The organism is Lachnospiraceae bacterium oral taxon 096 (genome assembly GCA_018141845.1).
GTDB lineage: Bacteria > Bacillota > Clostridia > Lachnospirales > Lachnospiraceae > F0428.
On record CP073340.1, the window covers coordinates 1,913,771 to 2,241,876 of the forward strand.

General features: G+C 39.1%; 284 protein-coding genes, 5 tRNA genes and 7 pseudogenes (1 of these 296 cut by a window edge). 33 read left to right on the plus strand and 263 right to left on the minus strand.

All coding sequences use genetic code 11. From position 1 onward, the window contains the following. Positions 1-542, plus strand: the 3' end of a protein-coding gene (locus tag J5A74_09235; GenBank protein ID QUI95549.1) for an IS110 family transposase. The gene continues 634 nt to the left of window position 1, outside the view; 542 of the gene's 1,176 nt are visible here — the last part of the coding sequence; its start codon lies beyond the left edge, outside the window; its stop codon occupies positions 540-542. A 711-nt stretch (positions 543-1,253) separates the two neighbouring features. On the opposite strand, the gene J5A74_09240 is transcribed toward J5A74_09235, so the two are convergent. The 11 genes from J5A74_09240 to J5A74_09290 form a co-directional block, all read right to left on the minus strand. Next, positions 1,254-5,939, minus strand: coding sequence for a DEAD/DEAH box helicase (locus J5A74_09240; protein QUI95550.1), 4,686 nt, complete (start codon positions 5,937-5,939; stop codon positions 1,254-1,256). Beyond that, positions 5,936-8,800: a hypothetical protein gene (locus J5A74_09245; GenBank protein QUI95551.1), complete on the minus strand. Its 2,865-nt coding sequence runs from the start codon at positions 8,798-8,800 to the stop codon at positions 5,936-5,938. The genes J5A74_09240 and J5A74_09245 overlap by 4 nt, the downstream gene beginning before the upstream one ends. Before the next feature lie 6 nt (positions 8,801-8,806). Then, positions 8,807-9,139 carry a hypothetical protein gene (locus tag J5A74_09250; GenBank protein ID QUI95552.1) on the minus strand — a complete coding sequence of 111 codons (333 nt, stop codon included), beginning with the start codon at positions 9,137-9,139 and terminating at the stop codon, positions 8,807-8,809. Between the two features lie 236 nt (positions 9,140-9,375). Beyond that, positions 9,376-10,827, minus strand: coding sequence for a 23S rRNA (uracil(1939)-C(5))-methyltransferase RlmD (gene rlmD / locus J5A74_09255; GenBank protein ID QUI95553.1), 1,452 nt, complete (start codon positions 10,825-10,827; stop codon positions 9,376-9,378). After that, positions 10,797-12,575 (minus strand): aminopeptidase P family protein, encoded by a 1,779-nt coding sequence (locus tag J5A74_09260; GenBank protein QUI95554.1) that lies wholly within the window; start codon positions 12,573-12,575, stop codon positions 10,797-10,799. The genes rlmD and J5A74_09260 overlap by 31 nt, the downstream gene beginning before the upstream one ends. A 27-nt stretch (positions 12,576-12,602) precedes the next feature. Continuing rightward, positions 12,603-13,379: an HAD family hydrolase gene (locus J5A74_09265; GenBank protein ID QUI95555.1), complete on the minus strand. Its 777-nt coding sequence runs from the start codon at positions 13,377-13,379 to the stop codon at positions 12,603-12,605. Positions 13,380-13,387: 8 nt separating this feature from the next. Further along, positions 13,388-14,593, minus strand: a complete 1,206-nt coding sequence (locus J5A74_09270; protein QUI95556.1) for a class I SAM-dependent rRNA methyltransferase — start codon at positions 14,591-14,593, stop codon at positions 13,388-13,390. 49 nt (positions 14,594-14,642) lie between these two features. Then, positions 14,643-15,197 (minus strand): chromate transporter, encoded by a 555-nt coding sequence (locus J5A74_09275; protein QUI95557.1) that lies wholly within the window; start codon positions 15,195-15,197, stop codon positions 14,643-14,645. Further along, positions 15,194-15,754 carry a chromate transporter gene (locus J5A74_09280; GenBank protein QUI95558.1) on the minus strand — a complete coding sequence of 187 codons (561 nt, stop codon included), beginning with the start codon at positions 15,752-15,754 and terminating at the stop codon, positions 15,194-15,196. Before J5A74_09280 ends, J5A74_09275 begins: the two co-directional genes overlap by 4 nt. After that, complete coding sequence (locus tag J5A74_09285; GenBank protein ID QUI95559.1) at positions 15,754-16,368, minus strand: hypothetical protein; 615 nt, start codon at positions 16,366-16,368, stop codon at positions 15,754-15,756. The genes J5A74_09280 and J5A74_09285 overlap by 1 nt, the downstream gene beginning before the upstream one ends. Beyond that, positions 16,368-17,180 (minus strand): HAD family phosphatase, encoded by an 813-nt coding sequence (locus J5A74_09290; protein ID QUI95560.1) that lies wholly within the window; start codon positions 17,178-17,180, stop codon positions 16,368-16,370. Before J5A74_09290 ends, J5A74_09285 begins: the two co-directional genes overlap by 1 nt. A gap of 87 nt (positions 17,181-17,267) precedes the next feature. Here J5A74_09290 and J5A74_09295 point away from each other — a divergent pair, with 87 nt between their 5' ends. Beyond that, entirely contained in the window at positions 17,268-17,741 is a 474-nt protein-coding gene (locus J5A74_09295) for an Rrf2 family transcriptional regulator (protein QUI95561.1), read from the plus strand. Between the two features lie 16 nt (positions 17,742-17,757). Here the strand turns inward: J5A74_09295 and J5A74_09300 are convergent, their stop codons facing one another. Genes J5A74_09300 through hemB form a run of 5 tightly spaced genes read right to left on the minus strand, consistent with a single transcriptional unit; the run spans position 17,758 to position 22,863 of the window. Then, the gene (locus J5A74_09300; GenBank protein QUI95562.1) at positions 17,758-19,095 is read right to left on the minus strand and encodes an aminotransferase class I/II-fold pyridoxal phosphate-dependent enzyme; all 1,338 of its coding nucleotides are present in this window, start codon (positions 19,093-19,095) and stop codon (positions 17,758-17,760) included. Between the two features lie 43 nt (positions 19,096-19,138). Then, a complete protein-coding gene (locus tag J5A74_09305; GenBank protein QUI95563.1) occupies positions 19,139-19,393 on the minus strand; it encodes a hypothetical protein in 255 nt (84 codons plus the stop codon). Positions 19,394-19,407: 14 nt separating this feature from the next. Then, a complete protein-coding gene (gene hemA / locus J5A74_09310) occupies positions 19,408-20,586 on the minus strand; it encodes a glutamyl-tRNA reductase (GenBank protein ID QUI95564.1) in 1,179 nt (392 codons plus the stop codon). After that, positions 20,583-21,878: a glutamate-1-semialdehyde 2,1-aminomutase gene (hemL, locus tag J5A74_09315; protein QUI95565.1), complete on the minus strand. Its 1,296-nt coding sequence runs from the start codon at positions 21,876-21,878 to the stop codon at positions 20,583-20,585. Before hemL ends, hemA begins: the two co-directional genes overlap by 4 nt. Before the next feature lie 10 nt (positions 21,879-21,888). Next, on the minus strand, positions 21,889-22,863 hold the full coding sequence (gene hemB / locus J5A74_09320; GenBank protein ID QUI95566.1) for a porphobilinogen synthase: 975 nt from the start codon (positions 22,861-22,863) through the stop codon (positions 21,889-21,891). Positions 22,864-23,028: 165 nt separating this feature from the next. Between hemB and J5A74_09325 the strand changes: the two genes are divergently transcribed. Further along, complete coding sequence (locus J5A74_09325; protein ID QUI95567.1) at positions 23,029-23,454, plus strand: hypothetical protein; 426 nt, start codon at positions 23,029-23,031, stop codon at positions 23,452-23,454. 37 nt (positions 23,455-23,491) lie between these two features. On the opposite strand, the gene J5A74_09330 is transcribed toward J5A74_09325, so the two are convergent. From J5A74_09330 to J5A74_09345, 4 genes are all read right to left on the minus strand, one after another. Further along, entirely contained in the window at positions 23,492-24,040 is a 549-nt protein-coding gene (locus tag J5A74_09330; GenBank protein QUI95568.1) for a hemerythrin domain-containing protein, read from the minus strand. A gap of 2 nt (positions 24,041-24,042) precedes the next feature. Further along, positions 24,043-24,651, minus strand: a complete 609-nt coding sequence (locus J5A74_09335; protein QUI95569.1) for a hypothetical protein — start codon at positions 24,649-24,651, stop codon at positions 24,043-24,045. A 10-nt stretch (positions 24,652-24,661) separates the two neighbouring features. After that, positions 24,662-24,859, minus strand: a complete 198-nt coding sequence (locus J5A74_09340; protein ID QUI95570.1) for a DUF1858 domain-containing protein — start codon at positions 24,857-24,859, stop codon at positions 24,662-24,664. 120 nt (positions 24,860-24,979) lie between these two features. Further along, positions 24,980-26,203 carry a tyrosine--tRNA ligase gene (locus J5A74_09345; GenBank protein ID QUI95571.1) on the minus strand — a complete coding sequence of 408 codons (1,224 nt, stop codon included), beginning with the start codon at positions 26,201-26,203 and terminating at the stop codon, positions 24,980-24,982. A gap of 179 nt (positions 26,204-26,382) precedes the next feature. On the opposite strand from J5A74_09345, the gene J5A74_09350 reads away from it, so the two are divergent. Then, positions 26,383-27,411: a 3-deoxy-7-phosphoheptulonate synthase gene (locus J5A74_09350; GenBank protein ID QUI95572.1), complete on the plus strand. Its 1,029-nt coding sequence runs from the start codon at positions 26,383-26,385 to the stop codon at positions 27,409-27,411. A gap of 49 nt (positions 27,412-27,460) precedes the next feature. Here J5A74_09350 and J5A74_09355 read toward each other — a convergent pair whose 3' ends face one another. From J5A74_09355 to J5A74_09380, 6 genes are all read right to left on the minus strand, one after another. Next, positions 27,461-28,159: a GTP pyrophosphokinase family protein gene (locus J5A74_09355; protein QUI95573.1), complete on the minus strand. Its 699-nt coding sequence runs from the start codon at positions 28,157-28,159 to the stop codon at positions 27,461-27,463. Between the two features lie 36 nt (positions 28,160-28,195). Further along, on the minus strand, positions 28,196-29,029 hold the full coding sequence (locus J5A74_09360; protein QUI95574.1) for an Mrp/NBP35 family ATP-binding protein: 834 nt from the start codon (positions 29,027-29,029) through the stop codon (positions 28,196-28,198). Between the two features lie 86 nt (positions 29,030-29,115). Next, complete coding sequence (locus J5A74_09365) at positions 29,116-29,643, minus strand: folate family ECF transporter S component (GenBank protein ID QUI95575.1); 528 nt, start codon at positions 29,641-29,643, stop codon at positions 29,116-29,118. 191 nt (positions 29,644-29,834) lie between these two features. Beyond that, positions 29,835-30,941 (minus strand): glycerol dehydrogenase, encoded by a 1,107-nt coding sequence (locus J5A74_09370; GenBank protein QUI95576.1) that lies wholly within the window; start codon positions 30,939-30,941, stop codon positions 29,835-29,837. A gap of 76 nt (positions 30,942-31,017) precedes the next feature. Next, positions 31,018-32,193 carry an NAD-dependent malic enzyme gene (locus tag J5A74_09375; GenBank protein QUI96879.1) on the minus strand — a complete coding sequence of 392 codons (1,176 nt, stop codon included), beginning with the start codon at positions 32,191-32,193 and terminating at the stop codon, positions 31,018-31,020. 52 nt (positions 32,194-32,245) lie between these two features. After that, positions 32,246-33,262 (minus strand): MBL fold metallo-hydrolase, encoded by a 1,017-nt coding sequence (locus J5A74_09380; GenBank protein QUI95577.1) that lies wholly within the window; start codon positions 33,260-33,262, stop codon positions 32,246-32,248. 103 nt (positions 33,263-33,365) lie between these two features. On the opposite strand from J5A74_09380, the gene J5A74_09385 reads away from it, so the two are divergent. Beyond that, positions 33,366-34,580 (plus strand): FprA family A-type flavoprotein, encoded by a 1,215-nt coding sequence (locus tag J5A74_09385; protein ID QUI95578.1) that lies wholly within the window; start codon positions 33,366-33,368, stop codon positions 34,578-34,580. Positions 34,581-34,679: 99 nt separating this feature from the next. Here the strand turns inward: J5A74_09385 and J5A74_09390 are convergent, their stop codons facing one another. From J5A74_09390 to J5A74_09480, 19 genes are all read right to left on the minus strand, one after another. Then, complete coding sequence (locus tag J5A74_09390) at positions 34,680-36,287, minus strand: CTP synthase (protein QUI95579.1); 1,608 nt, start codon at positions 36,285-36,287, stop codon at positions 34,680-34,682. An 87-nt stretch (positions 36,288-36,374) separates the two neighbouring features. Continuing rightward, complete coding sequence (locus tag J5A74_09395; GenBank protein QUI96880.1) at positions 36,375-37,382, minus strand: aminoglycoside phosphotransferase family protein; 1,008 nt, start codon at positions 37,380-37,382, stop codon at positions 36,375-36,377. Then, positions 37,382-38,716: a TIGR04283 family arsenosugar biosynthesis glycosyltransferase gene (locus J5A74_09400; protein QUI95580.1), complete on the minus strand. Its 1,335-nt coding sequence runs from the start codon at positions 38,714-38,716 to the stop codon at positions 37,382-37,384. Before J5A74_09400 ends, J5A74_09395 begins: the two co-directional genes overlap by 1 nt. Next, complete coding sequence (locus tag J5A74_09405; GenBank protein ID QUI95581.1) at positions 38,706-39,392, minus strand: TVP38/TMEM64 family protein; 687 nt, start codon at positions 39,390-39,392, stop codon at positions 38,706-38,708. Before J5A74_09405 ends, J5A74_09400 begins: the two co-directional genes overlap by 11 nt. Further along, positions 39,389-40,372: a (Fe-S)-binding protein gene (locus tag J5A74_09410; protein ID QUI95582.1), complete on the minus strand. Its 984-nt coding sequence runs from the start codon at positions 40,370-40,372 to the stop codon at positions 39,389-39,391. Before J5A74_09410 ends, J5A74_09405 begins: the two co-directional genes overlap by 4 nt. Continuing rightward, positions 40,362-41,027, minus strand: coding sequence for a TVP38/TMEM64 family protein (locus tag J5A74_09415; GenBank protein QUI95583.1), 666 nt, complete (start codon positions 41,025-41,027; stop codon positions 40,362-40,364). Before J5A74_09415 ends, J5A74_09410 begins: the two co-directional genes overlap by 11 nt. Next, a complete protein-coding gene (locus J5A74_09420; GenBank protein QUI95584.1) occupies positions 41,027-41,437 on the minus strand; it encodes a hypothetical protein in 411 nt (136 codons plus the stop codon). Before J5A74_09420 ends, J5A74_09415 begins: the two co-directional genes overlap by 1 nt. Before the next feature lie 68 nt (positions 41,438-41,505). Further along, positions 41,506-42,618: a sulfurtransferase gene (locus tag J5A74_09425; GenBank protein QUI95585.1), complete on the minus strand. Its 1,113-nt coding sequence runs from the start codon at positions 42,616-42,618 to the stop codon at positions 41,506-41,508. Between the two features lie 57 nt (positions 42,619-42,675). After that, entirely contained in the window at positions 42,676-43,542 is an 867-nt protein-coding gene (locus J5A74_09430) for a nucleoside hydrolase (protein ID QUI95586.1), read from the minus strand. After that, on the minus strand, positions 43,523-44,578 hold the full coding sequence (locus J5A74_09435) for an ABC transporter ATP-binding protein (protein QUI95587.1): 1,056 nt from the start codon (positions 44,576-44,578) through the stop codon (positions 43,523-43,525). The genes J5A74_09430 and J5A74_09435 overlap by 20 nt, the downstream gene beginning before the upstream one ends. Next, positions 44,568-45,383 carry an ABC transporter permease subunit gene (locus J5A74_09440; GenBank protein QUI95588.1) on the minus strand — a complete coding sequence of 272 codons (816 nt, stop codon included), beginning with the start codon at positions 45,381-45,383 and terminating at the stop codon, positions 44,568-44,570. Before J5A74_09440 ends, J5A74_09435 begins: the two co-directional genes overlap by 11 nt. A 1-nt stretch (position 45,384) precedes the next feature. Continuing rightward, complete coding sequence (locus tag J5A74_09445) at positions 45,385-46,260, minus strand: ABC transporter permease subunit (protein QUI96881.1); 876 nt, start codon at positions 46,258-46,260, stop codon at positions 45,385-45,387. Then, complete coding sequence (locus J5A74_09450) at positions 46,257-47,552, minus strand: ABC transporter substrate-binding protein (protein QUI95589.1); 1,296 nt, start codon at positions 47,550-47,552, stop codon at positions 46,257-46,259. Before J5A74_09450 ends, J5A74_09445 begins: the two co-directional genes overlap by 4 nt. 115 nt (positions 47,553-47,667) lie before the next feature. Beyond that, complete coding sequence (locus tag J5A74_09455) at positions 47,668-47,961, minus strand: hypothetical protein (protein ID QUI95590.1); 294 nt, start codon at positions 47,959-47,961, stop codon at positions 47,668-47,670. Continuing rightward, positions 47,948-48,916: an apolipoprotein A1/A4/E family protein gene (locus J5A74_09460; protein ID QUI95591.1), complete on the minus strand. Its 969-nt coding sequence runs from the start codon at positions 48,914-48,916 to the stop codon at positions 47,948-47,950. Before J5A74_09460 ends, J5A74_09455 begins: the two co-directional genes overlap by 14 nt. Before the next feature lies 1 nt (position 48,917). Then, complete coding sequence (locus tag J5A74_09465) at positions 48,918-49,943, minus strand: hypothetical protein (protein QUI95592.1); 1,026 nt, start codon at positions 49,941-49,943, stop codon at positions 48,918-48,920. After that, complete coding sequence (locus J5A74_09470) at positions 49,940-52,360, minus strand: dynamin family protein (protein ID QUI95593.1); 2,421 nt, start codon at positions 52,358-52,360, stop codon at positions 49,940-49,942. The genes J5A74_09465 and J5A74_09470 overlap by 4 nt, the downstream gene beginning before the upstream one ends. Position 52,361: 1 nt before the next feature. Further along, a complete protein-coding gene (locus tag J5A74_09475) occupies positions 52,362-54,683 on the minus strand; it encodes a dynamin family protein (GenBank protein ID QUI95594.1) in 2,322 nt (773 codons plus the stop codon). Positions 54,684-54,685: 2 nt separating this feature from the next. Next, positions 54,686-56,947, minus strand: coding sequence for a dynamin family protein (locus tag J5A74_09480; GenBank protein ID QUI95595.1), 2,262 nt, complete (start codon positions 56,945-56,947; stop codon positions 54,686-54,688). 369 nt (positions 56,948-57,316) lie between these two features. On the opposite strand from J5A74_09480, the gene J5A74_09485 reads away from it, so the two are divergent. Both J5A74_09485 and J5A74_09490 read left to right on the plus strand, forming a co-directional pair. Beyond that, on the plus strand, positions 57,317-58,567 hold the full coding sequence (locus J5A74_09485; GenBank protein QUI96882.1) for a transposase: 1,251 nt from the start codon (positions 57,317-57,319) through the stop codon (positions 58,565-58,567). A gap of 108 nt (positions 58,568-58,675) precedes the next feature. Continuing rightward, entirely contained in the window at positions 58,676-59,989 is a 1,314-nt protein-coding gene (locus tag J5A74_09490) for a M18 family aminopeptidase (protein QUI95596.1), read from the plus strand. A gap of 85 nt (positions 59,990-60,074) precedes the next feature. On the opposite strand, the gene J5A74_09495 is transcribed toward J5A74_09490, so the two are convergent. The 14 genes from J5A74_09495 to J5A74_09560 all read right to left on the minus strand — a co-directional run bounded on the left by J5A74_09495 (position 60,075) and on the right by J5A74_09560 (position 74,084). Then, a complete protein-coding gene (locus J5A74_09495) occupies positions 60,075-60,338 on the minus strand; it encodes an HPr family phosphocarrier protein (protein QUI95597.1) in 264 nt (87 codons plus the stop codon). Positions 60,339-60,417: 79 nt separating this feature from the next. Next, a complete protein-coding gene (locus J5A74_09500; GenBank protein QUI95598.1) occupies positions 60,418-61,053 on the minus strand; it encodes an epoxyqueuosine reductase QueH in 636 nt (211 codons plus the stop codon). After that, positions 61,054-62,235 carry an RNA polymerase sigma factor RpoD gene (gene rpoD / locus J5A74_09505; protein ID QUI96883.1) on the minus strand — a complete coding sequence of 394 codons (1,182 nt, stop codon included), beginning with the start codon at positions 62,233-62,235 and terminating at the stop codon, positions 61,054-61,056. It lies immediately after the preceding gene. A gap of 100 nt (positions 62,236-62,335) precedes the next feature. Next, positions 62,336-63,316, minus strand: a complete 981-nt coding sequence (locus J5A74_09510) for a biotin--[acetyl-CoA-carboxylase] ligase (protein ID QUI95599.1) — start codon at positions 63,314-63,316, stop codon at positions 62,336-62,338. Positions 63,317-63,323: 7 nt separating this feature from the next. Beyond that, the gene (locus tag J5A74_09515) at positions 63,324-63,620 is read right to left on the minus strand and encodes a hypothetical protein (protein QUI95600.1); all 297 of its coding nucleotides are present in this window, start codon (positions 63,618-63,620) and stop codon (positions 63,324-63,326) included. 1 nt (position 63,621) lies between these two features. After that, positions 63,622-64,557 (minus strand): ornithine carbamoyltransferase, encoded by a 936-nt coding sequence (gene argF / locus J5A74_09520; protein QUI96884.1) that lies wholly within the window; start codon positions 64,555-64,557, stop codon positions 63,622-63,624. Next, positions 64,557-65,342 (minus strand): RNA methyltransferase, encoded by a 786-nt coding sequence (locus J5A74_09525; protein QUI95601.1) that lies wholly within the window; start codon positions 65,340-65,342, stop codon positions 64,557-64,559. Before J5A74_09525 ends, argF begins: the two co-directional genes overlap by 1 nt. Beyond that, positions 65,339-67,264: an NAD(+) synthase gene (locus tag J5A74_09530; GenBank protein QUI95602.1), complete on the minus strand. Its 1,926-nt coding sequence runs from the start codon at positions 67,262-67,264 to the stop codon at positions 65,339-65,341. Before J5A74_09530 ends, J5A74_09525 begins: the two co-directional genes overlap by 4 nt. Positions 67,265-67,342: 78 nt before the next feature. Further along, the gene (locus J5A74_09535; GenBank protein QUI95603.1) at positions 67,343-68,620 is read right to left on the minus strand and encodes an adenylosuccinate synthase; all 1,278 of its coding nucleotides are present in this window, start codon (positions 68,618-68,620) and stop codon (positions 67,343-67,345) included. Between the two features lie 37 nt (positions 68,621-68,657). Next, entirely contained in the window at positions 68,658-70,091 is a 1,434-nt protein-coding gene (locus tag J5A74_09540; protein QUI95604.1) for an adenylosuccinate lyase, read from the minus strand. A gap of 23 nt (positions 70,092-70,114) precedes the next feature. Then, positions 70,115-71,566: an amidophosphoribosyltransferase gene (purF, locus tag J5A74_09545; GenBank protein ID QUI95605.1), complete on the minus strand. Its 1,452-nt coding sequence runs from the start codon at positions 71,564-71,566 to the stop codon at positions 70,115-70,117. Between the two features lie 65 nt (positions 71,567-71,631). Continuing rightward, a complete protein-coding gene (locus J5A74_09550) occupies positions 71,632-72,339 on the minus strand; it encodes a phosphoribosylaminoimidazolesuccinocarboxamide synthase (protein QUI95606.1) in 708 nt (235 codons plus the stop codon). 74 nt (positions 72,340-72,413) lie between these two features. Next, a complete protein-coding gene (locus J5A74_09555; protein ID QUI95607.1) occupies positions 72,414-73,175 on the minus strand; it encodes a 4-hydroxy-tetrahydrodipicolinate reductase in 762 nt (253 codons plus the stop codon). Between the two features lie 21 nt (positions 73,176-73,196). Further along, a complete protein-coding gene (locus tag J5A74_09560) occupies positions 73,197-74,084 on the minus strand; it encodes a 4-hydroxy-tetrahydrodipicolinate synthase (GenBank protein QUI95608.1) in 888 nt (295 codons plus the stop codon). A 412-nt stretch (positions 74,085-74,496) separates the two neighbouring features. On the opposite strand from J5A74_09560, the gene J5A74_09565 reads away from it, so the two are divergent. Then, positions 74,497-76,230: an NFACT family protein gene (locus J5A74_09565; protein ID QUI95609.1), complete on the plus strand. Its 1,734-nt coding sequence runs from the start codon at positions 74,497-74,499 to the stop codon at positions 76,228-76,230. Between the two features lie 76 nt (positions 76,231-76,306). Next, the gene (locus tag J5A74_09570; protein QUI95610.1) at positions 76,307-76,753 is read left to right on the plus strand and encodes a PH domain-containing protein; all 447 of its coding nucleotides are present in this window, start codon (positions 76,307-76,309) and stop codon (positions 76,751-76,753) included. Between the two features lie 115 nt (positions 76,754-76,868). Here the strand turns inward: J5A74_09570 and J5A74_09575 are convergent, their stop codons facing one another. Together J5A74_09575 and J5A74_09580 are read right to left on the minus strand one after the other, a co-directional pair. After that, positions 76,869-77,462 carry an NYN domain-containing protein gene (locus tag J5A74_09575; GenBank protein QUI95611.1) on the minus strand — a complete coding sequence of 198 codons (594 nt, stop codon included), beginning with the start codon at positions 77,460-77,462 and terminating at the stop codon, positions 76,869-76,871. Between the two features lie 377 nt (positions 77,463-77,839). After that, the gene (locus J5A74_09580) at positions 77,840-79,114 is read right to left on the minus strand and encodes an IS110 family transposase (protein QUI95612.1); all 1,275 of its coding nucleotides are present in this window, start codon (positions 79,112-79,114) and stop codon (positions 77,840-77,842) included. Positions 79,115-79,405: 291 nt separating this feature from the next. On the opposite strand from J5A74_09580, the gene J5A74_09585 reads away from it, so the two are divergent. Next, entirely contained in the window at positions 79,406-80,005 is a 600-nt protein-coding gene (locus tag J5A74_09585) for a hypothetical protein (protein QUI95613.1), read from the plus strand. Positions 80,006-80,261: 256 nt separating this feature from the next. On the opposite strand, the pseudogene J5A74_09590 reads toward J5A74_09585, so the two are convergent. The 42 genes and pseudogenes from J5A74_09590 to J5A74_09795 form a co-directional block, all read right to left on the minus strand. Then, a pseudogene (locus J5A74_09590) lies at positions 80,262-80,582 on the minus strand (type II toxin-antitoxin system HicB family antitoxin). A gap of 752 nt (positions 80,583-81,334) precedes the next feature. After that, entirely contained in the window at positions 81,335-81,517 is a 183-nt protein-coding gene (locus tag J5A74_09595) for a chemotaxis protein (protein QUI95614.1), read from the minus strand. Then, on the minus strand, positions 81,517-81,654 hold the full coding sequence (locus tag J5A74_09600) for a hypothetical protein (protein ID QUI95615.1): 138 nt from the start codon (positions 81,652-81,654) through the stop codon (positions 81,517-81,519). Before J5A74_09600 ends, J5A74_09595 begins: the two co-directional genes overlap by 1 nt. A 389-nt stretch (positions 81,655-82,043) precedes the next feature. Continuing rightward, on the minus strand, positions 82,044-82,289 hold the full coding sequence (locus tag J5A74_09605; GenBank protein QUI95616.1) for a phage antirepressor KilAC domain-containing protein: 246 nt from the start codon (positions 82,287-82,289) through the stop codon (positions 82,044-82,046). 366 nt (positions 82,290-82,655) lie between these two features. Beyond that, positions 82,656-82,949 carry a hypothetical protein gene (locus J5A74_09610; GenBank protein ID QUI95617.1) on the minus strand — a complete coding sequence of 98 codons (294 nt, stop codon included), beginning with the start codon at positions 82,947-82,949 and terminating at the stop codon, positions 82,656-82,658. 5 nt (positions 82,950-82,954) lie between these two features. Next, positions 82,955-83,206, minus strand: coding sequence for a hypothetical protein (locus J5A74_09615; GenBank protein ID QUI95618.1), 252 nt, complete (start codon positions 83,204-83,206; stop codon positions 82,955-82,957). 38 nt (positions 83,207-83,244) lie between these two features. Beyond that, positions 83,245-83,472 (minus strand): hypothetical protein, encoded by a 228-nt coding sequence (locus tag J5A74_09620; protein QUI95619.1) that lies wholly within the window; start codon positions 83,470-83,472, stop codon positions 83,245-83,247. Next, complete coding sequence (locus J5A74_09625) at positions 83,438-83,902, minus strand: hypothetical protein (protein ID QUI95620.1); 465 nt, start codon at positions 83,900-83,902, stop codon at positions 83,438-83,440. The genes J5A74_09620 and J5A74_09625 overlap by 35 nt, the downstream gene beginning before the upstream one ends. 61 nt (positions 83,903-83,963) lie before the next feature. Continuing rightward, complete coding sequence (locus tag J5A74_09630) at positions 83,964-84,692, minus strand: hypothetical protein (GenBank protein QUI95621.1); 729 nt, start codon at positions 84,690-84,692, stop codon at positions 83,964-83,966. Positions 84,693-84,813: 121 nt separating this feature from the next. Continuing rightward, positions 84,814-84,886: transfer RNA gene (locus J5A74_09635), tRNA-Thr, on the minus strand. A 28-nt stretch (positions 84,887-84,914) separates the two neighbouring features. After that, a tRNA-Glu gene (locus J5A74_09640) sits at positions 84,915-84,986 on the minus strand. A 67-nt stretch (positions 84,987-85,053) separates the two neighbouring features. After that, positions 85,054-85,125, minus strand: a tRNA-Glu gene (locus J5A74_09645). 23 nt (positions 85,126-85,148) lie between these two features. Then, positions 85,149-85,222 (minus strand) — tRNA-Pro (locus J5A74_09650). A 199-nt stretch (positions 85,223-85,421) separates the two neighbouring features. Then, on the minus strand, positions 85,422-87,956 hold the full coding sequence (locus tag J5A74_09655; protein QUI95622.1) for a hypothetical protein: 2,535 nt from the start codon (positions 87,954-87,956) through the stop codon (positions 85,422-85,424). A 53-nt stretch (positions 87,957-88,009) separates the two neighbouring features. After that, positions 88,010-92,395, minus strand: a complete 4,386-nt coding sequence (locus J5A74_09660) for a PolC-type DNA polymerase III (protein QUI95623.1) — start codon at positions 92,393-92,395, stop codon at positions 88,010-88,012. After that, positions 92,396-93,451: a flavodoxin-dependent (E)-4-hydroxy-3-methylbut-2-enyl-diphosphate synthase gene (gene ispG / locus J5A74_09665; GenBank protein QUI95624.1), complete on the minus strand. Its 1,056-nt coding sequence runs from the start codon at positions 93,449-93,451 to the stop codon at positions 92,396-92,398. Between the two features lie 9 nt (positions 93,452-93,460). After that, positions 93,461-94,504 carry an RIP metalloprotease RseP gene (gene rseP / locus J5A74_09670; protein QUI95625.1) on the minus strand — a complete coding sequence of 348 codons (1,044 nt, stop codon included), beginning with the start codon at positions 94,502-94,504 and terminating at the stop codon, positions 93,461-93,463. After that, the gene (gene dxr / locus J5A74_09675) at positions 94,505-95,650 is read right to left on the minus strand and encodes a 1-deoxy-D-xylulose-5-phosphate reductoisomerase (GenBank protein ID QUI95626.1); all 1,146 of its coding nucleotides are present in this window, start codon (positions 95,648-95,650) and stop codon (positions 94,505-94,507) included. A gap of 23 nt (positions 95,651-95,673) precedes the next feature. Continuing rightward, positions 95,674-96,477, minus strand: a complete 804-nt coding sequence (locus J5A74_09680; protein QUI95627.1) for a phosphatidate cytidylyltransferase — start codon at positions 96,475-96,477, stop codon at positions 95,674-95,676. Beyond that, positions 96,477-97,193 carry an isoprenyl transferase gene (locus tag J5A74_09685; GenBank protein ID QUI96885.1) on the minus strand — a complete coding sequence of 239 codons (717 nt, stop codon included), beginning with the start codon at positions 97,191-97,193 and terminating at the stop codon, positions 96,477-96,479. The genes J5A74_09680 and J5A74_09685 overlap by 1 nt, the downstream gene beginning before the upstream one ends. Before the next feature lie 88 nt (positions 97,194-97,281). Further along, the gene (frr, locus tag J5A74_09690) at positions 97,282-97,836 is read right to left on the minus strand and encodes a ribosome recycling factor (protein QUI95628.1); all 555 of its coding nucleotides are present in this window, start codon (positions 97,834-97,836) and stop codon (positions 97,282-97,284) included. 10 nt (positions 97,837-97,846) lie between these two features. Then, positions 97,847-98,542 (minus strand): UMP kinase, encoded by a 696-nt coding sequence (gene pyrH, locus J5A74_09695; protein QUI95629.1) that lies wholly within the window; start codon positions 98,540-98,542, stop codon positions 97,847-97,849. Positions 98,543-98,691: 149 nt separating this feature from the next. Further along, positions 98,692-99,177 (minus strand): ATP-binding cassette domain-containing protein, encoded by a 486-nt coding sequence (locus tag J5A74_09700; GenBank protein ID QUI95630.1) that lies wholly within the window; start codon positions 99,175-99,177, stop codon positions 98,692-98,694. A 124-nt stretch (positions 99,178-99,301) separates the two neighbouring features. Then, complete coding sequence (locus J5A74_09705; GenBank protein ID QUI95631.1) at positions 99,302-100,477, minus strand: transposase; 1,176 nt, start codon at positions 100,475-100,477, stop codon at positions 99,302-99,304. Beyond that, positions 100,474-101,091 carry an IS607 family transposase gene (locus J5A74_09710; protein QUI95632.1) on the minus strand — a complete coding sequence of 206 codons (618 nt, stop codon included), beginning with the start codon at positions 101,089-101,091 and terminating at the stop codon, positions 100,474-100,476. Before J5A74_09710 ends, J5A74_09705 begins: the two co-directional genes overlap by 4 nt. A 101-nt stretch (positions 101,092-101,192) precedes the next feature. Continuing rightward, on the minus strand, positions 101,193-101,438 hold the full coding sequence (locus J5A74_09715) for an ATP-binding cassette domain-containing protein (GenBank protein QUI95633.1): 246 nt from the start codon (positions 101,436-101,438) through the stop codon (positions 101,193-101,195). Beyond that, entirely contained in the window at positions 101,438-101,959 is a 522-nt protein-coding gene (locus J5A74_09720) for a hypothetical protein (protein QUI95634.1), read from the minus strand. Before J5A74_09720 ends, J5A74_09715 begins: the two co-directional genes overlap by 1 nt. Positions 101,960-101,975: 16 nt before the next feature. Beyond that, positions 101,976-102,395 carry a hypothetical protein gene (locus J5A74_09725; GenBank protein QUI95635.1) on the minus strand — a complete coding sequence of 140 codons (420 nt, stop codon included), beginning with the start codon at positions 102,393-102,395 and terminating at the stop codon, positions 101,976-101,978. A gap of 172 nt (positions 102,396-102,567) precedes the next feature. Then, positions 102,568-104,466, minus strand: coding sequence for an ABC transporter ATP-binding protein (locus tag J5A74_09730; GenBank protein QUI95636.1), 1,899 nt, complete (start codon positions 104,464-104,466; stop codon positions 102,568-102,570). Then, positions 104,467-106,221, minus strand: coding sequence for an ABC transporter ATP-binding protein (locus J5A74_09735; protein QUI95637.1), 1,755 nt, complete (start codon positions 106,219-106,221; stop codon positions 104,467-104,469). Next, positions 106,215-106,655: a MarR family transcriptional regulator gene (locus J5A74_09740; GenBank protein ID QUI95638.1), complete on the minus strand. Its 441-nt coding sequence runs from the start codon at positions 106,653-106,655 to the stop codon at positions 106,215-106,217. Before J5A74_09740 ends, J5A74_09735 begins: the two co-directional genes overlap by 7 nt. Before the next feature lie 89 nt (positions 106,656-106,744). Continuing rightward, on the minus strand, positions 106,745-108,826 hold the full coding sequence (locus J5A74_09745; protein QUI95639.1) for an AAA family ATPase: 2,082 nt from the start codon (positions 108,824-108,826) through the stop codon (positions 106,745-106,747). A 52-nt stretch (positions 108,827-108,878) separates the two neighbouring features. After that, entirely contained in the window at positions 108,879-109,625 is a 747-nt protein-coding gene (gene pflA, locus J5A74_09750) for a pyruvate formate lyase-activating protein (GenBank protein ID QUI95640.1), read from the minus strand. Between the two features lie 62 nt (positions 109,626-109,687). Next, positions 109,688-111,937: a formate C-acetyltransferase gene (gene pflB / locus J5A74_09755; protein QUI95641.1), complete on the minus strand. Its 2,250-nt coding sequence runs from the start codon at positions 111,935-111,937 to the stop codon at positions 109,688-109,690. A 243-nt stretch (positions 111,938-112,180) separates the two neighbouring features. Continuing rightward, positions 112,181-113,734: an N-acetylmuramoyl-L-alanine amidase family protein gene (locus tag J5A74_09760; protein QUI95642.1), complete on the minus strand. Its 1,554-nt coding sequence runs from the start codon at positions 113,732-113,734 to the stop codon at positions 112,181-112,183. Positions 113,735-113,743: 9 nt separating this feature from the next. Further along, a complete protein-coding gene (locus J5A74_09765; protein QUI95643.1) occupies positions 113,744-115,108 on the minus strand; it encodes a PFL family protein in 1,365 nt (454 codons plus the stop codon). 33 nt (positions 115,109-115,141) lie between these two features. Next, on the minus strand, positions 115,142-115,414 hold the full coding sequence (locus J5A74_09770; GenBank protein ID QUI95644.1) for an ACT domain-containing protein: 273 nt from the start codon (positions 115,412-115,414) through the stop codon (positions 115,142-115,144). A 27-nt stretch (positions 115,415-115,441) separates the two neighbouring features. Beyond that, positions 115,442-116,233, minus strand: a complete 792-nt coding sequence (locus tag J5A74_09775; protein ID QUI95645.1) for an MBL fold metallo-hydrolase — start codon at positions 116,231-116,233, stop codon at positions 115,442-115,444. Then, positions 116,230-116,811: a dephospho-CoA kinase gene (gene coaE / locus J5A74_09780; protein QUI95646.1), complete on the minus strand. Its 582-nt coding sequence runs from the start codon at positions 116,809-116,811 to the stop codon at positions 116,230-116,232. The genes J5A74_09775 and coaE overlap by 4 nt, the downstream gene beginning before the upstream one ends. Next, positions 116,811-119,477 (minus strand): DNA polymerase I, encoded by a 2,667-nt coding sequence (polA, locus tag J5A74_09785; protein ID QUI95647.1) that lies wholly within the window; start codon positions 119,475-119,477, stop codon positions 116,811-116,813. The genes coaE and polA overlap by 1 nt, the downstream gene beginning before the upstream one ends. A gap of 10 nt (positions 119,478-119,487) precedes the next feature. Continuing rightward, positions 119,488-119,817, minus strand: a complete 330-nt coding sequence (locus J5A74_09790; protein QUI95648.1) for a zf-HC2 domain-containing protein — start codon at positions 119,815-119,817, stop codon at positions 119,488-119,490. Further along, on the minus strand, positions 119,817-121,754 hold the full coding sequence (locus J5A74_09795; GenBank protein QUI95649.1) for a fructose-1,6-bisphosphatase: 1,938 nt from the start codon (positions 121,752-121,754) through the stop codon (positions 119,817-119,819). Before J5A74_09795 ends, J5A74_09790 begins: the two co-directional genes overlap by 1 nt. 141 nt (positions 121,755-121,895) lie before the next feature. On the opposite strand from J5A74_09795, the gene J5A74_09800 reads away from it, so the two are divergent. Further along, positions 121,896-123,332, plus strand: coding sequence for a L,D-transpeptidase family protein (locus tag J5A74_09800; protein ID QUI95650.1), 1,437 nt, complete (start codon positions 121,896-121,898; stop codon positions 123,330-123,332). A gap of 91 nt (positions 123,333-123,423) precedes the next feature. Here J5A74_09800 and J5A74_09805 read toward each other — a convergent pair whose 3' ends face one another. Both J5A74_09805 and J5A74_09810 read right to left on the minus strand, forming a co-directional pair. Then, positions 123,424-123,612, minus strand: coding sequence for a hypothetical protein (locus J5A74_09805; protein QUI95651.1), 189 nt, complete (start codon positions 123,610-123,612; stop codon positions 123,424-123,426). A gap of 14 nt (positions 123,613-123,626) precedes the next feature. Then, entirely contained in the window at positions 123,627-123,791 is a 165-nt protein-coding gene (locus J5A74_09810) for a hypothetical protein (protein QUI95652.1), read from the minus strand. 568 nt (positions 123,792-124,359) lie between these two features. On the opposite strand from J5A74_09810, the gene J5A74_09815 reads away from it, so the two are divergent. Continuing rightward, positions 124,360-125,238, plus strand: coding sequence for an Abi family protein (locus J5A74_09815; GenBank protein QUI95653.1), 879 nt, complete (start codon positions 124,360-124,362; stop codon positions 125,236-125,238). Between the two features lie 36 nt (positions 125,239-125,274). Further along, positions 125,275-125,505 (plus strand): hypothetical protein, encoded by a 231-nt coding sequence (locus J5A74_09820; protein ID QUI95654.1) that lies wholly within the window; start codon positions 125,275-125,277, stop codon positions 125,503-125,505. On the opposite strand, the gene J5A74_09825 is transcribed toward J5A74_09820, so the two are convergent. Further along, positions 125,465-125,547: transfer RNA gene (locus J5A74_09825), tRNA-Leu, on the minus strand. The genes J5A74_09820 and J5A74_09825 overlap by 41 nt on opposite strands. A 146-nt stretch (positions 125,548-125,693) precedes the next feature. On the opposite strand from J5A74_09825, the gene J5A74_09830 reads away from it, so the two are divergent. Together J5A74_09830 and upp are read left to right on the plus strand one after the other, a co-directional pair. Next, positions 125,694-126,503 carry a hypothetical protein gene (locus J5A74_09830; protein ID QUI95655.1) on the plus strand — a complete coding sequence of 270 codons (810 nt, stop codon included), beginning with the start codon at positions 125,694-125,696 and terminating at the stop codon, positions 126,501-126,503. Positions 126,504-126,540: 37 nt separating this feature from the next. Then, positions 126,541-127,170: a uracil phosphoribosyltransferase gene (gene upp, locus J5A74_09835; GenBank protein ID QUI95656.1), complete on the plus strand. Its 630-nt coding sequence runs from the start codon at positions 126,541-126,543 to the stop codon at positions 127,168-127,170. A gap of 30 nt (positions 127,171-127,200) precedes the next feature. On the opposite strand, the gene J5A74_09840 is transcribed toward upp, so the two are convergent. The 5 genes from J5A74_09840 to J5A74_09860 form a co-directional block, all read right to left on the minus strand. Further along, a complete protein-coding gene (locus tag J5A74_09840) occupies positions 127,201-127,935 on the minus strand; it encodes a hypothetical protein (GenBank protein QUI95657.1) in 735 nt (244 codons plus the stop codon). Next, positions 127,919-128,404, minus strand: coding sequence for a hypothetical protein (locus J5A74_09845; GenBank protein QUI95658.1), 486 nt, complete (start codon positions 128,402-128,404; stop codon positions 127,919-127,921). Before J5A74_09845 ends, J5A74_09840 begins: the two co-directional genes overlap by 17 nt. Before the next feature lie 11 nt (positions 128,405-128,415). Beyond that, positions 128,416-128,805 (minus strand): hypothetical protein, encoded by a 390-nt coding sequence (locus tag J5A74_09850; GenBank protein ID QUI95659.1) that lies wholly within the window; start codon positions 128,803-128,805, stop codon positions 128,416-128,418. Positions 128,806-128,960: 155 nt separating this feature from the next. Further along, positions 128,961-129,791 carry a hypothetical protein gene (locus tag J5A74_09855; protein ID QUI95660.1) on the minus strand — a complete coding sequence of 277 codons (831 nt, stop codon included), beginning with the start codon at positions 129,789-129,791 and terminating at the stop codon, positions 128,961-128,963. A 20-nt stretch (positions 129,792-129,811) separates the two neighbouring features. Then, positions 129,812-130,867, minus strand: coding sequence for a hypothetical protein (locus J5A74_09860; GenBank protein QUI95661.1), 1,056 nt, complete (start codon positions 130,865-130,867; stop codon positions 129,812-129,814). A gap of 105 nt (positions 130,868-130,972) precedes the next feature. On the opposite strand from J5A74_09860, the gene J5A74_09865 reads away from it, so the two are divergent. Beyond that, positions 130,973-131,173 carry a helix-turn-helix transcriptional regulator gene (locus J5A74_09865; GenBank protein ID QUI95662.1) on the plus strand — a complete coding sequence of 67 codons (201 nt, stop codon included), beginning with the start codon at positions 130,973-130,975 and terminating at the stop codon, positions 131,171-131,173. A 91-nt stretch (positions 131,174-131,264) separates the two neighbouring features. Here the strand turns inward: J5A74_09865 and J5A74_09870 are convergent, their stop codons facing one another. From J5A74_09870 to J5A74_09880, 3 genes are read right to left on the minus strand one after another with little or no spacing between them, the layout of a single operon-like run. Beyond that, positions 131,265-132,104, minus strand: coding sequence for a carbohydrate ABC transporter permease (locus J5A74_09870; protein QUI96886.1), 840 nt, complete (start codon positions 132,102-132,104; stop codon positions 131,265-131,267). Continuing rightward, positions 132,104-132,979 carry a sugar ABC transporter permease gene (locus J5A74_09875; protein QUI95663.1) on the minus strand — a complete coding sequence of 292 codons (876 nt, stop codon included), beginning with the start codon at positions 132,977-132,979 and terminating at the stop codon, positions 132,104-132,106. Before J5A74_09875 ends, J5A74_09870 begins: the two co-directional genes overlap by 1 nt. Then, positions 132,976-134,277 carry an extracellular solute-binding protein gene (locus J5A74_09880; protein ID QUI95664.1) on the minus strand — a complete coding sequence of 434 codons (1,302 nt, stop codon included), beginning with the start codon at positions 134,275-134,277 and terminating at the stop codon, positions 132,976-132,978. The genes J5A74_09875 and J5A74_09880 overlap by 4 nt, the downstream gene beginning before the upstream one ends. A gap of 166 nt (positions 134,278-134,443) precedes the next feature. Between J5A74_09880 and J5A74_09885 the strand changes: the two genes are divergently transcribed. Beyond that, positions 134,444-135,304: an AraC family transcriptional regulator gene (locus J5A74_09885; protein QUI95665.1), complete on the plus strand. Its 861-nt coding sequence runs from the start codon at positions 134,444-134,446 to the stop codon at positions 135,302-135,304. A 13-nt stretch (positions 135,305-135,317) separates the two neighbouring features. Here the strand turns inward: J5A74_09885 and J5A74_09890 are convergent, their stop codons facing one another. The 3 genes from J5A74_09890 to J5A74_09900 form a co-directional block, all read right to left on the minus strand. Next, a complete protein-coding gene (locus tag J5A74_09890; protein QUI95666.1) occupies positions 135,318-136,496 on the minus strand; it encodes a hypothetical protein in 1,179 nt (392 codons plus the stop codon). Between the two features lie 79 nt (positions 136,497-136,575). After that, complete coding sequence (gene nifJ / locus J5A74_09895; GenBank protein ID QUI95667.1) at positions 136,576-140,103, minus strand: pyruvate:ferredoxin (flavodoxin) oxidoreductase; 3,528 nt, start codon at positions 140,101-140,103, stop codon at positions 136,576-136,578. A gap of 143 nt (positions 140,104-140,246) precedes the next feature. Next, positions 140,247-141,533, minus strand: a complete 1,287-nt coding sequence (locus J5A74_09900; protein QUI95668.1) for a VanW family protein — start codon at positions 141,531-141,533, stop codon at positions 140,247-140,249. 83 nt (positions 141,534-141,616) lie between these two features. On the opposite strand from J5A74_09900, the gene J5A74_09905 reads away from it, so the two are divergent. Continuing rightward, a complete protein-coding gene (locus tag J5A74_09905) occupies positions 141,617-142,474 on the plus strand; it encodes a PHP domain-containing protein (GenBank protein ID QUI95669.1) in 858 nt (285 codons plus the stop codon). Between the two features lie 38 nt (positions 142,475-142,512). On the opposite strand, the gene J5A74_09910 is transcribed toward J5A74_09905, so the two are convergent. The 11 genes from J5A74_09910 to hrcA all read right to left on the minus strand — a co-directional run bounded on the left by J5A74_09910 (position 142,513) and on the right by hrcA (position 153,616). Next, positions 142,513-143,478, minus strand: coding sequence for a GTPase (locus tag J5A74_09910; protein ID QUI95670.1), 966 nt, complete (start codon positions 143,476-143,478; stop codon positions 142,513-142,515). Continuing rightward, positions 143,478-144,635, minus strand: a complete 1,158-nt coding sequence (locus tag J5A74_09915; protein QUI95671.1) for a GTP-binding protein — start codon at positions 144,633-144,635, stop codon at positions 143,478-143,480. The genes J5A74_09910 and J5A74_09915 overlap by 1 nt, the downstream gene beginning before the upstream one ends. A gap of 23 nt (positions 144,636-144,658) precedes the next feature. Next, positions 144,659-146,143 (minus strand): UDP-glucose--hexose-1-phosphate uridylyltransferase, encoded by a 1,485-nt coding sequence (galT, locus tag J5A74_09920; GenBank protein ID QUI95672.1) that lies wholly within the window; start codon positions 146,141-146,143, stop codon positions 144,659-144,661. Positions 146,144-146,156: 13 nt separating this feature from the next. Then, on the minus strand, positions 146,157-146,627 hold the full coding sequence (locus tag J5A74_09925; GenBank protein QUI96887.1) for a Gx transporter family protein: 471 nt from the start codon (positions 146,625-146,627) through the stop codon (positions 146,157-146,159). Positions 146,628-146,653: 26 nt separating this feature from the next. After that, positions 146,654-146,980, minus strand: coding sequence for an Asp23/Gls24 family envelope stress response protein (locus J5A74_09930; GenBank protein ID QUI95673.1), 327 nt, complete (start codon positions 146,978-146,980; stop codon positions 146,654-146,656). A 72-nt stretch (positions 146,981-147,052) separates the two neighbouring features. Continuing rightward, positions 147,053-147,790, minus strand: coding sequence for a 16S rRNA (uracil(1498)-N(3))-methyltransferase (locus tag J5A74_09935; protein ID QUI95674.1), 738 nt, complete (start codon positions 147,788-147,790; stop codon positions 147,053-147,055). Positions 147,791-147,796: 6 nt separating this feature from the next. After that, the gene (gene prmA, locus J5A74_09940) at positions 147,797-148,774 is read right to left on the minus strand and encodes a 50S ribosomal protein L11 methyltransferase (GenBank protein QUI95675.1); all 978 of its coding nucleotides are present in this window, start codon (positions 148,772-148,774) and stop codon (positions 147,797-147,799) included. Positions 148,775-148,862: 88 nt separating this feature from the next. Beyond that, a complete protein-coding gene (dnaJ, locus tag J5A74_09945) occupies positions 148,863-150,062 on the minus strand; it encodes a molecular chaperone DnaJ (GenBank protein ID QUI95676.1) in 1,200 nt (399 codons plus the stop codon). Positions 150,063-150,083: 21 nt separating this feature from the next. Continuing rightward, on the minus strand, positions 150,084-151,946 hold the full coding sequence (gene dnaK, locus J5A74_09950; protein QUI95677.1) for a molecular chaperone DnaK: 1,863 nt from the start codon (positions 151,944-151,946) through the stop codon (positions 150,084-150,086). A gap of 26 nt (positions 151,947-151,972) precedes the next feature. Continuing rightward, complete coding sequence (grpE, locus tag J5A74_09955) at positions 151,973-152,566, minus strand: nucleotide exchange factor GrpE (protein ID QUI95678.1); 594 nt, start codon at positions 152,564-152,566, stop codon at positions 151,973-151,975. Between the two features lie 12 nt (positions 152,567-152,578). Then, on the minus strand, positions 152,579-153,616 hold the full coding sequence (gene hrcA, locus J5A74_09960) for a heat-inducible transcription repressor HrcA (protein QUI96888.1): 1,038 nt from the start codon (positions 153,614-153,616) through the stop codon (positions 152,579-152,581). A gap of 233 nt (positions 153,617-153,849) precedes the next feature. Between hrcA and J5A74_09965 the strand changes: the two genes are divergently transcribed. Next, positions 153,850-154,233 carry a 3D domain-containing protein gene (locus J5A74_09965; GenBank protein ID QUI95679.1) on the plus strand — a complete coding sequence of 128 codons (384 nt, stop codon included), beginning with the start codon at positions 153,850-153,852 and terminating at the stop codon, positions 154,231-154,233. A 62-nt stretch (positions 154,234-154,295) separates the two neighbouring features. On the opposite strand, the gene udk is transcribed toward J5A74_09965, so the two are convergent. Together udk and J5A74_09975 are read right to left on the minus strand one after the other, a co-directional pair. Further along, positions 154,296-154,916 (minus strand): uridine kinase, encoded by a 621-nt coding sequence (gene udk, locus J5A74_09970; protein QUI95680.1) that lies wholly within the window; start codon positions 154,914-154,916, stop codon positions 154,296-154,298. Positions 154,917-154,918: 2 nt separating this feature from the next. Next, the gene (locus J5A74_09975) at positions 154,919-156,085 is read right to left on the minus strand and encodes an SAM-dependent methyltransferase (GenBank protein QUI95681.1); all 1,167 of its coding nucleotides are present in this window, start codon (positions 156,083-156,085) and stop codon (positions 154,919-154,921) included. A gap of 138 nt (positions 156,086-156,223) precedes the next feature. Between J5A74_09975 and J5A74_09980 the strand changes: the two genes are divergently transcribed. Then, positions 156,224-156,751: a biotin transporter BioY gene (locus J5A74_09980; protein ID QUI95682.1), complete on the plus strand. Its 528-nt coding sequence runs from the start codon at positions 156,224-156,226 to the stop codon at positions 156,749-156,751. Here J5A74_09980 and J5A74_09985 read toward each other — a convergent pair. Further along, entirely contained in the window at positions 156,741-157,451 is a 711-nt protein-coding gene (locus J5A74_09985) for a PrsW family intramembrane metalloprotease (GenBank protein QUI95683.1), read from the minus strand. The two genes, J5A74_09980 and J5A74_09985, sit on opposite strands and share 11 nt — an antisense overlap. 98 nt (positions 157,452-157,549) lie before the next feature. Between J5A74_09985 and mutY the strand changes: the two genes are divergently transcribed. Then, a complete protein-coding gene (gene mutY / locus J5A74_09990; GenBank protein ID QUI95684.1) occupies positions 157,550-158,599 on the plus strand; it encodes an A/G-specific adenine glycosylase in 1,050 nt (349 codons plus the stop codon). Positions 158,600-158,630: 31 nt separating this feature from the next. Here mutY and J5A74_09995 read toward each other — a convergent pair whose 3' ends face one another. From J5A74_09995 to J5A74_10130, 28 genes and pseudogenes are all read right to left on the minus strand, one after another. Continuing rightward, complete coding sequence (locus J5A74_09995; GenBank protein ID QUI95685.1) at positions 158,631-159,998, minus strand: hypothetical protein; 1,368 nt, start codon at positions 159,996-159,998, stop codon at positions 158,631-158,633. After that, positions 159,988-161,169, minus strand: a complete 1,182-nt coding sequence (locus tag J5A74_10000; protein QUI96889.1) for an AAA family ATPase — start codon at positions 161,167-161,169, stop codon at positions 159,988-159,990. The genes J5A74_09995 and J5A74_10000 overlap by 11 nt, the downstream gene beginning before the upstream one ends. A 191-nt stretch (positions 161,170-161,360) precedes the next feature. Further along, positions 161,361-162,053: a DNA alkylation repair protein gene (locus tag J5A74_10005; GenBank protein ID QUI95686.1), complete on the minus strand. Its 693-nt coding sequence runs from the start codon at positions 162,051-162,053 to the stop codon at positions 161,361-161,363. Continuing rightward, a complete protein-coding gene (locus tag J5A74_10010) occupies positions 162,040-162,321 on the minus strand; it encodes a hypothetical protein (GenBank protein ID QUI95687.1) in 282 nt (93 codons plus the stop codon). Before J5A74_10010 ends, J5A74_10005 begins: the two co-directional genes overlap by 14 nt. Positions 162,322-162,375: 54 nt before the next feature. Beyond that, a complete protein-coding gene (locus J5A74_10015) occupies positions 162,376-162,927 on the minus strand; it encodes a GNAT family N-acetyltransferase (GenBank protein QUI95688.1) in 552 nt (183 codons plus the stop codon). 25 nt (positions 162,928-162,952) lie between these two features. After that, the gene (locus J5A74_10020; GenBank protein QUI95689.1) at positions 162,953-163,402 is read right to left on the minus strand and encodes an 8-oxo-dGTP diphosphatase; all 450 of its coding nucleotides are present in this window, start codon (positions 163,400-163,402) and stop codon (positions 162,953-162,955) included. A gap of 182 nt (positions 163,403-163,584) precedes the next feature. Next, the gene (locus J5A74_10025) at positions 163,585-164,268 is read right to left on the minus strand and encodes a class I SAM-dependent methyltransferase (GenBank protein ID QUI95690.1); all 684 of its coding nucleotides are present in this window, start codon (positions 164,266-164,268) and stop codon (positions 163,585-163,587) included. Positions 164,269-164,341: 73 nt separating this feature from the next. Then, positions 164,342-164,653, minus strand: a complete 312-nt coding sequence (locus tag J5A74_10030; GenBank protein QUI95691.1) for a DUF1533 domain-containing protein — start codon at positions 164,651-164,653, stop codon at positions 164,342-164,344. A gap of 234 nt (positions 164,654-164,887) precedes the next feature. Next, complete coding sequence (locus tag J5A74_10035) at positions 164,888-166,063, minus strand: transposase (GenBank protein ID QUI95692.1); 1,176 nt, start codon at positions 166,061-166,063, stop codon at positions 164,888-164,890. Next, a complete protein-coding gene (locus tag J5A74_10040; protein ID QUI95693.1) occupies positions 166,060-166,677 on the minus strand; it encodes an IS607 family transposase in 618 nt (205 codons plus the stop codon). Before J5A74_10040 ends, J5A74_10035 begins: the two co-directional genes overlap by 4 nt. A gap of 101 nt (positions 166,678-166,778) precedes the next feature. Then, the gene (locus J5A74_10045) at positions 166,779-167,378 is read right to left on the minus strand and encodes a hypothetical protein (GenBank protein ID QUI95694.1); all 600 of its coding nucleotides are present in this window, start codon (positions 167,376-167,378) and stop codon (positions 166,779-166,781) included. A gap of 240 nt (positions 167,379-167,618) precedes the next feature. Further along, positions 167,619-168,758 carry an amidohydrolase gene (locus tag J5A74_10050; protein ID QUI95695.1) on the minus strand — a complete coding sequence of 380 codons (1,140 nt, stop codon included), beginning with the start codon at positions 168,756-168,758 and terminating at the stop codon, positions 167,619-167,621. Then, on the minus strand, positions 168,755-169,549 hold the full coding sequence (locus tag J5A74_10055; protein ID QUI95696.1) for an urease accessory protein UreD: 795 nt from the start codon (positions 169,547-169,549) through the stop codon (positions 168,755-168,757). The genes J5A74_10050 and J5A74_10055 overlap by 4 nt, the downstream gene beginning before the upstream one ends. Before the next feature lie 2 nt (positions 169,550-169,551). Continuing rightward, on the minus strand, positions 169,552-170,163 hold the full coding sequence (gene ureG, locus J5A74_10060; GenBank protein ID QUI95697.1) for an urease accessory protein UreG: 612 nt from the start codon (positions 170,161-170,163) through the stop codon (positions 169,552-169,554). A 41-nt stretch (positions 170,164-170,204) separates the two neighbouring features. Next, positions 170,205-170,897 carry an urease accessory protein UreF gene (locus J5A74_10065; protein ID QUI95698.1) on the minus strand — a complete coding sequence of 231 codons (693 nt, stop codon included), beginning with the start codon at positions 170,895-170,897 and terminating at the stop codon, positions 170,205-170,207. Positions 170,898-170,906: 9 nt separating this feature from the next. Beyond that, on the minus strand, positions 170,907-171,386 hold the full coding sequence (locus J5A74_10070; GenBank protein ID QUI95699.1) for an urease accessory protein UreE: 480 nt from the start codon (positions 171,384-171,386) through the stop codon (positions 170,907-170,909). Positions 171,387-171,454: 68 nt separating this feature from the next. Further along, on the minus strand, positions 171,455-171,961 hold the full coding sequence (locus J5A74_10075) for an AmiS/UreI family transporter (GenBank protein QUI95700.1): 507 nt from the start codon (positions 171,959-171,961) through the stop codon (positions 171,455-171,457). Positions 171,962-171,977: 16 nt separating this feature from the next. Next, a complete protein-coding gene (ureC, locus tag J5A74_10080) occupies positions 171,978-173,699 on the minus strand; it encodes an urease subunit alpha (protein QUI95701.1) in 1,722 nt (573 codons plus the stop codon). A gap of 18 nt (positions 173,700-173,717) precedes the next feature. Then, a pseudogene (gene ureA, locus J5A74_10085) lies at positions 173,718-174,392 on the minus strand (urease subunit gamma). A 108-nt stretch (positions 174,393-174,500) separates the two neighbouring features. Then, positions 174,501-174,767: a TIGR04076 family protein gene (locus J5A74_10090; protein ID QUI95702.1), complete on the minus strand. Its 267-nt coding sequence runs from the start codon at positions 174,765-174,767 to the stop codon at positions 174,501-174,503. A gap of 11 nt (positions 174,768-174,778) precedes the next feature. After that, complete coding sequence (locus J5A74_10095; protein ID QUI95703.1) at positions 174,779-175,501, minus strand: ABC transporter ATP-binding protein; 723 nt, start codon at positions 175,499-175,501, stop codon at positions 174,779-174,781. After that, a complete protein-coding gene (locus J5A74_10100) occupies positions 175,492-176,280 on the minus strand; it encodes an ABC transporter ATP-binding protein (GenBank protein QUI95704.1) in 789 nt (262 codons plus the stop codon). The genes J5A74_10095 and J5A74_10100 overlap by 10 nt, the downstream gene beginning before the upstream one ends. Continuing rightward, a complete protein-coding gene (locus J5A74_10105; GenBank protein QUI95705.1) occupies positions 176,281-177,774 on the minus strand; it encodes a hypothetical protein in 1,494 nt (497 codons plus the stop codon). Next, a complete protein-coding gene (locus tag J5A74_10110; GenBank protein ID QUI95706.1) occupies positions 177,771-178,562 on the minus strand; it encodes an ABC transporter permease in 792 nt (263 codons plus the stop codon). Before J5A74_10110 ends, J5A74_10105 begins: the two co-directional genes overlap by 4 nt. Then, positions 178,546-179,496: an ABC transporter permease gene (locus J5A74_10115; protein ID QUI95707.1), complete on the minus strand. Its 951-nt coding sequence runs from the start codon at positions 179,494-179,496 to the stop codon at positions 178,546-178,548. Before J5A74_10115 ends, J5A74_10110 begins: the two co-directional genes overlap by 17 nt. Before the next feature lie 17 nt (positions 179,497-179,513). Further along, positions 179,514-180,713: an alanyl-tRNA editing protein gene (locus tag J5A74_10120; protein ID QUI95708.1), complete on the minus strand. Its 1,200-nt coding sequence runs from the start codon at positions 180,711-180,713 to the stop codon at positions 179,514-179,516. A gap of 3 nt (positions 180,714-180,716) precedes the next feature. Continuing rightward, on the minus strand, positions 180,717-182,060 hold the full coding sequence (locus J5A74_10125; GenBank protein ID QUI95709.1) for an MATE family efflux transporter: 1,344 nt from the start codon (positions 182,058-182,060) through the stop codon (positions 180,717-180,719). Then, positions 182,061-182,552: an HD domain-containing protein gene (locus J5A74_10130; GenBank protein ID QUI95710.1), complete on the minus strand. Its 492-nt coding sequence runs from the start codon at positions 182,550-182,552 to the stop codon at positions 182,061-182,063. A 130-nt stretch (positions 182,553-182,682) separates the two neighbouring features. Here J5A74_10130 and J5A74_10135 point away from each other — a divergent pair, with 130 nt between their 5' ends. Then, positions 182,683-183,369 (plus strand): phosphoesterase, encoded by a 687-nt coding sequence (locus J5A74_10135; protein QUI95711.1) that lies wholly within the window; start codon positions 182,683-182,685, stop codon positions 183,367-183,369. Between the two features lie 38 nt (positions 183,370-183,407). On the opposite strand, the gene J5A74_10140 is transcribed toward J5A74_10135, so the two are convergent. Further along, on the minus strand, positions 183,408-184,427 hold the full coding sequence (locus tag J5A74_10140; protein ID QUI95712.1) for a glycosyltransferase family 2 protein: 1,020 nt from the start codon (positions 184,425-184,427) through the stop codon (positions 183,408-183,410). A 116-nt stretch (positions 184,428-184,543) separates the two neighbouring features. On the opposite strand from J5A74_10140, the gene J5A74_10145 reads away from it, so the two are divergent. Continuing rightward, a complete protein-coding gene (locus J5A74_10145; protein QUI95713.1) occupies positions 184,544-185,479 on the plus strand; it encodes a carbamate kinase in 936 nt (311 codons plus the stop codon). Between the two features lie 50 nt (positions 185,480-185,529). Here J5A74_10145 and J5A74_10150 read toward each other — a convergent pair whose 3' ends face one another. Together J5A74_10150 and J5A74_10155 are read right to left on the minus strand one after the other, a co-directional pair. Further along, the gene (locus J5A74_10150) at positions 185,530-185,934 is read right to left on the minus strand and encodes an acyl-CoA thioesterase (GenBank protein ID QUI95714.1); all 405 of its coding nucleotides are present in this window, start codon (positions 185,932-185,934) and stop codon (positions 185,530-185,532) included. Further along, positions 185,931-187,175, minus strand: a complete 1,245-nt coding sequence (locus J5A74_10155; GenBank protein QUI95715.1) for a threonine/serine exporter family protein — start codon at positions 187,173-187,175, stop codon at positions 185,931-185,933. The genes J5A74_10150 and J5A74_10155 overlap by 4 nt, the downstream gene beginning before the upstream one ends. A gap of 161 nt (positions 187,176-187,336) precedes the next feature. Between J5A74_10155 and J5A74_10160 the strand changes: the two genes are divergently transcribed. The 3 genes from J5A74_10160 to J5A74_10170 are packed head-to-tail and all read left to right on the plus strand — an operon-like array spanning position 187,337 to position 190,886. Further along, on the plus strand, positions 187,337-188,131 hold the full coding sequence (locus J5A74_10160; GenBank protein ID QUI95716.1) for an FAD binding domain-containing protein: 795 nt from the start codon (positions 187,337-187,339) through the stop codon (positions 188,129-188,131). Next, entirely contained in the window at positions 188,132-188,596 is a 465-nt protein-coding gene (locus J5A74_10165) for a (2Fe-2S)-binding protein (protein QUI95717.1), read from the plus strand. Positions 188,597-188,645: 49 nt separating this feature from the next. Next, the gene (locus J5A74_10170; protein QUI96890.1) at positions 188,646-190,886 is read left to right on the plus strand and encodes a molybdopterin-dependent oxidoreductase; all 2,241 of its coding nucleotides are present in this window, start codon (positions 188,646-188,648) and stop codon (positions 190,884-190,886) included. 49 nt (positions 190,887-190,935) lie between these two features. On the opposite strand, the gene J5A74_10175 is transcribed toward J5A74_10170, so the two are convergent. The 18 genes and pseudogenes from J5A74_10175 to J5A74_10260 all read right to left on the minus strand — a co-directional run bounded on the left by J5A74_10175 (position 190,936) and on the right by J5A74_10260 (position 207,287). After that, positions 190,936-193,326 carry a glycoside hydrolase family 3 C-terminal domain-containing protein gene (locus J5A74_10175; GenBank protein ID QUI96891.1) on the minus strand — a complete coding sequence of 797 codons (2,391 nt, stop codon included), beginning with the start codon at positions 193,324-193,326 and terminating at the stop codon, positions 190,936-190,938. Positions 193,327-193,333: 7 nt separating this feature from the next. Then, a complete protein-coding gene (locus tag J5A74_10180) occupies positions 193,334-194,665 on the minus strand; it encodes a glycosyltransferase family 2 protein (GenBank protein QUI95718.1) in 1,332 nt (443 codons plus the stop codon). A 78-nt stretch (positions 194,666-194,743) separates the two neighbouring features. After that, positions 194,744-195,337 carry a 3-isopropylmalate dehydratase small subunit gene (leuD, locus tag J5A74_10185; GenBank protein QUI95719.1) on the minus strand — a complete coding sequence of 198 codons (594 nt, stop codon included), beginning with the start codon at positions 195,335-195,337 and terminating at the stop codon, positions 194,744-194,746. A gap of 15 nt (positions 195,338-195,352) precedes the next feature. Further along, positions 195,353-196,738 (minus strand): 3-isopropylmalate dehydratase large subunit, encoded by a 1,386-nt coding sequence (leuC, locus tag J5A74_10190; GenBank protein QUI95720.1) that lies wholly within the window; start codon positions 196,736-196,738, stop codon positions 195,353-195,355. A gap of 90 nt (positions 196,739-196,828) precedes the next feature. Further along, on the minus strand, positions 196,829-197,965 hold the full coding sequence (locus tag J5A74_10195) for a VanZ family protein (protein QUI95721.1): 1,137 nt from the start codon (positions 197,963-197,965) through the stop codon (positions 196,829-196,831). 80 nt (positions 197,966-198,045) lie between these two features. Beyond that, positions 198,046-198,528: an NAD(P)H-dependent oxidoreductase gene (locus J5A74_10200; GenBank protein QUI96892.1), complete on the minus strand. Its 483-nt coding sequence runs from the start codon at positions 198,526-198,528 to the stop codon at positions 198,046-198,048. A 71-nt stretch (positions 198,529-198,599) separates the two neighbouring features. Further along, a complete protein-coding gene (locus J5A74_10205) occupies positions 198,600-199,253 on the minus strand; it encodes a cupin domain-containing protein (GenBank protein QUI95722.1) in 654 nt (217 codons plus the stop codon). 117 nt (positions 199,254-199,370) lie between these two features. Next, positions 199,371-200,141: a nucleoside phosphorylase gene (locus J5A74_10210; protein QUI95723.1), complete on the minus strand. Its 771-nt coding sequence runs from the start codon at positions 200,139-200,141 to the stop codon at positions 199,371-199,373. Between the two features lie 28 nt (positions 200,142-200,169). Beyond that, positions 200,170-200,580: a hypothetical protein gene (locus J5A74_10215; protein QUI95724.1), complete on the minus strand. Its 411-nt coding sequence runs from the start codon at positions 200,578-200,580 to the stop codon at positions 200,170-200,172. Continuing rightward, complete coding sequence (locus J5A74_10220; protein ID QUI95725.1) at positions 200,567-200,983, minus strand: SdpI family protein; 417 nt, start codon at positions 200,981-200,983, stop codon at positions 200,567-200,569. The genes J5A74_10215 and J5A74_10220 overlap by 14 nt, the downstream gene beginning before the upstream one ends. Positions 200,984-201,055: 72 nt before the next feature. Beyond that, positions 201,056-201,472, minus strand: a complete 417-nt coding sequence (locus J5A74_10225; GenBank protein ID QUI95726.1) for a YjdF family protein — start codon at positions 201,470-201,472, stop codon at positions 201,056-201,058. Positions 201,473-201,760: 288 nt separating this feature from the next. After that, a complete protein-coding gene (locus tag J5A74_10230; GenBank protein QUI95727.1) occupies positions 201,761-203,107 on the minus strand; it encodes a HAMP domain-containing histidine kinase in 1,347 nt (448 codons plus the stop codon). Beyond that, positions 203,086-203,754, minus strand: coding sequence for a response regulator transcription factor (locus J5A74_10235; protein ID QUI95728.1), 669 nt, complete (start codon positions 203,752-203,754; stop codon positions 203,086-203,088). Before J5A74_10235 ends, J5A74_10230 begins: the two co-directional genes overlap by 22 nt. A gap of 5 nt (positions 203,755-203,759) precedes the next feature. After that, positions 203,760-204,491, minus strand: a complete 732-nt coding sequence (locus J5A74_10240; GenBank protein QUI95729.1) for a lantibiotic ABC transporter permease — start codon at positions 204,489-204,491, stop codon at positions 203,760-203,762. Continuing rightward, positions 204,484-205,239: a lantibiotic ABC transporter permease gene (locus tag J5A74_10245; GenBank protein QUI96893.1), complete on the minus strand. Its 756-nt coding sequence runs from the start codon at positions 205,237-205,239 to the stop codon at positions 204,484-204,486. The genes J5A74_10240 and J5A74_10245 overlap by 8 nt, the downstream gene beginning before the upstream one ends. Then, complete coding sequence (locus tag J5A74_10250) at positions 205,232-205,936, minus strand: lantibiotic protection ABC transporter ATP-binding subunit (GenBank protein ID QUI95730.1); 705 nt, start codon at positions 205,934-205,936, stop codon at positions 205,232-205,234. The genes J5A74_10245 and J5A74_10250 overlap by 8 nt, the downstream gene beginning before the upstream one ends. Positions 205,937-206,117: 181 nt before the next feature. After that, positions 206,118-206,837 (minus strand): annotated as a pseudogene (locus J5A74_10255) (hypothetical protein). Positions 206,838-207,122: 285 nt separating this feature from the next. Further along, a pseudogene (locus J5A74_10260) lies at positions 207,123-207,287 on the minus strand (transposase). Between the two features lie 287 nt (positions 207,288-207,574). Here J5A74_10260 and J5A74_10265 point away from each other — a divergent pair. Beyond that, positions 207,575-208,849, plus strand: coding sequence for an IS110 family transposase (locus tag J5A74_10265; protein QUI95731.1), 1,275 nt, complete (start codon positions 207,575-207,577; stop codon positions 208,847-208,849). Positions 208,850-208,947: 98 nt separating this feature from the next. On the opposite strand, the pseudogene J5A74_10270 reads toward J5A74_10265, so the two are convergent. Further along, positions 208,948-209,900, minus strand: a pseudogene (locus J5A74_10270) (transposase). A 154-nt stretch (positions 209,901-210,054) separates the two neighbouring features. Between J5A74_10270 and J5A74_10275 the strand changes: the two are divergent. Continuing rightward, positions 210,055-211,213: pseudogene (locus tag J5A74_10275) on the plus strand (IS3 family transposase). 115 nt (positions 211,214-211,328) lie between these two features. On the opposite strand, the gene J5A74_10280 reads toward J5A74_10275, so the two are convergent. Both J5A74_10280 and J5A74_10285 read right to left on the minus strand, forming a co-directional pair. Further along, positions 211,329-211,865: a GNAT family N-acetyltransferase gene (locus tag J5A74_10280; GenBank protein QUI95732.1), complete on the minus strand. Its 537-nt coding sequence runs from the start codon at positions 211,863-211,865 to the stop codon at positions 211,329-211,331. A 272-nt stretch (positions 211,866-212,137) separates the two neighbouring features. Continuing rightward, positions 212,138-212,632, minus strand: coding sequence for a TetR/AcrR family transcriptional regulator (locus J5A74_10285; protein QUI95733.1), 495 nt, complete (start codon positions 212,630-212,632; stop codon positions 212,138-212,140). 215 nt (positions 212,633-212,847) lie between these two features. On the opposite strand from J5A74_10285, the gene J5A74_10290 reads away from it, so the two are divergent. Beyond that, entirely contained in the window at positions 212,848-214,470 is a 1,623-nt protein-coding gene (locus tag J5A74_10290) for a DHA2 family efflux MFS transporter permease subunit (protein ID QUI95734.1), read from the plus strand. 204 nt (positions 214,471-214,674) lie between these two features. On the opposite strand, the pseudogene J5A74_10295 reads toward J5A74_10290, so the two are convergent. The 15 genes and pseudogenes from J5A74_10295 to lgt all read right to left on the minus strand — a co-directional run bounded on the left by J5A74_10295 (position 214,675) and on the right by lgt (position 233,003). Beyond that, positions 214,675-215,211: pseudogene (locus tag J5A74_10295) on the minus strand (virulence RhuM family protein). A 370-nt stretch (positions 215,212-215,581) separates the two neighbouring features. Further along, the gene (locus J5A74_10300) at positions 215,582-216,202 is read right to left on the minus strand and encodes a 4Fe-4S binding protein (GenBank protein QUI96894.1); all 621 of its coding nucleotides are present in this window, start codon (positions 216,200-216,202) and stop codon (positions 215,582-215,584) included. Between the two features lie 142 nt (positions 216,203-216,344). Then, positions 216,345-217,115 (minus strand): nuclear transport factor 2 family protein, encoded by a 771-nt coding sequence (locus tag J5A74_10305; GenBank protein ID QUI95735.1) that lies wholly within the window; start codon positions 217,113-217,115, stop codon positions 216,345-216,347. A gap of 457 nt (positions 217,116-217,572) precedes the next feature. Beyond that, entirely contained in the window at positions 217,573-218,205 is a 633-nt protein-coding gene (locus J5A74_10310) for an RpiB/LacA/LacB family sugar-phosphate isomerase (GenBank protein ID QUI95736.1), read from the minus strand. 148 nt (positions 218,206-218,353) lie between these two features. Continuing rightward, positions 218,354-219,907: a glutamine-hydrolyzing GMP synthase gene (gene guaA, locus J5A74_10315; GenBank protein ID QUI95737.1), complete on the minus strand. Its 1,554-nt coding sequence runs from the start codon at positions 219,905-219,907 to the stop codon at positions 218,354-218,356. Between the two features lie 17 nt (positions 219,908-219,924). Beyond that, complete coding sequence (gene uvrA / locus J5A74_10320; GenBank protein QUI95738.1) at positions 219,925-222,762, minus strand: excinuclease ABC subunit UvrA; 2,838 nt, start codon at positions 222,760-222,762, stop codon at positions 219,925-219,927. Positions 222,763-222,789: 27 nt separating this feature from the next. Further along, entirely contained in the window at positions 222,790-223,410 is a 621-nt protein-coding gene (locus J5A74_10325; GenBank protein ID QUI95739.1) for a ribonuclease H family protein, read from the minus strand. A 73-nt stretch (positions 223,411-223,483) separates the two neighbouring features. Further along, on the minus strand, positions 223,484-224,788 hold the full coding sequence (gene ftsZ / locus J5A74_10330) for a cell division protein FtsZ (GenBank protein ID QUI95740.1): 1,305 nt from the start codon (positions 224,786-224,788) through the stop codon (positions 223,484-223,486). 129 nt (positions 224,789-224,917) lie between these two features. After that, positions 224,918-225,640: a hypothetical protein gene (locus J5A74_10335; GenBank protein ID QUI95741.1), complete on the minus strand. Its 723-nt coding sequence runs from the start codon at positions 225,638-225,640 to the stop codon at positions 224,918-224,920. Further along, positions 225,637-226,854, minus strand: a complete 1,218-nt coding sequence (locus J5A74_10340; protein ID QUI95742.1) for an FtsW/RodA/SpoVE family cell cycle protein — start codon at positions 226,852-226,854, stop codon at positions 225,637-225,639. Before J5A74_10340 ends, J5A74_10335 begins: the two co-directional genes overlap by 4 nt. Before the next feature lie 13 nt (positions 226,855-226,867). Next, complete coding sequence (murD, locus tag J5A74_10345; GenBank protein QUI95743.1) at positions 226,868-228,232, minus strand: UDP-N-acetylmuramoyl-L-alanine--D-glutamate ligase; 1,365 nt, start codon at positions 228,230-228,232, stop codon at positions 226,868-226,870. Positions 228,233-228,253: 21 nt separating this feature from the next. After that, positions 228,254-230,503: a penicillin-binding protein 2 gene (locus J5A74_10350; protein ID QUI95744.1), complete on the minus strand. Its 2,250-nt coding sequence runs from the start codon at positions 230,501-230,503 to the stop codon at positions 228,254-228,256. Positions 230,504-230,657: 154 nt separating this feature from the next. Further along, positions 230,658-231,134, minus strand: coding sequence for a cell division protein FtsL (locus tag J5A74_10355; GenBank protein ID QUI95745.1), 477 nt, complete (start codon positions 231,132-231,134; stop codon positions 230,658-230,660). Next, complete coding sequence (gene rsmH / locus J5A74_10360; GenBank protein QUI96895.1) at positions 231,131-232,075, minus strand: 16S rRNA (cytosine(1402)-N(4))-methyltransferase RsmH; 945 nt, start codon at positions 232,073-232,075, stop codon at positions 231,131-231,133. Before rsmH ends, J5A74_10355 begins: the two co-directional genes overlap by 4 nt. Before the next feature lie 82 nt (positions 232,076-232,157). Continuing rightward, entirely contained in the window at positions 232,158-233,003 is an 846-nt protein-coding gene (lgt, locus tag J5A74_10365) for a prolipoprotein diacylglyceryl transferase (GenBank protein ID QUI95746.1), read from the minus strand. Between the two features lie 182 nt (positions 233,004-233,185). Between lgt and ychF the strand changes: the two genes are divergently transcribed. Further along, the gene (gene ychF, locus J5A74_10370) at positions 233,186-234,283 is read left to right on the plus strand and encodes a redox-regulated ATPase YchF (protein ID QUI95747.1); all 1,098 of its coding nucleotides are present in this window, start codon (positions 233,186-233,188) and stop codon (positions 234,281-234,283) included. Positions 234,284-234,334: 51 nt separating this feature from the next. On the opposite strand, the gene J5A74_10375 is transcribed toward ychF, so the two are convergent. Together J5A74_10375 and J5A74_10380 are read right to left on the minus strand one after the other, a co-directional pair. After that, positions 234,335-235,768, minus strand: coding sequence for an MFS transporter (locus J5A74_10375; protein QUI95748.1), 1,434 nt, complete (start codon positions 235,766-235,768; stop codon positions 234,335-234,337). A gap of 24 nt (positions 235,769-235,792) precedes the next feature. Further along, positions 235,793-238,816 carry a DUF4981 domain-containing protein gene (locus J5A74_10380; protein QUI95749.1) on the minus strand — a complete coding sequence of 1,008 codons (3,024 nt, stop codon included), beginning with the start codon at positions 238,814-238,816 and terminating at the stop codon, positions 235,793-235,795. Between the two features lie 171 nt (positions 238,817-238,987). Between J5A74_10380 and J5A74_10385 the strand changes: the two genes are divergently transcribed. Beyond that, a complete protein-coding gene (locus J5A74_10385) occupies positions 238,988-239,845 on the plus strand; it encodes an AraC family transcriptional regulator (GenBank protein ID QUI95750.1) in 858 nt (285 codons plus the stop codon). Positions 239,846-239,984: 139 nt separating this feature from the next. On the opposite strand, the gene sdaAA is transcribed toward J5A74_10385, so the two are convergent. Further along, positions 239,985-240,866, minus strand: a complete 882-nt coding sequence (sdaAA, locus tag J5A74_10390; GenBank protein QUI95751.1) for an L-serine ammonia-lyase, iron-sulfur-dependent, subunit alpha — start codon at positions 240,864-240,866, stop codon at positions 239,985-239,987. A 296-nt stretch (positions 240,867-241,162) separates the two neighbouring features. On the opposite strand from sdaAA, the gene J5A74_10395 reads away from it, so the two are divergent. Then, positions 241,163-242,338, plus strand: coding sequence for an IS110 family transposase (locus J5A74_10395; GenBank protein QUI95752.1), 1,176 nt, complete (start codon positions 241,163-241,165; stop codon positions 242,336-242,338). A gap of 171 nt (positions 242,339-242,509) precedes the next feature. Here the strand turns inward: J5A74_10395 and sdaAB are convergent, their stop codons facing one another. From sdaAB to J5A74_10580, 37 genes are all read right to left on the minus strand, one after another. Then, positions 242,510-243,178, minus strand: coding sequence for an L-serine ammonia-lyase, iron-sulfur-dependent subunit beta (gene sdaAB, locus J5A74_10400; GenBank protein QUI95753.1), 669 nt, complete (start codon positions 243,176-243,178; stop codon positions 242,510-242,512). 2 nt (positions 243,179-243,180) lie between these two features. After that, positions 243,181-243,498 (minus strand): DUF1292 domain-containing protein, encoded by a 318-nt coding sequence (locus J5A74_10405; protein ID QUI95754.1) that lies wholly within the window; start codon positions 243,496-243,498, stop codon positions 243,181-243,183. Between the two features lie 57 nt (positions 243,499-243,555). After that, the gene (locus J5A74_10410; protein QUI96896.1) at positions 243,556-245,376 is read right to left on the minus strand and encodes an ATP-dependent helicase; all 1,821 of its coding nucleotides are present in this window, start codon (positions 245,374-245,376) and stop codon (positions 243,556-243,558) included. Further along, positions 245,363-246,811, minus strand: a complete 1,449-nt coding sequence (locus tag J5A74_10415; protein ID QUI95755.1) for a glutamate--tRNA ligase — start codon at positions 246,809-246,811, stop codon at positions 245,363-245,365. Before J5A74_10415 ends, J5A74_10410 begins: the two co-directional genes overlap by 14 nt. Positions 246,812-246,877: 66 nt before the next feature. Next, complete coding sequence (locus J5A74_10420) at positions 246,878-247,270, minus strand: hypothetical protein (GenBank protein ID QUI95756.1); 393 nt, start codon at positions 247,268-247,270, stop codon at positions 246,878-246,880. An 85-nt stretch (positions 247,271-247,355) separates the two neighbouring features. Beyond that, the gene (locus tag J5A74_10425; GenBank protein QUI95757.1) at positions 247,356-249,779 is read right to left on the minus strand and encodes a phenylalanine--tRNA ligase subunit beta; all 2,424 of its coding nucleotides are present in this window, start codon (positions 249,777-249,779) and stop codon (positions 247,356-247,358) included. A 24-nt stretch (positions 249,780-249,803) separates the two neighbouring features. Next, positions 249,804-250,823 (minus strand): phenylalanine--tRNA ligase subunit alpha, encoded by a 1,020-nt coding sequence (gene pheS / locus J5A74_10430; GenBank protein ID QUI96897.1) that lies wholly within the window; start codon positions 250,821-250,823, stop codon positions 249,804-249,806. Between the two features lie 37 nt (positions 250,824-250,860). Beyond that, on the minus strand, positions 250,861-251,406 hold the full coding sequence (locus tag J5A74_10435; protein QUI95758.1) for an energy-coupled thiamine transporter ThiT: 546 nt from the start codon (positions 251,404-251,406) through the stop codon (positions 250,861-250,863). 14 nt (positions 251,407-251,420) lie between these two features. After that, positions 251,421-253,163 carry an ABC transporter ATP-binding protein gene (locus J5A74_10440; GenBank protein QUI95759.1) on the minus strand — a complete coding sequence of 581 codons (1,743 nt, stop codon included), beginning with the start codon at positions 253,161-253,163 and terminating at the stop codon, positions 251,421-251,423. Continuing rightward, on the minus strand, positions 253,150-254,904 hold the full coding sequence (locus J5A74_10445) for an ABC transporter ATP-binding protein (GenBank protein ID QUI95760.1): 1,755 nt from the start codon (positions 254,902-254,904) through the stop codon (positions 253,150-253,152). Before J5A74_10445 ends, J5A74_10440 begins: the two co-directional genes overlap by 14 nt. Before the next feature lie 54 nt (positions 254,905-254,958). Next, on the minus strand, positions 254,959-255,198 hold the full coding sequence (locus J5A74_10450; GenBank protein ID QUI95761.1) for a hypothetical protein: 240 nt from the start codon (positions 255,196-255,198) through the stop codon (positions 254,959-254,961). Then, positions 255,185-256,201 (minus strand): cobalt-precorrin 5A hydrolase, encoded by a 1,017-nt coding sequence (gene cbiG, locus J5A74_10455; protein ID QUI95762.1) that lies wholly within the window; start codon positions 256,199-256,201, stop codon positions 255,185-255,187. Before cbiG ends, J5A74_10450 begins: the two co-directional genes overlap by 14 nt. A gap of 73 nt (positions 256,202-256,274) precedes the next feature. After that, positions 256,275-257,357, minus strand: a complete 1,083-nt coding sequence (gene rpsA, locus J5A74_10460) for a 30S ribosomal protein S1 (protein ID QUI95763.1) — start codon at positions 257,355-257,357, stop codon at positions 256,275-256,277. Next, a complete protein-coding gene (gene ispH / locus J5A74_10465) occupies positions 257,344-258,183 on the minus strand; it encodes a 4-hydroxy-3-methylbut-2-enyl diphosphate reductase (GenBank protein ID QUI95764.1) in 840 nt (279 codons plus the stop codon). The genes rpsA and ispH overlap by 14 nt, the downstream gene beginning before the upstream one ends. A gap of 3 nt (positions 258,184-258,186) precedes the next feature. After that, the gene (locus J5A74_10470) at positions 258,187-258,858 is read right to left on the minus strand and encodes a (d)CMP kinase (protein QUI95765.1); all 672 of its coding nucleotides are present in this window, start codon (positions 258,856-258,858) and stop codon (positions 258,187-258,189) included. Continuing rightward, the gene (locus J5A74_10475) at positions 258,848-260,086 is read right to left on the minus strand and encodes an NAD(P)/FAD-dependent oxidoreductase (protein QUI95766.1); all 1,239 of its coding nucleotides are present in this window, start codon (positions 260,084-260,086) and stop codon (positions 258,848-258,850) included. The genes J5A74_10470 and J5A74_10475 overlap by 11 nt, the downstream gene beginning before the upstream one ends. Then, on the minus strand, positions 260,086-261,408 hold the full coding sequence (locus tag J5A74_10480) for an aspartate kinase (protein QUI95767.1): 1,323 nt from the start codon (positions 261,406-261,408) through the stop codon (positions 260,086-260,088). Before J5A74_10480 ends, J5A74_10475 begins: the two co-directional genes overlap by 1 nt. 19 nt (positions 261,409-261,427) lie before the next feature. Beyond that, positions 261,428-265,180: a phosphoribosylformylglycinamidine synthase gene (locus J5A74_10485; GenBank protein ID QUI95768.1), complete on the minus strand. Its 3,753-nt coding sequence runs from the start codon at positions 265,178-265,180 to the stop codon at positions 261,428-261,430. Beyond that, positions 265,177-265,701: an RNA polymerase subunit sigma-70 gene (locus J5A74_10490; protein QUI95769.1), complete on the minus strand. Its 525-nt coding sequence runs from the start codon at positions 265,699-265,701 to the stop codon at positions 265,177-265,179. Before J5A74_10490 ends, J5A74_10485 begins: the two co-directional genes overlap by 4 nt. Before the next feature lie 29 nt (positions 265,702-265,730). Beyond that, positions 265,731-266,210 (minus strand): hypothetical protein, encoded by a 480-nt coding sequence (locus J5A74_10495; protein QUI95770.1) that lies wholly within the window; start codon positions 266,208-266,210, stop codon positions 265,731-265,733. Beyond that, on the minus strand, positions 266,197-267,168 hold the full coding sequence (locus J5A74_10500) for a hypothetical protein (GenBank protein ID QUI95771.1): 972 nt from the start codon (positions 267,166-267,168) through the stop codon (positions 266,197-266,199). Before J5A74_10500 ends, J5A74_10495 begins: the two co-directional genes overlap by 14 nt. Positions 267,169-267,183: 15 nt before the next feature. Next, on the minus strand, positions 267,184-267,732 hold the full coding sequence (locus J5A74_10505; GenBank protein QUI95772.1) for a putative ABC transporter permease: 549 nt from the start codon (positions 267,730-267,732) through the stop codon (positions 267,184-267,186). A gap of 14 nt (positions 267,733-267,746) precedes the next feature. Further along, positions 267,747-268,217, minus strand: a complete 471-nt coding sequence (locus J5A74_10510; GenBank protein QUI95773.1) for a divergent PAP2 family protein — start codon at positions 268,215-268,217, stop codon at positions 267,747-267,749. Positions 268,218-268,228: 11 nt separating this feature from the next. Next, complete coding sequence (locus tag J5A74_10515; GenBank protein ID QUI95774.1) at positions 268,229-268,705, minus strand: HD family phosphohydrolase; 477 nt, start codon at positions 268,703-268,705, stop codon at positions 268,229-268,231. 25 nt (positions 268,706-268,730) lie between these two features. Continuing rightward, positions 268,731-270,176: a glycogen synthase GlgA gene (gene glgA / locus J5A74_10520; protein ID QUI95775.1), complete on the minus strand. Its 1,446-nt coding sequence runs from the start codon at positions 270,174-270,176 to the stop codon at positions 268,731-268,733. A gap of 11 nt (positions 270,177-270,187) precedes the next feature. Further along, complete coding sequence (gene recN / locus J5A74_10525) at positions 270,188-271,855, minus strand: DNA repair protein RecN (protein QUI95776.1); 1,668 nt, start codon at positions 271,853-271,855, stop codon at positions 270,188-270,190. A 13-nt stretch (positions 271,856-271,868) separates the two neighbouring features. Next, positions 271,869-272,324, minus strand: a complete 456-nt coding sequence (locus J5A74_10530) for an arginine repressor (GenBank protein QUI95777.1) — start codon at positions 272,322-272,324, stop codon at positions 271,869-271,871. Then, positions 272,325-273,152 carry an NAD(+)/NADH kinase gene (locus J5A74_10535; protein QUI95778.1) on the minus strand — a complete coding sequence of 276 codons (828 nt, stop codon included), beginning with the start codon at positions 273,150-273,152 and terminating at the stop codon, positions 272,325-272,327. A 3-nt stretch (positions 273,153-273,155) separates the two neighbouring features. After that, positions 273,156-273,959 carry a TlyA family RNA methyltransferase gene (locus J5A74_10540; protein QUI95779.1) on the minus strand — a complete coding sequence of 268 codons (804 nt, stop codon included), beginning with the start codon at positions 273,957-273,959 and terminating at the stop codon, positions 273,156-273,158. Then, a complete protein-coding gene (gene dxs / locus J5A74_10545) occupies positions 273,956-275,821 on the minus strand; it encodes a 1-deoxy-D-xylulose-5-phosphate synthase (protein QUI95780.1) in 1,866 nt (621 codons plus the stop codon). The genes J5A74_10540 and dxs overlap by 4 nt, the downstream gene beginning before the upstream one ends. Before the next feature lie 6 nt (positions 275,822-275,827). After that, a complete protein-coding gene (locus J5A74_10550) occupies positions 275,828-276,724 on the minus strand; it encodes a polyprenyl synthetase family protein (GenBank protein ID QUI95781.1) in 897 nt (298 codons plus the stop codon). Between the two features lie 4 nt (positions 276,725-276,728). Further along, entirely contained in the window at positions 276,729-276,926 is a 198-nt protein-coding gene (gene xseB / locus J5A74_10555) for an exodeoxyribonuclease VII small subunit (GenBank protein ID QUI95782.1), read from the minus strand. Beyond that, complete coding sequence (locus J5A74_10560; GenBank protein ID QUI95783.1) at positions 276,919-278,121, minus strand: exodeoxyribonuclease VII large subunit; 1,203 nt, start codon at positions 278,119-278,121, stop codon at positions 276,919-276,921. Before J5A74_10560 ends, xseB begins: the two co-directional genes overlap by 8 nt. Further along, on the minus strand, positions 278,118-278,564 hold the full coding sequence (nusB, locus tag J5A74_10565) for a transcription antitermination factor NusB (GenBank protein ID QUI95784.1): 447 nt from the start codon (positions 278,562-278,564) through the stop codon (positions 278,118-278,120). Before nusB ends, J5A74_10560 begins: the two co-directional genes overlap by 4 nt. A gap of 73 nt (positions 278,565-278,637) precedes the next feature. After that, a complete protein-coding gene (addA, locus tag J5A74_10570; protein QUI95785.1) occupies positions 278,638-282,144 on the minus strand; it encodes a helicase-exonuclease AddAB subunit AddA in 3,507 nt (1,168 codons plus the stop codon). Next, positions 282,128-285,499, minus strand: coding sequence for a PD-(D/E)XK nuclease family protein (locus J5A74_10575; protein QUI95786.1), 3,372 nt, complete (start codon positions 285,497-285,499; stop codon positions 282,128-282,130). The genes addA and J5A74_10575 overlap by 17 nt, the downstream gene beginning before the upstream one ends. 57 nt (positions 285,500-285,556) lie before the next feature. Beyond that, positions 285,557-286,465, minus strand: coding sequence for a hypothetical protein (locus tag J5A74_10580; protein ID QUI95787.1), 909 nt, complete (start codon positions 286,463-286,465; stop codon positions 285,557-285,559). A gap of 139 nt (positions 286,466-286,604) precedes the next feature. Between J5A74_10580 and J5A74_10585 the strand changes: the two genes are divergently transcribed. Beyond that, a complete protein-coding gene (locus J5A74_10585; protein QUI95788.1) occupies positions 286,605-287,489 on the plus strand; it encodes a phosphoribosylaminoimidazolesuccinocarboxamide synthase in 885 nt (294 codons plus the stop codon). A gap of 48 nt (positions 287,490-287,537) precedes the next feature. On the opposite strand, the gene J5A74_10590 is transcribed toward J5A74_10585, so the two are convergent. The 25 genes from J5A74_10590 to J5A74_10710 all read right to left on the minus strand — a co-directional run bounded on the left by J5A74_10590 (position 287,538) and on the right by J5A74_10710 (position 328,084). After that, on the minus strand, positions 287,538-288,764 hold the full coding sequence (locus J5A74_10590) for a peptidase (protein ID QUI95789.1): 1,227 nt from the start codon (positions 288,762-288,764) through the stop codon (positions 287,538-287,540). A 151-nt stretch (positions 288,765-288,915) separates the two neighbouring features. Further along, a complete protein-coding gene (gene asrC / locus J5A74_10595) occupies positions 288,916-289,887 on the minus strand; it encodes a sulfite reductase subunit C (GenBank protein QUI96898.1) in 972 nt (323 codons plus the stop codon). A gap of 18 nt (positions 289,888-289,905) precedes the next feature. Continuing rightward, complete coding sequence (asrB, locus tag J5A74_10600; GenBank protein ID QUI95790.1) at positions 289,906-290,697, minus strand: anaerobic sulfite reductase subunit B; 792 nt, start codon at positions 290,695-290,697, stop codon at positions 289,906-289,908. After that, positions 290,687-291,724, minus strand: coding sequence for an anaerobic sulfite reductase subunit AsrA (gene asrA, locus J5A74_10605; GenBank protein QUI95791.1), 1,038 nt, complete (start codon positions 291,722-291,724; stop codon positions 290,687-290,689). The genes asrB and asrA overlap by 11 nt, the downstream gene beginning before the upstream one ends. Before the next feature lie 199 nt (positions 291,725-291,923). Next, positions 291,924-292,877, minus strand: a complete 954-nt coding sequence (locus tag J5A74_10610) for a hypothetical protein (protein QUI95792.1) — start codon at positions 292,875-292,877, stop codon at positions 291,924-291,926. Then, positions 292,870-294,552 carry an ABC-ATPase domain-containing protein gene (locus J5A74_10615; protein QUI95793.1) on the minus strand — a complete coding sequence of 561 codons (1,683 nt, stop codon included), beginning with the start codon at positions 294,550-294,552 and terminating at the stop codon, positions 292,870-292,872. Before J5A74_10615 ends, J5A74_10610 begins: the two co-directional genes overlap by 8 nt. Beyond that, positions 294,553-295,092 carry a TIGR01440 family protein gene (locus J5A74_10620; GenBank protein QUI95794.1) on the minus strand — a complete coding sequence of 180 codons (540 nt, stop codon included), beginning with the start codon at positions 295,090-295,092 and terminating at the stop codon, positions 294,553-294,555. Positions 295,093-295,107: 15 nt separating this feature from the next. Further along, a complete protein-coding gene (locus J5A74_10625; GenBank protein QUI95795.1) occupies positions 295,108-295,869 on the minus strand; it encodes a tRNA threonylcarbamoyladenosine dehydratase in 762 nt (253 codons plus the stop codon). Positions 295,870-295,937: 68 nt separating this feature from the next. Then, positions 295,938-296,624, minus strand: a complete 687-nt coding sequence (locus tag J5A74_10630) for a tetratricopeptide repeat protein (protein ID QUI95796.1) — start codon at positions 296,622-296,624, stop codon at positions 295,938-295,940. 82 nt (positions 296,625-296,706) lie between these two features. Next, positions 296,707-297,273: an NUDIX hydrolase gene (locus J5A74_10635; protein ID QUI95797.1), complete on the minus strand. Its 567-nt coding sequence runs from the start codon at positions 297,271-297,273 to the stop codon at positions 296,707-296,709. A gap of 8 nt (positions 297,274-297,281) precedes the next feature. Then, a complete protein-coding gene (locus J5A74_10640) occupies positions 297,282-297,962 on the minus strand; it encodes a hypothetical protein (GenBank protein ID QUI95798.1) in 681 nt (226 codons plus the stop codon). Between the two features lie 60 nt (positions 297,963-298,022). Beyond that, positions 298,023-299,216 carry a toxic anion resistance protein gene (locus J5A74_10645; protein QUI95799.1) on the minus strand — a complete coding sequence of 398 codons (1,194 nt, stop codon included), beginning with the start codon at positions 299,214-299,216 and terminating at the stop codon, positions 298,023-298,025. Between the two features lie 13 nt (positions 299,217-299,229). Beyond that, on the minus strand, positions 299,230-300,345 hold the full coding sequence (locus J5A74_10650) for a 5-bromo-4-chloroindolyl phosphate hydrolysis family protein (GenBank protein QUI95800.1): 1,116 nt from the start codon (positions 300,343-300,345) through the stop codon (positions 299,230-299,232). A gap of 50 nt (positions 300,346-300,395) precedes the next feature. After that, positions 300,396-301,349 carry a succinylglutamate desuccinylase/aspartoacylase family protein gene (locus J5A74_10655; protein QUI95801.1) on the minus strand — a complete coding sequence of 318 codons (954 nt, stop codon included), beginning with the start codon at positions 301,347-301,349 and terminating at the stop codon, positions 300,396-300,398. 283 nt (positions 301,350-301,632) lie between these two features. Then, on the minus strand, positions 301,633-302,748 hold the full coding sequence (gene tnpB, locus J5A74_10660; protein QUI95802.1) for an IS200/IS605 family element transposase accessory protein TnpB: 1,116 nt from the start codon (positions 302,746-302,748) through the stop codon (positions 301,633-301,635). Between the two features lie 4 nt (positions 302,749-302,752). Next, entirely contained in the window at positions 302,753-303,154 is a 402-nt protein-coding gene (gene tnpA, locus J5A74_10665) for an IS200/IS605 family transposase (protein ID QUI95803.1), read from the minus strand. A gap of 272 nt (positions 303,155-303,426) precedes the next feature. Beyond that, positions 303,427-305,448 carry an AAA family ATPase gene (locus tag J5A74_10670; GenBank protein QUI95804.1) on the minus strand — a complete coding sequence of 674 codons (2,022 nt, stop codon included), beginning with the start codon at positions 305,446-305,448 and terminating at the stop codon, positions 303,427-303,429. Positions 305,449-305,555: 107 nt separating this feature from the next. Next, entirely contained in the window at positions 305,556-307,076 is a 1,521-nt protein-coding gene (locus J5A74_10675) for an FAD-dependent oxidoreductase (protein QUI95805.1), read from the minus strand. A 30-nt stretch (positions 307,077-307,106) separates the two neighbouring features. Continuing rightward, positions 307,107-310,184 carry an AAA family ATPase gene (locus J5A74_10680; GenBank protein QUI95806.1) on the minus strand — a complete coding sequence of 1,026 codons (3,078 nt, stop codon included), beginning with the start codon at positions 310,182-310,184 and terminating at the stop codon, positions 307,107-307,109. Continuing rightward, entirely contained in the window at positions 310,172-311,332 is a 1,161-nt protein-coding gene (locus J5A74_10685) for an exonuclease SbcCD subunit D (GenBank protein QUI95807.1), read from the minus strand. Before J5A74_10685 ends, J5A74_10680 begins: the two co-directional genes overlap by 13 nt. Positions 311,333-311,414: 82 nt before the next feature. Next, a complete protein-coding gene (gene malQ / locus J5A74_10690) occupies positions 311,415-312,896 on the minus strand; it encodes a 4-alpha-glucanotransferase (GenBank protein QUI95808.1) in 1,482 nt (493 codons plus the stop codon). A gap of 147 nt (positions 312,897-313,043) precedes the next feature. Further along, positions 313,044-314,066, minus strand: a complete 1,023-nt coding sequence (locus tag J5A74_10695) for a hypothetical protein (GenBank protein QUI95809.1) — start codon at positions 314,064-314,066, stop codon at positions 313,044-313,046. A gap of 201 nt (positions 314,067-314,267) precedes the next feature. Then, a complete protein-coding gene (locus J5A74_10700) occupies positions 314,268-315,245 on the minus strand; it encodes a 50S ribosome-binding GTPase (protein QUI95810.1) in 978 nt (325 codons plus the stop codon). A gap of 390 nt (positions 315,246-315,635) precedes the next feature. Beyond that, on the minus strand, positions 315,636-316,976 hold the full coding sequence (locus J5A74_10705) for an FAD-dependent oxidoreductase (protein ID QUI95811.1): 1,341 nt from the start codon (positions 316,974-316,976) through the stop codon (positions 315,636-315,638). A gap of 1,184 nt (positions 316,977-318,160) precedes the next feature. Next, a complete protein-coding gene (locus J5A74_10710) occupies positions 318,161-328,084 on the minus strand; it encodes a hypothetical protein (protein ID QUI95812.1) in 9,924 nt (3,307 codons plus the stop codon). Positions 328,085-328,106 lie beyond the last annotated feature (22 nt).

Sequence of the window (328,106 nt, forward strand, 5' to 3'; positions counted from 1 at the left end):
AAGATACCGCCATAACTTTCAGGGAAGCTGCAAGGGCTTCTATCGGCTCAAATATGCCAGCCAAATCTCTTGAACTAAAACACACCATCAAGTTGATACTGGAACTTGCTTCTGAGATTGATGAAATCGAAAATGAAATCAAAATTATCATGGATGAAATTAATTCTCCAATTCTCAGTATTCCAGGTATCAACTATCGTATGGGCGCTATGATCATTGCCGAGATTGGCGACTTCAGTCGGTTTGATTCTCCTGATAAAATCTTGGCTTATTCCGGATTTTCACCATCAACATATCAATCAGGGCAGCTTGACTCAGCATACTCCCACATGGAAAAACGAGGTTCCAAATACTTACGATATGCTCTGTACAATGCTGCCAAGTATGTTTGCCACTGGGATTCGACATTTGCCAGGTACCTTACCAAGAAACGAGCTGAAGGCAAGCATTATAATGTTGCAATATCTCATGCCGTCAAAAAACTGGTTCGAGTTATTTATCATCTTGTAAAATCGAATCAGCAATACATTAAAGTAGCTTAATTAACTCTAATTCAATACTCCTTTTTCATGCACCTATCATGATGCTCTTTTTGTCATGCAGTTTTCAAAGTGCAAGGAGCTCTAACTGTATTCCGAATATATCTAAAATACATTTCTGTACTTTATTTAAAAAATATCATTTTAGGGCTTGACTTTTAATAGTTAGTCTTTCCTACAAATTACATTTTTATTGGTACTCATCCTTGCATTGCTTAATTTTGATACAATACTATATCTTAAAAATCTTTCTATATCCATTGTAATCATATCAAAACCACATCATTGGTTAATATTATACCATTTGTTCCTGTAACTGCTCTATACAAGTTACTCAAGTTAAATGTGCCAAGAATCTTGGTATCGGTGTTAGTACACTTGCCAAATGGGAAAGTCAATTTCGTGATAATGACGGTGACATTCCCGTTCGTGGCTCAGGGAACTATCAGTCTGATGATGCAAAAGAAATCGCTCGCCTTAAACGTGAGCTTCGTGATGCTCAGGATGTTCTTGATGTACTAAAAAAAGCCATAAGCATTCTGGGGAAAAGTTAACTATTGCTATCTATACAGACCGATAAATCCATCTATCTGCTTTGTACTGTCATCTTTATGCACATATATTTCTGCGCAAGGCAACATCATCAGATACAAGAAGCTGGATAATACATTTTTCTTTCAAAGCACGCTCACCCTTATACCTATAAAGACTGTTTTAAGGTCTAACACCTATTTGTCTCAATAGACTTTCAATGAAATCACGAGCATACTTGCGTTTTAATTTACTGTGATTTGCCTGGTTGTAATAGTTTCTAAGGCAGTTATAGCAAGAAGTGTTTTCATCGCAACATTGTTGTGATACTTTCGCATATGCTGCATTTAAAGATGTTATTACAGCGTTCTTCTCAACCAGTCTCTTAACATGACCTGCTCCTCCTGGAACATTGTCATAGATCAAAATATCATAGCTATGCTGCTCTAGATTCAGTTCAAGAACACCCTCTATGTCATTTCTCTCAATCCCAAGTCCAATACTTATTCCTTCAAGAAATGCATACATAAATGACAACGCAATCGCATAATCTTCCTTCGTAAAGGATCCTAACATAGGAATAGTAAATCGAGCTACATCTGTTTGGAATCGATGTCCAAGCTTAATTTGAGTAAGTTCTTCACAAGAGCAATCAAATTGCCTGTAATTCTTGTGTTTCTTTAATGATGTAGGTGTAATTACTTTTCCTTTTATTATGTCGCTATATCCACATACTGGGCACATATTGAATGATGACTTGTTCATGACAAGGAGCTCGTCATTGGTGCTTGTCTCAATGGTAATAGCATTTGATAAAGAAACAACATTCTCATCCTTTATACCACCACCAAGATATGATACTTCACCAGCATATGATCTCTTTGGCTTTGCACGGGTACTTTCTTTCGTGATACCAGTTTTAAATCCGTTTACTGGTTCAATATAAAATTCTTGTACCACTGTACCAAGAGGTTCTCCACAATACTTGCACTCATTTCCAGTTCTTGTACTTACAGACACATTTACCTTTTTACAATTAGAACAAGTGCAGAAATAATTTCGTGGATATTCTCCTGTTTTAGGTAAGGATATATACTTTGAAGTATATTTCTTGCCATCAACAATGATTTCTGAATCCGGAGCATATTCTGATATCGCTATTTTTAAATCGCGACTCAAATCATAGCTATTATCCAGAATACCTTCTTTATATATTTGCAATTCAACAACATCAACCGGGAACCCATATTTAGGAATGACACAGTACTTTGAAAGTGAATCAATTACCTTTTCCTTATGCAAATTCTCAATTTGTCTTTGGTAATAATCCGCTTCCTTATAGTTTTCTTCTGTTACAGCTTCCTTTTTCGCCTTCTCATACTCCTCTGCAATGGATTTAATTGTTGAAACAAAATGCTCCATCTTTTCATCATTGCCTTCGATTTCATCAAACCATTTAAAGTTGTGATAATCTCGATATACATTCCCAGGGAGTATTTTCTCGTTGATATAGATATTCAAATCACTCGGATGACTTGAAATATAGCTTTTAAACTCCTCTAATGCTTTTCCAAAGACTAATTCATCAATACTGCTGAAATAATCTGGGTGTAGTCTAAAGAAGAATCCTAAACATGTGGCCATCAAATGACGAACGATTATCTTATGATTTACTACATTAAAATATGGTGGCTTAATGACACCAGAAATCATTTTTTCTGGACTACAGAAATATGTATAATCATGAGATCCAGTCCCACAGTATGTCAAAATGTATGCTGCGCTATCTTTTCTTCTTCCTGCACGTCCTGCACGCTGAGCATAATTCGCAGGTGATGGTGGTACATTTCGCATAAATACTGTTTCAAGGTTACCAATATCAATACCCATCTCAAAAGTTGTTGAACAACTTAAGACATTGATTTTTTTATTTTTAAAGTCTTGCTGATATTGCTTTGCCTTCTTTCGATCAAGCTGAGCAGTATGTTCCTTAACTACAATGCTTTCGATTTTCTTTGTCTTATATTGTCTTCTGTAATAATTCGTTGCAAGTGCCTCATCCGGATCCACTTCACTCAATGTGCCATCACATTTATCCTGAACACACTTATTATGGACATTATATGGAGTCAAACGACCACACTTAGAGCAAATATAGTATTTTGAGGTCTTATAATTCTTAACTACATACTTACTTGCTTCAATTTGATAGCATTCCTTAGTTTCATGCTTCTTAAACAATTTACCCGCAACAGCCAAGTTGTTAAAAACAACCTCCAATAATGCTTTTGCTGATTCTTCGTCACAGTCACAAACTTTCTGAACATAACGAACAACCATATTATCCTTTCCCTTTACAGGTAAGAAACTTCTAACGCCATTTATTGTCTTAGGGCAATTGAACATTACGTAGTTATCAAATCTTCTATATTCCAAAGCTTCCATCTTTTCATCTGGGGTTAATGTTGATTTGATCAAGTTTATGGCAGGTGCAACTTTGAATATACCAAATACAACCTGCATAATTGTTTCCAGATCCTTCTTTGTAATGTTATATTCTCCAAATTCAGCTTCAACGTCCTCTTCGTCAACTTGAGACATGATGTCAGTTAGATCAACATCAAAGAAATACAATCCTAAACCTTCACCGTCATTCGAACCATCAACCTTTAATAGATCAACAAGTGTTGTAATCCAAGCATTTTTATGCGCACTTAAATCATTTTGAAATAAGTTACCTTCTTTAATCATTCCTGAAAGAGTTGCAGTAAGCTGATCTACAGAAATATTTCTATATTGATTATCTTCAATTACTTTCCAGACCAGTCTTTTCTGTAGCATTCTAATCTGGTTAGAATCCAAGAAAACTGCTGAAAAGCTAGCTTGTTGACGACTATCAGAAAATGCCAAAAATTGCTTTACATTCGACGTCTCTGGTTCTGATTGAATGCTTTCTTTTCTCTTCAAAGACAGTTTACCAGTTTTCTTTTTAGTCTCTGTTCCATCATCAATTGCTTCATACAAAATCTGAGCAAGTAGTGCAGTTCCCTCATCTTTTCCTACATTCAAGCTCTTAACAACACCTGCTCTTGCTTTGTGACCGCAACAAGGGCACTGATTTATATTATTGAACGCCGTTTCTTCTCCATCCTTCTTTGATTGGAGAACTTTAAATATAGAATGTTGAAAGCTGTCTCCGCAATTACATCTGCGTGCATTTAAATTTCCTGCAACATGAATCGCACCACACTTTGAACAAACCTTATACTCTTCAAGGATATCGTGGTCAACTTCCTCTTCATTTAATTCATTGCTCATCAAGAAGTAATCAATGCTTACAAATTCGTTATTTCCATAGTTTTCGTAAATATCAACTTCCTTGTTCTGATAGAGATAGTCAAGCCCCTCACCTTCATTACGCTGAATCTTTCCGATTATGTATGGCGAATTACAATATCTACAGTTTCCAGCTTCGAAAGCCTTTAAATCACCAAGCATATTGGTTTTAGTAAGGCTTAATTGTGGATTGTTTCCAAGAGTGATGTATGCACCAGCTAATGAGCGCACAAAAGAATGGTATTTCAGATCAAAAATACCTATCCCGTCTTTTTCTGCCATGTTGATGAGATCAATCAAATCTATCAACTGTTCAGATGTTAATTGATTATTAAAGCTAACAAGAATACTTTTAAAGCTCTTACTTCCATCTTTTAATACTTCATATAGATGGAAGACGTTTCTATCACCTACAAACAATTCATATAGATAACTCTTCAAGTCCATTGAATCTATGTTTTTGTATCTATTTCCAATGGTTCTAACCGTCTGTATATCATTCTTCGCTTTCTTTATTTCAGAATAATCCCCTGCGTCAATCGTATAACTCAGCTTCGAACTAGAAAGTAAAATTCTTTTAGAGAAGATGATATCTTGAATATCAAAACTTGCAGATGTAAGGCTTCTAGCAAAATTTACGATCTCGCTTTCAGATTTGCCTTGTTCACCCAACGTAGCACTTGTTAGAATAAAGCGTGGTTTATTTGGAGCCAATCCTGTCAATCTACGCATCAACAAAGATAATTCGATTCCCAATGAGCCATAATACGAATGTGCCTCATCAAGAACAACAAACTTCCAGTTATTTAACCTCTCTGGAGCAAAGATCGAATAATCATTTGGCCTGATCAATAAATATTCCAACATAGAATAATTCGTGAACAGCAAATATGGTGGATTCTTTCTAATTTCTTCTCTCGAAACCAATTCATTCTCAGGGATGAAAGTATCATTCTCTACACCATATTTCTCACGATAATTCTTAGGAACGCTTTCTTTCGTTTCCCCTGTAAAGAATCCATATGTAATTTCAGGACACTGTGTGAGTATTTTTCTTACTCGATCAATCTGATCGTTTACAAGAGCATTCATTGGATATAAGAATATTGCTCTAACACCAACTTCCATATTACCTTTTTCTACATCAGACATCAGTTCATTTAGAATTGGATACAAGAAACTCTCTGTCTTTCCTGAACCAGTACCTGTTGTAATAATTGCACTTCGACCAGAGCAAATACACCTAATACTCTCTTCCTGATGAGAATATAAATGCCTCTCAAAATTCATATCTCCCAATCTACGAAATGATTTACATACTACACCATCTGCAATCATTTCATCCAAGGACATTCCTCTTTTAAATGGCAAATTCAAATCGACATAAGGCCCCTTAAATAAATCTTCAACTTCCAATTGTTGCTCAAACAATTTTCGTAACTTTGGAGTTTTAAATTCAAAAGAAGACCTAAGATATTCTTTATACTGACTATTTATGTATTTAGATCGTTCAATAGGACTTCTCTTGCTCACACTGATTCAACTCCCTTCATATCGATATTGTAAGAAAAAATATCAGCAGCTTTGCCATCGTCCATCGAATTCATAATTCCATGATGATCGAAATCAAGCAACAGCCCATCTCCATCCTTAGTAATAGACAATTCTATCATTCCATCTATAACATCACTGCAAATTTCAATATCAACAGGATTTATGTTATCCAACATAAACGCACCATTGTATGTTCTTACATATACTTCACCTATATATTCATTTCCACTTATCATTTCTTTAAAATAAACATATGTTGTATTAAAGTAATGTCGCTTTCTTAGAAATTCTCCTCTGACAAGCTGATCAAAGTAGACTTCCTTAATTTTGAAGGATTTTCCTACAAAATCTTCTCTCGCATAAAAGACGATTGGAAATTCCTTTAAAATGCGTTCTTTTTTGAGCGAAAGTCCTCTCTCTTTTTCAAAGAAAACCACTTTATAGTTTATAAAAGATGATAAGTCATATACATTCTCTTGAACTTCTTTTTCCAAAGCAGAACTTGTATATACGACATTATCCTCATCATCAATTATCTTAAACCTAATATTCCCTTGTCCGTAAAAGCACGGCGTGACAACAAGAGCTTTGTCTTCATGACTATAAATAACCGTTGTTTTAGCCTCATCAAGAATACATTTGTTGTAACACCAGATTCCCTCATGAAAGCGTTCTTCTGCAACCAACACTATTCCCACACAATCATAATTCGACTTATATGACAGTAAGAAGCCTGCAGAGAATCTGCTAAATACTCCTTCATTCTTAAGCCCAGGTGCTTCTTCAATGATTTGACCAGCACTGGTTAGTAAGCATATTTTGTCATATTTGCATCCATACAGATCAATTGAACTTTCCTGAGTAATATCACCGATCCAAATTTCTTGTGAAAATGGTCTCCAATCTCCATTATCAATCCTGTATAACGGGAATTGGAATGGAACATAATAAATATATTCCTGATTATTCCAATTTAACTTAATCCAGTCTTCTTTAAAATCCTGAATACATATCTCATCAAAAATTGGTTGTGACATCAAATCAGAATCCACAGAAACAATATATGAATTCTTGTTGTTTTCAACCTGCTCAACATGAAGGTTTTTATCTATAGCAAATTGAGTACGTAGCACACTGATTCTTTTGCCAGAATATAACGCATTCACTCTTAGCTGATAAATTCCTGAACCTAAACAATCAAGTTTTAGCGAATACTTATTGATCCCTTTTCTTTCAACTGTAGAATGTTCAAAAGCATCCATTTTATACGAGCGCTGATTAATTTGGATTTCAAAACTGCTGTCCGTAAACTCACTTTCAAAAACAAGGAATAGCTCATCTTTAAATACTTCAAACTTGCAATCAGCCTGCGCAACGAAATATCCATCATATTTTTCACCAAACACACCAGGACGGATCATCTCAGAAAAATTGAAAATTTTATCATCGACAAGAACAGCATCTCCCAAGTGTGCACTATATGAAGATAGACAATATGCCTCTCCTGAAAAATACAAATGCAACTTATCAACCTTACTCTTCGTACAGAAAACAGCTGTTCCGGAATAGTCTTTATTATTTGCCTGTTCCTGCCCTCTCTCATCAAATACTATGAAGTTACGATGCAATCTGGTTTTGCTCTCATAAATCGCTTCATTTCCTGCTACCAACTGATAAACAATTCTTCCAAGTGGATTAGAAAGTTCAATTGCAGGATTCTTAATCTGATACCCACCAATGATTTTACGAATATCTTCTACATAATTATCATAAATGACCTTTTCCTCATTCTTAACAATGATTCTGATATTTCGATAATCATATGTAGCTTTCACGCGATGAATCGGAGGAACTAAATAAACCGTATTCCCATTCAAAACATATTCTGGTTCCCAACACGATCTTAATTGTTCGGATTTGCTTCGGTGTCCATACTCTTTCTCTCTATTAATTGTTGAAAGCCATTCTTCATATCCTCTTTTCAAATACGGATTGTGAAGAACGTTATCCTTGTCCCAAATATATTTATCAATCAGTCTAACAACAATGATACTAAGCTTAATAACTGCATCGTTATATACAGGATTAGTAATCAGCTGCTTTGTTGATTTAATCAATTTATATGTTTTCTTCGTTACATTAACTTTAAGTTCGTCACTTTCAGAACGCATTACATTCTGCAATCCATCATAAACAAACTGAAACTCACCATATAGATCATCAGGCAAATCGCTATCAAAATTTAACTTATATATGTCGTAGATAAACTCAAAGAATGCCCCCAGATAATAGCTTGGTACAATAGTCCCCGCTAATACCACATTGATAATACGAGTCTTTGTTCCTGTTACATCATCCTTTATTCTGTAATTATTTAATAACGTTCGAATAAGCCCCTCTACCTTTTGCTCTGAATAACGCTGGTACAAGTTCTTGTAAGTTTTTCTTACGGATTCATAAAAGACTCCATCATAGTAGAGCATACCAATTAAAACAAGAGACACAAATACAATTTCAGGATCATGGACATAGGTGCCAGAATACGAATTTAACGTAATGCCCAGTTCCCTCTCTGCACGGTTATGAATAATATCTATTGCTTCAGCATTATCCAATAAATCAATCAAATCAATACCGAGATTTTTTCTTTCTTTGACACAGGTTTTTAAGTACCCTATTTTCTTTTCTATCTGCGCATCGTTTAATCTCTTTTTGAGTATTTCTATAAGTGATTCTTGTTCCTCATGAGTAACAATACCATCTTCAAGTATCTGATCTATTTTTTCACAGATGATTTTAGAAAGCTTATGATCACGAATGAAAGATTCATTAGTTCTCATCCATTCCTACAAGCGACACACTTCTTTTTCGTTGATTTCATTGTCGCAAATAACACCTTTAATGATTCCATTAAGTTCATAAATCTTAGCAAAGGAATCAGTTTCAAGAGCTTTATATTGACTACAATTATCTATAAGCATTTCTCGTTCTTCATCTGTGATGATTCCATCTTCAAGCACTTGTTCTACCAGTGAAATTAATCGAGCTTGCCTAGGCTCGTAAGATAAGTTCCTGTTCTTTTTTACCCACGAAGATAATCCGGCTACCTCTAGCTTATTGATAATACCGTCGTAGCTAATGCCGTTTATTATTCCTATTAACTCATTTATGTTACGCATAGCTTGTGTGGTATTTGCTCCAAAAACTACCACAGCTCTCCTTTCATCTGGTATCTGTAATAAGCGTTTGCAAAACGCTAAACCCCGTATAATGATATGTACCCTCTTTACTGGACAACCAGTTGATGTGTCCAGGATTCTGGGTACATATCAAAAATCTTTCTATATAATAAAAGCAACTTCTCTCTTCACACCTTTAAATCAGACTCGTTTCGTAATTGCCTATTTTATAGTAACTACAACATCTTAAAATGCTTCAACGCATCTAAAATAGCTTCTTCCTTTTTAATTGGACACTGCGGGACTTTCTGTTTCTCATTTTTAGACTTATCATAGTGTTCACTAACTTCTAAACCATGCTTTTTCTTAACTTGTTCAATATACAGAGTAGATACTTCAAACCCAAACTTTTCCAAAACATAGTTTTGAATTTGCTTATAGGTAGCCTTGCTCTCAGCACTTGTTAAGTCCATATCATCCATAGGAAGTTCTACACTTATATGATTCTTTGAGTCCAATTTGGAAAGTAACACGATTGTCTCCACATGAGCAGTCTGACTAAAACAATCAAATGGCTGAATCTTTTCTGCCTTGTACTTATACTTTACAAAAACTTCCAAATCTCTAGCTAGTGTCTCTGGATTGCAAGAAACATAGATCACTCGCTTTGGTGAAAGTTTCCTAATCGCAGCAATAAACTCTGGTGTGCTCCCTGCACGGGGTGGATCCATAATAATCGTATCTATCTTTTCTCCATTCTCGGCGGCGGCCACAATCAAGGCGGTTGCATCTTGGGCATAGAAAGTGATATTCTTAATGGCATTTCTCTTTGCATTGGAAATGGCATCTCTAACCGCATCCTTGTTGAGTTCAACACTAATGACTTGCTTTACCTTTGAAGCTGCAATCAATCCAATCGTTCCCACACCTGCGTAAGCATCCAGTACCACTTCCTCACCTGTAAATTCTGCACAATCAATGGCAAAACGATATAGTTTTTCTGTCTGCACAGGATTTACCTGATAAAATGACTTTGGTGAAATGCGAAATGTCAAGCCACAGAGAACATCTTCAATATATCCCCTGCCAAATAGTGTCTCATTGCGATCGCCAAGCACCATACTTGTGCCCCTTGGATTGATATTTTGAACAATGGTCGTAATCTCTGGATGAGCTTTTTTTAATGCCTTGACAAAATTATTCTTGCCCGGGAAAATCGGCGAGGCGGTGACAAGCACCACCATCACCTCATTTGTTGCCTTACCTACACGAATTAGAGTATGACGCAAAAGTCCATATCCTGTGTCCTCATTGTAGGTTTTTATTTTAAAGGATTTACAAAGCTCCTTTATGGTCGCCACAATGGCCGAGGCCTTTTTGTCCTCAATCAGACAATTTTGTATATCCACAATATTGTGTGACTTTTTTTCATAAGTCCCTGCAATGACTTGACCTCGCATAAATCCAAATGCTGCACTCACCTTATTGCGATAATGATAAGGCTCTTCCATTGGAACAATTTCTTCCACTTTTCCAAATTTTGCAAGATATTTCTTTGCTGTCTCCTGCTTTTTCTCCAGTTGCTTTTTGTAGTCGATTTCAATGTAATCGCAACCCCCACAACGCTTTGCCACAGCACATTTTGTTGTGCTCTTGTTTATATCGCTCTTGTCTCGTTTAAAAGCCATTTCTTCTCCTCATCATCTAAGTATGGGCTGAGCGTCTTATACACCATTGCTTGATATTCATTGTATAATTGCTTATCTCTCTCCTCCATAATATCCACATTGAGTGGTTCTGGATCAAGAGGTACAATGGTCAATGAATCAAAGTGCAAAAATCCCTCCTGCTCATCCTTTACACTCACCACTAAATTCTCTACTCGAATGCCATGGCTTCCCTCAATATAAATGCCTGGTTCATCGCTGACTACCATGTTTTCACGAATAACCACATCTCTCCTTGGATCCGGATTTGGTGTAAGGCGAATGGAATTTGGTCCTTCATGTACAGTATTGCAAAAACCAACCCCATGACCTGTGCCATGATTAAAGTCTCTGCCATACTCCCACATCTTCATTCGAGCATAGGTATCGAGATTATATCCTCTTGCTCCCTCCTTAAATCTTGCGTTTAATAGTCGAAGCATTCCAATCGTTGTCAATGTGTAATCCTGCTTTTCTATGTCACTGGTTTCTCCAAGGGCAATGGTTCTTGTGACATCTGTTGTTCCATCTTTATACTGTGCACCTGAATCAAACAAATAGAGTCCTCTTGGTTCCAGTATAGCTGCTGTTTCTCTATTGGCCTTATAGTGAACAATGGCTGCGTTGCTCGCATAGCCACTGATGGTATCAAAGCTAAGTTCCACGCCAAGCCCACCAATTTCATCTTTTAGGCGAAGATTATCAAGGTAATCTGAAGCCTCCACTTCATTGATCTTCTCCCCCCTCTTGACACTTTCTTTTATCCACTTGATATATTTCACCATATACACGCCATCTCGAACATGGCTCTTTCTCATGTTAGCAATTTCTGTGTCGTTCTTTACAATTTTCATCAATGCCAACGGTGAAACCACAAAGATAAATTCATTGTCTTTTCTCGCATCGCAAAGTGTTTGATAGTCGCAATCCTTTTGATCAAGTAGAATCTTTCTTCCTTTTAGTTTCTTTACAAACTGATTCCAATCGTCGTACTCTGCTGTCTCAATGCCCTGATCCTTCAAATAATTTGCAATTTCTTCACTCATTGCACAACTTTGAATAAAGAGTGTACAACGCTCTTCTTCAATTGCCAAATACGATAAAAACAAGGGATTGCATTCAATGTCATCGCCACGAAGATTAGTCAACCAAGCGATATCCGAAAGTGAACACGCAAGAAGAACATCGGCACGATTTTCCCTCATTTCCTTTCGCACTCTCTCTAACTTTGACTTTGTATCCTCACCACAGTATGCATCAATTCTCCACACTTTTTTTGCACTGCGTGCTGGACGATCTAACCACACTTCATCGACAATATCGACATCTGTACGCATTTGAATTCCGTGCAATTCCTTCTCCCATTGCTCGCCCTCTCCTGCACCAAATAATTTTGCATAAAAGCCCAAAGTCTCTCCAATGCTTAGATTTTCTTTGAGATACTCAAGTAAGGTTGGAACTTTCTTTTCTCCCATTTCCATCAAATCAATTCCACTGCCCTCGAGTTGTTTTCTTCCTTGCACAAAGTAGCGACCATCAACCCAAAGTGCCGCACGATCTTTCAATACAACTAATGTTCCCGCACTTCCTGTAAAACCACTTAAATAGGCTCTACATTGGTCATGGTCACTAACATACTCACTTTGATGGGCATCTGCTGTAGGGGCAACCCACGCATCCATTCCATACTTTTTCATCACTTCTCTCAATTTTTGAATTTGCTCTCTCATATTTACTCCTTCCAATCTAAAAATAGACTAAAATAAATTCAACTTTTTACACGCCTTCCACACACCATCTTCTCCAATAGGATCTGTGACCATATCGGCGACGACTTTTAATTCCTCTACGGCATTTCCCATGGCCACACCCATTCCGGCTTCCTTAAGCATCTCAACATCATTACTTCCATCGCCAAAGGCCACAACATCCTTCATGCTCATTCCATAGTAGTGGCAAAGTTCCTTCAGACCTTCAGCCTTTGTAATGCCATTGGGAACAATGTCTGCCCCTCCCTTTCCAGAAAAGAGTAACACAGACAACATCGGAAAATGCTCCCCTAATCTCTTTGCTCCCGCAGGATCGCCATAATAGACTAGCGTATGCACATCCATTTTCTCAAGTAAATGATAATCCTTAAATCTTCGTCCACACTCACCCCAATTGAGCATCTCTCTCTCATAGATGTAGTCCTGATTTGTATAGTAGTCATCATCTCCATCTGTCATTCCAACAGCCTCTCCATGTTCCTCACTGTAAGTCAATATCCGCTTGACGAGTGCCTTGTCCATGATAATATCAGAAATGACTTCTTTTCCGACAACTACTCTTGCTCCATTTAGTTCTACAAGTGCATGGGGTAAAATTGAATCTACAATATCCCTGCTATAATAATTATGTAAATTTCTTCCACTGGCAAGTACAATTTTATGTCCTGCCTGTTTTAACTTTCGAATCGCCAACATTGCTGAATTTGGAATTTCATAGTCCTTATGATCGAGCAATGTCATATCAATATCAAATGCAATAATCATTTTTTCTCCTATTTCTCATCACATACCTGGAATATATAAAACTTTAAATAGTATGATTCTGCTGCTGCCCAAAGAATTGGGTGATCAGGTGCTTGGGTTGAAAAGCTAATCTGTCGAAGACGCTTATGAGCTCCTTTCGCTGCCTCGTTGATGGTCTTTGCAAAAGTTTGTTGATCCATATAGTGAGAACAAGAACAGGTTGCAAGATAGCCACCATCTAGCGTCAACTTCATTCCACGAATATTAATCTCTCTATAGCCTTTAATTGCATTTTTAATTGAATTCTTTGACTTTGTAAATGCTGGTGGATCGAGCACAACAAGATCATACTTTTCCCCTCTTTCCTCAAGCTCTGGCAAAAGTTCAAAGACATCAGCACTCACAAACTCTACATGATTCTCCAAGCCATTTTTTTTTGCATTTTCTCTTGCCTGACAAATGGCTAACTCAGAGGCATCAACGCCAAGAACACTCTTTGCTCCTCCTTTCCCTGCATTGAGTGCAAAAGATCCTGTATGTGTAAAGCAATCGAGTACTTTTTTATCCCTTGCAAGATCTTGAATTAACTTGCGATTATTCTTTTGATCGAGGAAAAATCCTGTCTTTTGTCCATCCTTGACATCAACAATGTACTTTACTCCATTTTCCACAATCTCCACATCAGTGTCAAATGGTTCGCCAATGAATCCTTTGACCTTCTCCATTCCCTCTTTGATGCGTTCCTTGGCATCAGAACGCTCATAGACACCGCGAATGTGGATTCCATCTCTAGCAAGAACTTCCTTTACTAGTTCAATAATCTCTAATTTCATTCGGTCAATGCCAAGAGCCAAGGATTCAACCACCAAAATATCCGAAAACTTATCAATCACCAGTCCTGGCAAAAAATCTGCTTCGCCAAAAATCAAGCGACAACTTGAAGTATCCACCGTATTCTTTCGATATTCCCAAGCATTTCTCACTCGCATTGCGATAAATTCTCTATCAATCACTACATTTTCTTTTCTCGTCATCATGCGAACACGAATTTTTGAGTTAATATTGATAAATCCATGCCCCAAGCAATAGCCATCAAAATCAAGTACGGTCACAAGGTCTCCATTGTCAAAAGTTCCCTCTGTACGCTCAATCTCATTGTCATAAATCCACGCTCCACCTGCTTTTAAAGCTCTGGCCTCTCCCTTTTTAATATGTACTATTCCAGGATATCTCATTTTTTCTCCATTTCTATCTCTATTTTTGTTCTGTATTCTATTCTATCATCTATAGGAGGTGGAAAACAAGTTGGCTGATCAGTTCTGCAACTCCACAGCCAATCATCACAACAATCGGGTCCGTCTTCCACTTTCTGAGCACAACAAGTGCCACAATAAAAATAATAAGTCCTCTCCAGTGCACATTCTTTGTCGCCTGGTCAAAGATGGCACTCATCAAAATGGTGATTCCTGCTGATAAAATCATTGCCACCACAATGGGACGCAAAAACTTTAAAATTCCCTGTAAGAGTTCCATGTCGGTATACTTTTCATAGAGCCAAGCCAAAATACTGACAAAAATAGCTGAGGGAATCACCACCCCAAGCGTGGCAACGATTGCCCCTCCCATTCCAAAGATCTGTTCTCCGACAAATGTTGCTGCATTGATGGAAATGGGTCCTGGTGTCATTTGTGAAATTGTCACTAAATTAGTGAAATCTGCCATAGAAACCCAGTGATAGTGATCAACGACAATGGACTGTAAAAGGGGCATTGCGGCATAACCTCCCCCAAAACTCAATGCCCCAATTTGCAAAAAAGCAAGAAATAGCCAAAGAATCATTTTTTCTGCCTCCTGCCTTTCATATAGGTAACCATTGCTCCAACACATGCCGCAATCACAATAATCAAAACCACATTGACTTTAAACCAGTAATTGGCAATAAACGCAAGGACCATCCCTAGAATTAAAATAGGTTCTCTAAGTTTGACTATTCCCATCCCCATATCCACGACTACAGAAATAATCACGGCACTCACCCCCGATTTCATTCCTGTCAGTAGTGCTTGAATGGCAAAGTTTTGTTTGAAAGCACTATAGACAGCAGAAATTATGGTTAAAATAATAAAGGGCGGTAGCACAGCCCCCAAGATAGAGACCAAAATTCCTAGAATTCCTGCAATCTTGTAGCCCACAACGATGGCTCCATTGACAGCAATGGAGCCTGGAGTAGACTGTGCAATGGCCACCAAGTCCATCATCTCATCTTGTGTAATCCATCCCAATTCATCAACAAATTTATTTTTGAGTAAGCTGACAATGACATAGCCACCTCCAAAAGTAAATGTACTCAAATAGAGGGTAGAAAAAAATAATTTTCTTAATTTTTTCCCTTCCATTATGATGAAAGCTCCTTTTCCCTCAATAAAATCAAGCCACCTTTTTTTCGAAAGCCTGTATTCCAAAGTATCTCAAAATCAAGCCATTGACTCTTGCCATAGGTCACAACCTTCACCGACATCTTTCCATCTTCTATCCTATAACCAATAATTAAGTACCAATGCCAAACATAATCTTGCATTTGTGCATTTTTATGGCGAAGAGTCAAATTTGGAATGGGATAGCCCCCATCTATTTGCTCAATTACTGCTCTTTTTGCAGTTTCCAGACTTTCTTCTCCTGAAAGTCCTAAAAGTTGAATTTCATCACAGCCTCTATCCTTTATGTACTTTCCATAGCCATCAATATAAATCTCTAACTTATCTATTCCTGTAAATCTTGGGCGAAGATAGGGCTTCATGACCTTGGAAAACGCAATATAATCTTCCTTTGAGAGAGCATTTTCATCATTCGGATAGAGCTCTTTCACACCTTTATATTTTTTCAAATAAATAGATACATCACAGGCCGTGACTGCTGCACACCCTCCAAGATACATCCACCGATCACAAAACCAGTCCTGATTGCCCCCCAGTCCACCACCAATCTCAAAATACTCTACTTCTTTTTCCACTAAAAAATAAACTCCTCTACTACTTTAGCAACACCATCTTCATCGTTTGAAAGTGTCACATAATCTGCTACATTTTTTACGCCATCCACTGCATTTCCCATCGCCACACCAAGACCTGCAAAGGAAATCATACTCAAATCATTGTATCCATCCCCACAGGCAATCATCTCTTCTTTTGTGGCATTTTTTATCTCCAATAATCTCTCTAAGGACTTTGCCTTGTCGATTCCCTTGGCCATCACTTCTAGGAAAAATGCCTCTGAACGAGAAATCGAGAGATTTTCCTGAAACTTATCCTTCATCTTCTGTTCTACATCAGCAAGATACGCATCATCACCATTTCCCAGCAAAATAAACTTTGGCACATCTTCTTGAATCACCTTTTCTAAGTCGTCCTCTTGCCTCAATGTCATTCCTGTAATTCTTGCTTCAATCTTTGCATAGGGATTTTCTTTATTTGTCAGTAAAATCTCATCTCCCTGATAGGTCAAGATATCGACTCCATATTCCTTAGAAAAATCAATAATTTCTCTATAGTACTTCCTTTCAATATGTTGGTCAAATACGGTCTTCATCCCATGCACTTCAATGATCTTTGCTCCATTAAAAGCCAAAATATATCCGCCATATTTGTTTAATTCCAACTCCTCAGCTAGATGCACAATGCCATGGGTCGGTCTTCCACTCGCTAAGACTAGGCAAACACCCTTTTCTTGTGCATGTATCAACACTTCTTTTGTCCTTGGTGTAATCACTTTTTGACTATTCGTCAATGTCCCATCTAAATCTAATACTAAAAATCGATATTGCATATTTCCCTTAACCTTCCTATCCTATTCATTGCGATTCCGCCAAAAATAGTATATAATGAGGGAAAGAATATTGAAAGGTTTTTATCTATGAAAATATCAACTAAAGGGCGCTATGCATTGCGAATGATGTTAGAATTTGCTATGTCACCCGATCACACAACCAAAATCAACCAAGTCGCCAAACATCAAGGAATTTCCGAAAAATACTTAGAGCAAATTGTGTCCATATTAGTTAAGGCCAACTATGTCAAGAGCGTGCGTGGAGCACAGGGGGGATATCTTTTGACAAGACCTGCAAGTGAGTATATTGTCGGGGATATCTTGCGTCTCACCGAAGGAAGTCTAGCTCCCGTCTCCTGCCTAGATGGGAAAACCCCTCCAGAATGTGGGCGAGATCAGACCTGTTCTACGAAAAAATTATTTCAGCGAGTGCAAGATGCCGTCAACAGCGTAATTGACCACACGACTTTACAGGACCTTCTCGAGGACGAGATGTCTTGCAATGCCAAATACAGACAACAACATAGTAAAAATGACAAAAAAGCTGCTGCCCACGAATAGGACAACAGCTTTTACTTTATGCCTTTTTGTTTTCTTCCTTCTTTACTTCTTTTTCCTGCTTGCCCTCACTGATCTCATCCAACAACTTCTTCACTGAAACGAGCTTTGTACAAAGTGCCAAAAGTTGTGCAGCAGTCTTCATATCCTCTGCTGGTGGGAATGATGGTGCAATGCGGATATTTCTATCGTGTGGGTCTTTTCCACCTGGATAAGTTGCCCCTGCAGGTGTCATCACAACGCCAGCCTTCTTACAAGCATCTACAACATCCTTCGCACATCCATCCATGGTATCAAAAGAAATAAAATATCCACCCTTTGGATTTGTCCACTTTGCAATGCCAAGTCCACCAAGTTCTTTCTCAAGAATACTCTCTACTGCTTCAAACTTTGGACGGAGGCTATCGGCATGCTTTTTCATATGCTCAACCATTCCGTGGATATTTTTAAAGTATCGCACATGACGCAATTGATTTACCTTGTCATGACCAATGGTCTGATTCTTTAATTGCTTTTTGATGTCCTCAAGGTTGTTGAGTGAAGAGGCAATTGCTGCAATTCCAGAACCTGGGAAACTTACCTTTGAAGTAGAAGCGAACTTATAGACCATATCTGGATTTCCAGCTCGCTTACATTCAGCCAAAATCTCAATCAAATGATCCTGATCCAAATCATACAAATGGTGAATTGTATAGGCATTGTCCCAATAGATTCTAAAGTCCTTTGCTGCTGGCTTTAATCTAGCAAATCTTCTTACAGTTTCATCAGAGTAAGAATTTCCTGTTGGATTGGAATACTTTGGCACGCACCAAATACCCTTGATTGACTCATCTGTGGAAACCAACTTTTCTACCAAATCCATATCTGGACCAGTCTCTAACATTGGCACACACACATTTTCAATGCCAAAGTACTCTGTAACTCCAAAGTGTCTGTCATATCCAGGAACAACACAGATGAACTTTACCTTGTCAAGCTTGCACCAAGGTGTATTTCCCATAACACCATGAGTATAAGAACGTGAAATGGTATCATACATAATATTCAAGCTGGAATTTCCATAGATAATCAAGTGATCATAGGGAACTTCCATCATATCGCCCATCAATTCCTTTGCTTCCTTAATTCCATCTAAGACACCATAATTTCTGCAATCGGTTCCATCCTCACAGCGAAGATCTGAATCGCTGTTGAGTACATCCATCAATCCCATAGAGAGATCAAGTTGCTCAAGGCTTGGCTTACCTCTGCTCATGTCCAATCTCAAATCTTTGGCCTGCATCTTCTTATACTCTGCCTTCAATTGCACAAGAAGTTCTTCAAGCTCTGTTTTTGATAATTCTGCGTATGGCTTCATAAAATTCCTCCAAAAAAACATTTTCTACCATTATGAAACAAACTCAATGATTTTTCAATCGCTTTTCTAATAATTTTTCAATTTTTCTCTGTGCATCTAAAATTCTTCCCATTTGCTCAGAGATAATGGGATCTTCCATCAACATCTGATGAGCAATGACATACTCCCCTACAATCTGCTTATAATTGCGGATTTGCTTCTTTTGTCTTTGAATCTCTAGCTCAATCTTTGCTCGATCAGTCACTCTTTTGGTTGTCTCCCCTGCCCTTTGGACCAATGCTTTCATCTTTTCCTTCACCAATCATCACCTCCTCAATTGCACTGAAAAATATCAATAATGGACTGCAAGGCCTCTAGACTCCCATTGTCTCGTATTTTGTAGAACAAATGCTCTAAGGTCTTTTTCTCTCCAATTCTCTTTATTTCTTCTTCAAGACTCTCTACAGCACTAGAAAAAACTTCTAAATTCTTTTGAAATAATGCCCATTTCAAAAATTTTTCTACGCCTTCCTCAGCCATCACCTTTGCTCTTTCAATGCTCAACTTCTTTTTCTCATTGTTTTCATCCGCAAACTTCTTCATATCTTCCATGTCATAATAATATACCCCTTTTAAATTCCTTATCCGATTGTCAATATCACAGGGCACAGCCAAGTCAATAAATACTTTTTGGTCTACAGACAGACTATTTTTTAAAATATGTTCCCTCGTCAATGTAAAGTGTGGGCCACTCGTCGCTGAAATAATCACATCGGCCTGCTCAATATAATGGTAGCGATCATCATACTCAATAATACTGATTCTATCCATTACATTGGGAGACATATCAATGTTGTGACTTCTCTTTGTCACATAGATATGAGAAAAATCATAACTCAATGCATTTTTTAAGACGATATTTCCGATTTTTCCCGATGCCCCAATTAAAAGCACATTTTTTCCCTCAAATGAAGATAACACATCCTTTGCTGCTCTCAAAGCAAGTGTGGCTGTTGAGACACCCGATTTTGAAATCATTGTCTCTGTCTTTATCTTCTTGGCCTGTGTGATGGCATCTCGAAATAATGTATTTAAGTACAGATGCACACTATTACAATCTCTGGCAAATTCTATGGCCTCTTTCACCTGTCCTAAAATTTGATCCTCACCAATGAGCATAGAATCTAAACCAGCACTGACTTTATACAGATGAGTCACGGCTCCCTTTTCTGTATAACAAAACACATAATCTCGCAAGTGCTCGATGGATCTTCCGACAATCTCTTCGCACTTTTCCAAGATTATATTAATGACACTTCCTGTCGCATTCTTACTTTCTGTACTGACATAGATTTCTGTTCGATTGCAGGTAACCAACACCACTGCCTCATCAATTTCTTTTTCTTCACACAATAATGTCAAAAGTCGTTCTTTGTCTTCTCTTCCAAAAGCAAAATACTCCCTTACTTTTTGTGGCGTATTTTTAAAGCTCAGACTTAGCAGTAAAATCATTCCCTGCCCCCAAACTCAGCGATTACCTCTAGTGTGCTTTTGATATCTTCTTTTGTGTGTGCATCTGATATAAATGCAGATTCATATTGGCTCGGAGCAATATAAATTCCTCTATTTCTCAAAAAGGCATAATATCTGGCATACTCTTCTAGGTCACAGCAGAGTGCGTCTTGATAAGTTTCCACCTTTTTCGAGGTAAAAAAGACAGACATCAAGGAACCAGCTCGATTGATTTGTACTCTCTTTTCCTTGGCATTCATCACCTTCTCAATGCCCTCTGCCAAGGTCTTTGTCGTCTCGTTGATGTGTTGATAAATTTCTGGATGTTCAAACAGGGTTGTCAAGGTTGCAATTCCTGCCGTTGTCGCAATCGGATTTCCACTCAATGTTCCTGCCTGATAGACATCCCCCAGTGGGCTAATATGTCCCATAATTTCTCTCTTGCCACCATAGGCTGCAAGTGGCATACCTCCTCCGACAATCTTTCCGACCGTAACAATATCTGGCTCAATCCCAAAGTATTCACAAGCTCCACCCTTTGCCAATCGAAATCCTGTAATGACCTCGTCAAAAATGAAAAGTGCATTATTTTCTGCTGTAATTTTTCTCAAAAACTCAAGGAAACCTTTCTTTGGTGGGATGACTCCCATGTTTGCAGCTACAGGTTCTACAATCACTGCTGCAATTTTTTCCCCATACTCATCAAACAAAGCCTCAACACTAGCACAATCATTAAATTCTGCGACCAATGTATTTTTTGCATAATCCTTTGGCACACCACCACTTGAAGATATCGCCTCGGTCAGCACACCACTTCCGGCCCTTACTAAAAGTCCATCCGAATGGCCATGATAGCAACCTGTAAATTTTACAATCAAATCTCTTCCTGTGTAACCTCTGGCCAATCGAATAGCACTCATTGTGGCTTCTGTGCCCGAATTCACTAGTCGAACTTGCTCCATCACTGGCATTGCCTCATTGATCATCTCTGCCAAAATATATTCATTTTTTGTCGGTGCTCCAAAGCTCAGTCCATTTTTTAATGCCTTTTCTACTTTTTCTAGCACATAGGGATGAGCATGTCCAAGAATAGCAGGTCCCCAAGAACACACATAATCAATATATTCATTGCCATCGACATCCCATATTCTCGATCCCTTTGCACATTCTATAAATAGTGGATTTTGATGTACAGCTCTTGCTGCCCGAACAGGAGAATTCACTCCCCCTGGGATATATTTTTGGGATAAATCAAAATATTTTTCTGATTTTTTATACTCTCTTGATTGCATAATCACTCCTTTAACCGATGATGCCCTTATCTATGCATCTTGCTAACTCCTTTGCATAATAGGTAATATAGATATCTGCTCCTGCTCGAAATGCCGAAACCGCCATTTCACACATAATCTTTTCCTCATCAATAAAACCATTTTTTGCAGCAGACTTTACCATCGCATATTCCCCGCTGACAGAATAGGCCGCCACAGGGATATCTGTGATCTCTTTTACCTTGCTCACGACATCCAAAAAGCTCATTGCTGGCTTTACCATCACAATATCCGCCCCTTCTAGGACATCCTCTTTTACTTCCTTTAGTGCCTCTCTCACATTGTGCACATCCATTTGATATGTCTTTCTATCTCCAAAGGCAGGTGCTGAATCTGCTGCTGCCCGAAATGGACCATAAAAGGCAGAGGCATACTTCGCCGAATAAGCCATAATAGGAATATTTTTGTATCCATTTTCATCAAGTAGATTTCGAATTTCTCCCACTCGACCATCCATCATATCTGATGGAGCCACCATATCTGCACCAGCATCTACCTGAGACAGTGCAATCTTTGCCAAATACTTTATGGTCGTATCATTGTCTACATCCGATCCCTTCAATATTCCACAATGGCCATGTGAAGTATACTCACACATACACACATCGCCAATCACATAAATTTGTGGATATTTTTTCTTAATATAGCGAATGGCCTCCTGCACAATGCCATGATCATGATAGGCCTCACTGCCCACCTCATCCTTATGTTTTGGTATGCCAAAGAGCATTACTGATGTTACACCTGCTTCTAAGAGTTCCTCTATAACGCAGTCACAGCGATCTATGCTCATTCTGTATTGCCCTGGCATAGATGGAATCTCTTCAAATATATTTTCTCCTTCTTCAAAAAACATAGGATAAATAAGGGAATCCTTGCTTATCCTAGTCTCTCTCACCATATTTCTAATTTTTTCATTTGCTCTTAATCTTCTTGTTCTAAACATAATTTCTCCATTGCTAAAAATTCATCTCATTTGTCTTGTCAGTCATTATACCACAAAAATTTTATTTTAACACCTGCAAGCATTGCGAAAAGTTAGTGAACCCCTCTATGTGCTATGTTATAATACCATTGTTGCAAATACCAAATGGATGAATGGAGAATAACAATGGAAAAATGGAAGACAATCTTATTTGTAGATAACCAAAAAATTACAGAGGATACAATTTATGCCATCAGTGGCTTTTCAAAAGTTTATTTAGATGATGAGACCATTGCTCAATATAAAAATGAATATCAACAGGGAGAACGCATCAAAAAGGTGTCAAGTCAATTCCATATAACCAACTTTGCTGACTTTCTAGCTCTTTTTTACAATGCCAATCTCGATGAACAAGGTGTCTTTATTTGGCAAAATGATACCTGGGATATGGTGGATATTGTCTACGAAAAGGAAGACATTGACCTCGATCCCCTATTTTATGATGAAATCTATTATAATCGCAGCCTAAAAAGCCTAAATCAAGATGAACTTGAAACCTTAACTCAAGGAGCAGATATTTCCATCGCCAGTGTGACGATGGAATATAAGTAAGTTCATATTTTCGCATAAAAATAGGGGCTTGCTGCCCCTATTTTTTATGTGCATCTAACCAAGCTTCAAATGCATCTCTTTTTTCTGCTTGATCCTTCTCTGCCTCAAATTCCTTTGTTTCTACATTAATTTTCTCTTTGTCTTCGTCACTCAGCGCACGCTCTGCAAATGTATAAACTACCGCATTTTCCTTGTCAATATGACGTTTCAAAAGCTCTGCATAACCACCTGCATGAATAATAATGTCTAACTTTGCACAGGTTGAAGGTGACTTTTCATAGGCATCTAGAGCCTCTGTCAGACAATTCATATGCAATCTTCCAAGGTCGTGCTCTACCAGCATTCCATTGCGAACCAATTTTTCTGCGACAGGCCCCAATTTCTCGAGCATCACTCGAAATAGAATCTGCTCCTCCTTGCCATGGTGGTGCTTATCCGCATAATTTCTTCCAAAAGCCACGCACTCTCTCATCAATGGCAGATCAACTTCCTTGCCCTCTAAAAGCCCACAGCAAACCCCTTTTAAAAATCCTGTAAATTCAAGAATTTTCTCATGCTCTGCAACCAAAAGCTCAATACCGTACATTCCTACCTCTTTCTCAATGTGAATTGATTTGCTGGCTCCTTCTCATAGGAAAGATCACTTCCATCAAAAATACCTTCAATAATTGCATTTCTAATCTCGTAATAATATTTGACATCAATATCAAATTGATCCCAATATTGCTTGTGAATATCTATGGTCTGCTCCCATGTCAAACTGTCCCCATCATCAGCAACAACCATATTGACACGATCACAAGGCATTCCGCTCACCAATAGATCTTCCAAAAGGGTATAACCTTCCTTTGCTGTGATCAATCCCTTTGGCTTTTTCTCCTCGCCAATGGCCTTTGCCACTTCAAGAATATCTGCAAAATGTGTCTGGTCTTCCTCAATCATTGACTTTGTAATATAGGCTAATCTTCTCTCCACAATGGAAATTCTCTCCTGCAACCAGCCATGAATATTCATTCCATCAATTAAATCTGCCAATTCTCCCTCTTCCAATACCCCACAGACAGAATCAACCTCTGCAAGCTTTTCCTTATTGTAGCCCTTCACTGTGGCCATCTCAATCAAATGCTTATTTAAATTCTCCTGAAATTTAATCTTTTCAAATAACCAAATATGAATTGGTCCCAAAAATGCACTCATTTTATTCTCCCTATTTTGCGTCTGCGTCGTTTAAAAACTCCAATACTTCATCTACATCAAGTCCATGTACCATGCAGGCCTCTTCCAATGACTCCATCTGTGAAGACGGGCAACCTAAGCAGTGCATTCCCACCTGCATCAATGTGTCTGCTGACTCTGGCTTCTCTCTCAAAATATCTCCAAGTAACATATCCTTTGTAATTGTCATTGTTATTCTCCTATCTCTATTTTTGTTATGATCTCTTTACTGTTTCTCTATCATAAGCGATTATACAGATACAGTCCGTAACAAATGTTACGGACTATATGCTTTAACTCGTTCATTTCTCTACTTCACTACTCTACAAAACTTTTTCTTTCCGCGCTTTACAAGCACACCCTCTCCAGCAAATACATCTGCTACATAGCTTGTCTTGATGTCTTTGACCACTTCGCCATCGACACTGACACCGCCCTGTTCAACATTTCTTCTCGCCTCTGAGCGGCTCTGTGCAAGCTCAGCCTTGACTAAAATGGATAAAATATCAATCTGTCCATCCAAAAAATCTTCATCTGAAAGTGTAACCGTCGGAGCATTTGCTGTAGCACCATTTCCACCAAAAAGAGCCTGTGTCGCCTCCTCGGCTTTTTTTGCCTCTTCTTCTCCATGAACAAGGGTGGTCAACTCACGGGCAAGAATTTTTTTCGCCTCATTTAATTGTGCTCCCTCCCATTTGTCCATCTCATCAATCTGCTCAAGTGGCAAAAATGTGAGCATACGAAGACATTTCAATACATCGGCATCGCCCACATTTCTCCAATATTGATAAAAATCATATGGTAAAGTCTTTTCTGGGTCAAGCCACACAGCACCACCCACAGTCTTTCCCATCTTCTTGCCTTCAGAATTTAAGAGCAATGTGATGGTCATTGCATGGGCATCCTTTCCAAGTTTTCTTCGAATTAACTCCGTTCCGCCAAGCATATTTGACCACTGATCGTCCCCACCAAATTGCATATTACAACCATACTTTTGATAGAGCATATAAAAATCATAGCTCTGCAAAATCATATAGTTAAACTCCAAAAAGGACAGTCCCTTTTCCATTCTATTCTTATAGCACTCTGCACGGAGCATATTGTTGACAGAAAAATGTGGTCCAATGTCTCGAATAAATTCCATATAATTGAGGTCTCTCAACCAATCTGCATTGTTGACCATCAAGGCCTTTCCCTCTCCAAACTCAATAAATCGACTCATTTGCTCTCTAAAGCGATTGCAGTTGTGGTCAATGGTCTCTACCGTCATCATTTTTCTCAAATCTGTTCTTCCCGATGGGTCACCAATCATTCCTGTTCCGCCACCCACCAATGCGATTGGCTTATTTCCTGCCATTTGTAACCTCTTCATCAAGCAAAGAGCCATAAAATGTCCCACATGCAAAGAATCAGCTGTTGGATCAAATCCAATATAAAATGTCGCTCTTCCCTCATTAACCAGCTTTGAAATCTCATCTTCATTTGTTGTCTGTGCGATCAACCCTCTTGCCTTTAATTCTTCATAGCAATTCATTATCTTGTGCCCTCTTTCCCATAGTATACATATATGAGCAAAGTATAACAAATCCAAAAAACCTCGTCAATATGTAGATACTTGTTAGGTTTAAAGTTATATCAATTTAAAGTGAAATAGTTCTTGCATCTTTTCTCCATATAGCATATAATCTTACCATATTAAAAAGGAGGATTTTTATGAGTTTAAAATATATTAATCTTTTGCCAACCGCAGAAGAAATCAAAAAAGAATTTTCACTTTCAAGTGAACTTGCAGCTAAGAAGGCAGCCTTTGACAAGGAGGTAGCTGATGCCATCACTGGAAAGAGCAATAAATTTATCGTTGTCATTGGACCTTGTTCTGCAGACAATGAAGATGCCGTTCTCGATTATGCCCACAAATTAAATAAGGTTAGAAACCAATTATCAGATAAATTAATCATTATCCCTAGAATCTATACCAATAAGCCTAGAACAACAGGTGAGGGCTATAAGGGTATGCTTCATCAGCCTGACCCAGAAAAAAAGCCAAATATGCATGACGGCATTATTGCAATTAGAAAGCTGCACCTACATGTCATTGAGGAGACAGGTATGTTTACTGCTGACGAGATGCTCTACCCAGACAACTTAAGCTACCTTGATGATTTATTGAGCTACATTGCTGTGGGTGCTCGTTCTGTAGAAAATCAGCAGCACCGCTTGACCTCTAGTGTCTGTGATGTTCCTGTGGGTATGAAAAATCCAACGGGCGGTGACCTTTCTGTCATGTTAAATGCCGTCTATGCTGCACAACAAAGCCATGAATTTATGTACTCTGGCTGGGAAGTAAAGAGCAGTGGAAATCCTCTAACTCATTCCATTCTTCGAGGAGCTGTAAATAAGCACGGTCAGACAATGCCAAACTACCATTTTGAGGATTTAAAGCTATTGCATGATCTCTATGCTGAGAGAAATATCTTAAATCCTGCAGTGATTGTCGATGCCAACCACTCCAACTCCAACAAGCAATATATGGAGCAAATTCGAATTGTCAAGGAAGTTCTCCACTCACGCAGACATTCAGAGGAGATTGCAAACTTTGTCAAAGGTGTAATGATTGAAAGTTACCTCGTGCCAGGTTGCCAAAAAGTTGAGGAACACATCTATGGAAAATCGATTACCGATCCTTGCCTTGGCTGGGAAGACACAGAGAAATTGCTCTTTGAAATTGTTGAAGGACTCTAAATATAAAAAAGCCAACTAAGAAATTTCCCTTAGCTGGCTTTTTTGTGCTCTATTCGGCCTCTTGCATCTCTAGACGCTGGCGAATGGAGAGCATCCTTGCGTCAATGTCTCCAATCACTTCGGCACATTGTCGCAAGTCCTCTCCAATCTCCTTTGCATCTTTAATTTCTTTTTTGTATTGCAATTGATGATCTAAGCTTGCCCAAAAATCCATTGCAATCGTTCGAATTTGAACTTCAACTCTCATCATCTGCTTGCGATCTGAAAAAAATACAGGAATTTCAATAATCATATGATAGGAACGATACCCATTGTCCTTTGGTGCCTTAATATAATCTTTAATTGCAATTACAGAGACATCATCTTGTTGACGCAACATATCTGCAACATCATAAATATCATCAATAAATGAGCAAATGACACGAACCCCTGCAATATCATCGAGTTTATCCATCATTGCCTGAATAGTTACAGGATGCCCTTTCCGCTTTAGTTTTTCTACAATGCTCTTTGGCTTTTTCACCCTAGATTTAATGACTTCTATGGGATTTCTACTATTTCTCACTGTCAAATCATCATTGAGCACTTCTAACTTTGTCTTCACTTCACGAATGGCACAATTATACATCATCATGGCCTGCTGAAACTCATATCCATTGTCAAAGACCTCCTTTGGCACTTCGGCCAAATTGGGCGTAGAGACAATGGATTGGATCAATTCACTATTTGGATTTGTTTCCATTTTCATGATCTATTCCTGACTTTCTTTCCTAACTTTTGCTAATTAATTGCCACCAACTACCTTTTCCACTGCCTTGTCGAGCCAAGGGGCATCTAAGTACTCTGCCCTTCCTTCATCCACAGCCTGAGCAATGGCTGGATTGATTGGAAGTTTAGCAAGTACCTCTAAGCCATATTCCTTTGCAATCTCATCAATGTGACTTTCTCCAAAAATGGCATGACGCTTGCCACAATCAGGACATTCAAAATAGCTCATATTCTCCACAACACCAAGAATTGGAATGTTCATCTTATTCGCCATATTGACAGCCTTGGCCACAATCATCGAGACCAATTCCTGTGGGCTTGTCACAATAATAATGCCATCGACAGGGAGGGACTGAAACACTGTCAATGGAACATCACCAGTTCCCGGTGGCATATCGACATACATATAGTCAATGTCCTCCCAGAGTGCCTCACTCCAAAATTGCTTTACCACACCAGCAACAACAGGACCTCTCCAAATCACCGGATCTGTTGGATTGTCCAACAAAAGATTGGAACTCAAAATGGAAATTCCAGTCGATGAGGTTGCTGGAACCATCAATCCACTGTCTGTCACACCAATCTTTCCCTCAATACCAAAGGCCTTTGGAATCGAAGGACCTGTAATATCTGCATCCAAAATGGCTGTGCGAAATCCCTTAGCTCTTGTCTTTACTGCCATCATTGTCGTTGTCAAAGACTTACCAACTCCGCCCTTTCCACTGACAATGCCAATAACCTTTTTTACCTTGCTCTCCTTAGCAAGTTGTGCACGCAAATCCATCGGTGCCTTCCTTGAGCTACAACTTTGTGCACAGGATCCGCAATTGCTATTACAACTTTCACTCATACTAAAAATCTCCTCAAAAAAAATAAGTTCTATAAGATATATTATAGAACTTATTTCCATTTTCGTCTAGCATCTATATTTCTTGCCTAAATAGCTCTGTGCACTTTTGCCGTAACTAGCCCTTGCTGAAGCAAGTAAAAGATGAATGCATTAATCGGTATCATCACAACATTTTTCAGCAGGCGAGTTGGCAACATGACAAAAAATCCCTTTCCTGTAAGTGGAACCAACAACCAAGTAGTAATGATAATATTACAAAGGAAACCAACAACAACTCCTGCAACCAAAATCCGCCAAAATGAAATCTTTTTCTTATACAAAAATATGCCATAAATCACGCCGGCCAATGCACTATTGAGTGTCATTCCAATCAAAAATGCTCCATCTGGTCTAAGAATATATTTCAGCACATCGGTCATACCACCAAACACACCACCTACCACAGGGCCAAAAAACATGGAAACTAACTCATTGATAAGACCAGAAAAACCAATCTTTAGTATATTTCCAATGCGAATGGTAAATGACCCCATCAGACAAGACATAGCTGCAAATAGACCACAAATTGTGATGGTTCTTGTCTTTTTTAACTCTTCTAATGATTCTCTAAACATAAAAGCTACCTCCTTTGCAGATTTTTGCCACATACTACAAGGGAGATAGCTTTTGCTATCTACTTTGCAGCGGGATGCGACCCGAATACCGCACCTTTTGGCTTCGTCCGACTGACAACTCCCTGTTCAGCCGACACTTAACGCATTCGAGTCTACTCTGCATATAAAATATTGATTTATTTGTTTCTGACTTACTTTGCTTCCTTTGCCTCGCGTCCCAATACATCACAGGTAATCATTGCGTTGTAAAGTTCTTTTGCTGAGACATCTGGAATCATGTTGTGGATGGTCTCTCCTTCCACACATGCGGCTTCTGCCACCTTCATCAATGCCTCTTTGTCATTGATATCTAATCCTATTTCTGCCAAGGTCACTGGAAGTCCAACTTCTAAGCAAAAATCCTGAACTTCCTTAAACTCTTCCTTAGTTGCACCCTCAAGAATCAATTGAACCAATGTACCAAAGGCCACACAGCAACCATGTGGGGCTGTATGTCCACCAAGTGCTGTCACACCATTATAGAAAGAATGGGCACAAGCCAAACCACCATTGTCTGCACCTACGCCAGACAAATAGACATTGGCCTCAATAATTGCTGCGAGCTCTGGAGTAACCACATTGTTCTCACAAGAAGCAACTGCTGCTTTTCCATAAGTTTTTAATGTCTCATAGCAAAGCTTGGCAAGTGCCATGGCAGAAAGAGTTACGCCACCATTTTCAAGACTTGGAGCATCATACTTTGCACAAATTCTGGCCTCAAAATATGTTCCCAGTGCATCGCCCATTCCAGCAATCAAAAAGCTCACTGGTGCCTCTGCAATAACTTGACTATCGACAATAACGGCATGTGGATTATCTGGATAGAACAAATAGCGATCAAAACTATAATCGTCATTATAAATAACTGAAAGTCCCGTGCAAGGTGCATCTGTCGCAATTACTGTTGGCACTACAGCCACTGGCAATTTCTCATAGTATGCAACCGCCTTTGCTGTATCAATGGCTGAGCCACCACCAATACCTACAACAACATCGATTTTATCTTCAGCGACAATCTTTCTCATCTTTTCGATTTCGCCTGTGCTGGATACACCACCAAAAATTTCATACCTTCTATAATCGTTCTCTCCAGCAAAACTTGATTCGATCTTGTCGTGACACGCCTTATGTCCACTGTTTGAACAAATAAAGAGCCAGCGATTTCCCAAATCGCCCAATTCCTTATGAAACGAACAAAGTGCATCCAATCCTTGAATGTAGCGCAATGGTGCACGCATCAATTTCAATCTTCCTGCCATGATAATTTCCTCACTTTAATTTTTTCTTGACTTACAGCCTTATTATACTATTCGTCAAAAAAAAATCAATAGTTTTTTATTTTCTTATGGCACCGCTTGTAACAGCAGCCTCAGCCACAGCCTTAGCGACATGTTCGGCCACTCCCTCTTCCAGTGCGGATGGAATAATGTAATCTGCACACAACTTATCTTCGGTCACCAACTCCGCAATCGCATAAGCTGCCGCCTTTTTCATTTCATAATTGATGTCCCTTGCCCCCGCATCAAGGGCACCTCGAAAAATTCCTGGAAAGGCAAGCACATTGTTAATTTGATTTGGACGATCACTTCTTCCTGTTCCCATTACCGCCACACCAGCTTCCTTGGCATCATCAAAGCTAATTTCCGGATTTGGATTGGCCATTGCAAACACAATCGGATTTTCTTTCATTGTCGCTACCATATCTTTAGTCAAACAATTGGCAACCGATACACCAATAAAGACATCGGCATCCACAAGAGCATCGGAAAGATTTCCGCGAAGATCATCCTGATTTGTAATCTCACAAAGCATGGCCTTATGATCCTCAATGCCAATGCCCCTTGACTTATATAAAATGCCATGCTCATCACAGGCAATGATATTCTTTACACCCACTTCGATCAGCATCTTAATAATTGCCGTTCCTGCACTTCCTGGTCCATTTAACACAACTTTAATGTCCGAAAGTTCCTTTTTTACAACCTTTAGAGCATTAATCAAGGCTGCCGTAACCACAATTGCTGTACCATGCTGATCGTCATGAAAAACAGGAATCTCTAGTTCTTTCTCTAATCTTTGCTCAATTTCAAAGCACTTTGGAGAAGCAATGTCCTCAAGATTAATCCCGCCAAAGCATGGTGCAATATTTTTTACTGTCTGAATAATCTCTTCTGTGTCCTGAGTATCTAAACAAATTGGAAAGGCATCCACATTTCCGAAATTCTTAAAGAGCACTGCCTTTCCCTCCATCACAGGCATTGCTGCCTTTGCCCCAATGTTTCCAAGCCCAAGAACCGCTGTTCCATCCGAAACCACAGCGACAAGATTTGACTTTGCCGTGTATTTCCATACATTTTTTTCGTCCTCATGAATCTTTCTACAAGGCTCGGCCACACCAGGGGTATAAGCTGTAGATAGATCATCCTTTGTCTCAATCTTTACCTTGCTGATGACTCCAATCTTTCCCTTGTGTTCCTCATGTAATTTTAGTGCTGCTTGGTTAAAATCTATTGCCATATTTCTGTCCTTCCTTTATATTATTTTCCATTACTTTGTAGCATTGTCATTTTTTATTATAGAACCAGTACCGCACTCCGTCCACCTCTTCTTCTAAAACAAAGCCCAAACTTCTCATATAGAGAAGACAGGCATAGGTCTTTGCCCAAATCAGTAGACAGGAACTAAACTTTTTCATATCTGGATGCTCTCTATCCCTGCCATAAATCGTTGTCCCAATATCTCGAATCGTCATTTTTTCCCCTCTCTTGCGAAGAAGATCAATCATTAATTGACATTTGCTCAAATAATGATTGACAATGCGATCAGCTTCAATTTCAAGATCTCGAAATTCCTCTCCATGACAGGGAATAAAAAGAAAGCCCCTGCACTTTTCTTTCAAAAACCGCATCGTCTGAAAGTAGCATTCCAGACCATTTTCTCCATCATCAATGGCTCCAACAATGGGTACAATTCTTTGCATAATGTGGTCGGCACAAAAGATAACCTTCTTTTCCTCATCCATCAATCCCATTTGGTATTTCGTATGACCAGAAAGTGAAACAATCTGAAAATGATACTCCCCATAAGATAGCATATCCCCCGGACGAATAGGTGTAAATTCAAAATTGGCAAAAGGCATATTAAAAAACTCTCTCATTGCCGTTTCTGACATCTTTTCATAGACAGCAGGAAGCTTTTTTCTTTCCAAACCTACACTTTGAAATAATCTCTCACGCTTTTTTTCATCCGCCACTTGATAATAAATCAGAGAATCCCATGCCTTCATTTCATCAGCATTGGCATAAATAGTCGCCCCCTTTTCTGACAATTCTTTTGTCAACCCAATGTGGTCTGGATGTGCATGTGAAATAAAACAGTCTAGGTCTTTGATCTCAATTCCTAGACTTTCCAACATATCATACAATGCCTGTGCACAGGACTCACTTGCCACTTTTGTCACTCCTGTATCAAACAGAAGACTTCGCGGGCTTGCCTTGACCACAATCAAATTTAAAAATGGGGGATCCTTCATTTTTAACTTGACTTCGTTAACAAATATATCTTTCAATATTTCACGCATCACTGCCTCCAAAAAATATGTTTTTATTTATATACTACACTTCCTATCTCACAATACTATGCTATAATACTATCATAACTTTTCAATATTTAGGAGGATTAAAATGCATCAGGCAAGAAACATTATTGATGATATCTACTATGTAGGAGCTAGTGACAGGAGACTTCACCTTTTTGAAAATGTATATCCTATTCCAACTGGCGTTTCCTACAACTCTTATCTTGTAATGGATGAGAAGACTGTTCTCTTAGATACAGTGGATTCATCTGTCAGTAAGGCTTTTTTTGAAAATGTAGAAAATGTTCTCAATGGTCGACCACTCGATTATGTGATTGTCAACCATATGGAGCCAGATCATGCAGCTACTCTATCTGAGGTTGTTCTTCGCCACCCAGAAACCACAATCATTGGAAATGCAAAGACATTCCAGATGATTCGACAGTTCTTCACTTTTGACCTTGCAGGTCGCACTATGGAAGTGAAGGAAGGCGATTGTCTTTGCTCAGGAAAGCACAATTTCACCTTCTATACTGCTGCAATGGTTCATTGGCCAGAAGTTATGGTCACCTATGACTCCACTTCAAAAGCACTTTTCTCTGCAGACGCCTTTGGTACTTTTGGTGCCCTCAGTGGAAATCTCTATGCCGATGAGGTAAATTTTGAGACAGAATTATTGGATGAGGCAAGAAGATATTACACCAACATTGTTGGAAAGTATGGCATTCAGGTTCAAGCCCTCCTCAATAAAGCTGCTGGACTTGACATTGAATACCTCTTCCCACTCCATGGTCCAATTTGGAGAGATCCAAAGAAGATCACTTGGTTTGTAGAAAAATATTCCAAGTGGGCAACTTACACACCAGAAGATGATGAGGTTGTCATTTTCTACGGATCAGTTTATGGCAATACAGAAAATGCAGCAATGTACCTTGCAAATGAACTTGCAAAGCGCAACTTAAAGCATATCAAGATGTATGATGTTGCCGGTATCGACAAGTCCTATCTTGTTTCTGAATGTTTCCGTGCAAAGGCCCTTGTATTTGCCTCAGCCAGCTACAACGGAAGTGTGTTCACTCCTATGGAAGACTTCTTAAATGACTTGCGACTTCATAACTTCCAAAAGAGGACCGTTGCCATTATCGAAAATGGTACTTGGGCTGTTACTGCTGGAAAGACTATGAAGGAGATCTTCGCTGCAATGAAACATATCACCATTATGGATGATATGCTCACGATTAAGTCTTCTCTAAAGGAAGATCAAGTGGCAGCCCTTGAGAAGATGGCCGATGATATTGTTGCTCTTGTTGAGTCAAATTAAATAGACGGTTCACAATCCGAATACCACAAAATAAACAAACAAACGGACATAACCATTTTGGTTGCGTCCGTTTGTTTATTTTACAAGATATTTGTTGTTTTATTGTGCTCTCATTTCCAATGCCGCACCAATGAGCCCAGCAAATAGAGGATGAATGACATCTGGTCTTGACTTAAACTCAGGATGTGCCTGTGTGGCCACAAAAAATGGATGATCCTTTAACTCAATCATTTCTACAATTCTTCCACTTGGTGACTTGCCTGAAACACTCATTCCCGCCTCCTCAAATTTCGCTACATAGTCATTATTGACCTCATAGCGATGTCTATGGCGCTCTGTAATTTCTTTTTTTCCATACAGTGCATAGGCAATGCTTCCCTCACTCAGCACACAAGGATAGGAACCAAGTCTCAATGTTCCTCCTAGATTTTTTACTCCCTCCTGTTCTGGCATCAAGTGAATCACTGGATTCTTGGTCTCTGGATCAAACTCTACACTCGATGCATCGTGAAGCCCAAGGACATGCCTTGCAAATTCTACAATGGAAAGTTGCATTCCAAGACAAAGCCCCAAAAATGGAATCTTCTTTGTCCTTGCATATTGAATAGCCTGAACCATTCCCTCAATGCCACGGGTGCCAAATCCACCTGGTACCAAAATTCCATCGACATCATGCAAATACTCCTCCACTGTGTCTGGATTCACATTTTCTGAATCAATCCAGCGAATATGAACTTTCGTCTTTGCCTGAATGGCCGCGTGATTGAGAGCTTCCACCACGCTCAAATAGGCATCATGCAATTCAACATATTTTCCCACAAGGGCAATGGTCACATCATATTCTGTATTGTGCAGATTATGAACTATCTGTTTCCATCTTGTCAAGTCTGGCTCTGGACAATCAATCTTTAAACATTCACATACTGCCTTGGCAAGATTTTCTTCCTCCATCATCAGTGGCACTTCATAGAGCGAATTGGCATCCAAATTTTGTAATACATGCTCCTTCTTTACATTACAAAATTGTGCAATTTTTTCTCTCATCCCATCCTCAATTGGATAGTCTGAGCGACATACCAAAATATCTGGCCAAATTCCCATACTCTGCAAGCTCTTTACACTCATCTGCGTTGGCTTTGTCTTTAGCTCCCCAGAAGCCTTGATATAAGGAACGAGTGTCACCTCTATAACAATAGCATTGTCCCTTCCCACCTCTGCCTGAAATTGACGAATTGACTCCAAAAATGGCTGACTTTCAATATCCCCAACGGTTCCACCAATTTCAATAATGGAAATCGTCATCTGCTCACTCTCACATTCTTCCCTGTAGATGCGACTCTTAATCTCATTTGTAATATGTGGGATGACCTGCACGGTTGTTCCGCCATAATCTCCATGGCGCTCCTTATTGAGCACTGACCAATAGATTTTTCCTGTTGTTACATTGGAATTTTTATCTAGATTTTCATTGATAAACCGCTCATAATGCCCCAAATCAAGATCTGTCTCTGTACCATCTTCGGTGACAAAAACTTCTCCATGTTGGATTGGATTCATTGTCCCTGGATCCATATTGATATAGGGATCAAATTTTTGCATCGTCACACGGTACCCTCTTGCCTTTAGCAAACGCCCAAGAGAAGCTGCCGTAATTCCCTTTCCAAGCCCTGATACTACTCCACCTGTAACAAACACATACTTTACCATCACTTTTCCTCCCACTAAAATAAATAAGCGTCAGAAGACTTCGTCCCCTAACGCCCTTCTTAATTCTAATGATCCAAAAAAGATTTGTCAATAAAGAAGCAATTCTTCAATTTTAGAAAGAAATGAATCACTTAAGTACTCACTCAACTTTTCATAGGTATCTACATTGAAAATGGCTCGATTTGGTTGATGATATTCTACCCAGGCCATTGCACACCATGTCAAGCCTCTCATACAATTGAGAGGAATATAGGTCATTATTCTCTCCCTCAAACCTGTACAGTCAAATCTTCCATTGACCTCTTCAATATAATGCTCAATATACTCTTCAATTTGTAGAGAGTCAAAAATAATGTCTGTCTTCCAAAAAGAAGTCGTTGGTGCCAAATAATGACCAATATCCTGTGCAGGATCTGCATAGAGTGGCTTTTCCCAATCAATGAGACTATTTTGCCCTTGAGGATTGATTAAAAAGTTCGTATTATTCAACTCTGTATTAATACAACACAAATATGGACTGATCATCTTTACTGCCTTTATTCTCTCTCCCATTGTGTCAAGCATCTTCTCCACTTTGGATTGTATTTTTTTCTCACAAAGACTTGATTTCTTATACTGAATAAACATATTTCTGCACTCCAAAAGCATTGCTTCTGGGCCACTCTTTGGTCGCAAAAGATGGGTATTCTCTGGAACTTTTATTGCATGAATATCCGATAAAATTCTTAATCCTACCTGAACATCTTTCGTGTAATCTAAACTTTTTCCATCCAAAAATTCCATTACTAACACACCATACATTAGTTTTTGTTTGCTTCCATCACAGTAGTACACTTTGGGCGTGTGACCTGAATTTTCCAAAAACTTCAAAGTTTGATACTCATATTCAATCTGATTTTCTAGGTGCATTTGACTTGCTGTATTTAGTCTCAAAATCAAGCGTTTCTGTGTTATTGGATGCACAAAGAGGTAATTGATATTATACTCCCCCTGTGCCAAGAGCTCATACTGTTCTTCTTGATCCTTGGGCAATCCGAGTGCTTGACGATAAACACTCCATTGCACATATTCTTCCAATCCCTTTATCCTTTTCATCATCTTACATCCTTGTATGCTCGGTGAATTTTTTCAATACTCGCACCATCACGATATAATTTTCTCAATCGATTCATCTTCCACATTATTTTTAACTTGCCCATCGTACTCTTTGGGAATCTTCGATCGGAAGTATAAATCCTCTTTCTTGTAATTCCAAGTTTCACTCTTCTTTCCTTTAAATCCAAAGAAAATTGATAATCCTCCATAATCGGCAACTCTTGATATCCACCCATCTCTTCAAATAATTCTCTCCAGATAAAAATACCCTGATCTCCAAACATCACTTTCCTATCCTTAATTCGATGATTTGAAATGACTTGACAAATTTTCATCAATACACTCTTTGTATCAAATGCAATGCCAAAGCAACCGGCAAGATGTGTCTTTGACACTTCCTTAATCTGCTGTAAGAAATCCTCTGGAAGTATACTGTCACAGTGTAAAAAGAACAAAATATCACCTGTGCTATATTTTGCTCCCAAATTCATCTGTGCCGCCCTTCCCTTTTTCGATTGTAAAACTACAAACTCATCGCCTAAAAGCTGCAATGTGTGATCTGTGCTTTGTCCATCTACAAAAATAATCTCCGCTTGATCCTTTATCTTATGCAGTTGCTCCTTTAGTGAAAGAATTGTGCTCTCTTCATTGTAGATGGGAACAATGACAGAAACCTTTAAAAATTTTTGCAGACAACAAAATGTTGCCATCCTTTGCATATCTTTGTCCTTTGCTGCCGCCATTCGATATTGATCGATATCTTTTCTTTCATCAATATCAAATAGCATCTGAACTAAACTCGAAGAAAATCCCTCTCTATGCAGGCGATGTCTTGTCTGTGCCAGAACTTTCCCCTCTCCATAAGCCTGTTTTTCAAAAATAATAGGAATTTTCCTTTTCATCCCCACAAGATAATAGCCACCATCTTCACTTGGTCCAAATACCACATCACTAAAATCTAATTTTTGGTATGCCCTAGCAATCTCTCTTTCTGTGATCATAGGAACATCTGTCCCTATTAATACAATTTTTTGATAGCCCAAATTCAAAATCTTACCGCAAGCACGACTCATTCTCTCCCCTAAATCATTTCCCTCTTGAAGGAAAAAATCCTTTGCTCGAAAAAATATCTCATGTAACAAACCATGGACATCTTCTGGGGTATGAAATACAAAGACATCGGCCTCTACCTTGTCTATCCTCTCTTGAATATCTTTTAACATCGCTGCATGAAGCTTTGCTGCCTGAATTCCTGTTAAATAAGGCATTAATCTTGTCTTTGTCCTTCCCTCTATAGGAACTCTTGTAAATATAATCAATGCATTATTTCTCATTTTTCTTCCTTCCCTGATAAATGTGGCGAAGCATCATAACCGATGCAGAAAGAGCAAATAAAATAAAAAGTCCAGTCACCATAATTTTTGCTCCCCCTGTCAAAAAGCTTCCCACATAGGAATAAACTAAGGTTGCTGGCAACTGCCCAATTCCTGTGGCAACAAAAAATGACCAAAAACTCATCGAAGTTAAACCAGCCGCATAACTAACATAGTCAAAAGAAACAAATGGAAGCAAGCGACAAATTAAAATGGTATTTTTTCCATATTTTTTGAAAAATTCTTCAATTTGGCTCATTCCTGCCTTACTTGTCAACTTTTCTGCTGTATCTCTTCCAAGAATTCGAGCTACATAAAAGCAGATGGCAGCCCCTGCCATTGCTGATGACCATGAAAGAATGGCTCCCCTCCACCATCCAAAGAGATTTGCATTGGCAAAGGTAATTAAAAAAGCAGGTAAGGGTGCTGCCAAGGACTGAAACACCATCAACAAAAAAGAAACCAATGCCGCATAGACGCCATAGTGAGCCACAAAATCTCTCAAAACTCGAAAATCCCCTGTAGCAAAAACACGAAAAACTTCTTTCATTATGCGATTGACTTGTGGCACAAAGAAAAAGGTCAAAACAAAAGCAAACAAAACAATAAGTAAAATGATTTTCTTTTTTTCTTTCATTTTTTCTTCCTCATTTTAAAAAATTTCATTTTTGCCCTATTCATCAAGGATGCTGCGATATCTGCCTGCTCATCCGTGCCCAAAATCTTGGGCAAAATATGGTTTACATCGGAGCCATTTCGATGGAAATTCCCAGCACAGGTGGCACAATAGGTGTAAACTGGTTGATTCTCATTTTGGATTCCAGAGGAAAGTTCCTTGGCCAATTCTCTTTCCTTCATGGCCGCACAGCCACCCAGTCCACAACATTGAATGTCTTCTATCTGTTCTGGCGTTTTAGAAATAAATTGACAAGCCGAAGTCAACAATTCCTTTCTCTCTCTCTGTGGGCATGGTGGGAAAAGTTTCACTTCCTCTTCAATCTTTTCTCCAATTCCAAGCTCAGTTAAGACATCATACACCATTGTAATCTTTGCTTTGAGCTTTCCAGACAAAAAATCATAGCAATTGGGACAAAGCATAATCATTTCCTCAATCCCACATTCCTCAATTTTTTTCTGTATTCTTTGAATAATGGTTTTCTCCTCTGTCACTAACCCAAGTTCTGCTACTGGCTTTCCACAACAATCAAAGGCCACTCCAGCTCCTATCTTTTCATGCAATAGCTCTATCAAATGGCGTGTCGTCTTTGGATAAAATGAAGGAAAATTACATCCTGGAAAAATGACCCTCTTTGCCTCTGCTCCACTATAATTTTTAAAGAGATAGTTCTTCTTTTCCAAAAGCAACCAAGAATACCCTGATACACTTCCATTCTCTTGTCGCACATTCTCTTGTCGCATTTTTAATACTTCCGCTCTACCATCAATTTTCATTGGACAGACTTGAGTACAGCGTCCGCACAAGAAACAGTGATAGGCCAATTCCCTCAATTTCTCTTCATCTCCAATATCTATTCCATATTTTGTCAAAAATTTACAATTTTTTTGACATTTATGGCAATGAATACAACTTTGAATGCTTCCATCTCTATTTTTCAATATACTTCCTCCTCACATAGCGAACACTTGGAAAAAGAGCTAGGGCAATGACCACAGCAATTGCAATGTAGAACCAACGATTTTTTTGACTGGCAACCCCTGCACTGGCAATCGTATACATCGCTGTCCCAGGAAGCATAAAGATAAAAGAATATAAGCTAAAATCAATAAATCCAATATCCGTAATTCCATAAGCAAAATTTTGCAAATTATAGGGAAAAATGGGTAAAAGTCTTGTAATCATCAAAATAAGAATCTTATTTTGTTTTCCTCCTTCAAACAGCCACTTTCGAATATATGTATTCTTCATTGCAAGCGGTCGAATAGAATCCTGCAAAAAATACCGCCCTGCCAAAAATGAAGCCATTGCCCCAAGGCTTACGGCCACAATACAACAAACCGTGCCAAGCCATGGCCCAAAGAGCACACCGGCAATCACTGCAAAACTAATTCCTGGCAAAGCCAAAACCACACAACCTACCACTGTCGCAATGACATAAATCAAGATTGCAAGAGCCAAATTCTGTTTCACCACCACCTGCAAATCTTCCATTAGTTTTCCTGATGTAAAATATTTTGAAAATCCCAAAAAGTGATTTGCAACAAGAAGCAAAAGAATAATCCCAATAAAAATGTATAACTTCTTATTTTTCATTATTTTTTCCCCAACATCAATATCCACAATCTTATGATCTGAAGTAGTAATGCAATAGAAAGCAATAATCCAACTTCAAAAAAATCTCTCTGGGATTGAATAAATCCATAAATAAAATACACAATATAAGCGATGCAAAATATTGCAGTGACAGCAAAGGCGACTATCCTTCTTGCTGTCTTTTTTACTCCCACAAAATATCGACAAGAAAAAATACAGAAAATAATCAGCACAATCGGAACCACATAGCGTAAAACTTCCAGTGGTACAACCTCACTCCACTTTCTTGTCATATAGACCATATGCCTTGCCATTCCCATCTTTCTCTCTGTGAAATAGCGTATAATTCCTGCTCCCACCAAAAACAATACCTCTAAAACTATCGTAATGATCGACAACACTTTTTTCATTTTTATCTCCTATGAGAAAAGACTGATGTCCATCTCAAAGTTAAACATCAGCCTTTTTTCTATTCTATCTACTTTTTCTTTGCCTTATCTGTGGTAAGGTCTTTTACAGTCACTTCTTTCATATTTCCAGACTTTGGATCCCCAAGCTGAACCTTATCATTTGGATCCATCTGCCACTGATACCATCCGCCGTCATACACTGAAATATTCTTGTAGCCATTTTCATAAGCAATGAGGAATGGAACTGCCGCTCTCCAACCTGTTCCACAATAGAATGAAAGGTCATTTTTCATAGATGCACCTGATTCACCAAGATATTTTTCCAATGTGTCGATTTTTACTGTCGTTCCATCTGCATTGGTATAAGAGCCATCATCTGTGTCATGTCCCCAAATTGCACCATCTGGCTCTCCAGCACGGTCGATATAGGAATATCCACTCGTCTTTCCATCGAACTCATCCTTGCTTCGAATAGATACCAACTTAAAGTTTGGATCATCTGCCAACTTCTTCTTTACTGTCTCAATATCCATAACATACTCTGGATGTGCTGGAATCTTTACACCAAAATCCTTTGTTGTTGCCACAGGCTTATTTGAAGTTGTTTCCACATTGTATCCAGCCTTTTCCCAAGCCTTAAATCCTCCATCTAAGCACTTGACATTCTCTACACCGGCCCAAAGAAAAGCAAATGCTGCTCGGTCGTCTGCAGAATCCACACCATCTGCACCATAGAGAATCACTGTCGTATCCTTTGTAATGCCATAACTAGCCAAAAGCTTTCCAATTTCTTCTGGTGTACGAAGATTCCAATCCTTATCTGACTCAAGATCATCTGTGTTGAGATGGTACGCCCCTGGAATATGTCCCTTTGTATAGGCCTTGTCATCACTTTCCTTGCCCCAAGCAACTTCAATAATCTTATAATCGCTAGATTCTGGTTGCTTACCATCAATCACAGATTTAACCCATTCTGCACTCACATATACTTTTTGCTTATCCACTGTCTGGGTACTGCTCGTATTTTCTGCACTTACTGCTGTTGTCTGTGCCTCTGTGCTCTGTTCTGCCGTTGTTTGTACTGTTGTCTGTGCTGTTGTAGTCTCTGATTTTTGTGTTCCCCCACAGGCCGTGAGCAATGCTGCCGCTGCCATACTTACAAATACTACTCTCTTTTTCATTTTCCCCTCCATTATTACATAATATCATGCGGTAGAATTATAACATTTTTAAGCAAATTATACAATCATTTTATTCCAAGCACGATAAATTTCCCTTCGTATTTCATCAGATTTCACAAATTTTGGAAGATTGACTACATTTGTTCCATTCCGAGAAATCCGCAAATATCCTCTCTTTAAATCTTCCTTTGATAAATCCATTTCACAATATTGGTCCTCAAATAATTCAGGATGGACAAGATAGACCGCTGAGTAGACATCCCAATTATATGCACCATCTATTCCATAATAATCCATATTGTAGTCAAACCACCCAATGATACTATTGTAGATAAACTCTGCCTTTCTTGTATTCAACTTTAAAATTTTTTCCCTATATTCTTCTGCCCTAAATAAAATTTTTAGACACTCATTTCCTGTCACCGTAGCCACATTTTTTGCCTTTGTAAGAACAGTATAACTTGCCTCTGGGTCGCAGGAAAAATTCAACTCATCCATCACTTTTTTCTGAAAAACTAGTGGTTCGGTAATCCCTCCCATTAAAACAACTTCTTTGACATGGTCAAAAAACTCTGGATCAATCTTCCAAGCCGCCCAAAGATTCGTTAAAGATCCCGTCGCAAGAATGGACAATTCTTTTGTATACTTTCTTGCCATTTCTGCCAAAAAATGCCCTGCCTCATGCTCTACTTCTCCCGCCTTTTCACCTCCTTTTTTAATTGGAATATGACCAAGTTCCAATTCCTTTGCCATACGAATTGTATTGTGATACACAATATCTGTCTTTGAATTTCCATAAGTCGAAGTTATGCCCAAAAGCTCAACCTCTCCACAACCAAGTAAATACAATAATGCTAATCCATCATCCACATCACAATTTTGAATCCCAAAAGTATTGTCACAATCATATACAACTTTCTTCATTTTTTTCTTCCTCCTTAAGCAAGATAAGCTTTTCAAGGCGAATACCCAATGATACAATATCTCCGACTTTTAAATTTTCTGCTTCTTCAAGGCTAACAAAATCACCAATTAACTCTTTTTCATTCCAGTTAAACAAAATTTCGATTCGATCACCCAAAAAATGTTTCTCTATTACCTTAGCCTGAAAACCTTCATCTACACTTTCTTTTAATAGACAAAGATCTTGTGAACGAATAATTACATTGTATTTCCCATCTGCTTTCTTCACCGAAAAACAAAGACCTTGAATTCTTAAGAGCCCATCCTGTACTTTTCCCTGCATTACATTGCATTTTCCAAAATACTTCGCACAAAGCAAATGATTTGGCTGATAATAAATATTTTCAACACTATCCATTTGGATTACTTGTCCATCATCCATAAAGGCAATTCGGTCAGATAAAAGCATTGCCTCCCTCTTGTCATGAGTTACAAGAATCGTTGTCAAATTCTGTTCCTTATGAATTTTTTTCATAAGCTGACACATTTGTAACTTCAATGCCTCATCCAAGCCCGAAAATGGTTCATCCAACAACAAAACCTTTGGCTTTGCAGCCAAGGCTCTGGCAATTGCTACTCTCTGTTGCTGACCACCAGACATCTGATGAACTTTTCTCTTTTCAAATCCCTCCAGCTCCACAGCTTTCAATAATCTTTTTACTTCCCTTTTCTGTTCTTTTTTGTCCAATTTTTGCAAATCCATCGGAAATGAAATATTTTTTTCTACATTCATATGGGGAAAAAGTCGAATATCTTGAAAAACAATTACCGTTCCTCTATTTTGTACCTCTACATCATTCATCAATTTTTCACCTAGAAAAAGTTTTCCATCATCACTTTGTATTAAACCTGCAATGCATTTTAACAATGTTGTCTTTCCACAACCAGAAGCCCCCAATATAGAGACAAACTCTCCATTTTCAATATTCATATGAATATCTTTTAGTATTTTCTTCTCTCCAATATTCACAAAAATATGCTCCATTCTAAGCCTCATAGTATGCCCCTCCATTCTTTCTATTGAGAACTTGTGCCAATTTTGTAAAAATAAAGAAAACAAAATCATTAAGAAGCAAAAAAAGTACACTGTAGACACTGGCTATATTTCGATTTCCACTCTGCAAATAGGGCATCATAACAATAGTAAAAGTCTTCACTCTGCCACCACCAATTAAAAGTGTAATAAAATATTGACTAAATGAAACAATATAGGCCATACTCCATGCTGGTAAAAGTACTGGAATAAGTAATGGCAGGGTAACTACAAAAAATGCTCGATAAGAGCCTGCCCCCAAAACTCTTGCCTGCTCCTCTAACCTCGTTCCCAATGCTCTCATTCCACTCATTATAATTTGTATACAATAAGGTAAAGACAATAACACATGGCACAATATCACACCCAAAATGGTGTTGTTTAGCCCCATTTGAATAAAATAAAACTGTATTCCCATTCCAAATACTGTAGCTGGTACCATAAACGGCAAAATAGTCAAAAAAAAGAAAAACTGCCGTCCCCTAAATTGATAGACGAGCAACGCCCGTGCTGTCATCATTCCAATCACGCATGAAATCATAGCAACTGCTGTCGATATTCCAATCGAAGAGACAAACAACTCCACTGTCTCCCTTCTTCTTCGAAATATTTCTCCTACTCCCCTCAGCGAATAGTGTGTTGGAAAAAATTGCGGCCACGGCAATCGCTCCATAAACATCCATTGTACAATATTCATTAGTGGCAAGAGTACGATGGCACACAAACAAAGGCAAACTAGATATTGCACCCATTTCTTTTTTCTTTTCATCCTATTTTTCATCTTCTTCCATTGACTTTTTCATCAAATAAAAATATCCAACTGTGCAAACGATAGACAAAAATAAAATTAGTCCATTGATTGCCATTGCATACGGTCGGTGTTGTAAATCTGGAGTTGTAAATTCCTGATAAGCCAAAACAGGCAATGCCCTTGGCCAAGTTGCTCCCAATAAAAATGGCAATTCGTAACCACCAAAGGCAAAGACAAAGATAATCATCCATGCACTCAAAATACTTTCCTTGCACAATGGCAGTGTTACCCTCCACATTGTTTGTATCCCGATTGCTCCCAAGTTTCTTGCCACTTCTCCCAATTTTCCATTAATATTTTTCATCAAAGAAAGTACAAAAAATACAATAAATGGTGCCTCTTTCCATACATAGGCCAAAACAATCCCTATTCCCTGACGATCATGAATCAACATTGGAAACTGATTCTGGTTTTGAATCATCCCCAAGTGAAAAAATAACCTTGCGAGCTGACCATTGTTTGAAAAAAGATTGATTACAAATACAGCCGTCACTACATGGGGCGTAATTACGGGGAGTTTTAAAATTCTCTCTGTAATCGACATTTCATCTTTATTGTCCCTCTCTCTATACACCAAAAAAAGACAAATGATACTTCCCAAAATAACTGCAAAAATCGAAGATACCATCGCAATTTTTAGTGAATACACGATGGATGCTACCAAATCCTTGTGAGTCAAAATTTCTATATAATAGCGTACTGTAGGTTTCGTCAATCCGAAAACTGGAACCACTCCAAAACTCTGAGCGATTCCAGTACACAGTCCCATTAAAAATAGAGACATCAACAATATAAATGGCAGCAGTAAATAATACGGTGCCCATTTTTTCATTATTTTCCCACAACTTCCTCATTCCAGATTTCTTCGATAATAGGAACAAACTCTGCTGGAATTTCAGGAATAAATTTTGAAGCTAGCTCCTGTTGAGGAATTGTTCCCTTCCCCAAATCTACTTGGTCAAACGCCGCCTTTTGTTCTGATGACAACTTAGCATTATCTAATACTGGAATCGTCTTTAACTTCGCATAGCGATTTGCCTGCACCTCAGGATCCAACATCTCATTGATGGCTACCATTGCTCCCTCTTTATTTTTTGAGTTCTTCGCAATTGCAATATAATTGGTATTTCCCAAAGTTCCCTTGTCAAATTGGAAAGATTGAACTGTTGCTGGGAACTTTCCACTCTCAATATTGGCTGCCACTGAATATGCCCCATAGGTCATATTGATTAAAACCTCACCATCGGCAAACATGTTCTCTAATTCTGTAGAAGATGCTGGGAATGTCTTTCCCTGATTCCACAAATAAGGATTCAATGACTTTAAGTAGTCAATTACTGGTGTAATTTCTTTTTTTACATCTTCTTTCGTCGGTTTTAATCCCTTAAAAATATCATTTCCCACTGTAATGGCAATAACATTTCGCACAAAGGCACTTCCTGTAAAATCTGGAAGTGCAGGATAGGTAAACTTACCTGGATGTGCTTTCACAAACTCCTCAAGCTTATCTAAATCCGTCGGAAACTCCGATGCTGGAACTGTCGCTGTATCTGCCTCAAAAACAAATTGAGCCTTTCCATAAGGTGCCTCATACCCATCTACTGGGTAGGCAAAATCATACTTAATGTTGTCAGCATTGGCATCTACATAGCGATTAAAATTTGGTAACTTATCTGTAAATGGCCCATAGAGCATTTGATTGTCCTTCGCTGTCTTAAAGTTCTCTCCATTGATCCAAATCATATCAATGTCGCCTTCTTTTTCTCCAGCCTGAATCTCTCCTGACAATTGACTCAAAATTTGGTCAATATCCATTGGAACTCTCTTTAAGGTCACATTATACTTTTCCTTCATTCTTGGTGCAAAGTAGTCATCTAACCATGCATTGAGCTTGTCATCTCCACCCCAACCATAGAAATTAACCGTCGTCCCCGCCACCGACTTTGTGTCTAATTCGGTATTTGCCGCACTGGGATTCTCTGCTGTAGTACTTGCCACTGTTGTGCTTGTTGCCACTGTAGTCTCACTTGGGTTATTGGGGTTATTTGTGGTCTTTGATGTATTGGAACATCCAGAAAGCAATAGGCCAAAGCTAAGTGCTGCTGCCAGAAAAATTCTTTTTTTCATACTATCCCTCCATATCTCCATTTATTTATCATAGAATTTGACTAGTAATCTCATTATAGTATAATTCTTCTGATTTGACCATGATAAAGGAGCAAGATATTCAAACACATATCTATTATCTTCTCAACATATATTCTGTAGCCCTTTTCGCTACTTTTTTCTTATATGGCTTTAAATCATTCAACAACAACTTTACTGCCAAAAAATACCGAATAGCTCTCCTATAATTACCTATTTGCAATTGATAATTCACTATTTTTCTCAATACCAAAATCTCTTTCATCCTTTTTTCTGCACAAATACTAGATTCATTCATTAGCTTGAAAAATGGCAAGAACTCTTGTATTTCTCTGAGTTCCCTGTCAAAATTATCAATCGCAACCAATAACTCCTTCCTATCTACCATCATGTAACAGACTCTCCAAAATTTCCCTATCCTTTGCTGACATCGATGTTACCTGGTCACAAATTCTATTCATTGCTTCTCTAAAACCTTGGATCTGACTTGAAAAATTTTTAATTTCCTCCTGTAATTCCTCCATAGAATCACTAAGTTTTCCCTGCAAATCCCTTTCTTGCTTTTGAACACTTTTTTTGAAATCATTAGCCATCTCTAATACAGATTCCTTTGATTCTTCAACCATATCCGAAAAGAAATCTTTCGATTCTTCAACCATATCCGAAAGAGAATCTTTTGATTCTTCAACCATAACTGAAAGAGAATTTTTTGATTCTTCAACCATACCTGAAAGGGAATCTTTCGATTCTTCAACCATAACTGAAAGAGAATTTTTCGATTCTTCACAAATTTTCGATACATTCTCTTCTAAAGAATTGATAGACTCTGTTATGTCTGTATAACTTTTTTCCAATATATCTCTTGTCTTTTCAAGGCTCTGTGTAACTGTATCTCTGAAGTCGATATAAAACTTATGATTACTCTCTTCTTGATTCAATTCAGTCGTTACAATATCTTTTAGCTTATCATTCAGTCTTTTCAACTCCTCCTGCATTTGTCTGTAGCAATCCAGCGATTCTTTCCCATACGCCTCAACCGTTCCTTGAAAAGCATTCATATCATCCATCTGTTTCTGACTGTTTTCAATCATCTTCTCTATCTTCTGCAAAATCGTATTTTGCCACATTTGAATACATTCAACTAATTCCTGATTTCTGCCCAAATGTTCCTTTTTCACTTCTTCTCTCTCATCATCAAAAAGCTTCCATGAATAAAATCCAATAAATCCACTGATAATAATTACACAAATCGATGCTACATTCGCATACGCTCCACAAAAAGAACCTATTGCTTGGTTTCCCACGAATAGAGATATGCTTAGTATTCCCAAAATCTTTTTGTTCATTTTATTTTCCCAACAACTCCTTCAACTTTTCTATCCTATTTTCCATTCTCTCTACAATTTTTTGTTTCAATTCATCTTTAAAAAATTGCCGTGTACAATTTTTCATACGAACAATATTCTCTCTATGCTGATTATAAAAAACCTCATATTTTTGTTCACTTCTTTGAAAACAAAGCTCTTCCACATTTGTATATATAAAGTTTGCAAAGTCCCCTTGAATTTCCACAAAAAACTCTTTTAGATCTCTCTCCAAATCCCACATATTGATTTCCTTCATAAAATATTTATAAATTCCCTCAACAAACATTGGGATTTTAGAATGCCCACGATCAACTATTCTCTTACTAATTTCACCTACAAATATTTTTCGAATATCTCCCCCTCTTTTTATTCCATCTCTCATCACCTTTTCCATATATATATCATCAAAAAAATCCTCATAAACTAAATCATATTCAAAATCAAAGTCTTCATGGATATACTGTAGGACATAATCTAATTTTTTCCTCAATAGTGCATAAATATCATATGAATCATCAAGGGTTTGAAATAAGAGTTCCTTTATCTTTGATAAACTAGATATCTTAACAGAATGCCCCTCCTGAGTATAAAGTTTTTTCGCCTCATTCATAGCATCCTCTATCGTAGAAACATCTGATTTTAAGCCCTTTTGTTCACCTTCAATTAAAATGATTTCATATTCTCGAGTGTGAGGATGATCAGAAATTTTTCTCACATCCTCTACAGTATCTTTTGTTCTATATGGAAATTCATCAAAAATCAATATCTTATCATACCCCTCATACTCTACATTTTGTAGAACCGTTCCCTGTATGATTACCTCTGTGTTCAGTGGTATTTCACTAGATATCAACACTCCATTATATCCATCTTGATCACACGCAACATGAACATCTTCTATTGTGTTGATCGTAGTTACATTAACTAATTCATTATAGGCTGCATCACCGATTAACATTTTTAAATATTGAAATCTTGATTGATCTCCAATAATATAGAATCTCACGACAATACCTCTAAATACTCATCACACTTTTGCAGTTGCCTCTCCAGCTCCTCTTTTCCATGATTTCTTCGCTCTTTCAATTGTTCTAATTTTGCTTTTTTCTCATCTATTGCTCGTTTAATTTGAGCATTTTCTCGTGCCACATAAAAGTTGATACTTCCATCAACTTTTCCAATTCTCTCCTGTAACATTTTCTTTGAGCTTTCTTCCATTGTTGATTCATAATGCTCAACATATTTCTCAACAATTGCCTGTTTCTCCCTAGCATTTACCTTTTGCTGCAACTCTCTCTCAAACTTTTCCATATCTCTGCCTATTTGCTCATATGCTATACGCTGTTGTTTTTCCCTCTCCAAAGATTCTTCCTTCTTTGTCAAAAGGCTACCAAATTTTTTCTTTTTTTGAATTCCCTCCTCTATAATTCTTTTTTTCTCATGCTCAAGAGCTTCTCTTTTTCTTCTTCTCTCTTCCTCCACCGAATAATCAATCTCTATCTTTGGTGGTCTATCAAACTTCTCACCAATTTTCTTTGTCCAATAAGCAATCGACATCATATCAAAAAGATTAGGATTTTCTTCAATAGCCTTTTCCTTCAAGTCTTCGAACTTCTCTTTCATTTTTCCAGCTTTATCCCTTACAAAAGCATCTACAGCCATTGTTTTTTCCCTATCAATTAGTCTTTCTTGCTTCTTTCGACTAGTAAACATTCCCTGCAGTTTTCCAAGCACATAACCTGTATCTCTAACATTATCTGTCAGATTGGCCAATATCTTACCTTCTTTCACAACACTTGAACTGCTTTTTAACCCAGTAATAATTTTCTTACCCACACTTGTCTGATTAAATAAAGTTGCTCCTCCCTTCAATATTGCATCCCCTGGTAATACCAAAAATGCTAAATCTGCTGCCTGACCAATCCGCTTGAAAATTTCTGAAGGTTGAATTTTCTGTGGCTCACTATAAATTAAAGCAGGCTCTGTAGGAATCTCTGCAAGGCTCTCTTCTATTTTCTTTATAGCCTCTTGACCTTGATATTCTACCTCCTCTATAGACATCTTCATCTCTCTTGCTTGTATTTCTAAAGCACCTCTCTCTTTCTCAATCTCTTCAAGTTGAGCTTTGCTCTGCATACATCTTTCTCTATATAGAGACAACATTCTATCTCCCTCATGCTCCACAATGGCAATCTCTGCCTTTGGTAATTCCAAAGAAAGTTCACTAAAAAGAGAATCCATATCCTGATTTTCCTCTTCTAGAATTTCATTAAAGTACCTGTTCATTAATAAATAAATTTCTTGGACTGCTTCTCTTACCTGCTTCTTATAAATTTGCTCGGCCTCGTCCTTCAAATTTGGTGTCCACACAAGCCCATTCAACTTCTTCTTTAATTTTTCTGTACTTCTTTCTAGAAATTCATCAATATCTCTTTCTATCTTTCTCTTTGACCGAGATACCTCTGATTTTATTCGTTTTTCCGCAAGTTCCTCTCTCTCCTTAAGATCTTCTAATTGATCATCATACTTTCTTATTTCATCTTCAAAAGTACTACTCTTTCCCTCTAACTCATCAAATATCAGCTTTCTTTGCTTTTTAAGCTCCTCTTTGTAGCCTTGAACATAGGCATTGACTCTCTGCTGCATTGCCAGTTGAATTCTTTCTTTTAAATTCACAGAAATTTCTTTCAACTCATTCTGGATACTCACAATGTTCAAAAACCAATGACTATCTTTTTCGTTAGAGACAGGTATCATTCTCACTTGTTGTGTCACCATTTTACTTAAACTTTCTCGATCTTTCTCGATCGATAAATTTTCGTCTTCCTCATCTCTATTTAAACAATCACACTTCGTTCTAACAAAGAGAATATCAATCTTGCAATTATCAATTTGACTTATAAAGTCTCTGTCCACCTTTGTAGGTGATGTTCCCAAGACATAAACAATCATACCCGATTGACTAATCGCATCAATGGCTAACTCTTGATGCCTCTGTATAATTGTATTGACTCCTGGTGTGTCAACTAAAACAATTCCTTGTTCTAATATCTCTTCTTCTAAAAATACTTCAATGTAATCAATCTCTTCAATCTCGATATTTTCAAGTGTATTCTGATATATCTCCTTTAACTTCGACAATTCTACATCTATTTTCTCGCCACTAATAAAATGAACCACACATTCTTCAAATTTTCCATAGCGAATATAAGTCAATGCCGCTGTGGTCTCTCTACTTTGCACTGGAAGAATATCTCTTGAGAGAATATTATTGATTAATTTTGACTTTCCTGCAGAATAATGTCCCCAAAAAGTGATAAAATGCTCTCCATCTTTTGCTAACTTCTGCAATCTCTCCATCTCAAGCACATCACCGTTTTTTCCAATCCATTTGGCAATTTCTATCCCTTGCTTTATATCCATATTACAAACTTACCTCCTCAAGGACATCTACACTTTCCATTTCCAATTCATTCCCTAGGTCCACAGCTTCATTGTATATTGCAGATAAACGATTTTCCTTTTCTGCAAGCAACTGTAGCTTTTCTCTCAGGCCATTTTCTGCATTCTTTTGCACCTCCAACAGCCCCTCCATCTTATCCTTTTCCTTTAAAATTGCCCTTCGAACTTCCTCTTCAATATTTGCAACAACCAATTCCGTAATCACTTTCTCTAATTCTTTCCTGCGTTTCGATACTTCATCCTTTAACTCACCCCCTTGCTTCTCACACCACTCGGTCACTTCTCCCTTTAAGCTTTTGAGATTTTTTTTCTCAATTTCTTCAATACGTTTAATGTCACTTTTTCTCTCTTCCTTATCCTCTTCTTCCTTTCTTACAACTTTTTCGTCCGCTTTCCTCTTCTCATACTCAATCTCATCAGAACTTCTACAACTTTGCGAATATTGATTTATCTCTTTTTCTTTCGCCTCCTTTGACTTCATTCTCTCTTCAAAATCTTTGTCACGCCTTGCTTCTTCCTCTTTGCGTTCAGAGTCATCCACTTTTCGCACTCGAACTGTTTTTGTCTTTTTACCCACCAAAAAATTTCCTACACCTCCTAAGAAACCGCCTCTAGCCACCTCTCTTTCCTCATCTTCATAATAATATTGGATTTCTGGCAAAGGATGGTTTTTGATCTCATCTATCTTCTCTTCATCCTTCTCAATCTCTTTCTCTAATTTTGCTATCTTTTTTTCTATATTTTTCGCTGTAGTGTAATCCTTTTCTAAGCTTTCTTGCTGTCTCCTTAACTCCTCCAATTCTCTCCTTCTCTCTTCCTTACGCCTATCCATCCCATCAAGCCCAACCTTCTGTAAATGTTCGCCAAACACTCTCCTATCACGCTGATCTCTTCTCATCTTGACACTTGAGTTTTCTAAGTTTGCTTCATTCAAAGCATCCTCTATTTCCTCATCAACCACATCTTGGAGTTTTTCAAAAAAACTTTCATAACATCTCTTTTCAGCTCTTCCTATCTTTTTGAAGAATTCCTTCTCCAAACTACTATTTGCATATGCTTTAAGCTCTGTTGTATCCTCATAATGTTTCAGATTTTCTATAATCTCGTTTACTATATTTTCTATCTCCTCTTCTAATCCACTCGTAAGCTCCTTATTAATTTTCCCTACTGCTCTTTGCACCTCTCTTTGATGAGATTTTCCCCTACTTTCCTCCTCATCAATTTTTTGTTGCAACTCTTCAATCTGTTTTTTTATCTCTTCAGTGTCTGTTCTTCCCTCTAATACTGCTCTTTCTTGATCATAAGTATCCTTAATTTCCTCGGCCAATCCTCGAATTCTATCTATTGGCACCATAAAAATATCTCTTGTCTTTTGCCCACAAGTAAGAAATTGCATCAACCTACTCTCAAAATCCTGTATCCTTGACTTTCCCTCAAGTTGCAAAAGCTTATCTCTAGCTATTCCCTGTTCTCTTGGATCTCTAGCATTCAATGCATCCCTAGCAGAAAGTGGCCATACTTCTGGCAATGACTCCGTATCTGGAAATTCTTTTTTAAAGCTATCTCGAAGATTTTCCATAACCATTTCTACTGTCTCACCTTCCTCCGGCTTGATCACATCGATTTTATTTAACACAAAGAAAATGGTCTTCACCTTCATCTTCTCTCTGAGTTCCTTAATAAACTCAAATTCTGATCTCGATCCTGGATGTTCATTGGTAAACAAAAAGATACAAGCATGTGACTTTTTAATCTGCTCTTCTGTAATCTCTCTATGCCCCTCTTTAATTCCATTCAATCCCGGACTATCGACAATGGACACACCATCCTTTAAAAAATCAGAGTCTAAATAGAGATCTAATTTCCTAATGTTTTCAGCTACATTCTCTCCTTTCGTGCTGACATATTGATCTATAATATCCTTGTCTACCTTTTCAAGAATCTTTTCTCGTCCATCATTATAGTAGACTCTTCCCTCTTCTCCCTCACTGGCAACCGACTTGTGACGCAAAAAATTAACCGTTGCTGTTGTTTCACTTGTAAAGGATGTCAAAATTCTTCGTCCCATCAATGCATTCAATAAAGTCGACTTTCCTGCACTAAACTCCCCAACAACAATAATTGTGTATTCCTCTTTTTCAAAGCTTTCTTTTAGTTTCTCTACAACCTTTACAGCTTCTTTATGATCATCTAACCGAAATGTCTCTATTGTCTGATCGAGAAGTCTCTCAATGCGTTCTTTCTTCTCAATAAATTGCTCCCTACTCTCTTTTGCACTCTTCATCTTTAACTCCTTCTCCCATATTTTTCTAAACTACTTCTGATTAAACCTACGGTTTGCATATCTTCTTTTACGGAAAGATCTAGCTTAGATTGATTCGTAGATAACAGTTTTTCCATTTCTCTCTCTTTTGCCTCGCAGCTATCTTCATACTTCTTCTCCACATCCATACACAAATCATCTATATTACTAGAAACTGCACTGCCTATCTCTCTTTTGACACTATCGTCTAATCCCTTAAAATATGCTTCTACACTTTCTCGAAACTCCTCTTTCCTTTTCTGTAGGTACTCTTGCCTCGCCTTTTTCCTCTTTATGTCTATCTCCTCTTTCATTACCTTAATCCTTGATTCCTTGGACTCGATCGACCTGCTATAATACGCTTCCCTTTCTTCCATACGGCTCTTTTCCATCTGAAGGCTCTCTATCTCTGATTGCAATCTTTTAATTTGCCTCTCGCACTTTCTATCCTCTTTCTCAAACTCCTCTTCAAGCTGTTTTCTTTCCTTCATCCATTCTTTTAGTTTAGAATCATTTTCCACTTCAACCATCCTAGTTGCGATCTTATTCCCTAAAAATAGCCGGACAATAGGATTTCTCTTTTCTTCATATGTTTCTTCTTTCTGTTCAAATTCGATAGATGGTTGTTCCCCTAATTGATTCTTTTTTTCTCTACAAGTCCTCTCATTTTTAGTTCTCTTCCTTTCTGCTTCTTCCTGCTCTTTTTTCTTTTCTTCAATCTCTCTTTCATTTTTACTAAGTTTATCTTGCAACCACTCCTTTTCATGTTTTTCTTTTTTAAGTAAACCCTCTTCCTCAATAATCTCATCATTTTCTTTTCTGAAATGATATTCCTCATGATACCCATCCATATCTTTTGCCACAAATCCCCCTCCACTTGTTTTGACTTTTACAGTATTATATTCTGTCTCAATTTTTTTAATTTTTGATATTGACTTGCACAAAATATTTTCACACCCTTGTTTCATCCATGAATTCACACGACACTGGATTTTTTCTATATCTTCCTTAATTTTCTCCTCATAACTGTCCACAGCCCAAAAATCATCAATTTGATCAATCCTACTTTTATTTTCTTCTAAAGCCTTGTCAATCTCTTCTGCCGAATCATTTTTCAAGACTTTTTCTAAACTTTTTCCCTCCGCCCTCACAAATTCCAATAATTCTGTCTTCTGACTTTCTCTCCTATCCTTTAATCGCTCCAGTTTCTTTTGAATTGCTTCTAGCCGTCTTTTTTTCTCTGGAGAATTTTCTAATAAAAGAGCCTCCACTTCCCATCTATCCTTCAATCCCTTTTCAAGATCGATTACCTTCTCTAGCATCACACAAACAGCTTCATCAATCCTACTCTTGTCCTTTTCATTGATCAGTTGGTATATGGTTTTCATTACCTCTTTCCATCTTGACAGTGCAAAAATAGTCTCTGGATTTATCTGATTTTTTCTTTCTTCTGAGTTATAAAAAAGCTCTTTATCTTCGGCCAACAATGCGTTTCTTGCCGAAACTGCAATCAAACGAATTTTTTTCAAATTCCCTTTTGATTCCAATAGGCTTCTTTGCTCTGCTAACTTTGCTTCAACACTTTCTCCTTCTTCCTCCAATTGATCAATAAAATTCTGAACAAATATAATATTTTCTTGGTATTTAGAAATCTCCTTCGTAAATTGAATATCAGTATCCGAAAGTCCTCGCATAGGAATCAAGTAAATACAAGCATGTGCTCGTTGTATCTGTTCGTAGGTTCTCTCCCTATGATGGTCTGCTACACCATTCAGGCCTGGGGTATCTACAAATACCATTGGAATATTTGTATCTAAAATATGACTTTTTATAACTACTTTATTTATCTTTTCAACAACCTTGTATTCCTTACTATGTGTTGTTGTATACTCTATAATTTTTTCCTTATTTAAGTTAATTCCTTTTTCTACAGATCCATTCTCAAAATAGACATCAAAACTGTTTGCCGAATATTTGTCTGGATTATTTTCAATCTCTGTAATTGTCGCTGTCGTTTCTCTTGCTCCATGAGTCAAAACATCTTTTCCAATTAAAGCATTTACAAAAGTTGATTTTCCGGAGCTAAATTCCCCAACTACTGCAATCCTAAAGCTCTTATCAGAAACTCTATCTCTTAAACTTTCAAACTGCTCCTTATATATTGGAAAATTTTGCACAAAAGACATTCCTAAAATTTGGTTAAGATAGCCAATAATCTTTTTTACATCTCTATTATTCTTTCTCATTTGTATGCCTCCACTGTAATTTTGACAATATTCCCATAAAATTATATATATATATATATATATATTAAGTCAATATTTTTCTTTATTTTATTAATTTTTTTGTTTATATTATATGAAATAGCTTACGGAAAAATTTTATTTTATAAACTACTTTCTGTACTCTTTCCCCCCATATACAAAACTTTTCAATCCGAGTATAATAAAAATGCCATAGATATTTTATAATATAACAGCCATTCATCCCATGGTCTTTAGACCGTGGGATGAATGGCGTTAGGTTTACAACATATATATTTCAATTTAAGTAAAATATATGCTATAATATATATAGGAAATCCTATTTCCGAATCTATGAAAGGAGAAAATCGTATGTATCTTACTGTAAAACAACAAGTGAAACATCTGTCCAAGGAAGACTATATCACAATCAGGGAACTTTGTCATACGGCTAAGAATCTTGCTAATGAGGCAATCTATAATGTGCGTCAGTATTATTTTACAGAAGGTGAATTTCTCAAGTATGAGAAGAATTACACTCTTTTAAAGAATAGTCCTAATTATAAGGCCTTAAATTCCAATATGGCACAGCAGATACTGAAAGAGGTTGATGGCTCGTTTAAGTCATTTTTTGGTCTGCTTAAACTTGTCAAGCAGGGAAAATATGCTTTTACGGATTGTAAACTGCCGCATTATCTTCCAAAAGATGGATACACAACGCTGATCATTGGTTTTGTAAGACTGAAGGGTAATCAGCTGATACTTCCGTTTTCCAATAGTTTTAAGAAAACACATAAGTCTGTTGAAATTACGATACCCCCCATACTTCTTGATAAGACGATTAAAGAGATACGCATTATACCGAAAGCGAATGCAAGGTTCTTTGAAATCCAGTATATATATGAAGATGAATGTATTCAAAGAAATCTAAACACGAACAACGCACTTGCACTTGACCTAGGTATCAACAATCTCGTAACAGCCGTATCAAATAGTGGTCAATCGTTCATTATTGACGGGAAAAGACTGAAATCGATCAATCAGTGGTTCAATAAAGAAAATGCCCGTTTGCAATCGATAAAAGATAAACAACATTTTAGTAAGAAGCCTACAAATAGACAAAAAGCAGTTGCTCGTAATCGCAACAATAAGGTGAACGACTATATGAATAAAACTGCTCGTAGGGTGATAGATTATTGTATCATCAATAATATAGGTACGCTTGTTGTTGGTTACAATGAGACTTTTCAACGCAATAGTCATATTGGAAAGCAAAACAATCAAAATTTTGTACATATCCCTTATGGACAGTTGCGTAACAAATTGGAATATCTTTGCAAACGAAATGACATTGTTTTTGTAAAACAGGAAGAATCCTATACATCGAAATCATCTTTTTGGGATAGAGACGATCTCCCTGTTTACAATGCCGATAATCCAAAAGAGTATCCGTTTAGTGGCAGAAGATTACATCGTGGTCTATATAAAACGGCAAGTGGTAAAACAATCAATGCAGATGTTAACGGAGCATTAAATATCATGCGTAAAAGTAGTGTTGTGGATATGAATATCCTATACAGTAGAGGCGAAGTGGACACGCCGATAAGAATAAGGATTGCCTAATTACTTAGGTGGAAACTTAAATATCAAACTTCTTAAATAGAGCTGTTAGGCTCTTAGAAGCCCATTACCTTTAGGTGATGGGTAGTTCACACAAAGGAGACATAAATTATGATTCAACAATTTCAAGACTTTGTTCAAAAGAGTCCAACGGCATTCCATGCCATTGACAATATACGATTGATCTTAAAAGAAAAGGGATTTCACGAGCTATATGAGGGGCAGTCCTGGGATATCCAGCAGGGAGGATGCTACTTTGTCACTAGAAATGGATCCAGTATAATCACATTTCGTGTGGGAAATACACTCAACCACTATGGATTTCAGATTGCCGCATCGCACTCCGATTCTCCAAGTTTTAAGCTAAAAGAAAATGCTCAACTTGAAGTTCGCCAAAAATATACTCAGCTCAACACCGAAGGCTATGGTGGAATGATTTGTTCTAGCTGGCTTGACCGTCCACTCTCTATTGCTGGTCGTGCTATTGTCCAAGACAAAAAGACCAATAAACTCTCCACTCATCTCGTCCAGATTGATCGAGATCTTGTTCTTATTCCGAACTTAGCCATTCATATGAATCGCCAGACCAATGATGGAATGGCTTGGAATAAACAGGTCGATATGCTCCCACTCTTTGGTGGAGAGGGCACAGAAAAAGAGGCACTAAAGTCAATGATTGCCGAGAATATTGGCTGTGACAAAGAGGATTTGCTTGGCAGTGATTTATTCCTATACAGCCGTACTCCCGCAAGTGTTTGGGGAGCAAAAAATGAATTTTTCTCCTGTGGAAGAATTGATGATTTAGAATGTGCATTTGGCTCACTGATGGGATTTTTAGCCGGAGACTGCCACGACAATATTCAGGTATTTGCTTGCTTTGACAATGAAGAAGTGGGCTCTGGAACAAAGCAGGGTGCAGCCTCTACCTTTCTCTCTGATACGCTCTTACGTGTCAATTCCTGCCTTGGAAAAAGTCAAGAGGACTTCTGCCGTGCCATTGCTGTCAGCTTTTTATTGAGCTGTGACAATGCCCATGCCGTACACCCAAATCATCCAGAAAAAGCCGATGCCAACAACTGTTGTTACATGAATGAGGGCATTGTCATTAAATCTCACGCTGGACAAAAATACACCAGCGATGGGGTGAGTATAGCCATCTTTAAGTCCATTTGTCAAAATAAAAATATTCCTGTTCAATATTATGCCAATCGCTCTGACAGCGTCAGCGGTTCTACTCTTGGCAACATTTCAATGTCCCAACTTTCAATGAATGCTGTGGATATTGGTCTGGCACAGCTTGCTATGCATTCGGCCTACGAAACAGCAGGAGTAAAAGATTTGGATTACCTTATTGACGCATGCAAGGCATTCTTTAGCACTAGTATGGAACTAGATCATCAAGACATCACTTTGTACAATAACTAATCCACAACAAAGGCGTGTGAAAAATGATTTCTTCATTTCTCACACGCCTCTTTTTCTCTATGCCTCTTGACATTCGATATTCTATTTACTCTCCAAGACCAGACTCAATAGCCTCTGTCAAAGCAGCCATTGCTGCATCCTCATCCTCGCCATCACAAACCAAAGTGATCTGTGCACCTGACTTAATTCCTGCAGACATTACATTGAGCACACTCTTAGCAATGATTTTCTTGCCCTCATACTCAATGGTAACATTGCTCTTAAACTTCATAGCACACTGAGAAAGGATTCCTGCTGGTCTTAAATGAAGTCCTGATGGATTTGCGATAGTCAAAGTTTTGCTTAACATGGGTAACACTCTCCTCTACATTGTTTTTTCTTAAATACATTGTCATTATAATGCATTTTTAAACAATAGTCAAAGAATTTTACAAATTTTTCTTTCGTTCTCTCACTTCTCTTTTGGAGTACGAACATCCGCAATAGTCCTGTCGATACAAGTCATATTCTTTAGACAATTCTGTTGAACGCTTATATCCATTTTTCTTTTTAAAATCGGATGGCAGATAGCTGACTCCATATTCTTTTCCTACCTTTTCACCAATTTCACATAATTTAGCTGAATTTTTCAGCGGACTAATGCTTAAAGCAGTGGTGAAGTAATCAAATCCTCCCTCTGCTGCTAATTTTGCCGCCTCCCGAAGTCGCATTTCATAGCACATAAAACAGCGTTCACTCCCCTCAGGATCGGTCTCATGTCCTCTGGCCATCTCATGAAATTGCTCAGGATTATACTTTCCCTCAATAAATTTTACTTCACGCTCAAATGGCATACTGGCAATTAGACGCTTTTCCTCATCTACACGGAGACGATATTCCTTGGGATCATCAATATTTGGATTGTAATAAAACACTGTAATATCAAATTTTGAATTTAGATATTCCATACAATAAGAAGAACATGGGGCACAACAAGCGTGCAAAAGAAGCTTCGGATAAATTCCCGAAGCTTCATTGCTCTTGATAATGCCTTCTAGTTCCTTTTGTAAATTTCTCACATTCATTTATAAAAAGTCCCTTATTCTCTTTGAACGCACTGGATTTCTCAACTTGCGCAATGCCTTTGCTTCAATCTGGCGGATTCTCTCTCTTGTTACTTTGAATTCCTTACCAACTTCCTCGAGTGTTCTTGGATGCCCATCTTCAAGTCCAAAGCGCAATACAATTACTTGCCTTTCCCTCTCCTTAAGATCTCCAAGCAATGCATCGATATGCTCTCTGAGCATAACAGACTCCACATTTCCTTCTGGTGTGAGCACATTGGAATCAGCAACAAAATCACCAAGATTTGAATCATCTTCTTCACCAATTGGAGTTTCCAGTGAAGCTGGCTCTCTTGCAATTTGCATAATTTCCATCACTTTTTCTTCAGTCATACCGAGTGCATCAGCAAGCTCTGTCACACTTGGCTCATACCCAAGCTCCAAAGTAAGCTTTCTTTGCATCTTACTCATCTTATTAATTGTCTCAACCATATGCACTGGCACACGAATCGTTCTAGCCTGATCAGCAAGGGCTCTTGTCACAGACTGACGAATCCACCAAGTCGCATAGGTAGAAAGCTTAAATCCCTTGGTATAATCAAACTTCTCAACACCTTTGATTAAACCTAAATTTCCCTCTTGAACAAGGTCAAGAAAACTCATTCCACGCCCTGTATAGCGCTTTGCAATACTGACGACAAGTCGAAGGTTTGCCTCAATTAGCTTTTGCTTCGCATATTCATCACCCTCTTGCTTGCGCTTTGCAAGATTTAACTCCTCCTCTGTTGTGAGAAGAGGCACTGTACCAATCTCCTTTAAATACATGCGGACAGGATCTTCTGTGCCAACACCTTCAAGAATATCAATTGCACTAAGGTCAATCTCCTCTTCCTCGGAATCATGTTCAAACTCATCGTCCTCATCATCCACTAAAAGTGCAGATTCATCAGTAATTTTGCCAATGTCTACAGGAACTTCCTCTGGAATATCCTCGACCACCTCAATGTTATGAATATCCAAATAGGCATAGATTTGATCCATGCTATCACTTTGCAATTCTTCACCTTCAAAATAGTCGTTGATTTCTCCATAAGTTAGCTTGTTATCCTTGCTCTTGGCCAACTCCAAAAGCTTATTCAACTTTTCCAAAAATTCCTCTTGCGAAGCACTTTTTGTCTTGTTTTTACCTTCTGTTGTAGCCACTGCCTTTGTACTCTTATTTTCCACTAAGCCACATCCTTTTCTATAAAAAATTGTTTACAGTGTAGCAATTCATTATAACGCCAATTGGCACAAATGTCAACTAGCAATAGCCATGCACACCTCGCACGCTTACTTCACCACTAAAAATCGTTTTCATTTCTCCATCTTCTGTACAGACCAAAAGTTCTCCTCTTTTATCAATTCCTTTGGCTGTCGCAATGTATTCCCCCTTGGAATCCAAAACTTTGACCTTTTTGCCCTTGTTTACAAGTAAAGCTTCATATTCCTTCTTTAATTGGGAAAAATCCTGTGTCTCCATAAAAATAGCCATATACTTTAAGAATTTTTTTGCAATCAAAGCCGTCAACTGTGCACGTTCTATCTGCTGTGTGCTCTCCAAGTACAAAGAGGTTGCCTTATCTTTAATTTCCTCAGGAAATTCCTTGCCATTGACATTGATGCCAATTCCACATACACAATAGCGAAGACCATCTACATCGGCACTCATCTCCGTCAAAATCCCACAGAGCTTTTTCCCTTGAATTACAATATCATTTGGCCACTTAATGAATGGCTCCAATCCTGTCAATTCCTTGATGCCTGCTACAACAGCCAAGGCCGCAACTAAGGTCAACATAGATGCATTTTCTGTTTTTAATGCCCTTTCATTAATAAGAAGACTCATAAAAATATCCTGCCCCTTTTTTGAAGCCCAAGCTCTTCCCCTTCGTCCTCGACCACCACTTTGCTCATCTGCCACACACAATATATTTTCATCACCATTTTCTGCAAAAGCTTTTGCCCAGGCATTGGTTGAATTTACAGTTTCTTTAAAATGTACCCTGTAATTTGCCCCATAAACCTCCAACCAATGAGCAATTCGTTTTTCTGAAAATAAATCGCCCCTTTTTGTCAAGCGATACCCCCTCTTATTCACTGCATCAAATTCATATCCATCTTCTCTCAGAGCAACAATATTTTTCCACACCGCTGTCCGCGAAACATTTAACATCTCGCTAATATGTTGTCCTGAGAGATAACCTGTAGCATTTTCAAGTAATTCTAAAACTTTTTCCTTCATCTTTCTCCTACATACTCACTAAACTCAAAAAAGCAACAACAACCAAGAAAATTCCTGCAAGTAAATTCAGTATGAAGCTGACCATAATCCTCTTTTCTCTCATCCTATATTGCCATCTACGTTTTGCCGCAACAAAGTTTAATGCTGACGCAAGAGCAAAGATGATAGGGAAAAAGACTCGATGTCCTTCTGGATCCAAAAAAGCGAAAATAGACAAAATCATAATGACGACACTTGCCAAAATTCGCAGAGCATCCATAAGTACCATCGTCTCTCTGCTCTTTTTTCTTCCTAAATCTGCCATATTAATTTCCCAATGTGGCGACCATCACGGCCTTAATAGTATGCATGCGATTCTCCGCCTCATCAAAGACGACATCCGCATATTTCTCAAAGACATCCTCTGTCACTTCCTTGCCCTTTACCGCTGGTAAGCAGTGCATAAAGATCGTGCTGTCCTTTCCCGTGCTTGCCATTAATTTTGCATTGACTTGATAAGGACTAAGCAATTCAATACGCTCCTTTGCCTTATCTTCTTCGCCCATAGAAGCCCACACATCTGTATAGATTACATCTGCATCTTTTACTGCCAAAACATCATCGCTGATCTGCAATTTGGCACCTGATTCCTTTGCATATCCCTTACAAAGCTCAACTAATTCCTTTGTTGGCTGTAATGCCTTTGGTGCAATAATCGTAAAGTTTACTCCCATCTTTGTCATACCAATCATGAGAGAATTGGCCATATTGTTTCTTCCATCTCCCGCATAGACAAAATGAAGTCCCTTTAAATGCCCAAAGTGCTCCTGCATAGTCAAAAGGTCAGCAAGGATCTGGGTTGGATGATACTCATCCGTCAAACCATTCCACACAGGTACACCTGCATATTTTGCAAGTTCCTCCACCGTTTTATGGGCAAAGCCACGAAATTCAATGCCATCAAACATTCTTCCCAATACTCTCGCCGTATCCGCCACGCTCTCCTTGTGACCAAGCTGAATATCATCTTTTCCAAGGTACTCAGGAAATCCTCCCTCATCCCTTGCACCGACAACAAAGGCACAGCGTGTTCTTGTCGATGGCTTTTCAAAAATCAATGCAATATTTTTGCCCTTCAATGAATTTCCTGTAATGCCCCTTTTTTTGTCCGCCTTTAACTTTGCAGCCAAATCAAGTAAATATTCAATTTCCTCTGGTGTAAAATCTTTTAATGTGATAAAATTTCTTCCCTTTAAATTCATCATTCTCCCCTTCTTTGTCTTGCCAATTCATACATCAAAATAGATGCTGCTACAGCAGCATTTAAGGACTCCAACTGACCTAACATTGGAATCCGAATATAATGTGTCGCATGCCTTGCTACATCCTGTGTCAATCCATTGGCCTCATTGCCAATCAAAAATGCACTGGAGTGAGTATAATCCTCTCTATCATAGCTATGTTCTCCCTGCAGATGTGCGGCATATACTTTAATCCCTGTCTCCTTCATTTTTTCAATGGCATTGCCCAAATCCTCTACATAGACAAATGGAACTCGAAAAATAGATCCCATAGTCGAGCGGATCACCTTCGGATTATAAATATCTGCCGTATCCCCACTCATAATTACACCGGTAAGACCTGCTCCCTCACCTGCACGAATAATCGTTCCCAAATTTCCTGGATCTTGAAGTCGCTCCAAAATAAGCAACTGCTGTTTTTCTGTCGCTAAAATCTCTTCGAGACAATACTTTCTTTGCTTGACTACGGCAAGCACTCCCTGCGGTGTCTTGGTATCGCTCATCAATGAAAAAACTGTCTCCGAGACCAGCTCACATTTGAGTCTTTCCAATTTTTCTCTTATTTCTGCCTTAGCATTTTTCAAAAAATTTTCTGTCACATAGACTTCCCTAACTTCTTCTATGGGCACCTCCTCAAAAATGCGCTGGCCCTCCACAGTAAAGAGTCCCTTTTCTCTTCGATAGGATGCTTTTTTCCGCAAATTGACGACTTCCCTTACCCTCTTATTGCTTGTCGCTTCAATCACTCCAAATTCTCCTCAATTTCTTCTAATTCTTTCAGCCAAACCTGTGCGGAAGCATCGGATGGCATGCGTAAATCTCCCCTTGGAGACACCGCCACACTTCCAACTTTTGGACCATCTGGAAGGCAGGAACGCTTAAATTGTTGAGCAAAAAACCTCCAATAAAATGTCCTCAGCCAGCGATAAATGGTCTTCTTGTCATACTCCTTGCCAAAAGCTAGGCAAGCCAAGCGATAAATCTTTCTTGGAGAAAAACCAAATCGAAACATAGAATACAAATAAAAATCATGTAATTCATAAGGGCCAACCAAATCTTCTGTCTTTTGACTAATCTTTCCATCCACTGGAGGTAATAGTTCGGGGCTGACCGGTGTGTCAAGGACATCCTTTAAAATCGCAGAAACTTGCTTTTCTTTTGTTGTCTGAGCATAATAATCTACTAAATATCGAACCAATGTCTTTGGAACAGAGACATTGACTGCATACATCGACATATGATCCCCATTGTAGGTCGCCCATCCAAGGGCAAGTTCTGACAAATCTCCTGTTCCAATGACAAGCCCATTATCCCGATTGGCAATATCCATTAAAATTTGCGTTCTTTCCCTTGCCTGTGCATTCTCGTAGGTGACATCGTGACAATTGACATCTTGGTGGATATCCTTAAAATGCTGTAGTACAGACTCACAGATTGAAATTTCTTCTAAACTTGCTCCCAACTCTTTTGTCAACTTACAGGCATTTTGATAGGTTCGATCTGTCGTTCCAAACCCAGGCATAGTAATGGCATGAATTCGACTTCTTTCTATACTCAATAGATCAAAAGCCTTTGCACATACAAGAAGAGCCAATGTCGAATCCAGTCCTCCTGAAATGCCAAGAACTACACATTTGGCCTTGGTGTGCTCTAAGCGCTTTTTTAGTCCCATCGCTTGAATCATCATAATCTCTTCACAGCGTTCATTTCGCCTTTGAACATCTGAAGGCACAAAAGGTGATGGATCAATAAAGCGAGTCAATTCTACTTCCTGCATCTGCAAAGAAAAAGGAATACGCAGATATTCCTCGTCCTGCTCCCTCGGATAAGTCGTCATCTTTCTTCGCTCCGCCATCAGTTTTTGCACATCAATTTCTGATACCACAGCCCCACCAATAAATAGTTTTGACTTTGCAAGTATGCTTCCATTTTCTGCAATCATATTGTGGCCACCAAAGACCACATCCTGAGTGCTCTCTCCCTCTCCAGCATTGGCATAAATATAGGCTGCCACAAGCCTAGCCGACTGATTGGCAATCAAACTCTCCCGATAACCACTCTTTCCTACCATCTCATCTGAGGCCGAAGTGTTGGCAATCACCGTTGCACCAGCAAGGGCATGATGCGTACTTGGCGGGTCGGGAACCCAGACATCCTCACAAATTTCTGCCGCTATGACAAGTTCTGGAATATTTTCACAACAAAGAAGAATATTTGCCCCAAATGGTACCTTCTCGCCAAAAAAATCAATCATTCTCACTCTAGCATTGCCATCACAAAAATAGCGTTTTTCATAAAATTCCCCATAATTAGGATAATTTTGCTTTGGCACTAAACCGAGCAAATGTCCATTTTGCACAATGGCCGCACAATTATATAGTTTTCCACCCACTGCAAATGGCAGACCAATAAAGCTGACCATGTCACTGCCATTTGATTTTTCCACAATCTCTTTGAGTGCAAATTTTGCCTCTTCAATCAGTGGTCTTTGAAAAAATAAATCATTGCAAGTATAGGCAGAGAGCACCAGTTCTGGAAATACACAAATCTTTGTGCCCGTTGCCATTTGCTCCTGCATCGCCATCCACACCACACTTTTATTGTGATCTACATCTGCAACGACAACCTTTGGTGTCACTGCAGCCACTTTTATAAAACCATCTCTCATGCTATCCCTCATATCAACATAGCAGAAATAGGGACTGTGAATTTTTTTGTTTCACAGCCCCTCCTTCCCTATGTCTTACTATCTATAAATAATATCTTCTCTACCTGGTCCATTGCTGACCATCTTTACTGGCACACCAAGTTCTCTTTCGATATACTCGATATAATTTCTACAGTTCTCTGGCAAATCCTCATACTTTTTAATACCACGAATTTCACAATTCCAACCTGGAAGGTAATCATACACTGGCTTTGCCTTCTTTAACTTTGCTGTCACTGGGAAGTCCTTAACGACCTCTCCATCAATTTCATATCCAATACAAACAGGAATCTCTTTTAAATATCCAAGGACATCCAAAACAGTGAGGGCAACCTCTGTTGCTCCTTGAATTCGACAACCATAGCGAGAAGCCACTGCATCAAACCATCCCATTCTTCTTGGACGACCTGTTGTAGCACCAAACTCTCCGCCATCTCCTCCTCTGTGTCTCAACTCATCTGCTACTGCCTCATCTAAGATCTCACTGACAAATTCACCAGCCCCCACTGCACTTGAATAGGCCTTGACCACTGTGATAATATCTGTAATCTCATATGGGGCAATTCCAGCACCAATCGCTCCATAAGCGGCCAATGTCGAAGAAGAAGTTACCATTGGATAAATTCCATGATCCGGATCCTTTAGCGAACCAAGCTGGCCCTCAAGGAGGACTTTTTTTCCAGCCTTCAAGGCCTCATATAAATAGGCACTCACATCACATACATAAGGTGCAATCATATCTCTATATTCATGTAAAGTATCCATCAATTCCTTTGGATTTAACTCTGGTTGATGATAGAGATTGACAAAGAGAACATTCTTTAATGTACAAATCTTTTCAACTTTTTCTGCCAAAATTTCATCATCAAATAATTCACTGACTTGAATGCCAATCTTTGCATACTTATCGGAATAAAATGGTGCAATTCCTGACTTTGTTGAACCATACGCTTTTCCTGCAAGTCTAGCCTCCTCATAAGTGTCCTGCAAAATATGGTATGGCATCAAAATCTGTGCGCGATCAGAAACCAAGACCTTTGGTGTTGGCACGCCCTTTTCTACAATTGAATTGATTTCCTTTAATAGATAAGGAATATTTAAGGCAACTCCATTGCCAATAATACTTGTTGTGTGCTGATAGAACACACCCGATGGCAGCAAATGAAGTGCAAACTTGCCATAATTGTTGATAATTGTATGACCAGCATTGCTGCCCCCCTGAAATCGAACAATAATATCTGCCTCTTCAGCAAGCATATCTGTAATTTTTCCCTTGCCTTCATCTCCCCAGTTCGCACCAACAATCGCTCTTACCATGAAAAAACCTCCAAAAAATAAAATTAATTATACACTATTAAACATTGATCTGGGCCGTTTTGCCAAGCTCGTCTCTATATTCCTCTAAAATTGGTGAGATACATTCCTCAACAAATTCAACCACCTGTTGCGGACAGCGTCCCACATACTTTGTCGGATCCATTGTCTTTTCCAACTCTTCTCTTGTCAAATTGAACATTGGATCCTCTGCAATCAAATCGAGCAAATTATTTTCTTTGCCCTCAACCTTTACCTGTCTTCCTGCTTCCATAGAAAGCTCACGAATTCTCTCATGTAACTCCTGACGATCTCCACCCATTTTTACAGCATCCATCATAATATTTTCTGTCGCCATAAATGGTAGCTCAGCCATCAGACGCTTTTCAATTACCTTCGGATAAACCACAAGTCCATCGACCACATTGAGACAAAGATCTAAAATACCATCAATGGCCAAAAATCCCTCAGGCACAGATAATCTCTTATTTGCTGAATCATCTAATGTTCTTTCAAACCACTGTGTAGAAGCCACGAGCATTGGATTCATTACATTGCTCATCACAAAATTAGACAGTGAAGCAATTCTCTCACTGCGCATTGGATTCCTCTTATACGCCATTGCTGATGAACCAATTTGTGTCTTTTCAAACGGCTCCTCAATCTCCTTTAAATGCTGTAATAAGCGAATATCATTGGAGAACTTATGTGCAGACTGTGCAATTCCTGCCAAAACATTCAACACACGAGTATCTATTTTTCTGGAATAAGTTTGACCAGATACAGGATAGCAATCTTGAAATCCCATTTTTTGTGCAATCATGCTATCTAATTTTTTGATTTTTTCATCATCTCCGGAAAACAACTCCACAAATGAGGCCTGTGTACCTGTTGTTCCCTTGCACCCCAAAAGCTTCATGGAATCAATCACATAGCAAAGATCCAAGTAATCAAGATAAAATTCATGTAGCCAAAGTGTTGCTCGCTTTCCAACTGTTGTTGGCTGTGCTGGCTGGAAGTGAGTAAATGCAAGTGTCGGCATATCCTTGTATTCCATTGCAAACTTGGACAACTCATTCATCACATTGACTAATTTTACTCGAACAAGCTTCAACGCCTCTGTCATCACAATGATATCTGTGTTGTCCCCCACATAGCAACTCGTTGCTCCAAGATGAATAATGCCTTTGGCTTTTGGACATTGTAATCCATAGGCATAGACATGGCTCATAACATCATGACGAACAATCTTTTCTCTCTCCTTAGCCTCCGCAAAATTGATATCATCTTGATGTGCCTTTAATTCATCAATCATCTCTTGTGTAATCTGCTCAAGACCAAGTTCTCGCTCAGTCTCTGCAAGTGCAATCCATAATTTTCTCCAAGTCTTAAATTTCTTATCTGGAGAAAAGATATATTGCATCTGTTTACTCGCATAGCGCTCTGAAAGTGGACTTACATATTTATTATACATAGATCTTTTCCTTTCTCAATATCTCATTGTTCAAGCTTTTTTGGTGCTCCACAGCTATCACTGCCCTTGTCAAAATATTCTCCTCGAATATCTTCTTTTGGTGGTTCAATCGGATAATCCGCACTAAAGCACGCCGTACAAATTGGAAGACCATTTGATAATTCCTTTAATCTATCCATCCTCAAGTAAGATAAACTATCTGCTCCAATCGCCTTGCAAATTTCATCAACTGTGCGATTGTGGGCAATCAGTTGTTGTTCATTTGGAATATCTGTTCCGAAATAGCAAGGATGCAAAAATGGAGGAGCACTCACCTTTAAATGTACTTCCTTTGCTCCCGCCTCTCGCAATTGATTGACAATCAAAGAACTAGTTGTTCCCCTGACAATTGAATCATCAATCATAATCACTCGCTTTCCTTCAACAGCACTCCTCAATACATTGAGTTTGACACGAACAGCACTTTCCCTTGAGCTTTGTTTTGGCTTAATGAAGGTTCTTCCGACATAACTATTCTTTACAAAAGCTACACCGTAAGGAATTCCTGATTCCATCGCATAGCCAAGCGCTGCCGCATTGCCAGACTCAGGAACACCAACGACAATATCTGCCTCTACAGGCTCATCCATTGCGAGGAATCTTCCTGCCTTTATTCGACTTTCATACACGCCCACACCATCAAATACACTATCTGGTCTGGCAAAATAGATATATTCAAATACACATCTTGCTTGTTTTTCTCTTACACATCTTGACTTGTCCGAAGCAATTCCATCACTAGAAATGGTTACAATTTCTCCAGGTTCAACATCACGCACAAACTCAGCACCAATCGTGTCCAATGCACATGTCTCTGAGGAAAGAATATAGGTGTTTTCCCTCTTTCCTATGCAAAGTGGCTTAAACCCCTGTGGGTCTCTTGCACCCACTAGCTTTCTCGGACTCATCACCACGAGTGAATAAGCTCCCTGTAGTTTGTTCATGGTATTGCCTATCGCCTCTTCTACAGAACTTGTCTTAATTCTCTCCCTAGCGATGAGATAGGCAATAACCTCAGAATCAATGGTCGTTTGAAAAATTGCTCCAGTATAAGCAAGCTCTTCTCTTAGCTGTGGTGCATTAACCAAATTTCCATTATGTGCCATTCCAAGAATTCCCTTCACATAACTTAAAACCAAAGGCTGTGCATTCTCTCTTGTCGAAGAACCTGCTGTCGAATAGCGCACATGACCCACACCAACATTTCCTTTTAAATTCTCTAAAATCTCTGGTGTAAATACTTCATTGCAAAGTCCCATTCCCTTGTAGACATGGTAACTGCCTTTTTTTCCCTTTGTGTCAGTCACTGCAATTCCACAGCTTTCCTGTCCTCGGTGCTGTAAGGCAAATAGCCCATAGTAAATACTATTGGCCACATTGCCACCATTCATATCGTACATACCAAAAACGCCACATTCTTCGTGTAAATTTCCCATAATCCATTGACCCTTCCCTCAAACTTAACAACAAACAGGAGGACGATTTGTGTCCTCCTGCATAACTACATAATGCCAAGACGTTTAAACACTTCTTGATACGCATCTTGTACATTTCCAAGGTCACGCTTAAATCGATCCTTATCTAGCTTTACATGTGTTTGCTTATCCCAAAGTCTACAAGTATCTGGAGAAATCTCATCAATCAGAATAATCTCACCATGATATCTTCCAAACTCAATCTTAAAATCGATTAAATCAATTCCCTTGCTGCCAAAATAATCAATTAAAATTTCATTGATTTTAAATGCATATGTTGCAATCTTGTCTATCTCATCCTGTGTGATGATATCCAAAGCTAGTGCATAGTAGCCATTAATCATTGGCTCTCCTAGCTTATCATTTTTATAAGCAAATTCAAGAACGGGCATTTTTAATTTCACCCCTTCTTCAATTCCTGTTCGCTCAGCAAACTTTCCTGCTGAGTAATTCCTCACCACTACCTTTAACAAAATTGTCGAAGCCCTTTTCACAGCAGTCTCTGTCTCATTGAATTCTTCCACATAATGTGTTGGGATTCCCTTTGCTGAAAGAATCTGAAAAATGCGGTTAGACACCTTATTATTGACAGCACCTTTTCCAACAATGGTCTCTCTTTTTTCTCCCCCCATCGCAGTGATTTCATCTGTAAATGACAAAATCCCAATGTCTGCACTGTCTGTCTTATAGAGATTTTTTGTCTTTCCCTCGTATAATAATTCCAGTTTTTCCATCCCAATCCCTTTCAATATCACATATTTCCATTGCCAATCTCTATAAGTATAATACACGCTTATCTGGTTTGCAATTATTTTTTGTCAATGACATCTGCCATAGAATACATTCCTGCTTTTTTTCCAGATAAATACTCTGCAGCCGCAATAGCTCCCTTGGCAAAAATCTTTCTCGAATAGGCTGTATGAGAAATCGTCACAACCTCATCTTCTCCTGCATAAATCACATCGTGATCCCCCACAATACTGCCTGCTCGCACTGCAGAAATTCCAATTTCCTTCTCTCTTCTTGGCTCATGGCGCTGTGAACGATCAAATGTATACTCATACTCCCCATTCATCTGTTCATTAATAGCATCGGCAAGTGCAAGTGCCGTTCCACTTGGCGCATCAAGTTTTCTTCTATGATGCTTTTCTACAATCTCCATGTCAAAACCGGCCTTTGTCAACACTTCTGCTGCCTCTTTAACTAATTTTAACAATAAATTAATGCCAAGAGACATATTGGCAGAGCGAAGCACAGCTACCGATTGACTCACTTTTTCTACTCTCTCCAATTGCTCATTGGAAAGACCTGTCGTACACAATACAACCGGGATCTTTTTTGCCTCCACATAATCAAGCAATCCATCAATTGCCTTTGCTGAGGCAAAATCAATAATGACATCTGCCTCCACATCAATACTTTCTAACGAAGTAAACACAGGATAGTCAAAAAGCTTCTCTCCCTGCAAATCTACTCCTGCTACAATCTTTGTATCTGTATTCCCTGCAAGAAGCTCTGAGATTACTCGTCCCATTGCTCCATTGCAACCATGCATAATAATTCTTGTCATCTTTTCTCCCTCAGCTAAAAATTATAGTAAATGGTATGCTCGCATCGCTGCCTCTAACTTTTTCTTGTGCTCTTCTTCCATCTCTGTCAGTGGAAGTCGAAGTCCTCCGACATTCTTTCCCTGTAAATTCATTGCTGCCTTTACAGGAATTGGATTCACCTCACAAAATAGTAAATTGATGACATCTAAAGCTTCTATCTGAATCTTTGCTGCTGTCGCAAAGTCTCCATCCAGTGCAGCCTGACACATATCATGTGTCTGCTTTGGTGCCACATTGCTGAGCACAGAAATCACGCCCTTTCCGCCCAAGGACATAATTGGCACAACCTGATCGTCATTTCCAGAATACAGGTCAATATCCACGCCTTCGCAGAGCTTAAAGATCTTTGCAATAGCTCCCAAATCTCCACTTGCTTCCTTTACACCCACAATGTTTTTTACATTCTTTACTAAATAAGCTGTCGTCTCTGGTGCAATATTCACTCCTGTACGACTTGGCACATTATAAAGAATCACAGGAATGCTGACTGCATTGGCCACTGCAGTAAAATGTTCAATCAACCCCTTTTGTGTGCACTTATTGTAATATGGTGTCACTAAAAGGAGAGCATCCGCCCCATACTTTTGTGCTTCCTGTGATTGATAGATGGCTGTTTTTGTACAATTTGAGCCTGTTCCAGCGATCACAGGTACTCTTCCTCCTACAATCTCCACCGTTCTCTTAATGACTTCAAGATGCTCCTCCGTTGTCAATGTAGCTGCTTCACCTGTTGTACCACAGCTAATAATCGCATCTGTCTTCCCTGCGATCTGTTCCTCCAAAACTTCAGCTAACTTTTCAAAATTTACACTTCCATCTTCATTCATTGGGGTCACCAAAGCGACTCCAGCACCTGTAAATACTGCCATTTTTTTCTCCTTATCATTATCATATATTTTCAAAAAAATAGAGCTGGCCACAGAAAGCCAACTCCTCCACTTGTAAAAGATGTCGTAGCTCCCCATCTACTGATGACAGTTGTATGCGTATTCCACATACCCCCAGGCCACTTCAGGTAAAGCATCCGTGCCTTCGGCGTCTCCGCCTTTTGTCATTTATCATCCACTCTTTACAATGTCAAAATGACTACTCATCGGCAACGCAACCTCTACTTTTCTCATATATCGCTCATATATTTTCTACATATTTCTCACATATCCGTTTTTATGGTATCACCCTTTCAAAGACTTGTCAATATGCCAGAATCTCATTTGCCTAAAATTCCCACAAATGGTAAAATAGAAAGAAGAATAAACCTATTGCTTTAAGAAAGGAATTTTTATGGCACTTGATGGATTTGTAATCTCCAATATTACCCACGAACTTTCAAATTCGCTATCTGGCGGAAGAATTAATAAAATTGCTATGCCCGACAAGGATGAATTGATTTTTACCATTAAAGCAGGAAAAAGCACACAGAGACTTTTAATTTCAGCAAGTCCCTCCCTCCCCCTGCTCTATTTGACACAGGTCAACAAACCAAGCCCGATGACCGCACCTGCATTTTGTATGCTCCTAAGAAAACATATCGGATCGGCAAGAATTTTATCCATCACTCAACTTGGACTAGAACGCATTGTCTGTTTTCACTTTGAACATCTCGATGAGCTCGGCGATGTGTGTCAAAAAAAGCTCTATGTCGAATTAATGGGTAAATATTCTAATATTATTTTTACTGACAATGACGACAATATTATTGATAGTATTAAGCGTGTCCCCGCACAAGTCAGCTCTCTTCGAGAGGTTCTTCCGGGACGAAAATACTTTCTTCCCGATGAACTAAAAAAGGCAGATATTCTATCTGTCAGCGAAGAGGATTTTTCAAAAATCATCCGATCGAGCAACCTCTCTCTTGTCAAGGCCCTCTACCAGTCCTTTGCTGGTATCAGCCCATTGATAGCCAGTGAAATGGTCACTCGTGCCTCTCTATCTAATCAGACAGATATTCTATCTGATATTGAATGTAGGCATCTCTATCATACGATTCATCTTCTCATTGAAGATATCCAAAATGGTCGCTTCATACCAAATATTATTTACCGTGCTGGCGAACCTTTTGAGTTTAGCTCCATCATTTTAGAGAGCTATCAGGGTGAAGATTTTACTATAAAAAAGTATGATTCCATTAGCACTTTGCTCTTTGACTTTTATTCTGCCAAAGACAATATTGCTCGCATCCGCCAAAAATCAGCTGACCTTCGAAAAGTTGTTCAAAATGCCCTTGAGCGTGCAGTCAAAAAATTTGATTTGCAGTCAAAGCAATTAAGAGATACAAAGAAAAAGGATAAATTCAAAGTCTATGGTGATCTTCTCAACACTTATGGCTACACACTCTCTGGAGGTGAAGATAAATTTACTTGTGAAAATTATTACGATGAAAACAAGGAAATCACCATTCCTCTTGACCCCACCCTCAACGCCACAGACAATGCCAAAAAGTTTTATGACAAGTATGCAAAATTAAAGCGAACAGATGAGGCATTGAGTGAAGAAATTCAAAAGACTGCTCAGGACATTGAGCATCTTAACTCCATTGCCATCTCCCTTGATATTGCTACAGATGAAGCAGATCTTGCTCAAATTAAAGAGGAACTAATTGAATTTGGCTATATCCGAAAACACCATATTGGAAAGAAAGCTAAAATTAATTCAAAACCGATGCATTTTCTCTCCAGTGATGGATTCCACATCTATGTGGGAAAGAATAATTACCAAAACGAAGAATTGACCTTTAAAGTCGCCACAGGAAATGATTGGTGGTTTCACGCTAAGGGTGTGGCTGGGTCTCATGTTATTGTCAAATCAGAAAATAAAGAGTTGAGTGATCGCACATTTGAAGAAGCTGCTGCACTAGCGGCCTACTATTCAAAGGCCCGAGACAATGAAAAGGTAGAAATTGATTATATTCAGAAAAAGAATATCAAAAAAGTACCCGGTGCAGCCCCTGGATTTGTCATCTATCACACAAATTGGTCAATGATTGCAACCCCCGCTAACCATCTTCAAGAACTATAGTTTAGGGATATAGACTATAGATATAGCCTAAAGATATCACCTAGAAATATAGTCTAAACAAATCAGGAGGAATTCTATGGCATTTAACTTTCGCCGCCTATTTGAAGGCGCCATTGGCAATTACAGCGAGGTCAATATTGATGATCTCTATGAAGAATATGGTATGTACTTGATGGAAGATGAAGAAATTGAAATTGGATTTAAACTTATTCGAGATGCACTCATTTTCACAGACAAACGCATTATTATGACAGACCAACAGGGCGCAACAGGAATGAAAATGACAGTAGAATCTATTAATCTCTATTCCATTGTCAATGTAAAGATGGAAACTTCAGGCTTTGGCTTTGATGACAGCCAGCTGACCTTCACCTACATTTCATCCCCAGACTTAAAATGTCGCCCACCTGAGTATTGCTCACGCACCCTCGAATTTCCAAAACACTATGATGTACAAAAGTTATATCTAACTTTGCAAGAGCTCGCATATAATAATTGCCTGCGACTCAATGGCTTAGATTGATTCAATTCATAAAAATGCAAATAAAAACAACGAAAACAGATGCTCTACTGTTGTCGTTGTTTTATTTGTTTTTGTCTTTTGTTTATAAAAGCCTTTACTAATTCACTATCTCCCCTTAGTACTCTCCACTGTATAACATTTCACATTCAGCATAATCATCACTGTGCAAAACCACAACATTGTCTACTTCAGCAGATAATTCCTGTGCCTTTGTCTGTGCTCCTTCAAACAGTACTAATTCAACATTCATCCCCAAACTCTTAATAATCTTTACAACTCCAGAAAAATCCGCATCTCTCGAAATTAAAATTGCTTTTTCATAGGAATGCTCATAGGCATGGCGAATCATCTCCACAGCAATATTGACATCGGTTCCCTTATCTGTCATTGTCATCACCTGTCCTGTCACTTCCTTTCCACATTCTGGACAAACCAACCCATAGCGCTCTGTGATTGTAATCGGTTTTTGTTGTAGTCTTCCTGTAATTACTTCAAAATATGGAATTTTATTGATACTTTGTAAGAAATTTTTATTTTGCTCACTTTCACTAATAAAATAATAGGTTCGAATTACATCTATATCTGAAAACTTATTCTTCACGCAATCTAAAAAGCGGTGCACATCCATATTTCTTCCTGGACCTGCACTATTCTTCCAATCATAAAAAACATTGCTTCCATCAATAAAAATCATTGCCTTTTTTTTCATTTTTCTCCTGTATCACAAAATTTTCCTGTGATACCCTTCCTTTCATTTTCAAACTACTATTTATTTTAACAAGTCTGCACCTATGTTGTACGAATAGATTCATTATACCATTGATATCTTATTCTAGTCTTTACTTTTTTCTAAATAATTCTGTTACAAAAAAGCTTGACTACTACAGAAAAAAAGTTTTACAATCTAAGAAAGCATAGTAAATTCAATAGTTGATTTAATGGCGAATTTCTAAGTATGCTTTTATTTTATTACAAATCTGGGGGGATTTAGTGTGAAAGAAAGTAGAGGTAAGCCGTAAACCGGCGCACTTAAATAAGCTGTCTTAAGTAGGCAACTTATTTGAGGATATAGATTTAGTAGATTGATCAAGAAGCTAAAGGTTCATCAGGAGGAAGCAGTCCTTCCTTTTGTAAAAGTTTTTTGGCTTGCTTGATAGCCTTAGCCTTCTGTTTTTCAGCTAAAGGTGCAGGCATATCGATTTTGTAAAGATCGCTTGGATTCCATACCTCTCCGGTAGACAGCATCCGGTAGATGGCTATAAGAATCATACGGGCAATGGCAATAACAGCTCTTTTCTTGCCACGGCGTTTAACAAGGGATTCATATTTCGTTTTGTAGTAAGGAGACTTGTCAGATTTCACGGCTGCATGAGCACACTGTACTAATGCAGGTTTGAGGTAGACACCGGCACGTGTAATACGGACAGATTTCTTCTTACCGGCAGATTCATTGTTGCCGGGGGTAAGACCTGCCCAACAACATAAGCGTTTAGAATTACAAAACTGAGACATATCAATACCAATTTCGGAGATGATAGTAATTGCACTATCACGTTTGACACCCGGAATGGTAGTTAGTAACCGAATAGCTTTATCATAATCAGGATCGGAAGAAATCAAAGATTCAATCTGTTTATCTATATCATTGATTTCAGCTGTGATATAATCCATATGTGCGCGAATTAGGCGCATACGATATTTCTGGGCATCAGTCATCTGATATCCTTCGATAGATTCAATCACAGCGTCTTCTTTGGATTTGAGGCTCTTAAGAAGTTTTGAAGAGATTTCTTCATGGTTAATCGTAGTACCTGATTGTTCAAGCAGATAATCGATAATGGATGAGGATGACTTCCCAAAGATATCGGATACAACAGAATCTAATGCGATATTACAAACAGTAAGAGCATTCTGATATCTATTCTTTTCACTTGAACGGCAAGAAACAAGCTTGTAACGATATCTTGTGTATTCTCTAAGAATACGGATCAACCTACAAGGAATGTAGCTGCTTTTCACAAGTCCCAGTCGGAATAAGTCTCCAATCCATTTAGAATCTTTGGTATCGTCCTTGTTACCCTTAACAGCTTTAACCCATTTGGGATTAGCAATGGTAACGTTGATTTGATCTTCGAGAAGATTAAAGACAGGAACCCAGTATTTACCTGTGGATTCCATACAGACATCATGGCATTCATTTTTAAGAAGCCACGATTTAAAGTCTAAAATAGAATTGTTGAAGGTAGAGAATCGCTTCTTTTGATAAGAAGGTTCAATACCGGCGGTAGTTTTGATGATTGTGGCAACAAGAAAAGATTTGTGAACATCGACACCACAACAGGTTTGATAAGTAACTTTCATAGTGTAACTCCTTTCGCAAAAGATAAGAAGCCATTGACTGAACTGCCACACAATAAAACAAAGAGCTTTAACAATTCTTAGTGTACGGATTCATGATACCACTTATTTGTGCTTGAAAAGACAGAACTTACACTGATTTTTATGCTGTCTAAAACAGAGAAAGTTTTTACAACTTTACCTCCCGTGCTTTGTAGTATAGCTTCTTGTTATATATTTTAAATCACAGAGTTGAGATGTAAAACACTTTCATTACTATTTGTGCCGCGGCTTGCCCGCGGAATGGAGATTTTTATGAAAAAACAGTTTTTGGCTGCCACACTAGCAGTAATTACTACCGTAACCACTGCACTCTCTAGTGCTACTTTGGTTCAAGCTAACGAATGGAAGCGTGACAACATGGGATGGTGGTTCGTCAATGATGCAGGAAATTATTATAAATCTTCTTGGCAAAACATCAGTGGAAAGTGGTATTACTTTGATGTAAGCGGATATATGGCTGCTTCTCGCTGGATTGGAAATTACTATGTCGGAGCAGATGGTGCAATGCTAACCAATACAACTACACCGGATGGCTATAAGGTTGGCCTTGATGGTGCTTGGATTCCTGCCACTACTTTGCCTGCACAAAGCCAAGCTTCTCAAACAACAACTACAAAACAACAGAGCACACAACAAAATACAAGTAAGGCAAGTACAAACTCTTCAAGTTCGAACTTCCTTACATCCACAATTCCTTCTGGAAGCTATTTTGTTGTCAACACAAGCTCAAAAAAATACCATTATCCAAGTTGTAGAATGGTCAATAAGATTAGCAATGGCAATCGCAAGTATTCCACTGACGAATCTGCTTTACAGGCCAATGGCTATGTGCCTTGTCAGGTCTGTCATTAAGTAAATTTGTATTTATTCGCTAACTTTAATAAATAGTTTAATAATTTTCACAAAATTGCACCATATTCTTGAATCCAGTTTACAGTTTATCTGGCAGGACTATGGTGCAGTTTATTTATTCATTTATTTATCCTCTACCCTCGATAACTTTTTCTCATATATTTCAAAATCAATATCAATCAATGTTACCATTTCGGGAATATAAACTACATAAAAATCATTTTTTTAATAAATACTGGGTAAAATTTAACCATTTTTATCCTGTCTTCTCTCCCTTATATGATTTAGCTCATTTTGTCTTGCTCACACTTCTTACAGCTGGCATAAATACATCTACTAAAGTTGTATATTCCCCATTTTCTAACTTGATTTCTGATAATTTACTTGCTGGCGGAATATCTTCACCATCTTCCTCTAACCCAAGAAGTACGCACCCTAATAATTCTTGTGCAGATACAAAGGCATCTTCATCAGTGTCTCCACAAGTTGCACAATCCAAATCTGGAAACAAAACAGAAATCCCTTTTTTTTCATATGAAAAAACTGCAGGATAGTAATATCTATCTCTTCTTCTCATATCTATTATCACCATCCTCTTAAATCATCTGTATCACAACTTATATAAACCACAAATTCACTCAACTGTTCATGTCTCCTAAATGTTTTTCTAAAATTGGCCTCTAACATCTCACTTTTTATAAGCCCGTGCAAACCTCCCTACGACCTCACGCTTTAGCTTATAGCTCTTGGATATTCAACTAACTTTTGTCTCATACTTTCTTGTTGCCTTTGATTGTGCTGTTGCCATTACCCTCTCCTTTTGTCCAAGTATGTCGTGATCAGATACCAGAGTCCTCTACCTAAGCTTGCAACAATGATTACAATGCCTACAATTTGCATAACTTTAGCAACTACTTTTAATGCTTCAATTAACATCTTTACTTGAATGGGTTCTGTATTATTCTCTTTAGAGACTAGAACATCAGGTCAATTAACTTGCTTAATTATATGAACCAATGTTCTGGTTACAACTCCTATTAAAATCTATTTAACAACTGAATTGATTTTAATGGGAGTTTTTTCTCTTCTTTCGAGAACTTTGTTTCCCCATTCTGTTCACCTCCTTTCTACTCTTATATCATAATATATCTTATCTAATACATTAATACAATTTTAAAAATTCATAAATAAAATATACTAAATAGCTTCACCACTACTTGAAGGAATAACTGCTTCTGCCCCCCCTCAGAAGTACCTTGAAAATTCTAATCTTGTCTTTCAAAAGCGACAAGAAAAGCACCCTATTGCTAGAGTGCTTTCTATACATCGCTATTCGCTTTCTTTGATGAACTCTTCCATCATTCTCGCTAACTGCCCTGCTTGGCTAACGCCTTGCTTTTCACAAGCCTGTGCAAACCTCTCTACGACCTCCCGCTTCAGCTTATAGGTCTTGGACATCCAACCAGCTTTCGCCTCATACTTTCTTGTTGCCTTTGATTGTGCCGTTGCCATTACCTTCTCCTTTTCTCTAAGTATTTTGTGATAAGATACCAAAATCCTCTGCCTAAGCTTGCAACAATAATTGCAATGCCTACATATTCTCCAATCTTTGACACAATTTCCAATAGTTCTAACACTTTTACAATCATAGCTTTACTTAAATGGGTTGTTGTGTTATTATTCTTTTATCAGAGGGCTGGTTTGCACCAACCCCCTGTCATCACTAGGAAAACATAGTGATGAGAAGATGGATAAGGTGATTGATTAACTTATTTGCTAAGTTAACCTATATCCCTATCAAGACTCCTTTTAAAATTTCCTTTGTTAGCGGATTGATTTTGTTAGGAGTCTTTTTATTTCTCTTCTTTCGAGAACTTCGTTTCCCCATTTTGTTTACCTTCTTTCTACTCTTATATTATGATATATCGTGTCCGATATATCAATGTAATTTTGAAAATTTGTGAATAAAATATACTAAATTTTTTTATTATAACTATTAAAAATCACCCTAGAGTTTTCTAATATGCCTTTATCTAAACTAAGATTGCAAGTATAACAAACTAAAGGTCTCTCGGTCTTTTGGAGTGAAAAGCGTTTGTGTGTCACACCACTTTGTCTTCTCATTAAAGCACTCTTTTACCTCAAATAGCCCAGTGTTTCTATCGGCGTATGGCATTACCTTCCCTCGCGTATCCCTATAAACATACTTCTTTTCGAGTAGGAAGTTCACAAAGTCAATTTGCCTAATACTTAATTGCTTCGCCGCCTCTCTAAAGTTCGTCAACAAGTTTCGGTCAATCAGTTCGTCAAAATAATCTGCTTTCGTTTACAATATTTGTTTCTCGACGGTCAACACTGAATTTTCTGCCGTTAGCAAGCTTATTCTTGCCTCTGTCTCTTCAAGCGTCTTCTGTGCTACTTGTAACGCCCTTACCATCAACTCCTCAGAACTCATCTCTGCCTATCCACTGATATAACCGCCGTGCTTGCGGATTGATGGAAAAACTTCTGAGGTCACCCATTTCTTGAAAGCTTTCGCATTCGGTAAGTGCTCGAGAGAATAAGACTATAAAGCCCAGACTCGTTGATGATAGTCAATTCTTGACTTCCTCCAAGAGTGTCATATTTTGTTACTCCCTTGTGTCACCTGCTAACTGTTCAACTGCTTCATCACATCATCGCAAAACAGAAAGTAAATCCCCTTGGGCGATATTCTCATTCCTGAGATGGTAAAGGATATTCCGCTAATTGACTTAACTTCTTTCAGCCCATCAACATATCCAAGACTAATCAAGCTAGAAAGGATGTACTGGTAATATTTCTCACCAATGCACAAACTTTCAGAAGATAGCAATGTAAAATCAATATCTTTATCACTCTTTAGGCACTCGTATAGATAAGTCAAAATCTTATGAACAATTACAAAATAATCGTTACTAGCCATACGCATTACCTCTTTTCTTTTTTACGCTTTTCTGACTCCATCCAACGCGTATACTCCTCCAAAAAAGCCTTATCTATTCTCTCTTGCTCTTCTGGTGACACTTTTCTTACTTCTCCAACTGTTATCCCTTTAGGTATATCAATGCGTTTTAGCCACTTCTTATCCTCTTCACTGAGACCACTATGGACAATCTCTTCCTTTTCCTCGAAGCTCAATTCTCCACTCAACCACTTTTTCTTTTGCTCCTCTGTTATCATGTTACTTCCTCCAAACCACAAGTGCTTTAATTCTTAATCTAATACCACATTATAATTTTTTCACTTGGCAACTGCTTAGTATTTCTAAAAAATTTCACTGCATGATTTGCATGACTTTTACACCACTCATATCCTTCAGGGTATACAACAACAGAATCTTTTTCGCCTCGTGAATATACAATTGTTCCTGGAGTTGTGCAATCTTCAGGATAAAAATCACACCTAACAATGTCACCTTTTTCTCTTATATTTCTTAATTCTACCATAAAACTCCTCCGCCTCCTTGCCATAATTATATACTTCTGAAGTTTTCTTATGTGCTTCTGCTTGCGAAAGTCCTTTTTTCATTAAGTCTTTTTCCATAATAATCTCGTGGTTAATCAATGTAAAATCATGTGATTCCGGCTTCCCTTGCATTAACCTTTGCCAACTTTGAGCCATCATAAAATCTGGATCAAATCTTGCAATTCTTCCCCCTCCTAAGTCATGCTCGTCAATAAAAATATAATTTTTAATTGCTTGAATTTCCTCTTTACTTCTACCAGTTGTTCTAGCAATTTTAGTTACATCTGTCTTCATAGTTCTTACTAAAGCATAATACCTTTCCGCATGCTCATCCGCTTCCGTACTATTTGGATCTCGTGCACCACTCACAGCTCCTGACTGTATTATATCGTTATTACCATTCCCCTTCAATACTTTTTTACCTCATAGCTGACAAAGCACCGGCAATTGATGTCCTCCCCCGCAACGCCACTCATGCCAGGACTGCTGTTGCCCCAGATGGGAGCTGAAATGGCTCATTGACAAGCACGCTCTGACCTTCCATCTTCACATGGTTGTATTGACCATTGCTGGTATGCTTCCATCCTTTCTTGGTCTTTCTTACACTGTTTGGACGGACTCGTTCGTCCTTCATCGTGTGCCACACCTTCACGATTTCAAAACCAGCGGGAGCAAGCTTTGATACTAAGTCACTTGCTGCGTCATGGTTTCCCTGTTCTCGAACTCGATGGGCTTCTGTTCGAACAATACGCACTGACTTAGCATAGCTTCCACCTGTACCGTTATCACCAATCAAAGCCTTTTGTACTCGCTTAGCCATCGTATCGAATCGGTCTCCGACGGATAACCCAATGCCCACCGCCTGCTTAATCCCATAAATGATATTTGCTCGATTTCGCTCTAGCTGTGTAGGTAAACTTAATCCGTGAATCGGATTGTTGACAGCCGCCCTTAAGGAACGAACACTTGCAAAAGTAGATGCTAGGTCTTGATTATCCACAGCCTTTTCTACTGCCTGAACCATTCTACTGTAGACATTAGAATAGGTCTGTTCAACTGTCTCTGTAATCAACCTCTGCTCTACCAATGTGACATCATTCATCCTCGATTGGACTTCCTGTAGTAATCTGGCATCTAAGGCATTCTTGTGTAGCTGAGCATAAGTTAACAGTCCATTTTCATCAGCATAGTTGGCATACATATCGCCCAGACTAAAACTATAAACTTTTCACTGATTTAAAGGTGACAACTGGATATTAAAATCTACTCTGTCCAAAAAAGCAAAAAGCCCACAAGCATCACTGCTTGCAGGCTTATCTTCCAGCTCATAGCCGGACTCGAACCGGCGACCTACTCATTACGAATGAGTTGCGCTACCAACTGCGCTATATAAGCAAAAAGTGAACCATTCAGGTTCACTTAATGACCGATCCGGGAATCGAACCCGGGTTTACGCCGTGAGAGGGCGTCGTCTTGACCGCTTGACCAATCGGCCTAAATGCTCAGGTAGTATAGCATAATGGTATACCTATGTCAACTATTTTAATCAAAGTTCTTTGGAGTGACCGATCCGGGAATCGAACCCGGGTTTACGCCGTGAGAGGGCGTCGTCTTGACCGCTTGACCAATCGGCCTAAGTACTTTGACTTTAAAAATCTCGAGGCGACAAGATTCGAACTTGCGACCTCAGCGTCCCGAACGCTGCGCTCCACCAAACTGAGCCACGCCTCGTTACCTGTGTAAGTATAGGATAATTTTCTGAATTTGTCAACCATTTTTGAAAACTTTTTTATCAAAAAATAGAATTCTCAAAAATGCGATTAACCTGCACTTTTAAGAATTCTATTCCCTCATCTTTGTCTCAAACTTAATGTTGTCTCTGTAATATTAATTAGTAAATTAGAATATTAGTATCTTCGTATCTCTCTAACTACTCTAATCCCTTTAAATCTGACTTGTCATACAATCTAAGCATAGGTGTTGTAAACTGTCCTGATGAATCAACGAGTCCTTCTGGAAGCACATCAAGCTTTTCTACATTCAATCTGCCATTTGCAATAGTCAATCTCTCATAAATCGTATCTGGTCCATTAGAACTGTAGCGATACAAGCAACTATGATCTGGAGATTCACAATATCCCGTTCTCAAATCTCCTGCTTCCGTACCCAATTGCACTGGATTTCCATCTGTTCCAATCGTATAAAACACAGCATCACAACTTGGATTTCCAATATAATGCAAGATTAACTCTGGAATTCCATCATTATTCATATCATAGACATTATAACCATATTGATCAACTCCAATGTTTTCACCCGATTCAAAGACATGATTGGAATCTGCCATTGTATTGACTAAATTGCGATAAATTGCCTTATAAGCAGTCGAAGAAGCTACTGCCATTGTAGTTTCCTGTGCCTGTGCACTTTGTGATTCACTGCCTTCACTGCCATTTGCACTGGATTCTGCCGAAGAAGTTCCCGAAGCTACAACTGCTGCAGAAGAAGTCTCATCCTTTTTTTCACCCTTGCTGTTTTTATCAGCATCAACAGCACTCGCACTCTGACTTTCTTCCTTGACAACAGCATCGGCCACCTTATGAGAATTCCTATCTTTCCAAACCTTTGCTGCAAAAACAATTCCACACAGACAAAGAATAGCTATAATGATCCAAGGCCATTTTCTTCTCTTTTTCTGTTGATTAACAAGTGCATAGAAGTCTTCTTCTCCATCATCATCTTCATCATTCTTGTCTTCGTTGAGTACAAATGATGGCATATCTACCTCTTGATCATCATCATCTAAAAGTTGTTGTGTGCGTCTTGCCACAAATTCTTCTTCATTGAGATTTTCGTAATCGGAGCGATGAAACTCCTCCTCATATGCATCTGTATACTCTTCCTCAAAGTCTTCCCCATCGCTTGCATCATCTTCTTGCTCACCTTGGCTTTTCTCTGTATCCTCAGTATATTCTGAATCGTCTTCTAAATCGCCATCTCCCTCGTCCATATAATCCTGCGTCGGCTCATCACCATTTTCATAGCTATACCAAGCATCCGTAGATGTAATTTCTACAGTTGCTGTAGCCTCTACCGTAGATGTCTCTGAATGATCTGAATTTGCGGAATTTGCCACTTTTGCACCCGTCATTTCACTAGATGCTTCCTCATTGGCGGACTCGGCAGTTGATTCTGCAGTACTAATCTTTGTAGCCTCTGATTCCTGCTCATGACGTTTTGACCTTCTCCTTTTTGCATGATAGGCTTCCACCGGCTGAACAGAATCTTCTTGCTCCTTCTTTGCCTTCTTACTCTTTACATTTCCTTGGATGTATTGTGCTGGCTCATCATCCATATTTTCTTCTTTTGGCAACTCAATTTGTTCTTGCTCACCTTCAGCTACAGACTCATTCTGAGAAATTGGCTCTTTACTCAATGGCACTGTATCGAATGTACTTTCTGCATCGGCTGTGCGATCCATATTCTCTATATTGTCTGTGTTGCCTGTGCGATCCACATTGCCCATGCCATCTGTACTATTTGTGCTATCCACACTTTCTACATTGCCTGAGCTAGCTGTCTTTTCTGTCTTTTCTGTATTTTCTGCATGAGCCACATCCACTTTGGCAGCCACATTTGCTTTTTCGCTCTTATTCGACTCATTGACAGCTTTGGAATGTGTTTCAACTTCTTTCGGTTTTTCCATCTTTTCTGACGCATTTTTCTCCGATATACTTTCCTTAACCGTCTCTGTCTGTTTCTTTACTTCCACATCATTTGTATTTTTTGCAGTTACAAATGGAAGAACCGAACTCAATTGTTCCTTGATCTCCTTCAAAGCTTGTGGAGAACGCTCACTGTGCAACAACCAAGCAAAGTAGCTAATTGGATTCATTCCGAATAAATCAATTTCTCCATTATCGCGCATACGCTTAATTTCTGAAATTATCTTATTCTTTGCAGAGTAGAGAATATCCTTAACCTTCTTTTCTGGCATAGCAAGATGCTGTGATACCTCAGACAATCGCCTTCCTTGAACATAAAAAAGTGCTGTTGCCTCTGCATCGGTTTCTTTAATCTGGCTAAACACACGATCAATCAAATTTGTTGCCACATTAGGATCAATCCTTGATTCTTTTGATGGATCAGAGCCATCATCTTTTCCAGACCAAAGTTTAATATCAAGTGGTGAAAGCGTCTCATCCTTTGCACTCTCATCACTAATCACTTCCACAATGGTACTTCTCAATACTTTTTGGGCGTCAAACTTCGATAAGTCTGCATCTTTTGCTACTGAAAAAAACTTGACATAGATTTCTTCAATACAGGCCTCTACATTCTTTCCCAAAATCTTCTTTCCCACAAATGCACGAACATAACCTTCTGTTGTGCTATAGATGTCATCTAATGCTGACGCATCCCCTGAAAGAAGTCTTTGTACTAACGCATTCAATTCATTATTCATACAAATTAGCGTTCCCCTTTCCCAAAACTCTACTTACATAATATATCATTTTACTAAATAATGTCAAATATTGATATTTGGTCACTCTGAGGAAGATTTCCAAGTAAACCTAATTTGTCCATTTGTTCACAAATTGTCTTATTTACCTTTGCTCTGTTCATAAAATCGTCCTTAGAAATAAATTCTCCCCTAGCCGCAGCTTCGACAATCTGCCTGGCCACTGACTCTCCCAAACCATCAATGCTTGTCAGTGCTGGCATAATTTTTTTATTTTCTGTCACCTGAAAGCGAACAGCCTGTGCCTTATAAATATCAATGGGTTCAAATTCATATCCTCTCGCATACATTTCCTGTGCAATACGCAAATCTCTAGCGGTATCTTCTTCCTTTGCTGTGGCATCAGATTTATTTTTAATTTCCATATAAGCCCGTTCAACCTTTTCCTTGCCAAAGCACATCAATTCATAGGAAAATCCTGTTGCTCGAATAGAAAAATAAGCCGTATAGTACTCCAATGGATAGTAAATTTTACAATATGCAATGCGCCAAGCCATCATAACATATGCTGCTGCATGGGCCTTTGGAAACATATACTTAATTTTTTTGCAAGATTCAATATACCACTTTGGAACATCTGCCGCAATCATATCTTGCTCGTACTCTGGGCTTAGTCCCTTTCCCTTTCGCACGGATTCCATAATTTTAAAGCTCTCGCCCTCTTCCATTCCCTGACCAATTAAATAGATCATAATGTCATCTCTTGTGCAAATGGCCGTTCGAATAGTCGCCTTTCCTTCTTGAATCAATGTCTGTGCATTGCCAAGCCACACATCTGTACCATGAGAGAGGCCAGAAATGCGCACCAAATCAGAAAGTCCCTTTGGCTTTGCATCAATTAACATCTGCATAGCAAAATCTGTGCCGAATTCTGGAATTCCCAGTGCTCCAAGCTTACACCCCATCAAATCCTCTGGCTTTACACCAAGGGCATCTGTATTTTGAAAGAGTGTCATTGTCTCCCTCGAATCAAGAGGAATATCCTTTACAGGATCAATACCAATTAAATCCTGTAACATACGAATCATCGTTGGATCCTGATGTCCCAAAATATCAAGCTTTAATAAATTGTGGTCAATTGCATGATAATCAAAGTGTGTGGTAATGATTTTTGTTGTCATATCATTTGCTGGATGTTGGACTGGCGTGAAAGTATAAATTTCCTCTCCATGAGGCAAAACAATAATTCCGCCTGGATGTTGTCCGGTCGTCCTTCGAACGCCAACACAGCCCTGCGTGATTCGATTGATTTCGCATTTTCTCTTGACCTGGCCATGCTCATCAAAATACTTCTTTACATATCCATAGGCTGTCTTCTCGGCCAGTGTTCCCACAGTTCCTGCACGGAAAGTATGTCCCTGTCCAAAAATAACTTCAGTATAATCATGAGCTTTTGGTTGATATTCTCCCGAAAAATTCAAGTCAATATCAGGCTCTTTGTCTCCCTTAAATCCCAAAAAAGTTTCAAATGGAATATCAAAGCCATCCTTTTTTAACTTCTTTCCACACTTTGGACAAATTTTATCTGGCATATCACAACCTGCCATCCCCGAAAATTTCTTTACTTCCTCTGAATCAAAGTCCACATATTTACAATCACAATAATAGTGTGGTGGCAAGGGATTGACCTCGGTAATTCCTGAAGTATAGGCAGCAAAGGACGAACCAACCGATCCTCTTGACCCCACAAGATAGCCATCTTCATTGCTCTTTTCCACCAACTTCTTTGCGATAATATACATAACGGCAAAGCCATTTTTAATAATAGAATTTAGTTCTTTTTCAAGTCTGGCTGTCACAATTTCTGGCAAGTTCTCGCCATATTGCTCATGTGCTTTTGCATAGCAAGATTGTGTCAATAACTCATCTGAATTTTCAATGACAGGAGGACATTTATCAGGGCGAACTGGCGGAAAATCCTCCACCATATCTGCAATCATTCTCGAATTTGTCACTGCGACAGCATAGGCATCTTCTGGTCCTAAATAATGAAATTCTTCAATCATTTCATTGGTTGTTCTCAAATAGAGGGGCGGTTGATGATCTGCATCTGTAAATCCCTTCCCTGCCAAAATAATTCTGCGGTAAATTTCGTCTTCAGGATTTAAAAAGTGAACATCACAAGTGCCAACTACTGGCTTATTTAGGGATTTTGCCAATTCTACAATCTTTTTATTGATTTTTTGAATATCCTCTCTCGACTCAATGGCATAGCGATCAGATGCAATCATAAATTCATTGTTGCCTATTGGTTGAATTTCAAGATAATCATAAAATTCAGCAATCTTTCGGATATCCTCCTCCTCTTGCCCATCCAAAATTGCACGAAATAGCTCCCCTGCCTCACAGGCACTTCCAATAATCAATCCCTCTCTATATTTTTGCAATACAGACTTTGGAATTCTTGGTCGTTTCGCATAGTAGTTAAGATGCGAATAAGAAATTAATTTATATAAATTGATTCGCCCAATTTCATTTTTTGCTAAAATAATGATGTGATTGGTGTTCATCTTCTTGATGCGCTCTTGGCTCACCTTGGCCAATCCCTCAACATCCTTGAGTAACAAAATATTTCTTTCCCTGAGCATCTGTGCCAATTTTAAAAAGATTTCTGCTGTACACTCTGCATCATCCACGGCACGGTGATGGTTTTCTAGGGAAACATCGAGAGCTTTTGCCACAGTGTCAAGCTTAAATCGTCCGAGCTGTGGGAGCAAAATTCTTGCTAAAGTCACGGTATCCACAATGGTTGGATCATAGGTATACCCTATTCGCTTGGCATTGGTCGCAATAAATCGAGTATCAAAACCTGCATTGTGTGCCACCACAGCAAAGTCCTCACAGAATGCCAAAAATTTTGGCAATACTTCCTCAATCAGTGGAGCATCCACCACCATAGAATCATTGATGCTTGTCAATTCCTCAATTTGAAACGGAATTGGAATCTGTGGATTGATAAATGTTGAAAAGCGATCTACAATCTTTCCCTCTACAATCTTTACGGCACCAATTTCAATAATGCGATTTTGTGTGGGTGAAAATCCTGTAGTCTCAATATCAAATACAACAAATCCATCATCTAGGGACACTTCTTTTGGATTGACCACCACTTCCTTTAAATCATCTACCAAATAGCCCTCCACACCATAGATAATTTTGGGTGGATTTTTCATCTTTTGCACTGCATGATAGGCATCTGTAAATCCCTGAACATTTCCATGATCAGTAATGGCAATGGCTTCCATTCCCCAATCGGCGGCCTGCTTAATAATTTCTGCTGCACTGCTGACACCATCAAAGTCGCTCATTTTCGTGTGGCAATGCAATTCCACTCTCTTTACTTGAGCATCATCTGTTCGAATATTTTGACCAAAAGCATCACTTTTTTTAATTCCTCGAACAAAGGAAATAATCAATTCACTGTCAAATTTATCAATATTCGTTGTTCCCTTTAATTTAATAAAATTTCCTTTGACCAGTGCCGCATGCAACACAGGAACATCCTCTTCCTTTGCAAAAATTTTTACCTGTATGGAATCGGTAAAGTCCGTCAACGAAAAGATAAACATTGTCTTTCCTGAGCGCTCAAAAAATCGTTCATCTAACTCAACAATCTTTCCATGAACAACGATTTCTCCCATCTCTCCCTCAACTTGAGATAGCGGAACAAATTGATCTTCAAAATCACGCCCAAACAATACATCCGGATTCTTGCTCCTAGAGATATATTCCTTCTTTTTGCCGGAACTTTTTGCCGTTTTTTTCTCAGAAACCTCTGTTCTCTTTTCTTGATCTACTCCATTTTCTAACTTTTCTTTTATAACTCGATCACCCCCATTCTCCCTACTATTTTCGTCCTTGCTTTGAATTTTTCTCTCTATATGAGCAATATAGTGAGGTCTCAATTCACAATCCACCCCACAACGCTCAAAAAAGATTTTTTCCACAATACGAATAAATTCTGGAACAATGGCTTCGGAAAGTTGCGTTCGCTCCACACTAAATTCCATAATGCGTTCACCAACAAATACCACCTCTGCCTTTTTAAGAATCAAATATTGGGCAATGCTGTATTCTCGCAACTCAAGTAAAATACTTTCCTTGTAGGCATCATAGAGATTTTTGGGCGTATATTGCTCAGAAAGTCGAAAGTTCTCCAAAATTTTTATTTGAATTTTCTTGGTCGGAAAAATTTGTCGCTTAATTATCCCCTCCAAATCAAAGATAATCCTTTTCTCCACTAATATATCTGATGAAACATAGATTCTCATCTTTGAGCCTTCTTTATTGGCACTCACCTTTTCCACTTGGATGTGTTCTAGTAGCGCCCTTGAGATATGTTCCATCTGCAATGTCGGAAAAACCTCCAAAAAACTCTTCATTTATGACTGTCCCCTTGACATTTGATCAAGCTCCTCTTTTAGAGCTGACAAAAGTTGATGCTCTGGTACCTTCTTGATCACTACACCTTTTTTGATCAATAGTCCCTCTCCAATGCCACCAGCAATGCCAATGTCGGCTTCCTTTGCCTCTCCAGGTCCATTGACCACACAACCCATCACCGCGACCTTGATATCCATTTCATAGCCAGCAACCAAATTTTCTACTTGATTTGCTAGGGAAATCAAATCAATACTTGTTCGCCCACAGGTCGGGCAAGATACAACCTCAACACTGCCCTTTCTCAAGCCCAATGTCTTTAAAATTAATTTTGCACAAGTCACTTCCTCCACAGGGTCACCTGTCAAAGAGACTCGAATCGTATCCCCAATACCTTGATATAAAATAATTCCAAGGCCAACACTTGACTTAACCGTTCCACGCTGAATGGTCCCTGATTCTGTAATTCCCACATGAAGCGGGTAGTCTGTCTTTGTTGAAATTAGCTCATGTGCACGAATACACATCAAGACATCAGAAGATTTAATGCTAATGACCAAATTTTGGTAACCCAAATTTTCAATGATCCTTACCTTATCCAGTGCTGATTCCACTAATCCCTCTGCTGTCACACTGCCATATTTTTCAATCAAATGCTTTTCTAGTGAACCCGAATTTACACCCACACGAATGGGAATGTTTCTCTTTTTACAGGCATCTACCACCATCTGAATTCTTTCCAAATTTCCAATATTTCCTGGATTAATGCGAATCTTATCCACTCCATTTTCAATTGCAGCCAGTGCAAGACGGTAGTCAAAGTGAATATCAGCCACCAAAGGAATATGAATTTGTTTTTTAATTTCTTTAATGGCTGTAGCGGCCTCCATTGTCGGAACCGCCACTCGGATAATTTCACATCCTGCTTCCTCGAGACGCAAAATCTGATCCACTGTCGCCTGTACATTTTCTGTCTTTGTATTGCACATACTTTGAATTAAGATTGGATGACTTCCACCAATCACTCGGTTTCCAATATGAATTTCTCTTGTCTTCATCTTTTTCTCCTAAAAGCCAACTAGTCGTCGAACATCATTAAACATCACAAAGACCATAAATAGCATGAGCAAAGCAAACCCAATCAAATGGACCATTCCCTCGGCCTTTCGATTGACTGGTCTTCCAAGAATTCCTTCAATAATCAAAAATAAAATTCGACCACCATCAAGGGCTGGCAGTGGCAACAAATTCATTACACCAAGGTTTGCACTCAATAAAATCATCATATTTGCAATGCTCAACAGTACCACACCCACACCATAGGCACTAGATTCCTTGACTGTATCACCAATCATATTGACAATGCCCACTGGTCCACTGATTTCATTGGCCTTTACTTTTCCCTTAATCATATAGGCTAAGCTCTCTAGGGTGCTCGTGATGTTATACTTTACTTCATAGGCCGAATACTTTACAATCTCCATCGGTCCTTTTACTGGAACTCGTCCACCGGAACTTGAAATTCCAATCATATATTGGTTGTACTTTTCATTGAGCTTTGGATGAATTGTAAAATCAAGTTTTTTCCCTTGCCGATTGACAGTGACATCCACATCCTTGCCCGGATGCATATACAAATATAAAGTCAAATCTCTATAAATAACCACTCGATGGCCGTCAATCGCTGTAATTACATCCCCTGCTTCAATGCCAGCTTCCTTTGCAGGATAGCCATCAACCACCTCGGACACCTCCGACTTATCAATGCCCACGGCACCAATGACAATCATTGCCATAAAAAAGGCCAAAATAAAGTTAAACAGCGGTCCTGCAAAAATTGTGGCCAATCGCCTTGGCACAGACACTGAGTTAAAACTTCCCTCGACACTTTCTTCATCCTCATCTTCCCCCAGCATCATACAAGAGCCACCAAGGGGCAATAATTTTAGCGAATATCTTGTCTCCTTCCCCTGTCTTGACAAAATTCTAGGTCCCATTCCCACAGAAAACTCAATGACCTTGATTCCTGATTTCTTTGCCACAATAAAATGTCCAAATTCATGAAAGGTGACAATCACACCAAAAATGATCAATGCAAAAATTATACTCATCTATATCCATCCATTCTCTAAGTCTTTTTCTGTCTCCAATTGTATGCTCAATATATCACAAACACTTGGATTTTGGATTAACTTGTGATGATCCATCGCTGTGCGAATCATCCTTGTAATGTCTACATAACGAATCTTTCCATCCAAAAATTTTGCGACTGCATATTCATTAGCCGCATTCAATACCGTTGGCATACTTCCGCCAATTTTGCAGGCTTCAAAGGCATACTTTAATCCCTCAAACACCTCCATATCAGGTCGAGCAATTGTGATCTCACTGAGTCTAGTAAAATCTAATCTCTCTCCCAAAAGCTTTCGCCGATTCGGATAATAGAGGGCGTATTGAATGGGTAATTTCATATCTGGTGTGCCAAGCTGAGCCATCACGCCACCATCTTGAAACTGAACCATAGAGTGAATAATCGACTGCGGTTGTACTACCACTTGAATATTCTCTGGCTCAACAGAAAATAGCCATTTTGCCTCAATGACCTCTAGTCCCTTATTGACCATGGTCGAAGAATCAATCGTAATCTTTTTTCCCATACTCCAATTCGGATGGTGTAAGGCATCTTGTAAGGTCACTTTTTCCAACTGGCTTTTTGTGTAATCTCGAAATGGTCCGCCTGAAGCTGTCAATAAAATCTTTTCAATGGGATTATTTTCATTGCCCTGAAGACATTGAAAAATAGCACTGTGCTCCGAATCCACTGGAAGAATTTGCACTTTTTTCTCCTTGGCCAGTGGCATAATGATATGCCCTGCACAAACTAAAGTTTCCTTATTTGCCAGTGCAATATCCTTTCCTGCCTCAATGGCCGCCACGGTCGGCTCAATGCCAATCATACCAACTACTGCGGTCACAACAACATCGGCCTCGGCAATGACTGCCGCCTGAATTAACCCCTCCATGCCAAAACCAATTTCACAATGTATATCTGTCAATCGCTCTTTTAGCTCTTTGGCATCGTTTTCTTTCCAAATTGCTGCAAATTTTGGGCGAAATTCTCGAATTTGCTTTTCCAACAAATCAACATTTTTTCCCGCAGTCAATGCTACGACACCAACATCTCCATTTGCTCGCACGACTTCTAATGTCTGTGTTCCAATTGATCCTGTGGAGCCAAGTATTGCTATCTTTTTCATATCACTCCTCCAATTCATTCTCGCTATCCCAAAAACATCACGGCAAAAAAGACAATTGGTGCTGTAAATAGCATGCTATCAAAGCGATCCAAAATCCCACCGTGACCTGGAATGAGATTTCCATAGTCCTTTATCTCATGATTTCGCTTGATTGCTGATGCGGCTAAATCGCCAATCTGTGAAACTATGGCACCAAGTGCACAGCCAACTGTACAAGCTAGAAGCGGATTTTCCACCTCTACCATATAGTTCCTTACAAAGTTTGCATAAATATACGCAATCAACGCTGCTCCACAAACTCCACCAATACAACCTTCTAACGATTTTTTCGGACTTAATTTTGGGGTCACCTTATGTTTTCCAATCAACATTCCAACTGCATAGGCACAGGTATCACTTCCCCAACTCGAAATCAAAATCAACCACGCCAAGAGCTTTCCATCTTTGAGTGCCCTTGTCTGATAGAGAAAGGAAAATAACACTGCCACATAAAACAGCCCAAAAAAACTCGCTGTGATTTCTTCTGTCTTATACTCTGGAAAGGTAAATACATAGATGACCATCTCCAAAAGAAGCATCACAACAAATAAAATCACCTCATATTCTGAAGAAATTTTAAAATACAAGAGTGCATAGTAAACCACTGCACCAATGTATCCAATCCAAGACACTGCCTTTTTTTCAATCTTTAGTACTCGATAAAGTTCAAACATCCCAATCAAAGAAATCAACAGGGATATCGCCCAAAGTGGCAGTCCTCCCACAAAGATAAAAACGATTGCCAAAATGAGAAGAACAATTCCACTTACTAATCTGGTCCAAAACATTATCTGCCTCCAAACCTTCTCTCTCTTTTATTATACGCTGCAATCGCATTTTGCAACTCTTCCTCATCAAAATCTGGCCACAATACATCCGTCACATAGATTTCGCTGTAGGCCAGTTGCCAAAGCAAGTAATTAGATAATCTCAACTCTCCACTTGTGCGAATTAATAAATCTGGATCAGGAAGACCTGCTGTATCGAGGTGATCGGCAACAAATTGTTCAGTAATCCCTTCTACATCATAGGGACTTTCCCTGTACTCCTTAAGCATTTTCTGAACCGCACGACGAATTTCATCTCGGCCTCCATAATTGATGGCAATCGTAAATGTCATTCCTGTGTTGTCCTTTGTTGTCTCCACCAACTTGTCAATGCCCTCGATGATATCTGCGTCAAATCTTCGCTTATCACCAATCATCTTTACACGCACATTTTTTTCCGCAGCAATCTTTAACAGTCTCTTCATATAGAAGCGGAATAGTTTCATCAATGCCCCCACTTCTTCGGCACTTCTCTTCCAATTTTCTGTAGAAAATCCATATACTGTCAAATAGTCGATTCCCGTCTTTGCACAGACAGTAACCATTTTTTCCAAGGTCTCACAACCAGCCTTATGCCCCATTGCCCTTGGCAAAAGTCGCTTCTTTGCCCATCTGCCATTTCCATCCAAAATAATGGCCACATGTTTTGGAATTACCATATTTTCCTCCCTACTGATATAGGATTGGGCAGGCCATATTGCCTGCCCAAATCATTTACTGATTCCACTATACGATAGCATATCCTACACTGATATTAGTGTATAATTATACTGTCATAATTTCCTTTGACTTATTCTCAATTGTCTTGTCAATCTCTTCAATGGCCTTGTCTGTAAGCTTTTGTACTTTATTTTCGCCATCTTTTAAATCATCCTCAGAAATCTCAGATGCCTTCTCCATCTTCTTAATGGCATCTACTGTATCTCTTCTGATGTTTCTCACGGCAACTTTGGCTGCCTCGCCCTTTTTCTTTACTTCTTTTACAAGCTCCTTGCGTCGATCCTCTGTCAGCTCTGGAAAAATCAATCGCACAGTCGTGCCGTCATTTGTTGGATTAATCCCCAAATCTGACATATTAATTGCCTTTTCAATCTCCTTCAATAGAGATTTCTCCCAAGGTGCAATCATAATCATTCTTGCCTCTGGCACAGAAATATTGCCCACCTGTTGGATTGGTGTTGGTGTACCATAGTAATCTACCTTAATCTTATCTAATACATGGGGATTGGCACGACCTGCACGAATGGTTGCGTAATCATCCTGCAATACATTAATCGTCTTATCCATCTTTTCTTGACACAATTTAATTTTCTCTTGCATATTCATCCTCCTAGACAGTTACCACTGTTCCATTTATTTTTCCTACCATTGCATTTGCAATGGAATTTTTCTCATTTAAATCAAATACTGCCAATGGCATCTTATTTTCCATACACATTACAGTTGCTGTCAAATCTACAACTTGAAGTTTTTTGTCAAGCACTTCTTGAATGCTAATGGTCTCATACTTTTTCGCATTTGGATCAAGCTTTGGATCTGCAGTGTAGATGCCATCAATGCTCTTGGCTAAAAGAATCATTTCTGCATCAATCTCAATTGCCCGAAGAGCAATTCCTGTGTCTGTAGAAAAATATGGATGACCTGTTCCACCACCAAAGAACACAACCTTTCCCTGCTTAAAGCACTCATTGACCCTATCCTTTGAAAAAAGTTCAGTCATCGTTCCACAGGCAAATGGAGAGAAAATGGCTGTCTCCATTCCCTCGCTGCGAAAGATTTCTGACACATAGATGCAATTCATAATCGTTGCCAACATTCCAATTTGGTCTGCCTTTGTGCGGTCAATCGCCTCCGAAGTTCTTCCTCTCCAATAATTTCCACCGCCAATGACAATGCCAACTTCGACTCCCTGCTTTACACTGGCCAATACCTGCTGTGCAACATCTCGAACAGTGGCCTCATCATAGCCACTGCCTTTTCCTGCTGCAAGTGCTTCTCCACTCAATTTGAGCATAACTCGCTTCATCTTCTATATCTGCCTCACATTCCTTCTTATTTCGAATTCTTTAATTACACAATTCGCATATATACAAGAAAAAGTATAACATAAGAATAAAAATTTGAAAAGATAGCAAGAACAAGCATCTACGCTCAATTCTCGCTATCTCTTCTTTTCTACACCTGAACAAATTTTCCATCATTCATTACATATTGTTTCTTACAATACTTTGCCACCTTTTCATCATGAGTGACAATCACCAAAGTCTTTCCCTCTCGATTTAATTCCATCAACAATGCCATAATGTCCTCTGTTGTCTTAGAGTCTAATGCCCCTGTCGGCTCGTCACAAAGCAGAATATCCGCATGATTGACTAAGGCTCTGGCAATGGCAACTCTTTGCTTTTGTCCTCCAGAAAGCTTTGCTGGCACAGCTTTTGCTCTATGCACAATTCCAAGCCTTTCCATCAACTTCATTGCTCGCTCTATCTTCTCCTTTTTGGACAATTTTGTATATTCCAATGGCAACATTACATTTTTTAATGCACTATAGTGAGAGATAAGTGCAAAGTCTTGTACAACAAAACCAAATTTCTCATTGCGAAGTTTTGCCTTCTCCGTTACTGAAAACTTATAAAAAGCTAATAAACTTTTATGTTTCATTCCTACTTCATCGAGTATGCTTTCATACTGAATAAATTCAAATACTAATTACAAGTTCTTGTACTCTCCGTAGGCGTCAATTCCCGATTAACATTCGGTACATATCTGTAATAACTTTAAAGTGTTACACTACAGATTGTTTTAAAACATTCTCTCCATACTGCTTTAGATTCAAACTTGCTTGAAAATCTCTATCTATGATGTTTCCACATTCACATTTATAAATTCTGTCAGACAGTTTCAAATCTTTTTTAATATTTCCACAACAACTACATAGTTTAGAACTTGGAAAGAATCTGTCTGCTATAATGACTGAAATATTATTCCAGTTAGACTTATACTCAATCTGCTTTCTAAATTCATAAAAGCATTGTTGTTGTACTGCTTTGGATAAATGCTTATTTTTCATCATTCCACTTACATTCAAATCTTCCATACAGATAAAACTTGGTTTTCGCTTTATGATTTCAGATGTTGTCTGATGTAAGTAGTTTTGACGAATATTTGTTAATCGTTTTATTACTTTTAAAAGTTCTTTTTCTCTTTTTATTATGTTACTTGTTTTACAATAACTGCCTCCTTTCTTATTTTTCTCATATCTTCTTGATATTGAACGCTGTAACCTGCGTTTTTTCTTTTCTATTTTTCTTACTTTTTGTGTTTTATTTATGTTCTTATAAGTATTTCCATCAGAACAAACTGCTAAGTTTTTAATACCTACATCAATTCCGACACCATCATTTGATGGAAGATTATTATTGTCATCTACTTCAATTCCAATGGATACATACCAATACAATCCATCATATGTAAAGCGTGGATTTAAGTATTTACAGTTCATTGGTATTCTTTCTTTTTCACAAAGTCTAATCCAATTCAATTTTTGTTTATTTCGTCTTTTACTCATTGAAAATCCTTCTACTTTTACATGAGTATCTGTAAACTGAATTTTACCAGTATCTTGATAAAAAGAAGGAGTTGAATGCTTTTTACTTTTAAATTTAGGATATTTGCATTGCCCTTTGAAAAATTTTTTATAGGCATTACAAGCATCTTTGATTGCTTGCTTTGTTACATTATTACTTACTTCATTTAACCATCTATACTCTGGCAGTTTCTTTAGCTGTGTAAATTCTTTTCGTAATTCATTATCCGATAAGAATTTATTTTTTTGCTTATCGTTCTCTTGTTCCTTTGCAATAGCCCAATTGTAAGCAAATCTCGCACATCCAGCATATTGAAATAGTTTAGTAATCTGTTTATTATTTGGGTATAGTCTGATTTTTATTGATTTTATCATTTTTCACTGTCAACCTCAATTAATTCATTTACTAATTTTCTAGCTTTATTAGCACGTTTGCCTTGTAATTTACAACTAAAAACTGTGATAATTTGAACTAAATCTTCTACAAGCTCTTGCTGTTCTGGTTTTTCTGTATTATCAATTATTTCTATGTCACAATTATATAAACTTGCAACATATTCAACGAATTCAAATCCAAATCTTAGTAGTCTGTCTTTGTAAAGAACTACAACTTTTTCCACTTTATTTTGAGATATACGTTTAATTAATTCTCTTAAACCCTTTTTCTTATAATTAATTCCAGAACCTATATCCGAAATTATTTCATAAGGTTTCCCTTGAGCATTTAGATACAGCTTCATATTCTCTATTTGTCTTTCTAAATCATCTTTTTGTTTATTGCTTGAAACTCTGCAATATCCAATGACAATTCTATTCAAATCAGATTTTATATTCATAACCTGATTTAATTGTTCATGAGAATAATATCTGTATCCATTACTAGACACATGATGTGGATGAAGTTTACCGTTTGCATCCCAATTTCTAAGTGTTTGGGCTGATACTCCTAAAATTCTTGAAAATTCTCTGATAGAATAGTATTTACTCATAATTAAAGTTCTTAAAGCCTCCTTTTCAATATTTATATTTTATTCTATCATTAAAACTTATAAAAATCAACACATATTTATAATTTTTTTATAAATTACTCTTAACAGTTGTTAGCCTTCATGGAATACTCCGCAATATTCTTACCAAAAAGATGATAGTCCCCTTCTGTGGCAACATCTAAAATCCCAAGAATATTGAGCAATGTACTCTTTCCCGATCCAGATGTTCCCATAATGGCAACACTCTCTCCACGCTCAATCTGCAAAGACACATGATCCAAGGCATATACTGGCTCATCTTCTCCATATATCTTGCATATATTGTTTAGTTCAATGATTTTATCCATTATCTCACTCCTCGCAATGTATCTGTCAATTTTTCAAATTGAATCTTGTGTATCATATAAAGGAACAAAATAATAAAACATCCCAGACATATCAATACTGGCAATAGCAAAAATTCACTTATGCCACACAGGATGGTTGTTACCAATAAGCTCAATACAATCAACAAAAGATTTTCGATAAAAACTCTCCCCCAAATATCTGTTATCCTTGCCCCACATAACAAGTTAATTCTATACTCGTAGGCACATTCAGACACACGGCGAATCACCAAACAAATCATACTGACAAAAGAAAAGATCAATAAAATGCTACCAAACAAACTATATAAAATCATGGTTTCTACATAGTCATTTTCTATAACTTTAATCTGAGAGCTATAATTCACAAAATATCCATCTGTTACTTTCTGTTGGCGCATTACATTTCTGATTTCTTTCAATTCCTTTTCATTATTGACATATAATTGACAGGAATACATTGCTTGATCCATACCATAAACAGAACTCTTATCTACATTCACGGGTATAATTACACTTTTATCCAAAGAAAATGGCTCTTTTTGTTGAGTTGGTCGAACAAATCTTGCTCCCTTTTTCAGGAAAGCCTCGATCTGAATTTTCCGCTACATTTTCACCTTCAACATAATCTTTTATAGCAGAATTGATCTTTAATGCACAAAATAGCTCTTGATCAAATTTGGCCACACTTGGTGTCCAAGATCCAAAAGAAATTATGCAATGTGGAACTTGCAAGAGATTGATCTTATCCAAAATCGTCTCGATAGTAGGATGTTCCTCTGAAAATTGGATACTCCAGTAATCATCTAACAATATCCCATAGTCCTTTTCTGGTTCATGCCACACCTTTGACATTGCTGAAAATCCCAGTGAAAATGTAAACAAACTCATCACCATAATGAGCCATAACATCTTGGCCTTTAAAATTGTATCTCTCATTGTATTCTATTACTTTCTATTTTTTTACCACTGGATAATAACATTTTTTATATTTATTTGTCAACATTTAATATATATATCTATTAGTATTATGATTCTTTTTTACACTTTTTATGGTTACAAAATAACGAAAAGGACTGCAAAAATTCCCTTTTCGCAGTCCTTTTCTATTCTATTCTCCCAAGCCATTGCCTGTATATAGCTCGTAATATTTTCCTTTCTGATCGAGCAACTCATCATGAGTGCCACGCTCAATAATTCTTCCTTGCTCCAGTACCATAATGCAATCTGCATTTTTAACTGTAGAAAGGCGATGGGCAATGACAAAGGTTGTTCTTCCTATCATCAAAGAGTCCATTCCCGTTTGTACAAGTTGCTCTGTTCTTGTATCAATGGATGATGTCGCCTCGTCAAGAATCAGGGCTGGCGGATCGGCAACGGCGGCCCTTGCAATGGCCAGAAGCTGGCGCTGACCTTGAGAAAGACTTCCGCCCTCCCCATTAATTATGGTGTCATAGCCACTTGGCAACTTTTCAATAAAGTCCGATGCGTTGGCAAGTCTTGCCGCCGCCATACATTCTCCATCCGTTGCCCCCTCTCGACCATAGCGAATATTTTCCATAATACTTCCTGTAAACAGTCTGGTCTCCTGCAGTACAATACCCAAACTCTTTCTTAAATCTGCCTTCTTGATATTAGAAATATTAATTCCATCATAGCGGATTTCTCCCTTTTGAATATCATAGAAGCGATTGATCAAATTGGTAATGGTCGTCTTTCCTGCACCAGTTGAACCGACAAACGCAACCTTTTGTCCCTTTTTGGCAAAGAGATTGATGTCATGCAATACCATTTTCTTGTCTGTATATCCAAAGGTGACATCATCAAGAACAACATCGCCCTCCATCAAGGTATAAACTGGCTGATTGGTCTTTGGATCAATATCCTTCCAAGCCCATTGTTCGGTTCTCTCATCCGTCTCTGTAATATTTCCAAATTCATCGACATCGGCATTGACCAAAGTCACATAGCCCTCATCAAGCTCTGGTACACTGTCCATCACCTCATAGATGCGGTCAGCTCCGGCCACAGCCATGGCAATCGCATTGATTTGCTGAGAAATCTGTGCAAACGGCTGATTAAATCCCTTAACTAAGGTAAGAAATGCCACAAGTGTTCCTAGGGTAACACCAAATTTCCCATTAATGGCAATCACTGCACCGATAATCGCACAGATAACATAATTCATATTTCCTAGCTGTGCCACAACTGGCATAAGAATGTTAGCAAAGGCATTGGCCTGATAAGCACTGTCTCGAAGTTCTTCATTGAGTTTTTGAAATCCCTCAATCGACTCCTCTTCGTGGTTAAAAACCTTAATTACCTTTTGTCCACTCATCATTTCTTCAATATATCCATTTAACTTACCAAGACTTTGCTGTTGACGAATAAAATGTTTTCCTGAACTATCTGCAATTTTCTTACTTGTAAAGAGCATCACCGCAACCAAAATCATGGCAATAATGGTCAATGGAATGGAAAGAATGCACATGGTCACAAACATACTTGCAATCATCATTGCTGAATTGATTATCTGTGGAAATGCCTGTCCAATAAATTGACGGAGAGTATCGGTATCATTGGTGTACACCGACATAATATCACCATGAGAATGGGTATCAAAATATTTGATTGGCAATTTTTCCATGTGACTAAAAAGATTTTCTCTCACACGGCGCATCGTTCCCTGACCGACATTGACCATAATTCTTTGATACATATAAGAACATCCTGCACCGATCAAATAGACAATCACAATCTGTGTCATTGCCTTGGCCAGCGGTCCAAAATCAGGTGATGAACGACCAATCATTGGCGTGATATACTTGTCAATTAATGTCTGCATAAAGGCCGTTCCACGCACATTGGCAATGGCCGATACAATAATACCAATAAATACAAATACCATATGAATGCCATAGTGCTGAAATACAAGTTGCACAATACGCTTCATATTTCTTGACTGCATACCTTTTGCAGCCTGCTTTGCCTCTTTTATTTTATCTTCCATTTATGCACCTACCTTATCAAAATCTCCACTGCCTTCCATCTGAGCCTGTGCCACTGCACGATAAATTTCATTGTTCATAAGAAGATTCTCATGTGTATCTACACCACTAATTCTTCCTCTGTCAAGAACAATAATGCGGTCAGCATCTTTTACCGATGAAATGCGCTGTGCAATAATAATCTTTGTTGTATCTGGAATGTCTTCTCTCAATGCCTTGCGAATTTTAGCATCTGTGGCCGTATCCACCGCAGAAGTAGAATCATCAAAGATAATAACCTTTGGCTTTTTTAGCAGTGCTCTGGCAATGCAAAGACGCTGTTTTTGTCCTCCCGATACATTCGATCCACCCTGTTCAATTCTTGTTTCATACTGATCAGGAAAACGTTCAATAAATTCATCTGCACAGGCAATTTTGCAGGCACGAATACATTCTTCATCTGTTGCATTTTTATCGCCCCAACGCAAATTTTCAAGGATTGTCCCCGTAAATAATTCGTTCTTTTGTAGCACAACGGCCACCTTATCTCGAAGTACTGTCAAATCATACTTTCGAACATCGATTCCTCCAACTTTGACCGTTCCTTCCGTTGTATCATAGAGTCGACTAATTAGATTGACTAGAGAAGTTTTTGAACTTCCAGTTCCACCAATAATACCAATGGTTTCACCTGCACGAATATGAAGGTCAATATCACTGAGAACAAATTTCTTTTTGTCCTTCTTTATTTTCCCATAAGAAAAATTGACATTTTCAAAGTCAATACTGCCATCCTTTACTTCCATCACAGCCTGCTCTGGAGAGGTGATATCGGTCTTTTCTGTCAACACCTCAGCTACACGCTCTGCACTGGCTTCTGACATTGTAATCATAACAAAAGTAAAGGATAAGAGTATCAAACTAATAAAAATATTCATTACATAGGCAAATAAACTGGTCAATTCTCCTGTTGTCAAGCTTCCTGCAACAATATAGTGTGCACCAACCCATGACAAAATTAAAATGCAGGCATAGATGGTCAACATCAATACGGGGAGGTTAATCGCTAACTTTGCCTCTGCCCTCACACCCAAATCATAAATTTTTTGAATGCTATTGCCAAATTTCTTAATTTCATAGTCTTCTTTGACGAAGCTCTTGACTACACGAATTCCTTTGACATTTTCTTCCACACTGGCATTTAAATCGTCATATTTGCGAAATAGCTGACTAAAGAGTTTTGTCGCCGACTTCATAATCAGAAGTAAAACTGCTGCAAGAAAAATAATTGCCACCAAAAAAATCAATGCAATTTTAGGACTGATAATGGTTGTCATTACAAATGCTGCAATCATCATTGCTGGTGCACGCATCATCATTCGAATCATCATTTGATAAGAATTTTGAATGTTGGTGACATCCGTGGTCAATCGAGTCACTAGACCTGCGGTTGAATACTTATCAATATTGGAAAAAGAAAATGTTTGTATATTCTTATACATTCCCTCTCTTAAGTTGGCAGCAAATCCACTACTGGCGTAGGCCGCATACCGTCCACAGAACACGCCACAAGTCAATGAGGCTGCAGACAAACAAACCATCACCACACCATAGAAAAATACATTGCCCATATTTCCAGCATTTACGCCCTTATCAAGAATTTTACTCATCATAAATGGAATTAAAATCTCAAAGATAGCCTCCGCAACTATTAAAAATATAGACATATAGGTCGCACTTTTATACTTTCCAATGCGACTCCATAAAACTTTTAGCATAGGACTCCCTCCTTTAAATTTTCATAAATCGTTTGTAGCAGAACAATCAATTCCTCCCTTTCCGCTGGGGAAAGCGGTGCAAGAAGCCTTTTTTCTGACTCCATATGTTCCATTTGAAAATTCTCATGTAAAACATTCGATTTTTCAGTCAATACCACTTGTTTTGAAAATCTTCCCTCCTTAATAATTTTTGTTTGAATAAAGCCTTTGCTCTCCAAACGCTTCAATATTCCCACAGTTGTCGGATGAGAAACTTCCAAATATTGCTCAATTTCTTTTTGTGTGACCATCTTATTCTGATTTTCTCGCAAATATTTTAATACATACATCTGTGACATCGTTAAATCATACTTCTTTAAGACATCATTAAATCTTTTGCTAAGTGCATCATGAATTTGCTTAATTAAAAATCCCGCATCACATTTTCTGTTCATCTTACCTCCTGTCCTTGTAATCAATAAAACAAGTGTAGCGTGCTATATATTAACACGCTACACTTAAAATTGCAATACTTTTTGCCAGCCTACATTGTATTCATCCTCGGCATTCGGCTCGAATGACAACTAAAATAAATCATCTGATATTCCTTAGAAATTTTCTCCAAAAACTTCATCGCCTCACCCATTTTTGAATTGTCGAGATTGACAAATGGATCATCTAAAATTAAAAACGGTTTTTCGACGACATACATCGTTTCAATCAGAGCCATTCGCATACAAAGTCCAATTAAATCCCTATAGCCTTCGCTCATGGAGGAAATCTCTCTCTGTTTTCCTGCACTCCTTAGCGATAAATTTAAGTGATCATCGAGTACAAACTCCTCATTACTTTTTCCTGTAAGCAATGCATAATATTTGTCAAATGCTACTTTTATTGGCTCCATATACTTCGTTCCAAAATTTTTCCTCGCCTCTTCTAAATGTAACTTGCTCTTACACAAGAGGTCATATCGCTCTTTTTCTTCCCTGTACTCCTCCTTCGCTCGCTCATAAAGTGCTTGAATTTCCATTCTCTCATCATAACTTCTTTGTAAGCTATGCATCTCTTCCTTAATACTGGCCAATTCTTGATCATACTTTTTGATCACAGCCATCATCTCAGCTAATTCTCTATTTTCTTTTTCTGGAACAGTCTCTTCCTCTTTCTCGCTCTCGCATCCTGGATTTGCTGCAATAAATTTCTTTAAAATTTCTTCGCTTGTCTGCTTAGTCTTCTTTAAACGGGAAAGCTCTGTCACATCCGAAAGCATCTGATCCAGTTGTGCTACCATATCTTCATTCACTGAAAATCCAGTACTACGCAAATACTTTTCCACTGTATCCACTTTCTTTTGATGTTCTATCTTTAATTTCTCTAATTCTTTCAATTCCTCTCGTTCTTCTTCTGACCATACTTCTTCACTTTGGTCAGGAAGTGAACTCTCTTCTCTCTCTCCCACTAATTCCTTAATCTCTAACAATGCACGAACAAAAAAAAGTAACCCTGCCACTGCTCCGAGCATTGCGGAAATAGAAAAGGCCAAGACAATGCCTCGAAGAGCAACTGCTCCAACCACACAGAGAACAAAAAACAGACCACTGGCCACCAGTTTTAATTTTACCTCAGGCAAAATGCTGACATCAAAGACCTCCTCTGCGTGAGAACGGCTCGGAACTTTATCTGCAAACTTTTGTTCCTTTATATGGATTTCTTCCTGCTCTGGCTGTATTTCATGGGCCATCTGTCGAATGACTTGTAAAATCTCAATTTGTGGCACTGTCTTTGGGAAATCTTTTCGCTTCTTATCATAGTTTTCCTTCGCCCTCGTAAATTCCTCTGTCCGAGCAAGATACTCTTGATGAAGCATTGCTTTCTCTTTTCCTTTTCCCTTCTGTGAAAGCTCAGTAGAAAGTTGTTCCTGTTTAGCTAAACATTGCTTTCTCTTTTCCAGACATTCTTTTTCTTTTTGCTGAAGCTCATCTATTTTCTCTTCAATATCTTGACTCTTTGCCAGAATGGACTCCACCCCTGAGATACTCTTTTCTAATTTATAGAGACTTCCCTCCTTATTTTCTGGGCTCATCTCTAAGATCTTTTCTTGCAATCTCTGCCAAGCCTTCTCATAGTCTTCAATATCTTCTATCTTTTTTGCCACATTTCCAATTCTTTTTTGAATTTGTGTTGTCGCATTGGTTTCACAATCGTCTTGTCCAATAAAAATACTTCTCATAAATGACTCTGCATCAATAGAAAAGACTTCCTCACCAATTTTTTCACTATAATCTACGGACGGCAAATTCTTAATTGCATCATATAGTACAAAGCGATCTTCACTTTTTGTCTTTCCAAAAGTACGCTCAATGCGATATTTTTTCTTTCCCACAGCAAAAGTGAGCTGTCCACCGTAGACACCGCCCTGCCAAGGATCATACTTTTTTCTTTCATTTTCTACAACACTACTCTTGTTCTCATTTTGAAATCCGAAGAACATAATGCGAATAAAAGCTGCAAGTGTACTCTTCCCCCAGCCATTATTTTCCAACAATAAGTTACTCTCCTCATTAAATTGGACATCAAAGTTTTTCAATTTTCCAAAATTTTCAATATGTGCCTTCTCTAATTTCATAAACAAAAACTCCTCCCATTTCATTATAACAAAATGGAAGGAAAATGGAAAATTATATTTTATATTCTTCTTGCTTTGCTCCAAGAATCTCTCTTGCATTTTTTACTCGTTCCTCACTTGGACTATCGATTCCCCTTAGAGGATAGTCAATTCCCATATCCTCATACTTGTGAATCGCCAAGGTGTGGTATGGCAAGACCTCTACTTTTTCTACATTGGAAAGTGTGTCAATAAAGGCACGAAGTGCATGTAAGTCCTCATCAAAGTCACTTCTTGTTGGGACTAAGACATGGCGAATCCAAATCGGTTTGTGAATTTCTGACAGATATCTTGCCATATCAAGGATATTTTCATTTTGCACACCTGTGAGCAATTTGTGTCGCTTAGGATTGATTTCCTTAATATCTAAGAGCAATAGATCTGTGTACTTCATCAATTCCTTAAACTTTTCAAAGAACTCTCCCTCCCTAGTAAATGGGTTTCCTGCGGTATCAATACAAGTATGGATTCCTTCCTTTTTACATTTTTTAAAGAATTCAATGAGAAAATCAATTTGTAAAAGTGGCTCACCGCCACTGACAGTGATTCCTCCATCCTTTCCCCAATAAGATTTATAGCGCAGGGCCTTTTGTAATAGCTCATCTGAGGTCATTACCTGATTTTTTTTGTCACTCCAAGTATCTGGATTGTGACAATATTGGCAACGCATATGACACCCTTGCACAAAGATGACAAAACGTACACCCGGTCCATCTACAGAACCAAAACTTTCTAATGAATGAATATTTGCTGTTTCCATATTTTCTCCTCTTACAAAGAAAGCCCGAACCATTTGGCTCGGGCAATCTGTTTCATTTTTTATTACATTCTAGCGTGGCAAGTTCTTGAAATAACATCTAACTGCTGTTCTCTTGTCAAGTCAATGAACTTCACAGCATATCCAGAAACACGGATTGTAAAGTTTGCATACTCTTCCTTCTCTGGATGCTCCATTGCGTCCTTCAACTTCTCAACACCAAATACATTGACATTGAGATGATGTGCACCCTGATCGAAGTAGCCATCCATTACCTGCACAAGCTTTTCCTTTTGCTCATCCTCGCTATGTCCAAGAGCACCTGGGTTAATGGTCTGTGTATTTGAAATTCCGTCCAATGCATACTCATATGGCAACTTTGCTACAGAATTTAGTGAAGCCAACAATCCGCTCTTTTCTGCACCATAACTTGGGTTTGCACCTGGTGAAAGTGGCTCTCCAGCCTTTCTTCCATCTGGCATACTTCCTGTTGCCTTACCATATACAACATTGGAAGTAATCGTAAGGATAGATGTCGTTGCCTCTGAATTTCTGTAAGTATGTCTCTTCTTTACCTTCTCAAGGAATGTCTTTAAAAGCCATACTGCAATGTCATCTGCTCTGTCATCATCATTTCCGTATCTTGGGAAGTCACCCTCTGTCTCAAAGTCAAGCACCATTCCGGACTCATCACGAATTGTCTTTACCTTTGCATACTTAATAGCTGACAAGGAATCAACTACATGAGAAAATCCTGCAATACCTGTAGCAAATGTTCTGCGCACATCTGTATCAATCAGAGCCATCTCAGCAGCCTCATAGTAATATTTGTCATGCATATACTGAATTGCATTTAATGTGTTGACATACAATCCAGCCAACCAATCCATCATGACATCATACTTCTTCATTACTTCATCATAATCAAGATACTCTGATGTAATTGGCACATACTCTGGAGCAACTTGTTGCTTTGTCTTCATATCCTTTCCACCATTGATGGCGTAAAGAAGACACTTTGCAAGGTTTGCTCTTGCACCAAAGAACTGCATCTCCTTTCCTGTCTGTGTAGCAGATACACAGCAGCAGATGGAATAGTCATCGCCCCATACTGGACGCATGACATCATCATTTTCGTACTGAACAGAGCTTGTGCGAACTGAAATCACTGCCGCATACTTTTTAAATGTCTCTGGCAATCTACTTGAATAGAGTACAGTAAGGTTTGGCTCAGGTGAAGGTCCCATGTTCTCCAATGTGTGCAAGAATCTGAAATCATTCTTTGTTACCATTGATCTTCCGTCCATGCCCATACCAGCAACTTCCAATGTTGCCCAAACTGGGTCGCCAGAGAAGAGCTCATTGTAAGAAGGAATTCTTGCAAACTTCACCATTCTAAACTTCATAACGAGGTGGTCAATCAACTCCTGTGCCTCGCTCTCTGTCAATGTTCCATTCTCCAAATCTCTCTGAATATAGATGTCAAGGAAGGTAGACACACGACCAACACTCATCGCAGCACCGTTTTGTGTCTTAATTGCTGCAAGATATCCAAAGTATAACCACTGTACAGCTTCCTTTGCATTCGTTGCTGGCTTAGAAATGTCATAGCCATAAACCTTTGCCATTTCCTTCATATCATTGAGTGCCTTAATCTGATCAGCCAATTCCTCACGAAGACGGATAACCTCATCAAACATTGTTCCATCGCCACAATTTGTCCAATCTTCCTTCTTCTTCTCAATCAAAAAGTCAATACCATAGAGTGCCACTCTTCTGTAATCACCTACAATACGACCACGGCCATAAGTGTCTGGAAGACCTGTAATGATCTTATTGTGTCTTGCAGCCAACATCTCTGGTGTATATACATCAAACACAGCCTGATTATGAGTCTTGTGATATTCAGTAAAGATCTTTGTGAACTTCTCATTGGTCTTATAGCCATACTTTTCTGCTGCCTGTACTGCCATCTTAATACCACCATATGGCATAAATGCTCTCTTCAATGGCTTGTCTGTCTGAAGACCAACAACCTTTTCCAAGTCCTTTAAATCTTCCTTGATGTATCCTGGGCCATAGGCCTTGATGCCAGATACGACTTCTGTCTCACACTCTAGCACACCGCCTCTAGCTCTCTCCTCTTTCTGTAACTTCTGTAACTCGCCCCAAAGCTTATCTGTTGCCTCTGTTGGTCCAGCTAAAAACGCCTCATCACCATCATAAGGTGTGTAGTTTTCCTGTACGAAATCGCGCACATCTACATCATCTCTCCACTTTTTTCCCTTAAATCCTTCCCATCCTTGATTTGCCATAATCTCTCCTTCGGCTCTCGCCATTATGTATGTTTATGTTAAGTTTCCCTAACTTCTTTCTACGGTTACATAATAACAAATGTATACAATGCTTGCAAGCCTTTTCTTCTATGTTTTTGATTTAGTACATCCTTACTGATTTATTAGTATATAGAGATAAATTACTCAACTATATTCCTTAAAAAGTGCAATAAAAATAGCACGACAACGCCATTATTGACGAAGTCGTGCTATCTTTATATTTTATGGATTTAAGCATCTTCCTGCCGCATCAAAGCGATAGGTCTTTCTATATTTTTTCATATAGATTGAGGTATTCGCTGCCATCTTTCCACTGCCTGTGACATAGTACCAATAACCATCTCTTCCCTTAATCCATGCATCATAGGCCATTCTTCCATTGTGATGGAAGTAATAATATCCGCTCTTCATTCCCACCCACTGACTGGATGCCATTGCACCATTGGAGTGAACATAGTAATAAGGATTTCTTGACCCAATCCATTGATTTGCTGCCATGGCACCACTGCTCTTAAAGTAATACCACACGCCACCAATCTGTCTCCAACCTGTGGCCATTGCACCATTACTACCAAAGTAATACCACACACCACCGATCTGTCTCCAACCTGTGGCATTTCTTCCACCACTTGTATAGTACCAGGTATTTCCGGATTTTACCCAACCACCACCTGATCCTGAACCACTACTTGCGTAATTTCCACCACCACTACCTCTTGAAAACGGCATATATCCATGGCTTGCAAGTTCGTCAAAACTATGGGTAGAGACAATGGCCTGTGCTGGTGTCTGCTCATAGCAAACCACATTTGTCCCTTGAACACTTTCAACCAAAATGACATGTCCGACCTTTACCATGGCATCACCCGAATGCATCCTTCGATAAGATGCCTTTAAGTCTGCTGCAGATGGAGCATTGGCATTGTAACTTCCCACCTTTGCATATCTTCCACTCCGAATTCCCGCAACAAAACCTGAAGTATTGTTTCTTGGAATTCCCCAAGCATAGCTGACAAAGCCCGAACAGTCATTTCCATACATTGGCATTGTCTTTCCACCATTGCTAAATGTAGTGTAAAAATCCGCCTTACTCAAAGTTCCTGGAAAACTTAAATTGTCTTCTTGATGAGGTGTCTGTGAATAGGGAATTCCTCGGTAGGTCACGCCCGCCTGAAACACCTTCGTTCCTCTCCATCCCATCAAGTTTTTTGTCGGTCTCCAAGTGAGATTGACCATTGCCTTTGCTTTGTCCATAATTGGCTTTTGTGCACTGGTATAGGATCCAGATACTCGACTGGCAGAGCTGGCTACGAGATTATCCACGGTCACTTGAATGCTGGCTTCTTTGCCACGAAACTTTACTGTGACCATAGCCGTTCCCTTTCCAACACCAATCAGTCTTCCCTGTTGGGCAATGACCACATCTGTATTGTCACTCTCCCAGAGTGCAATCGGTGACACATTAAAGTACTGCCCCTTAGCCTGCCAAATAGCATCCACATAAGTAGAATATCCTGTACCACTAATGTTGGCACTTTGCTGGGCAATGCTTAGGCTGGCCTCAAAATTAATATCACTGACGCCCTTGTCCAAAATGGGATAATAATCCTGTTCATTGATGTCCATCTCATCATTATAGAGTGCTGCTGATTGATTGATGACATCATTTTGATTTGTACTCTGTGGCAGTGTAATCTCTGGATCTGCATGGACATTGAGCACACAGACCATCGAAATCATTGCCGCAATTGATAAGATCTTCTTTAAAATTTGCATATTGCCTTCCTAGTTCTTAAATGAATGGATTGGTGCAGGGATTCTTCCCCCTCTGTCGACAAAATTTGCACAGGAAAATGTATTGACCTGCATAATTGGTGCATAACCCAACAATCCTCCAAATTCAACAGTTTCTCCCACGCCTTTTCCAATCACTGGAATCACACGTACAGCCGTTGTCTTTTGATTGACCATTCCAATTGCAGCCTCATCGGCAATAATTCCTGCAATCGTAGTATCCGGTGTATCCCCTGGAATGGCAATCATATCTAATCCCACGGAGCAAACACAAGTCATGGCCTCTAACTTTTCAATGGTCAAAGAACCCAAATTGACGGCATCAATCATTCCCTGATCTTCACTGACTGGAATAAATGCTCCTGAAAGACCACCGACATAGGACGAAGCCATAACGCCACCCTTCTTTACTTGGTCATTGAGCATGGCAAGTGCTGCGGTGGTTCCTGGTGCTCCCACCCTTTCAAGTCCAATCTCTTCTAGGATTTCTGCAACCGAATCACCAATAGCTGGTGTTGGTGCAAGCGAAAGATCAATAATACCAAATGGCACGCCAAGGCGTTTACTTGCCTCTTGGGCAACCAGCTGTCCCACTCTTGTAATCTTAAATGCCGTCCTTTTAATTGTATTGCAAAGAACACCAAAGTTCTTACCTCTTGCTTCCTCAATGGCGGCCTTGACCACACCTGGGCCACTGACACCGACATTGATAATGGAGTCCGCCTCTGTCACACCATGGAATGCACCTGCCATAAATGGATTGTCATCTGGTGCATTACAAAAGACAACTAATTTTGCACAGCCAAGAGAATCATTGTCCTTGGTGGCCTCTGCTGTCTTCTTGATAATACTACCCATCAATCGAACAGCATCCATATTTAGTCCTGTCTTTGTTGAACCCAAATTGACAGAGCTACACACAATATCTGTCGATGCAAGTGCCTGAGGAATCGATTCAATCAGCATCTTGTCTGCCGTTGTCATTCCCTTGCAGACAATGGCAGAATAGCCACCGAGAAAGTTAACACCAACCTCCTTGGCTGCCTTGTCAAGAGTCTTTGCGATTGCTACAAAGTCTTCTGGATTTTTGCAGGCACTGCCACCAATCAATGCAATAGGTGTGACAGAGATTCTCTTATTGACAATGGGAATTCCAAACTCCTTACTAATTGCCTCACCGACACTGACTAAATTCTTTGCATATGAAGTAATCTTGTGATAAATCTTTTCATTCAGGCGGTCCAAATCTGCATCGATACAATCGAGCAAACTGATTCCCATGGTAATTGTGCGGACATCCAAGAGGTTGTCAGAAATCATCTTGTTTGTCTCAAATACTTCATTCATGTTTAACATTGTATCTATTCTCCCTATACTCAGTTCTGCCTATTATACGCGATGCATCATATCAAAAATCTCAGACCTCTGTGCCAGAATCTGCACACCAAGCTCTTTTCCAAGCTTTGCTGTATCATCTGCAATCGTCTGAAAATCCTTTGTTGACTCCGCTGCGTTGACAATCATCATCATATTGAAGTATCCATCTACAATGGTCTGTGTGATATTCAATACATTAATTCCTGTCTGTGCAAGATAGGTACATACATTTGCAATAATACCTACACTGTCCTTGCCCACTACACTAATAATTACTTTTTCCATTATTCTTCCCTCACTTTAAATAATCTATCAAAACTCAACAACACTGGAAATCGCATCGCGTTTTGCCACTTCAATTGGAAAGTCACTTCCTCGATAGGGTCCTTCTCCTACATTAATTTCCTCTTGCACGGTTGCAAATGCAATTTCTGGGAGATTATTTTCCTTAGACAAATGACCAAGGAAAATATGTTTCATGCCACTATGTAAAATTTGATTAATTAACTTTCCTCCATTTTCATTGGACAAATGTCCTCTGTTCCCCAAAATGCGACGCTTTATCGAATATGGATATCTCCCACATTCTAACATACGCACATCATGATTGGACTCAATGATGGCCACATCCAAACCCTGTAAATTCTTTACTATATACTCATCAAAATACCCCAAATCTGTTGCCACCGCCACATGTTTATCTTGACAACTAACTCGATAGGCCACAGGATCTACAGCATCATGAGCAATAGAAAAGGGACGAATACATAAATCCCCCAACATAAATGCCTGATCTTTCTTTACATTGATCCATTCTGTGTCCTCTCTCATCTTTCCCATCGCCTTGATGACCTGAATCGTTCCTTCTGTAGAGTATATTGGAATTTGATGCTTTTTTGCAAGTACAGAAAGCCCTCGAATATGATCTAAATGTTCGTGGGTAACACAAATTCCACTCAAATCTCTCATGTCTACACCAATTTCATTCAATCGCTCTTCAATCTTTTTATTGCTAATTCCTACATCGACAAGAATGTGCGTGTGGTCAGATCCGATGTAGATGGCATTTCCACTGCTTCCACTGGCCAGTGTCACTACTCTCAACTTTTTGCCTCCATTAACCGCAGATGGATTTGCTCTTCCAAATCCTTTTTACTGCCATCATTGTAGAGAACTTGATCACAAAATTTCATATATTCCTCTTTTGATGGCTGCCTTTTTATCATACTCTCTATTCTCTCCTGTGTATACCCTCTGCTTTCTTTTAGACGCATACAGCGAAGATTTTGTGGCGTGTCGACATACCACGCCACATCAAACAACTTCTTTTTTGGAAAAAGTGCCGCCTCGACAACAATCAAATCATACGCTTTTCTTTCTCTAGCAATATCTTCCTCAATTTTCTTCCACACAAGGGGATGAATCACCTGATTGACTCTATCCAGTAATTGAGGATGATGATATAAAATATTGGCCATCTTTTCTCTATCAAGCTCACCATCTTCTCTACAAACACTATCTCCTAAAATGTCAATAATAACCAAATATCCTGCCTCTTTCCTTTGATACAACTGATGGGCCACCTTGTCCGCCTCAATAATATAAGCAAAATATTTTTCCCTCAAAATGTCAAGCACCGTGCTTTTTCCTGCACCCACTCCACCAAATATCCCAAGAACCATTACTTTGCCTCCAACCAAGTTTTTCCGATATGGGCAGAAACTTCCAATGTAACTGCCAATTTTGCTGCATTTTTCATGCATTCTTCGACAATACTCTGCACCTCTTGTGCATCACCTTCCTTGACTTCCACCAATAATTCATCATGCACCTGTAATACAATTCTTGCCTCCAATCCGCTTTTCTTTAGCCCCTCATCGACAGCAATCATGGCGATCTTCATAATATCTGCTGCCGTTCCCTGAATTGGAGAATTCATTGCCACACGATCTCCAAAAGATCTTTGCATAAAATTTGAACTTCGAATCTCTGGAATTGGGCGAATTCTGCCAAACATTGTCTTGACAAATCCCTGCTTTCTGGCCAGCTTAACATTCTCATCCAAAAAGCTCTTTACCTTTGGGAAAGAGGCAAAATAATTGTTGATATATTCTTGTGCTTCCTTCCTAGAAATGGTTAAATCCTCAGAAAGCCCAAAGGCAGAAATGCCATAGACAACACCAAAATTGACAGCCTTGGCATTTCTTCTTTGTTGCTTTGTCACTTCATTGAGCGGAACATGAAAGACATTCGCTGCTGTAGCTGCGTGAATGTCCATGGACTGGCGATAAGATTCAATCAATTTTTCATCCCCTGACATTGACGCCAATATTCTCAATTCAATCTGTGAATAATCGGCATCGACAAATACACAGCCCTTCGCCGGCACAAAGATATCTCGAAGTCGACTGCCCATCTCTGTTCGCACAGGAATATTTTGAAGATTTGGCTCTGCACTCGACAATCTTCCTGTAGCTGTCACTGTCTGGTGAAAAATACCATGAATCCGTCCATCATCTTCAATATAGCCAATCAATCCCTTGACATAGGTGGAATAGAGCTTCGTTAATTGCCGATAGGACAAAATCTTTTTAATTACAGAATAGTCTGGTGCCAACTTCTCAAGCACATCTGCAGCCGTAGAATAGCCCGTCTTTGTCTTTTTTCCCCCTGGAATTTCCATCTTTTCAAATAAAATCTCTCCCAGTTGTTTTGGCGAGTTAATATTAAATTCTTCACCTGTTTCTGCATAAATCTCTCTCTCCACATTTTCTATCAATGCAGATAACTTCTCGCCATACGCCCGCAGTCGCTCTCGATCGACACCAATGCCTGCAATCTCCATTTCTGCCAAAACATAGACTAGTGGCATCTCTATCTCAAAATAGAGGCTTTCCATTCCGCCAGTTTTTATTTCTTCCAACAGTGTTTTCCTAGACATATAGGCAATATTTGCCATCCATCCTAGATATTCAATGGCAGATGAATTTCTCTCTTTCAATTCTTCCCAGACATCCTTCTTTTCAAGTAAATCTTGCCTTGACGGAATAATCTGATTCAGCAAATCCCTTGCGACATCCTCGGCCTGATAACTATCCTTTAGTGGATTTATTAAATAGGCCGCAATCGAAAGATCAAAAACATTTTTTCTTCTCTGTGTGCCCATCACCTTAAGAAGTGGCTTGACATCAAAGATAAAAATATTCTTTAAGCAAAATAGCTCCTTCACTTGCTCCTCAATCCACGAAGAATCAATTTCTCCTCCAGAAATCAAGACAAATACTTCTTCTTGATTGATGCTAAGGCTAACTGCTCCAAGTCCATCAACCAGATGCTCATCAAATGGATTGCTTTGTTTCGCCAGGCACACACCCACCCCGATATCTTGACTTTGCAAAACTTTTTGCATCACTGCCTTTGCAGCTTCCATTGTATCGACACAGCTAAATTTGATCTCCTTACTTGCTTCCATACGAAATGCCCCCGTCTCATATCGCTTTTGCAAGGACTTAAACTCCAGCCTTTTCATATATTGAAAGCTCTCTGGCGTGTACAAATTTCCTATTTTCATTGCCTCTAGATCTGAGGAAAGATCTACATCAAGACAAATCGTTGCCAACCACTTTGAAAGTTTTGCCTGTTCATAGTACTCTTCTAGCATCTTTGATGCCCTTGGCGGCTTCAATTCACTCACATGATCATAGGCATTTTCAATACTTTTATATTCATGAATAATCTTTATTGCCGTCTTTTCACCAATACTTGGCACTCCAGGAATATTGTCGGAAGCATCGCCCATCAAGGCCTTGACATCAATAAACTCCTTTGGCGTAACTTGGTATTCCTCAAAAACATCCCTTGGATAGTAATCTGTGACCGTCGTCTTTCCCTTTGATGTCTTTGGAATACGCAGTTTAATATGCTCGTCGACAAGTTGCAAAAGATCTCGATCACCTGAAAGAATGCTCACCTCAATCTCCTCTGATTGATAACGCTTTGCCAATGTTCCAATAATATCATCGGCCTCAAAGCCCTCTTTTTCAAAAATCGGAACATTCATTGACTTTAGCACTTCTTTTATTAAAGGAACTTGCTCCTTCAATTCCTCTGGCATTCCCTTTCTCGTGCCCTTGTAGTCCTCAAACTTTTGGTGGCGAAATGTCTTCGCATTCACATCAAATGCCACAGCCAAATAGTCTGCCTTTTCCTCATCTAAAATTTTAAACATAATATTTAAAAATCCAAAGACAGCATTTGTGTGCAATCCAACTGAATTTGTCAATGAAGGAACACCATAAAATGCCCTATTTAAAATACTATGTCCATCAATCAGAACTAGTTTCTTCATTCTCTTCTCCTTACCATATTCGAAATTGTAAGAGCAACATCACCATCACACAAAGAAAAACCAATGTCTCTATTGTATATTTTCCAATATCCAAAAGTCTAGCCATTTCGATACTTCGCCTGGCCTCACTGATATAACGATTTAACTCTCCAACAATATTAAAATTATGATCGGTGCTGTCTAGCTGTTCCAATCCAACCTCAATGGTATAATAAATCTCTAATTCCTCCCTACAACTTGGGCATTGATCTAAATGTTCCAAAAATTCCTTTGTCTGTTCTCCATTGAGCTGGCCTCGAATAAATGGCTGAATCTCATGCCATTCCTGTCTACAATCCATTATTGAATTCTCTCCTTTAAGTGCCCTTTTTGGTAGGCATCTGCAAGTTCCTTCAAATCATCAATGCGAACTTGCAATTCTTTGCCAATGTCAGTCTGCCCAACCGTGATGCGCTTTTCCACTGTCTCTACAATATGCACATGGGCTGCTTTTTCCTTTTCCAAATGAAATGGGCTGTGCTCTGCAAGCATCAATCTTCTCGATGTAAAAATTAGCGTATATCCTGCAATTCCTGTTTTCTTTTGATAGGCCTTTGACAATCCCCCATCAATAACAAACATTTTTCCGTTGGCACGAATTGGCTTTTCTCCGTCCTTTAACTTCACTGGCATATGCCCATTGATAATGTGACTTTGCTTTGTATCCATCCTAAATTCCTTGAATACTTTATCACAAAATTCCTCTTTTTCACAGAGTTTATAGTAGGCATTTGGAAGTTCAACTCTTGCCTTTTCATCCTCTACAAAATAATTTTCAAAAGTCTTCATCGCATCTTTGCCAAAGAGTGGGGATTTCGGGCCACACCAGAGATACCACATCATATCCACACAATTTTTCTTTCGCCGATGATGTGTTGGCAAAAAGTAAGCATCTCGAATCACTCTCTCCAATGCTTCCATCAATTCCCTTCCCGCATACTCTGTTCCTTCCACTTCCATTTTAGAAAAATTGCCATCGGCATCTGTAGGTAGACAGGCGTGAAACAGTAAGTTATTATTATAACACAAATACATACTTCCCTTAGCATATAAAAATTGCATATGTTTTTTAAGCACAGCACTGTGTTCAAAGGAATGTGTCAACACCTCAACGAGTTCCTCTTCCTCTGTTGTCAATTGATAGGGATTTTTAGGATCAACGGTCGGGAAATAGCTATCACGAAGGGGATATTCCTTACCATTTAGGCAAATAACCCCTCGTTTATAGTCAATTTTTTCTAGCACCAGTCTCTCTTCCATATGGTATTCCGGATGTGCCTTAATCATATTTCCATCAAGTTTAAACATAATAATGGCAATCGCCTTGTGCATCTTTGCCGCCTGCACAGGATCAACTGCATCATAGATATTCTCATCTAAAATCTTTGGATAGAATCGCTCACATGGATCATCCTTATAAACTCTCGCTGCAAACATCGAAATTGGTCTCAAATTGATGCCATACCCATCTTCAAGCACATCAAAATTATTGTAGCCAAAGGCACTTCTCAATGCACTGCACACAAGGGCAGAATTTCCAGATGCTGCTCCCATCCATTCCACATCATGATTGCCCCATTGAATATCCAGCTCTCCAAAGTGAATAAGTTCTTCCATAATCATATCTGCTCTTGGTCCTCGGTCAAACACATCCCCAATAATATGCAAATGGTCAATGGTCATCTTTTGAATGACATTGCAAAGAGCCACAATCAACTCATCTGCAATCCCAAGATCAATAATCGTCTGCACAAGCTCATTGTAATAGACAGCCTTATTCTCGTCGGTGTTATCCACATTCAAAAGCTCATCCATAATATAAGCAAATTCCGCTGGCATACGTTTTCTCACTTTTGACCTTGTATACTTTGAAGAGACCGCTCGCAAAATCTTAATCAGGCGATAGATAATCAAACTCTCCCATTCTTTTGTCTTCTTGCCCTCTACTTCCTTTTTCTCCAAATTTCTCTCTGGATAGTAGATGAGATTGGCCAGTTCTTTTTCCTCCCATTCATAAATCAGATGCCCAAATGTCTCTCGTATTTTTTGTCTTGTCATTCCTGAAGAGCTCCGCAACAAATGTGCAAAAGCCAAATGCTCTCCATGTAAATCTGAAAAAAAATACTCCGTTCCCTTTGGCAATCCCATAATTGCACGCAAATTAATCATCTCACTGATTGCATCTTTCCTTGTTGGATACTCCCTTGACATCACCTTTAGATAATCTAATTCTCTCATTGGCACCTCCAATTTGCCCACAACATGCGTTATTTTTATTATAACATATTTTCTGTCAAGTTGTCCCTACCTTGCTTTATTCCCTACAGTGTGCTATACTTAGTTGCGATTTTACCAATAGATTATATAGGAGGATAAATTATGCGTCACACAAAAAAAGCCGTTGCGATTATGACTGCGGTCATGACCATGGCTATGACATTTACAACACCAATGTTTTCTTTTGCTGATGAATCATTTGGTGCGGTAACTGCAACTACGGTTGATGCGGGCAATGGTGCCCCAAAAACGGTAACTAATGTCAATTCACCTGCAAACCTCGATTTAGGTGCAGTTGTAAAATCTGCTGGACTTGATGCCCTTGGAGAGGGAAACACACCTCCAGATCCAATTCTTGGTGTAACACCAATGTTACACTATGAGTTAAGAGATGCTGCCCAGAACAAGATTACAGGTACAGAGTCTAACTTAAATACCTATCTCTATAGCCCACATGGTTTTTCTTCCATCTACTTTGAGCATCAGGGTATTGCTAGATTCTACTACAGAGCATACACCAAAAAGCATGGCTGGTTCCCATGGCAAAATTCTAAGGAAGGCACACCAAATGGCGACAACAGCGACAAAATACAGGCCCTCCAAATTCGTGTCAAAGGTTACACCGGAACTATGGATGATGTCTATTACAAGGTTGTCTTAAATGATGGTACTTCTCTTGATTGGGCAAAGAATGGACAGACTACAGGTACAATTGGCACTGACAAGTATATCGTTGCCATTAAGATTGCTCTTTGGCACAACACAGAAACCTTCCCTCAGGCAACTAGCGTCCTGATGGAGGCCAACAACTACGAAGGAACTTACATTGGTGCTGATGGAAAAGTTGCATATTCAACAGCCAGTGGTGCACCTTACACAGGTTGGGCATTCTACAACAATGATCAGTACTACTTCCACGAGGGTCAGCGTGTCACTGGTTGGCAGTATATCGACGGCTTAAAGTTCTACTTCAATGAGGATGGCACAGTAGCTAGAGATTTGGAGCCAATTATGGGATTAACTGGTGATTATCAGATCAAGTACAACAAGAGTACTCGCACAATGACCATCTACGCCAAGGATGGCAAGAATGGATATATTATCCCATTTAAGACCTTTATGGGTACTTCAAGTACAGATACTCCTGTTGGTTCATTTAAGACTTATGCAAAGTATAGATGGAAAATTATGCACGACAACATCTATTGCCAGTACTTAAATCGATTTAAGGATGGATTTATTATCCACTCTCTCATCTATTACGATGCACCAAACTCAAATAAGCTTGATCCAAATACATACAACTACATGGATGACGCATCATCTGCTGGTTGTATCCGCTTAAAGGCTGGCGATGCCGCTTGGGTTTACTCAAATACTCCACTTAGCACTCCAGTGATTATCTTTGAAGATCAATGGAACAAGGGACCAATTGAGAAACCTGCAATTGACAAGCCTATCCCACTGTCACAGCACTACGATCCAACTGATCCAGTGATGATTGCACAGCAGCAGGCTACAGCAGCCAATGCAAAGTAGGTAATTTTACTCCCTACAGGACAAAATAGAAATATCCTGACAAACACAGGCATTTTAGCTCTGTGGCTTGTCAGGATATTTTTAAACTATTTCATTGTGACGAACTGGGAACTTGGAGTTTTTTATAATAAAAAATGTTGAGATCAGCTACGGCTTTTGTAGGTCGCTCGTACTTTAAAATCCCTGCCACATCTTTTCCCACAAACCAAGGCTCATTGTTTAAAACTAGAGTTCTAATTTCTCCAAACTCGTTATTACTAAAAATTTGTAATTTTTTCATTCTTCCTCCTTTCTTTATTCTATTTTTCCGAAATTATCGCCTAAAAAAATTTGCCCTGTTCTGATTTCAAGGGCATTTGCAATCAAACTTATCGTATTATATGACGCATTTCGTAGATTGTTGATGTCATTCTCGTAACTCCAGATAGTTCTTGTTGAGACATTAACTTTTTTAGCCATCTCCTCCTGTGAAAGACCTCTCAATTTTCGCTATTGTGCCAATATAAAAATTTGTATTTCTATATATTCCCATCCTCCCCCCGTCATACCGATAGGACAGTGTCTTGTAATTATCTTAGAAACAGCCAAAACAAGCCAATTATAATGATTACTAATCTGAAAGTATAAAAGGCCAATTTTAGAGATTTCCATAATAATGTCTTCATAGTGCTTTTCACAAGCACGGAAAAGTGATATAGTACTCCATAAGGGGCGGTGCTTTCGCCCCTATGTCATTATTTGATACTGTGTAGTATCATCATAATTATGGACACGAGAGTTCCGATCTCTAGTGTCAACCCGATGAGCTTTCTAACTAACTTAGTGAGCTCATCTATTTTTTTATACCACTTTTCCATGTCTTCTTGACAAATATTATACACATATATATGTATTTAGCTATTGACTTTTTGATTTTTATTGTTTATAGTTATATCAACAGAGTTGCCCAGTCAATGCATTGGGGACCAGGTCGAGCCAATTAGCTTTTTAATTGTCTTGACCTTTTTATTTTTGGGGGAAAATTAAAATGGAATTAAAATGTCCACTTACAATAGAGCAACAATTAGAAAAATTAAAATCACATAACATCATCATAGATGATATGAATGAAGCAAGAAATTTTTTACAACAAGTCAGTTATTACCGTATTACAGGCTATATATTACAATTTAGGGAAAGCCCATCAAATAGTGATATAGTATTAGGTCATAAATTATCTGAAATACAAAAATTATATGTGTTTGACGCTGAACTTAGATCGCTACTCCGACACTATATTGAAATAAATGAGGTGTATTATAAATCTCATATATCTAACATATTCACATTAGAAAAGTGCACACTCTCACCACATAACCAGCACTATAGTGAAGATAACTATTATGACAAAAATGGATTTAAAAAAATTATAGAACGATTCGAAAAAGAAGAACAATACTACGCCGACAGTTTAATTGTTAAACATCATAAACAAACTTATGAAAATAAAATGCCGCTATGGGTGATGTTTGAGTTCATGTCTTTTTCTAGTGTATCTATGTTATATAATGCAATGTATATTAGCTCTAAAGAAAATATAGCTCGCCCCCTTGGAATTGGACATAAAACGCTATCAAATCATCTACATTGCATGTCGATACTTCGAAATAAGTGTGCTCATGCTGCTAGACTAATTAACATACATTATAATCCACCTGTTAAGCTATCACAGAAATTCTTAAGGGACAATCCAAGTGTCAAAAATGATTCTCTATTCGCATACATTAAGGTCTTAATACAAAGATTACCATCAGATAATCTGAGAAGCGAACTAAAAGATAAATTATCTCAATTAATTGAAAAACACATAGAGATTGTTGATTTATCCATTATAGGATTTCCAGTTAATTATAAAAGTCTTTTGTGACTGGTATTTATAATAATGATCTACTCAGCTTCGATTATGCACGCATTAGGTGTGCCAGATCGCTACATCATGGAGCGTGGTGGCTGGTCTACGGATAAGACTTTAAAAGCTGTATATCAGCATACTATGAGTGATCAAGCACAGGAATTCAACAAAAGAATCAAGTCATATTTTGAAAAAATGCAACGCAACGAACAAAAACCACCCTTTCGGGTGGTCCATAGAGTGCCGATGATGGGACTTGAACCCATACATCCATACAGATAACAGATTTTGAGTCTGTCGCGTCTGCCATTCCGCCACATCGGCTCTTCAACAACAAGTGCATTTTATCACAGTATTGTTTTAATTGCAAGTATTTTTTCAAAAAAAAGTTCATTAATCTCTAAAGACTTTTTTTGCCATTTGCAATATACTATATACAGAACAAATACAGTAAAGAAAGGATTTATCTTATGAAAAAATCATTAAAAATTATGGGCTTTTCTCTTCTATCTGCTACCGCTATCTTAGCTGTCGGATGCAAAAAGAAATCGACAACCGATCTCTCCAGCACCTACACAACAGCTGAGTCAAGTACAGAAAAAGAAATTAAAACCACTGCTGCCCCAACCGCCCCAGCACAAAACCCAAGTGCTGTTGTTGACCCAGCATTCAAGACACAATCTTCCACCTACCAAAGTGACAATAAAAATGTCAGCATTGCCTATCCAAAGCTTGCTGAAATGCAGGATACTGCAATGCAAGAAAAAATCAATGCCCTCATTGAGAAAAATGCAACTTCCATTGTCTCTGCCCTTGGTGTAGATCCAACAAAGGATAAATTGGATATTCAATCATCCATCAATAACTCCGACAACTCTCGCCTCAGTATTATTTACAAAGGCACATTGACTAAGGCCGATGGCTCCACACAGGCTATTTTTTACACCAATACCATCGACTTAAAAAATGGTCAAGACCTCGGGTTAAAGGATTTTGCTGATGCTGAAACTATGGCAAAATACCTATTGTCCGACGACATTCAGCTTTCTGATGCAAGTGCTGATGTCACCAACAAATTCCTTGAGAAGCGAAAGTCAAAATCGGTAGAAGATTACACAAATATGCTAAAAAATGCGGACTTCCCAGTAAAATCAAGCGATGGAAAGACTTTCCCAAGTTCATTTAGCTATCAAAATGGCGGAGATATCTACTTTACAGTTCCTGTAGACCACGATTTGGGAGATTATGTTACTGTCATCTATTCACCAAAGACAAAGTAGTCGATATTCTGTAAATATTAGGAAGAGAGGAAAATTTATGCAAAAGACATTCATCAATACTCATCCCTTAGTTCAGCACAAAATCTCCCGCCTAAGAGACAAAACGACAGGAACGAATGAGTTCCGTGCCCTTGTGGGCGAAATTGCTATGCTAATGGGGTATGAGGCACTCAATGACCTTCCAACCGAAGATCGCCCAGTGGAAACTCCTATTGAAACTTGTATGAGTCCACATATTACGGGGCGAAAGCTTGCTATTGTTCCCATTCTTCGTGCTGGTCTTGGTATGGTCGATGGCATTCTCTCCCTCGTCCCAACAGCAAAAGTAGGACATATTGGACTCTATCGAGATGAAGTAACTCACATCCCGCACGAATACTACTGCAAGCTACCTCGTCCCATTGATGAACGCATCATTGTTGTCACTGACCCGATGCTAGCTACAGGTGGATCCGCAATCGATGCCATCAGCCAAATCAAGGCCCACGGTGGAAAAAAGATTAAATTTATGTGTATCATCGCTGCCCCTGAAGGACTAAAAGCCCTAGAAAAGGCACATCCTGATATCCAAATCTATATTGGTCATCTTGACAGACAACTCAATGCCGATGCCTATATCTGCCCAGGACTTGGAGATGCTGGAGATCGCATTTTTGGCACAAAGTAAAAGAGGGGGAGGCTCCCCCTCTTCCATTTATTATTCCTTATCCTCTATCTGATTTATAATCGTTTGTGTCAGTGCTGGCTGGTTTGGAGCTGCTGGCTGAAAATACTTGGTAGCAATTCCTGTAATCTCTCTCATCTGCTCGTCAATCATTTTCAATAAATTTTCTGTATCTCTATTTAACATTTGTTGAAACTCTCTAGTCTGTTGCACGATATCATTCATCTGAGTCTTAATTTCATCTTTTATGATATCATCTCCTTCTCCTCCAGGAAATATATCTTTTATAGCTTTTACATCTTCATAGAGCTGTTTTTTATGCTCATTTTGTATAGCAAGATACTCCTTAGTCTTCTCTATATACAAATCCTCAACTTGCTTTCTAACTTCTGCTTGTGTACTTGCCATGAATCTTGCCAATTTCCCTGCTGATTCAGACATCTCAATACGAAAATTCTTTTCAATTTGAGCCAATTTCTCTTTATACTGAAGATCACTATCTTTAAGCATTTTATCAATTTCTATTTGCATTCTCTGTTCTTCAGCAGACAGCTTCTGTTCTCTGTCCTTTCGCTCAAGCTCCATCTCCATTTGGAATCTTTCCATATCCTTTTGAAGCTCCAATTCGTGCTCTTTATTCTTCTTGTCCCTATTATCATCACATTGCTTCAATGGTTGCCTTAGTGCATCACACATCAAATGAATTGGCTCATAAATAATATCATCAATTTTATCAAGCATACCTAAAAAATCAGATTTTTTTCCCATCTTTATATCGTCCCTCCCTAATTTCTTCTATTTTTTTCTCACGTTCCTTCTTCCCTTTTTTAAAGAAAACACTCATTCTCTTCTTTTTTTCTTCCCAATTATTACTCACATCTATAATATCTCTCAATATCTTTGTTCTTTCTTCAACGAAATTTATTTCAAACTCTTCATAACCCCATTTTTTAAGGAATGCCCCATACCATTGAATAAACATTGATAGACATCTCTTCCTTTCTCTCTCTGAAAACGAATAGCTATTGATCTTATCCTCAATATTTTTCCAATGTAGTTCCAACCACATCAATTCTTGTAGCTGTAGTTTTGTTTCAAATAATACCTTCCTGTTTATCCCATCATATAGTGCATCATACAACTCCGAAGCATTATCACTCAAAATGTCATTAATCAAAACACTTCTACACTCCTTGGCAATATTCATAAACTCTAAATACGGAAAACTACTGTTCATTCTCTTATCCCCTACGACTTATCTAGCTTTTCTTTTACCTCATTTTTAAACTCATCAATTGTCTTTACAACATAATCATTAATCAATGTTTCACTGAGTGAAAAGCTCTTGTCCATATTATCCACAAATCGCTTCATCCAAACTTTTCTTGTATCATCATCAATAGCCTTTTCACCATTTAGCTTAGCAATAATCTTTGGCAACACAATATCATAAAATTCTTTCTGCTCTTTTCTAAATTCCATTAACTGTTTTGACACAAACTCTATTTCTGAACTATACTTTCTCACTAAGTCCATATAATGCTTTTCATAATCATAGAGTACCTGTATTGACTTATCTTTCTTACTTACCGGTATATCTTCAAAATTGCTAAAACAATCTTCATTCTCAATGGTCATTTACCCTATCCCCTTTCTTTTTATTGTTTTTTTTATTAAATTTCTAATTTCTCCTTTTTTACTGGTACAGGGTATTATTTCAATAGTTACTCCATCTTCACTACGACAAAAATGACATTTACACTTTCGTCTTCCTTCTGCAGTTTCTGCAATAATTAATAAGTATCCATTTTCAGCATCAAGACCAATACCAGACAAAAAATCACTGAAATCACTACCAAAATGATATTCTGCTTTTTTACTTTTTTTTTTCTTTCGTCTGTACTCTCTCTGTCATCGTTACTACAAACATCTATACTTTCTTCTCTTTTTTCTCCTCCTTTCTTTTCCTTTGTGATTCTTTCAATATTGTTAGATTTCGTTGTCACATAATCAAATGCTCCTTCTTCTACTAATTTCCAACTTGTAATATTACTACAAAATGAAAAATTTTCTCGTTTCCCATCACACATTAATCGAGCAAACTCTTCTTTATCTAACTTAGAATTTGCTTCTAAATATTTTTCAATATCTGACTTGGCAACACTATCACTATTAACCTGTATTTCTTTAAATTTACTAGATTCACTCCCTTGATGCTTTTTTTCCCAAATATTCTCCACTTCCTTTACATAGACTTCCCACAAAGTCGAAATATCTATGTCTCCATACTCATTATTATCCTCCTTGTCAATAACAACTCCTACAAATGCAAATGTTCTTCTTCCTCTATTATCTAAAAAGAACTTCTCAAATTTTCCCTTTTCTCCTTTTGCCTCACAACATATGTCCTCTAAAAATCCTACTACACCTGCTAGTCTATACTTACCATTATCTACAATAAGCCAACGAAACCCTTGTAAAGAATCTATATCCTCTGTCGCCTTTAAAATATTTTCTCTAGCCCACTTAATATTATCACTGTTAAATCTCTCTGGTCGTACCAAAAATTCTGCATTAAAATCACAATTAAGTGTTCTAGAATGTATAATCGGTGCTACTTTCATTTTGCTGTACTCCTCCTCATCTATACAGAAATATTTTTCTGCTGATACTCAAGCCATTTAGAAATATCTCTTTTCTCTCCATCAATGTAAATGTTTTTAATCCTCTTCAACACTTCTAACATATTCTGCAAATACATCTGCATAGATTCTTTTTCTGTATTCTTGGCATTTATCTTATCAACCAAAGACTTTTTCTGTCCTGATAACTGAGCCATCTCCCCTTTTCTTTTAAAAATTCTATTTTTCTCTTTGAGCAGTTTCGAATCCAATTTTGAAAGTTCTTGTTCATTCTTCCTAATCTCTAAAATTATATTACGGATCTTCTTAATTAGAGCAACATATATCGACATAAAGATTGGAAGTTCTATATTTATAGGTTCTATTTTCATCTCCCCTATAGAATTCTTATCTATACAAACTGGAATAATTGTTACAACCTTTTCCACATCATTTTTTACAAAAAAAGGTGTAAATGCCTTCTTTATAATTTCATATATCATATCCTTGTTCATAAATCCCATGCACAGATCATATTTTGTAATAACAATCTCTGTCAGCGGTATAGCTTTATTATTATTTGCATAATCACTAAAAAAGGTATTAATCACATTGCTACATTCACTCTTTATATTTTGTACTATTTTGTCTATCTCTACTTCCCCATCCTTGCTCTTCTCTTTACTAAACAAAGTTCCATCCACACAAATAATCAAACTGCTTGAACCTTGAATTGATTTCTTTACCTTCTCATATTCTTCAATATTTCCACTATTTTTTCTATTTAACAAACCTCCAGGATAATCAATCCAATCAAAATCCATAATTTTTCTAAATCCATAATCTAAATTAAATGTATATGACTTTGATGTATCCGTTCCTGCTGGAAATCTCCTCTCTCTAGGTAATGTTGGGTCATCAAACCTAGCATAATAATCTCTAAGTTGTACATCTGTATCTTCATCTGTCGTAATTGTATAACCTGCTTTTCCAGCACCCATCATATAGTAAAGGCTCAATAAATAACAGGTCTTTCCAGCACCAGACATTCCTAAAATTGTAATTGTTGTATCCGCCATAGTTCCTATCTCCTCTATGTTTATATGCTACTTTCAGTATACTGAATATATTCAGAATATTCAAGTAGATTTTCCTTTTGTAATCTTTTTATAGGAGGAGAAACAATGTTCAATTATTCACCACTTTGGAAGACGATGAAAGAAAAAGAATTCTCGACATACAGATTACTAAAGGAAGGTCTCGACAGAAAAATTCTATTTAATTTACAACATAATAAAAATGTAACTATCCTTACACTCGAAAAGCTATGTACTATTCTTGATTGTAAAATCGAAGATGTAGCAGAAATTATAGTTGACAAATAAAAGAACCGTAAAGAATCAAATTCTTTCACGGTTCTTTTGCTATAATTTTTGTAATTTTTTGTGTTTTGTAATGACTACTCTGTACTGCTATTTATCCCTTCACAGCTCCATTGGCAACACCATTTAAAATCTGCTTTTGGCAAACTACATATAAAATCAAGATTGGAACTAATGCCAAAATATAAGATGCAAATGCAAGATTATAGTTTGTACCAAACTGTGTTTGGAAGTTTAACTGTGCAAGTGGCAATGTGTTTTGACCGGTTCCTGACATAATCACAAGTGGTGTCATTACATCATTCCAAGTGCCAAGTGCCGTAAGAATGGCAACGGTTGCGTGCATTGGCATCATCATTGGGAAGATAATCTTCCAAAAAGTTGTCCAAGTGCTTGCACCATCAATCTCTGCGGCCTCTTCCAAAGCAATAGGAAGATTTTTAATATAGCCAGTGTAGAGCAATACATTCATTGGCATATAGAATACCAAATATAATAGGATAACACCTGCACGGTTGCCCAGTCCCATCTGTGCTGTCTGCTTTACTAAAGGCATCATCAAAATGGAAAATGGTACAAACATACCACTGACAATATACAAATAAATTGCACGGAAGCTCTTTTTATGTGCCATTCCTCTTCCAATAACATATCCTGCAAGTGAATGGATCAAAATAGCAAGTATAATGGTTACAATGGTGATCAAAAGGCTGTTTCCCAATGAATGCCAAAAATCAGTAACTTCCATTGCCTGCTTAAAGTTGTCTAAACTCCACTTTGCCGGAAAAGATAATGCTCCTGCCACATCATTGGTCATTTCACTTGGCTGTTTAAAGGCAATAATAAATGCCATATACAATGGGAAAAATACGGTCAATGTTCCCAATATAAGTACAATTGTAAGTACCCAATTGCTCCTTTGTTTTACCTTCATCATAATTGTTCCTCCTTCTTATTCATAAATGTCATTTGGAATATAGAAAGTGCCACAATGACTAAGAAGAAAATTACAGCATTTGCACTTTGGAAGCCAAATTGGCCTCCGTCCATTCCATTTCGATAGATCAAAAACGAAATCGACTCTGTACTCTGTGCAGGACCGCCCTTGGTCAAAGACATAATCTGATCAAATACCATCAAAAGATTCTTTGTACTGAGTACCATATTGATGGTTACAAATGGCATAACCAAAGGGAAGGTCACCTTCCAAAATTCTACCCACTTACTTGCTCCATCCAGCATACTTGCCTCGTATACATCCTGTGGAACTGTCTGCAGACCTGAAATATAGATAATCGTGTTCATCGCAACAGCCTGCCATACACCAACAATCAATACTCCAATCCAAGCGTACTTTGCACTGGCTAAAATACTATTCTGTAAAAATCCAATATGGAATATATTTCCAACTGCTGGAAGAATATAGGTAAAAATAAAGCTAAAGATATAACCAATAACTAAGCCACCTAAAATATTTGGCACAAAATAAATTCCCCTCAGTGCACTCTTAAAGCGAATTTTTGCATTTAATCCAAGTGCCATAATCAGGCTGAGCACATTAACTAAGATGGTTCCTACAATCGCATATTTAAATGTGAACAAATAACTTTTTCCCACTCTGCCATCTGTAAAGAGATCTGCATAATTTCGAAGTCCTACATAATTATAATCGCCATATCCCTTATAATTTGTAAAACTATAGATGAATCCTTTAATCATAGGCAATGTGTTAAATAGGAAAAACAAAACCATTACAGGTATGATAATTGCCCAAAAAGTTTTATCACGCTTTGTCATTTTTCTTTTCATTGAGCGTTCTCCTTTTTCTTTTCGTATTCTTGTACCTTGCGAATCAAGTCTCTGTTGTAATGCTTCCAATCCTTATCAAAGCGATTTAAGAAGGTATCGGTCGCATTGTCGCTCTTATCCAAGAGATAGGTCTGAATCATGGCATCCACACTCATTTCACTTGGATAGTGATGATCCTGGAAATCCGCCATCTTATCGCCTTCAATATAAGACTTCATTCCCTCTAATTCCTTAGGAATGGAAAAATTTCCTTCTTTACAAGCGACTCCGCTCTGTCCATCAAGGTACATCTTGATGGTATCATCATCATACAAAAAACGAAGTACCTCATACACTGCATCCTTGTTCTTCGCCTTTTTCATCACACACATCTGCAAATCAATACCTGAATTGAGGACATTGTCCTTTGCAGACTGATTTGCTGGAAAGGTAAAGGAATCAATATTCATATCTGGATTGACGGACTTAATCTGCGAGATGGCATAACTGCCAATTGGAAACATTGCAGCTTCGCCTCTGGCAAAGGCAGTACAAGCATCATTATAGGAGTAGGCATATGGATTTGGCTCTGCGTAATCAAGCAACTTTCTTTCCTTCTCTGCAACCTCTCTATAGGCCTTGGCAAAGGTCGTCTTTCCCATATTGACTTGATTGCAGATATCTGGGGCCGTTAAACCAACTGCAAGAGCATTCCAAGGTGCAAGGCAAGTCCAAGTATCCTTATATCCCAAATATAATGGCTGAGCTCCACTCGCCTTGATGGTGTCGCACAGGGCAATAAATTCATCCCAAGTATTTGGAATTTTCCAACCATGTTGATCAAACATATCTTTGTTATACAAAATTCCAGCCGCATTGGCCACATAAGGCAACGCATATCTTCCCTCTTGAGGAATAAACTCCAATTGCTTGTCAATATCCAAGTAAGATTTCTTTACATTTTTTAATACATCAAGGTCAGAAATATCCATAAACAAATCAGCATCAAGGAAATTGGAATAATTGATATCTCCACCAATCGCAATAATGTCTGGATAATCTTCTCTAATAAACCTTGTCTTTAATATGGTCATGGCTTCATTTGGCGAATTAATGGTCAAATGAATATTGTCATGAGTTTCATTAAAGTGCTTTTCAATCTTTTCAAAAGTATCCACTGCTTCTGGCTTGTAGGAAACCATTTCAACTTCTACTTTGCCACCACTTGAGGCACTTTGTTGTTTACATCCAGCAAGACTTACTGCCGAAACAATGCCTATGACCACAGCCATTCCCTTCATCAGTTTACCTTTTTTCATATTCTATTCCTCTCCTATTTTTTTCCACTTCTTTAATGACTTCATTATACCATCCAATATGTTGCCAATAAATATCTACACTTTTTCTGTTTTATACCAAAATGCGTTATTTTGTGCTATTATGATATGTAATATCACATTATGGTATATTCACAGAGAGGTTATCATGAAAAGTACACTTTTTAATATATTTCCAAATGAAAACTTTATTGATTTGAATATGTATCAATATGGTTACGAACAATGTAAACCAGGACACTCATTTGGTCCCATTGCTAGAAATCACTACTTATTCCACTATGTCATTTCAGGAACAGGTACACTAATCGCAGAAAATTCAAAACACGAATCACAGAACTACTCCATTAAAAGCGGACAGGGATTTTTAATCTTTCCCAACCAAATTACTACTTACTATGCCGATTCTAAGATTCCCTGGGAATACACTTGGATTGAATTTGATGGACTAAAAGTAAAAGAAATTGTGGATATCACCAATTTTTCCCTAGATACTCCTGTATATCATGCCAATTCAAAAAATATTCGTGAAAAATTGATGGAAGAAATGCTCTATATTAGTCAGCACTCCAAAGAATCTCCTTTTCATTTAATTGGACATCTATACTTATTTCTAGATTATTTAATTCAATCTTCTAAGTCGTCCAATCTCATTCAAAGTGATAAGATGAGTAACTACTACATCAGGGAAGCCATCCACTATATTGAGCAAAACTTTCAAAATAATATTAGTATTGATGAAATTTCCAAAATATGTGGAATCAATAGAAGTTACTTGAGCAAACTGTTCCGTTCATCCATCGGGCGTTCTCCACAGGAGTTTTTAATCAATTATCGAATGATCAAGGCAACAGAATTATTAAAGCTGACTTCCCTATCCATTGGGGACATTGGATCCGCCGTAGGATATGAAAATCAGCTTCATTTTTCTCGTGCCTTTAAGACAATCTATGGAATTTCGCCGAGGGAATGGAGAGCTCAAAATAAGTTGATACATTCCCCTCACTAAAGGTATCCAGATCTTACTTTTTTACTCCCGGACCGTTGTTGGCATCACTTCGATAGACTCCCGCATAAATGGCAGGTTTTCCTGCACTGCGATTTGTCGTTGTGCTATTTGGCGTACCACTTGCCATTACACCATTGGCCACGTTTCCAGAAAGTGCACCGCTGGAATCAGCCTGATATTGCACTCCGTTTAGGGTAACTGTGGCATTAGCAAGCATATGCCCATCCGCAGCCAAATAATAGGTCTTTCCATTAGAGTTGATTGTACCAGTGAGCATCTTTCCTGTTTCATCCATAAAATACCATTGGTTGTTGACAAGGATCCATCCGGTTGCCATCACACCATTGGCATCAAGATAATACCACTTGCCCTGTTCCTGTACCCAAGTACTCTTTTGTGGCTGATAATTTCTGTAGCAATAGCGCTTTCCGCCGATATTTCTCCAAGTATTGGCTGGTGTCTTTCCCTCAAAACTCTGATATTGGAAATTAATATCGACATCGCCATTGATACCTGCAACTCTTCCTGTGCTGCTGGCCTGCCACATTACAGGAGTTGCAAATGTATGCTTTACATTGTAGCGAGCAACCCAAATTGGGTACTTCTGTGGAATGCTGCTATCAATCTTATTGGTCAGCCAATAGTCATTGGCATAGACAATCGGATAATAGCCTGCTTCCTTGATTCGATTGCAGAAGGCATCAATGACCTGGGTCAACTGTTGCTTGGAAAGCTTGCCCTGAGTTGGATCGTCTTCCACATCATAGGCAATTGGGTAGGAAATTGGATAATCTTTTACCAAATCGAGCACAAAGTCTGCCTCTGCCTGTGCATCAGCCACTGTCATTGCCTGTGAATAAATATACGCACCAAGCTTTACACCATTTTGTGCTGCATTTCTTGCATTGTTATGAAACTGCTCATCCAGTCCAGTCCTTGCCTTTGTGCCAATCATAACAAATTGAATATCATCTTTTGGCACCTGTGTCCAATCAATGACCCCCTGCCACTTTGACACATCAATTCCTCTGGCAACAACGCCATCCAATGAAGAACCATCATACATCAAATATGTTCCATCACTTTGCTTACTCCACACACCACTGGCTGCAAATGAGGTCATCCCTGCACTGACAGAGAAAAAACCTGCAAGTGCAAGGGCCATCCATCGAGTTTTTCTTTTTCTTTGCATTTTTTTCACATCCTTTTTCATTTTTTCGTCTAAAATAGGGGGGCGTCTCCGCCCCCCTTATTATACCATATGGTACAAATTATTTGGAATAAAGTGTTACGAGCTTCTCTAAGTAAGTAAATCTTTCCTTAGCATTCTCCTCATTCTGCTCAAAGAGCTTATTTGCTCTCTCTGGATCCTTCAAAGCCAAAGATGCGTAACGAACCTCGCCCTTAAGGAATTCCTGATAATCTCCTGTAGGAGTCTTAGAATCCAATGAGAACTTGTTCTCAGCCTCTGGGTTGAATCTGAAGTTATTCCAGTAACCTGTCTCAACAGCAAGCTTCTCCTCTGTCATTGCCTTTGACATACCCTTCTTGATACCATGGTTGATACATGGAGCATATGCAATGATCAATGATGGGCCATTGTAAGCCTCAGCCTCAGCAAGAGCCTTTACTGTCTGATTGTAATCTGCACCCATTGCGATCTGTGCTACATATACATAGCCATAGCTCATTGCAATGCTTGCAAGATCCTTCTTCTTTGTGTCCTTACCGCCAGCAGCAAACTGTGCAACTGCACCTGTCTTTGTTGACTTAGAAGACTGTCCACCAGTATTAGAATAAACCTCTGTATCGAATACCATGATGTTGACATCCTTGCCACTTGCAAGAACATGGTCAAGACCACCAAATCCGATATCATAAGCCCATCCATCACCACCGAAGATCCACTGGCTCTTCTTTGCAAGGAATTCCTTGTTGTTCTTTAACTCAACAGCATTCTCGCTATTGTCTTCTGCAATTGCAGCAAGAAGCTTCTCTGTAGCTGCACCATTTTTAGCACCTACATGATATGTATCTAAGTATTCCTGTGCTGCTGCCTTAACCTCATCTGAACCATTTGCTGCAAATTCCTCAACAATGCCTCTAAGTCTTGTTCTGATGGCAACATCTGCAAGGTGCATACCATAACCAAACTCAGCTGCATCCTCAAAGAGTGAGTTAGACCAAGCTGGACCATAACCCTTTGCATTCACTGTATAAGGTGTTGAAGGTGATGAGTTACCCCAAATAGAAGAACATCCTGTTGCATTGGCAATGTACATTCTATCGCCAAAGAGCTGTGTGATCAATCTAGCATATGGAGTCTCTCCACAACCTGCACAAGCACCTGAGAACTCAAGTAATGGCTTCTTAAACTGTGAACCCTTAACTGTTGTCTCCTTAAACTTAGCAATTACCTCTGGCTTCTCTGGAAGCTTATTTGTGTAGTTAAACCAAGCCTGCTTGTCAACATTTGCCTCAAAGTTCTGCATTGTAAGAGCCTTCTCGCCCTTCTTTCCAGGACATACATTTGCACAAGAACCACAACCTGTACAGTCTAACTGTGACACGCTGATGGCAAACTTGTAACCTGGCATTCCGTTCATTGCAAGTGTTGGCATACCCTCTGGAGCATTGTTTGCCTCATCCTCTGTAAGAGCAATTGTTCTGATAACAGCATGTGGACATACATAGGCACAGAAACCACACTGGATACAATTCTCATTATTCCATACAGGAACATTGACAGCAATACCTCTCTTCTCGTAAGCAGATGTACCACTTGGTGTTGTACCGTCAACATAAGTTGTAAATGCAGAAACTGGTAAGTTATTACCCTCCTGAGCACTTACAGCTGTCTGAATATTGTTTACAAATGCAAGTGTCTTGTCAATACCCTCTGTAGCCTTTGGATAGTCAAGACCTTCATCTGCACAATTGCTCCACTCAGCTGGAACATCCACCTTAACCACTCCTGTTGCACCAGCATCAATAGCAGCCCAGTTCTTCTTTACAACATCCTCACCCTTGCGGCCGTATGTCTTTTGTGCTGCTTCCTTCATCAACTCAATTGCCTTAGCCTCTGGAATAATTCCTGTGAGCTTGAAGAATGCAGACTGCAAAATTGTGTTGATACGAGTTGGTCCCATACCTGTCTCAATACCAATCTTCACACCATCGATAATGTAGAAGTTAATCTTGTGATCTGCGATATACTTCTTTACCTGTCCTGGAAGATGCTGATCAAGATCCTCTACAGACCATGGGCAGTTCAAAAGGAATGTACCACCATCAACAATTTCCTGAACCATATTAAACTTACGGATGTAAGCTGGGTTATGGCAAGCAACAAAGTTTGCTCTTGTAATCAAGTAAGTTGACTTGATTGGCTTCTTACCAAAGCGAAGGTGAGACATAGTAACACCACCGGACTTCTTTGAATCATAGTCAAAATAAGCCTGTGCATACATATCTGTGTTATCACCAATGATCTTGATAGAGTTCTTGTTTGCACCTACAGTACCATCGGCACCAAGACCCCAGAACTTACAGTTGGTTGTTCCCTCTGGAGTTGTGACAAGATCAGCACCTGGATCAAGTGAAAGATTGGTGACATCATCCTTGATACCAATAGTAAATCTTTGCTTATCTGTGTTGTTGAATACAGCAACGATCTGATTTGGTGTTGTGTTCTTTGATCCAAGACCATAGCGACCTGAAGTTACAGGAATGTCATGGAACTTTGTGCCCTTCAATGCAGCAACAACATCGAGGTAAAGTGGCTCGCCAAGAGCACCTGGCTCCTTTGTTCTGTCAAGAACCTGAATTCTCTTTACGGTGTCTGGAATAGCTGCAACAAAAGCATCTACAGAGAATGGTCTGTAAAGGCGAACCTTAACAACACCAACCTTTTGTCCCTGCTCAAGTAAGTAATCAATTGTCTCTTCAATGGTATCATTTACAGATCCCATAGCAACGATGATTGTCTCAGCGTCCTTTGCTCCGTAGTAGTTAAAGAGCTTGTAATCTGTGCCAATCTTTGCATTTACCTTGTCCATATACTCCTGTACGATTGCTGGAAGTGCATCATAATAAGGGTTGCTAGCCTCTCTAGCCTGGAAAAAGATATCTGGGTTTTGTGCTGAACCACGGATAACTGGTCTCTCTGGATTTAATGCATTCTTTCTGAAAGCTTCAATTGCCTCAAAATCTGTCATCTCCTTGAGATCCTCATAATCCCAAGTCTCAATCTTTTGAATCTCATGGGATGTTCTAAATCCATCAAAGAAGTTGATAAATGGAACCTTTCCCTTCAATGCTGCAAGATGTGCAACAGGTGTAAGATCCATAACCTCCTGTACAGATGACTCGCAAAGCATTGCACAACCTGTCTGGCGACAAGCATATACATCGGAGTGGTCTCCGAAGATTGAAAGTGCATGAGATGCAATTGCACGAGCAGATACATTGAAAACACCTGGTAATTGCTCACCAGCAATCTTATATAAATTTGGGATCATGAGCAAAAGTCCCTGTGAAGCTGTATAAGTTGTTGTAAGCGCACCAGCTGCAAGTGAACCATGTACAGCACCAGCAGCACCAGCCTCTGACTGCATCTCTGTTACCTGTACTGTCTGTCCGAAGATATTCTTTCTACCTTCTGTTGCCCACTCGTCTGTATGCTCAGCCATAACAGATGAAGGTGTAATAGGATAGATCGCTGCGACTTCTGTAAATGCATATGATGCATGGGAAGCGGCCTGGTTTCCATCCATGGTCTTCATACTTCTCTTTGCCATAAATAATTTCCTCCTACTATGTTGAAAAAGTCCATTGTAACGCAAAAGCGTTCTAACCCTATTATATCAACTCTGATTATAATTGCAAATGGAATACAGCACCTTTCTTGTTCTTTATCAGATACAGCCTTGTCGCCACTCTTCTAGCGAACTCCCTGTCGAATTACTGCCCCTCTACCTTTGTAGAAACAATCTCCCAAAATCTCTACATGTTCCACTTTCCCTTTCTTTTCTTTCACAAGCTTTGTTCTCCAAAGACCGCCGTGCATCCCTGCCTCTGCCACAATTTCCACTCCTGTCTTTAGTGTCCTATCTGCAATATACTCTGGCTGTGGCAACTCATCTTCCTGCCTTTGTTCCACAACAAGATAAATTTTCTCACCTTCTGATAGCACAGGAAAACCAACGAGTTCAACTACCAGTTTTTTATCTTCCATTTTAGCAATGATTCCAATCTCTGCTCCCGTGGTATTTTCAAACTTTAAATCCTTTTCTGAATCAATGGTTGCATCTTGTCCAACCATGCCAAATTTCGGAATTTGTTCCGCTGGATATCTTTCTTTTATCTTTAATCCTGCATTGATTGCCGCATTGTAAATGGCCGTTGCCATTTGATCTGCTCCCTCAGTTTTCACACCTTCCTTGAGCATTGCTTTTACCGAGGCAATTTCATCCTTTTTGATCACCGTACCACTCACTTTTTCACAGACATGACTTAAATCTTCATCTTCCAAATCTATTGAAACCACACTCAGTGTCTGATAATCCCTGGCCACTGTGTGATGAAGTTTTGCCTCTATTTTTGCTTGAAATTTTTTCGTTTTCAAAGCTGTCTGAATATCTTCTATTAATTGCTTCTTATCTAGTGTTACTCCATCTCTTCTCTGGGCATAGGTAAAATTTTGTGTCTGTGGATCAAACTCAAGTATCTTTTCATCCTTTGCCTCTTGGTCAAATTGATTGGAGGCATCATCTGCAACCTGCTCGATTCTTGCCTGCATATGCTGAAATTGTAAAAAATACTTGCCTTTGCTATTTTTTTTATAAATTTTTTGCAATGCATTATCAATCGCTAAGTTTGCAAAATTAAATACCTCATATTCCTGATTATCCACCAAAATCTTCATATCCCATGGGTAATTTTCTATCATTTTTTCTCTTGCCTCTTCTATCGTCAGCCCTCGCAAATTGACCTGTTCAAGAAAAACATTATTATTTAATCTCTTATCACTCAACCATTGGATGTTCTTTTCTTTTTGTAATTGTCTCGAATTTTGAATTCCTACTACAGCTGATGTTGTCCCTGCAATCAAGATAAAAATGATAAAAATGAATCTCGGCACAAATAACTGCCTCTGTCTTTCTTTTCGCTTTTGTCTCTCTCGATAGCTATATTTACTTCCTGAAATTCGATATTTTTTTGTTGACATTTTAAACCTCATCCTAGAAATATACCCAAAAGTATAGCATATATGTTACACTATATCTATTAAAAACAACCTTGGAGGAAAATATGAGAAAATATATTGATTTACATAGTCACACTACAGCATCTGATGGAACATTGACACCCACACAACTAGTTCAAGAAGCTGACAGGCGAAAACTCGCCGCCATTGCCATCACTGACCACAATACCATCCTTGGTGTCAGCGAAGCACTTCTTGCAGGAACGGACCTTCCAATCGAAGTCATCCCTGGCATCGAAATGGATTGTGGCTACGGAAGCGGAGAAATTCATATTCTTGGCTACCTTCTTCACGAAGATTATTCGACCACACACCTGCAGACCATTCAAAAAGATCTACAAGTCTTTATTGATATGCGCGATGAAAGAAATAACGAAATTATTCGTCGCCTCAATAAAGCTGGCATTAAAATCTCTATGGAAGATTTATACCAAAAGAATCCCAATGCTGTTGTCACCCGTGGTCATATCGCACGCACTTTAGTTTCAAAGGGATATTTTCGCACTGCCTCTGATGCTTTTTCATCCTACCTTGGTGACGGAAGTCCATTTCTTCCTCCTAAACAGGTCACAGTGGAAAGTGTAATGGACTTCTTTCACAAATATCACTTTTTTATTTCACTGGCCCATCCTACTCGCTATCACCTATCTGATATTGAGCTTGAAAACCTAGTTAAAGTGATCAGCAATTATGGAGCTCACGGAATAGAATGTTATCATTCCTCATTTCAAATTTCTGACACCCAAAAACTACTAAAACTCGCCCATCGCTATAAATTATTGCCAACGGGTGGTTCCGATTTTCATGGAGAGAATAAACCAAAAATTCAACTCGGTGTTGGATACACCAATATGCATATTCCATATACTCTTCTCGTCGACATGAAAAAAGTTCAATGTTAACAAAAAGGGGGAGAGTCTATCTCTCCCCCCTCTATAATTTAAAATGTAACAATTTCTTGAATTGGACCTGTTCGAAGAACTTCAGTTACCTCAATCACTGCTCCCTCTCCTCGATAAACAGCCACATTTTCTATTTTAATTTTCCCCTTGACTTTTACCCAATCCTTATTGTGGAAGCTATCTGCCCCTGGATAATAACATAAAAATCCTAAAAATTGCATATCTGCCTCGCAACAAGTCATTGCCCTTCTTCCGACAACCAGACTATTCTTTGGAATATTTCTTGGTTTTACGACCTGCCCAGCAAATTCTACACTCTTTCCATTGTACTTATCTGATCTTTCCATACTATCCATGTAAAAGATTCCAAAGTCTTCCGGCTCAATTTTGATGACATCTGCATCTAAATCATAAGGAAGTTCGATGCTAAAATCTCCTCGAATCTCACCCTCTCGACCCTCAAATACAATCTCTGCATTGCTGGCCATCGTTCTCAATTGGAAATGATACTCACCAAGTGTATCCATTGGAATATCATCTGCGCGATTACAGAGTACAAGCTCACTGTGTCGAAGCATTGGTCCCATCAATGATTTCATATTCTTTAAATATAAATCCATAGTTGAAGTATCAAAGAGTGTGACTACTTGATTGACAAACCAATTCTCTGGAATCTCCAATTCATCTTGATTCCAAATTCCATTCCACTCAATCAGCACTCTACCTGGATCATAGACAAGTTCCAACTCATGAAGTCTTTCCACTGTCATTTCTTTTTGATCCTCTATAACCACAAGATGAGTGTTCGTTCTCTTTAGTAGCTTTTCATCATATTCCTCTTCTCCCTCTTCACAGAGAACAAGAAGGGTTGGCCGATCGTCCTGAAAATACTCCTGCTGCATTGTAAACTTCATAAATTGTGTCTTTCCACTCTCTAAAAATCCATTGATCACAAATACAGGTATACTCGTGCTGGTCGGCTCTCTATCAAAAGTTCCCGTCATTATCCCCTAAACTCCTTCTCAAGTGCTGCTGCCTTTAAATCTGTTCCAATGACACAAACCTTTCCTGTAACATCCGGCTCACCCTGACGAATCTGAATCTCCTCTGGCACAAGATCAAAATAAAACCATGCCTTAGAATTTGCATCAGCAATCATTCCCTTTGCACGCAACACTGTGCCAAATTCCTCGCCCTCTTTTAACTTTGTCAAAATCTTTGTCAGCTTTTCTTTTGTAATTGCAGGAACCTGCTCAAAGCCAACACTATCAAACACATCATCGGCGTGATGATGGTGATGATCATGTGTGCAATGTTCATCGTGACACTCGTGATCATGATCGTGGTGATGGTGGTCGTGATCGCAGTCATGGTCATGCTCATGATGGTCGTGATCATGATCATGGTCATGGTGATGGTGGTCGTGATCATGGTCATGCTCATGATGATCGTGATCATGCTCATGGTGATGGTGGTCGTGATCACAGTCATGATCATACTCATGGTGATGGTGATCATGCTCATGAGCCATCTCATCAAGAAGTTCTTTTTTCAAGTCCACTGGGGACTCCAAAACTTCCAATAACTTCTCACCCGTCAGTTCTGTAATTGGAGTTGTAATAATGGTTGCTGTTGGATTAACATTGCGAATAAGGGCAACGGCCTCATCAATCTTTTTTTGATCGGCAATATCAGCACGACTTAAAATAATAGTTCCTGCAAATTGAATCTGATTATTAAAGAACTCACCAAAGTTTTTCATATACATCTTGCACTTTTTCACATCGACAACCGTCACTGCACAGTTGTGCTCAACCTCAAGTTCTTCCTCTACATCTGCCACCGCCTTCATCACATCAGACAATTTTCCAACACCACTTGGTTCAATAATAATGCGATCCGGCTTAAACTTTGTCAAAATTTCTTTCAATGAAGTGGCAAAATCTCCTGCCAATGAACAGCAAATACAGCCTGAATTCATTTCTTTAATTTCAATACCCGAGTCTTTCAAAAAGCCCCCGTCAATTCCAATTTCACCAAACTCATTCTCAATCAAAACGGTCTGTTCACCTTGAATAGCCTCACCAATTAGCTTTTTAATAAATGTAGTCTTTCCTGCTCCCAAAAAACCAGAAACAATATCTACTTTTGTCTTTGCCATATCTATTTTTCTCCTGTCTCTTTTTATTTTAGTAATCCATTAATAAATCTCAAAAAGGCCTCTCGCCCTTTGGCATCGCATTTATATACACCTGCATCCTCGAGCACCTGCTGAAATACCAATCCCACTTCCTTTTTTAAAATTTCATCAATACTATCCTTTGACCAAGTACCATATTTCTCTGTCAATTCCTGTGCCCAGTCTGCATGTTTTGCAATTCTTTCATCACCATTTGGATCTCCACCAGCCAAGAGGCAGTCTGCTAAAAGCGAAAGCTCATCCTTTAATCTGCCTGGTAAAATGGCCAATCCCATAACTTCAATCAGTCCAATATTTTCTTTTTTGATGTGATGTAATTTTGCATTTGGATGAAAAAGTCCATCTGGTCTTTCTTTGGTCGTCCTATTGTTTCGTAAAACCAAATCAAGCTCATATACCTCTCCCTTTTTTCTTGCAATTGGTGTAATGGTGTTATGTGGCTCCCCATCCGTCTGTGCCAAAATATTGACCTCTTCATCACTATAGTTTCGCCAAGCATTTAAAATCTTATCTGCAAGCTCAATAATCGTCTCTGTGTCTTTTCCTGAAAGTCGAAGTACACTCATTGGCCACTTGACGATGCCAACATCTACTCCAGCAAATTGGCCAACTTCAATTTCAATCGGAGCTTTGGCCATAGCAAAGTCATATCTTCCTCCCTGAAAATGGTCATGACTCAAAATTGAACCGCCAACGATCGGAAGATCGGCATTGGATCCTAACATATAGTGTGGAAATTGCTTAACATAGTCAAATAATTTACAAAATGTGGCCCTCTCCACTTTCATTGGCACATGCTGACCATTAAATACAATACAGTGCTCATTGTAGTAGACATAAGGAGAATATTGCATAAACCATTGACTATGATGAATTTCCATAGGAATGATTCGATGATTTTCTCTTGCTGGATGGTTACTTCTTCCTGCATAGCCCACATTTTCTTGGCACAATAAGCACTTTGGATATCCACTTTGTTTTGCCTTTTTTGCTGCTGCAATTGCCTTTGGATCCTTCTCTGGCTTAGATAAATTGATCGTAATATCAAGTGCACCATATTTTGTATCGGTCTTCCACTTAATATCCTTACAAATTCGATATCTTCGAATATAATCACTATCCTGCGATAACTTGTAGAAGTAATCTGTGGCATCCTTTGGAGAAATCAAATACTTTTCATGGAAGGTCTTGATCACCTCAGAAGGTCTGGGCATCAAATCATTCATCAATTTTGTATCAAACAAATCTCTTGCGACCACATTGTCATCACAAAGCCCCTGTTGACAGGCATAATCTAAAAGATCTTTTAAAATCATCTCTAAAGGACGATCCGCTACATCATCATCTTCATAATCATCCTTTTTCAAGTCCGCCAATATCAAATTTCGTGCATAGATCGCATCCTCTTCTTCTATCAATCCTGTTTTTAGACCATATTGCACCAATTCCTTTACTGCTCGATCAATCATCTTCCTATTCCTCCTACATTTTTTCCCAAACTGGATGAATCCTATCAATTACCTGCCCAGCAATCAGGCCAATAACCATTCCTGTGAGTACACCAGAAATCACTAACACTGGCAAATAGCTTAAAATCTTACTTTCGTCTAGTACACGCATGGCCATTAAAATCTGCCCCACATTGTGCATCACACCACCAACCATACTCACACCATACACACTAAATATTTTTATCTCCTTGACAAGTACCATACAAACTAGACTACAAATTCCACCCGAAAGCGAAAAGAGCATGGCTGATCCATTTCCAAAGGTCAGCCCCACCAAGATAATACGCAATAAGGAGACAAAAACTGCTCCTCGCACGCCAATCAGGTAGAGTGAAACAATGGTCACAATATTGGCCAGTCCCAGCTTAATTCCAGGAATACCCAAATTAATGGGCAAAATGGATTCAATATAGCTAAAAATCATTGCCAAGGCAATCAACATTCCAAATGTAGCTATTTTTTTTGTTTTCACGCAACACTTACCCCAGCCACCTTGACAACAACTTCCAACACGCACAAATCGGTCATACTTTCAATGGCATTTTTAACTCGGTTTTGTACATTTTCACTTACTTTTGGAATACTTGCATTATAATCAATATTGAGCATCAATACCACAGAAACTCTTCCCTCATTGACATCCACCCTTACGCCCTTTGAAAGACTTTTTTTGCTCAATTTCTGAATCATTTCATTTGTAATATTGCCAGCCATCGACTTTACACCGTCGACTTCCATAGCAGCCAAGGCTGCAATAACCGCCACCACTTCATTTGCAATCTTTATGGTATCCATATTCTCCTCCAAATCAATCCGTTGACAAGCTACTTTTCATTATAACAAACACTTATTGGTTTGCAAAGAAGTTTAATCAACATCCACAGCAACCATCAAATTGGAAAGCACTACAAATCCAGCAGTTTCTGTTCGAAGGATTCGCCTGCCCAATGTGATTGGCTTTACCTTTCTTTCGATTGCCATTTGGATTTCTTCCTCCTCAAATCCGCCCTCTGGTCCAATAAAAATACTGATCTCATCTCCTGGAACCACAGCCTTTAGCAGTTTCCTTGTGTTTTCCATCCCACTGGCCAATTCATAGGGAATAAATCGCTGATTGGATGAAGAAGATTCCTCTAAAGCCTGTACAAAGGAGATTGGAAAAGTGACTTCTGGAACGGTACTTCGCTTTGATTGCTTTGCTGCTGCCTCAGCAATCGCCTGCCACCTTGCCACCTTTGTCCTTGCTTTTTTCTCATCAAGTTTTACAATCACCCGCTTTGTCATCACTGGTACAATGCGACTTGCCCCAAGCTCAACGGCCTTTTGGATAATTAACTCCATCTTTTCGGCCTTTGGCATTCCTTGATAAAGGGTAATCTTTACAGGAAGCTCCATGGAATTCTCATTTTGCTTAAGAATGCTCAAATAGACTTCTTCCCTTGAAATTTTGTCAATTTCACAGAGATAATCTATTCCCCCCGCACTAATGAGCAATTTTTCCTTTGGTTTCATTCGCAGAACATTTCCAATATGATTGACATCTTCTCCATAAATAACAATCTCTTTTTCGTTAACTTGCTCTGGCTGAACAAAAAAATGATACATCCTTACCTACTTTCTTCTCGCCGTGATGCTCACCCACTCACCCTGATATGTTGTCTCTAAAATCTCAAACTCCGGATTTTCTGACAATGCAGCTTTAACTTCTGCTTCCTTTGTATCAATAATTCCCGATGTAATAAAGATTCCACTGTGCTTTAAGTGTCGATACACTTCCTTTTGTAACATAATAATCACAGGAGCCAAAATATTGGCGACAACAATATCATACTTTTCATTTCCAACTTCAGTCTGAATCTTTTCGTCGTCAATAATATTTCCGCAAATCACTTCAAAATCTTTTTCATCAATGCCATTGCTCTTGCGATTTTCTCCCACAGCTTCGATAGCATTGTCATCCAGATCTGTCGCAAAAATATGTTTTGCCCCAAGCTTTAATGCAGCAATCCCCAAAATTCCACTTCCTGTACCCACATCAAGAATCTCTACATCTCGATTTCCATTCTCCTTTTCTAGCTGAATGTACTTTTCTAACTGCTTGATACAAAGCTGTGTCGTCTCATGTGCTCCTGTGCCAAAGGCTGTGCCTGGATCAATGTGAATTAATTCCTTGTACTTTGCATTTTCTGGAATCGTCTCCCATGTTGGCAAAATCAAAATGTCCCCCACCATAAATGGCTTAAAGAACTCTTTCCAGTTGTTAATCCAATCCTTATCCTCTGTCTCATCTTCTGTGATACTGCACTCTCCAAGGTCTGTAAACATCTTTAACTCATCCAATGCCTCGTGGACATTTTTTAAAATCCCCTCAATATCGGCCTCTGGCTCAAGATAAAAACTCACTTTAGCTACACCATCATCTGGTGGCAACTCAGGCAAAATATCAATAAACATTCCCTTCGTATCTGACTCAGAAAGTGGGACATTATCTTCAATTTCAATCCCCTCGAGCCCAATTTCATCAAAAGTTGCACTGACAAGATCTACAGCTGCTGTTGTCGTTGTCAATGTAAATTTCTTCCACTTCATCTTTATTCTCCCGATTTTTAATGATCATTTCGTATAAATAATAGTAAAGGAGCGGCCAATGCCCCTCCCTCATCTATTATATAAAACTCTATAGTATATCGTCAATAATATTCTTAAAGTTCTCCTTTAAGCCTTTCTTTTTCGGCTTTGCCTTTGTCTCATCGACATTGACCTCTCCACGCATTGCCGCATCATAGGAACGCAGTGCCTGTTTTTGAGCCTCTGTCATAGACTTTGGAACCTCAATAACCAATGTCATATAGTGGTCGCCTCGTACATTTTTGTTGCGAATGGATGGAACACCTTTCCCCCTTAAGCGAACCTTTGTACCCGTCTGAGTTCCTGGTTTTACCTCGTATTCTACCTCTCCATCGACCGTTCTCACACGGATTGGCCCGCCAAGAGCAGCCTTAGCAAATGAAATCGACACCGTAGAATAAATATCCATATCCTGACGCTTAAAGATTGGATGTGGGCTAACTACAGCTTCAACAAGAAGAGAACCTCTTGGCCCGCCATTTTTTCCTGGCTCACCACCATCGGCCATGCGCACCATCTGCCCATTGTCAATACCTGCAGGAATTGTGACCTTAAATGTCTTTCTCTTTTGGATATAGCCATTGCCACCGCAATCCGGACATTTGTCCTTGACAATCTGTCCTGTTCCACCACAGTCTGGACAAGTCGTTACATTTTGCATTGTTCCAAATAAACTCTGTGATGTGTAGATAATCTTTCCCTTGCCCTGACACTTTGGACAGGTCACTGGCGAACTTCCTGGCTTTGCTCCACTGCCGTTACAAGTTTTACAAGTCTCCTTAAAATTGACTGTAATCTCCTTTTCGCAACCAAACACAGCTTCTTCAAATGTCAGACGCACGCCTGTGCGCACATCGGCACCTCGCATTGGACCATTGCTTTGCTCTCTTGAACTTCTCCTTCCAAAAAGATCCCCAAAGATATCATCGCTGTCAAACCCAAAGCCACCAAATCCACCGAAGCCACCAAAGCCGCCAAAACCACCAAAGTCACCTGCTCCAGCTCCGCCTGCTCCGCCATCAAAAGCTGCATGACCAAATTGGTCGTATTGTTTTCTCTTTTCTGGATCGCTTAGAACAGAGTATGCCTCGCTTGCTTCCTTAAACTTCTTCTCCGCTTCAGTATCACCCGGATTGGCATCTGGGTGATACTTCTTTGCAAGCACTCGATATGCTTTTTTGATTGCGGCATCATTGGCATTCTTATCAACACCTAAAACTTCGTAATAATCTCTCTTTGTCTCTGCCATTATTGATCCTTTCTGCCGCTATTATACTTCCTTGAAATCTCCATCGACAACATTGTCATCACCAGAGTGTGCACCCTCTGTTGTGCCTGCATCCGCTGAACCTGTTGCCTGCTGAGCTTGCTGTGCATTCTCGTAAACCTTTGCAAAGAGCTTTTGTGCACTCTCTAACAACTTCTCCTGAGCTGCCTTAATCTGGGCAACCTGATCCTCTGTGATGCTCTCTGCTGTGGTTGCCTCCACTGCAGTCTTTAGTGCGGCGAGGTCAGCCTCAATTGCACTCTTATCTGCTACATCCATCTTATCGCCAACTTCTTCCAAGTTCTTCTCTGTCTGGAATACTAAGCTCTCTGCATCATTTCTTGTATCGATGCCCTCTTTTCTCTTCTTATCCTGAGCCTCAAACTCCTGTGCCTCTCGAACAGCCTTTTCAATGTCGCTCTCAGACATATTCGTTCCTGAAGTAATGGTGATGTGCTGCTCCTTACCTGTGCCAAGATCCTTTGCAGATACATTGACAATACCATTGGCATCAATATCAAAAGTAACCTCGATCTGTGGAACACCGCGCTTTGCTGGCAAAATTCCATCCAGTCTAAATCTGCCAAGAGACTTGTTGTCCTTTGCAAATTGTCTCTCGCCCTGTACTACATTGATATCAACAGCTTCCTGATTATCTGCTGCTGTAGAGAAGACCTGACTCTTCTTTGTAGGGATGGTTGTATTTCTTTCGATCAATCGAGTTGCCACTCCACCCATTGTCTCAATAGAAAGTGAAAGTGGTGTGACATCAAGAAGAAGAATATCTCCTGCGCCCTCATCACCTGCGAGCTTACCACCTTGAATGCTTGCACCAATAGCTACACACTCATCTGGGTTCAATGTCTTGCTTGGCTCAGTATTGGTCAACTGCTTTACCTTCTCCTGAGCATTGATCATACGAGTAGAACCACCAACAAGGAGTACCTTTCCAAGGTCAGCTGCTGTAATGCCTGCATCACTCAACGCATTCTGTACAGGAATCGCTGTTCTCTCAATCAAATCACTGGTCAACTCATCAAACTTTGCTCTTGTAAGGGTCATATCCAAGTGCTTTGGTCCCTCAGCATTGGCTGTGATAAATGGAAGATTGATGTTTGTACTTGTTGCTGTAGAAAGTTCCTTCTTTGCCTTCTCTGATGCTTCCTTTAATCTTTGCAATGCCATCTTGTCCTTAGAAAGGTCGATGTTCTCAGCCTTCTTAAACTCAGAAACTAACCAATCTGTAATCTTATTATCAAAGTCATCACCACCAAGATGAGTATCACCATTGGTTGACAAAACTTCAATGACGCCATCACCAATCTCAATGACAGATACATCAAATGTACCACCACCAAGATCGTATACCATAATCTTTTGCTCCTTCTCATTGTCAAGTCCGTAAGCAAGTGCTGCAGCAGTTGGCTCGTTGATAATACGCTTTACATCAAGACCTGCAATCTTACCTGCATCTTTTGTAGCCTGACGCTGTGCATCATTGAAATATGCTGGAACGGTAATGACAGCCTCTGTTACCTTCTCACCAAGGTAGCTCTCTGCATCTGCTTTTAACTTCTGAAGAATCATTGCAGAAATCTCCTGTGGTGTGTAAGACTTTCCATCAATGGTTACCTTGTAATCTGTACCCATATGTCTCTTAATCGATGCAATGGTGCGGTCTGCATTAGTTACGGCCTGACGCTTTGCCGCATCTCCGACCAATCTCTCTCCTGTCTTTGTAAAGGCAACGATAGAAGGTGTTGTTCTTGAACCCTCTGCATTTGGGATAACAACTGGCTTGCCACCCTCCATAACAGCTACACAGCTATTTGTTGTTCCTAAATCTATACCAATAATCTTGCTCATATTCCTATCCTCCAAGTAATTTTTTATTAATTTGCGACTTTTACCATACTATGTCTTACAATAGCATCTTTATATGTATATCCTCGCTGAAATTCTTCCACGACGATATTATCGCCCACACTCTCATCCTCCACATGCATCACTGCATTGTGGAAGTTTGGATCAAACTCATGACCCACACATTCAATTGGCTTTACGCCCACGGCCTCTAATTCCTTTAGAAGCTGTTTGTAAATCATATCCATGCCAGCGGCAAATGACTCACATTCCTTGCCCTCTGGCACGCTCTTTAGTGCCCTTTCAAAATTATCAATCGTTGGCAAAAGTTTTTCAACAATACTTCTTGCTCCCATATCAAACATATTTGCCTTTTCTTTTTCTGTACGCTTTCTAAAGTTATCAAACTCTGCCATATTTCGTACTAGACGATCCTGCAAATCCTTGATCTGTTGATCCTTTGGGTCAACGCCCTCTTGTTCACACTCGTCTTCTTTGCCCTCTTCATTGAGCATCTCTTCCATTGCAGCCGCAGCCTTTGCAGCTCTTTCTTCTTTGGTCTCCGATGTGTTTTGTGTATTCTCTGCATCGTTGACCTTATGGCTTACATCCTTCTTTTTCATCCGTCTCCCTCTCTATTTGTCTTTAAAATCTTGATCCATCTGTGCCATCACCTCTTTAATGGTCTGAACCACTCTTTCATAGTCCATGCGCTTTGGCCCCACAATGCCAATCGTGCCACAGATTCCGTGACCAAACTCATACTTTGCTGTTACAAGCGAACAGTCCTGCATATTTTGCACAGGAAGTTCTTCGCCAATATATACCTGAATACCATAATCATTTCCCGCAATTTGCGTCTGGTCAAATAGCCTTTTGAGCTTTTCCTTTTGTTCAAAAGCATCAATTAATTTTGATGCCTTCTCTCCGTCTGATAATTCAGGATATTTGAAAATATTGGTTGCACCACTTGTATAAATCTGTAAATCCTCATCATCACTTGTAAACGCTCTGGCAATCTCAGACAACACCATGTCCATCACATCCCCATAAACTCCGGCATCGGACTTTAATTTTGCCATCATTGCCAAGGTAATCTCATCAATAGAGAGACCATTTAAACTTGTATTGAGTAAAAGATTTAAATCCAAAAGCTCATCTACCGAAAGCTCCCTCTTTAAATCCATAATATTATTTTTAATAATATTGCCATCAAAAACTGTGACAATCAAAATCCTTGAGCCCTCTAATTTTGATAGCTGTAAAAACTTTATCTTATTTTCCTCGACCTTTGGTCCACTAATCATTGTCGCATAATTTGTATTACTCGCAATGATCTTAGCAAGTTTCCGAAGTACTACTTCCAGGCGTCCTACCTTTTCTAGGACATCTGTCTTAAATTCAGCCACTTCAATTTCTTTGTCCTTTAATATTTCATCGACATAAAAGCGGTATCCTTTATCCGACGGCACACGACCTGCCGAAGTGTGTGGCTGCAAGATGTAGCCCATATCTTCCAAATCACTCATCTCATTTCGAATGGTCGCACTACTCAGATTCAAACCTGGAAGCTTTGAGATCGTTCTTGATCCGACTGGCTCTCCAGTTTCCATATAATTCTTAATAATGGACTTTAAAATTAACACCTTTCGCTTATCAAGCTCCAATCTCATTCCCTCCCTTCTTTTGTTAGCACTCATCTTTAAGGAGTGCTAATTTCTAAGTGTTATAGTATTACTTCTTTTGTATTTTGTCAACAGTTTTTTTAAGTTTTTTCCAATTTTTTTTATCTTATTTGTTTTGAAACTAAAATTTAAAACTTTCTCTTGACATTTAACATTTTTGTAATTATACTGTAACAAACGCAACACTAGTTAATAGTTTTTAAGAATTTATGAGGTGACTAATGAAGAAGAGTTTAACGAAGATTTTTGCTGTAACTGCTATTATAAGTACGATTTTATCCAATGCTGTATACGCTGCTCCAAAGCGTGGCGAGAAGATTGGTACATTTCGCGTAACTGCTTACACCAATTACACAAGATCTGGCAAATACAAAAACATTCCAACAGCCAAAGGCATGATGCCTAAAGCAAATCATACCGTTGCAACCAACTGGAAGGAAATTCCAGCAGGTTCAAAGATTATGATTGGTGACAGCGACATTGTCTACACTGTGGAAGACACTGGAAACTTCACTGGTCTTGTCGACATCTACATGGGTAGCTATGGTGCAATGCAAGAATGGGGTATGCACAGACTACCAGTTTATCGTGTTATTGAAGAATAAGAAAAGAATCATACATAAAAAGGCGACCTGCATTGCAAGTCGCCTTTTTATTACTTTGGTTACTATCTCTGATAGAGGTGATTGTTCACCTTTTGAATTAACATCTCTAGAGCAACTAAATTTTTTCCTCCTTCTGGAATAATCAAATCAGCCCTTCGCTTACTTGGTTCAACAAATTGCTCGTGCATTGGCTTTACTGTGCTCAAATATTGTGTCATTACACTCTCTAGGGAGCGTCCTCTCTTGACCACATCTCGCTTAATTCTTCTCAAAACTCGCACATCCGCATCTGTGTCCACAAAGACTTTCAAATCCATTAAATCACACAATTTAGGTTCTGAAAAAATCAAAATCCCTTCCACGACAATGGCAGGTGCCGGATGCACCACGATGCACTCCCTTGCCCTTGTATGAAGGCAATAGTCATAGGTTGGCACCGAAATGGAATGCCCCTCCTTAAGAAGTCGCAAATGCTCACATAAAAGATCTGTGTCAAATGCATCAGGATGGTCATAATTTAAATTTTCTCTCTCCTCAAACGGAATATCATCATGAGCCTTATAGTAATTGTCGTGACGCAAAATTGTCACTTCATCTTCACCAAATTTTTCCACCAAGCGATTGGCCAATGTTGTCTTTCCACTTCCACTTCCACCTGCGATCCCAATAACTAATGTATTCATCTCTACCTCTCCTTTTTGACAAGTAACGAATATAATGTAGGAGAAAAATGGAACTCTTTCATTAAATTTTCCACTTCTCTTCTACTGCTCTCAATCACTATTTTGGGCGTTATTGCTCTTCTGACCGCACGAATCATCATATTTTTTGGCGTGTGTTCAAAGTCAATAAACTCCAATAATTGTGTGCGATAGCCACTGTACTCCAATAAATTTGCTCGAATGGCATCGGTGGCCAATGCTGCAAATCTCTCCTTGACAATCCCATATTTGGAAAGTATGCCAAAATTTTGGGTGTCTAGTTGCTGATTGAGCTCATGTTGACAACATGGCACAGAAAAAATCATCTTTGCCCCCCACTGGACAGCATTATAAAGTGCATAATCTGTTGCCGTGTCACAGGCATGCAATGTTATCACCATATCCACTGAAAATGGAGCCTGAAAGCCATTGATATCTCCGAGGAAAAATTCCAGATGCTCATAGCCATACCGTTTTGCTGCAAGATTGCAATTTTTAATGACCTCTTCCTTTAAATCAAGCCCAATCATTCTTGTTTTTATTTTCTTTATTTCATGCAAATAGTGGTATAAAATAAAGGTCAAATAGGACTTTCCACAACCAAAATCAATGACATTCATTTCTTGCAAATTGCTGTGAGAAATCGCATCATCAATTAATTCCAACATTCGATTAATTTGCCTGTACTTGTCATACATACTCTTTACAACTTTTCCCTCTTTAGTAAAAATTCCCATATCGACAAGTGGGGCAATGACCTTGCCTTCCTCGAGCAAATACTTCTTTTTTCGATTGTGTTCCATCCCTTTTTTCTGATTTTCTTTGCCATTTTCCTCACTCCTTGCCTTTAACTTATAAGCTGGATTTCCCTTTTTGGAGATCATAATCATATGTTCTCCCCTTTCCCCAAAGGCATTGACTTGTAAAAAATGCCTTTCAATCAATTCATTTAGCTTAGCACTCAAATCCTTCCCCGCAATATTTTCATGAAACACCTGTGTCTTTGTGTACTTCTCAATTTGAAAGAACTCCTTCTTTTGCACAACCACAATCTTTTTAAACTCTTCAATGGCCTTTTTTGGCTTACTAATGACAATCTTTACTAGGTCATCTTGACACATTTTTTCTATATAATTTAATAATTCTCCCATTTTTCTCCCTCACTATTTTTACTTTTATTGTACCATAGTTTCTTCACACTTATGTTAACTTTTATTTATATTTAATTGACATTTTTTATCTTTCCTTTTATAATAATTTCATAAAATTTTTAAAAAGAAAGGAACATTATGTCTACAAAAAGAATCACACTTATCGCACTGTTTAGTGCAATTTTATGTGTACTCGGTCCTCTTTCTATTCCTATTGGGCCAATTTCATTCTCTCTTACTCCATTTGGTGTCTGCCTAGCCGCCTATGTGCTCGGTATGAGGGACGGCGTTATTAGCTGCCTAATCTACCTTCTCATTGGTGCCATTGGACTCCCTGTATTTTCTGGTTTTCAGGGCGGATTGATTAAACTTTTAGGTCCAACTGGAGGATACCTGATCGGATTTATTTTCCTCAGCCTGTGCACAGGAGTGGTTGCTCAATACGCACAAAATAACATATCTCTTGAATTTTTAGGAATGATCATCGGACTCTTTTTGTGCTATCTCCTTGGAACATTGTGGTTATCCCATCAGATGCACCTTGGCTTTTTTAAGGCTCTCTCTGTTGGTGTTATTCCATTTATTATTCCAGATCTCATCAAATTAATTCTTGCCCGATCCATTGGGATAAAAATTAAAAAAATAAACGGGGATACTACTGTGTAGTATCTCCGTTTTTTACTGTCACATCTTCTCTCGAAAAGCGTTTCACTGAAAAATAGGCGACGACATCCAATCCAATTAAAAACGCCCAAAATACAACAATTCCCCATCCACCAATACTGGCAATAAAATCATACGCTCCATGCAAAAGCACAGGTATCCAATAACTCTTTGCAAGATAACTTTTCTTTTTCTCCTCATTTCCCCTCTCCCGATAGAGCTTGGCCAATCCATAATAATGTCCCATGAAAATTCCTGTAATACAGTGCACGGGAATCGCTGTCACCGCACGAAGCGGCACAACACCAATGCCCAATCGATGGACATAGAGTAGGTTCTCAAGTGCAGCAAATCCTAAAGACACAGCTACCGCATAAACCACTCCATCAAAACAATAATCAAATGCGGGATGGTTCCATGTCACTGCCTTTAAAATAAAACGCTTTGTCATCTCCTCGACCACACCAATAATGAAAAAATTACTAATGACAATGGAAATTAATTCATCCTCATCAAAGTATCGATTTAAAATAGAAAATCCTATTTTTTCCAAAATAAACGCCACCACAATGGAAACCGCCCCTAAAATAAAGAGCTGTGCCAATAATCCTATAGGTTCTTTTTCAATTTCATCTAATTGATACATATAGTACAACAACCAAAGTGCTGGTGCCACAGCCAATATTAACGAAATTTGATACATCTGCTCCTCCTCTCTAAACACAGTTATTTTACCATATTTTCATTGCATTTTCCAACAATTCATTTTATCATCTTTGTTAAACAGCAAAGGAGAACAAAATGAATCATTTTGAAAGCTATTTATTACAATGGTATGACCAAAATAAACGGAAACTTCCCTGGCGAGAAAATCCAACAAGTTATCATGTGTGGCTGTCAGAAATTATGTTACAGCAAACAAGAGTAGAAACCGTAAAAAGCTACTATGAACGCTTCTTAAAAAAACTCCCCGATATTCATTCCCTAGCTAAAGCTTCCGAAGAAGTCTACACTAAACTTTGGGAAGGACTTGGTTACTATTCTCGTGTCCAAAACCTCCACAAAGGTGCTGTGCAAATTATGGAGGATTTTGGTGGAACTATGCCTTCTACCTACCAAGATTTATTAAAAATTGCAGGCATTGGCCCCTATACCGCAGCTGCCATCGCCTCGATTGCCTTTGGTCAAAAAATTCCTGCCATTGATGGCAATCTCTTGCGCATATTTGCAAGATTGACCGCCTATAAAGAAAGCATCAAAACAGAAAGAGCAAAAAAAGAGGCATCTGCTTTCTTTTTTCCAAAAATGATGAGCAACCGACCAGGCGATTTTAATCAAGCACTCATGGATCTGGGCTCTAATATTTGTACCCCAAAGACCAAACCAAACTGCAATGCTTGTCCCCTCCGACCATACTGTATGTCTCAACAAACAGGTACACAGCTTGATTATCCCATCACACCGCCAAAGAAAGAACGGACAATTGAAAAACGCTTTCTCCTTCGAATTCACGACCAAGAACATATGTTAATTCGAAAACGACCAAATAAAGGAATCCTTGCCGGTCTATATGAATTTCCAAATTTTTCCTACACTTCAGAGGAAGAAGCACAAAATCAGGCTCTTTCCTTTATAAAAAGCCTTGATTTTGTTCCCATCCAAGTGAGCAAATTGCCCTTACATCGACATATTTTTACGCATAAAGAATGGATGATCGAGGGACTTGATATTTTTATTGAAACTCCACCTTCTACTCCTCAAAAAAAGGAAGAATATATCTGGGCGAATATGGTAGATATCACTAATTTTTATACGATTCCTTCAGCATTTTCTCCATATCTAAAGATATAGATCTTCTGTAATTACCTCTTTTATCATTTTTTCAGCTATTAGTTTCATTGTCCGAGGCTAATAGCTGAAAAAATAGTCTCTCACTCTCTTCCATTTGTCTAACAAATTCTTTGTAATTGTTGCTGTATCTTGGAATGACAAATCCTAATTTGATCACATCGATGTCTTCTCTCGGTGATACATTTTTCTCATAAGTAATCCCTTGGTTTAACCTTAAATGGATAAACTGACCATCCCTTTGTTCACCACTTTGGGGGTACAAAAAATAGCCTCTCTTTGACTCAAATCGGAGCATATAAGCTAGAATTTGAAGATAATCTCTGCCATAAATATTTTTTGCTGGCTTATACTTTGCATCGGCAATAACTCGATTGATCGGATTTCTTCCAAGAAAATCAGGATAGATTGTACCAGCCCTATCAAAGAACTTTTGCACACCTAATTTTTTCTTATTCATTGGATGATAAAATTTTTCTCCCAATATAAGATTGAGATACTCTTCCCAGAGCCAAGCTCCATCAAAGAGTATCCCATACATTTTTTGATTTCCCAGATAAAGACTGTGCTGTTGATTTTGCAAAATAAAAAGGCAGAGTTTTTGCAAATCTCCATATTCTCGATAATAGGCGTGTTGAATTGGATTTTTTCTGTTGGCCTCGATCACCTTTCTTCTGTCCGCCATTCGATACTTTAAAGTCACTCGCTCGATGACCATTACCTCTTCCTTCACACCATCTAAAATTGGATGACCATATTTTTTTCCTCGAATTGCCTCAATCGCATGGCGAATTAATTCCATCAAATCATTGTCTACTAAATGTTCTCTCTGTCGATAGGCAATCTTTCCCTGAAATGGGATATTCTTTTGAATATGACTTGCAATGTCCATTCTTCCACGCACATGGGCATTGTTATGAACCTGATCCATATAGTCTCGAAATTTCCCCTTTCTCAACGCCTTTTGAAGATACAGAGGAAACAAAAATGTGAGCCACTCAAATATCTTTTCTTCCTGATTAATGCTTTGAGTGAAGGAGACAAAATTGGGCAAATGCAAAACTTTTTGAAGTAAGTATTGCAAAAAATAATCTTGATTTTCCTCTTTGCAAAAGCGAGAAGTGATCATCAGTTGCTCGTGATCCATACCCAAAATGCCCATAATATTGCCTGTGACATAATTTTCTTTCTCTGACTTTAAAATTACTTGTTCTTCATCTAACTCTAGACTCCAACCCTCAATTTCACTCAAACCATTTGAAAAGACAAATGCTCCCTCTTGTCCAAGCTCTTCTAATTTTTTGTCAGCTATGTGATCAACTAAATTTTGAATGCAATTAAAATCTTCTCTCTTTCTTTTGCTATTGTCAGCCACTTTTAACACATTGATTTTATTGTTCATTTTCCATCACATCACTTCCAAATCTATTTTCATCCCCACAATAGGCAAGATAGAGCTGTCGTATCATTGCTTTTTCGTCATAGAGTCCACGGACATAATCTTGCAAAAGTGGTTCAAGATAATCTCTCCACAATTCATCAAAACCAACCGTCTTTTCTTTTAACTTTAAAAAATACGCCGCTCCAATCTGATAATTTTCATTTAGTCCATCGACAGCTAAAATTGCTGTATTGAGACGATTCATTCTCTCCGTGGCCTCTTTGACCAACTTTTTGTCGCCAAGATGTTCTAACATGAACTGTGTATCCCTTGCTCGAATTTCAATAAAACGAAAACGTCTTCGCATTGCAAAGTCAAAGCTGTCCACTGAGCGATCAATATCATTCATTGTCCCTATAATATAGACATTGGGCGGAATATAAAATTTCTTTTCTGGCTCGGCATGCATATTGGCGTATTGCGTAGAAACCTCCCCTGCCCTTCCCCGACACCCCGGATCAATAGAAAAAAATAATTCTCCAAAAATCTTTGAAATTTCGCCTCGATTAATTTCGTCAATAATAAAGACATATTTTTTTATCTTTTCATCAACAAAAGGATTTTTCTTTAATTTTGATTTAAATTTACTCATCTCCTGAAACAGAGCCAAATCATAGGAATATTCCTGTCTTGCATTCTTTTTCCCAAAAAATCTTGTCACACTCGTTACTTTATCAAAAGTCTCCCCCGAAATCAGCATTTTTCGGATATCATTCATATTCAACGTAATTCGATTTGTCAAGGGATTTCGTGGAATGTAAATTGAAATATAGTGCTCATCCACATCAATAATGGTAAATTGACTTCCTGTGATCGTTTGAAATTGATCCTGTTCAAATTGTATATTTTCAAAGAACAATGCTATAATTTCGTCTGCAAAGGCCTCCTTTGCCTTTTCCTGCCTCGACTCCTTGGCAATTTCAAAATTTTCTCTTGCCCTATCCACAAAGCCTTTAAAAATACCATCTTGAAGCTCAAATCCGATACTTCCATCTTCGTTCATCCTCGGGCGAAGTCCCTCCACAAAATCAGTATAATCATAACTTGGATGAAATTGAACAAATTCTACTTGACTCTTTTGTGCTGGTGACAAATTGGCATAATTATCCTCTGCCCCATCACTGACAATCATCGCTGCAATTTTCTTTGCCAAAAATGATTTTCCCACCCCAGGTGCACCTCGAAAAATCACATTTTTTGATTCCAACAAGCACCGCTCATATTGCTCGTACCGAGTATGTTGAGTTTGATTCAATGATATGTCCTCCTCACTAAATATAAACAGTAAACTGCTCCGACTTATTGAAGTTGGAGTATGAATTTTCAAATCTTTAAACGCCTCAAATATTCCTTCTGCTCTAGTGTAATTCTTCGGCTCTCCACAGCTTTTTGAATAGTCTTATTGTGCGTCCAGATATCTAGTTTTTGCTCTTCTATATATAGTAGAGCTTTGGTATATTGTTTGGCAAGTGCTGTAGCAAAATACCAAGCTACCATCATACGAATATAATATTCCTCAGAGCTAATCTTGGATACCATTTCTAAATAGATTGGATCAAAATCATCATCAAGAAAATGCTCTAAAAGCATTCCAATTCCAAATCGAACCGTATATGTTCTATCCGAACAAACCCACTGTTTTATCTGATCAATCAATTCAGAGCGATTCTTTTTGAATACCTTAGGGGAAAGTTGATCACAGGTTGCCCAGTTATCAACAAATGGCAAAAATTGATTCAACTCTTCTAGGCACTGCTTATTATCTTTTATCTCTGAAATCATAAAAGCATGAAGTTGATTTTCTTCAAAATATTGATGGGGAAGGAAATGCAAAAAATTTTGCATTTCTTTTTGTTTGACAAGCTCCTTTGCATATCTTCGAAGCTCTGGAGTTCTTACTCCGATTATCGTAGTTGATTCTAGTGTTGGAATTAACCTGCACTGAAAATCACGATATTTTTTATCTTGTAGCTCAAAGAGCTTTTTTCTTATCTCTTCAATTTTAACATCCATCATAATCTATTACTACTTTCTTAATTTGCCTCAAAAAGACTTTTGGATGAATATAAAGATTTTCAAGTATTGGAACCAGATCAATATACTCCTCCTCACTGTCTTTATTATGCTTATACTTTGCCATAACAACAAGATAACCATCATTCCACTCTATAACATCAGTATACTTTTCAAGAGAATACGGTGCCTCAAATCGGATAGTATAGTTACCATATTTGAATACTGTAAAATTATCTTCATTACAAATAAATGCACAATTCCCAACCATTCATAGTCCTTTCAAATTAAATAAGAATAGGGTTAGATTAATAAAAACCTTGTGTCATAGCCACTTCACCATCATATACTCATTCACAAACGATCCATCCCTCATTCGTATCGCATCTGGTTTTATTCCTGTAATCCGAAATCCCATTTTTTCATATAGCCCTCTCGCTCTTTTATTTCCCTCAATAAAGTCAAGTTCAATCTGACGGACATCGCCACGAGCTCTGGCCACTTGAAACATCTCTTCAAACATTCTTGTTCCGATACCAAGATTCCAGAATTCTTGCAAAAGGGCAATCGCAACAGAAGCCCGATGACGATCTTTTTTTCTAGTACAAAAAGAAATCTGACAACTTCCTGCAATCCTGCCATCTACAAAACAGATTATCATCATTCTATTCTCACTATCATAGCTCTCCTGAATAAAAGCTCTTTCCTGATCCAGCGTAACCTCAGCCAATTCCTCTGGAAACCTCATCAAAAAATCTGTCTCACTTGATGCCTTTACAATAAATTGAAGCATATCCTCCGCATCATCTTCTGAAGGAGTATGAAGAACTGCCTTTCTCCCATCTTTTAATTTGAACTCTTTTTTCTTAAAAACCATTGCGATGTACCTCCACGACTCAATTTTACTTTATTGAAACACTCCAAATATCCCCGTCTACCAAATATTGAAACTCTGTTAAGTCTGCATTATTAATAACTCTCAAAAGTTCATCAAAATCATTTACTGTATTGATTTCTGAAAGATGCCTGCCATCAATCCATTCCATTTGTCCTTCTTCTGATGAAACAAGTTCTCCTGAAAACTGCTCTGTTTTAAACAGAAATACAATATATCGTCCATTTTTTATTGGAAACTGCTTTACCCCAACCAATTTTGGGTTAGTAACATCCAGTCCTGTCTCTTCTTTCATTTCTCTCTTCACAGCATCAACAAAGGATTCCCCGATCTCGACATGACCTCCTGGAAGTGTATAGCCCTTCCAATCTTCTTTCACCCTGTTCTGTAATAGAATTTTATCTCCATCTTGAATAAGACAAAGCACTGTCAATTCAACATTTTCCGTTCTTGCCATCTTTTTTCTCCTCATCTTATTTCTTTTCCTACTTTATTCTACTACAAATTTTCTATATTCTACTTTTATTATACTTAATTTTCACATTTATTTTCAAGTATTTCACCTTACCTTCTTGCAAAAAAGAGCTTCCAAGTTAAAAAACTTGAAAGCCCCTCTCTATCTTGATCGCATTATCCTATCTATTTTTTTATGCACCGAAAACATGCCACACTTTCTACTCGAGTTATCAAAACTTCCTTGCAAGTTTTTAATAATCTTCTCCTGAGGCTGCTTTCGGTTTCAAATGGTGGTGTAAAAAATCCCCTAGGAACATAAAAGTGCCGTGCAAACCAATCTGTTCTTTTACATCCACCCTTTGTATAAAAACAACCACAAAAGACTCCGCCCGATTTTAGGACACGAAACACCTCTTTGTAAGCTGCATTTTTGTCAGGAAAGACATGGAATCCATTCATGGAAAGCACAATGTCGAAGGAATCATCCGCAAATGGAAGATTTCCCACATCCCCCTGTAAAAAATGGATATTTCTTATTCCCATATGTTCGGCCTTTTCTTGTGCAGATTTCATCATATCGGATGAATAATCTACACAAGTAATCTCTGCACCTGGCAACTTCTTATACTTTGGCATCGTTAGCACTCCTGTTCCCACTGGAATTTCTAGAATTTTTCCTGAAAAATTCTTTGGTATCCCAGATAGAGCTTGATGAATATATTTTCGATTCTTTTCCCTATCCATATTCCACACGAAATAGCAAATTATTTTGCCCAGGAAAGTGGAACAGGTCATCATATGGTCATAGAAGCTCGTATGACCTCCCGTCAGCTGATATGCACCTTGAATTTCTTCTTTTTTCGCCATACACACACCTCCTCAAAATAGGATAGCGTCATGATAAACAACTTATCGATCTCTTAATCCATTATATCTTATCTTATTGATAATCCACACTAATTTCTACAGTATCAAAAAGATCGGAGGAAATCTTTACCATGTTCTTTCCTGCTTGGAAGGCCTCCTTGCTAAGGTCAATAAACTCGTCTTTTCCCGTGCCATAATTTTGCGTCACTTTGAACACATTGCTGTCTCCACGGGAGAAGCTAGATACCTTATGATAAGCTACGCCATTGACAGAAACTTCGGTGCCATCTTTTTTTACTGCTGCAAGAAAGTTCTTTAGTTGAGACTTATTTGCATTGTCAAAGGTGAGTCGAACTGTCTTGTCGAGAGGATAATTGTCTCTCACTGTTGCTCCAACAAAATTAGGAACGCTATATTTACTTGCACTCGTAAATTGAATATCGTTTACGCCGTTACTGAAAACTTATAAAAAGCTAATAAACTTTTATGTTTCATTCCTACTTCATCGAGTATGCTTTCATACTGAATAAATTCAAATACTAATTACAAGTTCTTGTACTCTCCATAGGCGTCAATTCCCGATTAACGTTCGGTACATATCTGTAATAACTTTAAAGTGTTACACTACAGATTGTTTTAAAACATTCTCTCCATACTGCTTTAGATTCAAACTTGCTTGAAAATCTCTATCTATGATGTTTCCACATTCACATTTATAAATTCTGTCAGACAGTTTCAAATCTTTTTTAATATTTCCACAACAACTACATAGTTTAGAACTTGGAAAGAATCTGTCTGCTATAATGACTGAAATATTATTCCAGTTAGACTTATACTCAATCTGCTTTCTAAATTCATAAAAGCATTGTTGTTGTACTGCTTTGGATAAATGCTTATTTTTCATCATTCCACTTACATTCAAATCTTCCATACAGATAAAACTTGGTTTTCGCTTTATGATTTCAGATGTTGTCTGATGTAAGTAGTTTTGACGAATATTTGTTAATCGTTTTATTACTTTTAAAAGTTCTTTTTCTCTTTTTATTATGTTACTTGTTTTACAATAACTGCCTCCTTTCTTATTTTTCTCATATCTTCTTGATATTGAACGCTGTAACCTGCGTTTTTTCTTTTCTATTTTTCTTACTTTTTGTGTTTTATTTATGTTCTTATAAGTATTTCCATCAGAACAAACTGCTAAGTTTTTAATACCTAAATCAATTCCGACACCATCATTTGATGGAAGATTATTATTGTCATCTACTTCAATTCCAATAGATACATACCAATACAATCCATCATATGTAAAGCGTGGATTTAAGTATTTACAGTTAATTGGTATTCTTTCTTTTTCACAAAGTCTAATCCAATTCAATTTTTGTTTATTTCGTCTTTTACTCATTGAAAATCCTTCGACTTTTACATGAGTATCTGTAAACTGAATTTTACCAGTATCTTGATAAAAAGAAGGAGTTGAATGCTTTTTACTTTTAAATTTAGGATATTTGCATTGCCCTTTGAAAAATTTTTTATAGGCATTACAAGCATCTTTGATTGCCTGCTTTGTTACATTATTACTTACTTCATTTAGCCATCTATACTCTGGCAGTTTCTTTAGCTGTGTAAATTCTTTTCGTAATTCATTATCCGATAAGAATTTATTTTTTTGCTTATAGTTCTCTTGTTCCTTTGCAATAGCCCAATTGTAAGCAAATCTCGCACATCCAGCATATTGAAATAGTTGAGTAATCTGTTTATTATTTGGGTATAGTCTGATTTTTATTGATTTTATCATTTTTCACTGTCAACCTCAATTAATTCATTTACTAATTCTCTAGCTTTATTAGCACGTTTGCCTTGTAATTTACAACTAAAAACTGTGATAATTTGAACTAAATCTTCTACAAGCTCTTGCTGTTCTGGTTTTTCTGTATTATCAATTATTTCTATGTCACAATTATATAAACTTGCAACATATTCAACTAATTCAAATCCAAATCTTAATAATCTGTCTTTATAAAGAACTACAACTTTTTCCACTTCATGCTGAGATATACGTTTGATTAATTCTCTTAAACCCTTTTTCTTATAATTAATTCCAGAACCTATATCCGAAATTATTTCATAAGGTTTCCCTTGAGCATTTAGATACAGCTTCATATTCTCTATTTGTCTTTCTAAATCATCTTTTTGTTTATTGCTTGAAACTCTGCAATATCCAATGACAATTCTATTCAAATCAGATTTTATATTCATAACCTGATTTAATTGTTCATGAGAATAATATCTGTATCCATTACTAGACACATGATGTGGATGAAGTTTACCGTTTGCATCCCAATTTCTAAGTGTTTGGGCTGATACTCCTAAAATTCTTGAAAATTCTCTGATAGAATAGTATTTACTCATAATTAAAGTTCTTAAAGCCTCCTTTTCAATATTTATATTTTATTCTATCATTAAAACTTATAAAAATCAACACATATTTATAATTTTTTTATAAATTACTCTTAACAGTTGCTTGCCTCTGTTGCTGGAGCTACGGTTGTCGCCTCCACCGTCTTGGTTGGAGCAATCGTAGGCTTTACTCTAGTCCTTGAAGATCTTCCTCCTCGTCCACTTGAAGAAGATCCACCCGACTTCTTTCCACCAGTAGATTTCTGTGGTGTCTTTATTGTCTTTATCCCTTTTTCTGGTACATAGGCAACTTTGCCTCTTTCGACATAGCGACCATCTATATTGACATAATAGCCATCTGGTGTAATTGTGCCAGCAAGCATATCTCCACTTGTACTGAAGTAATAGCAATAGCCATCAATCCACTGCCATCCTGTGAGCATTGCACCACTGGATGGATTGGTATCCAAAAAATACCATTTTCCGTTATCAAAGAGCCAACCACTCTTCATAACACCAGTTATAGGATCGAGATAATACCACTTTCCATTGGACTTTAGCCAACCTTTAGCATTACTCTTATTGTCATTTTTATAAGTCCACTGCCCGCCCTTGTAATTCCAAGAACCAGCATATATTGTCAATGGATTGGACATCATTAAAATAGATAGGACGACCGCTCCACTTTTCAATATAACACTTCGCTTTCCCATGTTCCTCCCTCTTTGCAATTAAAATATAATTAGTATCTACTAATTACTGTCCATAAAAAAATGTCATCTGTGGGTATCCGGATTTCCACCACAATGGCATTCTCATAAGACTATTTTCTTTCATTACTTTCTATTAGAGTCCCCTAACACATTATAGTATATCAAAATCTATACTTTTTTCAAGAAAAATTTAAAAATCCCCCTGATAGCATAGACATCAGAGGGGGATTTTTTCATTTTTTATAGGAACTTGGAACTATGATTTTGAATCAATCCCAGGAATATGTCCTTAGCTACTTCCAGATTTTCATCTACAAAGTCATACGAGACTGTGTGAAGGGGTGGATAGTCCTCACCATTGCCAATATAGAAAATCGCACCCTTGCACTTTTTTAAATACCAGCCAAAATCTTCTGAAGCTCGCCAAAGCTCTGGCATAAAGACTACTTTTCTATTCTGCTCTTTTGCCACAGCAACAACCTTATCTAAAGACTCATCATGATTTCTTGTCTCTGGAAATGGATCATCTTCAGTAAATGAAACAAAAAATCCACCATTCTTTGCAAGATCTTTGGCCTTATCTCGAAGAAGATTCTCAAGCTCTTCCATCTCTGATTCATTTTCTGCACGAAGCGTCATGGAGATCTCTCCCTCGCCCGCAGACACACCAAAATTTTTACTTCCAACTTGGACATTGACCACGGTACAAAGAAACATTCCATCGTGCTCTCTGTGAAGTTCTTCTTCAATCAAAGCAATGATTTTCCCAATGGCAAAGGTCGGATTCTTTCCCTCTTCGGGATTACTTGCATGGGAGGTTTTTCCCTCAAAGCGAATGGTCAAACCTTTTGAGGCTGGCTGAGTCAATCCTCTGCGAACCACAATGCTTCCCTGTGGAAATCCTCCGAGATTATGGAAGGCAAAGATTTCTGAAATTTTCTTTTCTTCAATCAATTGAACACACTCCTGTGCCCCCTTTCCCACTTCCTCGGCATGCTGAAAAATTAAATAGATATCAAAGCCCAAATCATCCGCCTCATTTAATTCCATTGCCAGACCACAAAGGGCAGCACAATGCCCATCGTGACCACATTTATGGGAAACTCCTGGAACTGTAGACGAGTAGGAACAGTCCAAATTTTCTTCTATGGGCAGGGCATCCATATCTGCTCGAAAGGCCATTGGCGGATACTTCTTTTTTTCGCTTGGCTTTAAAAGATAAAACCAATGTCCCCTATCTTCTATCAAAAGATTGGAAGCATTTTCTTTAAGAAAAGCCTTTAGTGCTTCCTTGGTCTTTTTTTCCTGCAAAGAAAGTGCAGGATGGGCATGAAGGTGATGGCGCAATTTTATGATTTTTTCTACAATATCTCTTCTCATAATGTTAGTCCCATCATTTTTTCGCTCACCTTTTCCAGTGCCTGTGCACTTCTTCCAAAGATGCGAACGGCAATATCTCCCGAAGCCAATTTTGTCACACCGCCGTCGACATCCTCGCTCTGATCAAGTATCTCTCTTAGCATCTCCACTGTTTGCTTACTCTGCGAACAGGTGAGAAAAATATTGTCGATATGGCGATTATTTTCATACATTCCCATTCCTGCCATATCAAATTCTGATGGAATAAATCTTGTGTTATCTCGATAAATTAATTGTTCCCCTCGATAAATATGGACGAGATTGTAATAATAGCGATATAAAAATTCCTCACCATAGCCATAACGACCACAGGTAAAAATCTCATTCATCCGAAATTGAGCACTTTCATCTTCAAGATAAATGTCCATACAATTTTCAAATGCCGAATCTCGGAAAGGAATCGTTGCCTGTGGGTTAAAAGCAAAAAAGGCATTTTTTGCCACTTTGATCTGAGTGTGACGCTTTGCACAATCTTTTTCCATTGGATGAACTTTGTCATAGGATTGGGAGACAAATTCCACATAGGCCCCTTCCCTGATATCAAAACAAAATTCATGGCGGTCACCATCCATAATTCCTGCAGAAGCAGCCAAGAGCATTACTCGAATTCCACCATTTTTGAGCGGAAACGGCTTCATAATCTTATATGGTGCCGTAAAGTCCACATCAGTAAGAACCGTCTTTCCATCTCTTACCTCCGCCCTAATACTCAACTTTGAAGTTTTCCCAAAATGATTGTGTTCTCCCTGCATCACTAGGCAAGATCCTCCAAAAGAACATTCTTCTTAATCCAATCAATAATGGTATCTACATTTTCTCCGCCGCGAATATTGGTAAAGACAAATGGCTTATCTCCACGCATTTTCTTTGAATCTCTGTCCATCACCTCAAGACTTGCACCGACATGTGGAGCAAGGTCAATCTTGTTGATCACCAAAAGATCCGACCTCGTAATACCAGGACCACCCTTTCTTGGAATCTTATCTCCCTCTGCGACATCAATGACAAAGATGGTCGCATCGACAAGCTCTGGAGAAAATGTTGCCGAGAGATTATCTCCACCACTCTCAATAAATAAGAGCTGGATGTCTGGATAGCGAGTCATCATCTCATCCACAGCCTCTAAGTTCATCGAGCAGTCCTCACGAATTGCTGTGTGTGGGCATCCCCCTGTTTCCACACCAATAATACGCTCCCTTGGCATAACTGAATTTTTTGCCAAAAACTCTGCATCTTCCTGTGTGTAGATATCATTGGTAATAACACCAATGCTATAGTCCTTGGACATTCTTCTTGTCAATGCCTCAATAAGTGCAGTCTTTCCTGAACCGACAGGTCCAGCAACACCAATCTTTGTGTAAGCCATAATTTTCTCCTCATTCTTCTCTAATTTTTCCGTTTTGTATCTTAAGACATATAAATCCTTGAATACAATGTTTCGTGCTGTATGCTACGCAAATCAAATCCCGGCGTAGACAAACACAGCATCTCCTCCCCCAGTGTCTTCATCTTTGACAAGAGCTCATCTAAATGTGAATGTAGATGGTACAAAATATTTTGACCGTCGGATTGACTCAATGGAATCGCCTTCACACAATTTGTCACCATCGCAGAGGTCTGGGCATACATAAAGTTTAGCAACACCTCATCCTCATCCATTCCCATACAAGCACAAAATGTACCATAGGCACATGGGTGACAGGTTGATTTTCCCTCTCTCTTTTTGAGGTAGCTCTGATAAAAGGCACTCTCTCTTGATGCATCTAGATTATGAAGTGTCTTAATAAAGCGGTTACCTAGCTTTCGTGAGGCCTCTCGAAGCTCCAGGGGAATTCTTGATGCCTCCATGATCTCTTCAAGTTCATTGAGCTTTTCTAAGTTTTCCTCTTTTGCTGCCAAAAAAGCAAGGTGAACGGCCAAAAAATCTGTATAGAGCAGATTGTAGCCCAATCGCTTTTGAATGTATTCCCTCGCTGATTGCACATCACACACCCGCCCCTGCTGAATGTAGGTCTCTAGTCCATAGGAGTGAGAATATCCTCCAATGGGAAAGAGGGCATCATTGATTTGCAATAACATCAATTTTTGATCTGTATTCATTGTTCTCCCCTAGTGATGATGGTGATGAATGCTGGCAGAAACTCTATGTTCAAAATCAAGCTTTTCTACTGCCCTTTCCACATCAATACCATGCATTTTCTTTAGCATCACCAACATTGGCTCATCATATGGAGTGACAAAGGAAAAATCATCATGCCCATAAAACAGCGGTGCGTGACGATTTCCAATCTCATAGCAGACCTTGGCCACCATAAAGGCATGGTCTCGGTGCACATGAATTTTAATCACTTCGCAAGCTGGAGTATGTACAGCAATAATCATTTGATCGTCTGCATAGATGACATCTCCCTCATAGAGACCTCGCACAAGTACACTATCATCCATGCGAAGCCCCACTTCAAGTCCACTTTCTGTCTGCTTTCTGTGGACCTTCTTTGTCGACTCCGCCCACTCGATATCAATATATTCTATTTTCTTTCCAGTAGGATCAAAATCCTCAATTTTTCCAAGAATTTTTTCACAAATCATATTTCCTCCTTATAAAAAACGCCTCGAAACGGTGTCCGAGGCATTTTTCTATGTTCCATTATTATGGATTACCACTTTCCAACCATCATCAACAATCCTGGAATCCAAGCCGTCACCACTCCTTCAAATACCTGAAGATATGGCACAAACTTTCCCAGACTCTTCTTACAAATGGTCTCCACAAAGGCGGTTCCCCAAAGGATGGCCCAAAGATACCAAATGGCTGCCCAACGCCAATCCGGCGTAATATTTAATGCTGCATTGCCCACAAAACCTTCCTGTGTTCCGAAAATAAAAGCATTAATAGCAACGAATGTTGAAAACCATGCAAATGGAATGGCACTCAAGTTTAATAAATTATTAAATGCTACAAATAAGTAGGTAAAGCCAAACAACAAACCTGTTCCAGCAGCATAGTAATTGCCCTGAATGAGATTAAGCACATTGATAACAACAGAAAGTCCACCAGTCAAAATATTCATCACTGCTGCCGACTTTCCATCCACATGATATAGTGTGCACATACCATTGTTAATCAGTACAATACCTACAAAGAGAAGACAAACGCCTAACATACCTTTCCCCCAAATATTAGAATAAGTTATACATCTGTGTCAATGGCAAGTGATCTGCTGCCTTTGATGTGATGTGTTCTCCATCAACCTTTACCTCATAGGTCTCTGGGTTGACTTCAATTGTTGGTGTGGCATCATTAAACTTCATATCCTTCTTGCCCACATTTCTGCATCCCATTACAGGAAGAACGGTCTTTTGTAAGTGATACTTCTGAGCCACATTCTCTTCGATTGCTGCTTTTGACACAAAAGTAAGGCAGGACTTCATCTTCGCACTGCCATGTGCAGCAAACATTGGCTTATACATTACAGGCTCGCAAGTTGGAATAGAAGCATTTGCATCTCCCATCTTTGCTGCAACAATCATTCCACCCTTGATAATGATATCTGGCTTTACACCAAAAAATGCTGGATTCCAAAGAACAAGATCTGCAAACTTACCAATCTCTACAGAACCAACATACTGACTGATACCATGAGTAATTGCTGGATTAATCGTATACTTTGAGATAAATCTCTTGGCTCTAAAGTTATCATTGTCATGACCTGCATCTTCCTTTAATGCACCACGCTCGTCCTTCATCTTGCTCGCTGTCTGCCATGTTCTTGTGATTACCTCACCGACACGTCCCATCGCTTGAGAGTCAGAACTCATCATACTAAAGACACCCATATCATGCAATACATCCTCTGCAGCAATAGTCTCCGGACGAATTCTTGAATCTGCAAAAGCTACATCCTCTGGAATTCTCTTGTCAAGGTGATGGCAAACCATCAGCATATCCAAGTGCTCATCCAATGTATTTACTGTAAAAGGCATTGTTGGGTTTGTTGAAGAAGGCAATACATTGGCCGCAGCTGCTGCACGAATAATATCTGGTGCATGACCACCACCAGCACCCTCGGTATGATATGTATGGATGGTTCTTCCGCCAATCGCAGCTAATGTATCCTCTACACAACCGCCCTCATTTAATGTATCGGTGTGAATGGCTACCTGAACATCATAGGCATCAGCTACATTTAAGCAGTGATTAATCACCGCTGGTGTTGCACCCCAGTCCTCATGAATCTTTAATCCCATCACACCAGCCTTCACCTGATCAACAAGTGGAGCTTCATCAGAGCAATTTCCCTTGCCCAAAAGACCAATATTCATTGGATACTCATCTGCTGCACGAAGCATCATCTCAATATTCCATGGTCCAGGTGTACAAGTTGTTGCATTTGTTCCATCAGCTGGACCTGTACCACCACCAATCATGGTCGTCACTCCAGAATAGAGTGCTGTGTCAATCTGCTGAGGGGAAATGTAGTGAATATGTGTATCAATTCCACCTGCAGTCAAAATCAATCCCTCTCCAGCGAGAGCCTCTGTTGATGCACCAACCGTCATTCCCGGTGTCACACCATCCATGATATCTGGATTTCCAGCCTTTCCAATGCCTGCAATCTTTCCGTCCTTAATACCAATATCTGCCTTATAAATTCCTGTGTAATCTAAAACCAAGCAATTGGTGATGACAAGATCCAGATCTCCATTTGCACTTGTTGTAGTTACGGACTGTCCCATACCATCGCGCAATGTCTTTCCGCCACCAAACTTTGACTCATCACCATAGGTTGTATAATCTTTTTCTACTTCAATCACAAGACTTGTATCTGCAAGACGCACCTTGTCCCCTGTTGTTGGGCCATACATCATTGCATACTTATCTGCTGAAATCTTATAGCTCATCTTCTTACCTCCATCAGTTTATAAAAAACCTTTAAGCTTTGCATTTTCCATAGACTCTGCCTTTGTCGCATCTGTCGCCTGAGCACGTGTGAGGTCATTTAAGCCAAACACTCTCTTATTTCCGCCAATTGCTGTCAATTGCACCTTCTTCTCCTCACCTGGTTCAAAACGGACAGAAGTTCCTGATGGAATATCAAGATGGAATCCATACACCTTTTCTCTGTCGAAAGAAAGACATCGATTTACCTCAAAAAAATGATAGTGTGATCCAACCTGAACTGGTCGATCTCCCTTATTCGTCACTACAACTTGAACAGTTTCTTTCCCAGCATTGAGCTCAATTTCTCTGTCCTTTGGCATAATTTCTCCAATTTTCATTTTTCTCCCCCCTTACTGAATCGGATTGTGTACAGTAACTAATTTTGTACCATCTGGGAATGTTGCCTCAACCTGTACTTCAGTCACAAGGTCGCTCACTCCAGCCATTACATCATCAACGGTCAAAATCTTTGTGCCAAGGCGCATAAGCTCTGTTACGGTCTTTCCATCTCTTGCAAGCTCCATAAGCTCAGAACTAATGTAGGCGATGGCCTCCACATAGTTGAGTTTTACCCCCCTATCTTTTCTCTCTTTTGCGAGTGTTCCTGCAAGATGGAGCATCAATTTCTCCTGTTCTTTTGGTGTCAGACGCATAATATATCCTCCTTTCGTAAAAAAAGAGACGCCAAGGAAACCTCCTTGGCGTCTTTGCCTCAAAATCGAGAATATTATACTCTATTTTCAGTCTTCTTTCAATACCTTTTATTCACTTTCTATTTCCGCCTTAAATACCATAATCGTGTCTGCATCGGAGCAACAAAATTCTGCGGTATTTTTTGGCTGCCCTGGAATCGATCCGCCATAGCGCAAAATGTCAATATAGGGAAATGCACAATGCATTGCCATCGGACAAATTTTTCCCCTCTCGGTATCATAGTCAAACACTTCCCCTACATGATGCCCTCTGTGGCATCCCATCTTTCCCCTTCGATCAGTCACTGTAATCTTAATTTTTGGTCGTCTTGCCATCCTTCTCCTCACTAAATTAATAAAATATGCCCCAGTAAATCCTTCGTATATGAATTCTTTGGATGATGTAAAACTTCCTCTGTCCTTCCCTGTTCCACAATTTCTCCATCATACATAATCAATATGCGATCACAAAAATTGCTGACTAGGGCAAGGTCATGAGAAACAAAGACCACACTAATATGATTGCTCTTTCGTAAATCTACCAACAATTCAATAATATTCTTTTGCACACAGACATCGAGTGCACTTGTAATTTCATCGCAAAGCAATACCTTCGGCATCACCAAAAGTGCCCTCGCAATCGCTGCTCTTTGACATTGTCCCCCAGAGAGTTGATGAGGATAACAATGTTCACATTCGCTAGATAATCCCACTTTGGCCAATTGCTCCCCATTATCTACCTTCACATTACAAAGATGTCTTTGTACTTCATCAAAGGATTGACCAATGGTTTTTTGTGGATCAAATGAGCTTCTTGCATCTTGAAAAATCATTTGCACATTTTGATAGAAATCTTTTTGATGACTTTGTATTGGTCTATTTTCAAGGAGCACTTCTCCACGATTTGGTCGAACCAGCCCAGCCATGGTGCGAAGAAGCGTCGTCTTTCCACTGCCACTTTCTCCAATAATGCCAAGGATCTCTCCACTTTGTAAATCTACATTGATGTCTTTTAATGCCCATCGCCTGCCATAACGCTTTCCTACTCCCTGAATTTTCATCACTTCCATATCTTCCTCTTTCCAAGCCTTGGCACAGCCTCCAATAACTCCTTTGTATACTCTGCCCTTGGATTGGCAATGACCTCATCTGTGCTTCCACTCTCCACAATTTTTCCATCCTTTAGTACTACAATCTTGTCACAAAGAGCCATGGCCAGTGCCAGATTATGGGTAATCATCATCATGGCCACTCCTTGATTTCTTCGAAGTCTCGCAAGCTCTTGAACAATCTCATATTCCACTCGAGCATCAAGTGCACTTGTCGGTTCATCGCAAAGTAAAATCTTTGGTTCTAAAATGAATGCCAATGCAATGGCCACTCTTTGTTGCATACCCCCAGAAAGCTCAAAAGAATATGCTCGATAGATGCACTCTGGTTCCTTCAGCCTCAAAAGTTGAAAGAGGGAAATCGCCCTCTTTTTAATCTCTTTCTTGCTCCAATTCTTTTTTGCGCGCACAGTCTCCTCAAATTGTTTTCCAATTCTTCTTGTCGGTACGAGTGCAGCCGTAGAATTTTGAAAGACAGTTCCCAATTGATCGCCAAGATACATGGCCTTGTTCTCTGGTAGCATATGTAAAAAGTCAATTTCACGAAAAAGGATCTTTCCTGTCTCGACTTTTAACTCCTTTTTTAATCCCAAAATGCTGTGAAAAATTGTGCTCTTCCCACTTCCGCTCTCACCGACAATCCCAAGAATCTCTCCTTCACTGATAGAAAAGGAAATCTCCTCCAGTACCTTATTTTCTCCATAGCTACAACTGAGTCCTTCCACTTCAAGTACCTTCACCTATTCACCTCCCTTGTCCAAATCTACACTAATTTGGCGATATTGCGAAGGGCTCAAAATAAATCCCTGTACATTTTTCTTTGTCACCGCATTAGAATGTGCAAATCCAATACACTCCATGTAGTAGGCATCACTATAAATTTGTACCAACTGCCTTGCAATCTCTGTCCGCTCTTGCTGTCCTGTGGCAGTTAAAAATTGATTCAATAATTCATCTGCTCTGCTATCTGAAAAATGATTAAAATTAGAAACTCCTTCCCTACCCATGACATCCTCCAAAAAACTCTGTGGGTCTCCCTTTGGCAAGGTAACAACTGTGTAGAGTCCCAAATCATAATTTCCATTTTTTAGATAACTTGAATCCATATTTTTAGTAATATCTGCAAAAATTCCAATATTGCGAAGAGAAGTAATGAGCTGTGTGGCTACCTGCTCATTGGACAATCTTTGATAATAGTGAATATGCAACTGAACTTTTTTTCCATCCTTTTCAAGATATCCATCGCCATCTTCATCTCGATATCCACTTTGCTCAAGGATTTCTCTAGCCCTCTCAACATCATATTTTGCTATTTTTACCTCACTGTCTCCAAAACCTGTCGAGTCTGGAAATGGGGTATTGGTCGGCGTCATATTCTTGTAAAATAAATATTGTGCCATTTCCTCCTTATTGATGGCCAAATGAATGGCCTCGCGAAGAGGTTTTTCCACGGTTTCAGGATTATAATACACCGCATAGAGCCTTGAAGTTTCAATGGATTGTGCATGATACTTTTTCAAATTTTCAAAGATGCGATAACTTTGCTCATTTAAAGCCACAAAGGCATCCAGCTCCCCATTATCTAATGCCATAGCTCCTGTCTCTTTGTCAAAGACTTTCTTGACCACTACCTTGTCCATCTTTGGCTTGCCATCCCAATAATATGGATTAGGTCTTAAAATAATATGCCGATCGGCAACAAATTCCTCACAAGTATAAGGTCCACTGCCCACAATATGATTTTCATCGCTGTGATCCAAATCAATCATACAAGCATAAGGATCTGCTAAATCCCCAATCAAAGATGCCCTTGGCTGTGCCATCGTGATTCGAATTGTATTGCCAAAAATTTCATAGCTGGCATTTTCTAAAAACTTTGCTCTCTTATTCTTTTTTGCAATGTGCTCAAAATTTTTCACCACCATCTGCGGTGTCAAAGTATCTCCGTCTGAAAATAAAATGCCTGACTTTAAATCAATTTCCCATATATTTGCAGAAATCGCCCGATAGCCACTGGCCAACCATGGCTGAGGATGTAAATTTTCATCCAGTGAAAATAAAGTTTCTCCAATGCCATAGCGCATAGTGTACCATCCATCCCATTCATTAGATGGGTCAATCCCCTTTGAAAACTCCTCTGTTCCCATAGTAAACACTTTTTCTTTTTTTTGATTTCTCTGCGAACATCCCATAAGCAGAAACGCCATGACAAAAATCAGAAACCATCGTCTCATCGCCTACCTCCCTGTAACATCCGTCCCAAAATATTAAAAATAAATACCGTGAAAACAACAAAGAGTGCAGGAAAAAAGCTCACCCATGGTGCATTCGTTATATACAATCTTCCCTCGCTAATCATGGCTCCCCACTCTGGCTGTGTCGCCTTTGCTCCAATACCCAAAAAACTCAACCCTGAAAGTCCCATCAAAATGCTAGCAAAGTTTAATGTCATTGTCACCAACAAAATATCCTTGATATTTCCTAAAATATGAAAAAAGATAATCTCCCCGTGGCTGAGACCAGAAAATCTCAGTGCTGTAACATAATTTTTTTCTTTTTCCTTCAAGGTGGCTGAGCGAGCAAGTCTTGCATAGAGTGTCCAATTGCTCAATCCAAGAGCAATCATTGCATTTTTTAGCCCTCCGCCCAATATGCCCGCAATTCCAATTGCCACAATCATTTGTGGAAAAGCCAAAAAAATATCACAAATCCCCATCAATAGCTGATCCCATTTTCCACCTTGATATCCACTAAACATTCCAAAGACAATCCCAAATATTCCAGAAATTAATATAACCATGGCTGTTGCCATAATACTCGTTCGCCCCGCCACAATACTTCTAATCAGGATATCTCGCCCATAAAAATCACTGCCAAAGAAAAATTCTTTGCCTGGTGGCTGTAAACTATTGGAAAGCTGAGCATCATTTGCCCCTTTTTGGATAAGCAATGGCCCAAAGCACAACAAAAGGACAAAGAAAAAAATGAGAATAAAAAATAAATACTTAGCTCTCTTTTGCATAATCTCTGCCTCCTATTCGAATTCTCGGATCGAGCACACCATACAATAGATCAGTAAATAAATTGATAACAATATAGCTCAATGCCATAAAAAGCACAATCCCCTGAACCACAGGAATGTCCAGTGCACTGACACTATCTACCATTAATTTTCCAAGTCCCGGCCAATTAAAAATACTCTCCACAACCGCCACTCCCCCAAGCAGCGAGCCAAAGGACATTCCTACAATAGTCACCAATTCCACACTCACATTTTTTAACACGGTGTGGATCAAAATACTTCGCCTTGAAATTCCTCTAGCCAACATTCCATAAACATATTCCTGATGAAGTTCATTTCTTGTCATCACTTCAATTTGCTGAATGTACTTTCCACTCATCCCAATACTCAGAGTCAGTACTGGCATAATTCCCCCAACTAGTTTACTTTCTGTTAGAATTGGAATTAAATGGAGGCGTGATGAAAGTAAATACATCAACCCAAGGGCCACAATAAAGTTTGGCAAAGAAATCACTAGCGTGCAAATCCATTGAATGGCTTTTGATGATTTTTTCTCCCCATGTATTGCCACAAAAAATCCAAATGGAATCGAAATCAGCAAAGTCAAAAATAAGGATGCAAAAGCCAAAACTACAGTATAGGGTATGGCAATCGACAACTTTTTTATGACAGGAATAGCATCGGCAAAGGATTCTCCAAAATCGCCGTGCAAAATTCCCCTCCACCAATGCAGATATTGACCAATAAATCCAACATTTAGCCCATTTTTCTCCTGAAACTCAAACAGCATCTCCTTTGTCGGTGTCACACCAAGTTGATGAAAATGAATCTGTGCAGGGTCAAGCGGACTAAAATATAACAGTAAAAAAGTCAATATCGTCACACCAAGAACCACAGGAATGGCCTTGATGATTCTAAAAAAAATATATTTCATTCTACTTTCCTCTATCGCTATTCTTCAAAATGGACCATAGGATCCATCGCCTTCACTTCTTTGATCACTTCTTCCTTTGTACTTAAAAATGCTCCCTGAACCATTTCCTTCGTTCCACCACCTCGACCATTTAGTGTGGCATTTAACTTTTTACCTATTTCTCTGGCATCCCCTGTCTTCGTCCCAATGACATAGGAATATTGTGACGAAAGTTTTGAACCAATGATCACCGTCTTTACACAAGTTTCCCTAAGCAAAAAATCACAAAATTGGCGAATCTGTACAGGCTCCATATTTTCTACTAAAATCAAATACACCCCCTCCACCCATTTTCTTGAGGTCTTATATAGCATAAAATACTCTCGATACAAACTACCTAGTTTTTTCTCTCTTTCTTCCTTTTCTCTCCTTTGGCTCTGCAAAGCTTCTTCAAGTGTGTCTATATTGCTAGAAAGCATTCTACTGACCCTTTGTAGTAGTTCATGCTTCTTCCGATAATCATCAAGTGCATCCTTTCCACAGACCATTTCCACACGCACGCCCCCCTTATAGTTCATGATCGAGAGACATTTGATCATTCCAATTTCTCCTGTGGTATGTACATGAGTTCCACAACAGGCACACAAATCTGCCCCATCAATCTCAATTAAGCGTACATTCCCTGATAATTCCTTCTTGCTTCGATAATGAAGATCCTTTAATTGCTCCTTTGAAGGCCAAAGAACACTCACTTTCCGATCTTGTACTACAATGGCATTGGCCTTATTTTCAATTTCCATCAATTCATTCCAAGTGAGAACCCCATCAAAATCAATGGTCATTGCCCCTTTTGTCTGAGCAGATTGTGTGTCCATGTGAAATCCCACATTGTTGTAGCCAAACTTCTTGTTCACCAGTCCTGATAGAATGTGCTCTCCCGAGTGATTTTGTGTGTTTCTCATTCTTCTGTCCCAATCAATAATGCAATGAACATGCCCACAATCTAGCGGTGCATCTGTATAATGAACAACCTTCCCCTTCTCTATTTGTACATCGAGCACATCGATCTCTTGACCATTCCCTATTATTTTTCCATGGTCACTCGGCTGACCTCCACCTTCTGGATAAAAGCCCTCTGTATCAAGTACAATGCGAAAATACTCCCCTGCATTTTCGCAGGAGAGCACTGTAGCATCAAATTCTTTGATATCCTTATAATATAATGCTTCCCTATTCATCAACTACCCCTGTAAAATTTTTTCTATATTCAATCGCTTATAGTAAATAAATAATGTGACAGAGCTTAAAGTCCATGTAATCGGATAGACTAAATAAGTCGTCACAATGCTGTGTACAAAAATTTCGGTCACAGATAAGAAAATAATCCTTACAATACACCAACAGACTAAAAAGACAATCATCGGCACAGCTGGTTTCCCAATGCCACGAAGTACCGCTCCCATGGCATGAGTAAATGCACACAAAAAGAAAAACATCACCACAAATTTGCAGCGATCATAGCCAAATTGAATGACTTGAGGCGTATGATCAAACAGACCAAGCAGTGGCTTTGCAAAAATAAGCATCAAAATGCCCAGCACTTGAGCCGACACTAAAATGATTCCAATGCCAAATCGCACACCTCTTTTAATCCTTTCTTCCTGCCTTGCTCCCATATTTTGGCTGACAAATGTTGTCAATGCCAGTGCAAAACTAGTCACAGGAATAAACAAAAATCCCTCAATCTTGACATAAGCTCCAATTCCAGCCATTGCCATTGCACCATAGGCATTGATATAGGATTGAATGACCACATTGGAAAAGGACATCACTGAATTTTGAATTCCTGCTGGCAAACCTTGATCGATAATTCTCCTTGCCATCGAAAGGTTCAACCGAATTTTCCCTGGCACCAAGCGATAATCTGCCTTTACTCTCAACAGTTGAACCATACACAAAAATGCAGAGACAAGCTGGGAGATTCCCGTGGCCAATGCAGCAGCTCCGACACCCTTGTGCATTCCTCGAATAAAAGCAAGATCAAGAACCACATTAATGATGGAAGAGATCATCAAATAGTACAGCGGATGCCGACTATCTCCTGCTGCCTGTAAAATGCCCACAAAAATATTATACATGACAAAGCCCACAGATGCCAAAAAATAAATTTGAAAATAAGTAACTGAATCGCCAAGCACTTCTTCTGGTGTACCCATCAATTGTAATACAGGCTTTGCAAATATTGTTCCGATAAAAGTCATCAAAATACTGCCAATCATACCAATAACTACCGTTGTGTGTACAGCCACCTCTGCTCCCTTGGCATCCCTTGCCCCCAAGTAGCGACCAATAATGACACCTGCTCCCGAGGCGATGCCACTAAAGAATCCAACGATTAAAAAAATTAAATTTCCAGAAGTGCTCACCGCTGCAAGGGCATTGCTGCCCAAATATCTTCCCACAATCAAAGAATCTGCCGCATTGTACAATTGTTGAAATAAATTCCCCAAAAATAAAGGAATGGCAAATTCAATGATACATCTTTGCACACTGCCAGAAGTCAATAATTGTTCCTGTTTGTCCATTTATCTTGCCTCTAAAAACATACTTTCTAAAAGATGAATCCCTGTCTTTGTTTGAAATACATTTTCTCTCATCTTCTTTGCCATTTTTGTGTACTTTTCATCTTCTCCCGCATTGGCTAAAAAGTCAGCTTCAAGTAATACCTGATGAGCCAAACTAATAGGATGATAGGTGTGATGAAGGCCAACCAGTTCGGCCACTCGCATGATTTCTTCCTCGCTCACATCTGTATCAGCAAAAAATTCCTTTACCATCTCCTTTCCCATTTCTTCCTGTTTATCTCCTGGTGCGCATCCATAAATTGGTCGAAGCTTCGGACAGGCGATATCATGTACAATGGCTGATAATTCCACAATTCTTTCCTCCTTCTCATCCAATCCACTGCACTCTCCAATGATCTTTGCATATCCCCATACCCGCAAAAAATGAGCAATGTCATGCTCATTTCCTTCACTAAAATCAATCATTTTTACAATGACTTCACTAATTGTCATTTTTTCTCTCCTTTTTTACAATTTTATTTTTATTATTATATTCTCTATTTTTCCAAAAATATAGTTCTTGCACATACCACATTCAGGGATTATAATAGCTTAGTTAAGAGGTCAACAAAAAAGAAAGAGGATGCGTATGAAAAACAATTTTTTTGCTACACTAAAGAAATACCGTCATGCCTGGGCATTTTCCTATTTTGCACTCTATCTTTCCTGGTACATCTACTTAGAAAGAACAATCACTGCAAAGAGTGCCTATCATATTATGCACAGTGCCCTTGACGACTATATCCCATTTAATGAATATTTTATCATCCCATATTACATTTGGTTTTTATATGTTGCGGGTCTTGTGTTTTTCTTCTTTTTTAAAGACAAGGCCGAATTTTATCGATACATCCTGTTTTTGGCCGCAGGAATGAGTATATCACTTTTTATCTGCCAAATTTATCCAAATGGCACAGACTTTCGTCCTGTGCTGGATGCCAATAAAAATTGGGCAACAAAGTTAGTGTCTCTCATTTATGCCAGCGACACCCCGACCAATGTCTTTCCAAGTATTCATGTCTATAACTCCTTGGGAACACATCTGGCCATAGTAAAGAGTAAGCACTTTGCACATCATCCAAAATTAAAAATACTATCGGCTGTGATTGCCATTTCCATTTGTATGTCCACTGTATTTTTAAAGCAACACTCCATTATTGATGTCACCGGTGCGACCATCCTTTGCTACTTTGCCTATGCATTGATTTATAGTCATGCACCAGCATATCAGGAACAAGCAGAAAAAGAAACTTCACAAATTATTGGCTAAGGAAAGGGCTTTTGCACACGCAAAGGCCCTTTTCGTTTCTAATTAAATCCATATGCTCTTTGTGAAATCTGATAGCCCAAGACGGCAATCTTTCTTCCAAACTTTCCTGGTAAATTCATAACTTGCCCAAGCAATCCGTAGCGCAGCCTTTTGTAGAGTTTTGGATTTGTTTCTCTTAAATACTGCCAAATTTCTTTCTTCTTTTCCATATTCTCTGGAAGCTTTGACTGAATCGCAAGAATAGAGCAAATTGTCATCATAATCTCTAAATACAAAATCATATATCTTCTCAACTTCTTGCTCTTTAATTGGTAAGGATCATAAAAGTCAATCATCATCTTTGTGACACGAAGCTGCTGGTCAATGCGACTAATCATCACCTGTTCATTGACTGACTGGTCCTCTCGTCCAATATAGTAGCGATAAAAGTTTACATCCATATAGTACAATTTTTTTACATAGGGCAGTGGCTGATATACAAAAATATTATCGACATAGAAGGTATGCTTTGGCAAATGCAAGTTACACTCCAAAAGTAATTCTCTTCGATAAATGACAGAATGCATCAAAATATACTGACCTGGCCAAAATCTTCCAATGTCCTCCCAAGAAAGCAGTCTATTTTCTTTGAGTACTTTTCTGTAGTTCATTACTCGCTTCCTTACTGCTCCCTCCTTGTCATAGACAAAATTGCTAATCAAAAGATCTAGTCTTTCGTTTTTCTCTTCTAATTCCTTTAATTTTTTCAAAATCTTTTGATAAGACTTTTTGTCTACCCAATCATCAGAATCAACAACTTTAAAAAATTTCCCCGTTGCCTGTGCTAGACCAAGCATCACGGCATCGCCATGTCCGCCATTTTCCTTATGAATTGCTCTGCAAATTCCTGGATACTTCTTCTCATATTCATCTGCAATCTCTGCTGTGTTGTCCTTAGTCGAACCATCATCAACAATCAAAATTTCTACATCTTCACCGCCCACAAGCAATGACTCAATACATTTTCTCATATATGCTGCCGAATTGTAGCAGGGAACAGCAATACTTAATATTTTCATTTTTTCCCCTCTCATTTTTTTCTATCCTACAATTATAAATGATTTTTATTGCTTTTTCCACTTCAAAAAAGTTATAATAAATTGCATATAAATATTAAGAATATGGAGGTACTACAATGGGAAAGAAAAGATTAGTTATTTCCCTTGGACACAAGGATTTAGGAATAAATTTTCCAGAGCAAAAAAAGGCGATTGCAAAGACGGCTGAATTTATTGCTGATTACATTCAAGCAGGTTGGCAAACCGCCATTGTTCACTCCAATGCTCCACAGGTAGGGATGATCAATACAGCAATGAATGAATTTGCCAAAAATCACGAAGGTTATACCAACGCTCCAATGAGCGTCTGCTCTGCAATGAGCCAAGGTTATATTGGCTATGACTTACAAAATGCACTTCGCACTGCTCTCCTTCGCAAGGGTTCTTCCACACCTGTGAGCACCATCCTCACTCAGGTCACCGTAGATCCATTTGACGAGGCCTTCAATGCCCCAACCAAAAAAGTAGGACGCTATCTCAGTGCTGAGGAAGCCATTGAAGAGGAAGACAAGGGAAATTATACCACTGAAATTGCTGGAAAGGGATTCCAGAGAGTGGTAGCTTCACCTAAACCAATCTCTATTATAGAAATTGACGCCATCAAGGCTCTTATCAATGCTGACCAGGCAGTGATTTGCTGTGGTGGCGGTGGCATTCCTGTCATTCAGCAAAATGAAAATCTCATTGGTGCAGGTGCAATTATTGAAAAAGACCTGGCAAGTGGTCTCCTCGCCACAAATCTTGATGCTGACACCTTAATGATTTTGACCTCTGTAGACCATGTATTTACAAATTTTGGTAAGGACAACCAGACATCCATTTCTTCAATGACCGTTGCACAGGCAAGACAATACATTGCCAATGGAGAGTTTGAGGCTTCGAGCATGTTGCCTAAGGTGGAAGCTGCCATTCAATTCGTTTCCTCTGGTGAGGGAAAAAGGGCGATTATTACCTCAAGAGAGCAAAGCCTTGCTGCACTTGAAAATAAGGCGGGAACCATTATTACTGCCTAAGTGAAAATATCCAAAATAAAATTAGGGCTGCATTTTTGCAGCCCCAATTTTTATTCCTCTTTCTCTAGTTTCTTTAAATCTTGATAAAACTTCGGATATTCTCTTTCCAACCTCAACACCTTTCCCTGTGGATTTAAAAAGCAATGTTCCGATCTTCCTGTGCACACCACTTCCTCTTTGTCATTCTTAATTTGATAATTTAGACAGAGGCGAACACCTTGAAATTTTTCAATTTCTACTGTAATTTCTACTTCATCCGCAAAGGTTGTCGACTTCTTGTACTTACATTCCACCAAAGTCACAGGAATCATAATGCCCATCTCCTCGAGCTTATCATACCCCCACCCCATTTCTCTCAAAAAATCAATTCTCGCCTCCTCAAACCAACGAATATAATTGGAGTGATGCGTAATTCCCATGCGATCTGTCTCGTAATACTGTACTCTTCGTCTCATTTTTTTCCTTTCTTCATAAATTGAAACCATTTGATGGGCATTTGTTGCACCACACTGATGGCCATAATAATGGTAAACGCGGATGTTGCACAACTGTGCATATATTGCAAGGCCAACATCTCATGCCCCACAATCAAAAAATATACCGCACGATAAAAGCTAAGTCCTGGCACCAATGGGAAGATACTCGTTGCCAAAAATATGGTCATTGGACATCTTCTTCGTACTGAAAGTGCTCTCGAACACAGAACCACAATAATCCCCGGAAGGAGAGTGGAAAGAACTTCTTGCTTAAGATAAAGATTAAAAACTAAATATAACAGCCAAGACATCGCACTCACCCAAAATAAATCCCAAAAGTAACGCTTCGGTGTTCCATAGAGTAGTGCAAAAGCCACTGTGCCAACACCTGCACTCACTACTCGCACAACCCACCCCGATATCCCTTGAATATCTCCAGAAAACACTTCTGACATCTGATTGGCAAAGGGTAAAAGAGCAATGACCATTGCCACACCAACCGAAATGGAAATTCCTGTGAGCAATGCTGACATCAATAGTGTCAACCCCGTAGAATAATTATTTTGCGAAAACTCTCGAACAGAATTGACAAAGGCTGCCCCTGGAACCATCACCATCAACGCACCCAAAATCATCAATCCAATATGCTCTCCAAGTCCCATCCAATGAAGAACACAGGCAACAAAAGTAACCACCGCACTTCCGACAATGGTTTGTAAAAATTGTGCCTTAACAAACTTTTGCATCGGAACCATCACAAGACCAAGGCTCATTCCTGCAACACCAGAAACTATGGAATCCATCCAAGAGCTTCCCAATGCCAAAGAAAATCCCAATGCACCAATAAAATAGGCGATCAATACCCAAATATACGAATACCCCTTCATCTCTTCAATCATTTTTAATCGCATCTGGACATACTGCGAATTGACTCTTATTCCCACTTTTAAACTTCTAGAAAGTGCGTTGACCGCCTCTAATTTCCCCAAATTGACCGAGATTGCAATGACATTGGCCACTCTAGCCTCTGCTTTTCCCCTTCGAGTACAACCTGATACAATCACTGCGCCATTGACAACATAGGATTCAAAATTTGTAATTCCAAAGACTTCCGCCATATGTTTCATGGTCTCTTCTACACGATACACTTCTGCACCACTCGTCACCAAAATTCTTCCTGCCTCTACTACAGCATCCAATTCTGATTTTTGTATATTCATTTTTCTGCCCCCTGGACATAATCTAGTGTTTTCACGATAGCACATTCTAAACAGTTATGCAACTTGACATTTTTATACGAAACATATCTCTCTATGCAGATGCACTTTCTATTGCTATAATAGAGACAGATATTTGTACTTGTAAACAAGGAGGAATTTTTTTGAAAACGATTAAAAACTATGTTCGTGTACAGAGTCTAGAAGAAGCCTATACTCTAAATCAAAAAAAAGCGAACAAGATTATTGGTGGCATGCTCTGGTTGAAAATGCAAGGTGGTCATCTTCAAACCGCCATCGATTTATGTGACCTCAATCTCAACACGATTGAAGAAACAAGTGAAGAATTCATATTCGGAACAATGACCACTCTTCGACAGCTTGAACAACACAAAGCCTTCAATGCCTTTTGTCAAAATGCTGCTCAAAAAGCAGTCAAAGATATTGTTGGTGTGCAATTTAGAAATCTGGCAAACATCGGTGCAAGTCTGTGGGCTCGCTTTGGCTTTTCTGATGTATTAACCTTATTTTTAGCACTTGATGCCGAGGTAGAACTTTACAAGGCTGGAAGAATCCCTCTTTCTCAATTTGTAAATCTTCCCTTTGACAATGATATTCTTGTTCGCATCATGGTAAAAAAATCAAATTGTGCGATTGCCTATCAATCCGTTCGCATTCAGCGTACCGATTTTCCTGTGCTCAATTGTGCAGTTTCCTGCATTGATAAAAAAGTGCGAGCGGTCATCGGGGCACGCCCCGGAAAAGCAATGGTTTTCTTTGATGAAAATCATCTTCTTGACAATGGAATCACAGAAGAAAGTGCCAAATCCTTTGGCAAATATGTTGCCGAGCAAGTTACCACACAGAGTAATGTCCGCGGAACAAGGGAATACCGCAGACAACTAGCTGAGGTGTTGACGACTCGTTGCACAATGGAATTGAGAGGAAATGAAAATTAAATGGAAATTACAATGACTTTAAATAGCAAAACTATTACTGACCAGATCGATGCCGATCTTTTACTCATCGATTTTGTCCGCAAACATGGCTGTTTCAGTGTAAAGCGAGGATGTGAAACCGCCAACTGTGGGTTATGCACTGTTTTAATGGACAATGTGCCTGTTCTTTCTTGCTCTATACTTGCTGCTCGTGCAGCCAATCACAATGTACAAACTCTTGAGGGACTCCAAGATGAAGCAAATGAATTTATCGGATTTATTGCTGATCAGGCCGCCGAACAATGTGGTTTTTGCAATCCTGGATTTGTTATGAATACAATTGCCCTCCTTCGAGAAAATCCTGACCCAAGTGATGATGAAATTAAGGACTTCTTAGCTGGCAATCTCTGTCGCTGTTCAGGATACGAGGGACAATTAAGAGGCATTCGAAACTACTTAAATACCAAGAAGAAAGCTGAGGTGTAATATGCAGCAATTTACTCATGTCAATCAATCTATTCGAAAGACAGACTCCATGCAACTTTTACTTGGAAAGCCGTTGTTTATGGACGATATTGTCCCAAAGGATGCCTTGATTGTAAAACTTCTTCGAAGTCCACATGCCCATGCAATAGTCAAGGAAATTGATACCTCTAGGGCAAAAAATGTGGAAGGGGTAGTGGATATTTACACCTGGCAGGATGTACCAAATTTGCGCTACACCAATGCTGGTCAAACTTATCCCGAGCCATCTGCCTATGACCGATTAATTATTGATCGCCACCTTCGCTTTGTTGGTGATGTCGTTGCCATCGTGGCTGCCGAAAATGAAAAAGCAGCAGACCGTGCCCTCAAATTAATCAGAGTACAATACGAAGTTTTAGAAGCCATTCTTGACTTTCACACTGCAAAGGACAATCCAATTCTCGTTCACCCAGAAGAAAATTGGAAGGCACTCTGCCCCGTTGGTGCCGACAATAAAAGAAATCTTGTGGCCACAGGAAGTGATGTAAATGGCAATATCGAAAAGATTCTCGCCGATTCTGATATTGTCATTGACCATACCTATCACACTAAGGCCTATAACCAAACAATGATGGAGACATTTCGCACCTACACCAAACTTGACCGCTTTGGAAGGCTTCATGTTATCTCTTCCACTCAAATTGTATTCCATGTGCGCCGAATTCTTTCTAATGCCCTTGGCATTCCAAAGAGTAAAATTCGTGTAGAAAAGCCTCGTATCGGCGGTGGATTTGGTGCAAAGCAAAGCTCTGTGAGCGAAGTATATCCTGCTTTTGTCACAATGAAAACTGGACGACCAGCACAAATTATTTATACAAGAGAAGATTCTTTAATTGCTGGTTCTCCTCGCCACGAAATGGAAGTTCATGTTCGCCTTGGAGCAAGTAAAGAGGGAAAAATTCGTGCACTTGACATCTACACTTTGTCCAATTCTGGTGCCTACTCCGAGCATGGACCAACAACGGTTGGTCTTTCTGGGCACAAGTCCATCCCTCTCTACAGCGGATCCTTAGAAGCCTATCGCTTTGCCTATGATGTTGTCTACACCAACCGTCAGGCCTCTGGTGCCTATAGAGGTTATGGAGCAACTCAGGGAACTTTTGCGGTAGAAAGTGCTGTCAATGAGCTTGCTGAGAAATTGGGAATGGATCCAACACTTCTTCGCGATATCAATATGGTCAAGCAGGGAATGCAAATGCCTGCCTATTACAATGAAATTGCCAATTCTTGTGCCCTTGATCGCTGTATGGATACCTGTAGAAAAATCTTTGACTGGAATGCGAAATACCCTGTCCGTGATATGGGCAATGGAAAAGTGAGATGTGCCGGCGTTGCGATGTCGATGCAAGGATCAGGTGTATCCAATGTCGATGTGGGATCAGCAACTCTTCGCCTTGGCGATGATGGAACTTATAATCTCATCATTGGTGCTGCGGACATGGGTACTGGCTGTGATACCACTTTGGCTCAAATTGCTGCCGAAGTTTTGCAGTGTTCTATGGAAGATATTGCTGTATTCGGTGCGGATACCGATATTTCTCCATATGACTCTGGATCTTACGCCTCTTCAACTGCCTATATTACAGGTAAGGCTGTAGAAAAAGCTGGTAGAAAGCTGGTCGAAAATATCTGTAAACTTGCCGCAACGATGTTTGACTGTGCAGAAAGTGATGTTCGCTTTGAGGGAAGTCAGGTTTCTCGCATCAGTACAGGAGAAACCCTGAGCATTCAAAAGATTGCCACCAAGTCTCAATGTGGAAATAATATTTCCCTCGATGTAACAGAGACACATTACTCGCCTGTATCCCCACCTCCATTTATGGTCACCATGGTGGAAATTGAGCTCGATCGTCTCACAGGAGAGGTCAAACTTCTCGACACAAAGGCGGTTGTCGACAGTGGTACACTCCTCAATCCAGCCATTGCCAGAGTGCAGGCAGAGGGTGGTCTTGCACAAGCTATAGGGCATACCTTAACTGAAAACCTCAACTATACAAAGACAGGTGCTCTCATTGAGAACTCCTTTATGCAATATAAGATTCCAACTCGACTTGATGTCGGACGCATTCAAGTTGAATTCGAGCACACCTTTGAGCCAACAGGACCTTTTGGAGCAAAATCCATTGGTGAAATTGTCATCAATACACCTGGTCCTGCCATTGCTCACGCCATTTACCGTGCAACAGGTGTATGGCACAGAGAATTGCCAATTACACCATGTCAGATCGCAATGAAAAAATCAGATAACTAAAAAATATCCTAGCCAGTGCATCACTCTGCATCTTGGCTAGGATATTTTTTTATTTTTTGTCCAGATATCTTTGATATCTCTGATTTTGTATGCGATTATTCAGTGTAGCAACCAAAAATTCCCATAAACCCACAAATAAATGTCCATTGACCATCTGAAGTAGGGCACAAACCATTTCCATACTCATTCGCCCTCCACTCATCTTTGCTAAGCTTCGAAATGGCATATGATATACAAACAACAAATTTAAATCCAAGCTTCCCATCATCTGCCTGCGATTTTTCTTTCTTACCAAATAGCGATAAATTCCCCTGGCAAGTTTGCTCTTTGCATAATAAAGTTGCCCCACCGTATCATCTACACTCAAATCTGCATTCCACTGTTCCTTTTTAGACACTCGATGGAGTAATTTTAAGAATTCTTTTTTTGTCACCTTTGGGGTATTTCCACTGTAGTAATGTGGCAATATTTCCTCTTGACTCTTTCCCTGCCAATGCACATTTTTCTTTATGATCTTTCCTCTCAACCAAATATCTTCACAGCTTTCGCCGACAAAAATCTCATATTCCCCAGGCTCTACATCCCATTTTTTTATTTTTTCATTCCAAAATCGAAAGCTATACTGATCAAAGCAAATATCCACTTGCTTTTCTTCTCCCCGCTTTAAAAAAACCTTGGTAAATCCCTTTAGCTCCTTCTTTGCTCGAAAAACCTTGCTCTTTGCAAGGCCAATATACATCTGGGCCACCGTTGCCCCATCAAATTTTCCCACATTTTTTATAAAAAAATGAATGCCCTTATCATCAACCTGCAAATTTCTATACAAAAAATCGGTGTAAGAAAGTCCAAATCCAAATGGAAAAGATAGCTGGATATTCCTCTTTTCGTAGTAGCGGTAGCCAACATAGATGCTCTCTCTATACTGTACATTTTTATGGCTTTCTCTACCAAAAATGGAAACATCTTCGTATTTCATTGGATAACTCTCCGCCAAATGCCCCGATGGATTGACTCTTCCTGTCAACACCTCCATCATCGCTGATGCCCCTGCCTGACCTGATAAATAGCCATGAACGATCGCCCTACAGTGCTTTTGCCAATCCATTTCTACCACTGAGCCACCACTGAGTACCACCACAATATTTTGATTCATCTTCTGTAATGCAGCCAACACATCCAATTGATTTCTTGGGATTTTCATATGCTTTCGATCTAGTCCCTCAGTCTCACTGCTCTCTGTAAGTCCCATATAATAGATGATCACATCCGCTCGTTTAGCTAACCACATTGCATCAAACATTTTTTTTACATTGGGCAGTCCATTTCTCTCATATCCTGATGCAACGCCAACCACATTAAGTCCAAAGTGCTTAGCACAGTCCACACTATTTTCTAATTTTGTCGGCCGAACAAGTGAAGATCCCGCCCCTTGATACCGAGGAGAAAAGGCAAAATCTCCAATGAGGGCAACCGACTGACCTTTTTTTAGTGGCAAAACTTTGCCCTCATTTTTTAGCAGCACTGCACTTTGTGCCGCTGCCCTTCTGGCCAAACAGTGATGTGCCTTTATATCAACATCCATTGGCTTTTTCTGGCTCAATTCATCAATGGCATTCAGTAAATCCAAGACAGCAATATCTAGTTCCCGTCTCGAAAGTCTATGGTCTTTTAATGCCTCCAACAATTCTCTTGCCGAAGCTAAGCCTGCAGCAGGCATTTCCAGATTAGAACGCATCTTTACCCCTTTGACATGGTCGCAACTTCCACCCCAATCTGTGACAACCATTCCCTTAAAATTCCACTCTCTCCGCAAAACTTTCTTTAAAAGATAGGGATTTTCATTAGAATAAATCCCATTAACCTTATTGTAACTGGTCATCAAAGATTTCGCTTTTGCATCACAAATGGCCATTTCAAAAGCACTCAGATAAATCTCCCGAAGTGCACGCTCATCAACAATGGCATCCATTGACATTCGGTCATCTTCTTGACTATTGACTGCAAAATGCTTTGGGCAAGCATAGATGCCCATCGACTGTATTCCACGAATATATCCTCCCGCCATTTTTCCCGTCAAATAGGGATCTTCTGAAAAATATTCAAAATTGCGACCACACAGTGGATTTCTCTTGATATTCATTCCAGGACCAAGCAAAATGTCTACTCCCTGATGCCTTGCCTCCTGCCCAAGTGCCTCTCCAACTTCCTCAGCCAATTGCTCATCCCAACTGTTCGCCATCGTTGCCGCCGTCGGAAAACAAGTGGCCTTCATCGATTCTTGCATTCCCAAATGGTCTCCCGCTGTGTTCTGCTTTCGAATGCCATGAGGACCGTCAGAAAGGGTTATGGACGGAATTCCCAATCGCTTGATCCCCCTGGTCTCCCAGACATTTTTCCCCGATAAGATGGCCGCCTTTTCTGGCAAAGTCATCTGCTCCATCCATAATTTACTCTGTTTGCTCACTCATCATTCCTCGATTTGGATCACTGAGAATACGCTGAATATTTTTTTCTGCACATTCTTCCAATTGCTGATACTTTATTCTATCTTCTTTACTCATTCCCTGATAGCACACCGCATGAAAATCTGCTATAGCCTGTTCAATGTCCCTCCCAATCTTCATTGCCTCTGCATCCAATGTATAAACACTATTGGTAATCTCCACCTTTTGAATCTGTACCATCTTTTTCCAGATCAATTTCTGTACCGTAGCCAGAATCATTGCCTGAGATCTATCCAAATAATTCGCAATCTCCTTGATGGTTGCACCAGTCTTTACAAAATGTAAGACCATCAACACAGCAACATCTTCCATCTTCAAATTGTAGCGAAGACCGATCGCCGTCAAATAGCGAGAGATCAATTTGCTTTTATAGTAATGATTGACAAAAATATTGTCTGGAAGACGATCAAAGAGATAGACCGCTGGAAGTTCCTCTCCCAGTCGCTTTGTGCCTGGAATGCCAGGAATACTGGCATCATCCTTTGAAAATCCAATTAAAAAAGACAAAATCTCCAATTTTCGGCTTTTGTATTCTTCTTCTGTATGCAACTTTTGGTAAAAATCATCGTAGTATTGCATGACACTCCACTTCATCGCTGCAATCTTTTTTAAATTCATATTTTTCGCAACCAATGAGCCTTCTGTCTTTACATAGTAGTAGGTTGGAGCATTGAGTGCCACAATTCGCTCACAATGTAAAATATAATCCATTGCAAAGATAAAATCCTCACAAAAACTGATGTCTCGATCCATTCGCAAATGATACTTTTCTAAAATTTCTCTTCGAAACAATTTGTTCCAAATGACACCATAGTAGTAATCTGCAGGATTCTCCATCATGCGATCGCCATATTCTTGTCTAGTCATCACATCCTCTGTATCAATATCGCCCTTGACCGAAATATGCTTTCCCACCACACGATAAAAATCAGAAATCACCATATCAGCATTGGTCTCTTCAGCCTTTCGTACAAATAACTTTGTTGCATCGGAACTAATCCAGTCATCGGCATCCAAAAATTGAATATACTCACCTTTTGCTCTATCCAATGCTTGATTTCTGGTATCCGAAACACCAGAATTTTTCTTGTGTACGGCACACACTCTGGAATCTTTTTTTGCATATTCATCAATAATCACTCCACTTTCATCCTGACTGCCATCGTCCATCAGCAACAATTCAAAATCTTGAAATTCCTGTCCAAGTACGCTATCAATACAGCGTCTCAATGATTCCTGTGCATTGTACACAGGAACAATAATACTTACCTTCATTTATCTATCCTCTTTTGTTTACTTTGCAAAAAGAGAGCCACAAAGAAAATTTCCCTGCGACTCTCCAAACGATATTCTTTATGATTGCCAATAGGACGGGCGATGCTCTTCATATTTTGTGATTTCTCCATCGTGCTCCAAAGTAATGGAAATATCATCCAGTCCATTCACCAGCTTATACTTCCATTGTTTATCAATATCAAATGAGAACTCTCCAACTGGAGAAATAATCTTTTGATTTGGAAGGTCAATCGTCACCTCATCACTTGGCTTTAAGCTAGCCAATTTTTTTCTCACTTCCAGCGGTTGTACAATTGGCAAAAGCCCATTGTTTAACTCATTATTGTAGTGGATATCACTAAATGATCCAGCAATCACCACACGAAATCCATAATCGACCAGTCCCCAGGCCGCATGCTCTCTTGAAGATCCTGAGCCAAAGTTGTCACCTGAAATCAAAATGGTCGCCTTCTTGTACTCTGGTTTGTTGAAGACAAAATCTGGATTCTCTGTCATCTTATCATCCAAATATCTCCAATCATACATCAAATACTTCGCATATCCCTTTTTCTCAATGCTCTTTAAAAATTGCTTTGGCATCAACTGATCGGTATCAATATTATTGTTCATCAAAGGAACTGTCGTTCCAGTATAAATCTTAAATTCTTCCATCAGACTGCCCCCTTCTTACACTAAAGATTCTGGTAATTTTCTTACATCTACAAAATGGCCATAAATAGCCGCCGCTGCTGCCATAGCTGGAGAGCAAAGATGTGTTCTTGCCCCTGCTCCCTGTCGTCCTTCAAAGTTTCGGTTTGAAGTAGATGCACAATGCACACCTGGAGCTACACGGTCTGGATTCATACCAAGACACATCGAACAACCTGGCTCTCTCCACTCAAAGCCAGCATCGATAAAGATTTTATCAAGTCCTAACTCTTCTGCAGCACGCTTTACTGGTCTTGAACCTGGAACAACAATCGCTGTCAGTGTCGATGCAATATGCTTTCCCTTGACATACTTTGCTGCCTCTTCAAGATCACAGAGACGACCATTGGTGCAAGAACCAATAAATACATAGCCAATATCAATCCGGTCGATCGTCTGTCCTGGCTTTTCTCCCATATAGTCATAGGCACGCTCATCATTGACATCGCGAATTTCTGGGAATTTCTCGCCAAAAGCTACCCCCATACCTGGATTCGTTCCCCAGGTAACCATCGGTGCAAGCTCTGACACATCAATTTCCATCACCTTATCGTACTTTGCATCTGGATCAGAAACCAAAGTCTTCCAATCTTCTACAGCCGCATCAAAGTCTTTTGGTGCACACTCTCTTCCCCTCAAATAATCAAATGTCGTCTGATCTGGATTGATCATTCCCACCTTTGCCCCAAACTCAATGGACATATTACTGATGGTCATTCTCTGCTCCATATTTAAGGCCTCAATTGCCTCTCCTGTATATTCAGCTGCATATCCCGAACCAGAAGAAACGCCATACTTTGCAATTAGAGCCAGAATATAGTCCTTTGCACCAATGCCAGGTTGTGGCTTACCCGTAAACTTCACCAACAACTTCTTTGGCTTCACCTGCCAAATGCACTGAGTGGCAAAGACATGTTCAACCTCCGTCGTACCAATACCAAAGGCAATTGCACCAAATGCACCATGGGTTGCCGTATGACTATCCCCACAGACAATGACCTTTCCCGGTTGTGTTCTTCCTGTCTCTGAGCCAATCATATGAACAATACCCTGTTTTTCTGAGCCATGCTCTGCACAAGGTACACCAAATTCTTTGACATTTTTTGCCAATGTATCGAGCTGTAACTTGGAAATTTCATCATCAATCTTAAAAATATCCACTGTCGGAATATTGTGATCGAAGGTAGCAAAAGTTAACTCTGGTCTTCTCAACTTTCGATTTTTCTCTCTGAGTCCCTCAAAAGCCTGTGGGCTAGTTACTTCATGAATATAGTGCTGGTCTACATACAAAAGCTGAGGTTCGCCCTCTTTTCCTGTAATGACATGTCTATCCCAGACCTTGTCAAATATTGATTTTCCACTCATAGTATTTCCTCTTTTTAGAAATTTTTTATTGTTGTCTCCCTATTTTACTAAGAAGATGCTTAGATTTCAAGCAACTTTCTGTTATGGTAGCTATTCCTCTTCATCTTCTTCATCCCACTCCACAGTGCTGACAATCTTTGTCTTTGACCAGCGTTCATAAAATAATCTCTTTTTCATCAAGACCTTAATTGCTGCCAAAAAGAAATAGAGAATATACACGCCACTCAATAGACAAAGAAGTACAAACTGCACACTATCTTGTACTCCTTCTCTCTCAGCCAAATAGAGCATAGCATAAAAAAGAAGATTGGGAATCCAAAATACAATCAATTCCAAGCTTCCATAGCGCAAAAAATAGGAATACCAAGGCAAAGCTCTCGCCTTTTTCTTTCCTCGAATTCTTGTCTTGGTCAAGAATTTTCCAATGGTTCTTCCTCTAGTAAAAATTGGCAAAATACTAAAGTAGGCAAGAACCACAATCCCATAAAATTCCACTCTACTTATGAAGATCCCAAATTGCCTCAAAGCCCAAACAACTACACCGAGTAGACCTAAGTCAATCATCAAAGAAATCAACCTTCTTGGCAAAGAAATACTCTTTCCTCTCTCGTAACTTGTCGCATCAATCTCTTCTCTGCTCGGCAAAAATGCCATAAACGGCCAAACAATGAAAAATCCCAAAAATCCCCCCATCGTATTAAAGATCAAATCGTCCACCGCAAAGAGTCGATAACTTCCCTTATAGATAAAATATAGCCCCGAAAGCTGTGTCAACTCGAAAAAGAGGGAAAGAAAGAACGAATAAATGGTTGTCTTTATCACTCCTTTTTTAAAATAATAATGCAAATACATTCCAAACGGAATCGTCATAAAAACATTGAGTAAATTGGTCATAAAGGCAGGACTCTTCAATAAATTGATCCATGTTCTTGGGTCATCCTTTTCGATATGTACTTGTTGAAAAATTTTAGGGATAAACTGCAATGCTTCTAGCTCTCTCTTATGCCCATGTAGTTTTGCGGCCTCCTGTGCAGAGGGCAAAGGTAAAATAACTAAACAATACACACAGAGCATATACAAAATAAATGAGTAAACCACAAATATGCGTATACTCCATACTGACCCATACTTAAAATAATTATAAATAACATAGGGAATGGTCACTATCAACACAATCAGCGGATAAATGAACATTGCCTGTGTTAAAACTCTCACATAAAATTGCATCTTCTTTTACTCCAGCTTTCTCATTCTACACTAAATAACAAAAATTCTTGGGCAGAAACCTCCACCCAAGAATTTTTTATCTATTCTTCAACACCATCACTCCAAAGCTTTAAATCTTCCTTGGAAATATCTCCACCAAGACGCTTTCCCTCAGCAACCTTAGCCTTGCGCTCAAGTAAATTATTAATTCGCTCACAAGTCATCTTCATAGCACTTCCGCCTGATGTGCAGAATGGGAAAATAATTTTTCCTTCGAAGTTATAGGATGTAAGGAAGGTATCAACTACACTTGGTTCTCTCTCCCACCAAAGTGGAAATCCCAAGAAAATAGTATCATACTCATCCATATTTAACTTCTCCCCTGCAAGCTCTGGGCGACAATTTGGATCAGACATCTCTTTTGTCGTTCTTGATTCCTTATTTTTCCAATCCAAATCCTCAGCAGTATAGGCCTTTGCAGGGACAATCTCATATAGGTCTGCACCTTCGATCTGAGCTAACTCCTGTGCAATCTTTTTTGTGTTTCCACTGACACTAAAATAGGCTACTAATGTCTTCATGATTTTTCCTCCTCTATTTACAGAATAAATCTAACATTAGCATTATAACATAACTTCAGCAATCTTTCCATCACCTATTCAAGTGTCAACAAAAGTGCCATCTTAAACTTTTCTGTCGCCTTTACAGAGTGAAGACCGCCTTTGGCAAAATGGAAATTCTCTCCTGCCACAATCTTATGTTCCTTGCCTTCATATACAATCACACCTTCTCCATCTAAAGCAAATACAATCGCTTCACCTGGTGCTGCATGTTCTGAAAGTCCTGTTCCCTTATCAAAGGCCATAATCACAAATTTCATCTTCTCATTGTGAACAATATCCATATTCACAATCTTTCCCTCTTGATATGGAACTAATTTTGCTAATTGAAATACCTCTCCTGCCTGAATTGCACTATTCATCATATCCTCCTTTTGAATGGAAATCTCCGTGTAAACTGCACCCTCTTTTGTGCACATACCTACTGGAACATCAGTAAAAGTCAAAATTCCCTCGCCAACCCCCAAGGTCTTTGTCCAGCCATCTCTTCCATAGACCTCAAGGCTTCCCTCGGCAACAAGAATCAACTTGTGATAGGGAAAAATTTCTGCACTAATATCGGTGTCCTTCGCTAGCGAAAAATAAATAATACTGTTTCTAGCTGAATAAACTTCCTTTGAAATCGTGCAGCCCAAAACAGGTTGATTATCCCTTGAAATTGAAAATACCTCTCCAACTTTCTCCTTCATCTCTACACCTCCCTTTCACAGAGAATAGTATAACAAATATCTTCCCTACTTTTCTGTATCATTTGATACAAAATCATTAGTTTTTTCACCATTTTATGCCATAGAAAGAAAACTTTTCTAAATGATTTTTTTCACTGCATCCAAACACAGAAGCAATGCATACTCATAGGCATTACCTCCCCAATTTCTCTCATCATACTTTTCCACATCAACAAGGCTATCTGCTGTATATAAAATCATTCCCCATATCACTTTGCGAAAGGAAGCACAGGCTGCAAGAGCCGAACATTCCATTTCGACAACAGAACAACCTTCGCTCTTTCGGTAAGCAACCTTATCCTTTGTCTCTCTAAAAAAGCCATCGGTCGACCAGGTCATTACCTCTTGATATTTCATTCCATGCTCTACAATGGTTTCTTCAATTGCTTTTCTTGCCACTTCGTTGATTTGAATAAACCGAGAAGGTTGTATATAGTGATAGGAAGTTCCCTCATCTCTCAAAGCTTTGTAGGGAACAAGAAATGTACTCTCTTCAAATGACTCCAAACAACCACAAGAACCAGCTGAAATGATTTCTCTCACCCCATATCCAATTAACCAATCGAGTATCTGTGTGGCTGCTGCAGCACCCACTGGAGCTTGGCAAAGCACAATAGGTTCTCCCCCATCATTTAGGACATAAATAGGATATTTTTTGGTCGCACTAATAAATTCTGCCACTTTTTCAGCATGATGATGAATTGCAAACTGATCAATATAATCGCCCAAAAAGGCAAACACACATTTTTTAGGTAAATCTAGGTCTAACTTTTCATGCGTGGGATCAATTACTGCATATGGATTGGTATCGTATTCGAGTATAGGAATAGTATTTTTTATGATACTCATCTAGTAAAAATTCTCCTGAAATTATTTTTTATCTTGAAAGCAAGTCTTGCAATCTCCCTAGCCAAAGGTCAATATCTCCCTCCTCCCAAAAATCTTGAAGAACTCCCTCACAAAATCGTTCTATGCGCACAGCTCCTAAGATAAGAGCCATAACACATTGCAAATCAAGCTGAGAAACATCAGCCTCATGAAGAGAAATCGATGTCCATTCAATTCCATTTTCCTTTAAAATTTCTTGATAATGGACAAGATCTAATTCTGGACAAGTTGAAGCTACATTGCTTACACAGTTAGTAAATTCCATTCCCTTTTCTGAAAATTGCATAAATCTACCCTGCCACACCATTATCTTTGCCGTCTTTAGTGACTGTCGCAAATCGGCTAACTTTTGAATCGCCTTTCTTCCATCTTGACTAACCATAATTTTATCTGCCATCATTTTTCCCTCTACTATTTTTTCCCCCTGTGCGTAAATTTCCATTTTTATCAAAGTGCTTGTGCAGTTCAATTTCTGTCAACACAAGAGTAAGAAGCAGGACAATGATCTGTATATAAGAGATAATCCCTCCTGCAGTACCAACAGTATCTATGTCCTTTCCAATAAAAAAGAGCATTGCAACCACAGATAATGGAAGAAGAACTAATCCACAGTAGAGCCATATCTTGCCAGCAATTTTATGAGCATACTTCCATGTGGTTTCATTTTTCATCGATAGCTTAGTCCTATATCCGTAAAAAGAATTTATACTCTTGGGCGGATTATTTATAAATCTCCTACCAAATACAATCATAACTAGTGGGCAAAGCAAATCCATGATAAACATAAAAATCCAGAATCCCAAAGCAATACCTCCTCGCTCAAAGAGCTACTTGATCACAATTTCCTGCAATACTCGTCATGCTCATATATGTTGTTAATGACCCTTTTTCTTCTGTTTTCTTTTTTGCTGTTTTAGATCGAACTGACGCTGCTTTTCTGCTTCCCTCTGCTCTTTACTCCTTTGCTGACGCTTAATCTTACTCTCTGTCATCTGCAATTGCAAAGCCTGTTGTGACTTTGTGCCTATACCATTACTTTGCACCTGCTTTTGTGCCACTCTCTGCCTGCGTTTTGGATTATCTGCAATCTTTTTGATATTGACAGAGATAGAAGGACTAAATTTTAAATCATCATAATGATGAAGAATAAAATCATACACCTCATAATCCTTCGGCTCTGAGCCAAAAGTAACTTTAGCAACTGTCAGCTTTTCATCTTCAACTCGCTCAAAAATTCCAACCCAAAAAGGTGTGTCAAATAAGACAGTCATCCCACAACTAATATGTTTCATAAAATTCCTCCTTGATCAAATACATACAAAGAACGGACAACCCAAGGAGGGAAGGTTACTTACCCTGTTAATCTTAACAGGATGACCGGGCTACCTACCGGCTCTGACACACCATAAAAGTATGCGTTGCGTTTTTATCTTTGTTTACACTTACAATATCATGGATTTTCCAAATTTAAAATACCCAATATAGTACAAGAATTACATTCAATAGATTTCCTACCAATTGTCTAAGCATTGCCATTAAAACTCTATTTCTAGAATATTTAAAGTTTTATATACCTTAAATTATTCCTTATTAAAGACTATTTTAACCTCAGCCCCTGCCGTCCTTCCACTATAATTTTTCAAATACAAGTTGCCATTATTTGCCACAACAATATTCTTCACTCCCCATAAGCCTAAGCCATGTTTATCGCACTTATCTTTTACTTTTCCAGAAATAAATTTTTCTGTAAGTAAAGGTAATAAGTCTTTATCAAAACCCATTCCTTCATCTCTAACTGTCAAAATAAATTCACTAGGTTCATCTTTAAACGCTACCATTATTTTAGAACCCTTTTTAGAATACTCGACAGCATTAGTGACTATATTTTGTAGTGCTACAGCTACTTCCTCTTTATCTAACTTAATATTACTAGATTCACTTTTTATTACTTCTAAAGTCAGACCATTTAACCTACATATACTAGACATTACCTCAATCCAATATAAAATCACTTCATTACTTACAACATCTTTTTTCCCTTCCATCGTATAAGAAAATTTTTTTAATTTTTCAATATACTTTTCCAGTCTATCAATACCATTTGAAATATCTGCAAATCTTTCGGATGACAAATCCCTATGCTCTTCTTTTAATAATTCTAAATTGCCTTTAATCAGTGTTATTGGTGTTCTTATGTCGTGAGTAAGTTGTTCCACCAACTCTTTTTGCTTAACTTGCATATCCCATTGCTCACCAAGAGATTTTTTTAGATTTTCAGCCAGTACATCAATCGAACGAAGTACTCCATCTATTTCTTTATATTCAGAATGCTCTCTCTCATAATCCAAATCCATCCGACTGATGTTATCATTCGCCATAGCAATTTTGTAAATTTCCCTCTTTAATATATTTGATGAACGAATGAGAAGCAAAGCAAATCCCAAAAACCAAATCATTAGTATTAGGACAATATATCCACACTCGAAATTTTCAAAGAATCTATAAAGCTTTTCATTGGTAAATATAACATTAACTCTGTATCTTATTACCAGTTGTCTATTTCCCCTAGTATAAGCCTTAAAAATATTCGATCCTATAATTTTACCACTGATGGCCCTTCCGTTTTTTATGGCCTGCTGTACTAAATCATCATACTTTTTATCAATGGTATTTTCTATTATTTTTCCATCTTTCAAATATAAAAAATCATAATAATATGGTATTTCCGCTGGTGTCCAATCTTCTGTTTGAAAACCTGCTTCCACTTTTTCCGACTGAATGTCCGCATAGTTGGCAGGGTAGACTACACCGGTATTTAATAATACATTTAATCCTACATAAAATAACACAACAATAAAAAAACTATATACTAACTCCATAATTGCATATTTGCTGATTAAATATCTTAAACTTTTTTTATTTCCCACTGATAACCAACTCCCCAAACTGTTTTTATAGGATTTATACAATATGGCTCAAATTTACTTCTTATTAATTTGATTCTTTCGGTAATCGTTGTAGAGCTATCACCTTCCTTGTCATAACCATAAATTGCTGTATAAATTTTTTCTTTCGAAAATACTTGATTTTTATTTTTTAATAAGAACTCACAAATTTCATATTCGCTATTTGTAAAACTTATCTCTACATTATCAAAATAAATTTTTTTCGAAAGCAAATCACAAGATATCGGATAATCTATAAGTTTTGAATGTTTCTCTCTATTTTCTCTCCGAATATGTGCAGCTACCCTTGCCCTAATTTCAGCAACAGAAAATGGTTTTGTCACATAATCATCTGCCCCTAGTGCAAATCCTTCAACTTTATCTTTTTCAAAATCTTTCGCTGTAAGTAAAATAATAGGAATGTCTATCATATTTCTATATTTAGTCAAAAATTCAAAACCCGACATTTCTTCCATCATGATATCAAGAATAATCAAGTCATATTTACATAAATCACTCGGCTCAATTTTCAGTGCCGAATCGCAAATAACAACATTATATTCTTTCTCAAAGGTTAACTTTAATAATTTCAGCAAATCCTTGTCATCATCTATTATGAGAAGATTCATACCTTTTATTCCTCCATTTTACTTATTCCGTCCCATTGATTATACCAAAATGAAAATATTTCCACACTTACAAATGAGATCAAAAAAGATAGAAAAAGATAAAAAACAATAGTGTCCACATTAAAAGAGTAATGGGTATATCCATATAGAAGTCTTAGCGGATAAGCAAATGGAAAGTAATACCATATACCACTTCCTAAATCCGTTGTACCTAAAAGAATGGCAGCCAAGGTAAAAATAACACCTAACAAAATAGAACCTGTATAATCAAATTTTAAACTTAAAAATTGATACACTGGCACCATACTAATCAAACCTACAGCCCCAATTATCATATAAACTGTCAAATTTAACATTTGAATCTTAATTCCATAAAAGTATAAAAACAACATAAATGGTAAGATCGCTATCCCTTCAATGGTGATCAATAATATAAAAATAAATAAAAATCTAGAAAAAAATAATTTTTTTCGACAAATTCCTATTCTTAAATCATTGGCGTATCCTCCAGCTTTTTTATCGCTTTCATATAACATGGGAATAAAAAAGCTGATAGAAAAGCCTGCCAAAACAGTATATGCTCCAAAAAAAGAGGCAAGCTCTACTCCTTTTAAACCAGCAGAACTTAGAAGATATACAATAAAAAGACCAGTAAAGATTAACGGGCACAAAATAAGTACCATTCTAGATGGTGTTCTTTTGGTTCTCATCCAGTAAGACTTTAAAATATTAAACATGACTTTTTCCTCTTTCTATTCCTATATTTATAACTGTTATTATGACATACACCATAACACTCAACACTAATCCAACATACACGGCGTTCATTGCTGTTAATGGTGATGATTTTTCCAAAAAGGTACCATTGGGATGAACCTCAACAATAGGACATAGTATCCTTAAATTATAATCCCAAGGGAAAAACTTCCAATACGAGGTTACAGCAATCATTGCTGATGGAAAAGTAAAGACAAAATTAATTAAAATCACTAAAAACTTTTTATTAAATAATTTATAAATAAAAAAAGATAAAGCAATTACCGGCAAACTTCCAATAAATAAACAACAAGTGGCTAATACCATAATTTTAAGACTAATTTCTTCTTGTAAGAAATATTTGCCCACTAAATAAATTCCGATCGATGACAACATCAAAATAGTAAATAATTCAAAAACAACCATTCCATTCTTGGCAATTAACATCTTTTCCGGGAGTATATTCAGTCTTCGCCACAAAGCAATGTGCTCTTCTTTCTCTTTACTAACAATATTAACTACCAGCAGGCTTAACACAATAGGTAAAATCATAACAGGATACCAATTAAATGCTGTGGCCATTAAATAACTTCTTCCCGCAGGACTTTGCCCCATAATACTGACCATAAAAAGATTAAATAACACAAAAATAATAGGTACTATATATTTTAGTGCAGAATTGGCAGCTCTTTTTTCCTTAATCCATTCCACTTTCAGCATCTTAATCATCATTCGTCACATCCTTTCTAATAATTTCCATAAATAAATCTTCCAGCTTAGATTGGTTGCTATTTTGCCCTTCATAACTCAAATGTCCCTTATTAATGATGCCAATTTTATCCGCAATCTGCCCCACTTCACTCAAAATGTGACTTGATAATATGATTGTAATCCCATGATCTGAAAGCATTTTTATCAACTCTCTTAACTCTTGAATTCCCAACGGATCCAACCCATTTGTTGGTTCATCCAAAATTAATAATGACGGGCTGTTAATCAGTGCCATCGCAATACCGAGTCTCTGTTTCATACCTAAGGAGAACTCTTTTGCTAATTTTTTTCCTGTATTCGTCAATGAAACCATCATAAGTACTTCATCAATTTTCTTCCTATCAATATTTAGCAAAGTAGTAATAATCTCTAAATTTTCATAAGCCGTTAAATTTGGATAAATAGCTGGATGCTCAATAATTGCCCCAATTTTCTTTACATCATCTGCATCTAATACATGATTTTCAAACATCACTTCACCTGAGCTTTTTGGAATCGCTCTTGTTATGATTTTTAGTAATGTTGATTTTCCCGCACCATTAGGGCCCAACAGACCATATACCGTGCCTTTTTCCACTTGAATTGAAACATTATTTAGTGCAATCCCATTTTTATATTTTTTTGTCAGTCCTTTCGTTTCTAATAGAATACTCATTTGATTTACCTCCATAATTTGATGATGTCATTATAAATAATAAAAATAACTAAATTATAACTAGAAAAAATTTTTATGAATTTATATATTTTGAATTATATTTTTTGATAAATAAAAAGCACTCCATATCTCTATGAAATGCTTTCAAAAAATAGGACCTCTTCTCAGAGGTCCACTTGTTTTATCCGGTTATTCCGTCAATATTCTTTATTCTCTTTTTGTCACCTATATTCTCAAATCTGATAAGTAACTGCTCTTTGTTTTCAAAAGTTGCATAGATATTGTTGTCTTCCCAATAGTAGTCACAGCCGTTCCATGCCAAAAATCCCTCCACCAATATCTTATGATCAAGCTCATACAGGCTTATTGCCTTCATTATATTGCTGACAAATCCTGTAGAATTTACAGGTGCAAAGAACTCTTTAGGCAAATCATACAATGCTACAAAAGCAACACCGCCCGAATGTTTACATGGATAGTATCCATAGTTCTTCTCACTTATGCCACAGACAATCATAGAAAGAAGATATCCTGTGACACTCTGTGTAAGCGGCAGATTCGGAACAGTTAAAGCACTAAATCCCACTTTTTCTCCAAAAGCTCTTGCTTCATCCACAAGTTTAAGCAGACTCTCATCAAAACCGTTTATATTCTCCCAACCTCATAGCCAATCATTTGACTGCATTGATTCACTTCCGATAAATTGAATCGGATATATGTCGTTGCCAATTTTTATTTTTTGTGTGGCAAAATCCACATTCCAGCCCTGTCCATTGGCAACATACATCTCGATCATATCCTGTACACGAAGCATACCCCCGAAGACAGCAGATACAACCTGTGTCCAATCGGTGCGATCCATCTCATAGTCTGTTTTTAATATATTTACTCTCTCAGCCATAACACCTCTATAATAATAATATTTCGGTCAAAATACTTAAGAACACAAAGTTTTTTCCAATCCATATCAAGTACCAGTGTAATTCAACCTCTGACCATAGTATTATTTAAACAAAATCATTTAACAAATGCAAGCATTATTTTAACACTCTGCACTCTTTCATTACATAATCATCTTTGTGAACTACCCATAGTCTAAAGCCTATGGGCTTCCTGCTTCGCTGACCTCGCAACCTACTATCTCCACAGGCGTTAATTCGGGCAGTCCCTGCCCTATTGTTTTTTCTTATACTACTTGTCTTAATCCTTCTGCCAATATATTTTTTGCCGCATTGATATCTCTATCGTGTTTTGTATTGCAGAAAGGACACATCCAATCTCTTACTTTTAGATCTTTTACATTTGTATTTTTATATCCACAACTAAAACATAGCTGGCTACTTGCATAAAAATCTCCATTCCGCGGGCAAGCCGCGGCACAAATAGTAATGAAAGTGTTTTACATCTCAACTCTGTGATTTAAAATATATAACAAGAAGCTATACTACAAAGCACGGGAGGTAAAGTTGTAAAAACTTTCTCTGTTTTAGACAGCATAAAAATCAGTGTAAGTTCTGTCTTTTCAAGCACAAATAAGTGGTATCATGAATCCGTACACTAAGAATTGTTAAAGCTCTTTGTTTTATTGTGTGGCAGTTCAGTCAATGGCTTCTTATCTTTTGCGAAAGGAGTTACACTATGAAAGTTACTTATCAAACCTGTTGTGGTGTCGATGTTCACAAATCTTTTCTTGTTGCCACAATCATCAAAACTACCGCCGGTATTGAACCTTCTTATCAAAAGAAGCGATTCTCTACCTTCAACAATTCTATTTTAGACTTTAAATCGTGGCTTCTTAAAAATGAATGCCATGATGTCTGTATGGAATCCACAGGTAAATACTGGGTTCCTGTCTTTAATCTTCTCGAAGATCAAATCAACGTTACCATTGCTAATCCCAAATGGGTTAAAGCTGTTAAGGGTAACAAGGACGATACCAAAGATTCTAAATGGATTGGAGACTTATTCCGACTGGGACTTGTGAAAAGCAGCTACATTCCTTGTAGGTTGATCCGTATTCTTAGAGAATACACAAGATATCGTTACAAGCTTGTTTCTTGCCGTTCAAGTGAAAAGAATAGATATCAGAATGCTCTTACTGTTTGTAATATCGCATTAGATTCTGTTGTATCCGATATCTTTGGGAAGTCATCCTCATCCATTATCGATTATCTGCTTGAACAATCAGGTACTACGATTAACCATGAAGAAATCTCTTCAAAACTTCTTAAGAGCCTCAAATCCAAAGAAGACGCTGTGATTGAATCTATCGAAGGATATCAGATGACTGATGCCCAGAAATATCGTATGCGCCTAATTCGCGCACATATGGATTATATCACAGCTGAAATCAATGATATAGATAAACAGATTGAATCTTTGATTTCTTCCGATCCTGATTATGATAAAGCTATTCGGTTACTAACTACCATTCCGGGTGTCAAACGTGATAGTGCAATTACTATCATCTCCGAAATTGGTATTGATATGTCTCAGTTTTGTAATTCTAAACGCTTATGTTGTTGGGCAGGTCTTACCCCCGGCAACAATGAATCTGCCGGTAAGAAGAAATCTGTCCGTATTACACGTGCCGGTGTCTACCTCAAACCTGCATTAGTACAGTGTGCTCATGCAGCCGTGAAATCTGACAAGTCTCCTTACTACAAAACGAAATATGAATCCCTTGTTAAACGCCGTGGCAAGAAAAGAGCTGTTATTGCCATTGCCCGTATGATTCTTATAGCCATCTACCGGATGCTGTCTACCGGAGAGGTATGGAATCCAAGCGATCTTTACAAAATCGATATGCCTGCACCTTTAGCTGAAAAACAGAAGGCTAAGGCTATCAAGCAAGCCAAAAAACTTTTACAAAAGGAAGGACTGCTTCCTCCTGATGAACCTTTAGCTTCTTGATCAATCTACTAAATCTATATCCTCAAATAAGTTGCCTACTTAAGACAGCTTATTTAAGTGCGCCGGTTTACGGCTTACCTCTACTTTCTTTCACACTATGTATCTATCTTAATATAATTTCTACCATTCCATTTTGACTTATATTCCAGTTGTCTTGTCAGCTCATACCACGATACATCGCTTATAGTTTTCGCTAAATTATGATTTTTCACCATATTTTTTATCGGTAAGTTTTCCGAAACTATCACTTGGTTTTCGTTTATAATTTCACTTGAAATCTTATGCAGATAATCTTTTCTTGTATTCGCTATTTTCTCATGGCATAGTGCTATTTGTTTCCTTTTTTTCTGATAGTTCCTACTCCCCTTTGTTTTATTTGCTAATTGTCTTTGTAATTTTGTAAGCTTTTTCTCATATTTTTTAATTGTCTTCGGATTTTCATATTTCTTCCCATCTGATGTGATACATAAATCTTTTATTCCTAAATCCAATCCTATTTGTCCATTTGTCTTTACAAGTGGACTATGTTCAGTTTCTACAAGAACAGACACATAGTACTTGCCGCTTGGTACCTTAGATATCGTTGCTGTTTTTATCCGACCTGAAAATTTTCTATGTAATTTTATTTTTACCCTTTTTAATTTTGGCAGCTTTATTCTTCCTCTATCAAAATCTACAGTTATATTCCCATTTGTAAAATTGGTTGTATATGATTTACGATTACTGTGCTTACTCTTAAACTTTGGATAACCTCCATGTTCTTTGAAAAACTTTTGATAAGCACTATCCATATTATAAATTGCATTTGTTAAAGCAAATTTATCTACTTCTTTTAGCCATTCATAAGCTTTTTTCAGCTCTCTATTGCAATAATTATTACAATCTGTTTTACTGACAGACTTTTTTTCTTTTTCATAAGCATCTTTTCTGTACGCAAGGGTTTGATTATATACAAAACGTTATATACAAAACGACAACAGCCAAATGTCTTTGCTAACTGTATTTCTTGCTCTTTGTTTGGATAAATCCGATATCTATATGCCTTTAACATTAAGCTTACCCGCCTTTCTACCCTTGATTTTCTATATATTGCTTTAACATTTCTTCAGAAACATTATAATGGTATCGTAATTTAAGACACTTCAAGAGACATTTCTTAATGAATCTGATATACTGTAAACACTACAGAAAGAAGGATTTTTATTATGTCTCGAACAAGAAGAAATTTCTCCGCCAAATTCAAATCAGAATTAGTGATTGAACTGCTCAAAGGAGAAAAAGACTTAAATACAATCGCAACCGAAAACAATATTCAGCCAAATCTTCTCCGCAACTGGAAGAAGGAGTTCCTCGATAAAGCATCCGTGGTTTTTGATGACACACGAGAGGATAATCTGAAAGAAAAACTCGCTTTAGAGCGCAAGGAAAAAGCTGAATATGCGAAAAAAGTTGGCCAGCTCACCATGCAGGTGGATTGGTTGAAAAAAAAATCTGAAGAAACACTTGGACCTGACTACGAGAGTAAATTTAGTCCAAAACCTTTTGAAGACTAAAGAACTTCCAGTTAAAACAGGAGCTGCGCTTCTTGATATCAACCGTACCAGTGTGTATTACAAGGGCACGCCCATATCTCAGGAGGAGTTAGATTGCAAATCGATCATAGATCGATTACACACAGATAACCCGGCCTGGGGAGCACGACAGCTGTCTGCTCAGCTGAAGAAGCGTGGGCATCAGGTTGGCCGCCGGAAAACGCGCCGTTATATGAATGAAATGGGGATGGATCCAATCTATCCAAAAATGAACCTTTCTAAACGTATGCAACAGGCTAAAGTCTGCCCGTATCTGCTACGAAACGCCGTTATCGACCGTCCTAATCAGGCATGGTCAATCGACATTACATACATCCCCATCAAGCACGGATTCCTGTATCTGACCGCTGTGATCGACTGGTACAGCCGCTGTATTGTTGGCTGGGAAGTCGATGATACTCTAGATACCAGAATGGTCATAACTGCGTTAAAAAAGGCGTTTATGGTAGCAAAACCTATTATCCTGAATTCGGATCAGGGCTGTCAGTTTACAAGCAATGAGTACATGAATTTCCTCAAAGAGAACCAGATCCGTCAAAGTATGGATGGTAAAAGCCGCTGGGCTGATAATATCATGATTGAACGATGGTTCCGGAGCTTCAAGTACGAGGAAGCATATCTGACCCAATACAACAATATCCGAGAAGCAAGGAAGGCTATTGGGAAATATGTGCATACATACAACTTTGAACGTTGTCATTCAGCACTCAATAATCAGACACCGGCATCCTGCTATTATCCAATCCTGTTACTGGATGATCATGCAGCCTGAGGGGGGAGTTTCTCCCCTACCCAGTTACATATATCAGTTCATTATAAAATGCTTAGATTTTTGTCTAGACAACTGAACCACTATATAAAGCTAGTGGGATTGCGGTAGCATTATTTCAACTAATAATCTTTTCAAACCTGAACATTCCGTCCGAGAACTGTTCGCCCGGTTCTTCTGTACACATTTCCAGATCATTTGGATCCATGTGATATTTGTTAAAAAACTCCACAATGTGGAAGCAACAACGATTGACGTAAAAATGAATGTTACGCTGCTCAAAATATGGTGTGACCGTTTCCCATACTTTCACTTCCGGGTATAGTTTTTCGACTGCACACCAAGCAGCATATCCGATGCCTTTGCTCTGGAATGCAGGGGAAACAAAAAGAAGATCAAGGTCTCCATTTTCACCGTCAACTTTGATCACTATACCGCCGACTTTTTGCCCATCCAATACGATGCGGTAGGCTTCTCCACCATCAATGGACCGCTCAATCGTATCCCGTGATATAATCTGTCCCTCTTCTTCTAAGTTGTCTTCTCTAAGTCCAAATTCTTCCATCGCACCATAATTAAAGGCTTCCTGATTATCCAAAATAAACTGTTCTCTATCGCTACATTCAAGAGGAAGTAGCTGTACAATAGTATTCATAACTTTACTCCTTGAAACTCTAATTTAGTATACCCATTATTCTCCTTCAAATACAAATTTCTCCGGCATACCGCATCTTTCTTCCCTATTAAAAGATATTGTCCCGCCACAATAGTCTACAACTTTCTGAAAATCAACTGCATACTCGTGCATTCCAAAATGTTTGAAACCTCCTAGAGCACCTTCCAAACCATACCTGTAGAATTATATAAAAACCGGTAATGACCTCCATTTTATTCTAAATGTATGCTAAATTATTTCTATATCTCTTATTATTTCCAATATAGTTGTTCGATTTTAATTATATTATCAACAACTTTTTCTGGACTTTCCGATAAATCATAATCAATCCAGAATGAAATAATAGTTTCAAAAGATGCAGCGAAGGCTCTTATAACAATTTCATCTGAAATCTTCGTGTATCTTTTAATCTTTTCTCTAATAACAGGGTTGTTATTGATTAGATCACAAATTAGTTGTTGAACTTTATCTTTAAACTGAACATGGGGTGCTTTTGATATCGCTTTAAAATGCTTATAATCCTTTTTAATTAATAATAAGGCCTTTAAAAGCATATCCTCTTTATTTAAATTTCCCTGTGATAAAATCTCCCAAAATCTTTGCATCGTCTCTGTTCCAATAGAATAAGCTAAATCATCCTTATCAAGAAAATGTTGATAGAATGTTCCTCTGCTAATGTTTGCTCTCTGGGTTATGTTTTCTATGGTTATTTTTGAGTACTCCTTTTCAAGTAGGAGATCTATCAAAGCAGCCTTGATATTGGTAACGCTATTGGTTTTTCTTTTTTTTTGTCATTTTTTTCCTAATTAAACACATTGTTTGATTTTGTCATGGTTAAATATACATGTATTATTATATTATATTTATGTGAATTATGAAAGTTAAAAATGACTGTTTTATATTCACTAAGATAATCGATGTATCGTTAATCAAAAATAATTAATGAAAGGAACAGAATTTAATGACAAAATCAAGAAAAATTTTAGGATTTATAGGACTGATTTTAGCAATGTTTATGGGGGCCTTAGACGCAACAATTGTCAACATTGCCATACCAGATATTATGGAAAACTTAAATACGGGATTAACTGATACAAGTTGGGTAGCAACAATCTACGTTTTAGCAATGGCTGTATTTATTATTCCAGTTTCAAAACTCGCGGATGTCTACGGTAGAAAGTTGATTATGCTACTTGGTGTAGTAATATTTGGTACTTTCTCATTCGCCTGTATGATGACTGATTCATTGTTTCTCTTAATTATTTTTAGGTTCTTCCAAGGAATTGGAGGTGCAATATTAACTCCAATTGTTCTGCCCATGGGAATTGAACTATTCGGGAAAGAGAATACCGGATGTATTACAGCTATTATGGGTGCCTTTAGTGCCTTAGCTGCAGCGGGAGGGCCGGTAATCGGTGGTTTAATTATCCATTGGACAACATATCATTGGATTTTTGGTATTAATGTTCCAATCGCCATCTTTGCATTCTTAATGATCCTCGTGGGGACAAAAGAATCATATGATTTAACAATTACAAAAAATATTGACTGGCTAGGCATGATTTTTCTTACTTGTACTTTAGGTGGACTTACATTTGGTTTATTGGAAGGTCGCGAGTATGGCTGGACATCGCAAACCATCATATCTAGTTTTGTTATTAGTGTTATAGGCCTATTTCTTCTTATCTTAACCGAAAGAAGAGTAAAATCACCTATTATTGAATTGAAGTTATTTAAGGAAAGTACATTCATATCTTCAAGCATTATTTATATGATTTTCGGATTTGCAATTATCGTACCTTCCTTGATTCTAAATTACTTCTTGCAAAATGTTCGCAACTTTTCTGCTTTACATTCGGCATATCTTATTATTCCTGCCTCTTTAGCTATTGTAGTAGGTATGCCTTTAGCAACTAAGATGTACCAAAAAATTAGTGCAAGATTACTTATTAGTATCGGATTGGTTATTACAGCAGGTGGTCTATTTATGCTTAGTCTTGTTCAGTATAATACTTCACAAAGCATCATTGTTTGTTGTAATGTGATTATTGGCTTAGGACTGGGATTTATGGCAATGGCATTAACATCATCTGTAAAATATTTACCGGTTAATAAGGCCGGAATTGGGTCAGGTATCGTTAATGCTTCCAGATATATTGGGCAAGTTATAGGTATTGCTCTTTTGGTTACCATTTTGAATAGTAATGTCAACATTGCTAAAACACAAATTAAGGAAATAGCCTACAACCAGATTGAAACACGTGTTTTATCAACAGATGTAAAAAAAGTTGCTAAGGATGAAATTGAAAAAACTTTCAAGACTACAAAGGATAGCAATAATATTTCAACCAAACAAAGTAGTATGGTTGAGACAATCAAAGCAGCTGCTAAAAAGACAGATAATCTTCCGGAACCTAAAAACAGAAGTGATTATAGAAAGATTTATGATGCAAATCAGTCATTGATTAATGGAGTTGAAACCGTTAGTTCAAGTGTCCCTCAATTATCAAGTAGTTTGAAAACTATATCCGGAGGGCGGAGGGCAGAGGGCAGGCCAAGGTTGGCACAGCTATTAAATTATTAGCTCAAAAGGAAGAATTAACAGCTTCTCTTAATACTATTGTCGAAAAAGAAATGAGCAATTGAGCACAGCATTTGATAATGTATTTATTGTAGGAGCAATCATTGTATTGATATGTACTCCATTAGCTCTGATGACAGAAAAGCGAAGAGATATATAAATAAATAATTTTTCATACTTGGAGGAGGTGTCTCTTCTCATACTGTGAATGCGGTATACCGGAGTACTTCCCTCCGGCTTACTTAATGCCTGATGATCATATTGATCCAAAAGAATCAATGCATCCGTGTATTCATTCACAGTTCTGAGCACATCTTTTTCCTCTATATCAAGTGCATCTGCAATCATCCTTGGCTAAATATCAACTGTTTTCTTCAGCATCTGAAGACGCTTTTCATTGATTGCATAGCCTTTCAAAATATACTGTTTAAAAAAATTATTTACCCATTTTCTGAAAGCTATACCTCTTTTTGAATTAACTCGATATCCGACAGACAAAATCATATCTAAATTATAAATTTTAGGTTTCCTTCCACCTGTACTTCTGTCGGAAAAACCGTCAAAAGTCTCATCCAATTCTCCTGAAGCAATAATATTTGAAATATGTTCGCTTACTGTAGCGTGTTTAACATCAAACAATACTTCCATTTGTTTTTGTGTCAGACAAACGGTCTCCAGTTCAGGATTGATTTGAGCTTCTATATTAATATCACCATCTGTAAATAATACAATTTCATTCTTCATGCTTTATTTAACTCCACGAATATTTCCCGATAACATTTCTAATATAGATTTTACTGTACTTTTCATATTCAGTCCATCTTTTAGTCCGGGCCTGTAGAAAAACTCTTCAAAACTCTTTAACTTTATCATCCATTTAAACTGCCTCCAAAACTTTAAATTAACACTCAAACCACATATAAAAACTTTAAATTAACACTCAAACCACATATAAAAAGTGGGCTAAAAAATCAACCCACCCCAACACTTGACAAAGAACCAATCTTAAAGTTATGTGCTTTTGCTGTATCATTCTTTGAATGAGTCCTACAGACCCAATTTTAGTATGTCCAATATTCTCCTTCAAATACAAATTTTATATTTTTCTCCATTTTTACCTTCTTTCCACTGCACCAACCGAGCAAACCGTTAAGCAGTTACCGCAATGCAGACAATGCTTATTCTCAATTACATAGGGTATGGTCTCTTGGTTAATGCAATCTTGTGGACAAACTTCCACACACTTACCACATCCGATACAACCATCCGTAATAAAATAACCTTTCATTTCATCTGTTTTAACTCCAAAAGAAAAATTTGCTCTCTCTATAGGCTTTTTAGATAAGTCAAACCATTCTCCTGTACCTTCATAAATTTGAAATACTGTCAGGGCTTTTCTTGATTCAACAGTTGGATATATTTGATACATATATTGGTTCTTTTCAAATAACTCAGGGATTTTTTCATATCCAAGTTCTCTAACTTTCCCTCTTACAGATACCGCCACTCGTGACATTGTGTCCTCGCCTTTCATAGCTGTAAATGCAAGAAATTTCCTGTCCGATAATCTATCGTATAAATTCTTACCTCTTGCAGTCAGAAAATATAAACTTGAATCGTCTGCATCCATCATATCAATAGCCGCCGTAACCGGAAGACCTTCGCTATCTACAGTCGCGACTATAACTGTATGAATTTCATCTACTATATATTTTAAATAATTCTTCGCTTCCATCATAATTTCTCCTGTACCCCTTGCTACCTTAATTAGTTCTGCATTTTTGAGCTGTGATAGAATTTTCGAATGATAACAGGATTTGTATTTATACTTCCTGCCGTCATTCTACACTCTCTATATTGTAGTATAAATAGTTATATTAGAACTTTCCATTCTGATTTTTCCAAGTCGTTTTATCAGCTATTGTTTCCATAACATCCCAGTGTTCTACAATTTTCCCATTTTCCACACGGAACAAATCATAGAAGGATGTTGCCACACCCCCAAATGTTCCTTCACTTACTGCAAGTGCATAATCTCCATCAGCCAATACAAAATAAGTCTTATTATATATCATCTGTATTCCCTGTTTTGCCAACGCTTCAAGTGCAGCACCAAGCCCTGAAAGTCCGTCAGCAATTGCTGTATTGTGCTGAATATAATTATCTCCACCAAAGTATGAAGTAAGCCTATCAGGATTTTCTCCACGAAGGACATCTCCTACAAATCCCTCTACAACCTTTCTTGTATCTTCCTTATCCACATCATTCTTCTCTAAGTTGCCGTCAATCTGTGTATGTCCTGACGGATTAGGTTCAGTTTTTGTAGACAGATTGTCCCAGTGTTCTGCAATCTTTCCTTCTGAGTCAAATCTGAAAATATCAAATGCTACCTGATCTCCTGCTCCTGCAAAATTATATACCGTTTGTAGAAACACCTTATCGCCATCTTCAAATGCACGAACATTATTAACAGTTGTTTTAACCGGGGCAGAAGCAAGATATTCCACTGCTCCTACAAAAGCATCTCTTCCTGTTCCATAAGCAAGATTATGCTGAATGTAACCCTCTGCAAGAAGTTCCTTTGCCTTCATTGTATCTCCTGATGCAAATATACTAATAAGTGCCAATGCTTTCTCTTTGTTTGTCATGATAATTTCCTCCTAAATTTGATTTATTGCGTTGATGTAACCTTTGTTATTTCATCTTGTGAGCTTATATTATCACTATGCGGATGTAATATCAATAGTTACATCTTTTTTTTACGATATACTTGACAATTGGAAGGAAATGAAATCAAACTATAAGAATAACGAAATTATAAAAGAAGTATTGAAAAGTGAACTATCCCGACAGTATGAAAAGATTGTATTCCCTTTGAATAAAATAATGTAAGGTTCTACAGAGGCGGTATCAGAGCAAAAGTTTCTTTCGGTATAAATAAGCACAGAAAAAGCACATATCTGAAAGATTATAAGTCTTAAAGTTATGTGCCTTGTTTTTATACTATTCAATGATTTAAACAACCCGGGATTTGTAGATATCATTTGGGAAATATGATTGTTTATATCAAAGCTTAAAATTTTAATCATATATCTTGAAATCATATCAAATCTTACTTGAAATGTATTTTATTAGTTTTTCCTCTCTTGAATGATTAAGTATATAATCAATAACATCTTTTTTAGACAGTATTTTAGCCATAAACTCTTGTTCCAACTGCTCCATAAACTCAATCAAAGATACCTTACTTATTTCATTAAATTTTTTAACACGACTGGTTTCTTTAATCTTTCGTTCTGCAATCTCTGGAGGAAATCCGATTCCAAAGTCTCCATCAAACAATTTTTCTAAAGTATATTCAAGATTGAGTTCCCCTAACCAACCAAAACCCAATCCCAAAGATAAACTTGCTACATTGCCATCGTTAATTCTTCCAAATAGGTAGGCGTCTTGTGGATTCTGAATAAACCCTGACAATAACCCTGGCAATGTATTGCATGCCAAATTCATTCCTTGCCCTGAAGAACATCCAGTTATCACAAAATCGACCACCTTACTATTGATGAGTAAGGCAGTTAAGACCGCAATTTCTGTATACGAATATGAATTTATTTCCCACGGATAAACCCCAAAATTTATAATTTCATAATTCTTTGATGACACTACTTTATTTGTTATTCTATATAATATTTCATTCTTATCAACTTGTGTTGTTCCTTGAATTATTCCTATCTTCATTTTTACCTCTCTTATATTGCAGTTTTTTCATTACTATTGAAATACAAAAATACATTGTAAAATTCAAATTTGTACTCATTTTGTATTCAAACCATACACAAAATCGCCACAAACCCTTATATTTAAAGGATTTGTGGCGTTATTTTGTTTACTCAAGCTCAATAGTTCCCGGTGGCTTGCTGGTGATATCATACATCACTCGGTTGACATGATCGACTTCATTGATAATGCGACTGGTCACCTTTTGAAGTACAGGATATGGAATTTCTGCTGACTCTGCGGTCATAAAGTCAATGGTATTGACTGCACGAAGGGCAATGGCATAGTCATAGGTTCGATAATCTCCCATAACGCCAACACTTCTCATATTGGTGAGAGCCGCAAAGTACTGACTAATGCTTCGGTCAAGTCCTGCATTGGCAATCTCCTCGCGGTAAATCGCATCGGCCTCTTGAACAATCTTTACCTTCTCCTCCGTCACTTCGCCAATAATGCGAATGCCAAGTCCCGGACCTGGGAATGGCTGACGAAATACCAACTTTTCTGGAATTCCAAGCTCAAGCCCTGCCTTTCGCACCTCATCTTTAAAGAGGTCACGAAGTGGCTCGATAATCTCCTTAAAGTCGACATAGTCAGGGAGCCCTCCGACATTATGGTGGGACTTGATCACTACGCTCTCTCCGCCAAGACCTGACTCAACGACATCGGGATAAATCGTTCCCTGTACAAGAAAATCTACCGCACCAATCTTTTTTGCCTCTTCCTCAAATACTCGAATAAACTCTTCGCCAATAATCTTTCTCTTTTGCTCTGGCTCTGTCACGCCCTTTAACTTATCGTAAAATCTTTGCTGTGCATTGACACGAATAAAATTTAGCTTATATGGGCCATTTGGACCAAAGACAGCTTCTACCTCGTCGCCCTCATCCTTTCGAAGAAGACCATGGTCCACAAACACACAGGTCAAGTTCTCTCCAATGGCCTTACTCATCATAACTGCAGCAACAGAAGAATCCACCCCCCCAGAGAGAGCACAGAGTGCCTTGCCATTTCCCACTTTTTCTCGAATGGCCTTGATACTACTTTCTACAAATGTATCCATTTTCCAATTGCAATCACAGCCACAGACAAGGCGAACAAAGTTTCCAATCATTTTTGTTCCCTCTGCTGTGTGCAGTACCTCAGGATGAAACTGAATGGCATAGAGATTCTTTTCCATATTCTGTGCTGCTGCCACTGGGCAGTCCTTAGAATGTGCCACAATCTCAAATTCAGGTGCTACCTTTTCGATATAATCAGAATGGCTCATCCATACAATGGTCTTTTCTTGCACATCTTTAAAGAGTTTGCACTCTTTGTTATCAATGACAATCTCTGTCTTTCCATACTCGCCCACTGGTGCCTTAGTGACATGTCCATTGAGAAGATGTTGCATCATCTGTGCACCATAGCAAAGTCCAAGTACTGGGATGCCAAGCTCAAATAGTTCTTTTGAGTACGCTGGTGCTCCATCTTCATAACAGCTATTTGGACCACCTGTCAAAATAATTCCCTTTGGATTTTTTGCCTTAATCTCCTCAATTGGCATCTTGTATGAATAGATTTCGCAATAGACATTGTTCTCTCTGACACGCCTTGCAACAAGTTGATTGTACTGACCGCCAAAATCCAAAACAATAATTAATTCCTGTTTTAAATTCAAAACTTCCCCTCCTCTTTTTATTGATATTTCTCTGGAACAAGATATCTCTTTACATATTGACCAGTGTAAGAATCCTTTACATTTGCAATCTCCTCAGGTGTTCCCTTTGCAATGACGGTTCCTCCCTTGTCGCCTCCTTCAGGTCCCATATCAATAATATAATCTGCCGTCTTAATTACATCAAGATTATGCTCTATAACTATAACAGTATTTCCGCTATCTGACAAGCGTCTGAGTATTTCAACTAATTTATGAACATCGGCAAAGTGAAGCCCTGTCGTGGGCTCATCTAAAATATAGACCGTTTTTCCCGTGCTTCTCTTTGAAAGCTCTGTAGCCAACTTAATTCTCTGTGCCTCTCCACCACTGAGCTCTGTCGATGGCTGCCCAAGGCGAATGTAGGAAAGCCCCACATCATAGAGCGTTTGCATTTTCTTTTGAATACTTGGAATATGTTCAAAGAAATGCAATGCCTCCTCAACAGTCATATTCAGTACATCATAGATTGATTTTCCCTTATATTTTACCTCTAATGTCTCTCGGTTATAGCGTTTTCCACCACAGACTTCACATGGCACATAGACATCAGGCAAAAAATGCATTTCTATTTTGATAATCCCATCTCCACTACAGGACTCACATCTTCCACCTTTGACATTAAAACTAAATCGACCTTTGCTATATCCTCTCGTCTTTGCCTCCTGTGTCGCCGCAAAGAGATCTCGAATCATATCAAAAACTCCTGTGTAGGTCGCTGGATTTGATCTCGGTGTTCTTCCAATCGGACTTTGATCGATGGCAATCACCTTGTCTAATTGCTCAATACCCTCAATTTCCCTATATTTTCCTGCAATGGTGTGGGCACGATTTAACTTTCTTGCCAAAGCCTTATATAAAATTTCATTGACTAGAGAAGATTTTCCAGAACCTGAAACGCCAGTCACACAGGTCATTATTCCCAACGGAATATCCACATCAATCTTCTTGAGATTATTTTCTGCTGCTCCTTTGACTTTTAACCATCCACTTGGCACTCTCCTCTGTCTTGGAATAGGAATAAAAAGTTTGCCTGAGAGATATTTTCCTGTAATAGAATCTGGATTTTCCATAATCTCTTTTGCTGTTCCCGTGGCAATAATTTTTCCACCATGGTCTCCTGCTCCAGGTCCAATATCTACAATAAAATCTGCCTCTCTCATCGTGTCCTCATCGTGTTCAACGACAATGACAGAATTTCCAAGATCTCTTAAATGTTTTAAGGTGCCAAGAAGTTTATCATTGTCCCTTTGATGAAGACCAATACTCGGCTCATCAAGAATATAGGCTACACCCAAAAGCCCTGATCCAATCTGGGTTGCTAGACGAATGCGTTGTGCCTCTCCGCCACTGAGTGTTCCTGTGGATCTTGACAGTGAAAGATAATCCAGTCCCACATCAATTAAAAAACTCACTCTCGCACGAATTTCTTTGATGACCAACGCACCAATCTGTGCCTGTGTCGGTGTAAGTTTCAGTCCATCCATAAATTCCCTAAATTTTACTACACTCATATCTGTGGCATCAAAAATATTTTTATCGCCCACAGTGACGGCAAGAGCTTCTTTTTTTAGTCGCTTTCCACCACAGCTTTTGCAAGGCAAAATTCGCATAAATTGCTCATACTCTGCCTTTGCTGTCTCTGAAAATGTCTCTCGATACCTTCTCTCCACATTTTTAATGAGTCCCTCAAATGTCGTTGGATAGACACCGCTTCCACGCTGTCCTGTGTAGTGCACATCCACCTCTACATCGGTTCCATAAATTAAAATATCATGTATTTTTTTTGGATAATCTTGAAATGGTGTGTCCAAATCAAATCCAAACTTTTCACAAAGAGCAAGCAAAAGTGCATTGGCAAAACTTTTCTTGTCATTACAACTTTGCCATCCCATCACCGTGATTGCTCCCTCATTGATACTCAATGAAGGATCAGGAATCATTAAGTCCTCATCAAATTCCATAGTGTATCCCAATCCCACACAGTCCGGGCAGGCACCAAAGGGATTATTAAATGAAAATGTTCTTGGCTCAACCGCATCAATGGAAATTCCACAATCTGGACAGGCAAAATTTTGAGAAAAATTCAATATTTCCCCGCCAATAATATCTACCTTGGCATAGCCTTCTCCAAGTGCCAGTGCTGCTTCCAAAGAATCCGTCAGACGCTTTTCTATACCTTCCTTGACCACCAGTCGATCCACAACAATGTCGATACTATGCTTAATATTTTTGTCTAATTCAATATCCTCTGACAACTCATAGAGATTCCCATCAATAATGACCCTCACATAGCCACTCTTTTTGGCCTGTGCAATCACCTTTTCATGCCGTCCCTTCTTGCCTCGAACAATGGGTGCTAGAATTTGAAACTTTGTTTTTTCTGGCAATTCCAAAATTTTGTCCACCATCTGATCGATGCTTTGCTTGTGGATTTCCTTTCCACACTTTGGACAATGTGGTGTTCCAATGCGTGCATATAATAACCTCATATAGTCGTAAATTTCTGTGACTGTTCCCACTGTCGAACGAGGATTTCGATTGGTTGATTTTTGGTCAATAGAAATTGCTGGGGAAAGTCCCTCAATACTTTCTACATCTGGCTTTTCCATTTGTCCCAAAAACATTCTTGCATAGGAAGATAGCGACTCCATATATCTTCTCTGTCCCTCAGCATAAATTGTGTCAAAGGCAAGAGAAGATTTTCCAGATCCCGAAAGTCCTGTCAATACAACAAGCTCATCCCTTGGAATATCTAAGCTAACATCCTTTAGATTATGCTCCTTTGCTCCCCTAATTTTTATAAATTTATTTGCCATTTTACCTCGCTCTCATTTCTTCATTTCTTACTGAATACCAAGTGCAGACTTCGCTAGTGCATCGGCCATATCATTGTACTTAATATTGGTATGTGCTACAACTTTTACAAAATGAACTTCTAGCTGATGCTTAATCTTTTCAAAAAAATTTCGATAGGCTCTTGTTCCTTCTTTATTGGTCTTCCACTCTCCAGTGCACCACTTGGCAATGCCCTCATAATCATGAAAAATATAGAGTTTTTTATATTGATTTTTTAAGGCATAACGCATAGCCATCTCGGCTCCCTTAATCTCACCTGCAACATTTCTCATATCGACAAGACTTGGATCCTCCACTTTCTTTGCCTCTACTTCTTCCCCATCTTCTCTCAAATAGACAATGCCATAAGAAAATTCATGAGAAGCTGCATTGTAACTTCCATCTACATAGGCAAGCAATGTTTCTTTATCAGGGCAAATTTTTTTACATTGCCTATTCTCATTCCCATTGACAAAGGATAGTGCCTCTTCTCTATTTGTAAATGATTTATAGGATGCCGAAGCAAAACCATGCACTTGTGCCTTGCACTCATTCCATGTCTCATAAATTCCTGGCACTCTGCCTATGCGAACTGCGTAATACTTTTTCATTTTTTCTCCACCATACATAGGATAGAATACAAAGGAGAGCTTTCAAACGATTGAAAACTCCCCCTTGCATCATACGATATAATCGATCTACTTACTTTCTATTCTTTAAGAAATCAGGAACATTAATCTGAATCTCTGAACTTGGTCTTTGCTTAAATCCTACATTTCTTTGCTGATTATTGGCATCCTGATTTTGACTCTGACCTTCTGTTGGCTGCTCAGCTCTATTTAATCCTGGTTTTGCCTGTTGTTGCTGTGTAAATGCTGGCTTTGCCTGCTGTTGAGTGCCCTGTGGAGCTGCATTATTTCCACCATAGAGTGGACGATTTTGTTGCTGTGGGCGAGCCTGTTGTGTTGGACGCTGCTGTGTTGGCTGCACTGGCGGTGCTGGCTTTCTATTGTTAAAGTCCTTTGTAAATTGTCCTTTTACAGGAAGTGCTGTTGGCACTTCATCAAGACCGGTTGCAATAACCGTGATCGTCACCTCATCTTGTGCATTCTCATCATACATCGCACCAAAGATAATATTGGCATCATCGCCAGCAAGTTCTTGTACATAGCTTGCGGCCTCATTGGCTTCAATCAAGCTAATATCACCAGAAATATTGATAATGACATGTGATGCTCCCTCGATACTGGTCTCCAAAAGTGGAGATTGCACAGCCTGCTTTACTGCATCAAGTGCCTTCTCATCGCCTGTTGCATATCCAATACCGATATGTGCATATCCCTTGTCAATCATAACCGTCTGCACATCCGCAAAGTCAAGGTTAATGAGTGCTGGTACATTGATCAAATCTGTGATACCCTGTACACCCTGCTGTAATACCTCATCGGCCTTTCTGAGTGCATCTGGCATACTAATTCTTCGATCTACAATCTCCAAGAGCTTGTCATTTGGAATGACAATCAAGGTGTCCACACATTCCTTTAGGCACTCAATACCATTGAGTGCATTGACCATTCTTTGCTTTCCCTCAAATCGGAAAGGCTTTGTCACAACACCAACTGTTAAAATACCCATTTCCTTGGCAATCCTTGCAATAACTGGTGCGGCACCCGTTCCTGTTCCACCGCCCATGCCACAGGTGACAAAAACCATATCTGCACCAGCAAGTGCTGCCGAAATATCCTCAGAATTTTCCTCTGCTGCCTTTTCACCCACCTCTGGTCTTGCACCTGCGCCGAGACCTTTCGTCAACTTTTCTCCAATTTGCATAGCAATTGGTGCCTTGCAAGATTGCAATGCCTGATGGTCTGTATTAATACCAATAAACTCAACACCCTCAATATTCTCTTCAATCATTCGATTGACTGCATTATTGCCAGCCCCACCTACACCAACAACAATAATCTTCGCTGCATTCTCAGCTTCATTAATCTTTATTTCCAACAAGGTATTCTCCTCCCATGTGTTTATTCGTCCTAGAAAATGTGGAATTTCCTATAAAATTCCGCAACAAGTCACATTCTATAATAATATCTTTCACTTGAAATATCAACAATTAATTCTCTTTTTTTCGAATTAACTGCGTCTTTTAAAAGTATACCATCCACTGCTTGGTTTATCCGTATAGCGATTTAAAAATAGTGTTCCATCCAAATTCTGTTTTAGGAGGTCAGGTAACATATCTGCAAGCGTTTCTAACTTATTCTGCATATTTTCCCTCGTTCCCAAATTAATATCCATCTTATTGATATATAAATAATTATCTCCCAATTTTGAATAAAAAAAGCGATCTCCCTGAATATGAAACGAGCGCAATGAACGCAAATACCCAAGCATTTCATTGAGCTCTGTCTCATCTTCCGCACGCAAAGTTTCTCCAAGATGAATTTCCTTAAATTCAACTCCATCTACTCGAATAACTCCATCTAAAACTTTAGAAGAGCTTTCTAAAACCTTCGCCCCATCATCAATATAAAACTTCGAACCCATATACTCGATATAGGCCACAATATCTTCCTCTTGAATTGCAATTTCTGCCTGATGCAAACCATGAAATTTAATGCGATAGCTCTGTACAAATGGAAGTTTTGGAAGATCTCCCGTCATTTGACGAAACCAAACTTTGACCAAGAGATTATCTCCCTTTTTTTGAAAAATCTCCTGATTTAGAGCTTGAGTATCAAACCAACTCCCATGTGTAATATGACTATATTCTACCTTGGTAATCTTTATTCTCGAAGATGCCACAGCAAACAAAATCAACAACAAAACTACAATTGCAAAAATCTTTTTCTTCATCGCTCTGCTCCACTCGATTTCTTTTTTCGATCGCAGTGCATAACATTGAGCACCAATCCAACCTCAATCATCGATGTAATAATGGCTGTACCACCATAGCTAATAAAAGGCAAAGTGACACCCGTGTTGGGAATGAGCCCTGTAACAACGCACACATTCAACACAATTTGACAACTAAAATGTGCCATCACACCAATAATAATAAATCTTCCATAGATATCTTTGACTTTTGCAATAGCCATGGCCATTCGATAAAATAAATAGGCATAGATAATAAATAAAATGGCCACACCAACAACACCAAGCTCTTCGCAAATAACAGCAAAAATCATATCATTGTCACTTTCTGGAAGACCCGTCACTTTTTGCAGTCCTCGTCCAAAGCCCCTTCCCAAAAGTCCACCTGAACCTACCGCATAGAGACCACGTAATACCTGATATCCTCCACTATCTTTATAATTCTCTGGATGCCTCCAAACTAAAATTCTCGAAATTCGATATCCCAAAAAACCAAGATGATCGCCAAAAACATAGAGCGTATAGAGCCCACCGGCAATCAAAAGGGTCAAAAAACCGACCCAAAAAATCATCGCTCCAGTTTTGATATTCTGTGTCAAAAAGTACATCAACAAACTCATAAAGATAATAATTAAACCTGTACTGAGGTTTCTCACTGCAATTGGTCCTGCAAGAGCAAAACTCCACAGTCCTACAGTCCAAAGATCCAAAAATACTTTTCCTATTCCTACACTCTTTTTTGAAGACAATTTGACAAGTAAAATGGACATGGCAAAAATACATACAATTTTTGACACCTCCGAAGGCTGAAACCTTATCCCCGCAATTCTTAGCCATCTTTTTTGTCCATGACTACTCACACCAAAAAACATCGTATAGAGATTCAAAAAAACACAAAAGAGATAGAGACAGGGCGTCCACTTTAAAAACAAATGATAATCCAATAGTATTGCCATAACTGCACAGGCAATTCCACCAATGATAAAAAATGCAAATTGCCTCAATGTGGTCGACCAAACATTCTTCCCATCTACTTGTAATGCGAAGGAGCTGGCCGAGTAGACCATAAGAAGACCAAACACAGCCAACATAATCATTGCCACAATCATCTTACGGTCAATTCTGCCATTGGAATTTCTTGATTTTCGGAAACTTTGTACCACATCCGCTATAATGCCAATAAAAAAATTTCTCAAACCCGCTCTCATATTACAAATTTCTCACACATTGCTTGAAAATATTTCCGCGCTGCTCATAGTTATCAAACATTCCCCAACTTGCACATGCTGGGGAAAGCAATACATCATCCCCTGGTTCTGCATAAGAAGCACAGACCTTAACTGCTTCTTCCATACTCTCTGCATAAATAATATTCTCATTTGGAAAGCCATGCTTTTTTGCACACTCAGCAATGGCATCTCTAGTCTGTCCCATCAAAACTAAATAGCGTACATTTCCATTAAATGATTCAATCCATTCATCATAAGTAGACTTTTTATCATATCCACCTGCAATCAAAAGAATAGGTCCTGGCATGGCCTTTACTGCCTGAATAGCTGCATCAGGATTTGTTCCCTTAGAATCATTGTAATACTTGACACCATATTGCTCGGCAACAAATTCAATGCGATGCTCCACCGCCTTAAATTCCTTACAAACTTCTAAGATAACATCCATTGGCACCTTCATACAATCGGCCATCGCTATCGCTGCCATAATATTCTCATAGTTATGTCGACCGAGCAAATTGACATCCTGAATATTTAAGATTGCCTCACTTTTTCCATCAATGGCATGATAAATCATATCTCCATCGAGATAAAATCCATTTTCCAATTTCTGAGCACTGGAGAAAAATACTACGGTAGCTGGACATTCCCCATCCGTTCCAAACTTTCTCAAAACTTCATCCTCATAGTTGAGAATACAAAAATCATCTTTGCTCTGATTGAGTGTAATATCCTCTTTAATTCGTGCATAATTTTCCATCGTATGATGACGATTTAAGTGGTCGGGTGTGATATTTAAAATCGCACTGACATGTGGCCGAAACTTAATAATGGTCTCCAATTGGAAACTTGAAGCCTCCAATACAGTAATTGATTTTTCCGTTGTTGCCAATGCAACATCTGTATATGGAATTCCAATATTTCCAACAGTAAAGCTGTCCGAATTGAACTTTTTCATAATGGCCCCTGTAAGAGCCGTGGTTGTTGTCTTTCCATTCGTTCCTGTGATGGCAATCAACTCTCCCTTGGCAATGGCATATCCTAGCTCTATTTCACTCCAAATTGGAACCTTAGCCTCGTTAATCACCTTGACAAATGGTGTTTCAAGATCAATTCCTGGACTGATGACACATAGATGAATCCCAGCCAAATCCTCTGCCAAAAGTTCTCCTGTCTTTGTGGTGATCTTACTTCTATCCTCTACATGAAGTTTTTCAATGATATTTTCTACATCTAGCTGGGCATTGCCATCATACAAAAGGACCTCGCTTCCCACATCCAATAATAACTTTGCTGCAGAAATTCCACTCTTTCCTAATCCAGCAACCATGACTTTTTTCTTCATCCTTCTACCTCCAAATGTATGCTATCGTGTTTTTTTCGTTGTTCTTACTGGCTTCTTTGCTGTTGTTGCCTTCTTTGGTGCTGACTTCGCGCCAACACTTTTCTTTGTTGTCTTTGCCCTTGACTTTGCAGCCTTTGGTTTTGCCGTGGTTGCAGCTGCACTTGTCTGTGCTTGGGTTGCTGCACTGGTCTGTGTTGTTGCTTGAGTTTCAGCCACTGTTGTGGCCACAGCAGATTCTGCGGTGGCTGTTGTGCTATTTGCCCCACTAGTTTCTCCTGTCGAGGTGTCTGCTGCACTGGTTTCTGTAGCCGAAGTATCTGCCGCACTCTGACTTGTCTCACTTTGTTTTGGCAAGGTCTCCTGCTCATCGTCCTGCACAGTAAGCCCCGATGCTGCCGTAGTCTGTGCAGCCTCTGGCAGACCATCTGGAATTTGTAAAATTTGAGGAACATACTCATCTGTTTCTGACTTTTGTGAAACATCTGGTACCACGGTAATTCCATTGTCCTTTGGCATTCCTGCCTTTATACTATCTTCCTCTGTGTTCGTCGAATTTGGGAAGAGATTCATATAAGGCAAAACTTCCGTCATAATGTCCTTAAATAAAGTGCTCGCATAGGTGGAATGTGCCTGATCGGCCACATGAGGCTCATCAATAATTACATAACAAAAGACCTCTGGGTTCTGTGTCGGTGCAAATCCAGCAAAAGAGACAAGGTATTTTCCCTTTCCTCTCGGATACTTCTCTGCTGTACCTGTCTTTCCCCCAATATCATAGCCTGGCACCTGTGCAGCAGACCCTGTTCCCTCGGCAACTGTCTTTCTCAATGCTTCCCTCAAAAACTCTGTGGTCTCCATGGACACAGTCTCTCTGACCACTTTTCCATCCAGATTCTCCTTAACTGCCCCATTGGCAGATAAAATCTGCTTGGCAACATGTGGTCTATAGTAGGAACCACCATTAATTACCGAACAAAAAGCTGCTGCTGTCTGCACCATAGTAGTATTGTAATTTTGTCCAAAGGAATTTGTTGCCAAATCCACTGCAGACATATTCTGTGCCGTATGAATTAGCCCCTTAGTATCTGCTTCTCCTGGTAGGTCAACTCCCGTCATCTCCCCAAAACCAAAAATCTTTTGATACTTTGTAAATCGTTCGACACCAATGGCCGCACCAATTTGCATCAGTGCATCATTACAACTTTGCATCAATGCTCCTGTAACGGTCAATAGACCATGCCCATGAACACTGACACATTTAATGGTCCACTTTCCAATTTTTTGAAAGCCATCACAAAAATAAGTTTCATTTCCCTTGATGACACCTTCTTCTAGGCCTGCGGCTACAGTAAAGACCTTAGATGGTGAACCAGGTTCATAGGTATCACTGACTGCAAAATTTCTCCAAATTTCATTGAGGGCATCATTCTTTTTCTTGTCATCCATCTTATCAATATCTGCCTGTTGATAAAACTTTGTAAGGTCTCTCGGATGATTTAAATCATATCCCTTACTTGTGGCCAATGCCAAAATCTCTCCATTATTTGGGTTCATTACCAACACAGCCGTGCGTTTACTTCCTGTGGTACTCTCCCATTCTTGAATGTGCTTTTCCACAATTCGCTGTATATTGATATCAATTGTTGAAACAATCTGGTCTCCATCTTCAGCCGACTTAATCACCTGATTTGGACCAACATCCTCATTGAAATAGCCATACTTTTTGCCTTCTTTGCCAATGAGATTGCTATTATAAAACTGTTCAATTCCTCCAGTTCCTACATCTCCATCTCCTTGAGAAAAGCCAATGACATCACAAGCCAGAGCATTGTTTGGATAAGAACGCTGATAAGTCTTTTCAAAGCTCACACCAATAACCTTACCACTCGTCCTTTGGTCCTTCTCTGCTGTTTCCTTATTTGCATCAAAACTTTCCTTTTGCTCACTTGTAATTCCTGCATCCAAGCGATAATATCTTCTGTCCCTATACTCGTTGATGCGATCCTTAATCATCTGTTGGTCATAGCCAAAGGTCTCAGCCAAGACTTTTGAAGTCATCTCCAGATTGTCCTCTGCCCTTTTTTTCTTCTTTTCATCATCCTGACCTTCCAAAATGTCCGCAGGATTTAAAATGATTCGATAAGATTCCTTACTGACAGCCAAAGGCGTTCCATTTCTATCAAGAATATCTCCCCTCTTGTAGGCACTTTCTGCTGTATCGTAATTAATGTTTTCTAAAATCTTCTTCTCATACACCGGACCATTTTTCACTTTTAAGGAAAACACCCTTCCCCACAATAGTAGAAAAGCCAGCGCAATCACCAAAAAGGGTGCAAGTGCCAGCTTTTCTTCTAATTTAGGGGAAATATTGTTATTTCTCTTTTCAGACGAATTATCCGGATAACTTATTCTATCAAAAATAGATCTAATTTTTAGGAATATCTTCATCTTGCTTCACATACTCACTTTCTGTCTTCTTATATTCGATGACTTGATTCTTCTTAGCATATACCATTCCCAATCTCTTTGTTGCCACTTCATACACATTATTCAAATCAATATAAGAGTTGATGCGATTTTCCAATTCATTGTTCTTTGCTTTTAAATTCTCCAACGCTGCCTCTTGTTTTGTAATCTCTCTCTGAGAAATTTTTACTTTCGTATTAAGAGCAGCAGTATATACTGCACAGGACAGAACAACTAATCCTCCAACTAAGGCAACTACCTCAAAAAAAGAAACTCTTCTCTTTTTTCGAGTCTTTTTCCTTGGTGCCAACTTCTTCGCCACCTTGGTTGTCGAAGTTGGCACGATTTCTCTCTTTTGTGCAGCACTTCCATAGACATAATCTTCCCGTACCTTTGTGCGTACCTTGGTATTTACTCGGTTATCTCTGTCGCTCACTCGCTATCACTCCTTTCAAATACCCTCAATTTTGCACTCTTTGCACGAGAATTATCTTCTAACTCTTCCTGTGAAGGTAAAATTCCTTTTCTTGTCACAATATGTCCCTTGCTCTTTTTATGACATACACATACAGGAAAACTCTTTGGACAAGTACAAGGATTTTCATTCTTTCGAAATAATTGCTTGACAATTCGATCCTCGAGAGAATGAAAGGTAATAATTGACAATCTTCCACCTGGCTTTAATAAATCAATCATTTCATCAATTGTATTTTCCAACACATCCAGCTCTGCATTGAGTTCAATGCGAATGGCCTGAAAAGTTCTCTTTGCAGGATGCCCACCAGTAACTTGGATCTTCATCGGGATGGAAGCACGAATAATGTCAATCAACTCTCCCGTTGTCTCAATTCTCTTTTTTTCTCTCGCCTTTACAATATGCTTTGCAATATTCTTGGCAAATCGATCTTCTCCATAATCACGAATTATGCGATATAAGTCTTGCTCATCATAATCATTGACAATGTCCTCTGCGGTTCTTTCCATTCGCTGATCCATTCGCATATCCAATCTTGTGTCTTCACGATAGGTAAATCCTCTTTCCACTGCATCGAGCTGATAAGAAGAAACGCCAAGATCTAGATAAATTCCATCTACTTTTTCAATGCCCAAATCCCTTAAAACTTGCCCCATGTGGACATAGTTATCCCTTACAATTCTTACACGATCAGCAAAAGGTGCTAAACGCTTTGTTGCTGCCGCAATTGCATCAGCATCTTGATCAATGCCCACCAATAGTCCATTGCTTGAGAGCTTCTCACAGACCGCATAGGCATGTCCTGCTCCCCCCAGTGTTCCATCCACATAAATTCCATCTGATCGAACTTGCAATGAGTCCACAGTCTCATGCAACAGTACAGATATATGCTTAAAATCCATTTTTCTTCCTTCCATTGTTTGAGTACTGTATTCTTAAAACTATTGCTTTTAGTTTATGTTAATTCCACAAAAATTTCAAGTATTATCCCTTCTTTTTGCGAACAATTGTAATAACAGAAACGACCACACAAAGTATAGCCAACATTTGAGAAACAGCAATATTTGTGCCCGGAACAAGCAAGCTATCCGTTCTTAATCCTTCGATCATTGCTCTTCCTAATCCATATCCTCCGATATATAGCCAAAACATCTCTCCCTCAAATTTCTTCTTCTTCCGATACCACAATAAAAGAAGGAGCAAGCACAAATTCCACACTGACTCATATAAAAATGTAGGATGGACTTGGATATAGTCTACGCCATTGACTTGCACAAGATGATGTAACACCGCATCACTTAACATATTTGGATTGACAATACTCTTTTTAATCTGCATAGCAAAAGGTCCGTTTGTATATCCTCCAAAAGCCTCTGCATTAAAGAAATTTCCCCAACGCCCTAAAATTTGACCAACCAAGAGTCCAAGTACTGCCGAATCCGCCAGCGTAAAAAAGCTCACCTTTTTTGCTCTAGAATAAACAAATGTCGTAATTGCTGCCGCAATCACTCCACCATAAATGGCCAGACCACCTCCCCGAATATTTAAAATTTCTAGGGGATGATTCTTGTAGCTATCCCATGAAAAAATAACATAGTAAATTCTTGCCCCAATCACGCCAAAGACAATCCCAAATAGGGCAAGATCCATAATTAAGTCAGGATTGAGTCCTCGTCGCTTCATATCACTAGAGGCAAGAAACATTCCAAGTAACATACCTGTTGCAATAATAATACCATAAAAAGCAATCGCAAAGCCAAATACACTGATATGATTATGTAAATGTTCAATTGTAATCCCCAAGTGAATAAACTTTAAATCGTATCCCATTTTCCCCTTCCTTTCTCTAAATTCTAATGACGAATTTTATCACAAAATTCTCCTTTTGTCACTTCTCTATTACAATATAAAATTTGATAGTATCTAAGTTCTGTGCTATACTATGACGATAGTACTGATTAAACTCATGGTATTTTTCTTCCACAACTTAAATACAGAAAGGATTTATTGTTATGAAACTAGGCATTGTAGGTTTGCCAAATGTGGGCAAAAGCACATTATTTAATTCTTTGACAAAGGCTGGAGCAACCGCAGCCAACTTTCCATTTTGTACAATTGACCCAAATGTCGGCGTAGTGGCTGTTCCTGATGCCCGACTAAAAGCACTTGGTGATCTCTATCACTCAAAAAAGGTAACTCCTGCCGTTATTGACTTTGTCGATATTGCCGGACTGGTTAAGGGGGCCAGCAAGGGCGAAGGACTTGGAAATCAATTTCTTTCCAACATTCGAGAGTGTGATGCCATTGTCCATGTTGTTCGCTGTTTTGATGATGTCAATGTCATCCATGTCGATGGCTCTGTCGATCCAATCCGAGATATTGAAACCATTAATTTAGAGTTAATTTTCTCTGATATTGAAATTCTTGATCGAAGAATTGCCAAAACTTCAAAGATGGCAATGAATGATAAGACTGCCAAGAAGGAGCTTGAGATCTTAAAGGAATTAAAAGCAATTCTTGAGGACGGAAAACTTGCAAAGTCATACGAAAATGATGACGAGGATGTGATGACCTTTGTCAAATCTTTGGGTCTAATTACCTTTATGCCAGTTATCTTTGCTGCCAATGTTGCTGAGGACGATTTAGCCGATGATGGTGCAAGTAATCCTTATGTCAAGCAAGTTCAAGACTATGCAACTCAAAATAACAGCAAAGTATTTGTTGTGTGTGCTCAAATTGAGGAAGAAATTTCTCAACTCGATGATGACGAAAAGGCAGAATACCTTGAGGCTCTTGGCATTAAAGAATCCGGACTCGATAAATTGATCCGTGCAAGCTACGACCTTCTTGGTCTTTTAAGTTATCTTACCTCTGGAGAAGATGAGACAAGAGCCTGGACCATCAAAAAGGGAACTAAGGCTCCTCAGGCTGCCGGAAAGATTCATACCGATTTTGAGCGAGGATTTATTCGTGCTGAGGTCATCAATTATCAAGATCTATTAGATTGTGGCTCCAGTGCTGCTGCTAAAGAAAAAGGCTTGATGAGATTAGAGGGCAAGGAATATGTCGTGCAAGATGGCGATGTCATCTTATTTAGATTTAATGTATAACACAAAAAGAGAGTTTCCACCAATCACTGGAAACTCTCTTTTTTGAGTTTTTTATTGACTTTGAAGCTCCTTATTTGCCTTTTCCACTTTCAGATTTACAAGTATAAAAGTTATCAACACATTAAAGATCATAGGAAGCCATAAGTACATAATATAAAGCATATTTACACAGGACTGTGGCTGAGTTGTGGCATTCTGAACATATCCGCTTGCTGCAAGCATCCAACCGGCTATAGCAGTGCCCAGTCCTCCACCTACCTTCGTTCCAAAGGATGTACAGGAATACATTGTACCATCCACCTTTTTACCGATCGTAAGTCTTGTATACTCTGATGTTGTTGCAATAAGTGCATTCATATCACCTTGAAGAGGACTCATACCAAATGCTGCAACAGCTGTAAAGAAAAGCATAAGCGGAATACTTCCCATATATCCTGCTATAACCACTCCCAGACGACCTGCTGTTCCGATCACATATCCTACTATATTTAACTTGTACATACCATTTAACCTTGTGACAAGAACCGGTGTTATAAGCAGCCCCACAATCATAGGAATATTGATAGCCCATGAGAAGGTTCCAAACAACCTGTCAGTTCCAAGTACATACTTCATAAAGTAAATGCCCATTCCAAGTGTAGCCGAATAAAGCTGCATCAAAAGGTAAGCGCCACAAATCATCAGAAAATATTTATTGTGAACAAGTATTTTAAACGCATCAATCAGATTGTATTTTTCCTGTGCCTCATCATCCTTTTTTCCTTCAGAGAGTTCTTCTTCTGAAATCTTAAATGTATCAATCAGATTGTATTTTTCCTGTGCCTCATCATCCTTTTTCCCCTCAGAGAGTTCTTCATCTGAAAGTTCTCTGACGGATAATACTGAAATGGTATTTGATATAACTCCGATTATTGCATATAGAATAGCAACTGTTCTCCACGCTGCCGCACCGCCACCAAGTTTTTCCACAAATCCGACTGTCACAGCCTGAATAAGCATACTGGTTCCAAATGCAAACATAAATCTTAGAGATCCCATCTGCACTCTCTCCGAATTATTGTTTGTAATAAGTGCGGTAAGTGATGAGTATGCAATATTGTTGGCTGTATAAAATCCTGCATTTAATAATGTATATGCTATAAAAAACCATGCATACTGAGCGGTACTTCCCATATCCACAGGTATACAAAATATCGCTGCCAAACATACGGCACATCCAAAATATCCATAGAGCATCCAAGGCCTTGCCTTACCCATTTTCGTCTTGGTCTTATCAATCATGGCACCAAAGAACACATCACTGATACCATCAAAAATCTTTGAAATCGCAATCAATGTTCCTACTATACCGGCATTAAGCCCTATGATATCTGTTAAATATATCATTACAAATGCAGCTAAGAGGGCATAGACCACATTTCCTGCTATATCATCGGAACCGTATCCTACCTTGTTATACCACTTTAAATATTTCTTTTCTTCCATAAAAATTCTCCTTTCCATGTATTTTTACTTGACAAAAGGTATTATACTGATCGCAAAATCAAACTTGATATCATCAAATCTATACTTATCTGTCACTACTGGTCCACAGCTGTTTGAACCTATACCGTTTAGAGCATAATCAAGACAAAGTACTGTGCTGTCTGACTCTTCAAGTTCAAAATTATGTGCCGCCCTTTCAAGCTCCTCCTGCGTATAAATAGAGGCATTAAATGAGAAAGTTTTTTTAGCTGCCGCCACCATACCGAACTGTCCGTTTGCAAGCTCCACATAGTCACAGTCATAGTGGCTACCGTTTTCCTGTGGATTTATATAATCTTCATGCATCTCGCTCAACTTTGCTCTATATATACCATGACTTGTTGACTGATGTTTATCTATATAGCTCTCATAAGGTCCCATGCCGAAGTATGCAATATTTTCAAGCTTCTTATCAAGGAATAATCTTATTCCAAATCTTGGTAAGTCAGGGAACTCTTCATCCTTTACAACTTTGATGGAAGATGTTATTCCTCCCATACAGTCAATTTTCCAAACAATATCCGCATCCAATATCTTTTGAATACTTGCAGCAGACATAGAAGTTTTTACAGATATCTCAACACACTTTTCCGACTGTATAATCTCTGTTTTATAAGCTCTTGCATATGCTTCATTATACTTTGCCTTCTTCCATTCCAACTTTGCATACATGTCATTATCTGTAGGTGCTCTCCAGATATTAAGCTCCATAGGTCTGTTGATATATTCCCTTCCGGCAAATACTAAAGATTCAAACATTCCGTTTTTCTTACTATAGGTATATGTGAAAGTCTTACCCTTAATAATTACCGATGTATCATCTTCTGCTACTTCCATATCAGATACCGTAACTTCTCTTTCCAGCCATTTCACTGTATTTTGATTTCTTCCATCTTCATTTTTAATCTTCAACTCATCAAATCCAAGTTCATATCCTTTTGGAATCAAAGGCATTTCCTTTTTAAGTATATAGATCAGTTTAAGGAATACCTTGCCTTTATTTGGGATCTTTATCCTAAGTTCAAGCTCTTTTTCACTATGTGCCTCTATAGAAGGAAGATCTAAGTTTCCGGTTTCAACACTTATTCCGTCACAGCTCACTTCATAATTAACATCTATAAAGTCCTTCAGATCATCAAAATCCATATAATTGTGAAGCACCAGTTTTCCACTTTCTTCATCATATGAAACCACCCTTGCAGGTCTGTAGACATTCTTATATTCAAGCAGTCCTGTATGTGGTCTTCTGTCCGGATATACAAGCCCGTCCATACAAAAATTTAAATCATGTACTTTTTCTCCATGGTCACCACCATAGTAGTACATAGCTTTACCGTTTTTTGCTGTGCCCTTATATATTGCATGGTCACACCACTCCCATACAAAGCCTCCACACATAAGATCATTTTCATAAATAAGTTCAAAATAATCCTCAAAATCTCCGGGGCCGTTTCCCATACTGTGACAATACTCTACCAGTAAGAAGGGTTTGCTTGCATCATTTTTTAGATACTCTCTGATTTCATCAAGTGAAGGATACATTCTACTGTATATATCCAGATGATCGTAATTGTACACTACATCATAATTTCTGTATCTTGCACTCTCATACTGTGTAATTCTTGAAGGATCATACTCTTTTGTCCACTTAAGTGCCTTTTCAAAATTGCAACCGTAGGCACTCTCATTTCCCATTGACCACATTACGATAGAAGGTCTGTTCTTCTCCCTCTTTACCATAAGCTCTACTCTGTCAAGAATAGAAGCTTCCCAAGCTGGATCATCCGCTATCTTCTCATTCCATCTTTTGAACCTGTTGTAGTCGGTATCCTCTTTTCTGTAAATCATAACCGGACCATGTGCCTCAATATCCGCCTCATCAATAACCATAAATCCGTACTTGTCACATAGCTGATAGAAATATGGTGCATTCGGATAATGACTACTTCGGATAGAATTGAAATTATGCTGCTTCATTAAAGTAAGATCTTTTATGATTTGCTCAATACTGATTGTAAATCCTGCTATAGGATCCGAATCATGTCTGTTTACTCCTCTAAACTTTATCTTTTGCTTATTAAAATAAAGCACCTTATCAATGATCTCAACTGTTCTGAATCCTACATATTCAACAATAGTCTCCGCCTCTGTTTCAAGTATCAAGGTATAAAGATATGGATTTTCAGTATTCCAAAGAACAGGATTTAAAACTTTAAACTCTATACTTCCGGTTTCCTCTATTTTACCTTTTGCTATTATACTTTTGGCTTTATCTTCCAGAGTTATTTGTACCTCTACTGGATCTGTAAGTTCGATATCAAGTTTTAACTTTTCTCCCTCTGTATTAACTTTATAATCTCTTATAAAAGCCTGTGGTCTTTTCAAGATATACACATCTCTGAAAATTCCGGTCATACGAAATTTATCCTGATCCTCCAAATAAGATCCGTCACACCATTTCATTACCAAAACAGCAATGGTATTCTTTCCGTTTTTTACTACATCTGTGATATCAAATTCACTTGTAGCATGTGGTACCTGACTGTATCCCACATATAAACCGTTTATCCATAGATAAAAGCAGCTGTCAACACCTTCAAAATTTAAGAATGCTTTTTTGGCTTTCTCATCCTCTTTATATTCAAAATCATAGACATACGCTCCACATGGAATATCTTGTGGTACATAGGGAGGATCAAAAGGAAAAGGATATTTTATATTTGTATACTGATGATGATCATAGCCCTCATTTTGCCACACTCCCGGTACCTTCATATCTGAATAATCTGATACATCAAATCCCTGCTCAAAAAATTCTTCCTTTACATCATAGATACTTTCAAAATATTTAAACTTCCATATGCCGTTTAAAAATTGAATCCTGTCCGAGCCCTTGCGATTCTCTACAAGATCATCCATTCGCTTTGAAGCCGGAATATAGTATGCTCTTGCCGGCATAGTGTTCTCATGTAAAACCTTCAAGTCCTCATAATAACGCGGTACAATCATTTTAACCTCCTTTTGTATGAACAATATCATACTATAATATTACCTTTTCAATTTCGTACTTCATTAAGTTAGCTTGATTTTAGTATTTTTGTAGTCTTTTGTCTATAAACTATAATGGATTTAATATGCACAAAATGATACAATTATATAAACTTTAATTTAGGAGGTTATATGTATTTAAATTGTGGATATATGAATAACTCCGCCATAGACTTCAAGGATAAATCTAAACCACTTATAGTGGGAAGCTGTGGCACCTATCGTCTGCTCACCAAGCCGAAACTTCCTACTTATCGACCTCGTGGTCGACTTGACTATCAGTTGATTTATATAAGTGCAGGAAAGGCATATTTTCATTTTAATCATAAGGACAATGAAACTGTTATCACAGCAGGAAATATGGTTTTGTTTCGTCCGAAAGAATTTCAAAAATATGAATATTATGGTACATACAAAACTGAGGTGTATTGGGTACATTTCACAGGAGGTAATGTAAAAAATATTTTAAGAAAATATGGTATCCGTGATGATCTACATTATTTTTTTGTGGGTACATCCTTGGAATATGAAAGAATATATAAGAAAATGATATCAGAATTGCAGCGTTGTCAGGATCACTATGAAGAACTTCTGTCAATACTTATGCAACAGCTGCTCATTGGTATACATAGGGAACTTCAAAAAGATAGGAAAATCTCAGATATCTATCTGGACAATGAAATGGATATGGCAACACAATATTTCAGTGATAATTATAGTAGCGAAATAAGCATTGAAGAATATGCCACATCAAGGGGTATGAGTATAAGTTGGTTTATCAGAAACTTTAAAAAATATTCTGGCACTACACCTATGCAATTTATTGTTTCAGCCAGAATATCCAATGCACAGTTGCTTCTTGAAACTACAAAATATTCCATATCCGAAATTTCAAGAATTGTCGGATATGATAATCCGTTATACTTTAGCCGACTTTTTCATAAGATAAAAGGATTTTCGCCTTCAGAGTATAGAAAAAACATCCTTTGAAGGCTTGTTTCAAGTTCATCGAAAAACAAAATGGATGCTACCTGTAAAGTACAGGATAGCATCCATTTGTTCTGTTTAGTCCATAACATATATATTGAATTCTGAGTACATATCACCAATCGCTGGAAACTCTCTTTTTTTATCCCTCTTGTCCAAAGACTTGCTCTTTTAACTTCTTTCCCGTTGGTGTCGCAGCCAATCCTCCTGCTGCTGTTTCTTTTAGAGAGCAAGGAAGTGCATCTCCAACTTCACGCATCGCATCGATGCACTCATCTGTTGGAATCTTTAATTCAATTTCCGAAAGAGCCATATCTGCGGACGAAAATGCAATCATCACACCAGAGACATTTCGCTTGATACAAGGGATTTCCACAAGTCCCGCCACTGGATCACAGACAAGACCTAGCTGATTGACAATCGCCATTCCAAGGGCATCCGCACATTGCTGTGGTGTTCCTCCCTGTAATTCAACAAGTGCTGCTGCGGCCATTCCCGAAGCCGACCCACATTCTGCCTGACATCCACCCTGTGCCCCTGCAACCGAAGCTCTCTCTGCAACAACCATGCCAAATGCCCCCGCTGTAAAAATCGCTCGAATAACATCTTCTTTCTTTGCTCGTCCTTCTTCGTACATACTTACCAAACATCCCGGCAATATCCCACAACTACCTGCTGTCGGTGCTGCAACAATCTTTCCCATCGCCGCATTGCAATTGGAAACCGCCATTGCCCTTGCCATTGCCCGAGTCAAAAATCTGCCACTCAATCCCCCTTCGGATTTATTGGCATACTCCATCATTTGATATCCCTCGCCACCAGTTAAACCTGAAGTCGAACGCAAAGTTTGATTTGGCTTTGCCGATTCAATCATCACCAAGAAGCTCTCTTCCATTTTTTGAAAGATTTCTTCTTCGCTCATTTCTAATTGCCGTGCCTGGTCTTTGATACAAATGTCGCTAATCTTTTTGTTTTCTCTTGTCGCAATATCCACTAGCTCTTGAATTGAATTGTACTTCACCACTATTCCTCGTATTATATAGTAGTAGTTTTTAGAGACCCTCTCCAAGGTCTTTATAACTATTAAGTCATAGTCTTTTCTTTACCTCTTCCGTAGGTTCGACTATGATATATAAGATACTGTGGATTGGTTATTTACTCCTACCACTTGATGGTTTTAGAAAGGCCCCAACCACAGTCTCTTTGCTCATTTGTTAATCAGTTAGATACCGCATGACGGTTTATTTAGAACGAGGCTACAATCGCAAGGAGTCCCTGTGGTTCTAAAACAGTATCAAATACATTTTAAAGGAGATTATTATGATTTATGTAGGAATTGATGTCGCTAAGGATAAGCATGATTGCTTTATCACAAACTCTAATGGAGAAGTATTATTTAAAGCTTTTACCATTTCTAACAGTCAAGATGGTTTCAATGACCTTTACCAAAGAATAGAATCTGTTATGGAAGATATAACAAAAGTAAAAGTAGGACTGGAAGCTACCGGACACTATAATTACAATCTTTTAGGTTATCTCATTGATAAAGGTCTGACCACCTATGTCATCAATCCGTTACATACAAATCTGTACAGAAAAAGTCTAAGCCTTAGACTCACGAAAACGGATAAAGTAGATGCCCGCACGATTGCTTACATGCTCATGTCTGATGTGAACTTGAAGTCCTACTCAGATACATCTTACCACAACGAAGAATTAAAGTCATTAACTCGTTATCGTTTTGATAAGGTAAAAGAACGTGCCAAACTAAAAACTTCCGTTTCAAGACTGGTCTGTATCTTATTTCCTGAATTAGAAAAACTTGTACCAACACTTCATATGACATCCATTTATGCATTGCTTTCTGAATTTCCCGGGGCTAAATATGTAGCTGGTGCACATCTTACCAGACTTACAAATCTTCTTTCAGATGCATCTAAAGGTCGATATGGTAAAGATACCGCCATAACTTTCAGGGAAGCTGCAAGGGCTTCTATCGGCTCAAATATGCCAGCCAAATCTCTTGAACTAAAACACACCATCAAGTTGATACTGGAACTTGCTTCTGAGATTGATGAAATCGAAAATGAAATCAAAATTATCATGGATGAAATTAATTCTCCAATTCTCAGTATTCCAGGTATCAACTATCGTATGGGCGCTATGATCATTGCCGAGATTGGCGACTTCAGTCGGTTTGATTCTCCTGATAAAATCTTGGCTTATTCCGGATTTTCACCATCAACATATCAATCAGGGCAGCTTGACTCAGCATACTCCCACATGGAAAAACGAGGTTCCAAATACTTACGATATGCTCTGTACAATGCTGCCAAGTATGTTTGCCACTGGGATTCGACATTTGCCAGGTACCTTACCAAGAAACGAGCTGAAGGCAAGCATTATAATGTTGCAATATCTCATGCCGTCAAAAAACTGGTTCGAGTTATTTATCATCTTGTAAAATCGAATCAGCAATACATTAAAGTAGCTTAATTAACTCTAATTCAATACTCCTTTTTCATGCACCTATCATGATGCTCTTTTTGTCATGCAGTTTTCAAAGTGCAAGGAGCTCTAACTGTATTCCGAATATATCTAAAATACATTTCTGTACTTTATTTAAAAAATATCATTTTAGGGCTTGACTTTTAATAGTTAGTCTTTCTATATTGCCCGAATCAATACTGCATTGTGCACATATTGAACACGCTTTAAATCATCAATCAATTCTTGTGATGGCTTGTCGTCAAGTTCAATGGTCATCAAGGCCAGTCCACCCTTCTCCTGTCTGGAAAGCTTAAAATTATTGATGTTTAAATCTCTATACTTGATATGAATTAAATTCGTCACCTCTGCAATAACGCCTGGCCGGTCATCATGCAAAATTAAAATGGTTGTATAATCCCCATTAAAGTCCACACGCATGCCATTGACATAGTCCACACGAATATTTCCACCGCCAATACTTGCTCCCTGCACACTGCCTGTTGCACCACTTTCGCATTGAAAATAAATGCGAGCTGTATTGGGATGTGCACCTGCAATATCCTTGGCAATAAAGCGATAGGAAATATTTTTTTCTTTAGCAATTTTAAGGGCATCTCGAATTTCTTCGGCATAGCTGTGATATCCCATCACACCAGCAAGGAGTGCACGGTCAGTGCCATGTCCTTTATAAGTTCTTGCAAATGAACCTGAAAGCTCAAAGGTTACATCCACAATTTTGTCATCATTGGCAATTTTATTGACCACATGCCCTAACCGCACTGCTCCTGCTGTGTGAGAACTTGAAGGTCCAATCATAATAGGACCAATCATTTGAAATATATTCATCTCTATTCTTCGTCGTCAAAATCACCCATAATTTCATTAAACTCTTGTTCGTCTAAGAGCTCATCAAAGGCATCTGATACAATCTCATATTCCTCATCGGTTTCAATATTTGTCAACTCTGGCTGACCATCTTCTAGCTCACGGTAGCGGTACAAGTAAACATTTTCATTGTTCTCGTCCTCTGGCATTACCGCAATATACTCCCTGTCATCTGCCTCAAAAATAGTCAATACAACACAATCAATGGTGGAATCATCTTCCAAGGTAATCGTCACTGTTGTCTCTTCTCCGCCAAAAAGTCCCTCTCTATTTTCTTCCATGTCTTTCTTCCTTTCTATAATTCATTCCTATAGTATAACTTTGGCACTCCCTTTTGTCTACAAAATTTCTTTCACAAAGTCTGACAATTCTGCTTTCTTGTGAAAGCTAGAATCCGCGCTATAAACATACAATCGGTCTTTTGCTCTGGTCATCGCCACATAAAACATTCTTCTCTCCTCTTCCATATCCTCTATAGCTTTGGCCTTTCTATGGGGCGTAATACCTTGATTACAGTCAATCATATAGACAATTTTATATTCCAACCCTTTAGAAGAATGAAAGGTCATCAATCGAACCCCTATTTTTTCTTCTTGTTTCTTGGTCTGTGCCAATTTTTCCTTGTACTCTTCCATATGAGAGAACCAATCAAGGATGGTCTCAAAACAGTCAGCTGATTGCTCAAGCTCACCTAAAATATCAAAAAGTTCATCTTCTTCTATGCCATGATATTGGGCATATTCTTCCAAAAATTCATCATAGCCGATTCCCTTTCGGATAAAGCGCACGGCCATCCCTGGTCGCATATTTTGAATTGCTCGCAAGTTTGTCTTCAGTTGAGCAATACGCTCAATCATATAGGGTTTGTCCTCATAGTACTTAAATAAATCTCTTATTTGACCATCCGAAAACTGCAATGCTTCTCTCTTAATATAGCGATTTGGGCGATTACAAATGCGAAGTAAATCCCCTCTCTTCGCCATTCCAATAGATAATCTCAAATAGGACTTGATATCTCTGGCAATCCAATGGTCGTAGAGATTGGGAATATTGTCCTTCATCACAAAGGGAATATTATATTGCATAAGCATCTCCGTCATCAAGCGAGGCTGTAAATTTGTCCGATAGAGAATCGCAATATCATCCAGAGAATGACCTGCTTTGACATAATCGCTAATATCATCAATAATGCTCTTTACTTCTTGATAGACATTTTTAAATCGAATAACATCCACTGGCCTGCCATTCCCTCTTGCCGCTGTAATTTGCTTTTCAAATCTTTCCTTATTGTGAGCAATTAATTTCCCTGCCGCCTCAATAATCTGTGTAGTGGAACGAAAATTAATATCGAGTAATACTTTTTTTACTTTGGGATAGTCCTTTGCAAAGCCGAGCATAATCTCTGGCTTTGCTCCTCGAAAGCGGTAGATGGATTGATCATCATCTCCCACAATCGTCAAATTTGCCCTTTCCCCTGCGATGAGCTGAATAATTTCATATTGCATTCGATTGATATCTTGAAACTCGTCAACCAAAATATATTGATAGCGATTTTCACACGCCCTCCGAATATCTTCTCTTTGTGATAACAATTCATATGTCATCACGAGCATATCCTCAAAGTCAATTTTCTTTCTCTCGCTAATGCTCTTTTCATAATCCACAAAAATCTGTCGAAAAAGATCAGCTGGACAGCTATGTGCATAGTAGTGCAAGATATCCATTCTCTCTTGTTTTACAATGGCAATTTCTGAAAGAATTTCTGTGCCAAGTCCCACAACATCTTCGCTCTCCATCTGATTTTTCTTCATCAATTCTCTGATAACATCATATCGCTCAGCATCTGTAATCACCTGGTCGCCTCGATAGCCATAAGCTGTTCGCAAAAGATGAAAATAAACAGAGTGAAAAGTTCCCCAAGTCACTCTTTCACCCTGCTTATCTGGCATTAACTTGATAAATCGCTCTCTCATTTCCACTGCAGCTGCTTTTGAGAAGGTGACAACCAAGATATTCTCTGGTCGAATATTTTGCTTTTCAATCAAATGACAAACTCTGTGGGTGATGACAAATGTCTTCCCAGAGCCAGGACCAGCTAATACCATCATTGGTCCTGCTCCAAACTCCACAGCCTCTCTTTGACTCTTACTGTAATTTATCGATTCCAAGTTTTATCCTCTGTAGAGACTCCTCTTTTCCAAGCACTTCCATAATTTCTGTTGCACCCGCTGGTGTCGATTGCTTTCCAGAAAGTGCTGTGCGAAGTGGCCACATTACAAATCCTGTCTTTACTCCAGTTTCTTTAACATACTCTGACAATCGTGCAAAGAGGGCATCATTTGAAAAATCCTCCTGTGCCTCAAGAATTGGCAAAGTCTCTCTCAATACCTTCAATGAAGTTTCTGTATTGCTCTTCATCTTTTTGTGATTGTACATCTCAATATCATACTCTGGCATTTCTTCAAAGAAATCAATTAAATCCTTGATGTCTGGGAATTTCTCAATTCTTGACTTAACCATATTTGAAATTTTTCGAATATCCAGAGGCTTTTTAATAACGGCCTCAATATATGGCTTGGCAAGTTCAAAAAACTTCTCCTCATCCATTGCCTTTAAATACTCTCCATTCATCCAACCAAACTTAACCATATCAAAAACAGCTGGAGATTTGCTGATATTGTGGTAATTGAATTTCTCTACCAATTCTGGCAACGAAAAGATTTCTTGATCGTCTTCTGGTGACCAACCAAGAAGTGCCACATAGTTGACAATGGCCTCTGGCAAATACCCTGCCTCCACAAGATCTTCAAATGATGCGTGACCACTACGCTTTGAAAGTTTTTTGTGTTCTTCATTAGTAATGAGTGGGCAGTGAACATATACTGGCACTTCCCATCCAAAAGCCTCATAGAGTCGATTATATTTTGGTGAGGAAGACAAATATTCATTTCCACGCACAACATGAGTAATTCCCATCAAATGGTCATCGACAACATTGGCAAAATTATATGTTGGATATCCATCTGACTTAATCAATACCATATCATCAAGTTCGGCATTGTCCACAGAAATATCTCCGTAGAGCTCATCATGGAAGGTGGTCTTTCCCTGTGTCGGATTATTTTGTCGAATAACATATGGCTTATTCGCAGCTAAATTTGCCTCCACTTCTTCCTTTGAAAGACCAAGACAATGCTTATCATAGCTCATAATTTCTTCGCCATTGACTGTTCTTTTTAGTGTAGCCAAGCGCTCGGCATCACAAAAGCAATAGTAGGCCTCTCCTTTTTCCACCAGCTTTTTTGCATATTCTAAATAAATGCCCTCTGCTTGTCGCTCGCTCTGCACATAAGGACCGCAACCACCGTCCTTATCTGGTCCCTCATCATGTACAAGCCCTGTTTCTTCCAGTGTCCTATAGATAATTTCTGTTGCACCCTCAACAAATCTTTCTTGATCTGTATCTTCAATGCGCAAGAGGAAATCCCCTCCCTCATGTTTGGCAATCAAATAGGCATAGAGTGCTGTTCTCAAGTTGCCCACATGCATTCTTCCTGTTGGACTTGGTGCATAGCGTGTTCTAATCTTTGTCATTCTTTTCTCTCACTTTCGTTATTATCGAAATATCGGCACAGCCAAAAGACTGTGCCGACATCATCTCTATAAATTAATCTTAATCTCTGGTGCTTCTTCACCGTTGACAACAAAGTAAGCTGCCGAATCATCTGCATTGATATAGACATCCATACTCTTGATGCTTACATCTTTATGTATATCCTTGTATGCTTTCTTTGCTTGTTTTACCAAAGCGTCAATATCTACATCTTTACCACCAAATTGAACTGCAGCCTTTACTTTTGTAACTACTGCCTTCTTTGGTGCTGCTGCCTTCTTTGTCTCTGTCTTTGGTGTCTCTGTTGTCTTTGTTGGCTCAACTTTTTTTGTCTCTGCCTTTGGAGCCTCTGCTTTTGGAGCCTCTTTTACTGCTACTACTTTCTTCTCAACCACTGCTGCCTTTGCTGCTGCCTTTTTGTTTGCTCTCGCATTTGCCATAGTATTCACCTAACATCCTTCCAAAAAATTAATCAACAGTTTATATTTCCTTAAAAATTATAAAGCAGACCATCCTTTTTGTCAACTAAGCACGCAAGCTAATTCCAAGCTCTTTTAACGCATTGACAATCGCATCCATTGCCGTTACAACTTCTTTCTCCTCCAAAGTTCTCTCCTTGCGACGGAATGTAATTGTATAGGCCATTGACTTAAATCCCTCCTGAATCTGGTCTCCCTCATAGATATCAAATAGAGCATAAGATTCTAGACTGTCACCACCAAATTTTTCAATTACCTCTTCAATCTGTCCAGCCAAAATTTCTTTTGGAACAACCATAGAAATATCTCTTGTCATTGCTGGATACTTTGCAATGCCGGTATACTTAATATCAAAAGAAGTAAATGGAATGAGTGCCGGCATATCCAATACAGCAATATATGTCTTTTCTCCAAGCTTATAATTTTGTGCAACTTCTGGATGAACCTCACCCAGATAGCCCAAAGTCTTTCCACAATAAATGATATCTGCTCTTCTTCCTGGATGCAAAAATGGTCTATCGCAATGAGGTTCATAGGTGACTTTTTCCTTTAAACCAACTCGCTCAAAAAACTCTTCCACAACGCCCTTCATCACAAAGAAATCACCCGCTCCATAAAATCCAAGAGCAAATTGCATTCTTTCATCTGGAAGCTCTGTCAACGGCAAAGTCTTTGGTCTGTAAACATTGGCAAGCTCATAGAGTTTGACATCCTTATTTCTTCTGTTGTAATTTGTAGACAATGAATTGAGAAGACCATGTAATGGTGTCGTTCTCATCACCGAGAAATCTTCTCCAAGTGGATTCATAATTTCGATTGCCATGCGATCCTTGCTGTCCTTTGCAAAGTTTAAACGATCAAAAACTTTTGGACTTTCAAATGAATAGTTCATTGCCTCAGAAAATCCCAAAAATTGTGCTGTTTCTCTCGCCTGTTCTTCGATGCGTAACTTATAGGTAATTCCTCCCATCGTTGCCTCTCCACTTGGTAATGTTGTCGGAATCTTATCATAGCCAAAGAATCTTGCCACTTCCTCTGCCAGATCAGCCATTACATGGATGTCCTGACGAAATGTTGGTGCAACAATCTCATTGGTCTTTTCATCATACATCAACTCAATTTTTTCAAAGTAGCCAATCATCTCTTCCTTTGAAATATTCGTTCCGAGCAAACGATTGATTCGGTCTGGTTCAAATTTTACACGAGATGGTTCAACCTTATTTGGATAGATGTCCACAACACCACCGACGACCTCACCTGCACCCAATTCCTCGATAAGTTCACAGGCACGATTGATCGCATCGATGGCATTATTGGGATCAAGTCCCTTTTCAAACTTTCCAGATGCATCTGTGCGAAGTCCGAGACGTTTGGATGAGAGTCGGATATTTGTGCCATCAAATGTTGCTGCCTCAAAAATCATAGTCTGCACATCATCTGTAATCTTTGAATTCTCACCGCCCATAATTCCCGCAATGCCGATTGCCTTTTCCCCATCACGAATCATTAAAACCTGATCATCTAACTTTCTCTCTTGACCATCCAATGTCTCAAAGAGTTCGCCATTTTCTGCACGCTTTACAACAATTTTCTTTCCTGCAATATTTTCATAGTCATAGGCATGCATTGGCTGACCATATTCTTCCATCACATAGTTTGTAATGTCAACAATGTTGTTGATTGGGCGAATTCCACTTGCTGCCAGTCGCTTTTGCATCCACTTTGGAGAAGGAGCAAGTTGAATATTCTTAACCATTCTTGCTGTATATCGCTTACAAAGTTCTGTGTCCTCTACATCCACAGTCAAAAAGTCATTGACATTCTCGTGATTTCCTGTTGGCTTAATCTTTGGAAGAACAAATTCTTTTCCAAATGTCGCTGCGGCCTCTCTGGCAATTCCAATCACAGCATAACAATCCACACGATTGGAAGTAATCTCGTATTCAAAGACAGTATCTCGAAGACCAATGACTTCGATGGCATCATCTCCTGGCACACTATCTGTTGGCAAAATATAAATTCCACTTTCTGGTGCGTCAGGATAGTACTCTCGATCTGCACCGAGCTCTTCAATAGAGCACATCATTCCAAAAGATTCTACACCGCGAAGCTTTCCCTTTTTAATTCGGATGCCATCTTCTGGCAGCGGTCCACCATCATGTCCCCCTGCAACCTTTCCTCCATCAAGGACTACGGGAACCTTGTCTCCCACATGGACATTTGACGCCCCCGTTACAATTTGAATTGGTGCGTCCGCTCCAATATTTACCTGACAAATAATCAACTTATCTGCATCTGGGTGCTTTTCAATTGAACAAATTTCTCCCACTACAATTTTTTCTAAATTCTTGTCCAGCTCCCGATAGCCTTCAACCTTTGTTCCCGTAAGCGTCATTGCCTCCGTATAATCGTGTGCACTCACCTCTAAACCTGGCACATACGCTTTAATCCAAGATAATGCTGTATCCATTACTCTCTCCTTATCTGTCTTATTTTAGAACTGCTGTAAAAAACGAATATCATTTTCATATAATAGGCGCATATCATCAATTTCATATTTCAAAAGTGCGATTCTTTCCAGGCCCACACCAAAGGCAAAACCTGTATATTCATTTTTATCCACACCACACATATCCAGCACATTTGGATGCACCATTCCACAACCTAAGATTTCAATCCAGCCACTGCCCTTACAGAAACGACATCCCTTGCCTCCACATTTAAAACAAGTTACATCCATCTCCGCACTTGGCTCTGTAAATGGGAAGTGATGCGGTCTAAATTTCACTTTTGTCTCTGGTCCAAAAAGCATTTTGGCAAATTCTGCCAAAGTTCCCTTTAAATCTGCAAATGTAATATTCTTATCAATAACCAATCCTTCGACCTGATGGAAACTTGGAGAATGTGTTGCATCAACTTCATCAGAACGGAAAACTCGACCTGGAGAAATCATACGGATTGGCAATTTTCCCTTTTCCATCATTCTGGCTTGCACTGGAGAAGTTTGTGTTCTCAACACAATTTCCTTGTTGATATAAAATGTATCTTGCTCGTCCTTTGCTGGGTGATTGGCTGGAATATTGAGCTTTGCAAAATTGTACTCATCATACTCAATCTCTGGTCCTTCCACAACTTCATAGCCCATGGAGGTGAAAATTCTCTCCACCTCATTGAGTGCAACTGTATTTGGATGACTATGTCCCAATACATTTTTCTTTGCAGGCAAAGTTACATCAATGGTTTCCATCTTCATTTGCTCTTCTCGTGCAATCTTTACCAGTTCATCCTTTGTCTGTGCCAGCTTTTCCTCTAGCATCTGTCTCACTTCATTGACCATCTGTCCAACCTTTGGCTTGTCCTCAGGCAGAACATCCTTCATTCCCTTTAGTACAGCCGTAAGCTCGCCCTTTTTTCCAAGATAGGCAACCTTTAAATCATTGAGCATATCTAGATTATTTACTTTGGCAATCTTTTGAAGTGCCTCTTCTTTAATTTTATCTAATTGTTCCTTAATCATTCCATTCTCCCTCTCTATACATCATCTGTCACAACTACTGTGTGCCACCAATGAGCTCTCTTTTCACATAGTTCATCGCACTTTTTACTGCTGGCACCTGAATAATCAAAAGTGTCAAAATACCCTCAGCTAACAAATAACTATAATTATAAATCACAGGATAAAACATCTTCAAGCTCTGTGGGAAATTTTCTGGCATATAGGAAAACCAATACAAATATCCCCCCAGAGAATGAAAAAAACCTCTCACTATCACAGCCAATAAAAATCCCTTTTCAAAACCATGCTTCTGATTTCTAAATGCCCCTGAAAGTCCCAACGCAGCAAAGGCAAAGAAATAGTCACAGCAAACTTGAAAAATGGAAAGCACATAGGGTTCCTGTAAAAATTGTAAAACGCCATAAGCGAAACCACCTAAAATTCCTGCCTTTAAACCATACCAATAGCCAATTAAACAGACAAAAAACATACTAAACAGTGTAACAGCTCCTCCAAAAGGCATAGCAAAAATTTTAATATACGAAGCAATAAAACCGAGTGCCAATGCCATTGCACATACAATCAACTCTTTAATCTTCATTTTTTCTCCTCTTGCTAAGCAAACTGACTATTATACAAATTTGCATAAAATCCCTTTTTCTCCAGCAACTCCTCATGTTTTCCACTCTCAATAATATGTCCGTCCTTCATAACCATAATGACATCCGCACTTCGAATGGTTGAGAGTCTGTGGGCAACAATAAAGCTTGTCCTTCCCTGCATCATCTTATCAAAGGCATCTTGAATCTTTAATTCGGTTCTCGTATCAATCGAAGATGTTGCCTCATCCAAGATTAAAATTGGAGGTAAGCAAAGCATCACTCTGGCAATACACAAAAGCTGACGCTGACCTGCAGAAAAGTTTTCTCCGCCTTCTGTAATAACAGTATCATAGCCATTTGGTAATCGACGAATAAATCCATCCGCATAGGCTTCCTTCGCCGCAGCCACAATTTCTTCCATACTGGCATCTGGCTTTCCCATAGCAATATTTTCTCTAATGGTTCCAGACTTTAACCAAGTATCCTGCAAAACCATACCAAAGGACTTCACCAAAGAATCCCTTGTCACCTTCTTTGTACTAATCCCCTCAACACTAATCTTTCCACCTGTAATTTCATAAAAACGCATCAAAAGATTAATGACTGTAGTCTTTCCGCAACCTGTCGGCCCAACAAAGGCAACTCTTTGCCCTTTCTTGACATCAATATTGAGATTATCAATAAACTTCTTATCTGGAACATAAGAAAATTCGACATCTTCTAATTTTACATTGCCCTCAACATTTTTTAATTTCACTGCATTTTCTGGATCAGCTACAATCTCACTCTCATCAATCAATGCAAATACTCTAGCTGCACAGGCAATAGAATTTTGTAACTCTGTCACCACGCCCGAAATATCATTGAATGGCTTCGTGTACTGCTGTGCATAGCTCAATACACTTGCTAATTGTCCAACCGAAATATAGCCAGAGATAGCTAAAAGTGCACCTGTAATCCCCACGCCTGCATAGACAAGTGCATTGACAAATCTTGTTGCAGGGTTAGATATCGAGGAGAAAAAGGTTGCCTTGACATAGGCATCTCTTAGATTTTCATCTGCTTGTTCAAAACTATCCAGTGCCATTTCTTCTACACCAAAAGCTTTGATCGTCGAAATTCCTCCCACCATCTCATCGACAATTCCCGTCATCTCTCCACGTCTTGTGGATTGATTTTTAAAATGGACATAGCTCTTCTTTGCAATAAATGCAGCCACAAACATAGACAGTGGAGTGACCAAAATAACAACCAATGTAATTCGAATACTGACGCTGAACATAAAGACTAAAGTCAAAAGAATTGTCAACACTCCCGTGAGTAATTGGGAAAATCCAAGAAGTAAACCATCTGAGAATTGATCCACATCATTAATAATTCGACTGATGATATCTCCATGACTGTTTCCATCAATGTAGGAGATGGGAAGTCTTTGCAATTTATCAAAGGCTTGCATTCGAATATCTCGAATCATTCGATACACCACCGAATTATTGATTGCTGACATCAACCACTGTGCAACAGAAGTAACCATCATTGCCAAAATCATCTGAAGAATAATTTTTGCAAGTTTTTCAAAGTTTACATGATCCTTTCCCAATATGGTGTCCACTGCTTTTCCTGTAAGTATAGGAAGAAGTAAGGTTGTAATCACCACAACGATGGCAAGAAGAATACCCAAACACATACGCAGACGATAGGGCTTAATTAATATCAATATTCTTCGCATTGTACTCTTTGAATTATTTTTCTGCATTGTTCTCTACCTCCTCCCTTGAAAGCTGCGACATACAAATTTCTTGATAGACCTGACAATGTTTTACTAAATCTTCATGTTTTCCCATTCCAACAATTCTTCCATCATCAAGTACCAAAATCTGGTCTGCGTGGCGAATGGAAGAAATCCTCTGTGAAACCATAAATACGGTGGTCCCCACAAGTTCATTTTTAATAGCATTTCGAAGTTTGGCATCGGTCGCATAGTCAAGGGCGGAGGAAGAATCATCTAAAATCAATACCTTTGGTTTTTTTACCAATGTCCTTGTAATCGAAAGACGCTGCTTTTGACCACCAGAAAAGTTTGCACCAAGTTGTCTTACTGGTTCGTCCAATCTTCCCTCTTTTTTGTTGATAACTTCAGCTGCCTGTGCAATACTCGCTGCTCTGTTCATCTGCTCATCTGTTGCTTGTTCATCTCCCCAAAGTAAATTTGACCGTATACTTCCCTTAAACAGTCGACTCTTTTGCTCAACAATACCAATCAGCCTTCGAAGTGACGAAAGAGAATACTCCTTGACATTTTTTCCAGCAATCTCTACCTCTCCCTGACGAACATCATAAAATCTTGGAATCAGATTGACCAAAGTTGATTTTCCAGAACCAGTTCCTCCAATAACGCCAATCATCTGCCCCTTATTTACACTAAAATTAATTTCTTCCAGTGCATCTGCTCCAGCATTTGGATAGGAGAAGTTGACATCCTTAAAACAAATCACTGCCTCCTCTTTTGCACTATCCCAACTCTGTAAGGCATCTTCTTTCCCATCGACCAATGAATTTTGAATGGCAAATACTTCATTGACACGCCTTGCACATGCTGAGGCCTTTGACATATTAATAATGAGATTAGCAACTTTAACGAGTTCCACCAAAATCTGAGACATATAATTGACCAGAGCAACAACCTCTCCCTGTGTCAATGTACCCACATTGACCTTGACAGAGCCCGTCTTTAAGATCGCAACAATGCCCAAATTAATGACAACATAGGTCAATGGATTCATCAATGCAGAAAGATTGCCCACATGAATTTGCATATCTGACAAGTTCTGTGTTCGATCTTTGTAGGTCGAAATCTCATCGCTTTGCCTAGAAAAAGCACGGATTACACGCACTCCTGTAAGGTTTTCTGATGTCTGACCAAGGACATCATCCAGTCGCTTTTGCACCTGCTTATACATTTTGACAGTCTGCCCCATAATACTTGCCACAATCACTGCCAAAAGTGCGATGACCACTACAAAAATCAGAGATTCTCTCACATCAATACTAAAGGACATCACCAATGCACCAAAGACAATAAACGGAGAACGTAATACCAATCGAAAGAACAAATTTACTCCCGCCTGAATTTGATTAGTATCATTGGTCATACGGGTTGTGAATGTATCCCTGCCCAGTAAATCTGTTTCAGCATGAGAAAATCCAAGGATATGTCGAAACAAATCATCTCTGAGTGCTGTTCCAAAACCCGCTGCGGCCTTTGCACTAAAATATTGTGCCGTAATAGCACTGCAAAGCCCCACGATGGCCAATCCCACTAGTACCGCCCCCATCCTTACAATATAGGCTGTGTTTTCCTGGGCAATACCATGGTCAATTATTCCAGCCATCACTAGGGGAACCAATAGCTCAAAACTTGCTTCCAACAATTTAAAGAGCGGAGCAAGTATGGACTCCTTGGTGTATCCACGAAGATACTTTACAAGTTTTAGCATTTTTCTTCCTTCTTTCTCTATTCATTTATCTAATAACTTTTACATCGTACTCCATTACTTCAGTACTGTCAAATTTTCTTCTCGAACAAGGTAAATTTTTTTTGCTAATCTCGCCAGTTCTTGTCCATATCTAGCATTCTCTTCGATCCTCTTTTTTTCCTCCATATCAATGGGGTCAAGGCAGCGCCCCAATTCAAACACTACCCTGACCTCACTATAGCTTCTTTCTATTGCTTTGACCGTCCTTGCACTCTTTTTATCTGCAATCACTAAGATAAAACTAGAAGAATGCATAGGTCAAGTCCTTGTTGTAGGTGCTCGCAAAGGTAATCCCATCAAAGCATTCCTTTTCGGACATTCTCTCTGAATACACTAAACTACTTGCACGCTCGCACACATTGCCAACTCCTGTAATCTCTTCTACAAACTCGGAGTCATTAAAATCCCCCTTTGCCTTTTCCAAATCCTTTGCGGTGTAAATTTTTAATCTTGCCTTGTACTTCTTTGCCAAGGCCAAGATAGCTGGTTCATTGGCCTTTAAGTCAATGGTAGCAAAGCTGGCAATTGCTGCACCATCAATTTGATTTTTTGTCAACCACGCAGAAAAAGCCTCATCCATCTTTTCAATTTCTGTATCTTTCTTACAGCCCACGCCAACACAAATATTCTTTGGAATTAAGCGAAGAATTGATTTTTCAGGTGTACTCTTTTTAAATGTGCGATTCGTCACATAGATAGAAATTGGACTCTGACTATTTCTCAAATAGGTTGGTACCTTTCCAATAATCTTATAGCCAGAAACCATCTCCACACTCTCGCCATCCAATAGTCGTGAACTCACCTCCCTGGCCAATTTTCTGTCACTCAACTTTAACTTATTTTTCTTTGCCCATTCATCCACAGCCCAAACACCCTCGACATCTGTTGCTGTCGTAATCACTGCATTTGCCCCCAAATGCTCAGCAAGAATCCTCGAAAGCTCATTGGCACCGCCCATATGTCCTGAAAGAAGGGAAATGACATAATTTCCAAGCTCATCCATACACAAAACTGCTGGATCTTCAAACTTATCCTTCAAAAATGGAGCAATCGCTCGCACTGCAATACCTGTGGCCCCAATAAACACCAAAGCATCATTGGAATAGAAATATTCTCCTGCAAATTCTTTTAATGGCACACGGTGATTTTTCATTCGATCCACCATCTCCACATGATGCCCCATTGTATTTAGTAATTCATTCACTCGCTGCCCTAGGCGCATCCCCTGCTCTGTAAAACTAATAATTGTAATCTTCATTGCCTTCTCCTTTCCTCCATAAAAAAAGCTGTCACACTAATTACAGTGCAACAGCCATCTTTATTTCTTCAAATTATTCCTCGTCAACAGACTCTTTCTCCTGATTGTTCAGCAAACTTCTGATGCTCAAAGAAATCTTTTGATCCTCTTCGTTGATATCCACTACGCGAGCCTCAACTTCCTGACCTACTTTGAGTACATCAGATGGCTTTTCTACATGATCTTTTGCAATCTGAGAAACATGTAGGAGTGCATCAATACCTGGCTCAAGTTCAACAAAGGCACCAAAATCTGTCATACGAGCAACACGGCCCTTAACCACTGTGCCCTTTGCATACTTTTCTGCTGCATCCTTCCATGGATTAACCTCTGGGAACTTCATGCTCAAAGCAATCTTCTCACCAGTGATATCCTTGATCATTACGGTCACCTTATCGCCTGTCTTAAATACCCTCTTTGGATTTTCAATTCTTCCCCAACTCATCTCTGAAATATGAAGAAGACCATCCGCTCCGCCAAGATCAACAAAAGCACCAAAATCCGTGACATTTTTTACAACGCCCTCAACTCTATCCCCTGGTTTAATTCTAGCAAAGAGTTCTTTTTGAAGTTCCGCCTTCTTCGCCTTCATCAACTCCTTGCGGTCGCCAATAATGCGACGACGTCTTGGATTGAACTCTGTGAGAACAAAGCTAATCTCCTGACCCGCATACTTTTTCAAATCTTTCTCATAAGTATCTGATACAAGACTTGCTGGAATAAACACCTTTGTGTCCTCAATATCTACACTAAGACCACCCTCAAGTACTTGTACAACCTTTGCTGTAAGTATCTCATGATTTTCAAATGCTTGCTGTAACTTTAATGAACCTTTATCTACGGCAAGTCTTCTTGAAGAAAGAACTACCTGTCCCTCTCCATCATTCACTTTGAGAACCTTTGCCTCAATTTCATCACCTTCATGAACCACAGTACGAAGATCTAGACTGTTGTCATTTGTGTACTCGTTACGAGTAATAATACCATCTGACTTAAAACCAATATTCAAAATGATCTGGTCTTCTTTAACATTGATTACTTTACCAGTGACAACCTCTCCTGTACGTATTGTTTTTAATGAATCCTCTAACATCTCTTCAAAACTAAGGTCTGACATTACTATGAACCTCCTCAATGATTTGTTTTGGGGTTGAAGCCCCTGCTGTAATGCCTACACTGCGCACAGAAAATAAATCATCCAAATTTAAATCTTCAAGTGTCTGAATAAAAATGGTATTTGCACACTCATTTTTACAAATTTCTACAAGCTTTGCTGTGTTTGAACTGGATTTACCACCAATCACAATCATCGCATCTACTTTGGCCGCAATCTCGCAAGCCTCCACTTGTCTTTCCTGTGTAGCATTGCAAATCGTATTAAAACACTTAATATCATAACCTAAATCACTTATTTTATCAAGAATTTCTTTGAATTTGTTGTAATTATATGTTGTCTGTGCAACAATACTAATCTTTTCATCTGGTTTCAAATTCAAATTCATAAAACCCTCAAAGTTTTCTACTGCTACTGTATTTTCATCTCCCCAGCCTTGAATGCCTTCCACTTCTGGATGTTTTGGATTTCCAAAAATGATGACTCTTCTTCCTATCTTGCACTCCTCTTGTACAATATTATGAATCTTTTTCACAAATGGACAAGTAGCATCAACCACCTTCATTCCACTGTCTAGGCAGGTATCCATCACATCCTTACTAATACCATGGGAACGAATAATTAAAGTTCCACTCTCTTTTAATTCATCCAATCCCTCAATCACCTGCACACCCTTGCTAGCTAAATCTTTGACCACTTCTTCATTATGAATAATTGGTCCCAAAGTATACACTTGATTTCCCTTTTCTACTTCGCTGTAAACAGTATCCATTGCCTTCTGTACACCAAAGCAAAATCCTGCGGTTTCTGCTAAAATCACCTCTCGCATATTCTATCTCTCCCTTGCCAATGAAACAATTTTTTCCACCACTTCATCAATTGTCATATTCGATGAATCAATGAGAATTGCATCTTTTGCTTGACGAAGTGGAGAGATTTCTCTATTCATATCTTGTGCATCTCTTTCCATAATTCCCTGCTCAATATCATGAATATCACAAAATACACCCTTTTGTGTGAGTTCATTGTACCTGCGCATCGCTCGAACCTTTGATGATGCCGTTAAATAAATTTTTACATTGGCCTGTGGCAATACCACTGTACCAATATCTCGCCCATCCATTACCACATCTTGCTTTGTAGCAACTTCCCTTTGCATTTTCACAAGATACTCTCGAACAAGAGTATACTTGCTTATTTCACTTGCCCAATTGCCCACTCGCTCTGCACGAATCTCCTCTGTGACATCTTTTCCATTGAGCAATACTTTCTGATCCCCTGCTTCAAATTGAATATCCACCTGGATATTCTCTATTTCTTTGGCAATTCTTTTTTCATCATCACTTGCAATTCCATTTTTAATGAAAAATAATGCCACAGCGCGATACATTGCACCTGTATCAACATAAATACAATTTAATTTTTTGCTGACCATTTTTGCAATCGTTGACTTTCCTGCCCCTGCTGGTCCATCAATCGCAATATTCAATCTCTTATTCAACATATTCTATATCCTCTCCAGCACACCAACCTGTTGACCATGCAATTTGCAAATTATAGCCCCCAGTCAGTGCATCCAAATCCAATATTTCCCCTGCAAAATACAAGCCCTTAATGAGCTTTGATTCCATAGTTGAAGGATTGATTTGAGAAACATCGACACCACCTTTTGTGATAATGGCCTCCTTAAATCCTCGTGTACCCACAATCGTATATTCCAAACATTTTGTTGCTCGAATTAAATCTTGTCTCTGCTTCTTTGTAATTGCATTGACTTGAATATCAGTTGGAATACCCGATTGACGAATCACTTCCGGAATCAATCTTGCTGGAAATAGCTTCACCAAAGCATTCTTTAAATTCTTATTTTTAAATTCCAAGAAATCTCGAAGAACTCTTTGTTCCAATTGTTCAAAGCTCAGTGCAGGCTTTAAATCAATATGAAGCAACAACTTATGCTTTTTTAAGCTTTCCACTACATAAGAACTTGAGGATAAAATGACAGGACCGCTGACACCAAAGTGAGTAAATAACATTTCACCAAAATCTCTGTAGAGTTCTTTACCTCCATCGAGTACACAAACTTCGATATTCTTTAGAGAAAGTCCCTGTAAATCTCCACAAGTTGGCTCCTCAATCACTAGGGGAACAAGTGAAGGCAGGCATTCCTTCAACCGATGTCCTGCCCTCTTTGCAAAGCGATGGCCGTCCCCTGTTGAACCTGTCGCTGGGTAACTTAATCCCCCTGTCGCAACAATGACAGCATCCGCTAGCACTTTCTCATTTCCCTTTACCATAATCCCCTTAATACACTCTTCCTCAATCAAAAGTCCTGTAACCTCAGATTTTAAAAATACCTTTACACCATAGTCCCTCAATATCTTTTCCAATGCCTTTAATACATCAGATGAATGGTCCGAAACAGGAAATACTCGATTTCCTCTCTCTACCTTAAGGGCACAGCCAGCATTTTCAATCATCTGCATAATATCTTCATTCGTCAAATTCTTAAATGAACTGTATAAAAATTTGGGATTGCGAACTACATTGTTCATCACTGTCTGCATATCTGAGGCGTTGGTCACATTGCAACGTCCCTTTCCTGTGATATATAATTTTTTTCCCAATTTTTCATTTTTTTCATAGATACAAACTTCATGCCCTTTGGCAGCTGCAGAAACGGCAGCCAGAATCCCGGCTGCCCCTCCTCCTATAATGATTACTCTGCTCATTATAACTCCACAGTAACAAAAATATCATAAATTGCCTTAATTGCGGATTCAAAATCACATTCTCTCACACCAATAATGATATTAAACTCTGAAGAACCCTGATCAATCATCTTGACATTGATTCTTGCATGAGCCAATGCAGCAAAAATCCTTCCTGCTGTACCACGATTGGCCTTCATTCCTCTTCCCACAACAGCAACCAATGCAAGTCCTGATTCCATTTCCACAGAATCTGGCTTTGCCTTGCGATGAATGCCCGCAACAACTCTTTGCTCATGATCTTCAAATTCATCCTGATGAACAAATACGGACATCGTATCAATACCTGATGGCATATGCTCAATCGAAATGTCATTCTCATCAAACACCTCAAGTACTTTGCGACAAAATCCAACTTCTGCATTCATCATCGCCTTATCTACATTGATGGAACAAAATCCCTTCTTGCCCGCAATGCCTGTAATCGTATATCTTGGTCGCTTACAAGTGCTCTCCACAATCAGTGTTCCCTTGTCCTCTGGACGATTGGTATTGCGAATATTGATTGGAATACCCTCTGCCCTTACTGGAAAAATTGCATCCTCATGCAATACACTCGCCCCCATATAAGAAAGCTCTCTCAGCTCTCTATAGGTGATGGTCTCAATCACTGCTGGATCCTTAATAATTCTAGGGTCTGCAATTAAAAATCCAGATACATCCGTCCAGTTCTCATAGACATCCGCATGAATGGCTCTAGCTACAATCGACCCAGTGATATCTGATCCACCTCTTGAAAATGTTCGAATCTTCCCACTGTGATCAATGCCATAAAATCCTGGAATAACCACCTTTCCCTTTACATTTTCAAGCCTTGCAGAAATCTCTGCATTTGTATATTCTGCATCAAATGTGCCATCTTCATTGAAGAAAATAACCTCTGCTGCATCCAAGAAGTCACAACCCAAATAGTTTGCCAACACCATACCATTGAGGTATTCGCCACGAGATGCCGCATACTCCTTTCCCTGCTTTGCTAGGAAATTCTCCTCGATTTTCTTAAATTCCATATCGAGATTTAAGTTGAGTCCCAGGCCATCAATAATACTCTGATATCTGTCTTTAATTTTTTCAAATACCTTCTTGTAAGATCCCCCTGTAGAAGCAGCCTCATATGCTTGATACAGCATATCTGTTACCTTCTCATCCTTTGAATCCCTCTTGCCTGGTGCGGAAGGAACAACAAATCTTCTCGCCTTATCTGCATTGATAATGTCGCTCACCTTCTTAAATTGCTTTGCACTTGCCAGTGAACTTCCGCCAAACTTAACTACTTTCTTCATAAAAAACTATCTCCTCAATTTATTTAAAATAGGCAACTCCCGATGCAAATATCTTCATATCTTGGTCACCATAAATATTGATGGCAATATCCTTACCTCTTCTTTCCGCATGGGCCATCTTTCCAAATACTCGTCCATCTGGACTTGTAATTCCTTCAATTGCCCCATAGGATCCATTCGGATTCCATTCATCATCCATTGTTGGATTTCCTGCCAAATCAACATATTGTGTCGCCACCTGTCCATTGGCAAATAATTGATCTAACCACTCCTTGGTCGCAACAAATTTTCCCTCTCCATGAGAAGCAGGATTTGTATATACCTTGCCAAGCTCAGCCTGTGCAAGCCATGGAGATTTATTGGACACTACTTTTAGGTATACTTCCTTTGAGATATGTCGCCCAATATTATTCATCGCCAATGTCGGTGCATCCTTGGCCTGAACACCAATCTGACCATTTGGTACAAGGCCAAGCTTTACGAGTGCCTGAAAGCCATTGCAGATACCAAGCACCAAGCCATCTCTTTGACCAAGCAATTTTTCAATTTCTTCCTTAATAACTGCATTTCTAAATACAGCCGCAAAAAACTTCGCCGATCCTTCTGGTTCATCTCCTGCAGAGAAGCCACCTGGGAACATAATAATCTGAGATTGTGCAATCTCCTTCTTATAAAGTTCTACAGAATCACGAATATCCTGTGCTGAGAGATTTCGAAATACAAACGCCTGTGCCTGTGCACCAACTTTTTCAAAAGCTCGAATGGAATCATACTCACAATTGGTTCCAGGGAAAACTGGAATAAATACTCTTGGTTTTGCCACCTTATTCTTGCAAATATAGATATCCTTTGCCTCAAATAACTTTGTCTCCATTGGCGATGGCACAGATTCTTGCGTTGTTGTTGGGAACACTCCCTCAAGCGGTGCCTCCCATACCTTGAGTGCCTCATCCAAAGAAATCTCTGTATTGCTATAACTTAACTTCGCATCATCTGTCACTTCTCCAATAACAGTATAAGTGATGGCAAGCTGTCCCACATATTCTCCTGGAACCTCAGCAACAATATTTCCATAACCTGGAGCAAAGAAATCTCTTGGATCAAAATTGTGCTCAATCTTGGCACCGAGCATATTTCCAAAACTCATCTTGGCAATGGCCTCAGCCACACCTGAACGCTCTGTTGCATAGGCTGATACAATGCGTCCGCTCTTGACATCCTCAAAGAATTTCGCATATTGATCTTTAATATACTCATAATCTGGCAAGTCATACTCATTTCTCTTTGCTCGAAGAAGAATAATTTTATTGCCTGGTTTCTTAAATTCTGGACTGAGAATGTGACTGGCATTGGCCACATCGACAGCAAAAGAAACCAATGTCGGTGGAACATCGATATCATTAAATGTTCCTGACATCGAATCTTTTCCTCCAATAGAGCCAAGTCCAAATCCAAGCTGTGCATCATAGGCACCCAAAAGTGCTGCAAATGGCTGGCTCCAACGCCCTGGATCTTCGCTCATTCTGCGGAAGTACTCCTGAAAAGTAAAATGAATCTTTTTGTAATCTCCACCACCAGCAACAATTTTAGCCACAGAGGACAAAACGGCATAAATGGCACCATGATATGGGCTCCAGCTAGATAAATATGGATCATATCCATAACTCATCATCGTCACTGCATCTGTCTTTCCGTGTAAAACAGGTACCTTGGCCACCATTACTTGTGTCTCTGAACGCTGATATTTTCCACCATATGGCATCAACACACTACCTGCTCCAATTGAGCTATCAAACATCTCCACAAGTCCCTTTTGTGAACAAACATTGAGATCCTTCAATGTGTCAAGCCATTTTCCTCTGACATCTTCAATATCTCCTTGAACAAATGGATTGGCTTTTTCATCTGGAATCTCCACGCTGACATTTGCCTCCTGGTGAGCACCATTGGTGTCAAGAAAAGCTCTACTGATGTCAACAATAGTTTTTCCTCTCCAATTCATCACAAGGCGAGGATTTTCTTCTACCTTTGCCACTTCAACAGCCTCTAAATTTTCCTCAGCAGCATAGGCCAAAAATTCCTTCACATCCTTTGGATCAATCACAACAGCCATTCTCTCTTGAGATTCAGAAATCGCAATCTCTGTTCCATCAAGCCCTGCATATTTTTTTGGCACAAGATCAAGATCAATCGTCAAACCACTGGCCAGCTCTCCAATAGCCACAGAAACACCACCTGCACCAAAGTCATTGCACTTTTTAATTAATCGACTAACTTCTGGTCTTCTAAACAATCTTTGAATCTTTCTCTCTGTAGGTGCATTTCCCTTTTGAACCTCAGCACCACAAGTGTCAATAGAGGTTGTTGTATGCACCTTACTTGAGCCTGTTGCACCACCACAGCCATCTCGACCAGTTCTTCCACCCAGTAAAATAATGATATCGCCTGGATCAGAATTCAATCTCTTGACATCTTTTCTTGGTGCTGCACCCATAACCGCACCAATCTCCATGCGCTTAGCCACATAGTCTGGATGATAAATCTCCTTTACATAACCTGTTGCCAAACCAATTTGATTTCCATAGGACGAATATCCTCTAGCTGCCCCTGTCACAATCTTTTTCTGTGGCAATTTTCCATGCAAGGTCTCCTTGAGCGGACGAGTTGGATCTGCTGCCCCCGTCACACGCATCGCTTGATAGACATAGGTTCTACCCGACAATGGATCTCGAATTGCACCACCAAGACAGGTTGCTGCTCCACCAAATGGCTCGATTTCTGTAGGATGATTGTGTGTCTCATTTTTAAAATTAATTAGCCACTCCTGTGTCACTCCATCCACATCAATGGGAACAACAATGGAGCAGGCATTAATCTCATCCGATTCCTCGACATCAGTCAAGATTCCCTCTTTCTTTAACTTTTTCATTGCCAGCAGAGCAATATCCATCAAACAAATATACTTATCCTCTCTGCCCTTATACAAAACTTCTCTGTCGGTTTTATAGCGATGAAATGTATCTTCCATCGGCTTTCTATAGTATCCCTCACCAAAATCAATATCTTTGAGTTCTGTCTGGAAAGTTGTGTGACGACAATGATCAGACCAATAGGTATCGAGCACACGAATCTCTGTCATCGATGGGTCTCTCTTTTCCTCATCTCTAAAGTAATCTCGAATAAACTCAAAATCTTTAAATGTCATCGCAAGATTGAGACTTTGATACAAAGACTTTAATTCCATCTCTGTCATATCTCGAAAGTGCTCAAAAATAATGACATCCTTTGGTACATCGTAGTGAGCAATCAATGTCTGTGGCTTTTCCATTCCTGTCTCTCTAGAGTCCACTGGATTAATACAAAAACTCTTAATACTCTCTATTTCTTCTGGCGAAAATTCCCCACGCAATACATAAGTTGTAGCCGAAACAATGGCAGGATTCTCTGTGGCATCCAGCAATTGAATGCATTGCACCGCTGAATCTGCCCTTTGATCAAACTGACCTGGTAAATACTCTACAGAAAAAATAACATCCTTCTCGTCATGTGGAAACTCTTCCTCATAGAGATCATCTAGCGGCGGTTCAGAAAAAATAGTATCCAGAGATTTTTTATATGTGGTCTCAGAAATATTTTCAATATCATATCGGATCAGAACACGAACACCCTCTAGTCCCTGGCACCCGATGTATCTTTTGATATCCTCTCTCAACTCTCCTGCTCGAACTGCAAACTCTGGTTTCTTCTCGACATAAATTCGCTTGACCGTCATTTCAATTGTCCCTCCCTGCTCATTGCATTCAATGTAATCTTCATCAATTCTGAAACTTCTTCCTGTGAAATTCCTGCACGAACAGCTAACTCCTCAGGTGTTGCCTCTCGACCAAGTTCCAAAGCCAATACTCTTGCTTCTTCTGACAATGCATTCAATCGATCAGCCAATTCTTCTTTGGCACTTTTTGCTAGATTCTCCTCAGAAATCATCATCTTCATTGCGTCGTGAATCTCGGCTGCAATTTGTGACTTCAAATCTCCACTCTTGTAATTCATCACCGCATTTGTCAATGCCAAATTGATTTGTGCAATCATATCATTCGGATGAATCCCCTGACCGGTGTAATCCTTAACGAAGGAAATGGCATATTTTAAATTTCCCTCAATCAATCTCTCACAAACTGAATGATTTCCCCCTCTCAATTCCTTAAGAAGTCTTGTCTCCTCCTCTTCTTGTATGGGCTCAATATCCGCAAGCTCTTCCAAAAAGATTTGTAATAAATCTATTTTTTCTTCCATTGTCATACTCCATATTTTATTGCCATGTGCTACGCTACCACCTTAAGCTGTGAAAGTATGCGAAATACCTCATCATCCCACAACTTTTCCACACTCTTATCAAGTCCAAAAGTCTCACTGGCCATCCCACTCACCACATAGAGTCGCTTCTCTCGATAATAGATATTGACAAAAAAGCTCTTTCCATCCACTAAGTGATTGTCGATATCTTGATTTTTCAACCATTGCAAAAGCATAGAGGAACTGAGCCTAAGCACAATCGTAAAGGAAATGGGTAATTTTTTTCCCTTGACCATATCATAACACAAATTCCTCACTTTTTTCCACTGACAGAAAGATTCTTTTCTACTTTCTTCATCATCAAAATACTCTTTCACTATTTTTCCACTAATATGATAGGTCGCAAATGTCTGTACCTTGGCTTCGACAAGCAAATATTCATCAAAGTCTTCTTTCGCAAAGAGCAATGTTGTCAACTTTTTTTGCTCACTAATTTCATGCTCCCTCACGGTTGACTGCCCCCTTGTAATTCAAAAAGAAATCCGCCCCATCATAGTCACCACTGACTTGCTCAGAAATTCTTCTCCACTCTGAGCCACTGACATCAATTTTTCTCGTGCGAACAAAAGATTGATATGCTGAATCTAAGATGTCTTCTCTTCTTTTTTCCTTCATTTTTGCCTTTTTCTTTGCTGTCTCTTCCTTGTCATAGCCAACAATGCACTTATAAATATAGAACTTTCCCTTATCTTCAATGATGCTACTAACCTGACCATCATTAAGTGCACAAACTGCCTTATCTGCTGTCTCGCACAAATCCTCATGCCCAACTTCAATATCAATATCCTTAGATTCTGAATTTTGCTTTGCAATGGCAAAAAAATCTGCCCCCTCTGCATTGACCTGAGTTTCTAATTCTTGTGCCTTATTTTTATCTCCCACAACAATTCTTTGTAATTTAAGAACTCTTGCTTCTTCCTCACTAATTTCATCGGTGTCACTGTCCGCAATCGTCTCATTGACCTTTTGTGCCAGTGCATACTCCTTAAACATTTCATCCACTTCTTCGTGAGAAATATCAGAAAATGCTGTCTTTTGCTTTTTTAACTCATTGTAATACTGATTTGATGCCTCTCCCATCATGGCCTCTTCCTCTGTTGTCAAACGAATCCCTCGCTCTGCCGCAATCAAATTTAGCACTTTTAATTCTTTAAAAAAGTTTCTCATATCGTCCAAAAACACCTCCTCATAGGTCTTTCCGTCATCAGTCACTTTCTTTTGCCAAATTTCATCGGTATAGGCCTTTGTAATCTCCTGCTTTTGAGAAAGTATCATCATCATCATCTGTGCTCTTGTATATCCTGGACTCTCCACTGGTGTGGTAATGTCCTGTGCCACATTTTTTACTGCACAGCCCGTGAGCATCACCATACATCCAAGGAGCAATATCCTCTTTCGAAATTTCAACTCCATCCTCCAATGTCAGTTCACTTTCATTATTCCATCCATATCTTCCATATCCTGACCATTTAGGCGTTTCCACATACAATATAAAAAATCAACAATATAAAATGTCAACAACAAAATAGCCAAATACTTCTGTTTATTTTCTGGGATTTTTGCCACTACACTGTGGGCAAAACCATTCAGCCAAGTAAAGAAAAATATTCCCAAAAATCCCCAAGCAATGGAACTCTCTGCACAGATAATTCCCTTATAATTGAACTTTTTATCACTATAATCCCACCAAAGTGAACCAAATAGTCGAATCATCGCCGCTGCAGTGACCAACTCCATCAATGTGGCCATCAGCATACTTGCAAAATACAACTGGACGAAATGCCCTTCAAATGGTGAGAGCACTAAGTATGCCCCTAGTGCTCCAAACCCATAGATAATACAAAATGGTCCATGTCCAAAACCCCGATTGATAACTAACTTTTTATACTGTATAGTCAGTACAATACATTCCAGCACATATCCCATAAAACTAAAGAGAAAAAAAACATTAATCATATGATAAATTGACATCTTCTTCTCCCTCCCTACGAATAATAAACTGTACCATCAATCACCAATGCAATAATTATGCCAAGAATTGCTCCCATCAATACCTGTAATGGCGTATGGCCAACAAATTCCTTTAATTTATCCTGAAAGTCTTCCATATCCTGAAACTTAAAAAAATCCTGTTCCATAATCTTATTTAATAATTTAGCCTGTTTTCCCGTTTCTCTTCGAACCCCCATGGCATCATACATCACTACAACTGCAAAGATAAATCCAATGGCAAATTGAAAGGAACCAACACCATATTTTAGGGCAGATGACATGGCAAATGCACATACAGTCGAGCTGTGGGAGCTTGGCATTCCGCCACTGCCCCACAGTCGCTCTGCTTGAAAGGAACGATTGTACCACAAATCAATCAGTGTCTTTAAGATCTGTGCAATCAACCAACCAAGACTGGCACTCACCAACACTTGATTGGCTCCCAACTCCTGAAAAAAACTCATCTTTCTCTCCTCTATGCCCTGCTCCTGCTCAACGAAAACGCCTGTTTTACTGATACCATTGTCTCTCGAATACTACAAACTTTATCTGCATAGGTCAACACAAACCCCTCCGCATACTTTGGCGGAATAATGGTCAACGGCCACATATGTTTGACAATCATATCTGCTTCCACCTCAGTGAGATCAAAATACTTTTTCGCATTTTTTAGTGCAACACCTGGATGTGTAAAACCATGAATTCGATTGCCCTGAGTGTGCCAATCATACAAAAATAAATCATGTAATAGTGCACCTCTTGCGGCCTCTCGATAGCGTAAGCCTCTTGCTCTTGCAATTTTATAGGTCATATAGGAAACATCAATGCAATGCTCCATACAAGTTGTTGTCCCATGCATAATAAAATTTTCTGTGGACTGAAATACATCCGATTCCAAAATGTCACTGACAATTTCCATATATTCCTTATCCTGTCTATATTGCGTTTCCATTATCCTCCAATTCTATCCTCCAATTCTAATATCCAATCAACCAATCATATAATTCTTGATACTTTAATGCCGAGTGCATCCAAGAAAAATCAACATCCATTGCTCTTGCCACCATCTTGTTCCACTCACGCCTCTTATTATAAAAGATATACTTCGCATAGTTGATGGTGTGTAACATTTCATGTGCATTGTAATTTGCAAAGGCAAATCCTGTTCCTTTTCCCTCAAACTCATTATATGGCTCTACGGTGTCCCTGAGACCTCCTGTCTCTCGCACAATTGGAATACTTCCATAGCGAAGAGCCATCAATTGGCTCAAACCACATGGCTCAAATTGAGATGGCATCAAAAATGCATCACTTGCTGCATAAATCTGATGGGAAATGTCCTCGGAATAATAAATCTGTGCCGACACACGATCTGGATACTTCCAAGCAAAGTGGCGGAACATATTTTCATATTGTGCATCACCTGTGCCCAAAACTACCAACTGAACATCATCTCTACAGATTTCATCCATCATGTACTCAATGAGATCAAGCCCCTTTTGACTTGTCAATCGAGATACAATGCCCATCATAAACTTTCCTTCATCTTGGTAAAGGCCCAATTTTTGTTGCAAAGCCAATTTGTTCTTTACTTTCTCTTTTCTAAAATCGACAATGCTGTAATTATGATCAATCAAGCGATCTGTTGCTGGATTAAACACCTTATAATCTATACCATTGACAATGCCTCGAAGATCATGATTTCTCGCTCTCATCAATCCATCCAATCCCTCACCATAAAATGGCATCTGGATCTCCTTGGCATAGGTCGCACTCACCGTTGTCACTGCATCTGCAAAGACAATGCCTCCCTTTAAAAGATTTCCATCCTTATACGACTCCAATTTGTCTGGCACAAAGTAATAATCTGAAAGCCCCGACAGACGCTGAATCGTCTTAATATCCCACACACCTTGGAACTTTAAATTATGTATTGTGATGACCGACTTCATATCTCTAAAGAATTCTCCACCACGGAAGCGATCTTTTAAGTATACAGGAATGAGTCCTGTCTGCCAATCATGACAATGAACAACATCTGGATGAAAATTAATCAATGGAAGTGCCGACAATGCAGCCTGTGAAAAGAATGAAAACTTTTCAATATCCTTTAACCAATCTCCATATGGCTTATCCCCTGCAAAATACTCTTCATTGTCCACGAAGTAAAATGTTATTCCCTCTACTTCTGTCTTGAGTATTCCCACATAGCGATCTCTTCCCAAATAGGACATATAAAAATGAGTTACATACTCCATTTTATCTTTGAACTCTTGCTTCATGCACAAATACTTCGGAATAATAACCCTACAATCAAAATATCTCTTGTCAAAATACTTTGGCAAAGATCCTACAACATCAGCCAGTCCTCCTGTCTTAATAAATGGAACTGCTTCTGATGCCACAAAAAGTATATTCTTCATCTTGAAACCTCCTAAATTAGCTCAATCTTCTTTTTATCTGCCAATTTCTTCATTTCCCCCGCTGTATCAAGTACAGCCTGTGTAATTTCACTGCCGCCCAAAAGTCTTGCAAGCTCTGCCACAATTTCATCTCCGAGAACTTCTGTAATCTCTGTCTTTGTCGAAACTCCATCCGTCTCCTTTACAATATGGTAGTGATAATCTGCCATAGCTGCAATCTGTGGAAGATGAGAGATACATATTACCTGACGCTGTTTTCCAATCCTCACCAATTTCTCTGACACCTTCTGTGCGGTTCTTCCGCTAATCCCACTGTCAATCTCATCAAAAATTAATGTATCCACCTCGTCCACACTCGCAAGCACTGTTTTTAGTGCAAGCATCATCCTAGACAGCTCGCCTCCACTGGCCACATCTTTTAGTGGCTTTAATGGCTGTCCTGGATTCGTGCTAATTAAAAACTCTATTGTATCATTTCCAGTCAAAGTATAATTCTTTAATCTTGTCACTTGGATGTCAAATTGAACGCCCAAGAAATTCAAATCTCTCAATTCCTCTGTGATGGAAACAATCAACTTCTTTGCTGTATCTATTCGATAATCATGCATTTGATTCGAAAGTACCTCAAGCTCTTGCTCTAATCGTTCTTTCTCCTCTAGTTCACGCTCCTTCTCCAAATCATAATCATTTAAATAGGCAAGTCTTATCTCTTTTTTCTCCAACAAAGCTCCAATTTCATCTGTATCAATTCCATACTTACTCTGTATATGACGAATGAAATCCAATCTCTCTTGCACCTGCAAAAATTCTCCCTCATCGTATTCTGCCTGTGCAATATAATCTTCCATTGACCGCATTGACTCATCAATTAAATTCGAAATATCCCTTAGTTGCTGTTCAATGTCTGCAATTTGCTCATCATACACACTGACAAGATTGACTTTCTTTTCCGCCTCTGAAATATAGTCCTGTGAAATGGCCTGCAATGCCTGTGCAAGGGCATCTTGAATTCTATTGGCATTTTTTAATCGCTGAAATTTTGTTGCCAACTCGTCTTCTTCTCCTGGTCGAATGTTTGCCTGCGAAATCTCTTGAATTTCATATTCCAAAATTTCCTTTTCTCTCACACGCATATGCTCGTCCATTGACTCAGACAACCGCTCACATACCGCCTTGTACTCTCGGTAATATTTTGCAATTTTCTGCTTGCACTGTAATGCCTTCTGCCCCGCATAGACATCTAAAATCTCTAGGTAATTTGTGGAACTCATTAACGACTGGTGCTCATGCTGACCATGAATATCAATCAAAATTGCAGTGATATTTCTTAGCTTTTGCAAAGTACAAGTTTCATCATTGATGCGAATCACATTTCTTTGAGGATAAATTTTTCTTGTGATAATCAATTGCCCATCTGGGCCCATCTCTAAGCCCATTTCCTTCAATTTTTCACACTTTTTCTCATCCTCTACGCTAAAAATCAATTCCACATATCCATAATCTGCACCATATCGAATGCGATCTTTGCTCGCCTTTGCCCCCAAGGCCATATTGATGGAATCAATCAATATGGATTTTCCTGCACCAGTTTCTCCCGTCAATACATTTAGACCAGAATGAAATTCCACATCCGCCTTTTCAATCAATGCAAGATTTCTTACGCACAATTCCAATAACATCCAAATATCTCTCCTAGTATTCTTCTGCCATAATCTTTTTCAATTTTCTCATCACTACAATGGTGTCATCTACACTTCGGATGGCACACATAATTGTATCATCCCCTGCAATGCACCCCACCAACTCGTGCATATGCATCGCATCAATTGCAGCAGCCACCGCCATCGCCATACCTGATAAGGTTTTGACTACCAAAATATTTTGTGCCATATCCATGGACACAAATCCCTCTCTCAGGATGCGAATATTTTTATCTGGTAAATGCTCGTTACTGCGAAATGTTGCGTATTTTTGCCTTCCATTATCTAACAGAACCTTAATTAACCTAAGCTCTCGAATATCTCTTGAAATTGTCGCCTGTGTCACATCATATCCAGCTTCTTTGAGTCTATCTGCCAACTCCTCTTGTGTTTCTATCTCATATTTCCCAATGAGCTCTACTATCTTTGAGTGTCTTTCTGGTTTCATTTAAATCCCTTTCATCTTCTTTCTCAAATTATCCAGAAAACTTCCCCCCTGGCGCTTGACAAATTTCGCCACGGCATCAGCCTCCTTCAAAAGAATTCGGTCCCCTACCAATAAATCAACCTCTTCCTCTCCATCAAAGACAATGCCACAGCAATCATCTGCACACTCTGTAACCTCAATTTCAATCACATCATCTGCACTCAGCACAATACTTCTTCGATTTAGTGCGTGTGGACAAATCGGTGTAATAATCATCATTCTGGAAGATGGTTCAACAATTGGCCCTCCAGCACTTAAATTGTACGCTGTAGAACCTGTTGGTGTCGATATAATTATACCATCTGCTGTATATTCATTCAAGAACTCTCCATTGACAAAGATCTTACATTTAATTGCCTTTAATCCCTCTGTCCTCGTCAACACAGCCTCATTCATTGCAATATGCTCGGCAATTTGTTTTTCTTGATGTATAATATGCCCTTCAATCAACATTCGATTTTCAAGCGTATATTTTCCTGCCATCAATTCGTCCAATGCAGGCCAAATATCATCAATTTCACTGACACTGGTCAAAAAACCGAGATGTCCCATATTTACACCAAAGATTGGAATTTCTCTCCGACTAATATCTCTAGACGCTCTCATCAGTGTCCCATCTCCACCGAGGGTAATCACACATTCAACATCCTCTGGAATCTCAGTCTCTGCTGCATAGCCAAAGATTCGATAGCACTGACCTCCCCGACTTTCAATATACGCACTCATCTTTTTGGCAATTGGTCCAATATGCTCTTTTCCACTATTTTCTATCAAGCAAAATACCTTCATTCTCTACTCCTTTAATGCTTCATGAGCCTTTTCTACCACCTCTTTAATACAAATTTGTTGATTTTCGATTGCCTCTGGATCTACAGTCAAATGACAAAGATATTCAATATTTCCCTCTGGTCCTTTCACTGGCGAATAGGTCAAATTTAACACTGTAAATTGGTTGTCCTTGGCATAGCCAAAGACATCTGCAATCACTTCTTCATGAACCAATTTATCTCGAACAACACCTTTTTTTCCGACTTTTTCTCGTCCTGCCTCAAACTGTGGCTTAATCAAGGCCACCACCTCTCCAGATGCATTGAGTAGACCTTTGACTGCTGGAAAAACTTTTGATAGTGAAATAAAGCTCACATCAATAGAAGAAAGTGCAATCTCATCTGGAATTTGCTCGTGAGTCACATAGCGAATGTTTGTCTTTTCCATGCAGATAACTCGCTCATCATTTCTCAATTTCCAATCGAGTTGACCATGACCAACGTCAACGGCATAGACCTTAATTGCCCCATTTTGCAACATACAGTCCGTAAATCCCCCTGTCGAGGAACCTACATCCATGCAAATTTTCCCTTCAACTGTAACATCAAAATTTTCCATCGCCTTTTCGAGTTTCAAGCCACCTCTACTGACATACTTTAATGTCTTTCCACGCACCTCAATCGTCAAATTCTCATCAAATGTTGCACCTGCCTTGTCTTCCTTTTGCCCATCGACATAGACAATGCCGGACATAATAATGGCCTTCGCCTTTTCTCTGCTCTGAGCTAATCCCTTCTTTACTAATAATATATCCAGTCTTTCTTTCATCTATTCTCCATTATTCTTATGATGTGCTCTGCAATGCTGTCCGAATCCACACCAATATAACTTTTTAACTTTGTCACATCCCCATGCTCAACATAATCATCTGGCAATGTCACATGATAGAGTAGTGGTCTTTCTTTCCTCTGTGCAATGTAGTCGGCAACAGCCTCTCCCATTCCTCCACGCAACACATTTTCTTCCATCGTCACAAGCAATTGATGCTTTTCTAGTAATCGATCAATCATTGAAAAATCTACAGGCTTTGCAAATCTTGCATTGACTAAGCTAACTCGATATCCCTTTTTCTTTAGCTTTTCACGCAAATGTTCTGCTGTAGTCACCATACTGCCCAGTGCAAACAAGGCGATCTGTTCTTCCTCTTCCATCATTTCTGCCCGACCAAGCACAATCGGTGCCTGATATTGGCTAAATCCCTCATAAGCAACTCCTCGAGGATAGCGAAGTGCAATCGGTCCTTGATAGTCCTCCACTGCAAAGCGAAGCATCATTTTTAACTCCTCACTATTTTTTGGAGCCATAATGACCATATTGGGAATAATGCCCAAGTAACTGAGATCAAACAGTCCTTGATGTGTTTCCCCATCAGCTCCGACAAGACCTGCCCTGTCAATGGCAAAAACCACATGTAGATTTTGTATACACACATCATGGACTACCTGGTCAAAACCTCGCTGTAAAAAGGACGAATATACCGCAAAAACAGGCAAAAGACCACCCACAGCCATTCCTGCTGCACAGGTGACCGCATGCTCTTCTGCAATCCCCACATCAACAAAGCGCTCAGGAAATTCCTTGGCAAAATGAGAAAGCCCTGTTCCCCCTGGCATCGCCGCCGTAATGGCCACAAGACGAGAATGCCTTCTAGCCAGTGCACAAATCTCATTGGAGAACACTTCGGTATAGCCCATCTTTTTGCTTTCCAAACTCTTTCCTGTCACAATATCAAAAGGTCCCACGCCATGAAATTCAGATGGTGCATTCTCTGCAGGTGCATATCCCTTTCCCTTTTTGGTAATCACATGGACAAGCACTGCATGATCTAATCGCTTTGCCTCTTGAAAAATCCGCATCATTTGTAAAATGTTATGTCCATCCACAGGTCCTAAGTAAGTCAATCCCATATTCTCAAAGAGCATTCCTGGAATAACCATTTGCTTAATTCCATTTTTTGTCTTCTTTAATTTTGTAATTGCCCTCTTTCCAATCACAGGCATTTGATTGAGGGCAGAGACCACATTTTTCTTCAAAGTCGTATAGCCCTTTTTTGTCCTCATTCCACCCAAATACTGTGACATTCCCCCCACATTTGGTGCAATGGACATATTATTGTCGTTTAAAACAATAATAAAATTGTTCTTTAATTGAGCTGCATTATTTAAGGCCTCATAGGCCATTCCTCCAGTGAGTGCTCCATCTCCAATGACAGAGACAACAAACTTGTTTTCTCCTAAAACATCCCTTGCCTTGGCAAGTCCCAGCCCCGCTGAAATGCTGGTCGAAGAATGTCCTGTGTCAAATGCATCAAATGGGCTCTCCTTTCGCTTAGGAAATCCAGACATTCCGCCAAATTTTCTAAGCTCGTCAAACCATGCCATTCGCCCACTCAAAATTTTATGTGTGTAGGATTGATGACCGACATCCCAAACGACTTGATCTCTTGGAAAGTCAAAGCTTAAATACAACGCCATAGTCAACTCCACAACACCCAAATTACTCGCCAGATGTCCGCCTGTGACGCTCAACTTTTCAATTAAAAATTCTCTAATTTCCTGTGCGAGCAAGCGATATTCACTTCTTTTTAATTTCTTGATATCTTCAGCGTTTTTAATCTTCTCGAGTACCATAAATTTTTATTTCCTTCTCATTGACAGCCAAACAATCATCTTTTTCAATACAGAAGTATCTCCCTGTATTGTGTCAAGAAGTCTCTGTGCCTCTGTGGAACAACGCAAAACCTCATCCTTTGCCTTGTTTAGCCCATAGAGTGTAACATAGGTTGTCTTTACATTGCGTTCATCTGAATGAATAGGTTTTCCAAGTTCTTCTTCTGTCGAGGTCTCGTCTAAAATATCATCTTGAATCTGAAAGGCCATTCCAATATTTCTGGCAATCTCTTCCATCACATCAATTTCTTCTTGTTTTGCTCCACCAACAATGGCTCCAATCATAAAAGAAGCCTCTAACAGTGCTCCTGTCTTTAGTCGATAGATAAAATCAAGTTCTTCTTCATTTAATTTTTCCCCTGTCTTTTGTACATCCACCACCTGACCACCAATCATTCCCTGCATTCCTGTCTTTTTAGCAAGGACATCGAGTGCCTTGGCATACCTCAAGATCAAACTTGGATTGTGTATCTTTGCCATTTCACTGGCGATGACAGAAAAGGCCTCCACAATCAATGCATCTCCTGCAAGTGTTGCCATATCTTCGCCATAAGTTACCCATGTAGTTGGTTTTCCTCTTCTCAAGGTGTCATTGTCCATACATGGTAAATCATCGTGAATGAGAGAAGAAGTATGAATCATTTCCATTGCCGCCATCATTGGGGCAATTTCCTCCATTCTTCCCTTTCCACCCTGAAACAATTGATAACTTTCATAGATAATCATTGGACGGACACGCTTTCCGCCACTGCGAACAGCCTCATCCATTGCCTCATAGACAATTTTTTGTAATCCCTCCTTTGCTGGTAAAAAATGTATCAATGCATTGTCAATTTCTCCAATATCATATATAAATTCTTCCATAATATTATCCGTCCTCGCGATCTGTTTCAATTCGAAGCACCTGAGCCTCCACCGCATCAATGCGTGTGTTGATCTCTCTCACTAACTTCATTCCCTGTTCATACAATTGAAAAGACTCCTCTAAAGAAATCTCCTGACTCTCCAATTGTCGAATCATTTTTTCAAGCCCCACCAATTCCTCTTCTATGCTATTTTTACTCATCAGCCACCTCCATCACTTTGACCTTTGCACTGCCGTCTGCAAAATGCAAAGTCAATACATCTTCTCTTTCTACTTTCTGTACGCTATTGATGCGTTCATACTTCTCATTGGTCACAAAGGCATAGCCCGATGACAACTTTTCTAGTGGAGATAAGCCCTTTAACCGCTGTGCATCCATCATCAATTGCTGTTTCTTTGCAGAAATCTTCTTCTCCATCACATAGGAAAGTTTTTGTTCCATCTCCTTTGATTTTGTTCTAAATCCCTGTACCTTGGACATTGGCGAACACATCGCCAGTCGATATTCTTGTTGCTTTAATTTATTTTTTATGCGATCGATCTTTGCCCGAATGGCATCCTCCATTCTCTGAGAAACACCGGCCATTCCCTGCACAAAGGCTGCGTACTCAAATGTTGCCAGCTCTGCTGCCGCACTCGGTGTAGGTGCCCTCAAATCTGCCACAAAATCAGCAATGGTTGTATCTGTCTCATGTCCCACCGCTGAAATAATTGGAGTGTGGGCATGAAAAATAGCACTCGCCACTATTTCTTCATTGAATGCCCACAAATCTTCAATTGAACCTCCACCTCGTCCCACAATAAGGACATCGCAGTCCATTTGATCTAATATCCCAATTCCTCGCACAATACTTGCTGGTGCATATTCTCCCTGTACAATCGCTGGATACAATACAATCTGAACATGAGGGTTTCTTCTTGTCGCCACAGTAATAATATCATGCAATGCCGCACCTTCCCCTGCAGTGACCACCCCAATTTTTTGTGCAAATCTTGGAATACTTCTCTTATAGGCAGAGTCAAACATCCCCATTTCTTCCAGTTTTACTTTTAATTGTGCAAACCTTTGATACAGTTCCCCCTGCCCTTCTCTTTCAATGCTCTGAGCATAGAGCTGGTAACATCCTCCTCGCTCATAGACATCAATTTTTCCATGCACAACAACCTTCATTCCCTCAGACATTGTAAAAGAGAGGCCCCGTCGATTACCGGCAAACATTACCGCTGACAAGGTCCCCCCATTATCTTTTAATGTGAAGTAGATATGCCCAGAACTGTGATACTTACAGTTGGACACCTCTCCCCTCACACTAATTTTATTCAGTATTGCATCTGACGAAATCTTGTTGTGAATATAGCCATTTACTTGCTGTACCGAATATATATTTTCCATCATTCTACCAACTTTGCTAAAATTCCATTGACAAAGGAAGCTGATTCTTCCCCACCATATTTTTTTGCCAATTCCACAGCCTCATTGATGGCCACTGCTGTTGGAACTTCTCGATCATACTTAATCTCATAACAAGCTAGACGAAGAATGGTCAACTCCACCTTTCCGATACGATTGAGTTTCCATCCCTTCGTCACCTTTTCAAGTTCCTCATCAATGGTAGAGAGCATGCCCAAAATTTTATCTACTCTTTCCTTCAATTCCCACTGTGCATCTTCATTTAAATTCACACTGTGGAGAACTTCTCGCTCGCCATTTTCATTGTATTCTTCCTCTTCAATTTGTTCCATATATGCATTGATTTGCTCTACCTCTTCTTCTTTTGTATAAAAATCTGTGCAAAAAAGCAATTTAAAGCAATGTTCTCTCAGTGTTCGTCTTTTCATTGTTCCGCCTCCATATTGTACTGCCACGTAGTATTAAATCAGATACGCTCCATTATAGCCGATTTATCTCTTTTTAACAAGAGATTGCTTGATTTAGAGCAAATGACCAAATTATGCGTTCTTTTACATTTCTTCCTGTCAACTTCTCCAATGCCTTTTGATAGTAATCTAGCTGTTTTTCATATTTTTCTCTTAAAATCTTTCCATCCTTTACCACATCTGTCTTGTAGTCAATTAAAATAATGCCATCCTCCTCCTCAATATAGGCATCGATCATTCCCTGCACGAGGATCAACTCCTCACTCTTTGCAATGCCAAGATCCTGTGCAGAAAGTCCCATAACAAATTGACGCTCTCGACACAGATTCCCTGAAAGATTCGCCTTTTTGCAAATGGCTCCAAGATTTGAATGTAAAAATCCCTCCAATCGCTTCTCCTTCATATACTTGCGCTCCTGTGGTCGAATCCTTCCCTCGACTACTAATTGGTCAAAATAATTCTCTATGCTCTCTTTATTCGCCTCCATTCCATAGTCCAGTCTCTCCATAGCTGTGTGGTAGGCCGTTCCCAATTTTGCTGCATCGACAGGCGACTTCTTCTTTCGCTCTTCCCTTTGAACATAGGGAGATTCGCTCGCCTCATCGTCGACATCCTCTCCGATATACTTCAACTCTGAGACACTCATCTTCGTCTTTAAGTCTACTTCTATTTGATGTGGATACTGATAGTCAAGTACTGCTTCCAATTTTTCATCTCTATATTTTGGTGCAGATGAAAGGACTGACCTAATATCAACGGACTTTTCCTGTGTCTTTTCTTCCTCTTGTCTTAAGCCATCTACTCCTTCAACAATAACCTCCATAGCCATAGATCGCTCACACATCAACAACCAATCCAGATAAGAGGTTGCACCTTGAATTTGCATATAAGAAAGACCATTTTCCTGCCCTACCATGTTCTTTTTTTCTCTTGCCTTCTGAACATCTTTTACATTTGCCGTGACAATCAACTTCTCCTTTGCTCTTGTGAGAGCCACATAGAATATGCGAAGCTCCTCCGCCATGCTATCATTTTTCTTCTTGTAGGCAATGACATTTTTCTTTAGACTACTTTGCTTTGTCCTTCGCTTCAAATCAATAATATCACAGCCAATGCCCAAATCGGCATCCACCACCACGCTATCACTGCTATCTCTTTGATTAAATTTCTTTGACGCATCACACAAAAACACAACAGGAAACTCCAATCCCTTTGACTTATGAATGGTCATAATGCGCACCGTGTCATCAAACTCACCCAATGTCGATGCCTCACCAAAATCATTATTATATTCTTTTAAATTTTCAATATATCGAACAAAGTGAAATAGCCCCGTATAGCCCGTTCTTTCATATCCCTTTGCCTTTTCTAGTAGCATATACAGATTTCCCTTTCTCACTTCTCCTGCTGGCATTGCTGATACATAGTCTAAAAATCCCGTCTCCTCATAAATCTTTCGAATCAACTCGCTGATGGTCATATAGCCTGCTTGCCTGCGATAGTGACAGAGAAGGTCATCGGCAGATTGCAATTTTTTTACTGTCTCCAGTTCAATAAATGTACTTTGATTTTCTAAGGCGTACTGACAGGCATCATAGATGTGCAATGCACTTTCATTTGGTAAATTTTTCTTATATACAGAAGTAATATTGGCAAGTTCAACATCAGAGAGATTGGCTATTGGGGAGTGCAAAAATGCTGCCATGGGAATATCTTGATAGGGATTGTCAATAACCGATAAAAGTGACAGCATCTTTTGAACTTCATAGGTATCAAAATATCCTTTTCCCGTCTGTGCATAGGCTGGGACACCCAAGTTTAAAAATGTCTCCATAAAAGTATCTGCCCGACTTTCTTGGCTGCGAAGCAAAATGACGATATCCGAGTAACGCAATTTTCTCTGTCGATTTTTTTCCTTGTCAAAGACTTGAAAATCGCTCGCCATCATTTCTTGAATTTTCTTTGCCACCATCCTCGCTTCTAAGGACATATTGCTCTCATCAACCTGCGCCTCCTGCGTTTCTAAAAGAAGTAACTGTGCAGACATATCGCTATGGCTCTCTTGATAATCTGCCCCCAAATGAAGTGCCACTTCATCATTATATAAAATTCCACCAAATTCCTTTCGCATCAGTTGAAAGAACACACTATTGACTGCTGAGAGCACTTCACTTCTGCTTCTAAAATTTTTGGAAAAGACAATCTTTCTCCCCTCTCCCTCCACCTGCTCACAATAAGGCAAAAATTGCTCAAACTTTTCCATAAACAAGGCCGGTTTTGCCTGTCGAAATCCATAAATAGACTGTTTGACATCACCAACCATAAAGACATTTTTCTTTTCAATTGCTCGAACCAGCTCCTCCTGCACATCATTGGAATCTTGATACTCATCAATATAAATTTCCTTAAATTGTCTTTGATATTCCTGTGCCACTGCTGACGGCTGTCCCTCATCCCACAAGATATCAAGTGCAAAGTGCTCTAGATCATTGAAATCTACAATATTTTTCTCCTTTTTCTTTTCCTGAAATCGCTCACCAAATTCTTTTGCAAGTCTTACCAATGTGGTGATGGTTTCCTCGTCCCCCCGAGTATCTTCCACAAGAAAACTTTTTTTGAGCTTATCTTTGACAACGCTCTTATATTCATCTCGAATGCCTTTGGCAAGATTTTTCAGTTCCTCATCTGCCTTTCCCTTTCTTACCGTTGGTAATCGCTCAAATTCAAATTGATCAAGTGCAAACTGTAATTCTTTCACTGATGAAGCTTCAAACAAATTCTTTGCCATCATTCGCTCTGCTTCAAACAGTGGAATATAAGGCTCTGGTCCATTCTCCTCATTACAGTAACGAATTGCCCGATCGATATGGTCAAGAATATTTTCTGCCACCAAGTGAAGACTCTTTTTTAAGTATTCTCCCCATATTGTTTCCCCAATATCTGCATTTACCTGCTCATCAAGCCATTTTTTCGGCCAGGCCTTACTCTGAGCCTCTTGATAAATCAGAAAAATAAAGGATCTCACCCTTTCATCACTCTTTGATGTCGCAAAGCCATTGACAAGCTTTAAAAAGTCTTCGCTCTTTTTTTCATATTCTTCCTCCATCAAATTGTCCATAACATCTTCTCTCATCAAGCTCAAAGTCTCCTGATCAGCAATCATAAAGGAAGGATCAAGGTCAATGTGATCCAAATTTTCGACAATAACCGTTCTACAAAAGCTATCAATCGTCGATATCCTTGCACAGTCCACAAGTGTGGCCTGCCTCTTTAATCTCAAGTACTGTACAGAAGTTGCTGGCGTTTCCCTCAACATATCTTCAATCTTTCTTTGAATGCGCTCCTTCATCTCCGAGGCCGCTGCCCTAGTAAATGTCATAATCAATAATTCGTCCACATCCACAGGATCTTTTTCATCTAGAATTCTCTCTAAAATTCGAGCCACCAGTACAGCTGTCTTTCCACTGCCCGCTGCCGCAGAGACAAGAATCCTTCCCCCTCTAGCATCAATCGCCCTCTTCTGATCATCTGTCCACGCCATCTATTTCCTCCCAAACTTTCTTCGCACTCATCTTTGGCAAGTTACTAAATTGAAATCCCTTTCTTCTCTTGTCAAAGCCACAGACCGAACGAAAGTTACAATAGTCACAACCAGTCTTTTTATCCCTCTTGATGGGATTGATTGCAATTGCTCCATCTAAAATCTCACTCGCCACTTCTTTGGTCTTATCTTTCACAAATTCCTGCATTTTTCGAAATCGCTTTGTGCTTGCCACACTTGATCTTACCTCTTCAATTTCTCCATTTTTTAAGAGGACAGGAATAACATCACTTTGGTCTTTAATTTCGCCATCCAAAAATCTAATCACTTCCATATCCGTATTGACCAATCCACTCGGTCGCAATGTCTTTAAAAACATCGCATCAATGGCTTCTTTGCTGTCCTTTGACTGTGCTTCAACGAAGACATCATCCAAATGATGATAAAACATTGCTCCAGGTACAATATTTTTTCCTTGATATCTTTCTCTCAACACATCTTCCATAGCAGATAAATACAACACTAACTGTATCTGTGTGCCATAATAGGTCAAATCTGGTGCCCACTCCGTGCTTCCTGTCTTATAGTCCACAATCTTGACCAGAACATCATCCCCATTTTCACAGATATCCACTCGGTCAATTTTTCCTCGTAACTTCAAAGTTCTTCCTTCCCCAAGATCAGCAGTCAGAGATTGAAGACCATCAAACTTTTGTTCAAAAGCATAGGGTTCAAATTTTCCTCTTCTCAATTGTTGCTGCAACACCCACATCGAACGCTTTGCCAACGCTAAGATGCGCTCAACTTGATAGCTACTCTTTGCACTATCACTATAAATCCCATGCTCATCATCAAGTTTGGCTGCCTGAACACATTCTTCCACCAATGCATCTCGAACGCCATCTTCCATATCCTGAATGCGAATTCTTTTCTTTCTCGCCAATGCAAATACCTTTTCCATCACCTCATGAACCAAATTTCCAATATCTACAGCTGCAAATCGACGAATATCTCTTGGGCTAAGTTCCAGTCCATATTTCAAAAAATGAGCATACGGACAGTTGATATATTCCTCAATTCTTGTCACACTTCCACTCAATTGCCGCCCGAAAAGCTCCTGTGCCACTTCCCTTGAAAGCCCTTTTTCTCTATAGACATAGGTTGCCGCATCTACTAGGCTCTTTGATTCTTCCACATAGTGATAAAGTGTCTGAAATAGATTTGGACTTTTTTCCCCATTTTGAATCTGACGAAGACTTTCAATCAATGCCTCTCTCGCTTCATAGGAACAGCGAATGGATTGGTATTGGCTGTCTTCCTCTACCTCCAAGTGCAAAAATAATTCCTGTACTAAGTGCAAAATTCCCGATGGGCGAAGTGCCTTTCCATCATTGCTTGCACCTGCATAGGTGAGAAATAGATAATGAGACTGCTTTGTCAGCATTAAATACAAATAAAATCTTTGAATAAAAACATCTTCTTTGATCGTCGGAGACAGAGCCACCCCCCAATCTTTTAACATCTGCTTTTCCCTATCATTTAACACTGTCCCTCTATCCTTGCTCGCTGGTACACTGCCCTCATTGATGCCCAAGAAAAAAATGGCACGAATGTGGGAAAGTCTCGTTCTTGTCAAATCTCCAAGAATAATACGGTCAATCGCTGCGGGAATCATTCCGACCTTGACTTGAGCAATGCCCGCATTCAATAGTTCCAAAAATTCCTTTCGCTTTAATTTTTCATCGCCAAGCAATTCTCCCATTTGTTCCAGCAAATCCATCACTTTATCATAGACTGCCTCAAAACCTCTGGCTCTTTGCAAATCTTTAGCATCTGCCTCTTGAAATCCCTTCGCCATTTCCACACATCGCTCTTCAATACCAAGTTTTTCAAAAATGGCAAAAATTGCGGCACTAATCTTATTTGCGGTCAACTCCTCTTCAGAAAAGACTTTCTTTAAAGGCAAAAGTTCCTCTAAAATGCTATCTTTAAAAGCATTGAGTTCCTCTATATTGATGCCTTTTAAGCTCCTTGGCACATAGTCCCATTGCTTTTCCATCGCCTTATAGCTTTTTATCCCCCTCGAAAGCATATAGTTGTCCATCATCCAAATCAATTTCTTCGGTCGTTCGACCATACAAGAACGTACATAGTGCATCACGCTCTCATAACTGTAGCCCTCAGCAATCACATTGAGTGCTGCACGCAAAAAATCGACCAATGGATTGTCACTGATGCTAATATTGTCATCCATATAGTAAGGAATTTCACAGTTGTCAAGCCTTTGCATCAAGTCTTCCTTGTAAACATTCATGTCCCCCATAATGACAGCAATCTCGCAAAAGCGATAGCCTTCTTCTTTGACCAGACGCAAAATCTCTCCTGTAATCACTCGAATTTCTGACATCGGATTTGTCGCACGAACCATTCGAATATGTCCATCTGCTGCCATCTTTTTTGTCCTATCATAGCGCAGAAAATGCTCCTCGAGATAGGCCAAATTTTCTTCATCCAAAAATCTCTTATAGGGACGAGAAAAAATCACATCTTCCTCGTGACAAATTCCATTTTTTGCTGCCAAATCGGTAATCTCTGCCACCATTGTCTTACTCATTAAAAATAAGTCGCTCTCTTCTCGTCTAGAATAGGCCTCCTCCTTTGTCGGAACAGTCACTGTAATGGTCACATCCTCCGCCTTAGATAAAAACATATCTATAATTCGCAATTGCACAGGTGTAAATCCTGTAAACCCATCCAGTACAATATGTGCTCCATCAATAATCTTGCTGCGATAAATCACCCGAGAAAGTACATCTAAAATCTCCTCCGTCGTAATATATTTTCCCGCAATAAATTCTTGAAATCCCGAATAAATTACCTCCATATCTTGCAATTTACTTCGCAAAGTCGGACGCAAATCTTGCTTTAAAAGTTCTCTTATCTTCTCTACATCCACACCATATTGAAAAAATTCTGAAATCATAGACTTCATATGGTCAATAAATCCCGCCTTGGAAAATTGATTGGCAAATACTTTTAATTCCTTCTTCTTTTCAAAGGCAACTTTTCTAATAATCATTGTTTTTCCAATATCATCAATGACATCTGGGTTTTGAATGCCAAGTTCATGAAAAATCCGATAGGCTAGGCGATTAAAACTCACCACATCAATATTGGATATCGCATGGCGGGGATGCATCGTCACCAAATCCTTCTGTGTCTGCATGGTTTGCTGTTCTGGAACAATAACAATATAATTCTCCTTCTCATTTTCCAAGGACTTGGCAATACAATCGGAAAACACATAGTGCGTCTTTCCGCTGCCCGAACCTCCCATTATAAATCGATATGACATTTTTTCTCTCCCTCATTGTTGATGTCAAAAAAAGAGACCGCTTCGGATCTCTTTTGTCTATGCATCTCCATAGATCGCTGCAATCTCTCTCGCCTGCAAATCTTTTTCATTTAAATCTAAGTATCTTCGATTTTTTGCACTCGAAGCGTATGTTGTATCAACACTTCTCCAAGTATCCCCAATCTTTACCTGATTCCAAGCATGAAGCTCACCACTAGAAATGATCTTCCCCTCCACATAGTGAACGCTCAAATTTGATGCCTTTGCCATCTTAAAAAATAGTTGTGCATATCCATTGCAAATTGCCTTCCCTTGCAATGCATGATATGCGGTATAATTTTGTAAGGTATCATCATATTGAACATGATCCAGTATATAATTTGAAATGACCGCCACCTTTTCTTCATCACTTAAATTTTGAATATTTTTCGCAAAATCCTGTACAAAGCGATTGACCACGGCATTTTCCTCAACATAGCGAACGACCTCTGCATCGCTCATCTTGGCCGACAAATAACTCTTTCCTTCCTTTTCCATAATTCTACAGGCAAAGGACAGCCAATCACTTCCATTGTCAAGGCGAGAATGCATATCACTAATATGGGTTAAATCTGGTGCAATTACCTCCGTATTTGTTGTATATGCACTGCGAAATGGCTCAGAGATTGAAAAATCTACCCTCGTCGTGTTATGTGGCATTCCCTTTTTGATTTGCTCATAGCGACTTTGAATCGCTTGATTCATTTGTTCAAAAATATCTCGAGTATAGGTACTGTCTACATTTTTTCCACTTCCATCCACATAGTAATGATCCTGTGTAAATGTTGATTTCAATACCACTCCATCTTCATAGCAACGCCAAGCCCCCTCATTTAATTTCCACGACTGCTGTGCTTGAGCAACAAAAGATGCAGTCAATACAAGAACGGCCGAAAAAACAGGAATCTTTAACCAGTTTTTTCTCATTTCACTCTCCTTATCTAAAATTGAAACTACAAAATATCATCTAAAAATATTTTAGCACAACAATATGGGATTTGGCAATTTTAGTACTACTATTTTCTTTAAAAAACATTTATAATGAAAATGTAACTTACAAAATCTTATGGAGGCTGCTATGAAAGAATTTACACCGGTAAAAGAAGGAAAGGTACGCGAGATTTATGATGTTGGCGACGCATTGATTATGGTTGCCACAGACAGAATTTCTGCATTTGACCACATTTTAAAGAACACAATCACCAAAAAGGGTGAGGTCTTGACAAAGATGAGTGCGTTTTGGTTTGATTTGACCAAGGACTTAATTCCAAACCATATGATTAGCATTGATGCCAAGGATATGCCAGAATTTTTTTCCTCAGAAGAATTTATTGGAAAATCAACACTGTGCAAGAAGTTAACCATGATTCCTATTGAGTGTATTGTGCGCGGCTACATCACCGGCAGTGGCTATGAGAGCTACAAAAAAAATAAGACTGTATGTGGAATTCCACTTCCTGACGGATTAAAGGATTGCTCAAAGCTTCCAACTGCCCTCTTTACTCCAAGCACAAAGGCAGAAATTGGGGACCATGACGAAAATATCGATTTTGATACCTGTGTAAATGTTTGTGAAAAGGCCTTTCCTGGCAAGGGGGAAAAGATTGCCAACGAAATTCGCGAAAAGGCTCTTGCTGTATACAATAAGTGTGCAGACTACGCCTTGACCAAGGGAATTATCATTGCCGACACCAAATTTGAATTTGGACTTGATGAAAATGACAATGTCATCTTGGCCGATGAAGTTTTAACTCCTGATAGCTCTCGCTTTTGGAGACTTGATGGCTATGAAGCAGGTCATTCTCAGCCATCTTTTGACAAACAATTTGTTCGTGATTGGTTAAAGGCTCATCCAGACAGCAACTATGACCTTCCACAAGATGTCATCGACAAGACCATTGCACTCTACAAAGAGGCTTATCATATGTTGACCGGACAGACCATCGAGTAATAAATAAGGAGAACCTCAAACCTTTAGCTTGGGGTTCTCCTCCACTTTTTATTGAACCTGATGCAACTGCCCATCAGCAATCATCTTTAATGTCATTGGCACAATCTCTTTGTTCTGATTCCAAACTGCTTCCATCTGCGATGGAGAAACTGGATTTCCACCGCTTCCCACCTCAATGGTAAGACTTGGAATACCCATTTTCATGATCGCCCAATCCTTATACCCTGCTGTGTCGAGAGATTGGAAATTGCCATCGATTCGATATCCTGTTCGCTGTCTTGCCTTATTTGCAAAATTTAAGGTCATATCTTTCAATGCACCTTTTTGTCCAAAGTTCCAGTAAATCACCTGTCCCTGTGTATGATAGCTGATGGTCGCATCAAACTTGACCTTTCTTGTCAAGTCCGCCAAAGCCTTTGACTCAATCTCGCTCTCTGGTGCTGTTCCTTTGTAGTGATCAGCTGAGCGATGTCCTAAATGATCCTGATAATTTTCCCACAAAGCATCAAAGTTTCGGTTCAAATCCACTCCATTGGCATTGGACTTCCACTGCTGAAGATAGGAAGCACTCAACTTCTTTTTATCAGCCTTGGCAATCTGACCAATTTGCTTTTTTACTGCCTCAGAGTGAACTCCTCCTAGTCCCGACTGGCTGATACTAATGCCATCTGGATTGGCCATTGGAATAATATGAACCTCTGTTGTCTCTAAGAGTTTACTCAATTCCACTCCCTCAAATGCGGCATTTGCTCCCTGGTCACTGAGCAATTGTACTAATTGACGCATCACCAACTGGCTGGTCATATACTCTCTTGCGTGTATTCCTCCAAAGACCAAGAGATGGTGCTTCGCATTTGGATTTCCAACTCGAATATCATACAACTTGTTGCCATCCACGGTCTGTCCAAGCTCATCTACTCTCACTGCAGTCTTTAAACTCTTCTGCAAAGAATCGATGTCCTTTTGAAACTCTCCATAGGTGTAAGTTTGACTCTGAAAACACAAATAATCTGTGGAACGAATCTCTATTTTCTTTTGCACACTCTCTGCCTGCTCTTCCTTTGCTGGCACTGTAGTCTCTTGCTTTTTCTCACTACTTTCCTCAGCTTTTGATTCCTGCTTAACCTCTGCAGATTTTGTTTCTTTTGCTGCCACAGCCTTTGGTGCATCAGTAATAATTCTTCGGTGTGCCGCCTCTGCCTCATTTGGACTTAAAGCAACCACCATTGCACCAGCACATAGTGATGTCAATAATAAAGCCATTCCTTTTTTCATTGTATGCCTCCTGTTCTGTTCCTACTTAAAACTTCACATTTTCTTCATCATAGTTTTTTTTATTCCCTATGTCAAGAAAAAGTGCCAAGCCACAGATTCCCTGCAACTTGGCACTTTCTTATACAATTATCTAGTGAATCCAATGCACAAATTAGAAATGGTCGTAGTGCTTGCCCTTCCAGTACATTGTCTTTGCCACCTCAGCCTTATCAGACAAAGTTACACCTTCCATAATCCATTTGTAGAATTCCTCAAATCCTGTTCGATCTACAATATAACCAATGTGTTCCTTTCCATCTGGAGCATTTGGATCGATGTACTTCTCTACAAATCCATAGGCATTCTTTACGATCTTTAGAATGCTATCCTCATCCACCCACTTAATAAAGTCTTCAGCAAGTCGAGGATTCTTCTTTCCAGTTCTTCCAAGAAGTACAAGGCGATAGTATTTTTCTTTGCTTCTTGTCCAAGCTCTCGTTGGACAAACTGTAATGCAGACACCACAGCCAATACATTTTTCCGTATCGCGAACAATCTTTCCATTGACTACCTTGAGTGCCTCAACACTCTTTGCCTTACAGCCCTTTACACAGGCCTCACAAGTCACACAGCGGTCAGGATCATATTGTGGCTCTGTCATTCCCATAATACCAAAATCATTCATGCGAACCTTGGCACAGTCATTTGAGCAACCTGTAAAGGCAACCTTAAAGTGCAAGTTATTTGGGAAAATTTGCTTCTCCATCTTCCTTGCAAACTCAGTTGTATCATAATTTCCAAATGGGCAGAGACGCTTTCCTGGGCAGGCAACAACATTTCTTGTTCCTGATGCCGCATATCCAGTGTCTCTCTTTTCCTGATTGGTCTGTACATGGTCAATAATAAGCTGAATCTCTTTGTTGACCGCATCCATATTTTCAATGCTGATTCCTGGAACCTCCACACCCTGACGGTTGGTAATAAAGATGGTTCCATTGCCATACTTTTGTGCAATCTCTGTAATTCTTTGCATACTCTCTGCATCAATATAGCCACCTGGCATTCTGATACGAGATGCTGTCTCGCCGCGCACCTTTGATACACGAAATGCATTTTTCTTTAACTTCTTTACATTAATATCCATAGCCATTTGTAGCACCTCCTAATCAATCAAGCTCTTGCTGTCCACATAGTTAAATACTGGACCATCGAGACAAATATAAGTATCATTGACCTTACAATGTCCACATTTTCCAATACCACAGCACATTTTTCGCTCATAGGAAACCCAAATGTTCTCTTCTTTCAATCCACGCTTCAATAGCTCAATTACAGAAAACTTCATCATTGCTGGAGGTCCAACAACCACAGCCTGTGCTGTTTCAACATTCTTTAATTTCAAATCAGGAATGTACTTCGTAACAAGACCAACATTTCCGGTATAGCCCTCTGCTTCCTTGTCCATCGTCAAAATCAAATCCATGTTCTTTTCCCAACGTGCAATATCATCTCTAAAGAGCATATCGGATGGACTCTTAAATCCTAAAATTACATGCTTATCCTGTGCATCCTTTGTTTCATTCAATGCATCAATCACTCCACGCACTGGCGAAACACCTGTACCACCGGCAACAACAACACATTCGCCATCTTGATATTGATTGACATCAAAGCCATTGCCATATGGACCACGGAGGAACAAAGTATCTCCGACATAATTTTCAAATACTTCATCTGTCACTCGACCAACCTTGCGGATAGTTAAGTCAACACTGTTTTTGGTAATTCCACTGACTGAAATTGGGGCCTCACCAAACTTTGGGATGGACACCTCAAAAAATTGTCCTGGCTTTACATCGCCCTCAAATGCCATGCGGAAGGTAAACTCCTTTTGTGTATGGCGAATAACTTCCAAAATCTTAGATGGAAATGGGATATAAGGATTAGTTCTCATTCGCTGCCTCCTTCTCGACCTCGGCTGTCACTTTATTGATGATATTTGAAAATGAAATGTACTCTGGACAGACCGTATCACACCTTCCACAGCCCACACACATATTGTAACCAAATCGCTTATTAAAATCGTAAATCTTATGCATAGTCTTAAAGCGCATGCGATCCCCATGATTCTTTCTGTACTCTCCGCCACCAGCGACATTCGTGTAGCCATCGACCATACAAGATGCACCAACTCTTCTTCTCTCACCTACTTTTCCATTGTCTGTGTAGAATACATCCTGCATTGTATAACAGGTGCAAGTTGGACACACATAGTTACATCTTCCACAGGCGATGCAGCGAGAATTATACTCCTCCCACATTTGAGAGCGGAAAATAGAAAGTGGCACATCCTTTGGTGTCTTTACTCTAGTTTGATTTTCTGTGACAAATCTTGGAACCACTTCCTGCTCTTTAATGGCATTCTTTGCAAATACATTCTCAAGAGCTTCATCCTTTAACTGGCAATGAAATTGACCATCAATATAATCTACAGAAAATAGATAATCTAAGTCATCTGCACGATTTGTTCCCATATCCACACAGAAACAATCTTCATAAGAATGTCCACAGCCAATCAGAGCAAACTTTACCTTATCTCTGATACGAGCATAGAAATAATCCTCCTCACGACCATTGTGAAGATAAATTTGGTCCAGTCTCTTGAGTGCATTTAAATCGCAACTTCTCAAGAAGACAACGACCTCTCTTGTATCCTCATCAGCTTCCTTTACATCATTTTCTGTAAAGAAGAATAATGTCTGTGAGAGCGGAGTGAGAATTTCTTTAAATGAATAATCAGACTTTTTCTCCCACTCAATATCCGCTGCCTCATTGACAAACTCGTAGCGCACAACATCAGTATCCGTAAATCTACCTTCTCCCACCTTGAGCACTGGTGCATAGATACGATACTTTGAGTGCAAATTGCGGACTACTTCATTAAATCCGCCGGACAAAAATATAAAACCTTTTTTCCCCATACTTTCTCCTCTGCTTTTAGCAAATTGCTAAGGCTTTTTGAATTTTATTACACATATTTTGACAATTTATCTCCAATGCATACCTCTCATTATAGCATATTTAGTGAAATATTAACAGTCAGCAAAATAGACACAAAAATTCCTAGCAATTTACTATATTTAATGCAGACTGCTATGCTAGGAATATTTTATTCCTCTTTTACCATTGAATTTCTGTCTGCACATCATCGAGCTGTTGGCTTGTCTCTGAAAAAGTTCCCTGTGGCATCTTTCCTGTTTCATTGTAAGCAGAATAGATGCCTTCAAACTGCCCAAATGGAGCCTGAGCAATGTAACTATCCCCTGTGGCATACATTTTTTCAATAGCAATCATTGCCTGAGGATCAATGGCCACACATCCGCCAGTGGTTGCCTTTCCTGGATAAGTGCAGTGTAAAAACAACGCCGAACCATCTCCATTTGCATTATTGACATTAAATCCTGAATCAATGACATAGTCATAAATGCCTGCAAATCCACTTGCCCAAAGCTTTTCTCCATCCTGTAACAAAGTATTCGCATTATTCTCTAAGCGATTGGTTCTTTTGGACCAATATTGACTCTTCGCCTGAGGATCAATCTTTACATAATTTTTAGAAAAACCTTCCATAGCCTCTTTTCTTCCAAAGGCGGTTCCCATTTTAAAGAGACCAATGGGCGTAATTCCCGATCCTTCAAAGCGATGATTGCTCATTCCGCCCCAGCCCATTACACCCAAGGACTTTACCCTAGCCACCCAAGGAGCATTGTCACTGTCTCTGTGGTAGGCAATAACTCTCACTTTATTGTGCAGATTTTCTGGCTTTGCTCCACTTTGTGCAGTCTTTGAATTTCTTGCAAATCCTTCCACCACAATAAGATTTCTTGCCCCAGTTGGCAGTGAAAATCGAGTGACATCATAACTGACGTCCACAGCTATGCCCTGCAGTACATGATTTTGTTGTTTCTGTTCAACACCATCTCCTGACTTTACTCCCGGTCCCGTCGCATTCATCGCTCCAAATGCTACTGCCTTTTTTCCTGTCACTCCGGCATAGGAAATCATTGTTGGTACAGCCATCAAAATGCCAAAGGTGAGTGTAACTAACCACTTTGTTTTATTTTTATTATTCATTTTCTATGATCTGCACACACAGCCCACGGTAGCGATTGATCATAGCCAAAAACTCCTGTTTTCTTGGCAAAACCAAATTCCCCGGATAGCTTGTATAAGGTGCAATCCCCTCCAATCCTACTTCTTCTAATTTTTGATAAACCTTGTCAGCTACCTTTGTAATGCACTCATCCCTGACCAAAATCTTATCCTTGGCATAATCGAAAAGTACAGCCAATGCTGATGTCTGCTCAGGATCTACTAATTGTTCAAGAGCTGATAAATCAATGCTTTCTCTGCCATATAACACAGTACAAAGCCCCTTTGCACGAACTCGGTCTTCTCTTCCTGCCTTAGAAAAACTATTTTTTAATATTTTTCTCTGCCTTGGCAACAAAAACTCTTCGCTCTCTGTAATCCTTCGTCCATCCCCTTTTGCAATTTTTTTGGCCAAATCTGTGACATCTAAAGGCATATACTCATCGAGCATAATCACACAATCTGCTGCATCAAAATAGTCGCCACTTCCACCGACAACCAATATCGTTGAAATTTTTTGTTTCTGATAGAGTGCCTTAATTTTTTCTACAAATGGTGTAATTGGCTCCTTTTCCTTAGAAACCAATGTTTGCATTCTATGATCTCGAATCATAAAATTGGTTGCCGAAGTGTCCTCATCCACCAGCAATGTGCCAACCCCTGCCTCAATGGCCTCGACGACATTCGCAGCCTGTGAGGTGCTTCCGCTGGCATTTTCACTGACAAAGCATTTTGTGTCCTTTTTCTGTGGCAAATGATTGATAAATTGAGAGATATCCACTCCCTGCACACTTCGCCCATCTTCTGCCCTAATCTTTGTCGCATCACTCTGTGTAATGACATATTCCCGACCATCACCTTTAATGTGATTATATACTCCTCTTTCTATGGCACGAAGAAGTGTACTCTTTCCATGATATCCACCACCAACAATCAATGTGATCCCCTCTCGAATTCCCATGCCCTCAATGGTTTTTCCATCACGCAAAGTCAAACTCATTTGTAAACTCTTTGGAGAGACAAAGCTCTTGGCATTTTTCATCGGTCGATCCGAAATTCCACTCTCTCTTGGTAAAATTGCCCCATTGGCAACAAAGGCAACTAAATGTTCTTTTTTTATCCACGCCCTGATTTCCTCTTGCTCAAGAAAAGTTGCAATATGTCCCAAAAGATTTCGATTCAATGTGGCAGAAAGAGGTTGAATATTTTTTATTCCTGCGCTCAACTTATCAATCAACAATTCCTTAGCTGCTTTGCCAAGAATCCTTCGTCCTGCTGCAGGAAATTCTGCCAAAAATCGGATTTCTATGCCACTTTCACCAACAATAACACTACTTCTTTCTATAACTTCTTGCCCACAAGCATCCATAAAGATGCCTCTCTCTCGCTGAAAAACTTGATACAAGGTTCTCGTCAAAAAGTCAGAAATCGCAATTCTTTCTGCCCTTGTTTTGACCATCTCTGCCGTGATCCCTGTGGTGGAAAGTTTTGCCTTTACTCGCAACTTTGATGGCGGTGCATAAGGATCGGACTGCACATGATCAATACATAAAATAAAAGATCCAAAATCATATTCACCCTTTAGTGACTTATATCCAGGATATCCCCTGCCATCGAGGGAAAGCAATTCCCTCTCCAAATCTTTTCCTTTCTCCATTTATAACTCCTCATCATAGACCGCTCTGCTGCCACCAATGTACTTCGCTCTTGTGCGTGCTGCCACTACATTGGCACAGCCAATCTTCTTTACTTGAAGACGCACAGGTACAGCCACTCTCTTTAAATGCATACCAATCAAAGTATCTCCAATGTCCATCCCTGCATCTGCCTGAATTTCTTCCACAGCCACTGGCTCCTTCATATGTTGATAGACAGCTGTGGCAAAGGAACCTCCGGCCTTTGGTCTTGGAATGACATTGCAGATTTCTTTTCCTAAAACAGCCTCTCGCTCCACGATAATCGCACGATTGAGATGTTCACAGCACTGTGCTGCCATATAAAGTCCATGCTTTTCTAAAACAGAAGAAAGACCTGCATAAATTTGTGCCGCGACCTCCTCACTAGAATGGGTTCCAATTTTTTCTCCCATCACTTCACTTGTTGAACAGCCAATGACAACGATTTGCCCAGGTTTTAGATCACTCTTTTCAACTAACTCCTCCATTGCCTCTATGCACTCTTTTTTCAAATCTTCCATTGTCAATCCCTCTTTCTATCTCTTTATTTCACAGAGATCTTTGATCACTTCTCCTGCAATAATGAGTCCAGCTACAGGTGGAACAAAGGCAACACTTCCTGGAATTGCCCTTCGATCTGTGCATTTATGTTCTGTCCCTGGCGGACACACACAATTGCTTCTACAGCTGATGGATTCATCCTCCAAAGGGGTCAAAGCTTTTTCCTCCGAATAAACTACCTTCAGCTTCTTTACTCCACGCTTTTTTAGCTCTCTTCTCATCACTTTGGCCAATGGACATACTTTGGTCTTATAGATATCTGCCACACGAAATGCACTGGCATCGAGCTTATTTCCAGCTCCCATACTGCTTATTATTCTCACGCCCTTTTCCTGTGCCTTCATCACCAACTCAATTTTTGCAGTCACCGTATCCACCGCATCTACCACATAGTCATACTCATCAAACGGAAATTCATCAGCATTTTCAGGAAGAAAAAAACATTTGTACACTCGAATATCGGCACTTGGATTAATATCCAAAATTCGTTCCCTCATCACCTCGGCCTTGTATTTCCCAATTGTCTTTCTTGTCGCAATAATTTGTCGATTGATATTGGTCAAACACACCTTATCATCATCAATCAAATCAAATGCTCCCACACCACTGCGAGCCAAGGCCTCGCACACATAGCCTCCAACGCCACCCACACCAAAAACAGCCACTCGAGAATGGGCTAATTTTTCCATTGCCTCTGGACCGAGTAATAATTGCGTCCTCGCAAATTGTCTTGACATACTTAACTCCTTTAATTTGATATTACAACTTATTCTAAACTAGTGTCTACACAGTGTCAACTTTGAGACTATCTTCTACGCTTGAGGCGCCAGCGGAGGGCTTTTTCATCCCCTCCACGAGCGGCATACTTCTTTAGATAATGCTCTCTCTTCTTTTTGTCGCCTTCCATATGTGCAATCTTTGCCGCAAGAACATAGTATCGCTTTGCCGTTGTTGAATTTTTGAGATTTCTCTGTAACTTTTTTAAATCTTGCTTTGCGCGATCCATATCCTTCATTCCAATATAAAAATTTACTGCATCTTCTACATTTTCCCTTGCCCCCACATCTACCAATCGCTCTAGTGCATCATTGGCCAAATTCTTTTCATCATTGTCTCTTGCACAACAAGCAAGCAAATGTAATTCCATTGCGGTGTCCTTTGTCGAAATATCTATGGACTTTAATAGTAATTTCTGAGCCCGCTCATAATTTCCCAGATGATAGTAGACATCTGCCAAAAAATAATACACTGTCTTTTTATCTTCATTGGTCACCACATAAAAGCGCAAGACAGATAGCAATGATTCGGCCTGGCGATAAAAGCCATTATTAATGTATAATATAGCCAAATAGAGGCGAAATTTATATTTTCTTCGCTTAACAAAGGCCTGACGATATAATTTTCCCTGTTCTTTGCTTGGTTTTTTTTGGAAAAAATTCCACAGCCAGGTCAGAAAAATCACAACAATCACAAATAAAAATAATGCCGCCATATCACTCCTCCTTTCCAAAGTATTACTCAAAATAGTACAAAGGAGAATCCCCAAGCCAAAGACTTAACAATTCCCCCACACTCTATCCCCATTTTTCTAGTTTTTGTCTCAATTTCTCAAAAATACGCTCAGCCATCCATTTTTCCTGAGTGTGAAATCCTTCTGGTAAACAAACCCAACGCACATCACTATTTTCATCGGGCTTAATGGACAATTTCTCTGTTTCATCCGCCTCTAACAAGTAAGTAATATTGACATGAAGATGAGACGGTACATACTTTCCTCTCTTTTCATGCCCAAGAACATTTAAAATTTCCAATGAAAAAATATTCTCAGTAATAGGATGTACTCGTGTAATTCCACTCTCTTCCTTAACTTCACGCATGGCCACGGCCAAAAGGTCCTCCTCCCCATCAGCGTGACCGCCGAGCCAAGTTAACGCCTGATAAATGTTATGCCAAGCGAGCAAGGCCTTATTGTGCTTTCGATTTAAAACCCAAGCCGATGCTGTCATATGAGCAATGAGATTGCTTCGAAAAAAAATGTCTTCCTGTGTCTCTAAAAGATGTAGAATCACTTCTTTGTCCACTTCTTCCTGTTCATTCCACGGTTTAAATTCTTGAATTTGTCGATATAAACTCTCTCTCATCTTCTCTCCTAAATTAAAAAGTTAATTCTAGAAGCATTGAGCTTTTTATACAATGCTTTTTCCCTACCACCCATATTGATATATTTTTTGATACATCGTTCCTTTTCTTTTTCGTCTCCCAAAATATCATAGTCAAGAATACATTCGAGCAATAAATCTCTTCCATCTTTTGCTGCATCTGCACATTCTTCCAATTCCTTCAAATGTTTCCTTGCTAAATCAAGGCGTTTTAATTGCATATTTTGAAAGATATCAGGAATCAATACCTCTGGATTTGTATGATCACATTCTAGACTCTTCTCATACATCATCAGACTTCTCTCAATCTCCCTTTGCTTACTCAAGATATCACCAAGTCCCTGCCAAGCACTGGCGATATTGGGGTTATAGTCGAGTGCACGCTCAAATAACTTTTGTCCCAAATCCATTTGACCACATTCATAAAAAATAACTTTTGCTCGAAGCAGGACAACAATCGCATAATCCTCATTCGTAAAACAGCATTCATTGAGAATATCCAATTTTTTCAATTTCTTTTCTGGCTCAATATAGCGATTATCTATATCACAAATTAATTTTTGCAACATCAACTTACTCTTTTTGTCATTCTTAAAGGCCATATTCCAGAGTTTAATATACTCTTTTTTTGGCTCTGGTCGGCTCATCATTGCCTTAATTATTCCCAACATTTTCTCCTCCATCCACAAAAAAAGAGACTATCCACCCATGGACGGATAGTCTTCTATTGCCTACTGACGATTGATATTTGCTTGCTGCTTACTCATATCAAGGAGCTTTGCACGCATGGTATTTTCAATATTTTGTAACTCAATTTCGGCATTTTTTCTCTTCTCTCTGCCATCTTCTTGAATCTTTAGCACTTCATCCAATGTAGAGATCAATGTCTGGTTGGTTGACTTTAATGTCTCAATATCAATAATGCCTCGCTCGGATTCCTTTGCCGTCTCAATCGTTGCCGTGTGCAATAGTTCTGCATTTTTCTTTAGCATCTCATTTGTTGCATTAGAAACTGCTGCCTGTGCCTTTGCCGCCTGTTGAGAGTGATTAAGACCAATGGCAATGACCATTTGACTCTTCCACAGCGGAATGGTATTCACAAGTGTAGATTGAATCTTCTCTGTCATCACTGTGTCATTGCTCTGAATTAAACGAATCTGTGGAGCTGTCTGTAAAGCTACAGCTTTTGATAGCTCAAGGTCATAGATTTTCTTTTCAAAGCGATTGCACATATCAGCAAAGTCCTTTGCCGCCTGTGTGTCCTCCTGCAGTCCTGTCTGTTTTGCCTTTTCTGTGAGTTTTGCAAGATCCACTCTTCTTGCCTCCTCAAGCTTTTTCTTTCCCGCTGCAATATAAAGTGTCAACTCCTTAAAGTGAGCAAGATTCACCTCATACATCTTGTCTAACATACTGATATCCTTTAAAAGAATAACTTGATGCTTTTCAAGCTCCGATGCTATGCGATCAATATTGACCTCTGCCTTTTCATATCTCGCCTTGTAAGCAGCCAGTTCATTAGTTTTTTTCTTAAAAAATCCCAAAAAGCCCTTGCTATCTTTTCCTGAGTCATCCATTGTCCTTAACTCTGTGACCACGCTGGCCAACATATTGCCAACCTCACCGATATCCTTTGTTTTTACGGTCTCTAGAGCCTTTTCTGAAAACTCGGCTACCTTCTTTTGCGTTCCTGCTCCATACTGCAAAATCATTTGAGAATTGGTGATATCAATTTTTTGTGCAAAATCATCCACCATCTTTAATTCTTCTGGGCTCAATTGCTCCTTTTGGGCAAGTTCAGCCTTGGCTGTCTCTGTAGTTTGGATATCCTTCTCCTCAGAAACAATAGGGGCACTCAAATCTGGCTCCAAAGTCAATGTTGGTGCCTCCGCCTTCATATCAAAACCAAAATCATTATTTTCGCTCATACATCCTCCATCTCTATCGCTTCCACTCATCTTTTACTAAGCTGTCCTTAGCTAACATTGTCCTCAATGCCTCTGCATCGGTTGTGACATCATAGACATCATTGATAAATAAATTATTTCGCATTTCCACAAATGCCACATAAATTGTACCCATGGTCTTCTCAATTTCTTGCTTTGCCTCAAGAACATCTTCTCCCGGGGAATCGATTTGGTTAAACTCTTGATACTTTTGTACCAGCTTCTTGGTTGTCGGCAAATAATACTCCATAAACCTACGCATTTGTGCAATCTGTGCTGGTCTAGCCTTTAATTTTTCAAAAATATCAACTAAAACTTTATTGATATCCTCTAAATGCTTCTTCATCTGAGGCTCAGATATCGCACTCTTTTGCCTTTGAAACTCTGCAATATAGCTCTCGCCGTCCTCAATGGCCTTTTTCCACTGTTTCTTTTGCTCTGGAGTTAAATCACTGGCATCTAGCGTCGTTTGCATCCTTGCATCTTCTACCTTCACCTTGTCCTGCTCTTCTTTTTTCTTTCTAGTTGCATCCACAAAATCATTGTAGGTGCGGTCATCAATCATAAAAAATTGTTGAGTACTGTCGAGATGGCCTTGTTCAAAGATTCCCTCCCGAATCATATAGCGCAGGTTCTTTCTTGTCTTTCTCTCCGATGCATGCATACCCATAGCGAGAGTTTCCACTTCGATCACTGTGCGAATTCTCATATAGTCATCATACCTTTGTGCCAACTTTAATGCTTTTAACTTTTTCATTCCCTTACAAAACATCAAAACAAAAAAGGCATCGATAAGTCCCAATATAAACAGTGTAATAAAGGCCGCACCATTGTACTCAGGCAATAAACCAAAGAAGGCAATAAGCAAAAATGGTGCCGGAAAGAGGCCAAAAATTGCACCGATAATTACCTTCATCAATGCAAGCCCCTCTCCCTTTCGATTCACTCTCGGAACTACTTTTCTCTTGACTTCTTTCAATAAGTCTCCAGCAAAAGATCCCACATGTCGACTCAAATTTGTGTAGATGCCCGACTGAATTGCCTTCTGTACAGTGTCAGCTACTTCATCACCAACATGAGTCCAATCATCCTTGTCATATTTGTTTTCCATATTCCCACTTCCATCAAATTTTTTTTGAAACAAACGATAGTTTTATTATACTATTCTTCTGCCCCATACGCAAGAAGATGAGTCTGACTTGATACACCAAAACCCGTCTGTCCATACCATACCACACCATCAAATTTGGCAATCACTCTCTGTAAGAGAACATCTTCAAGACTTTTAATTTCTCCTAAAACATCCCCCTTCTTTACTCTATCTCCGGCCTTTGCCATTCGATGCCAAAATCCATCACTGGCTGCAAACACATACTCTGTCCTTTGACTACACTTTTGTTCTTGATTAACACTGACCTCTCCCTGTACAATGCCCAATGCTCTTTGAGCCACCTCGATGCACTCTAGGCAGCGAATAACCTCTTCATCACAAAACTTTCCCCCACTTCCAATCTCCAATAAAAGTGCAGGAGTTCCCATTTTCGCCGCTCTACTGTAAAATCCATTTTCCGCCTGCGAACAGAGACGATACGGAATAGGCATACAGCTGGCAATATTCTCTGCTACATCTCTCACAGTCTTTGATACATTTTCTGAGAAAAAGAGAAGATCTTGCATATCTTCATCAATGTCCCCACCATGTAAATCGAGCAAAAAATCAATTTCCGGATAGAGCTGTTCCTCTAATCGATGAGCCAATCGCTCAGCCAGTGTTCCATCCCTTTTCCCTGGAAATATTCGATTAAGATTTTTTCTTTCTTCATCCAATGGCATAATCTGCTTTTTTCCCTGATAAAATCCTGCCGCATTGATTAGTGGAAAAAACAAAATCATTCCGCTAATTTTGTCTGCATCTAGGCTTTCAAACGCTCGCTTTACTGCTGCAATTCCCACATATTCACATCCGTGTACACCTGCACTAATGGCCAAAACTTTTCCCGACTGATTTCCCTTAACAACCCAAACAGGCATCTTTAATTCAGGTAAAATCTGCCACTCCCACTTGCTCTTTGTTTGTGGCTTTATCTTTTCTAAAATTTCTTGTAACTTTCTCACTATGCCTCCATTCTTCCTCTCACTCTTTTATTCTAACATAAAAGTGGCAGAAACAAAATCTTTCGAAATTATTTCTGTCACTCTTTTTTCTACTTTTTTTCATATTTATAAACTTCATGCCGCATATCCAAAAAGGATAAGCCCATCACAATTTGACACTCCCCATGCCTAAAGGCAGGGGATTCTTGGTTCGCCGATTACTGCGTAGCTTCTGAAAGAAGCGATGTCTTACACAATCTCCCCAAGCGTAGATTCCCGTGTGTCCCACGGTATTTTTCATGTCTTATGCCGCTTGAATTTCCTTTGCCTTAGCTAGGATATTCTTGGCGGCATTCACATCTCTGTCATGGTGCGCTCCGCACTTTTTGCAAATCCAGTCCCGAACGGCAAGATTTTTCGTTTCCGTATTTCTCTCACCGCATACGGAGCAGGTTTGCGAACTTGGATAGAAGGTCGGCACTTGAATGACATCTGTTCCGTAGAGTACCGCCTTGTATTCCAGCATACGAAAAAACTCTGCCCAGCTTACATCGGAAATCGCTTTTGCCAGCTTGTGATTCTTCATCATGTTCTTCACCTGCAAATCCTCTATGCCGATGGTTTGGTTTTCACGCACCAGCTTTGTCGAGATTTTATGCAGGAAATCCTTTCTGGCATTTGATATTCTTTCGTGTATTCTAGCAACGAGTTTTCTTTGCTTGCTACGATTTTTGCTCTCTTTCTTTTTTCGGGACAATTTTCTTTGCTCTCTTGCTAATTTCTTGCTCAATCGTTTCAGAATACAAGGATTTTCTACGACATTACCGTTGCTGTCCGAACAAAATTCTTTCAATCCGACATCAATGCCAACTTCTCCTCCTTCGTTGCGAGCAAGGAAATTTTCTATATCTGCTGTCACGCAAAGGGAAACGTAGTATTTTCCCGATGCCGTCCGCGATATGGTGGCATTTTGGATCTTGCCCTCAAATTCCCGTGACAGTTTGATTTTTACCAGTCCAAGCCGTGGGAGATGCAGTTTTTCGCCCTCTATACGAATCCCGTTTCCTTGGTTACGGGTACGATACGATTGCCGATGGTTGTGCTTGGATTTGAACCTTGGATATTTTGCAATTTTCTTGAAGAAATTCTGATAGCTACGGTCAAGATTCCGCAAGGATTCTTGCAGAGCCATGCTGTCCACAGCTTTTAGCCACACATAGTCTGGATGGTTTTTGAGTTCTGTAAGGAGTGCGCTCGTCTGCACATACGTCACAGATTCTTTTTTCGTTTTCCAAGATTCCATGCGCAAAGCTAGGAAGTGATTGTATACGAAACGACAGCAACCAAGTGTTTGTTCGATTGTCTGTACCTGTGCCTTTGTCGGATAGATTCTGAATTTATAGCCTTTCGTATATTCCACATCTTCACCCCCTCTGCGATATTTTTTGATTTTCGATATACTGTTTCACCATGGCAAGTGGTGCACCGCCTACCGTTGATACGAAGTAGGAGTTTGTCCAAAGGGTTGGTATTCTGCTCCTCAGCCATGGAAATTCTGTGCGTAAAACCCGGGAGGTTCTGCCTTTAATAGTTTTCACTGCCTTGTGTATGCCAAATTGTGGGTCTACCTCTAAAAGCAAATGTACATGGTCTGGCATGATTTCCATTTCGATGACATCGACACTGATTTCTTGACATATGGCAGAAATGAGCTCCTTTAGCCTTACATCAACGCCATTGACCAGTACCTTGCGACGATATTTGGGACACCATACAACGTGATACTTACAGGAATATACGACATTGTGGTTTGATTTATATTTCATGGTTAAGATTATACTGAATATGTTTATCTAATTCAATAGACAGAGTGAATTTCTTTCTGTCAATATCCATCGAGGATTTGACAGAAAGCGGGCTTATATCCCCATAGCTAAAGCTAGGGGTTTTACGCCCGTTTTAATAACAGACTGAAGGAATAAACAACACATCACTCCCCAATGTGTTTGATGTCGCTAATCCCAAAAAACCACCGACACAAAACCACAAAATATTGCCAAGATAAAAAGAGACCTTTCCCACTTTTTATACACACAAATTATCCCAAAAATCCAATGCGTTTTTTATCTACTGCACGAAAATCCAAGTTTTCATCAATGTCCTCAACTTTCAGTGTCAATATTTCCTCTCGGCTAATTTCGTCCTCTCCCTCTCTAGAAAAAATCCGCTGTGCCTGACGCATCAAGGCCTGCTCCAATAAGTTTCTGGCAAATCGTCCATTTCCAAATTCCTCATGTCCACAAATTTTCTTAAAGATACTTTGACATTTTTCTCGAACCTCATCGCTCAAAATGATGTCCTTTTTCTTGGCCAGCAAGGCAAAAATTTCTGTCATCTCCTGTGCATTGTAGTCTGGAAAAGATAAGTGAAAGGCAATTCTGCTTCGCAGTCCCTCATTTTTATTTAAAAACTCCTTCATCTTTTCTGGATAGCCCGCAAAAATAACCACCACATCTTCCCTGTGATTTTCCATTTCTTGCACAATGGTATTGATAGCCTCATCACCAAAGTTATTGGCATCATCAACCAATGCATAAGCCTCATCAATAAAGAGCACGCCACCCCTCGCTTCTCTAAACTTCTCACTCACGCTCTTTGCCGTCCAGCCCACATACTTGGCCACAAGATCTGACCTGCCAACTTCAATGCAATGCCCAACTTCAAGCACTCCTTCTTTCTTTAAAATTTGTGCCAATAATCTTGCCACACTTGTCTTTGCTGTTCCAGGATTTCCCATAAAAATCATATGTAAGGAAGTTTCCACTTTGGGAAGTCCCATCTGTCTTCGCAATCTTTGTATATTGGCAAGAGAAATGATTTGATCAACCAAGCCTTTGATTTTTTCTAATCCAATCATTTCCTGCAATACCTTGTATGGTTCTGAAGTTTTCATTTCCTTCGTTAACTTTTTTGTCTTATGCCCTCGATAAGATTGATAGACCTTCGTTTTTAATTGTATACTGTACCACTGGTCATATAATTGTTGAACCTGAGAAGTGGTGTAGGTCTTTTCCTCTGTCAATACCTCCATAACCTCTTGTCTTGAGGCAGGAAAATCTGTCTTTTGACTTAATAATTGAAAATATTCAATAGATTTTTCATAACTTCCCGATCCCTCACAGATTTCAACCAAATCCAATGTGCCCTCTACTTTGGCAATTAAACTCCTTGAAAATCCAGGATTTTTTGTGCTGTCAATAAAAAACATCAATGTCTTATGATGATATTTTTCAATTAAAATCTGAAAATAATGAATGACCTTCTCATAGGCAGAGGAATAGTTGCCATCCATCCCATCGCTCTCTCCCATGTCAATCACGACTGCACATCCTTTAGCCGCCTCAAAAATATTTTGCACATCATCTTCTTCATAACATCCCTCATCAATATCATAGATATACTCACAGCGTGTCCCCAATAGACGCTCATTCGTCTTTAATGCAGGAATTAAAATATCAATCATTTCTTGTGCGGTTTCTTTACTTCCTACACGCAAGCAGTAGTGCACAGGATTTCCATAGAATTTTTTTATGTTTTCCTTAGCATAGATGCGCTCTAATTCTTCTATAAAGCTCTCATCGGCCATAATCCCCTTTGCTCTTTTCATGGCCATCTCATAAGAAAGTGGTACTTGATAGCATTTTTCTTTGATATGATAGAGATAGTTGTCAAAATAGTCGACACGAAGGTCGGAAGCAAAACTATCCATTTCATCCACATAGCCCATTCCCCTAGCCCTCTTTAACAGCCACTTTAAATGAGTAGGTGTAATTTCTTCCCGCTTTTCTACACAAACACCTTTTAATTCGCTCCAATATTCTGAAAAAATTTCTAAGACATAGCTTTGGCAATCTTCCCACTCCACCTTTTCTAAATCACAGGCCACTACGACATCAACTGTACTCTTTCTTGCTCCAACAATACACATAGAAAGACGCTCATCCAGTCCACAATGTGCCCCCAGACTCTCATTGATTTGCTCAATCTTTTCAGCAATGCTTTCGCTATCTTCATCTTCTTCCTTTTCTCTATAACTTAATGTCAATCTATAAAAAATCATTCGCTATTATTCGCTCCTAATCTCGCCATTTTAGTGACTATTATATCATAGATACAAAATTATTGAAGTTCTAAACCGTTCGCATTGTAGCACTTGTGGCTTTCTACCTATTCTTTATAATCCACATAATACTGCGTCCACATTGCAACTTCAGATAAAGCTGGGTGTGGCACCATTGTCTCATTGATTGTCGAGATGACATTTGGCTCCAGATTTCTCACATATTTCTTTGCACGCAGTACTTTTGTTTGTTCAGAACCAATTTCTGGATGAATTGCACGCAATAAATGTTTTCCCGCATTCATTAAATTTAAAAATGGTTGAAAAAGAATCGAAGCCTGCTCGCCAATGACATGGGCACCCAAAATCTTTCCACTCTTTTTTTCCACAATCACCTTAACAAATCCATCATCCACTTCCCCCTCCATCATTCCCAGAGAATACCCCTTACTTGTCTGAGAATAGTGATGAAGACCAACACTCACCGTATAACCTGCAGCCTCAGCTTGTTCCTTCGTCATTCCCACATGTCCGACCTGAGGATAGGTATAGGTCACTGCGGGCACAAGGTCATACTCTGCAAACCGCCAATCGTTTTCCTCTGTGCGTAAATACAAATTATGTGACAAAATATCTGCCTCATAATTTGCCTTGTGGCGAAATGGTGCCTTTCCATTGCAATCTCCAAGTGCATAAATTCCCTCCGCATTGGTCTCTAAAAATTCATTGGTCTCGATATAGCCACGCCTATCTACCGTTACCTTTGTCCTCTCCAAATGCAATAAATCTGCATTGCTCACAATTCCTGGGGCAACTAAAATTTCATCTGCTCGAATTTCCTTTTCTTCTCCCGTTGCAATATCTCGAATCAATAAAACCTTGTCCTCTCCCTCTCTCCGAACAGAAATCGTATCCTGATTTAGCTCTACCCCAATACCAAATTCTCGAATATTTTCCAGTAGTTTTTCACTGACTTGTACATCTTCCTTTGGTAAAAGTCGAACATTATGCTGGATGATTGTCACCTTACTTCCAGCAGCTGAAAATACATGGGCAAATTCTGTTCCAATTGGTCCACCTCCGATAATGATTAATCTGTGAAATACTGATTTCGGATAATCTTTTCCAAATAAATTTTCACTAGTCAAATAGCCCACTTCCTCAAGCCCTTCGATATTTGGAATTTTTGTTCGACCACCAACAGCAAGGACAATCACCTTGGCTGTGATTTCTTCGCTCACTCCACCAGATGCCAAAGCTACCTTCATTGACTTTTCACCAGTAAAATATCCACATCCTTTGTAGACATCGAGATTTTTTTCATTCATATAGAACTGCTCTAATTCCTTACTTTCATCGATCTTTGCCCACACACGATGAGATAACTTTTCCCAATCAATTCTTGGCTTCTCAAATGGTGCAATGCCAATTCGTTCAATTTTTTGAGCCTCTCGAATAAAATCTGCAGCAGTAACGAGGACTTTTGTTGGAATACAACCTCTCGTCAGACAAGTTCCTCCAAATTTTCCCTTTTCAATCTGTGCACATTTTAGCCCCTTAGCCAGCGCAGCCTCTAAAACAATATTTCCTGCTCCCGTTCCTACAACAATTAAATCGTATTCCTTCATTGTTCCCCTCCATATTCTAAATTCCAATTCCTAACCAATGATCCACTTGGCATGACTTCCACTTTGATCTTTTTTAACCACCAATTGATTTTCCAACATTTGCTTTAACTCGGTGACATGCGAAATAATGCCCACCATTTTCTTTCCCCCTGCCATTTCCTGTAGTACTCGAATGGCATCATTTCTTGAGCGATCATCAAGTGCACCAAATCCCTCGTCAATAAACATGACATCCAGATGAATGGATGATGTGGTCTCTTGAATATGATCAGCCATTCCAAGGGCAAGTGACAAGGCCGCCATGAAAGACTCTCCACCAGAAAGCGTTCTTATCTCCCTTCTTTTTCCTGTGACATTGGAATAGACCATCAAATCCAATCCTTTATTCTTTCCCGCTCCTGCATTTTCTTCATCAACCATCTCAAGGCAAAATTGTCCACTAGACATTTGCAAAAATCTTGTGTTTGCACTGTGCAATATTCTCTGCAAATAGTATCGCAAAACAAAAGTTTCAATGTCCATTCTTGCACCTGTTCTCTTTCCAGCAAGTCGCTCATAGAGGCTGCTAACTCTAGCCTGCTCCATCATCATCTTTTCTTGCTCAGAAAGTTTTATTTCCAATCGCCTTTGCACCCCTTCATTTATTTTCCTCTTTTGCTGGATAAATTGTAACTTTTCCTCTACCTCACTCTTTTCTCTTTGTCTTTCTTCCTGTACTTTCTCAAAAAATTCGATATCCGGCTTTTCTTTTCCTGCAATAGTTGCCTTTAGTAAATCCAATCTTCCACTTTTCCTTGCCAATTCTTCATCATATTCCTTGGCTTGATCCTGCCACAAAATAGCATCCTCCTTCGGATACTTTGTGTACTCTACCCAGACTCCATTTTCCATTCCCCTCTGTTTTGCTGCTGTAGCATATTCCTGATATGCCCCCATTTCCTCTTCTTTTTTCCTTGGAAGGTCTGCCTCTGCACTCGAAATAATTAGTCTAACATTTGCTGCTTCTTTTTCATAGGACAAAAAGCTCTCCTCGCTCTCCTTTTCCAAAAGTTGCAACCTTTCCTTCTTTGCCCTTTCTTTTTCTAGCAATTTTTTCATTTCTTCTTCACTTGAAAAAACGAATTGTCTCTGAATTTCCTCATTGCGAAGACCTAACCTCGTCAGCTGATATGTACATTCTTCTGCTTCCCTCTTTTTCTCTTCCACAAACTGCTCTTTCTCTGGAATTCGCCGTCTTGCAAGTTCTAGATTATGTTTTAATGCTTGAGCAATTTCTTCTTTTTCCTTTAATTTTTTAAGAATTTCCTCTGCCTGATTCTTCTCTTCCTCAATCCTCTCTTCGTCCTCTAGACCTCTACTTAATTCATCAATACTAACTTTTCTTTCTCCCATCTGCCTTGAAACGGCCTCTAATTTTTCCTTTGTATTCTCAACAATTTGTCTTTGTCTATCTACAATCTCTCTAGAAATTTCTTCATTTCCTCTAAATTGATAGGGATGTGGGTGGTGCAATGAGCCACAGACAGGACAGGGTTCATTCTCCCTCAACTTTTCTTTCGCCAGCACTCCAGCTTGTTCATCCAAAAATTGCGTATAGAGGGAGTTTGCCTTTTTATCTTCCTTTTGATATTCTTCTAAGAAATAGTCATATTTTATTAAAAGCTCATCATAGAGTTTTCTTTCTTCCTTCCTCCTTTGTGCCCTTTCCTCCTTTTCAGTGACTTCCCGAAGAACCTGCTGTGCTCGCACAATTTCCACCTGAATATTCGAAACTTCCTCCCATCTTTCTTGCCAGTGCAATTGATTATCCCTTAATTTTCTCAGCTCCCTTTCTTCTTTCAAAAGAGTGCTTTGTATCTCCTGCTGTCTTTTTTCCATCTTTGCTATAGCCAACACATTTTCTCTCTGCTCTTCAAACAGTGGAGACATCTGTTCTACCTGATTTTTTACTTTTTCAAAGGCAAGCATTTGCACATCGAAAAGCTTTCTTGTTTCTTCTTTTCTCTGTCGTTCCTCCTCTAACTTTTCTTCTAACTCAGGCAACTCTTTTTTCTTAACAAAGAGCAACTGTTCACATCCGCTCTTCTCTTCTCTTTTCTTATTCCAGATTTGATAGAGAGCAACTAACTCCTGGGCATCAAGAACTTTTTTCGCCCTCTTCTCCCTCTCTTTTATTTTTTCACCCTCTCCAAACAATTTTTCCAATTCGTCTTTCTCTTGTTCACATTGCAAAAAATCTTCCAATAACTTTCTTGCCATCAGCACTTCCTTTTGTGCCAAGAAAAATGCTTCTTCTTTTTCCCTCTTGATGCTTTGCAACTCCTCAAAAAGAGTATCTATCTGTATTCTTCCCTTTTTGAGGGCCTCAACAAGCTCTTCTAATATCGGCACGGTCACTTGATTTTCTTCAATTACTTCTTCTTTGAGTAAACAGATTTCTTCACTATCATCGCAAATGATCTGGGCAACATCTGCTTGACAGGCATTCCTTACCTTCTCCATCTCACTTTCATTTTCTTTTTTTCTCTGTGCCAATTCCTCTACAATTTTTTCATAAATTTTTGTATGGAATAATCCCTGAAAAATTTTCTTCTTCTCGTCCGACTTTGCTCGCAATACCTCCATAAATTCGCCCTGAGCAATCATGGCCACCTGCATAAATTGCCCCTTATTTAGACCAATAATTTCTTCAATTTTTTGATCCACTTCTTTCTTGTTCTCGCTATATTGCCCCTGATCAGGTAAAATCAACTCAACGCTTTCCTTTATTGCCTTATATCCCTCTTTTTTCTTATACGCCACCCTATGTCTCGGTGACCTTCTAATGGTATAGATATTTTCTACTCCATCTCTCATCTGAGAAAATGTCAATTCCACATAGGGTTCTGCATCTGTATATTGGCTCTGCAATTCTGCACCATCTTTTTTATTTGCACTGGAACTAGCCTCTCCAAATAGAGCAAAGGCCATGGCATCAAAAATTGTACTTTTTCCTGCTCCTGTGTCTCCTGTAATCAAAAATACATTCTGCGTTGCCTTTTGAAAATCAATCACCGTTTTTTCTCCATAGGAGCCAAATGCCTGCATAGTCAATGTTATTGGTCGCATCCTTCCACCTCCTGAACAAAATTAATTACCTCCTTCAAGAGCTTTTCTTCTTCCTGATCGACATCCTTTAAAAATGCCCTACAAAGAGAAAAAGCATCCATGTCTTCCTCTGGATCATATTGCATTTGATAATCTACACTTTGCAAATTTTGCCTTCGCACTTCCAATACATTGGGAAATTTTCTGCGAATTCTCTCCTGCATATCAAAGACATTGATTTCTCCCTCATCGGTCAATTGAATGCTCACATAATCTATGCTTTCCTTCATCAAAATTTCTTCTAACTTTCCAGAAATTACGCGCACTTGATGTAGTGGATTTAGTGGCAAAACTCTTGTTTTTACTACTCCCTTTTCTTCCATCTCCACAACAATGATTCCCTTTTGTTGCCCCGCCTCACTGATGGACATTGGCATTGGCGTTCCACAATAGCGATAGACTTCACTTCCCACCTTCATCGGCTTGTGAATATGTCCCAATGCAGCATAATCAAAAACCTCCAATATGTCCGCACAGACCTCATCAATATTTCCAACCATACGAATTTCTGATTCTGCCCTTGCCACATTTTCTGCCTTCTCTCCCGTAGGGAGAAAAAATTGATGACTCACCAATACATTTCTCTTCGATGTATCTATGTGCTCTCGCTCAATCATCACACGCAAGCTGGCATCATATCCCCGATAATTTCCCTGTTGATCCATCCCCACAATTTCTCGAACTACAGAAGGTCGCACAAAGGGAAGCAAATAAAAATTAACCTCACCATATTGATCTTGTACAGTGACCTTTTCCATGTACTCCTCCTTCGTTCTCGGTGGCTGTCCAATCATATAAATCTTTCGTGATTTCAATACATTGCGAAATAAATTGATACGAGTTGCACTGTCGTGATTTCCTGCAATAATCAAAACATTTGCCTTTGGCAACGCCTGAACTAAGCCCTCCATCAATCGATCAAACATTTCTACAGCCTCTGCCGATGGAACTGCTTTGTCATAGATATCTCCCGCAATCACAATGACCTCTGGTTCTTCCTTTTTGGCCCAAGTTATTATCTGTGCAAATATATACTCAAAATCTTTTTTTAAATCATAGTTCATTAATCTTAACCCGATATGCAAGTCGGACAAGTGAAAAAATTTCATTTTTCCCCCCTCAAAATTTTAGACAAAAAAGTCGGCATACAGTAAATCCCATTTACTATATACCGACTGCTCTTATCAAATACTACTGAAAACGACCATATGTTTTTGTCAATTCTGCGATCTGTTTCCAAATCTTTTTCGTCATCTTTCCTGGCTTAAGTCTAAATGTCCAGTTATCTCCCACCGTAGATGGCACATTCATTCGGTATCCAGCACCATAATTGAGATAATCTTGCACAGGAATAATGCAAACATTTGAAACACTGCTCATCGCTCCACAAATCATTGCATTGACAAGGCTATCATCATCGACATCATCAATATTAAAGTACTTACAAACCTCTGCTCGCACCTTCTTTGTCAAGCCCTGTGCCCAAGCATGTAAAGGCTCATCATCATGTGTCCCTGTGTAGACAACACTATTTTTGGTATAATTATATGGCAAATAAATCTCGCCACCATCTTGGAATGCATACTGTAAAACCTTTGTAGCTGCACATCCACTTTCTCTTAACAATGCCTTTGCACTTTCTCCTTCGATACCAAGATTTTCGGCAATCAACTCCTTGTCCCCAAATTCATCTCGAAGATGACCTATTAAATCCATACCTGGTCCCTTTTCCCAATGCCCATTAACTGCATTCTCACTCATATATGGAATACTATAGTACTCATCAAAGGCTCTAAAGTGGTCAAGGCGGACTGTATCATACAACACAAAACTTACCCTCATGCGTCTAGTCCACCAGCGATATCCCTTCTGGCGATGCTTCTCCCAATTATAGAGTGGATTGCCCCAAATCTGTCCCTCTTTCATCTCCTTATCTGGTGGGCAACCAGCCACTGCTGTCGGCACTCCTTCCTCATCCAATTGAAACAGTTCTGGATGTGACCAAGTATCTGCACTATCTGCTGCCACATAAAATGGTAAATCCCCAATAATCTTTATTCCCTGTGCATTGGCATAATCTTTGAGTTTCTTCCATTGTGTAAAAAACTTATATTGTAAAAATTGATAGAATTCAATCTCAAAATACAATTTCTCTCTATAATAGTCCAATGAATAGGCAAATCTCTTTTGGATATCCTCTGGCCACTCTGTATATGCACTTCCATTAAAATAATCTTTTAATGCCATAAACATGGAATAATCCCATAACCACTTTGCATTGTCTTCCACAAAATCTTGGAAATCCAAATCCTTATAGACATAGGCTCTTTTGTATGCCTTTTTAAGAAGAGGAATCCTCTCCTCATACATCTTTGCATAGTCAACTTTTTTCGGGTCATTGCCAAAATCTACAGCATCACATTCTTTTTTGGTCAATAGTCCCTCATCGATCAAAGCATCCAAATCAATAAAGTATGGATTTCCTGCAAACGCAGAAAAAGATTGATACGGCGAATCGCCAAAGCCAATCGGTCCCATTGGTAACACCTGCCAATATCCCTGTCCCGCTTCCTTTAGCTGGTCCACAAAATCATATGCTGCCTTTCCGAAGCTTCCAATGCCATAAGGTGAAGGCAAGCTACTAATATGTAACAATATTCCGCTCTTTCTCATATGAACCTCCCATATACTATCCATTATTTATGCAATTCACACTACAAATAGTGTATAATGTTTTTATTTTTCTGTCAATATTTAAGTTGATTTTCACATTGTATAGTTTACTCAAAACACCAAAAAGCCAGCTAAGCGTTTCCTTGTTCATTCCCATATTGTATGTTGTGCCATCACCGTACAATTTGATAGACTACGATCAGAGTTGAAATTTGCTTCGATGCGATAGCGTTTCCAAAGTACATAGTCATAAGTCTGTAGAGTAAGTACAAAGTAATGAGAATTTTTTAGCTCATCAGAATCTATTGGATGCAGTAAAAAAATATCACTCAAATCTTTTGATTCAAAGTCACTCAGCTGTAGATCGGATAGAGTCACATGGTTGAATTTCACAGCAGATAAATCTGTATCATCAGGTGTAGCTTTATAACAAGTTATCGTACAATTTTTTAGCTCATCAGAATCTTTCCATGTAGGAGTGACACAGACATGACCAAAAGATTTACCACCTCGATATAATTCTATGTATTCTCCATAATAAAAATGATCACTGTGCGTATTGATAATTTCACTATTTGCAGTTTTGTCTCCAAATGTAAAACCATCATCTAGGAGTGTGACTGCTTTTGTTGTACCCATAACTATATTCGTTCCATCGATTTGTATGTTTATAGGTTTAACAGGAATACCTGCTATAGATATAAACAAAGTGAAGATAAAGGAAGCAAAAAACATCAATACCATGATCACATTCGTAGTTGAATAGATATAATTTGCATTATATTTGGGTATAAAAAAATGGATAAGATATTTTATCAAACCCCAAAGCAAAATTACGGCTATAATGATTACAAATTGTATTTTCAAAGAAGAAAAAATGGCTTTTCCTATATCGCAAAGTTTGATGTAATTTATGGCTATAGCTATGATATTTGCTAAAATAATACATAACATAAAGCAGTTGGCCTCTATTTGTGCAGACTTATCTGTAATATTATCAAAGTGGCTAGGTCTTCTCGTCAACTGGATATGACCTAACCTATATATCCAGTTAGGAACTTCCGTGCAAGTAAACACAGCGATGAGTAGTCTAAAGTATATAAAAATAGCCAAAATAAAACATAGTAGTGAAGCAATACCAAAACCCAATGCAGATATAAAAAATGCCACGACCGTTCTCCTTTTGTATTATCAAGAAATGGTTATCATCATTATCAAAAATTGGTATTATATATCACATTATATCATTTTATATCATAAATCAGAACTTATTTTACTAGATTTCTCGACAAACCTACTACGAATAGAATCTGCCGCTTGATTAATGCCTACAAGGACTCTATCCATTTTCTCTAACTCTATAGAATCTCTTCATAATGTTTCTCCTTGATCAAAGAAAATCCCCATAACTCCGCCAATAACTCCACCTAAACCACGGCCAATAGTCTCTCCCGCACTGCCAAAGTCTCTACCAATGCTAGCTCCTATAGAAGCACCTTCTCTGATAGATTCAAAGATACTCTTTCTCGTTGCCTCACCATAATCAAGCAGTTTATCATCATCCCTCCACATTTCTCTATTCTCATTAATATTGTTTACATATATTGCTCTCTTCTCTGAAGGTGTGGCTTTCACGATATAATACAAAAGCTTTGATAAATTGTACGGTCTACTCTGTTCTCCCTCTTTGTCTTTATACCCTGCACTATAGTAAATCGGCTCAATGGTAACACCTGTTGCCTCGTAGACTCTATCCCGAACAGAACGAACCTTCTCTTCCAAAAAATCTACCAACTTCTGGTTAGGCTCATTCTTATCATAATCCCAGTTGCGTCCTTTCATCGCCATGTCTGCTTGGTTAATAGCCACTAAAATTCTATTTTCTTTTCCCTTGCCAAGGTTTGGAATAATAACCTTGTTAATGAGTTCATATGAAGTTCCTAAATCTCTACTACCGCCATCAAGGATGACTAAAACCAAATCAATCAATGCATTTCCATTTTCATCTACTTCTAAAAGTTTATCAATAATATTCTTAGCGTGTCTATTGTCAGCCTCCTTACCATCACCAAGTCCTGGGGTATCCCACAACACCAGATTGTCCAATTCATACTTCCTAATTTCCATCGTTTCAGGGTCAACACCAACACCAACTTTAGCTACTTCAGTATTAAACATCGCATTGATTGTAGAACTCTTGCCACAGCCAGTAGCTCCAGTAATCATAATGTTCATTTTCTGATTCTTAAGTCTCATAACATTTTTTAACATCTTGTTCTTGTCATTTTCACTAATGTTAGCGTTCATAATGTCGTTCTGCATTGCTTCATAAATACTTTCTTTTCTCATAATAAATTCCTCCATAAATAAAAATTGATATCATCTTTCACTATTCTTGGTTTGTTCACTCAACTGAACTTGTCTATAATATACTCCAATCTATAGATAACATCTAGTGAATATTTTTAGCCATTATTTGTTCTATTTTTTATTATTTTTATTGTATTTTATTGCAATATTCGTTACCTTTATAGTAACACAATATACATAGAAGCACAGACAGCAAATCCCTTTCCCGCATATCCCATGGTCAAATTAGAGCAACTAAGTGTAAGGTTAGCAAAAAAGGAGCTGCCGCTTCACGATTGATCAATCGTGAAGCGACAGCTCCTTATAAAATAATTATTTTAGGACATAATCATTTACGCTTGACAGTGCAAATTTCAAAATATCTTTATATTACATTGCAAACAAGTCATTTAAACTCTCTGACATTGTAGGATGTGTGAATATAAAGTTTGCTATATCCTTTGCTTTAATGTTATGGTCCATTGCCAGTTTTATAAAGTTGACCATCTCATAAGACTCTTCACAGAAAAGTTGTGCACCTAAGATAGTGCCGTCTGCTATAACCAAAGCTTTTAACAAACCATCTATCTTTCTTAAAACCTTAGCCTTTGGAATCGCATTGGCACTAAGACTTAAAACTTTGTATTCTATTCCGGCAGCCTTTGCTTCTTTTTCACTCATTCCGACTCTTGAGAACGGCGGATTGATAAATACTGAATAAGAGAAAGCTCCTCTGTTTTGTGTAGTTCTCTTATCTTCTCCCATTATTTCATCCCAAATGATTCTGCTGTCATCTAATGAAATATATGTAAACTGAAGCTTGCCGCAGACATCACCTGCCGCCCAAATATTATTTGCACTTGTTTTCAAATGTTCATCCGTCTCAACCGCCCCCCTCTCAGTGAGCTTAACTTTGGCATTTTCACATCCGAGACCATCCGTATTCGGTCTACGACCTACAGCAAATAAAATTGCATCAGAGTCCAAAGTCTTTGACTCTCCTGCAACCTCATAATATAATTTACCTTCATCGACCTTAGTCACCTTTGCACCTGTAACTATCTCTACATTCTTTGCTTCCAATACATCACGGATAGCCTTCGCAATATCCTCATCTTCTCTAGGTAAAAATACATCACCATCCTGAACTACAGTTACCTTACTTCCAAAATCTGCATACATAGAGGCAAACTCAAGTCCGATATAACCACCACCTACAATAGTGAGCCCTTTTGGTAATTCATCAAGATTCATCATAGACTCTGATGTATATACACCTTTACTGTTTGCACCTTCAATCTTCGGTATTACAGTAACTGAACCTGTATTGATAATAAACTTCTCAGCTTCAATTTCTACATTTCCATCTTCAGTTGTAACAATAATATGGTGGTCATCCTTAAATGATGCTGTTCCGTCAATAATATCCACACCTGCAGCTGCTATCTTATCGTAATTAGCCTTATTAAGAGCAGCTATGAGTTTCTTCTTTTCAGCAACCGTCTCCTTATAGTACTGTGCTTTTTTCTCAAACTCTCCGCTTGGAGTTTTTGATGCATCTGTTATAAGACGCTTTGAAGGAATACAACCTACATTTATGCAGGTACCTCCATACATATTTTTATCTTTTTCAACTAAGGCAACACTTTTTCCTGCTTTACTAAACTTAGCTGCAAGTGTCTTTCCTGCTTTACCGAAACCGATAACAACTATATCATAATTGGCTTTCATAAGCTTTTCTCCTTTTCATTATAAGTTAGAATATTATACACCTAATTTTATACAATTAAAATACTTAAAATCAAATAATTATAATTCCTATCAACTCAATGCTCCACATCTCCACTATTGCTCTCCTGCCGTTAAGAATGAATTGATATAAGCCTCTAATCGATTTCTTTTGCAAAGAATGCCGCTGTTTTTTTAGGAACAAGTTTTCCTTTCGTGCTTCTTCAAGTTCTGCTCGAAGTCTACAATTTTCTTTCATACGATCCAGTTCATTGGTATCGGTTGAATTAGTTAAGGCTTGTTCTAGGCATTCTTTGCTAAATTTTCTACACCATATGCTAATGCTTGCTTTTACAACGCCATACTCAGTAGACTTCCAAATGAAGAGGAAACATACAAGGCCAAAATACTGAAGCTAATCAAGAGAGAAACAGAGTTTAAGCTATGCTTATCGTTATTTCTAAATACTGTTATTCCTGCGTTTTCTACCTCATGGAACCATTCCATTCACTACACTAAACAAAGCCCTTTGCTTTGAATAAGAGCTTTCATCAAAAATATCAACAAATAACACTTTAATAAAATGTGCTTTTCTTAAATCTTCTGAGTATTCAAGCATTCATTCAACTGCCGCTCGGTTATCGTTCGATAGCCTTGCTTTTCTCTTCTCTTCTTAATTAAGCCCTTGCTTCGTTTGTAATACTTCCTAAGAGAAGGCAACTTTCTTTTTTGAATTCTCTTTCGTACATTTTCAAGAGCTCAATATATTTGTCTGACGAAATAATACTTTTCAAAAATAAAAAATATAGGAATATCTTTCATCTTTTGAATCCTGTAGTCATGTACTTTAAAAGTCAATACATTGCAATTAGGACATGAATGAGTCTTGATATCCGTCTGAATATAAAATGAGATCGCATGATCATTTATAGATTTTATATTGACTTCTGCATCATTAATGCCTAAAATTTTAGCTAGGTCGTTCATATGAACACCTCCTCCAAGTGTAGTTGTGAAAAACTGGGGACTTGGAGTTTTTTTTATTTATAATAATAAAAAATGTTGAGATTAGCAATTGCCAATCCCAACATTAATTATAGAACCTTATTTATCTGCTTGACTCTTTGTTACTTACTTCATCTCTTACTTATCTATTACATCTCCATCTTATCTACACAACCTATTATCTATTCATTACTGTCATGCCCCTCATTATTGCCCTGATCTTGACTATCTTGTTCGCCGTGCTTTTTTCTTCTTTTTCTCTTAGCTGCAAGCATTGACCAAACAGCCGTACTTACACCTGTCATCCCTAAATAGGTTGACATTCTGGCATTATCACCTGTTTTTGGTATACGGCCACCTCGATTTCTCTGGTTATGTTCAGCCTTATCCTCTGCACTCTTTCTCCAGTTGGAATCTTCATACAGATTTCTGTCATTTTTATTCCTTCTTTTGCTGTCATTAATGCCTCTCAGATTTTCATCTGTATGTCTACTACTTGATTTTGTACTATCTCCATTTGATTCATTTCCTCTTTGACTCAAACTCTCGGATATTGAAGCTTCAATTTTAGCAGATCTCGAATTAGAGATCCAATAAGAAATAGAGTCTGATGTTGAGACAAACTGTGAATCTGATACAGAATCAGAAATAGACATTGAAAGTGATGTAGAATTCTGTGCACTATTTCTATCCGCAATGGATCCATGTGTGGAATTAACCCTTCCACCACCTCCATTGCCTCTTCCTCCATGATTTCCATGATCGTTGTAATGTCTCCAATCAATATTTTCAACACTCAAGCTCTCACTCACTGATAAGGAATCACTTGTACTCATTGAATCACTGATACTTGCACTAATGCTATCAAGTTGACTCATTTCTTCACTTTCACTCGCTGAAGCACTTACACTTGCGGAATCACTTACACTCAGGCTTGCATTGATACTGTCTACTGCACTAGTTGATTCACTCTCACTCGCTGAGATAGAACTACTTATGCTGTCAACTACACTTGTAGACTCACTGAGGCTGGCTGAACTACTTGCACTGGTGCTATCGCTAATGCTAGCTACCTCACTTGCTGATTCACTCTCACTTGCTGAGATAGAACTACTTATACTATCAACTACACTTGTAGACTCACTGAGGCTGGCTGAAGTACTTGCACTGATGCTATCGCTAATACTAGCTACCTCACTTGCTGATTCACTCTCACTTGCTGAGATAGAACTACTTATACTATCAACTACACTTATAGACTCACTGAGGCTGGCTGAAGTACTTGCACTAATGCTATCACTCACACTCGCTGAAGTACTTGCACTAATGCTGGCACTAACACTTGCTGAAGTACTTGTACTAATGCTGTCGCTAACACTCGCCGAAGTACTTGCACTAATACTGTCGCTAACACTTGCCGAATCGCTTGCACTGATACTATCGCTCACGCTTGCGGAATTACTTGCACTGATGCTGTCGCTCACGCTTGCTGAAGTACTTGCACTGATGCTATCGCTCACGCTTGCTGAGTTGCTCGCACTAATGCTATCACTCACGCTGGCTGAATCACTTACACTAATACTGTCGCTGACGCTTGCTGAAGTACTTGCACTAATACTATCGCTCACACTGGCCGAAGTACTTGCACTGATGCTATCGCTGACACTGGCCGAATCACTTGCACTAATACTATCGCTCACACTGGCCGAAGTACTTGCACTGATGCTATCGCTAACACTTACGGAATCGCTTGCACTAATACTATCGCTAACACTGGCCGAATCGCTTGCACTAATACTGTCGCTAACACTTGCTGAATTGCTTGCACTGATACTATCACTGACGCTAGTGGAATCGCTTGCACTGATACTGTTGCTCACACTTGCACTAATACTATCGCTGACACTGGCCGAAGTACTTGCACTAATGCTATCACTCACGCTTGCTGAATCACTTGCACTAATGCTGTCGCTGACACTTGCCGAAATACTTGCACTAATGCTGTCGCTCACGCTTGCTGAATCACTTGCACTAATACTGTCGCTCACGCTTGCTGAATCACTTGCACTGATGCTATCGCTGACACTTGCCGAAGTACTTGCACTAATGCTGTCGCTCACACTCGCGGAAGTACTTGCACTAATGCTATCACTCACGCTTGCTGAATCACTTGCACTAATACTGTCGCTGACGCTGGCGGAAGTACTTGCACTGATGCTATCGCTAACACTTGCCGAATCACTTGCACTAATACTATCGCTGACACTGGCGGAAGTACTTGCACTGATGCTATCGCTAACACTTAAGGAATCGCTTGCACTAATACTGTCGCTGACACTCGCTGAAGTACTTGCACTGATGCTGTCACTCACGCTTGCTGAATCACTTGCACTAATACTGTCGCTGACGCTGGCGGAAGTACTTGCACTGATGCTATCGCTAACACTCGCCGAAGTACTTGCACTAATGCTGTCGCTCACACTCGCTGAAGTACTTGCACTAATGCTATCACTCACGCTTGCTGAATCACTTGCACTAATACTGTCGCTGACGCTGGCGGAAGTACTTGTACTGATGCTATCGCTAACACTCGCGGAAGTACTTGCACTAATACTATCACTCACGCTTGCTGAATCACTTGCACTAATACTGTCGCTGACGCTGGCGGAAGTACTTGCACTGATGCTATCGCTAACACTCGCCGAAGTACTTGCACTAATGCTGTCGCTCACACTCGCTGAAGTACTTGCACTAATGCTATCACTCACGCTTGCTGAATCACTTGCACTAATACTGTCGCTGACGCTTGCTGAATCACTTGCACTGATGCTATCGCTAACACTGGCGGAATCACTTGCACTAATGCTGTCACTCACACTGGCCGAATCGCTTGCACTGATACTATCGCTCACGCTTGCTGAAGTACTTGCACTAATACTATCGCTAACACTTACGGAATCGCTTGCACTAATACTATCGCTAACACTTGCGGAAGTACTTGTACTAATACTATCGCTAACACTTGCGGAAGTACTTGCGCTGATGCTATCGCTGACACTGGCGGAAGTACTTGTACTAATACTATCGCTGACGCTTGCTGAAGTACTTGCACTAATGCTATCGCTCACGCTTGCTGAATCACTTGCACTAATACTGTCGCTGACGCTTGCTGAAGTACTTGCACTGATGCTATCGCTAACACTTGCTGAAGTACTTGCACTAATGCTGTCGCTCACACTCGCTGAAGTACTTGCACTAATGCTATCACTCACGCTTGCTGAATCACTTGCACTAATACTGTCGCTGACGCTTGCTGAATCACTTGCACTGATGCTATCGCTAACACTCGCCGAAGTACTTGCACTAATGCTGTCGCTGACACTCGCTGAAGTACTTGCACTAATGCTGTCGCTGACACTCGCTGAAGTACTTGCACTAATACTGTCGCTGACACTGGCGGAAGTACTTGCGCTGATGCTATCGCTGACACTGGCGGAATCACTTGCACTAATGCTGTCACTCACACTGGCCGAATCGCTTGCACTGATACTATCGCTCACGCTTGCTGAAGTACTTGCACTAATACTATCGCCAACACTTACGGAATCGCTTGCACTAATACTATCGCTCACACTTACGGAATCGCTTGCACTAATACTATCGCTCACACTTACGGAATCGCTTGCACTAATGCTGTCACTAACACTGGCGGAATCGCTTGCACTAATACTATCGCTGACACTCGCGGAAGTGCTTACACTGATACTATCGCTGACACTGGCCGAAGTACTTGTACTGATGCTGTCGCTCACACTTGCAGAATCGCTCGCACTGATACTGTTGCTGACACTTACTGAATCACTTGCACTAATGCTATCGCTAACACTGGCCGAATCGCTTGCACTGATGCTGTCGCTGACACTTACCGAAGTACTTGCACTAATGCTGTCACTGACACTCGCTGAAGTACTTGCACTAATGCTTGCGGAATCACTTGCACTAATACTGTCGCTGACGCTGGCGGAAGTACTTGCACTGATGCTATCGCTAACACTGGCGGAAGTACTTGCACTAATACTATCGTTAACACTTACGGAATCGCTTGCACTAATGCTGTCACTCACACTGGCGGAATCGCTTGCACTGATACTATCGCTCACGCTTGCTGAAGTACTTGCACTAATACTGTCGCTGACGCTGGCGGAAGTACTTGCACTAATGCTATCACTAACGCTTGCTGAAGCACTTGCACTAATACTGTCGCTCACACTTGCCGAATCGCTTGCACTAATGCTATCGCTCACACTGGCGGAAGTACTTGCACTAATGCTGTCTCTCACACTGGCGGAGTTGCTCGCACTAATGCTGTCGCTAACACTGGCTGAATTGCTTGCACTGATACTATCGCTGACACTTACGGAATCGCTTGCACTAATGCTGTCACTCACACTGGCGGAATCGCTTGCACTGATACTATCGCTCACACTGGCGGAAGTACTTGCACTAATACTGTCGCTGACGCTGGCGGAAGTACTTGCACTAATACTGTCGCTGACGCTGGCGGAAGTACTTGCACTAATGCTGTCGCTGACACTTACAGAATCACTTGCACTGATGCTGTCGCTCACACTTGCGGAATCACTTGCACTAATACTATCGCTCACACTTGCCGAATCGCTCGCACTAATGCTATCACTAACGCTTGCGGAATCACTTGCACTAATACTATCGCTGACACTTGCGGAATCGCTTGCACTGATACTGTCGCTTACACTTGTGGAAGTACTTGCACTAACACTGGCGCTGACACTGGCGGAATCGCTTGCACTAATACTATCGCTCACACTCGCTGAAGTACTTGCACTAATGCTATCACTAACGCTTGCGGAAGTACTTGTACTAATACTATCGCTCACACTCGCTGAAGTACTTGCACTAATACTGTCGCTCACACTTATGGAATCGCTTGTACTAATACTATCGCTGACACTTGTGGAAGTACTTGCACTAACACTGTCGCTGACACTGGCGGAATCGCTTGCACTAATACTATCGCTGATGCTTGCGGAAGTACTTGCACTAATGCTGTCACTCACACTGGCGGAAGTACTTGTACTAATACTATCGCTGACGCTCGCCGAATCGCTCGCACTAATGCTGTCGCTGACGCTGGCGGAAGTACTTGCACTGATGCTATCGCTCACGCTTGCTGAAGTACTTGTACTAATACTATCGCTCACACTGGCTGAATCGCTTGCACTAATACTATCGCTCACACTCGCTGAAGTACTTGTACTAATGCTATCACTAACGCTTGCGGAAGTACTTGCACTAATACTATCGCTCACACTTGCCGAATCGCTTGCACTGATGCTATCGCTGACACTGGCGGAATCACTTGCACTAATACTATCGCTGACACTGGTGGAAGTACTTGCACTAATACTATCGCTCACACTTGTGGAAGTACTTGCACTAATACTATCGCTCACACTTGCGGAAGTACTTGTACTAATACTATCGCTGATGCTCGCCGAAGTACTTGTACTGATGCTGTCGCTCACACTTGCCGAATCGCTCGCACTGATACTGTTGCTGACACTTACTGAATCACTTGCACTAATGCTATCACTAACGCTGGCCGAATCACTTGCACTAATACTGTCGCTGACACTGGCGGAAGTACTTGCACTAATACTATCGCTCACACTGGCTGAGTCACTTGCACTGATACTATCGCTCACACTCACTGAAGTACTTGCACTGATGCTATCACTCACGCTTGCTGAATCGCTTGCACTAATACTATCACTGACGCTAGTGGAATCGCTTGCACTGATACTGTCGCTGACACTTGTGGAAGTACTTGCACTAACACTGTCGCTGACACTGGCGGAATCGCTTGCACTAATACTATCGCTCACGCTTGCTGAAGCACTTGCACTGATGCTGTCGCTCACACTTGCCGAATCGCTCGCACTGATGCTATCACTAACGCTAGTGGAATCGCTTGTACTAATGCTATCACTAACACTCGCGGAAGTACTTGCACTAATGCTATCGCTGACACTGGCCGAAGTACTTGCACTAATACTATCGCTCACACTGGCCGAATCGCTTGCACTGATACTATCGCTCACACTTACGGAATCGCTTGCACTGATACTATCGCTCACGCTTGCGGAATTACTTACACTAATACTATCGCTAACACTCGCTGAAGTACTTGTACTAATACTATCGCTAACACTGGCCGAATCGCTCGCACTAATGCTGTCACTGACACTGGCTGAAATACTTGTACTAATACTATCGCTGACACTCGCCGAATCGCTCGCACTAATGCTGTCGCTGACGCTGGCGGAAGTACTTGCACTGATGCTATCGCTCACGCTTGCTGAGTTGCTTGCACTAATGCTATCGCTAACGCTTGCCGAATCGCTTGCACTGATACTATCGCTCACACTTGCTGAGTCACTTGCACTGATACTATCGCTCACGCTCACTGAAGTACTTGTACTAATGCTGTCGCTCACACTGGCTGAGTTGCTCGCACTAATGCTATCACTAACGCTTGCTGAAGTACTTGCACTAATGCTATCGCTGACACTGGCGGAAGTACTTGCACTAATACTATCACTCACACTGGCCGAATCGTTTGCACTGATACTGTCGCTCACACTGACTGAAGTACTTGCACTAATACTATCGCTCACACTGGCCGAAGTGCTTGCACTAATGCTGTCGCTGACACTTGTGGAATCGCTTGCACTGATACTATCGCTCACGCTTGCGGAAGTACTTGCACTAATACTATCGATGACACTCGCTGAAGTACTTGCACTAATGCTGTCGCTCACACTTACTGAATCACTTGCACTAATGCTATCGCTGACACTGGCGGAAGTACTTGCACTAATGCTGTCGCTCACACTGGCTGAGTTGCTCGCACTAATGCTGTCGCTAACGCTTGCCGAATCACTTGCACTAATACTATCGCTGACGCTTGCTGAAGTACTTGCACTAATGCTGTCACTCACACTGGCGGAGTTGCTCGCACTAATGCTATCACTAACGCTGGCCGAATCACTTGCACTAATACTGTCGCTGACGCTGGCGGAAGTACTTGCACTAATGCTGTCGCTAACACTTGCCGAATTGCTTGCACTGATACTATCGCTCACGCTTGCTGAAGTACTTGCACTGATACTATCACTGACGCTTGCCGAAGTACTTGCACTAATACTATCGCTGACGCTTGTGGAAGTACTTGTACTAATACTATCGCTGACACTTACAGAATCGCTTGCACTAATGCTATCGCTGACACTGGCGGAATTGCTTGCACTAATACTATCGCTAACACTGGCCGAATCGCTTGCACTGATACTGTCGCTTACACTGACTGAAGTACTTGCACTAATACTATCGCTGACACTCGCTGAAGTACTTGCACTAATGCTATCACTAACGCTTGCGGAATCACTTGCACTAACACTGTCGCTGACACTGGCGGAATCGCTTGCACTAATACTATCGCTCACACTGGCTGAATCGCTTGCACTAATGCTATCGCTAACACTCGCTGAAGTACTTGCACTAATGCTGTCGCTAACACTGGCGGAATCGCTTGCACTGATACTATCGCTCACGCTTGCTGAATCACTTGCACTAATACTATCGCTAACACTTACGGAATCGCTTGCACTAATACTATCGCTCACGCTTGCCGAAGTACTTGCACTAATGCTATCGCTGACACTGGCGGAAGTACTTGCGCTGATGCTATCGCTGACACTTGCTGAATCGCTTGCACTGATACTGTCGCTGACACTTACTGAATCGCTTGTACTAATACTATCTCTGACACTTGCTGAGTTGCTCGCACTAATGCTGTCGCTAACACTGGCTGAATTGCTTGCACTAATGCTATCACTAACGCTTGCTGAATCGCTTGCACTGATACTATCGCTCACACTGGCGGAATCGCTTGCACTGATACTATCGCTCACACTGGCGGAATCGCTTGCACTGATACTATCGCTCACGCTTGCGGAATTACTTGCACTAATACTATCGCTCACACTTACGGAATCGCTTGCACTAATACTATCGCTCACGCTTGCTGAATCGCTTGCACTAATACTATCGCTCACACTCGCTGAAGTACTTGCACTAATGCTATCACTAACGCTTGCGGAATCACTTGCACTAATACTATCGCTCACACTCGCTGAAGTACTTGCACTAATGCTATCACTAACGCTTGCGGAATCACTTGCACTAATACTATCGCTCACACTTGCCGAATCGCTTACACTGATGCTATCGCTCACGCTTGCTGAGTTGCTTGCACTAACGCTTACCGAATTACTTGCACTGATACTATCGCTCACGCTTGCTGAAGTACTTGCACTAATACTATCGCTCACACTGGCTGAATCACTTGCACTAATGCTATCACTAACGCTTGTGGAAGTACTTGCACTAATGCTGTCACTAACACTTGTGGAATCGCTTGCACTGATACTATCGCTCACACTCGCTGAAGTACTTGCACTAATGCTGTCGCTAACACTTGCAGAATCACTTGCACTAATACTATCGCTGACACTCGCCGAATCGCTTGCACTAATACTATCGCTGACGCTCGCCGAAGTACTTGCACTGATGCTGTCACTCACACTTGCCGAGTCACTTGCACTAATACTATCGCTCACACTCGCCGAAGTACTTGCACTAATACTATCGCTGACACTCGCTGAAGTACTTGCACTAATGCTGTCACTCACACTGGCGGAGTTGCTCGCACTAATGCTATCACTAACGCTTACCGAATCGCTTGCACTGATACTGTCGCTAACACTAGCGGAAGTACTTGCACTAATACTATCGCTAACACTCGCCGAATCGCTTGCACTGATGCTGTCGCTGACACTTGCCGAAGTACTTGCACTAATGCTGTCACTGACACTCGCCGAAGTACTTGCACTAATGCTATCACTAACGCTTGCTGAATCACTTGCACTAATACTGTCGCTGACGCTGGCGGAAGTACTTGCACTGATGCTATCGCTAACACTGGCGGAAGTACTTGCACTAATGCTGTCACTCACACTTGCTGAATCACTTGCACTGATACTATCGCTCACGCTTGCTGAAGTACTTGCACTAATACTATCGCTAACACTTACGGAATCGCTTGCACTAATACTATCGCTCACACTGGCGGAAGTACTTGTACTAATGCTGTCGCTAACACTTGCAGAATCACTTGCACTAATACTATCGCTGACACTCGCCGAATCGCTTGCACTAATACTATCGCTGACGCTCGCCGAAGTACTTGCACTGATGCTGTCACTCACACTTGCCGAGTCACTTGCACTAATACTATCGCTCACACTCGCCGAAGTACTTGCACTAATACTATCGCTGACACTCGCTGAAGTACTTGCACTAATGCTGTCACTCACACTGGCGGAGTTGCTCGCACTAATGCTATCACTAACGCTTACCGAATCGCTTGCACTGATACTGTCGCTAACACTAGCGGAAGTACTTGCACTAATACTATCGCTAACACTCGCCGAATCGCTTGCACTGATGCTGTCGCTGACACTTGCCGAAGTACTTGCACTAATGCTGTCACTGACACTCGCCGAAGTACTTGCACTAATGCTATCACTAACGCTTGCTGAATCACTTGCACTAATGCTATCGCTCACACTGGCGGAAGTACTTGCACTAATACTATCGCTCGCACTAATGCTGTCACTCACACTTGTGGAAGTACTTGTACTAATGCTATCGCTGACACTGGCGGAAGTACTTGCACTGATGCTATCGCTCACACTCGCTGAAGTACTTGCACTAATACTGTCGCTGACACTTACGGAATCACTTGCACTGATGCTGTCGCTCACACTTGCCGAATCACTTGCACTGATACTATCGCTCACGCTTGCGGAATTACTTGCACTGATACTATCGCTGACGCTCGCCGAAGTACTTGTACTAATACTATCGCTCACACTTGCGGAAGTACTTGTACTAATACTATCGCTCACACTGGCTGAATCGCTTGCACTAATACTATCGCTCACACTTGCTGAATCACTTGCACTA

Excerpts from the sequence above, each read along its gene's own strand:
- J5A74_10110 (QUI95706.1), bottom strand. The coding sequence starts at position 178,562 with ATGCAAAAGAGAGCTAAGTATTTATTTTTTATTCTCATTTTTTTCTTT.
- J5A74_09715 (QUI95633.1), bottom strand. The coding sequence starts at position 101,438 with ATGGATAAAATCATTGAACTAAACAATATATGCAAGATATATGGAGAA.
- J5A74_09490 (QUI95596.1), top strand. The coding sequence starts at position 58,676 with ATGATTCAACAATTTCAAGACTTTGTTCAAAAGAGTCCAACGGCATTC.
- J5A74_09600 (QUI95615.1), bottom strand. The coding sequence starts at position 81,654 with ATGATTGTAAAAGTGTTAGAACTATTGGAAATTGTGTCAAAGATTGGA.
- J5A74_09985 (QUI95683.1), bottom strand. The coding sequence starts at position 157,451 with ATGTATCAAATTTCGTTAATATTGGCTGTGGCACCAGCACTTTGGTTG.
- J5A74_10300 (QUI96894.1), bottom strand. The coding sequence starts at position 216,202 with ATGGAAGCGAAGAATTATTTAAAATATATAGTAGATGAAATTCATACA.
- J5A74_10175 (QUI96891.1), bottom strand. The coding sequence starts at position 193,326 with ATGGAGCAGATGACTTTGCCAGAAAAGGCGGCCATCTTATCGGGGAAA.
- J5A74_09340 (QUI95570.1), bottom strand. The coding sequence starts at position 24,859 with ATGACAATTACAAAGGATATGTTACTTGGAGATATTTTGAGAGAGAAG.
- J5A74_09660 (QUI95623.1), bottom strand. The coding sequence starts at position 92,395 with ATGAAGAGTTTTTTGGAGGTTTTTCCGACATTGCAGATGGAACATATC.
- J5A74_10135 (QUI95711.1), top strand. The coding sequence starts at position 182,683 with ATGCGTATGAAAAACAATTTTTTTGCTACACTAAAGAAATACCGTCAT.
- J5A74_10155 (QUI95715.1), bottom strand. The coding sequence starts at position 187,175 with ATGAATATACAAAAATCAGAATTGGATGCTGTAGTAGAGGCAGGAAGA.
- pyrH (QUI95629.1), bottom strand. The coding sequence starts at position 98,542 with ATGAAGCGAGTTATGCTCAAATTGAGTGGAGAAGCACTTGCAGCAGGA.
- J5A74_10645 (QUI95799.1), bottom strand. The coding sequence starts at position 299,216 with ATGAGCGAAAATAATGATTTTGGTTTTGATATGAAGGCGGAGGCACCA.
- asrC (QUI96898.1), bottom strand. The coding sequence starts at position 289,887 with ATGGATATTAATGTAAAGAAGTTAAAGAAAAATGCATTTCGTGTATCA.
- J5A74_10140 (QUI95712.1), bottom strand. The coding sequence starts at position 184,427 with ATGAAAATATTAAGTATTGCTGTTCCCTGCTACAATTCGGCAGCATAT.
- xseB (QUI95782.1), bottom strand. The coding sequence starts at position 276,926 with ATGAGTAAAAATAGCATAGAAGAGGAATTGGTGGGGCTTGAAAAAATG.
- J5A74_09735 (QUI95637.1), bottom strand. The coding sequence starts at position 106,221 with ATGCTAAAAGTTTTATGGAGTCGCATTGGAAAGTATAAAAGTGCGACC.
- J5A74_09405 (QUI95581.1), bottom strand. The coding sequence starts at position 39,392 with ATGAAAGAAAAAAAGAAAATCATTTTACTTATTGTTTTGTTTGCTTTT.
- J5A74_10680 (QUI95806.1), bottom strand. The coding sequence starts at position 310,184 with ATGCGACCAATAACATTGACTATGCAGGCATTTGGCTCCTATGGAGAA.
- J5A74_09900 (QUI95668.1), bottom strand. The coding sequence starts at position 141,533 with ATGTCAACAAAAAAATATCGAATTTCAGGAAGTAAATATAGCTATCGA.
- J5A74_10620 (QUI95794.1), bottom strand. The coding sequence starts at position 295,092 with ATGGAAGATTTGAAAAAAGAGTGCATAGAGGCAATGGAGGAGTTAGTT.
- J5A74_09455 (QUI95590.1), bottom strand. The coding sequence starts at position 47,961 with ATGATGGTAGATAGGAAGGAGTTATTGGTTGCGATTGATAATTTTGAC.
- J5A74_10105 (QUI95705.1), bottom strand. The coding sequence starts at position 177,774 with ATGAGACGATGGTTTCTGATTTTTGTCATGGCGTTTCTGCTTATGGGA.
- J5A74_09295 (QUI95561.1), top strand. The coding sequence starts at position 17,268 with ATGAAAATATCAACTAAAGGGCGCTATGCATTGCGAATGATGTTAGAA.
- J5A74_09880 (QUI95664.1), bottom strand. The coding sequence starts at position 134,277 with ATGAAAAAAGGTAAACTGATGAAGGGAATGGCTGTGGTCATAGGCATT.
- J5A74_10120 (QUI95708.1), bottom strand. The coding sequence starts at position 180,713 with ATGAATAGGGAAGCATTATATTATAAGGATATCAAAGAATTTGATGCT.
- polA (QUI95647.1), bottom strand. The coding sequence starts at position 119,477 with ATGAAGAAACTAGTTCTGATTGATGGACATAGTATTTTAAATAGGGCA.
- J5A74_10535 (QUI95778.1), bottom strand. The coding sequence starts at position 273,152 with ATGAAGGTATTTTGCTTGATAGAAAATAGTGGAAAAGAGCATATTGGA.
- ispH (QUI95764.1), bottom strand. The coding sequence starts at position 258,183 with ATGCGAGAGGTGATTTTAGCAGAAACCGCAGGATTTTGCTTTGGTGTA.
- J5A74_09610 (QUI95617.1), bottom strand. The coding sequence starts at position 82,949 with ATGGCTAGTAACGATTATTTTGTAATTGTTCATAAGATTTTGACTTAT.
- J5A74_10435 (QUI95758.1), bottom strand. The coding sequence starts at position 251,406 with ATGAAGATTAAAGAGTTGATTGTATGTGCAATGGCATTGGCACTCGGT.
- J5A74_10225 (QUI95726.1), bottom strand. The coding sequence starts at position 201,472 with ATGAAACATATTAGTTGTGGGATGACTGTCTTATTTGACACACCTTTT.
- J5A74_09450 (QUI95589.1), bottom strand. The coding sequence starts at position 47,552 with ATGAAAAAAAGAATTTTTCTGGCAGCAGCACTTAGCTTTGGCCTATTG.
- J5A74_09435 (QUI95587.1), bottom strand. The coding sequence starts at position 44,578 with ATGAGGCTTAGAATGGAGCATATTTTTGTGAATATTGGAGAGAAGAAA.
- J5A74_10575 (QUI95786.1), bottom strand. The coding sequence starts at position 285,499 with ATGTCATATCGATTTATAATGGGAGGTTCGGGCAGCGGAAAGACGCAC.
- J5A74_09260 (QUI95554.1), bottom strand. The coding sequence starts at position 12,575 with ATGAGAGAGCAAATTCAAAAATTGAGAGAAGTGATGAAAAAGTATGGA.
- pflA (QUI95640.1), bottom strand. The coding sequence starts at position 109,625 with ATGGAAACAGCAAATATTCATTCATTAGAAAGTTTTGGTTCTGTAGAT.
- mutY (QUI95684.1), top strand. The coding sequence starts at position 157,550 with ATGAATCATTTTGAAAGCTATTTATTACAATGGTATGACCAAAATAAA.
- J5A74_09885 (QUI95665.1), top strand. The coding sequence starts at position 134,444 with ATGAAAAGTACACTTTTTAATATATTTCCAAATGAAAACTTTATTGAT.
- hrcA (QUI96888.1), bottom strand. The coding sequence starts at position 153,616 with ATGAGATTGGAGCTTGATAAGCGAAAGGTGTTAATTTTAAAGTCCATT.
- J5A74_09855 (QUI95660.1), bottom strand. The coding sequence starts at position 129,791 with ATGAAAGTAGCACCGATTATACATTCTAGAACACTTAATTGTGATTTT.
- J5A74_10095 (QUI95703.1), bottom strand. The coding sequence starts at position 175,501 with ATGGAAGTGATGAAAATTCAGGGAGTAGGAAAGCGTTATGGCAGGCGA.
- J5A74_09350 (QUI95572.1), top strand. The coding sequence starts at position 26,383 with ATGAGTTTAAAATATATTAATCTTTTGCCAACCGCAGAAGAAATCAAA.
- J5A74_10245 (QUI96893.1), bottom strand. The coding sequence starts at position 205,239 with ATGATTAAGATGCTGAAAGTGGAATGGATTAAGGAAAAAAGAGCTGCC.
- J5A74_10045 (QUI95694.1), bottom strand. The coding sequence starts at position 167,378 with ATGGGAAAGCGAAGTGTTATATTGAAAAGTGGAGCGGTCGTCCTATCT.
- malQ (QUI95808.1), bottom strand. The coding sequence starts at position 312,896 with ATGAGAAAGAGCGGAATATTGTTACATATTAGTAGCTTGCCTTCACCT.
- J5A74_09430 (QUI95586.1), bottom strand. The coding sequence starts at position 43,542 with ATGAAGAAAGTTGTATATGATTGTGACAATACTTTTGGGATTCAAAAT.
- cbiG (QUI95762.1), bottom strand. The coding sequence starts at position 256,201 with ATGAAGATTACAATTATTAGTTTTACAGAGCAGGGGATGCGCCTAGGG.
- addA (QUI95785.1), bottom strand. The coding sequence starts at position 282,144 with ATGGCGTGGACAGATGATCAGAAGAGGGCGATTGATGCTAGAGGGGGA.
- J5A74_09655 (QUI95622.1), bottom strand. The coding sequence starts at position 87,956 with ATGAATAATGAATTGAATGCGTTAGTACAAAGACTTCTTTCAGGGGAT.
- J5A74_09910 (QUI95670.1), bottom strand. The coding sequence starts at position 143,478 with ATGACGGGAACTTTTGATAGAGAGCCGACCAGCACGAGTATACCTGTA.
- J5A74_10150 (QUI95714.1), bottom strand. The coding sequence starts at position 185,934 with ATGAGACGAAGAGTACAGTATTACGAGACAGATCGCATGGGAATTACG.
- J5A74_10705 (QUI95811.1), bottom strand. The coding sequence starts at position 316,976 with ATGAAAGCCAATTATGATATAGTTGTTATCGGTTTCGGTAAAGCAGGA.
- J5A74_09870 (QUI96886.1), bottom strand. The coding sequence starts at position 132,104 with ATGAAGGTAAAACAAAGGAGCAATTGGGTACTTACAATTGTACTTATA.
- J5A74_10505 (QUI95772.1), bottom strand. The coding sequence starts at position 267,732 with ATGTCAATTTATCATATGATTAATGTTTTTTTTCTCTTTAGTTTTATG.
- J5A74_09760 (QUI95642.1), bottom strand. The coding sequence starts at position 113,734 with ATGCAAATTTTAAAGAAGATCTTATCAATTGCGGCAATGATTTCGATG.
- J5A74_09460 (QUI95591.1), bottom strand. The coding sequence starts at position 48,916 with ATGAACAAAAAGATTTTGGGAATACTAAGCATATCTCTATTCGTGGGA.
- J5A74_10335 (QUI95741.1), bottom strand. The coding sequence starts at position 225,640 with ATGAAGAAAAAGATTTTTGCAATTGTAGTTTTGTTGTTGATTTTGTTT.
- J5A74_09290 (QUI95560.1), bottom strand. The coding sequence starts at position 17,180 with ATGCAATATCGATTTTTAGTATTAGATTTAGATGGGACATTGACGAAT.
- J5A74_09790 (QUI95648.1), bottom strand. The coding sequence starts at position 119,817 with ATGGATTGTAGACAGGAATGGCATGAGATTCAGCCATTTATTCGAGGC.
- J5A74_10510 (QUI95773.1), bottom strand. The coding sequence starts at position 268,217 with ATGAGTTTTTTTCAGGAGTTGGGAGCCAATCAAGTGTTGGTGAGTGCC.
- J5A74_09355 (QUI95573.1), bottom strand. The coding sequence starts at position 28,159 with ATGAAAATGGAAACAAATCCAAATAGTGAATTGATCCAATCCATTGTC.
- J5A74_09740 (QUI95638.1), bottom strand. The coding sequence starts at position 106,655 with ATGAACAGAAAATGTGATGCGGGATTTTTAATTAAGCAAATTCATGAT.
- J5A74_10475 (QUI95766.1), bottom strand. The coding sequence starts at position 260,086 with ATGAGCAGAGTAATCATTATAGGAGGAGGGGCAGCCGGGATTCTGGCT.
- upp (QUI95656.1), top strand. The coding sequence starts at position 126,541 with ATGCAAAAGACATTCATCAATACTCATCCCTTAGTTCAGCACAAAATC.
- J5A74_09800 (QUI95650.1), top strand. The coding sequence starts at position 121,896 with ATGCGTCACACAAAAAAAGCCGTTGCGATTATGACTGCGGTCATGACC.
- J5A74_09370 (QUI95576.1), bottom strand. The coding sequence starts at position 30,941 with ATGGCAGGAAGATTGAAATTGATGCGTGCACCATTGCGCTACATTCAA.
- J5A74_10480 (QUI95767.1), bottom strand. The coding sequence starts at position 261,408 with ATGAAGAAAGTAGTTAAGTTTGGCGGAAGTTCACTGGCAAGTGCAAAG.
- J5A74_09840 (QUI95657.1), bottom strand. The coding sequence starts at position 127,935 with ATGGGAAAAAAATCTGATTTTTTAGGTATGCTTGATAAAATTGATGAT.
- pflB (QUI95641.1), bottom strand. The coding sequence starts at position 111,937 with ATGGCAAATCAAGGATGGGAAGGATTTAAGGGAAAAAAGTGGAGAGAT.
- J5A74_09905 (QUI95669.1), top strand. The coding sequence starts at position 141,617 with ATGAGAAAATATATTGATTTACATAGTCACACTACAGCATCTGATGGA.
- J5A74_10265 (QUI95731.1), top strand. The coding sequence starts at position 207,575 with ATGAAAGTTACTTATCAAACCTGTTGTGGTGTCGATGTTCACAAATCT.
- ureC (QUI95701.1), bottom strand. The coding sequence starts at position 173,699 with ATGAGCTATAAGATTTCAGCAGATAAGTATGCAATGATGTATGGCCCA.
- J5A74_10470 (QUI95765.1), bottom strand. The coding sequence starts at position 258,858 with ATGTTGAATAAGAGATTGAATATTGCGATTGATGGACCAGCAGGGGCA.
- J5A74_09935 (QUI95674.1), bottom strand. The coding sequence starts at position 147,790 with ATGTATCATTTTTTTGTTCAGCCAGAGCAAGTTAACGAAAAAGAGATT.
- J5A74_10205 (QUI95722.1), bottom strand. The coding sequence starts at position 199,253 with ATGAAGGAGAAAGTTGGAGAGGTATTTTCAATTTCAAGGGATAATCAA.
- J5A74_10130 (QUI95710.1), bottom strand. The coding sequence starts at position 182,552 with ATGACAATTAGTGAAGTCATTGTAAAAATGATTGATTTTAGTGAAGGA.
- J5A74_09390 (QUI95579.1), bottom strand. The coding sequence starts at position 36,287 with ATGGTAAAGTATGTGTTTGTTACAGGTGGAGTAGTATCAGGGCTTGGA.
- J5A74_09530 (QUI95602.1), bottom strand. The coding sequence starts at position 67,264 with ATGAGAGATGGTTTTATAAAAGTGGCTGCAGTGACACCAAAGGTTGTC.
- J5A74_10040 (QUI95693.1), bottom strand. The coding sequence starts at position 166,677 with ATGAGTAAATACTATTCTATCAGAGAATTTTCAAGAATTTTAGGAGTA.
- J5A74_09345 (QUI95571.1), bottom strand. The coding sequence starts at position 26,203 with ATGAATTGCTATGAAGAATTAAAGGCAAGAGGGTTGATCGCACAGACA.
- J5A74_09420 (QUI95584.1), bottom strand. The coding sequence starts at position 41,437 with ATGAAAAAAGTGTTGTCGATCATTACGATAGTTTTAGAGGTATTGTTT.
- J5A74_10550 (QUI95781.1), bottom strand. The coding sequence starts at position 276,724 with ATGGAAGAATTTATATATGATATTGGAGAAATTGACAATGCATTGATA.
- J5A74_09510 (QUI95599.1), bottom strand. The coding sequence starts at position 63,316 with ATGAAGGAAAAAGTTTTAGAATTACTTGAAAATGCTACAGGTTATCTC.
- J5A74_10125 (QUI95709.1), bottom strand. The coding sequence starts at position 182,060 with ATGGACAAACAGGAACAATTATTGACTTCTGGCAGTGTGCAAAGATGT.
- J5A74_09395 (QUI96880.1), bottom strand. The coding sequence starts at position 37,382 with ATGAAAAGGATAAAGGGATTGGAAGAATATGTGCAATGGAGTGTTTAT.
- J5A74_09620 (QUI95619.1), bottom strand. The coding sequence starts at position 83,472 with ATGGTAGAATTAAGAAATATAAGAGAAAAAGGTGACATTGTTAGGTGT.
- J5A74_09275 (QUI95557.1), bottom strand. The coding sequence starts at position 15,197 with ATGATTCTTTGGCTATTTCTTGCTTTTTTGCAAATTGGGGCATTGAGT.
- J5A74_10070 (QUI95699.1), bottom strand. The coding sequence starts at position 171,386 with ATGATTTGTGAAAAAATTCTTGGAAAAATTGAGGATTTTGATCCTACT.
- J5A74_09440 (QUI95588.1), bottom strand. The coding sequence starts at position 45,383 with ATGAAAAGAAAAAAGAAATGGGTGCAATATCTAGTTTGCCTTTGTTTG.
- J5A74_10165 (QUI95717.1), top strand. The coding sequence starts at position 188,132 with ATGGAAATTACAATGACTTTAAATAGCAAAACTATTACTGACCAGATC.
- argF (QUI96884.1), bottom strand. The coding sequence starts at position 64,557 with ATGAATTTAAAGGGAAGAAATTTTATCACATTAAAAGATTTTACACCA.
- J5A74_10560 (QUI95783.1), bottom strand. The coding sequence starts at position 278,121 with ATGATGGAAAATATATATTCGGTACAGCAAGTAAATGGCTATATTCAC.
- glgA (QUI95775.1), bottom strand. The coding sequence starts at position 270,176 with ATGAAGAATATACTTTTTGTGGCATCAGAAGCAGTTCCATTTATTAAG.
- J5A74_10290 (QUI95734.1), top strand. The coding sequence starts at position 212,848 with ATGACAAAATCAAGAAAAATTTTAGGATTTATAGGACTGATTTTAGCA.
- J5A74_09385 (QUI95578.1), top strand. The coding sequence starts at position 33,366 with ATGCATCAGGCAAGAAACATTATTGATGATATCTACTATGTAGGAGCT.
- rlmD (QUI95553.1), bottom strand. The coding sequence starts at position 10,827 with ATGGCTTTTAAACGAGACAAGAGCGATATAAACAAGAGCACAACAAAA.
- J5A74_09515 (QUI95600.1), bottom strand. The coding sequence starts at position 63,620 with ATGGCAGATTTAGGAAGAAAAAAGAGCAGAGAGACGATGGTACTTATG.
- J5A74_10385 (QUI95750.1), top strand. The coding sequence starts at position 238,988 with ATGTATTTAAATTGTGGATATATGAATAACTCCGCCATAGACTTCAAG.
- J5A74_10675 (QUI95805.1), bottom strand. The coding sequence starts at position 307,076 with ATGAAGGAATACGATTTAATTGTTGTAGGAACGGGAGCAGGAAATATT.
- J5A74_10215 (QUI95724.1), bottom strand. The coding sequence starts at position 200,580 with ATGATGGCAGATAAAATTATGGTTAGTCAAGATGGAAGAAAGGCGATT.
- leuC (QUI95720.1), bottom strand. The coding sequence starts at position 196,738 with ATGAGTGGAAAATCAATATTTGACAAGGTCTGGGATAGACATGTCATT.
- J5A74_10670 (QUI95804.1), bottom strand. The coding sequence starts at position 305,448 with ATGATTTTTTATAGATTGACATTAAGTTATAGAGAAAAGGAAGAAGAT.
- J5A74_09710 (QUI95632.1), bottom strand. The coding sequence starts at position 101,091 with ATGAGTAAATACTATTCTATCAGAGAATTTTCAAGAATTTTAGGAGTA.
- J5A74_10090 (QUI95702.1), bottom strand. The coding sequence starts at position 174,767 with ATGGCAAGACGACCAAAAATTAAGATTACAGTGACTGATCGAAGGGGA.
- J5A74_09500 (QUI95598.1), bottom strand. The coding sequence starts at position 61,053 with ATGAATGTGAGAAATTTACAAAAGGAACTAGAAGGCATTATCAAGAGC.
- J5A74_10640 (QUI95798.1), bottom strand. The coding sequence starts at position 297,962 with ATGTTGGGAATAATTAAGGCAATGATGAGCCGACCAGAGCCAAAAAAA.
- J5A74_09270 (QUI95556.1), bottom strand. The coding sequence starts at position 14,593 with ATGAGATATCCTGGAATAGTACATATTAAAAAGGGAGAGGCCAGAGCT.
- dxr (QUI95626.1), bottom strand. The coding sequence starts at position 95,650 with ATGAAAAAGATAGCAATACTTGGCTCCACAGGATCAATTGGAACACAG.
- purF (QUI95605.1), bottom strand. The coding sequence starts at position 71,566 with ATGGGAAATTTACACGAAGAATGTGGCGTTTTTGGTATGTACGATATG.
- J5A74_09400 (QUI95580.1), bottom strand. The coding sequence starts at position 38,716 with ATGAGAAATAATGCATTGATTATATTTACAAGAGTTCCTATAGAGGGA.
- J5A74_10405 (QUI95754.1), bottom strand. The coding sequence starts at position 243,498 with ATGGAAGAAAATAGAGAGGGACTTTTTGGCGGAGAAGAGACAACAGTG.
- J5A74_10625 (QUI95795.1), bottom strand. The coding sequence starts at position 295,869 with ATGTCAAGACAATTTGCGAGGACGCAATTATTACTCGGTCCAGAGGCA.
- lgt (QUI95746.1), bottom strand. The coding sequence starts at position 233,003 with ATGGGATACGATTTAAAGTTTATTCACTTGGGGATTACAATTGAACAT.
- rpsA (QUI95763.1), bottom strand. The coding sequence starts at position 257,357 with ATGTCAGACCTTAGTTTTGAAGAGATGTTAGAGGATTCATTAAAAACA.
- ychF (QUI95747.1), top strand. The coding sequence starts at position 233,186 with ATGAAACTAGGCATTGTAGGTTTGCCAAATGTGGGCAAAAGCACATTA.
- dxs (QUI95780.1), bottom strand. The coding sequence starts at position 275,821 with ATGGTACTCGAGAAGATTAAAAACGCTGAAGATATCAAGAAATTAAAA.
- coaE (QUI95646.1), bottom strand. The coding sequence starts at position 116,811 with ATGGTTCTTGGGATATTTGGTGGAGTGGGTGCAGGAAAAAGCACGGTG.
- J5A74_09415 (QUI95583.1), bottom strand. The coding sequence starts at position 41,027 with ATGAAAAATAAGAAGTTATACATTTTTATTGGGATTATTCTTTTGCTT.
- hemB (QUI95566.1), bottom strand. The coding sequence starts at position 22,863 with ATGTTTAGAACAAGAAGATTAAGAGCAAATGAAAAAATTAGAAATATG.
- J5A74_10415 (QUI95755.1), bottom strand. The coding sequence starts at position 246,811 with ATGACAAAGATTAGAACACGCTATGCACCAAGTCCAACAGGAAGAATG.
- leuD (QUI95719.1), bottom strand. The coding sequence starts at position 195,337 with ATGGAAGAATTTAAGATTTATACTGGAACGACAGTTCCTTTGATGAAC.
- J5A74_09700 (QUI95630.1), bottom strand. The coding sequence starts at position 99,177 with ATGAAACATAAAAGTTTATTAGCTTTTTATAAGTTTTCAGTAACGGAG.
- hemA (QUI95564.1), bottom strand. The coding sequence starts at position 20,586 with ATGATTTTACTGCTAAGTCTGAGCTTTAAAAATACGCCACAAAAAGTA.
- tnpA (QUI95803.1), bottom strand. The coding sequence starts at position 303,154 with ATGAAATATAAATCAAACCACAATGTCGTATATTCCTGTAAGTATCAC.
- J5A74_10305 (QUI95735.1), bottom strand. The coding sequence starts at position 217,115 with ATGACAAACAAAGAGAAAGCATTGGCACTTATTAGTATATTTGCATCA.
- J5A74_10035 (QUI95692.1), bottom strand. The coding sequence starts at position 166,063 with ATGATAAAATCAATAAAAATCAGACTATACCCAAATAATAAACAGATT.
- J5A74_09865 (QUI95662.1), top strand. The coding sequence starts at position 130,973 with ATGTTCAATTATTCACCACTTTGGAAGACGATGAAAGAAAAAGAATTC.
- galT (QUI95672.1), bottom strand. The coding sequence starts at position 146,143 with ATGATTGATCGAGCAGTAAAGGAATTGGTGCAATATGGTCTAAAAACA.
- J5A74_09730 (QUI95636.1), bottom strand. The coding sequence starts at position 104,466 with ATGGAAGATAAAATAAAAGAGGCAAAGCAGGCTGCAAAAGGTATGCAG.
- J5A74_09475 (QUI95594.1), bottom strand. The coding sequence starts at position 54,683 with ATGAAGAGTGCAAAAGAGAGTAGGGAGCAATTTATTGAGAAGAAAGAA.
- J5A74_09335 (QUI95569.1), bottom strand. The coding sequence starts at position 24,651 with ATGAGTGCATTTTTGGGACCAATTCATATTTGGTTATTTGAAAAGATT.
- J5A74_09470 (QUI95593.1), bottom strand. The coding sequence starts at position 52,360 with ATGGATATAAAGCAAGGGATAGAAATTGCCAAATGGATTGGAAAAAAC.
- J5A74_09630 (QUI95621.1), bottom strand. The coding sequence starts at position 84,692 with ATGTATGCCAACTATGCTGATGAAAATGGACTGTTAACTTATGCTCAG.
- J5A74_10180 (QUI95718.1), bottom strand. The coding sequence starts at position 194,665 with ATGAAGGTAAGTATTATTGTTCCTGTGTACAATGCACAGGAATCATTG.
- J5A74_09495 (QUI95597.1), bottom strand. The coding sequence starts at position 60,338 with ATGTTAAGCAAAACTTTGACTATCGCAAATCCATCAGGACTTCATTTA.
- J5A74_09875 (QUI95663.1), bottom strand. The coding sequence starts at position 132,979 with ATGAAAAGAAAAATGACAAAGCGTGATAAAACTTTTTGGGCAATTATC.
- J5A74_10145 (QUI95713.1), top strand. The coding sequence starts at position 184,544 with ATGGGAAAGAAAAGATTAGTTATTTCCCTTGGACACAAGGATTTAGGA.
- J5A74_10440 (QUI95759.1), bottom strand. The coding sequence starts at position 253,163 with ATGCAGAAAAATAATTCAAAGAGTACAATGCGAAGAATATTGATATTA.
- J5A74_10685 (QUI95807.1), bottom strand. The coding sequence starts at position 311,332 with ATGAAATTTTTTCACTTGTCCGACTTGCATATCGGGTTAAGATTAATG.
- J5A74_09265 (QUI95555.1), bottom strand. The coding sequence starts at position 13,379 with ATGATTATTGCATTTGATATTGATATGACATTGCTCGATCATAAGGAC.
- J5A74_09565 (QUI95609.1), top strand. The coding sequence starts at position 74,497 with ATGGCACTTGATGGATTTGTAATCTCCAATATTACCCACGAACTTTCA.
- J5A74_10005 (QUI95686.1), bottom strand. The coding sequence starts at position 162,053 with ATGATGGATGTTAAAATTGAAGAGATAAGAAAAAAGCTCTTTGAGCTA.
- asrB (QUI95790.1), bottom strand. The coding sequence starts at position 290,697 with ATGAGAACTAATCCTTATATCCCATTTCCATCTAAGATTTTGGAAGTT.
- J5A74_10115 (QUI95707.1), bottom strand. The coding sequence starts at position 179,496 with ATGAAATATATTTTTTTTAGAATCATCAAGGCCATTCCTGTGGTTCTT.
- J5A74_10170 (QUI96890.1), top strand. The coding sequence starts at position 188,646 with ATGCAACTTTTACTTGGAAAGCCGTTGTTTATGGACGATATTGTCCCA.
- J5A74_10210 (QUI95723.1), bottom strand. The coding sequence starts at position 200,141 with ATGAGTATCATAAAAAATACTATTCCTATACTCGAATACGATACCAAT.
- J5A74_10380 (QUI95749.1), bottom strand. The coding sequence starts at position 238,816 with ATGATTGTACCGCGTTATTATGAGGACTTGAAGGTTTTACATGAGAAC.
- recN (QUI95776.1), bottom strand. The coding sequence starts at position 271,855 with ATGTTATTGGAATTGTGCGTAAGAAATCTTGCATTGATTGAAAAGGCG.
- J5A74_10240 (QUI95729.1), bottom strand. The coding sequence starts at position 204,491 with ATGTTTAATATTTTAAAGTCTTACTGGATGAGAACCAAAAGAACACCA.
- J5A74_09890 (QUI95666.1), bottom strand. The coding sequence starts at position 136,496 with ATGCAAAGAAAAAGAAAAACTCGATGGATGGCCCTTGCACTTGCAGGT.
- murD (QUI95743.1), bottom strand. The coding sequence starts at position 228,232 with ATGAAGAAAAAAGTCATGGTTGCTGGATTAGGAAAGAGTGGAATTTCT.
- asrA (QUI95791.1), bottom strand. The coding sequence starts at position 291,724 with ATGGGGAAAAAAGGTTTTATATTTTTGTCCGGCGGATTTAATGAAGTA.
- J5A74_09330 (QUI95568.1), bottom strand. The coding sequence starts at position 24,040 with ATGTACGGTATTGAGCTTTTGGTTGCAGAGCATGAGAAAATTCTTGAA.
- J5A74_10025 (QUI95690.1), bottom strand. The coding sequence starts at position 164,268 with ATGGCGAAAAAAGAAGAAATTCAAGGTGCATATCAGCTGACGGGAGGT.
- J5A74_09550 (QUI95606.1), bottom strand. The coding sequence starts at position 72,339 with ATGGAAAAACTGGAATTATTATACGAGGGAAAGACAAAAAATCTCTAT.
- J5A74_10485 (QUI95768.1), bottom strand. The coding sequence starts at position 265,180 with ATGACGGTCAAGCGAATTTATGTCGAGAAGAAACCAGAGTTTGCAGTT.
- J5A74_09540 (QUI95604.1), bottom strand. The coding sequence starts at position 70,091 with ATGTATAATAAATATGTAAGTCCACTTTCAGAGCGCTATGCGAGTAAA.
- J5A74_10630 (QUI95796.1), bottom strand. The coding sequence starts at position 296,624 with ATGGCGGCATTATTTTTATTTGTGATTGTTGTGATTTTTCTGACCTGG.
- J5A74_10445 (QUI95760.1), bottom strand. The coding sequence starts at position 254,904 with ATGCTAAAACTTGTAAAGTATCTTCGTGGATACACCAAGGAGTCCATA.
- J5A74_09770 (QUI95644.1), bottom strand. The coding sequence starts at position 115,414 with ATGGAAAAAGTAATTATTAGTGTAGTGGGCAAGGACAGTGTAGGTATT.
- J5A74_09745 (QUI95639.1), bottom strand. The coding sequence starts at position 108,826 with ATGAAATTAGAGAAGGCACATATTGAAAATTTTGGAAAATTGAAAAAC.
- J5A74_10650 (QUI95800.1), bottom strand. The coding sequence starts at position 300,345 with ATGGAAAACAAATATGACAAGGATGATTGGACTCATGTTGGTGATGAA.
- prmA (QUI95675.1), bottom strand. The coding sequence starts at position 148,774 with ATGAAGTGGAAGAAATTTACATTGACAACGACAACAGCAGCTGTAGAT.
- J5A74_10585 (QUI95788.1), top strand. The coding sequence starts at position 286,605 with ATGGAGGCTGCTATGAAAGAATTTACACCGGTAAAAGAAGGAAAGGTA.
- J5A74_09560 (QUI95608.1), bottom strand. The coding sequence starts at position 74,084 with ATGGCAGTATTTACAGGTGCTGGAGTCGCTTTGGTGACCCCAATGAAT.
- J5A74_09820 (QUI95654.1), top strand. The coding sequence starts at position 125,275 with ATGCACGCATTAGGTGTGCCAGATCGCTACATCATGGAGCGTGGTGGC.
- J5A74_09860 (QUI95661.1), bottom strand. The coding sequence starts at position 130,867 with ATGGCGGATACAACAATTACAATTTTAGGAATGTCTGGTGCTGGAAAG.
- J5A74_10310 (QUI95736.1), bottom strand. The coding sequence starts at position 218,205 with ATGAAGATAGGAATAATTCAAGGAACAACACAAGTTGATAAGAATGAA.
- J5A74_10375 (QUI95748.1), bottom strand. The coding sequence starts at position 235,768 with ATGGAAGAAAAGAAATATTTAAAGTGGTATAACAAGGTAGGATACGGT.
- J5A74_09300 (QUI95562.1), bottom strand. The coding sequence starts at position 19,095 with ATGAAGCCATACGCAGAATTATCAAAAACAGAGCTTGAAGAACTTCTT.
- J5A74_10700 (QUI95810.1), bottom strand. The coding sequence starts at position 315,245 with ATGAGAAAAGAAAGTATTTATGAAGCAATGCAGAACGACATTATGAAC.
- rseP (QUI95625.1), bottom strand. The coding sequence starts at position 94,504 with ATGAGTATAATTTTTGCATTGATCATTTTTGGTGTGATTGTCACCTTT.
- J5A74_09555 (QUI95607.1), bottom strand. The coding sequence starts at position 73,175 with ATGACAAGAATTATTATGCATGGTTGCAATGGAGCAATGGGACGAGTA.
- J5A74_09425 (QUI95585.1), bottom strand. The coding sequence starts at position 42,618 with ATGAAAAAGAGAGTAGTATTTGTAAGTATGGCAGCGGCAGCATTGCTC.
- J5A74_10490 (QUI95769.1), bottom strand. The coding sequence starts at position 265,701 with ATGGAAGAAAAAATAGATTTATTACAAATCTTTTTGGAAGAGCTTGCG.
- J5A74_10580 (QUI95787.1), bottom strand. The coding sequence starts at position 286,465 with ATGAGAAAAAACTGGTTAAAGATTCCTGTTTTTTCGGCCGTTCTTGTA.
- J5A74_09925 (QUI96887.1), bottom strand. The coding sequence starts at position 146,627 with ATGTTGATTGCCTTGGCAATGATTTTTAGCTATATTGAATCCATTTTG.
- nifJ (QUI95667.1), bottom strand. The coding sequence starts at position 140,103 with ATGGCAAAGAGAAGTATGAAGACCATGGATGGAAACCAGGCCGCTTCC.
- J5A74_09580 (QUI95612.1), bottom strand. The coding sequence starts at position 79,114 with ATGAAAGTTACTTATCAAACCTGTTGTGGTGTCGATGTTCACAAATCT.
- frr (QUI95628.1), bottom strand. The coding sequence starts at position 97,836 with ATGCAAGAGAAAATTAAATTGTGTCAAGAAAAGATGGATAAGACGATT.
- J5A74_09725 (QUI95635.1), bottom strand. The coding sequence starts at position 102,395 with ATGAGAGATACAATTTTAAAGGCCAAGATGTTATGGCTCATTATGGTG.
- J5A74_10075 (QUI95700.1), bottom strand. The coding sequence starts at position 171,961 with ATGTTAGGCGTTTGTCTTCTCTTTGTAGGTATTGTACTGATTAACAAT.
- J5A74_10635 (QUI95797.1), bottom strand. The coding sequence starts at position 297,273 with ATGAGAGAGAGTTTATATCGACAAATTCAAGAATTTAAACCGTGGAAT.
- J5A74_10235 (QUI95728.1), bottom strand. The coding sequence starts at position 203,754 with ATGAATCTTCTCATAATAGATGATGACAAGGATTTGCTGAAATTATTA.
- hemL (QUI95565.1), bottom strand. The coding sequence starts at position 21,878 with ATGCAATCAAGAGAGTATAAAAAATCAGAAAAATATTTTGATTTATCC.
- J5A74_09845 (QUI95658.1), bottom strand. The coding sequence starts at position 128,404 with ATGAACAGTAGTTTTCCGTATTTAGAGTTTATGAATATTGCCAAGGAG.
- J5A74_09595 (QUI95614.1), bottom strand. The coding sequence starts at position 81,517 with ATGGCAACGGCACAATCAAAGGCAACAAGAAAGTATGAGGCGAAAGCT.
- J5A74_09575 (QUI95611.1), bottom strand. The coding sequence starts at position 77,462 with ATGAAAAAAAAGGCAATGATTTTTATTGATGGAAGCAATGTTTTTTAT.
- J5A74_09795 (QUI95649.1), bottom strand. The coding sequence starts at position 121,754 with ATGAGAGAATTAGATTATCTAAAGGTGATGTCAAGGGAGTATCCAACA.
- rsmH (QUI96895.1), bottom strand. The coding sequence starts at position 232,075 with ATGGATTTTAAGCATATATCTGTACTGTTGCATGAGACTGTGGACTCA.
- ispG (QUI95624.1), bottom strand. The coding sequence starts at position 93,451 with ATGAAGACAAGAGAAATTCATATTGGAAACCGAGTGATTGGTGGAAGT.
- J5A74_09480 (QUI95595.1), bottom strand. The coding sequence starts at position 56,947 with ATGAGAAAGAATAATAGAGATGTAAAAAAGATTATTGGCTATCTTAAC.
- J5A74_09365 (QUI95575.1), bottom strand. The coding sequence starts at position 29,643 with ATGTTTAGAGAATCATTAGAAGAGTTAAAAAAGACAAGAACCATCACA.
- nusB (QUI95784.1), bottom strand. The coding sequence starts at position 278,564 with ATGAAAAGACGAACACTGAGAGAACATTGCTTTAAATTGCTTTTTTGC.
- J5A74_10325 (QUI95739.1), bottom strand. The coding sequence starts at position 223,410 with ATGTATGGTGGAGAAAAAATGAAAAAGTATTACGCAGTTCGCATAGGC.
- uvrA (QUI95738.1), bottom strand. The coding sequence starts at position 222,762 with ATGGCAAATAAATTTATAAAAATTAGGGGAGCAAAGGAGCATAATCTA.
- J5A74_09705 (QUI95631.1), bottom strand. The coding sequence starts at position 100,477 with ATGATAAAATCAATAAAAATCAGACTATACCCAAATAATAAACAGATT.
- J5A74_09975 (QUI95681.1), bottom strand. The coding sequence starts at position 156,085 with ATGGGAGAATTATTAAATTATATAGAAAAAATGTGTCAAGATGACCTA.
- J5A74_09805 (QUI95651.1), bottom strand. The coding sequence starts at position 123,612 with ATGAAAAAATTACAAATTTTTAGTAATAACGAGTTTGGAGAAATTAGA.
- J5A74_10000 (QUI96889.1), bottom strand. The coding sequence starts at position 161,169 with ATGATTGTCAGTGATGGGGCAGAGGATAATTATGCCAATTTGTCACCA.
- J5A74_09815 (QUI95653.1), top strand. The coding sequence starts at position 124,360 with ATGGAATTAAAATGTCCACTTACAATAGAGCAACAATTAGAAAAATTA.
- J5A74_10195 (QUI95721.1), bottom strand. The coding sequence starts at position 197,965 with ATGCAATTTTATGTGAGAGTTTTAACACAGGCAATGTTCATTTATCCG.
- J5A74_10065 (QUI95698.1), bottom strand. The coding sequence starts at position 170,897 with ATGAATACAGATCAAAAATTGATGTTATTGCAAATCAATGATGCCCTC.
- dnaJ (QUI95676.1), bottom strand. The coding sequence starts at position 150,062 with ATGGCAGAGACAAAGAGAGATTATTACGAAGTTTTAGGTGTTGATAAG.
- J5A74_10395 (QUI95752.1), top strand. The coding sequence starts at position 241,163 with ATGATTTATGTAGGAATTGATGTCGCTAAGGATAAGCATGATTGCTTT.
- J5A74_10250 (QUI95730.1), bottom strand. The coding sequence starts at position 205,936 with ATGAGTATTCTATTAGAAACGAAAGGACTGACAAAAAAATATAAAAAT.
- J5A74_10280 (QUI95732.1), bottom strand. The coding sequence starts at position 211,865 with ATGAATACTATTGTACAGCTACTTCCTCTTGAATGTAGCGATAGAGAA.
- J5A74_09250 (QUI95552.1), bottom strand. The coding sequence starts at position 9,139 with ATGCGTAACATAAATGAGTTAATAGGAATAATAAACGGCATTAGCTAC.
- J5A74_10020 (QUI95689.1), bottom strand. The coding sequence starts at position 163,402 with ATGGCAAGAACGGAAAATGTTGAATTGACAGTGCTTTGTCTTATTCAA.
- J5A74_10515 (QUI95774.1), bottom strand. The coding sequence starts at position 268,705 with ATGGAAACGCAATATAGACAGGATAAGGAATATATGGAAATTGTCAGT.
- J5A74_09915 (QUI95671.1), bottom strand. The coding sequence starts at position 144,635 with ATGGCAAAGACAAAAGTAGATATTGTTTCTGGTTTTTTGGGAGCAGGA.
- J5A74_09965 (QUI95679.1), top strand. The coding sequence starts at position 153,850 with ATGAAGAAGAGTTTAACGAAGATTTTTGCTGTAACTGCTATTATAAGT.
- J5A74_10610 (QUI95792.1), bottom strand. The coding sequence starts at position 292,877 with ATGAATAATAAAAATAAAACAAAGTGGTTAGTTACACTCACCTTTGGC.
- J5A74_10425 (QUI95757.1), bottom strand. The coding sequence starts at position 249,779 with ATGGATACAGCATTATCTTGGATTAAAGCGTATGTGCCAGGTTTAGAG.
- J5A74_09980 (QUI95682.1), top strand. The coding sequence starts at position 156,224 with ATGTCTACAAAAAGAATCACACTTATCGCACTGTTTAGTGCAATTTTA.
- J5A74_09680 (QUI95627.1), bottom strand. The coding sequence starts at position 96,477 with ATGTTTTGGACCAGATTAGTAAGTGGAATTGTTCTTCTCATTTTGGCA.
- grpE (QUI95678.1), bottom strand. The coding sequence starts at position 152,566 with ATGAAAAAGAAGGATGTAAGCCATAAGGTCAACGATGCAGAGAATACA.
- J5A74_09585 (QUI95613.1), top strand. The coding sequence starts at position 79,406 with ATGAAAAAACAGTTTTTGGCTGCCACACTAGCAGTAATTACTACCGTA.
- ureG (QUI95697.1), bottom strand. The coding sequence starts at position 170,163 with ATGGCTTACACAAAGATTGGTGTTGCTGGACCTGTCGGTTCAGGAAAG.
- J5A74_09930 (QUI95673.1), bottom strand. The coding sequence starts at position 146,980 with ATGGATACCATAAAGATTGCAAATGAAGTGGTGGCGGTTATTGCAGCC.
- J5A74_09830 (QUI95655.1), top strand. The coding sequence starts at position 125,694 with ATGAAAAAATCATTAAAAATTATGGGCTTTTCTCTTCTATCTGCTACC.
- J5A74_10530 (QUI95777.1), bottom strand. The coding sequence starts at position 272,324 with ATGAAACCAGAAAGACACTCAAAGATAGTAGAGCTCATTGGGAAATAT.
- dnaK (QUI95677.1), bottom strand. The coding sequence starts at position 151,946 with ATGAGCAAGATTATTGGTATAGATTTAGGAACAACAAATAGCTGTGTA.
- J5A74_09615 (QUI95618.1), bottom strand. The coding sequence starts at position 83,206 with ATGATAACAGAGGAGCAAAAGAAAAAGTGGTTGAGTGGAGAATTGAGC.
- J5A74_09280 (QUI95558.1), bottom strand. The coding sequence starts at position 15,754 with ATGGAAGGGAAAAAATTAAGAAAATTATTTTTTTCTACCCTCTATTTG.
- sdaAB (QUI95753.1), bottom strand. The coding sequence starts at position 243,178 with ATGAATATATTTCAAATGATTGGTCCTATTATGATTGGACCTTCAAGT.
- J5A74_10015 (QUI95688.1), bottom strand. The coding sequence starts at position 162,927 with ATGGTTTTTAAGAAAAAAGAGTTCAAATTAAAAGATGGGAGAAAGGCA.
- J5A74_09570 (QUI95610.1), top strand. The coding sequence starts at position 76,307 with ATGGCATTTAACTTTCGCCGCCTATTTGAAGGCGCCATTGGCAATTAC.
- J5A74_10420 (QUI95756.1), bottom strand. The coding sequence starts at position 247,270 with ATGGCAAATGCGAGAGCAAACAAAAAGGCAGCAGCAAAGGCAGCAGTG.
- J5A74_09810 (QUI95652.1), bottom strand. The coding sequence starts at position 123,791 with ATGGCTAAAAAAGTTAATGTCTCAACAAGAACTATCTGGAGTTACGAG.
- J5A74_10615 (QUI95793.1), bottom strand. The coding sequence starts at position 294,552 with ATGGAGAAAGGAAAAGATTTGGAGAGGGAATTGCTTTCCCTCGATGGC.
- J5A74_10450 (QUI95761.1), bottom strand. The coding sequence starts at position 255,198 with ATGCATTCTTCTAGTTTTATCTTAGTGATTGCAGATAAAAAGAGTGCA.
- J5A74_09245 (QUI95551.1), bottom strand. The coding sequence starts at position 8,800 with ATGAGAACTAATGAATCTTTCATTCGTGATCATAAGCTTTCTAAAATC.
- J5A74_09995 (QUI95685.1), bottom strand. The coding sequence starts at position 159,998 with ATGAACAATAAAATCAATGTGTTAAAAGTGGCTGACAATAGCAAAAGA.
- J5A74_10010 (QUI95687.1), bottom strand. The coding sequence starts at position 162,321 with ATGGTTGGGAATTGTGCATTTATTTGTAATGAAGATAATTTTACAGTA.
- J5A74_09765 (QUI95643.1), bottom strand. The coding sequence starts at position 115,108 with ATGTTAAACATGAATGAAGTATTTGAGACAAACAAGATGATTTCTGAC.
- J5A74_09485 (QUI96882.1), top strand. The coding sequence starts at position 57,317 with ATGTATCTTACTGTAAAACAACAAGTGAAACATCTGTCCAAGGAAGAC.
- J5A74_09360 (QUI95574.1), bottom strand. The coding sequence starts at position 29,029 with ATGAGTGAAAGTTGTAATAGCAATTGCGGATCCTGTGCACAAAGTTGT.
- J5A74_09850 (QUI95659.1), bottom strand. The coding sequence starts at position 128,805 with ATGACCATTGAGAATGAAGATTGTTTTAGCAATTTTGAAGATATACCG.
- J5A74_09535 (QUI95603.1), bottom strand. The coding sequence starts at position 68,620 with ATGGTAAGAGCGATTGTTGGTGCGAACTGGGGAGATGAAGGCAAGGGA.
- J5A74_10055 (QUI95696.1), bottom strand. The coding sequence starts at position 169,549 with ATGCAGGGAGAACACAATCATTTTGGGAAAACTTCAAAGTTGAGTATT.
- J5A74_09325 (QUI95567.1), top strand. The coding sequence starts at position 23,029 with ATGGAAAAATGGAAGACAATCTTATTTGTAGATAACCAAAAAATTACA.
- J5A74_10050 (QUI95695.1), bottom strand. The coding sequence starts at position 168,758 with ATGAGAAGAGATATTGTAGAAAAAATCATAAAATTGCGCCATCACCTT.
- J5A74_09380 (QUI95577.1), bottom strand. The coding sequence starts at position 33,262 with ATGCGTGAAATATTGAAAGATATATTTGTTAACGAAGTCAAGTTAAAA.
- J5A74_10540 (QUI95779.1), bottom strand. The coding sequence starts at position 273,959 with ATGAAAGAAAGACTGGATATATTATTAGTAAAGAAGGGATTAGCTCAG.
- udk (QUI95680.1), bottom strand. The coding sequence starts at position 154,916 with ATGAATACATTAGTTATTGGGATCGCAGGTGGAAGTGGAAGTGGAAAG.
- J5A74_10590 (QUI95789.1), bottom strand. The coding sequence starts at position 288,764 with ATGAAAAAAGGAATGGCTTTATTATTGACATCACTATGTGCTGGTGCA.